This window comes from Massilia sp. Root133 (genome assembly GCF_001426525.1).
GTDB lineage: Bacteria > Pseudomonadota > Gammaproteobacteria > Burkholderiales > Burkholderiaceae_D > Telluria > Telluria orientalis.
On record NZ_LMEW01000035.1, the window covers coordinates 55,272 to 382,993 of the forward strand.

At 63.7% G+C, this 327,722-nt stretch carries 303 protein-coding genes and 5 pseudogenes (1 of these 308 only partly in view); 154 read left to right on the plus strand and 154 right to left on the minus strand.

The window, feature by feature from the left end; translation table 11 throughout:
* Positions 1-1,883, minus strand: partial view of a PrkA family serine protein kinase gene (locus ASD28_RS27055; RefSeq protein ID WP_056136158.1) — the 5' portion only. 40 nt of this gene lie to the left of the window's left edge; the window shows 1,883 of its 1,923 coding nt (coding positions 1-1,883); its start codon is at positions 1,881-1,883; its stop codon lies off the left edge, out of view.
* 742 nt (positions 1,884-2,625) lie between these two features.
* On the opposite strand from ASD28_RS27055, the gene ASD28_RS27060 reads away from it, so the two are divergent.
* The 7 genes from ASD28_RS27060 to ASD28_RS27090 all read left to right on the plus strand — a co-directional run bounded on the left by ASD28_RS27060 (position 2,626) and on the right by ASD28_RS27090 (position 11,452).
* Positions 2,626-3,642 (plus strand): adenosine deaminase, encoded by a 1,017-nt coding sequence (locus tag ASD28_RS27060; RefSeq protein ID WP_056136161.1) that lies wholly within the window; start codon positions 2,626-2,628, stop codon positions 3,640-3,642.
* 5 nt (positions 3,643-3,647) lie between these two features.
* Positions 3,648-6,179 carry an ABC transporter permease gene (locus tag ASD28_RS27065; RefSeq protein ID WP_056136163.1) on the plus strand — a complete coding sequence of 844 codons (2,532 nt, stop codon included), beginning with the start codon at positions 3,648-3,650 and terminating at the stop codon, positions 6,177-6,179.
* Positions 6,180-6,216: 37 nt separating this feature from the next.
* Positions 6,217-6,645, plus strand: a complete 429-nt coding sequence (locus ASD28_RS27070) for a group II truncated hemoglobin (protein ID WP_056136165.1) — start codon at positions 6,217-6,219, stop codon at positions 6,643-6,645.
* Position 6,646: 1 nt separating this feature from the next.
* Positions 6,647-7,972, plus strand: a complete 1,326-nt coding sequence (locus tag ASD28_RS27075) for a DNA recombination protein RmuC (protein ID WP_056136167.1) — start codon at positions 6,647-6,649, stop codon at positions 7,970-7,972.
* A gap of 217 nt (positions 7,973-8,189) precedes the next feature.
* Positions 8,190-9,353 (plus strand): cyclopropane fatty acyl phospholipid synthase, encoded by a 1,164-nt coding sequence (gene cfa, locus ASD28_RS27080; RefSeq protein ID WP_056136169.1) that lies wholly within the window; start codon positions 8,190-8,192, stop codon positions 9,351-9,353.
* A 39-nt stretch (positions 9,354-9,392) separates the two neighbouring features.
* Positions 9,393-10,550: an HPP family protein gene (locus tag ASD28_RS27085; RefSeq protein WP_056136171.1), complete on the plus strand. Its 1,158-nt coding sequence runs from the start codon at positions 9,393-9,395 to the stop codon at positions 10,548-10,550.
* An 8-nt stretch (positions 10,551-10,558) separates the two neighbouring features.
* Complete coding sequence (locus tag ASD28_RS27090; protein WP_056136173.1) at positions 10,559-11,452, plus strand: LysR family transcriptional regulator; 894 nt, start codon at positions 10,559-10,561, stop codon at positions 11,450-11,452.
* 3 nt (positions 11,453-11,455) lie between these two features.
* On the opposite strand, the gene glp is transcribed toward ASD28_RS27090, so the two are convergent.
* From glp to ASD28_RS27115, 5 genes are all read right to left on the minus strand, one after another.
* Positions 11,456-13,330, minus strand: coding sequence for a gephyrin-like molybdotransferase Glp (gene glp / locus ASD28_RS27095; protein WP_056136175.1), 1,875 nt, complete (start codon positions 13,328-13,330; stop codon positions 11,456-11,458).
* Positions 13,331-13,336: 6 nt separating this feature from the next.
* On the minus strand, positions 13,337-14,455 hold the full coding sequence (gene moaA, locus ASD28_RS27100) for a GTP 3',8-cyclase MoaA (RefSeq protein ID WP_056136177.1): 1,119 nt from the start codon (positions 14,453-14,455) through the stop codon (positions 13,337-13,339).
* On the minus strand, positions 14,448-15,776 hold the full coding sequence (gene chrA / locus ASD28_RS27105; protein WP_056136179.1) for a chromate efflux transporter: 1,329 nt from the start codon (positions 15,774-15,776) through the stop codon (positions 14,448-14,450). The genes moaA and chrA overlap by 8 nt, the downstream gene beginning before the upstream one ends.
* 42 nt (positions 15,777-15,818) lie before the next feature.
* A complete protein-coding gene (locus ASD28_RS27110) occupies positions 15,819-16,187 on the minus strand; it encodes a VOC family protein (protein ID WP_056136181.1) in 369 nt (122 codons plus the stop codon).
* Between the two features lie 254 nt (positions 16,188-16,441).
* Positions 16,442-19,639, minus strand: coding sequence for an Rne/Rng family ribonuclease (locus tag ASD28_RS27115; RefSeq protein ID WP_056136184.1), 3,198 nt, complete (start codon positions 19,637-19,639; stop codon positions 16,442-16,444).
* Positions 19,640-20,463: 824 nt separating this feature from the next.
* On the opposite strand from ASD28_RS27115, the gene ASD28_RS27120 reads away from it, so the two are divergent.
* Genes ASD28_RS27120 through ASD28_RS27135 form a run of 4 tightly spaced genes read left to right on the plus strand, consistent with a single transcriptional unit; the run spans position 20,464 to position 23,596 of the window.
* Positions 20,464-21,486, plus strand: coding sequence for an RluA family pseudouridine synthase (locus tag ASD28_RS27120; RefSeq protein WP_056136186.1), 1,023 nt, complete (start codon positions 20,464-20,466; stop codon positions 21,484-21,486).
* A 38-nt stretch (positions 21,487-21,524) separates the two neighbouring features.
* Positions 21,525-22,184: an HAD-IIIA family hydrolase gene (locus ASD28_RS27125; protein WP_056136188.1), complete on the plus strand. Its 660-nt coding sequence runs from the start codon at positions 21,525-21,527 to the stop codon at positions 22,182-22,184.
* Positions 22,181-22,579: a Rieske 2Fe-2S domain-containing protein gene (locus tag ASD28_RS27130; RefSeq protein ID WP_056136190.1), complete on the plus strand. Its 399-nt coding sequence runs from the start codon at positions 22,181-22,183 to the stop codon at positions 22,577-22,579. The genes ASD28_RS27125 and ASD28_RS27130 overlap by 4 nt, the downstream gene beginning before the upstream one ends.
* A 15-nt stretch (positions 22,580-22,594) precedes the next feature.
* Entirely contained in the window at positions 22,595-23,596 is a 1,002-nt protein-coding gene (locus ASD28_RS27135) for a S49 family peptidase (protein ID WP_056136192.1), read from the plus strand.
* A gap of 224 nt (positions 23,597-23,820) precedes the next feature.
* On the opposite strand, the gene ASD28_RS27140 is transcribed toward ASD28_RS27135, so the two are convergent.
* Complete coding sequence (locus ASD28_RS27140) at positions 23,821-24,300, minus strand: hypothetical protein (protein WP_056136194.1); 480 nt, start codon at positions 24,298-24,300, stop codon at positions 23,821-23,823.
* Between the two features lie 167 nt (positions 24,301-24,467).
* Here ASD28_RS27140 and ASD28_RS27145 point away from each other — a divergent pair, with 167 nt between their 5' ends.
* The 24 genes from ASD28_RS27145 to rfbC all read left to right on the plus strand — a co-directional run bounded on the left by ASD28_RS27145 (position 24,468) and on the right by rfbC (position 52,127).
* Positions 24,468-25,184 (plus strand): pseudouridine synthase, encoded by a 717-nt coding sequence (locus ASD28_RS27145; RefSeq protein ID WP_056136196.1) that lies wholly within the window; start codon positions 24,468-24,470, stop codon positions 25,182-25,184.
* A 169-nt stretch (positions 25,185-25,353) separates the two neighbouring features.
* A complete protein-coding gene (locus tag ASD28_RS27150) occupies positions 25,354-26,352 on the plus strand; it encodes a phospholipase A (RefSeq protein ID WP_082579208.1) in 999 nt (332 codons plus the stop codon).
* Positions 26,353-26,418: 66 nt separating this feature from the next.
* Entirely contained in the window at positions 26,419-26,577 is a 159-nt protein-coding gene (locus ASD28_RS32130; protein ID WP_156650946.1) for a hypothetical protein, read from the plus strand.
* A gap of 192 nt (positions 26,578-26,769) precedes the next feature.
* Positions 26,770-28,029 (plus strand): hypothetical protein, encoded by a 1,260-nt coding sequence (locus ASD28_RS32135; RefSeq protein ID WP_156650947.1) that lies wholly within the window; start codon positions 26,770-26,772, stop codon positions 28,027-28,029.
* Positions 28,030-28,459: 430 nt separating this feature from the next.
* Positions 28,460-30,916, plus strand: a complete 2,457-nt coding sequence (locus tag ASD28_RS27155; protein ID WP_229412427.1) for an SLBB domain-containing protein — start codon at positions 28,460-28,462, stop codon at positions 30,914-30,916.
* Positions 30,917-30,960: 44 nt separating this feature from the next.
* Positions 30,961-32,163 carry a GNVR domain-containing protein gene (locus tag ASD28_RS27160; protein WP_082579197.1) on the plus strand — a complete coding sequence of 401 codons (1,203 nt, stop codon included), beginning with the start codon at positions 30,961-30,963 and terminating at the stop codon, positions 32,161-32,163.
* A 41-nt stretch (positions 32,164-32,204) separates the two neighbouring features.
* Positions 32,205-33,455: an oligosaccharide flippase family protein gene (locus tag ASD28_RS27165; protein ID WP_200951836.1), complete on the plus strand. Its 1,251-nt coding sequence runs from the start codon at positions 32,205-32,207 to the stop codon at positions 33,453-33,455.
* Between the two features lie 57 nt (positions 33,456-33,512).
* Entirely contained in the window at positions 33,513-34,673 is a 1,161-nt protein-coding gene (pseC, locus tag ASD28_RS27170) for a UDP-4-amino-4,6-dideoxy-N-acetyl-beta-L-altrosamine transaminase (RefSeq protein WP_056136202.1), read from the plus strand.
* The gene (pseF, locus tag ASD28_RS27175) at positions 34,670-35,368 is read left to right on the plus strand and encodes a pseudaminic acid cytidylyltransferase (protein WP_056136204.1); all 699 of its coding nucleotides are present in this window, start codon (positions 34,670-34,672) and stop codon (positions 35,366-35,368) included. Before pseC ends, pseF begins: the two co-directional genes overlap by 4 nt.
* The gene (gene pseG, locus ASD28_RS27180) at positions 35,365-36,465 is read left to right on the plus strand and encodes a UDP-2,4-diacetamido-2,4,6-trideoxy-beta-L-altropyranose hydrolase (RefSeq protein WP_056136206.1); all 1,101 of its coding nucleotides are present in this window, start codon (positions 35,365-35,367) and stop codon (positions 36,463-36,465) included. Before pseF ends, pseG begins: the two co-directional genes overlap by 4 nt.
* 203 nt (positions 36,466-36,668) lie before the next feature.
* Positions 36,669-37,736, plus strand: coding sequence for a pseudaminic acid synthase (gene pseI, locus ASD28_RS27185; protein WP_056136871.1), 1,068 nt, complete (start codon positions 36,669-36,671; stop codon positions 37,734-37,736).
* Positions 37,723-38,877, plus strand: coding sequence for a hypothetical protein (locus tag ASD28_RS32140; RefSeq protein WP_156650948.1), 1,155 nt, complete (start codon positions 37,723-37,725; stop codon positions 38,875-38,877). Before pseI ends, ASD28_RS32140 begins: the two co-directional genes overlap by 14 nt.
* Positions 38,870-40,009 carry a hypothetical protein gene (locus ASD28_RS32145; RefSeq protein ID WP_156650949.1) on the plus strand — a complete coding sequence of 380 codons (1,140 nt, stop codon included), beginning with the start codon at positions 38,870-38,872 and terminating at the stop codon, positions 40,007-40,009. Before ASD28_RS32140 ends, ASD28_RS32145 begins: the two co-directional genes overlap by 8 nt.
* 8 nt (positions 40,010-40,017) lie before the next feature.
* Positions 40,018-41,061 (plus strand): polysaccharide biosynthesis protein, encoded by a 1,044-nt coding sequence (locus ASD28_RS27195; protein ID WP_056136873.1) that lies wholly within the window; start codon positions 40,018-40,020, stop codon positions 41,059-41,061.
* Positions 41,062-41,065: 4 nt separating this feature from the next.
* The gene (locus tag ASD28_RS27200; RefSeq protein ID WP_056136209.1) at positions 41,066-42,190 is read left to right on the plus strand and encodes an NAD-dependent epimerase/dehydratase family protein; all 1,125 of its coding nucleotides are present in this window, start codon (positions 41,066-41,068) and stop codon (positions 42,188-42,190) included.
* Positions 42,191-42,197: 7 nt separating this feature from the next.
* On the plus strand, positions 42,198-43,334 hold the full coding sequence (wecB, locus tag ASD28_RS27205; protein ID WP_056136874.1) for a non-hydrolyzing UDP-N-acetylglucosamine 2-epimerase: 1,137 nt from the start codon (positions 42,198-42,200) through the stop codon (positions 43,332-43,334).
* Between the two features lie 12 nt (positions 43,335-43,346).
* The gene (locus tag ASD28_RS27210) at positions 43,347-44,615 is read left to right on the plus strand and encodes a glycosyltransferase family 4 protein (protein ID WP_082579198.1); all 1,269 of its coding nucleotides are present in this window, start codon (positions 43,347-43,349) and stop codon (positions 44,613-44,615) included.
* Positions 44,616-44,627: 12 nt separating this feature from the next.
* Positions 44,628-45,077, plus strand: coding sequence for a GNAT family N-acetyltransferase (locus ASD28_RS31455; RefSeq protein WP_082579199.1), 450 nt, complete (start codon positions 44,628-44,630; stop codon positions 45,075-45,077).
* A 50-nt stretch (positions 45,078-45,127) separates the two neighbouring features.
* Positions 45,128-45,670, plus strand: a complete 543-nt coding sequence (locus ASD28_RS27215) for a WbuC family cupin fold metalloprotein (RefSeq protein ID WP_200951837.1) — start codon at positions 45,128-45,130, stop codon at positions 45,668-45,670.
* Between the two features lie 180 nt (positions 45,671-45,850).
* Positions 45,851-48,634 carry a YjbH domain-containing protein gene (locus tag ASD28_RS27220; protein ID WP_267873882.1) on the plus strand — a complete coding sequence of 928 codons (2,784 nt, stop codon included), beginning with the start codon at positions 45,851-45,853 and terminating at the stop codon, positions 48,632-48,634.
* A gap of 100 nt (positions 48,635-48,734) precedes the next feature.
* The gene (gene rfbB / locus ASD28_RS27225; RefSeq protein WP_056136213.1) at positions 48,735-49,796 is read left to right on the plus strand and encodes a dTDP-glucose 4,6-dehydratase; all 1,062 of its coding nucleotides are present in this window, start codon (positions 48,735-48,737) and stop codon (positions 49,794-49,796) included.
* On the plus strand, positions 49,793-50,680 hold the full coding sequence (gene rfbD, locus ASD28_RS27230; protein WP_056136216.1) for a dTDP-4-dehydrorhamnose reductase: 888 nt from the start codon (positions 49,793-49,795) through the stop codon (positions 50,678-50,680). Before rfbB ends, rfbD begins: the two co-directional genes overlap by 4 nt.
* Positions 50,681-50,698: 18 nt before the next feature.
* Positions 50,699-51,568 carry a glucose-1-phosphate thymidylyltransferase RfbA gene (rfbA, locus tag ASD28_RS27235; protein ID WP_056136878.1) on the plus strand — a complete coding sequence of 290 codons (870 nt, stop codon included), beginning with the start codon at positions 50,699-50,701 and terminating at the stop codon, positions 51,566-51,568.
* A gap of 7 nt (positions 51,569-51,575) precedes the next feature.
* Complete coding sequence (rfbC, locus tag ASD28_RS27240; RefSeq protein ID WP_056136218.1) at positions 51,576-52,127, plus strand: dTDP-4-dehydrorhamnose 3,5-epimerase; 552 nt, start codon at positions 51,576-51,578, stop codon at positions 52,125-52,127.
* 91 nt (positions 52,128-52,218) lie between these two features.
* On the opposite strand, the gene ASD28_RS27245 is transcribed toward rfbC, so the two are convergent.
* Entirely contained in the window at positions 52,219-52,557 is a 339-nt protein-coding gene (locus ASD28_RS27245; RefSeq protein WP_156650950.1) for a hypothetical protein, read from the minus strand.
* Between the two features lie 324 nt (positions 52,558-52,881).
* On the opposite strand from ASD28_RS27245, the gene flhB reads away from it, so the two are divergent.
* The 3 genes from flhB (at position 52,882) to ASD28_RS27260 (ending at position 57,668) form a co-directional block, all read left to right on the plus strand.
* Positions 52,882-54,051: a flagellar biosynthesis protein FlhB gene (gene flhB / locus ASD28_RS27250; RefSeq protein ID WP_056136220.1), complete on the plus strand. Its 1,170-nt coding sequence runs from the start codon at positions 52,882-52,884 to the stop codon at positions 54,049-54,051.
* An 86-nt stretch (positions 54,052-54,137) separates the two neighbouring features.
* On the plus strand, positions 54,138-56,270 hold the full coding sequence (gene flhA, locus ASD28_RS27255; RefSeq protein WP_056136222.1) for a flagellar biosynthesis protein FlhA: 2,133 nt from the start codon (positions 54,138-54,140) through the stop codon (positions 56,268-56,270).
* 243 nt (positions 56,271-56,513) lie between these two features.
* The gene (locus ASD28_RS27260) at positions 56,514-57,668 is read left to right on the plus strand and encodes a glycosyltransferase (protein WP_082579201.1); all 1,155 of its coding nucleotides are present in this window, start codon (positions 56,514-56,516) and stop codon (positions 57,666-57,668) included.
* Between the two features lie 74 nt (positions 57,669-57,742).
* Here ASD28_RS27260 and ASD28_RS27265 read toward each other — a convergent pair whose 3' ends face one another.
* On the minus strand, positions 57,743-57,982 hold the full coding sequence (locus ASD28_RS27265) for a hypothetical protein (protein WP_056136227.1): 240 nt from the start codon (positions 57,980-57,982) through the stop codon (positions 57,743-57,745).
* A 446-nt stretch (positions 57,983-58,428) separates the two neighbouring features.
* On the opposite strand from ASD28_RS27265, the gene flhF reads away from it, so the two are divergent.
* The 7 genes from flhF to ASD28_RS27300 all read left to right on the plus strand — a co-directional run bounded on the left by flhF (position 58,429) and on the right by ASD28_RS27300 (position 66,224).
* On the plus strand, positions 58,429-59,877 hold the full coding sequence (gene flhF / locus ASD28_RS27270; protein ID WP_056136229.1) for a flagellar biosynthesis protein FlhF: 1,449 nt from the start codon (positions 58,429-58,431) through the stop codon (positions 59,875-59,877).
* Entirely contained in the window at positions 59,870-60,754 is an 885-nt protein-coding gene (locus ASD28_RS27275) for a hypothetical protein (protein WP_056136231.1), read from the plus strand. Before flhF ends, ASD28_RS27275 begins: the two co-directional genes overlap by 8 nt.
* A 30-nt stretch (positions 60,755-60,784) precedes the next feature.
* Positions 60,785-61,504: an RNA polymerase sigma factor FliA gene (locus tag ASD28_RS27280; protein WP_056136233.1), complete on the plus strand. Its 720-nt coding sequence runs from the start codon at positions 60,785-60,787 to the stop codon at positions 61,502-61,504.
* Positions 61,495-62,238, plus strand: a complete 744-nt coding sequence (locus ASD28_RS27285) for a flagellar motor protein (RefSeq protein ID WP_056136235.1) — start codon at positions 61,495-61,497, stop codon at positions 62,236-62,238. The genes ASD28_RS27280 and ASD28_RS27285 overlap by 10 nt, the downstream gene beginning before the upstream one ends.
* Positions 62,239-62,247: 9 nt before the next feature.
* Complete coding sequence (motD, locus tag ASD28_RS27290; RefSeq protein WP_056136237.1) at positions 62,248-62,982, plus strand: flagellar motor protein MotD; 735 nt, start codon at positions 62,248-62,250, stop codon at positions 62,980-62,982.
* 59 nt (positions 62,983-63,041) lie between these two features.
* Complete coding sequence (locus ASD28_RS27295) at positions 63,042-63,443, plus strand: hypothetical protein (protein ID WP_056136239.1); 402 nt, start codon at positions 63,042-63,044, stop codon at positions 63,441-63,443.
* Positions 63,444-63,764: 321 nt separating this feature from the next.
* Complete coding sequence (locus ASD28_RS27300; protein WP_056136240.1) at positions 63,765-66,224, plus strand: bifunctional diguanylate cyclase/phosphodiesterase; 2,460 nt, start codon at positions 63,765-63,767, stop codon at positions 66,222-66,224.
* Here the strand turns inward: ASD28_RS27300 and ASD28_RS27305 are convergent.
* From ASD28_RS27305 to flgA, 3 genes are all read right to left on the minus strand, one after another.
* Positions 66,221-66,691 carry a flagella synthesis protein FlgN gene (locus tag ASD28_RS27305; RefSeq protein WP_056136242.1) on the minus strand — a complete coding sequence of 157 codons (471 nt, stop codon included), beginning with the start codon at positions 66,689-66,691 and terminating at the stop codon, positions 66,221-66,223. The genes ASD28_RS27300 and ASD28_RS27305 overlap by 4 nt on opposite strands.
* Before the next feature lie 7 nt (positions 66,692-66,698).
* On the minus strand, positions 66,699-67,004 hold the full coding sequence (flgM, locus tag ASD28_RS27310; protein ID WP_056136244.1) for a flagellar biosynthesis anti-sigma factor FlgM: 306 nt from the start codon (positions 67,002-67,004) through the stop codon (positions 66,699-66,701).
* A 138-nt stretch (positions 67,005-67,142) separates the two neighbouring features.
* The gene (flgA, locus tag ASD28_RS27315) at positions 67,143-67,844 is read right to left on the minus strand and encodes a flagellar basal body P-ring formation chaperone FlgA (protein WP_056136247.1); all 702 of its coding nucleotides are present in this window, start codon (positions 67,842-67,844) and stop codon (positions 67,143-67,145) included.
* Between the two features lie 164 nt (positions 67,845-68,008).
* On the opposite strand from flgA, the gene flgB reads away from it, so the two are divergent.
* From flgB to flgL, 11 genes are all read left to right on the plus strand, one after another.
* Complete coding sequence (gene flgB, locus ASD28_RS27320; RefSeq protein WP_056136249.1) at positions 68,009-68,437, plus strand: flagellar basal body rod protein FlgB; 429 nt, start codon at positions 68,009-68,011, stop codon at positions 68,435-68,437.
* Positions 68,438-68,439: 2 nt separating this feature from the next.
* Positions 68,440-68,838: a flagellar basal body rod protein FlgC gene (gene flgC, locus ASD28_RS27325; protein WP_056136250.1), complete on the plus strand. Its 399-nt coding sequence runs from the start codon at positions 68,440-68,442 to the stop codon at positions 68,836-68,838.
* 28 nt (positions 68,839-68,866) lie between these two features.
* A complete protein-coding gene (locus ASD28_RS27330; RefSeq protein WP_056136252.1) occupies positions 68,867-69,574 on the plus strand; it encodes a flagellar hook assembly protein FlgD in 708 nt (235 codons plus the stop codon).
* Positions 69,575-69,617: 43 nt separating this feature from the next.
* Positions 69,618-71,144 carry a flagellar hook protein FlgE gene (locus ASD28_RS27335; protein WP_056136253.1) on the plus strand — a complete coding sequence of 509 codons (1,527 nt, stop codon included), beginning with the start codon at positions 69,618-69,620 and terminating at the stop codon, positions 71,142-71,144.
* Between the two features lie 83 nt (positions 71,145-71,227).
* Positions 71,228-71,968 (plus strand): flagellar basal-body rod protein FlgF, encoded by a 741-nt coding sequence (flgF, locus tag ASD28_RS27340; protein ID WP_056136255.1) that lies wholly within the window; start codon positions 71,228-71,230, stop codon positions 71,966-71,968.
* Positions 71,969-72,151: 183 nt separating this feature from the next.
* Entirely contained in the window at positions 72,152-72,934 is a 783-nt protein-coding gene (gene flgG / locus ASD28_RS27345; RefSeq protein WP_056136257.1) for a flagellar basal-body rod protein FlgG, read from the plus strand.
* 128 nt (positions 72,935-73,062) lie between these two features.
* Positions 73,063-73,680 carry a flagellar basal body L-ring protein FlgH gene (locus ASD28_RS27350; RefSeq protein WP_056136882.1) on the plus strand — a complete coding sequence of 206 codons (618 nt, stop codon included), beginning with the start codon at positions 73,063-73,065 and terminating at the stop codon, positions 73,678-73,680.
* A 57-nt stretch (positions 73,681-73,737) separates the two neighbouring features.
* Positions 73,738-74,844 carry a flagellar basal body P-ring protein FlgI gene (locus ASD28_RS27355; RefSeq protein WP_056136260.1) on the plus strand — a complete coding sequence of 369 codons (1,107 nt, stop codon included), beginning with the start codon at positions 73,738-73,740 and terminating at the stop codon, positions 74,842-74,844.
* A gap of 14 nt (positions 74,845-74,858) precedes the next feature.
* Positions 74,859-75,818: a flagellar assembly peptidoglycan hydrolase FlgJ gene (gene flgJ / locus ASD28_RS27360; protein WP_056136262.1), complete on the plus strand. Its 960-nt coding sequence runs from the start codon at positions 74,859-74,861 to the stop codon at positions 75,816-75,818.
* Positions 75,819-75,894: 76 nt separating this feature from the next.
* The gene (flgK, locus tag ASD28_RS27365) at positions 75,895-77,844 is read left to right on the plus strand and encodes a flagellar hook-associated protein FlgK (RefSeq protein ID WP_056136264.1); all 1,950 of its coding nucleotides are present in this window, start codon (positions 75,895-75,897) and stop codon (positions 77,842-77,844) included.
* A 16-nt stretch (positions 77,845-77,860) separates the two neighbouring features.
* Positions 77,861-79,090, plus strand: coding sequence for a flagellar hook-associated protein FlgL (flgL, locus tag ASD28_RS27370; protein WP_056136266.1), 1,230 nt, complete (start codon positions 77,861-77,863; stop codon positions 79,088-79,090).
* A 38-nt stretch (positions 79,091-79,128) separates the two neighbouring features.
* Here the strand turns inward: flgL and fliR are convergent, their stop codons facing one another.
* From fliR to fliF, 13 genes are all read right to left on the minus strand, one after another.
* On the minus strand, positions 79,129-79,950 hold the full coding sequence (gene fliR / locus ASD28_RS27375) for a flagellar biosynthetic protein FliR (RefSeq protein ID WP_056136268.1): 822 nt from the start codon (positions 79,948-79,950) through the stop codon (positions 79,129-79,131).
* A 13-nt stretch (positions 79,951-79,963) separates the two neighbouring features.
* Entirely contained in the window at positions 79,964-80,233 is a 270-nt protein-coding gene (gene fliQ / locus ASD28_RS27380; protein ID WP_056136270.1) for a flagellar biosynthesis protein FliQ, read from the minus strand.
* A 10-nt stretch (positions 80,234-80,243) separates the two neighbouring features.
* Positions 80,244-80,987, minus strand: coding sequence for a flagellar type III secretion system pore protein FliP (fliP, locus tag ASD28_RS27385; protein ID WP_056136272.1), 744 nt, complete (start codon positions 80,985-80,987; stop codon positions 80,244-80,246).
* Positions 80,987-81,778 (minus strand): flagellar biosynthetic protein FliO, encoded by a 792-nt coding sequence (fliO, locus tag ASD28_RS31460; protein WP_082577162.1) that lies wholly within the window; start codon positions 81,776-81,778, stop codon positions 80,987-80,989. Before fliO ends, fliP begins: the two co-directional genes overlap by 1 nt.
* Positions 81,775-82,200: a flagellar motor switch protein FliN gene (gene fliN / locus ASD28_RS27395; RefSeq protein ID WP_056136274.1), complete on the minus strand. Its 426-nt coding sequence runs from the start codon at positions 82,198-82,200 to the stop codon at positions 81,775-81,777. The genes fliO and fliN overlap by 4 nt, the downstream gene beginning before the upstream one ends.
* A gap of 18 nt (positions 82,201-82,218) precedes the next feature.
* Positions 82,219-83,202: a flagellar motor switch protein FliM gene (gene fliM / locus ASD28_RS27400; RefSeq protein ID WP_056136276.1), complete on the minus strand. Its 984-nt coding sequence runs from the start codon at positions 83,200-83,202 to the stop codon at positions 82,219-82,221.
* 150 nt (positions 83,203-83,352) lie between these two features.
* Positions 83,353-83,892: a flagellar basal body-associated protein FliL gene (fliL, locus tag ASD28_RS27405; protein ID WP_229412047.1), complete on the minus strand. Its 540-nt coding sequence runs from the start codon at positions 83,890-83,892 to the stop codon at positions 83,353-83,355.
* A gap of 210 nt (positions 83,893-84,102) precedes the next feature.
* Complete coding sequence (locus ASD28_RS27410) at positions 84,103-85,395, minus strand: flagellar hook-length control protein FliK (RefSeq protein ID WP_056136279.1); 1,293 nt, start codon at positions 85,393-85,395, stop codon at positions 84,103-84,105.
* 30 nt (positions 85,396-85,425) lie between these two features.
* On the minus strand, positions 85,426-85,866 hold the full coding sequence (gene fliJ, locus ASD28_RS27415) for a flagellar export protein FliJ (RefSeq protein WP_056136282.1): 441 nt from the start codon (positions 85,864-85,866) through the stop codon (positions 85,426-85,428).
* Positions 85,867-85,902: 36 nt separating this feature from the next.
* Complete coding sequence (gene fliI / locus ASD28_RS27420) at positions 85,903-87,291, minus strand: flagellar protein export ATPase FliI (RefSeq protein ID WP_056136284.1); 1,389 nt, start codon at positions 87,289-87,291, stop codon at positions 85,903-85,905.
* The gene (locus tag ASD28_RS27425; RefSeq protein WP_229412428.1) at positions 87,288-87,968 is read right to left on the minus strand and encodes a flagellar assembly protein FliH; all 681 of its coding nucleotides are present in this window, start codon (positions 87,966-87,968) and stop codon (positions 87,288-87,290) included. Before ASD28_RS27425 ends, fliI begins: the two co-directional genes overlap by 4 nt.
* Before the next feature lie 44 nt (positions 87,969-88,012).
* Positions 88,013-89,023, minus strand: coding sequence for a flagellar motor switch protein FliG (gene fliG / locus ASD28_RS27430; RefSeq protein ID WP_056136288.1), 1,011 nt, complete (start codon positions 89,021-89,023; stop codon positions 88,013-88,015).
* Positions 89,023-90,708, minus strand: coding sequence for a flagellar basal-body MS-ring/collar protein FliF (gene fliF, locus ASD28_RS27435; RefSeq protein WP_056136290.1), 1,686 nt, complete (start codon positions 90,706-90,708; stop codon positions 89,023-89,025). Before fliF ends, fliG begins: the two co-directional genes overlap by 1 nt.
* 167 nt (positions 90,709-90,875) lie before the next feature.
* Between fliF and fliE the strand changes: the two genes are divergently transcribed.
* Entirely contained in the window at positions 90,876-91,262 is a 387-nt protein-coding gene (fliE, locus tag ASD28_RS27440) for a flagellar hook-basal body complex protein FliE (protein ID WP_056136292.1), read from the plus strand.
* Positions 91,263-91,265: 3 nt separating this feature from the next.
* On the opposite strand, the gene ASD28_RS27445 is transcribed toward fliE, so the two are convergent.
* The 15 genes from ASD28_RS27445 to ASD28_RS27515 all read right to left on the minus strand — a co-directional run bounded on the left by ASD28_RS27445 (position 91,266) and on the right by ASD28_RS27515 (position 105,389).
* Entirely contained in the window at positions 91,266-91,571 is a 306-nt protein-coding gene (locus ASD28_RS27445; RefSeq protein WP_056136294.1) for a plastocyanin/azurin family copper-binding protein, read from the minus strand.
* Positions 91,568-92,083: a DUF4142 domain-containing protein gene (locus tag ASD28_RS27450; protein ID WP_056136297.1), complete on the minus strand. Its 516-nt coding sequence runs from the start codon at positions 92,081-92,083 to the stop codon at positions 91,568-91,570. The genes ASD28_RS27445 and ASD28_RS27450 overlap by 4 nt, the downstream gene beginning before the upstream one ends.
* A gap of 78 nt (positions 92,084-92,161) precedes the next feature.
* Positions 92,162-92,854, minus strand: coding sequence for an RNA polymerase sigma factor (locus ASD28_RS27455; protein WP_056136298.1), 693 nt, complete (start codon positions 92,852-92,854; stop codon positions 92,162-92,164).
* A gap of 98 nt (positions 92,855-92,952) precedes the next feature.
* Entirely contained in the window at positions 92,953-93,711 is a 759-nt protein-coding gene (locus tag ASD28_RS27460) for a flagellar brake protein (protein WP_056136300.1), read from the minus strand.
* Positions 93,695-94,060: an EscU/YscU/HrcU family type III secretion system export apparatus switch protein gene (locus tag ASD28_RS27465; RefSeq protein ID WP_056136302.1), complete on the minus strand. Its 366-nt coding sequence runs from the start codon at positions 94,058-94,060 to the stop codon at positions 93,695-93,697. Before ASD28_RS27465 ends, ASD28_RS27460 begins: the two co-directional genes overlap by 17 nt.
* Positions 94,047-95,156, minus strand: a complete 1,110-nt coding sequence (locus tag ASD28_RS27470; protein ID WP_056136304.1) for a flagellar hook-length control protein FliK — start codon at positions 95,154-95,156, stop codon at positions 94,047-94,049. The genes ASD28_RS27465 and ASD28_RS27470 overlap by 14 nt, the downstream gene beginning before the upstream one ends.
* Positions 95,157-95,164: 8 nt before the next feature.
* A complete protein-coding gene (locus ASD28_RS27475) occupies positions 95,165-95,506 on the minus strand; it encodes a flagellar protein FliT (RefSeq protein WP_229412049.1) in 342 nt (113 codons plus the stop codon).
* Positions 95,503-95,961 (minus strand): flagellar export chaperone FliS, encoded by a 459-nt coding sequence (gene fliS / locus ASD28_RS27480; RefSeq protein WP_056136306.1) that lies wholly within the window; start codon positions 95,959-95,961, stop codon positions 95,503-95,505. Before fliS ends, ASD28_RS27475 begins: the two co-directional genes overlap by 4 nt.
* 21 nt (positions 95,962-95,982) lie before the next feature.
* Positions 95,983-98,625, minus strand: coding sequence for a flagellar filament capping protein FliD (fliD, locus tag ASD28_RS27485; RefSeq protein ID WP_056136308.1), 2,643 nt, complete (start codon positions 98,623-98,625; stop codon positions 95,983-95,985).
* Positions 98,626-98,811: 186 nt separating this feature from the next.
* On the minus strand, positions 98,812-99,165 hold the full coding sequence (locus tag ASD28_RS27490) for a flagellar protein FlaG (protein ID WP_056136310.1): 354 nt from the start codon (positions 99,163-99,165) through the stop codon (positions 98,812-98,814).
* Positions 99,166-99,252: 87 nt separating this feature from the next.
* Positions 99,253-100,698: a flagellin gene (locus ASD28_RS27495; RefSeq protein WP_056136312.1), complete on the minus strand. Its 1,446-nt coding sequence runs from the start codon at positions 100,696-100,698 to the stop codon at positions 99,253-99,255.
* 250 nt (positions 100,699-100,948) lie between these two features.
* Positions 100,949-102,526, minus strand: coding sequence for a GGDEF domain-containing protein (locus tag ASD28_RS27500; protein ID WP_056136314.1), 1,578 nt, complete (start codon positions 102,524-102,526; stop codon positions 100,949-100,951).
* A 121-nt stretch (positions 102,527-102,647) separates the two neighbouring features.
* Entirely contained in the window at positions 102,648-103,295 is a 648-nt protein-coding gene (locus ASD28_RS27505) for a response regulator transcription factor (protein ID WP_056136317.1), read from the minus strand.
* Entirely contained in the window at positions 103,292-104,770 is a 1,479-nt protein-coding gene (locus ASD28_RS27510) for a histidine kinase (protein ID WP_229412051.1), read from the minus strand. The genes ASD28_RS27505 and ASD28_RS27510 overlap by 4 nt, the downstream gene beginning before the upstream one ends.
* Positions 104,771-104,777: 7 nt before the next feature.
* Positions 104,778-105,389 carry a hypothetical protein gene (locus ASD28_RS27515; protein WP_056136319.1) on the minus strand — a complete coding sequence of 204 codons (612 nt, stop codon included), beginning with the start codon at positions 105,387-105,389 and terminating at the stop codon, positions 104,778-104,780.
* Between the two features lie 72 nt (positions 105,390-105,461).
* Between ASD28_RS27515 and greB the strand changes: the two genes are divergently transcribed.
* The gene (gene greB / locus ASD28_RS27520; RefSeq protein ID WP_056136321.1) at positions 105,462-106,028 is read left to right on the plus strand and encodes a transcription elongation factor GreB; all 567 of its coding nucleotides are present in this window, start codon (positions 105,462-105,464) and stop codon (positions 106,026-106,028) included.
* 76 nt (positions 106,029-106,104) lie between these two features.
* Positions 106,105-106,773, plus strand: coding sequence for a biliverdin-producing heme oxygenase (locus tag ASD28_RS27525; protein ID WP_229412429.1), 669 nt, complete (start codon positions 106,105-106,107; stop codon positions 106,771-106,773).
* A 13-nt stretch (positions 106,774-106,786) separates the two neighbouring features.
* Here the strand turns inward: ASD28_RS27525 and ASD28_RS27530 are convergent, their stop codons facing one another.
* Positions 106,787-107,656 carry a hypothetical protein gene (locus ASD28_RS27530; RefSeq protein WP_156403714.1) on the minus strand — a complete coding sequence of 290 codons (870 nt, stop codon included), beginning with the start codon at positions 107,654-107,656 and terminating at the stop codon, positions 106,787-106,789.
* 152 nt (positions 107,657-107,808) lie between these two features.
* Between ASD28_RS27530 and ASD28_RS27535 the strand changes: the two genes are divergently transcribed.
* Genes ASD28_RS27535 through ASD28_RS27550 form a run of 4 tightly spaced genes read left to right on the plus strand, consistent with a single transcriptional unit; the run spans position 107,809 to position 111,800 of the window.
* On the plus strand, positions 107,809-108,825 hold the full coding sequence (locus ASD28_RS27535) for a GDSL-type esterase/lipase family protein (RefSeq protein ID WP_056136325.1): 1,017 nt from the start codon (positions 107,809-107,811) through the stop codon (positions 108,823-108,825).
* 9 nt (positions 108,826-108,834) lie between these two features.
* On the plus strand, positions 108,835-110,697 hold the full coding sequence (locus ASD28_RS27540) for a carbamoyltransferase (RefSeq protein ID WP_056136326.1): 1,863 nt from the start codon (positions 108,835-108,837) through the stop codon (positions 110,695-110,697).
* Positions 110,684-111,052 (plus strand): hypothetical protein, encoded by a 369-nt coding sequence (locus ASD28_RS27545; protein ID WP_156650951.1) that lies wholly within the window; start codon positions 110,684-110,686, stop codon positions 111,050-111,052. Before ASD28_RS27540 ends, ASD28_RS27545 begins: the two co-directional genes overlap by 14 nt.
* Positions 111,053-111,062: 10 nt before the next feature.
* Positions 111,063-111,800: a hypothetical protein gene (locus ASD28_RS27550; RefSeq protein WP_056136330.1), complete on the plus strand. Its 738-nt coding sequence runs from the start codon at positions 111,063-111,065 to the stop codon at positions 111,798-111,800.
* Here ASD28_RS27550 and ASD28_RS27555 read toward each other — a convergent pair whose 3' ends face one another.
* The 4 genes from ASD28_RS27555 to ASD28_RS27570 all read right to left on the minus strand — a co-directional run bounded on the left by ASD28_RS27555 (position 111,801) and on the right by ASD28_RS27570 (position 116,163).
* Entirely contained in the window at positions 111,801-114,047 is a 2,247-nt protein-coding gene (locus ASD28_RS27555; protein WP_056136332.1) for a bifunctional (p)ppGpp synthetase/guanosine-3',5'-bis(diphosphate) 3'-pyrophosphohydrolase, read from the minus strand.
* Between the two features lie 88 nt (positions 114,048-114,135).
* Positions 114,136-114,339 carry a DNA-directed RNA polymerase subunit omega gene (gene rpoZ / locus ASD28_RS27560; protein ID WP_005665923.1) on the minus strand — a complete coding sequence of 68 codons (204 nt, stop codon included), beginning with the start codon at positions 114,337-114,339 and terminating at the stop codon, positions 114,136-114,138.
* A 164-nt stretch (positions 114,340-114,503) separates the two neighbouring features.
* On the minus strand, positions 114,504-115,139 hold the full coding sequence (gene gmk / locus ASD28_RS27565) for a guanylate kinase (protein WP_056136334.1): 636 nt from the start codon (positions 115,137-115,139) through the stop codon (positions 114,504-114,506).
* A gap of 136 nt (positions 115,140-115,275) precedes the next feature.
* Entirely contained in the window at positions 115,276-116,163 is an 888-nt protein-coding gene (locus ASD28_RS27570) for a YicC/YloC family endoribonuclease (RefSeq protein ID WP_056136335.1), read from the minus strand.
* Between the two features lie 164 nt (positions 116,164-116,327).
* Here ASD28_RS27570 and ASD28_RS27575 point away from each other — a divergent pair, with 164 nt between their 5' ends.
* From ASD28_RS27575 to rph, 3 genes are read left to right on the plus strand one after another with little or no spacing between them, the layout of a single operon-like run.
* The gene (locus ASD28_RS27575) at positions 116,328-117,314 is read left to right on the plus strand and encodes a serine/threonine-protein kinase (RefSeq protein WP_056136337.1); all 987 of its coding nucleotides are present in this window, start codon (positions 116,328-116,330) and stop codon (positions 117,312-117,314) included.
* A 9-nt stretch (positions 117,315-117,323) separates the two neighbouring features.
* Positions 117,324-118,253, plus strand: coding sequence for a PP2C family serine/threonine-protein phosphatase (locus ASD28_RS27580; protein ID WP_056136339.1), 930 nt, complete (start codon positions 117,324-117,326; stop codon positions 118,251-118,253).
* Positions 118,254-118,282: 29 nt separating this feature from the next.
* Entirely contained in the window at positions 118,283-119,017 is a 735-nt protein-coding gene (gene rph / locus ASD28_RS27585) for a ribonuclease PH (protein ID WP_056136341.1), read from the plus strand.
* 105 nt (positions 119,018-119,122) lie between these two features.
* On the opposite strand, the gene ASD28_RS27590 is transcribed toward rph, so the two are convergent.
* The 3 genes from ASD28_RS27590 to ASD28_RS27600 are packed head-to-tail and all read right to left on the minus strand — an operon-like array spanning position 119,123 to position 122,719.
* The gene (locus tag ASD28_RS27590) at positions 119,123-119,671 is read right to left on the minus strand and encodes a DUF4337 domain-containing protein (protein ID WP_056136343.1); all 549 of its coding nucleotides are present in this window, start codon (positions 119,669-119,671) and stop codon (positions 119,123-119,125) included.
* Between the two features lies 1 nt (position 119,672).
* Positions 119,673-120,971, minus strand: coding sequence for a nitrate/sulfonate/bicarbonate ABC transporter ATP-binding protein (locus ASD28_RS27595; protein ID WP_056136345.1), 1,299 nt, complete (start codon positions 120,969-120,971; stop codon positions 119,673-119,675).
* A gap of 14 nt (positions 120,972-120,985) precedes the next feature.
* Positions 120,986-122,719, minus strand: a complete 1,734-nt coding sequence (locus tag ASD28_RS27600; RefSeq protein WP_056136347.1) for an ABC transporter permease subunit — start codon at positions 122,717-122,719, stop codon at positions 120,986-120,988.
* A gap of 352 nt (positions 122,720-123,071) precedes the next feature.
* Between ASD28_RS27600 and ASD28_RS27605 the strand changes: the two genes are divergently transcribed.
* Together ASD28_RS27605 and ASD28_RS27610 are read left to right on the plus strand one after the other, a co-directional pair.
* A complete protein-coding gene (locus tag ASD28_RS27605; RefSeq protein WP_056136349.1) occupies positions 123,072-123,776 on the plus strand; it encodes a response regulator transcription factor in 705 nt (234 codons plus the stop codon).
* Complete coding sequence (locus ASD28_RS27610; protein WP_056136352.1) at positions 123,757-125,133, plus strand: HAMP domain-containing sensor histidine kinase; 1,377 nt, start codon at positions 123,757-123,759, stop codon at positions 125,131-125,133. Before ASD28_RS27605 ends, ASD28_RS27610 begins: the two co-directional genes overlap by 20 nt.
* Before the next feature lie 101 nt (positions 125,134-125,234).
* Here ASD28_RS27610 and ASD28_RS27615 read toward each other — a convergent pair whose 3' ends face one another.
* Positions 125,235-125,999, minus strand: a complete 765-nt coding sequence (locus tag ASD28_RS27615; protein ID WP_056136354.1) for a CPBP family intramembrane glutamic endopeptidase — start codon at positions 125,997-125,999, stop codon at positions 125,235-125,237.
* 134 nt (positions 126,000-126,133) lie between these two features.
* Here ASD28_RS27615 and rdgB point away from each other — a divergent pair, with 134 nt between their 5' ends.
* The 7 genes from rdgB to ASD28_RS27645 all read left to right on the plus strand — a co-directional run bounded on the left by rdgB (position 126,134) and on the right by ASD28_RS27645 (position 130,446).
* Complete coding sequence (gene rdgB / locus ASD28_RS27620; RefSeq protein WP_056136356.1) at positions 126,134-126,727, plus strand: RdgB/HAM1 family non-canonical purine NTP pyrophosphatase; 594 nt, start codon at positions 126,134-126,136, stop codon at positions 126,725-126,727.
* Entirely contained in the window at positions 126,724-127,956 is a 1,233-nt protein-coding gene (gene hemW / locus ASD28_RS27625) for a radical SAM family heme chaperone HemW (protein WP_056136358.1), read from the plus strand. Before rdgB ends, hemW begins: the two co-directional genes overlap by 4 nt.
* 65 nt (positions 127,957-128,021) lie before the next feature.
* Positions 128,022-128,168 (plus strand): hypothetical protein, encoded by a 147-nt coding sequence (locus ASD28_RS32150; RefSeq protein ID WP_156403716.1) that lies wholly within the window; start codon positions 128,022-128,024, stop codon positions 128,166-128,168.
* A 14-nt stretch (positions 128,169-128,182) separates the two neighbouring features.
* Entirely contained in the window at positions 128,183-128,758 is a 576-nt protein-coding gene (locus ASD28_RS27630; RefSeq protein WP_056136892.1) for a transglutaminase family protein, read from the plus strand.
* Between the two features lie 11 nt (positions 128,759-128,769).
* Complete coding sequence (locus tag ASD28_RS27635) at positions 128,770-129,162, plus strand: VOC family protein (RefSeq protein ID WP_056136360.1); 393 nt, start codon at positions 128,770-128,772, stop codon at positions 129,160-129,162.
* A gap of 93 nt (positions 129,163-129,255) precedes the next feature.
* A complete protein-coding gene (locus ASD28_RS27640) occupies positions 129,256-129,621 on the plus strand; it encodes a response regulator (protein WP_056136362.1) in 366 nt (121 codons plus the stop codon).
* An 81-nt stretch (positions 129,622-129,702) separates the two neighbouring features.
* Positions 129,703-130,446, plus strand: coding sequence for an MIP/aquaporin family protein (locus ASD28_RS27645; RefSeq protein WP_056136363.1), 744 nt, complete (start codon positions 129,703-129,705; stop codon positions 130,444-130,446).
* Here ASD28_RS27645 and ASD28_RS27650 read toward each other — a convergent pair.
* From ASD28_RS27650 to ASD28_RS27665, 4 genes are all read right to left on the minus strand, one after another.
* Positions 130,415-131,242 (minus strand): M28 family peptidase, encoded by an 828-nt coding sequence (locus tag ASD28_RS27650; RefSeq protein ID WP_056136365.1) that lies wholly within the window; start codon positions 131,240-131,242, stop codon positions 130,415-130,417. The two genes, ASD28_RS27645 and ASD28_RS27650, sit on opposite strands and share 32 nt — an antisense overlap.
* A gap of 317 nt (positions 131,243-131,559) precedes the next feature.
* Positions 131,560-132,975, minus strand: a complete 1,416-nt coding sequence (locus ASD28_RS27655) for an efflux transporter outer membrane subunit (protein WP_156403717.1) — start codon at positions 132,973-132,975, stop codon at positions 131,560-131,562.
* A gap of 8 nt (positions 132,976-132,983) precedes the next feature.
* Positions 132,984-136,139 (minus strand): efflux RND transporter permease subunit, encoded by a 3,156-nt coding sequence (locus tag ASD28_RS27660; RefSeq protein ID WP_056136369.1) that lies wholly within the window; start codon positions 136,137-136,139, stop codon positions 132,984-132,986.
* A gap of 30 nt (positions 136,140-136,169) precedes the next feature.
* Positions 136,170-137,405 carry an efflux RND transporter periplasmic adaptor subunit gene (locus ASD28_RS27665; protein ID WP_056136371.1) on the minus strand — a complete coding sequence of 412 codons (1,236 nt, stop codon included), beginning with the start codon at positions 137,403-137,405 and terminating at the stop codon, positions 136,170-136,172.
* A gap of 157 nt (positions 137,406-137,562) precedes the next feature.
* Here ASD28_RS27665 and ASD28_RS27670 point away from each other — a divergent pair, with 157 nt between their 5' ends.
* Entirely contained in the window at positions 137,563-138,186 is a 624-nt protein-coding gene (locus ASD28_RS27670) for a TetR family transcriptional regulator (RefSeq protein ID WP_056136373.1), read from the plus strand.
* Positions 138,187-138,342: 156 nt separating this feature from the next.
* Here the strand turns inward: ASD28_RS27670 and ASD28_RS31465 are convergent, their stop codons facing one another.
* The 7 genes from ASD28_RS31465 to tssE form a co-directional block, all read right to left on the minus strand.
* Complete coding sequence (locus tag ASD28_RS31465; protein ID WP_082577164.1) at positions 138,343-138,621, minus strand: PAAR domain-containing protein; 279 nt, start codon at positions 138,619-138,621, stop codon at positions 138,343-138,345.
* A gap of 763 nt (positions 138,622-139,384) precedes the next feature.
* Complete coding sequence (locus ASD28_RS32160; protein ID WP_156403718.1) at positions 139,385-139,900, minus strand: hypothetical protein; 516 nt, start codon at positions 139,898-139,900, stop codon at positions 139,385-139,387.
* Positions 139,901-139,989: 89 nt separating this feature from the next.
* Positions 139,990-140,604, minus strand: a complete 615-nt coding sequence (locus ASD28_RS31470) for a hypothetical protein (RefSeq protein WP_082577165.1) — start codon at positions 140,602-140,604, stop codon at positions 139,990-139,992.
* A gap of 84 nt (positions 140,605-140,688) precedes the next feature.
* Positions 140,689-143,361 carry a type VI secretion system Vgr family protein gene (locus tag ASD28_RS27675; RefSeq protein WP_229412054.1) on the minus strand — a complete coding sequence of 891 codons (2,673 nt, stop codon included), beginning with the start codon at positions 143,359-143,361 and terminating at the stop codon, positions 140,689-140,691.
* A 66-nt stretch (positions 143,362-143,427) separates the two neighbouring features.
* Positions 143,428-144,474, minus strand: a complete 1,047-nt coding sequence (tssG, locus tag ASD28_RS27680) for a type VI secretion system baseplate subunit TssG (RefSeq protein ID WP_056136375.1) — start codon at positions 144,472-144,474, stop codon at positions 143,428-143,430.
* Positions 144,438-146,255, minus strand: coding sequence for a type VI secretion system baseplate subunit TssF (gene tssF / locus ASD28_RS27685; protein WP_056136377.1), 1,818 nt, complete (start codon positions 146,253-146,255; stop codon positions 144,438-144,440). The genes tssG and tssF overlap by 37 nt, the downstream gene beginning before the upstream one ends.
* An 11-nt stretch (positions 146,256-146,266) precedes the next feature.
* The gene (gene tssE, locus ASD28_RS27690; RefSeq protein WP_056136379.1) at positions 146,267-146,713 is read right to left on the minus strand and encodes a type VI secretion system baseplate subunit TssE; all 447 of its coding nucleotides are present in this window, start codon (positions 146,711-146,713) and stop codon (positions 146,267-146,269) included.
* A gap of 123 nt (positions 146,714-146,836) precedes the next feature.
* Here tssE and tssK point away from each other — a divergent pair, with 123 nt between their 5' ends.
* Positions 146,837-148,171: a type VI secretion system baseplate subunit TssK gene (gene tssK, locus ASD28_RS27695; RefSeq protein ID WP_056136381.1), complete on the plus strand. Its 1,335-nt coding sequence runs from the start codon at positions 146,837-146,839 to the stop codon at positions 148,169-148,171.
* A 13-nt stretch (positions 148,172-148,184) separates the two neighbouring features.
* Here tssK and ASD28_RS27700 read toward each other — a convergent pair whose 3' ends face one another.
* Together ASD28_RS27700 and ASD28_RS27705 are read right to left on the minus strand one after the other, a co-directional pair.
* On the minus strand, positions 148,185-149,591 hold the full coding sequence (locus ASD28_RS27700; protein WP_056136382.1) for an MFS transporter: 1,407 nt from the start codon (positions 149,589-149,591) through the stop codon (positions 148,185-148,187).
* 1 nt (position 149,592) lies between these two features.
* Positions 149,593-150,381, minus strand: coding sequence for a TauD/TfdA family dioxygenase (locus ASD28_RS27705; RefSeq protein WP_056136383.1), 789 nt, complete (start codon positions 150,379-150,381; stop codon positions 149,593-149,595).
* A 480-nt stretch (positions 150,382-150,861) separates the two neighbouring features.
* Between ASD28_RS27705 and ASD28_RS33225 the strand changes: the two genes are divergently transcribed.
* Positions 150,862-152,451: a methyl-accepting chemotaxis protein gene (locus tag ASD28_RS33225; RefSeq protein ID WP_056136384.1), complete on the plus strand. Its 1,590-nt coding sequence runs from the start codon at positions 150,862-150,864 to the stop codon at positions 152,449-152,451.
* Positions 152,452-152,519: 68 nt separating this feature from the next.
* Here ASD28_RS33225 and tal read toward each other — a convergent pair whose 3' ends face one another.
* Together tal and ASD28_RS27720 are read right to left on the minus strand one after the other, a co-directional pair.
* Complete coding sequence (gene tal / locus ASD28_RS27715; RefSeq protein ID WP_056136385.1) at positions 152,520-153,449, minus strand: transaldolase; 930 nt, start codon at positions 153,447-153,449, stop codon at positions 152,520-152,522.
* 42 nt (positions 153,450-153,491) lie between these two features.
* Positions 153,492-153,989: a GAF domain-containing protein gene (locus ASD28_RS27720; protein ID WP_056136387.1), complete on the minus strand. Its 498-nt coding sequence runs from the start codon at positions 153,987-153,989 to the stop codon at positions 153,492-153,494.
* 113 nt (positions 153,990-154,102) lie between these two features.
* Here ASD28_RS27720 and ASD28_RS27725 point away from each other — a divergent pair, with 113 nt between their 5' ends.
* Together ASD28_RS27725 and ASD28_RS27730 are read left to right on the plus strand one after the other, a co-directional pair.
* Positions 154,103-154,669 carry a TetR/AcrR family transcriptional regulator gene (locus tag ASD28_RS27725; RefSeq protein ID WP_056136389.1) on the plus strand — a complete coding sequence of 189 codons (567 nt, stop codon included), beginning with the start codon at positions 154,103-154,105 and terminating at the stop codon, positions 154,667-154,669.
* An 8-nt stretch (positions 154,670-154,677) separates the two neighbouring features.
* Entirely contained in the window at positions 154,678-155,973 is a 1,296-nt protein-coding gene (locus ASD28_RS27730; protein ID WP_056136391.1) for an MFS transporter, read from the plus strand.
* On the opposite strand, the gene ASD28_RS33005 is transcribed toward ASD28_RS27730, so the two are convergent.
* Positions 155,970-158,450, minus strand: a complete 2,481-nt coding sequence (locus ASD28_RS33005; protein ID WP_056136393.1) for a glycoside hydrolase N-terminal domain-containing protein — start codon at positions 158,448-158,450, stop codon at positions 155,970-155,972. The two genes, ASD28_RS27730 and ASD28_RS33005, sit on opposite strands and share 4 nt — an antisense overlap.
* Positions 158,451-158,521: 71 nt before the next feature.
* Positions 158,522-158,902, minus strand: coding sequence for a helix-turn-helix domain-containing protein (locus ASD28_RS27740; RefSeq protein WP_056136396.1), 381 nt, complete (start codon positions 158,900-158,902; stop codon positions 158,522-158,524).
* Between the two features lie 142 nt (positions 158,903-159,044).
* Between ASD28_RS27740 and ASD28_RS27745 the strand changes: the two genes are divergently transcribed.
* Positions 159,045-159,656, plus strand: coding sequence for an NAD(P)-dependent oxidoreductase (locus ASD28_RS27745; RefSeq protein WP_056136397.1), 612 nt, complete (start codon positions 159,045-159,047; stop codon positions 159,654-159,656).
* On the opposite strand, the gene ASD28_RS27750 is transcribed toward ASD28_RS27745, so the two are convergent.
* The 5 genes from ASD28_RS27750 to pgi all read right to left on the minus strand — a co-directional run bounded on the left by ASD28_RS27750 (position 159,657) and on the right by pgi (position 165,283).
* A complete protein-coding gene (locus ASD28_RS27750; protein WP_056136399.1) occupies positions 159,657-160,241 on the minus strand; it encodes a YdeI family protein in 585 nt (194 codons plus the stop codon). It lies immediately after the preceding gene.
* Positions 160,238-161,092 carry an SIS domain-containing protein gene (locus ASD28_RS27755; RefSeq protein WP_056136401.1) on the minus strand — a complete coding sequence of 285 codons (855 nt, stop codon included), beginning with the start codon at positions 161,090-161,092 and terminating at the stop codon, positions 160,238-160,240. The genes ASD28_RS27750 and ASD28_RS27755 overlap by 4 nt, the downstream gene beginning before the upstream one ends.
* A 10-nt stretch (positions 161,093-161,102) precedes the next feature.
* Positions 161,103-162,572 (minus strand): glucose-6-phosphate dehydrogenase, encoded by a 1,470-nt coding sequence (gene zwf, locus ASD28_RS27760; RefSeq protein WP_056136403.1) that lies wholly within the window; start codon positions 162,570-162,572, stop codon positions 161,103-161,105.
* Positions 162,573-162,736: 164 nt separating this feature from the next.
* Positions 162,737-163,633 carry an SMP-30/gluconolactonase/LRE family protein gene (locus ASD28_RS27765; RefSeq protein ID WP_056136405.1) on the minus strand — a complete coding sequence of 299 codons (897 nt, stop codon included), beginning with the start codon at positions 163,631-163,633 and terminating at the stop codon, positions 162,737-162,739.
* Positions 163,634-163,642: 9 nt separating this feature from the next.
* Positions 163,643-165,283 (minus strand): glucose-6-phosphate isomerase, encoded by a 1,641-nt coding sequence (gene pgi / locus ASD28_RS27770; protein WP_056136408.1) that lies wholly within the window; start codon positions 165,281-165,283, stop codon positions 163,643-163,645.
* 210 nt (positions 165,284-165,493) lie between these two features.
* Here pgi and edd point away from each other — a divergent pair, with 210 nt between their 5' ends.
* From edd to ASD28_RS27790, 4 genes are all read left to right on the plus strand, one after another.
* Entirely contained in the window at positions 165,494-167,410 is a 1,917-nt protein-coding gene (gene edd, locus ASD28_RS27775; RefSeq protein WP_056136409.1) for a phosphogluconate dehydratase, read from the plus strand.
* A 29-nt stretch (positions 167,411-167,439) separates the two neighbouring features.
* Positions 167,440-168,063, plus strand: coding sequence for a bifunctional 4-hydroxy-2-oxoglutarate aldolase/2-dehydro-3-deoxy-phosphogluconate aldolase (gene eda / locus ASD28_RS27780; RefSeq protein ID WP_056136412.1), 624 nt, complete (start codon positions 167,440-167,442; stop codon positions 168,061-168,063).
* A gap of 64 nt (positions 168,064-168,127) precedes the next feature.
* Complete coding sequence (locus ASD28_RS27785; RefSeq protein ID WP_056136413.1) at positions 168,128-168,646, plus strand: hypothetical protein; 519 nt, start codon at positions 168,128-168,130, stop codon at positions 168,644-168,646.
* A 70-nt stretch (positions 168,647-168,716) separates the two neighbouring features.
* Entirely contained in the window at positions 168,717-169,202 is a 486-nt protein-coding gene (locus tag ASD28_RS27790) for a hypothetical protein (protein WP_056136415.1), read from the plus strand.
* Positions 169,203-169,229: 27 nt separating this feature from the next.
* On the opposite strand, the gene ASD28_RS27795 is transcribed toward ASD28_RS27790, so the two are convergent.
* The 5 genes from ASD28_RS27795 to ASD28_RS27810 form a co-directional block, all read right to left on the minus strand.
* Positions 169,230-170,255 carry a flagellin gene (locus tag ASD28_RS27795; protein WP_056136418.1) on the minus strand — a complete coding sequence of 342 codons (1,026 nt, stop codon included), beginning with the start codon at positions 170,253-170,255 and terminating at the stop codon, positions 169,230-169,232.
* A 146-nt stretch (positions 170,256-170,401) separates the two neighbouring features.
* Positions 170,402-170,941, minus strand: coding sequence for a gamma carbonic anhydrase family protein (locus ASD28_RS27800; RefSeq protein WP_056136419.1), 540 nt, complete (start codon positions 170,939-170,941; stop codon positions 170,402-170,404).
* A 26-nt stretch (positions 170,942-170,967) separates the two neighbouring features.
* Entirely contained in the window at positions 170,968-171,333 is a 366-nt protein-coding gene (locus ASD28_RS27805) for a VOC family protein (protein WP_056136422.1), read from the minus strand.
* A 20-nt stretch (positions 171,334-171,353) separates the two neighbouring features.
* Positions 171,354-171,494: a hypothetical protein gene (locus ASD28_RS32165; RefSeq protein WP_156403719.1), complete on the minus strand. Its 141-nt coding sequence runs from the start codon at positions 171,492-171,494 to the stop codon at positions 171,354-171,356.
* A complete protein-coding gene (locus ASD28_RS27810) occupies positions 171,491-173,014 on the minus strand; it encodes a dienelactone hydrolase family protein (RefSeq protein WP_056136424.1) in 1,524 nt (507 codons plus the stop codon). Before ASD28_RS27810 ends, ASD28_RS32165 begins: the two co-directional genes overlap by 4 nt.
* A 116-nt stretch (positions 173,015-173,130) precedes the next feature.
* On the opposite strand from ASD28_RS27810, the gene rpiA reads away from it, so the two are divergent.
* Together rpiA and ASD28_RS27820 are read left to right on the plus strand one after the other, a co-directional pair.
* A complete protein-coding gene (gene rpiA / locus ASD28_RS27815) occupies positions 173,131-173,808 on the plus strand; it encodes a ribose-5-phosphate isomerase RpiA (RefSeq protein ID WP_056136425.1) in 678 nt (225 codons plus the stop codon).
* A gap of 56 nt (positions 173,809-173,864) precedes the next feature.
* Positions 173,865-174,137 carry a hypothetical protein gene (locus ASD28_RS27820; RefSeq protein WP_229412430.1) on the plus strand — a complete coding sequence of 91 codons (273 nt, stop codon included), beginning with the start codon at positions 173,865-173,867 and terminating at the stop codon, positions 174,135-174,137.
* A gap of 45 nt (positions 174,138-174,182) precedes the next feature.
* On the opposite strand, the gene ASD28_RS27825 is transcribed toward ASD28_RS27820, so the two are convergent.
* Complete coding sequence (locus ASD28_RS27825) at positions 174,183-174,455, minus strand: oxidative damage protection protein (protein WP_056136429.1); 273 nt, start codon at positions 174,453-174,455, stop codon at positions 174,183-174,185.
* A 187-nt stretch (positions 174,456-174,642) separates the two neighbouring features.
* Positions 174,643-175,956 carry an amino-acid N-acetyltransferase gene (gene argA / locus ASD28_RS27830; protein WP_082577168.1) on the minus strand — a complete coding sequence of 438 codons (1,314 nt, stop codon included), beginning with the start codon at positions 175,954-175,956 and terminating at the stop codon, positions 174,643-174,645.
* A 54-nt stretch (positions 175,957-176,010) separates the two neighbouring features.
* On the opposite strand from argA, the gene hrpA reads away from it, so the two are divergent.
* Entirely contained in the window at positions 176,011-180,132 is a 4,122-nt protein-coding gene (gene hrpA, locus ASD28_RS27835) for an ATP-dependent RNA helicase HrpA (protein ID WP_056136433.1), read from the plus strand.
* 103 nt (positions 180,133-180,235) lie between these two features.
* The gene (locus ASD28_RS27840) at positions 180,236-180,688 is read left to right on the plus strand and encodes a DUF2214 family protein (RefSeq protein ID WP_056136434.1); all 453 of its coding nucleotides are present in this window, start codon (positions 180,236-180,238) and stop codon (positions 180,686-180,688) included.
* Positions 180,689-180,691: 3 nt separating this feature from the next.
* Here ASD28_RS27840 and ASD28_RS27845 read toward each other — a convergent pair whose 3' ends face one another.
* The gene (locus tag ASD28_RS27845) at positions 180,692-181,201 is read right to left on the minus strand and encodes a DUF6622 family protein (RefSeq protein ID WP_056136436.1); all 510 of its coding nucleotides are present in this window, start codon (positions 181,199-181,201) and stop codon (positions 180,692-180,694) included.
* A 217-nt stretch (positions 181,202-181,418) separates the two neighbouring features.
* Between ASD28_RS27845 and ASD28_RS27850 the strand changes: the two genes are divergently transcribed.
* From ASD28_RS27850 to ASD28_RS27865, 4 genes are all read left to right on the plus strand, one after another.
* Entirely contained in the window at positions 181,419-182,276 is an 858-nt protein-coding gene (locus ASD28_RS27850) for an intradiol ring-cleavage dioxygenase (RefSeq protein ID WP_056136437.1), read from the plus strand.
* 139 nt (positions 182,277-182,415) lie between these two features.
* On the plus strand, positions 182,416-182,607 hold the full coding sequence (locus tag ASD28_RS27855; RefSeq protein WP_156403720.1) for a hypothetical protein: 192 nt from the start codon (positions 182,416-182,418) through the stop codon (positions 182,605-182,607).
* A gap of 288 nt (positions 182,608-182,895) precedes the next feature.
* Complete coding sequence (locus tag ASD28_RS32170; protein WP_156403721.1) at positions 182,896-183,408, plus strand: hypothetical protein; 513 nt, start codon at positions 182,896-182,898, stop codon at positions 183,406-183,408.
* Positions 183,405-184,349: a tetratricopeptide repeat protein gene (locus ASD28_RS27865; protein ID WP_056136440.1), complete on the plus strand. Its 945-nt coding sequence runs from the start codon at positions 183,405-183,407 to the stop codon at positions 184,347-184,349. Before ASD28_RS32170 ends, ASD28_RS27865 begins: the two co-directional genes overlap by 4 nt.
* Before the next feature lie 12 nt (positions 184,350-184,361).
* Here the strand turns inward: ASD28_RS27865 and ASD28_RS27870 are convergent, their stop codons facing one another.
* Positions 184,362-185,261: an AraC family transcriptional regulator gene (locus tag ASD28_RS27870; protein WP_056136442.1), complete on the minus strand. Its 900-nt coding sequence runs from the start codon at positions 185,259-185,261 to the stop codon at positions 184,362-184,364.
* Between the two features lie 101 nt (positions 185,262-185,362).
* Here ASD28_RS27870 and ASD28_RS27875 point away from each other — a divergent pair, with 101 nt between their 5' ends.
* Positions 185,363-186,274 (plus strand): DMT family transporter, encoded by a 912-nt coding sequence (locus ASD28_RS27875; RefSeq protein ID WP_056136444.1) that lies wholly within the window; start codon positions 185,363-185,365, stop codon positions 186,272-186,274.
* Here ASD28_RS27875 and udk read toward each other — a convergent pair.
* Positions 186,249-186,890, minus strand: coding sequence for a uridine kinase (gene udk / locus ASD28_RS27880; protein ID WP_056136446.1), 642 nt, complete (start codon positions 186,888-186,890; stop codon positions 186,249-186,251). The genes ASD28_RS27875 and udk overlap by 26 nt on opposite strands.
* 279 nt (positions 186,891-187,169) lie before the next feature.
* Between udk and ASD28_RS32175 the strand changes: the two genes are divergently transcribed.
* Positions 187,170-187,712 carry a hypothetical protein gene (locus tag ASD28_RS32175; protein WP_156403722.1) on the plus strand — a complete coding sequence of 181 codons (543 nt, stop codon included), beginning with the start codon at positions 187,170-187,172 and terminating at the stop codon, positions 187,710-187,712.
* A 21-nt stretch (positions 187,713-187,733) separates the two neighbouring features.
* Here ASD28_RS32175 and ASD28_RS27890 read toward each other — a convergent pair whose 3' ends face one another.
* From ASD28_RS27890 to ASD28_RS27905, 4 genes are all read right to left on the minus strand, one after another.
* Complete coding sequence (locus ASD28_RS27890; protein WP_056136450.1) at positions 187,734-187,982, minus strand: hypothetical protein; 249 nt, start codon at positions 187,980-187,982, stop codon at positions 187,734-187,736.
* Between the two features lie 157 nt (positions 187,983-188,139).
* Positions 188,140-188,640, minus strand: a complete 501-nt coding sequence (locus ASD28_RS27895) for a hypothetical protein (RefSeq protein ID WP_056136452.1) — start codon at positions 188,638-188,640, stop codon at positions 188,140-188,142.
* Between the two features lie 86 nt (positions 188,641-188,726).
* Positions 188,727-189,143: a secondary thiamine-phosphate synthase enzyme YjbQ gene (locus tag ASD28_RS27900; RefSeq protein ID WP_056136454.1), complete on the minus strand. Its 417-nt coding sequence runs from the start codon at positions 189,141-189,143 to the stop codon at positions 188,727-188,729.
* Positions 189,144-189,182: 39 nt separating this feature from the next.
* Entirely contained in the window at positions 189,183-189,983 is an 801-nt protein-coding gene (locus ASD28_RS27905) for an HDOD domain-containing protein (RefSeq protein WP_056136893.1), read from the minus strand.
* Positions 189,984-190,208: 225 nt separating this feature from the next.
* On the opposite strand from ASD28_RS27905, the gene ASD28_RS27910 reads away from it, so the two are divergent.
* Positions 190,209-190,652, plus strand: coding sequence for an FKBP-type peptidyl-prolyl cis-trans isomerase (locus ASD28_RS27910; RefSeq protein ID WP_056136456.1), 444 nt, complete (start codon positions 190,209-190,211; stop codon positions 190,650-190,652).
* A 177-nt stretch (positions 190,653-190,829) separates the two neighbouring features.
* Here the strand turns inward: ASD28_RS27910 and ASD28_RS27915 are convergent, their stop codons facing one another.
* Together ASD28_RS27915 and ASD28_RS27920 are read right to left on the minus strand one after the other, a co-directional pair.
* Positions 190,830-191,750 carry an alpha/beta hydrolase gene (locus ASD28_RS27915; protein WP_056136458.1) on the minus strand — a complete coding sequence of 307 codons (921 nt, stop codon included), beginning with the start codon at positions 191,748-191,750 and terminating at the stop codon, positions 190,830-190,832.
* Positions 191,751-191,769: 19 nt separating this feature from the next.
* Entirely contained in the window at positions 191,770-194,349 is a 2,580-nt protein-coding gene (locus tag ASD28_RS27920; RefSeq protein WP_056136461.1) for a glycoside hydrolase family 3 C-terminal domain-containing protein, read from the minus strand.
* Between the two features lie 489 nt (positions 194,350-194,838).
* Here ASD28_RS27920 and ASD28_RS27925 point away from each other — a divergent pair, with 489 nt between their 5' ends.
* The gene (locus ASD28_RS27925; RefSeq protein ID WP_056136463.1) at positions 194,839-196,920 is read left to right on the plus strand and encodes a GGDEF domain-containing protein; all 2,082 of its coding nucleotides are present in this window, start codon (positions 194,839-194,841) and stop codon (positions 196,918-196,920) included.
* A 4-nt stretch (positions 196,921-196,924) separates the two neighbouring features.
* Here the strand turns inward: ASD28_RS27925 and ASD28_RS27930 are convergent, their stop codons facing one another.
* The 3 genes from ASD28_RS27930 to ASD28_RS27940 all read right to left on the minus strand — a co-directional run bounded on the left by ASD28_RS27930 (position 196,925) and on the right by ASD28_RS27940 (position 199,389).
* Entirely contained in the window at positions 196,925-197,404 is a 480-nt protein-coding gene (locus tag ASD28_RS27930) for a VOC family protein (protein ID WP_056136465.1), read from the minus strand.
* Between the two features lie 73 nt (positions 197,405-197,477).
* Positions 197,478-198,953, minus strand: a complete 1,476-nt coding sequence (locus ASD28_RS27935; RefSeq protein WP_229412431.1) for an MDR family MFS transporter — start codon at positions 198,951-198,953, stop codon at positions 197,478-197,480.
* Positions 198,943-199,389, minus strand: coding sequence for a MarR family winged helix-turn-helix transcriptional regulator (locus ASD28_RS27940; RefSeq protein ID WP_056136467.1), 447 nt, complete (start codon positions 199,387-199,389; stop codon positions 198,943-198,945). Before ASD28_RS27940 ends, ASD28_RS27935 begins: the two co-directional genes overlap by 11 nt.
* 116 nt (positions 199,390-199,505) lie before the next feature.
* Between ASD28_RS27940 and ASD28_RS32360 the strand changes: the two genes are divergently transcribed.
* Genes ASD28_RS32360 through ASD28_RS32180 form a run of 3 tightly spaced genes read left to right on the plus strand, consistent with a single transcriptional unit; the run spans position 199,506 to position 200,337 of the window.
* Positions 199,506-199,874 (plus strand): DUF6404 family protein, encoded by a 369-nt coding sequence (locus tag ASD28_RS32360; RefSeq protein ID WP_160410234.1) that lies wholly within the window; start codon positions 199,506-199,508, stop codon positions 199,872-199,874.
* An 11-nt stretch (positions 199,875-199,885) separates the two neighbouring features.
* Entirely contained in the window at positions 199,886-200,209 is a 324-nt protein-coding gene (locus ASD28_RS32365; protein ID WP_056136471.1) for a nuclear transport factor 2 family protein, read from the plus strand.
* Complete coding sequence (locus ASD28_RS32180) at positions 200,179-200,337, plus strand: hypothetical protein (RefSeq protein WP_156650953.1); 159 nt, start codon at positions 200,179-200,181, stop codon at positions 200,335-200,337. Before ASD28_RS32365 ends, ASD28_RS32180 begins: the two co-directional genes overlap by 31 nt.
* A 6-nt stretch (positions 200,338-200,343) precedes the next feature.
* Here the strand turns inward: ASD28_RS32180 and ASD28_RS27955 are convergent, their stop codons facing one another.
* On the minus strand, positions 200,344-201,564 hold the full coding sequence (locus ASD28_RS27955; protein ID WP_082577172.1) for a glycosyltransferase family 9 protein: 1,221 nt from the start codon (positions 201,562-201,564) through the stop codon (positions 200,344-200,346).
* 252 nt (positions 201,565-201,816) lie between these two features.
* Positions 201,817-202,470, minus strand: a complete 654-nt coding sequence (locus ASD28_RS27960; protein WP_056136472.1) for a PRC-barrel domain-containing protein — start codon at positions 202,468-202,470, stop codon at positions 201,817-201,819.
* Positions 202,471-202,771: 301 nt separating this feature from the next.
* Here ASD28_RS27960 and ASD28_RS27965 point away from each other — a divergent pair, with 301 nt between their 5' ends.
* Positions 202,772-203,143: a lysozyme inhibitor LprI family protein gene (locus tag ASD28_RS27965; protein WP_056136474.1), complete on the plus strand. Its 372-nt coding sequence runs from the start codon at positions 202,772-202,774 to the stop codon at positions 203,141-203,143.
* 12 nt (positions 203,144-203,155) lie between these two features.
* Here the strand turns inward: ASD28_RS27965 and yghU are convergent, their stop codons facing one another.
* From yghU to ASD28_RS28005, 8 genes are all read right to left on the minus strand, one after another.
* The gene (yghU, locus tag ASD28_RS27970) at positions 203,156-204,013 is read right to left on the minus strand and encodes a glutathione-dependent disulfide-bond oxidoreductase (RefSeq protein ID WP_056136476.1); all 858 of its coding nucleotides are present in this window, start codon (positions 204,011-204,013) and stop codon (positions 203,156-203,158) included.
* A gap of 204 nt (positions 204,014-204,217) precedes the next feature.
* On the minus strand, positions 204,218-206,998 hold the full coding sequence (locus ASD28_RS27975) for an Hsp70 family protein (protein WP_056136478.1): 2,781 nt from the start codon (positions 206,996-206,998) through the stop codon (positions 204,218-204,220).
* Entirely contained in the window at positions 206,995-208,854 is a 1,860-nt protein-coding gene (locus ASD28_RS27980) for an Hsp70 family protein (RefSeq protein ID WP_229412432.1), read from the minus strand. The genes ASD28_RS27975 and ASD28_RS27980 overlap by 4 nt, the downstream gene beginning before the upstream one ends.
* Entirely contained in the window at positions 208,851-209,447 is a 597-nt protein-coding gene (locus ASD28_RS27985; RefSeq protein WP_056136480.1) for a DUF2760 domain-containing protein, read from the minus strand. Before ASD28_RS27985 ends, ASD28_RS27980 begins: the two co-directional genes overlap by 4 nt.
* Before the next feature lie 48 nt (positions 209,448-209,495).
* Positions 209,496-209,933, minus strand: coding sequence for a DUF86 domain-containing protein (locus ASD28_RS27990; protein WP_056136482.1), 438 nt, complete (start codon positions 209,931-209,933; stop codon positions 209,496-209,498).
* Positions 209,934-209,981: 48 nt separating this feature from the next.
* Positions 209,982-211,235, minus strand: a complete 1,254-nt coding sequence (locus ASD28_RS27995; protein ID WP_056136484.1) for a putative Na+/H+ antiporter — start codon at positions 211,233-211,235, stop codon at positions 209,982-209,984.
* 124 nt (positions 211,236-211,359) lie between these two features.
* Positions 211,360-213,000, minus strand: coding sequence for a DUF5597 domain-containing protein (locus ASD28_RS28000; RefSeq protein ID WP_156403724.1), 1,641 nt, complete (start codon positions 212,998-213,000; stop codon positions 211,360-211,362).
* A gap of 51 nt (positions 213,001-213,051) precedes the next feature.
* Positions 213,052-213,819 carry an NAD(P)H-dependent oxidoreductase gene (locus ASD28_RS28005; RefSeq protein WP_056136488.1) on the minus strand — a complete coding sequence of 256 codons (768 nt, stop codon included), beginning with the start codon at positions 213,817-213,819 and terminating at the stop codon, positions 213,052-213,054.
* A gap of 90 nt (positions 213,820-213,909) precedes the next feature.
* Between ASD28_RS28005 and ASD28_RS28010 the strand changes: the two genes are divergently transcribed.
* On the plus strand, positions 213,910-214,833 hold the full coding sequence (locus ASD28_RS28010; RefSeq protein ID WP_056136489.1) for a LysR family transcriptional regulator: 924 nt from the start codon (positions 213,910-213,912) through the stop codon (positions 214,831-214,833).
* A gap of 383 nt (positions 214,834-215,216) precedes the next feature.
* Positions 215,217-216,071: an IS1595 family transposase gene (locus tag ASD28_RS28015; protein ID WP_373994870.1), complete on the plus strand. Its 855-nt coding sequence runs from the start codon at positions 215,217-215,219 to the stop codon at positions 216,069-216,071.
* A 133-nt stretch (positions 216,072-216,204) separates the two neighbouring features.
* Here ASD28_RS28015 and ASD28_RS28020 read toward each other — a convergent pair whose 3' ends face one another.
* A complete protein-coding gene (locus tag ASD28_RS28020; RefSeq protein ID WP_056136492.1) occupies positions 216,205-216,414 on the minus strand; it encodes a cold-shock protein in 210 nt (69 codons plus the stop codon).
* Between the two features lie 347 nt (positions 216,415-216,761).
* On the opposite strand from ASD28_RS28020, the gene ASD28_RS28025 reads away from it, so the two are divergent.
* Together ASD28_RS28025 and ASD28_RS28030 are read left to right on the plus strand one after the other, a co-directional pair.
* Positions 216,762-217,898: a HAMP domain-containing sensor histidine kinase gene (locus ASD28_RS28025; protein WP_229412059.1), complete on the plus strand. Its 1,137-nt coding sequence runs from the start codon at positions 216,762-216,764 to the stop codon at positions 217,896-217,898.
* Between the two features lie 196 nt (positions 217,899-218,094).
* Complete coding sequence (locus ASD28_RS28030; RefSeq protein ID WP_156403725.1) at positions 218,095-218,406, plus strand: hypothetical protein; 312 nt, start codon at positions 218,095-218,097, stop codon at positions 218,404-218,406.
* Positions 218,407-218,572: 166 nt separating this feature from the next.
* Here the strand turns inward: ASD28_RS28030 and ASD28_RS28035 are convergent.
* Positions 218,573-219,397, minus strand: a pseudogene (locus tag ASD28_RS28035) (LysR family transcriptional regulator); the annotation flags it as partial.
* Between the two features lie 78 nt (positions 219,398-219,475).
* Between ASD28_RS28035 and ASD28_RS28040 the strand changes: the two are divergent.
* A pseudogene (locus ASD28_RS28040) lies at positions 219,476-219,874 on the plus strand (cell division protein); the annotation flags it as partial.
* A gap of 218 nt (positions 219,875-220,092) precedes the next feature.
* Here the strand turns inward: ASD28_RS28040 and ASD28_RS31480 are convergent.
* A pseudogene (locus ASD28_RS31480) lies at positions 220,093-220,383 on the minus strand (transposase); the annotation flags it as partial.
* Between the two features lie 78 nt (positions 220,384-220,461).
* Positions 220,462-221,535, minus strand: a complete 1,074-nt coding sequence (locus ASD28_RS32185) for a hypothetical protein (RefSeq protein WP_156403726.1) — start codon at positions 221,533-221,535, stop codon at positions 220,462-220,464.
* A 239-nt stretch (positions 221,536-221,774) separates the two neighbouring features.
* Between ASD28_RS32185 and ASD28_RS32190 the strand changes: the two genes are divergently transcribed.
* Positions 221,775-222,533 carry a hypothetical protein gene (locus ASD28_RS32190; protein ID WP_156403727.1) on the plus strand — a complete coding sequence of 253 codons (759 nt, stop codon included), beginning with the start codon at positions 221,775-221,777 and terminating at the stop codon, positions 222,531-222,533.
* Positions 222,534-222,559: 26 nt separating this feature from the next.
* On the opposite strand, the gene ASD28_RS31485 is transcribed toward ASD28_RS32190, so the two are convergent.
* From ASD28_RS31485 to ASD28_RS31500, 4 genes are all read right to left on the minus strand, one after another.
* On the minus strand, positions 222,560-224,182 hold the full coding sequence (locus ASD28_RS31485; protein WP_156403728.1) for a TnsD family Tn7-like transposition protein: 1,623 nt from the start codon (positions 224,180-224,182) through the stop codon (positions 222,560-222,562).
* A 49-nt stretch (positions 224,183-224,231) separates the two neighbouring features.
* Positions 224,232-225,590: an ATP-binding protein gene (locus tag ASD28_RS31490; protein WP_082577177.1), complete on the minus strand. Its 1,359-nt coding sequence runs from the start codon at positions 225,588-225,590 to the stop codon at positions 224,232-224,234.
* 95 nt (positions 225,591-225,685) lie between these two features.
* Entirely contained in the window at positions 225,686-227,701 is a 2,016-nt protein-coding gene (locus ASD28_RS31495; RefSeq protein WP_229412086.1) for a transposase family protein, read from the minus strand.
* Between the two features lie 165 nt (positions 227,702-227,866).
* On the minus strand, positions 227,867-228,703 hold the full coding sequence (locus ASD28_RS31500) for a TnsA endonuclease N-terminal domain-containing protein (RefSeq protein ID WP_082577179.1): 837 nt from the start codon (positions 228,701-228,703) through the stop codon (positions 227,867-227,869).
* 497 nt (positions 228,704-229,200) lie between these two features.
* On the opposite strand from ASD28_RS31500, the gene imuA reads away from it, so the two are divergent.
* The 4 genes from imuA to ASD28_RS28060 all read left to right on the plus strand — a co-directional run bounded on the left by imuA (position 229,201) and on the right by ASD28_RS28060 (position 234,287).
* Positions 229,201-229,905 (plus strand): translesion DNA synthesis-associated protein ImuA, encoded by a 705-nt coding sequence (gene imuA, locus ASD28_RS28045; protein ID WP_056136901.1) that lies wholly within the window; start codon positions 229,201-229,203, stop codon positions 229,903-229,905.
* Positions 229,835-231,316, plus strand: coding sequence for a DNA polymerase Y family protein (locus ASD28_RS28050; RefSeq protein WP_056136499.1), 1,482 nt, complete (start codon positions 229,835-229,837; stop codon positions 231,314-231,316). Before imuA ends, ASD28_RS28050 begins: the two co-directional genes overlap by 71 nt.
* A 405-nt stretch (positions 231,317-231,721) precedes the next feature.
* Positions 231,722-233,449 (plus strand): tetratricopeptide repeat protein, encoded by a 1,728-nt coding sequence (locus ASD28_RS33230; RefSeq protein WP_056136500.1) that lies wholly within the window; start codon positions 231,722-231,724, stop codon positions 233,447-233,449.
* 181 nt (positions 233,450-233,630) lie between these two features.
* On the plus strand, positions 233,631-234,287 hold the full coding sequence (locus ASD28_RS28060; RefSeq protein WP_056136503.1) for a hypothetical protein: 657 nt from the start codon (positions 233,631-233,633) through the stop codon (positions 234,285-234,287).
* 57 nt (positions 234,288-234,344) lie between these two features.
* Here the strand turns inward: ASD28_RS28060 and ASD28_RS28065 are convergent, their stop codons facing one another.
* The 4 genes from ASD28_RS28065 to ASD28_RS28080 form a co-directional block, all read right to left on the minus strand.
* Positions 234,345-234,599: a PAAR domain-containing protein gene (locus ASD28_RS28065; RefSeq protein ID WP_056136504.1), complete on the minus strand. Its 255-nt coding sequence runs from the start codon at positions 234,597-234,599 to the stop codon at positions 234,345-234,347.
* A gap of 102 nt (positions 234,600-234,701) precedes the next feature.
* Positions 234,702-236,234: a tetratricopeptide repeat protein gene (locus ASD28_RS28070; protein ID WP_156403729.1), complete on the minus strand. Its 1,533-nt coding sequence runs from the start codon at positions 236,232-236,234 to the stop codon at positions 234,702-234,704.
* A 90-nt stretch (positions 236,235-236,324) separates the two neighbouring features.
* Positions 236,325-238,364: a phosphatidylserine/phosphatidylglycerophosphate/cardiolipin synthase family protein gene (locus ASD28_RS28075; RefSeq protein WP_056136508.1), complete on the minus strand. Its 2,040-nt coding sequence runs from the start codon at positions 238,362-238,364 to the stop codon at positions 236,325-236,327.
* A gap of 28 nt (positions 238,365-238,392) precedes the next feature.
* Positions 238,393-241,146, minus strand: a complete 2,754-nt coding sequence (locus ASD28_RS28080; RefSeq protein WP_082577180.1) for a type VI secretion system Vgr family protein — start codon at positions 241,144-241,146, stop codon at positions 238,393-238,395.
* Positions 241,147-241,301: 155 nt separating this feature from the next.
* On the opposite strand from ASD28_RS28080, the gene ASD28_RS28085 reads away from it, so the two are divergent.
* Positions 241,302-242,480 (plus strand): hypothetical protein, encoded by a 1,179-nt coding sequence (locus ASD28_RS28085; RefSeq protein ID WP_056136510.1) that lies wholly within the window; start codon positions 241,302-241,304, stop codon positions 242,478-242,480.
* A gap of 31 nt (positions 242,481-242,511) precedes the next feature.
* Here the strand turns inward: ASD28_RS28085 and ASD28_RS28090 are convergent, their stop codons facing one another.
* Positions 242,512-243,228 (minus strand): YkgJ family cysteine cluster protein, encoded by a 717-nt coding sequence (locus tag ASD28_RS28090; RefSeq protein WP_056136513.1) that lies wholly within the window; start codon positions 243,226-243,228, stop codon positions 242,512-242,514.
* Between the two features lie 111 nt (positions 243,229-243,339).
* On the opposite strand from ASD28_RS28090, the gene ASD28_RS31505 reads away from it, so the two are divergent.
* A complete protein-coding gene (locus ASD28_RS31505; RefSeq protein ID WP_156403730.1) occupies positions 243,340-243,678 on the plus strand; it encodes a helix-turn-helix transcriptional regulator in 339 nt (112 codons plus the stop codon).
* Positions 243,679-243,867: 189 nt separating this feature from the next.
* Positions 243,868-244,017, plus strand: a pseudogene (locus ASD28_RS33025) (IS5/IS1182 family transposase); the annotation flags it as partial.
* A 61-nt stretch (positions 244,018-244,078) separates the two neighbouring features.
* On the opposite strand, the gene ASD28_RS28095 reads toward ASD28_RS33025, so the two are convergent.
* Complete coding sequence (locus tag ASD28_RS28095; RefSeq protein WP_056136515.1) at positions 244,079-245,203, minus strand: hypothetical protein; 1,125 nt, start codon at positions 245,201-245,203, stop codon at positions 244,079-244,081.
* The gene (locus tag ASD28_RS28100) at positions 245,203-245,847 is read right to left on the minus strand and encodes a hypothetical protein (protein WP_056136517.1); all 645 of its coding nucleotides are present in this window, start codon (positions 245,845-245,847) and stop codon (positions 245,203-245,205) included. The genes ASD28_RS28095 and ASD28_RS28100 overlap by 1 nt, the downstream gene beginning before the upstream one ends.
* Positions 245,848-246,183: 336 nt before the next feature.
* On the opposite strand from ASD28_RS28100, the gene ASD28_RS32195 reads away from it, so the two are divergent.
* From ASD28_RS32195 to ASD28_RS32200, 4 genes are all read left to right on the plus strand, one after another.
* Complete coding sequence (locus ASD28_RS32195; protein ID WP_156403731.1) at positions 246,184-247,467, plus strand: hypothetical protein; 1,284 nt, start codon at positions 246,184-246,186, stop codon at positions 247,465-247,467.
* A gap of 184 nt (positions 247,468-247,651) precedes the next feature.
* Complete coding sequence (locus ASD28_RS28110; RefSeq protein ID WP_056136521.1) at positions 247,652-247,912, plus strand: MbcA/ParS/Xre antitoxin family protein; 261 nt, start codon at positions 247,652-247,654, stop codon at positions 247,910-247,912.
* A 735-nt stretch (positions 247,913-248,647) separates the two neighbouring features.
* Positions 248,648-249,733, plus strand: a complete 1,086-nt coding sequence (locus ASD28_RS28115) for a hypothetical protein (protein WP_156403732.1) — start codon at positions 248,648-248,650, stop codon at positions 249,731-249,733.
* Positions 249,734-249,912: 179 nt separating this feature from the next.
* On the plus strand, positions 249,913-251,103 hold the full coding sequence (locus ASD28_RS32200; RefSeq protein ID WP_156403733.1) for a hypothetical protein: 1,191 nt from the start codon (positions 249,913-249,915) through the stop codon (positions 251,101-251,103).
* A 194-nt stretch (positions 251,104-251,297) separates the two neighbouring features.
* On the opposite strand, the gene ASD28_RS32205 is transcribed toward ASD28_RS32200, so the two are convergent.
* The 4 genes from ASD28_RS32205 to ASD28_RS33235 form a co-directional block, all read right to left on the minus strand.
* Positions 251,298-252,170 (minus strand): hypothetical protein, encoded by an 873-nt coding sequence (locus ASD28_RS32205; protein ID WP_156403734.1) that lies wholly within the window; start codon positions 252,168-252,170, stop codon positions 251,298-251,300.
* Positions 252,171-252,192: 22 nt separating this feature from the next.
* Positions 252,193-253,608 (minus strand): cyclic GMP-AMP synthase DncV-like nucleotidyltransferase, encoded by a 1,416-nt coding sequence (locus ASD28_RS31510; RefSeq protein ID WP_082577183.1) that lies wholly within the window; start codon positions 253,606-253,608, stop codon positions 252,193-252,195.
* A gap of 3 nt (positions 253,609-253,611) precedes the next feature.
* Positions 253,612-254,625, minus strand: coding sequence for a CBASS cGAMP-activated phospholipase (locus ASD28_RS31515; RefSeq protein ID WP_082577184.1), 1,014 nt, complete (start codon positions 254,623-254,625; stop codon positions 253,612-253,614).
* Between the two features lie 162 nt (positions 254,626-254,787).
* A complete protein-coding gene (locus tag ASD28_RS33235) occupies positions 254,788-255,042 on the minus strand; it encodes a hypothetical protein (RefSeq protein ID WP_056136528.1) in 255 nt (84 codons plus the stop codon).
* Here ASD28_RS33235 and ASD28_RS28130 point away from each other — a divergent pair.
* From ASD28_RS28130 to ASD28_RS28150, 5 genes are all read left to right on the plus strand, one after another.
* Positions 255,041-256,528 carry a DNA polymerase Y family protein gene (locus ASD28_RS28130; RefSeq protein WP_056136530.1) on the plus strand — a complete coding sequence of 496 codons (1,488 nt, stop codon included), beginning with the start codon at positions 255,041-255,043 and terminating at the stop codon, positions 256,526-256,528. The two genes, ASD28_RS33235 and ASD28_RS28130, sit on opposite strands and share 2 nt — an antisense overlap.
* Before the next feature lie 101 nt (positions 256,529-256,629).
* Positions 256,630-257,184 (plus strand): peroxiredoxin, encoded by a 555-nt coding sequence (locus tag ASD28_RS28135; RefSeq protein ID WP_056136532.1) that lies wholly within the window; start codon positions 256,630-256,632, stop codon positions 257,182-257,184.
* Positions 257,185-257,198: 14 nt separating this feature from the next.
* Positions 257,199-258,425, plus strand: a complete 1,227-nt coding sequence (locus tag ASD28_RS28140) for a protein-disulfide reductase DsbD (protein WP_056136903.1) — start codon at positions 257,199-257,201, stop codon at positions 258,423-258,425.
* Positions 258,422-258,988, plus strand: a complete 567-nt coding sequence (locus tag ASD28_RS28145) for a sigma-70 family RNA polymerase sigma factor (protein WP_229412063.1) — start codon at positions 258,422-258,424, stop codon at positions 258,986-258,988. Before ASD28_RS28140 ends, ASD28_RS28145 begins: the two co-directional genes overlap by 4 nt.
* Positions 258,981-259,610, plus strand: a complete 630-nt coding sequence (locus ASD28_RS28150; RefSeq protein ID WP_056136536.1) for an NrsF family protein — start codon at positions 258,981-258,983, stop codon at positions 259,608-259,610. The genes ASD28_RS28145 and ASD28_RS28150 overlap by 8 nt, the downstream gene beginning before the upstream one ends.
* Positions 259,611-259,612: 2 nt before the next feature.
* Here ASD28_RS28150 and ASD28_RS28155 read toward each other — a convergent pair whose 3' ends face one another.
* On the minus strand, positions 259,613-260,599 hold the full coding sequence (locus tag ASD28_RS28155) for a hypothetical protein (RefSeq protein WP_056136538.1): 987 nt from the start codon (positions 260,597-260,599) through the stop codon (positions 259,613-259,615).
* 177 nt (positions 260,600-260,776) lie between these two features.
* On the opposite strand from ASD28_RS28155, the gene ASD28_RS32215 reads away from it, so the two are divergent.
* Positions 260,777-261,115: a hypothetical protein gene (locus tag ASD28_RS32215; protein ID WP_156403735.1), complete on the plus strand. Its 339-nt coding sequence runs from the start codon at positions 260,777-260,779 to the stop codon at positions 261,113-261,115.
* 248 nt (positions 261,116-261,363) lie between these two features.
* Positions 261,364-261,996 carry a phasin family protein gene (locus ASD28_RS28160; RefSeq protein WP_056136540.1) on the plus strand — a complete coding sequence of 211 codons (633 nt, stop codon included), beginning with the start codon at positions 261,364-261,366 and terminating at the stop codon, positions 261,994-261,996.
* Positions 261,997-262,103: 107 nt separating this feature from the next.
* On the opposite strand, the gene ASD28_RS28165 is transcribed toward ASD28_RS28160, so the two are convergent.
* Together ASD28_RS28165 and ASD28_RS28170 are read right to left on the minus strand one after the other, a co-directional pair.
* Complete coding sequence (locus ASD28_RS28165; protein ID WP_056136543.1) at positions 262,104-262,793, minus strand: YceI family protein; 690 nt, start codon at positions 262,791-262,793, stop codon at positions 262,104-262,106.
* Positions 262,790-262,984 carry a YqaE/Pmp3 family membrane protein gene (locus ASD28_RS28170; RefSeq protein ID WP_056136544.1) on the minus strand — a complete coding sequence of 65 codons (195 nt, stop codon included), beginning with the start codon at positions 262,982-262,984 and terminating at the stop codon, positions 262,790-262,792. The genes ASD28_RS28165 and ASD28_RS28170 overlap by 4 nt, the downstream gene beginning before the upstream one ends.
* A gap of 141 nt (positions 262,985-263,125) precedes the next feature.
* On the opposite strand from ASD28_RS28170, the gene ASD28_RS28175 reads away from it, so the two are divergent.
* Both ASD28_RS28175 and ASD28_RS28180 read left to right on the plus strand, forming a co-directional pair.
* Positions 263,126-263,896 carry a S9 family peptidase gene (locus ASD28_RS28175; RefSeq protein ID WP_056136546.1) on the plus strand — a complete coding sequence of 257 codons (771 nt, stop codon included), beginning with the start codon at positions 263,126-263,128 and terminating at the stop codon, positions 263,894-263,896.
* The gene (locus ASD28_RS28180; RefSeq protein WP_056136548.1) at positions 263,893-264,528 is read left to right on the plus strand and encodes a CatA-like O-acetyltransferase; all 636 of its coding nucleotides are present in this window, start codon (positions 263,893-263,895) and stop codon (positions 264,526-264,528) included. The genes ASD28_RS28175 and ASD28_RS28180 overlap by 4 nt, the downstream gene beginning before the upstream one ends.
* 145 nt (positions 264,529-264,673) lie before the next feature.
* Here the strand turns inward: ASD28_RS28180 and ASD28_RS28185 are convergent, their stop codons facing one another.
* Positions 264,674-265,444 carry a hypothetical protein gene (locus tag ASD28_RS28185; protein WP_056136549.1) on the minus strand — a complete coding sequence of 257 codons (771 nt, stop codon included), beginning with the start codon at positions 265,442-265,444 and terminating at the stop codon, positions 264,674-264,676.
* A gap of 65 nt (positions 265,445-265,509) precedes the next feature.
* Positions 265,510-267,408 carry a M61 family metallopeptidase gene (locus tag ASD28_RS28190; RefSeq protein WP_056136551.1) on the minus strand — a complete coding sequence of 633 codons (1,899 nt, stop codon included), beginning with the start codon at positions 267,406-267,408 and terminating at the stop codon, positions 265,510-265,512.
* 223 nt (positions 267,409-267,631) lie between these two features.
* On the opposite strand from ASD28_RS28190, the gene ASD28_RS28195 reads away from it, so the two are divergent.
* From ASD28_RS28195 to ASD28_RS28215, 5 genes are all read left to right on the plus strand, one after another.
* On the plus strand, positions 267,632-268,108 hold the full coding sequence (locus tag ASD28_RS28195) for an Hsp20 family protein (RefSeq protein WP_056136553.1): 477 nt from the start codon (positions 267,632-267,634) through the stop codon (positions 268,106-268,108).
* A 227-nt stretch (positions 268,109-268,335) separates the two neighbouring features.
* Positions 268,336-269,364 (plus strand): LacI family DNA-binding transcriptional regulator, encoded by a 1,029-nt coding sequence (locus ASD28_RS28200; RefSeq protein ID WP_056136555.1) that lies wholly within the window; start codon positions 268,336-268,338, stop codon positions 269,362-269,364.
* Positions 269,365-269,449: 85 nt separating this feature from the next.
* On the plus strand, positions 269,450-270,979 hold the full coding sequence (locus ASD28_RS28205; RefSeq protein ID WP_056136557.1) for a Do family serine endopeptidase: 1,530 nt from the start codon (positions 269,450-269,452) through the stop codon (positions 270,977-270,979).
* Between the two features lie 51 nt (positions 270,980-271,030).
* Positions 271,031-271,693 (plus strand): response regulator, encoded by a 663-nt coding sequence (locus tag ASD28_RS28210; RefSeq protein WP_056136559.1) that lies wholly within the window; start codon positions 271,031-271,033, stop codon positions 271,691-271,693.
* A gap of 10 nt (positions 271,694-271,703) precedes the next feature.
* Positions 271,704-273,032 carry an ATP-binding protein gene (locus tag ASD28_RS28215; protein WP_056136562.1) on the plus strand — a complete coding sequence of 443 codons (1,329 nt, stop codon included), beginning with the start codon at positions 271,704-271,706 and terminating at the stop codon, positions 273,030-273,032.
* On the opposite strand, the gene ASD28_RS28220 is transcribed toward ASD28_RS28215, so the two are convergent.
* From ASD28_RS28220 to ASD28_RS28235, 4 genes are all read right to left on the minus strand, one after another.
* Positions 273,016-274,584 carry a glycosyltransferase family 39 protein gene (locus tag ASD28_RS28220; protein WP_056136564.1) on the minus strand — a complete coding sequence of 523 codons (1,569 nt, stop codon included), beginning with the start codon at positions 274,582-274,584 and terminating at the stop codon, positions 273,016-273,018. The genes ASD28_RS28215 and ASD28_RS28220 overlap by 17 nt on opposite strands.
* The gene (locus ASD28_RS28225) at positions 274,554-274,961 is read right to left on the minus strand and encodes a GtrA family protein (RefSeq protein WP_056136566.1); all 408 of its coding nucleotides are present in this window, start codon (positions 274,959-274,961) and stop codon (positions 274,554-274,556) included. Before ASD28_RS28225 ends, ASD28_RS28220 begins: the two co-directional genes overlap by 31 nt.
* Positions 274,954-275,955, minus strand: coding sequence for a glycosyltransferase family 2 protein (locus tag ASD28_RS28230; RefSeq protein ID WP_056136569.1), 1,002 nt, complete (start codon positions 275,953-275,955; stop codon positions 274,954-274,956). Before ASD28_RS28230 ends, ASD28_RS28225 begins: the two co-directional genes overlap by 8 nt.
* 249 nt (positions 275,956-276,204) lie before the next feature.
* Positions 276,205-278,595, minus strand: coding sequence for a TonB-dependent siderophore receptor (locus ASD28_RS28235; RefSeq protein ID WP_229412065.1), 2,391 nt, complete (start codon positions 278,593-278,595; stop codon positions 276,205-276,207).
* Positions 278,596-278,723: 128 nt separating this feature from the next.
* On the opposite strand from ASD28_RS28235, the gene ASD28_RS28240 reads away from it, so the two are divergent.
* A complete protein-coding gene (locus ASD28_RS28240) occupies positions 278,724-279,692 on the plus strand; it encodes a threo-3-hydroxy-L-aspartate ammonia-lyase (RefSeq protein ID WP_056136573.1) in 969 nt (322 codons plus the stop codon).
* A gap of 140 nt (positions 279,693-279,832) precedes the next feature.
* Positions 279,833-280,231: a VOC family protein gene (locus tag ASD28_RS28245; protein WP_176936259.1), complete on the plus strand. Its 399-nt coding sequence runs from the start codon at positions 279,833-279,835 to the stop codon at positions 280,229-280,231.
* A gap of 15 nt (positions 280,232-280,246) precedes the next feature.
* On the opposite strand, the gene ASD28_RS28250 is transcribed toward ASD28_RS28245, so the two are convergent.
* Both ASD28_RS28250 and ASD28_RS28255 read right to left on the minus strand, forming a co-directional pair.
* Complete coding sequence (locus tag ASD28_RS28250) at positions 280,247-280,630, minus strand: VOC family protein (RefSeq protein WP_056136576.1); 384 nt, start codon at positions 280,628-280,630, stop codon at positions 280,247-280,249.
* Positions 280,631-280,675: 45 nt separating this feature from the next.
* Complete coding sequence (locus ASD28_RS28255) at positions 280,676-281,458, minus strand: PhzF family phenazine biosynthesis protein (protein ID WP_056136577.1); 783 nt, start codon at positions 281,456-281,458, stop codon at positions 280,676-280,678.
* Positions 281,459-281,536: 78 nt separating this feature from the next.
* Here ASD28_RS28255 and ASD28_RS28260 point away from each other — a divergent pair, with 78 nt between their 5' ends.
* From ASD28_RS28260 to ASD28_RS28275, 4 genes are all read left to right on the plus strand, one after another.
* A complete protein-coding gene (locus tag ASD28_RS28260) occupies positions 281,537-284,755 on the plus strand; it encodes an error-prone DNA polymerase (protein ID WP_082577186.1) in 3,219 nt (1,072 codons plus the stop codon).
* A 362-nt stretch (positions 284,756-285,117) separates the two neighbouring features.
* Positions 285,118-286,770: a 2-isopropylmalate synthase gene (gene leuA, locus ASD28_RS28265; RefSeq protein ID WP_056136579.1), complete on the plus strand. Its 1,653-nt coding sequence runs from the start codon at positions 285,118-285,120 to the stop codon at positions 286,768-286,770.
* Positions 286,771-286,849: 79 nt separating this feature from the next.
* Positions 286,850-287,578, plus strand: a complete 729-nt coding sequence (locus ASD28_RS28270; protein ID WP_056136580.1) for a 4Fe-4S dicluster domain-containing protein — start codon at positions 286,850-286,852, stop codon at positions 287,576-287,578.
* Positions 287,578-290,226, plus strand: coding sequence for a molybdopterin-dependent oxidoreductase (locus ASD28_RS28275; RefSeq protein WP_056136583.1), 2,649 nt, complete (start codon positions 287,578-287,580; stop codon positions 290,224-290,226). The genes ASD28_RS28270 and ASD28_RS28275 overlap by 1 nt, the downstream gene beginning before the upstream one ends.
* Before the next feature lie 3 nt (positions 290,227-290,229).
* Here the strand turns inward: ASD28_RS28275 and ASD28_RS28280 are convergent, their stop codons facing one another.
* Entirely contained in the window at positions 290,230-291,849 is a 1,620-nt protein-coding gene (locus ASD28_RS28280; protein WP_056136585.1) for a methyl-accepting chemotaxis protein, read from the minus strand.
* A gap of 221 nt (positions 291,850-292,070) precedes the next feature.
* On the opposite strand from ASD28_RS28280, the gene ASD28_RS28285 reads away from it, so the two are divergent.
* On the plus strand, positions 292,071-293,396 hold the full coding sequence (locus ASD28_RS28285) for an amidohydrolase (RefSeq protein ID WP_056136587.1): 1,326 nt from the start codon (positions 292,071-292,073) through the stop codon (positions 293,394-293,396).
* Here the strand turns inward: ASD28_RS28285 and ASD28_RS28290 are convergent, their stop codons facing one another.
* From ASD28_RS28290 to ASD28_RS28305, 4 genes are all read right to left on the minus strand, one after another.
* Positions 293,397-293,798: a PRC-barrel domain-containing protein gene (locus tag ASD28_RS28290; protein WP_056136589.1), complete on the minus strand. Its 402-nt coding sequence runs from the start codon at positions 293,796-293,798 to the stop codon at positions 293,397-293,399.
* 88 nt (positions 293,799-293,886) lie between these two features.
* Complete coding sequence (locus ASD28_RS28295; RefSeq protein WP_229412433.1) at positions 293,887-295,554, minus strand: methyl-accepting chemotaxis protein; 1,668 nt, start codon at positions 295,552-295,554, stop codon at positions 293,887-293,889.
* A gap of 223 nt (positions 295,555-295,777) precedes the next feature.
* Complete coding sequence (locus tag ASD28_RS32220) at positions 295,778-296,821, minus strand: M48 family metallopeptidase (RefSeq protein ID WP_056136593.1); 1,044 nt, start codon at positions 296,819-296,821, stop codon at positions 295,778-295,780.
* Between the two features lie 10 nt (positions 296,822-296,831).
* Positions 296,832-297,950, minus strand: a complete 1,119-nt coding sequence (locus ASD28_RS28305) for a YjgN family protein (protein ID WP_056136594.1) — start codon at positions 297,948-297,950, stop codon at positions 296,832-296,834.
* A gap of 156 nt (positions 297,951-298,106) precedes the next feature.
* Here ASD28_RS28305 and ASD28_RS28310 point away from each other — a divergent pair, with 156 nt between their 5' ends.
* From ASD28_RS28310 to ASD28_RS28330, 5 genes are all read left to right on the plus strand, one after another.
* Positions 298,107-299,786 carry a CTP synthase gene (locus ASD28_RS28310; RefSeq protein WP_056136597.1) on the plus strand — a complete coding sequence of 560 codons (1,680 nt, stop codon included), beginning with the start codon at positions 298,107-298,109 and terminating at the stop codon, positions 299,784-299,786.
* Positions 299,783-300,634 (plus strand): 3-deoxy-8-phosphooctulonate synthase, encoded by an 852-nt coding sequence (gene kdsA / locus ASD28_RS28315; RefSeq protein ID WP_056136599.1) that lies wholly within the window; start codon positions 299,783-299,785, stop codon positions 300,632-300,634. Before ASD28_RS28310 ends, kdsA begins: the two co-directional genes overlap by 4 nt.
* Positions 300,635-300,825: 191 nt before the next feature.
* Positions 300,826-302,112, plus strand: a complete 1,287-nt coding sequence (gene eno, locus ASD28_RS28320; RefSeq protein ID WP_056136601.1) for a phosphopyruvate hydratase — start codon at positions 300,826-300,828, stop codon at positions 302,110-302,112.
* Between the two features lie 66 nt (positions 302,113-302,178).
* Complete coding sequence (ftsB, locus tag ASD28_RS28325; RefSeq protein ID WP_056136910.1) at positions 302,179-302,523, plus strand: cell division protein FtsB; 345 nt, start codon at positions 302,179-302,181, stop codon at positions 302,521-302,523.
* Entirely contained in the window at positions 302,520-302,798 is a 279-nt protein-coding gene (locus ASD28_RS28330) for a DNA-binding protein (protein WP_056136603.1), read from the plus strand. The genes ftsB and ASD28_RS28330 overlap by 4 nt, the downstream gene beginning before the upstream one ends.
* Positions 302,799-302,872: 74 nt before the next feature.
* On the opposite strand, the gene ASD28_RS28335 is transcribed toward ASD28_RS28330, so the two are convergent.
* The 4 genes from ASD28_RS28335 to ASD28_RS28350 all read right to left on the minus strand — a co-directional run bounded on the left by ASD28_RS28335 (position 302,873) and on the right by ASD28_RS28350 (position 305,628).
* Complete coding sequence (locus ASD28_RS28335; protein WP_056136605.1) at positions 302,873-303,292, minus strand: PAAR domain-containing protein; 420 nt, start codon at positions 303,290-303,292, stop codon at positions 302,873-302,875.
* 253 nt (positions 303,293-303,545) lie between these two features.
* Positions 303,546-304,031, minus strand: a complete 486-nt coding sequence (locus ASD28_RS28340; protein WP_056136607.1) for a Dps family protein — start codon at positions 304,029-304,031, stop codon at positions 303,546-303,548.
* A 112-nt stretch (positions 304,032-304,143) separates the two neighbouring features.
* Positions 304,144-305,100: an Hsp33 family molecular chaperone HslO gene (gene hslO, locus ASD28_RS28345; RefSeq protein ID WP_056136609.1), complete on the minus strand. Its 957-nt coding sequence runs from the start codon at positions 305,098-305,100 to the stop codon at positions 304,144-304,146.
* Between the two features lie 3 nt (positions 305,101-305,103).
* Positions 305,104-305,628 carry a gamma carbonic anhydrase family protein gene (locus tag ASD28_RS28350; protein ID WP_056136612.1) on the minus strand — a complete coding sequence of 175 codons (525 nt, stop codon included), beginning with the start codon at positions 305,626-305,628 and terminating at the stop codon, positions 305,104-305,106.
* A gap of 144 nt (positions 305,629-305,772) precedes the next feature.
* Here ASD28_RS28350 and ASD28_RS28355 point away from each other — a divergent pair, with 144 nt between their 5' ends.
* From ASD28_RS28355 to bamC, 9 genes are all read left to right on the plus strand, one after another.
* Complete coding sequence (locus tag ASD28_RS28355; protein WP_056136613.1) at positions 305,773-306,651, plus strand: alpha/beta fold hydrolase; 879 nt, start codon at positions 305,773-305,775, stop codon at positions 306,649-306,651.
* Positions 306,652-306,691: 40 nt separating this feature from the next.
* Positions 306,692-307,531: a 3',5'-nucleoside bisphosphate phosphatase gene (locus ASD28_RS28360; RefSeq protein ID WP_056136615.1), complete on the plus strand. Its 840-nt coding sequence runs from the start codon at positions 306,692-306,694 to the stop codon at positions 307,529-307,531.
* A gap of 198 nt (positions 307,532-307,729) precedes the next feature.
* Positions 307,730-308,629 (plus strand): protease HtpX, encoded by a 900-nt coding sequence (gene htpX / locus ASD28_RS28365; RefSeq protein ID WP_056136618.1) that lies wholly within the window; start codon positions 307,730-307,732, stop codon positions 308,627-308,629.
* Complete coding sequence (locus ASD28_RS28370) at positions 308,626-309,249, plus strand: L-threonylcarbamoyladenylate synthase (protein WP_056136621.1); 624 nt, start codon at positions 308,626-308,628, stop codon at positions 309,247-309,249. Before htpX ends, ASD28_RS28370 begins: the two co-directional genes overlap by 4 nt.
* A gap of 69 nt (positions 309,250-309,318) precedes the next feature.
* Complete coding sequence (locus ASD28_RS28375; RefSeq protein WP_307169537.1) at positions 309,319-309,945, plus strand: site-2 protease family protein; 627 nt, start codon at positions 309,319-309,321, stop codon at positions 309,943-309,945.
* A 7-nt stretch (positions 309,946-309,952) separates the two neighbouring features.
* Complete coding sequence (locus ASD28_RS28380; protein ID WP_056136625.1) at positions 309,953-311,155, plus strand: tryptophan--tRNA ligase; 1,203 nt, start codon at positions 309,953-309,955, stop codon at positions 311,153-311,155.
* A complete protein-coding gene (locus ASD28_RS28385) occupies positions 311,152-311,697 on the plus strand; it encodes a bifunctional 2-polyprenyl-6-hydroxyphenol methylase/3-demethylubiquinol 3-O-methyltransferase UbiG (protein ID WP_056136627.1) in 546 nt (181 codons plus the stop codon). Before ASD28_RS28380 ends, ASD28_RS28385 begins: the two co-directional genes overlap by 4 nt.
* A 101-nt stretch (positions 311,698-311,798) precedes the next feature.
* Positions 311,799-312,695, plus strand: a complete 897-nt coding sequence (dapA, locus tag ASD28_RS28390) for a 4-hydroxy-tetrahydrodipicolinate synthase (RefSeq protein WP_056136629.1) — start codon at positions 311,799-311,801, stop codon at positions 312,693-312,695.
* A gap of 32 nt (positions 312,696-312,727) precedes the next feature.
* On the plus strand, positions 312,728-313,843 hold the full coding sequence (gene bamC / locus ASD28_RS28395) for an outer membrane protein assembly factor BamC (protein WP_200948782.1): 1,116 nt from the start codon (positions 312,728-312,730) through the stop codon (positions 313,841-313,843).
* Between the two features lie 123 nt (positions 313,844-313,966).
* On the opposite strand, the gene ASD28_RS31530 is transcribed toward bamC, so the two are convergent.
* The 3 genes from ASD28_RS31530 to ASD28_RS28405 all read right to left on the minus strand — a co-directional run bounded on the left by ASD28_RS31530 (position 313,967) and on the right by ASD28_RS28405 (position 316,106).
* Complete coding sequence (locus ASD28_RS31530) at positions 313,967-314,239, minus strand: hypothetical protein (protein ID WP_082439717.1); 273 nt, start codon at positions 314,237-314,239, stop codon at positions 313,967-313,969.
* Positions 314,240-314,515: 276 nt separating this feature from the next.
* Entirely contained in the window at positions 314,516-314,983 is a 468-nt protein-coding gene (locus ASD28_RS28400; RefSeq protein WP_056136633.1) for a hypothetical protein, read from the minus strand.
* 1 nt (position 314,984) lies between these two features.
* Complete coding sequence (locus ASD28_RS28405; RefSeq protein ID WP_056136634.1) at positions 314,985-316,106, minus strand: cupin domain-containing protein; 1,122 nt, start codon at positions 316,104-316,106, stop codon at positions 314,985-314,987.
* Positions 316,107-316,185: 79 nt separating this feature from the next.
* Here ASD28_RS28405 and ASD28_RS28410 point away from each other — a divergent pair, with 79 nt between their 5' ends.
* Positions 316,186-316,728, plus strand: a complete 543-nt coding sequence (locus tag ASD28_RS28410; protein WP_056136636.1) for a peptidylprolyl isomerase — start codon at positions 316,186-316,188, stop codon at positions 316,726-316,728.
* A 45-nt stretch (positions 316,729-316,773) separates the two neighbouring features.
* On the opposite strand, the gene ASD28_RS28415 is transcribed toward ASD28_RS28410, so the two are convergent.
* The 12 genes and pseudogenes from ASD28_RS28415 to ASD28_RS33035 form a co-directional block, all read right to left on the minus strand.
* A complete protein-coding gene (locus ASD28_RS28415; RefSeq protein WP_056136638.1) occupies positions 316,774-317,733 on the minus strand; it encodes a hypothetical protein in 960 nt (319 codons plus the stop codon).
* Positions 317,734-317,735: 2 nt separating this feature from the next.
* Positions 317,736-320,345 (minus strand): DNA mismatch repair protein MutS, encoded by a 2,610-nt coding sequence (mutS, locus tag ASD28_RS28420; RefSeq protein WP_156403736.1) that lies wholly within the window; start codon positions 320,343-320,345, stop codon positions 317,736-317,738.
* Between the two features lie 363 nt (positions 320,346-320,708).
* The gene (locus ASD28_RS28425) at positions 320,709-321,683 is read right to left on the minus strand and encodes an AraC family transcriptional regulator (RefSeq protein WP_229412067.1); all 975 of its coding nucleotides are present in this window, start codon (positions 321,681-321,683) and stop codon (positions 320,709-320,711) included.
* A 99-nt stretch (positions 321,684-321,782) separates the two neighbouring features.
* Positions 321,783-322,319, minus strand: coding sequence for a peroxiredoxin-like family protein (locus tag ASD28_RS28430; protein WP_056136642.1), 537 nt, complete (start codon positions 322,317-322,319; stop codon positions 321,783-321,785).
* Positions 322,320-322,410: 91 nt separating this feature from the next.
* On the minus strand, positions 322,411-322,956 hold the full coding sequence (locus tag ASD28_RS28435; RefSeq protein WP_056136644.1) for a carboxymuconolactone decarboxylase family protein: 546 nt from the start codon (positions 322,954-322,956) through the stop codon (positions 322,411-322,413).
* Positions 322,957-323,330: 374 nt separating this feature from the next.
* A complete protein-coding gene (locus ASD28_RS28440) occupies positions 323,331-323,807 on the minus strand; it encodes a pyridoxamine 5'-phosphate oxidase family protein (protein WP_056136646.1) in 477 nt (158 codons plus the stop codon).
* Positions 323,808-323,818: 11 nt separating this feature from the next.
* Positions 323,819-324,514: a glutathione S-transferase N-terminal domain-containing protein gene (locus tag ASD28_RS28445; RefSeq protein WP_056136914.1), complete on the minus strand. Its 696-nt coding sequence runs from the start codon at positions 324,512-324,514 to the stop codon at positions 323,819-323,821.
* Between the two features lie 88 nt (positions 324,515-324,602).
* Complete coding sequence (locus ASD28_RS28450; RefSeq protein ID WP_056136648.1) at positions 324,603-325,253, minus strand: FMN-dependent NADH-azoreductase; 651 nt, start codon at positions 325,251-325,253, stop codon at positions 324,603-324,605.
* 49 nt (positions 325,254-325,302) lie between these two features.
* On the minus strand, positions 325,303-325,704 hold a 402-nt coding region (locus ASD28_RS28455; protein ID WP_229412434.1), incomplete at its 5' end, for a nitroreductase family protein.
* A 1-nt stretch (position 325,705) separates the two neighbouring features.
* Positions 325,706-326,330 (minus strand): annotated as a pseudogene (locus tag ASD28_RS28460) (nitroreductase family protein); the annotation flags it as partial.
* 133 nt (positions 326,331-326,463) lie between these two features.
* On the minus strand, positions 326,464-327,420 hold the full coding sequence (locus tag ASD28_RS28465) for an AraC family transcriptional regulator (protein WP_056136649.1): 957 nt from the start codon (positions 327,418-327,420) through the stop codon (positions 326,464-326,466).
* An 82-nt stretch (positions 327,421-327,502) separates the two neighbouring features.
* Positions 327,503-327,722: nitroreductase family protein (locus tag ASD28_RS33035; protein WP_229412435.1), on the minus strand; the 220-nt coding region annotated here is incomplete at its 5' end.

Here is a 327,722-nt window from a genome sequence, read left to right on the forward strand (position 1 = left end):
AGGCGGACCTGCTTCGGCGTATAGCCTTTTTCGACCATACGGGCCACGAAGTCGGCATGCTTGGTGGCATCTTCCGCGCTGGCTTTCGCGTTGAACGAAATCACCGGGAGCAGTTCCTCGGTATTCGAGAACATTTTCTTCTCGATCACGGTGCGGAACTTCTCATAGCTGGTCCACGCAGGATTCTTGCCGCCGTTCGTCGCCCGCGCGCGCAGCGCGAAGTTGACGATCTCGTTGCGGAAATCCTTCGGGTTCGAAATGCCGGCCGGTTTCTCGATCTTCTCGAGCTCGGCGTTCAACGTTTCGCGGTCGAAGCTTTCGCCCGTGTCCGGATCGCGGAATTCCTGGTCCTGGATCCAGAAGTCCGCGAACGTGACGTAGCGGTCGAAGATGTTCTGGCCGTACTCGGAATAGCTTTCCAGGTAGGCCGTCTGGATCTCCTTGCCGATGAAGTCGACGTAGCGGTTCGCCAGGTGTTCCTTGATGTACGACATATAGCGCTGCTCGGTCTCGCCCGGGAACTGCTCGCGCTCGATCTGCTGTTCCAGCACGTACAGCAGGTGCACGGGATTCGCCGCCACTTCGGTGTTGTCGAAGTTGAAGACCTTGGACAGGATCTTGAACGCGAAGCGGGTCGACAGGCCGTTCATGCCTTCGTCCACGCCGGCATAGTCGACGTATTCGTGCAGCGACTTCGCCTTCGGATCGGTGTCCTTCAGGTTCTCGCCGTCGTACACCAGCATCTTCGAATAGACGCTCGAGTTTTCGGGATCCTTCAGGCGCGACAGGATCGCGAACTGGGCCATCATGCGCAAGGTGCCCGGGGCGCAGGGGGCCTTGTCGAGCGAGGAATTGCGCAGCAGCTTGTCGTAGATCTTGACCTCGTCCGACACGCGCAGGCAGTACGGCACCTTGACGATATAGATACGGTCGAGGAATGCCTCGTTGTTGCGGTTGTTGCGGAAGGTCTTCCACTCGGATTCGTTCGAGTGCGCCAGGATGATGCCTTCGAACGGGATCGCGCCGAAGCCCTCGGTGCCCTTGTAGTTGCCTTCCTGCGTGGCCGTCAGCAGCGGGTGCAGGACCTTGATGGGCGCCTTGAACATCTCGACGAATTCCATCAGGCCCTGGTTCGCCAGGCACAGGCCGCCGGAGTAGCTGTAGGCGTCCGGATCGTCCTGGGCATAGTCTTCCAGCTTGCGGATGTCGACCTTGCCGACCAGCGAGGAAATATCCTGGTTGTTTTCGTCGCCCGGTTCCGTCTTCGAGATCGCGATCTGCTTCAGGATGGACGGATAGCGTTTGACAACGCGGAACTTGCTGATGTCGCCGCCGTATTCATGCAGCCGCTTGACTGCCCACGGGCTCGGCACGGCACGCAGGAAGCGGCGCGGGATGCCGTAGTCTTCTTCGAGGATGGCGCCGTCCTCGTCCTCGTTGAACAGGCCGAGCGGCGATTCGTTCACCGGCGAGCCTTTCAGCGCGAAGAACGGCACCTGTTCCATCAGGTGCTTGAGTTTTTCCGCGATCGACGATTTACCGCCACCGACCGGTCCCAGCAGATAAAGAATCTGCTTGCGCTCTTCCAGGCCCTGGGCCGCATGGCGGAAATAGGAAACGACCTGTTCGATCACTTCCTCCATGCCGTAGAACTCGCGGAATGCGGGATATACCTTGATGACCTTGTTGGCGAAGATGCGCGACAGGCGCGGGTCGAGGCGGGTGTCGACCAGGGTGGGTTCGCCGATTGCGGCCAGCATGCGCTCGGGAGCGCTGGCGTAAGTCAGGGGATCTTTTTTGCAAAGCTGAAGGTACTCAGACAGGGAGTATTCCTCTTCCCGGGTACGCTCATAGCGGGCTGCGTAGTTATCAAAAATGGTCATGTGAATGTCCTCTAATGTGCTAACACTGATCACGTCTGGCGGCTGACTGAGACTGCCGCCCAAGCCCGGTCTTGGCAGGTGGGACGTCGAAAACCTGCTGCGCGTTGCATTTTTGTCCTGCGATGCTCGCTGTACCAGCGTACAGCTGCGCTTCTCGAACAAAACTGCTGCCGCTCGCGACGGTTTTCGAGATCCCCCAAAGCGTTCTTGTTGGGGTCGCCGTCTGGATTTGGAGGTCAGAAGATCTGACACAAAACGAAGGGCGATGTTCTTGTTCTCATCCGGTTTTAACCGGGGCCTCGTGGAACCCGCCTTTGTGGATCCAGGCGGGTGGCGAGGCCCCTCGCCGGTTTGTTAGCGCCCGCTGAGAGCGTCTTCTTACGCTTATGAAATTTATTATCTGCCTATTAGTTCTCGAAGTCAAAACAGTGTCGTGCACGTGTATCCGGCCTTTCCAAGTCCTTGTAACGAATAAGGAAATAACCTTTTTTAAGCTCATTGCGAACCACGCCTTTACCCCTTTTTTGGTATTTCGGACATGGTTTCCAACCAAGACTTTTGATCCCGTCAGCCACGATCATGTTTATTAATCGTTAAGTAAATAGTGCACCATCTTGCTAAGCAGTGGCGCACGCGTATCGTGTACGGACATATCAGGAATTCTTCAGTGAAATGAGAGGCTTGCATCGATGCGCTACACTGGCTGCCTGATTCCATTCCACCGATTCAACGCGGAGATCCCATGCTGAACGAACAGCTGCGCCATATGTTGCAGGCGATGCCGAAAGCAGAATTGCACATCCACATCGAAGGCTCGCTCGAGCCCGAGCTGATTTTTGAGCTCGCGCAAAGAAATGGTGTGTCTCTCCCGTATGCATCGGTTGAAGCGTTGCGTCAAGCGTACGCTTTCACCGATCTACAGTCGTTCCTGGATATATATTACGCAGGCGCAAGTGTTCTGCTGACTGAGCAGGACTTTTATGACATGACGATGGCGTACCTGCAGCGGGCTGCAGCGGACAACGTCCGCCATGCGGAGATCTTCTTCGACCCGCAGACCCACACGGCGCGCGGCGTGCCGTTCCGGACCGTGGTCGACGGCATCTGGCGCGCCTGCCAGGACGGGCCGATCAGCGCCACCCTGATCATGTGTTTCCTGCGCCACCTGTCCGAGGAAGAAGCCATTGCCACGCTGGAAGAAGCGCTGCCGTTCCGCGACAAGATCATCGGCGTGGGCCTCGACTCGTCCGAGGTCGGGCACCCGCCGGAAAAATTCGCGCGCGTGTTCGAGCGCGCCCGCAACCTCGGCCTGCACCTCGTCGCGCACGCGGGCGAGGAAGGGCCGCCGGCCTACATCGAGAGCGCGCTCGACGTGCTCAACGTGGAGCGCATCGACCACGGCGTGCGCTGCCTCGAAGATGCCGACCTGACGGCGCGCCTCGTGCGCGAACAGATGGCGCTGACCGTGTGTCCGCTGTCGAACATCAAGCTGCGCGTCTTTGACGTGATGGGCGACAGCAACCTGCGCCGCCTGCTCGACGAAGGCCTCGCCGCCACCGTGAATTCCGACGATCCGGCCTATTTCGGCGGCTACGTCAACGACAACTACCTGGCCGCGTTCGACGCGCTGCCGCTCGATGTGAATCACGCGCGCCAACTGGCGAAGAACAGCTTCGCCGCCGCCTTCCTCGAGCCCGAGCGCAAGCGCGCCTGGCTGGCCGAAGTCGACGCCTTCTTCGACGCCGCACGGGCCGCGTAACCGCCATGCTGATCCAATCCCTGCGCATGACCGCGCGCGACTGGCGTGCCGGCGAACTGCGGTTCCTGCTGGTGGCGCTGGTGGTCGCCGTGTCGGCGCTGGCGGCCGTCGGCTTCTTCGTCGACCGCATGCGCTCGGGCCTGAACCGCGACGCGCGCCAGCTGCTGGGCGCCGACCTGCTCGTCAACGCCGACCAGCCGCTGCGCCAGGACTGGCGCGACGAGGCGGCGCGGCGCGGCCTGCTGCTGGCCGACACGGTGACGTTCCCCAGCATGGCGCAGGCCGGGCAGGGCGACGCGTCGCAGGCGCTGCTGGCGTCCGTGAAGGCCGTGTCGACGACCTATCCGCTGCGCGGCGCCATGCGCGTGACGACGAGCACGCTCGATGCGAGCGAAGCCCTCGGCGACATCACGCACGACACGCCCGCGCCGGGCACGGTGTGGGTCGACGTCAACCTGCTGCCGCCGCTGCGGATCAAGGTCGGCTCGACGATCCAGCTCGGCGACAAGCCTTTCAAGGTCGCGCGCCTGATCGCGTCGGAGCCGGACCGCGGCGCCTCGTTCGCCAACTTCGCGCCGCGCGTGATGCTGGCGCTGTCCGACCTGAAAGCGACTGGCCTCGTCGACAACTATGCGCGCGTCACGTACCGCATGCAGGTGGCGGCGAAGTCGCCCAACGACCAGGCCGCGATCGCCGGTTACGAGCGCTGGCTGCGCGGCCGGATCGCGGCCGACAACGTGCGCGGCGTGCGCATCGAGACGCTGGAAAACGGCCGCCCCGAGATGCGCTCGACGATCGACCGCGCCGAGCGCTTCCTGTCGCTCGTCGGTTTGCTGTCCGCGATGCTGGCCGCGGTGGCCGTCGCCATGGCCGCGCGCCGCTTCATGCAGCGCCACCTCGACGCCTGCGCGATGCTGCGCTGCCTCGGCATGACGCAGAACGAGGTCGGCGCGCTGTTCCTCATCGAATTCGTCATCGTCGGCCTGGCGGGCAGCGTGCTCGGGGTGCTGGTCGGCTTCGGCGCCCACTTCGTGCTGCTCGAGATGGTGAAAGGGCTGATTTCCACCGAGCTGCCGCCCGTGTCGCTGCTGCCCGCGCTGCAGGGCATCGCCACCGGCATGCTGCTGCTCGTGGGCTTCGCGCTGCCGCCCGTGCTCCAGCTGCGCAACGTGCCGCACAACCGCGTGATCCGGCGCGAGCAGGCGGCACCGAAGCCGCTCGCGCTGGTCACGTACGGCTTCGGCGCGGCCGTCTTCGTCGGGCTGCTGCTGTGGCAGGCCGGCGACCTGCAGCTCGCGCTGCTCACGGCCGGCGGCTTCGTCGGCGCGTTCGCCCTGTTCGCACTCGTCGGCTGGCTCGCGCTGCTGTCCCTGCGCCGCCTGCGCGGCGCGTTCCGCCACCAGGCGTGGCGCTTCGCCATCACGTCGCTGCAGCGGCGGCCCGGCGCGACGGTCGTGCAGATCGTGTCGCTGTCGCTGGGCCTGATGGCGCTGCTCGTGCTGACCGTCGTGCGCGGCGACCTGATGGCCGCGTGGCGCACGGCGACGCCGCCCGATGCGCCGAACCGCTTCATCATCAACATCCAGCCCGACCAGCGCGACGGCGTCGCCCGCACGATCCGCGCGGCCGGCGTGCCCGAGCCGACCTTGTATCCGATGATCCGCGGCCGCCTCGTCGCGGTGAACGGCAACGCGGTGACCGCGACGACGTACACGGACGAGCGGGCGAAAGGCCTCGCGGAGCGCGAATTCAACCTGTCCTCGACGGCGGACCTGCCGGCCACGAACGAGATCGTGGCGGGCCGCTGGTACCGCGACGCGCCGGGCGTGGCGGAAGCGTCGGTCGAGCAGGGCCTGGCGAACACGCTGCGCCTGAAACTGGGCGACACGATGCGCTTCGACATGGGCGGCCAGATCGTCGACGCGCAGATCACGAGCCTGCGCAAGCTGGAATGGGGATCGATGCGGGCGAACTTCTTCGTCATCATCAACCCGGCCGCGATGAAGGACGCGCCGACGACGTACATGACCGCGTTCCACCTGGCCGCGCGCGGCATCGGCCTGGCCAACACGCTGACGCGCGCGTGGCCGAATCTCACCGTCATCGACGTCAGCGGCATCATCCGGCAGGTGCAGGAAGTGCTGGACCAGGTCGTCGTGGCGGTGGAATTCCTGTTCATGTTCACGCTCGCGTCGGGCGTGCTGGTGCTGTACGCGGCGCTGATGGGATCCCAGGCGGAGCGCACGCGCGAAGCGGGCCTGCTGCGCGCGCTGGGCGCCACGCGCGGCCAGCTGGCGCAGGCGCAGCGCATCGAGTTCATGCTGGTCGGCGGCCTGTCCGGGTTGCTGGCGGCATCGGGCGCGGCGGCGCTGGGCTGGGCGTTGGCCAGGTACCAGTTCAAGTTCCCGTGGACGTTCGATCCGACCGTGTGGGGCGCGGGACTGGTCGTGGGCGCGGTCTGTGCGCTCGTCGGCGGCTGGCTCGGCCTGCGCAATGTGTTGCGGCAGCCACCGTTGCAGACACTCAGGGAGGCTTGACGTTCCAGTGGTGCGTGCGTTGCGCTATCATGGACGGATGTCCGATACCAACGCACCCCAAGAGTCCCAGGACGCGCAGGAAGAGACGCGCAGCCTCTACGAAATCATCGGCGGCGAAAGCCGCCTGCGCGAACTGGTCGACCGTTTCTACGACCTGATGCAACTGGAGCCGGATTTCGCCGGCATCCACGCGATGCACCCCGTCCCCAACGACAGCTCGCGCGAGAAGCTGTTCATGTTCCTGTCCGGCTGGATGGGCGGGCCGAACCTCTTCATCGAACGCCACGGCCACCCGATGCTGCGCGCGCGCCACCTGCCGTTCGCCATCGGCACGTCCGAGCGCGACCAGTGGCTGCGCTGCATGGCGATGGCGCTGGAAGATCTCGGCTACGACTACGAGTTGCGCCTCGCGCTGATGCAATCGTTTTATCAGACGGCCGACTGGATGCGGAACCGTCCGCATTAATATGCCTACGCTTGAATTCATCGTGCTCGCACTGGCGCTGCTGGCCGTGCTCGGCCTGCAGCTCGTCCTGCTGACCCGGGCGCGCCGCGGCGGCGACGAGCGCCACGCCTTCGAACGCCTGGAGCGCGAGCTGCGCCAGGAATTGCAGACCAGCGCCCAGTCCACGCGCCAGGAACTGGCCGCGCATCTGGCGCAGAACCAGGCCGCCACCGTGCAGCAGCTGGACAGCATGCGCCAGCAGATCCAGTTGAATTCGCAGGGCGGCCGCGAGGAACAGGCGCGCGCGCTCAAGCGCTTTTCCGACACCATCAACGGCGCGCTCGCGAACCTGACCGAATCGAACGCGCAGCGCATGCTGGAGATCCGCGCGACGCTCGAGGCCAAGATCCGCGACCTGCAGGACGATAACGCCAAGCGCCTGGAGGAGATGCGCCAGACCGTCGACGAAAAGCTGCACGCGACGCTGGAGACGCGCCTGACGGAATCGTTCCGCCAGGTGTCCGACCGGCTGGAAAAAGTGCACCAGGGCCTGGGCGAGATGCAGCAGCTGGCCATCGGCGTGGGCGACCTGAAACGCGTGCTCGTCAACGTGAAGACGCGCGGCACGTGGGGCGAGGTGCAACTGGAGATGCTGCTCGAGCAGGTCCTCACCGTCGACCAGTACGCCAAGAACGTCGAGACCGTGCGCGGTTCGAACGCGCGCGTGGAGTTCGCGATCAAGCTGCCGGGCCCAATCGACGGCGGCCCCCCGCTGTGGCTGCCCATCGACGCCAAGTTCCCGAAAGAGCAGTACGAACGCCTGCTGGAAGCGGCCGAGCAGGGCGATGCCGACGGCGTCGCGCGCGCGGGCGCGGAACTGGAACGCGCCGTGCGCGGCGAAGCGAAGACCATCTGCGAAAAATACGTGGCCCCGCCTGCGACGACGGATTTCGCCATCCTGTTCCTGCCGACCGAGGGCCTGTACGCCGAAGTGATGCGCCGCCCGGGCCTGGCCGACGACCTGCAGCGCACCTTGCGCGTGACGATCGCGGGGCCGTCGACCTTGGCGGCGCTGCTCAACAGCCTCCAAATGGGCTTCCGCACGCTGGCGCTGGAAAAGCGCTCGTCGGAAGTGTGGCAGGTGCTGGGCGCCGTGAAGACGGAATTCGGCAAGTTCGGCGACGTGCTGGCGCAGACCAAGCTGACCCTGGAACGCGCCGCGAAGAACATCGAAAGCGCCGAGGTGCGCAGCCGCCAGATGGCGCGCAAGCTCAAGTCGGTGGAGGCGTTGCCGAGCGAGGCGGCGCAACTGATGTTGGGCGCGTCGAGCGTCGACGCCGACGATTGAACCGCGGGCATTGTTGCAACCCCGTGCCCACCCGTACCGGAAGTTTCCTGGTCGCCTGGTGGGGCCGGGACCTCATCGAGTCCACTGACAAAGCAACGTCGACAGCTTCTCAGTCAACCTGACTGCAAAATTTTTGCTGTTAATCAAATTATTATTCGTTATTCATATGCTCAATCGGGCGCCATACTGTTGGCTTCTTGACCTGGTTACTTGCACAATGAATAGAACTGCAGACGCCTATCTTTCTTCTTCCATCGCGGCAAACCGTCATTCCTTCTTTTACCCCCGTGCGAAGTCTCTTCTTGCGAAGGCCAATGTGCGCCTCGACGGCAGCGCGCCATGGGACATGCGGATTCATCGTTCCGACGTCTTCAAGCGCGCTTTTTTGCGCGGCAACCTGGGGTTGGGCGAAGCATACATGGACGGCGATTGGGATGCCGAACAGCTCGACGAATTTTTTTGCCGCCTGCTGGCGGCACGCGTGGAAGACGACGTTAATCCGGTCGGCCTGACGCTCAACCGTATTGTCGCCGGCCTGTTCAATCGGCAGACATTGCGCCGCGCCTGGCAGGTAGGCGAAGTTCATTATGATCTGGGCAACGACTTCTACGCTGCCATGCTGGACCCGCGCATGACGTACACCTGCGGCTACTGGAAGGACGCGCTCAGTCTGGCCGACGCCCAGGAAGCGAAACTGGAACTCGTCTGCAGGAAGCTGCAACTGGAACCGGGCATGCGGGTCCTCGATATTGGCTGCGGCTGGGGCAGCTTCATGCGCTACGCGACCGAACGTTACAAGGTGGAATGCGTCGGCGTGACGATTTCGGCGGAACAGGCGAACTATGCACGGGAGCGCTACCCCGACGCCAAACTCGACTTCAGACTGCAGGATTACCGCACGGTGAACGAGCGCTTCGACCGCATCGTCAGTATCGGGATGTTCGAGCACGTGGGACACAAGAACTACCGTACCTACATGGAGGTGGCACACCGGTGCCTGAACGACGGGGGCCTGTTCCTGCTTCACACGATAGGCCGCAACCACCGTCACGGCATCTCGGATCCGTGGGTCGACAAGTATATCTTCCCGAACGGTGAACTGCCGTCGATGGGACACATCAGCGATGCCATCGAAGGCCTTTTCATCGCCGAGGACGTGCATAACTTCGGCGCGGACTACGACAGGACGCTGATGGCCTGGCATGAGAACTTCGAAACGGCATGGCCGCGTTTCGCCGACCGGCTGGGCCAGCGGTTCTATCGGATGTGGCGTTATTACCTGCTATCGTGCGCTGGCGCATTCCGCGCGCGCGACCTGCAGCTCTGGCAATGGGTGTTGTCGAAGGAAGGCGTGCCCGGCGGCTATTCGCGTGTCAGCTGACGCCTCGCGCCGCACTTGCCAACCCGCCCGCGATAGATCATGATTTTGCCAAGACTGACTCATTTTTTTTACAACTTTCTGCCTTCCTCCAACCAGATCAGTGCGCGCGAACGCCTGCGCAGCTGTCTCGGCGCCCTGATCGGCATCCTGATCACCGGCGCCGTCACCAGCCTGGCGTTGGGGCATTCATCGTCCGATTTGCCACTGCTCGTGGCGCCCATGGGCGCCTCCGCGGTCCTGCTCTTCGGCATGCCTGCCAGTCCACTGGCCCAGCCCTGGTCGCTGGTCGGCGGGAACCTGATCGCGGCGCTGTTGGGCGTGACATGCGCGCGCTGGATCGACATGCCTCTGGCGGCGTCCGCGCTGGCCGTGGGACTCTCGATCGCCCTGATGTTTCCCCTGCGCTGCTTTCACCCGCCATCCGGCGCGGTCGCGCTGACGGCCGTGTTGGGCGGCCCGGCGATCCATGCCCTCGGCTACCGGTTCGCGGTGCTGCCGATCGGGCTGAACTCCCTGGTCCTGCTTGCAAGCGCGATCGTCTACCACCGCATGACGGGGCATCGTTATCCGCATCGGGCACGGGCCAGGCGCGCACCGACGAACGACGAGAAGGCGCCGTTTACACGCGCAGACCTCGAAGCGGTGCTCATGGCGCGCAACGAAATGCTGGACATCGATGTCGGCGACCTCGAGGCGGTCCTCGGCGACGTCGAAGTGCGGGCTTATCGCCGCCGGATGGACAAACTCGACTGCGCGCGTGTCATGACGACCGGCGTCCTGGCCGTGGCGCCGACCGTCAGCGTCTGCAGCGCATGGGCGATACTCGTGCACCACAAGATCAAGGCGCTGCCGGTGCTCGACGACGAGCGCTCGGTGGTGGGCATCGTCACGCAAATGGACTTCATACGCCACGGAGCGCTTCCGCCTTTCATGAACAACACCGACGCCCGGCAGGTCGGCGACATCATGAGCGCCCCCGTCAAGACGGTGCGCGCGTCCCAGCTGGTGGCCGACCTCGTTCCGATGTTCGCCAGTTTCGGGCACCATCACCTTCCCGTCATCGATGCCGCCGGCAAGTTCGCCGGCATGATCACGCAGGCCAACCTGGTCAGGGGCCTGCACAAGCAACCAATAAGCGATGTCGATCCGCCTCGCCCTGCCGCGCCGATTGCGACGCCGGTCGAACATCTAGCGTAGACGTCAACATGGACATCAATCTTGCCCGCACGTTTCTCGCAGCTGCGGAAAGTGGAAGTTTCATCGCTGCAGCCGAACGCATGCACGTGTCACAGACCGCGATCAGCGCGCGCATCCGTACGCTGGAGCAGCAACTGGGACGACGCCTGTTCGCACGCAGCAAGGCCGGTACCCGGCTGACGCTGGCCGGCGAGCATTTCATACGCCATGCCACGAACATGGTGCAGATCTGGGAGCGCGCCCGCCAACAGGCGGCCTTGCCACCAGGACGAGAAGACGGCATCAGCGTTGGCGGCGAACTGAGCCTGTGGAACCCGCTGCTTGCCGACTGGCTGATCTGGATGCGCCGGCACTGCCCGAAGATCGCGCTGCGCGCGGAAGTGGGCCAGCCCACGCATCTGCTCGACCAGGTGAAAGACGGCGCACTGGATATCGCCCTCCTTTACAATCCGCCGCAGCGTCCCGGATTGGTGACGGAATTGCTGGTTGAGGAAAAGCTGATCATGATTACCTCGGATCCCGGGCAGGGGATGTATCCCGACCAGTACATCTATGTCGATTGGGGACCCAACTTCGCGGCGAACCACCAGGCTGCCTTTCCCGAATTGAATAGCCCGCCCATCTACATGTCGCTGGGACCCCTGGCCCTGACTTACCTGTTGACGGTCGGAGGCGCCGGTTATTTCCGCATTGGCGCGGCAAAGCCCTTGCTGGACGCTGGACTGGTGCACCGCGTCAGCGATGCACCGGAATTCTCCCACTCTGCCTATGCCGTGTACGCTGCGCAGCGCGACAACAGGACGATGGAACGTGCCGTCGCCGGGCTGCGTATCGCTGCGGCGGTACCGGACCGCTCCGGCCAGGGGCATGCGATCGCGGCGCGCCCGCGCGTGGGCACGTGACAGTCAAATCAGGCCCTCGAACAACAACACGTCGACCATGTCGCCGGCCTGCACCGTGCCCTGCTCATCGTGCAGCACCACCATGCAATTCGCCTCCGACATCGACCGCAGGATGCCCGACCCCTGCGACCCCGTGATCGTGACGGTCGGCTGGCCATCCGCGCCGCGGGCCAGGATGCCGCGCTGGTATTCCGTGCGGCCCGGTTTCTTGCGGATCGTCGCGGCCGAGCGGGCGCGCACCAGGGCCAAAGGCGCTTCGGCGCCCATCATGCGCAGCAGCGCCTCGCGCGCGAAGAAGTAGAACGACACCATCACCGCCACCGGGTTGCCCGGCAGCCCGAACAGGAAGGCGCTGCGGCCGTTCGAGGCGATGCGGCCGAAGGCCAGCGGGCGGCCCGGGCGCATGCCGATCTTCCAGAACGTCACGTCGCCCAGGCGCGCCATGATCTGCTTCGTGTAGTCGGCCGCGCCGACGGAGACGCCGCCCGATGTGATGATGGCGTCCGCGTTCTCGCACGCGTCGCGCAACGCCTGTTCGAGCGCCTGCGGATCGTCGCGCACGACGCCCATGTCGATCAGGTCGCAGCCCAGGCGCTGCAGCATGCCGTAGATCGTGTAGCGGTTGCTGTCGTAGACGCAGCCTTCGTCCAGCGGCTGGCCGATCGAGCGCAGTTCGTCGCCGGTCGAGAAGAACGCCACGCGCAGGCGGCGCTGCACGGGGACTTCCGCCACGCCCAGCGACGCGAGCAGCCCGAGGTCGGCCGGACGCACGATCTTGCCGGCGCGCAGCGCGGCGCTGCCGGCCTTCAGGTCTTCGCCGGCCAGGCGGCGGTTGTCGCCGGTGCGGATGGTGCCGGGTGCGATGACCATCGTGTCGCCCTCGACGCTGACGAATTCCTGCGGCACGACGCTGTCGCAGCCGGCCGGCATGACGCCACCCGTCATGATGCGCACGCATTCGCCCGCTTGCGGACTTCCGTCGAACGCGCGGCCCGCGTACGCGGTGCCGATCACGCGCAGGCGCGCGGGCGCGTCGGCCGGGAGGTCCGATCCGCGCAGCGCGTAGCCGTCCATCGCCGAGTTGTCGTGGGCCGGCACGTTGATCGGCGAGACGATGTCGGCCGCGAGCACGCGGCCCAGCGCGGCCCGCAGCGCCACCATCTCCGTCGCGCGCACGGGCGTGACGAATTCGCGGATGATGCGCTGGGCGTCGCGCACGGGCAGGGCGTCCGGGTCGTACGCGGAGAGGCAGCTGACCACGTCCGCCAGGCGCGGCGGTGTGGAGGGCGTGGTATCGAGGTCGCGCAGCTCATCGAGCGTGTTGATGTTGCGGAAGGCGTCGGCGGCGTCGAACAGCACCTCGGTGACCTTGATCTGCGGGTACCAGCCGTCCATGCGCCGCCCGCCGCCATCGAGGTAGGCCGACAGCACGGGCTCCAGGCCGGCCTTCAGCAGGCAGAACACGGGATGCACCTGGCGCCGGCCGTTTTCTTCGGTGACGGCGACGGCGAGATCGGCGCCGGCCGCGCGCAGGCCCTCGTGCAGGCGCTCCGCGAGGTCGGCCGGCAGGAACGGCGAATCGCATGGCGCCGTGAGCAGGTACGTGGTCGCGCAGCGGCGCAGGCCCGCCTGCAGGCCGGCCAGCGGACCCGCGTAGTCGGGCGTGTCGTCCGGCCAGACGGGCACGCCGTACGCGGCATACGTGTCCAGGTTGCGGTTGGCGTTGATGGCGACCGTCGCGACCTGCGGTTCGAGGCGCGCCAGCACGTGCGCGGCCATGGTCGTGCCGCCGAAGGGCTGCAGGCCCTTGTCGACGTGGCCCATGCGCGTGCCGCGGCCGCCGGCCAGGATCAGGCCGCTGATGGATTCCTTGTTCATGTTTTTTTATCCGCCGATGTAGGACATTTCGATTTTCTGTGCGCTGGCCGCCCGCGGGGACAGGCCCGCCGTGTTGACGGTGCGCGTTTCCGAATAGCGGTCGGCGCGCGCGCGCCAGAGCCGGGCGATGGCCGTCTGCATCTCCTGGTCCGTGCGCCCGCCGCGCAGCAGCTCACGCAGGTCGTGGCCGCGGGTCGCGAACAAACACGTGTACAGCTTGCCCTCGGTCGACAGGCGGATGCGCGAACAGTCGTGACAGAACGCCTGCGTGACACTGGAGATCATGCCGACTTCACCGCCGCCGTCGACATAGCGCCAGCGCTGCGCCGTCTCGCCCGCGTAGTTGGCGACTATCGGTTCCAGCGGCATCTCGGCCGAGATGCGGCGCACGACTTCGCTCGACGGCACCACTTCCGTCATGTTCCAGCCGTTCGACGCGCCCACGTCCATGTATTCGATGAAGCGCAGGATCGCCGGCGTGCCCTTGAAGTGGCGCGCCATCGGCAGGATCTGGTCGTCGTTCATGCCGCCCTTGACGACCATGTTGACCTTGATGGGCCCCAGGCCGGCGGTGTGGGCGGCGTCGATGCCGGCCAGGACATCGGCCACGGCGAAGTCGACGTCGTTCATGCGCTTGAACACCGCGTCGTCGATGGCGTCGAGCGAGACCGTCACGCGGTCCAGGCCCGCGTCCTTCAAGGTCTGCGCCTTGCGCGCCAGTAGCGAGCCGTTGGTGGTGAGCGTGAGGTCGAGCGGACGGCCGGACGGCGTCTCGATGGCGCGCAGCTGTTCGACCAGGCGCTCCAGGTTCTTGCGCAGCAGCGGCTCGCCGCCCGTCAGGCGGATCTTTTCGACGCCGTGGGCCACGAACAGCCGCGCCACGCGCGCGATCTCTTCGAAATTGAGCAGCGCCGCGTGGGGCAGGTAGGCGTAATCCTTGTCGAAGACTTCCTTCGGCATGCAGTACACGCAGCGGAAGTTGCAACGGTCCGTGACGGAGATGCGCAGGTCGTGCAGGGGCCGCCCGAGGGCGTCGGCGAGCAGGCCGGTCGGTGTCTCCAGCGTGTCGGGGACGGCCAGCGCGGGCGCGCGCGCGTCGGCCACCATGATGATTTTTTCAGCCATGCCAATACGATAGCAGAAGGCCGGCCAGGGCGCAGGCAACGATGGTCTTGATCGTCCCGGTTCTGTAGCGCAATAACGCCACCGCGGCGGCCGTGCCGATGGCGATCGCGTCCCAGCGCGGCGCGCCGCGATCGAGGAACACGTGGGCGCCGAAGAACACGGCCAGGCTCGCGATGACGCCGACGACGGCCGCCGAGATCGCCGTCAGCGGCGCCGTCAGCCGCACGTCGCCGCGCGTGGACTCGACCAGCGGCCCGCCCGCGAGGATGAACACGAACGACGGTAAAAACGTGAAGAACGTCACCACACAAGCCGCGACGATGCCGGCCAGGAAGCGGGCGTCCGATCCGAACAGCGCATGGGTCCAGCCGCCGACGAAGCCGACGAACGCGACGATCATGATCAGGGGCCCGGGCGTCGTCTCGCCCAGCGCGAGGCCGTCGATCATCTGGCCGGCGTCGAGCCAGTGATACTGTTCGACGGCGTGCTGCACGACGTAGGGCAGCACGGCATACGCGCCGCCGAACGTCAGCAGCGCCATCTTGCCGAAGAACGCGCCCATGCGCGGCAGTTCGCCGTCCGGTCCGTACACGAGGGCCAGTCCCGCCCAGCCTGCCAGTCCGAGCGCGCAGCCGGCCACGGCGACCGTCATCAGGCGCCCCCAGCTGAAGCGGGCATGGGCCGGCGTCGGCGTCGTGTCGTCGATCAGTGCCGCCGGATGCGGGGCGCCGTCGGCTGCCGTGCCGTGGGCGCCGCCGGGTTCGAACAGCGCGGGCCGCAACCGGCCGCCGACGAACCCGGCCGCCGCCGCGCCCAGCACGATCAGGGGGAACGGCACGCCCAGCAGGTCGATGCCGATGAATGCGGCGAGCGCGACGCCGACCAGCAAGCCATTGCGGAGTGTCCGGCTGCCGATGCGCCACGCGGCCGCCAGCACGATCGCGACGACGGCCGGCTTGATGCCCGCCATGATCCCGGCGATGGCGGGCACCTGGCCCCACGTCATGTAGATCCACGACAGCGCGATCAGGACGACCAGCGACGGCAGCACGAACAGCACCCCGGCCGCGATCCCGCCCGGCACGCGGTGCAGCAGCCAGCCGATGTAGATCGCCAACTGCGTCGCTTCCGGTCCCGGAAGCAGCATGCAGTAATTCAGCGCGTGCAGGAACCGCCGCTCGGAAATCCAGCGGCGCCGTTCGACGAGCTCGGCGTGCATCATGGCGATCTGCCCGGCCGGGCCGCCGAAGCTGATGAAGCCCAGCTTGAGCCAGTAGCGCAGGGCGGTGCGGAAGGAAACGGGAGCGGGCGGGGCGGACAAGGCGGTGGGGCAACGGTTGATGAGTTGCCCATCTTACACGCATCATCCAGGTGAGCGGTGACTCACTTCCACCAGGATGCCGCCCGGCGCGTGAACGTAGAACAGCGTTGCCCCGCGCTGGAACGACACGGGTGGCAGGTCCGTCACGCCCGCCGCCTGCAGGCGCGCGTGGGCGGCGTGCACGGCTGCGTCGGAGTCGACGAGGAAGCCGATATGGAAGTTGTCCGGATAGTCCTGCGCGCCTGCCGTGCGGCGCCGCGTGAGGACGAGCGCGAATCCACCTTCGCCCAGCAGCAGGGCGAAGCCGTTATTGCCGCGCGTGTCGACCAGGCGGAAGCCGAAATGGGTGGTGAAGAAGGCGGCGGTGGCCGCGACGTCGGGGACGGGAAGATCCAGGTGATTCAGTTGCATGACGTGCTCCGATGATGGGCTCGCACGGAACGATCCGCCACTGAGGGCATGCGCGCACGAACCCGTTAAGCGCAATGGCGCCGGACGGTTCGTCGCGGGTACTCATGCGCGGACGCATGGAACAGAGCTTCTGCGCATGGCGCGCGAAGGGACCGGGCTTACCAAAAACGGTCCTGCCTTTTTCGACGCGGTCATCGTAGCACAGGTATAAAAAAAGGAAGCCCGCAGGCTTCCTTCTTGTCAGGGCAACGCGTTTATTGACGCGTATCCACCTGGATCAGCGGCTCGTTGACCGGCGGCGGCGCTGGCTTGCGCGTGCGGCGCGGACGTGCCGGCGCTTCCGCCTGCGCGGCTGCTTCCTGGGCGGCGCGCAGCTTTTCCGGATCCGTCGACGCCAGCGTCAGGCCGGCTTGTTCCAGCAGCTCGTTCAAGTCGGCCGGCGCGGCGACCACCGGGGCCGGTGCGACGGCCGGGGCAGCCGGTGCCGCTTGCGCGACGACAGGCTGTTCGACCTCGGCCGGTGCCAGTGCCGGAGTAGGAGCCGGAGTCGGAGCGGGAGCCGGAGCGGGCGCGGCGGCCAGAGCGGCCGGGGCTTCGACAGGCGTTTCGACCGGCTGGGCGGCAACATCGGCCTCGGCCTTGTCGGCCACGGCAGCGGCAACCGACTCGGTCGTCGGGAACGGCCACGGCGTCGGGGCGGCCGGCGCTGCCTCGACGACGGGCTCGGCCGGCACAGCAGCCTGAGCAGCCGCAGCCGCAGCCGCGGCGGCCTGCTCGGCCTGGACGCGGGCAGCTTCCGCCTGCTCGGCAGCAGCCTTCTCGGCCGCGGCTTTCACTGCTGCAGCCTTGACCGATTCCGAGGTCGGGAACGGCCACGGACCCAAGGCAACGGCCTTGCCGGGTTTTGCTTCAGGCTTGGCTTTCGCAGCCTTCGCCTCGGCCTGGACCTTGGCGGCTTCTTCGTCGGCGACCGGCGTGAAAGCCGGGGCTTCGCCTTCGACGACGTCCTGCTCGGCGCCCTCGACCTGGTCGCGGTCGCGACGGTTGCGGTTACGGCCGCCACGACGGCGGCGGCGGCGCGGCTCGTCGCCGTGCGCGTCGGTGTCCAGTTCCTCGCCATCCGGGCCGACGGTCGCTACGTCAATGTTCGCCGTCACCGGCTTCAGTGCTTCCGGGATCTCCGGCTCGCCGGCCAGCGTGATGGCCGCCTGGGCCGCCACGGCCTGGGCCGCGTTCAGCTCCTCGGTCTTGGCTTCCACGGGAGCGCGCTCGGCGCGTTCCGTACGCTCGGCACCTTCACGCGGCGGACGCGGCTGGCGCGGTGCGCGTTCCGGACGTTCGCCACGCTCCGGACGCTCGCTGCGTTCGGCACGTTCGCCACGCGGGGCCTGCGGTTGTGCATCCGCCGTGACGGCGGCCTGTTCGCGCGGCTCGCGGGCTTCGCGCGGTTGACGCGGCTGGCGCGGCGGACGCGCCGGCTTGCCTTCGGTCTCGACCGGCTTGGCGCCTTCCACGGCGGCGTTCACATCGCGTTCCTCGCGCTCGGCGCGGTTGCGGCCATTGCCGCCGGCGGTGCCGTTGCGGCCGCCGCGGGCATTGCGCTGGCCACGGTTGCCACGCTCGCCGCGTTCGCCGGCGGCCGGTGCGGCTTCAGCGGGCTTGGGCGGGGCGACCGGTGCGGGCGGCGGCGCGACCGGGACCGGACGGCCGAAGAAGAAGTTGCGCAGCTTGGTGAAGAAACCTTCCTGGGCCGGCGGCGTCCAGGCCGCAGCGGCGGGCGCGGCGGCCGGTGCCGGGGCGGGTGCCTCGACCGGCTTGGCCGGCTGGCGGTCGACCATCGGTGCCGGCTGGGCCGGGGTGATCGTCTTGACGACGGCTTCCTGGCGCGGCTTGGCTTCTTCCTTCTGGCGCTTGGCGAAGGCCATGTCGGTGTCGGCCGACTCGGCCATCGTGTAGCTGGCGGCGTCGTCGTCCAGGCGCGGATCGTCGTGCTTGATACGCTCGAGCTTGTAGTGCGGCGTTTCCAGGTGTTTGTTCGGGACCAGGATGACCGTGATACGGTGGCGCGTCTCGATCTTGAGGACTTCGCCGCGCTTTTCGTTCAGCAGGAAAGCGGCGACGTCGACCGGGACCTGGACGTGGATCGCGGCCGAGTTCTCCTTCATCGCCTCTTCCTGGATGATGCGCAGCACCTGCAGGGCGGACGATTCGGTATCGCGGATGTGGCCGGTGCCCGAGCAGCGCGGGCAGGTCACGTGCGAACCTTCCGACAGCGACGGACGCAGGCGCTGGCGCGACAGTTCCATCAGGCCGAAGCGGGAGATCTTGCCCATCTGGACGCGTGCACGGTCGTGGTGCAGGGCATCCTTCAGGCGCTGTTCCACTTCGCGCTGGTTCTTGGCGACTTCCATGTCGATGAAGTCGATGACGATCAGGCCGCCCAGGTCGCGCAGGCGCAGCTGGCGGGCCACTTCGTCGGCCGCTTCCAGGTTCGTGTTGAACGCGGTGGTCTCGATGTCCGAGCCGCGGGTGGCGCGGGCCGAGTTGACGTCGATGGAGACGAGGGCTTCGGTGTGGTCGATCACGATCGCGCCGCCCGACGGCAGCGGCACGGTGCGCGAATACGCAGTCTCGATCTGGTGCTCGATCTGGAAGCGGGAGAACAGCGGCACGTCGTCCGTGTAGCGCTTCACGCGGTGCGCCATGTCGGGCATCACGTGGCTCATGAACTGCTGGGCCTGGTCGAAGATCTCGTCGGTATCGATCAGGACTTCGCCGATGTCAGGCTGGAAGTAGTCGCGGATCGCGCGGATGACCAGCGACGATTCTTGATAGATCAGGAACGGACCCGGGGCCGACTTGCCGGCGCCTTCGATCGCGCGCCACAGCTGCATCAGGTAATTCAGGTCCCACTGGAGCTCTTCGACGTTGCGGCCGATGCCGGCGGTGCGGGCGATGACCGACATGCCCTGCGGCAGGTCCAGCTTGTCCATCGTCTCGCGCAGTTCCTGGCGCTCTTCGCCTTCGACGCGGCGCGATACGCCGCCGCCGCGCGGATTGTTCGGCATCAGGACCAGGTAGCGGCCGGCCAGCGAAATGAACGAGGTCAGGGCCGCGCCCTTGTTGCCGCGTTCTTCCTTTTCGACCTGCACCATGATTTCCTGGCCTTCGCGCAGGGCTTCCTTGATCGTGCAGTTGCGGACGTCGACGCCGTCGCGGAAATAGGAGCGGGCAACTTCTTTGAAGGGGAGGAAACCGTGGCGCTCTTCGCCGTAGCTGACGAAACAGGCTTCGAGAGAGGGTTCGATGCGGGTGATGACGCCTTTGTAGATGTTCGACTTTCGCTGTTCGCGACCGGCGGTCTCGATATCGATGTCGATCAGTTTCTGGCCATCGACGATCGCTACGCGCAGCTCCTCCTGCTGGGTAGCGTTAAACAACATACGTTTCATTTTTATAAACTCCGCGACCCGTGGGCCGTTTCATGCCGTCTTTATGCAAGAGCGGCGAAAGTACAGGGATGTACGCGGGGAAGGGAGTGTTGGCGGTGGTATGCCCGGGGTGTGGCACGGCATGGCCGGCCACAGGGCGCAGTGGCGTCGAACGACATTGCCCCGCGCACGAACGTCCTTGCCGGCCCGGGCGGCCCGATCGGGGCGGCACAGGGGCAGGCAAGCGGTGCGACACAGCCAGATCTTCAGTGGGCGCGCATGCCGGGGAGCGGAAGGGTGCTGCCGAAACGGGCGCTCCGGGGCGTGAAGACCGCGGCGCGTGCTGCGCACCTGCTTGATCTTCCCGGATGACTGTCTCCAACAACACTGCTACAGCTCACGACGGTCTAGCGGCTCCTTACTTCGGGTCGGGCGAAACGGCAAGCGTTATCGACGCCATCACCCGGCGAGCCGACCCTGCGGCCGGCTTGCCGGTACTTATCCTTATAATTCCAAACAATCCAATCCTGCATCCTGTGCGGCTACCCGATTGCAACTGCGGTGCAACCCAGGTTCGCACAGGAATGTGCGTACACGTCTAGAAATCCTTGAAATCCGCCGCTGCGCTTTCGCATTGTCGCTGCGATGCCGCGACACTACTGCCGCTTGCGACGGTTTGGGGATTCCGTTTTTTTCCATCGAATTTGCATTTTGGCGGGGCCGATGGAGACGCCCCTGTGTAAAATATCGTTTTAATTCTTACACCTGCAGAGGTTTGACCGCCGCCTGTCGATTATATATTCAAAATGAAGGACTTAGAGAGAATTTCTGGGAAGACAGAGCGAATGACCTTGCAAAACGATGGTGTTCCCCCTTCATCACGGACAGATAGCCGCCCTCCTGCCACTGCTCAGTTTGTCACAATCACCGAGGAAGAAGCAGGCCAGCGCATCGATAATTACCTGCTGCGCGTCTGCAAGGGTGTCCCAAAAAGCCATATTTACCGCATTCTCCGCTCCGGCGAAGTGCGCGTGAACAAAGGCCGCATCGATCAGTTGTACCGCCTGGCAACGGGCGACATCGTTCGCATCCCGCCTGTCCGCATCGCCGAAAAGGCCGCGGGCAGCGCCCCTGTACCGGGCGCGGAATTTGCCATCGTGCACGAAGACAGCCACCTGCTCGTGATCGACAAGCCGGCCGGCGTGGCCGTGCACGGCGGTTCGGGCGTGTCGTATGGCGTCATCGAGCAATTGCGCGCAGCCCGGCCGGACGCCAAATTCCTGGAGCTGGTGCACCGCCTGGACCGTGAAACGTCCGGCTTGCTGTTGCTTGCAAAGAAACGTTCCGCGTTGACTAGCCTGCACGAGCAAATGCGCGACGGTACGACCGACAAGCGCTACCTGACGATGGTGGCCGGCGACTGGCGCAATCCGCGCCAGCACGTGAAGCTGCCGCTGCACAAATACACGACGCCGGACGGCGAGCGCCGCGTCGTCGTGCAGGCGGGCGGCCAGGAAGCGCATACGGTATTCAACCTGCTGCGCAAGTGGCCGGAGTTCGCGCTGCTGGAAGCGGAACTCAAGACGGGGCGCACGCACCAGATCCGCGTGCACCTGGCCTCGAGCGGCTTCCCGATCCTCGGTGACGAGAAATACGGCGATTTTGCGCTCAACAAGCAGCTTCAGAAGGCAACCGATGCGCGCGGCGCCTTGCGCCGCATGTTCCTGCACGCGTACCAGATCACGTTCCAGCACCCCGACACGGGCAAGCCGCTTACTCTGAAGGCGCCGTTGCCGGCGGAATGCGAGCGTTTCTTGGTAAGCTTGGGGCCAGCGCAGGAACTCAAAACACGCAGCACCCATCGATAACGCGGAATGAGGAGCCGGCGCCACGAGCGCCGGGAGACATGGCAAGAAAGCAATTCGATCTGATTGTCTTCGATTGGGACGGCACGCTGATGGACAGCACCGCCACCATCGTCAAATGTATACAGTCTGCAGCCAAGGACCTGGGCCTGGCTGTTCCGAGCGACGCCGCGGCGTCGCACGTGATCGGCCTCGGCCTGGGCGAAGCCATGCAGGCCGCCATGCCGAACATCGACCCGGCCCTGTATCCGCGCATGGTCGAGCGCTATCGCTACCACTTCCTGACGAAAGACCACGAACTGGTCCTGTTCCAGGGCGTGCGGGCGATGCTGGACGAGCTTTCCCACGAGGGCTATTTCCTCGCGGTGGCGACCGGCAAGAGCCGGGTCGGCCTGAACCGCGCCCTGAACGCGGCGGGCCTGCTTTCCGTGTTCGATGCGACCCGTTGCGCCGACGAGACATTTTCCAAACCGCACCCGGCAATGTTGCAAGAATTGACAAGGGAACTCGGCCAGGACATGCGGCGTACCGTTATGATCGGCGACACGACGCATGACTTGCTTATGGCAAATAATGCCGGCGCCGCCGGCATCGCCGTCGAGTATGGCGCCCACCCAGTCCAGCAGTTGCAGGCATGCCATCCGGTTTTCACGGCAAAGAACGTGCCCGAATTGCATCAGTGGCTGGTCGAGAACGCATGAGCGATACCGAAGACGTCTACATCTGCGATTCCGCGGCCGTCGAAGACGGCGGCAAGGGCGTCCGTTTCCCCGTACTGGCGTTCGGCGACGATGCGACCGGTTTCGTCGTGCGTTTCGGCGGCAGGATCTACGCCTATCTGAACCGCTGCGCCCACGTGCCGGTCGAACTGGACTGGTTCAAGGGCGAATTCTTCGAATCGAGCAAGCTTTATCTCATGTGTTCGACGCATGGCGCCATCTACTTGCCCGAGAGCGGCGCCTGCGCAGGCGGTCCTTGCCGTGGCGGCAAACTGCGGCCGATTACCGTGCGGGAAGCCGATAACCGGATTTATTGGCAACCGGACCAGCATATCCGTCCGCCGACAGCAGGCCTGCGCGACAGCCAGATGAGGTAACCACACCAGGTATCTATGAGCGACAACACCAGGAACGACAATCCGAACGACAACCGAACGGCCGCACCGACGACCTTCAGCAACTGGGAACGCGAGACCCTGGAACGTCTCGTCTTTGCCACCGTGCGCGAGCAGCGGGCTGCGCGCCGCTGGGGCATCTTCTTCAAGATGTCCTTTCTTCTGGTGGCATTTTTCGCGATCTGGGCTTATTTCGACTTCAACTTCGGCAGTTCGGATATCGAGGCACTGGGCCGCCACACCGCGCTGATCGAGATCGACGGCGCCATCGAGGACGAAGGCAGCGGTGCCGCCGATACCGTCATCCCGTCGCTGAACAAAGCATTTTCCGATCCGGGCTCGGCAGCCATCGTCTTGCGCATCAACAGCCCGGGCGGCAGTCCCGTGCAAGCGGGCATCATCGTCGACGAAATCCAGCGTCTTAAGAAGGGGTATCCGAACAAGCCCCTGTATGTGGTCGTGGACGAGATCTGCGCATCGGGCGGCTATTACATCGCGGCGGCGGCCGACAAGATCTACGTCAACAAGGCCAGTATCGTCGGGTCGGTCGGCGTCCTGATGGACGGCTTCGGCTTCACCGGCCTGATGGACAAGCTCGGCATCGAGCGCCGCCTGCTGACGGCGGGCGAGAACAAGGGCTTCCTCGATCCGTTCAGCCCGCAGTCCGACAAACAGAAGCAGCATGCGCTCGAGATGCTCAACGAAATCCATGAGCAATTCATTGCCGTCGTGCGTGCGGGACGTGGCAAGCGCCTGAAGGAAAATCCGGAAATCTTTTCCGGCCTTTACTGGACGGGCGCCAAGGCGGTCGAGATGGGCCTCGCGGATGGCTTCGGCACCGTGGACACGGTCGCGCGCGATGTCGTGAAGGCGGAAGACATCATCGATTACACGGCGCACGAGGGCTTGCCTGAGCGTGTGCTGAAGAAATTTGGCGCGTCGGTCGGCGCCGGTGCGGTGCATTCGATGTACCGGGGTGCCGTACCCAGCTTGCGCTGAGCACGGGCATCGGACGACTGATATGTCTCAATATTGGGCTTGAAACTTACAAACGGTGGGCTATAGTTGGTGTGTAGCTGTTTCGGCGCAAGCGACAAGAAACCAGCCTGTTCTTGGCGTTGCTGGAACTGCTTCAGACCCGCATCCGTGCGGTTTCGAGAGAATTCAATTCCTCAAGCTGGAAGTCCCAATCGGGAAGGAAACGACGGCGTATGCCGTCGTTTTCATATTGGGCGTTCGTCGTCGAGAGCGCCTGGAATCGATTTCACATTTGCTAACGGTGTGCCTGACGACCGGGACGTCGAGCGAGGGCCGCCATGCACGACGACCTTCCGGCTCAGGCGTGCGCCCTCGTCCGCTTGCTGCGATGTCTCGGCGATAACGCTATCAAGACTGCCCGGCTCGGGCTGGTGAAAGCCGCCTGTCTCCAGCCAGGCCTGAAAACGGCGCTGAGCCTGCTCATACCATGCGGCGCGCATCGGCAGCTGGTGTTCAAAACAATGTACATGCGGGATGTCGCCACCGCGCGTCCAGCGCGCCAGCGCAAGCCGAGTCGGGAAAATCGCGGCGTATTCCTGGGCCACCTTCGTCCCGCTGCTTGTGGCCGCGGATGAAGACGGGGTGCTGTGGTTCTGCTTTTTTTCGATCTGCACGTTTGCCTCGTGGTCTGTGGTTAATCCGATGCGCCGGATGGTGCGGCCCACCTTTAGTCCTACACTCAGTAACTGTAGGCCGATTCCTAATCAGGTTTCAGTGTATCAACGGGACATAGTCAATTCTTGAGATGTGTCAAACGAGTTCTTGCTTCGAGTTGAAACCCCTGGATTGCTGAACTTTGACGCTTGCAATCCTTCTGCTACAGTCTCGCCCCATGAGTAAACTATCCCTCGACCGCGTGCTTCAGTCGCAAGGCTTTGGTACACGCAAATATTGCCGGGCCCTGATCGAAGATGGCGACGTGTCCATCAATGGCGAAGTCCACGACAAGTACAAGACCCTCGTGGAGACGGACGGCCTGGTGCTGACCGTGTTCGACGAAGAATGGGTCTATCGCGAACACGTCTACATCGCCTTGTATAAACCCTCCAACTTCGAGTGCTCCCGCAAGCCGAGCCACCATCCGGGCGTGCTGACCTTGTTGCCGGAACAATTTACCTGGCGCGACGTCCAGCCTGTCGGCCGACTCGATCATGACACGACAGGCCTGCTGCTGATGTCGGACGACGGGCCGTTCATCCACGCCCAGTCGTCGCCCAAGCGGCACATCCCGAAGGTGTACCAGGCGACCACCCAGGAGCCGGTCACCCAGGCGCTCGTCGACCAGCTCCTGTCGGGCGTGCAATTGCACGATGAGCCCGCGCCGCTGGCGGCCCAGTCCTGCGTACAGCGGGGCGATCATCAGCTGGAGATCGTGCTGGAGCAGGGTAAATACCATCAAGTCAAGCGCATGCTGGCCGCGGCGGGTAACCATTGCGCCGCGTTGCATCGCTCGCAGATCGGCGGGCTGACGCTCGAGTCGCTGGGTTTGCAGGAAGGGGAGTGGTGTTATCTGGAACAGGTGCAGCTGGATTTGCTGGTGCCGGGCTGATGCGGTAATGCGCGGTGGCGCGCATGATCGTGCTGCCGTGCGACATTCCATGCGGATTTCCGCGACACTCATCATCGACTCTTGTCGCTGTTTAACCCCGACGATGCCGATGCCCGCAAGAAATCACCGCCTCTTCCTCCTGCTTGCCTTCCTCGCAATACATCCGGCCATGGCTCAGCAGACCGATCCGGGTCTGGCCGATTGCGCGCGCGTGACCGATGCTGCCCATCGCCTGGCGTGCTATGACCGGCTGGCCGGCGTCACGCCCGCGTCGACGCCGACGCCACCGATCCAGAATGCGGACGCGGTCAATGCCCGGGTAGTTGACGCGCCGCCCGTTCCGGCGGCAGTCGACGCCTCGCCCGACATGGTGCGGCAATTCAGCCTGGCCGATCATTGGGAGCTGGACCAGGAACACAAGCGTGGGGTCTTCAATTTCCGTCCGCATCAGGTGAACTACCTGATGTTCACCCGCACCGCGCATCCCAACAACGAACCCTACCGGCCGTTCCGCCGCATCGCCGACCTGACGAGCGACCTCGCGCACTCGGAACTCGTGTTCCAGCTGGGATTCAAGATGAAGCTCGTCGAAAGCGCTTTCGCCAAGCCCGTCGATCTGTGGTTCGGCTATACCCAGAACAGCTTCTGGCAAGCCGGCAATCACGAGGCGTCCAGCCCCTTCCGCGAGACGAACTATCAACCCGAGCTGATGGCCGTCACTCCACTGCATTTCAGTGTATTCGGGATGAATGCACGGTTTCTTAATCTCGGTCTGGTGCACCAGTCGAACGGCCAGACCTCGACATTGTCGCGCAGCTGGAACCGGGTCTATGCGCAGGTTGGCCTGGAGAGGGCAGGGTGGACCGTGTTGGGGCGTGTCTGGAAACGCGTCAACGAGGCGGCGGCCGATGACGATAATCGCGATATCGTCGATTACATGGGGCGTGGGGATGTGGTCGTGACCTACCGCAGCAATGGCAACGATTACTCGGCCTTGTTGCGACGTAATTTCTCCACCGAGCGTGGTGCTGTCCAGCTCAGCTGGGCGTTTCCGCTGGCGGGGCATATCAAGGGGTATGCGCACCTGTTCTCGGGTTATGGGCAGAGCTTGATCGACTATAACTATTACCAGAACACGGTGGGGCTGGGGTTGCTGGGGACGTTCTGAGCGGGAACGGTACTCACTGAGGCGGCGCTGGACTACAATGGCGGCCCAATCCCGTTTGCGCCGACCATGACACTCGCCACCCTGAACCACGGTGCGCTCGACCGCCAGTTCGCCGTCGTCGCGCGCGAGCTGAAGATCGTTCACATCGCGGATGGTACCGTGCCGACCCTGCAAAGGGTTAAGGGTGAAGAAGTTCGACGCCCAGCGGATTTCGCAAATATATAAATATGGTAAGTGTGAAATGCTTGCTTATGTCGACTTCATTGCTCAAGCGGCTCTAAATCTGCCGGAGGGTCTTGACGGCTTCGTTAGCGCTTCCGAACTAATTCCATCATAAGCCTTTCCGTTGACTTGGTAATGATATGGGGCTCATCGTTTTTCTCATGCTCGGTATCATTTCGCTTTAAAGAGAAATAAATGGGAAAAATGAACAGAAATCGCCGTGTCATGCTTCTTGCAATCGGTGCGGTTGCAAGTGGTTTTTCCGGCGCGTCTACAGGAAATACGATATCGGGTTTCGCCCTGAGCGATCAGGATGCTGTAGATCGTACGGTCGGGGAGGACAGTCATCCGAAATTCTCCGATGGGGATGAAGTTTCGGCGAAACAATTCGGATTGTTGGCGAAAGGTGAAAAAGGAGCGAGTTCAGCGGTAAACGCGAAAGCATTAAAATCTTTACGCACCGCCGCAGAAACTTATCGATTGAGAGTGAATTTTCCTGCTGGCATCTATGAGCTGCCAGCAGGAACCAGACTGGACGCTAATAATAGCACTTGGGTATTCGCACCTGGGGCTGTGTTAAAACTGCACGACGAGCAAGCAGCGACCGATTTTATCGCATTTATTAAGCCAGTCAATCAAAAATTGATTGGATTGAAAGTTGATGCCAACCGTGCGCAGCAGAATAGCCGCGCTTTTGGCGCAGATAGGTGTGCAGTACTGGTTGTGAACGCGAAAGGTTGCACATTCCTGTCTTCCGAAATCATAAGTTCACCTGGAAAGGGCTTTGGCGTGCTGTCTACACCCGGTGGCACGACGAGTGATATGGAAATTCGTGGTTTTAAAGGTGGCAATTGTAGTAAGCAGGTGCTGATAGTTGACGGAAATAATATGGCAGGCTTCTTCAAGCGCGTGGTCATCAACGACGTCCGAATTGGCGCCACGTCTCACGCTGGAGTGGCACTTAACGATGGGGCAAGCGATGTCACACTCAGTGATGTTGTGGCAGACGTTCAGAGCGGTACTTGGGATGCAGTGTCAATTCGCGACAGTTGGGATATTAAACTGTCGAACGTACGCGGAAGTCGTGGGCGCAACGGGTTGTATTTGCAGCGGTTGAACGGGTTCTGCGGGCGGATCGAGATGGACAACGTAGTCGGTGAGGAAAACTTGCAGAATGGCATATTAATCGCTGGAGCCGAAGACGTTGTGGGCGGTGTCGTTGTGGGACGCAACAATGCGGCAGCGGGTATCAATATAACTGCAGGTGCGGGCGGGCACCGTTGCAAAAATATACGGATTGCAGCCCCATCTGCCTATGACAATAAAGAAAACCCAACGCAACAATATGGAATTTTGGTTCAAGGCGCTGACAATTGCCGGCTAGGTAAGTCTACGACCTATGGCAACACAAAACGCAATGTCAGTGTTATCCGTTCTGAAGTATTGGCAGAGTAAGTTATTCTGGCTGCAGGCGAATCCTCGTTGGATTGAAAAATAAAGTAAAGTACTTTTTGGTTCGAAATGCAACGCAACGGCGACGAATTCTTATGGCTTGCGAGGAGCGTCATGTTTCGAGGCTGACGCCAGGGACGGTGCAGTTCAATAATTAAATTCCGGCTTGCAAATATTTAATATTGAAAAATCACTAAAATCCACAGGGTTGTTACATGCATAAACGTTGGTGTGTGAGAAGGTAATTACGCTTTGCAAATTTGGAAGGGTTCTTTCTTGAGCGTAACGAGCAATGTGGTAAATATGTTGAATTAATCCCAACAAAGGACCAGGTCAAGAGGGGAGGAAGAACAAAGTCTTTCAAACACTCATTACCCTAAGGTAAAATGGCGGACTGTTTGTGATGCATCTAGTCCATCCCACCTGATAACCAATGTTCAACTTCACCAAGAGTTTTATGGCTGTGGCACTGGCCGCAGCTTCTGTTGGCGCAACCGCCCAAGATTACCTCAACAAGGCGGACCTCTTCGGCCAAGACCAATCCAGCCAGTCCGACGCAGATGACAACGCTCCGAATCCGGGTTCTAACGGCATGAACTCGATGACAAATGGGGTCAACCTGGGCGCAAACGGGTCTCGGAGGGTGATTATTGCCAATACGCCAACTGGTCAAGCGGCCGCCGCAGCAGCAGCGCGCGCGGCGTCGTCTGGAGGCAACGGTAACGGCTCCAACAATGGTGTTGGTTTCAATAATAACAACAATTTCAATAATGGTAACGGCACGGGACAGCAATCTGTGTTGGGGAACCGAATAGGCGAAAAAAGTCCTGAGCTCAGCGAGTTTCAGAAATTTATTGCTGACAATACCGGTCAGTACCTGCCGATTTTCGGGTCTGGTTTTTTTGCTAATGGGTCGTCTACGTTTGCTCCGATCGTAAATTCGCCGGTCCCCAGCGATTATCCGCTCGGTCCAGGCGACGAACTGATGATTCGCGGCTGGGGCACGATCGATATCGATTACCGGGCGACCGTCGATCGGAACGGAACGATCAATATCCCGACCATCGGCTCGGTGGTGTTGGCCGGCGTGAAGGCTGGTAACGCCGAAAATGTCATTCGAGCTGCTGTCGCCAAGCTATACAAGGGCGTGACTATCAGCGTCAATTTCGGCCAGTTGCGGGCCATCACCGTGTACGTGGTAGGTCAGGCGAGCCGCCCCGGAACTTATACGGTATCAAGTTTGTCGACGCTAGTTACGGCCCTGTTCGCCAGCGGCGGCCCAAACGCAAATGGCAGCATGCGCCGTGTGCAGGTCAAGCGTAACGGCAAGGTTGCCGCTGAGCTTGATCTCTACTCCTTCATCGCCAAAGGCGACAAGTCCGCTGATATTAAACTCTTGGATGGCGATACCATCTATATCCCGCCCGCTGGCGGGTTTGTGGCGCTGGTTGGGAAGGTCAATAGCCCTGCGATCTACGAGTTGAAGAGTGGTAAAGAGACCGTCGAATCCATGCTCGATTTTGCTGGAGGACTGCCTGTCGTGGCCGATCCACGTCGCGCCTTCCTGGAACGTATCGACCCGAACAAGAATCGTCCGCGCAGCGTGGAAGAGTTTGCGTTGAGTGGAGAAGGACTCAAGCGCTCGCTGAAGACTGGCGATGTGTTGAGCGTTACATCGATTACTCCGGATTTTTCGAATGCCGTCGTTTTGCGAGGCAATGTCGACCAGCCGGTGCGCGCGCCCTTCAAACAGGGCATGCGCATCAGCGACTTGATTCCGAGTCGGGAATATCTGATCACCCGTGATTCCATCAAGCGACAGAATAATACTGTCGCGCCCGGCAACGACGAGAAGGACACCACGGAAGATGCCAACAAGATTGCTGCGCGCATCGGCGGCCTTATCGATGCCATCAATTGGGACTACGCCGTCGTCGAGCGAGTGAATCGATCGGACCTGAGTGTTCAGTTAGTTCCGTTTAATCTCGGCAATGTTTTCGCGAATCCGAATGGACCTGACAACCTTTTGTTGCAGCCAGGCGATACTGTCACGATCTTCTCTCAGAGCGACGTGGCTGTGCCGATGAACAAGCGCCAGGTCTTCGTTCGCGTCGAGGGCGAGGTTAAAGTACCGGGCGTCTATCAAATGACGGCAAGTGACACGCTGCAGACGCTGATTGCAAAGGCCGGCGGTCCCACTTCGAATGCCTATATGTTCGGTACTGCCTTCTATCGCGAGGAAGTCCGGAAAGAGCAACAAGCTAACCTGAAGCGGGCCGCCGATCGCCTTGAAGCGCAGCTGCGCAGTGAAGAGTCTACGCAAGCGGCCAATTTGCGTGCGCTGAGTGGGACGGATGCTGCGGCGGCCGCTGCGCAACTCGAAACCGAGCGCAAGATTGCCCAGGAGCGGCTTGTTCGCTTCCGCAACCTCCAGCCGTCCGGCCGTATCGCGTTCGGGTTGGATCCGAACGATCGCTCCTTCGCGCATCTGCCGCAAGTCACACTGAAAAACGGCGATCGTCTTGTCGTGCCTTCGAAGCCGGCCTTCGTTCATGTGTTCGGAGCGGTCAATGTCGAGGCATCGCCGCTATGGAAACCGAATACACGAGTCAACGATTATTTGAAGGTGGCAGGCACCGCTGTCGACGCCGATATCGATAACGTTTTCGTGCTGCGCGTCGACGGTACCGTTGTATCGTCGGATTCGCAAGGTTGGTTCTTCGGCAAGATTGGCGGCGTCGAAATCATGCCGGGCGACACGATTGTCGTGCCAGAAAAATTCGATCGTCAGACAGCGTGGAGCAAATTTACTCAAGGCGCACGTGAGTGGACGCAGATTCTTGCGAACTTCGGCCTGGGGGCTGCGGCGGTCAAGACGTTGCGCGACTAATGGTGCGTAAGCGCTTTGTGCTCACCGTAAAAAGAGATTTGTGAATGAGTCAAGTTCAGGCTTCTGAAAAGCAGGAAAACATGCCAGTCGAGTCCGACGAGGTTAGTGTCGTTGATATGCTTATTGTGCTCGCGAAGCACAAGAAAACCATTATCACTACGGCATTTACCGCAGCAGTACTCTCGGTTGGTGTGAGTCTGGTAATGCCGAATATTTATCAGGCCACGGCCAAACTGTTGCCTCCGCAGCAGAATCAATCAAGCGCACTTGCCTTGCTGTCGCAGTTCGGCGGCATCGCTGGCGCGGCTGCGGGCGTTGCAGGATTGAAAAATCCAAATGATATGTATGTCGGAATGCTGAATAGCCGTACGATAGCGGATCGACTGATTGCCCAGTTCAATCTCAAAAAAGTGTATGACACTGATTTGCAGGAGGTGGCCCGCAAGAAGCTCGACGCTAATACGAATATCGCATCAGGCAAGGACGGCTTGATCACGATCGACGTTGAGGATGAGGATCCGAAGCGCGCAACACAGCTGGCAAATGCCTATGTGAGCGAGATCCTTCGATTAACGACCGTGCTTGCCGTGACGGAAGCGTCGCAACGAAGGATGTTTTATGAACGACAGCTTCAGGCCGCAAAAGACAAGCTGGCCAATGCCGAGGCGTCGCTGAAGAGCGGTCTCGATACCCGCGGTGTCATCAGCGTGGACGCCGAGAGCCGCGCTATTCTTGAAACTGTTGGCAAGCTCAAGGCCCAAGTGTCCGCAAAGGAAATTGAGCTGAGCGCAATGCGCGCCTTCGTGACGGGAGCCAATCCGGATTATCGTCGGGTAGAGGAAGAACTGAGCAGCCTGCGCGCCGAACTCGGGCGTCTGGAAAACGGCCGTGGCGGTGAAGCGTCTGGCACCGAAAAGCAGGGCGGGCTCGAGAACGTCAAGCTGCTGCGCGAAGTAAAGTATCAGCAAATGCTTTACGAACTGCTTGCAAAGCAGTATGAGGCCGCTCGCATTGATGAAGCCAAGGATCCTGGAGTGATTCAGGTACTTGACACTGCTGTGGAGCCAGAGCAGAAATCAAAACCCAAACGTGCGCTGATCGTGCTGTTGACCACTGTGATCGCGACACTCGGCGCCATCGTATGGGCCTTTTTCTCCGAAGCACGACGAAAAGCCCTGGCGTCGCCGCAAGGTGCCGCCCAATGGTCCGAGTTGCGCGCAAACCTGCGGTTCCGTAAGCGCAAATAAGTCAGATGGCGGATAGGTACACCGATCCGCCCATAGTTCGAATGATCCCAGCAAAGAATCTCGTCAATATCTCGTTACGCGGTCTTACGCTTGGAAGTCGTTTCCTGTTTGTTTTCTTTCTGGCACGGTTCATCAGTCCTGAAAATCTTGGCTTATATGGGCTCTTCAGCGCTACGGTCGGGTATGCCCTTTATTTCGTCGGGCTAGATTTTTATACTTACGCGACGAGGGCGGCAATTGGGAGCTCCAGGGATGAATGGGGGTGGATGCTAAAGAATCAAGGGGCACTCTCCATCGTCATGTATCTGGTGTTTTTTCCGTTGAGTGTCGCCCTTTTCAAGTTTGACCTGCTTCCGGCTGAGCTGTTTTTTTGGTTTTTCGTCATCCTGATCCTGGAGCACATTAATCAGGAATTTGGACGTTTTTTTATAGCTGTTTCCGAGCAGTTACTATCCAGCCTGGTATTGTTTTTTAGGCAGGGTAGTTGGGCAGTCCTGATAGTTGTGCTCATGCTCATGGAGCCTCGGACTCGCTCCTTGCATTTTGTACTCGGTGCATGGGCAGTCGGAGGAATCGCGGCTTTTGCTGTCGGTGTTTATCGGCTCCGGGGGATGAGAGTGGGCGGGTGGTCGCGGCCACTGGACTGGAGTTGGATCAAACGCGGCTTGATCGTTTGCATTCCGTTGCTTGGCGCAACTTTGGCGTTGCGCGGAATCCAGACACTCGATCGATACTGGCTGCAAGCCTTGGTGGATACCAGGACAGTTGGCTTATACGTGTTGTATATGAGTATCGCCAGTACTTTGCTGGCGTTCCTGGATGCCGGCGTCTTCGCTTATACGTATCCAGTACTCATCAGGTGTTTTCAAAACAAGCAGACGCAGGAATTCAAGAAACAATTAGGAAAGATGCTCATCCTGACGATTACGAGCTGCGTCATGTTTTCTCTGGTCAGTTTGATGTTGTTGCCATATCTGCTCAGATGGATCGGGAATGATTTCTACCTTGCCCATCAGAGCCTGTATGGCTGGTTGCTGCTGGCAATGGTTATCAATTCCATTGGCATGGTCTTCCATTATGCCTTGTACGCACAAGGGCAGGATCGACCAATTATTGCTAGCCATCTGGCAAGTATCGTGATGTTCATCGCGGTGACATGGGTGGCAAGCCAAGCGATGCCGCTTGCGGCCGTGCCATTGGGATTGGTCTCGGCATTTTCTGTAATTTTGTTGTGGAAGAGTATTTCCTACCTTAACAGAGCAAAATCACAGTTCGCTGCAGCAATTAACTAATGAGCACGCTGTGTGAGTGCCAATTAAAATTCTCAACAATCTACATATTTCGCAAGCATGATCAGATACGGCCAACAAGATATTACGCAGGCAGACATCGATGCAGTCGTTGACGTCCTGAAATCGGTCAACCTTACCCAAGGGCCAGCCATCGCCCGTTTCGAAGAGGCTGTGCGCGAGCACGTCGGTGCAGGACATGCAGTCGCTGTCAACAGCGCGACGTCGGCACTTCATATCGCATGCCTGGCGCTGGGCCTTGGTCCCGGAGACTGGCTGTGGACTACTCCGAATACCTTTGTCGCATCGGCGAACTGCGCGCTTTATTGCGGGGCGGAGGTTGATTTCGTCGATATCGACCCCAAAACATACAACTTGTGCCCGAATGCGCTCGAAGCCAAACTTATCAAGGCAGCGGAGCAGGGACGTCTGCCTAAGATCGTCGTACCGGTTCATTTGAGCGGCCAGCCCTGCAACATGCGGGCCATTCACGCGCTTGCCCAACGTTTCGGATTCAAGATCATCGAAGACGCATCGCACGCCATTGGAGGCCGGTATCTTGGCGAGCCCATCGGGAATTGTCGTTACAGCGACATCACTGTCTTTAGTTTCCATCCAGTAAAGATTATTACGACTGCCGAGGGTGGCATGGCCATTACCAACGACCCGGAAGTCGCGGTTCGTCTCGGATTGCTGCGCAGTCACGGCATTACCCGTGACCCGAATTTGATGACGAAGCCGATGGCCGGTCCCTGGGATTATCAACAGGTAGCGTTGGGATTTAACTATCGAATGACTGATATCCAGGCGGCGCTCGGCGTTAGCCAGATGACACGTCTGGACCATTATGTGGAGCGTCGCCATGAAATCGCGCGTCGCTATAACGAGATGCTCGACGGCTTGCCACTGACCCTGCCATGGCAGGATCCGGACGGTTATTCGGCATATCATCTTTACATTATTCGTCTTCAGTTGGACAAGACGAACCGGACGCATTTGCAGGTATTTGAATTCCTACGCGCCAGGGATATCATCGTCAATCTGCATTATATTCCTGTGCACACTCAACCTTATTACCAGGCGATGGGATTCAAACAAGGCGATTTCCCTGAAGCGGAGCGATACTATACTGAAGCGATCAGTATTCCGATGTATCCCACCCTGACCGATGCCGAACAGGCCGAGGTCGTTTCAGCGATTAAGGACGCTCTTGCGCAATGAGGCTTGCAGTCATCCCGGCGCGTGGCGGCAGTAAACGAATTCCGCGCAAGAATATCCGGACTTTCTGTGGCAAGCCGATGATCGCATGGTCTATCGAAGCTGCACTTGAGAGCAAGTGCTTCGACCGTGTCATTGTTTCCACGGACGACGAAGAAATTGCCGAAATATCAAGGCGTTATGGTGCGGAAGTGCCCTTCATGCGCCCGCGCGAGTTATCTGATGACCATGCGACGACGGTGCCGGTGATCGCCCATGCGGTCAATTGGCAGAGCCAGACTGGCAATATACCGGACATGGTTTGCTGTCTTTACGCGACAGCACCATTTGTACAGGCATCGGACTTGCTGCAAGGCTTGAATCTGCTGGAGACCACCGGTTGCGACTATGCATTCTCTGTGACAAGCTACGCCTTTCCAATTCAGCGGGCGCTTCGGATTGGCGATAACGGTATGACCCAGATGTATTACCCGGAACATGCAAACACCCGCTCGCAGGATCTGGAAGATGCATGGCATGACGCTGGTCAATTCTATTGGGGCCGGACTGACGCTTGGCTGGCAGGGACGGCAGTGCTGTCGGGTAACTCTGCACCAGTGATCCTGCCGCGTTATCGTGTCCAGGACATCGATACGCTTGAAGACTGGGTCCGTGCCGAATTGATGTTTTCCGCGCTAGGCAATAGCTCTGCCTTATGAAACAGCAGAACATCGCCTTTCGAGTGGATGCTTCGCTCGAAATCGGGACCGGACACCTCATGCGCTGCCTGACCTTGGCGGATGCGTTGCGTGAGCAGGGTGCGGTATGCCGTTTCATCAGCCGTGCACACGACGGAAATCTGATCGAGCTGATCCGCCAGCGCGGCTTTGAAACGTTCGCTCTGCCGGTTTGCGAAGGCTTTGGCGTACCAAAGGAAGCAGGACAGCCCGCACATGCGGCGTGGCTAGGCGCCACATGGTCGACCGACGCCCAACAAACGCGGACTTTGCTGGGTGACTTTGATATTGATTGGCTGATCGTCGATCACTACGCACTGGACGCCAGATGGGAGCGTGAAGTAGCGAATGCCTGTGCGCGAGTCATGGTAATTGACGATCTTGCCGACCGTGAGCATGATTGTGCGGTCTTACTCGACCAGAATCTTGGACGGGACCCATCTGACTATGCTGGCCTGGTGCCGTCGGAGTGCAAGGTCCTCGTCGGCGTGAAATATGCGTTGTTGCGGGGCGAATTCGCGTCGATGCGGGCCTATAGCCTGGCGCGCCGCCGGCACGCGAGGCTTGACACGATTCTTGTCACGATGGGCGGTGTGGATAAGGACAATGCGACTTCGGCGGTTCTCGACGCGTTGGCGGATTGCCCACTACCGTCGGGCTGCCGCGTCATCGTGTTGATGGGGCCGCGTGCGCCATGGCTTGATGCCGTGCGAGCAAAGGCGGTAATCATGCCACGCAAGACCGAAGTATTGGTGAATGCGACGAATGTCGCCGAACTCATGGCCGAGAGCGACTTGTCGATCGGTGCCGCGGGCAGCACGTCGTGGGAACGTTGCGCGGTTGGCCTGCCGACTTTTATGCTGACTCTCGCATTCAATCAACGGGAAGTGTCCGCAGCTTTGCGCGACACAGGAGCTGTCGAAGCGTTCGAGTTGGGGCGGCACTTCAAAGCCGACTTCATTGCCGCGATTTCGCGTTTGAATGGCGATCCACAACGTCTTCGTCATATGTCCGAATCGAGCGCGCGCGTATGTGATGGCGCGGGAACCAACCGCGTTCGCTCTGCGTTGCTCGATTAAAGGAGTACATCAGGATTCTGAATGAATGCAATCAACCAATTTTGTCCAATCGACGACAATAGGCACCAGCTGATGCGCGCAGGGCGCACAGCACAGGTAGTATAAAAGAATAATGTTGCGCGCCTCGGGACACTGGCCCAAGAAATGGCGGCAAAAGCTTGATGACTTGTTAATCAAAGTATTGAAAACAAATGGATTGTAATATGACGCCGACAATTACCATTGATGGTCGAAAAATCGGCCAGAACGAAGCCCCATACGTGATCGCGGAACTTTCCGCCAATCACAATGGTAAATTGGAGACTGCCCTCAAAATTGTGGAAGAGGCGAAGAAGGCCGGTGCCGATGCGGTAAAACTGCAAACGTACAAGCCGGACACGATTACGCTCGATTGCGATAATGAAGAGTTTCGTATCCACGGTGGCTTGTGGGGCGGGCGAACCCTTTACGACCTGTACGCCGAAGCGCATATGCCGTGGGAATGGCACAAGCCGCTGTTTGAGTATGCGCGAAAGCTCGGCATTACAATTTTCAGTTCGCCATTCGACAATACTGCAGTCGATCTGTTGGAAGAATTGAATGCCCCGGCTTATAAGATTGCATCGTTCGAAGCAGTTGATTTGCCCCTGATTAAATACGTCGCAAGCACGGGTAAGCCGATGATCATTTCCACCGGCATGGCTGACGCACAAGAAATTGAAGAGGCCATTCAGGCCGCACGCGACGGGGGAGCCAAGGAGATCGCGATTTTGCATTGCGTGAGCGGATATCCTGCCCTGCCTGAAGAATACAACTTGCGGACACTTGCAGACATGGTGCGCCGATTTGGGCTGGTAACGGGTTTGTCTGATCATACAATCGACAACACCACTGCCATCGCCAGTGTGGCGCTTGGTGCCTCGGTTATCGAAAAACATTTTACGCTCGATCGTAATGGTGGCGGACCAGATGATAGTTTTTCTCTCGAGCCAGGCGAATTGAAGATGTTGTGCCAAGGGGCGCGCACTGCCTGGGCAGCTCTCGGGCAGGTCGATTACGGCTTGAAGTCGAGTGAGAAAGGCAATGCCAAGTTCAGACGCTCACTGTATTTTGTGGCGGATATGCAGGCTGGCGACGTCGTGACTGCTGAAAGTATTCGCAGTGTCAGACCAGGTTACGGCCTGCCTCCGAAGTACTGGGACTCGGTCGTTGGCGCCAAGGTTGTGCAGCCAATAACGAAATTCAGTCCAGTCACATTCGAGGATATTGGAATGCCTGATGAGAAGAATTGATCCATCACTGGAGCGGTTGCGAACCGTTGCCGGTGAAGGGAATAGACACTCCTATAAGTTATTGGAGTCAGGGAAAAGATTCTTCTTGTTTGCGAAATATTTTTTCACGTCGTTTTCTTACTTTCGCGGACAATCAGGTGAATCTCCAGTTGGCGCTGTTGCTTTCATCAAGGGTTCAAATCAGTTAAGGCATCACAATAATCTTTCGAGCGCTCTTAAAACCGAATTCGGAGGCATCCAGTTGCTGTCGGCGGCAGCAGAAATTGTCGGGTGTCAAGCGATTGGGAGAATAACGGCAGGTGAGTTGATCCAGCAGTTGGGGTATCTCGTTATGCTGTTAATGACGGGACGAAAGAGGTATCTGAGCTTGTATTTTCTGGCCTTTTCCTGCGCCATGGAACGGCTTGTGCAGCGATATTTCGGTAATGTGACTTCTTTCGTTTGCTACAATGACCAACCTTACGATGTGGCGGCGATATTGTATGCATTGCACCGCAACGTTAATTGTCGCACCATTGTCGTACAGCACGGCTTGGTGCTGAGCGAAAAGTTCTACTTTCCGACAGTCGCTCGAGAGTTCTGGGCGTGGGGCGAACTTTCAAGAAAGCATTATTCGTCCAGAAATAAGATTGGAGAATTACTGGTAAAAGGCCGATTTCCGGCTGATCACATGCTGAAGTCGGAAGCACCGAGTTCGCAAGCGATCCACAGCATTCTTGTCGCGCCGTCGTTTTTTCACGGAGAGGTCAAGGAACTTGTGATGGCACTCGATTCGCAAATTCCAGACAAATCCGCATTGCGGGTGGCGGTAAAACTCCATCCCGCAACCAAGTTGCAGTGGCTCCTCAAGCTATGGTTCAGGCGACATGCGCCATGGCTTGGAAGCGAAACCGGAAATATGGAGAGTCTTGCTGAAAGCTACGATGCTCTGGTGACGAAAAACTCGACTTCTGCTGTAGATTTTTTACTCAGGAAAAAGGTCGTGTTCTTTGATCGTCCAGGTACCGGACTGGTATTTCCATCGCTTAAATATGGTTTTGAATTAACCCAAATTGGGTCGGTTCTGGAGGGCAGTGCAGACAAGCTCGCCGGGAAAGAAGTTGATCGTGAGATATTCATAAGAAATGCGCTAAATGTTTAGACGTGATAAGTACTGGATCGCTCCTTTCTTTCTTGTTTTTATTGCTCATGGTCTGCTTTATTATGCTTTCCCTGAGCAGCACTACACTTCGTCCGAAGGTGGGGGAGGATGGATTTCATACTTGAAATATGTTTGCCTCATCGTCACCTTGCCGGCATTGATACAAGCAAGAATCAGTTCGAGTACATTGAGTTGGATCAGTTTTATTGTCATCCCTATCGGTGTTTCGCTGTGTCTGCAATTGTATTGGGTAAATGAGAATAATCTCCTTTTATTTCAATACACTATTGCGATGTTTGGTTATTTCTTCGGGCCGTTCGCGCTCAGGTTTTTTGAATCCAGGGTATTTGTCGAGCGTTTTTGTCTGGTCGCAATTTTTGTGATTTTTGCTTCAACCACATCTGAATTGTTTTTTGGTGGAATTTCTCAGGATTTTTCGCGTTCTGGTTTGCGTGGTGCTGGGCCTTTTATTAATCCGAATAATACAGGGATCATTGTCGCCATACTCGCTGCTGTCTACCATTATTACTCGAGAACGAAGGTCATGAATGCGGCAATTGCCCTGCTGGCCGCACTGACGCTGGTCATAACGGGGTCGAAAACCGGTATGGCCATCTACGCGGCAATGGCCTTTGTTCTGCTCCCGTCGCGCTGGCGTTTCACTGTTCTCCTGGTGGTTCCCCTGCTGTTGTTGATGAGTATGGATGAGATCGCAGATCTCTGGAGTGTCTACGAACTGCGCGATTTTAGTCTTGAAAGTGGAGAAATTCGTTCGGTTAATATATTTGCTTTACTGGAAAAATTGACTGATTTGTCTCCCATGGAGACGCTTTTCGGTTTTTCGAATACATCGCTGATTGACAACGCTTACCTGGACATGATGTCGTACGGGGGAGTTTCGTTGGTGATGAGTTTTGTTGTGGTCCAGTTGATATCCATCTTCCATTGTATTCGGCTGAGGATGAAACTGGCGGGGCTGTTGCACGGTGCATTTTTTCTAGCCATGCTTACGACCGATCTGCCGCGCCTTTGGCCGACCGGTTATATGTACTGGTGTTTAATAAGCGTTACTATTTTTAAGGCGCGACTGCATGAGAAATCGTATGCTAGTGCGGCGCGAGATTTTAATTGAGGTATATGATGTTCAATGACAAGGTTCTTTTGATTACGGGTGGTACTGGCTCGTTTGGTAACGCTGTTTTGAAGCGCTTCTTGGACTCGGATATTCGTGAAATCCGGGTTTTTAGCCGCGACGAAAAGAAGCAGGACGACATGCGCAAGCGCTACAACAACCCGAAGCTGAAATTCTATATCGGGGACGTGCGCGATGAGCGCAGCGTGAACAGTGCAATGCGCGGTGTCGATTTCGTGTTCCACGCCGCCGCGTTGAAGCAGGTCCCGTCGTGCGAGTTTCACCCCATGCAGGCGGTACGCACCAACGTGCTGGGTACCGAAAATGTGCTGAACGCGGCCATTAATGCTGGTGTGAAACGCGTCGTGTGCCTGAGCACCGATAAGGCCGTTTATCCCATCAATGCGATGGGCATCAGCAAGGCCATGATGGAGAAAGTCATGGTTGCTGCGAGCCGAAATCTCGAGGGTACCGGGACCGTCATTTGCGGCACGCGCTATGGTAACGTGATGGCATCGCGCGGTTCGGTGATTCCGCTGTTCGTGCAACAAGTCCAGGAAGGGAAACAGATCACGGTCACCGACCCGATGATGACCCGCTTCATGATGACGCTTGCCGACGCAGTGGATCTGGTGTTGTACGCATTCGAGCATGGTAATAACGGCGATATCTTCGTGCAGAAAGCGCCGGCTGCGACAGTCGAGGTGCTCACGACCGCTATCCTGGAGTTGATGGATAAGCGTGACCACCCCGTTGCGGTGATCGGCTCGCGTCACGGCGAGAAACTGTACGAGTCCTTGCTGAGCCGCGAAGAGCGCGCATGCTCCGAAGACATGGGCGACTACTTCCGTGTCCCGCCCGATGGTCGCGACCTGAACTACGCTAAGTTTGTCGAGGAAGGCGAGCAGCGTATCACGCAAGCTTTGCATGGCGAGGAATATAACTCCCACAACACCACGCGACTCGACGTCGAAGGGATGAAACAGTTGCTGCTCAAGTTGGACTTTATGCAGCGCATCGTTCGCGGTGAGCCTGCGGAAGTCGGGGAATAAGCCAATGAAGGTGCTGATTACCGGGGCGAACGGATTCCTGGGGAAAAACCTGCGTCAACACCTTGCCGAGCGTACAGATGTTGAGGTCGTCTGTTTTACGCGCGATGACGATGTGTCGGCACTGCGTTCCAAACTGGAAGGCGTGGAATTCGTTTTTCACCTGGCTGGCGTGAATCGGCCGCAACATGCCGAAGAGTTCAAGACTGGCAACACGGACCTGACGGCCGAGCTTTCGGAAGCGGTATGTGATCTTGCAACGCGCACTGGTCGGAAGGTGCCGGTACTGTATGCATCTTCGATCCAGGCGGAACTCGACAATCCCTACGGTGTCAGCAAACGAATGGCGGAGGAGGCTGTTCATGCAGCGTCGAAGCATGACATTCCGGTATCCATTTTTCGGTTACCAAATGTCTTTGGTAAATGGTGCCGCCCGAATTATAATTCCGTAGTGGCGACGTATTGCCACAATATTGCTTCCGGGTTGCCGATTAAGATCAATGATCCTGCGGCAGTCCTTACTCTGGTGTACGTAGACGACGTTGTCGACGTTTTCGTACGAGCCATGGATGGCCAGTTCCCTGTCTTGGATGAGCAGGGATTTGCGCAAGTATCTCCCCGTTACACCATTACAGTTGGTGAGCTGGCAACTCAGCTGCAAGCCTTTCGTGACAGTCGCCACACCTTGATGACCGAACGGGTCGGCACGGGACTGGAGCGCGCCTTGTACTCGACCTATGTCAGCTACCTGCCTAAGGAATCGTTTTCCTATACCGTGCCGCAGCATGCCGACAAGCGCGGAGTCTTTGTGGAAATGCTGAAGACGCCGGACAGTGGGCAATTTTCCTACTTCACCGCGCACGCCGGCGTAACGCGGGGTGGTCATTATCACCACACGAAAACGGAAAAGTTCCTCGTCATTAAGGGACAAGCACGCTTCAGATTCCGGCACATGCAGACTGGCGAGACTTGGGAAATCCATACGAGTGGCGACAAACCTGAAATCGTCGAGACGGTTCCCGGCTGGACACATGACATTACGAATGTCGGAACCGACGAGCTGATCGCAATGTTATGGGCCAACGAAGTCTTCGACCGCTCCAAACCGGACACGTTCGCGTGCCCGCTGTGAAAAAATGATGAAAAAACTGAAAGTTGTAAGCGTGGTCGGTACCCGGCCGGAAATCATTCGCCTGTCACGTGTCCTGGCGGCACTGGATACGCATTGCGATCACGTGCTCGTCCACACGGGACAAAATTACGATTATGAGCTGAACCAGGTGTTCTTTGATGACCTGGGCGTGCGTAAGCCGGACTATTTCCTGAACAGTGCAGCAGGCAGTACCGGGGCCGCCCATACGATCGGTAATCTCATCATCGCTGTGGACCAGGTGCTTGGCGAGGTCAACCCCGAAGCAATGCTCGTCCTGGGCGATACCAACAGCTGTCTTTCCGTGATTCCGGCCAAGCGGCGCAAGATACCGATTTTTCATATGGAAGCAGGCAATCGCTGCTTCGACCAGCGCGTTCCTGAAGAGACGAATCGCCGGATCGTGGATCACACGGCGGACATCAATCTCACTTACAGCACGATCGCGCGTGATTATCTGATGCGTGAGGGGCTGCCGCCGGATCAGGTCATCAAGACGGGCAGCCCGATGTACGAGGTGCTGTCGTATTACCGTCCCCGGATCGAGGCGTCCAATGTTCTCGAACGCCTGGAGCTGCAACCCGGGCAGTATTTCGTCGTCAGCGCACACCGCGAGGAAAACATCGAGTCGGAACGCAGCTTCAGCAAGCTCGTTTCGGTTCTCAATGCGGTCGCGGAAGATCATGGCCTGCCCGTCATCGTATCCACGCATCCGCGCACCCAAAAGCGCGTCGACGCCACCGGTGCGGCATTCCATCCCCAGGTACGCCTGATGAAACCGTTGGGTTTTCATGACTATGTCAAGCTGCAGATGTCGGCAAGGGCCGTGCTCTCCGATAGCGGCACGATCAATGAAGAATCGTCGATTCTGAATTTCCCGGCGCTGAATCTGCGCGAAGCCCATGAGCGGCCAGAGGGCATGGAAGAAGCGGCGGTCATGCTGGTCGGGCTGGAAGTCGACCGGGTGCGCCAAGGACTCGAAATATTGGCCACGCAGCCACGCGGCGACGATCGGGGTTTACGCCTGGTCGGCGATTACAGCATGCCGAACGTTTCGGAAAAAGTGGTGCGCATCGTGCACAGCTATACCGATTACGTTAATCGTGTTGTCTGGAAAAAGTATTAAAGGAACAAGTAGATGCGCATTGCGTTAATCGCCGACACTTTTCCGCCGTTTCGCACTTCCGGTGCCGTGCAATTGCGCGACCTGTCGCGCGAGCTCGTGCGCCAGGGGCATGAGTTGACGGTGCTGTTGCCATCGGCCGAACTCAAGCAAGCATGGTCTCTTGAAACCATGGATGGTGTAGAAGTGCTTCGACTGGCGGCGCCCAAGATCAAGGACATCTCGTATCTGCGTCGTACGGTCGGCGAGTTCCTGATGCCGTTCGCGATGAAGCGAAATTTCCGGAAGAGCCCCTTGGCGAAGGTCAAATGGGACGGTGTCGTCTGGTATGCACCATCGATTTTTCACGGCCCGTTCGCGAAGGCCCTGAAGCGTGCCAGTGGGTGCAAGGGATATCTGATCATTCGCGATATCTTCCCGGAGTGGGCCGTCGACATGGGCCTGATGGGGCGCGGCCTGCCATATCGATTCTTCGACATGGTCGCCCGCTATCAGTATTCAGTGGCTGATACGATCGGCGTGCAGACTCCCGGCAACCTCACGTACTTCAAGGATTGGGCGACGCGTCCCGGCCGTTCACTGGAAGTCCTGCAGAACTGGCTCGGGCCGGCCGCAGGCATCGGATGTTCGATCAATGTATCGAAAACGTCCCTCCACGGGCGCAAAGTATTCGTTTATGCCGGCAATATGGGGATCGCCCAGGGCATGGATATTCTGCTCGACCTGGCTGAACGTCTGCGCAGCAGGGGCGACATCGGGTTTCTTTTCGTTGGACGCGGCAGTGACGCAAAAAGGCTCGCCGCCGAGTCGGCGGCCCGTGGCCTGGACAATGTGTTGTTTCGAGATGAGATTCATCCGGACGAGATACCGGATCTGTATGCGCAGTGCCACGTCGGGCTGGTGGCGCTCGATTGCCGGCATAAGTCGCACAACATCCCCGGCAAGTTCTTGACGTATATGCAGAGTGGGCTGCCGGTCTTGGCAAATATTAATCGCGGAAATGATCTGGCAGAGCTGATCCGCGGCGAAGGGGTGGGCGCGGTCAGTGAGGACAATTCTCTCGACACTCTCGCGGAGCTCGCCGAGGACCTGATTGCGCGACTGGATTCGGATGCGGCATTCAAGTCGCGTTGCAAAGCTCTGTTTTCCCACCAATTTTCGGCGGAGGCGGCTGCACAGCAGGTCGTGACTGCGCTTGGCGTTCACCAAAAGGAAACGCAGCGGCAATCTGCGTCGGCCGCGAAGTCGAACGAGGAATCGAAACTTTCGATACCACGTGTCTGAGTGGAATGTGAAATGGAATTGGTTCTACGTCGCGCGACCATTGAGGATGCGGAAGTTATTTTCAACTGGCGAAACGATCCAGTGACGAGACTGAGCAGTCACAATACGGAAGCGATTGATTTTTCCTCGCATGTTGCCTGGTTCCGCGCTACTCTCGAAAATCCCATGCGGCAGTTGTTGATTGCTGAAAAAGATGGCGTGCCGGTCGGAACTGTTCGAACGGACTACGATGCAAATGGTTCTGCCGAGTTATCCTGGACGATCGCGCCTGGAGCAAGAGGCAAAGGAATAGCAAAGCACATGGTCAAAGCCGTTGCAGATGAAGTCGCCAAAAAGTGCGTCGTCAAAGCTGAGGTAAAGGTCGGAAATACGGCATCCGTCAAGGTGGCGGAAGCAGCCGGAATGCAGATGGCCAGGCAGGATGGAGAAATCCTGCATTTTCGCAGGATGGCCTGCGTATAAGCGGCCGGCGTCGCGGACGCTTCTGGCGAGATTTTCATTTAAGGAATGCAATGGCAATTGGCGGCAACATGGAAGCTGGACACGGCATCGAAATTTTCTCTACGTCGTGCCTGAACGGGCTCGTAAACGAGGCAGAGGCATCGGCTCGTCTTCGCCAGCATCGGAATATCCACAAGGAGTACGCCGATCCGTGCCAGAGGTTGTTTAATGCCATCGGTATCGGCAGCTACATCCGCCCGCATCGTCATTTGCTGGATCCAAAAGTAGAAGACCTGTTTGCGGTAAAGGGGATGTTTGCCCTCGTGGTTTTCGACGATGCCGGGAACCCTTCGAATGTTGTCAAGTTCGGTACCGAGCGTTTTGGCGACGATATCGCGCCTGGGGTTGAACTGTCGCCCGGCACATGGCATACGGTCGTGGCGTTGACCGAGGCGGCCGTACTGCTGGAACTGAAGGGCGGCCCCTTCAACCCTAACGCGGCCAAGGAGCTGGCATCGTGGGCGCCGGAGGAGGGAACGCCACAGGCGCTTGATTACATGAAAGCGTTGCAAAAATTGATCGACGAATGGAATCCGCGACCGGTGACTGGTTGAGGAGCTGGTCGCGACCATCCATGAACGTGGAATCGGCATTCGTGATGAAATGCCGATTTCTGTTTCTAAGTCTGCATTTTCGATAAGCAGTCAGCCTTTTGGATAAAACTGTCACTCGTGTTGAAAAAGAATAGAAAAACGCTGAAGTATTCCTGGTGCGGTTATTTGATTTTTGGAGCGGTGAATGCGTTAGCGGCCACTCCAGGAACCCAGGGACAGTCGGGTTACATAAGTATGCCGAGCGCCTGGGTAGAGCGCGATGGTACGGTGTCCGTAGGCTACAGCTATGATCGGCCTTACGGCAGCTTTTGGACTTCCGCGACCATGCTGCCGTTCTTGCAGATGACTGGGCGCTATGTATCGATTAACGGTATCGCCGGTTTTACGGATGTCCCGGGCCAGTACGGCAGCAATTACGGCCGTTTCAAGGACAAGGTCATGGACGCCAAGCTGCGGTTGCTCAGCGAATCGGGCTGGTTGCCGGAGGTGGCCATTGGAAGAACGGATTTGTTCGGTACTGAACTGTTCACCGGCGAATACATCGTCGCGTCGAAGACGTTCGGTAAGGCCCGGAATGTCGAGGCAAGTATCGGCTACGGCCATCGCCGGCCCGACGGGATATTTGCCGGCGTGCGTTGGGCGCCCCTGGCTGCGCCCGGTTGGGCTGTCGTGGCCGAGTACGATGCCAACGACTACAAGAAGGACTTTCAGGCGTCCCGCACGGCGGCCGGCAAACGCGAAAAAGGCCCCGCCGTCGGCCTCGAATACCGCTGGGGCTGGCTCGGCGCCCAGGTCGCCCGGCATCGCGACCATTTCAGTGCCAACGCCTATCTCAGCATCCCGTTCGGCGAACGCGAATTCGTCCCCAAACTGTACGAACCTGCCCCGTTCGACCCGAAGCAGGCGCCGCCGCGCGTCACGGGCGAGGAATGGCAGCAGCAGCCCAGCCATGGCGCCGCGCTCGTGCAGGCGCTGATCAAGCAGGATTTCAAGAACGTCCGCGTTACGTTCGAAGACGGCACGCTGAAGCTGTCGTTGACGAACAGTCGCATCTCCAATCTCGGCCGCGCGGTCGGCCGTGCGGCGCGTACCGCGCTTGCCTTTGCGCCGCAGGGCACGCGCAGGATGCAAATCGCGTACACGAAACTGGAACAGCCCATCGCGACGTATGAATTTACCGATCTGCAGAGTCTGACGGACTATTTGACCGGGCTGTCGAATCGCGAGGCCTTCCTGCAGACTGTCATCGTGCGTTATGCCCAGCCGAGCGATCAGATCGGGGAGGACCAGCACGGCATGCTGGCTGCCGTCGCGAACGAGGGCGCCTTGCAGGTGCAGGTGGGCCAGGACGGTAATACGGTGCAATTGGCGTCGGAAGACCGCGAGGCGAACCGCTTCAAGGTGTATCCCAAGTTGTCGATGTTCTTCAACGACCCGAGCGGCGCCTTGCGCTACGAACTGTGGGCTGCAGGTACCTATGACCGCCGCCTGGCCCCGGGCCTGTTCCTGAACAGCGACTTCAAGCTCACCGTGTACGAGACCGTGTCGGGCGTTACGCAGGCGTCGAACAGCCTGTTGCCCCACGTGCGCTCGGACATCGCCGACTACAAGCGCGGCGGCCGTTTCAAGCTGAACCGCCTGATGCTCAACAAATACATGATGCCCACCGAGCGCGTGTATGCGCGCGTCTCCGGCGGTCTGTACGAAGAGATGTTCCGCGGCATCGGCGGCCAGGTGTTGTACCTGCCGAAGGACAGCCGCTGGGCCGCCGACGTGAACGTCGACGCCCTGCAGCAGCGCGGCGTGAAAGGGTGGTTCGACAAGCGCGACTACCAGACCGTCAGCGGCTTCGCGTCCCTGCATTACAAGCTGCCGTACGACGTCACCGCGACGGCCCGCGCCGGCCGCTTCCTCGCCAAGGACAACGGCGTGCGCATGGAGTTCAAGCGGCGCTTCCCGTCCGGTGTGGAAATCGGCGCCTGGTACACGAAGACGAGCGGCAAGGACATCACGAACCCGGGCTCGCCGTCGAACCCGTACAACGACAAGGGTATCTTCCTGTCGGTGCCGCTGAACATCATGCTGTTGTCCGACACGCAGACCACCGCAGGCGTGGCCCTGTCGCCATGGACCCGCGACGTCGGCCAGATGGTGGCGAGCCCGGGCGACCTGTACGATCTCGTCGAGCAGCCGCGCCGCGACTTGAACACGTTCGACGGCCTCGGCAACTTCGCCGAGCGGCGCGACGAGCAGAACCTGCCGGCCGTGAATCCGCCGGTCGACGCACTGCCGAATCCGTGGCCGCTGTTCCGCATGCGCGTGGAACAGTCCGTCAAGTCGACGCCGACCCTGCCGCAATGGGGCAACGGCGCCATCATCGGCGGCGGCGCGATCCTGGCCAGCGCACTGCTCGACAAGCCGGTCGATCGGTTCATGAAGAAGCACCAGGGCTCCAGCGTGGCGCGGGCCTGGAACAATATCGGCAAGGCGACGCCGGTCGTCCTGGCAGGCGCCGCGGCCGGGGCCGTCGCGTTTGGCGATGCGCGCATGCAGAACATTGGTATCATCTCGCTCGAATCGGTCGTCGGGGCCGCGGCCCTGTCGATCGGGGCGAAGCATATCGCCGGGCGTGCCCGGCCGATCGACGGGAAGGGACAGTGGGGCAAGGCCGCGGACCGGTCGAACGCATCGTTCCCGTCCAATCACGCCAGCGTGGCGTTCGCGGCAGTGACGCCGTTCGCCCAGGAATACGATGCCCCGTGGCTGTACGGCCTGGCCGCCGCCGGCTCGCTGGGCCGCACGGCCGGACGCCAGCACTGGGTATCCGACGTCGTGGCCGGCAGCGTGCTCGGCATGGCCGTGGGCGGCTGGCTGTGGCAGGCGCAGCGCGACAATGTGCGTTCGAGCTTCGCCGTGACGCCGGGCACGAACTCCGTTAGCGTGGCATGGTTCGGGACTTATTGATAAAATGTAATCTTTGATCGCGCGGTGGCACCGGATATCCGGGCCGGCCAACCTGGCGCTCGACCGGCCCGTGCGGATCTGTCAACCGGGGAGTGACTATATGATTTTGACGACAGGCGGCGCCGGCTTCATCGGCAGTAATTTCGTGCTGGACTGGTGCGGCTTGACCGACGAGCCGGTCATCAACCTCGACAAGCTGACGTATGCCGGCAACCTCGAGAACCTGGCCAGCCTGCGCGACAACCCTAGGCACATCTTCGTGCAGGGCGACATCGGCGACGTGGACCTCGTGCGGCGCCTGCTGCAAGAACACCAGCCGCGCGCCGTCGTGAACTTCGCGGCCGAGAGCCACGTGGACCGCAGCATCCACGGCCCGGGCGAATTCATCCAGACGAACATCGTCGGCACGTTTCACCTGCTCGAAGCCGTACGCGAATACTGGAGCGGGCTGCCGGACGACCGCAAGGCCGCCTTCCGCTTCCTGCACGTGTCGACCGACGAGGTCTACGGCTCGCTCGGCAAGGACGACCCCGCGTTCCGCGAGACGAACCGCTACGAACCGAACAGCCCGTATTCCGCCAGCAAGGCGGCCAGCGACCACCTCGTGCGCGCCTACCACCACACGTATGGTCTGCCGGTGCTGACCACCAATTGCTCTAACAACTATGGTCCTTACCACTTCCCGGAAAAGCTGATCCCGCTGTGCATCCACAATGCACTGGCCGGCAAGCCGCTGCCGATCTACGGCGACGGCCAGCAGATCCGCGACTGGCTATACGTGAAGGATCACTGCTCGGCCATCCGCCGCGTGCTCGAAAGGGGCCAGCTGGGCGAGGTCTACAACGTCGGCGGCTGGAACGAGAAGGCCAACCTCGACGTGGTGAAGACGCTGTGCGCGATCCTCGACGAACTGAGCCCGCGCGCGGACGGCCAGTCGTACGCGACCCAGATCACGTTCGTCACGGACCGCCCCGGCCATGACCGCCGCTACGCGATCGATGCCACCAGGCTCGAGCGCGAGCTGGGCTGGAAGCCGGCCGAGACGTTCGAGACGGGCATCCGCAAGACGGTGCAGTGGTACCTCGACAACCAGGAATGGGTGCAGCACGTGACGAGCGGCAGCTACCGTGCCTGGGTCGGCCAACAGTACGGTGCTGCATGAAGATTCTCCTGACCGGCAAGAACGGCCAGCTCGGCTTCGAACTGCAGCGCGCGCTGGCGCCGCTCGGCGAAGTCGTCGCCGTCGGCACGCAGGATTGCAACCTGGCCGACGCCGACGCGCTGCGCGCGCTCGTGCGCCGCGTCGCACCGGACGTGATCGTCAATCCGGCGGCGTACACGGCCGTCGACAAGGCCGAGTCCGACGAAGCGACGGCCCGTGCCGTCAACGCCGTCGCCCCGGCCATCCTGGGCGAGGAAGGCGCGAAGCTGGGCGCGCTCGTGCTGCATTATTCGACGGACTACGTGTTCGATGGCACGAAGCAGGGCGCCTACACGGAAAACGACGTGCCGGCGCCGCAGAGCGTCTACGGCCGCACGAAGCTGGAAGGCGAGCAGGGCCTGGCGGCCGCCAATCCGCGCCACCTGATCCTGCGCACGAGCTGGGTCGTGGGCGCGCACGGCGGCAATTTTGCCAAGACGATGCTGCGCCTGGCGGGCGAGCGCGAGACCCTCACCGTCGTCGCCGACCAGTTCGGCGCCCCGACGCCGGCCGCACTGCTGGCCGACCTCAGCGCCCACCTCGTGCGCGAGCATGCGCGCGCGCGCAGCACCGGCTTCCCCTACGGCACGTATCACGTCGCGGCGGGTGGCGAGACGAGCTGGCACGGCTATGCGCAATTCGTGATCGGCGAGGCGCTGGCGGCCGGTAAACATCTCAAGGCAAGTGTGGATGCCGTCGCGCCGCTGGCGACCGAGCAGTATCCGACGCCGGCCAGACGTCCCCTCAATTCGCGGCTCGATACGACCCGCTTCCGCACGACGTTCGACCTGCGCCTGCCGCCGTGGCAGGAAGGCGTGCGCCATGTGCTCCGGCAAATCCTGTGAGAGGCAGCCATGTCCCAAATCCAGCGTAAAGGCATCATCCTGGCCGGCGGTTCCGGCACGCGGCTGTATCCGGTGACCCAGGCCGTCAGCAAGCAGCTGATGCCCGTCTACGACAAGCCGATGATCTACTACCCGCTCAGCACGCTGATGCTGAGCGGCATCCGCGACGTGCTCGTCATCAGCACGCCGCAGGACACGCCCCGTTTTGCCGAACTGCTCGGCGACGGCAGCCGCTGGGGCATGAGCATCCAGTATGCCGTCCAGCCGTCGCCGGACGGCCTGGCCCAGGCCTTCATCATCGGCAAGGATTTCGTGGGTAACGATCCTAGCGCGCTCGTCCTTGGCGACAACATCTTTTACGGCCACGACCTTGTAAAACAACTGCACAGCGCCAACGAGCGCACCGACAGCGCCACCGTGTTCGCCTACCACGTGCAGGATCCCGAGCGCTATGGCGTCGTCGAGTTCGATGCGGACCAGCGTGCCCTGAGCATCGAGGAAAAGCCGAAGGCGCCGAAATCGTCGTATGCCGTGACCGGCCTGTACTTCTACGACAACGACGTGTGCAATGTGGCGGCCGACATCAAGCCATCGGCGCGCGGCGAACTGGAGATCACCGACGTCAACCGCTGCTACCTCGAGCGCGACAAGCTGAACGTCGAGATCATGGGCCGCGGCTTTGCCTGGCTCGACACCGGCACGCACGACAGTCTGCTGGAGGCGGCCAGCTTCATTGCGACCTTGCAGAAGCGGCAGGGCCTGCAGGTGTCATGCCCGGAAGAGATCGCCTACCGCCAGGGCTGGATCGACGCCGCCGCGCTGCAGAAGCTCGCCGCACCGCTGGCCAAGAACGGCTACGGCAATTATCTTTTGAACCTGTTGAAATAGTCCGCCCATGCCATATACCGTTACCCCGACCGCCATTCCAGACGTCCTGATGCTGGAGCCGAAAGTCTTCGGCGACGCGCGCGGCTTCTTTTACGAAAGCTTCAATGCGCGCGACTTCGCCCAGGCCACCGGCGTCGAGGCCCAGTTCGTGCAGGACAACCATAGCAAGTCGGCCAAGGGGGTATTACGCGGACTGCATTACCAGATCCAGCATGCCCAGGGCAAGCTGGTGCGGGTGGTGCAGGGCAGGGTGTTCGATGTCGCGGTCGATCTGCGCAAGTCGTCGCCGACTTTCGGCCGCTGGTTGGGTGTGGAGCTGAGCGCGGACAATCATCGCCAGCTGTGGGTGCCGCCGGGCTTCGCGCACGGCTTCGTCGTCCTGAGCGAATCCGCGGAATTCCTGTACAAGACGACGGATTACTGGTATCCGGAGCATGAGCGCAGCCTGTCGTGGAACGATCCGGCCATCGGCATCGACTGGCCCATCGATTTCGCGCCGCAGCTGGCGGCCAAGGACCAGGCCGGGAAACTGCTCGCGCAAGCCGAAGTGTTCGACTGAGCGCGGAAGGACCTGCCAGAGAAAACGGCCGCTGTTGCGGCCGTTTTCCTTGCAGTGCCCAAACCGGAACGCACACGCGTTCCGGTGAGGATCAGTGGTGCGTCGTGGTCGAGTGGTTCGTGGTCGAACCGTTGTCCGACGAAGCGACGGCCACGGCGGCGACAGCGGCGCCGATCGCGGCCACGGTGCCGACCGACAGACCAGCGATCGCGGTCGTGCCCATGAAGCCCGTACCCGTTGCGGCGGTGCCCGCGGTACCGGCAGCGGAGCCGGTGCCTGCGGCGGAGCCCGAAGCGGCGCCAGTCTGGCCGGTAGCGGCCGTGTTACCCGCGTTGGCGGTAGCGGCTTCTTGAGCCAGGACCTGGGCCGACAGCAGGCTCAGAATAGCGGTCGTGACGAGGAGTTTCTTCATTTCGTATCCTTTGTTCAATTAACGGGGCACCTGCGCGTGGCAATGTTGCTTGACTCATTATATAGCAAGCTAACATTGCTTTGATTCATCAAATGCCGGTTTTATGGCTAGCTCAGCCGAAAATGTCATCTTTTTTCGACATAAGCAATTTGCAATTTTGACAGATAGTGGAACACATTCCTATCACTTTTACCGAGTGTGTTGTGTGTTCACATTGGTATGCCCGTAGAAAAATGCACATCGTAAACACGATATGCAGGCTGTTTGCCGTCCTTCTTTTTCTCTAGGTCTGCGGCAACATCTGGAATAATGCCAGCCTGAACCAAGGTAACGGAGTGCAGGATGGCGGAAGACAGCGACGCGGAACGGACCGAACCAGCATCAGAGAAACGACTGAGGCAGGCGCGCGAAGACGGCGACATTCCCCGCTCGCGCGAAGTTGCCACTTTTACCGTTTTGATGACGGCCGGCGCCGGCATGTGGATGCTGGGCGGCGGGCTCGTCAACACGCTGTCGTCCGTGCTGGAGCGCGGGCTGTCGCTCGACCGCGAGCAGATCTACAACCCGAATGTGCTGGTCGAACGCGTTCTCGCCGACGTGGTCCGCGTGCTGCTGGCGTGCCTGCCGCTGGCGGGCGCCATCATGCTCATGATGCTGGCGGCGCCCCTGCTGATCGGCGGCTGGAATTTCAGCGCCAAGGCGTTCACGCCCAATTTCGGCAAGCTCAATCCGATGCGCGGCCTGGGCAACATGGTGTCGACGAATGCCCTCGTCGAGCTGCTGAAGGCCGTCGCCAAGACGCTGCTCGTCGGCGCGGTCGCGTGGTTCGTCGTGATGAGCCAGAAGGATGCCGTGATCGGCCTCGTCGTCGAACCGTTCGGTACGGCCGCGCCGCACCTGGGCAGCATCCTCGCCAAGGCATTCCTGACCATGGTCGGCGCGCTGGGCGCCATCGCCATCCTCGACGGTCCGTACCAGATGTGGCATTACGCCGACAAGCTCAAGATGACCCGCCAGGAAGTCATCCAGGAATCGAAGGAATCGGACGGCAACCCGCAGATCAAGGGCAAGATCCGCCAGATGCAGCGCGAGATGGCGCAGAAGCGCATGATGTCCAACGTCCCGACCGCCGACGTGGTCGTGACCAACCCGACCCACTTCGCCGTCGCGCTCAAGTACGCGGACGGGCAGCGGGGCGCGCCGCGCGTCGTCGCCAAGGGTACCGACGAGGTCGCGGCGAAGATCCGCGAGATCGCGAAGGAAAACAAGGTCGCGCTGCTGGAGGCGCCGGCCCTGGCGCGTGCGCTGTACAAGCACACGGAAATCGACGACGAGATCCCGGAAGCCCTGTACTCGGCCGTGGCCGAAGTGCTGGCCTATGTCTTCCAGCTGCGCGCCTACAGCAAGGGCACGCTCGACCAGTATCCGGACCGTCCGAAGAAACTGCCGGTTCCGCCGGAAATGGACCCGTTCAACCCCGCGTCGCAGAAGCCGGACGAGCCACGTCATTGAAATACGGCGGTTTTTCCCGTCTCCTTGCTGCATAGTTTCCGTGGGGCATCAGCAATAATGGCGTATCCCTGAATGATGGAGTACGCATGAACGGTTTCAGAGTGCCAGCCTGGCTGCAAAAGATCGGTGCCCGCGGCAACGCGCTGGCGGCGCCGATCCTGATCATCCTGCTGCTGGCAATGATGATCCTGCCGTTGCCGGCATTCGCGCTCGACCTGTTCTTCAGCTTCAACATCGCGATGTCCGTGATCGTGCTGCTGACCGCGTTGTACACGGTCAAGCCCCTCGATTTCATGGCGTTCCCGGCCGTGCTGCTCGTGACGACCATGCTGCGCCTGTCGCTGAACGTGGCGTCCACGCGCGTCGTGCTGACCGAGGGCCACACGGGCGGCGCCGCGGCCGGCAAGGTGATCGAGGCATTCGGCCACTTCCTGATCGGCGGCAACTACACGGTCGGTCTCGTCGTCTTCATCATTCTCACCATCATCAACTTCACGGTCGTGACCAAGGGTGCGGGCCGTATCGCCGAGGTGGGCGCACGCTTCGCCCTGGACGCGATGCCCGGCAAGCAGATGGCGATCGACGCCGACCTGAATGCCGGCCTGATCGGCGAAGAGGACGCCAAGCGCCGCCGCTCCGAAGTGTCGATGGAAGCCGAGTTCTACGGCGCCATGGACGGTGCGTCGAAATACGTGCGCGGCGACGCCGTGGCCGGCATCCTGGTCACCGTGATCAACGTCGTCGGCGGCCTGATCGTCGGCATGGTCCAGCACGACATGGCCTTTGGCGACGCCGTCAAGAACTACACGCTGCTGGCCATCGGTGACGGCCTCGTCGCGCAGATTCCGTCGCTGATCATCTCGATCGCGGCCGGTATGGTCGTTTCGCGCGTGGCCAGCGACAAGGACGTGGGTTCGCAAGTCGTCGGCCAGCTGTTCGCGAAACCGGAAGTGCTGTACATCACGGGCGGCATCATCGGCGGCATGGGCCTGATCCCGGGCATGCCGAACCTCGTGTTCCTGCTGCTGGGCAGCACGCTGTTCGGTGGCGCCTATCTGCTGGAAAAGCGCCGCAAGAACATGCCGCCGGAAGAATTGCAGCGCGCGGGCGGCGGTGCGGGCCCGGCAGGGTCGCCCGGCGGTGGCGCCGCGGCGGCGGCCACCACGCCCGCGGAGCAGGAGGAGGCGACCTGGCAGGACGTCATGCCGGTCGACACGCTCGGCCTGGAAGTGGGCTACCGCCTGATCCCGCTCGTCGACAAGACGCAGAACGGCGAACTGCTGAAGCGCATCAAGGGCATTCGCAAGAAGTTCGCGCAGGAAGTCGGCTTCCTGGCGCCGCCGGTGCACATCCGCGACAACCTGGAGCTGAAACCGTCGGCCTACCGCATCACGCTGAAGGGCGTCGAAGTGGGCAGCGGCGAGGCGATGAACGGCCAGTACCTGGCGATCAACCCGGGCATGGCGAGCGGTACCCTGCCGGGCCTCGTGACGACGGACCCCGCGTTCGGCCTGCCGGCCATCTGGATCGACGCCGCGCTGAAGGACGACGCGCAGAGCATGGGTTATACCGTCGTCGACGCCGGCACGGTCGTCGCGACGCACCTGAACCACCTGATCACGACGCACGCGTCGGAACTGCTGGGCCGCATGGAAGTGCAGGCGCTGCTCGACCACCTGGCCAAGGATGCGCCGAAACTGGTCGAAGACCTGGTGCCGAAGGTCGTGTCGCTGTCGACGTTGCAGAAAGTGCTGCAGAACCTGTTGCAGGAAGGCGTGCATATCCGCGACATGCGCACGATCATCGAGACGCTGTCCGAGCATGCGGGCAGCACGAACGATCCGAACGATTTGACCGCGCTGGTGCGTGTGTCGCTGGGCCGCGCCATCGTGCAGCAATTGTTCCCGGGCACGAACGAACTGTCCGTGATGACCCTGGACAACCGTCTCGAACGCCTGCTCGTGCAGGCCCTGAACGCCGGCGGCGACGGCACGGGCATTGAGCCTGGCCTGGCCGACACGATCGTCCAGCAGGCTACCAATGCTGCGCAGCAACAAGAGGCAATGGGACTGACCCCGGTTCTCCTCGTGCCGGGGCCGCTGCGGACGCTGTTGTCGCGGTTCCTGCGCCGGGCGTTGCCGCAGCTCAAGGTCTTGTCACACTCGGAAATTCCTGAATCCAAGACAATTCGTGTCACGAGCCTCGTTGGCGCCAATTGATTGGTATAAAGAAATTTGTTGGGAATCTTTCGAGGCCGCAGCGCAACAATCACATCTTCAATCGTGCCAAAAGTCGATTGGTAGAGTTGATTTATGCTAACATCCTTGCGCTCTAACGCTTAGCACGCTCAAGAAATCAGTCTGAGTAGACCGGTTCTCCCAGCCGAATCGGTCATGTACCCCTCAATCGTCATTTGCCCAACGCGCTGCAAAGACAGTCTGCGAATGTACAGGAAGTAAAAGATGCCGGAATACCAGTTTGTATTGCTTGGGTTGACCGCATGGATGGCGAGTTTCGTCATCAGCCAACTCATCGTCCGTTCTCAAAAGTGGCATGGACGCCTGACGCACGACCACGACCTGGGCGGCGTGCAAAAGGTCCATACCACTGCCGTGCCGCGTATCGGCGGCCTGGCCGTGATAGGCGGCATCCTGCTCGGCTTCGTGCTTTTCCAGCAGATCTTTCCAGGCCAGGTGAGCGCCAGCCGCGCATCGCGCATTTATCTGCTGCTCGGCGCCAGCCTGCCGGCCTTCCTGGCAGGCCTGATCGAGGACTTCACCAAGCGCGTGTCGGTCCGCGTGCGTCTTGTCGCCACCGCGCTGAGCGCATTGGTGGCCAGCCTCGCACTGGGGGCCACTGTCGGCGAACTGGACATCTGGGGCCTGGATGCGCTGCTGACGATCGCGCCGCTGGCGATCGTTGCCACCGCAGTGTTCGTGGCAGGCGGTTCCAACGCCATCAACATCATCGACGGCTTCAACGGCCTGTCGGGCAGTACGATCATCATCATGTCGATCGGCCTGGCCGCCGTCGGACTGCACGTCGGCGACAGCTTCGTCGCCGTACTCGGTGCGTTGTGCGCGGGCGCCACGCTGGGCTTCCTGATGCTGAACTATCCGTCCGGGAAAATGTTCCTCGGCGATGGCGGGGCGTATTTCCTCGGTTTCTGGGTGTCGGAAATGGCGGTCCTGCTGCTGGTGCGTCATCCGGAGCTGAGCGCCTGGCAAATTCTCGCAATCTGCGGTTATCCGATCATCGAAGTGCTGTTCAGCATCTATCGCCGCAAGTTCGTCCGCAAGGTCAGCCCGGGCGCGCCGGATGCATTGCACCTGCACGGGCTCGTGTTCCGCCGTCTCGTTTTCAAATATGTGCGCCGTGACGCCGCTCGTCCCTGGAAGCGCAACGCGATGGTGCCGTGCTTCATGGCGCCGGCGGTGGCGGCTTGTGTGGCAGTCAGCGTCTGGTTCGGCCAGTCGACCCCGGCGGCCGTGGCGATCGTGGTTGCCCAGGTCGTGTTGTATATCGCGGTATATGGCCGTCTCGTGCGTGGACGCTGGACGGTGCGGCGTGGTGACAGGGCGGAGCAGGCCCTCGACGTTGGCATTGAAGTGCGCTGAGAAATCGGTGCTGCCAAATTACAAGAACCGCGGTTTCACATCGAGACCGCGGTTTTTTTATATCCTGAACAGTGTCAGCGAGCCCGTGTCCTGATCCACCAGTCGTTGAACCACATCGCAAACTGGAAGAGCAGACCCGTGGCAAAGAGGAAGTCGGCGGTTCGCCCGACCTTCAGTGCTGCGGCGAGCACCCCTGCAATGAGAAATACGGTACGCAAGATGGGAATACAGCGGTCCAGCATCTCGCAGAAATGAACGAGGGCGGCTTCAGCACCGGGGGTACCGGGTTGGCGCTTCGGTATTCTCAGTTTCATCTGTTGGCCTTTCGATGTAAGCCAAGTACACGGTGTTTACGCAGTCTAGCACGACCATAAAATTCGTTGTTACATTTGAACACAATTTGCGATCAAGACACTGATTCGTTCTGTTCTATTACGCTTGTCATGCCAAAGTTGCCACAAATATTAAAAGTTGAACAATTGACTGTTTGAGAATTGTCTCATAGATGACAGATTGTGCCCGTACCGATGATCTTGTTGCTGTGTTCCAATTCTCTCACCATTGTATTTACGTGGCAATTAACTTTTCTGGCGATCGGTGCAGGTGTGTCCGCCGCGCCGCATGAATGAAATAAGCGCCTTTCCCCGTCCTTTTCCCGCGATGGTTTCCTACCGGCATCGTCAATAATCCTCACTGTGAATGGGCGATTGTGCCCGCATGACCGGATAGCGAACCAAGCCAGCAAGAGCGGAGAACAACGATGAACGTGAAGAAATTTACAGCGGCGACTTCCCGAGAAGCCCTGCGCAAAGTGCGCGAGGCCCTGGGACCGGACGCGGTCATCCTGTCGAACCGCCCGGTCGATGGCGTGGTCGAAATCCTGGCACTGGACAACGACGACGTCGCGTCGCTGGCTTCCCCGGCACCGGAATCGGAAATGGCCGCGCCGCGCCCGAACCTGCGCATCCAGGAACCGACGTTCGACGACTTCGAGCCGGCTCCCGCGCCGGCCCCGGCACCGCGTCCGGCAGCCCGCCCGGCACCGCGCGCTTTCCAGGAAGCCCCGGCCGCGCGCCAGCCGATGAATTCGCTGTACGACATGGACGAGCCCGCCGCACCGGCCGTCGCACCGACCTACGCCAACCGCCGCGCGCCGCAACCGGAGGCGCCGGCCTTCGACATGGCCGCGATGACCGCGATGATGTCGGCCGCGATTGCCCAGGCGAAAGAATCCGCCGCCGCCGAAATGCACGGCATGATGAACGAGATCCGCGCCATGCGCGGCATGATGGAATCGCAACTGGCCGAGCTGTCGTGGGGCACCACCCAGCAGCGCGAGCCGCAGAAGGCCGTCGTGCTGCGCGAGATGCTGGCCGCCGGCTTTTCGGCGAGCCTGTCGCGCTACCTGGTCGACAAGCTGCCGGCCGGCAAGGATGCCGCCGAGTCGCTGCGTTGGGTCAAGACGGTCCTGGCACGCAACATCACGACGATGGCCGACGAGGATGCGATCCTCGACCGCGGCGGCGTGTTCGCGCTGGTCGGCCCGACCGGTGTCGGCAAGACGACGACGACCGCCAAGCTGGCGGCCCGCTGCGTGATGCGCCACGGTCCGGAAAAGCTGGCGCTGATCACGACGGACGCCTACCGTATCGGCGGCCACGAGCAACTGCGCATCTACGGCAAGATCCTGGGCGTGATGGTGCACTCGGTGAAGGACGAGGCCGACCTGCGCATCGCCCTGAAGGAACTGCGCAACAAGCACACCGTGCTGATCGACACGATCGGCATGTCGCAGCGCGACCAGATGGTGACGGAGCAGGTCGCCATGCTGACGGAGTCGGGCGCCGACGTGAAGCGCCTGCTGTGCCTGAACGCGACGTCGACCAACGAGACGCTGAACGAAGTCGTGCGTGCCTACCAGGGCACGGGCCTCGCGGGCGCCATCATGACCAAGATGGACGAAGCCGCGTCGATCGGCAACGTGCTGGACGTGCTCGTGCGCCAGAAGCTGAACCTGCACTACATCTCCAACGGCCAGCGCGTGCCGGAAGACCTGCACCTGGCCGACCGCGCGATGCTGGTCGACCGCGCCTTCCGCACCAGGCGCGATGCCGCCGCCCAGATCGCCGACGCCGACCTGCCGCTGATGATGGCCGGCCTGGGCAACCTGAATAACGACCGTTCGCTGCGCGAGGTGTACGTTGGCTAGTTTCGACTTCGACCAGGCGGAGGGCCTGCGCCGGATGCTGGCCGGCCCCAAGCCGCGCATCGTGACCTTCCTCTCCGCGACGCCCCAGGACGACAAGGGCGCCATGCTCGTCAACCTGGGCGCCTCGCTGGCCCAGTCCGGCAATGACGTGATGATCGTCGACGCCTGCACGCGCGACTACGGCGTGGCCCAGCGTCTCGGCGTCGACCGCGGCCCGAGCCTGCTGCAGGTCGCGCGCCAGGAATGCGCGCTGAACCAGGTCATCCACCCGGTGCCGCAGGGCTTTTCCGTGGTGAAGATGGCACATGAACTCGTCGTCCCCGCTCAGGCGGGGACCCAAGTTTCTTCGAGCAGCCGGGTACGCCAGCAAAATTGGGCTCCCGCCTACGCGGGAGCGACGGATGAGATGCGGCGTCTGGCCAAAACCTTTGACGTTCTGGTCCAGCAATCGTCCGGCAGCATCATCATGGTCGACGGCGAATTTTCCGACGATGGCACGTTCCCCGTGCCGATCATGGCCTCGTCCGAGATCGTCGTGCAGGTGTCGACGAGCGCCGCGTCGATCACGAACGCCTATGCGCTGATCAAGCGTTTGTCGCAGCATCTCGGCCGCCGCCCGTTCGGTATCCTTGTCACGGGCGCTACCGAAGCCGAGGCGAAGGTGGTATACGATAATATGTCATCTGCGGCAACTCGTTACTTGGCGGTAACCCTGACCTCGATGGGCTCCGTACCGGCCGACGAGTACCTGCACCGCGCCGCGCGCCTCGGGCGCGCCGTGGTCGACGCATTCCCGCTGGCCGGCGCTTCGGTGGCGTTCCGCCGCCTGGCCGGGCGCTTTGCGCGCACCGGCATGCAGCAGGGACGGGCCGCCTGAAGCGGTGAAGAATAATTAATTACTGGAACCATGTACACGGTCAAAGGGAAAGCGGACAAAAACTCTCTGCTGACGGAGCACATGCCGTTGGTGAAGCGTCTCGCCCACCAGATGAAGGCCAAGCTCCCGCCGTCCGTCGAAGTCGATGACCTGGTACAGGCCGGCATGATGGGCCTGCTCGATGCGATCAACCGCTACGAGGAGAACCACGGCGCGCAGTTCGAGACCTATGCGGTGCTGCGCATCCGCGGCGCGATGCTGGACGAGCTGCGCAGCAGCGACTGGATGCCGCGCTCCACGCGCGCCAACATGCGCAAGGTCGAGTCGGCCATGGCCACGCTGCAACAGCAATTGGGCCGTCCGCCCAGCGAATCGGAGGTCGCGAAGTCGCTCAAGTTGTCGCTGCCCGATTACCAGGATCTGCTGGGCGATTCCGGCGGCCACCAGCTCGTGTACTACGAAGACTTCCATGACGAGGACGGCAGCGAAGGCTTCCTCGACCGCTATGCCGTGGACGACGACGATCCACTGAAGAGCCTGCTCGACACGGACTTCCGCCAGACCGTCATCGACGCCATCGACGCGTTGCCGCCGCGCGAGAAGATGCTGATGGGCCTGTACTACGAAGAAGAACTCAACCTCAAGGAAATCGGCGCCGTGATGGGCGTGTCGGAATCGCGCGTTTCGCAGCTGCACACCCAGGCCGTGGCGCGCCTGCGCACGTATCTGCGGGAGCGTTCGTGGACCTGACCAGCCTGCTCGGTCTCCTGCTGGCACTGGCCGGCATCTTCGTCGGGCACACGCTCGACGGCGGCAAGTTTTCCTCGCTGTTCCAGCCCGCCGCCTTCGCCATCGTCGTCGTCGGCACGTTCGGCGCCGTGCTGCTGCAGACGAAGTCGCAAGCCTTCGTGCGCGGCGTGCGCATGTTGCGCTGGGTGTTCGTCACCCCGCCGGACCGCCGCCATGCGCTGGCCCGCGAAATCCATTTGTGGAGCCTGTCCGCGCGGCGCGACGGCCTGCTGTCGCTCGAGCAGTACATGGCCAAGGCCGATCCGTTCATCCAGAAAGGCCTGCGCCTCGTCGTCGACGGCATCCAGCCCGACAAGCTGCGCAGCCTGATGCACACGGAAATCAACAACTACGAATTCCGCGAACGCCAGGCCGCGCGCATCTGGGAATCGGCGGCCGGCTATGCACCCACCGTCGGCATCCTCGGCGCCGTGCTGGGCTTGATCCACGTGATGGAAAACCTGTCCGACCCGTCCAGGCTGGGCGCCGGCATCGCCGTCGCGTTCGTGTCGACCGTGTACGGCGTGGGTCTCGCGAACCTGTTCTTTTACCCGGTCGGCAACAAGATCAAGGGCATCGTCAGCGAGCGCGTGGCCCAGTACGAAATCCTGGCCGACGTCTTCCACGATATCGCCACCGGCGACTACACGCGCGTGCTCGACGAGCGCGTGGCGTGCCTGCTGTCCGAACACTGATCCGGCACCATGGCGCGCCGCAAGAAGTACGAGCAGGACAACGAGAACCACGAACGCTGGCTGATTTCCTACGCCGACTTCATCACGTTGCTGTTCGCGTTCTTCGTCGTCATGTACGCGGTGTCCGTGGTCAATATCGGCAAGTACACGGTGTTGTCGGAAGCGCTGGGCGACGCGTTCGGCGGCCGCGGCGCGGCGAACAAGTCGAACACGATGGTCGAGGTCGAGGCACTGCCGCTGTCGGCGATCCTCGCCCACAAGCGCGCGGAAGCGGCCAAGCGCGACCGCGAGCGCCTCGAACTGCTGGCGCAAAAACTCGACAGCATCCTCAAACCCCTCGTCAACACCGGCAAGATGCGCGTCACGCAGACGGCGCGCGGCGTCACGCTCGAGATCAATGCGAGTGCCCTGTTCGACGAGGGCGATGCCACCCTGACGCCCACCGCGCAGGAGACGCTGCGCACCGTCGCCGACCTGCTGAAGGCCGATCCGCACGGCATCGAAGTTGAAGGTTTTACGGACAACACGCCGATCGGCAGCCCGGCGTTCGCGTCGAACTGGGAATTGTCGGCCGTGCGCGCCACGACCGTCGTGCGCCTGTTCGCGGCGAACGGCGTCGCCGAGGAGCGCCTGGCCGCCGTCGGACGCGGTGCGAACCGGCCGATCGCCTCGAACGACGACCCCGCCGGGCGCGCGCGCAACCGGCGGGTGGCCGTCACGATCCTGTCCGGCGCCAATTCCTGACGGGGGCGCGTTACAATCGTTCCAACGCGACAGCAATGTCGATCGAAGGAGGAGGGCGGATGAACCTGCACGCAAGCCTGAGCGTCGACGCGCGGCACGACAAGGTATGGATCACCTTCAAGGCGGAAAACCGCGGCGAGCGCCGGGTCTGGCTGCCGCGCGCGCTGACCGATGATCCCCGGCCCGGCGGGCGCGTGTTCGACGTGCGCGTGCATCCCGGCGGCGCGCCCATCGCCTACGTCGGCGCCAATGCCGCGCGCGGCGGCGCCGGCTGGTTCGAACTGCCGCCGCACTCCGCCCACACGCACACGGTCGACATCACGTCCGACTACGCGTTCCGGCCCGGCGATCACACCTATGAACTGCGCTACGCCGGCCTGGCGCTGGCCGACATCCACCATCCCGAAGCGACCACGCCGCTCGTCACCGAACCCGTGCTGTTTCGCCACATCGCGCCTTGACGTCCCTGTACGTTACGGCGCGGCCTGGCCGGCAACTCACCGTATTTATCGCCGCGAGATTGTCCCGTTAGCGTTCAATTTGGTACATTGATGCAACATATTGATCGTTGGCGTAAGTATTGCTCGATCTACATTTATTAAACTGTTATCATATATTGATTCCCTGGATATGAAAGTTTCATTGGGGAATCTTCCTTCCAAGCCGGCGCGGCCTTGCCCGCGGCGTCAAATGCTTCAGCACATGAATATCGAGCACGACAGCCAGGTATCCCGCATGAGCGGACTTCGCACGCACCGCCGGCCAACCGCGGGCAGGGCCGCATGAGGCGGCATGCGCGCAAGATTCCGTCCACGGTACGGCTGTCCATCCTCACCACCTTGCTGGCGCTGTTCATGGCCTGGCTCGCGCTCGGCAACGCAGCGCGGCTGCCGTGGGATCCGCGCTGGTACCTGACGGCGCACACGGCGATGGAAGTGTTTTCCGTCGTCGTGGCGATGCTCGTGTTTGCCACGGGCTGGCACGGCATCGGCCGCGACATGCCGATCCGCGTGGCACTGCTGTCGCCGAGTGCGCTGGCCGTCGGCCTGCTCGACATCGGCCACCTGATGTCGGTCGACGGCATGCCCGGCGTGGCGGGGCCGGGGTCGGTCGGACACGGCATCGAATTCTGGCTGCTCGCGCGCGTCGTCAGTGCCGCGGCGCTGCTCGTCGCCGCGTTCGCGCCGCGCGAGCGCACGGTCGGCCGGCGCGTGCGCGGCTGGGCGCTGCTGGCGGCGCTGGGCATCGTCGCGCTCGGCTTCTGGCTGGCCGTGGCCGATCCGCTGGGGTTGCCGGCTACATACGTGGCGGGGCAGGGGCTGACGTCGTTCAAGATCGGTTGCGAGCTGGTGCTGATCGTGCTGAATGCCGTCGCCGCGCTGTTCCTGCTGCGCCGCGCCCTCGTCACCCGCCTGCGCACCGACCGCTACCTGGCCGCCACGGCGGCCGTGATGGCCTTGGGCGGCGTCAGTTTCACGCTGTATGTCCGGCCGGACGACGTCGTGAACTTTGTCGGCCATGTGTACAAGGTGATCGCCTACCTGTGCCTGCATCGCGCGATCTGGGTGGCGGCCGTGCAGGCGCCGTACCTGCGGCTGCAGCGGTCGGAGCGGTCGCTGGCCGAGAGCGAGGCGAGCTTCCGCAGCCTGATGGAATGCGCGCCGGACGCGATCCTGCTCGTCGGGGCGGAAGAGCGCATCACGATGATGAATGCGCGCGCGGAAAGCCTGTTCGGCGTCGCGCGCGAGACGGCCGCCGGCCTGCCGCTGGACGTGCTGGTGCCCGCCGCCGCCGGCGACGCCGAGCTGGACTGCCGCCGCCTGTACGGCGCCGCCTTCCCGGCCGAGGTGCGCCGCGCCGGCATGCCGAGCGGCCAGCAGGTGGCGATCGTGCGCGATTTGTCGGAGCGGCGCCGGCTCGAGCGCGCGCTCGTCGAGCAGCTCACGCACGACGCGCTGACGGGCCTGCCGAACCGCAACCGCATCCTCGAGACGCTGGACGAGGCCATCGCGGCCGCGCGCCAGGACGGACGCACGCTCGCCGTGCTCGTGTTCGACCTGCACGAATTCCGCAAGATCAACAGCGGCTACGGCTATGGCGGCGGCGACGACGTGTTGCGCGAATGCGTCGTGCGCCTGTCGTGCCTGCTGGCCGGCGGCGACATGCTGGCGCGCCAGGGCGGCAACGAATTCATCGTCGTGCAAAAACAGTCGGGCGAGACCGCCGCCGCGGCGCTGGCCGCCCGGCTGCTGGCGTCGATGCGCGAGCCGTTCCTGCTCGACGGCCAGCGCGTGTTCCTGGCCGCCAGCGTCGGCATCGCACTGCCGCCCGCAAACGGCTGCGGCGCGCACGGATTGCTGCAGATGGCGCAGGTGGCGATGGCCGCCGCGCGCGCGGAAGGGCCCGCGCGCTACCGCTTCCACACGGACGCGATGGCGCAGGCGATCCGCGAGCGGGTCGACTTGGAAGCGCTGCTGCGCCATGGCATCGAACGGAACCAGTTCGCGCTGCAATACCAGCCGCGCGTCGACCTGGCCAGCGGCACCGTGATCGGCGTGGAAGCCCTCGTGCGCTGGCGCCATCCGGTGTTGGGCCTCGTGCCGCCGGCGCGCTTCATTCCGCTCGCCGAGGAGACGGGCCTGATCGACGATCTCGACATGTGGGTGCTGGACGAAGCCTGCGCGCGCGCGGCCACGTGGCGCGCGCAGGGATTGCCGCCGCTGCGCGTGTCCGTCAACCTGTCGGCACGTCAGTTCCAGCAGGCCGGCCTCGCCCAGCGCGTCCAGGCCGCGCTGGAGCGCAGCAGTTTGCCGCCGGCCTGCCTGGAAATCGAGATCACGGAATCGACGGTCATGCGCGACACGGGCGAGGCGACGAGCGTGCTCCGTTCGCTGAAGGCGCTCGGCGTCGCGTTGTCGATCGACGACTTCGGCACCGGCTATTCGTCGCTCAGCTACCTGAAGCGCTTCCCCATCGACGTGCTGAAGATCGACCGCTCGTTCGTCAGCGACGTGACGGCCGACCCGAACGACGCGGCCATCGCGTGCGCCATCATCGCGCTGGCGCATACGCTGAACCTGGAAGCGGTGGCGGAGGGTGTCGAGACGGCCGAGCAGGCGGCGTTCCTGCGCGAGAATGGCTGCGATGAAATCCAGGGCTATTACTTCAGCCCGCCGGTGTGGCCGGAGCAGATCGAGCGGATGTTCGCCGAGAAGACGGCGAACGGCGCGATGGTGAATTAACCGACGACGAACCGCCGCGACGGACCCGTCGACATCGTCTGGCCGGCCGGGCCGTAGACGCCGGCCGCGCCGCCGCCGGGACCGCGCAATTCGCTCAAGGCCGCCTGGGTCTGGCCCAGCTGGCGGTTGACGATCATGCCGTTGACGCGGTTGAGTTCTTTCGCTTCGCGGGTGAGTTCCAGCAGGCGGTTCCACGCGTCGCGATACTCGGCGTTGCCGCCCACGGCCAGCCAGGGTTCCATGCCGGATTCGTCCGCGGGAAAGCCGGCGGCGCCGAGGGCCTTGTGGCGCACGCGCGACAGTGTCGCGGCACGCTGCGCCAACTGCAGCTTGTTGGGGGTGATGGTCGAGAGGCCATCCGCATCCGCACTGATCAGGAACTGTTGCTCGGTTTTCATCAGCTCCACGATGGAACCGATCACTTGCTGTTCGTCGCGCAGGGTTGCGCCAGGGGATGCAATGGCCATTGATTATCTATTGTTTGCGGGAATGCAGCAGATCGCGCACCGTATCCAACAGGCCGTCCGCCACTTTCTCGGAATTCACATGAAACTGGCCATCCGCGATGGCCGCCTTGATGCGTTCGACCTTTTTGCTGTCGAACACTTGACTGGTGCTGCCGGCCGCGAGGGCCTGGCCTTGCGAGGACAGGCGCACGGTGTCGGTCGCTGCGGGCATGACCGATTTCGCGGCGGCCGCGTCGCTGCTCTTCGCAGTCGTGGCCGGCGTGTTGTTGGCCTGGACGCTCGCGTTGTTCTTGAGTGTATCGTTGATTTTCACAGCATCATCCTTCTCAGGTCGGAGCAGAAAGCCCGGGATCTGCCTTCAGTAACGGCGCCCTTGCCAAAAACTTTAGGGGACATCAAAGAAAGTGCGGACGCAAGCCGCACTTTCAACGATCCTGCTCCTTTGCTGCCATCAAAACGCCACTTCGACCATCCCGCCGCTCCGCGCCGTGCCGCTCACGACCGAGCCGGATGGCGTGCGCACCTGCACGATCTGGCCGTCGCTGGCGTTGCCGATGGCCTTGCCTTCGGCTGATACTGAAAATCCATTTCCACTAGTAACCAGGCGTACGGCCTGGCCTTGCTGCACGACGGGCCGGCTGCGCAGCGTGTCCAGGCGCAACGGCGTGCCGGCCACCAGCGACACGGTCGGGGTGCGGCCGATCGCCTGGGCCATGTCGGTGATGATGCCGTTCGGCATGGCGGCAATGTCGCCTTTCATCAACACGAGCTGGCTCTGCTCGATCGGCTGGCCCTGGGCCAGGGGCAGTGCGGCGGCCACGTAGTCGGCCTGCACGTTCACCTGCGCCTGCACGAAGAGCGTCCAGTTCGACGGCGCCGTGCAGCGCACGCCCACGGTCGTCTTGCCCCAGGCGCGCGCGCCCGGCTGCAGGAACGCTTCCGGCGCGGGGCAGGCGGCCAGCGCCGTGCGGGCGTCGATCGCGCCCACTTTCACCGTCACGGTGCCGGGCAGGCCGGCCGTCTGCGTCCGCAGGAATTGCTCGACGACGGTGCGCAGGGTGTTGACGTTCTGACGGCCGCCAGCGGGCGTCGTCTGCGCGTGCGCCAGCGCGGCGGCGCCGATGAGCAGGGCGGTAATGAGCGTGCGTTTCATGAATAAGTGAGCGATACGGTTTTTTGCGACGGTGCCATCTTAGGTCCGGCACGCCGCCATCGAATCGCCGAATAGCCGGGTTTTGGGTCGCTTTATTGCCCGATTGGAAGAGTTCGCCGGTCCGTATGATCCATCCTGTCCACCACCCCATGCCTGGAGTAATCATGATCGGCAAACTCGACGAGTACCTGCGTTTCAATGAAACCGCGCTGAGCCTGCGCTCGCAGCGCCAGGAATTGCTCGCCTCGAACATCGCCAACGCGGACACGCCGAACTTCAAGGCGCGCGACATCGATTTCTCCAGCGCGCTGCAGGGTGCGCTGGCCCGCGCGACGAACACGGGGCCGCTGAACACGACGGCCGCCGCCCATTATCCGAACGGCCAGGCGGCCGCCGACGGCAAGACGCTGGGCGACGGCGCCACGCCCGTGCTGTACCGCACGGTGACGCAGGGCGCGGTCGACGGCAACACGGTCGACATGGACACGGAACGCACCCAGTTCGCCGACAACGCGCTGCGCTACGAAGCCGGCATCACGATGATCAACCAGCAGATCCGCAATATGCTCGCGGCCATCCAGGGAGGCCAGTAATCATGTCCTTGTTTAATGTCTTCAACGTGGCCGGTTCGGCGATGAGCGCCCAGGCGCAGCGCCTGAACACGACGGCCAGCAATCTCGCCAACGCCGACAGCGCGACGAGCGCCACGGGCGAAGCCTACCGCGCCAAGCAGGTCGTGTTCGAGGCCGTCCCGATGGACAGCGGCACGGGCGTCAAGGTGCGCGAAGTGGTCGAGGATGCCTCGCCCCTGAAGCAGGTGTACGACCCCAAGAATCCCCTCGCCGACGACAAGGGCTATGTGGCCATGCCCAACGTGAACGTGGTCGACGAGATGGTCAACATGCTGTCGGCGTCGCGCTCGTACCAGACGAACGTCGAGACCATGAACGCGGCCAAGACCATGCTGCTCAAGACACTGACCCTCGGCCAGTAATCCGATCCACTCTTTCTGACACGCTCCCATGGCGACCGTAACCGATACCACCAGCACCCCCATCACCGACCTGATGTCGACGATGAACGCGAAGAAGCCGACCAGCACGGACAGCGTCTCCGCCGACACCGACAAGTTCATGACCCTGCTGGTGACCCAGCTGCAGAACCAGGATCCGCTGAACCCGATGGACAACGCCCAGATGACGAGCCAGCTCGCGCAGCTGCAGACCGTGACGGGCGTGAACAAGCTGAACACGACGCTGGAATCGCTGCAGTCCAGCTACAAGAGCTCGGAAGCGATGCAGGCGACGGGGCTGATCGGCCGCGGCGTGCTCGTCGAAGGCAGCGGTGTCACGCTGTCGAGCGGCAAGGCGATCCTGGGTGCCGAACTGGCCACCGATGCCGACAATGTCAAGATCGTCATCAGCGATGCCAAGGGCAACGAAGTGGACACGATCGACATGGGCGCGCAGAAGGCCGGCGTCATGCCGCTCGCGTGGGACGGCGTGCCCGATCCGAAAAAGCTGGACAGCAACGGCAAGCCGGTCACGCTGGCCGATGGCAATTACACGTTCAAGGTCGTGGCGACGCGCGGCGGCGCCGACCTGACCGACGCGAAAGGCCTGTCGTTCGACAGCGTCGCCAGCGTCACCACCAACAGCGCCGATGGCGTCAAGCTGAACCTGTCCGGCAAGGGCGCGCTCACGCTGGCCGACATCAAGCAAGTCCTCTAAGCGCGGTCGGTACCGCGAAACGAACGAATAACAGGAGCACAACATGTCCTTCCAACAAGGCCTGAGCGGCTTGAACGGCGCAGCGAAATCGCTGGACGTCATCGGCAACAACATCGCCAACTCGAGCACCGTCGGCTTCAAGGGCTCGAACACGCAATTCGCGGACGTCTACGCCCGCTCGCTGAACGGCGCGGGCGCGACCCAGGCCGGTATCGGCGTGAGCGTGGCGGCCATCGCCCAGCAGTTCACCCAGGGTAATATCGAGACGACGGCCAACCCGCTCGACATCGCGATCAACGGCGCCGGTTTCTTCCGCACCGAGATTTCGGGCACCGTCCAGTACACCCGCAACGGCCAGTTCTCGCTGGACAAGAACGGCTACATCGTCACGCCGCAGGGCGCCAACGTGACGGGCTACGGCGTCAGCCCGAACGGCCAGATCCTGGCCAGCACGCCGGCCCCGCTGAAGATCAGCACGGCCGACATGAAGCCGGTCGCGACCACCAAGGTCGATACGTCGATCAACCTGGACTCGCGCGAGACCGTCCCGACCAACTTCCCGTTCAACGCCAACGACGCGACCACGTACAACAAGCAGGTGCCGGTCAGCGTGTACGACACCCTGGGCAACGAGCACACGATGTCGATGTTCTACGTGAAGACGGGTTCCGGCACCTGGGACGTGTATGCCGGCGCCGACGGCACCGAGCTCACCAACGTCAACGTGGCCAAGGCCGCCACAGGCAACGCGGCGGCACAGACGGCGCGCGACGCGTGGACCGCGGCCACGAAGGCATCGCCGCAGGATCCGGCCGCCATCGCCGCCGCGCTGGCCGGCTATGCCGCCGCCGCGTCCGCGGCCGTCAGCGGTGCCGCGGGCACGGCCGGTGCCACCGCGGCCACCGTCACCGCCATCCAGACCGCCGCCACCGACGCGGGCAACACGGCCGGCTACACGCCTGACCAGGTCGACAAGGACATCGCCGCCGCCGTGTCCGTGCCGTCGGTCCCGATCGGCACGCTGAAGTTCGACTCGAACGGCGCGCTGTCGGCCGCCCTGATGTCGCCGCAGACGCTGCCGCTGGCCGTGACCTTCCCGGTCTATCCGGCGACGGGCGCCAAGGAAACCCTGTCGATCAAGCTCGGCTTCAACGGCAGCACCCAGTACGGCTCCGACACCAGCGAAAAACTGACCACGCAGGACGGCTACAAGCCGGGCCACCTGCAGCGCTTCTCGGCCGCCGCCGACGGCACCTTGCTGGGCCAGTACAGCAACGGCCAGACCAAGGCGCTGGGCCAGGTCGTCCTCGCGAATTTCACGAACTCGGGCGGCCTGGAGCCGATCGGCAACAATTCGTGGGCCGAAACGTCGGCTTCGGGGACGCCGCTGCTGGGCACCGCGGGCACGGGCGGCTTCGGCGTGCTGCAATCGTCGGCGACGGAAGCCTCGAACGTGGACCTGACGGCCGAACTGGTCAACATGATCACGGCCCAGCGCGTCTACCAGGCCAATGCCCAGACGATCAAGACGCAGGACTCGGTGCTGCAGACGCTTGTGAACCTGCGCTAAGGATAGAGCTCAAAACCGGGGTCAGAGCCCGGTTTTAGGAAATTGCCAAAAATCGGGGTCTGACCCCGGTAAGGATAGGTATCATGGACCGCCTGATCTACACTGCCGCCTCCGGCGCCAAGCACATCCTCGAGCAGCAGGCCACGACGTCGAACAACCTGGCCAACCTGTCCACGACGGGCTTCCGCGCCCAGCTCGATACGTTCCGCGCCGTGCCCGTCGTCAGCGAAGGCTTGCCCACGCGCGCATTCGTCGTCGACAACACGGTCGGCGCGGATTTCGCGGCGGGCCCGCTGCAGGTGACGGGGCGCGATCTCGACGTGGCCATCAAGGGCCAGGGCTGGATCGCCGTGCAGATGCAGGACGGCACCGAAGCCTATACGCGCAACGGCTCGCTGCAGGTCAGCCCCAACGGCATCCTGCAGACGGCGAACGGCCAGACGGTGATGGGCGAGGGCGGTCCGATCGCGATTCCGCCGAACACGACAGTCTCCATCGGCAAGGACGGCTCGATCGCGTCGCTGACGACGGACACCGTGCCGGCCACGTCCACCATCGTCGGCCGTCTGAAACTCGTCAATCCGGACCAGAAACAGCTCGTGCGCGGCGACGACGGCTTGTTCCGCCAGCAGGACGGCACCCCGGCCCAGGCCGACGCGGCCGTGACGGTGACGAGCGGCGCGCTGGAGGGCAGTAACGTCTCCGCCGTCGACTCGATGGTGAACATGATCTCTTTGGCACGTTCTCTCGAGACACAAATGAGCCTGTTGAAGAACGCGGAGAATAACGCGGCGAAAGCGACGCAGATCCTCGCTTTGACTTGATTTCTTCTGGGACATAATTTCATGGTGGGTGACGGGTTTGCCGTCGCCGTGTAGGGGCCCCTGAAAACCGTCGCGAGCGGCAGCAGCGTTGGTTGAGAAGCGCAGCTGTACGAAAGTACAGCGAGCATCGCAGACCGACGATGCAACGCGGAGCAGGTTTGCAGGCGCCCATAGGAGAACACCATGATCCGTTCGCTTTACATCGCGAAAACTGGCCTGGAAGCGCAGCAGACCAACCTCGACGTCGTCACCAACAACCTCGCCAACGTCAGCACGAACGGCTTCAAGAAGTCGCGTGCCGTGTTCGAAGATTTGTTGTATCAAAACGTGCGCCAGCCCGGCGCGCAATCCTCGCAGCAGACGCAGCTGCCGTCCGGCCTGCAGATCGGTACCGGTGTGCGCGCCGTCGCCACCGAGCGCATCCACACGCAGGGCAATCCCCAGCAGACCGGCAACTCGAAGGACGTGATGATCAACGGCTCGGGCTTCTTCCAGGTCCTGATGCCGGACGGTACCACGGCCTACACCCGCGACGGCTCGTTCCAGACCGATAACAACGGCCAGCTCGTCACCTCCAGCGGCTACGTGTTGCAGCCGCCCATCACCGTGCCCAGCAACGCGCTGACGATGACCGTCGGCCGCGACGGCACCGTGTCCGTCACGACGCCGGGCACCGTGGCGCCCACGCAGATCGGCTCGATCCAGGTGGCGAACTTCGTCAACCCGGCCGGCCTGGAATCGCTGGGCGAGAACCTGTATGCCGAGACCGGCTCGTCCGGCACCGCGCAGGCCGGCACCCCGGGCACGAACGGCGCCGGCGTGTTGATGCAGGGCTATGTCGAAACGTCCAACGTGAACGTCGTCGAAGAGATGGTCAACATGATCCAGACGCAGCGCGCGTACGAGATCAACAGCAAGGCCATCACCACGTCCGACCAGATGCTGGCAAAGATTTCCCAGTTATGAAAAAGGTTTATAAAACCTGGATCCCCGCCTTCGCGGGGAGCCATCGCCGCACACGAGCGGCGATGGCGACCACCGCCAAGGCGCTGTTCGTCAATTGGGCCCCCGCCTTCGCAGGGGCGACGATCGCCATGGCGCTCGTCGGTTGCGCAGCCACCCCGACGTCGATCGTCAAGGGCCCGACGTCGGTGCGCCCGATGCTGGCCGATGGCGGCACGCCGACGGAAGGCGCGATCTACAACGCCAATACCTTCCGTCCGATGTTCGAAGACCGCCGCGCGCGCCACATCGGCGACGTGCTCACGGTCGCTATCGTCGAGAAGACGGCCGCCAACAAGAGCGGCGCGAGCACCGGCAACAAGTCGGGCAGCGCCGAGCTCAACGTGCCGGGTCCGCTGCAGGGCCGCCTGGGCGGCAACCTCGCCACGAGCAGCGGCATCAAGTATGCCGACGGCGACACCCAGACCGCGTCGAACGCCTTCACGGGCACGATCGGCGTGACGGTGTCCGAAGTCCTGCCGAACGGTAACCTGATCGTGGTGGGCGAGAAGCAGATCGCCATGAACAAGGGCGTCGAATTCATCCGCTTCTCGGGCATGGTGAATCCGGATTCGATCCAGGCCGGCAATATCGTGCAGTCGACCCTGGTCGCCGACGCCCGCGTCGAATACCGCACCAACAGCCAGATCGACCGCGCCGAGATGACGTCGATGATGTCGCGCTTTTTCCAGTCGTTGCTGCCATTTTAACTATTCGGGGTCAGAGCCCGGTTTACACGGGTGGGCTCTGACCCCGACTGACTAAATATGAACTTCAAAATCATCGCCCTCTGCGCCGCACTGCTTGGTCCCCTGATGGCCACCACCGCCCACGCCGAGCGCCTCAAGGATCTCGCCAGCATCGGCGGCGTGCGTCAGAACCAGTTGTCCGGCTACGGCCTCGTCGTCGGTCTCGACGGCACCGGCGACCAGACGACGCAGACCCCGTTCACCGTGCAGTCGATCACGGCGATGCTGCAGCAGAAGGGCATCAGCCTGCCGCCCGGCACCCAGCTGCAGCTGAAGAACGTGGCGGCCGTGATGGTCACCGCCTCGCTGCCCGCGTTCGCGCAGCCGGGCCAGACGATCGACGTGACCGTCTCGTCGATGGGTAACGCGAAGAGCCTGCGCGGCGGCACGCTCCTCATGACCCCGCTGCAGGGCGCGGACGGCCAGGTGTACGGCATGGCCCAGGGCAACGTGCTCGTCGGCGGCGCGGGTGCGTCGGGCGGCGGTGCGCAGGTGCAGGTCAATCAACTGGCCGTCGGCCGTATCTCGGGCGGTGCCACGGTCGAGCGCGCCGTCGCGTCGAACCTCGGTGCCGACAACCAGGTCAAGCTGGAACTGAACACGACGGACTTCGCCACCGCCAGCCGCGTCGTGGAAGCGATCAACGACAAGTTCGGCCCGGGCATCGCCACGGCGCTGGACGGCCGCGTGATCCGCGTGCGCGTACCGTCGTCGAGCGACCAGCGCGTGACCTTCCTCGGCATACTGGAAGGCATGGACGTCAAGCCGGCCGAAGCGGCCGCCAAGATCATCGTCAACGCGCGCACGGGTTCCGTCGTCATGAACCGCTCCGTCACGCTGGACCCGTGCGCGATTTCGCACGGTAACCTGTCCGTCAGCATCGGCGCCGACACGCAGGTGAGCCAGCCGAATCCGGGTTCGCTGGGCCGCACCGTCGTCACGCAGACGCCGCAGGTGTCCGTCAAGAAGGACGCCGGCAAGGTCATCATGCTGAACGGCGGCGCGTCGCTGGCCGAAGTCGTCAAGGCGATGAACGCCATCGGCGCCACGCCGCAAGACCTGCTCGCGATCCTGCAGGCGCTCAAGGCGGCCGGTTCGCTGCGCGCCGAACTCGAAATCATCTGACCAGCGAGGCCATCATGCTCGGCTCCACTTCCGACCTGTCCAGTAAATTTGCGCTCGACGCCAACAGCCTCGGCGACCTCAAGCAGTCGGCGAAAGCCGGCTCGCCGGAAGCGCTGAAGGGGGCCGCCACGCAGTTCGAATCCATGTTCGTCAACATGATGATGAAGAGCATGCGCGACGCGACACCGCAGGACGGCATGACCGACAGCCAGGAAACGAAGACGTTCACCGGCATGCTGGACCAGCAGATGAGCCAGAAGATGGCCAAGCGCGGCATCGGCCTGGCCGACGTGCTCGTGCGCCAGCTGACCGTGCAGCAGAAGGGCCAGCAGCTGATGCAGGACATGAACAAGCAGGCGCTGGGCATCGGCGGCGGACAGCAGGCCGGTGCCGCCAATGGCGCCGCCGCCCTGCGCATGCAGGCCGATCCGGACACGATGCCGACCGACGGCGTGGCCAAGGCAGGCGCGGCCGGCGTGACGGGCGCCGCGCGGGGCACGGACAACGCCAACAAGCCGGCGCACGTGCGCGCGTTCCAAGAAAAACTGGCCGACGCCGCCGAGGAAGCGGAACAGGCGACGGGCGTGCCCGCGAAATTCATGATGGGCCAGGCCGCGCTCGAAACGGGCTGGGGCCGCCGCGTGATCCGCAATGCGGACGGCACCTCGAGCAACAACCTGTTCGGCATCAAGGCCGGCCCGGGCTGGAAGGGCAAGGTGGCGACGGCCGTCACGACCGAATACATCAACGGCAAGCCGCACACGCGCGTGGAAAAATTCCGCGCCTACGATTCGCATGCGGACGCGTTCAAGGATTACGCCCGCTTGCTGAGCAATAACCCGCGCTACGAAAAAGTGCTGGCGCACGGCGGCGACGCGGCCACGTTCGCGCACGGCCTGCAACGTGCCGGTTATGCGACCGATCCGCAATACGCGGCCAAGCTGTCGCGCATCATCAAGCACTCGCTGGCGTGATGGGGTGATGAGAAAAGAACAAGAATAAAGTTTTGGCGGAACTTGCCGTCAATGACATAGCAGAAAGAAAACCACCATGTCCCTCCTCAGCATCGGCAAAACCGGTTTGTACGCCGCCCAGGCAGGCCTGGCGACGACCGGCAACAACATCACCAACGCCAACGTGGCCGGCTACAGCCGCCAGGTGGTGGTGCAGGCGACCGCGATCTCGATGGGGGGCTCCAACGGTTACATCGGCACCGGCACGCAGGTCGCCCAGGTCAAGCGCTATTCGGACGATTTCCTCAACGCCCAGGTGCGCACGGCCCAGGCGGCGAGCAGCGGGCTGGACGCCTACCAGGCCCAGGTGCAGCAGATCGACAACCTGCTGGCCGACACGACGTCCGGCCTGTCGCCGGCGCTGCAGGACTTCTTTTCGGCCGTGCAGAACCTCACGGGCGACGGCGCGGGCGTGTCGTCGCGCGGCTCGTTCATGACGTCGGCCGACACGCTGGCCGCCCGCTTCCAGAGCATGACCGGCCGCCTCGACGAGATCCGCAAGGGCGTCAACACCCAGCTGACCGCGAGCGTCACGACGATCAACACGTACGCCAAGCAGATCGCCCAGCTGAACGACAAGATCGGCCAGCTGACGGAGGCCGGCGGCCTGAACCCGCCGAACGACCTGCTGGACAAGCGCGACCAGCTGATCATGGACCTGAACAAGCAGGTCAAGGCCACCGTCGTGCCGGGCGATAACTATAGCCTGACCGTGTCGATCGGCAACGGCCAGCCGCTCGTCGTCGGCGTGAACGCCTTCGAGCTGGCGGCCATGAACTCGCCGACCGACCAGACGCGCGTGACGATCGGTTACGTCACCCACGGCAAGACCATGCCGATGGCCGAGAGCGCGCTCACGGGTGGCGAACTGGGCTCCGTGCTGCAGTTCCGCAGCCAGTCGCTGGACCTGGCGCAGAACTCGCTGGGCCGCGTCGCGATCGCGGTGGCCACGACGATGAACGACCAGAACAAGCTGGGCCTGGACGGCAACGGCAAGCCGGGCGGCGACATCTTCACCATCGCGCCGGCCGATGTGACCAAGAACATCAACAACAACAATACAAGCACGACGGCCATCAAGGCGACGGTCGTCGACGCCACGCAACTCACGACGAGCAACTACAAGGTCGATTACGACGGCACGAACTACAACGTGTATCGCCTGTCGGACAACAAGAAGACGGTGATCTCGCCGTACCCGCAGACCCAGCCGCAGGTCATCGACGGCCTCGCGTTCGACATCCAGGGCGCTGCCGATTCGGGCGACAACTTCCTCGTGCGCCCGACGCAGAACGGCGCCGCCAACTTCAAGCTGGCGCTGACGGACGGCGCGCAGATCGCGGCCGCCGCGCCGATCGCCACGAGCGTCCCGCTGACCAACAGCGGCACGGGCAAGATCAGCGCGGGTTCGGTCGACAAGAACTACCTGGGCTCGCCGCTGACCAGCAGCGTCACGCTCGCCTTCGACAAGACGACGGGCACGCTGTCCGGCTTCCCGGCGGGGCAAGGCGTCAGCATGACGCTGAACGGCACCACGACGACCTATCCCGCCGGTACCAATCCGCCCTTCAAGGACGGCGCCAGCTACGCGGTGGCCGGCATGAGTTTCACCATGAACGGTGCGCCGGGCAATGGCGACACCTTCACCATCGCGCCGAACACGGGCCTGGGCGACACGCGCAATGCCGGCCTGATGGGCGACCTGCAAGGGAAGAACATCCTCGACGGCGGCAAGGCCACGTACCAGTCGGCCTATGCCACGCTGGTGTCCACGATCGGCAACAAGACGCGCGAAGTGCAGGCCAATGCGGAAGCCGCGGCGGCCCAGCTGACACAGGCGGAAGCTGCCGCCAACAACGTTTCCGGCGTCAATCTCGACGAAGAGGCCGCCAACCTGCTCAAGTACCAGCAGGCTTACCAGGCGTCGGGCAAGGTGATGCAGATCGCCGACACGATCTTCAACGCGCTGTTGCAGATCGGCCATTGATTAACGGAGCCACGCCATGACCTTACGCATCAGCACCAACGCGATCTACCAGGCCGGCACCACGCAGATCAACACGCTGCAGAGCCAGATGGCCAAGACGCAGATGCAGCTGTCGACCAACAAGCGCATGCTGACGGCCGCCGACGATCCGATCGGCTCGGCCAAGGCGCTCGAACTGACGCAGTCGCAATCGATGAACACGCAGTTCGGCACCAACCGCACGAACGCGAAGTCGTCGCTGTCGCTGGTCGACAAGACGCTCACCGACGTCTCGAACCAGATCCAGGACATCCAGACGCTGATCGTCACCGCCGGCAACGGGGGCTACACGCAGAGCGACCGCGAGGCGCTGGCCATCGAACTGGAAGGGCGCATGGCCGACCTGCTCGGCTCGGCCAACACGACGGACGGCACGGGCACCTATCTGTTCTCCGGCTACAAGACGACCACGCAACCGTTCACGCAGACCCCGGCCGGCGCGACTTACCAGGGCGACCAGGGCCAGCGCATGCTGCAGGTGGGGTCGGCGCGCAAGATGGCGATCAGCGAAAGCGGCAGCGCCATTTTCGAAGCGAACGTCACCGGCAACGGCACTTTCGTCACGCAGGCCGCCGGCACGAACACGGGCGCGGGCATCATCTCCCCGGGCGCCGTGACGGACGCGACCAAGCTGACGGGCCACGATTACGCGATCGCCTTCCAGGTCGCGGGCACGCCGGCCGTGACGACGTACACGGTGACGGACAACTCGACGTCGCCGGCGAGCGCCGTGCTGAGCAACCAGCCCTACACGGCGGGCGCGGCGATCGCCTTCGACGGCATGTCGTTCGACATCAAGGGCGCGCCGGCCAACGGCGACCAGTTCAGCGTGCAGCCGAGCCAGAAGCAGTCGGTGTTCACGTCGATCACGAATTTGATCCAGACGCTGCGCAGCCCGTCCGACGGCTCGGACGGCAAGGCCGCGCTGGCGAACAACCTGAACGCGGCCAGCCTGAACATGAAGAACGCACTGGACAACGTGCTGACCGTGCAAGCCTCGGTGGGCGCGCGCCTGAAGGAAGTCGACTCGCTGGACAGCACGGGTGACGACCTCAACATCCAGTACCAGACCACGCTGAGCGACCTGCAGGACCTGGACATGGTCAAGGCGGTGTCGCTGTACACTCAGCAGCAGCAGACGCTGCAGGCGGCCCAGGTGTCGTTCAAGACAATGTCGGGGCTCTCTCTTTTTAATTACATTTCCTAGAACCGGGGTCAGAGCCCGGTTTTTGGCAATTTCCCCAATTAACGCGGGGCAGCAGGTGGTGATGGCTGCCCCGGCCGTTGGCCGCCCACGCGCGGGATCTTGCGGCCCGCCTCGATCCCCTGGTTGAACAGGTTCTGCAGCGGCGTGCCGAGGTACGGCAGCGTGAGGCTGATGATGAGGAAACCGGCGCCTAGCGTGATCGGGAAGCCGATACCGAACAGGTTCAGCTGCGGCGCCGCGCGCGTCAGGATGGCTAGCGCGATGTTGGTGATGAGCATGGCGGCGACGATCGGCATCGCGATCTGCAGGCCGGCCGAGAACACGCGGCTGCCCCAGCGCACCATTTCCAGCGGCGCGGACAGCGACATCGGCGTGGCCGAGATCGGCAGCGTGAAAAAGCTCTCCGCCAGCGCCTCGATCAGGACCAGATGGGCATTCATGGCGAGGAACGCCATCGTCGCGACGAGGGCGAGGAACTGGCTGATGGCCGACGAGCGGCCGGCCGAGCTGGGATCGAAGAACGTGGCGAACGAAAAGCCCATCGTCGAGCTGGCGACCTCGCCCGCGAATTCGACGGCGGCGAACACGAGGCGCATCGCAAAACCCATCGCCACGCCGATGAGCAGTTCCTGCGCGACGATCAGGATGCCCGCCCACGACGTCGGATCGACGGCTGGAACGGGCGGGAGCGTGGGGCCGATGATCGCGGCCAGCAGCACGCCGAGCGTCGTCTTGATGAGGATGGGGACGGCCGTGTTGCCGAACACGGGCGCGACCGCGACGAGCCCGAGGATGCGGGTCAGCGGCCACAGGAGGCCGCCGATCCACGCATACAGCTCCGTCGTGGTGAACGAAATCATCGCGGGCGCAACGTCAGCCGATCATCTGCGGGATGCCGCTGAACAGGGTGCGCATGTAGTCGGTCATGACCGTGATCATCCACGGCCCCGCGAGCACGAGGGCGATGAAGACGCCGATCAGCTTGGGGATGAAGGACAGGGTCTGTTCGTTGATCTGCGTGGCGGCCTGGAAGATGCTGACGACGAGGCCGATGACGAGCGCGACGAGCAGCAGCGGCGCCGACACCATCAGCGTGACTTCCATGGCCGTGCGGCCCATCGCGATGACGCTTTCCGGAGTCATATCGTCCTCCCTAGTAAAAACTCTGGGACAACGAGCCCAGCAGTAACTGCCAGCCGTCGACGAGCACGAACAGCATCAGCTTGAACGGCAGCGAGATCACGGCCGGCGACATCATCATCATACCCATCGACATCAGCACGGACGCGACGACCATGTCGATGATGAGGAACGGGATGAAAATGGCGAAGCCGATCTGGAACGCGGTCTTCAGCTCGCTCGTGATGAAGGCGGGGATCAAGACGCGCAGCGGCACGTCTTCCGGGCCCTGCAGCGCGGGCGTGCGCGAGATCTTGACGAACAGGGCGAGGTCGGACTGGCGCGTCTGCTTCAGCATGAAGCCCTTCAGCGGGGCCGCGGCCTTGTCCATCGCCTCGCCCATCTGGATGCGGTTTTCCTGCAGCGGCACGTACGCTTCGGTGTAGACGCGGTCGAACGTGGGCCCCATCACGAACAGCGTGAGAAACAGGGCGAGGCCCACCATCACCTGGTTCGGCGGCGCCGTCTGCGTGCCGAGCGCCTGGCGCAGCAGGGAGAGCACGATGATGATGCGCGTAAAGCTCGTCATCATCAGCAGCGCCGCGGGGATGAAGGTCAGTGCCGTCATCAAAAGCAGCGTCTGCACCGGCAGGGAATAGGCAGTGCCGCCGCCCGGCGCCGGGCTCGTCGTGAAAGCGGGGATGGCGGGCGCCGCCACCGCCGCCGCCAGCGGCAGGGCCACGAGCCCCGTCGCCAGCAGAAGTCGTTTATTGAGCATCACTTGCGTTTGTCGATCGTTTGTTTGAGCCAGTCGGCGAAGCTGTGCGCGGCCGGCCCATGGGGAGCAAGCGCGGCGTTCGTACCGCCGTTGTCGCCATTCTGCCCGTCCTGGCGCGGCATTGTCGCCAGCGCGTTGATGCGGCCGGGTGATGCACCGACCACGATCCATTCATTGCCCACTTCGACGACCATGATGCGCTCGCGGCCGCCGAGGTTCAGCGAGCCGACGACGCGCAGGTTCGCGTTGCCGCCACCGACCTTCGGGCCGTAGCGCTTGAGGAACCAGGCGAGGGCGCCCAGCACGGCCAGCACGAGGATCAGTGCGAACAGCGTCTGCAGCAGGCTGTTCGTCGATGAACCGGCGGGCATCGTGACCGGCGGGACGGTGGCGCCGGGTGCGGCAGGGCGTGGCGCGACGACGTCGGGGGTGGCGGTCACTGCCGGGGCGGTGGTGTCGGGCTGGACGGCAGGCGTCTGCGGCTGGACGGCAGGCGTCTGTGCAGGAACGGAAGCGGGCGCCGCGGCGGAGGGCGCGCCGGTGCCGGCCATGGCCCGCGGTTGTGCCTGCGCGCGGGCCGTGGGCGCAGTCGTTGGCGGCGTTTGCTGGGTCGTCTGTTGTGCCGGTGCCGGCGCCGCCGCAGGTTCGGCCACGACGGGCGCAGGCGCCTGCGCAGCTGCCGCCGGCGCGGCATCGGTCGACCGTCCCGCTGCCTGCCCAGGTCCCGGCGGCGCCGCGCAGGCGGCCAGCGGCAGGGCGAGGGCGAGGGTGGTCAGCAGGCGTGCCGTCATTTGTTGAGTTTGCGGATGCGCTCCGACGGGGTGATGATGTCGGTGAGGCGGATACCGAACTTGTCGTTCACGACCACCACCTCGCCCTGGGCGATCAGGCAGCCGTTGACGAGCACGTCCATCGGCTCACCCGCCAGGCCATCCAGTTCGACCACGGAACCCTGCGCGAGTTGCAGCAGGTTCTTGATGGCGATCTTGGTGCGGCCCAGTTCCACCGTCAGCTGGACGGGGATGTCGAGGATGAAGTCGATGTCGTTGGGCGTCTCCGGACGAGGGCCCTTGTTCGAGAAATCCTTGAACACGGCGGCCGAGGCGGCCTGCTGCTGGCTGGCCAGCGCGGCAGCTTCCGCGGCGGCCTGTTCGGCGATCGCCGCGCCCCAATCGTCGTCGAGGCTGCTTTGGTCGTCTTGAGTGTCGGACATGTTTCTCTCCTGTGTTGCTTACTTGTTGAAGGTTTCGCTGTTTGCCAGCAATTTCTCGACCTTCAGCGCATATTGTCCGTTGAACACGCCGTAGCTGCAGTCCATGACGGGCACGCCGTCCACGGTGGCCTGGAGCGTTTCCGGAACGGAGATCGGGATCACGTCGCCGACCTTCATGTTCAGGATTTCGTCGAAATTGGCCTTGCCGTGGCCCAGCACGGCCACCAGTTCCACTTCCGCCACCTGGATCTGCTGCGTCAGCAGGCGGATCCAGCGCTTGTCGACTTCCAGCGCCTCGCCTTGGATGCTCGACGTCAGCGCGTCGCGGATCGGTTCGACCATCGAATAGGGCATGCAGAAGTGGATCTGGCCCGACACCGAACCGAGCTCGATGGTGAAAGTGCACGATACCACGACTTCATTCGGGGTGGCGATGTTCGCGAACTGCGTGTTCATCTCCGAGCGGATGTACTCGAATTCGATCGGGTACACCGGTTCCCACGACTTGGCATACGCCTCGAACACGATGTCGAGGATGCGCATGATGATGCGCTGCTCGGTCTGCGTGAAATCGCGGCCTTCCACGCGCGTGTGGAAGCGGCCGTCGCCGCCGAACAGGTTGTCCACGAGCAGGAACACGAGGCCCGGATCGAACACCATCAGCGCCGTGCCGCGCAGCGGCTTCATGTGGACGAGGTTCAGGTTGGTCGGCACGACGAGGTTACGGATGAACTCGCTGTACTTCGACACGCGCACGGACCCCACCGACACTTCGGCGGAGCGGCGCAAAAAGTTGAACAGGCCGACGCGCAGATACCTGGCGAAACGCTCGTTGATGATCTCGAGCGTCGGCATGCGGCCGCGGACGATCCGCTCCTGCGTTGCCAGGTTATAGGTGCGGACTCCCGAGGTGTCTTCAGGCGCCGCTACGTCGTCCTGATCGCCGTTGACCCCTTTGAGGAGGGCATCGACTTCTTCCTGTGAGAGAAAATTATCGGCCATGATGCTGCTTTACCGTAATGACTTCTTATGGGCTCCACCAAACCTGCTGCGCGTTGCACTTTTGGCCTGCGATGCTCGCTGTACCTTCGTACAGCTGCGCTTCTCTGCCAAAATTGCTGCCGCTCGCGACGGTTTTGCGGGGCCCATGGTTTATTGGATGATAAAGGAAGTGAAGAGAACGTCCGACACTTCCTGTTCGTCACCGTGCGGCACGAACGGTTCGTTGACCGCCGCGAGGATCTCGCCGGCCAGTTGCTGCTTGCCTTCCACCGTGCTGATCTCGGATGCCTTCTTGCCCGACAACAGCAGCAGCACGCGGCTGCGCACCTTGGCCATGTTGGCCTTGATGAGCTCGACCTGCTCCGGTCCCTCGACCTGCAGGGTGAACGCGACCTGCAGATACTGGTCGCCGTGTTCCGGCTGCAGGTTGACCGTGAACGAGTCGATGTTCACGTACTCGGGCGGCGCTTCTTCCCTTTTGTTTTTCTTGCTGCTCGAGTGTTCCTTCCTGGCCGGCCCGGCCGCCGCTTCCGCGCTGCTGCCGTGCATGAAGTACCAGCCGGCACCTCCGCCCAGGCCGAGCACGACCACGGCCGCGCCGATCATGATGAACAGCTTGCCTTTGCCGCCGCTGGCTGCCGGTGCCGCATCCGCTTTCGGATCGGCTTTGATTTTTGGATTCGCTTTCAAGAGTCTTCGGTCCCACTGTTGGATCGTCCCGCCATTATGTCATTATCGGGAAAAAGTGAGCAGCGGCAACGGTCGAAAAGAGGGAGGAACCTGGGGTATCTCGTTGTTTCTTGACGGATTTGTTGTCGAGGCTGTATCCAAATGCACCGTGGGGCGACCGATGCGCTCGCACCGCCCGCCCCACCGCGTTGTCAATGACGCCAGAACTATTTACGCAAAGGTATCGACCATCCCGCGATCGCCGATCCGTGCCGTGCGCGTGGCGGGCCGTACGGTCGCTTCGCCCGCCGTGCCGTTCTCGCCATTGCCGCCGTTGCCGCGGCCATTGTTGCCACGGCCGAAACCGCTCGATGCCATCGCCTGGTCCTGCTGCGCCTGGCCGCCGTTCGACATGCCGGCGTTGACGGTCGCATTGCCCAGCGCGATGCCGCTCTCGCTCATCATTTCCTGCAGGCGGGGCAGGGCATTTTCCAGTGCCTGGCGGACTTCCAGCTGGTTCGACGAGAACGTCACGTCGGCCTGGCCGTTGGAGACGGACAGCACCACCTGCAGCGGACCCAGGTCCGGCGGGTTCAGGGTCAGCGACGCGGTCTGGTCCTCGGCGCCGACCATGTAGATGACCTTCTGGCCGACCTGGTCGTTCCACGCATCCGTGCCGACGTGGGCCGACAGTTCTTCGCCGGCGGCCGCGGCGGCCTGGGCCGCTTCCAGCATGGCCGGCTGCAGCTGGGCGGCAGCGACGGTCGCCACCGGTGCCTGTTCCTTCTGGGCGAGCAGCGCGGCGTCGCGCGCCTGCTGCAGGCTGAATTCGGCGGCGTCCAGCTGCGGCTTGACCTCCGCCTTGACGTTGCCCAGCGTGGCGCGCAGGTCGGCCGAGGCCGCCGCCTTGTCCGCGCCGAGGTCGGCACCGGCGGCCGCGAGGGCCGGGTTCTTGATCGACGTGGCCGAGAAGATCTTCGCGCCGGCCGCATCGACGCCGGCTTCCTTGGCCACCGACTTCATCGCGGCCTGCAGTGCGGCCAGCTGGCCGGCGTCCGTGCGCTTGCCCTTGCCGGACAGTGCATCGAAGGCCTGGGCCGCGGTCGTCGTCTTGCCCGCGTCCGCGCCCGGCTTGTGCAGGCTGGCCATCAGCGCCAGCATGGCGCTGGCCGGGTCGCCCGCCTTGGCCGTGCTGTCGTCGTCGGCCTTGTCGTCATCGGCCTTGGCGGCGGCATCGTCCTTCGAATCGGCAGCGTCCGTCTTGCTGTCCGCCGGCTTGGCGGCCTGCTGCGGCGCGGCGTCGTCGGGTTGCTCGGGTTTCTCGGCTTCCGCCGGCTTGGCTGCGTCCTGCTTCGCGGCCGGCGCAGGTGCGGGTGCCGGAGCCGGAGCCGGCGTGGACGCGAATGCGAGCATGGCGCTGAACTGGCTGCCGTCGCTGCCGCCATTGCCATTGCCCGTGCTGTGCGGGCGCTGGTTGATGCCGCCGGCGGTGTTGAGCTGCGGGGTAAAGGAAGTCGTGGTCATGTCGCTAGTCGCTCAGGTTAAAGGCGCCGGTCAGCGCCTGGCGCGGACTGTCCGGGCCGCGTGGTCGTCCATCATTTTCTGGTCGCGCTTGTTGTCGATCGCAAGAGCCTCGGCGGCCGCGCGCTCGTTCAGGGTCCGGTACGACAGGCGCTTGCGCTCACTTTCCTGCCACCCCTTCTTTTCCATGTCGGCCTTGACATGCGCATGCTTCAGCACTTCACGCTGGCCGTCGATCGCCTGTTCCAGTTTGCCGAGGAAGGCGACGAAATTCTGGTACGCGAACGGCGTGATGCCTGCCATTTGCGCCGCGTCGAGCCGGTTCGCATAGTCGTCGCGGTAGCCGAGCAGCATCTGCAGCTTCTGTTCGCCCTCGTCGACGGCCTTCAGCGCCGCGCCCAGGCGCTTCGCGCAGGCGTCGGACTCGCGCTGGGCGAGGTCGATCAGGGTCTCGAGTGCGGATGCGTTGGCCATGGTAGATCAAGTATACCGATGAGCTTGACCGGCCAATCAGCCGAACAGCGAGGTCAATTCCCCCAAGCTCTGCAGCATGCCGACGTTGTCGTGGATTTCCTGGCACAGGAAGGCCTCGATGCGTTCGTGCAAGGCGATGGCCTTGTCCAGCACGGGGTCCGTGCCCGGCGCGTAGGCGCCCACGCTGATCAGGTCGCGCGAGCGTTCGTAACGCGAATACAGTTGCTTCAGCGTGCGCGCGGCCTGCTGGTGCTCGCGCGACGTGATGCCGTGCATCGCGCGCGAGATCGATTGTTCGATGTCGATGGCGGGGTAGTGGCCCGCCTCGGCCAGTTTGCGGTTCAGCACGATGTGGCCGTCGAGAATACCGCGCGCCGCGTCGGCGATCGGGTCCTGCTGGTCGTCGCCTTCCGACAGCACGGTATAGAACGCCGTGATCGAGCCGCCGCCCGCCTGGCCGTTGCCCGCGCGCTCCACCAGCACGGGCAGTTTCGCGAACACCGACGGCGGATAGCCTTTCGTCGCCGGCGGTTCGCCGATGGCGAGGGCGATCTCGCGCTGCGCCATCGCGTAGCGCGTAAGCGAATCCATGATCAGGAGAACGTTGCGGCCCTCGTCGCGGAAGTGCTCGGCGATGGCGGTCGCGTAGGCGGCGCCCTGCAGGCGCATCAGCGGCGGCGAGTCGGCCGGCGCGGCCACGACGGCCGAGCGGGCCAGGCCTTCCTCGCCCAGGATTTGCTCGATGAATTCCTTCACCTCGCGGCCCCGTTCGCCGATCAGGCCGACGACGATCACGTCCGCCGTCGTGTAGCGCGCGATCATGCCCAGCAGCACGGATTTACCGACGCCGGTACCGGCGAACAGGCCGAGACGCTGGCCCCGGCCCACCGTCAGCATCGAATTGATGGCGCGTACGCCCACGTCCAGCGTTTCCGAGATCGGTACGCGGTCGAGCGGGTTGATGGGGCGCGCATTGAGCGGGCCCATGTGTTCCGTGGAGACGGGCCCCTTGCCGTCCAGCGGACGGCCGGCGCCGTCGACGACGCGGCCCAGCAGGCCCCAGCCGACGGGCAGGTGGCGGGCGCGGTCCATCGGACGGCGGCGCGGATGCGTCACGGTGCCGGGCTTGGGCATGCTCGCTTCGATCGGGAATACGCGCGAGCCGGGCACGACGCCTTCGACGTCCGATTGCGGCATCAGGAACAGGCGTTCGCCTTCGAAGCCGACGACTTCCGCCTCGATGCGGGCACCGGACGCGACCGGGATCATGCAGGCCGCGCCGACCGCGAGCTTCAGGCCCACGCATTCCATCACGAGGCCGGCCACGCGCGTGACGCGGCCCGACACCTGCATCGGCTCGACGAGATCGACCACGTTGGCGCAGTCGTTCAGGTAAGCCTTCCAGCGGCCCGTGTGCGTATTCATTCCAGCCAGTCCAGGTCCTTGCCGAGCGCATGCGTCAGGCGCTGCCAGCGCGCGCCGATCTGGGCGTCGATCTGGTTGCTGGCCGTGTCCACGCGGCAACCGCCACGCGCGATGCTGTCGTCCTCGACGATGCGCCAGCCGTTCTTGTCCAGCTCGTGGCCGATGCCGCTGCGCACGATCAGCGCGTCTTCCGGATGCAGCATCAGCAGGGCCGGTTGCTGCAGGTTCGGCAGGTAGTCGATGGCTTCGCGCACGACGGGGATGATCAGGTCCGGCTTGACGTCGAACGCCATGCGCACCATGCCGCGCGCGAGGTGCAGCGCGAGTTCCAGCACGTCGTTGGCGATGGCCTCGTCGGCCTGCGTGACGGCATCGCCGAACGTCGTGGCGAGCTGGCGCAGGTGTTCCAGTTCCTCGGCCGCTTCGGCACGGCCCAGCGCAAGGCCTTCCTCGTAGCCGGCGGCGTGGCCTTCGGCCTCGCCCGCTTCGAGTCCTTCCGCATAGCCGTCGTCGCGCGCGGCGGCGCGGATCGCTTCGAGCTCTTGCGCGGTCGGCAGCTGGATCATGGGCTCCGACTGGGGCGGCGCCTCGTACGCGCGCGCGGCGGCCGCGGCAGCGGCGGCTTCCGCTTCGCGCTGGGCACGGACGCTGGGACGCTCGTCGCCGAACGACGTCATTTCCCAGCGTTGATATGCGGACTGAAACTCTTTTGAGATGGCCATCAGACGAACGAATCCTCACCTTTGCCGCCCAGCACGATCTGGCCTTCGTCGGCGAGGCGCCGGACGATTTGCAGGATCTGCTTCTGCTGGGTTTCCACTTCGGACAGGCGCACGGGACCTTTCGATTCCAGGTCTTCGCGCATCATTTCCGCCGCACGTTGCGACATGTTTTTGAAGATTTTATCGCGCAAGTCCTGCGACGCGCCTTTCAGCGCGATGATCAGCATTTCCGACTGCACTTCGCGCAACAGCAGCTGGATGCCGCGGTCGTCGATATCGATGATGTTGTCGAACACGAACATCTCGTCCATGATCTTCTGCGCCATGTCGTTGTCGTAGTTCTTGATGTTCTCCATGACCGAGCTTTCCTGCTCGCCGCTCATGAAGTTCAAGATCTCGGCCGCGGTACGCACGCCGCCCAGCGACGACTTCTTGATGTTTTCGTTACCCGACAGGAGCTTGGTCAGCACGTCGTTCAGCTCGCGCAGGGCGGCCGGCTGCACGCCGTCCAGCGTGGCGATGCGGAGCACGACGTCGTTGCGCAGGCGGTCCGTGAAGTGGGCCAGCACTTCGCAGGCCTGGTCGCGCTCGAGGTGCACGAGGATCGTCGCGATGATCTGCGGGTGCTCGTTGCGGATCAGTTCCGCGACGGACGGCGAGTCCATCCACTTCAGGCTCTCGATGCCGGAGGCGTCCTTGCCGCCCAGGATGCGGTTCAGCAGCACGGCGGCCTTGTCGTCGCCGAGGGCCTTGGTCAGCACCTGGCGGATGTATTCGTCGGAATCGAGGCCGACGGTCGACTGCAGGTCGACGCGCTCGCGGAATTCGCCCAGCACCGTCAGGACTTCCTCGTGCTGCACGGCCTTCATCTGCGCCATGGCGGCGCCCAGCTTGAGCACTTCGCGCGGGCCGAGGAATTTCATTACTTCGGCCGCTTCCGATTCGCCCAGGGCCAGCATCAGGATGGCTGCCTTGGTCGTGCTTTCCTTGTCCTTGTCCTTGTCGCTCATTACTCGGTCCCCAGCCATTCCTTGATCACGTTGGCCACGATGCGCGGATCGTTCTTGGCCATGTCTTTTGCCATTTCCAGGTTGCTCTTGTAGACCTGGACCTTCTGCTGTTCTTCCTCTTCACGCTGGATGCGGGCTTCTTCGTCCGGATCCGGCTCCGGTTCCGCTTCCGGCTCTTCCGGTTCCGGTTCGGGCGGGATCGCCACGGCTTCGTCGAACTTCTTGATCGCCGGCTTGAGCAGCGGCCGCACGAAGCGGAACCACAGGAAAGCCAGCACGAGGGCGATGAAGACGTAGCGTGCGATGTCCTTCGCCAGCGGCAGGTTGGCGGGATCCTTCCACCAGTCCGGCGCCTGCTCTTCCGGCTTGTCGACGCCGTCGAACGGGGCGTTCGTCACGTTCAGCGTGTCGCCGCGCGCCTGGCTGTAGCCCATCGCCTGCTTGACCAGTTCGTTGATCTGCGCGACTTCGGCGGCGCTGAGCGGCTTGACGACGACCTTGCCCGTCTTCGGATCGATGGTGCGGCGGTAGTTCACCACCACGCCGACCGTCAGGCGCTTGATGCCGCCCATCGGTTTCTGCTCGTAGCGGATGGTCTTGTCGACTTCGTAATTGGTCGTGGAATCCTTGCGGCTGGGGCCGGTGGACGCCTGGGCCTGGGCGGGCTGGGCGCCGCCTTCGAGCGGTGCGGTCGCCACGCCCGGCGGCTGGTTCGACAGCGCGCCCGGGATGCCGGACGGGTTCGTGCTGCCCGGACCGTTCTGCTCGGACGTCTGCTGGCTGCGGATCGCCTGCGGTTCCGGCGGCGAATTCGGCTTGTACATCTCGGCCGCGGTGTCGGTCTGGGCGAAGTCGACTTCGGCGGTCGCTTCGGCGCGCACGTTGTTCTGGCCGACGAGCGGGGCGATGATCGACTGGACCTGCTTGACGATGTTCTGCTGCAGCGCTTCGACGTATTTCAGCTGGTTCGGGTCGAGCTGCTTGCCGTTCTTGTTGGCGCTGTCCGACAGCAAGGTGCCGTTCTGGTCGACGACGGTCACGTTGGCCGGCGTCAGTTCCGGGATCGACGACGCCACCAGGTGCACGATCGCGCTGACTTGCGCCTGGTCGAGGGCGCGGCCCGGCTGCAGGTTCAGGAGGACCGATGCGGTCGGCTTCTGCTGGTCGCGCACGAACACGGACGGCTTCGGCAGCGCCAGGTGCACGCGGGCCGAGCTGACGGCGGACAGCGACTGGATCGAATTGGCCAGCTCACCCTCCAGCGAGCGCTGGTAGTTGACCTGCTCGACGAATTGCGACGTGCCCAGCTTCTGGTTCTCCAGCAGCTCGAAGCCGACGTTGCCGGCGCGCGGCAGGCCCTGCTGGGCCAGCTTCAGGCGCAGGTCGTGGATGCGGTCGGCCGGCACGAGGATCGCGCTGCCGCTGTCCGAGAATTTGTACTTGACCCCCATCTGGTCGAGCGAGGCGGTGATGGCGCCGCCGTCCTTGTCGGTGTAGTTGGAGAACAGCACCTTGTATTCCGGCGCCGACGTCCACAGCCACAATGCCGCGACGATGGCCACCACGCCGGCGATGGCGCCGCCGATGACGATGCGTTTACCGTTCGTCGTCTGCCAGAACTTCGGCTTCTCGTCGGCCGGGGTTGCGATGTCGCTGTCGAGGAGTTCTTCCGCTGTCGTTGCCATGTTGGGGGAGGGAATGGGTGTATGAACGCCATTATGGAGCCGTACGGCAACATTCAAACCCCGGAATAAGGCCCTGTTTACCGTGCTGCTCGAAGGCAATCGTTGCCCGGGCGCTGATATTCTGACAGCCTGAATCGATTTGTTTGACAGGCACTGGGAGAACGGACATGAACATCGGCGGCATCGACAGCAGCCGGATCGAAGCGATGATGGCGCAGCTGAAGTCGGCGGCACAAAAGCCGGCCGGCCCGGCGTCGCCGGCGGAGGCGCTGGGCGGGCTGGGCGGCATCGGCAAGCTGGGCGCTCCCGATGCGGCCGAATCATCGACCAAGGTCAGCTTCTCGGATGCGCTGAAGGCGTCGCTGCAGAACGTCAGCAATTCCCAGATACAAGCTGACGAGATGGGCAAGAAATTCGCGGCGGGTGACGATTCCGTCAGCCTGTCCGATACGATGATCGCGATGCAGAAAGCGAGCATCAACTTCCAGGCGACGGTGCAGGTGCGCAACAAGCTGGTGTCGGCTTATCACGACATCATGAACATGCAGGTGTGACGATCACTTGACCTCGACGCGTCCCTTCATCACCGGATGCAGCGTGCAGAGATAGTCGAACGACATCTTCGCCGGCACCGCCCAGCGCCAGGTCGTTCCGGGTTGAAGGTCACCCGACTTGACGCCGGCCGCCGTCACGTTGTGGACGAACATGTCGCGGTTCTCCCACACGATCGTATCTCCCTTCTTGACCTGCACGACCTGCGGCGTGAACTTCATGCCGTCGATGACGACGTGGTGTTCCGCCGCGCCGGCCATGAGGGGCAGCGTGCACAACGCGGCAAACAGCGTGGCAAATGCGGTCTTCACTTGAGTTCGGCCTGGATGTGCTTGGCATGCTCCAGGTGCGCCACGAACGCCGGGCGGACCTTGACGAGCAGGGCTTTCAGCTCGGCATTCGACGCGTTCGGGATCAGCGTCTTGTCGAGTGCGCCGAGCACGGTCTCGTGGTACGTCACTTCGTTGTCGACATAGGCCTTGTCGAACGCCTTGCCGGACAGGGCGGCCAGCCGGGTGCGCGTCGCCGCGCCGTCCTTCGTCAGGCTCTTGCTGGTGTCGTTGTCCTCGGGCGTCACGTGCAGTTTCTGCACCAGCGCGACGGCCTGCTGGTTGACGCCGGCGTGGTCGGCCACCATGCGCTGGGCGAAGGCGCGCACGTCCTTGTTCTGCGTTTTCGTCTCGGCCTGCTTGCCGGCGTCGATGTCGACCGCATTGGCGGCGACGACGATGGCGGCGATCTGCGCATCGTTCGGGCCGGCCGCGTGGGCGGTGGCGCTCAGGGCGAGCAGGGCGGACAGCAGCAGCGGGGCGGATTTGTTCATGGCGGACTCCTTGAATGGGTGGTTTAGGTGAAACAATCCATTCGATGCACGCTTTGGCGCGCGCGTTCCCGCTTCGTGTCAGGGGGACGGTTCCGCGTCCAGCCGGCGCCGGACCGCATCGACGATCCGGTCGCAGCGCGCGCCGTCGAACCCGAACGCATCCTCGATCGCGAAGTCGATCTCGCGCGCGAGCGCCTCGCGTAGCATGGCCCGCGCGCGGAAATAGCGGGTGCGCACGGTCGCCGCGGGGATGTCCAGCGTGGCCGCTGTCTCTTCCACGGTCAGCTCTTCCACCGCGCGCAGCACGAACACCGTGCGGAAGGCGGCCGGGAGCTTGTCGATGCCTGTCTCGATCAGGCGCCGCGTCTGGGCGCGCAGCGCGGCCAGTTCGGGCTGCGCCGGCTCGTCCAGCCGGTCGCGGGGCAGGATCGCATCGTCCGAACCGAAATCCGCGCCCAGTTCGATGACGTCGGCGAGCCGCCGGGTCTTGCGCTGGCGCATCAGCGCGGCATTGACGACGATGCGGGTGAGCCAGGTGCCGAGCGCCGAGTCGCCGCGGAACCCGGGCAGGGCGCGATAGGCCTGCAGATAGGCATCCTGGAGTGCATCTTCGGCTTCCGCATCGTCGCGCAGGACGCTGCGCGCGACGCGGTACAGGCGGCGGTTGTAGCGCCGCATCAGATCGGAGAACGCGTCGCGGTCGCCGGCGCGGATACGGCGTAGCAGCGCGTCGTCGTCGAGGGAAGAGGGGTTCGGTGCGGCGGCCTGCATGGGATCTCCTGGTCGTATGCCTGACGTTTGGATGCAGGCCGGCGGACCGGCGTTCCGAAGTTTTAATCAATTTCCCAAAACCGGGCTCTGACCCCGGTTCAGGCCAGGCCTGCAAGGCGGGCGTTGCGTTCGCGTTCCAGCTTGGTGATGTAGCGTTGCACGGCGGCCAGGTTGCCGCGCGAGATGTCGACGAACTGGCAGCCGAGGCGGCGGCTCGTCTTGTTGTTGAGTAGCGTCATGTCGATCGAGTTGCGGACTTGCAGCGAGCAGGTCACCGGGCCGATTTCCGGCAGGTCGATGCGGCAGTTCGGGAAGGTGTCGCCGATGGTCGTGCCGAGCTGCAGCTTGCTGTCGTGGATCGCGACCCCGCCGCAGCTGATGTCGGCCAGCGGGAACACGGCGGTGCCGCCGCCCAGCTCGGCCGGCAGGGGGATCGTCGCCCGCACGGGATTCGTCACCGGCGTCGGCATGCGGTAGAACTCGCGCCGCTGCAGGCGGATCAGGTTCGCGGGAATCGCGGCGGACAGCGCGGTCCCGCCTTCGAATTGCACTTCGCGCAGGTTGTCCAGGCCGAATACGATGCGGATCTTGTCCAGCGACGTGTCGCACCGGACCGTGCCGGCCGCCACGATGCGCGTGTTCTGCTCGGGGCTGACGGAGCAGTCGATGACGACGGTGCCCGCATCCGGATCGACGGCCAGCAGCGACGTGACGCAGACGTCCGCCTCGCCCTTGATCAGCATGCGGATCAGCTGGTTCTTTTCGGCGATCTGGCGCAGCAGGGCCACGATCTCCCTGGGCGACTCGACTTCGTAGTCGTGCCAGGCTTCTAATTCGGCGTCAGTGATTGCTTGCATCTGTGTCAACCGGAGTGCTTTCTTGGGGTGGGAGGAGGCGTGCCGTGTCCGGTGCGGGCGGTGGTGTCTGCCCGGAAACTTGCGCGGATTCAATATGATAGAGCCAGGCCAATAGTTCGGCAATGGCGCGGTAGAGGGCCGGCGGGATCTGGCGGTCGAGATCGACTTTCATCAGCAAGGCCACCAGTTCCTTCGATTCGTGCACGAACACGCCAGCCTCTTGCGCGCGGCCGATGATCTGTTCGGCGACGAGGCCCTTGCCCTTGGCGACGACCTTCGGCGCGGCATCGCCGGCACCGTAGGCCAGTGCCACGGCGCTCTGGCGGCGCGTCGGCTTATCGTTGTCCATCATCGTGGATGGTCAGCGTGGAGAGCGGCGTGCCGGCCGCGTCGAGCGCATCGGCCAGGCGCGCGCGCTGCGCATCCAGCAAGCCTTTGACCGATTCGTCCTCGGCATCGAGGCGGATGTGCAACTGGCCGCCGGACAGCACGACGCGCGCCGCCACCTCGCCCAATGCGCCGAAGCGCAGGCGCAGGCTGCTCTGCCACGTGCCGCCGTGTTCGTCATCGTCGCTGCCATCCTGGCCGCCGGAAGCGTCCCGTTCGACGTCCCACTGCATGTCGCGGCCCGGCCACAACTGGCCCTGCCAGGCGGCGCGGCCCTGTTCGTGTGCATTCAGCTGCAGGTTGATGAACTGGGCCGTGTTCGGATCGGTGGGCGGCGGCATGCCGCGCGCCTGCGGTTCGGCCGCGAGGTCGGCGCGGGGGCGGGCGCCTTCGGCCCATTCGGCCACGTGCGATTCGTAGAACAGGCCGCTCTTGCCGAGGCCGTCCTTCAGCGCCTGCGCGATGGCGCCGGCGTCCGTCGACGGCCCGCCCAGCAGCGGCGTGCGGCCGACCGCGGCGGTGGCTTGTGTGTCCGCTTTCTGCGCGGCCGCGATGACGTCGCCCAGCATCTTGCCGGCCGTGCTGAGCGACGTGTTGGCGCCGTCGGCCGCGCCGCCCGGCAGTTGCGCGAGACCGCGCGTGCCCGCGAGCAAGGCGGCCGTGCGCGTCAGCGCGGCGGCATCCTTGCCTTCGAGGTAAGCGAGCGTAAACGCCTGCGGGCTGGCGCCTTCCGGCAGCGGCGGGCCGGCTTCGGCGAAGGCGGGGGCCCCCTGGCCCGTCTGGACCTGGAACATGGGCCGCGGCGCGACCGTCACGAGGGTCAGCGGCACCTGCGTGCCGACCTGGGCGCCCTGGGGCAGCGGCATGCGCGCCGCCATGTCGTTGATGCGCACGACGAAGCTGCCGTCGGGCAGTTTCGCCAACACGTCGGCCGGCATAGCCTGGCCCACGAGGTTGGCGAGCGCGCGCGCAAAGGCTTGCTGGCGCGGGTCGCCGACGGGTAAGGCGGGACGGGCTGCCGCGACCGGAGTCAGCGAGACGCTATCGCGCGGCAGCATCGTTCAGGTCAGACGCCGTAGGCGCGCGCGACGCGGCGTTCGACGGTCTTGTTCGAGATCATGGCCTGCAGCTTCGCCATCCACGGCTGGGTCAGGTCGCGGATCTTGCGGTCGGAATCGAGCATCTTGCGGATGGCGTTGACCTTGCGCACGCGTTCCTGGCCGGCCAGCGGCGTGTCGCCATTGTCCTTCAGCTGGCGCACGCAGGCGGCGCACTGGTGTTCGAGCTGGAGCAGGCGGTCCCAGTCGGCCGCGGCGGCGGCGGCCAGCATCTGGTCGGTGATGCCGACCATGGCTTCGTACAGCGAGGCGATTTCGGTATTCGTCATCATCGTCGTGGCTCCCATCATGCGCTCGCCAGGGTCGGGGCTTTCGGCATGGCCGTGGGCGCGGCGACCTGCTGCGGCTGCTGGACCTTGTCGCCGATTTCCAACCACGCACCGCGCAGGTCGGCCAGCAGGCCGTGCACTTCGTCGATGATGGTCACGTCGTTCTTCAGGTTCGCGTGCAGGAGGCGGCGGCTCATGTAGTCGTACAGGGCGTCGAGGTTGGCCGCGATCTCGCCGCCGGCGTTCTTGTCGAGCGACGCGCGCAGGCCGTTGTCGATGATCGAGATGGCTTTCGAGATGGCCGAACCCTTGGCGGCGATGTTGCCGGCGGCGATGTTCGTCTTGGCGCCGAGCAGCGCGACGAGGGCGCCGTCGTACAGCATGACGATCAGCTTGTGGGGCGAGGCCGACGTGATGCCGGTCTCGAGGCTCACGTTGTGATAGGCGTTGACGCCGCGTTTCATGTTTCCAAACATGGTGGTTCTCCAAAAATCCAGTTATCGGTTGGCCGCGAGGGCTGCCAACTGCTGCGTCAGATAGCTTTGGGTGCTTTGCATCGACTGCAGCATGGTGTCGAGCGAGGTAAATTGTTTTCGATACATGGCTTCCAACTGGGTCAGGTGATCGCTGAAGGCGTCACGCTGTTTGGCCACTGCCTTGATGCTGGCGTTCAGGCCGTCGGTCTTGCTGTTGAGTACGCTGCCCGAGCCGGTGAAGCTCGCGGCGAGGTTCGTCAGCTGGTAGGCATAGCCTTGCGAAAAGGTCACCGTGCCGCGGTCGCCGGTGGTGCCGGTCTTGACCGTGATCTGGATGCCCGCCGCCGGCGAACCGTCGGCCGCCGTCAGCGACTGGCCGTTACCCGTCGCGGCGACGTTGCCGATGGTGCCTTCGATGTCGGTGCCGACGGCCGGCGTGGCGCTACCGAAGAGGTCGCTGACGGCCGTGCCCGTGACGCTGGAAATCGAGATGTTCGACGTCGAGCCGTATTTGCTGGACGAGATCGACAGGTGGCCGGTGCCGTCCACCGAGGTCTCGACCGCGTCGCCGGCGTTCGCGAACGTGGCGTTGCCGTTGATGGCGGCGCGCAGCATCGACGCGAGCTGATCGTTCGCATATGTGCCGGCCGGGATCGTGATGTTCTGGACTTTCGAATCCGTGGCCGGATCCGTCTGGTTCAGCGTGACGGTCCAGGTGGTGTTCGAGGCGATCGTCGTCGGGCCGGACAGGGGATTGGCACCGGTCAGCGTGCCCTGCGTGGCCATGTGCGTGACGTTCACGGCATACTCGCCCGGCTTGGTGGCCGCCGTCGATTTATCGAACGTGATGTTGCCGTCGCTGGCCGCGCCGACGGCCGCGAACAGGCCGCTGATGTCGCTGAAGTTGCTGGACATGGCCTTGTTCAGCTTGGTCGAGTCGAGCGCCAGGCTGCCGTCCTTCTGGAACGAGACGCCGATCTGGCTGAGGTTCGACAGGCTGCTGTCCAGGCCTTCGACCTTGGTGCCCAGCGCGCGCCGCAACTGGGTCTGGATCGAACGGACGGCCGAATCGCCCTGCAGCACGCCGCCCGTCTTGGTGTCGGCGTTGTAGCTCGAGAGACCGGAAATCGTCTTGTTCAGGTCGTTGTAGGCCTTGACGAAGCCGTTGATGGCATCCGTCACCGCGCTCTTGTTCTGCGACACGGTCAGCGTCGTGCTGCCGGTCGTGGACAGGTCCAGGCTTACGCCCTGGATGATGTCTTCCACCGTCGTGTCGGCACTGCTGACCGCGATGCCATTCATGGTCAGCTTGCTGTCCTGCGCGCCGCTCGTCTGCGTGAGGGCCTGCGTGCCGCTCGGATCATAGGCCAGCAGGCTGGCGAGGCCGGCGTTGACGGGGCCGCCGTCGGCGCCATCCACGGTGATCTTCATGGCCGACTTCTCGCCCGTCTTGTTCGACGTGATCACGAGGTGGTACGGGTTGTCGCTGCCGTCCGAGACGATGGTGGCGGTGACGCCCACGTTGGCCTTGTTGATGGCGTCGCGGATGCCCTGCAGGGTCTGGTCCTTCGTGTCCAGCGTCACGGTGCCGCTGGCCTGGCTGCCATCCTGGGTGAATCCGGCGCCGAGGTAGCTGCCGGCGCTGCCGGCCGTGAGGCCCGCCGCGGCCGGGTTGTTGCCGCCGACGAGGATCTGGCTGCCGTCTTTCGAACTCAGCGTGATGCCGGCCGTACTGGTGGCGTCCGAGCCCGTGTTGGCCGCGCCGGGAGCGAGGCCGATGCCGCCCGTGACGGTGCCGCTGACGGCTTCCGTGACGTTGATGTTGGAACCGTCGGCCGCGAAGAACTGCAGGTCGTGGGTGGCGGCCGAGCCGGTGAACGTGATGTTGGCGGCGGCCAACTGGTTCTTGACATTGTTCGTGCCGAGCGCGGTGTCGAGCGACGCGGCCGTGACGGTGGTACTGCCGTCCGAGCTGGCCAGCTGGACACCGCCCACGGTCAACGCATAGTTGCCGGAAGTGACCGCCACGTCGCCGAAGGTGCCGAACATCGTGGCCGAGGTGGACGTGATGCCGGCCTTGGCCGTGACGCCCGTCGTATCCGTTTCGTCGTTGATGGCCGAGGCGAGGTCGCGCGCGCTGCGCGTCGTGCCGTTCGTGCTGATCGCGGTGCCGTTGATGGTCAGCGAGCCGGTCGCGATGCCGGACGCTGCGCTGGCCAGGCTCAGTGCGGCGCCAGCCATGCCGAACGTGCCGCCACCGATGCTGCCGAACTGGAACGTGAGCGTCGTCTTGGCGCCGTCGCCGATCTGCGCCGTATTGCTGGCCTGGCCGCCCGTCATGAGGCTTTGCGCCTGCGCGAGCTGGCTGACGTTGATCTTGTACTTGCCGGGCACGGCGCCCGCGCCAGGGGTGGCCGTCAGGAGATCCTTGTTGCTGGACGAGCTGGTCAGCGCGCTGAAGGTATTGGCCGAGTTCAGCGTCGTCAGCGCGCCCTGGAAAACGCCGACCGCCGCACTGACCTTGCCGTACGCCTGCAGCTTGGTCTGGTAGTCAGTCGTTTTCTTGTCGTAATTGTCGAGCGGCGCCGATTCGGCCGACATCAGCTTGCTGACGAGACCGTTGACGTCGAGGCCGGAGCCGATACCAGGTGAGCTGATTCCCACTTGTTTCTCCTGTGAAAGCGATAATGTAAGTCATTATCGACAGAAGCAAACGGTACTTGAGAGTGGGAAATGTGCGTTATTTCCGTGCCAGAACAATTTGGTAGGAAAAATGCAATAGAAAAAGGGAATAGGGCAGGAAGCGCGGGCCGCGGGCCCACGCTTCACGGTGAAGCGGACATTGAGCGCTCAGGCCGTCTGGTTGATGAGGAGGCCCTGCTGCATCTTGTCGATCGACTTGGCGATCTGCAGCGCTTCCTTGGAAGGGATCTGACGGACGACCTCCTTCGTGCTCTGGTCGATAACCTTGACCACGATGTCCTTGCTGTCCTCGTCGATCGAGAATTGCAGGCTTTGCGACGAACCCAGCATGGCGTCGTTCATCTTCCTGACAGCGGCCGACACATCCTCGCGCGACGGCCTGGCGCCGTCGGCAAGCTTGCTCTTGCCGGCCGACTCCGTCTCACCCGTCGGCGTCGCCGGCTGGGCCGGGCGATCCTCCACTCGGGGAGAAACAGGTGAACCCACTGGTTGTATGTTCATGATGAATTCCCTAGCAAAAATTCCCCGGCTGAATTACTCCAGCCGAGGAATCACTTTACACCGCTATTGGTGGCTTATTGCGACTGATTAGCCACGCAGCAGCGACAGGACACCGTTCGGCAGCGAGTTTGCCTGGGCCAGCATCGAGGTGCCGGCCTGCTGCAGGATCTGGCCGCGGGTCATGTTCGCGGTTTCCGAAGCGAAGTCGGTGTCGACGATACGGCTGCGCGATGCCGACAGGTTCTCGGTCGACGACTGCAGGTTCGAAATCGCCGAGCTGAAGCGCGACTGCAGTGCGCCGAGCTGGGCGCGCTGGTCGTTGACCTTGGCCAGGGCTGCATCGGCGATCTTGATTGCCTGCTGGGCGTTGGCGAAGCTGCCGACGTCGATATCCGACACTTTTTTCAGAGTCGACGAGGTTGCCAGAGCAAAGCCGCTGGTGTCGGTGGCCGAGAAGCTTTCGCTCGAGTCAAGCGTGATCGTGCCCTTGGCGATGCTCGGCGTGCCGACGGTCGCCGACACCGCGGCGAACGTACCCGCGGCGCCCGCGCCGTCGTAGGCGGCGATCTTGCCGTCCGCAGCCGTGTCCAGTTCGGTCAGCTTGATATCGTTGCCGCTGGCGTTGGTCAGCTTCAGACCTTTGGCGTCCGCATCGTACGATGCCGTCACACCCGTCTTTGCACTCTGCGCGTTGAACGCGCTGATTGCCGCCGCGTAGTCGTCCGCCGTGCCGGTGCCGGAGCCGATCTTGAATGCCACGCTGATGTCGGTCGAATTGTCGGACCCCAGCGCCAGCGTGTAGGCGACGCCAGCCGTGCCCTGGAACCCCACGCTGGTGGTTGCAGTCGCGGTCACGCCGGAATCGGCGGACTTGTTGTTGATGGCGGCAGCCGCATCCTTGGCGGTGCTGTTCGCGGAGATGTCGACCTTTGCCGTGCCCTGGCTGCCGTTGATGACCATTGCGGCTGTACCGCCGACGATCGCGCCGGTATCGATCTGGCCGTCGGTGGTCGTCGTGTTATTGCCATAGACGGACGTGCTGAAATTCGAACCGGTCATCGAGATCAGCTGGTTGGCGTTGGCGCCGACCTGGAAGTTGGCGGTGCCCATCGAGCCGTCCAGCAGCTTGGTGCCGTTGAATTCGGTGGTGCTGGCGATGCGGTTCAGTTCCGAGGTGAGCTGCGACACTTCGGTCTGCAGGGCTTTACGGTCGCTGGCCGAGTTCGAGGAGTTCGAGGATTGCACGGCCAGTTCGCGGATACGCTGCAGCATGTCGCCCGAGCTCGACAGGGCGCCTTCGGCCGTCTGGGCCATCGACACGCCGTCGTTCGCGTTGCGGGTTGCCTGGTTCATGCCACGGATCTGCGAATTCATACGGTCCGAAATTGCCAGACCGGCGGCGTCGTCTTTTGCGCTGTTGATGCGCAGGCCCGACGACAGGCGCTGGATCGAGGTGTTGAGCGAAGATTGCGAGGTGGACAGGTTACGCTGAGCGTTCAGGGATGCAACGTTGGTATTGATAACGGACGACATGGTGTCTCTCCAGACTTGGTCTTGCAGGGCGTGGCGACGTGCCACTCAGAATCACTTTGGTCTGCCACGCTGTTCTGTGACATTCAAACCGCTGTTGATGCAGGTAACGGTGCTCTACGGAAAAAGTTTAGAGGGCGAGAGCGAAAAAAATCGAAATTTTTGTGTCGCCGCCGGGAGCGGGCCTGCCTTGGCGGCGACGAATTCGGGAACTTTAGGGCGAAAAAAATTTATTTTTCCGTGGCCGGGCTTGTCAGTCAGCCACCACCACGCGGTTCTTGCCGCTTTGCTTGGCTCGATACATCGCCTTGTCCGCCCGTGCCATCAGGCTGGCCTGCTCCTCGTTCGGATGGCGCAAGGCCACCCCGCACGAGAACGTGATCAGCATCTTCTCGTTTCCATGCAGGAAGAAATGCTTCGTCAGCTCGCGCTGCACGCGCACCATCGCTGCCGATGCCGCTTCGACATTCGTTTCTGGCAACAGGATGAGGAATTCCTCGCCGCCGAAGCGGGCGATCACGTCCATCGAGCGCAAGGTGTCCCGCACGACCTTCACGAGGTGGCGCAGGGCGTTGTCGCCCGCGAGGTGGCCGTAGGTGTCGTTGAGCTTCTTGAAATTGTCCAGGTCGAGCAGGGCCACGCACAGCGGTGTGCCGCGGCGGTCGGCGCGCGCGCTTTCGCGCTCGAACACGTCGTCCAGGCCGCGCCGGTTGAGGCTGCCCGTCAACTGGTCCTCGCGCACCAGTTCGCTCATGTGCTGCAGCTTCGCTTCCAGATCCTTGATGCGCGCCTCCGCTTCCTGCACCTCCTGGTGCGCGGCCAGCATGCGGTCGCGCGAGGCCATCGCCTCGGCCTGCACGATCTTCGTTTCGCGCAGCACTTCTTCCAGCACCACGTTGAGTTCCTCGATATTGCCGGCACCGCGGATGCGCTCGGAAAAGCCGCCGATCTTTTCGTGGAAATCGCCCGTCGACGCCGCCACGGAACCGAGGCGGTCGATGAACGTCATCATCATGTTCTTGACGGTCGCCTTGACGTCCGCGATGCCGTGTTTCAGCTGGCCCTGCTTGAAGATGACGTCCTTCAGGCTGCGCGTGGCGTCTTCCAGCGCGCGATGGTCGAGCGGACCGGCGATCAGGTCCTGCACGGCGGCGATCTGGCCGCGCATCCAGCTGTCGTCGTCCAGCAGTTCGGATACGTTTTCCAGCAGCAGTTTAAAGAGGCGCAGCAGCAGTTCCTGCTGTTCGGCCGTGTCGCCGCTCTTGAGTTCGATCTGGTAGCACAGGTCCTTCAGGCGCCCCGCGATTTCCTGCAGCGCTTCCTCGCTGTGCGCGACCTTGACGGCGGCGCCCAGCGATTCCGCTTCGCCCGACAGGTTCGGGGTGCCCGCCAGCAGCGACGCGACGGCGAACGTCAGCGTGCGGCTGAGCAGGTCGCGCAGCAGCTTCGCTTCGCCGTTCTCCACGCCCAGCGACATCGCGGGGTGCGTGTGGCGGCGCAGGTGTTTCTCGGCCAGCTGAGACAGCGTGCGTGCGTAGCCGTCCCAGTCGCGCTGCTTGACGGCGCGGTTGAAGCGGGCGCCGAACTCGGCCAGTTCGCCGGGCGTGTCGGCCAGCTTGTGCGCGAAGCCGGACAGCACGTTTTCCGCGCCCGGGTCTGCGGGAGGGGCTGGAGGCGGCAGGACGTCGACGCCGGCGATCTCGTTATAGATCTCGCGATAGGCGTCCGGCGTCGGCGCGATGCGCCGCGTGGCGAGCCGGCGGAACGCTTCGCGTGCGATTTCCGCAGGGTTCAGGCCGGGAACCCCCGGCGGGCGTGGTGGACTGGACATTTTGGACGTTGCAATATGGAATTCTTATTGTCGCCATGGTAAGCCGCTGCCAAAAAATCAAATCGCAGATCAGACGCGGAATTACCACTCTTTCTCACCGACTGTATTGACAAAGCACAATTCAGTCAATGAGCTGGTTGCGGATGGCGTAGTGGGTCAGTTCGGCACTGGTCTTGAGTTTCATCTTTGCCAGCAGGCGCGAGCGGTACTCGCTGACCGTCTTCACCGACAGCGAGAGTTCGCGCGCGATCTCGCTGACGGTCTTGCCGGAGGCGATCATGGTGAGGGTCTGGTATTCGCGGTCGGACAGCGCTTCGTGCACGGGCGCTTCGTGGTTCTCGCCCAGCTGGGCCGCCAGCACCTGGGCCAGCAGGGCGCTGACGTAGCGCTGGCCGCCCGCCACCTGGCGGATCGCGTTGACGAGTTCCTTCGGCGCGCTCTGCTTGGTCAGATACCCGGCCGCGCCCGCCTTCAGCGAGCGGATCGCGTACTGGTCTTCGCGGTGCATGGACAGCATCAGCACGGCCAGGTCCGGCTGTTCGCTCTTGATCTGCTTGAGCACTTCGATGCCGTTGCGGTCGGGCAGGGAGATGTCGAGCAGCACCACGTTGCAGCGCGATTTGCGGAACAGCTTGACGGCGTCGAGGCCGGTCTCGGCTTCGCCCGCGACAACGATGTCACGCTGTTCGGCGAGGATTTGTTTCAGGCCTTCGCGCACGATGGCGTGGTCGTCTGCAATAAAAACGCGGATGCTGGCTTTTTCTGTCATGCTCGGGTGGTTTCGCTGCGTCCGGCCGCGGGGGCGGCCAGCCTGATCTTGACGACGACCATCGTGCCGCCTCCAGGGGCCTGCGACAGGGTGAGCGTGCCGCCCAGCGCCCGGGCGCGCTCGCTCATGCCGCGCAGGCCGAACGACTGGGGCTTGAGACGGTCGGCAGGCGTGATGCCGCGGCCATTATCGCAGATGCCGAGCGTCAGGTGCTGGCGCTGGCGGCGCAGGCTGACCGTCACGCGCGTGGCGCCCGCGTGTTTCGCGATATTCGTCAGCGCTTCCTGGAAGATGCGGAACAGCGCGGCCGCCTGGTCTGGATCGAGGTCGATTTCCTTGTCGGCGCTGCGGAACACGCAGGCGATGCCCATCTGCTTTTCGAATTCGCGCGCCTGCCATTCGAGCGCGGCGACGAGGCCCAGGTCGAGCGTGCTGGGACGCAGGTCCAGCGAGATGCGGTGCACGGCCTCGATCGTGCGGTCGACGAGGTCGTCCAGGTAATCCGCCTTGTCGCGCAGGGCCGGATCGTCCGGCAGGCGCGCGGCGAGCATGGACAGCGCCATCTTGATCGCCGTGAGATTGCCGCCCAGGTCGTCGTGGATCTCACGCGCGATGCGGGCCCGTTCCTGTTCCTTGACCTGCTGGATGTGGTCCGTCAGCTCGGCCAGCCGCGCGCGCGACCGCCGGGTTTCTTCCTGCTCCAGCTTGCTCGCGGTGACGTTCGTCATGATGCCGTCCCACTGGACACCGCCTCCAATCAGCGGCAGCGGCGTCGCGCGCAGGCTGATCCATTTGACGTCGTTCCACGCCTCCACGCAGATGCGGCCTTCCCAGTTCCACGCGGCCAGCGCCGTCTTCGACGCCTCCATCGCGTCCTGGTAACCCTTGCGGTCCTCCGGCAGGATCAGGCGCAGGAAGCGCTCGGGATCCTGTTGCAGTTCCGACACCGACAGGCCCAGCAGCGCCGTGCACCCCTCGCTCAAATACGGGTAGGCCATCGTGCCGTCCGCATGCAGCACGAACTGGTAGACGAGCCCGGGCGTGTGGTTGACGACGGCATTGAAGCGCGCCTGGTATTGCTCGAGCACCATGCCGGCCGCCAGTTCCAGCGACAGGTCGTCGCCGATCGCGAGGATCAGCGACCGGCCGTCGCGCACGATGCGCAGGAAGCACAGCCTGATCGGATACGTGGTCCCGTCGGCGCGGCGATGGCGTGTGCGCAGGCTGACCTGGTCGCCGATCTCCTGGCCCAGCGAGCCGATGAGGGCAACGAGTTCGGCGCGGTCGAGCTGGGGCGCCAGGTCGAGCGGCGTCATGCCGCACAAGGCCTTGAGCTCATGGCCGAGGTTGCGGCGCGCGGCCTGGTTGACGTCGACGAGGCGCAGCGTGTCGGCGTCGAACAGATAGATTTCCGTGGTGGACGCCTGCATTGCGGGCGCGAGGATGGGGGCATGGGTCAAGGTATCCGGGCTCATGGTCATGTCATCGGTCTGTCGGTTGGCGCCGGCGCGCGCGCCATTGGACCACGAACCGGCGCAGCACCCGCACGAGGCGGCTGGCATGGCGGCCGCTCGCGTCGGCCGGCCTTGCGCGCAGCCGGCGCAGCAGGCGCCGGTAGCCGAGCCGCAGGCCGCGCGCCGCCCGGCTGGCCAGGTGGCAGGCGTGGCTCGTGCGCCAGTAGTCGAGGCAACGGGTCTTGGCGCCCATGAACCAGTCGTGGCAACGTGCGAACCAGCCGACCGCCAGCAAGGTCGGCAAGGTCAGCACATAGATCCGCGCCACGACGGCCGCGCCGCCCACCTTCGCCACCACGATGGTCGCGATGCCGGACAACGCGTGGCCATGGGCGATGGCGAGCAGGGCCAGCAGCTTGACCGGAAACAGCACCAGGCCGGGCAGCACGAAGGCGCATAGCGCGGCATACGGCGGCAGGGTGCGCACGCGGGCTTCCAGCGCCGCCAGCGCGGGCCAGCGCGCGAGCGCCCGCGCGAGGCGCATGCCGAGATCCCAGCACCATTCCTCGACGAGCAACACCACGGCCGCCAGGTACACCAGCGGCGCGAACATCCGGCTGCGTGGAAGGGCTCGTGTCATGGCCTCATGATACGGGAAAACGCGAACGGCACAGGGGCGCGCGCGTGTTGTCGAAGGCGCTACAATAGACGCATGAACAAGGCATTTGTAAAAGAGTCCGATAACGACGACGATGACGAAGCGCTGGCGCTCGCCCAGGCGATACCCGCCGGGTCCAAGAACTACATCACCCCGGCCGGCCACAAGGCCATCAAGGACGAGCTGCTGCAGCTGATCGACGTCGACCGTCCGGAAGTCGTGCGCGTCGTGCACTGGGCCGCGTCCAATGGCGACCGCTCGGAAAACGGCGACTACATCTACGGCAAGCGCCGCCTGCGCGAAATCGACCGGCGCATCCGCTTCCTCACCAAGCGCCTGGATTCCGCCTTCGTCGTGGATCCGTCCGTCCACTACGGCAACGACCAGGTGTTCTTCGGCGCCACCGTCACCTACGTCAACAAGGCGGGCGAGGAGCATGCGGTCACCATCGTCGGCATCGACGAACTGGACCCGCTGAAAGGCAAGATCAGCTGGGTCTCGCCAGTGGCGCGCGCGCTGACGAAGGCGCGCGAAGGCGACGTCGTCACATTGCATACGCCGCAAGGCAATGACGAACTGGAAATCCTGAGCGTCGAGTATCCGGAGCCCGTCGCGGACTGATCCGGCTGGTGGCGCGGGGCGCGCGGCGCGACGGTGCCGTGGCTGATAAGATGGCGGTTTCTGCTTCCCGCATCCCATGAACCGTTCCACCGACGTTGCGTCCGAAGCCGATCCGCTGAGCGCCCTGCGCGCGGCCACCGCCACCCGCCACGCGGCGCTCGACGCCGGCCTGCCGATTGGGGCGCCCGACGCCTCCCTGCACGACTACACCGCCCACCTGGCCCTGCTGCGGACCTGGCTCGCGCCCCTGCACGCCTGGCTGGCCGGATTCGCGGATGGCCCGCCATTCGAACACGCAACACGGCTGGCCCGGATCGACGCCGATCTCGCCGAGGCGGGGCATGCGTTGTCGACCACGCCCGCCGGCACCGGCACGGATGCCGCCGCCGCCTGGCCGGCAACGGCCAGCCTCGCCTACCGCTGGGGCGTGCACTACGTCATCGAAGGCTCGCAACTGGGCGGTGCCGTGTTGTACGAACGCCTGCGCGAACGCCTGGCGCCGCACGGGCTGCGCTACCTGAAGGGCGACGACGCCGGCCCCGGCCCCCGCTGGCGCGTCTTCATGCAGGCATTGCGTGCCAGCGTGCGCACGCCGGCCGAGATCGCGGACGCCTGCGCCGGCGCGTGCGCGGCCTTCGACCGGATACTCGGACTGCGCGGCGATCCGCGTACCGGTCTTGCGCATCCGGCATGGCCGCCTGCAACTCCGGCGGAACCGCCGCCGGCACGCGCCGGCACCGCCTGAGCGGACTGGACGCTCATTCGATGGCTTCGGCCAGCCGCAGCATCCACGCCTTGCCGTGATCCTTGCCGCCGTCGGCGAGCACGTCCTGTGCCACGCTCAGCGTGAAGACCTTGGCGTCCGTGAACCAGCGCAGCTCGGAAACGACCTGGCCCGTCGGCGCGCGCCGGATCGCGAACTGGGCCGGACAGCGGGTAGTGCCGTGCCGCACGGAGGCATTCATCAGCTCGCGCACGCCGAGGACGCCGCCGCCTTCGGCCACGTAGGCCCACTCGTGCAGCATGACGAGCACACCGTCGGGACGCCGGTACACGCGCTTCACGCTGCTCCACGGGCCGTCCTGGCCCGGTCCCTCGGGCACCACGCCCGCCAGCGTGTAGCCGGCGAGATCGCTGGCCGCGACATCCGCAGGCGGCACTGTCGCATGCGCAATGAAGCGATCCAGCGCGCCCTCCGGCGGCAACGCGCGCCCGTCGGCGCTTTCCAGGTCATGCGCTTCCTCGGACGTCATGTCGCCGTAAAGTACGCCGTCGCCCGCGCGCAGGCGCCTCATTTCGTCGTCGACCGCGCGCCGTAATGGCGGCGGCAGCGATGCCAGATCGACCAATTTGGCCTTTCCGGGTTCAATTTGCGGTACGGGATCGGCCGCGTCCACTTTTTTATGGATATCCGCGCCGGCGTGAACGGTCAATAAAAAATAGCCGATCAGAAAAACCACCAGGTATCGGATCAATAACGCACTGTGTTCAGCGATCGGTGGCCGTATGCTCATTTCCGTTTCCAATAATAATTTTTCAAATCGAAACGTCTTTTTTACGCCTTTGTACGATGGTTCGGTCGAGTGAATATGCGGGATCGCCTCCTGTTCCGGTTTGTGCCACGCCAATAGTGTGTATTTGGTTTCCGCGGTTAAACAATTCCCAGGAATTAATATGTCGATAGAAAATAAATGCATAGAATCCGGAAAGTTGAGGTTGCATAAAAATCCTCATATTTAAATAACGCATCATTATTTCGACCGGAAAAGAAAAAGAGGAAATGATGAGGCAACTTTACGAATATCACCCTGTCGTCGGCTATCGCTACATTCCCCGTCTGCGGGTGCGGATCCCGCATGAAGGCGGCGGATATCTCATCCAGGTCAACGAACAGGGATTCCGTGCCGACCGGCCGTTCGCGCGGGCACGTACGCCCGGGCACCGGCGGGTCCTCGTGTTCGGCGATTCGTTCACGGCGGGCGATGCCGTGCCCAACCGCCAGCGCTATACCGAGCTGCTGGAAGCGCGGCTGCCCGACGCCGGCACGCCGCCCGTCGAGGTCTACAACTTCGGCCTGTCGTCGACGGGGACCGACCAGCAATACCTCATCTGGCGCGAATTCGCCCGCGACATCGAGCACGACCTCGTCGTGATCGCCGTCTTCGTCGAAAACATCCGGCGCGTCGCCGCACAATTCCGCCCGCACCACGACGAGCACGGCGTCGAGCGCCTGTATGCCAAGCCGTATTTCCGGATCGAGAACGGCACGTTGCAGCTGTGCCAGGTGCCGCCGCGGCGCGAACCGTACGAGGAACACGAGCTGGACGCCGCGCAGGCCGCCGCCGTGGACCACGGAGGACGCTTCCTCGTGCTGCGCAAGATGGTCACGAAGCTGGGCATGCGCGACATGGTCCAGCACCTCACGCAATACCAGCCGCTGCCGCACTACGACTCGCCCGCCAGCCCGGCCTGGCGCCTGATGCGCGCGATCCTGACGCAGTGGATCCGGGCGCTCGACCGGCCCGTGCTCCTGATGCCGCTGCCGTTGCCGCAGCATCTCGACGAGACGTGCGATGCCGCGCCTTACCAGGCCCGCTTCGCGGAACTGGCCGCCGACCTCGGCTGCCGCCTGCACGACCCGCTGCCCGACCTGCTGCGCATCGCGCCCGCCACGCGGCGCCGGCTGCGCTGGGACAAGGACATCCATTTCACGCCGGCCGGCCACGACGCGCTCGCGCGTTCGCTCCAGCCCGTCATCGCGGACATGCTGGGCGCAGGCCTGGCCCGCGCCAGCTGAGGAGGCGACATGGGCAAGACCGTCCTGGGCATCGCCGGCTATTACCATGACGCGGCGGCGGCGCTGGTGCACGACGGCGAGATCGTCGCGGCCGCGCAGGAAGAGCGTTTCACGCGCCGCAAGCACGACCCGTCGTTTCCCGTCAACGCCATCAATTACTGTCTCGAAGAAGGCTTCGTCGATGCGGCCGACCTCGATGCGATCGTCTTCTACGACAATCCGCTGCTGACGTTCGACCGCGTCGTGCAGAACGCCTGCGCCGGCGCCCGGCACGGCGATGCCGCGGGCGCGCGCGACCTGTTCGTCCAGGCCGCGGGCGCGGTATTGGGCGACAAGATCTGGGTGAACGAGCACGTGCGCCAGACGCTCGGCACGCTCGGGCGCGCCGGCCGCGTGCTGTTCGCCGAGCACCACATGGCACACGCCGCCAGTGCCTTCTATCCGTCGCCGTTCGACAGCGCCGCCGTGCTCACGATCGACGGCGTCGGCGAATGGGCCACGACCACCCTCGGCATGGGCCACGGCCGCAAACTGGAACTGTTCGCCGAGATCGACTACCCGCATTCGCTGGGACTGCTGTACAGCGCGTTCACGAGCTTCTGCGGCTTCAAGGTCAATTCCGGCGAGTACAAGCTGATGGGGCTGGCACCTTACGGCCGGCCGCGCTACGCCGGCCGGATCCGCGAACACCTGATCGACGTCCGGACCGACGGCTCGTACCGGCTCGATATGGCTTGCTTCGGCTGGCTGGACGGCATGGCGATGCCCGGTCCTCGCTTCGCCGACCTGTTCGACGGCCCGGCGCGCCAGCCCGAGTCGCCGATCACGCGGCGCGAGATGGACCTCGCCGCCAGCATCCAGCAGGTGACCGAGGAGATCGTGCTCAGGACGGCGCGCCATCTGCGCCGCCTGGGCGGGGAGCGCAACCTCGTGCTGGCGGGCGGCGTCGCGCTGAACTGCGTCGCCAACGGCAAGCTGGCCGCGGCCGGCATCTTCGACGACATCTGGATCCAGCCGGCCGCGGGCGATGCGGGCGGCGCGCTCGGCGCGGCCCTGCTGGCGCACCACATGGCGTTCGAGGCCCCGCGCCGGCGCACGGACCGAGCGGGCGACGCCCAGCGCGGCAGCTACCTCGGGCCCCGCTATTCGAGCGAGGAAATCCTCGCCTTCCTCGACCGCAAGGGCTATCCGTACCGGCGCATCGAGAACCGTGCGGAGCGCCTGGCCCTCGTCGCGGAGGCGCTGGCGGCAGGCAGGATCGTCGGCTGGCTGTCGGGGCGGATGGAATTCGGGCCGCGCGCGCTGGGTGCCCGCTCGATCCTCGGCGACCCGCGCAACCCGCGCACGCAGGCGACGATGAACCTGAAAATCAAGTTCCGCGAATCGTTCCGCCCGTTCGCCCCGGCCGTGCTGCGCGAGCGCTGCGCCGAGTACTTCGACTTCGACGGCGACAGTCCGTACATGCTGATGGTGGCGCCGGTGAACGCGACGCGCCGCCGGCCGATGGAGATGCAGGCATTCGAGGCGGGCGACGACGACATGATGGCGGTCATCAACCAGCCGCGCAGCGACGTCCCGGCCGTCACGCACGTCGATTACTCGGCCCGCATCCAGACCGTCGACGAGGACAGTCATCCGGAATTCCGTGCGCTGATCGAAGCGTTCGAACGGCTGACGGGCTGTCCGCTGCTCGTGAACACGTCGTTCAACGTGCGCGGCGAGCCGATCGTCTGCAGTCCGCAGGATGCCTACCGCTGCTTCATGCGCACGGAGATGGACATGCTGGTGCTGGAAGACGTCGTGCTGTGGCGCCGCGAGCAGCCGCCGTTGCCGGACGACGAAGACTGGAGGAAGACCTATGAGCTCGATTGATGACAAAGCACTGCGAGCGGGGTTGCGTACCCTTGCGGCCCCGCTGTTCGATGCCTTGACCGCCCACTGCGCGCCCGGCCAGGCACCGTTCCCGCTGGGCCCGAATCCGCGCCTCGCCAGCTATTACACGCAGCGCACGCACACGACGATGGACCTCGACGATTTCCTCGCGCCGTCATGCCTGGACGCCGATGGATTCGGTGCGCGCCTCGCGGCGCACTGGCGCGCGCACGGGCACCCCGAGCTCGCCGCGCACGCGCCGCAGGTGGCCGAGGCCGCGCGGGCCCTGCACGCGCTGTACGTGGCGGCGCGGCCGCAGGCGGAGCTGTCGCCCTATGTCTACCAGATGTTCTGAGTAGCGGCGCATGGGCAACCTCGATGTGGATATGGCGGCCGTGGCGCTGGCACAAGCGCTGCCGCCAGGCTTTATCGCCGTGCCGGCCACCACGCTGCCCGGCGGCGTCGAGGTCCCGGCTTTCGCCGTGGCGCGCTGGCTGGCGGCGTGCGGACCGGATGGACAGGTGGTGCTGAGCGAGGCGCTGCCGCCTTGGGTGCGGATCGGCTACCACGCGGCGCGCCTGGCCTGTGCGCTCGCCGGCTTCGAATTGCTGACGGAACGGCAGGCGCTGGCCATCGCCCACGATATCGCCGGCCAGGCCGTCAACTGGACGGGCGGCGCCGTCGGCGACGGCCGGCTGTTCCAGGGATTGCACCTGGGCCGCCGCCACGGCCCCCAGGCGGCTTGCATGGCATCGCCCGATCCGCTCGAGCGGCGCTGGTTCGTGCTGTCGAACGGGGAGCGCATCATTGATGCGGCCGGCAACGCGTTCAGCTGGGTGTTCGACGACGTGCAGGGCAACGCGGAAGGCATCGTCGCGCGCACGTTCCTGGCAGGCTCGCCCACCCTGGCGACCGCGCCCGGCGCGCCGATGCAGCAGGGGATGGGCTGGTGGCCGCGGGCGGGCCGCAGCTGGTGGGGCAGGGCGCTGGCGCGCGGCGGCAGCTGGTCGTCGCAGGAAGGCGCGGGGATCTTTACCGTCGTCGACGAGCGGCCGCAGGCGGAGCGGGCGTACGTCGGGTTCCGGTGTACGCTGCCCCTGTAGTTACGCCCGCTCGCGCTCCACGCGGTTGACGCCGGCCACGCGGCGCAGGTTGCGGATCAGGTGCGCCAGGTGCACGCGATCCTTGACCTGGATCGTGAAGCGCAGCTGGGTCAGCATGTGTTCGTCGTCCTCGTCCATGCCGACATACGTGATGTTGGCGTCGGACTCGCCGATCTCGGCGGCGACGCGGGCCAGGATGCCCTTTTCGTTGTTGATCAGCAGGCGGATGCGGCAGTCGAAACGGCGGTTCAGTTCGCTGCCCCACTGGACCGGGATCCAGCGGTCCGGTTCCTTCAGGCGCAGGCGGTTCGCCTGCGAGCAGTCGGCCGTGTGCACGACGAGGCCCTGGTCGCGGCGCAGCTGGCCGATGATGTGGTCGCCCGGGATCGGCTGGCAGCACGGTGCCAGCTGCACGGCCACGCCTTCGCTGCCGTAGATCGTCACCGGATCCAGCTCGGCGCCATGGCTCGGTTGCGCGGGGACGGACGCGACGTCGCCGCCCAGCAGGCTCACGATGTGGCGCGCCACGAGTGCGGGCATGCGCTTGCCGATGCCGATGTCGGCGTAGACCTCGTCCATCGACTTGGCCGACGACTCCGCCAGCAGGCGTTCGATCATCGAAGGCAGAAGTTCGGTCTTGATGCCCAGCTGGCCCAGCGCCTGGCCCAGCAGTTCCTGGCCCAGTTCGACGGATTCGTTCAGGTTGATGGTGCGCAGGTGATGGCGGATCGCCGAACGCGCCTTGCCCGTGCGGACAAAGCTCAGCCACGTCGGGCTCGGGCGCGAGTCGGGATCGGTCTCGATCTCGACGATGTCGCCGTTGTGCAGTTCCGTGCGCAGCGATGCGGGTTCGTGGTTGATCTTCACGCCCACGGTGTGGTCGCCGATGCCGGTGTGGATGCTGTAGGCGAAGTCCAGCGGCGTCGCGCCGCGCGGCAAGGCGATAATCTTCGACTTCGGCGTGAACACGTAGACCGAGTCCGGGAACAGGTCGACCTTCACGTGCTCGAGGAATTCGGCGGAGTCGCCGGTCTGCTGCTGGATGTCGAGCAGCGACTGCAGCCACGCGTGCGTGCGCTGCTGCAGGTCCGTCATGTTCTGGTCGCCCGTCTTGTACAGCCAGTGCGCGGCCACGCCGGATTCCGCCGTGCGGTGCATTTCCTGGGTGCGGATCTGGAATTCGACCGGGGTGCCGTACGGGCCGATCAGGGTGGTGTGCAGCGACTGGTAGCCGTTGATCTTGCGGATCGCGATGTAGTCCTTGAACTTGCCGGGCATGGGCTTGTACAGCGCATGCAGGGAGCCGAGCGCCACGTAGCAGTTCGGGACCGTGTCGACGACGACGCGGAAGCCGTACACGTCCAGCACCTGCGAGAACGACAGGTGCTTGTTGCGCATCTTTTTATAGATGCCGAACAGGGTCTTTTCGCGGCCGTAGACTTCGGCCGGCAAGCCGGCGGCGGACAGCTGGTTCTTGACGGCGTCGAGGATCTTCTTGACCACTTCGCGGCGGTTGCCGCGCGCGGCCTTGATCGCCTTCGACAGCGTGCGGTAGCGCAGCGGGTACAGGTGCGAGAACGAAAGATCCTGCAGTTCGCGGTAGATGTCGTTCAGGCCGAGACGGTGCGCGATCGGGACGTAGACTTCCATCGTCTCGCCCGCGATGCGGCGTTTCTTGGCCGGCGCCATCACGCCCAGCGTCCGCATGTTGTGCAGGCGGTCGGCGAGCTTGATCAGGATGACGCGTACGTCCGACGCCATCGCCAGCAACATCTTGCGGAAGTTTTCGGCCTGCGCTTCGACGACGCTCTGGAACTCGATCTTTTCCAGCTTCGACAGGCCGTCGACGAGGTCGGCGACCTGCGGGCCGAAGCGCTCCAGCAGTTCCTCTTTCTTGACGTCCTGGTCCTCGATCACGTCGTGCAGCAGCGCGGCCATGATCGCCTGGGCGTCCAGCTTCCAGTCGGCGCAGATCTCGGCCACGGCGATCGGGTGCGAGATGTACGGCTCGCCCGACTTGCGGACCTGGCCGAGGTGCATCTCGTCCGAGAAGCGGTAGGCTTCCTTGACGCGCTTGAGTTCGACGGGGGTGAGGTATTCGGCGAGCTTGCCGGCGAGGTGCGTGATCGACGCGACGCCGGGAGCGGGCGCCGGTTCGGCTTCCTGCGGTTTGTTGGCGGGCCGGCCGGGCCGGCTCGCCTTGTTGTTGGTGCCCGAGTGGAGGGAGTCCGGTGACGATAAGCTCATACGTTATGACAATCAGCCGCAGTATGGAAACAGCATAACAGAATCACGGACTGACTCATGGACCACATAGGCTCAGGCACCGCCCGACTTACATCGGGACTTTTTTCAGCATTTCCAGACCAACCTTGCCGGCGGCGATTTCGCGCAGCGCGACGACGGTCGGCTTGTCCTTGGCTTCGACTTTCGGGGTGTGGCCTTGCAGCAGCTGGCGTGCGCGATAAGTCGCGGCCAGGGTCAGCTGGAAACGGTTCGGGACGTTTTTCAGGCAATCTTCAATGGTGATGCGGGCCATGTGGTGCTCCTAATGATCAGGTAACGATTCGGGCAGGTTCAAAGCGACTTCGATGCGGCAGGCAATATGCGAATGTTCTGTCTAGTCAGTCGGGGTCAGAGCCCAAGCGCGAAAACCGGGCTCTGACCCCGAAAATCACGAAAACCGGGCTCTGACCCCGAAAATCAAGAAGAATGGATTCCCAACTGGGCAAAGAGCGAGGCGTTGCGGGCTGCCTGTTGGGCGAAGCGCGAACGTGTCGCTTTGACAATCGCCTGCAGCTCGGACAGGGCGACGTTGAACTCTTCGTTGATGATAGCATACTCGAACTCGGGAGCGTGAGCGATCTCGCCCCCCGCAGCCAGCAGGCGGCGCGTGATGATGTGCGGCTCGTCCGTCCCGCGCTTGTGCAGGCGCTCTTCCAGCGCCGCGATCGACGGCGGCAGGATGAAGATGCCGGCCGCGTCCGGAAACTGCTTCTTCACCTGGCGCGCGCCCTGCCAGTCGATTTCCAGCAGGATGTCGATGCCCGTCTTCATTTCCTGTTCCACCGTCAGGCGGCTCGTGCCGTAGTAATTGCCATGCACCTCGGCCCATTCCAGGAATTCGCCGCGGTCGGCGCGGGCGACGAAATCCTCGGCGGTGGTGAAGTGGTATTCGCGGCCGTCCTCTTCCCCCGGACGCGGCGGGCGCGTCGTCGTCGAGATCGACAGCTTGATGCCCGGTTCCTGAGCCAGCAGCGCATTGACCAGGGTCGACTTGCCGGCGCCGGACGGGGCGGCGACGACGAACAGGCTGCCGGAGAAAGCGTTGGTGAGCATGGTGGGTTCCTTTGTTACGTGTTAATTCGATGGTAATGCATAGAACGCGTGGCCGGGTTCCCCCGGGCACGCGTTCGAAGACCTATAGTCAGTCGGGGTCAGAGCCCACCCGTGAAAACCGGGCTCTGACCCTCGATTATTCGAGATTCTGAACCTGTTCCCGCATCTGCTCAATGAGCAGCTTGAGCTCCATCGACGCATCGGCCAGCTCCTTGACGGAAGCCTTGGCGCCCAGCGTATTCGCTTCGCGGTTCAGTTCCTGCATCATGAAGTCGAGGCGCTTGCCGACCTGGCCGCCCTTCTTGAGGATGTGGCGGGTCTCGTTCAGGTGGGCCGTCAGGCGCGACAGTTCTTCCGAGACGTCGATGCGGATGCCGTACAACGTGACTTCCTGGCGAATCCGTTCGAAGACTTCCTGGCGCGTGAGCACTTGCGGGTTGCCGTGGCCGGCCAGGCCCAGCGCGTCCTGCATGCGCTCGATCGCTTTTTGCTGGAACTGGGCGATGACCTGCGGGATCAACGGGGTGATGCGTTTGACGATGGCTTCCATCGCCTCGATGCGCGCGACCAGCATCGCTTCCAGCGCCGCGCCTTCGCGCTTGCGGCTGTCGACGAAGGCGGCGATCGTCTTCGCGGCGAGGGCGGCGACGTCGGCCTGCAGCGATTCCTGGCCGATCTGCGCTTCCTCGATCACGCCCGGCCAGCGCAGCAGTTCCGCCACCGTCATCAGCGGGGCGGACACGAAGTGGCGCGTGACCTCGGTCTGCAGCCGCGCGAGGTCGGCCAGCAGCGTCTGGTTCAGGACCTGGGAGCCGGTCGTGGCCTTGCGGCCGAACGACAGCCGCACCTCGACCTTGCCGCGCGTGATGGCCGCCATGATGGCGGAGCGCAGGTCCGGCTCCAGCGCGCGCAGCTCGTCGTTGATGCGGAACTGGAGGTCGAGAAAGCGCGAGTTGACGCTCTTGATCTCGATCGTCAGGGTGCCGGCAGCGCCTTCGCTTGTGGCGACCGCATAACCTGTCATGCTAGAAATGCTCAATGGAGTCCCCGATTTCCGGAATCTGCTTCGCCGGCCGCAGCGCGGTGCGGGTGGCGCCGCGCGCTGTGGTTTTGCGAGATTCCCTTATTCTTTACAAAGCGGTGATTTATCCACACAATCGCCGTGTTTAGCAAGGAATACTTTCCCAAATGGCTGCCCAGAATAATGCTCCCCTGCCCGATGGGCTGGAAATTGGCGGATATCGCATTGTAAAGAAAATTGCGTCCGGCGGGTTCAGTATTGTTTATCTTGCATATGATGCCGACGGCAACGCCGTGGCGATCAAGGAATACCTGCCCAGCGCCCTGGCGCTGCGGGCCCCCGGTGAGCTGGCGCCCACGATCCCGAAGGCGAACCTGCCCGTTTTCCGCATCGGCCTGAAATGCTTTTTCGAAGAGGGAAGGGCATTGGCGCGCATCGTCCATCCGAACGTCGTGCGGGTGTTAAATTTTTTCCGCGCCAACGACACGGTCTATATGGTGATGGCCTACGAATCGGGCCACTCGCTGCAGGAAGTCGCCGCGCGCATCCATGCGAAAGGCAGCCGCGCCGGCGAACCGTTCATCCGCCAGGTGTTCAACGGCGTCTGCGCGGGCCTGCGCGACGTCCACGCGAACAAGCTGTTGCACCTGGACCTCAAGCCGGCCAACATCTACCTGCGCACGGACGGCTCGCCCATGCTGCTCGACTTCGGCGCCGCGCGCCAGACCATCCACACCGACGCGCCCACGCTGGCGCCCATGTACACGCCCGGCTTCGCGGCGCCCGAGCTGTACGCGAAAGGCAGCGCGCTGGGGCCGTGGACGGACATCTACAGCATCGGCGCCGCCATGTTCGCGTGCATGGCGGGCGCGCCGCCGCAGCCGGCCGACCAGCGCCGCGCGGCCGACACGATGGGCGGGCAGATCGCGATGCTGGATGGCGCGTACACGCCGGGCCTCGTGGCGATGGTGAAGGCGTGCCTCGCGCTCGATCCGCTGGCGCGGCCGCAGAGCGTGTTCGCCGTGCAGAAGGTGCTGCAGGCGGGCCTTCCTGCGACGCCGGCGGCGCTGCCGCCCGAGACCGACGATGCGGCGCCGGCCTCCGGCTGGCGCGGCCTCGTCGAACGCATCGGCTTCGGCCGCGGACGCGCCTGAGGATAAACCATGCAATTTTCCGTCTACCAGCAAAGCCACATCGGCGGCCGCAAACTCAACCAGGACCGCATGGGCTATCTGTACACGCGCGACGCGCTGCTGCTCGTGCTGGCGGACGGCATGGGCGGCCATTTGCGCGGCGAGGTCGCGGCCACGATCGCCCTGCAAAGCATCGCCACGCGCTTCAAGGCGCAGGCGACGCCGTACGTGCGCAAGCCCGAGCGCTTCCTGCAGGAGGCCTTGCAGCAGGCGCACGAGGACATCCTGCGCTACACGCGCGAGAAGGCGATGCCGGACAGCCCGCGCACGACGATCGTCGCCTGCCTCGTGCAGCACAACAGCGCCGTCTGGGCCCATTGCGGCGATTCGCGCCTGTACTGGCTGCGCCGTGGCCAGGTCCTCGGGCGCACGCTCGACCATTCGCACATCGAGTACCTGATCGCGAAAGGGCAGGCCGACGCGAGCGAGCGCACCACGCACCCGGACCGCAACAAACTGTACAACTGCCTGGGCGCGTCGACGCCGCCGAAGGTCGAGCTGTCGCGCGCGGCCAGCCTGGAGCCGGGCGACATCCTGCTGCTGTGCTCCGACGGCCTGTGGTCGATGCTGCCCGACACCGAGATCGCGCACCGCCTGTCCGCGCAGCCGATCACGCAGGCGGTGCCGGAGATGATCGCGATGGCCACCGCCATCGCCGGCAGCCGCGGCGACAACACGACGGCGCTCGCCATCCAGTGGCAGGGCGCAGGGACGCCGGCCGCCGCGGGCGACCCGAGCGTCGTCTCGACGCAGATGGTGCCCGACGGCGAAGTCACGAGCCGCATCGATGCGCCTGCCGCGGCGCCCGCACCGGACGACCCGTTCGACGAGGACGACATCGAGAAGGCCATCGCCGAGATCCGCGATGCCATCGAGAAGTCGTCGCAAATATTGAAGTAAATTGAAACAATCAACCACGAAGGACATCCATGACCCAAACCCTCCGCCCCAGCGGCCGTGCCGTCGACCAGCTGCGCGCCATCCGCATCACCCGCCAGTACACGAAGCACGCCGAAGGTTCCGTGCTGATCGAATGCGGCGACACGAAGGTGATCTGCACCGCCAGCATCGAGGAAAAAGTGCCGGGCTTCCTGAAGGGCAAAGGGCAGGGCTGGCTGACCGCGGAATACGGCATGCTGCCGCGCTCCACGCACACGCGCATGGACCGCGAGGCGGCGCGCGGCAAGCAGTCCGGCCGCACGCAGGAAATCCAGCGCCTGATCGGCCGCTCGCTGCGCGCCGCGTTCGACCTGGAAGCGTTCGGCGAACGCACGCTGCACCTGGATTGCGACGTGATCCAGGCCGACGGCGGCACGCGTACCGCGTCGATCACGGGCGCGATGGTGGCGGCCTATGACGCGTTCTCGAAGCTCGTGACGGCGGGCCTGGTGCCGGCCGTGCCGGTCAAGCATTTCGTCGCCGCGATCTCGGTGGGCGTCGTGGGCGGCGTGCCCGTGCTGGACTTGGACTACGTCGAGGATTCGGGCTGCGACACCGACATGAACGTCGTGATGACGGAGGCCGGGCACTTCGTCGAAGTGCAGGGCACGGCCGAGGGCGAGGCGTTCGACCGGGCGGGGATGAACCGTCTGCTCGACCTGGCAGAGCAGGGGATCCGCGAGCTGGTCACCCTGCAGAAGCGGGCGCTCGGACTGACTGCGTGAACCGTCGCCCCCGCGGAGGCGGAGGGCCAATTTTGCATGCGTTACCGCGACGCGGGCAAACTTGGATCCCCGCCTTCGCGGGGATGACGTATTACCGTACGAGGCTTACGACAGTAGCCCGGTCAGCCAGCTCGGGTGAAACGGCAACCCCGCCAGCCCGGCCACGCCATAGAACACGCCGATCGCCGTCGGCACCAGCGCCGCGAGATACAGCCAGCGCTGGCGCGTCAGCGTCGTCACGGCCAGCAGCGACAGGGCCAGCGCCAGCGCCGCGTCGGACAGGTCGAACTGGTCGTCGCGGTAGTTCAGCGCGTCGTACGTGTCCTGGTCTTGCTTCGCCTGCGCCAGCACGTCGTTCTTCTTCTGCGCCTGGTCGTGTTCCAGCTTTTCCAGATCCGCGATCGCGGCCGTGTAGCCAGCCTGCTCGCCGGCCGGGCGGCCGGCGGCGGCCAGGCGCACCTGGAGCAGGGTCGTATGCGCCTGTTCCTGGCGCAGGTTGCGGGCCTGGTAGAAGGCCCAATGATCGATCTTGTCGGCCTGCGCCTGCTGCATCGCCTGCACGATGTTGTCGTCCTTGACCTTGCAGACGCCCATGAAGGACGCCAGCAGCGCCACGGTCAGCGCGACCTTGCGGTCGAGGGTGTCGGTTTCCATGTCACTCCTTCGCGTTCCCGGTGCCCGGCAGCTTCAGCCGGCCTGTGTGATAGTCGTACTCATACAGCTCGCCGTAGCGGCCCCACTCGATCGCCACTTCCAGCATGCGCTTGGCCTGGTCCGCTTCGAGCGCGTCTTCCAGCAGGTCGATGAACGGATCTTCCGGCAGCGCGCCGCCTGTCTCGTCCTCCAGCTGGCGGCGGATGCGCGCGGCCAGCGGCACGTTTTTCAACAGCTGCTGGCCGAACAGCGTCTGGCGCAGCGCCTGGTCGGCCTGGGCATAGCGCAGGCCCAGACCGGTCAGCGCGATGTCGCCGCGCTCGACGTGCGCGAGGCCCAGCAGGTTCAATGCCTCGTAGGTCGGGAACAGTTCCTCGTCCGGCAGCTCGGTGTCTTCCGACAGCTGCGGCAGGTCGGCGCGGCCGTCGTACGGAGCGCCCGCGAGCAGGTCCAGCACGCTCTCCATGCGGCCCACGTCCGTGTCCGGCAGGCGGTAGTCGATGGTGGCCGGGCGCGCCGTCGCGGGCGCCGCGGCGGGACGCATCGTCATCAGGCCATAGACCTCGTCGACGAGGGCGCGCACTTCCGGCGCGTCGGCATTGCGCGGGCGCGGCAGGTCGATGCGGATCTCGTGGCGCACGCGGCCCGGATCGCTCGACAGGATGATGATGCGGTCCGCCATCATGACGGCTTCCTCGATGTTGTGCGACACGATCAGGATGCCGCGCGTGGGGATCCGTTTGCCGTCCCACAGGTCGAGGATGTCGCCCCGCAGCGTCTCCCCCGTCAGCACGTCGAGCGCGGAGAAGGCTTCGTCCATCAGCAGCACGTCCGGGTGCGTGACGAGCGCGCGCGCGATGCCCACGCGCTGGCGCATGCCGCCCGACAGCTCGCGCGGCAGCGCGCTGCCGAAGCCGGAGAGGCCGATCAGGTCGAGCATCGCGTCCGCCCGCTCGCGCCGCGCGGCGGGAGGGACGCCCTGCGCTTCGAGCCCGAGCTCCACGTTCTGCTGCACCGTCAGCCAGGGGAACAGCGCGAACGATTGAAAGACCATCGCGACGCCGGACAGCGGCCCGCGGATGGGACGTCCGCGGTATTCGACCTTGCCCGCGTCGGCCGGCACGAGGCCCGCCACGATGCGCAGCAGCGTGGATTTGCCGGAGCCGGATTTGCCCAGCAGCGCGACGATCTCGCCGTCCGCCAGCGTGAAGTCGACGCCTTCCAGCACGGTGCGCGGGGCGCCGTCGGCGCTGCGGAAGGCCTTTTTCACGGCCTGCAGTTCGATCAGTTTGTCGGTCATTTTCATACTCCCTATCAGCGGCTGCGGTCTTCGGCCAGCAGGTACAGCCGGCGCCAGAAGAAGCGGTTCAATACCATGACGAACACGCACATCACCCCGATGCCGAGGGCGATGCGGTGGAAGTCGCCGGCGTCCGTCATCTGCTTGATGTAGCTGCCCAGGCCATCGGCCACGAGCGACGTCTTGCCCCACGTGACGTATTCCGCCACGATGCTCGCGTTCCACGAGCCGCCGCTCGCGGTGATCGCGCCCGTCACGAAGCTCGGGAACACGGCCGGCAGGTACACGCGCTTCCATTTCAGCCAGCCCGTCAGGCCGAGATTGTCGGCCGCGAGCCGCAGCTCGTTCGGCAGCGTGGAGGCGCCCGCGACCACGTTGAACAGGATGTACCACTGGGTGCCGAACACCATCAATGGACTGAGCCAGATGTTCGGATTCAGGCGCAGGTGCACGAGCGCGTACACGACGAGCGGGAACATCAGGTTCACGGGGAACGCGGCGAGGAATTGCGCGAGCGCCTGCACGGCCTGCGCGTAGCGGGGCCGCAGGCCGATCCACACGGCGACCGGTACCCACACGAGCGACGCGAGGCCGATCAGCAGCATCACCCGCACGAGCGTGATGCAGCCGAGGCCCACGACGCGCAGCGCTTCGCCCCAGCCGACCTCCGCGTGGATGAACAGGATAAAGCGCCATGCGCCCAGCAGCGCGAGCGCGAGGACGATGCGGTCGATCGCGCGCGCGGACAGCGTGAAGCGGGAAACGCGCGGCGCCGCGTCGACGGGTTCGGGCGTGCCGAACCAGCCGAGCGTGCGCGCGAGCGCCGCCCACATGCGGTCGGTGAGGGCGCGGATCCACACGCTGCGGCGGCCCCAGTCCAGCACCCACGATTGCTGCGCATATTCTCCCTGCGATTCCTCGAAGCGGAATTTGTCCGCCCACGCGAGCAGGGGACGGAAGAACAGCTGGTCGTACAGCAGGATGCCGGCGAACATGGCGGCGATGGCCCACGCGATGGCGCCGCCGTTCTTCTGTTCGATGGCGACGGCGATGTAGGCGCCGATGCCCGGCAGCTTGATGTCCTGGCCCGCCACCGAGATCGCCTCGGCGGCGACGAGGAAGAACCAGCCGCCGGACATCGACATCATCATGTTCCACAGCAGCGCGGGCAGCGCGTACGGCAGTTCCAGGCGCCAGAAGCGCTGCCACGGCGACAGCCGGAACACGCGCGCCGCTTCCGCCAGTTCGGGCGGGATCGTCTTCATCGACTGGTACAGGCTGAACGCCATGTTCCACGCCTGCGACGTGAAGATCGCGAACACGGCGGCGCACTCGACGCCCAGCAGGTTGCCGGGGAAGAGGGCGATGAACGGCGCGATGGCGATGGCCTGGAAGCCCAGGATCGGCACCGACTGCAGCACGTCCAGCAGCGGCACCATGATCTTTTCCGCGCTCTTCCAGCGCGTGGCGACGACGGCGAACGCGAACGTGAACAGCAGCGCGGCACCCAACGCGCTGAACATGCGCAGGATCGTGCGCAGCAGGTAGTATGGGAGGACCGCCGGATCGAGCGAGATCGGCGTCGGTTGGCCCAGCACGAACGGGCGCGCCATCTGCATCGCGCCGTACGCGGCCAGTGCCAGCACGACGAGGACGAGCGGCAGCAGCGCCCAGTCCCAGCGGTTCGGGGTGGTCGCGAGAAACGGGCGGCCGTTTCGTCCAGGGTATAACAGGGAACTACGAAACATCGGTATCTCCGTCGGTGAACGGCATACCTTTCATTCGCGCTTGGTGATTCGTGTGTCGTGGATACCATCATCCGCCCTGGGGCGAGATGACGGCAGGAGGAAGGACCTGCGTTATCTTGCCGGGGCGAGACCGGCATTCAGCCGGCAACAACTGCCACTCGAACAAGTGCCCATGAAAGGGACTCCATGAAATGAAAACGGTCGGATTTTACGTTGCAGCGCATCAATACGGTATTACGATCTGGTAATGTGCCACGACATGTCGACATTACCTGATCGTAATTTTTAGGCCCCGTCACTCGCCTATACTGCACCGCAGCGCTATAGTCCACTTAACACCAAGAGCCGAATCATGCCGAACTGCCTCGTGATCGAAGACGATACCGAAACCCGCGACTACCTTTGTAGCGGATTGCGCGCGGCCGGCTATGCCGTGCAGGCGGAAACGAATGGCGAAGCGGGCAACCGCCGCCTGCAGGAGACGCGCTGGGACGTGGTCGTCCTCGACCGCATGCTGCCCGGCCAGGTCGACGGCCTGGGCATCCTCGAGCAGATGCGCGCGCGCGGCGACGGCACGCCGGTGCTGATCCTGTCCGCGCTGAACAGCGTCGACGAGCGCGTGCGCGGCCTGCGCGCGGGCAGCGACGATTATCTGACCAAGCCGTTCGTCATGTCGGAACTGCTGGCGCGCGTGGAAAACCTCAGCCGCCGCAACAGCTGGTCGCGCGAAGCCACCGTGCTGCAGGTGGCCGACCTGCAGCTCGACGTGCGTACGATGCGCGTCACGCGCCAGGGCACGACGATCACGCTGCAGCCGCGCGAATTCCGCCTGCTCGAATACCTCATGCGCCACGAAGGCCAGATCGTCACCCGCACGATGCTGCTGGAAGGCGTGTGGGAATATCATTTCGATCCGCAGACGAACGTCATCGACGTGCAGATCAGCCGCCTGCGCAGCAAGATCGACAAGGATTTCAACCCCGCCCTGATCCACACGGTGCGCGGTGCCGGCTACGTGCTGAGCGCCGCGCCGACCTATGGCCCGTCCGCCCGCTAGCAGCCGGTTCGGCCTGCGCGGCTCGATCGCGTTCCGGCTGGCGGTCGGCTACGGCCTGCTGCTGGCCGCATCGATGGCGACCCTGTCCGCCATCGTCTATTTCGGCACGGTGGGCGTGTTCGAGCACTCGATCGACAACAAGATCATGGCCGTGGAAACGCACCTGGCCGATGCGTGGGTCCGCGACGGCCGCGCCGGTCTCGTACGCGAAATCGACGCCCAGCTGCACGACCTGATCGACACCGACACCGAGGTGGTCGGCCTCGTCGATGTGAAGGGCCACCTCCTGGCCGGCAACCTGGGGCGCTGGTACGGCGAGCTGCCGGCTGCCGGCGATCTGGCGTTCGGGCAGATGGAACGGAGCGGCACGCCCGTCTCCGTGCGCCTGATCGCGACGCGGCTGGACGACGGCAGCCGGCTCGTCGTCGGCCGCGACCTGATCGAACTCGACGCCATCCGCAGCGTCGTCGAGCGCGCGCTGCTCGTCAGCGGCGCCGTGTCGATCCTGCTCGCGTTCTTCGGCGCCCAGATCTTCCGCTCGCGCCTGGAAGCGCGCATCGGCCGCATCCGCCGCACGACGGCGCGCATCGCGGCGGGCGAGCTGTCCAGCCGCATCGTCGTGATGGGCAACGACGAATTCGCGCGCCTGGCCGACGACATCAACCGCATGCTCGACCGCATCGAAGCGCTGATGGAAGGCGTGCGCCACGTATCGAATTCGATCGCGCACGACCTGCGCACGCCGCTGTCGCGCGTGCGCTCGCGCCTCGACCGCGCGCTGCAGGCCTCGGCCGATCCGCACGCGCTCGTCGCCGACGCACGCCTGGCCATCGAAGACATCGACAGCGTCATTTCGCTGTTCGACAAGCTGCTGCAGATCGCCGCGCTGGAATCCGGCGTGCGCGCGGGCACCTTCGAAAAACTCGACCTGGCCGCCATCGCGCACGACATGACGGAATTGTACGAGGCGGCCGCGGAAGAGCAGGGCGTCGCGCTGCGCTTCGCGGGCACGCCGACGACCATCCGCGGCGACCGCGACCTGCTGGCCAGCGCGCTGGCCAGCCTGATCGACAACGCCATCAAGTACGGCCGCACCGGCGGCCGGGTGGACGTCGAAGTGGCCACCGTCGACGGTGCGCCGGCATTGACCGTGCGCGATTATGGCCAGGGCGTGCCGCTCGAGGACATGGACAAGCTCACGCGCCGCTTCTACCGCGTGGACCAGAGCCGCCACCTGCCGGGCAACGGCCTGGGCCTGTCCATCGTCACCGCCATCACCCAGCTGCACGACGGTACGCTCGCGCTGCGCCGCCTCGAGCCGGGGTTCGAGGCGAGCATGGTGTTCCCGCGGGCTTGATTTCACGCCGTCGTCCCCGCGCAGGCGGGGACCCATGCTGAGCTACCGAAGCCCTTCCGCCATGCATGCTGTGGTACTTCCAAAATACCGAATTTTGTGACTCAGCATGGATTCCCGCTTGCGCGGGAATGACGGTCTGAAATCCGTGCGGCGCGCAGCATGACCCATGCGGCCAGCGCCAGTTCGACGACCTTGGTCGCGCGCTGCACGAGCAGGTTGACGTCCGGCCCCGCGATGAATTCTACGTTCGAAAAGATGCTGGCCAGGTTCAGCACCATGTGTAGCACCACCACCAGCCACAGGCTGCCCGTGCGGTAGCGCGCGGCCGTGAACATCATGCCGGCGCAGGCGCTCATCAGGGCCCATACGACGGCATGCGGCCAGTCGCCGTCCATCGTGCCGTGGATCAGGTGCATGGAGCCGAACAGCAGCCCGTTCGCGACGATCGCCTGCCACACGGGAAGGCGCAGCAGCAGCGCGAAGATCACGCCGCGGAACAGGAGCTCCTCGCCGAAGGCGTTCACGAGCTGCATCAGCACTTCGGCGCCCACGTCGGGCCGCGCATCCAGGCGCACGCCCATGGATGCGAACATCAGCACCGGCACGAAGCAGGCGAGGAAGAATGGCGACGGGCGCAGGCGGTCGAGGTCGAAGCCGACGGCGCGCCACAGGCCGAGCGCCTGCGTGAGCAGCAGCGGCAGCAGGACGGTCGACGCGAATGCGGCCAGCTTGATTTTGCCCCACGCGGCCGGCGGGGCGAATTCCTTGCCGGCCTTGAGGATCAGGATCGTGATTGCGAATTGCAGGCCGGCGCACAGGATGGCGGCGGCGAGAGGATGGCGGTCGGCCGCTTGGCGAAATGACATGGGAGTCTCCTTTATCGTTATCGTGGCGCGATGATAAGAAGCGGCCAGGCTTGGTGCCAGCGGCGCGCGACCGGCTGCGCGTATCGCGGGATGAGCGGTAAAATACGCAGTTCTTCGTCCAGACCGAGACAGCAATGACCCAACGCCTCATCCTTGCCTCCAACAATGCTGGAAAACTCAAGGAATTCGCCCAGCTGCTGGGCCCGATCGGCTTCGAACTGCATCCGCAGGGCGAGTTCGACGTCCCCGAAGCGGAAGAACCGTTCGGCACCTTCGTCGAGAACGCGCTGCAGAAGGCCCGCCACGCGGCGCGCCTCACCGGCCTGCCGGCCCTCGCCGACGATTCCGGCGTGTGCGTGAACGCCCTCGGCGGCGCGCCCGGCGTCTATTCCGCGCGCTTCGCGGGCGAGCCGAAGTCGGACGCGCGCAACAACGAGAAGCTGATCGCCGACCTGGCCGCGCACGCCGACAAATCGGCGTATTACTACTGCGTGCTCGTGTACGTGCGCCACCCCGACGATCCGCAACCGGTGATCGCGGACGGCGTATGGCGCGGCCAGATCGTCGACACGCCGCGCGGCGCGGGCGGCTTCGGCTACGATCCGCACTTCCTGCTGCCCGAATTCGGCCGCACGGCCGCCGAGCTGGCGCCGGAAGAAAAGAACGCCGTCTCGCACCGCGGCCAGGCGTTGCGCGCCCTCGTCGACAAGCTCGGGAAACTGAAATGATTCCGATCAAGCCCGTCGGCCCGGTCACCGAACCGCGCTCCCCGGCGACGGCAGCCTTGCAATACCTGCAACCGGGCGCGCTGAACCTGACGGCGCTGCCGCCGCTGGCGCTGTACATCCACTGGCCGTGGTGCGTGCGCAAATGCCCGTATTGCGACTTCAATTCGCACGAGTCGAAGGAACCGGTTCCCGAACAGGCTTACCTGGACGCGCTGCGCGCCGACCTGGAACAATCGCTGCCGCTGATCTGGGGCCGCAAGATCCACACAGTGTTCATCGGCGGCGGCACGCCGAGCCTGATCTCGGCGGCGGGGCTGGACCGGCTGATGTCGGACCTCCGCACCTTGCTGCCGCTCGATCTCGACGCCGAGATCACGATGGAAGCGAATCCCGGCACGTTCGAGGCGGAGAAATTCAAGGCCTTCCGCGCCAGCGGGATCAACCGCCTGTCGATCGGCATCCAGAGCTTCAACAGCCGGCATTTGCAGGCGCTGGGCCGCATCCACGACGCCGAGGAAGCCATCCGGGCCGTGGGGATCGCCCAGGCCGATTTCGACAATTTCAACCTCGACCTGATGTACGCGCTGCCGGGGCAGACGCTGGTGGAGGCGCAGGCCGACATCGACATGGCGCTGTCGTTTGCGCCGCCGCATTTGTCGCTGTACCACCTGACGATGGAACCGAACACGGTGTTCGCGAAGTATCCGCCGGAGCTGCCGGGCGACGACGAGAGCGCCGACATCCAGGACATGATCGCCGAGCGCACGGCCGCCGCGGGCTATGAGCACTACGAGGTCTCGGCGTATGCGAAGCCGGGCCACCGCGCGCGCCACAACCTGAACTACTGGAAGTTCGGCGATTATCTCGGCATCGGCGCGGGCGCGCATTCGAAGCTGTCGTTCCCGCACCGCGTGCTGCGCCAGGCGCGCTACAAGCAGCCGGCGTCGTTCATGGAGGCGGCAGGGAAGGGCAATGCGGTCGCCGAGGAACACGAGCTCGCGCGCGCCGACCTGGGCTTCGAGTTCATGCTCAACGCGCTGCGGCTGACGGAAGGGTTCGACCCGAACCTGTTCGGCGAACGCACGGGCATGCCGATCAACGCGATCGAGAAGGACCTGAACGCGGCCGAAGCGAAGGGCCTGATCTACCGCGATTTCCGCGTGATCCGGCCGACGGTACTGGGGCAGCGTTTCCTTAACGACCTGCAGGAGATGTTCCTGGCCGAGTGACAAAGAGCGCATTTTGGCGCGGGCCCGGTCTGCTAAGGTAGCGGCTTCGACAACCCGCTCACATCATGACGCATCCGACTCTGGCGTTCGTGCCCCTGATCGTGGGGCTGTGCGCCACCCTCGCCACCGCCACGAACAGGCGCCTGCAATTCGGCCTGTTCTGCACCATTGCCCTCGTGCTCGCCGCAGCGCTGGCGGGCGAGTTCGGATGACGTCCGGCCCGGCCATGCAACGCTATCTCACCGCCAGCACCTACATCGACTTCGACACACCGGACGTCCTCGCCACCGCCCGCCGGCTGGCCGAAGGCGCGACTTCCGAAGCGGACGTCGTGCGCGCCTGCTTCGAATTCGTGCGCGACGCCATCCGCCACAGCGTGGATTTCAAAGCGAACCCCGTGACGTGCAAGGCCTCCGACGTGCTGCGCCACGGGACGGGCTATTGCTACGCGAAGAGCCATCTGCTCGCCGCGCTGCTGCGCGCGAACGGCATCCCGGCGGGGCTGTGCTACCAGCGCCTGTCGGTCGGCGACAGCGGGGCGCCGTACTGCCTGCACGGCCTGAATGCCGTGTATCTGAAGGACGTCGGCTGGTACCGCATCGATGCGCGCGGCAACAAGCCCGGCGTCGATGCCCGCTTCGAACCGCCCGTGGAAAAGCTGGCGTTCGCGACGCGCACGCGCGAGGAACGGATGCTGCCGGAGATCTGGGCCGAGCCGCTGCCCGTCGTCGTCGAGACGCTGGAATGCTACGATACGTGGGACCAGGTGCTTGCCAACCTGCCGGACGTTGAACTTCTTTAGAAAGGGTACGTATGTTCAGTCACATCATGGTCGGTTCCAACGACCTCGATCGTTCCAAGCGTTTCTACGACGCCGTGCTGGGCGTCCTCGGCGTGGGCGAGCCGTTCCCCAACACGAACCTGACGGGCCAGCGCCGGCTGTTCTATCGCCACGACGGCGGCTCGTTCTGCATCACCGAACCGATCGACGGCGCCGATGCCACTTGCGCGAACGGGGCCACGATCGGCTTCAAATGCGCGTCGCCCGAACAGGTCCACGCGTTCCACGACACGGCGGTCGCCCAGGGCGGCACGTCGATCGAGGCGCCGCCGGGCCTGCGCGAGAGCAGCCTGGGACCGCTGTACCTCGCGTACGTGCGCGATCCGGATGGCCACAAGCTGTGCGCGCTGTTCCGTCCCAAATAGGCGTTGGATGACGAAGGGAAACGTGCCGGGTATCCCGGAGGCCGTGTGTTACAGTCTCGCTTGCATAAGTTTCAATGAAAGGCAAGCTGGCCGATGCCACCCGCACCACCGCGCATCCTGGTCGTGGATGACGAAGAAGCCATCCTGTACGTATTCGAGCGCTACCTGAGCATCGCCGGTTATCGCGTGTCCGTCGCCGGTAACGGGCGCGACGCCGTCCGCATCGGCGAGGCCGGCCCGATCGACCTGCTGATCACCGATTTCCGCATGCCGGGCATGAACGGCATCGAAGTGATCCACGCCCTGCGCGGCCTGCAGCCCGAACTGCCGGCCCTCGTCATCTCGGGCAATCCCATCGAGGCCGGCACGATGCCGCCGGGCGTACGCTTCCTGTCCAAGCCTGTGTCGATGTCGGACCTGCTCGACATCATTCCCTCCCTGATCCGACAGCCAGTCTAGCCCGGCCCTGCGTCTTCGTATCGGCTGAACAGACTGGAATGGCGGTACTCCAGGACAGGGCCGATCGCGGACAATGGTGCCATGAAGCACGTCGACCATCTTTTGCGCCGCCTCGTCGCCGAGGGGCTCGGCACCGCCCTGCTGCTGGCCATCGTCGTCGGCTCCGCCGTCATGGGCAACCGGCTGGCGGGCGGCAATGCGGCCATCGCGCTGCTCGTCAATTCGATCGCGTCCGGCTGCGGCCTCGTCGTGCTGATCCTCGCGTTCGGCGCCGTCTCGGGCGCGCACCTGAATCCCGTCGTCACCCTGTCCGAAGCATGGCAGCGCAACCTGCCGGGCGCGCTCGTGCTGCCGTACCTGGCCGCGCAGGTGGCCGGCGCGTTCGCCGGCGTGGCGCTCGCGCATGTGATGTTCGGCGAACCCGTGTTCGCGGCCGCGACGCAGGCGCGCACGGGGGCGGCGTTGTGGTGGAGCGAAGGCGTCGCCACGTTCGGCCTGCTGGCCACGATCATAGGCTGCGCGCGCACGCGGCCCAATGTCACGCCGTATGCGGCGGCCCTGTTCATCGTCGCCGGGTACTGGTTCACGGCGTCGTCGTCGTTCGCCAATCCCGCCCTCACGCTGGCGCGCTCGGCGACGGGCACGTGCGCCGGCATCCGGCTCGCGGACGTGCCGGGCTACGTGCTGGCCCAGCTGGCCGGCGCCGCGGCGGCGACCGTCGTCTTCGGGTGGCTGTATCCGCGCGCGCAGCAGGAGACCACAGCGGGCGCCACGGTGGCGGGCGGGCCGGGTCTTACCCGCGCTGTCCGGCAGCCAGCGCCGTGAGCGTGCGCGCGAGGCCGCTCACCACGCGCGCCATGCCGTCAAAGACGACCTGCTCGGGCGGCTCGTCCGTATCCGGCGCGGCATGTTCCGCCTGGCGGAACGGGAAGCGCGTGAACGACGTGTCGGTGAGGACGAGGGCGGGCAGGCCGGCGCCGGGATGGTGCCACCCGGCGCGGTCGGACAAGGTCACGCCCTGCATGTAGGCGGGCGTCGCCAGGCCGTGCGCCGGGCCGGCCGCGATGCTCTGGAATGCCGACAGCGCATCCTGCACCTCGCGCGACGAAGCAAGGCTGCCCACGTAGGCGATGAAGCTGCCCGGACGCTCGGCGGACGGAGCGTCGTCGAGGTTTGGCAGCGTGGCGGCTTTCGGCGCGAGGAAGAACACGAAGCGGATCTCGGTGCCGCTGCTGGGACGCACGCTCGCGAGCAGGCGCGCCAGTTCCAGCACGGCCGCCGTCCCGGGCGCACCGTCCTCGGCGCCGTCGTCGCGGGCGCCGACGATGAAGGTGCGTGCCGCTTGTTCACCCGGGGGCACGCTGGCCAGCACGGCTTCGATGCGGCGTGCGTGGCCGGTCCCGCCGCGGTCCTGCACGGCGTAGCCGGCCGCCTGCAGCACGTTGCCGATGTAGGTGGCGTCCCGCGGTCCGCCCGCGAGCGCCGTCACGTGCGCGCGCAGGCGCATGGCCAAAGGCGGTTCCGGCATGGCGGCGCCGGGGTTCACGGTCATCGTCGCCAGCAGCACGAGCAGGACGATGGCAACGATGGCTTTCCAGTGTGCACGAAAAAAATGTCGCATGGCGTGGGGCGCGGCGCAAGGGGCGACCGTGCCGGACAGGCCGGGCTCGGCGCGCGTTGCGGTCCTGGCGGACGCCGTCCGGCGACGGCTGCCGGGGCCGCCCGTGCATGCAATGGTAAACCGGGGCCGGCCTGCGATTTCATGATACCGAAATCGCGGCCGGCCCCGGTCGGGGTCGTGCCAATGGCGCGCGGAAACAAACCCGCACCCGTCGTTTTCGGCAGTGCCGGGAACGACTTCCCGCGCAGGCGGGAACCCATGCTGAGTATCTTGTTCAGCTCAGCATGGGTCCCCGCTTGCGCGAGGACGACGGTTGATTAGCGGGCTGCCGTCGCCGGCCCCGGCTCGCTCCAGCCGCCCCCCAGCACGCGGTACAGCGTGACCTGGTTCTGCAGGCGCAGCAGGTTGGCCTGGATGGCCTGCTGCTGCGCGGTGAACAGCGAGCGCTGGGCATCCAGCAGGTCCAGGTAGCTCGCGGTGCCGTTGCGGTAGCGCAGGTCGGACAGGTTGAAGCGGTCCGTCTCGGCGGCCGCCACGGCCTGCTGGGCGCGCAGTTGTTCGCTGTACGTGGCCTGGCCGGCCAGCGCGTCCGCCACTTCGCGGAACGCGGTCTGGATCGACTTCTCGTACTGCGCGACGGTGATGTCGCGCTGGGCACGGGCGCTCTCGACGCCGGCGCGGGTGCGGCCGAAGTCGAACAGCGGCAGGATCGCCTGCGGCGCGAAGGTCCAGCCGAACGTGCCGCTCTTGAACAGGCCTGAGAGCTCGGAGCTGGCCGTGCCCGCGCTGCCCGTCAGCGTGATGCGCGGGAAGTAGTTCGCGCGCGCCGCGCCGATGTTGGCGTTGGCCGCGATCAGCTGCTGCTCGGCCGAACGGATGTCCGGACGGGTCGTCAGCAGGTCGGACGGCATCCCGGCCGGCAGGTCCGGCAGGTTCGTCGTCGCGAGCGTGGCGCCGGCCGGCAGGTTGTCGGGGATAGTCTGGCCGATCAGCAGGGTGAGCAGGTTCAGGTCCTGCGCGCGCTGGCGCTGGGCCTGGGCCAGCGTGGTGCGCGCCTGTTCGACGAGCGACACGGCCTGCTGCAGGTCGAGCTTGGACGAGACGCCATTCTCGAAGCGCAGGTTCGTCAGGCGCAGCGATTCCTCGCGCGTCTTCAGCGTCTGCTGCGTCAGGGACAGCAATTCCTCGTCCGCGAGGAACGTCAGGTACGTGTTGGCGACCTGCGCGATCAGGCTGATCTGCGCCGTCTTGCGCGCTTCCTCGGTGGCGAGGAATTGCGCCAGCGCGGCGTCGGACAGGTTGCGCACGCGGCTGAAGAAGTCCAGCTCGAACGCCGACACCGAAAGGCCGGCCTGGTACAGGCTGCTGATCGGCTGGTCCTTGCCCGTCGTCTGGCGCTGGCCCGTGATGCCGGCGTTAATGGCCGGGAACTGGTTCGAGCGCTGGATCTGGTACTGCGCCCGTGCCGCCTCGATGTTGAGGATGGCAACGCGCAGGTCGCGGTTGTTTTCCAGGGCCAGCGTGATCAGCTGCTGCAGGCGCGGATCGGTGAAGAAGCGCTGCCACGCGATGGAGGCGGGCGCCTCGTTCGCGACGGCGTTGCCGCTGTTGACGGTGCCTTCCACGGTCGGGAAGGCAGCCGCCACCGGCGCTTGCGGCCGCTCGTACTTGGGCGCCAGGTTCACGCAGCCGGCCAGTACGAGGGCCAGGGCCAGGGGAGTGAGTCGTTTCATGTTGTTCATCAGATTTTCGAGTCGATGACAGTATTTTCTTCTTCGTGCGCGTACTTCTTGCGCTGGCGTTCGCTGCCCTTGAAGAATCCGCGGATGACGACGAAGAACACGGGCACGAAGAACACGCCCAGTGCCGTCGCGGTCAACATGCCGCCCATCACGCCCGTACCGATCGCGCGCTGCGACGCGGCGCCGGCACCGCTGGCGACCACCAGCGGCAGCACGCCGAGGATGAACGCGAGCGACGTCATGATGATCGGACGGAAGCGCAGGTGCGCCGCCTGCAGCGCCGCCTCGAACGGCGACTTGCCCTGCGCCTGCAGGTCCTTCGCGAATTCCACGATCAGGATCGCGTTCTTCGCGGCCAGGCCGATGATGGTGATCAGGCCCACCTTGAAGTACACGTCGTTGGACAGCCCGCGCATCGATGCCGCGAGCAGCGAACCGAGCACGCCCAGCGGCACGACGAGCAGCACGGCCACCGGGATCGACCAGCTCTCGTACAGCGCGGCCAGCGCCAGGAACACGGCCAGCAGCGCGAAGCCGATCAGCACGAACACGGTCGAACCGGCGAGGATTTCCTCGCGCGACTGGCCGGTCCATTCATACGCGAAGCCGGCCGGCAGCTTGGCGGCCAGCGCCTGCATCTCGTCGAGCGCCTGGCCGGTCGAATAGCCCTGGGCGGCGTCGCCCGTGATGCTCATCGACGAATAGCCGTTGTAGCGCGACGTCTGCATCGGACCCGTGATCCATTGGGTCGTCGCGAACGCGGACAGCGGCACCGGCTGGCCCTTCGTGTTCAGGGCGTTGATGCGCAGGAGGTCTTCCGGCTGCATGCGTTCCGGCGCGTCGGCCTGCACGATCACGCGCTGCAGGCGGCCGGCGTTCGGGAAGTCGTTCACGTACGCGGAACCGAGCGACGTCGACAGCGCCGTGTTGATGGCGCCGAACGTCACGCCCAGGGCCTGCGCCTTGTCGCGGTCGATGTTCAGCTTCAGCTGCGGCGCATCTTCGAGGCCTTCCGGACGGATGCCCGTCAGCACCTTGCTCTGCATCGCCATGCCGAGCAGCTGGTTACGCGCCTGGAGCAGGGCAGCGTGGCCGAGGCCGCCGCGGTCCTGCAGGCGGAACGAGAAGCCCGTGCCGCGGCCCAGTTCCGGAATCGGCGGCGGGCTCACGACGAAGATGAACGAGTCGCGCAGCCCCATCATGTGTCCCGTGATGCGGCCCGCGAGATCCTGCGCGCTCTGGCCCTTGCCCTTGCGCTCGTCCCATGATTTCAGCGGGATGAACGCGAGGCCCATGTTCTGGCCCTGGCCCGTGAACGAGAAGCCCGTCACGGCGACCATGTCGGCCACTTCCGGCTGCTTCAGCACATAGTCTTCCATCGCATGCAGGACGACGTTCGTGCGGTTGGCGGTGGCGCCCGGCGGCAGCTGGATGTTGGCGATGATGTAGCCCTGGTCTTCGTTCGGCAGGAACGAGTTCGGCAGGCGCGCGAACATCAGGCCGACGATGCCGACCAGCAGGACGAACACGACCAGCGCGCGGCCGGAACGCTTGAGGAGCTTGCCGACGATGCCTTCGTAGCGCTTGGCGCCCGTCGTGAACGTGCGGTTGAACCAGCCGAAGAAGCCTTTCTTCTCCATGTGGTGGCCCGCTTCCACGGGTTTCAACAGGTGCGCGCACAGCGCCGGCGTGAGGGACAGCGCCATGAACGCCGAGAAGCCGATCGACGACACCATCACGATCGAGAACTGGCGGTAGATGTTGCCGACCGCGCCCTGGAAGAACGCCAGCGGCACGAACACGGACATCAGCACGACGGTCACGCCGATGATGGCGCCGGAGATCTGGCCCATCGCCTTGCGCGTCGCCTGCAGCGGAGGCAGGCCTTCCTCGGACATGATGCGTTCGACGTTTTCCACCACCACGATCGCATCGTCGACGACGATACCGATCACAAGGACCATGCCGAACATCGTCAGCACGTTGATCGAGAAGCCCATCGCGAGCAGTGTCGCGAAGGAGCCCAGCAGGGCGACCGGGACGACGATGGTCGGGATGATCGTGTAGCGGAAGTTCTGCAGGAACACGTACATCACGATGAACACGAGGATCACCGCCTCGATCAGGGTTTCCACCACCTGGCTGATCGAGATCTGGATGAATTTCGTGCTGTCGTAGGGGATCGAGTACTTCATGCCTTTCGGGAAGTACTTCTGCAGCTGATTCATGCGTGCCTTGATCAGCTTCGCGGTTTCCAGCGCGTTACCGGTCGGCGACAGCTGCACGCCGATACCCGTCGACGGCTTGCCGTTCAGGCGGGTCGACGTGGCGTAGGCCTGGCCGCCGATCTCGATGCGGGCGACGTCCTTCAGGCGCACGGTGGAGCCGTCCGGATTCGCGCGCAGCACGATGTTGCCGAACTGCTCGACGGTGGCCAGCTGGCCCGTGACGACGACGGTCGCGGTGATCTGCTGGCCCTTGGCCACGGGCAGGTCGCCGATCGTGCCGGATGCCACCTGGGCATTCTGCTGGCGGATCGCGGTGTTGACGTCGTCCGGCGACAGGTTGAAGCCGACCAGCTTGGCCGGGTCGATCCAGATGCGCATCGCCTTCTCGGTACCGAACAGCTGCGCCTGGCCGACGCCCTTGATCCGCTGGATCTCCGGCAGCACGTTGCGCGACGCGTAGTCGCCCAGCGCGACGGTGTCCCAGGTCGGGTCGTCGGACGAGAGGATCGTGAACAGCAGGAAGTTGGAGCGGGCCTTGTCGACGCGCACACCCTGCTGGGTCACCGCGGCCGGCAGGCGCGGGGTCGCGCGCGCGAGGCGGTTCTGGACGTCGACCTGGGCCAGGTCGGGATTGGTGCCGGTCTCGAAGCTGATCGTGATGGAGCCGGTGCCGTTGGCCTGGCTGGTCGACTCCATGTAGATCATGCCTTCGGCACCGTTCATCTCGCGTTCGATGACGGAGATGACGGAATCTTCCAGCGTTTGCGCGGAAGCGCCCGGGTACGCGACGCTGACGACGATCGACGGCGGCGCCACGGTCGGATATTGCGCGATCGGCAGCTGCTTGATGGCGACGCCGCCAAGCACCATGATGAACAGCGCGATCACCCAGGCAAAAATGGGGCGGTCAATAAAAAAACGTGCCATTGTGGTTCCTGTTTATCTAGCCTTGCCTGCTTACTTGCCGGCGGGCGCGGCGGACGCCTGCGCATTGGCCGTGGCCGGGGCTGCCGGGGCGCCAATCGGCGTCCAGGGCACCGGTTGCACCGGCGTACCCGGAGGCAGCATCTGCAGCTTCTGGAAGCCGTCCACCATCACGCGTTCGCCTTCCTTCAGGCCATCCGTGACGACCCAGTTCTCGCCGTTCTGCGAACCGATTTTTACCGTGCGCGGGGTCGGCTTGTTGTCGGCGCCGATCACGGTGAGCGTATCGCCGTTCGGGCCGCCGCGGGTGACGGCCTGCTGCGGCACGAGGATGCCGTTCGGCAGCTCGGCCTGCGCCAGGCGCACGCGCACGTACTGGCCAGGCAGCAGGACGTTGTCCGGGTTCGCCGCCTGGGCGCGCAACGTGACCTGGCCGCTCGTCGGGTCGACGGTGATGTCCGAGAACAGCAGCTTGCCCTTCGTCGGCAGCACGGTGCCGTCGTCCGCGACGACGGTGACGGGTACGCTGCCGCCGAGGCCCTTGTCGCCGGCGTTCTTGCGCAGGCGCTGCAGTTCGGTGGCGGACTGGGTGATGTTCAGGTAGACGTTGTCGGTCTGCTGGATCAGCGCCATCTGCGTCGCTTCGGTGGCGGAGACGAGCGCGCCTTCCGTCACGAGCGCGCGGCCGATGCGGCCCGAGATCGGGGCGTACACGTTCGCGTAGTCGGCGTTGATCTTGGCGATGCGCACCTGGGCCCTGGCCGAATTGACGTCCGCCTCGGCCTGCTTCTGGGCGGCGACGGCGTTCGTGAATTCCTGCTTGCTGACGGCCTGCGCCTCGACGAGCGGCTTGTAGCGCTCGACCGTGGCGGAGGTCGACGTCAGGTTCGCCTGGGCACGGCCGAGCGCGGCCTGGGCGGCGTTCAACTGGGCCTGGTAGGGCTCCGGATCGATCTGGAACAGCGACTGGCCCTGCTTGACCAAGCTGCCCTCGGTGAACAGGCGCTTCAGCACGACGCCGTTGACGCGGGCGCGGACTTCGGCCGTGCGGATTGCCTCGACGCGGGCCGGCAGTTCGGTCTCGAGTGCGACCGGCTGGACCTTCGTGGTGATGACGCCGACCTGGGGAGGCGGCATCTTGGCGCCAGCGGCGCCGGGACCGGCCTGGGCGTTATCCTTGGAGCCGCAGGCCGACAGCATGGCCACGGCGACCAGGGTGCACGCGGCGATCCTGGACAGGGTGAGGGAGGAGGAGTTGGCAGAGCGCATTCAATGCTTCCTTCTTGTGGAAAAAAGAATAAAACCGTCCTGCGACACTTCTTCGGCACAACAGGCGGTTTTACTACTGACTTTTGGAAAAACCCCGATATACTATCACGAGTGTATGTTTAATGTTTCCTACCTATAAAAACGGAGAGTCAGGCGGATGGCCCGCAGAACCAAGGAAGAAGCGGCAGCGACCCGCGACAGCATTTTGGATGCTGCTGAAAAATTGTTCGTCGAACAGGGTGTTTCTCGTACAACGTTGCAGCATATCGCAACCGCGGCCGGTGTGACGCGCGGCGCCATTTATTGGCACTTTGACGACAAGGGTGCGTTGTTCAACGCGATGATGGAGCGGGCGATCCTGCCGCTGGAGGCGGAGATGCAGGTGCTGGACCAGGTGGAGTCGGACGACCCCCTCGTCGACCTGCGCAACCACATGCTGGCGGTGCTGGACCGGACGGTCAACGATCCGGGCGCGCGCCGCGTGTTCGAGATCGCCACGCTGAAGGTGGAATTCGTCGGGGAGATGGATGCGGTGCGACAGCGGCGCAAGGACAATATGGCGAACTGGATGGCGCGGGCCGAACGGCGGATCGGGCTGGCCATCGACAAGGGCCTGATCTCGCGCGACGTGAATCCGACTCAGGTCGCGCTGGGGTTGTGGACCATGATCGATGGGTTGATTCGCAACTGGATGTTCGATCCGCAGGATTTCGACTTGCTGGCGTTGGGGAAGTGTGTGATTGATCCGTATCTGGAGGGGTTGCGGAGCGGCGGCGAGTAAGAAAAGGAAGAATTGACTTGGAGTGGACTCGCTCGCGATAACCATCTGCATGGCGCAGATGCGGGGCAGGTTCTTAGCGGCTGGTAGCCGCATCTACTTCCGGCTGAAGTCGCGATAAGGCAACCGAATTCGGTCCATGAATATGCAATGGCTGACTTAGCCTGCGCTGGCGCGGTGCGTGCCGATCAATTTGCATCCACATTCAGTAACGCAGTCTTCCATCGCTACTGCAATGCCGCCCACGGAAATGGTGGGGTGGGCGGAGATAATCTTGTTCACGCCATGCGGTTTGCCTCCTGGGTAACACTGCGGACACTCTACCAGATCGCCCAGTCGGGCGATGGGTTTCCCGTCTACATCGTGCAATGATGAGCCGCTAATCACCTTTCCACCATGATCGGTCGAGTCTCCAACCACTATAATCTTAAGCGACATCGCACTTACTCCCGAAGTTGGATTAAATATTCTTTGGCAAATCGATTCTGGTTGTACGAACTCGGGGAACAAAATTGGATTTTTTCGTCCATCCAAATTCGATACGAGCTGTTTTTTAGGTAAAAATCACACCGCTTGTCATAGTTTTGAAAGCTCCTTGTTGTCGCTGATCATGGTTTCGGTCATTTCCTCGTCCAAATTAATTAATTCCTTGTTCGTTGAGGCGCTGGTGGCGGGTTTCGTTGTCGGAAAGATTTGCTTAAATAAGGTTTTGGCTGGGACGAGATTTTCAGTTTAGAGCAAGAATAAACGCGCTTCCTTTTTCGATATCTGGAGATCCGGCGCATACAGTCGATTTGGTAAAAACTATGCTTAAATATTTTTCAGAGAGGAGAGCTTTTTCGAAGGCGAATTTGTACTCATCAAGGATGGCCATGCGCAGTCGCGTTGCATTCTTTAACCTCTCTGTCGAACGAAAAAGATGCATCTATCAGAGTTGCATTTACTTTCCTGATTGCGTCTTGGTTCATTTCGCTGATTGCGTCGAATGAGACGGTTTGGATCAACGCTTTTTTGTCAGGTTTACTATCCCCGACCTTATAGCTGAACGGCACCCTCACTGCACTTTTAATATGGCGCATGCCACCACGAGGCATGTTATCGATATAAGTGCTCTCATTCCAAGACCTTCGATATCTGGTTCCTAAATATTGTGCGCATCCTTGCTATTTTCTACTATCTTTAGTCTTGCTAATTTACGTCTTTACTTCACACTCTCGACGCGGAATTTCCAGACATTCTCCGGCTCAATAAACTCAAGTCTCACTGAATGGCCAGTAGGAATGAATTTTTCTTTATCGATGACATATTCGTCGAGTGATACACCTGTTGGCAGATCTGAGTTCGGTGGATAGATGTAATCGGCGTTATCGAATAGCGGTCGCCTGAAGGCGTCTAGTCGTACTCCCATACAAGAGGCGAATAAACTCGGTAATTTATAAACGACAACTTGGCGATTCGGTCGCATTTCCATTAGATAAACAGACATGTGCCGAGCTGCAGTGCCACTTGCGCTGGAGGACTGCCCCTCGACGCAAGCGAATGGAAAGCGTTCGTACGCCTTAACGTCGGTCCCAAGGTCATCATTTACGGTGAACTCCCCGGGAAATGCTTTTGCGCGCGCCAGATCGACCTGCTTCCCTTGCCACGACACAACGGTATTTCGTGAGCCTGAAAAATGAAATGGAGTGGTTTTCGTAAATAGGCTGTTCTGTGCCATGTAATATGCTCTGTACCCATCGTACACCGCTTGGGGCCATGCAAGTAAAGGCCAGCAAGTTAAACTTGTAAATACCATAATTAGCTTTTTCATCGATAGGCCTTTCCGCCGGACGTGATCAAATAATCAGGATCATGGAGCCAGAATATCGTCTTTCCATGTGCCGCCGTGGATAGCCAGACCGCTTTGAAGCGTCCGCGCTCCTTGGAATTTACTTCTTGGCCAGTTTTACGGTTTCGGACTTTCCAGTACAATATTCTCTCAAAAGTATTTTCTTCGACCCCAAATATGTTGTGAGCGGGATCGCTGAATTTAAAACCATCCTTGACCTTTGGATGGTTTTTGTAGTTGGTCTTAAAGTCAACTCCATCCCACCAGTAAGCTCCATTCGAAGGATCGGAGCCGTCGTTTGCCCATGCTTTAGTGGCAGCGTTCAATGCTTGTTTCATTCCCAAATCTTGGTCGATTTCATCGGTGCTCCCGGCTTTCATGAATCGTTCATAGCGTCTGTTCTTGCCATTGATTGCATATGTATAGTTCGGGTCGGCTTGAATTAGATCGGCTACCGTCTTTTTGCCCCAGGCGCGCGCACGGTTTGCCACGGCAAACGCGATGCCAGAAATTTCGTCGGGATCGTTTAGGGTCGAGGCTTCGCCATACGCGATGGCAGCAAGTCTTTTGATATTGGGATCCAAACTCGTCATGTTTTTCTTTCAAAGTGCTTTCAAATGGCTGGCCTATGCGTACGAAATTGGCTAAGATTTATTTTCGCTGGAATATAATCCTGTTTATCGCTTTAAGTGCACTTGTCTTTGGCTAATCCAGGAGGTATGCTTAATATCCTGGTCAACTGGAAATCCTTGCGTTCGGCCGCTTTCGTCAATAACTCCTTCAACTAGCTTCTGTTCCATACTATCTATTCGATAGCTAATGCCAGATATAGGATTTCCGCTCTCGTCCTCAAACGCAAAATACTGTTCTAATTCATCGACGTCATGGTCGGCTACCCATAAAGGATTAATGCTTGGTGTAGGAACATTCATACTCTTGGGTGCTGCAAAACTGTGACTTGCAGCGTTTGCCACGAATGTTCCATTGGTCCCGTGCTCGATTCCGCAACTTGCAAACTTTGCATAGCTGCCACCGCCGTTAATGACAATTTCATCTTTGGCGCTGATAGTAATACGGTTGGCGGTGTGCGATATTTCTAATTTCGCCAGTAACTTAATGTTGTTCGACAAGGCTTGGACATCGATGTCACCAGCTGCGGCAACCAACTTCATCCCGGCTTTCTGTACGAACAAACGGAACGTTTCGCGAATGCTTGCGAAGATATTGGTGTTGGCGGCTAATGAAACGCTTTTTCCAGTTGTGATAGCCACGTGTCCATCGCTGGCGATATGGGTGTCTTCGGCCGTCGTCGTTACAATTCCAGCTGCGCTTGCGAGCACACAGTGCGGTTTGACCAGCTCCGGAAACTGTTTTCCTTTGGTAGCGGACCCCTCGATCGTTGTGTTTTGTGATTGCAGATTCGCTACGACGTCCCTCTGGTTGTTGTCGGTCTCTTGGGCGCCATTCTTCTGGGCAATTTCTCCCAATAATCGATGCTGTTCGTAGGCAAATGCAAGACGACGTGATGTTTCGTCCATATCCGTGATCGGCCCACGCGCCGTTTGTCTTGCTTCTGTCGTTATCATCAAACCTTTGGCAGCGCGAGCGACTCCATGGCCGTCAGTGCGTAGTTCCCAGCCTTCGCCGCGCAAATCCTTGCGTCCTTTTGTGTCTTCAACAAGGGTGATGTAGCCAAGCGAAAGCTGGCTACATTGATGATCGCTTTTCAGCTGCGCCTGGATCTTGCCGGCTGTGTCGTCGAGTATCAGGTGATTTCCGCGTCTGGCGCTATCGCCTGCTTGCAGTTCTCGGCTCCGCAACCCGCTCAAAGCCTGCTGCTCCGGCAACTGCCATGGCGGCATGTGCGTGAAGTTGTACAACGCCCCAAGAATCACCGGATGGTCGATATTCCCGTCGAGATAAACCACCGCTACTTCCTCACCAACCCGCGGCAAACGAATATTCCCGAACTCGCTGCCGGCCCCCGGCGACATGACTCGAAGCCAGGGCGAACTGTTCTCGTCATAGCTACCCAGCCTGTCCCAATGGAACTGGACCTTGACCCGCCCGTAGCCATCGGTGTGGATCTCCGAGCCATCAGGCCCGACGACGATGGCGGTCTGGACGCCGGGATAGGTGCAAGGCTTGCTGTTGTAGTACCGGCCCGGACGCCACTGGATATCCTTGCGCACGCACCGGAACATGTTCTCGTAATGCGATGGCGCGCCCGGCCCGGCCTGGTAGTTGTTGCTGGCGTCGTGGTCGACGCTCAGGATCAGGTAGTCGCGGTCGCGTATGCTGGGCTGGGCCGGCTCGCCGCGCTTGGGAACGCGCAGCTCGGCGCTGAAATGGCCGCCGAGCTTGAAGCACCGCCCCGGCTGGGCAGTACGGTCGTTGCCATGGGCTTCGAAATACTGGGTGTTCGCATCGCGCTCGCCCATGCGCTGCTGCGCGAGTTTCTCGCCGTCGTCGTGGGTGCGGAAACCGTAGGAACCCGTGTTTTCGTAGATCTCGTATGGAAAGACGGCGCCCTGGTCATTCAGTGATTCGGCGGTCGACCGCTGCGCCACAGGATTCTTGTAATCGAAGCTGGCCAGGGTCGTCTGGCCGGAACCGATCCGCCGCACTGGACTCCATTCCCGAATGCCGTCGTCTTCGAGCGAGCCGGCTTTGTCGCGGAACGGAATCTCTCCGGAATCGTCGATCCCGGACGGATCGATGGGCTGGGTGAGCGTGCTCTTGTCGCTGAGCCAGAGCGTGTGGCCATCTGCCCGATGCTCGTACCAGTAGTGCAGCCCGAGATCTTCCCAGCGGCGGTGCAGGTGGTTGTAGTCGGTCTCGTCGTACTGGTTGGCGCAGGTCATGCGCGGATAGTCGCCGACGATGGCCGCATGCCAGTCGGCCTGGCGGTAATGGGCAAAGGTGAGTTCCGTCAGTTCGATGACGCTCTTGCCGTGGAACGACACGTTGTCCTTGCGCAGCCTGGTAAACGCCAGCCAGGGCTCGAGCACCATGCGATAGAACGCGAAACCGCCGTCGGCGCGCAGGAAACGGAATTCCGTGACGTAGCCGTTGAAGTAGCGCAACGAGCCGTCTTCGCGCACGATGGAAATCGTCACCATCCTGGCCATCATCGCCTTCAGGGGAATCCGCGCGTCATCGGACAGGAGCTCGACCTCGACACGGAAGCAGCGGGAGACTTCTTCGCGCGCGGTCATCCGGTTCGGCAGGAGAATGGGATCGGGCCCGTCGCCCCGGGGAAATTCCAGGCGCATCAAACGGTCGTGCTGCGCATCGAGACTGAACACCGACAGCGCGGCGCCTGCCGCGATCGCTTGACTCCCATCCATGGAACGCCTCCAATGGTTTGTCAGGTTTTTGATTTCCGCCGGTTAAGGTACTCAACCGGATGGCGGCTAATTTTGATTGGCAGCAAGGACCGCTCGAATCTCCGGCCGGCTCGCCTTGCCTTCCGTACCGGTCAGGAATGAATTCCACCCAAGACGTCGCCGATCTTGCCCTTGGGTCCTCAAGGTCAGCGGCTTGAGACACGGCTTGCTCAGCAAAAGCCTGACTTCATATTGGACGACGGGCACCGCAAACAGGCTGACCATCTCTTTCAATGCCGCGTGAGCCCGCCCGTGCGGCAGGAACGCGTTCGCCTGTTCCTCATCCAGAGGGCCGATATGCAGGCGGACACGCAAGTCGTTCCGCCACGTGCGCCCACCCAGCGCGGCGCCATGGCCGAGGGTGGGATCGGTGACGCCAAGCGTGCTGCGGATCCGGGCCGGTATCGGATCCCAGGCGCCGACGAATTCTTCGATACGCACGGGAATGCCGAAGTACTCGCCGAGAACACGTTCCACGGTCGAAGCGGCAATCGGGCGTGTCCTGAGCAAGCCGGCGTAGAAGGCGGCGACTTCCGCCGGGATCGATTCGAAGGGGCGGGCCGGTCCGAAACTCGTGGGCCGAAGACCACCCAATGCGGCCAGGAGCGGAAGCAGATCGTCCCGGGCGCGCGTGTCCAGGCCGTGCTCGACGCGGTATTTTCCCCACGCCTCGTAGAACAGGCCGATGGCCCGGTTCGAAACCAGGTCGATGAACGGCTTCCAGCTTTCGTCGGCGGCCGCGCCCGTCCTGGCGGCTGCCCGTTCGGTGTCATGCAACGGCAACGTGCCGTTAGCGCCCAGCAATCCGATGAATGCGGGGGTGATGTGAATGCGGGGCGTGCCGGCAGCGCCGATTGATTCGACCTGCATGCTTTCGATCTCGCTTGCCGGAAAAGCCAGCGACACGCTGTTTTGAAAGCGCAGCACCTGGTTGAACGCCTGGGGATACGGAATACCCTGTCGGCGCAGCATGCGTACGAGGATGTTCAGCAGTTGTGCGAAGCTGTACCGGTACGGTGCCGCGAGCAGGCGCTCGATCATGACAGCGGCGTGCTCCCACTTCGTGGTTTGCATCGGAACAGCTCCTCTCCGGTTTGGTGTGACAGGATCACCAGCTCGATAAAACCGTTCATCTGGACGTACAGCGCGAAGAACTGGTCGATGACCTGCACGAACAGGTGCAGGCCGGCGCCGACGAAGGCCTCCTCGTCGATCGTCAGGCGCACTTCGGTCCCGTGTGCCAGTGAGGCTCCGCGCTTGTGCCTGAGCCACGCTGTCGTCTCGGCATGTTCCAGGGCGACGACGCCGGCGATCTGGCGCCGCGATACAGCAGATCCCGTGAAGTCGTACAGCGCGAGCATCTCGCGCAGGCCGTCGGCTCCTTCCAGCGCCAGGGCGCGGTGGTTCAGCGTCAGGTGCGAGATGAGGCGCCAATGTGCGCCCTGGCCGTTTGCCAGGCGATGGGGACGCGTGGGCCGGCGCAGGAAACGTATCCTCCCACCCTGCGCCGCGCCGGGTATCGTCAGGTCGCCGTCGGTCGACCCGCATTTCAACAGGCAGGGCAGGTCGCGGTTGGTGCAGGTGAGGTCGATCGACAGCGTCGTCTGCTCGACCTCGAGCGGCTCGCCGCGGGTATCGACGAGCGCGATGACTTTTTCATGGCCCGGACTGGTGACCGCCAGCGTATCGTCATGGCGCAGTATCCAGTAGCGGCCCTTGTGCGCATCGCTCTCGCCATGGCGCAGCGCATAGAAGGGGCGGAATTCGATGGGCGCGATGTCCTTGCCGCGCTGCCGCACCATGTGGACCCTGTCGACCGCATACACTTCGTACCCGGATGCATGCGCAGGATGGGCAAGGACCGAGTATTCCGCGGTGCGCTGCGTGTATCCGACCGGGACCCCCGGCTGCCTGAACAGATTGACGACCGGGGTGCAGCCGGTGAGCAGGCTTTGTGCCGACAGGCCCGCGAGCATCCTGGCCTGGTCCGATCCCGGCGCGATGCCTGCCAGCGCCAGGTGCAGCGTGAAGCCGGTGCAGTCCGATGGCAGCCGAGCACGGAGCGCGGCGAGGTCGATGTCGAAGAAGTTGAATTTTTCCGGGAAGGCGAAATACTCCGCGAGGAGCCGGTAGGCACGGTGCGAGCGCGCGTCGAATGGGATCAGGGCGTCGTCGTCGTCAAATCCGACCGCCGAAACCGGTATCGCGGCGAGCGGCATCCAGGCCGCGTCCGTGCCCGCCTGGACGTAAGCCGACGCCGTGCGCATGAACAGCGCATCGCGCAGCGCTGCGCAGAATGAAGCGTCACCGTCGAGATAAATCCGCATGGGCGCAGGCGCGCCGGCTGGAACCGGGGCCGCGAACTCGATGCCGATCGCCGCCGTCGCGCCCGGCGCGACCCGGGTCGACGACGGCGCGCGGATCACCGCATCGAAGCGGGCGGACGTGATGGCGACTGCGGATGGCGCGACATCGTATGCGGTCTGGAATTTGCAATGCACGCCGCGGACCGGTGCCGATTCGAGCAGTGTCCCGCGCGGCACTGTTCCGGTGCCGCCGCCGGAGGCCGGGAGGAAGCGCACGATCGCGCACGACGGAAACGGCCTCAGATAATGCGGAAACAGGAGATTGAGCAGCGCTTCCGTAAATTGTGGATAGGAGTCATCCAGACGTTTCGACACCCTGGCGCACAGCAGGGCGACGGACTGGATCAGGCGTTCGACATGCGGATCGTCGCACGCCTCGCCACCGAGTTGCAGCTTGGCCGCGACTTTCGGATAGCGCTCGGCGTATTCGCGGCACAGCTGCCGCATGGTGACGAGCTCGCGTTCGTATTGCGCAAACAGTTCGTCCATGATGTGTGTGCCTATGGAGCGTTACGCACGCTCTGGATCGAATAGCGTTGGAGCGATGGCTGGAACACGGCGTTGAAGTGCATCGGATCGGCCGCCGGCGCGTTTTTCAGTTGGGCGGTGATCACGAAGTCGACGCGGTTGATGGCGCCTTTCCTGGGCTGCAGCGTCGCCGTCACCTTGTGCAGCCTCGGTTCGTGCCGCTCGATCGCCAGCCGGACCGCGGTGCAGATGCGTTTCTGGTCCGTGTCGCTCGTCATGCACATGCCGGCGAAGTCGATCAGGCCGTAGTTCACGATGGATCCGCTGACTTCGGGATAGCCGGCCAGCATATCGGGCAGCAAGGCGGAACGGGTGTTGAGGAGCGCTTCCAGGTCGCGTGTAATACTCTCCTTCCACGCGTGCGAGGTGTCGTCATCGGCATCCAGACGGTCGAACAAACCTGGCGTGAAACTCTGCATGCTGGTTTCCTTTAAAGCCGCCATTATTCCCCTCTTGCTGAGAATAAAGTTGCGCCCTCTCAACGGACCGATGCGCAATGCCCGCCATGCTTTCCTGAGCGAATTTTGAACGAGGAGGCAACGATGAGCTTGGGCGCGAAGATCTTGTGGTCCGAGGGGTTGACGCTTGGACCCCAGCATTTCCAGCGGCAGGACCTGTACCACGAGACGCGGCTGCTCAGGATGGCGTCGGCGCTCAATCCGAATTTCTGGGGCGCACGTCTACTGGAGTGGAATATGGATGCGTTGGGCCATAATCTGCTCGAAGCGCAGGCCATGTCGCTGATCTTCCCGGACGGGGCGGTCTACGAGGCCCCCGCGACGGACTTGTTGCCGGTCCCGGTCGACCTGGCCCGACTGCCCCCGGAGATCAATACGTTCACGATGTATGCCGCGCTTCCGACCATTCGGCCGCATGGCGCGAATGCGGAGGAGGGCGGTCGTTACGCGTTGGTCGAGTCGGAAACATCCGACCTGTTCAGCGACGCAGTACCGATCGACGTGCCGTTCCTGAAGAAGCGGGCCCGGCTCGTTTCGCATGCCGAGCCGCGCGATGGCCACGTCAGTTTTCCCGTGTTGCGCATCCATCGTGATCCGCGTGGCGGTTTCGAGGTCGATCCGACGTTTGTCCCGCCGTGCGTGGCGATCAGTGCTGCCCGTCCGCTCCAGCAACTGCTCGACGGCCTGATGAGCGCATTGACCGCGAAGATCGTGTCCCTTCATGCCGCGCACCGGAAGACGAATGCGTCCACCTACGAGGTCCATGCCGGCGACATCACGTCCTGGTGGATGCTGAACGTCATCAGCACCGCGAACGCATCCCTGCAGCACTGCGCGCGTTCCCGCGTACAGCATCCGGAAGCGCTGTACGAGAAGCTGCTCGCGCTTGCGGGCGGCCTGATGACCTTTTCGGACAGGTACGCGACGCCGGACTTGCCGGCCTACGACCACGCGGATCCCGGCGTCACGTTCGCACAGCTCGATGCGTTGATCCGCGACCTCGTCGATACCGTCATCTCGGCCAGGTATTTCACGATTCCGCTCGTGGCCGAGGATAATCGTCGCACGCATTTCAGAGGCGCGCTCGATCCGGCGAAGCTGGCCCAGGACACGCAGCTTTGCCTGGCCGTGAGCGCGGACATGCCGGCGCTCGAACTGGTGTCCGCCGTGCCGATCCGGTTCAAGATCGGATCGCCCGACGACATCGAACGCATCGTGGCGTCGGCCCTTCCCGGCATCGCGTTGACCCACATGCCGCAGGTGCCGGCCGCGGTCCCGGTCCGGCCCGACACCTATTATTTCTCGGTGTCGACCAGGAACGGGCTCTACGAAAATGCGCTGAAAGCGGAGGCGATCGCGATCTATGCCCCAGCCGGGATGCGTGAACTGAACATCGAACTGATCGCGTTCACGCAGTGATCCCGGCTACTCTTCAGCCTTTCGTGCGCGGGTGCAGCCGCGCAAAGCTGATGCAAGCACCCAGCAGCGCGATGCCTGCCGCCGCGGCGAGGGCATACGTGGTGCCATGGCGCTCCGACAGCACGAGGCAGCCCGCCACCAGCGCGGCGCCGCAGGCCTGGCCCGTCAGGCGCGCCGTCGCGACGATGCCGCTCGCGCCGCCGGACCGTTCGCGCGGCGCGCTGCCCATGATCGCCTTCATGTTCGGCGCCTGGAACAGGCCGAAGCCGATGCCGCACACGGCCATGCGCCATGCGATGGCGAATGTGGACGGCGCCTCCGGCATCCACAGTAGCGCCGCCATGCCGGCGCACAGCACCAGCAGGCCGATCCCCGCCAGCAGCCCGGATTCATGGCGGTCGGATAAACGGCCGGAGATCGGGCCCATGATCCCGACCAGCACGGGCCAGGGCGTCAGCAGGAAGCCCGTCTCGACGGGCGAACGGCCGAGCACCTGCTCGAAGTGGAAAGGCAGGGCGACGAACGCGAGGCTCTGGACGGCGAACGTGCACACGGCCGTCAGCGCCGACAGCGCGAACAGCGGTCGCGCCAGCAGATCCGTCGGCAGGATCGGCGCCGCATGGCCGCGCTGGCGCCGCAGCAGCAGCGCGAAGCACGCGGCCGTCGCCACGGCCTCCAGACCCAGGCGCGCGGGCGGCACGCCATGCGCCGCATCGCCCAGCAACAGGATCAGGAAGCCGAACGCCCCCACGTTGCACAGCGCCGCGCCGGCATCGAAGCCGTGCTTGCCGCGCGCGTTGTCGGGCAGGACGCGGCGGGCGAGCACGAACGCCGCGGCGCCGATCGGCACGTTGATGGCGAACAGCCACGGCCACGAAGCCAGCGCCAGGATCAGCGATGCGAGCGTGGGACCGACGGCGAACGCCACCGCCACGACGAGGGCATTCAGGCCGAAGCCCTGGCCCTGCAGGTGCGCCGGATAGATGGCGCGCATCATCGCCGTCGTCACGCCCATCAGGGCGGCGGCGCCGAGGCCCTGCAGCAGGCGCGCGCCCACGAGCAGGGGCAGGTTCCACGCCAGCGCACATAATAAGGATGCCACCGTGAACAGCGCCAGGCCGGCCGTGGCGACTCTCCGGTAGCCGACGCGCTCGCCCAGCGCCGCGAATGGCAGCAGCGTGGCGACCATCGCCAACTGGTAGATGTTGACGATCCAGACGGAGGCTGCGGCGCCGGCGTGCAGTTGCCGGGCCAGCTCGGGCAGGGCCGTGTTGGCGATCGCCGTGTCGAGCGACGCCATCGAGACGCCCGTCATCAGGGCCAGCATCGCCCAGCGGCGGCGCGCCGCGGGCAGGCCGTCGGCGGGCGCCTGGGCCGCGGCATTGGCGATGCTGCCGCGGGTCAGAACGGTTTCTGTCATATCAGTCCCTTGCCACTCCCGATGGACCGATGCGTTCGGCGTTCGGCACATCCGAGATGCGGATGCGGATCAGGTGGCGGCGCTCGTCCGTGTAGGTCGTGCGGCCGTGCAGCATGTGGTGGTTATCGACCAGCATCAGCGTGTCGTCCGGCAGCTGTTCCTCGAAGCGAACGGCGCCTTTTTCGACCACCTCGTTCATCAGCGCCAGCGCGTCGCACAGCGCGGGCGTGGCCAGGTCGGGGCGGGCGTCGAGCCCCTTCAGGATCGAGTCGTAGCGCCAGCGCATCGCGAAGCGCGGCGCCGGCTTCACGCTGTAGCGGGACGCGGCACGCGTGACCGGTCCGAACACCGGGGCCACGTGGACTTCGACGGTTTCCTCGCCGGCCGCGTACACGGCCGGGACGCGGAACGGCACCGGCGTGGTGCACAGCAGGTCGAACGCGGCGCGGCGTTCGTCCGTGCGCTGCAGCGTGTCGTAAATGTCGTCGCCGTCGACCAGCAGCGACTTGCCGCCGTCGCAACGTGCGGCGTGCACCACGTACAGGACGAACTGCTCTTCGGGCATCGGATAGAACGACGAATCCGTGTGCATGTCGGCGTTGCCGACGCGCTCGGAGAAGGTCGTGAAGCGGCTACCGCCTTCCGTGGCGGGCCTGGCGCGGACATCCCACGCGACGCGGCCGGTGCGCTGGTCCGTCGAGGTGGGATAGCCGAGCATCAGGGTCAGCGCGTACAGGGCCGCGTTGCGGCGTTCTTCCGGCAGTCCGGCCAGGCCCAGGTTATGAATCACTGCACCATGCGTGCGCAGGCCGAGTAATCCTTCGGTGAAATGGGCCAATACCGGAACACGCCCCAATTCGGTGCGCAATTGCACCTCATTGGGATGCGCGTAAAAGCCATTCCCGTTAAAACTATCAAAATGTTTCAACAGGATTTCAAGAATGGAATCGAGGTCGGTATTCCAGTCGATGGCAGCGTTGGCGAATACGATTTTGCCAATGCGGGAAATGGAAGTGAGCATGTAAAGAACTCCAAAAGTTGCCGTTAGGTAAGTTTTTAAATTCTAAAATATGCCAATGTTTTTTCGCAATCTAATTCCTCTTATTTAAATATCGTTGTGCGAAAATGTTACGTTCTGAAATAAAGAACGAGGTGTCGCAAAAACTCGACAAGAGTGAAAAACAAGGATGTGTAGACAACTCATGTGCGTTATCATGGTTGACGTAGGGAAACATTGTAACATGCAGGTCAACATATTCAAACGGTCAACATGAGATATTTATCAAGCTTGCGCCTCGCTACTAAATTGGGAATTGCATTTGCCGCTGTCCTTGCGCTAACCGCGTTTGTTGGCGGTGTCGCAATATGGCAATTAGCACAAGTTAATGACACGTCGATGAAATTGTCATCGCACTGGATGCCCGGTATTCGCGTCATCGAAGACATCAAATCGCAGATTGCACGTATCCGCACGCGCGAATTGCAATACATTATTTCCAGCGAACAGGCGGAAATGGATAAATATGACAAGGTCATTGCAAAAGACCTGGATGACCTCCACAAAATGCAGGACGATTACGTGAAATTGCTCGAATCGCCCGAGGAAAAGCAGACGTATGCGGACCTGCTGGAGATGTGGGACCGCTATATGATGGAAGACGCCAAAATCCGGGCCGCGGCCCGCGCAGGCGACGCCGAGCTGGCCAAGAAGCTGATCCGCGGCGAGTCGAACAAGCTGGTCGTGGCGCTGCGGGGCCACGTCGACAAGATCGTCGACATGTACACGGAAGGCGGCCGCGCCGCGGCGGTCGAGGGCAATGCGCGCTACACGGCGTCGCGCATGTGGATCGTGTCGCTGGTGCTGGGCAGCGTCGTGCTGGGCGCCGCCGGCGCCATGCTGCTCACGCGCTGGCTGATGCGCCGCCTCGGCGGCGAGCCGGATTACGCCACCGAGATCGTCGCGCGCATCGCCGCCGGCGACCTGGCGGTGCGGGTCGACACGCGCGCAGGCGATGATTCGAGCCTGTTGTTCGCAATGAAATCCATGCGCGACAACCTGGCGAAGATCGTCGGCGACGTGCGCGGCGCGACGACGACGATCTCGCAGGCATCCGACGAAATCGCCGGCGGCAACCTCGACCTGTCGTCGCGCACGGAGCAGCAGGCCAGCTCGCTGGAGGAGACGGCCGCGTCGATGGAGGAGTTGACGTCGACCGTGAAGCAGAACGCCGACCACGCGGGCCAGGCGAACGCGCTGGCCGACACCGCGGCCGGCGTCGCCCAGAAGGGCAGCGCGGCCGTGGCGCGCGTCGTCGACACGATGGGTTCGATCCACGCATCGTCGCAGAAGATCGTCGACATCATCGCCGTCATCGACGGCATCGCGTTCCAGACGAATATCCTCGCGCTGAACGCCGCCGTCGAAGCGGCGCGTGCGGGTGAGCAGGGCCGCGGCTTCGCCGTCGTCGCGACGGAAGTGCGCAATCTCGCCCAGCGTTCGGCCGCCGCCGCGAAGGAAATCAAGGAACTCATCGGGAGTTCGGTGCAGCAGGTCGAGGCGGGCAATGTGCTCGTCGCGGAAGCGGGTGCGACGATGACCGAGGTGCTGGGCAGCGTGCAGCGCATGCATGCGATCATGGCCGAGATCAGCCACGCCAGCCGCGAACAGAGCGCCGGCATCGAGCAGGTGAACCAAGCCATCACGCAGATGGACACGGTGACCCAGCAGAACGCGGGGCTCGTGCAGCGGGCGGCCAGCACGGCGCAGAGCCTGCAGGAACAGGCGGCCGCGCTGGGGCAGCTGGTCAGCGTGTTCCGTCTCGACGCGTTCGAGGCGCCGCGCCTGATGCTCATGCGTTAAACAAAAACGGCAGCCCGCGGGTTCAGTTCACCCGCGGGCTGCCGTTTTACTTGCGCGGTCCGTGTGGATCAGCGCATCTCTTCGATCATCTTCTTCAGCTTGCCCGAGTCGGCGCAGAAGGCGCGAATGCCTTCGGCCAGCTTCTCGGTTGCCATCGCGTCTTCGTTCAGCATGAAGCGGAACGTCTTTTCGTCGAGTGCGATCTTCTCGATGTCCGCATTCGCGTCGGCCACCAGCTTGCGCTCGACGGCGCCTTCGGTGTCGGCCAGCTTCTGCAGCAGGTCCGGCGAGATGGTCAGCAGGTCGCAGCCGGCCAGTTCCAGGATCTGCGACGTGTTGCGGAAGCTCGCGCCCATCACCTCGGTCTTGTAGCCGAACTTGCGGTAGTACTGGTAGATGCGCTTGACCGACTGCACGCCCGGATCGTCCGCGCCCTGATAGTCGGTGCCCATGGATTTCTTGTACCAGTCGTAGATGCGGCCGACGAACGGCGAGATCAGTTGCACGCCCGCTTCGGCGCAGGCGACGGCCTGGCACAGCGAGAACAGCAGCGTGAGGTTGCAGCGGATGCCGTCCTTCTCGAGGATCTCGGCGGCGCGGATGCCTTCCCACGTCGACGCGATCTTGATCAGCACGCGCGAGCGTTCGATGCCGGCCGCTTCGTACAGGGCGATCAGTTCGCGGCCCTTGGCGACCGTCGCTTCCGTGTCGAACGACAGGGCGGCGTCGATTTCGGTCGAGACGCGGCCCGGCACGAACTTCAGGATCTCGGTGCCGAACGCGATCAGCAGGCGGTCGACGATTTCCTCGGTCGACGCGTTCGGGAAGTCGGCGATCGTCTTTTCCAGCAGCGGACGGTATTCCGGCTTCTGGACGGCCTTCAGGATCAGCGACGGATTCGTCGTCGCGTCCTGCGGTGCGTAGGCCTTGATCGATTGGAAGTCGCCGGTGTCGGCCACCACGGTGGTGTACTGCTTGAGCTGTTCGAGTTGGTTCATGATGCGGGGGAGAGAAAGGTCAGGCGGTTATTGTATCCGGAATCAGCAGTCGGTCGCCTCGAGAAACGCCGCCACCATGGCCTCCAGCCCGGCCTTGTCCTCGCCGGAAAAGCGGTCGAGCAGCGGGCTGTCGATATCGAACACGCCCACCAGCCTGCCGTTCTTGGCGAGCGGGATAACGATTTCCGAATTCGACGCCGAATCGCATGCGATGTGGCCCGGGAACGCGTGCACGTCCGGCACGACCATGGTTTCGCGCTTGACGGCCGTCGTGCCGCACACGCCGCGGCCGAACGGGATGCGGGCGCACGCGGGCTTGCCCTGGAACGGGCCGACGAGCAAATCTTCGCCATTGCCCGATTTCGCGGGCACGGTGAGGTAAAAGCCGGCCCAGTTCAGGTCGGCGAGGGTGTCGTAGACGAGCGCCGAGAATTGCGACGCGTTGGCGATGAGGTCGCGCTCGCCCTCGAGGACGCTGGCGACCTGGCGTACCAGCAGGTCGTAGTCGGGGCGGGTGCTGCGTTCGGGATTGATGTGCATGGCGGACGGTGCTGCGTTGTCGAAAGTACGTATTTTACGGCAGTAAAAATAGATTGTGCTTGACATCTATTTTGGAAAATGGATTATGATTGACATCCAATTTGGAGGAAACCATGCGAGTCAATCGAATCCAGGCGGAGGAAAACCGCCAGGCCGTCATCGACGCCGCCAGCCGCCTGTTCCGCGAACGGGGCTTCGACGGCGTCGGCCTCGCCGAGCTGATGGCCGCGGCCGGCCTCACGCACGGCGCGTTCTATAAACAGTTCAAGTCCAAGGACGACCTGATCGCCCAGGCCTGCGACCGCGCGCTGGAGACCGGCATCGACGGCTGGCGGCGCGCGGCGGCGGACGCGGGGGAGAGCGCCTACGCGGCCCTCGTGCGCCGCTACCTGACGCCGGGCCACCGCGGCCGCGTCGGTTCCGGCTGCGTCATCGCCTCGCTCGGCCCGGACGCGGCCCGCCACGGCCCGGAACTGCCGCGCCATTTCGAGGCGGGCGTCAAGACCTTCGTCGACATCCTCGGCGAGGCCATGCGCAGGAAAAAAACCGACGCGACGCCGGACGACGCACTCGCCGCATTCGCCACGATGGTCGGCGCGCTCGTGCTGGCGCGGTCTGTCGATGACGACGCGTATGCCCACCGTATCCTCGACGCGGCCACGGCCCGTCTTCTCGACTAAGGACGCCCATGCTTTCCACCTCTCTTGCCCAGTGGATGGGCCGCCGCGGCCTGCACTACGGCTGGCTCGTCGCCGCCATCACCTTCCTGACGGCGCTGTCGTCGTCCGCCGCCCTCGGCCTGCCGGGCGCGCTGCTGAAACCCCTGAGCCAGGAATTCGGCTGGACCGTCGACCAGATCTCGTCCGCGCTCGCCGTGCGTTTCGCCCTGTTCGGCCTGATGGGACCCTTTTCCGCGCTGCTGATGGAGCGCTTCGGCCTGCGCAACGTGATGGTGTCGGCGCTGATGGTCATCGCGGCCGGCCTCGGTCTCGTGCGCCAGATGACGGACTTCTGGCAGCTCGTGCTGCTGCTGGGCGTGATGCTGGGGCTCGGTTCCGGCATGACGGCGCTGGTGCTCAACGCCGTCGTCGCCAACCGATGGTTCGAACAGCGCCGCGGCCTCGTCATGGGGCTGCTCACCGCGAGTTCGGCGACGGGGCAGCTCGTGTTCCTCCCCGTCGGCACGTGGCTGATCGAGCATGGCGGCTGGCGCCTGGCGCTGCTGCCCGTGATGGCCAGCTGCGCCTTCGTGGCGATTCTCGCGCTGCTGTTCGTGCGCGACCATCCGCAGGAACTGGGGCTCGCACCCTATGGCGGCGACACGACCATCAAACCCGTCGTGCCGGCGCGCGCACCGGTCTCGATCCGCACGCCGTTCACCACGCTGGCCAGCGTGCGTGCCGACCGCGTGTTCTGGGTATTGTTCGGCAGTTTCTTCATCTGCGGCCTGTCGACGAATGGCCTGATCCAGACCCACTTCATTTCGCTGTGCGGCGACGCGGGCCTGGGCGCCGTCCCCGCCGCGTCGGTACTGGCGATGATGGGCACGTTCGATCTCGTGGGCACGATCCTGTCGGGCTGGCTGTCCGACCGTTACGACAGCCGCTACCTGCTGTGCTGGTACTACGGCATGCGCGGGCTGTCGCTGGCGTGGCTGCCGTCGGCCGACTTCACGCTCACGGGCCTGACGCTGTTCGCCATGTTCTATGGCCTCGACTGGATCGCGACCGTGCCGCCGACCGTGAAGCTGGCCGCGCAGGCGTGGGGCAAGCGCGCGCCGATGATCTTCGGCTGGGTTTTCGCCGGCCACCAGCTCGGGGCGGCCGTGGCGGCCTACGGCGCGGGCCGCATCCGCACGATCGCGTTCACTTATTCGCCGGCCGTGTACACGGCGGCCGCGGCGTGCGGCGTCGCCGCGCTGATCGTGCTGCTGGCGCGGCGCCGTGCCGCCGCGCCGGTACCCGTGCCGGAGGCGGTGAACTAAGTGAGCGCGACGCGCGCGCGGCCGGAAGCGTCGAGCTTGACGGTCACGAGGCGCTCGCCGATCCGCACCTTCGCCGCTTGCCCCGGCTTGCCGCGCAGCGCGACGCGCGTGGCGCGGCCGCCGACCCAGTCCAGGTCGACCTCGATGCCGCCGCGGGCGCGCACGCCGTGGACGCCACCTTCCGGCCACGCGCGCGGCAGTGCGGGCAGGATGCGGATCTCGCCGCCCCACGATTGCACGAGCATTTCCAGGATGCCGGCCGCGCCGCCGAAATTGCCGTCGATCTGGAACGGCGGGTGCGCATCGAACATGTTCGGATAGGTGCGCTCCGGCGCCAGCAGGCCGCGCAGGATGCTGTACGCGTGTTCGCCGTCGCCCATGCGCGCCCACAGCGCCAGGCGCCATGCCGTGGCCCAGCCTGTCGACATGTCGCCGCGCGTGTTGAGCGACACCTTGGCCGCCGCGATCAGGTCGGGCGTGTCGCGCACGTTGATTTGCTCGCTGGGATAGACGGCGTACAGGTGCGACACGTGGCGGTGATGCTGGTCCGGCGCCTGCGCATCCCAGTCGTCCAGCCATTCCTGCAACTGGCCCTGCGCGCCGATGCGGTCCGGCGCCAGGCGTGCGCGTTTCGCTTCCACCGCCTTGCGGAAGTCCGCGTCCGGATCGCGCAGCTTCTCGTGGGCGGCCAGGGTCCACGCGAACAGGTCCCGCACGATCTGGCGGTCCATCGCCGGCCCCGCGCACACGGCGACGTCCGGGTGGTGCGGGTTCTCGGGCGAGAGCGACGGCGACGTGACGAGGCCACGGCCCTTCGGATCCTCGACGAGAACGTCGACGAAGAACATCGCCGCGCCTTTCAACGCGGGGTAGATGCGGGCAAGGTAGGCGTCGTCGGGGTTGTATTCGTAGTGGTCCCACAGCGTCTTGCACAGCCACGCGCCGCCGCAGGGCCACATGCCCCAGTTCGGCCCGTCGATGGGCGCTGCCGCGCGCCACAGGTCCGTGTTGTGGTGCGCGACCCAGCCGCGCGCGCCCCAGGACTCGCGCGCGACGGCCGCGCCGGTGACGGCCAGTTCCTCGACCATCTTCACCAGCGGCTCCACGCACGGCGCCAGGTTGGCCGCTTCCGCCGGCCAGTAGTTCATCTCGGTGTTGATGTTGATGGTGTACTTGCTGCCCCACGGCGGATTGATCCCCTCGTTCCAGATGCCCTGCAGGTTCGCGGGCTGGCTGCCCGGGCGCGACGACGAGATCAGCAGGTAGCGGCCGTATTGCAGGTACAGCGCGGCCAGCGTCGCGAGGGACGCGTCGTCGGTCTGCGGGACGGCGGCGATGCGCGCATCGGTGGGGGCGGTGCCGGCGCCGGCGCGGCCGAGGCGCAGCGACAGCCTCCCGAACAGCGCGCGGTGTGCTTGCACGTTCTCCGCGCGCAGGCGCGCATACGGCTTGCGCGCGGCGGCGTCCACGCGCTCGCGCACGGCCTTGACCGGGTCGCCGTCGATGTCGCGGGGGCTGACGAAACTGGTCGCGGCGCCGATCAGCAGCGTGACCTCGCGCGCGCCGCGCACGCGCAGGCGGTCGCCGTCGACGTCCACCTTGCCATCCCCCAGGGCCATGACGCGCACGGCGTAGCGCAGGGCGCCCTTCACGCCGGCGTGGTCGGCGTTGCGGCCTTCGACGAGCAGGGCGCGCGGGCCGTCCGCGCGGATGGACAGGCTCGCGGGACGCTGGGCTTCCGCGAGGTCTTCGCTGACGTCCCACGGGGCGCCCGCAGGGACGTCATGTCTGACCTTCGTGACGTCGAACGTGCCGTCGCCGTACTTGACCTCGCGCGGGTGGCGGTAGCCGACGTCGAAGTCGAGCGTGCCGCCGGTGGCTTGCAGGTGCAGCACGATCACCTGGTCGGGCGCGCTGGAGAACACCTCGCGCACGTGGCGCACGGCGCCGCTGGTGAAGCGCGTGGTCGCGATCGCGCTGTCGAGGTCCAGCGTGCGCCGGAAGCCTTGCGCGCCATCGACGCCGTGGAAGTCGAACAGCAGGTCGCCGGCCGCGCCGTAGGGCATCTGCGTGGCCGGCTGCGCGATCATCTCTTTCGCGACGAGGTCGCGCGCTTCGATGAACTTGCCTTCGTCGATCAGCGCCCGCACGCGCGGCAGCGCGGCCTTGAAGCCGGGATTGTCGAAACGGTACGGGCCGCCGGCCCACAAGGTGTCTTCGTTCAGCTGCAGGCGCTCCTGCAGTGGGCGGCCGTACACCATCGCGCCCAGCCGGCCGTTGCCGACGGGGAGGGCCTCGACCCATTGGCGCGCCGGTTTGTCGTACCACAGCGCCAGCTTGTCCTTGTCGCCCTCAGTGCGTGTCACGACGGTTGCGCCGGCGAGGCCGGGCATGCCTGCGGCGGCGGCCGCGAGGCCCAGCGTGCCGAGCACGCGGCGCCGGGTAGGGTTGACCTGTTGGTGACCTGCTTTGCTCAAAATTGTCTCCTGGTTTTTGGGGAAGGTTATTGTTTATTATAAATAAAAACCAAGCCAGGAAACGGTTTTCGTTACGGCGCGCTGGTCCGATACAGTGCCCGCGCCTCGCACACATGCCGATGATGCTCGTCGGCCCACACGACGAGGCCCCGCATCGGCACGAGGAACGAGTGGCCCAGCGGCGTGAGGTCGTACTCGACCCGGGGCGGCACTTCCGGATACACGGTGCGGCGCACGAAACCGTCTTCCTCCAGGCGCTTCAGGGTCTGCGACAGCATCTGCTTGGAGATGTCGCCCAGTGCGCGCATCAATTCGTTGAAGCGTTTGGTGCCGCCTTCGAGTGCGTCGAGAACGAGGAGACTCCACTGGTCGCCGATGCGATCCAGCACGTCGCGGATGGGGCAGGGTTGGTCGAAGGGGCGGTCGGCGGCGAGCAGGGAGGTCTTGGACATGGTGTGTTCACGGGTTGCGGGTCAGTGTCGGCTGACCTGATCACGCCGCGCTGACTTCTTGTGCGGCCCATGCAGACTAGCATAAGATGATTCGACGGTCTCGTTTTCAGACCTATTCTTAACCACAGACCAAAGGAATTCCATGGCACGCATCGCACTCATCGGCGCATCCGGCAACGTCGGCACGCGCATCCTGAACGAACTCGTTTCGCGCAATCACCAGGTCACGGCCATCGTCCGCGATCCTGCGAAAGTCCCGGCACGTGCGGGCGTCACGGCGGCACGCGGCGACGTCGCCGATCCGGCTGGCCTGGCCGAGGTGCTGAAGGGCCACGACGCCGTGGTCAGTTCGGTGCGCTTCCTCGACACCGACCCGCAAGCACTGATCGACGCCGTGCGCGCGTCCGGCGTAAAACGTTATCTCGTCGTGGGCGGCGCCGGCAGCCTGTTCGTCGCACCGGGCAAGCGCCTCGTCGACCAGCCCGATTTCCCGGCCGCGTACAAGGACGAGGCGACGAAGGGCGCCGATTTCCTGGATGCGCTGCGCGGCGTGAGCGACCTCGATTGGACGTTCATCTCGCCGTCCGCGCTGTTCGTGCCGGGCGAGCGCACCGGCAAGTTCCGCCTCGCCAAGGACGAACTGCTGGTGAGCGAGAAGGGCAGCACGATCTCGTACGAGGATTACGCCATCGCGCTGGTCGACGAGATCGAAAAGCCGGCGCACGTGCGCGAGCGATTCACGGTCGGTTACTGATTATTTTTTTGCCGGCGTCCACTCGTCGAGCCGCCGGCCTTCCGCGCATGCCGCGATGAGCCGGTCGAGCCGCGCCGCCCGCGTCTCCGGCTTCTTGGCACTCGTCACGACGTGCAGCATGCGCTTGCGGTAGCCGGGTGGGCACGCTTCGAAATACGCCCACGCGGACTTGTGGCGCCGGAAGCGGGCCAGGTCCTCGGGCGCCAGTTCGGCGGGCGTCTCGCGCTCGTGCGAATACACGCGCGAGCGGTCTTCCGAGCGCCGCGCGAACGCCGCTTCGCCCGCCGGCGTCATGAGGCCTTGCTCGCGCAGCCTGGTCACCTTGTCGATGTTCACCGCGCTCCAGATCGAGCCGGCTTTGCGTGGCGTGAAGCGGATCGTGTAGGCGCCTTCGTCGACGCCCTTGCGCACGCCGTCGATCCAGCCGTAGCACAGCGCCTGGTCGACTGACTCGGACCAGGTCATGCACGGCTTGCCCGTGCCGACCTTGTGAAAGCCCACGAGCAGTTCCTTTGCCTCGTGTGCATGGGCCGCGAGCCAGGCGCGGAAGTCTTCTGCGGTTGCGAAGAAGACCGGGGCGGTCATCCGATGAACGAATCGAACTGCAGGTCGAATTCCTGCAGTGCCTTCTGCGCGTTCTGCATCTTCTTGCGGAACTCCGGACCGCGCTGCAGCGCGAGGCCGACCGCGAGCACGTCGATCACGACGAGGTAGGCGAGACGCGCCGAGATCGGCGTGTACGGATCGGTCGCGAACACGAGGTCGATTGGAATCAGGAGGCTCGCCATGTCCGCGAGCGGCGTGCCGGACGGCGCCAGCACGATCACTTCGGCACCGCCGCGGCGCGCGAGTTTCGCCGAGCGCGTGAGCGACGGGTTGTTGCCGCGTTGGGAGATCGCGACCAGCGCGTCGCCCTCGCGCAGCAGCGCGGCCGCGATGGCGTGGATCGCGGGGTCGGTGTACGCGACGGTCGGCACGCCCGAGCGGAAGAATTTGTGTTGCGCGTCGGCCGCGACGAAGCCCGACGTGCCCTGGCCGTAGAACTCGATCTTGTTGGCGCGCGACAGGATGTCGAGTGCCTTCTGGATCAGTTCCGGCTTCAGGTTGTTGCGCAGGTCGAGCAGCGTGTTGATCGAGCGGCTGCAGATCTTGTTGACGAGGTCCGCGGCCAGGTCGTCCTGCGCCGGCTGCTCGCTGGCACCGGGCAGCGCCAGCGCGAGGCCTTGCGCGAGCTTCAGCTTGAACTCGTGCCAGCCGTCGTAGCCGAGCGTGCGGCAAAAGCGCACGACGGTCGGCTCGGACACCTGCGCGCTGCGCGCCAGCGCCGTAATGTTCTGGCTCACGGTGGCGCTGGGCGCGGCCAGCACGGCGAGCGCCACCTTGCGCTCGGACTTGGACAGCGAGTCGAGCTGGGTACGGATCGAATCGAGCAGCACGTTAGTTCCTTCAGTCTTCCGGCAGCGCCTCTTCGCGCCACTGCAGGCCGTCGCGGCCGATCAGCGCGGACGACGAGGCAGGGCCCCACGTACCGGACGTGTACGGGACCGGCGTCGTGTCGTCCTGCTCCCAGTATTCGAGGATCGGCTCGACCCATTCCCACGCGGCTTCCAGCTCGTCGCCGCGCATGAACAGGGTCAGCTGGCCGCGCAGGACGTCCAGCAGCAGGCGCTCGTACGCTTCCATGCGCGGGGACTTGAACTGTTCGCGGAAATCGAGTTCGAGTTCGGCCTGCTTCAGGCGCATGGAATCGCCCGGCGTCTTGGCCATCAGGTTCATCGACAGGCCTTCGTCCGGCTGCAGGCGGATCACGAGGCTGTTCGGCTGGAAGCTCGACGTCGGCTGGTTGAAGATCGAATGGGGGATAGGCTTGAAGCGCACGACGATTTCCGCGAGGCGGTCGGCCATGCGCTTGCCGGTGCGCAGGTAGAACGGCACGCCGGCCCAGCGCCAAGTGTCGATCTCGGCCTTCATCGCGACGAAGGTTTCCGTCTTCGACTGCTTCGGTGCGCCCGGTTCGTCGCGGTAGCCCGGCACGGCCTGGCCGTCGACATAACCCGAGCGGTATTGGCCGCGCACGATGTTCTGCGACAGCGTCGTCGGCGTGAAGCGCTTCAGCGAGCGCAGGACCTGCAGCTTGGCGTCGCGCACGGCGTCCGGCGCGATCGACGTCGGCGGTTCCATCGCGACGATACACAGCAGTTGCAGCAGGTGGTTCTGCAGCATGTCGCGCAGCGCGCCCGAGTTGTCGTAATAGCCCAGGCGGTTGCCCACGCCGATCTTTTCCGCGATGGTGATCTGCACGTCCGAGATCCACTCGCGGCGCCACAGCGGCTCGAACAGGATGTTACCGAAGCGCAGGGCCAGCAGGTTCTGCACGGTTTCCTTGCCGAGGTAGTGGTCGATCCGGTAGATCTGCGATTCGGCGAAGACCTTGCCGACGTCGGCGTTGATCTGCTTGGCCGATGCGAGGTCGCGGCCCAGCGGCTTTTCCAGGACGACGCGCGAATTCGGCGTGGCGAGGCCCACGGCGGCCAGGTTCTCGCAGATCGTCGCGAACAGTTGCGGCGGCGTCGCGAGGTAGTAGACGCGCGTCAGCGAAGAATCCTTGCGCAGCGCTTCCGCCAGCGCCGCATAGGTCGCCACGTTGCCGGCGTCGACGGCGACGTAGGTGATGCGGTTCAGGAACGTCTGCCATGCGCCGGCGTCGACGTTTTCCTTCACGTGCGTTTTTGCATTGGTTTCCACCATCTCGATGAACGCTTCCTGCGACATCTCGTCACGGCCGACGCAGATGATGCGCGCCGTCGCGGGCAGGTCGTTGCACACGTCACGGGCATACATCGCCGGCAACAGCTTGCGCATCGCGAGGTCGCCGCTGCCGCCGAAGAAAACGAGATCGAAATCGGAAAGTGCCATGGTGTCTGTCGAGGAGTGAAATGCTGTAAATTTACTACACGATTATGGATAGCGCAAGAAATTTTACTACGCAGAAGGGTGTAGTCGAAGGTAATGGTGCCACATCCGTGGCGGCGTGGGCGCGAGAGAAAGGGGAGGGCGGGCACGGTGTGCCCACCCGGAAATCAACCGCGGTACTCGGCCTGCTCGATGCCGGGCACGTCGACGGTAAATGCCAGTACTTTGCCGCTGTGCGGATACTTCGCCAGCTCGTCGTTCGACCGGCCCTTGCTGGCGCTGGTGACGAACAGCGTGCGCAGATCGGGGCCGCCGAACGCGACGGACGTCGGGCAGCGCACGGGCAGCTCGATTTCCTGCAGCAGCTCGCCCGTCGGCGACAGCTTGACGATGCGGCCGCCTTCGAACATCGCGGACCAGTAATTGCCTTCGCTGTCCACCGCCGCGCCGTCCGGACGGCCGCCGTAGTCGGCCGCCTTCTTGTCGTCGGAGAAGGTGACGAGGTTGCGGCGGTTCGATGCCGTGCCCGTCTTGACGTCGTAGTCGTACGCGTCGACGCGGTGGCTCGTCGTGTCCGAGTGGTACATCGTCTTGCCGTCCGGGCTGAACGACAGCCCGTTCGAGTTCGTCATGCCGCCGGCCCAGGCCAGGCGCAGCCCGCCCTTGTCCAGCACGTACATCTCGGCCTTCTGCTGGTCGCGCGGCTCGTACATCGTGCCGACCCAGAAGCGCCCCGCCGGGTCCGTGCGGCCGTCGTTGAAGCGGACGATGGACGTGTCGTACGGTGCCGGCGCGATGTCGTCGATGTCGCCCGTCGTCGTGTTCAGGTAGACGAAGCCGGCGCGCGTGGCCAGCACGAGGTTGTTGTCCTGGTCGACGGCGATGGCGGACGGCTCGGTGTCCGTGTTCCAGCGCGAGTACTTGCCGCTCGACGGATGCAGGCGGTGCACCGACTTGCCGTCGATGTCGACCCAGTACAGCGCGGATTCGACCGCATGCCAGACGGCCGATTCGCCGACCAGCATCCGTTCGTCATGCACGATGTGGAATTTTTCGGTCTTCATGGCACCTCCTCAGACGGCGGCCCTGGCGCGGGCGATCAGGCCGTTGGTCGAACCATCGTGCTGCGCCGGTTGCGCCTCGCCGTTCAGCTCCGCCTCGATCTTCTTGGCCAGCACCTTGCCCAGTTCCACGCCCCACTGGTCGTAGCTGTTCACGTCCCAGATCGCGCCCTGCACGAACACCTTGTGCTCGTACAGCGCGATCAGCGCGCCCAGCGTGGCCGGGGTCAGGTACTCCATCAGGATCGTGTTGCTCGGACGGTTGCCCGGGAAGGTCTTGTGCGGCACGAGGCGCTCGATCTCGGCCGGGTCTTGCCCGGCCAGGTCCTGGCGCACCTCGTCGGCCGTCTTGCCCTTCATGAAGGCTTCCGACTGCGCGAAGCAGTTCGCGAGCAGCGCGGCGTGGTGGTTCTGGAATTCATGCGCGGGACGCAGCGCGGCGATGAAGTCCATCGGCGTGACGTCCGTGCCCTGGTGCAGCAGCTGGAAGTAGGCGTGCTGGCCGTTCGTGCCGACGTCGCCCCAGATCACCGGGCCGGTTGCGTAGTCGGTGATGGTGTCGCCGGCGCGCGTGACGCGCTTGCCGTTGCTTTCCATGTCGAGCTGCTGCAGGTACGCGGGGAAGCGGTTCAGGTCCTGGTGGTAAGGCGCGATCGACACCGACGGGCAGCCGAGGAATTCGCGGTTCCAGAAGCCGACCAGGGCCAGGATCATCGGCAGGTTCTGCTCGATCGGCGCGGTGCGGAAGTGCTCGTCCAGCGCGTGCGCGCCCGCGAGGAAGTCGGCGAAATAGCCGTAGCCGACGCACAGCGCGACCGGCAGGCCGATCGCGGACCAGACGGAATAGCGGCCGCCGACCCAGTCCCAGAACGGGAACATGTTGTCCGGGTCGATGCCGAATTTCTTGATCGCTTCCACGTTGGTCGACACCGCGACGAAGTGTTTTGCCAGCGCCTCTTCCGACGCATGCTTGAGGAACCAGCTGCGCGCCGTGTTCGCGTTCATCATGGTCTCGGCCGTCGTGAACGTCTTCGAGGCGATGATGAACAGCGTCGTTTCCGGATTCACGCGCGCCAGCGCGGCGTCCATGTCGTGGCCGTCGACGTTGGAGACGAAGTGCATCGTCAGGCGCGGATGGGCGAACTGGCGCAGCGCCAGGCAGACCATCTTCGGACCGAGGTCGGAGCCGCCGATGCCGATGTTGACGATGTCCGTGATTTCCTTGCCCGTGTGACCCAGCCACGCACCGTTACGCACGGCGTCGCTGAACGTCTTGACGCGGGCGAGGACGGCGTGCACGTCGGCCGTGATGTCCTGGCCGTCCACCGTGATCTGCTTGTCCTTCGGCGCGCGCAGGGCGGTGTGCAGCACGGCGCGTTGTTCCGTCAGGTTGATCTTGTCGCCGGCGAACATGGCATCGCGCAACTGCTCGACGCCGCGCTCGCGCGCCAGGTTTGCCAGCAGTGCAAGCGTGCGCCCGTCCAAACGGTTTTTTGAATAGTCTAGGAACAGCCCGGCCGCTTCCGCCGAGAGGCGCTCGAAGCGCTGCGGGTCTTGCGCGAACAGGTCGCGCATCTGCCATTGCTGGGCGTCCTGGGCGTGGGACTGGAGGGCCTGGTAACTGGTGGTGCTGGTCAGGGGTGGTTGGCGCATGGTGATGGACGGTATGATGTCATTTTGTGCAGGTTAGCGAATCATACAGGAAGCAGGCGTAAATTCACTACACAAAAAAGCGCCTTCGCGCGGCCGCGTATCACGCGCGCATCTCGACTACGTTCCCGGACCCCCTCAGTCAGTGATTAGTGAGCGGGAATCTCCATTTCGTAGTAAAATTTCAGAAATCTAATTCACAAGGAACAGATCATGGCGCTGCACCCCGTAGTAGAACAGGTCACCAACCGGATCATCAAGCGTAGCCGGGCTTCGCGCCAGGCGTATCTCGCGCATCTCGACGCCGCGCGCGTCAAGGGCGTGCAGCGCAGCGTGCTCGCGTGCACGAACCTGGCACACGGGTTTGCCGCCTTCCCGGCCAACGACAAGCTCAAGCTGCGCGAAGCCAAGCAGCCGTCGGTCGCGATCGTTTCTTCCTACAACGACATGCTGTCGGCGCACCAGCCGTTCGAAGCCTACCCCAAGGTCATCAAGGACGCCGTGCGTGAAGTCGGCGCCGTGGCGCAGTTCGCCGGCGGCGTGCCCGCCATGTGCGACGGCGTCACGCAGGGCCAGCCGGGCATGGAACTGTCGCTGTTCTCGCGCGACACCATCGCCATGTCGACCGCCATCGCGCTGTCGCACAATATGTTCGACGCCAGCCTGTACCTCGGCATCTGCGACAAGATCGTGCCGGGCCTGCTGATCGGCGCGCTGCACTTCGGCCACATCCCGGGCATCTTCGTGCCGGGCGGCCCGATGGCGACCGGTATCTCGAACAAGGAAAAGGCCGCCGTGCGCCAGCGCTACGCGAAGGGCGAGGCCACGCGCGAAGAACTGCTGGAAGGCGAGGCCAAGGCCTACCACAGCGCCGGTACGTGTACCTTCTACGGTACCGCTAACAGCAACCAGATGCTGATGGAGATGATGGGCCTGCACCTGCCGGGCGCCGCGTTCGTCCATCCGGACACCCCGCTGCGCGAGGCGCTGACCCGCGCCGCGGCCCAGCATGCGGTCAAGATCTCGCAGCAGGGCGGCGAGTACATGCCGATCGGCCACATCGTCGACGAAAAATGCATCGTCAACGCCATCGCCGCGCTGCACGCGACGGGCGGTTCCACGAACCACACGCTGCACCTCGTCGCGATCGCGCGCGCGGCCGGCATCATCATCGACTGGAACGACTTCGACGAGCTGTCGAAAGTGGTGCCGCTGCTGACGCGCGTGTACCCGAACGGCGACGCCGACGTGAACTACTTCCAGGCCGCCGGCGGCCCGACCTTCGTCATCCGCGAACTGCTGGACGCCGGCCTCGTGCACGACGACGTCAACACCATCCTGGGCCGCGGTCTGCGCAACCACTGCAAGGAACCGTTCCTGGACGGCGACAAGGTCGTCTGGCGCGACCTGCCGGAGCAGAGCGGCGACGAATCGGTGCTGCGCAAGCATACGAACCCGTTCAGCGACAACGGCGGCCTGATCCTCGTGCAGGGCAACCTGGGCCGCGCCGTGATGAAGATCTCGGCCGTCAAGAAGGAACACCACATCGTCGAAGCACCGGCGCTGACGTTCGATTCGCAGGAAGATTTCATGCACGCCTACAAGGCCGGCAAGCTGAACCGCGATTTCGTCGCCGTGATCCGCTTCCAGGGCCCGCGCGCCAACGGCATGCCGGAACTGCACGCGCTGACGCCGGCACTGGCCAACCTGCAGGATTCCGGCTACCACGTCGCGATGGTCACCGACGGCCGCATGTCGGGCGCATCGGGCAAGGTCCCGGCGGCGATCCACGTGTCGCCGGAAATCCTGGCCGGCGGTCCGCTGGGCCTCGTGCGCGACGGCGACATCATCCGCGTCGACGCCACCCAGGGCACGCTGGACGCGCTGGTGCCGGAAGACGTATGGGCCGCGCGCAAGATGGCAACCGCCGACCTGAGCTCCAGCCACATCGGCATGGGCCGCGAGCTGTTCGACGTGTTCCGCAAATCCGTCAGCGCGGCCGAGGAGGGCGCCGCCCACTTCCCGCTGCCGTCGCCGATCGACACGACCGTACCCCTGCACGAAGGTACCGACAGCGGCGAGATCATGCCGGGTTCCGATGAAGACTTCCTGTTCCGCAAATCGAAATAAGCAAAGTGAGCACAACGATGAGTAACGATATGACCCTGCTGGACATCATGAAATCCGCCGTCGTGATCCCCGTGATCGCGATCGACGACCCGGACCATGCCGTCCCCCTCGCCAAGGCGCTGGTCGCCGGCGGCATCCGCGTGCTCGAAGTCACGCTGCGCACCAAGCACGGCCTGGACGCGATCCGCGCGATGGCCCAGGTGGAAGGCGCGATCGTCGGCGTCGGCACGCTGACGCAGCCGGAAGAATTCGCCGCGTCGCGCGATGCGGGCGCCGTGTTCGGCGTGTCGCCGGGCCTGACGCCGTCGCTGATCGAGGCGGCGAAGAAAAGCGGCCTGCCGCTGCTGCCGGGCTGCATGACCCCGTCCGAAGTGATGGTGGCGCGCGAAGCCGGCTTCAAGCAGCTGAAACTGTTCCCGGCCGTGCCGGCGGGCGGCGTCGGCATGCTGAAGGGCATCGGCGGTCCGCTGCCGGACGTGACCTTCTGCCCGACGGGCGGCATCTCGATCGAGACGGCACCGCAATTCCTCGCGCTGAAGAACGTCGCGTGCGTGGGCGGTTCCTGGCTGACCCCGGCGGATGCGATGAAGGCCGGCGACTGGGGCCTGATCACCGAGCTGGCCAAGGCCGCGTCCGCGCTGAAGGCGGCCTGAGCCTAAGCATGCGGCGAAGGTGAGACAACTGCGGGTCCGGGGCCTGACCCCGGCCGAAATACGCATGGCGTCGCTGCTGTTCGGCGGCGCCATCGATGTGTCGCGCGTGCGCGTGCATGGGCGCCGCTACCTGCCGTTGGTGCAGCCGAAAAACTGCGCCATGACGCCCAACGGCAGCATTTATTTCCACCGCTCCTGTTTCCTGCCCGATTATGGCGCGGGCGATCCGCACACGATCCACTGGTTCATGCACGAGATGGTGCATGTGTGGCAGCACCAGCTGGGCTACCCGGTCCGGTTGCGCGGCGCCTTCCGCATCGGCCTGTCGTACCGCTACGAACTGCGCCCGGGCGCGCTTCTGTCCGACTACAACATGGAAGCCCAGGGCGACTTGCTCGCGGATTATTTTGCGCTGAAATACATGCGCAACCCGCGCATCATGCGCCAGCGCCAGTATGCGCACCAGATCGACTTGTACGAACAGGTGCTGGCCCGCTTCCTCGCCGACCCGCGCGACCCGGACAACCTGCCGCGCGGCAGCGCACGCCGCTTCGCGCGGATTGTAGCGTCTGTCTCCGCCTGAGCTTGCGTAGCCTCAAAATTTAACGGTGCTGCCGTCGTAGGCTTTCGCCTTGCGCTCCGTTGAGGTCATCATGTCCGTCCCCTATCGCATCCCCGTGCTGCTGTGTGCCTGGTGCCTGGCCGCGCCGGCGTGCGCCCGCGTCGGCGCGGCCGAGGTGCGCGAAGGCCCGCGTGGCGGCCCGTGCTTCACCATCACCCCGCGCGAGGAACGCCTGGGCACGCCGGAATTCCGGTCGATCGTCGTGTGGGAGGGCGCACGCCCGGTGTGGAAGATGACGATGCCGAAGGAGCGCACATTCCCCCTCACGTTCGGCATGTGCGTGCCGTACGGCGGCAAGGTGGCGTCGCTGCCGCGCACGACGCCCGCGCCGCTGGCGCCGGGGCGGATCTACAGCCTGCGCATCGAGGCGCGGCCGGGCAAGGGCAGCGCCGCGTCCAGCTACGAGGCCAGGTTCTGCCTTGCGCGTCAGCATGACGGCAGTGCGGTCGTGCACCAGATCTGGAATGGCGACAGGGAAGGGCCGCGCATGTACGGGTGTTTGCCGCCGGGCGATTGACGCCGTCGTCAGCTGGCAGGGGTGCCGTTACTGCAGCAGCGCCATCACCATCGAGGCCAGGCTGTTGGTCTGCTTCAGCATGGCCGTGCTGGACTGCATGAGCATCTGGTTCGCGGTCATGGCCGACGACTCCGTCGCGAAGTCGACGTCCATGATGCGGCCGGTGGCGGCCTGCGTATTGGTCGAGACGTTCGCCAGGTTGTTGTAGGCGTGGTCCAGGCGGTTCGCGGCCGCGCCCAGTCCGGACCGCAGCGCCGACACGGCGTCGAGGGCGTCGCCCAGCTTGCCGATCGTCGCCGCGGGATCGGCGACGAGCGTCATCGTGCCATGGACCGTGATCGTGCCGCCGAAACCGTCGGGGATATTCGTCGTCGTGGGGATCAGGATGTCGGCGAGGGTGTGGCCCGGCGTTGTGTTGGTGGTCGAGCTGTCGCCCGCGAAACGGGTGACGATGGTGACGACGGTATTCCCGCTGCCGTCGAGCGAGGTGATGTCGCTGGTCGTGGCGGCCTGCAGCAGGAGGTCGACGTCGTGCAGCTGCTGCGAGAAATCGGCATGCATCGTTTCCGCATTGTCGGCGCCGATCTGGAACGAGAGGCCCGCCGTATCCCCGAGTTTTCCGCCCGTCGTGGCGGAGGTGTTCAGCAGCGTGGTGCCGCCGAAGCCCGTGTTGCTGAAGATGTTCGACAGTTCGTCCGTCAGCGAATCGTATTCCGCCTGCAGGGTGTCCCGGTCGGCGCTCGACGACGAGGTATCGCCGGCCTGGGTCGCCAGGTCCTTCATGCGGATGAGGATGTCGCTGACTTCGTTCAGTGCCCCGTCGGCAGTTTGCAGCAGCGAGATGGAATTCTGCGTGTTGCGCATGGCCACGGTCATGCCGCTGCTTTGCGCCTTCAGGCGCGTGGCGATCTGCAGGCCGGCGGCGTCGTCCTGCGCCGAGTTGACGCGGTAGCCGGTCGACAGGCGCGTCATCGACGTCGACAGCCAGGTCTGGGTACGGCCCAGGACCTTCAGCGCCGACAGCGATACGAAATTGGTGTGAAGACTCAGCATTTATGAAACAGTCAATGATCTCCTGATAATAGGGCGACCGGATTCCACTTCGTATTAAATATTGAATCAATATTTTTTCGATTTTGCAGTTTTCGGCGCTTCTGCTGCAGAGGGCCGGCGTGCGCGCGGACGGTCGATTGTTGGAATTACCCGGTGTATCCGTTCAGATAATTGTCCTTGATGCGCACATAATGCTCGGCCGAATAGCGCAGGTACGCGATCTCGGCCTCGGTCAGCGCCCGCACCTTGACGACGGGCCGGCCCATGTACAGGAAGCCGCTTTCCAGCGTCCTGTTCGGTGGGACGAGGCTGCCGGCGCCGACCATGACGCGGTCCTCGACCACCACGTCGTCCATCACGATGGTGCCCATGCCGATGAGGCATTCGTTCCCGATGCGGCAGCCGTGCAGGATGACGGCGTGGCCGATGGTGACGTAGTCGCCGATGACGAGCGGCGAGCCGTCCGGCCTGGCGGGCGTCTTGTGGGACACGTGGCCCATCGTCAGGTCCTGGACGTTGGTGCAGCGGCCGACGACGATGTCGTTGACGTCGCCGCGCAGCACGGCGTTGCACCAGACCGAGCTGTCCGCGCCGAGGCGGACGCTGCCGATGACCTGGGCCGAGGCGTGCACGTAGACGCGCTCGGCAAGCTGCGGAGCGGTGTCGAGGTAGTTCGAGAGCGGCATGGTGAAGTTTTTTTAACGGTGGGTGATCAGGCCGGCGGTTCCCACAGCTCGACCTTGTTGCCTTCGGGATCGATGACCCAGCCGAACTTGCCGCATTCGCCGTCGTCCGTCCTGTCGAGCACATTGCAGCCTTCGTCGCGCAAGGCCTGTAGCAGGGCGGCGAGATTGTCGACGCGATAGTTGATCATGAACGGGGCCCGGCTCGGCGCGAACTGGTCGCTGTCCGCAGCGAACACGGACCAGGCGGTGGTGCCCTTGGGGTCCGTCCAATCGAACGCGGCGCCGCCCCATGGCTTTACGTCGATGCCCAGGTGGCGCGTGTACCAGGCGCTCAGCGCGGCCGGGTCGTTTGCCTGGAAGAAGACGCCGCCGATGCCAGTGACTCGCTTCATGTGACCTCCGGATTATTTGTTCAGGTTACGTCGACCCCGTCGTACGCATCGCTGGCCTGGACGGAGGCCGGATAGGCGGGCATCGGAAAGACGACGGTCTCCTCCACGTCGGCGCCTGCCGCCAGGGGAAGGGGCACGACGGCGCCGATGACGTATTTCATTGCGCCACCGCGACGCCCAGTGCCCCCAGCCGTTCGCGCGCATGCGCCTGCCCCGGCTCCAGCGCCAGCGCCTGCCGGTAATTCGCGATGGCCGCGTCGCGCTCGCCGGCCGCCTCGTACGCCTGGCCGAGGCCGTCGTAGAGGAAGTCGAAGCGTTCCGGATACAGTTTGACGCCCAGCCGGAACACCTGCATGGCATCGGCGGCGCGCCGTTCGCGCAACAGCTTCATGCCCCAGTCGTGGGCTTGCAGCGGGTCGAGGGCGAGGTCGGGATTCTGCGCGTGCAGGCGGTCGTAGATGGTGGCGATGTGCTCGAAGCCCTGCTGGCCCAGTTGTTCGAGGAACGTGTCCAGCGTCGGCGGCGCGCCCGTGGCGCGGCGTAGCGCGAACGAGACGAAGCCGGCCGGCGGACGGTTCGCGGCGACGGCGTCGTCCAGCTGGCGGCGTGCCGGGGCATCGTTGCGCAAGCGGGCGTCGAGGAAACGTTCGACCATGCGCGCCATCGCGCCGTAGGTCTGGGCCGATTGCGCGCGCGTGCGTGTGCCGAAGGCCGCGTCCGGCGCCATGCGCAGCGACCACGACGAGAAATCCATGTGGCTCGCGGCATCCAGCGTGGCGAGATACACGTCGGCATAACGCATGCGCCCCAGCAGTTCGGAGCCGATCGCGCCTTCGTCCTGCAGGCGCGTCATGTACAGCAGCGGGATGCCCAGGCGTTCCGGCGTGACGTAGCCCGCGGCGCGCGGGCCGCCGTTCACGTAGTCGTACGCGGCGCGCAGCGAGCCGTCCAGCGTGACGAGGGCGCGGATGCGGTCGTCGCGGGCCGCGGCCAGCACGCTTGCGAGGCTGCCCCAGCTGTGGCCGACGACGGCGATGCGGTTCGTGTCCGCCTGCGCCAGCGTGTGGGCGTAGCCAACCAGGAAGCCGATGTCGTCCGCCTGCGCTTCGGCGCCCTCCAGGCTCGCGGTCATCGTGTGCGAGCGCGGGCCCAGCGACGGCGTCGCGATCACGATGTAGCCGTGGCTCGCGAGGTATTCGCACAGGTCGGTGTTCTCGATGGCGTAGGCGCTGTGGCTCGGCGCGTAGATCACGACGGGGAATTTACCGGGGCGCTCGGGCGCGTCGCGCAGGGCGCGCACGGGGCTGGACAGGTCGCGCTGGACCTGCGGGGTGCGTGTCTCGACGAGCGCGTCGGTGGCGCGGCGCACCTGGTCCGGCATGCGGCTGAATTCCTCTTCCGTCGCCACCGTCGCCACGTAGTCGCGGTAGGTCAGCGCGCCGCCGGTGCCGATGGCCGGATACCAGATCAGCGTCTGCAGCGGCCGCGACCGGTCGCCGCTCGTTGCCTGCGCCGTGACGGGACTGCGCGGGTGCTGGTAGACGCGCGCCCGGTCGTACTGCTGGCGGACGTGGAAGCCGACGCGGTATGGGCCGGGCGGGGCGGACGGCGTGAAGTCGGCGGCCGTCGCGGTGTGCGCGAGGACGAAGGCGAGCAGCAGGGTGGTCAGGATCCGGAGCATGGGTCGTCGGCGGGTGTTTCTTTGGTTGCAAGATTATATGCTGAATTGGCATGATATTCGGCGCGACATGTGAATCCGTTAAAATGTCGGATTCTTCTTCACCTCCTTCCAACATCATGACTCAGGACGAACTCAAGCAAGCAGTGGCGCGCGCCGCCATCGAATACGTGGTCGACGGCGAAATCATCGGCGTCGGCACCGGTTCCACCGCCAACTTCTTCATCGACGAACTCGGCAAGATCAAGTCGCGCATCAAGGGCGCGGTCGCGTCGTCGGAAGCGACGGCGACGCGCCTGCGCGGCCACGGCATCGAGGTGTTCGACCTGAACGACGTCGAATCGATTTCCGTCTACGTCGACGGCGCCGACGAGATCAATGCCACCGGCGCCATGATCAAGGGCGGCGGCGCGGCATTGACGCGAGAAAAGATCGTCGCGTCCGTGTCGGGCAAGTTCGTGTGCATCGCCGACGGCTCCAAGCTGGTCGAGACGCTGGGACAATTCCCGCTGCCGGTCGAAGTGGTGCCGATGGCCGCGAACGCCGTCAGCCGCAAGCTGGTCGCGCTGGGTGGCCAGCCGCGCCTGCGTACCAAGCCGGGCAGCACGGACGCGTTCGTCACGGACAACGGCGGCTACATCCTGGACGTGGCCGGCCTGGCCATCACGGATGCGGTGGCGCTGGAATCGGAGATCAACCAGATCGTCGGCGTGATCGCCGTCGGCCTGTTCGCCCGCCGCGGCGCCGACGTCTGCCTGCTGGGCACGGGCGACGGCGTCAAGAAGCTGACGTTCTGAGCATGAGCCGCCTGGCGCTTATCTGCGCGGCCGTCGCGGTGCTGGGCGGCTGCTCCATGTTCCACAGGCAGATGCCGGCCGCGCCAGCCGCACCCGTGGCCGTGGCCGATCCCGCGCCGGCCGTCGAGACGATTCCGTTCCGCATGGGCGTGTCGTCGGCGACCGTCGAGAAGATGGCGAAGCAGCAAGGGTGTACGGGCGGACAGGGTGCCGGGCTCATTACGGAGCCGGGACCTGTCGAGGTCTATCGCATGCGCTGCGAGGACGGGCAAATGCGCGGGAAAGTGTTCATGGCGCGGTGCGAACTGCGCCAGTGCCGGCAGATGTAAGGCGTTTTCTGCAGCGGGGCGGCAAGGCTGCCCCGCTACAATAAATCAGGCGCTCGGCGGTACGTAGCCGGCAGCCTCGTCGGCGCCTTCGCCGAAGAAATGGCGTTCCATTTGCGTGGCCAGGTATTTGCGGGCGCGCGCGTCGGCCATGTTCAGGCGGTTTTCGTTGATCAGCATCGTCTGGTGCTTCAGCCAGCCATCCCAGGCTTCCTTCGACACGCTTTCATAGATGCGCTTGCCCAGTTCGCCCGGGTACGGTGGGAAAGCCAGGCCTTCGGCTTCTTTGTTCAGTTTGATGCAGTGGACGGTGCGGGCCATGTTCTTGCTCCTGGTTCGGTATCGGAAAACGTGATTATAAAGCGACGCGGCCGCTGCCGCGTCGTCCCCGCGAAAGCGGGGACCCATGCTGAGCAACAGAATTCAGTACTTTGGAAGCGGTGCGGCATGTTTGACGCTTGGCTTCGGAAAGTCTGCATGGGTTCCCGCCTGCGCGGGAACGACGGTTTTACAGCTGCTTGATCAGAATCTGCGACCTGCGTTGCCAGTTGTACATGTGCGCCCGGTCCTTGGGCAGGTCGTCGACGGTCGCCGGCACGAACCCGCGCTTCTTGAACCAGTGCGACGTGCGCGTGGTCAGCACGAACAGCTTGTTCATGCCGGCGGCGCGGGCGCGGTTTTCCATGTGCTTCAGGATGCGCTCGCCGTCGCCCTGCGTTTGCGCCTCCGGACTGATGGTCAGGCAGGCCATTTCCGCCATCTTCGATTCCGGGAACGGGTACAGCGCGGCGCAGCCGAAGATGACGCCGTCGTGCTCGATCACGGAGAACTGCTCGATTTCGCGTTCGATCAGCTCGCGCGGACGCTTGACCAGCGTGCCGTCCGCTTCGAGCGGTTCGATGAGCTTGATAATGCCGCCGACGTCCTCAATTGTGGCCTGGCGGAGGCTCTCCAGGTTGTCGTGCGTGATCATCGTGCCCACGCCGTCGTGGGTGAACAGTTCCAGCAGCGCGGAGCCGTCCGTCGAGAACGGGACGATGTGGGCGCGGTCGACGCCGCTGTTGCACGCCTTGATCGCGTGCTGCAGGTAGAACGACGCGTCGTTCGGCAGGAAGCCCGCCTGCAGCACGGCTTCGGCCTGGTGCGACGACAGTTCGCGGATGTCGCCGCCGCCGGCGTCCTTCATCAGCGGCGTTTCCGTGATGAAGATGAGCTTTTCGGCATGCAGGGCGATGGCGGCGGATACCGCCACGTCTTCCATCGTCAGGTTGAACACCTCGCCGGTCGGCGAGAAGCCCAGCGGCGACAGCAGGACGATGTTGTCCTCGGTCTCCAGGATGGGCTGGATCTTGGCGGCGGCGACCTTGCGCGTCACGCCCGTCAGCTCGTGGTCGACGCCATCGATCACGCCCAGCGGGCGCGCGGTGACGAAGTTGCCGGACACGATGCTGATGTGCGCATTCGACATCGGCGTGTTGGGCAAGCCCTGGCTGAACGCGCCCTCGATGTCCAGGCGCAGTTCGCCGGCGGCTTCCTTGGCGCATTCCATCGCCGCGCTGTCGGTGACGCGCACGCCGTTGTGGAAGCGGCCCGCGACGTTACGCAGCGCGAGCTGCTCGGCCACCTGCGGCCGCGACCCGTGCACCAGCACGACGCGGATGCCGAGTCCGACCAGCAGCGACAGGTCCTGCGCCAGCACGGGCAGGGCGCCGGCCGACACCAGTTCACCGGGGAAAGCGACGACGAAGGTCTTGCCGCCGAATGCGTGAATATACGGCGCGACGGAGCGCAGCCACTGGACGAATTGGGTAGGGTTTTCCATTTGCCGCATTATAATTCGCTGCGCGACTTGCGCACCAAATCCTCGTAAAAATCAATGTCTGAACAGAGTAACAAGCCTGCGCCCAAGCCGGCGCGCGCCGCATCCCCCGACCGCTCTTCGCAACCGTCGCGCGGCGACGCCCGTCGCGGCCCGCGCCCGCCTGCGCGCGAGGGCGCGCTCGCGAACGCGCTCGCGCAGGCGCAGGTGCGTCCGTCGTCAGGCTCCACCTTGCGTGCGGATGCACAGGCGCAGGAGCGCCCGGCCAAGCTGCGCGAAGGCGGCCAGCGTCCGCGCGAGGAGCGCCCCGCGCGCAAAGAGTCGGTGCGCAATCCGCTCCCCCCGATCACCTTCCCGGAAGACCTTCCTGTCTCTGGCCGCCGCGCCGAAATCGCGAAGGCGCTGATGGAAAACCAGGTCGTGATCGTGTCCGGCGAAACCGGCTCGGGCAAGACGACGCAGCTGCCGAAGATCTGCCTGGAGCTGGGCCGCGGCGAAAAGGGCATGATCGGCCACACGCAGCCGCGCCGCATCGCCGCGTCGTCGACCGCGAAGCGTATCGCGTTCGAACTGGGTTCGCCGCTGGGCGAGCACGTGGGCTACAAGGTCCGCTTCAACGACACGCTGTCGTCCGGCGCCTGGGTCAAGCTGATGACGGACGGTATCCTGCTGGCCGAAACCCAGACCGACCCGCTGCTCAAGGCCTACGACACGATCATCATCGACGAGGCGCACGAGCGCAGCCTGAACATCGACTTCCTGCTCGGCTACCTGAAGGAGATCCTGCCGCGCCGGCCGGACCTGAAGGTGATCATCACGTCCGCGACGATCGACGCCGACCGCTTCGCGCGCCATTTCGGCACGCCCGAGAAGCCGGCGCCCGTCATCGAAGTGTCGGGCCGCTTGTACAAGGTCGAGGTGCGCTACCGCCCCGTCGAACGTGACCAGGAATTCGCACCCGCGGCCGACGGCAAATCGGTCTCCAAGGCGCAGGCCGCGCGCGACAAGCGCGACCTGATGGATGCCGTCGTCGACGGCGTCGATGAACTCTGCCGCCTGGGATCCGGCGACGTGCTCGTGTTCCTGCCCGGCGAGCGCGAGATCCGCGACTGCGCCGAAGCGCTGCGCAAGCATCATCCGCCGCACGTGGAGATCCTGCCGCTGTTCGCGAGGCTCTCGGTCGAAGAACAGGACCGCGTGTTCCGCACGACGAATGCGCGCCGCATCGTCCTCGCGACGAACGTGGCCGAGACGTCGCTGACGGTGCCCGGCATCCGCTACGTCGTCGACGCCGGCCTGGCGCGCGTAAAACGCTACAGCTACCGCAACAAGGTCGAGCAACTGCAGATCGAGGCGATCTCGCAGGCCGCCGCCAACCAGCGCGCCGGCCGTTGCGGCCGCGTCGCGGACGGCGTCTGCATCCGCTTGTACGAGGAAGACGATTTCCTGCAGCGGCCGAAATTCACGGACCCGGAGATCCTGCGTTCGTCGCTGGCGGCCGTCATCCTGCGCATGAAGTCCCTGCACCTGACGGACGTGGAGACGTTCCCGTTCGTCGAGCCGCCGCAGGGCCGCGCCATCGCCGACGGTTACCAGCTGCTGCAGGAACTGGGCGCCGTCGACGACGCCAACGAACTCACGGCGATGGGCCGCAAGCTGGCCAAGCTGCCGCTCGACCCGCGCGTGGGCCGCATGATCCTGGCCGCCGTCGACAACGTGTGCCTGACCGAGATGCTGATCATCGCATCCGCGCTGTCCGTGCAGGACCCGCGCGACCGGCCGATGGAATACCAGCAGCAGGCCGACGAGAAGCACAAGAAGTTCGCCGACGAGAAGAGCGAATTTTTAAGCTTCCTGAAGATCTGGCGCTGGTTCGAGCAGGCGATCGAGCACAAGAAGACGAACCGCCAGCTGCAGGACAACTGCCGCGAGAACTTCCTGTCGCAGGTGCGCCTGCGCGAGTGGCGCGACGTCCATTCGCAACTGCTCACGATCGTCAAGGAGCAGGGCTGGCGCCTGAACGACGCGCCCGCGACGTACGAGCAGCTGCACATGGCGCTGCTGACTGGCTTGCTCGGCAATATCGGCTACAAGATGGAAGACGATTCCGGCGCCTACCTCGGCGCGCGCGGCATCAAGTTCCACATCTGGCCGGGGTCCACGCTCGGCAAGAAGGCCGGTAAATGGATCATGGCGGCGGAACTGGTCGAGACGACGCGCCTGTACGCGCGCTGCATCGCCCAGATCCAGCCGGAGTGGGTCGAGAAGATCGGCGGCCACCTGCTGAAAAAATCGTGGGGCGAGCCGCGCTGGGAAAAGCGCACGGCGCAGGTCACGGCGAGCGAGCGCGCGACCTTGTACGGCATCGTCGTCTACAGCCAGCGCCGCATCAACTATGCGCAGCACAATCCGGCGGAGGCGCGCGAGATCTTCATCCGCGATGCGCTGGTCGGCGGCGATTACGAGACGCGGTCGCAGTTCTTCGCGCACAACCACAAGCTGATCAAGGAAATCGAAAACCTCGAGCACAAGTCGCGCCGCCTCGACGTGCTCGTGGACGACCAGTTGATCCATGCGTTCTACGACAACGAGATCCCGTCGGACGTGGTGAACGGCGCGGGTTTCGAGAAGTGGTACAAGGACGCGTCGCGCGACAACCCCAAGCTCCTGTACCTGAACCGCGAAGAACTGATGCGCCACGAAGCGGCGGGCGTCACGACGGAGCTGTTCCCGAAGACGATGAACGTCACCGGCATCGAGATGGGCCTGTCGTACCACTTCGAACCGGGCAGCCCGCGCGACGGCGTGACCCTGACCGTGCCGCTGTTCGCGCTGAACCAGATCCCGCGCGAGCGCGCGGACTGGCTCGTGCCGGGCATGCTGAAGGAAAAAGTGCAGCTGCTGCTGAAGTCCCTGCCGCAGAAGCTGCGCCGTCACTGCGTGCCGCTGCCGGAATATGCCGCGCGCTTCTTCGAGCGTAACGAGGATCCCGTGCGCTTCGGCCGCGGGGACCTGATCGACGCGCTGATCGCGGACATCCACGCGCAGACGGGCGTGCGCGTGATGACGACCGACTTCAAGCTGGAGACCTTGCCGGCCCACCTCTTCATGAACTTCAAGGTGGTCGATGAACACGGCCGCCAGCTGGACATGGGCCGCAACCTGGCCACGTTGCAGGCCGAGTTGGGCGGCCAGGCGCGCCAGAGTTTCCAGCGCATGGCGGAGACGACACCGGCTGCCGGGCCGTCAAGCGCCAAACCGCTGGCTGCGCAGGCCGCGCCGGCACCGGCGAAAGGCAAGCCCGCACCGGCCGCACCCGCCGCGCCGACCGCCCACACGAGCATCACCGGCTGGACGTTCGGCGAACTGCCGGAGCTGTTGGAGATCACGCAGGGCAAGATCACGCTGATCGGCTTCCCCGCGCTCGTCGACAAGGGCACGCACTGCGACCTGGAAGTCTTCGACGATCCGAACGTGGCGGCGCGCACGCACCGCATCGGCCTGCGCCGCCTGTTCGCGCTGCAGTTCAAGGACCAGTTGAAATTCGCGGAAAAGAACGTGCCGGGCCTGCAGCAGATGGGCATGCAGTTCATGTCGGTGGGTACACCGGAAGAACTGCGCGAGCAGATCGTCAACAAGGCCATCGAGATCGCCTGCCTGCAGGATCCGCTGCCGCACGATGCCGCCTCGTTCAACAAGCGCAAGGACGAGGGCAAGGGCCGCATCGGCCTGCTGATCAACGAGACGGCGCGCCTGGCCGGCCAGACCCTCGCGGAGTTCCACGGCCTGCCGAAGCGCCTGCAAGGCCTGCCTCCCGCCGTCGCGGGCGACATGCAGGCGCAGTTGCAGGGGCTCGTGCACAAGCGCTTCATCGCGGAGACGGAGTACAGCCAGCTCGCGCACTTCCCGCGCTACCTGAAGGCGATGAACGTGCGCCTGGAAAAGCTGCGCGGCAATCCGGCGCGCGATGCGCAGCTGATGGCCGAGTGGCAGACGGCGGCGACGCAGTTCCAGCGCACGGTGAAGAACCAGCCGCTGAAGAACCTCGACCCGCGCATGATCGAGTTCCGCTGGATGCTGGAAGAACTGCGCGTGTCGCTGTTCGCGCAGGAGCTGCGTACGCCGATGCCGGTGTCCAGCAAGCGCCTGCAGAAAGTATGGGAGTCGATGCTGCGCTAGTCAACACCGGGGTCAGAGCCCGATTTTTGGAAATTGCCCAAAATCGGGCTCTGACCCCGAAGTTTGCTACAGTTGATATCTCATCACTGCCAACGATCTTGCCATGACCGACCTCGTACTCGCCATCGTCCACCACCTGATCGTATTCGGCATCGCGTCCGCCCTGGCCGCCGAACTGGCGCTGATGCGGCCCGCCGCGATGTCGCCGCAGACCGTGCGTCTGCTGGGGCGCTTCGACGCGGCGTACGGCATCATGGCGCTGGCTATCCTGATCGTCGGCTTCCTGCGCGTGGCGTATGGCGCGAAGGGCGCCAGTTTCTACATGCACAACCCGATGTTCTGGGCCAAGATCGCCGCCTTCGCCGCCGTGGGCCTCATTTCGATCAAGCCCACGTTGCGCATCCTCGCCTGGCAAAAACGGGCGAAGGCGGATGCGGCGTTCGTGCCGGCGATGGACGAAGTCAATGCGCTGCGCCGGACGATGCTGCTGGAGATCCACGTGTTCGCCTTGATTCCGATCTTCGCGGCCATGATGGCCCGCGGGGTCGGGTACTGATTCTCAGGCGGCTGCCGCGCTGGCCGGCAGCATGCGCACCGACGCCATGTCGCCCACCAGCCGGCCGATGAACCAGCCGTTGAAGACGCCGAACAGGCCGCACACGATGCAGGCGAACAGCGTGTCCTGACGCAGCTGCGGCGCGACCGACACGGCCACCGACGCCGCGTACTTCGTGAAGAACACGGCCATCATCATGACGAGCGGCAGGCGGCTGCCGCACACGCGCACGTGGCCCGGCACCGCGCTCGCCGCGATGCGTTCCGAACCGGCCAGCCCCGCAGCCAGCGCCACGCCGGCCGCCGCCACCGCCCACGCGGCCAGCGCCCAGCCGCCGAGGCCGAATTTCGCGCTGATGTCCTGCAGCGACAGCACCAGCATCACGGCCGGAATCATGACGAGCTTGCGGACTTCCATGTCGCGGTCGCGCATGGCGGCCATGCCGCGGTAGACGAGGAAGGCGAGGATCGCCCAGACGTACAGCGGGGTGTGGGTCAGGATCTGGATCAGCATGGTCGGCTCCGTAAAGTGCGCTCAGTGCGGGTTAAGTTGGTGCCACTGTGCCAGCGCCTCCGCGGACCCGTGCGCCCGTGCGACGACATGCCCCGATCGCGGCGCGAAATGCGGCAGGGCGGCGCGAAATGCGGCGTCTTTACACAGCTTTACGGTGGTTGACCGCGCTTAACGTTTCCCCATCCGACAATGCGCCTTCCGTAACCCAGGGGGACACATGGATCACTCACACCACAGCCTTGCCGAAGACCTCGAGCGCATGCTCGCCACCCAGGCCAGCCGGCGCCAGTCGCTGCGCTGGCTGTTCGCGTCCGCGGCTGCCGTGCCGCTCACGAGTTGCGGCGGGGGCGGCGGTGCGTCCGGCGATATCGTGGCGTCATCGACGACGTCCACGGGCAGCACCGGCACGACCACCACCACCACCGGCACCTGTTCCGTCATCCCGGAGGAGACGGGCGGCCCGTACCCGGGCGACGGCACCAACAGCAACGGCAACGGCATCGCGAACGCGCTGGCACTGTCCGGCATCGTGCGCAGCGACATCCGCACGAGCGTTTCTCCCGGCAGCAAGACGGCGGCGGGCATCCCGACGACCCTGAAACTGCAGATCGTGAACGCGGGCGCGAGCTGCGCCAGCGCGGCCGGCGCCGCGGTCTACCTGTGGCACTGCGACCGCGACGGCAATTACTCGATGTACGCGAGCGGCCTGACGAGCGAGAACTACCTGCGCGGCGTGCAGGAAGCGGACAGCACGGGCACTGTGACGTTCACGACGGTCTTCCCGGGCTGCTACTCGGGCCGCATGCCGCACATCCACTTCGAGATCTACGCCAGCCTCGCGAAGGCAACGAGCGCCGCCAACCGCGTCAAGACCTCGCAGTTCACGTTCCCGATGGCGACCCTGAACGAAGCCTATGCGACGACGGCCTACAGCACCAGCTCGCGCAACCTGGCCTCGATGAGCTATGCGACGGACAACGTGTTCAGTGACGGCACGTCGCTCCAGATGGCCTCCGTGAGCGGGGATCCGGTGAACGGATATGTAGTTACGCTGACGATAGGTGTGTCATTGTGAATGGTAAAACAAACATAAAAATGTCTTAGAAAATCCTTACGATGTGATATTCTCGCTCTTGTGATCCGCTTACAGCGTTTTGATAGAGGGTGAAATGGCATTATCGGTGAAGGTAATTTCTGACAAAATTTCGGACCACATGCGTCGCGAGGCGCTCGATGTCCTGACCATGCGCTGGCCCAGGTTCTACACGTTCTGCGAGCGCGACCGGATCAAGGAGAGTTTCATCGACGCGCTGGCGGCGCAACTGAAAACGGAGAGCATCCTGCTGGTGCAAGGGCACGCCGTCGTCGCCTTCGTGAAGGACTTCGACTTTTCTCCCATGCGCTGATCGGCATCGACGATGACGTTTTCGCACATCGAAACGAGGTCCTGTCCAGCCGTGGTGCGGTATGACCTCGCTACGGACGGCCGCCACGGCGGGCCGGCTGTCATCTTCGCGAGGAAGGCCGTCCCGGCGGGTGGGCGGGACGACGCGACGGACCTGGTGATCGTATCGGGGCCGCTGGGACAGCACGGCGCGCTGGCCACGGCTGTCCAGCTCTCCGAGCGTCATGCCGGACCGGCCCTGCGCATTGCCGTATGCGAGCCCGAGCGGGAGGATGACACCCGGTCGGGCATGGCCAGCCCCGTCCTGCTGGCAGCCTTCGACGCCGTGTTCGTGGTCCGTCGTTCCGCCAGCGTACAGTTCGTGCGCCGTCTGGTGCGTGCGCTGACGATCCCTGACGATACGCCCAACTGGATCGGCTGCGCGTGGGGCGACGTCCGCCACGCCGTCAAACCGGCGTGCGGTGCGCGCCTGGCGCGTCATGGCTACGGCACGGCTGGACGGGCGGAAGCCGCGTGCACCGCGGCGATGGCGCACATGGAACGGCAGGGCGCATGTCTGCGTGACGCAGGGAGCGTGTGCGTTTCCGTGACGACGGCCGGGCCGGCCTTGCCGGGCAAGGAAGCGCTGGACGTGGTCATCCTCCTGCGTGCCGCAATGCACCCTGCTGCCACGATCATCCAGAGCCTGGGATGCGACGCCACGCTGCCGCCCGGGACGCTCGACGTGAGCGTGTTCGCGTTCGGCGGCGACGTCACGGGTGTCCCGGTTTCAACCCATCATCAGGAGAACGCCCGACCATGAGCGCCGGCTATCGATTTGCACGATCCGCTTTTCACCGCTTCGTCGCCGACGACGAGAAGGTTTCCATCAAAATGCTGCGTGAGCTCGACGCTGCGGACCACGCCCATGCGTCGCTGGTCGAAGCCTTCATTCGGCTCAAGCATAGCCGCAGGTTCAAGGACCCGGACGCGATCCTGGCCGCGTTCAGGAAAGCCGGCGAACTGGGTGTCCCGTACGGGAACTTTTATGCCGGGTTGTGTTATGCGAACGGATACGGCACGCGCAAAAACCGCAGGACGGCCGAGCGGCGCTATCGCGACGGGGCCGACCATGGATGCATCAGCGCCCTGTTCGCGCTGGGGAAAATGTATCGCCGGGGAGAAGGCGTCGTGCCGCATATCCCGCTGGCGCTGCAATTCTTCGAACGCGCGGCCACGGCGCGGGTCCCTTATCCTGGCCCCGATGCCAGGGGGCAGTGCGACACGATCCTGGATCACGTGCATACCCACGAGAGGGACGTCAAGCTGCTCGCCATGGAGCAATTGGGCGAGTTGTATTGGGACGAATCGTTTGGCGTTCCGCAGGATATCGCGAAGGCGCGACACTGGTTTCGCCAGGCCGCGGACGCGGGGTCGGCGGATGCGAGACGTCATCTCAGGAAGCTGCCGCCTGCGCCGCCGCCGCGCAAGACGGTCGTCCCGGGTCCGCCGCCACCGCCGCCCCCGCCCCCGGGGCCCGAGATCAGGCTGCATGGTATCGACAAGGCCGAGGCCTACCTTCTGGGGCAGATGCATGCGGGCGCTCCGCATCCCGATTACAAGCTGGCGGCGCGCCATTTTTTCATTGCCGAGCAACTGGGGCACCGCGAAGCGAAGCGCGAGCTCGAGGCGATCGAGGCGGCCGTTGGCGGGCGGGCGTACGGCCTGTTTTTCGCCGGCTGGAATGCGACTTTCCGGCCTTGAGGAGGTGGCTTCTCAAGGTGCCACGACTTGCCGGAAGCGCCGCGGCGACGTGCCCGTCGCGGCCCGGAAGCGATGGCCGAAGTGCGACAGGTCCGCATAACCGCACAGGTCGGCGACCTGCTGCAAGGGCAGGGTGGTGGTCTTCAACAGCGTGCGGGCCTGCTCGAGGCGGCGCCCGGCGATCCAGGCCGACGGCGGCATGCCGAACGAGACGCGGAACATGCGCGCCAGGTGGAACTCCGACAGGCAGGCCACCTGCGCCAGCGTGCCGAGCGTGATGGGTTGTGCCAGGTTCGCGTCGATGTAGTCGGCGAGGCGGCGGCGCAGCAGCGGCGCGAGGCCGCCCTTGAGCCGCAGTTCGCGCCGCAGCACGCCTTGTGAGCGCAGCAGTTCGCTCAGCGCGTCGTGGGTGATCTCGTTGGCGCGCAGCAGATGGTCGGCGCCTTCCCACGGCGTCGCGATCAGCGACTGGCACAGGCGCAGCAGGGCGGGACTTTCGAAGTAGGTGCGGTCGGCGAGCGTGATCTCGCGCGGTTCGCGGTCCAGCTCCACCACGGCCCGGCGCGTGAAATGCTCCGGCATGAAGTACACGTGCAGCAGGCGCAGATGGTCGCGCACCACCCATTCCGATTCATGGTCGTCCGGCAGCGTGCACAGGCGCAGCGGCGCGCCGTACTGCCTGTGCATGCCGCTGCGTTCCGTGCGGTAGCCGCCGCCCAGGTAGCAGGAGAGGGTGTGGTGGCCGGGCCGGTCGTACACGGTCAGCGCTTCACGGGTGTCGCGCTGCCAGATCGCCGCGGCCATGCCGTCGCCCAGCCACACGAAGCGTTCGAGCGTGGCGTCGGTGCCGCACATGGTGTCGAAGACGGCGTGCGCGACGGAAGAGGGGCGGGGAGCGGGATGGGAGAGCATGCGAAAAAGTCTAGCATTCTTCCGCAGGCCGTACCGACAGGGCATCGGAAAAGCGCAAGACCAGACAAGTCCGCGCCGCCGGCCGCGCGCATCATGGCAGCATGAATATCTTCCTTTACCTGCTCACCGTCGTCATCTGGGGCACCACCTGGATCGCGATCAAGTTCCAGCTCGGCGTCGTCCCGGCCCCGGTGTCGATCGCCTACCGTTTCTGGATCGCCGCCGCCGTGCTGTTCCTGTTCCTGCTCGCCACGCGCCGGCAAGTGTGGCCGCCGCGCCAGGCATGGCGCTACCTGCTCGCGCAGGGCATCGCCCTGTTCTGCTGTAATTTCCTGTGCTTTTATTACGCCAGCCAGTGGGTGCCGAGCGGCCTGGTGGCCGTGGTCTTTTCGACCGCGCCGATCTGGAACGCGGTCAACCTGCGCCTTTTCATGGGGCGTCCGATCCGGCGCGAGGTGCTGGTCGGTTCCTTGCTCGGCCTGTCCGGGATCGCGCTGCTGTTCCTGCCGCAGATGCAGGGCCACTGGAACGACCACGGCATGCTGCTCGGCCTGGGCCTGTCACTGCTGGGCACCGTGTGCTTTTCGACGGGGAATCTGCTGTCGAGCCGCATGCAGGCGCTCGGCCTGACGCCGCTGCTGACCAATACCTGGGCCATGCTGATCGGCTCGACCATCGTCGGTGGCGGCGCATGGTTGCTGGGCATGCCGTTCACGCTGGATGCCAGCCCGCGCTACCTGGGCGCGCTGTTCTATCTCGCCGTCCCCGGTTCCGTCATCGCATTCACGGCGTACCTGGTGCTGGTCGGGCGCATCGGGCCGGACCGCGCGGCCTACTCGACGGTGCTGTTTCCCGTCGTCGCGTTGAGCGTATCGACCGTGCTCGAGGGGTATCACTGGACGTTGCCGGCCTTCGGCGGCGTCGCGCTGGTCCTCGGCGGCAACCTGCTGGCTTTCAGGAAGCCGGCTGCCGCCGCCGCGCCAGGGATCAGGACCGCTTCAAGTTGCCGATGACGCTCGCCACCTTGGTGGTGATGACGTCGACCGCGGGATCATTCGCGCCGTGGGGGAGGATGACGTCGGCGTAGCGCTTGGTCGGCTCGATGAACTGCTTGTGCATCGGGCGGACCGTTTCGAGGTACTGGTTGACGATGCTGTCCATCGTGCGGCCGCGTTCCGCGATATCGCGCTGCATGCGGCGGATGAAGCGGACGTCGGCCGCGGTGTCGACGAAGATCTTCAGCGACATCATGTCGCGCAGGTCCGCGTCGTACAGGGCAAACAGGCCTTCGATCACGATGACCGGGGCCGGTTTCACGGGGATCGTTTTCGTGGAGCGGTTGTCGATCGTGAAGTCGTACTCCGGCATCGCGATCGTTTCGCCGTTGCGCAGCGCCTGGACGTGCTGGACCAGCAACGGCCAGTCGAACGCTTGCGGGTGGTCGTAATTCTGCTTGCGGCGGACTTCCGGGGTGAGGTCGGACTGGTCGCGGTAGTAATCGTCCTGCATCACGACCGAGACCATCTCGGTGCCGAACGACGCCAGCACCTGCTGGGTCACCGTCGACTTGCCGCTGCCGCTGCCGCCGGCGACGCCAATGACGAACGGCTGGAAAGGAATCTGGTTCATCCCTGCATGATACCGGAGTGGTGCAGGGACTGACAGGGCCGGTACGGCCAGCTTCTCCCCATCACCTTCCGCATCAAGTCATCATTGTATTGACAATGACTCATTTCTGTTGCAACGTCGCAACCAGTACATAATGATCTGTCGGGAAATTGTACTCTTGGTCGAAATCGCTCGACCGTTAAACGAATCTCGTGGATGATTAACATTATGTAGGAGTGATCCTACGTTGAATAAATGTTAAGCATACGCAGTGAATCACGCACTGCAAGCGAGGTAAAGATGGCGAATTTCCAAAGTACGTCGACGGCCGGTTCCGACCTCGTCAGGCGGCCGAGCTGGGTCGTACCAGCCCGTGGAAGCTGGCAGGGCATTGCCGCTTGCGCGATCGTGCTTGCCGAGGACACGGGCCGCGTGCTCGTCAAGCAATGTATTCCTGCGGATGGCGCGGGCCCCGAGTGGGGGACATGGACGGCAGACGTCCTCGCCGGGCAGTCGCCGTTGCAGGTCGCGATCAACACGATCGCCGAGCGCTGCGCGTATGAAGGCGATCTCGCGTTGAGCCGCCTCACGCCGTTTTCCGATGCGCGCTTCTTCGTCCAGCACAACTACGTCGCCGTCGTACCGCAGGAGTTCGAACCGCGCCTGGGTGACGGATGCCTGGGGTATCAATGGTGCGAGCTGGACCGGCTGCCCCAGCCGTTGTCGCCGGCGCTGGCCCATCTGCTCGACAGGTCGGGCAGCGATGTCCGCGCCATGGCCGATCTGTACAAGGGCATCCACGGCCTGGCCGGCACGTTCGATCCTCTGCGGTTCGAGGACTGAGGAATTCGCTTTCCGGTGCAATCAGTACCTTGCGTCCTGGCTGTGCTTGTACCGACGGTACGTTCCAGCAACCTCGGAGGCGATCAGTAGCACGCCCGCCAGCAGGAACGCGTATTTCAGTTGCCACGGGACCGCGGTCGGCAAGACCTTGTCGAACAGCAGGAAGATGGCGAAACATGCGGACCAGGCGGCGTCCATCCAGCGTCGCGACAGAAGGGCAATAAGCGCCGACAGTGCCAGGCATACCATCGGCCAGTCGTTCCAGTGCATGTCGTCTCCATTCACCTCAAGGTGCGCCGGCCCGCGTCTCACGGCTGGCTTCGGCGCTTGTTGTTATGCGGCGGCACTTCCAAGGCGTCCACGGGTGGAATGATCTTGCCGAAGCGCCAGCATGGCTCATGCGGCGCCGCGAAGGATCGCGCGGGCATCAGCGGTCGATGGCAGCGGCAAGCCGGCTCGCGCGTTGCGCCGACTGCGCATCGGCCGCCGGGAATTGCAGCGCGAACGACAAGACCTGCGGCGGCTTGTCGTCCGGCGTGACGTGGACTTCGTAATAGACGGGCTTGCCGTCGCCGGCGGTGGAGGCGTAGCGGAACTGGACGGACTTCTGGACGCCGAACAGGACGTTTTTCCGCGGCGGCACCTGCAGGCGGATGGTTTTTCCTTCCAGCGGCCGGGTCACCGGCTGCATCGTCGAGAATCCGCCGACAGTGTCATCGATCCGCTTCAGCGTGTGCGCGGTCGCCGCGGTATCCTTCGTCACTTCCGGTGAGAACAGGGCGGCGGCCTCCTGGAAGCGCTGGTGCTGGAGTGCGGCGACGAACCTGGCGGCTGCCGCGGCGCGGCCCGCGTCGTCGTACGCGCTTGCGTGGGATACCAGGGACGTGCAGAGCGCGAGGGCGCCGAAGGCCGCTGAACGGAATCGCATGGTCGATGGGGGTGTCGTTGACGAGCTTGCAGGATACCCGTTTGCACTCGCAAGAATTCCTCGGAATCTCACCGGAATGCCGTGACTCAGTCCCCCAGCACCGTCACGACCACCTTGCGCCGATGCTCCGCCACCCGATGCTCCCACAAATACATCCCCTGCCACGTCCCGAGCATCAGCCGCCCGTCGCCGACGGGCACCGTCACGAACGTGGACGTCAGCATCGTGCGCGCATGCGCCGCCATGTCGTCCGGTCCTTCCGTATCGTGGTGGTACGCGGGATCACCGTCCGGCACCAGGCGCCGGATGATGGTTTCCAGGTCGTGGCGCACGTCCGGGTCGGCGTTTTCGGTGATCAGGAGTGAACAGCTCGTGTGCTGCACGAACACGTGCGCGAGGCCGCAGCGGATGCCCGAGCGGGTGACGACGTCGGCGACGGCCGCAGTGATGTCGCGGCTGCCGCGGCCGAACGTGTTGAATTCGAGGGTGGACTGATAGGACATGGTCGGCTCCTTGCAGATCCGACCATGCTACACGATCGTTCAGGGTTCGGCCGAGAACGACGCATGCGACGGAAAGCGCACCGACATCCATTCGCGCGACAGGCGCAGCGTGTCGACCACTTCGGCCGGCAGGGTGTCGAGGATCGCGGGGTCGTCGCTGGGCGTGTCGGCCAGCAGGCTGGCCAGGTGGATGATGCCGCCCAGCTGGCAGAACGGGTGCGCCGCCATCGGGTCGGACGAGTTCTCCAGCGCACGCACGATCTTGTCGGGGAAGTTCCAGCGCCGTCCCAGTTCCGCCGTGATCTCGCCTTCCGACAGGCCCAGCAGGCGCTGCTCGCGTTCCCAGCGGCCGCCCGGCAGGTGCGGCAGCTGCTCGATCGCGGCGAAGGTCGTCGGGTCCACCTGGTAGACCAGCAGTTCGCCCAGGCGCAGCATCATGCCGGCCAGCCAGGCTTCGCTGCCGTCCAGGCCGATGCCGCCCGCGAGCCATTTCGCGTAGCCGGCGCAGGCCATGCTGCTTTTCCAGAACTCGTCCGAATCCAGGCCGGGCAGGGCGGGAAAGGCGTCGGAGAAGCACGTGGCCAGCGCCAGCGTGCGGATGTGGGCCATGCCCGCGAGGGAGATCGCCTCGTCGAGCGAGCTGACGTTGCGGCGCGAACCGAAGCGGGCGCTGTTCGCCAGGCGCATCAGCTTGGCCGTCAGGGCAGGGTCGCGCGCGATGATCGCCGCCACGTTCCTGGCGGATGCGTCGTCGTCATCGAGGGTTTCGATCAGGGCATGGGCCACTGCGGAGATCGTGGGCAGTTTGACGTCGTCAAACAATGTCGTGAGGCTAATCATGGGCATCTTTCGTCATCCAGCGTCGTCGGTCCGACGCGACCGATTCAGTGTACGCCGCGCTGCTATTGCCCTATCGAATTTTTTTCGTCCTCACGGGCAATTTGTTGCTGATGCGCCTGCTCAGAACATCAAGCTTGAATTTGTAACAAAGAAAAACAAATGTAAAGGCAAGCCAGGCATGTACATGGGGTATGGTTGCAGGTTCTTCTAATAACGAGAGACACCATGAATCTGAAGCCTGCCTTTGCCTGCACCGCCATCCTTGTCGCCGTCCTGAGCCTTGCCGGTTGCGGCGGTGGTGGTGGTGGGTCGTCCTCCAGCACCGTCGTCGTGGCCAATCCGTCCCAGTTCAGCGCGACGGATGTCGTGCTGGGCACCGGTACCGAAGCGGCCACCGGCAAGACGGCCACCGTGACCTATACCGGCTGGCTGTACAGCGACACGGCGACGGACCACAAGGGCACGCAGTTCGACACCGGCACGTTCTCGTTCACGCTCGGGGCGAACCAGGCGATCGCCGGCTTCGACCAGGGCGTGACGGGCATGAAGGTGGGCGGCAAGCGCACCTTGCTGATTCCATCCAGCCTGGGCTACGGGGCGAGCGGGAACGGCGCGATTCCCGCGAATGCCGGGCTGGTGTTCGATGTGGCGCTGACGGCGGTGCAGTAAGCGGAGCCGCAGGAGTCACGGTAAGTCAGTGTTTATCACGTCGTCCCCGCGCAGGCGGGGACCCAGGTTTTCAGACGCGCCGCAGCGCTGGCAAAATTGGCCCCCCGCCTCCGCGGGGGCGACGTAGAATTGGCCCCCCGCCTGCGCGGGGGCGACGTAGTCAAGAGCGCGAGTCCGTCACGCCTTCGGCTTCAGGTAGCCGTGCATGCCGAGCCACCGCGCGAACGCATCGAACCACCCGGTGCTGGTGGTCGCCTTCTGGTACATGCCGAAGCCGTGTCCACCCTGTTCGAACAGGTGGAATTCGACGGGCCGCTTGGCCGCGCGCCAGCTGTCGACGAGGCCGAAGCCGCTGTTGCCGAACAGCGGATCGTCCGCCGCCAGCCCGACGAACAGCGGCGGCGCGTCGGCCGGCACCTTGACGGCGGCGAGCGGGCCGTAGATGTCGCCGATGAACGCGGGCTTCGCGTCCTGGCCGTACAGCGTCGTCGCCATCGTCAACATCGCGCCGGCGGAAAAGCCCAGCATGCCGATGCGGTCCGGGTCCACGTGCCACGCGCCCGCCCGCGCGCGCACGAGCGCGAACGCGGCGCGCGCGTCGGCGATCTGCGGCGCCAGCGTCACGGCCGGATTATCGGTCGGCGGACGGTTCGGACGAGACGCGCCCGAGAACATCTTCGCCATCTCGTCCGCGAACGCATCCATGTCCTGCGGGGTCTGGTTCAGCCGGTACTTCAGCACGAACGCGGCGACGCCCTTGTCGGCCAGCGCCTTCGCCACGTCCCAGCCCTCGTTGTTCATCGACAGCGTACGGAAGCCGCCGCCCGGCGCGACGATCACGGCGGCGCCGGTCGCCTTCGCGGGGTCGGGCAGGAACGGCGTCAGGGTCGCGACCGTGACGTTGCGCGCGAAGACGCTGCCGTACTGGCTGTGCCAGCTCTCCTGCGCTTTCGCACCCGGCAGCGGACCCGTGTTCAGCACGATGGCGTTCGGTTGCGCGGGCGCCGCGATGGGCGTCATCTTGTCGTTCTGCGCGTGGGCGGGTGCCGCGAGCGCATAGGCGATGACGGTGGCAATCAACAGTCTGGTCTTCATCATGTAGTCTCCTTTGTTATGGTTATTGCGCCAGCACGACGGTCTGTTTCAAGGTCAGCGTGCCGTCCTGCTGCGCCACGCCGGTGCCCGGCTGGCCGGAACCCACGCTCAGCTTGTACTGGCCGGGCGTGAGCTGGCGGACGCCGTCCCGCGTGACGAAACTGAGGTCGCGCGGCGACAGCGTGAAGCTGATCTTGCGCCGCTCGCCGGCCTTCAGCGGCACGCGCTGGAAGCCGCGCAGCGCGACACGCGGCGCGCCCTCGAACGCGGGCGGCGTCAGGTACAGCTGCGCCACTTCGTCACCGTCGCGCTTGCCCGTGTTGGCGACTTCCGTCGTGACGACGATGCCGTTCTCGGGCGCTCCAGCGACCGGTTCGATGCGCAGCGGCGCATAGTCGAACGTCGTGTACGAGAGACCCGCGCCGAACGGATACACGGGCGTGCCCGCGTAGTAGCGGTAGGTGCGGCCCTGCATCGAGTAATCGTCGAACGGCGGCAGGTCGGCGAGGCTGCGGTAGAAGGTGAGGGGCAGGCGGCCGCCCGGATCGGCGCGGCCCGTCAGCACGTCGGCGATGGCGGCGCCGCCGGACTGGCCCGGATACCACGCTTCCAGGATCGCGGCCGCATTGTCCTTCGCCCACGACAGGTCGATGGCGCTGCCGTTCATCACGACGACGACGAGCGGCTTGCCCAGCGCCTTGGCCCGGGCCAGCAGTTCGCGCTGCTCGGCCGGCAGGTCGAGCGACGTTTTATCGCCGCCGGCGAAGCCCTCGACCTTGATGGCCATCTCTTCGCCTTCCAGGTCCGACGTCAGGCCGACGACGGCGACGATCACGTCGGCATCCGCGGTGCCGGCCTTCAGGTCCTGCTCGGGCGCCGTCGAGACGCGTTTCCAGAACAGCCCGGGCACGCCCGTGGATCCCGTCTCGGCCTGGAAGCGCAGCGGATAGCGCTGGCCCTTCTCGAGGCGCACGTCGGTGAGCTTCAGCGGTTCGCCCCATTGCGAGTACGTGGTCGCCTGCACGGCGGGCTTGCCGCCGATCGTCAGTTCGCCCTTCACGCCCGTCACGCCGAGACGGTACGTGCCCGTCTCCGGCGCGACGAGGGCGCCGGTCCACACGACCTTGTGCTTGTCCGCGACGTCCTTGAACTGGAGCGCGTGCGATTCCAGGCGCGGTTCCGTGCGGACGAGGACCGGTTTGCTGTCGCTGCCATTGATGTACTCGGCGCGCAGGCCAGGCTTGCCGTCCGGCGTGCGCAGCGCGCTGGTCGGGACCGGATCGCCGTCCGTGATCGACGCGGCGGCCGGCACGAGCGTCACGCGCGCCTGCGGCAGCACGCGGCGCAGGCCGTCGACGACGGAGACCGGCGGCGCGGACTGCGTCGACGAATAATTCCCGCGCAGGACACGCGTGGCGTCGGCCAGCGGGCCGATCACGGCGACTTTGACGCCCGGCTTCAAAGGCAGGGTGCCGTCGTTCTTCAGCAGCACGAGGCTCTTGCTTGCGGCCTGCAGCGCGAGGTCGCGGTGGGCGGGCGTGTCGATCGCGTTCACCGGCGTCTGGTTCGGCTTGCGCTGCGCGAGGCCCGCGAGGTCGCCGTTGCGGTAGCGCGCGGAGAACAGGCGGACGAGGGCCGTGTCGATGTCGCCCATGGAGAGCAGGCCGCGCTTCCACGCTTCGCGGTAACGCTCGCCCAGGCCCTTCGTGTCGCCGAGGGTCTTCGTGTTGCACTCGTTGTCCGTGCCGGCCTTCAGCGCGACGGCGGCCGCCGCGGCGGGATCGGGCGCGTACTTGTGGTGCTCGTCGATGTCCGTGACGGCATCGCAGTCGGACACGACATAGCCCTTGAAGCCCCACGCGCCGCGCAGGTGATCCTTCAGCAGCAGGTCGCTGCCGCAGGCCGGCTGGCCGTTGATGCGGTTGTAGGCGCACATGATCGATCCGGCCTTCGCATCGACGATGGCGGCGCGGAAGGCGGGCAGGTACGTGTCCTCCAGGTCGTGGCGCGACACGAACACGTCGGCCACGTGGCGCGTCGACTCCGGGCCGCTGTGCACGGCGAAGTGCTTCGGCGTGGCGACGACGTCCGGCAGGTCCGGGTTCGGCCCCTGGATGCCCTGGATGAACGCGACGCCCAGCTGCGCCGTCAGGTACGGGTCTTCGCCATAGGTCTCCTGGCCGCGGCCCCAGCGCGGGTCGCGGAAGATGTTGATGTTCGGCGACCAGGTGTCGAGGCCCGTGCCGATCCGGCCCAGGTGGCCCGTCTGGCGGCCCAGCGTGTGCAGCGCGCGCACTTCCGTGCTGATCGCGGACGCGACCTTGTGCACGAGCGGCGCGTCGAACGTCGCGGCGAGGCCGATCGGTTCCGGGAAGTTCGTCGTGGGCAGCGGCCCCAGCGCGCCGTGCAGCGACTCGGTCCACCAGTTATAGGCGGGAATGCCGAGGCGGGGCAGGGCGGGTGCGACGTTGAGCAGCTGGTCGATCTTCTCGTCCAGCGTCATCTGCGCGACCAGGGCGCGGGCGCGGGCGTCCGCATCCGTGCGCGCTTCAGGGGATGTGGTGGTGGTCTGTGCCACGGCCGGCAGCGCCGCGGCGAGCATCAGGGCGCCGCACAGGGCGGTGCGCGTGATGCCTCTCGATAAGTCTCCTGCTTGACCAATTCGTTTGGTCTTATCTTTTTGCATAGGGGTACCTTAAAAGGTCATGCCATCGGATGGGCTCCGTACATGATAGATGAGTGAGAAATGATTGCGATAACAAGAGGTGCCCGGCTCATCGGCGGCGTTCGATCGCTGCCGCAACCGTGGGTCGATCACGGGTGCGGGAAGGAAGGAATGCGCACATTGAGCCGGACGAGGAACAATGTAGTGGAGGAATTGTTCGGAAGCCAATAACTTTTTGGTGAGAGCCGATATCGGAATGGGTATCGGTCGCGGCAGGCGCTCTACTGTTACTTAACATTAATGTTATACGCGAACATATTCACAATGTTGTGCTCGCACATCGCTCGTATTGTTTCGTTGAGGAAAGTCAAAGTTGAGTCCATAATGGCCTCAACAGAAGTATTGACTTCCAGCCGGCGCCTCGTCATGCCTTTTCCTCACCGCCTCGTCTCCATCCTGCTCGTGACCGCCACGGCGCTCGGGCCGGTTGCGCACGCCGGTACCCCGACCATCGATCCCCGGGCGGAAGTGGACGCGATCCGGGACCTCGCGCAGGACGCCCCGCGCGCGGCGCTCGACCGGGTACAGGCCGCGCGCCGCGACCTGGGGCCGAACGCGCCCTACGACGCCCGGCAGATGCTGTTGCGCACGGAAGTGGCGCTCAGGGAAGACCTGGGCCAGCAGGACTCGGCCTATACGCTCGAACGCGAATCGCTGCAACTGGCGCAGGCCAGGGGCGACACGGCGGGCGTGGCGCTGGCCATGCTGGGCCAGGTGCGCGAGCTGCTCGACGCCCATCGGCTGGACGATGCCCAGGCGCTGCTCGACAGGATCGTGGCCCAGGCGCCGAAAGACACGGCGCTGACGTTCAAGGTGTCGGTCGAGCGCACGCAGGGCGATATCCTGAACCTGCGCGCCCGGCTGGACGAGGCGCTGGCGGCCTACCTGCGCGGCCTGCGGCTGTTGCAGGGCCAGCCCGGCGAAAGCGGCAGGCGCGCCGTGCTGTACGCCCGGATCGCCCAGGTGTACGCGAATGCCGACAATCCCGCCAAGGCGATCGAGCATGCCGACCTGGGGCTGGCGGAAAAGAAGATGTCGCTGCGGTCGCTCGCGTCGCTGCAGTTCACCCGTGCCATCGCCCTGGTCAGGATCGGCCGCGACGGCGAAGGCATCGCCGCGTTCGAGAATGCGCTGGCGACGGCGGTGCGCGCGGGATTCCAGGGCATGGAAGCGGCGGCCCGCGGCAATATCGCGGACTATTATCTGCAGCACCACGACTACGTCCGCGCGGAAGCGGAGTCGCGCGAGGCGCTGGTCGTGTCGGAAAAAGGCAGCGACCAGAACGTCATCCAGATGGCGCGCGCCAATCTCGGCTTTTCGCTGATGGGGCAGGGGCGCATCGCCGAGGGCCTGCCCTGGGTCGACGGCGTCATCGCGCACCTGCGCAAGGACAAGCTCACCGGCGACCTCGAGGCGATGCTGGACGAGAAGGGCCGCATGCTGGAGCGCGCGGGCCAGTACCAGCAGGCGCTGGCGATCGTGCGCGAGCAGCAGTCGCTGCAACAGCAGAGCGCCCGGGTCGCGCGCGACCGCGCGATCGCGACGCTGCAGGAAGAATTCGACGCCCACCGCCGCAGCCAGCAGATCGTCCTGCTGCAGCGTGAAAACCGGCTGAAGGATGCCGAGCTGAACAACCGCCGCACGGTGCAGCTCGCGACGACGTTCGCCGCCGTGCTGACGGTGCTGGCGGGCGCCGTCGTGACGGTCCTGTACCGGCGCACGGCGCGCAGCAACGCGCAGCTAAAGGAATTGAACGTGCAGCTCGAATTCGGTTCGACCCACGACGCGCTGACGGGCCTGCATAACCGCCGCTCGCTGACGAACCGGATGAGCGTCCGCAAGGACGACCGCCGGCATCCGGTGCCCGACGCGGTCGACTGCTTCGTCCTGATGGACATCGACCATTTTAAAAGCATCAACGACCGCTGGGGCCATGGCGCGGGCGACGCGGTCCTCGTCGACGTCGCGCGCCGACTCGCCGCGGCCGTGCGCGACACCGACATGGTGGTGCGCTGGGGCGGCGAGGAATTCATGATCCACGCGCCGGCGATGGACCCGGCCAGCGTCGCCGGCATGGCGGAGCGGATCCTGGACGCGATCGGCGCCAGGCCCGTCGACGCGGGCACGTGCGCGATCCCGGTGACGCTCACCGCCGGCATCGTCGCGCTGCCGGGCGCCGGCACCGCGTTCGACTGGCAGTGCGCCGTGCGCCTGGCCGACTGGGCGCTGTATCAGGGCAAGGCGCAGGGCCGCAACCAGGCGCGCATCGTCACGCGCCTGTACGCGCCGGCGGACACCGTGATGGCGGCGCTCGACCGCGACGGCGAAGACGTCGCCGCGCTGCTGGCGCTGGAGGGCGTGCACGGCCCGCGCCAGGTGGTGGAACGGGCGGCGCCGCCCAGGCGCGACACGGGCGGCGGCACCCTGCACGCCATGGTGCGCGCGTGACCGATCAGCCGCGCCGCGCTGCCTCGATCGCGGCGACGTCGATCTTCTTCATCTCCATCATCGCGTTGAACGCGCGCTTGGCCGCGGCCCGGTCGGTGCCCGTAAACGCTTCCATCAGCACGCGCGGCGTGATCTGCCACGACACGCCCCACCGGTCGCGGCACCAGCCGCACGCGTTCTCCTCGCCGCCGTTGCCGACGATCGCATTCCACAGGCGGTCCGTCTCTTCCTGGTCCTCGGTCGAGACCTGGAACGAGAACGCGTCGGTGTGCTTGACGCCGGGACCGCCGTTCAGGCCGAGGCACGGGATGCCCATCACGGTGAACTCCACCGTCAGGACACTGCCTTCCTGGCCGGCCGGATAGTCGCCGGGCGCGCGGTGGACGGCGCCGACGGCACTGTCGGGGAATGTCTGCGCATAGAACGCCGCCGCATCCAGGGCGTCGTTGTCGTACCACAGGCAAATCGTGTTCTTGCTGATCATCTCGTCTCCCTTCGTGGTCTGGAAATGGAGCGGAAACGATAGCACGGCGCGCGGCTCGCCGGCGTGTGGCTGCTCATCGCTCGGCCTGCGCGGGATGCCCCGCCAGCGGCAGTTCAGGCAGGAACAGCAGCGCGACGAGCCCCGCCAGCACGATCAGCGCGCCGGCGCCGAAGATGTTGGCGATGGCGTGGCGGTACACGTCCACCGTCAGCGCCTGCGCGGCGGGCAGCGCACTCGCCGCGCGGGCGACGTCGGCGATGCCGTGCGCGTGCACCTGGTGTGCGAGGATGGCGCCGGAGCCCGTCACGCCGAGCAGCCCGCCGAGCGAGCGGAAGAACGTCAGCATCGCCGTGCCCACGCCGCGCCGCGGGACGGGCAGCGCGTTCTGCACGGCGATCGTCATGTTGGGCATTACGAGGCCCAGGCCCGCGCCCAGCATGAAGATCGCGGGCTCGATGATCCAGTAGCCGCGCGCCGTGTCCATGCCCCACGCGAGGACCGCGAACGCCAGCACCGCCGCCGACAGTCCCGCCACCTGCACGGCCTTGTACTTGCCCGAGCGCGACAGCACGCGGCCGTTCAGCGTGGACGACGCGATCATCCCGACCATCATCGCCACCGTCATCATGCCCGAATGCGCGGGGCTGCTGCCCATCACGAGCTGGAAGAACAGCGGGAAGAACACGCTCGCGCCCATCAGGCCCATGAACGTCAGCGCCATCACGATGCTGGCGATGTTGAAGACGCGGCTGTGGAACAGGTCCGGCGGCAGCACGGGTTCGGCCGCGCGGCGCAGGTGCACCATCAACCAGCCGCCGGGCACGACCGTCAGCGCGGCGCACACCTGCACCTGCACCGAATCCCACGCCCATTCCGTGCCGCCCAGCGCGAGGATCAGCAGCAGCGCCGTGATGGTCACGGTGAGCAGCACGGAGCCAAGATAGTCGATGCGGTGCGCGTGCGTCTGCACGGGCTTGCGCAGCGAGCGCGCGATGGCGTAGAAGGCGACGGCGCCGACGGGCAGGTTGATGAAGAAGATCCAGTGCCACGACAGCAGGTCCGTCATCATCCCGCCCAGCACGGGACCGAGCACGCTGGTGACCGCGAACACGATGGCGATCGAGCCCTGGCGCCGCGCCCGTTCCTTCGGCGGCACGAGGTCGCCGATGATGATCTGCGCCAGCGGCATGAAGCCGCCGGAACCCATGCCCTGGATGGCGCGGAACGCGATCAGCTGCGTCATGCTCTGCGCGAAGCCGCACAGCACGGAGCCCAGCAGGAAGGTCGCGAGCGCCGTGAAGATCATCGGACGCCGGCCGTACTGGTCGGCCAGCTTGCCGTACAGCGGCATCGTGGCGGTGGACGCGAGCACGTACGCCGTCACGACCCACGACAAGTGGTTCATGCCGCCCAGGTCGCCCACGATGCGGGGCAGGGCGGTGGCGACGATGCTCTGGTCGAGTGCCCCGAGGCCCAGCACGGCCATCAGGGCCAGGTAGACGGAACGGATTTCGTGGGCGTCGGCTTGCGTGGGGGATTCAATCTTCATGGTCGGCGAGGAAGTTGAGGGCGTCGATGGCGCCGGCGAGCGCGGCCATCTGGTCGGGCGGCAGGCGGGCGATGCGTTGCGACAGCCAGTCGTGGCGGCGGTCGCGCAACTGGCGCAGCGCTTTGTGGCCGGCCGGGCTGACGTGCAGGCCGCTCCTGCGCCGGTCGTGCTCCTGGGCGGCGCGCTCGACGAGGCCGGCCGCTTCCAGCGCCTTGACCTGGCCGCTCATCGTCGGGCTGCGCACCTGCTGCATGCGCGCGAGCTCGGCCACGCCGATGCCGGGGTGTTCATGGATCACGTGCAGGAGCATCGCCTGCATCAGCGACAGGCCTTGTTCCTGGCGCTCCGTGTCGCGCCGCATCTGGCGCACGAGGCCCTTGAGGGCCGTGCGCAGGTCTTCGGACAGGCGTTCGATGTGTTGGTCGTAGTTGGGCATGGGTAATATAGGTAGGCTACCTAACTATATTACGCGCATCGCGCCGCGCATGCAAATGGTGTCTTCGTGACAATGCACGCATTTTTTCCGCGACACATTTGATAAGGTGGCGCACTATGCATTTTCGAGCCCAACTGGACCGTTCCCTCGCCATGCTGTCCGCGCGCGGCCTGGCGCGCCGTCACGCCGCGCCGCCGTTGTTCCGGTTGCTGTGGAAGCTTGGCGTCCGCGTCCGCCCGCCGCACTTCCTCGGCTTCGCCCACGTCGCCCTCGTCTACGGGACGTGGTTCACGTGCGCATGGGGCCTGTTCATGTGGCTGCTCGTGTGGTCGCAGCAGGGACTGGACTTCCTGGGCGTGGCGCTCAGGTCCGGCGGCGCGGGTGCGGCGTTCGGCTTGATGATGGCGTGGTTTTATACGCGCGAACGCAGGGAATTCGGGCTCCCGGCCTGGGAATCGTTCGGCCGGGACGAACAGACAGGCTGAACGGGGGACGCATGTACCACGCCATCGTGCGGCGCAGGATCACCAACGCTTTTGCCGGCCTCAGCGCGGGAAGCATCGACGCCATCACGGACGAGCTCGCACCGGACGCCGTGCATTACTTCGTCGGTACGCATGCGCTGTCCGGGACGCGCCGCACGCCGGAAGCCATCCGCGCATGGTACGAGCGCCTGTTGCGCCTGCTGCAGGGCATCCGGTTCACGTTGCACGAGGTCCGCGTGTCGGGCTGGCCGTGGCGCACGCAGGTCGAGGCGATCTGGACCGAGACGACCACGGCACGGATGGCGTGCAGACGTCCGCCGAGGGCGTCAACCTGATCGAGGTCCGCTGGGGCAAGGTGACGAGCGTGCGCATTTATCCGGACACGGCCATGCTGGAGCGGACGCTGCAGCGCATCGCGGCCAAGGGCACGGCGGAAGCGCTGGCCGCGCCCATCACCTCCTGAAGCGGCTTACAGCGTCTGCCAGCCCAGTGCGGCCATCACTTCGTCCACGCCGATCCTGTCGACCCAGTCGTCACGCCGCGCGACCGTAATCACGGTGCTGTTGTGCTTGTCGATGGGTGCCCATTCCGGATTCTTTTGACGCATCAACGCGATCACGGGGACGTGCACCGCATTCGCCAAATGCATGACGGCCGTCTCGACGGAGACGATCAGCTTGCACAGGCTGAGGATGGCCGGCAGCTGGAAGAAATTGTCTTCGGCACTGAACAGATGGGTGCGCGCGAGGTCGTGGCGGGCGAACAGGGCACGGGCGCGCGCCAGGTCTTCCGGGACGACGTTGACGATGAAGCCGGCGTCGTGCCACGCGGCGTCCCGCTGCATCGTGCAGATCAGTTCGATCACCCGTTCAAGCGGCCACGAGCGCTCGACCGATTTCGAGTACGCATTCAGGAACACGACCTTGGGCGCCGTCACGCCGGTGGCGCCGAATTCCCAGGCGGCGAACTGGCCGTGCGCGTAGTCCAGCCAGCGGTCGGGGATGGACAGCACGGGATAGCGTGCGGCCGGCGGGATCGTGATGCCGAACAGCTGCGTGAACCAGTCGGCGTAGATGTCACTGATGTGCTGGTCCGGATGCGATGCCGTGTTGTACGCGGAAATGAAGGCGTCCAGCTTGCGGTAGGCGAGGTGCTTCGGGAGGTCATAGGAGCGCACGCGCTTCTTCTGGCCCACGACGAAGCCGTGCGGGCTGATCTTGCGGGCCAGGCCCGCGTACTTGTGCCGGTCCAGCACGGCGAGCGACACGACGATCGGGTAATCCTGCTGCCTTGCCTCCTGCAGCGAGGCCTTGTACAGCGCGGGGCTGTAGGTTTCGTCGTAAACCTTGTTGAAGCAGGGGCATTCGGCCAGCCAGTCGTACAGCGCGTATTTTTTCAGATGCGGCCAGTCCGCGGCCCGGCGCGTGCGGCGGCGCTCGTCGACCCACAGGTCGATCTTCAGGTGTGGGAAGGCGTGCGCGAAGGCGGCGAAGCAGCTTTGCAGGTAAGTGAAATCGCCCAGCGCCAGGTGGGCGATGAACAGGATCCTGTCGGCACGCGCGAGCAGCGCGCGGTCGACCAATGCCGTGCGGGCGGCCGTGTCGGCCAGCCAGTCCGTGTCGAATGCGCCCGGCTGTGCGTGGCCACCCCAGCTGTCCAGTTTCAGCGTCTGTTCACTCGAGATCTTCATAGCAAAATTGTAGAGGGCGAATGGCCGGGGTAAAACAGTCGGTGCTGTAAAGTTGGGTAAAGCTTTTGTTAAGAATTACCAGACCAGGATGACGTCCGTATTGCATGCCGGGGTAATGGGAAATGGCTGATTAGTAAATATTGCATCCCGTCAGTCTGCCAGATTGCATGGCAAAACGATGCACTGTTGAGGTTACAAGTTGTAACGACGTGCACCACCGGCCGTTGCGGGCCGATGGTGCGTGGTCCGGCGTCAGCCCAGGTTGCTGCCGCGGATCTTGCTCAGGTCGGTGTCGCTGCCGGCCGTACCGGGCCGTGGATCGAGGCTACCGCCGGCGCCGCCGCCGGGCATGGCACTGCCCGCGCCCGTGCCCATGTCGGATGAGCCGGCATGCCCCGCGCCCATCGAGCCCATGCCGGCACCCGCGCCCGTGCTGGCGCCAGCGCCGCCGCCGACCATGCCGCGCATCGCCACGTCCGGTCCCATGCTGGGCGCGCCGGAACGCATCGGGTCGGTGCCATAGAAGCTGTGGATGTGCTGGGCCCATTGCGCGTCGGCCATGTCGGGCCAGGCATCCTTGTCGAAGCCGGGGGCGTTCCGCAGGCGTTCCTTCTCGATGTCGAGCACGAAGCGCTTGTTGACGGTGTCCAGGTGCAGGGCTTGCCAGGGCACGGCGAACAGCTTGTCGCCCATGCCCAGGAAGCCGCCGAAGGACAGCACGGCGTAGGCGACCTGGCCGGTCTGCATGTCGAGCATGATTTCCTTGATGTCGCCCAGGTCGTCGTTGGCGGCGTTGACGACACTGTCGCCGATCAGGGTGTCGGCGCCCATCAGCGCCGGGCCGGGGCCGGCATGTCGCCCCGTGGCCTTGTACATGCCGTATTTGTCGCGATCTGCGTAGCTCATCTCTCGTCCTCCTGATGTCGATGATTGCAGGGCTGTCGGTGTGCGGTACCCATCAAGGGTAGATGGGCCTCCTCGTACGCGTTTGCGTCCACTCAATCGTGCGCCAATGCGGTACGCGCCGACGCTCCGATCCTAGTCCCAATCCGCATTGCCGTGCGCCCGCTAGATGCCAGGAAAAAGACGACGGGCACAGGTCGAAAAGTAGCGCCGCGTAATACTTGGTGAGAATCGGGTGCCGCCCGCTCGACTATCATGCTGGACTTGGTTCATGATCAATGCACCCAAACACGAAGGAGTGGCGATGAAACGTTGGATGTTGGCGGTATTGATGTGCGCGGCGGGCGCCGCGCAGGCGAATTCGGCATGCGACAAGCCGAAGAAGGATTTCGATGGCCTGTATTGCCTGAACAAGGTGTACCAGGAAGCGGACAATGAGCTCAACAGCACGTACGGCAAGCTGGCCGGCAAGCTCGATGCGGACGGCAGGAAGCGTCTCAAAACGGGCCAGCTGCAATGGATAGCCGAACGCAACGACAACTGCTCGCGCCACGAGGGCAGTGCGTTCTACGTCAACCTCGAGTGCGCGACCGACACGACCGTCCGCCGCGCCCAGTTCCTGCAGGACCGCCTGCGCGAGTGCGTGAGCGCGGGCTGCCAGAACAGCAAGCTGTAAGCGCGCCGGCTGTCAGTCCAGGTCGGAGGCGTCGTGGCGCTCCAGCACTTGTTCTTCCGGCTTGCCGCGCACGCGGTTGACCTTGCGCCCGCGGATCACGGCCGGCCGCGCGCCGACCTCGTCGGCCCAGCGGCGCACCTGCTGGTACTGGTGCACGGCGAGGAATTCGCCGGCATCGTACAGCTCGCCCAGCACGAGGCCGCCGTACCACGGCCAGATCGCCATGTCGGCGATCGTGTAGTCGTCGCCCGCGACGAAGCGGCGCCCGGCCAGCAGGCGGTCGAGCACGTCCAGCTGGCGCTTCGTTTCCATCGCATAGCGGTTGATCGGGTATTCCAGCTTTTCCGGCGCGTACGCATAGAAATGGCCGAAGCCGCCGCCGACGAAGGGTGCCGATCCCATCTGCCACATCAGCCAGTTGAAGGTCTCGGTGCGGGCCGGGATGTCCTGCGGCAGGAAGGCGCCGAATTTCTCCGCCAGGTAGACGAGGATAGCCCCGGACTCGAACACGCGCACGGGCTCTTGCCCGCTGCGGTCGACGAGGGCCGGGATCTTGGAATTCGGGTTGATGTCGACGAAGCCGCTGCCGAACTGGGCGCCTTCGTTGATGCGGATGAGCCAGGCGTCGTATTCCGCGCCCGCGTGGCCGGCGGCCAGCAGCTCCTCGAGCATGATCGTGACCTTTTGCCCGTTCGGCGTACCCAGCGAATACAGTTGCAGCGGATGCTCGCCCACCGGCAGTTCCAGCTCGTGGGTCTTGCCCGCGACGGGACGGTTGATGCTGGCGAAGGCGCCGCCGGAGGGCGTCGCCGGGGACCAGACCCGGGGCGGGACGTAGGGGGACGTGAACGGGTTCGTGGGGTCGGACATTGCACTTCTCCTTCTGGGACTCGGTAGGAGAGGCGATGATGCCCGAAAAGCGACGTTCGTGCTGGAAGCGAAGAACGTCGCCCCCGCGGAGGCGGGGGCCCATGCTGAAGTGCCGAATTCCGTGTTTTGGAAATGCCGTGGCGTTCTGGATGAACGACTTCAGAGGTTCAGTATGGATCCCCGCCTGCGCGGGGATGACGGGGTTTAACGCAGCAGCTTGAGCCCCGGCGGCAGCGCATCGCCGAACATGCGCGTGCTGCTTTCCTGGTCCAGTTCGACGACCTCGCGCACCTGCGCGGACCAGCTGGCCGGCGCGCCCGCGGACGCGAGCTTCTGCAGTACCTGGGCGCGCAAGTCCTCGCCGATGTCGCGCGTGCGGTCGCCCGTCTTGCGCGCGATGTGGGCGGCGGCGAAGCCGGCCGGTTCGATCCGCTTCCAGTCGAGCAGCATGAGTTCCGTCAGCCAGCGTCCGGCCGCATCCGGCGGCGCGACTTCGTGCGCGCTGCCGTGCAGCGGCGTGCGGGCGCCCACGCGCGCGAGCGCCCACAGATAGCGCGCATACGTGGCCGCGGCCTTCGCGTCGGGCTTGGGCGCCGCCGGAATGCCCATGATACGGCCGACCATCCAGTCCCCGATCTCGGCCTTGTACGCGGCCGGGATCCGCTCCAGCGACGCGCCCAGGCGCAGCATGTCGTCCTCGCTGCCGTCGACGAGCGTGGCGGGACGCCTGGCGCGGTCGTTCGGGTCGGCCTGCAGGTTGAACGCGAAGTCGTCGAGCAGGCGCAGCTGCGCTTCCGTGGAGAGTCCGCCGGCCACGCGCCGCCACAGGGTCCACCATTCGGCGCGCACCTGGCTGTCCTTGACGTATTGCGCGCCGGCCGGGAACAGGGCCCACAGCTGGCCGATGCGCCAATCGTCGAGCGGGTCGCCGAAGCCGGGCCGCAGGCACCAGCCGGCGAGGTTCAGCCACACGCGCTCGTGCTCGGCCGAGCGGCGCCGGCCTTTCGCACGTTCCATCAGTGCGTCGAACAGGCGGCGCAGCAGCGGCGTCTCCCACCGTTCGCGGCCGCCCAGCACATGTTCGAGCGCGCCGCGCAACTGGCGCACTTCGCGTGTGTCCACCTGCTGGTTGCGCGCGCCGAAGATGCGGTCGATGCGCCTGATGGCCTCGTCGAGTTGCGGATGCGCGGCCTCTGGCACTTCCTCTTCGCCGCGCAATTGAAATTCGAGACGCCAGCGCTGGCCGCTGCCATCCTCGGCCACGCAGAACATCTCCAGCGTGCCGAGCTCGGACAGCGCGGCCGCCAGCTGCACGGGGATGGATGCCGTCTTCGCATCCTGCGCGTGCAGCACGGTGGCGATCGCCGGCAGGCGCACGATGTCGGCGGGATCGAGGTCGACGAGATCGCCCGCCGCGGCCGTCCCGGCAACGCTGGAGACGAGGTGGAAGCGCACGGGCCGGCCCACGCGCAGCGCGAAGCTGCGTTCCGCCAGCGTGATCTCTGCGCCGGCGCGGGCGCCGCGCGGCAGCACGCACACGGCGCGCAGGCGTTCGCCTTCCTCGAGGATCAGGTAGTAGCTGCGCGCCGAGCCGCTTTCGATGGCGGGCGCGAGCCCGGCGCGCGCGAGCGAATAGGCGACGGCGCCGCGCGCGACGGCGACGTCCGGATCGGCATTGTGCAGCACACGGATGGCGTCGCCGCGCCACGCGGACAGCACGCCGGCCAGCCGCTGCGCCAGCGCTTCTCCGCGGAACACGCCGCCGTTCAGCAGCAGCGTATCCGGCACGGGCAGGCGATCGTCATCGGGGATGCCCAGCGCCTCGCGCGCCGCCTGCGCGTGCTGGCGCAGGAAGCCCGCCAGATGGCGCGTGATGGCCGGGTCGCTCGCATACGGCAGGCCGAATTCGACGATGCCGGCGCGGGCGCGCTGCGGACCTTCCTGCGTGTCGTTAAAAGGGAAAAAACCGTCCAGCACGATGCGGTTGACGTCGGCCTTCGCGATCGTCGCGGAGCGGCTGGCGCCGATGAGGCGCGAGCCGCTGCCGAGCAGGGTGACGGTCACTTCATCCGGCGCGTCCGGCGCCAGCAACTGTTCCTTCGCGGCGCGGCAGCGTTCCGTCAGTTGCGCGAGCCGGCCGGCCGACAGGCGCTGGCTCTCGCCCAGGCGCGATTCGGCCAGGTGGGCGAGGGCGAGGTCCATGTTGTCGCCGCCGAGGATCAGGTGGTTGCCCACGCCGATGCGCGCCAGCGCCGGTTCTCCGTCTTTCAGTTCGACTTTGACGAGCGTGAAGTCGGTGGTGCCGCCGCCCACGTCGGCTACGAGCACGAGCTTCGCGTCCGCGAGGTCGGTAGCCAGGGTCGTGCGGTGGCGTTGCAGCCAGTCGTACAGGGCCGCTTGCGGTTCTTCGAGCAGGCGCACGTCGGGCAGGCCGGCGAGACGCGCCGCTTCCAGCGTGAGGGCGCGCGCGCCTTCGTCGAACGAGGCGGGGATCGTGAGGACGATCTGCTGCCGTTCCAGCGGCTGCGTGGGGTGCCGCGTATTCCACGCCGCGCGCAGATGGGCGAGATAGCTGGCGCTCGCGGCCAGCGGCGAGACTTTCGGCACGTCGTCCGGCGCGCCCCACGGCAGGATGGGTGCCGTGCGGTCCACGCCCGGATGCGACAGCCAGCTTTTCGCGGAGGCGACGAGACGCCCCGGCGACGCGGCGCCGAGACTCCGCGCGAGGCGGCCGATGGCGACTCTTTCCACGCCGCCCACGTCCGGCTGTTGCCACGGCAGTTGCAGCGCATCCGCCGCGAGTTCGCCGTCGAGCGGGTGGTAGCGGCTCGACGGCAGCAGCGGCGCCGTGCCCACTTCGCCGGGCGCCACCAGCTGTGGAATATCGAGCGTGGCGACCTGGTCGGACCCCACGTCGGCATACGCCAGCACCGTGTTGGTGGTGCCGAGGTCGATGCCGACGAGGGCTGGTCTGGTGCGGGTCACTGCTCGGTGCTGCGGACGTCGAACTCGACCTTCCAGCGCTGGCCTTCACGGGCCACGGCCACCAGTTCCAGCGTGCCCGCTTCCGTCGCGACGGCATGCAGCTTCACCTGCACGACGTCGCCCGGCGTGCGGCCTTCCGCCGGCAGCGTCGCCTGGATCTCGTTCAATTCCTGCAGCTCGTCCGGGCTCCAGGACTCCAGCACGGTGCCGATATGGTCCTGGCGCCGCACGGTGGAGCCGAAGAAGCGGAAGTGCACGGGCTCGCCGACGACGAGGCCGACTTCCTGGCCCGGCAGTTCCAGCTCGGTGCCTTCTTCCATGCCGAACGGCGCCACGCACAGCGCTTCCAGCGGCGGTTCGAAGCCGGGGATCGCGGGCATCGAGGACTCGACGCCGACATAGTACGACCGGGCCGTGCCGCCGCGGATGCGCACGCCGCCGCCGCGGCGCGCATAGCCGTAGTAGGCGGCGCCGCGCGCGACGGCGAGATCCAGGTCCGCGCCTTCCAGCATGCGGGCCGGTTCGGCGCCTTCCATGTACAGCCAGTCGTTGATGGTGTCCATCACGCGCTTGGCCAGGATCTCCGACTTGAACACGCCGCCGTTGAACAGGACGGCGCTCGGGTGCAGGAAGGTGTGCTCGGCATTCACCTTGCCGTTGAAGCCTTCCAGCTCCGCCGTCGCGCCGGCCTGGCGGCCGAGGAAGGCGGCGAGGTGGCGCGTGATGGCGGCGTCCTGCGCATACGGCAGGCCCACTTGCGTGAGGCCGGCGCGCGTGCGCGTCGCGGGGCGTGCGGACGCTTCCACGCGCGGGAAGAAGCCGTCCGTGATGAACGTGGTGACTTCGTCGCGCGTGAGCTCCGTGCGGATCGAACCGCCGATCAGCTTCGAGCTGCGGCTCGGCACGACGATCGGCCACGTGGTCGCGTCGGCGTCCGCCAGCAGGTGTTCCTTGGCGCCGCGGCAGGCGTAGGTGAGGGCGCGCATCTGCCAGGCGTCCAGCTGCGTGCCGTTCGCCTGCAGCTTGCGTGCGACGAGGTGGGCCAGCGCGAGGTCCATGTTGTCGCCGCCCAGCAGGATATGGTCGCCGACGGCGACGCGGTGCGGTTCCAGGTTGCCGTCGCGTTCGAGGATGGCGATCAGCGAGAAGTCGCTCGTACCGCCGCCCACGTCGACGACCAGCACGATGTCGCCCGCTTTCACTTGCTTGCGCCAGCCGCCGCCGCTGCCTTCGATCCAGCTGTACAGCGCGGCCTGCGGTTCTTCCAGCAAGGTCGGGTTGCCGTAGCCGGCGCTCTTCGCGGCTTCCGCCGTCAGTTCGCGCGCGGCCGGGTCGAACGACGCCGGGATCGTCACGGTGACGGCCTGCCGTTCGAACGGCGCGTCCGGATGCGTCGCGTTCCACGCGGCTTTCAGGTGTTCGAGGTAGCGGGTCGATGCGGCCAGCGGCGACACGCGTTCGACTTCTTCCGGCGCGTCGGTCGGCAGGATGGCGGCGCGGCGATCGACGCTCGGGTGGCTCAGCCAGCTCTTCGCGGACGACACGAGGCGGATCGGCGTGCTTGCGCCGCGGCTGCGTGCCATTTCACCGACGACGGGCGCGGCCTGGCCGTTCGTCCACGGCAGCGCCAGTTCGCCCGGCGCCAGTTCGTCCGGGTGCGGCAGGTACAGGAACGACGGCAGCAGCGGCAGCGCCTCGACGGTGCCGGGCGCGCTCAGTTGCGGGATGCCCAGCACGCCCTGGTCGGCCTTCTCGCCGTCGCTGGCCTGCAGGTCCACGTACGACAGCGCGCTGTGCGTCGTGCCGAGGTCGATGCCGATGGCGTAGCGGGCGTCGTTGGTCTGGATGTCGCTCACAGTTCCACCTCCGCCGGGGCGATGACGCTGGCGTCGTGTTTATCCGCCAGCTGCGGCAGGCGCACGTCGCGGGCGCGCCAGCCGCGATGCGACAGGGTGCCGGTGAACGGGGCCTTGCCGACGACGTTGCCGGTCAGGCGCACGCTGGCGGCGTCGAAGCCTTCCGGCAGCGTGATGCGCGTGCCTTCCAGCTCGCCGCGCACGGGTTCGATGGTGAAGTGCTCGCGCAGCACGCGCGCGCAGCCTTCGTGCACGAGACGGGCGGCGGCGCCGATGTCGGCGTCCGCGTAGACCGTGATGTTTTCGTTGGCGAAGTCGATCAGGCGGGCTTCGCGCTGCAGGAGGCCCAGCAATTGCAGGGCGGCGTCCGGCGTGGCGATGCGTAATGGGGCCGATGCGGGGGCCGATGCGGGGGCAGGTGCAGGCGCGGGCTTCGGTGCTGGTGCCGGGGCGGGCGCAGGTGCGGCGATCGGGCCGACCTGGTCGTCGCGCACGCGCGCGGCGAACTCGGCGTCGCCCAGGGTCTTGAAGAAGGCGCCGAAGGCAAGGGACAGCCGGCTCCAGAAGGATGGCAGGTTGGTCGGTTGGCTCATGTTCTTGTGGTGTCTGGTGCGTGGTTCAGAAAGGGCGCATGATACCAGTTAGACAGCATCCGCCGCCGGATCATCTGTCGTGCTGCCCGCCAGCAGCGCACGTGCATACACGTCGAAATCGTCCAGTCCCCGCTTGATGATGGTCACCAGCGCGGGCAGCGGCGCGGCCTGGTGGTCCCATTCGGCGCGGCAGAATTCGCCCGTGCGCTTGAGGTCCTCGGCCAGTGCCGGCTCGATCCAGCCGTTGTCCGCCAGTAGCGTGATGACTTCACGCTCGTCGTGCGCCGGGCCCAGGCCGCGGTCGGCCAGCACGTAATCGCCCATCTCGACGGCCGCTTCCCAGGCGCGGATCACGTTCAGGGTCGCCGCGTCCTGGCGCGTGATGTCGCCGACGAAGGTCGTCGGGTCCTTCTCGTATTCGTCGCGGGCACGCTTGCAGCAGCGCTCGATGGTGCCCGTCTTGCTGACCAGCAGGTCGTGATCCATGTTGTTCCCTCGCTGCGGGACGTGGAGGGTCCCGTTCCAGTCAATACGTTACAACAAGAACAACACAGCCGCCGCACAAGTGGGCGCAAGGGCACCCAGCAGCAGGCCCACGGCCCCGATCGACTCGTCGTTGAAGCCGCGCCGCAGCAACGCCACGCCGGCCGGGTTCGGCGCATTGGCGATGACGGTCAGGCCGCCGCCCGCCACCGCGCCCGCCACCAGCATGTATTGCGCGCGTTCGGACAGGCCGGCGATCAGCGAACCGAGGTAGGTCAGCGCGGCGTTGTCCGTGATCGCGGTGAGGCCCAGCGCGCCGAAGAACAGGGCGGTGGGTTCCAGCTTCGCGACGATGGGCTGCAGCCACCATTGCTGCATCCCGCCCAGCACGACGAGGCCGGCGAGGAAGAAGCCGACCAGCAGGCCTTCCTTCAGGATCAGCGGGTCCTGGTAGCGCGGGTAGGCCTGGGTGATGCCGAGGAACAGCAGGAAAATGCCGGTGAATAGCACGGGATGGTGGGCCAGCAACACGATCGCCGTCAGCACGCCCAGGTGCGTGAGCGTGACGAGAACCGGCATGCGCACGGGCGCCTCGCCCTCGATCGAGATGTCGAACGGACGCAGGTGCGGGCGCAGCAGGTACGTCACGACGCTGGCGTTGGCCAGCACGGCGATGGCCGCGCGCCAGCCGAAGTGCGTCAGCATGTGGATGCTGTCCCAGCCCCACGCCCCGGCCACCATCAGCACGGGCGGCGCGGCATACGACGTCAGCGTGCCGCCGATCGACACGTTGACGAACAGGACGCCCAGCGCCCCGTACTTCAGCCATTCCGGCATGCCGGGACGGAACACGGACGGGGCCAGCATCAGCGCGGCGATCGTCATCGCGGCCGGTTCCGTGATCAGCGAGCCGACCAGCGGCACGAGCGCGAGGCCCAGCCATGTCTGCGCGACTTCCGTGCGCAGCGGCAGCAGCCGCGCGAGCAGGCGCACGAGCGCGCGCGCCGCCTCCAGCACGGGCCGCGACGCGGCCACCACCATCACGACGAACACGAACAGCGGCTCCGTGTAATGGCGCGATTCGGCGTAGTCGATGGCGGCGGCGCTGCCGTCGACGAAGGCCATCGCCAGCATCAGCACGAAGGCCCAGAAGCCGAAGACGACCTCCACCTCGCCCAGCAGGTGGAACAGGCCGGCGTGGCGCGGATGGCGGTGCGCCAGGCCTTCGAACAGGCGCGTCGCAAACGTGTGCAGCAGGGCGAGCACGAACAGGATCAGGGCGATCTTGTGCATGGTCGTGGTCATGACGAGTTCCTTTTCAATCACCCCGTCGTCCCCGGACTAGGCGTCCCCCTTGGCGGGGCCCCAATTTTGCATGCGCCATCGAAACGCTTGCAAATTGGGCCCTGCCTTCGCAGGGGCGACGGTCTTAGGGCTGGCGGGCCGGATAGCTTCCGAGTTTTACTTTAAGCACGCGCGGCACCGTGGTGAAATTTAACCCGTAATCGGTCTGGTCGCCGTTCCATACGTGATGCAGCACCCAGTTGCCCGCGTCGTCGTAGCGGCCTTCCTCCACGCGCGCGAGCATGGCGCGCTTGCCGCTGCCCTCGGGTGCGGTGAAATCGATGCGCGCCATGCGGCCCGTGACCAGGTATTCGTCCGGGCCCAGCGCCGCGACCAGCACGCCGCCTTCGGGCCCCTGCGGATTCGCGGGCCGCGGCTTCATCCACGTCCAGTCCGACGCGCCGAACGTGCCCTTGTCGTAGTGGACGCGCGCCTTCCAGTTGCCCAGATCCAGGTCGACGGGCTTGCGGTCGTCCGGTTCGCTCGCGCCCCAGACCTGGCCTTCGAACGCCTGCCGCGCCCAGATGCGCATGATCGGCGCGACGAGGCGGTAGTTGCTGGCGAACGGCTCCAGCATGTCCCACGCGCTTTTTGGAATCGCGGCCGGGTCGTTCGCCTCCTTCGTGAAATCGACGCCGAACGGCGAGAAGCCGATGCCGCGCCGGCCCATCACGTCGAACAGGTAGCGCGCGTAGGCGAAGGTGTGGCCCGTCTCGGGGACGAACAGCGGATTGTCCGGGCGGTCGTACAGTTTCAGCACGGCGTGGTATGTCGGCGTCTCGGGAAAATAGATGTCCGGGCCGATCACGTCGATGTGCGGCGCGCCGGCCTTCCACACGTCGATCACGTTGTCGGTGGGGCCGCCGGCCGAGTACGACGTCGGGTCCTGCGGCTTGAACGGATCGCGCAGCGCCACGTTGACGTACATCGGCAGGTCCAGTTCCGCCTTGCCGGCGGCGGCCACGGCGTCGGCGAAGCGCGCGATGTACCAGGCGTGGAACGCTTCGTCGGCTTCCTTGCCGAAGACCTCCGTCCACGTGCCGCCCGTGCGGCCGCGCGTCGTCAGGAGCGGCACGGGCACCGGGCCGGCAAACAGTCTGTTCGCTTCCGGCGAGTGGTCGCGCGCGCTGCCGTAGGTGCCCGTCTCGTTCTCGATCTGGACCATGATCACTGTGCGCTGTGGATCCTTCGCGCGGATATGGCGCATCAGCGCGACGAAGGCGTTGCGGTCGGCGTCCAGCGTGGCCGGGAAGACCGGCGACAGCGAATCGCGCAACTCGCCCTTCGCATCGACGACGCGCGGATAGCGGGCGTTGTCCAGCTTGACCCACGCCGGCGTATAGCTCGGTCCATTGTTCTTCCACGCGCCGAACCACAGCAGCACGAGGCGCACGTTGTGGGTGCGCGCCTGCGCGAGCAGCAGGTCGAGGTAGCCGAAGTCGAAGACGCCCGGCTTTGTTTCGATCTGTTCCCACGCGATGGGCACTTCCAAGGTATTGGCGCCCAGCTTGTCGATGGCCGGCCAGACGAGCGGCATCTGCGCGGGCCAGGCACTGGAATTGTTCACCTGCGCGCCCAGCATGAAGAACGGCTTGCCGTCCACCAGCAGCGCATGGCGCCCGTCCTTGTGCACGATCCGCGGCAGCGGCGCGTCGAGGACGATATCGGCGCCCTGGGCCGACCAGGCCAGGGCGGACAGCAGCAAGCCGGCCAGCGTCCTTTTCATTCGGTCTCCTGTCGTGGTGATTTTGAACATTGTCCCACGACCGGGACCGTCTCAGCGCAGATGCGCGCGCAATCCGGTGACGCCGGGCGCGACGTCGTCCGCCAGCACGTGCCGGTCCGGGAAGTCGCCCCCGTTCTGCGGGCGGTAGGGAATCGGCGCATCCGTGAACAGGGTGCGCATGCGCGCCGCCAGGCCGGCCTTCGCGCGTTCGACGCCCTCGGCATCGATGCGGCTCGTCCCATGCACGGCATACGTGGGCAGCACGTCCATGCCAGGGTAGAACAGTACGCCGTGCGTGATCGGGAACAGCAGTTCGTCGAGCTGGCCGTTGATGCCGCGCGGGCCGTAGTCGGCGGCCGGTCCGCCTGTCGTCACGGACAGCAGCGCGCGTTTTCCCGCGAGGCCGCCCTCGCCGTAGCGGTGGCGGTTGCCGGCGCCCTGGTAGCCGTAGGCGAGGCCGAAGGCGTACACGCGCTCGATCCAACCCTTCATGATGGCCGGCATGCCGAACCACCACAGCGGGAACTGGAAGACGACGGCATCCGCCGCCATCAGCTTGGCCTGCTCGGCGCGCACGTCGTCCGGCTGCGTGCCGGTGCTGAACGCGTGGCCGGATTCGTCCACGAACGACAGGCGCTCGCGATCCTGCCGGTCGGGGAAGTCGTGTTCGTCGTAGACGGCCTTCCAGCCCATTGCGTACAGGTCGGACTGGATCACTTCATGGCCCTGGGCGCGCAGTTCGGCGCGCGCGGCCCGGACCATCTGCGCGGTGAGGGAATGCGGGTCGGGGTGGGCGTGTACCAGTAAAACGGTCTTCATCTTTGTGCTCCTTGAATGTGATGAAGGCCATTCTGGGCATGCGAACCGCGCTTGGGAATGCCAGCCGGCTTTTGGGGTAGTATCCAAAAAATGGATATCAAGCGCATCGATTTCAACCTGCTCGTGACGCTGGACGCGCTGCTGGCCGAGCGCAGCGTGAGCCGCGCCGCGCAGCGCCTGAACCTGAGCCAGCCTGCGCTCAGCGCCCAGCTGGCGCGCCTGCGCGAGATGCTGGGCGACCCGTTGTTCGTGCCGAGCCACCGCGGCATGACGCCCACGCCGCTGGCCCTGGGCCTGCAGGCGCCGCTGGCGGCGGCCCTCGCGCAGCTGCGCGACGTGGTGACGTCGGCCCGCGCCTTCGACCCCGCGCGCGACGAGTTCACGCTCCACGTGGCGTGTTCGGACTACGTGCAAGCGGCGCTGCTGCTCGACTTCACGCTCGCGCTGCGCCGCGACGCGCCGGGCCTGCGCATCGCCCTGCGTCCGGCCGATTCCACGCGGCTGGAAGCGCAGATGGAAAAGGGAGACGTCGACCTCGCGGTGCTGACGCCGGAAGGCATCGCGGAGTCTCTCCGTTCGCGTCCGCTGTTCGAGGAGCGCTACGTCTTCATCGCGCGGCGCGGTCACCCGGCGCTGCGCCGGCCGCTGGATACGGCGCGGTTCTGCGAACTCGAACACGTGATGGTCTCGCCGCGCGGCGGCAGTTTCACGACGCCGGTCGACGAGGTGCTCGACGCGCAGGGCCTGCGGCGCCGCGTCGTCGTGTCGGCGTCGACGTTCCACTCGGTACTGGACCTGGTCGAACGCTCCGACCTCGTCGCCCTCGTGCCGGCCCGCCTGGTGGAAGGGCGCCCAAACCGCCTGCGCGTGCTGGCGCCGCCGCTGCCCGTACCCGGCTTCGCCATCCACATGGCCTGGCATAACCGCAACCATGGGGATGCGGCGCAGCGCTGGGTGCGCGAGCGGCTGGTGGCGTTTGCGCGCGCGGCGCCGCGTTTCGGACATCCAACATAAAGGGCTGTGTTCGCGCTATTTATGTGAACTGAAATTCGTTGCAGAGGTCATACGCATCGTCGAGTTAACTCATGAGGAGTGACGATGCGCGGCCTGACGTTCGACGAATTGTTCGCCATGNATGTGAACTGAAATTCGTTGCAGAGGTCATACGCATCGTCGAGTTAACTCATGAGGAGTGACGATGCGCGGCCTGACGTTCGACGAATTGTTCGCCATGTTGCTGGCGGTGCAGTTGTCGCCAGACGACCTGTCTCGGCTACGGGAATGGATCGCCGGCATCGTGGATCCGGCCGAGTGCATTGCCCTGATCGAGCAGGCGGNTGGCGGTGCAGTTGTCGCCAGACGACCTGTCTCGGCTACGGGAATGGATCGCCGGCATCGTGGATCCGGCCGAGTGCATTGCCCTGATCGAGCAGGCGGCGGCGGGCCGGCCGTGTCCGCACTGCCGCTGCGTCCGCAAGCACCGCTGCGGCCATGCGAGCGGATTGCAGCGCTTCCGCTGTCTCGGCTGCGGGCACAGCCACAACGCACTGACCGGTACGCCGCTGGCACGGCTGCGCAAGAAAGCGCTCTGGCTGCCTTACCTGCAATGCGTGCTCGAATCGCGCACCGTGCGCGATGCCGCGCGAGTCGTCGGCGTGCATCGCACGACCAGCTTCCGGTGGCGCCACCGGTTCGTGCCCGGCGCCATGCGCGACCGGCCGGCGACATTGTCGGCCATCGTCGAGGCCGACGAGACGTATCGGCTCGAATCGCAGAAGGGGGCGCGCAACCTGACGCGGCCACCCCGAAAACGGGGTGGCGTGGCCAAACGGCGCGGTATCAATCGGGAACACGATTGCCTGCTCGTCGCGCGCGACCGCAGCGGCCGGACACTCGATTTTCATACGGGGCGCGGCCAGGTGACGGTGGGGCAATTGCATGAGTGCCTCAAACCCGTGCTGCCGGACGACGCCCTGTTGATCACCGACGGCGCCATCGTCTATCAGCATTTCGCGGAGCAGGCCGGCATCACGCATGAAGCGGTGAACGTGGAAGCGGGCGTCCGGGCGCGCGGCGCGATTCACATTCAAAACGTGAACAGCTGGCACAGCCGGTTCAAAAGCTGGCTGGTGCGGTTTCGCGGCGTGGCGAGCCGCTACCTGATCCATTACTCGGGCTGGCAGCGCGTGCTGGACGATCGTCGGCTCACGAAGCCGGCTCATCTGCTGTGCGCTGCGGTCCAGCTCGGCTAGGCGAGCGGGTTACCGAACTACCGCGAACACAGCCATAAAAAAACGGATTCACATTACATGAATCCGTTTTCTTTATCGCTTTTGAAACGCCCACGCTATCTGCGTGGTGCATTTCGGCAATTAATCAGACCGATTAAATAGCGCGGATATTGCCGGCTTTTTCACCCTTGGGGCCGGTCGAGCGCACGAACGAAACGCGCTGGTTTTCGGCAAGGCTTTTGAAACCTTCCGATTGAATGTCCTGGAAATGGGCGAACAGGTCGCCACCGCCTGCGTCAGGCGTAATGAAGCCGAAGCCTTTGGAATCGTTGAACCATTTCACGGTGCCGGTTTGAGTAGTCATTTTGTTTCAGTCCTTATGGATGCTTTGGGCAAGACGCCCGGAATGCAATACGACCAAGAGAGTAAGGAGGAAATCAAACAGGACCGCCGGGAGGCGAACGGGAGAGAAAGACCAACAATAACAACGACTTGATGTAGTGCCAGAAGAAAGATACAGGACTTTCCCGAATTCACCTAATCATTTCGGATTTATTTTCGAAAGGCAGGTTTTGTCGAATTATCCATTGGGTGGGGAATAGCGCTGTTATTATCACTTACCCCTTCGAAGCGAATGTCGCGGAATCGGGTAATACAAGGTTCTTTATGACAATGCAGCAATCCCGGCTTGCCGATTTTATACGCGACAATATGGACGCGATCCTGCAGGAATGGGAAGATTTTGCGCGCACCATCGAACCGCCGGCCCTGACAATGGATGATGAAGCGCTGCGCGACCACGCGCGCCTGATGCTGCTCGCTTTCGCGGACGATCTCGGCTGCCGCCAGTCCGACCAGGAGCGCATGGCCAAATCCAGGGGACAGGACAGGCGCGACGGCCAGGAAACGGCCGCCGAAGCGCATGCCCAGGCCCGCCTGTTGTCCGGCTATACCGTCGTGCAACTGGTGTCCGAGTACCGCGCCCTGCGCTCGAGCGTGCTGGCGTTGTGGCGGGACGCGGCGCCCGGGAGCCTCGCCACGGACATGGGCGACATGGTGCGCTTCAACGAGGCGGTCGACCAGGCCCTGGCCGAGTCGGTGGCGCGGTATGAGCAACTGGTCAAGCGATCGCAGAACATGTTCCTGGCGATCCTCGGCCATGACCTGCGCAATCCGCTGGGCACGCTGGTCGGCGGGGCGAGTTTCGTCATGCAGGCAACCGATATCCCGCCGAAGTACATCCTCGTGGCGACACGGATGTTCAGCAGCGCCAAACGCATGAGCAAGCTGGTCAACGACCTGATCGACTTCACCCGTACCCACCTGGGGCCGGGCATGCCGATCCGCGTCCGGCAGGGCAGCATGGTGTTGGTGTGCCGACAGGTGGTCGATGAATCGCGCACCTTCCATCCGGAGCGGTGGATCGAACTGGACGTGCCGCCCCTGTTGGATGCCGTGTTCGACGACGGCCGCGTCGCGCAGATGCTGTCCAACCTCATCGGCAATGCCATCCAGTACGGCGACAAGAATGCCCCGATCCGGGTCAGCCTGGCCGCCACTGACGACGATATCATCCTTGCCATCAATAACCAGGGCCCGCCGATCCCGCCCGACAAGGTGTCGACCGTGTTCGATCCCCTCGTCCGCGTCGCGTCCCGCATCGGCAGCGACCAGGCCGAGCACACCAGCCTCGGTATCGGCCTGTTCATCGCGCGCGAAATCGTGCACGCCCATGGCGGGCAGATCCATGTCGCGTCGAACGTGCAGGACGGCACGACCTTCACGGTGACGCTGCCGCGACGCGGGCAGGATTGGCGGCGGACCGACGCCCTGTCCAGCAACGCCTGAGCGGCATTTGCATAATTGCTGTATCGTGTGTCCACGCGTCCGGATTGTTGTCCTCCTTGCCATGCCCTTCGGGGCGGTCCTGTCTAGCTCTTCCGTCATCAAGCTTTGCTGCCGTTGCACGACCCGGTCGATGGGACGGGCGACTTCTCCGTGCCGCGTATCACCAAGACAACCATAAGGCTGAAACAGAACTGCGATGAATGAAGAATCCTACGATATGGATGATGCAGTGGCGGCCATCGAAGCACTCCATGACGCGCTGGCGTCCGATCTGGAAGAGCTGGAAACGCGTATCCGTGCACTGGGGCATTCCGTTCTCCTCGTGCCGGAACCAGGCAACCCGGAAGTGTCCGAATTTTTCGAAGCGCGCGCATCCCTGCACAGCGGCCTGGCCAGTATTGCCGAGGTATTGGCATGGATCCAGTTGAAAACCGAGGAAGATCCCGAAGGTGAAGTCGCTACCGCCCTCCAGCCTCTGCCGAAGCTGCGCGGATCCGTGATCCATTAATTTGACTGGAGAAAACAATGAGTAAAAGCCAGGACGCGAAAAAGTCCACGAAGAAGGAACCGGCCAAGACCGCAAAGGAAAAGAAAGCGGACAAGAAAGTCAAGAAGGAAGAGAAAAAGCGCCAGCAATGACGCTGTCGCAGCGCCGTCCGGCCTGACGGACGCGCTCAGCCCAGGCTTTCGATATACCGCCAGTCCACCTGCGCGCAATACTCGGCGCAGGCCGCGCGCACGGCGGACGCCGCCGCATGCTCCGCCACCGGCGCGTTCGTGCGCCGGCTCATCGACACGATGATCGGCGGCGGCACGGGCTGCAGCGGCACCTCCACGAATTCGCCGTTCTCGAGATGGCTGCTGACGAACAGCCAGGGAATCGCGGCCACGCCGAAGCCGTTGCGGATCAGCTGGATGATGGCGGCCACGGACGGCGAGCAGGTGATGCGCGTCTGTTCCAGCGGCACCGCGCTCAGGTTGGCGAGCCGGGTGACGATGTCTTCCAGCATCCGGTGCGGCGCCGTGCCGCGGCCGAACGTCAGGATCGGGAACTGCAGCAGGCGCTGGGCCAGGCCCTCGCGCTGCGCCGACAGCAACCCGGCCCGCGCGATCCAGCGCACCGGGTACACGGCCAGCGGCTCGGACGTGATCTCGCTGCTGTTCACGCCCTCGATGCCGACCATGAGGTCGAGCTCTCCCGCCAGTAAACGTTTTTCCAACGTCGTGCTCATGTCCACGACGAGATCGATTTCCAGCTCCGGGAAACTGGCGTTCAGCTGGCGCACGGAATGCGCGAGCCAGCTGTGCACCACCGTCTCGATCACCCCCAGCCGCAGCCGGCCCCGCACCGCGCTTTCCGTGCGCGCCGCCTCGCGCAGGCGCCGGGTCGCGTCCACCACGGCCTTCGCATGGTTCAACAGGTAGTCCGCGTTCGGCGTCAGCCGGAATTCGCGCGTGCTGCGGTCGATGAGTTCCGTCTGCAGTTCTTCTTCCAGCGCCCATTCCAGAAGATTAACCTTGCCAAAACCTGATGAGAATAGTACTGTATGTTTATACAGTATTTCTTCGCATCATACATGAATTGCTCAGGTTCAATATCTGCGGCGCCGGAGGCCTTGCATCCGTCGCTCTGGCTTGCCTCGCAGCTGGCGCGTAGCGACACGCGCTGCATCGATACCGGCCATCCCACGCTGTCGGCCCAGTTGCCGGGCGGCGGCTGGCCGACCGGGACGCTCGTCGACCTGCTGCTGCAACAGCCCGGCATCGGCGAGATGCGCCTGCTGCGTCCCGCGCTGGCGGCCGTGGCGCAGCGGCGCATCGTGCTGCTGCAGCCGCCGCATCCGCCCCAGGCGCTGGCCATGGCGGCGCTCGGGGTGCCGCCCTCGCAACTGATCTGGCTGCGCGCGACCCGCACGGCGGACGCGTTGTGGGCCGCGGAACAAGTGCTGCGCAGCGGCAGTTGCGGCGCGCTGCTGTAGCGGATGAAAAAAAATGTCACTTTGCGACTTCGTAAGTCACTGATTTAACAAGTACCTACAAGCGACCGACTGCGGAAAACTCTCACTGAGGACGTAAAACTTTCATACCCTTGATCGGGAGACGGATGAATAAAACTGTCACAGCACGTGGTGTCGCGTTCGCTTGCGGTCCTTCGCCTGCCATGCCAGCGGACCTATTAGCTGAATAAGAGCGCCTAACAAAACCGCTCGACATATCGCCAACAGATGAGCGAGCAAGCGAGCGAAAGGAACGCCTGATGGATGTCGGCTCGTCGCTCATGCCGGATGCGCAATCTGCGAAAGCGGTGTAGCCATCCTAGGGTGCGCTCAACGACCCAACGCCATCGGCCGAGCCTTTCACGCGACTCCACGCCGCGTCGCGCGATACGTGCTGCGATGCCTCGGCGGCGCAGCCAAACGCGATGTGCTCGTGACGCATACGCTTGATCGGCGTGCAGCTTACCTGGACGTTTGCGCGCACGACCTATGACTGCTCCTGGCCGGTTTCGGCCGTTCAAGCCAGCACGTCATCTTGCCGAGCGGGAAATTTCGAGCGTGCTAAATCAACGATACCGTCTATGGCGCACATGGGCTAGATTTTTAATCGCAGTGTTGAAGATGCTGGCAAATCGTTGTGCCATCACATCGGTCACGAAGAACGGACCAAGCATATTATCTTGGTACTGTTCTGAAATCTTTACCGGTGAGCGCTGTTGTGCACACAGTTGACCGATACTCGGCTTCGCGGGAGTGACGTCATAAATTACGAGCCCAGATGTATTGATCGAGGCTATTTGACCGGATATAGAGGCAGGTTCAGCATATGAAAGAATGAACTTGTAGTTTTCTGCTATATCCGGACCTGTTGCACACAATGTCGCTTTCGAAATATCGAGAATATATTGGGTGGTCAACTCTTTGACTTGGAATTGTAGGCCGTTTAATGAGGAATTATATGTCGTACGGGTTATTGTTTCCGAGTTTGCACTTGATGAGCGAATAAATTTCCCACCGTACAAATTTATATAATCGACCACATCATTGGGGGTGTATAGGGTAACTTGTCCATTGTTGTTCTGTATGATCTGTCTTGCTACGGCAAGAGCCTTCAGTGCAGCAGCCGGGGTTAGAAAATCAATATAAGCTGTATCGCTACCTTCATAGTATTCGCGCTGTTGCGGTGGTACGGGAATCGCTCCGCCCGGGCATATCGCCTCCGTGAACGAGTACTCTATATTATGTGCCACTAGCTTTGCTTGATTCGCTGTCGTGAGTGCTAACGCATCACCTTGCCAGTTGTACCATACTTGTCGCTTTGTGTAGTTCGCGCTAGCTATAGCGGTAAATGGAATTGCCCATGTTTCAGTCCGACTCATTGTTGTCTGGCAGAGTGCACCCGCTGGGAGGGTTTCGCTTACTGGTGAAAGTCGGGTTTGAATCAACAAATTCTTCCCGACGATAGAAACTGTTACCGTTTCCTTAGCAAATGACTCAATAAGTCCCGGGCCGGGATTATCACTACCTATCGCAAAATATCCGCCGTATTGGTTCGCGATAGTGATCAAATCATCTTGTGGAGATGCCAACGCTCCTGCTGCCATCATTGCAGCCAGTGTTCCTACCGCTATTTGTTTCATTATGTTCCTTTTTTGGGTAGCAAATTATCGGCGGACCCTCAAGTTAGCCACGGCTAGTGATCCGTTTGAAGAGCATGTCAGGTGTCCGCTTCTGGCCGGTTGCGGACGTTCGGACCGGCTCAGTGTACGCCCTTGTTGCTCTGAGGACAAGAATAGGTTTTGTTAGGCGCTCTAAGCACTGCTTGCATTGGTTAGTAAGGCTCGCTACCATTTTTCATCTCTCGCCTTTAGGAACAACGATGACAGTGTGTTTTGTAGCCCAGTTCGGCCCAATATGCGTTGCTGCTGCTGACACCCGGATTTCAGGAGCTTTGGATGATTCCCTGCCAAGCTATATCTGGGACGCTGCCGATATGCCGATTACGACGCCGACAGGTGAGTACTGTCTTGTCCCAATTCGGTTTCGAAAAATCCGGCAGATAGGCCGTGGATGGGCTGTTTCGGCAGGTTCTCACACGAAAGGAAAGCGTGCGCTCGATATGCTTTGTAGCGAAGCAGCTTTCGGTGTAGATCAGGTGACAGACGTCCTCAATCACATGAGCGGCGATATCAAGACTGAGCCAGGCAGTCCACGCTCGGTTGAAGAGGACCTGTCCTTCATATTGGGTGTCTCCGTCGAAGCAAGCGGCAGAGGTGTTTGGTGCGCATCGAATAACGATCCCGCATCCTATGCCGTTTCCGATAGCATGCAATTTGCTATCAACTGGCCTACGTCAATTGCTCCTGAGCTTGGCGCTAATGCGACCGATGTGTTCAAAAAATCGTTGGACCCTTTCAGGGGTGTCGCATCTATCGTCCGGAGCGCAGCGAGACTGATTGGCGCGGCTCAATCAGCGCCCGATTGCAGCCCTGTTGCCCAAATTGGTGTTACTTGGATGGTCAGCGACGCCGAATACCAGACCCGGTATATCGCTGGCAATGTCGACGAGCTGTCCCACGCGACAAACGATCAAATTCAGGAGCTATGGGAAGTTCTGCCGACCCTGTTACCCTCCTGATATTGCGAGCTCGACAATGAGGAATCCTATTTATCCATAAGATGACAAGCTTCCCGTTGACGAAAGGAAGCTGCTGTCTCAGTATATTGTTGAATTGTGGAGATGGCTGCGGGACAGTAAGGCTTCTTAAAGAGACGTTCAACGCTGATCTCGGCGATCTCAAGAATACGATTTGCCGTTGCTCTTTTTGGAGGAGTCTGCATGAGTAGGAATTTTGCGGCTTCTTCTATTCTTTTTGCGAGATCTTCATCATACGATTTTTCGGCTAAGTTGCCTCTTTTCTTTGCAAGATTTTTCGCATTTTGCAAACGGCTAGCGAATCTTGCATCCTCTAGGCATCTCCGAGTTGGTCGCGAGTCATAGCTCGCTTTTAAAATTTTGCTTACGGTTCCTTCGTTTATCTGAAGACGTTTTGCAATTTCGACATTTTGCAATCCCTGAAGCTTTAACTCGCGCAAAGTTCTTATAAAAATGTCTCCAAATTCAAATACTTTTTTCGCTGTGGGCTCACTGCGAAAATTCCAATTTTCGGAGTTGATATAAAAGTGGTAGCCGCAATTGCATTTGAATACCACTCCTCTACTTTTTTCAAAATCTTTCGTTACGTGAACATCGGTTATGATCCGCTGTCCAAAATGAGGCGCCGCAGGGTTCTGGCACTTCCAAGCCCGCTTTTTGATTTCTTCTTGTACATATTTTTTGTTCCTAACGTGAGTGCAGCGGGGGATAACGAAATCTTGATAGAATAGTTGAGTCGCTACATGTTTTATCGGGATCCATCTTGCGCTGAAAATGTCTCTTATCCAGTCGATTCTGTTATCTTGACTAAGTGGAATGCCAAGTATTTCAAGGCACTGTTCTCCAAAATGCTGCATAAAATCTCTCCTAATGCTTATGATATTCAGGAAAGAGCCAAGTGCATATAAATCACGAAACGCTTTCGGAGGCGATTTTCTTGTGATCGCTCTGTCATGGATAATTGATCCATCTAAATATTGACGGGCCAGGCAAGCAATTTCAAATAGCCTTTGCCTCGACCTCTCGGAGAGGTAAGGCAGATAGGGGTGCGTAACGACCTGAGGCGTTAAAGCACAGATAGATTTTCTAATACCAGTAGATACTACTGCTTCTAGAAGTGGCGTTACGTGTTTTTCGCAGAAGTGAACACAGTCCAGTTGATGTGTCCGATGCCAGTAGCTTTCACCAAAGCGTGCAACGTCTTCGTTGATGCACCTTTGGCATACTTTCATTCTGATAACCGGCGGTTCCCGTCCTCCAATGCTGTGTCGACCTCGTAAACCTTGACGCTGTTGAAGCATCTTTCTTAAGATCCGAACTTTAGTATCTTTGTTGGCAAAAGCCGTGTGATAAGGATATAAAGTCGCTTGAAAAACCAGTTCTTCCAACGACAGTCCTATAAAAGGTTCAATAATGTTATGAAGATCTTGCAGCCCCCTTGGTAGCGTGATCGATGTATGGAATCGAGCTTTGCCGTAAAGCTCTTTATTAACATGTGCATCAAAACTTGCCATCGTGTGAACGCGATACCGAGCGACAGCGCTTCCCAAAAGCTCATCAGGGTATAGCTTGGGAAAGTATCCTATAGTCATAGCATATTTTGCGAGAAACAGGTCAAGCTGTTCGGTCAATCTCTTCTAACTGTGTAGAAAACCCGATCGGCTTTTGATTGCGGCCTGCCTATTTATTAATTTTGTTATCGTCCCTTTTTAAGGAGGAAAGCAGTTGCTGTAAATTTTCGCTACCGCTCCACTTTCTTGAACTGGAAAAACTAGCAGTGTCGACCTCAGGCATAGTAAGATCCCCATAGCGGGCAAGCTTCGAGTAGTTTCCTGAAGCTAGTGCCTCAACCATAGGGGCGACACGCGTTAGTTCTTCGTTGGCCACAACATGAATCATATCAACTGTAATCTCCTCAGCCTTGCAGTCGATCGCCCGTCGTTGCACATATTGATAAAGCTTTACTGCTAGGTCCAGAACACCTTGGGTACGTTCGTACATCGCTTCATTTAGCTTTTCTGTTAACGCTGTGGGAGTTCTCGTCCACTGATACTTCCACATGCATTTTAAGAAATGATCCCATTCCTCATCCTTCTGGTGGTTTCGTAACAGGGCTCCGATCGTGCGCCTAGCTTGCCGAAAGTCAGATTGAAGCATTTCAAGACTCGACATCGTTCCGATGAGTACAACTGGTGCGACAGAAGTATTAACAAAACGAACTAGGAAGTTCAAAAATCTCTGTTCGCCAGCCGTGCCAGAAGCTGCTTTGGCATGCTGTATCTCGTCAATCACAATGAGGCCGATTCCGAAAAGATGGGCAGCTGCATTGATCTCACGAATCAGGTCTTCAACCGTCATCTTGCGTTTTGTAAAACGTATTTCGTATGAGGTATTAGCTATCTTGTCGAGCTCGTTGAAAAAGTTCATCGCCAGTTGTCGAACAGTTCCGTTATAGGGACATTCGACTATGATGTAGGGAATTTGGTGCATTCGTAACTGAGGGTGCCAAATCAATGACGGGAATTGGGCTAGCCCGCGGCGTGTCAGTCGTGATTTCCCTACTCCAGATACGCCGATGATAGCGTAGGAATCGCACATTGGATCGGTGTCTGGAACCTGCTCGACTATATCGAGCTGCTGGCGTTTTAAATACGACTGCTGCAGGAATTGCTTGAACGCCGGAGAGGATGGGTTACGATTCACATAGCCGCTACGGACCATTTCACTAAGTGTTTGAGCAATTGAGTTTTGCTCTGTAAGCGGTTCATAGAAGCGCTTGAGTCGAAGCATAAGGTGCTTGCGTATATGATCAGGCTTTTCACGTTCGAGCGGATCGTACGCCGGACGATTAGTCATCAATGTTGCAAGCTGCTTGCTTGAAGGGATAGGGCCTAATGCTTCGATAAATTCATTTCCTACATATTCAGAGATTTCGCTTCGTGTATAGCGGGCGACGACATGTTTGAGCCCAGTCCTTTGCATGTCGTAGGCCTGTCGCGAATCGTTTAACTTCTTCTCAGTGTCAGAAGTGGAAGCCATTTTCTTGAGAAAAGGTGCGTAACCGTGTCCTGCAATTGAGCTATAAGAAATTAAGTAATGGCACTATTTTGATCAGGTTGGTGAGCTAGGTTCGCTTATGTTCCCGATTTGTCGTCATCGGTAAATATGGGAATCCGGGCGTAAAGCTTAACTGGCGGGGCCTTGGAAGAAGAACAGTCGTGTTCAGTAGATTGCTGGGGCGCTGTAGCAACATTTCTATCGGCATCTAAGAGCCTGTGTAGCGTCTTCTCGACTTGTCTATATGAGCGTATGTTCGAAATTCTTTCCTTTTTACTCCTTGTCGAGGGACCTAATTCCTTTTTCTCTGCCTCTGCAGACGCTGCGATATCTTCGATAGCCTTTTGATGCGTGATCTTCGTGGCTATTGTGTCGTAACATCTGCTTGCATTAATTCTGGCTGCCTTATCTGTCCTAGCGATTACCTCTTCGACATATAAATCGAGGTCTGAACTGTCATTGCTGATCAACGTGCAACAGGTGAATTGATCCCGATATACCGGATCGTGCAGTAATACGGTATTCAGGTTGTGCGGATGATATGAAATCACAACTTTAAAACGCCCTTTGCTCCGCGCTCTGCTAAACCAGGATCTTTTATCAAGTGCGGATGCATAATAATTTCGCCCTAGAAACGAGATCCCTTTTGCGGTTGCGCTGGCATTGGCCGTAGGTAAGAGGGCAAATAGAAGTTTGCTTTCCGAATGACGTACTAAACTTCCCATCCGGTTTTTTATTCCCCATGTCCATAATTCATTCGGGATCGCCGGAATCCGTTGTGCCACCATAGCATTTTCCAGCGGATATCCTCCGACTGGTGTGACGTTGTGTTCAAGTACACAATGAATCGCTATCTTAGTGAATTCATGTAAATTTAAGCAGGCATCCAGTCTATAGTCCGGCCCTGTTCTTTGTCCGAAATCCTTATTAACGTAACCTTTCACGTCAGCAGCAAATTTTGCGGGCAGGAGCCGAAATTGTCTTTCTACAATTCCTTTCCAGTCAGCCCTGTATGGAGGTGTGTTTTCGACTTCGATACCAAGGACTTCAGCCAGTCTATCTGCTTGTTTCGAAAGCAGTTCACCCCGATCCCCCAATAGAACGCTGGAAAGTGGCGTCTCTGGCCATTCTTGAGGTTGGATATCTATGCCGAATTGTTTGCAGTAGTTGACTTTGTTTAACGTTACGTTATGGACGGCCATCATTGCTGTTGCCCAAGACGCGTTTTCTAAGCCAATATATAAGCCAACGATCAGCCGCGACCAGACGTCGATAACAACGTACATTACAGGGCGGCCGACGATCGTGTCACGATCAATACGCGAAACCAGATAGACGTCGGCAATGGTCGCATCAATTTGATAGCGATAGCCTGGACCAATCGCTTCAAATGTACTATTTCCGAGTAGAGGTCGTAGTGTCTTCTCGAAATAAGTTTTGCCTTCCCTGGATTGAATTACGTCATATTCTGAGTTTTCTTTCTTGTGCCAATAAGTAAATTGCTGATAGGTCGGCACACCATCTGGATTTATTATCTCTATTTTTCCGTTTTCGTTCACTCGCGTGTTGCCGGAGTAGTACTGCCGAATCATTTTTAGATATGTGTACATCAGCGTTGCTTTCTTATTCTTTTTGTAAAATAGGTTTGTTGCTATCCGGATAATTCGTCGGTGCTCTTCTGATATATTTATTCCAGTTCCCGGGGTTTTAGATCGAGGTACACCTCGTTTGGCCTCTTCGATCTTTTCGCCTTCATCAGCCCTGATTAACTTCATCTTTGCTGGTTTTGGTTTGCCGGGGGCGCCGCAGTTCTTTCGTTTCCCGAAGAGAGCTGCGGAGGTGCAGCCCATTTGCCAATACTCGTTCAACCAGTCGCGAATGCTATCAATATGACACCCTACTTCTCTTGCGCGAGAGTTGATTTGCTGGTTTCGGTGGCTTGATTGAAAAATGGCGGGAATGTCTTTAGTCAGGGGTTCAATTGCGGCCCAAGCTTTAGCTTTGCGAGCCCTCATCGCATCGGTCAAGGCATGGTTGAATGGAAGGTCTAGATATGGATCCTCGATTATTTCGAGCGTCCCCTCGGCTAGCATATTCAACCAGTCGCTATGCTTGGATAGAATTGGAGCGCAGCGTCGACCCCGTAGAGTTACGGAAGCTAGGAGGTCTTTTTCAACGGATACATAGAGAATTCGCCGTCGTTCCTCGTCGGCAGACAGGCGTACTACGGTATTTTTTAGAAAAACGTCCATCATAGATCAGCAATTGGCATGCAGTTTCGGATGAATTTTGATGTCTGAAATCGGAGTATTCCATATTTGTTCACGGTTTAGATTAGTCAATAGCATGCGCGTGGAGAGCATGTGTCGAGCGATCATGAGGTGAGAGCCTGGCTCGTATGTAAGGTGTTTGTCGAGCAGCGTGCATATTTCGCAGAGCGTTATATCAAAGGCGTGAGAGGTGGCGACACAAATTAGTATGTGCTTGGCAAGAGCATCAAAGTGTCCCGGGTAAGGCTCTATAAATTTTGAGATATCGTGGTACTGCCTAAGCCATTGCAAACTGCGCTTTAGGTGAACTGGGATATCGTGCTCCGTTAGTACCTTAAAAGAAATGTTTTTCTCCGTCCAATACGCCTCCTCAATTTCTAGTTTTTCTCCCACACGTGTTTTTTGAAGCTGACTAGCCGGCTTAATTGAAAACGCTTTGTGGGTTGGGCTTGCTCTATTTCTGTAGGTAATTACAAGATCTGTAGTCATTACAGAATAGGTATTACTTTTTGGGTCTTTGGGATGCCGGTAGCCGAGGCGCGATGCAATGATCATCGTTTCGTCGCGATTTAAGGCGAACTGCTCTCTAATATCAATGACTGAGTCGTCCATGTCGAACGTCAGATAATGTGCGTATTCGATATCGGACAGCAGATGATGGACTCGACCACTTCGTTTTCCGTATACTCGATGCGATCGGCCAAGACTAGGTACATCGCGAACATAGAGATATGGAACGTAATTTTCCCCAATTCCTTTTCCGCGTCCTTTCCTCAGCAGCTCTTGAATGTCCGATTCGTTGCGTGTGTATTGTTTCTTTGCCATTTTTCTCGCTTCTTAACCAAGTCGCTGCGCTGAGCCGTTTTGGACGTTTGGAACCATGCGATTGCTGGCCAGCACATTCTAAGTGCCCCAAAAATAGTACTGACCGAAGATTTGGCCAAAAGTTTCTGGCATTTCTCATCTGGCAACGACGTGCTAGATTGAGGTGACATGTGTGACGCTTGAGTGCGAGGAACACCTGTACAAGGAAATATCTCTGCTGAACAAGACGTCCTTGCGGTGCAGGCGACGACTGCTGATGCGTAGCCCCTGCGCGTGCCGCAGCAGCGTCTGGCCGCAATCGTGCCGTCAGTTGAGATCCCCTGACCCGCCTGTAGTCTGCATGCGCTGTCCCCGATGAGCATCACGTTGCTAGATGCATACGTATTGAGATACCTGTTCGTGCCTGCTTTGCTCGCGACATCAGGTCTGCGCGTCCATGCCTTGCTAAAACCTCATCAATCATATACTGTATGGGCATACAGTATTGTGAGGCTGATATGCTACCTAAGATCCATTCGACGCCGGAGTCGATTCATCCGTCGCTATGGCGTGCCTCGCAGCTCGGTCGTTCGAGTACGCGTTGTGTTGACACTGGTTATCCTGTCTTGTCTGCACAGTTGCCGGGAGGAGGGTGGCCGACCAGCAGCATAGTTGAGTTGCATTTGCGGCAGCCAGGTACAGGCGAGCTGAGGCTTCTGCAGCCTGCTCTGGCAGCAGCTGGCAAGCGCCGGGTAATGATGATTCAGCCCCCACACGTGCCGAATTCGATTGCGCTTGCTGCTATGGGACTAAATCCATCACAAGTCACCTGGGTGCAACCTGACCGCACAACTGACGCGCTCTGGGCCGCAGAACAGGTCCTCCGAAGCGGTGGATGTCACGCTCTTTTGTTTTGGCCGGGTCATATTCGAAATGAGAGCCTGCGACGTTTGAGTTTGGCGGCTGCAGATGGAGAGAGTCTTTTCTTTTTGTTCCGTCCACTTGCCGCATCGCAGGATGCTTCGCCGGCGCCGCTTCGTCTTGGGGTGCGGCCAGCGCTCGGAGGCGTCGAGATCGACTTCCTGAAACGCCGCGGTCCACAGCGCGAAACGGCACTGTTCTTGCCATTATCTCCCTCTTTTGTTCATCGTCATGCGCTTGTGGATCGGACTGTATCTACCCCAGCTCCCGCTCGAAGTCTTCGAACCGAGCTGGTCGAATGACAGCGTGACGGTTGTCGTCGAACGCGAGACAGTTCTTACGATGTCGCGCGGGGCGCGCATCGCTGGCGTCAAATCAGCTATGCGCCGCGGCGGTGTGTTGATGCTGGCACCTAATGCCCGGATCCACGAACGCACTGCTGCGCGGGAAGAGGGGGCGTTGCAGGCCATCGCGATTTCAATGCTCCAATACACGCCGCAGGTAACGCTCGCGGAAGAGTCAACGCTGTTGCTGGACATCGGCGCGAGCTTGCGGTTGTTTGGTGGTATACGGTCGTTACGTAGGCGAGTTTGCGCCGATCTCCGTAATCTAGGATTCACCGGGAGGTTGAGCTGCGCTCCAACTGCCCGGGCGGCGTGGATGCTCGCGCGAGCTGGGGGCGGCTGGGCTTTAAAGCAAGAGTCATCAGCGCGTGCGCTGAGCCGTCTCCCTGTAGTGGTCCTGCCGGCGGCGAGGGTTTTTGCCAGCTGGTTCGAGGGGATCGGCTGCGAGACGATCGACGACTTGCGGCGGTTGCCGCGCCCAGGTCTTCAGCGCCGGTGTGGCCGTGCGCTGCTGGATACTCTTGATTGTGCGTTTGGCAGCGCTCCAGAGATGTTCGAATGGGTTGAAGCGCCTGCGACGTTCGAAGCGAAGATGGAGCTGTTCGACCGCGTTGAGAATGCAGACCTTCTGCTAGCCAGTGCACAGCGCCTGGTGCTACAGCTGGTCGGCTGGCTTTGTGGAATGCAACTTGCAGCGGAGGGCATCAAGCTCAAGCTGGAACACGAGCGCGGCCGGGTCGCACGCGCACCAACTGAAGTGGAAATACTTCTTGCTGAGCCAACCTGGCATAGCGATCACATCGTGCGGTTGCTGAAGGAGCGGCTCGGAAAGCTGGTGCTGGAGGCACCAGTGATCGGGCTAGTCCTCCATACGACCAAGCTACAACCGATGGCACCTCCCACCGAGTCACTTTTCCCTGAACCGGGCGGCACGGAGGAAGACCAGATACGCATGATCGAGCTGCTGGTTGCTCGCTTGGGTGAGGATAGAGTTCGCCAGGTGAAACCGGTGGCGGATTACCGGCCGGAGGTCGCCAACACGTGGGTTTCCATCCAGGAGAAGGTGCGGCAAACGACGGTCGCCGGCCAGCTGCCGCCGAACCTGAGCAGCATCCTCCGCCCAACTTGGCTGCTGGTGAAGCCGATTCCACTTCTCATGCGAAACCATAGGCCGTTCTATGGCTCGCCGCTGCGGATGGTGTCCGGGCCGGAGCGTGTCGAGGCGGGGTGGTGGGGAGGTACGGTTGCCAGGGACTATTGGGTTGCGGAAGGCGAAGAACATACCTTGTACTGGGTCTATCAGGAGCGAGGTCGCAGCACCAGTGAGGACCCAGAATCACGCTGGTTCCTCCATGGGTTGTTTGGGTAGCGAGTGCAGTCGACCGCTGCGGTGACAGTTGTGCAATGGTGATTTTGCTCTGCTTGTAATCCTATCGAAAGCGGAGCGATTCAGTGAATCTCGGCTAGCAGGCCGCCGCTGTTGATGAAGGCAAATCGACGCCAGGCAGCGTGACACGCTCCCTGGCTGGCAACGCCATTCCAGCCCAGCCGCAGGTTTGCACCACAACCATTCCTCTTAGGAAAACAAGTTTTATAGAGCAGTCAGAAGCCGGGGCGAGACCGCGTCGCACGCTTCGGTTCGATCAAAACAGTGTGGATGCCCTTGAGTACAGTGGCGAACGGGTCCGGCCGCGCTCATTTACCAGACGGTACCGAGGCCATCGCTGTCTAACTTCCATCGCTTCAATGAGCGGTGCTTTTGATTATGCCTCCCATGACTACACGCACCTTAATCGCTTATTTAATTGCAACCATTGTTGGTCTTGCCCCTCACGCTAACGCTAGTGTCAGCGAGGCAGATGCCGCGTACAGGCGCGGCGACTTTGTTACTGCGCTTAGAGAGCTTGAACCATTAGCCAAGCAGGGCGATTCAGCAGCACAGACTAAGCTCGGGCTTATGTACGCCGAAGGACAGGGCGTGCCGCAAGACTACAAAGAAGCGCTCAAGTGGTATCGACTGGCTGCCGACCAAGGGAACTCTTCGGCACAATACGATCTCGGGTTTATGTACGCCAACGGACAGGGTGTGCCGCAAGACTACAAAGAGGCGGTCAAGTGGTACCGACTGGCTGCCGACAACGGGGACACTGATGCTCAAAACAACTTGGGGATTATGTATGCCAAAGGACAGGGCGTGCCGCAAGACTACAAGCAGGCGGTCAAGTGGTACCGGCTAGCTGCCGACCACGGGAACTCTTCGGCACAGCTCAACCTCGGGTATATGCACGCCAAAGGACGGGGTGTCCCGCAAGACTACAAGGAGGCAGAAAAGTGGTTTCGACTAGCCGCCGATCAGGGGGACTCTTCGGCACAACATAACCTCGGGCTTATGTACGCTGAAGGACAGGGCGTGCCGCAAGACTACAAGGAAGCGGTCAAGTGGTTTCGGCTGGCTGCCGATCTGGGGGAATCTCATGCTCAAGGCAAACTCGGGTATATGTACGCCAAAGGACAGGGCGTTCAGGAAGACCACAAGGAAGCGGTCAAGTGGTTTCGGCTGGCTGCCGATCAAGGGGACGCTTATGCTCAAGACAGCCTCGGAGCTATGTACGCCACAGGACAGGGTGTGCCACAAGATCACAAAGAAGCGGTGAAGTGGTACCGGCTGGCTGCAGACCAGGGTAGGACTTTGGCACAACTCCACCTCGGATTTATGTACGACAAAGGACAGGGCGTGCCACAAGACGACAAGGAAGCGGTCAAGTGGTACCGACTGGCTGCCGACCAGGGGGATTCGGCGGCCCAATTTAACCTCGGGAACATGTATGCCAAAGGACGAGGCGTGCCGCAAGATTACAAGGAAGCGGCCAAGTGGTACCGACTGGCTGCCGACCAAGTCGACGCCGATGCTCAAAACAACCTCGGGGTTATGTACGAGCAGGGACAGGGCGTGCCACAAGACCACAGGGAAGCGGCCAAGTGGTATCGGCTGGCTGCTGACCAGGGGAACTTTGTGGCGCAAAAAAACCTCGGAGCTATGTATGATCGAGGGCTGGGCGTACCCCAGAGTCAGGTCATTGCATATGCTCTTTTGAATCTCGCTGCCGCGAACGATCCCTCGAACAAGACTGACTCTGCAAATATCCGAACCGATTTAGCAAACCAGTTGACGCACAGTGAGCTTGAGCGAGGCCAGGATTTGACCAGAAAAATGCGCTCATTAGCCAGTGTCTCGAAAGTCCTGATTTGGTACATGAGCCAACACGCAAGCAACGAATCAAAAAAGGTTCTGCGGAACACTAGCATGCCCAGCACTGGATTTCACGGCGATCCCTACCCTGCACGTCCAGACAAAGTTCCGGGAGTGACGAGCTGCCGCACCAATTGCACGAATGCCTCTTGCTATCGCACATACGACGACGGCCGGAAAGTGCACTTTTTCGCAAAGCAAAAATGGAACCCGTTTACTAACCAGTTTGAATTTGATTCTGGTACGTGCTGACTTCCAAAGGCTCGTAGCCCGCTCGAGGCTCGCTGATTTCGCTTGCCAACATCGATTTACTGAAGCTGTACCGGAACGATGTTAAGCGCACAACATACACGGCGAATACGCAGATCAAGGTGCATGGCTTTCAAGCAGACTAATCTTGCCGGGCCTTTTAACGGAACATTAAGGAGCAACCGTGCATCTCACCAGGATCATACTTGGCATCATCATTACTGCAAGCATCGGTAGCTGTGGCAAACGTGAAGCGTTCCCTCCCGCCGCAAGCAAACCCGCCGTGCCGGTACAGGCACAGGCAAGCGCAGCGCCGGCCGCGTTCGAGGCATCGACGCAATCTCCCGTTACGGCCAATGCGCAGCCTTACAACGCCTCGCCTTTGGGCCTGGAGATCGGCGTTGCCAACATAGCTGGCGTCAAGGCTGCGCTGGGCACGCAAACGCGACTCGAAGCACGTGGAGAGAGCAGGTACAGCGGCGGGCCGATGCTGTGGTCAAACGGCGATGGACTGGGCGTCGAGGGCTTGACAGACGCGCTGTTCCTCTTCGACAAAGATGGCGTGCTCGCCGGCGTAGTGATGACGGTACCGAAGAATCCGGTCGGCATGCTCAGCAAGCTATCAAGTAAGTACGTTACTGTTAGCAATAAGGTCGACAGCTTCATGGGCTACGGTTATGCGCGTCTGCAAAAAGGCGATTCGGTCGTGGAGATCGATTCCCCGCACTTGTCCTTCACGATGGAAGTCCGCTACCTGAGTAAAAAGCTGTTTGCAGACTTCGCCCGTATGATCGCCGAAGAGGAAGCCAAGAAGCAACAGGAACAAACCGACAAGCTCTGAGCCGCATCCGCCGCCCCAAGGTGCAATTAATTGCCACTGCGCGGTCGGTCGAGACCGTCATATCGAGGAAATCAACTTTGCACCGCAAGCCGTAAGGTCGTTGTCATACGCATACGGCCGGCCCATGTGTTTGGCGCCGGCACCGTCGGGCTTGATAGGAAACTTCCCTTTGCACTTGGGGCAGAAGGTGAGATCGTCGGCAAGCGCCGCTTCGGTACCCATTACGACAGTGCCGGATGAAACAGAAATAACTTGGCCACCGTGGTCCGTCTTGTCATTCAATCGAATTACGCCGCGCCCCTCATGCTTCATGTTCAATCACCTCCCGATGCTAATTGATGTCCGGCCCGTCACGTGCGCTGCCCAAGGCAACAGAGTGGCGCGAGCGCGGCCTTTCGACATGGCCAGCGTGTGTCATTTCTCAGTCGGCTTATTCGCCTCCAGCAGGTGCCATTTCAGCTCGACACTGTCCAGCGGTAGCATCCAGTCGCGCTTGGGGTCCGGGAAGGATTGTCCTGCGGTTAGCCAGCGCTGCCGCCACGCTTGATTGACTTCCTGTTCCAGCGGATGGCCTGGCGCAAGCCATGGCTGCCAAGTTCCCGTGATCGGACACACTTTGTTCCCGGTGCATTCCACGGGCGGAGCTAACCGCGGAACTTGCCGGGACAACCTCAGTGCCGTGCGCGGCGCGACCATGCCGCCATTGTTGTGGACGGTAAGCACGCGCTGCCAGACAATCCCGGCAATGGCCCCCTTTCCCGTGCGGCTCGGGTAGCGCGGCTGTTCGAATGCCTCGCCCCTGCTGTAGAGGCCAGGTGGAATTGTGGCCAGGAAGGCGCTTACCTCGGCGGATTCCTTTGGCGCTGTCGGTTGCCAGTAGCTGGCGAAAGGCGCCTGGAGCGCATCCGTCGTTTCCGCTACAGGCCGGAAGGCATAGGCGCTGTCGAGGAAGTAGCGTCCCTTCCTGAGCGAGGCTTCGGTCGGTGCCGGTGCCTCCGTCGCGGGCACGACGGCCATGGCTGCCGCGAGCAAGCTTTCCCGGGTGCCGTCCCAAGGCGGTAGTGGTGCCGGCGGCAGGGGCAGAATCTTGTCGAGGTTCGGGAAGCGACGGTCGGGGTTGAAGCCGAGTGCGTCACCAAGCATGTTGTAACGCTGGGCGCGTGCCTTGTCGATGAACGGCACGAACATGTCTTCTAGACTGCTCGGATCGCCGAACTCGATGGCCAATCTGTTTGCGCAGTACTCGCAGCCACCCCGCACGCCTTCGTGCAGGGCCCGCATTACGCGGTCGCGGGTTGCTCGGGTTTCCCTGCCGATTTCGGTTCCGTCGGGCGCCCTGGGTACTTCGTACATGGGCTTCATTTCGACGGCGGCCGGGCCGTAACCCTGGGCCAGCGCGCATTCAAGCATCTTGATCGCAATCGGGATATTGCCCCAGTAGCCCGGCTTTAGGTTGTCCGCACCCGCGTCCATCTTCTCGCCGAGGAAGGCCATCGCCTGCGGGTTGCCCATGGCGGCGGCCTTTTGGAAAAAGGCGTAGGCCCGGTCGGGATTGCCATTTACGCCCGTGGCGTTGAGGTAATAGGTGCCCATCCTGTCGTAGGCGGCCGGCACGCCCAGTTCCATGGCTTCGGACACCAAGGCCACCGCTTCGGTTTCGCCATGCGGCGGATCGTGCTTTTCCACGTACAGGCTGGCCAGGTTCAGCATTGCCTTCCAGTGATGCCGTTCGGCGGCCTGGCGGGTCAGCTGGACGACCTTCTTGTAATCCACATCGTCGACGTAGACAAAACCATCTTCCATCGCGCGCGCCTCGAGGAACCAGTCCTCGGCCTGGGCGTCGATCGGCGGTACCTTGCTCGCCTCCGTCTGGCATTCGAACGAGGCGATGTGCGGGTCGAACGGCGGCAGGGGTTGCATGTGGGGGGGAACCTTGGTCTTGTCCATGTTGCAGGCCACCAGGAAAGTGAGAGTCATCAGTAAGGTTGCCAAGTTGCGGCAACGCCGTGGAGGGAAATCGGCAAGGGTACGCATGGTTCAACCGTAGCGTGTGGTCGAGCTTCGGCCATCGTCCAGCGGAACGATGAAGCCATCCATCTGCTTCTTCTTCGGGTCGGTTGACCGCGCCTTTTGTTTATCCTTGTTTTCGTTCATCAGGGTTACCCAATGATTAAAGGTTTGTGCGATTTCCTGTGGCGTAGCATTTCCGCCGTCATATTTTGTGTACGGAGGCTGCTGTGACTGCGTGAGCTGCGACCAGATCCGTCTTCGCAGGGCAGTCGCATGACGCAGGTCGTTCGTGGCCAAGTTGATCTCGCTGTCCACAGCCATGCTGCGCTGATTCAGGTTCGCGCTGCCAAGCGTGAAAAAACCGTCGTCGACCAGCAGCAACTTGGAATGGATATAGATTTCGCGGTAGCGCCACTGGCGGCACGCCTGGTTGAATTCGCATGCGTTGAGCACGGCGACGCATACGCGTAAGCCAAATGTTTTTTCGAGGATTAGTTTGGAAGGCTTGTCGATCTTGTTTGCCGCCACAACGACATCGGAAAGCGCTTGCGTCGCGCTCGTACTTGCCCGCCTGTCTGCCGCATCCTCGAAAAGCGCCTGCTTTGGCTGCGCATTGGCCTGTTCGATCATCTTGACCTGGCCGGTCATACCGCCCTGCTGGCCCAGCGTCGCCAAGGTGTCGTAGGTGCGGGGTATCATCTCCGCCATTTCAGGTGCCGGAATAACGACAAAGACGTGCATGATCGGCAAGTCCTCGGTGCCCTTGCCGATCTTCGCGCAGCTGCGCTTCCACCCTGCGATCACGTTTTTTCGGATCGCCAGCAAGTGCTCGGCCCAGTCCTGGTATTGGAAATACTGGTTTTCCATGTACAGGTAGCCCGTGCCCCCGGCGGCCACGCGGGTCGCGTTGAAGTAGATGTCCTTGATCGTGAAGTCCTTTTCCTCGGGCTGGGTCCTGACGATCTGCACCGTCGAATCGCCGCTTGCGGCTTTGCGCAGCAGGGCGGACGGCGGCTTGTCGCACATATATTGGCTGGCCTTCATATCGCCACCCGCGCGCGCCCAGGCCCGCTCGAAATTCTCATGGATCGGTATCAGTGCCCGGCCGCCTTCGATGCGGCAAGCGTAGTCACGGTAGGGCTTCAAGGTCTCGAAGTCGAAATTGCCGTCGACGCCCTGCGCATGCTCCTTCTTCGTCTTGGCGGCGCCTTGTTCTCGCAACGGATTCTCGACGCCATGTTCGGGGGTGTCCCAGTAGTCGGTAAGGGAGTTCAGGCCCATGACGTAAGCGACCGCTTTCTTGCCGTCGTCATAGGCGAAGTCGATCAGAATCGGCTTTTGATGATGAGTCCCGGCACCTACCTCCAACCCGTACTCGGCGCCATCAGGCTTTCTCGTCTCTTGGCCAAGCGATTTTGCGATGCTGCCGACATCGCCGTCACGCGTGCGAATGGTGATGCCCTGCAGCCGGCCGGCAAATGCCGCTTTGTACCAGCTGCAGCAATACTCCTCCCTGGCCATGGCCGCGAGCTTGTCGCCTGAAAGGTTCCATTCCTTCTTGTGGCGGTTATTCCGCGCATGCTCTTGTATCTGTTGCAGGCTGCGCTTGGAATCGATTTGCTGGACTTCCACGTCGCTATCATGGATGCGCCAGGGACTCGTTCCATGCGTGTGCCCCGGCATATGCTTCTGTTTTTTGCCGCCGAGATAGCTGTACCAGACCAACAGCCGGACCTGCACGCCCCGCCTTCCAGCAGCAATCAGGAGGTCGCCATAAGTCTCGGCCCGCGGCCAGTTGTATCCATTGCGTACCAGTTCCATTCCGGGATCGAATCCCCAGCACACCAGGTCGATACTGCCTTTCGCTTCCTGGATGTCCTTGGCGATGGCGGCGAAGCCCTCCTTGCCACAGAAATGAAGGCTGAGCTTGTTATTGTGCGTAATGGGATGGGTGGCGTTCCCCTTCGTGTTCTTGTTCTCCGCAAACCACTGGACGGTGCTTGTCGCATTGCAACTGACTTCGTCGATGTGAACCGTTTCCGTTCGCAGATAGTTTTCAGAGCCCATGAGATCCCCTGTTCAGTTCGCTGCCAATTCAGGAATGTGTGCGTCCGTCTGTCGACCCATCGAGCGAACGCGCTCCCTGGTTCGACAGCATCTGCTCACTGTGCAAGGCTTTGTCTTTGGGATCGAACTTCTCCCAAGCTTTAAGATCGAATTTTTCGCCGTTCGCCAGCTCGACCGTGTAGCCCGGCGTCCCGCCCTTATGCTCGATGGCGATACGTCCCAGACCGTCGGTGATGCCTTCGTCGACCTGACTGCCGTTCTTGTAGAGGGTGTAAGGAACGTTCGCAAACGGGCGTCCGCTTTCGGGATGGGTCTGCAGCATGAAGAGTAGCTGCTTCGGATCTGCCGGCGTCTTCGGTTCCGCAATGGTGACCTTGTGCTCAGTCGACGGTTGCGGCCGATTCTGGGGCGCGAGGGTCTCGAGGTTGCCGTGGAATAGCGCCGGCTTGGGCGCGAAGACCTGCATGCGGTCGGTGATTTCGACCATACACTCGGGGCCATGCAGCCGCACCCCTTTTTTCCCTTTCAGGTCGATCCAATCTGTTTGGCTGATCAGGGACAGGACCTTGTTGGCAATGACCTGGATGTCGTCGTCATGCGCCTGCACGGTGATCTTGCCGGCCGCAGCAACCAGCTTCATGCCCGCCTTGTGGACGAACAGGCGGAACGTTTGCTTGATGCTTGCGAATAGGCTGTCGCCTGTTGCGATCGAGACGCTGCGTCCAGCCGTCAGCGCCGTGTGCTCGGCGCTGGCGATATGGGTCGATTGTGCCGAGGTCGTCTCGATTCCGGCCGGGCTGGCCAGGACGAGGTGGGGTTCGGAAAGCTCGGGGAATTTTCCACCGGTGCCGCGTACCGCGTCGTTTTGCGCCTTCAGTGCATCGGCGACATCGTGCTGCTGTCCGCTTTCCTGCGCCAAACCTTGCAGTGCGGCCGTCGCCTTGTCATCGTGCAGCTTGTGCGCCGCATCCAGCCGGCTTGCCGTTTCGCCCATGTCCTTGATCGGCCCGCGCCCGGCTTGCCGCGCTTCGGTCGTGATCAACAGTCCCTTGGCTGCGCGAGCCACGCCATGCCCGTCGGTGCGCAGTTCCCAACCTTCCCCGCGCGCGTCCTTGCGGCCCGCGTTGTCCTCGATGCGCGTGATGTGGCCGAGCGACAGTTGACTGCACTGATGATCGCTTTTCAGTTGTGCCTGGATTTTATCTTGCGTGTCGTCGAGCACGAGGTGATTGCCGCGCGCCCCGCCGCCCAGTTCCCGGCTGCGCAGGCCGGCGAGCGACTGCTGCTCCGGCAAGGACCACGGCGGCATATGGGTTTGGTTGTAGAGCGCGCCGAGTATGAGGGGATGGTCGATATTACCGTTGGCGTACACAACGGCCACTTCTTCGCCAACGCGGGGCAGCCGAATCTGTCCGAACTGGTTGCCGGCCGCCGGCGTCATCACCCGAATCCACGGCGAGCTGCGTTCGTTGTAATCGCCCAGCCGGTCCCAGTGAAACTGCAACTTGACGCGCCCGTAGCCGTCCGTGTGGATGTCGGCACCGTCCGGGCCGACGACGATGGCCGTGTGCAGTCCCGTGTAGGTAGACGGCTCGCTGTTGTAGTTGCGGCCGGGACGCCAGCGGATGTCCTGGCGGATGCACGTGAAGCGATTTGCGTAGCGCGAGGGTGCGCCCGCACCGGCCTGGTAATTATTCGATACCTCATGATCGGCAGACAGGATCAGGTAATAACGATCTCCAATGCCTCGGCGCGGCTCGGGGTCGTACTCGCGCAAGCGCGGCTCGGTGCTGAAGTGGCCGCCGAGCTTGAACCTGCGACCGGGCAGCACGAAGCGTTCGTTGCCCTTCGCTTCGAAATACTGTCTGTCCTTGTCCGCTTCCTCCATGCGCCGCGCCGCCAGCTGTTCGCCGTCGGTGTTCAAGCGAAAGCCATAGGAGCCAGTGTCCTCGTAGACCTCGTAAGAGAAAATGTCCCCTTGCTGGTTGAGGGAAGCGACTTCAGCGCGTTGCGCGCGAGGGTTTTTGTAGTCGAAAGTCGCCAGCGTGGTCTGTCCTGAGCCCAGGCGCCGGATTGCCGTCCACTCGTGAATGCCATCGTCTTCGCGCGAGCCGCTCTTGTCATGGAACGAGATCACGTACGCTTCCTCGTCGATGGGCGCGGCCAGGAAGCTGTTGTCCGAAATCATGAGCTGGTGGCCGTCGAACCTGTGCTCGTACCAGTAGTACAGGCCGAGCGCTTCCCAGCGCCGGTGCAGGTGGTTGTAGTCGGTCTCGTTGTACTGGTTGGCGACGGTCAGCTTCGACTCGTCGATCGGGTACAGTTGCCAGTCGGCCTGACGGTAGTGCCGCAGGGTTTCCTCGGTGATCTCCCGCACGTTTTTATTATGGAACGAAACGCAGTTCTTGCGCAGGCGTGTGAATGCGAGCCAGGGTTCGAGCACCATCCGGTAAAAGGCGAAGCCGCCATCGCTGCGCAGGAGGCGGAATTCGGTGATGTAGCCGTTGAAGTAGCGTAGTGACCCGTCTTCCCGGACCAGGGAGATCGTCACCATCCGGCCCATCAGCATTTTCAGCGGGATGCGCGCGTCATCCGACAGCACTTCGACATCGAAGCGGAAGCTTCGTGAAACTTCCTCGTGAGCGACGAACTTGTTCGGCAGCAGGATCGCGGGCGGCCCATCCTTCAATGGAAAATCGAGCCGCATGAGCCGGTTGTGCTGGGATACACCGCTGAACGCCGACCGCGCGGCACTCGCCGCGATTTCCTGGCTTTCGCCCATTGATTGCCTCCCGTTGCCCGTGGCCTTGATCGAAGTGAAAAATGTTCAACGAACACGTTACCCGGAGGCTGCCAGAAGTAACTTAATCGGTATCAACACGTTTCCCTGCGTCATATCTAAAGTCTTCCTGACAGTTTTCCTGGAGGAGACGGGCAATGCCGAAAAACCTGAAGCAATATGGACAGGCGCGTGCCACGAACATAATGGGTCAGCAACCCGCAGGGATGGACGGGTTCGTCAACATCGGACCGGCGCTGGTTCGCAGCCCTGTGACGCGGCTTTTTGGCCGGCCTTATCCCATACAGTTCCGGGCACAGGGGGCGCTGGACGCTTGGGCGCATGCGCTCGGGAACACTGGACTTTGGCCCCTTTGGCAGGCTCCTGGCACGCTGTGCTGGCAAATTAGACAGGAAATACTCCGGCAGCTGGAATGCACGCGCTCCTCATCTTCGCTAGTCGCGCGGATAAGCGACGAGGATTGCCTACGGCTCGCGTTCCAGGTCAGCACGAACCTCAAGTACCATTTGAGCGAGGGGACAGTGGTCGAGGCCACAGCGGCTCTGGAAACGCTGCTGGCGAATTCGGACGTGGATCTCAGTCTTCCGATGAGCATGGTTGCACCGCCCTACCGCGCTCAGTACTTGCGGTTCGGTGAAGTGGCCAAACGGTATTTGAAAGTGCCGGACCCGCAATCTCCCGATCACTGCTTCGACGGAGTTTTCTGTTTTCTGACGCAGCATCCCTCGTCAGGCGACCGAGAGGAGAAGTGCTGGACGCTGGAACTCGTCTTCATCAGCAAGCGGCAGGACAGCTATGGTGGACATGTCTCGCTGCTCGGCGAAACTGATCGCGGGGACCTCACGGTCGGCGAATGGCTGGCTGAGATCCTCGGCAACGTCAAGGCGGCGGACGAGAGTGAAATCCATCGGTCAATGCACGCCGCAGTCAGCTACGTGGTACGTGTGTTTCTCTACATGGCCTTGAAGCAGGCACGCGTGACGCCTCACTGCGAATACGACGAAGCGCTACGCCGCGCAGCCGGCCTGCGAGAGCGCAAGCGCGCCAAGCTGTTGCAAAGAGCGGCCTCACTCTACAATGGCATCCTCGTCGGCCCAGAGACATTGCCGCCGGGCGCTTCGGAAGGAGCGGCGGGAGGTGGTGTGGCGCCGCATTGGCGCCGTGGGCATTTTCGTATGCAGCCCTTTGGCATCGGCAATCAGCAGCGCAAACTCATCTTCGTCGCGCCGGTCCTGGTTCATGCGGAGCAGTTGCAGGGCGATGTGCCAGCACCGAAATCGTACCGGGCCGGCGCTGCTGTCGTTAGTACGGCTTGAAATACCTTCGACCCTGGAAAATGCACGTGCATCAGTCTGGAAAGAACTCAGCGATATTGCCATGGGGTTCCATCAAGTTGTGCATGACATTCAGTTCGCGGTATGGTAATTCCAAATTATCGGGATCATACATCGGTGGCCGGACTTGCAGGGATGTCGGAATCTCCATGCTGCACTGTGTCGCGTCCTCGCGCAGCGAATGGTGTGTCCGGCACACCAGCGGACGGTCTTCATAAACCGAGCACCGATTCTCGACCAGGAACGGACACGGCCTGCCGTTGAACTTGAGGCCTTCGGCGAACACGACATCGCTTGGCCGGAAAGGCAGGCGCGTCATTTTTCGCCCAGAGACTTCGGCCAACCGAATCGCCTCATGCTCGTAGATAATCGTGTTCATGTGGCAGCACGAGCTGCAGCCAGCCCTGCATGCGACATGGGGTGCCAATGCTTCAGTCATGCGGTTGGCGATGGCGATCACTTTGCTGCGTTTAGACCGGATGCTGGCATTCTCATTCGCGATAACACCAATCTCACGCTCGACCACATCAGAAGCCATCCACGGATGCTCCTCAAGCAAGGTGCGTAGCTTCTGCTGCACTGGCTCGGATTTCATCTGCTGGTTCGCCTCCACGGCCGCTTCCAGCGTTTCGACCAGTTCCTTGGCGCGCTGCGCGGACGGCTCGCTGCCGTCTTCCAGGAGCGCTGACAGCTCCTTCTCGATTGCATCCAACGTTACTGCATCCAACATGCAAAAGCCCCTTCCTACAAACATACGAACACAGCCCCGACGCCAAAGATGTCAAGTCGATTCTACGTTTTTCGTAGAGAAAGGTCCAGCGAAACCTACGATTATCGTAGGATGCCTCCACGCAATAAATCTTCGAACCTCATCTTCGGCCTGCGACTGCGTCAGGCCCGACAGCGTCGCAAGCTGGCCCAAGATGAGCTCGGCGTCATGGCCGGCCTGGAGGAATCGTCTAGCAGCGCACGGATCAGCCGATATGAGAGTGGCATCCATGAACCGCCGTTCCAATTTGTAGAGGCTCTTGCAAGAGTTTTAGATGTATCGCCAGCCTACTTTTACTGTCCAGATGACCGGTTGGCCGACATCATCCTTATTTACTCCGGAATGTCAGAACTGAAGCAGCAAGCCCTTCATGAGACGGCGAGAGGGGTGTCTAAAGAAAGCTCAGCCTGAGTCCGCTGCGATCGCGCTCGTCAGGATGGTGAAGGCACCATGGGCGGGCTGGGCTGGTCACCCAGTTTCGGAGAGCGGGGGAGGGCGGGTCTGTTGGAAGATGAGCTGCGACAAGGGGCCAGAGCTCGTCGGAAATGAGTGCTTCGGCCACGGCATCAGTCCGGCTAAGAACAGGCCGTTCATGTCAATGCCATGTTAGGGCACCTCCGGAAGCATGACCAGATCATGTCGGACCGAGCCAGTATCGACGCTGCTAGCGTGTCAGCACCGACTGGTGGCGAGCATACTGGCCGAAACCCAACTGATCGCGGCAAACTCGGCTGCAAACATCATCTACTATCACGTCTTGAACCCGAGTTTTACCTATGCGGAGCTATTATTTCCGGCAATCTAGCTCAACTTAGATTGACAGAGTGCCGACAACGGCACGCTTGTTGGCAAACGGTAGCGCGGCAGCATTCAAGCTTGGCACGTTTTCCTCGTAGACCTTGTTTAGCAGCTCGTCGAGCTCAATCGAAAGGCGCAGGAGTCCGCTCAACTTCTCAGCACTGTTAAAAATTTTACGACTACCGTCTGGTACCACAAGCGATTTCGCCAAGTCGTCATTTCTTGCAAGAAGATCTAGAAAGCGCTGTGTTTCCGCCAGCACTGCAAGGTCGTTATGTTGCCCCCACCATAGAGCTGCCATGTCAGAGTGGTACATGGTCGCAGCGATATCGTAGCTGGGAAGCGTGATGTCGCGATCGGAGTCCGCTTTGACGCTTTTGCATAGGCGGATCGCCTTACGAAGACCCCCGCGAATGGAGTCGCAGCGCGCCGCAACTCGGGCTATGTGCAAAAATGGCAGGTTGTCGATCGTCTCGCCTGTATTTTTGTTATAGATGTAGACACCGCGGTCGACCTCTTGCCCGGTAGCTTGGTAGTCGACGGTGTCGAACCAATGGGCTGGCACGACGTCAACCGAACGAGGAAGCGAACCACCTGAAATTTTAACGGCTTTCGCACCTTCGACATCGACCGTGGCGGCCGGAAATGCATCAGGAAGGTCAGCTTCGACCTGCTGGCGCAGCCGGCTCAAAACAAGCGCCGAAGTACTTGTGGCTGGTTTATATGTACCGTTGCGAGCCCTGACACCCGTCGTCTGGTAGACCAGATGGCTTAGATCGATCACAAGCAGGTCTACATCGCTAACCCGTCGGATGTGCACATCCAGCGGAACCGAACCCTGCAATCTAAATTCCGCGGTAATGCCTGCCTTAGCCAACCGGGAGCTCAGTTGGTTGGCGACACGGTCTGCAGTCTCGCGACTGATGCGCGTGTAAGTGCTGTTCACCGGCTGCATTGCACCGATGGCGTAACGAGTGTGGGGCTGGTCGTTCTTACCCCGTTTTTCCCATGGCTCTACCGACGGATAAAGACTCTTCGCAAGTACTTCATTACGGACTGACTCATCGATCGCCATTCGATCGGTGCCGTCGCGACGCGCCCGCAGTTGGCTCAGGCGCTTGTTAATATCAGTGGCCATCACGTCCTCTTTGTCCAGCTCATTTTGCCAAAAGTCAATCGGCTACCGCCGTTGAAGTACTCTGCGCTTGCCGACTTCAGATCCTTTGTGATCGTGACAACCGCGCACCCCATATGCGATGCCATGCCTGCCGCTGCCGCGACGATATTAGGATCATTGCGATATTGATACAGGAGCACGAAGCCATCGACACTATCGTAGCCAAGTGCCGCTGCCATGCTGCTGGAGCCAGAGTGAGCAGTCTTCAAGCGAATGCGCAGCTTGTCCCAAGTCTGAACAACGGTTACTTCACCGTTCCACTGGGGTGGCACTGGCGCGTTGGGTCCAAGAGATTCACCCACGCAGTCCCACGTGCCGGACAGATCCGGTACCTTCAGAATGTGGGTAACCCCTGGCCATCGCCACATATACGAATTCAACAGCCAATACAAGGCACCAAACACAGCTCCAGCGCCAACTAGCGATAGCACGGCAGGCGGCACGTTAACCGGAAGATGGAACTTCTTCGCTAGGTCAACAGCTGTCAACAGTAGGAACACAAGCCCGGCTGAGATCGTGCTTGAGGCTAAGCTCAGATAGCGGCCAATCTTTGCCCGGTTAACTCCGCCCATCATGGTGTACTCATGATCTTGCTGTGTTACCATTTTTTTTCCTCATTATTTCGCGGATGTAATATTGACGCTAGTCAAACTATATGAGGGCGATTGTAAAGGCTACAAGTGGTTAATAAAGCAAAAATTTAGCAACGCCTCTGGCTTCACTATTTTTGTCAGATTGCTATCAGAAAGCCTTCTCGGCACAAAGGTCCTGACGGAGATATCTAGATGAAGGCATTGGCGCCGGGGCTCGGCATGCTAGTTCCGCCACAGCACAATCCTTGGTGTGTTCATGTTTGGTCGCGGTGCAAAGTAACTTGGCTCAACGCAGAGCGACGCTTATCATCGACGGTGTTATGCCAAGTACCTCAGCAACTGGGCTAAATGCTGAGAATGGACCAACCAACTTTCTGCCATGCCGTCATGACCCCGGAAGATTTCAGCAAATACCGAGTTTTCGTTGAGTCTCTCTTCAGTTCAACCTGGCTCGCGCAATCTGCGCCACATCGGCTAAGGACTGTCTGGAGAAGAACCGACAAGCTCGCCAAGGTCGAGATTGCATCGCTCGGCTTCTTCATTAAACAGTTGGAACCGGAGCATAAGAGATGGCTGGCTGATACTGTCCAGGATGTCAAGGACCAAGATCAAAGCCCCCATGGCCCACTGTTCGAGATTGTTACTCTTGGGAGTCTAGCCGCTCGTGGCATGAACGTTCGACCCATGAAAAAACACTTTCCTGGCTACGACGCCGTGGTGTCGGATCGAGACGGCTACAACCTTAGGGTATCCATCAAAAACCATGATATTTCAACGCATGAGAAGCAATTTCGCTTTGAAAGTGCGAGATTAGCCAATATCGTTCGGCGGCGTGTTCTTGCTTCAGCCGCTGGCTGGCAAGCCGTCATCCGATCCCGCACGCATCTAGATACCTCTGCATTCGAGGAGATTGCCCGCGTGCTGCGGGCCACACCTATTCGATCTGGTGAACTCGCTCCAGGGTTGTTCCCAAAAAGGGGCGCCTCTATTCAGATGCGAAAGCTATCCGACTCAAAGTTTCTGCCAGGCTCCTACACGTGCAATGTAATGTGCCCTCAAACTGCCTACGAACAAGCTAGGTTCAGGAAGAATATCAATATCGCGATAAAGAAATTTGACGAGCACTCACCTCGAAGCCCGGAATATAGCAACGTAATCTTCATGCGGCTGCACGGCTCAGCAGACGTCGAAGAAGTACGTCGCTACGCGAACGAGGCGATCGCCAAGGAAGGTTGTTCGGTTGACGCAATTCTGTTGTATCAGGCTGTCGTTGGGTACGACAACATTACTCAGGGTATAACTTATTACGCAACACATGTGGTCTCAGCACGCTACAAAGGTCCAAGTCTTAAATTTCCACTCCAGTTTTTGTCTGGTGCCGTCGTCTCAAAACCACTTGGCAGGGAGCTTGTCATTGCGTCAAGTGAGGAGGTAACCCATGTGGACGATATCGCAAGTGAGTACAGCTACCAACGCGGCGAATTGCGCTATAGGGTGCAGGAAGGTAGAACAGCGTTTGAGTTCCCCGATCCAATCCCGGGCATAAAGCAGAAATTGTCCTTTAGGCATCACGATGGCATTGTCCAGTTCAGCCAACCGTGTATAGAAGACGAGGATCTCGTCCTTCTCTAGTGAGTGTCCGCTGAGCTCAGGCCATGTCTTACTCCGGGCAGGGGCTTGGCGCTTGAGGTTGGGCGCTTGGGCATCCCGATGTTGCGCTTCCATAAACAACGGTAGCTGGCGCCTTTGGATGCGGTTGCTATTGCGGGTTGGTCTTCCAGAAAAGTTCGCATATCGAGAGAAAGGAACGACGTACATGAATGAGTCGTCTGAGCGCATGGAAAACGACAGCGCCGGAATTTCCAAGCTGATCAATCAGGTCAAGGTTATGCTCGCCGAATCAGGCGACCCAGTTGCGGCTGCGGGCTTTGACGTCGACAAATGGTTGACCAACTGGTTGAATCAGCCCATGCCCTCGCTAGGTGGACGCCGCCCTATGGAGTACATGGATACGATCGAGGGACAGGGCCAGGTATCAAGGCTTCTCGCGAGGATGCAGAGTGGTGCGTTTACATGAGGGACCTCTAGTGGATCGCCATGGCTGCCGGCGCTGGACCACATCGCTGAGCGCACAAAACAAGCCCAGCGGCCCGGCCCTAGATTTCTGCCGAAAACAATTGACACCACGGCAGTGCTGACGACGCAACTGACGCCCGCAATTGCACATCGCCGGGCTGTGCTCCGGGCCAGATTGGCATGGAACGGTAGAGCTGCGAAGTCGCCTCAGGCTGGCGATCACTCAGCTGGCCATGCCTGGAGGATACAAGCACGTACGCGCCTCGGCCAGCTATACCCGGGCGGCCGAGATATCCAACTCGCGGTCGTGATGCATTACTGTACGGCGCCAGCGTTCGGTCCACGCGTATGTCGAGAGGTTTTGTTAGGTGCTCTTAGAGCACCTAACAAAACCGTTCGACATACCGCCAGCAGATGAGCGAGCAGGCAAGCGAAAGAAACGCCTGATGGATGTCTGCTCGTCGCTCTTCCAACAATTCCAGGTTGACAAGACGAGCCCGACCATACCTGACGATGTTTACGATGCTGCGTCAGCCAAGACACCCAATCCTGAATGAAACGTTCGTCCGAACGTCTACCTATCGAGACGCCTTAAGATGACCATCCGGTTCGGGTCGATAGCGGTCATAGGCGAGACTTGGACCTAACTGGAAGTTCACTTAATGTCCCGGGCAGGAACAGGGGCGCTGCGCGCTGCACATAAAATGACGTGCGGCGGACGAAATTATTGTAACCTGTGAAAACTCAGGTTTCATTTACTCAAGAACGAGATGAAAATATGACTTCAAGCGGAATAATTCCACGTCGACGCCGCCAATGGATTCCGTATGAACTGCATCTAGCGCACGAGTATTGCTACTTTCTTCATGACGAATGTGCCCGCCTGCTTGTCGAGTATGAAGAAGTCGAAGCTCATACGGTCAGCGTGACCTTTGCGGATAAGCATAAGGCAGAGAATTTCGAGAACTTGGCAAAAGAAGGGGCTATCGAGGCAATGCGGGCAACTGGGTATGCAGAAGAGGCTCGAAAGGTTATTCTCAATACGATTAAGATGGCAATGGTGTCCGATTCTTTGCACCATCTCTATGAAGCCCTTCAGTGCATGGAGAAGCGCAAATTTGTTGTCGCTTTCAACTTGTTGCGCAAACCATTGATGGATAGTTTGATTTATCTATCGTGGATGCTGGCAGATGAAAACGCATTTTACCAGGCGTTTTCATCTGGGGATCCGGATCTCTTAACGAACAAGAAAATCGGAAATATCCGCCGCGAGATTCTTGCTGACGCCTTAGCGCAAACGGCCGTGAAAGGAGTTTTAAGCTCGGAAACAATTTATAACCTCCTATTTACGTCAACAGAACCGGACGGGCTCTTTCAACTATTTCAGCACGCGGTGCACTTGATTACAGTAGGTCGGCCGGAGATACAAACCACTCCGGAAAATTTCAATTTCATTTTCAAAAGCCCTTTTGAGGACGATATTTACGATCATGCTTATGCGGCTTTACCAATAATCCTTCTATATCTTTCGCATGTGGTTCTTGAATTATTTGACAGAATGAAATCTATGGAAAAAGGTGCGAAGCAAGGCTTTGCGGTCCGAACCATACTAGGATTTCGCATGCTCGGCCCGGAGAAGGAGATCAAGGAAGTCCAGGGTGCGCTAACGGAAGCGCTGTCACCGAACATCCAGTGCGAGAGATGCTCACACCAATTCGTTGCAACTCGGTATAATGCGGTGCGTGCGCTACTGACGGAATCGTTCAGGTGCAGTAAGTGTAGATGCGTAAATCACTTGCCGCTTTCTTACCTATTCGGCTAAATTTTTCGGTCACGCAGTCCGGTGCTATGCTTGAAAGCCCAAGTCTCTGTTGGCAAAGAATTTCTTGAGTAAAAAACGGTGTTATATCGCAAACCTCCGAGTTATGTTATAGTTTTTCGATTTGTAATGCATTAGATGCATAGCGAAATCCAAAACGTCGTACTCTCGGAGGAAAATAATTGACCCTAGACGAACTTCGAGAAGCTTTGAGCGCGTATCTGGCGCCACTTCTGTCTGCCCGAGTTTTGCCAGGCACTGTAAATTGTCAGCCCTCCAGCCCACGAGTTGCTTCGCTCGAGCCCTCTAGGACAGCCATCAAGGCTGAGGATGAGGGTATAGATAGAATTGTTCTCTATCGCCAACCTGGATTTACGCCCGAAGAGTTGGCACTCACAAAGGATTTTGTTGAAGAGCTTGTCGCTATACACGGTGCCGCCGATGCGAATTACCGAGCCGAGCTATTCACTTTTCTACCTGCGCGAGCAATTTCGCGTCACTTAGGTGGTCTTGCCGCAGTAAGTTCGGTATTGCGTCAGTTTGAAACCTGGTCTGCTCGTACATATGAAGGTGGGGCGATTACGTCCTCCATAGGTATAGATCCGAACGCCAACGGACAAGGAAACAGTCTCGCTGAAATATTTAAGGAAGATTTCTCGGCAGTCATAAGCAATGGATTTGATACTCTCTTAGTTGTGACCCCGGATTGCGAAATATCCGGATCTGGGCAACTTACAGCAAACCAGCTCGGCCTTGATTATGTTCCGTATCGGTTGAACGCAATTGCAGACTGGGCCAATGGGGGCCGAATTGCGCTGGTTTTGAATCGCCTTGGGGAACAGTTGATTTTCAGAAACAAGAGGCTGATTTTTGCTAAGCGGCGTGGTGAATGGCAGTACTATGCTCATGAAATGTATCTGCGACAAATGCAGCCTCCTCAAAATAGATTATTTAGAGAGGCAATCTATCAAAGCTGTCTCGATATATCGTTTGCTCGGAGTGGTGGTTGCATCATTGTGATCCGGTCCGGATCGCTCGGCGATGTCGGGAGAATTGTTTCAGAGTCTGACTTGCTTTTCGGACCAAATCCGTCCATCAAATCAAAAACTATTCGCGCAATGGTGGGCGGAAGATTTCAGGATTTAGATCGGCGGTTGCGTCAGGAACTGTTGGCTCTAGATGGCGCAATGGTACTAGATCACCTCGGCAATATAGTTGCAGCTGGTGCAATCATAAGTGTATCGGCGGGTAGTGAAGGTGGAGGTCGGACCGCTGCCGCTAAAAGGGGCAGTGGCCTAGGGCTCGGCATAAAAATATCAGAGGACGGTGCGATTTCCGTCTACAAGGAAGAGCACAAAGTTTTCGTAGCATGACTGACGGTAACAACCACTCGCTACAGGGCGACGTCCCGGCGAGCCGCAACCTGAGCTCAACAGCTCATTTCGTTCGCGGGCAAACCTCCATCGTCCGCGATGGGTCGGCTGCTGTCGTACAATCAACGGCCGAGACTCAGGTGCAGCACTTGTCCAATCCGGCACGCTGACGGCTAACTACTGATCTTTGTAGCTCATGTCGCCGAGTCGGGCCATCCGTCCGGCCCTGGTATGCTTAATCCGAAGGCGTGCCCTGTCGTGAAGCCACCCACGTGACCTAGGTCTTCAAACAGACTTAGACCGACATGATGAGGCAAGATGTTATCCATGTGCGATATCGTCAGCAAATGGTTCTTGTACTCGAGTGCCGCCCATATCTGCATATGTCCACCAATTGTTGATACACCCTCGCTTCTCAAGATGTCAGCCATAACAAGAATAGGAGATCTTCCCCAATTGAGGCTGTCACGTGGAAATCGCGCACGCTTTTCGTTGATCCTGGCTTGCACCTCGTTTTTCCGGTCCCCAAGAATGACATAATCATCACCGCTCAAATTATGCTCTTCCATTGTGATAGAGGCGGGATGCTCCGGGGTGTTAAACAATTTAATAACCCTGAATTTTCCGCTCCTACGACAGAATCCAAAAAGCACGAATTCGCACTTCGCGGCTCCAGGTGAGAGTTGCCCAACACTGCGAAGATAAATTTCGCCGATACGTTTGGCAAGCTCTGCAATTTCAAAGAGCGTTGGCGTTCGCTCTTCAATCGTAGGTAAAGGCCCCCCATAATACGATATCGGGCTTAGATTCCCAAGGTAATTTGAAAGAATCTCCTTTACGTTCAGCCCGATGAGCGTGCTGCCAGAAAAGCCGAACATTGGCCATAGAATTTTTACTGGGCGCTCATGGAAGACGTCACCGTCCATGTAATACTGAAGCGGTATAGAAAAAAGTTTCGGGACATTGTCCGAAAGCACTCCGTAGGCATTAGTAACGCGGGAGTCGGCAACAGCCCACAACCCTTTAAGAAAGATGTCATCGTTTAACCAGCATACTATCGACGTCACGCAAGTCTTCCTTTCGAAGTCATTAGCGTCTTCTCCGCAAGCGGCTAACGATCTTTGTATAAGCGGGTTTTGGCGGATTGCGTTCGGCTCTTTGTATGTTCCGGATATGCACAGGAACGCGGCGGACTGCGTAAACCTGGCCATTCAGCCGAACAACGCAGTCCATATAATGTCGGCCCAAATATTGGGTGTGTTCTCGTACTGTTAGCAAGCGTACTCCCATTTGTCGATGCCCCAGGTCGCCAATAAAATCGGACTCTTCCCCTGCATTTCTTACCGTCCATTCAATGGTTGCGTATTCCGGAATTATGTGGGCGTTGACAATTCTGAAAACCAGCCAACAATCTCGCCCAACACTTGGAACTTCATTTCGATAAGAGGTATGCGGCTGTTTGCTGTTTCCAATGAAAACCGTTACCTCGATCTCTGGGACCTGCATTACCGCACGTCCGGACGTGTTCTCTTGGATCTCAACCTCATCGGCTTCCGGGAGCGGCATCAGAAAGGAGAATACTTCAGACCAGACAAGTGCAGCTCCAGCTTCATCTTCAGCGTCAAGCGCCCGCTCTGCCGCTTCCCTTAACGCTTGCAGACAAGTCAGAAAACCATCCCATGCATCAGCTGAAATCCGGTTCAGATCTTCATCTGCAGCCACCGGATTGCGTACTTCGCGGTGGGCGAAAAGTCTGTTATGGACCCGGACAATTATGTCGACCAGCGCATCCTCATCGTCTTTCAGTCCTAATAGGCGGTCAAGCCACCCTGCCTGGTAGGCTTCTGTTATAACTACCGTCAAAAATATGGACGATGGACGAGAGCCCGAGATGTCTATAAAGGCAACCGCAGCCCAACCCTTCAAGTACCGGATCAAGCGTCGGAGTTGATCACGCTCATCGCCCGATGCTGCTTCTTTGAACCACTTATAAATTGGCTTCGGGTCACTTTGCTCCCAACCGTTGTTTAGGCAAGCGAGCCGGCGAGTGTCTGTCGACCGCTCCAAGTGGTATACTGGAGTGTCAATATGAAACTGTTGCTTGAAAACCGCTCTGGAACAGCGCTCCTTTGCGGGGTCTTCGACGCGGTCGACCATCTCACACTCTTTGCCATATGCGAGTAATTCACGTTGGACCCAAGACCGCAATTGTTCGGGGGAAGGGTACGCGGCTCCTTTTTCCTTTTCCCATTCAAAATAGATGCCGACATCGACATCGTACTCTTCACCGAGGTGGACAGGGCGAATCAACGTGCCGTATTTATATGAGCCTTGAAGCCAAGTAGATATCGGATATCCCGATTCCTGTTGCAACTTCGGACATACGCTGTCGCGCATGTCGTTCCACTGTCGCTGAAGAAATTCACGCTGCTCTGTACTTGGGGTGACTCGATTGATGAGGGAGTCCGGCGCGGCACCACTAAATAGTCGAGCTGCTTTTCCCATTCATTAATCCCTTTTTATTTTGAGATGCGGTATGTGTTCCAAAAATGGCCGCAGTTTTGTATTGAGAATATCGGTAGTTGCTTTATCTGCCAGACTCGTTAACGTCACTCGGGCTCCCTCGGTCGCCACATCTAATCCGAGCTCTTCTGCTTGTTCGTGAGATGGTTCGCGATCCAGCCTGAGATAACGATCACTCAGCCGATGCTGCATGATTTGGCCGACAAATTGCTGTTGCGCAGAGATCATTACCGAGAAGAGCCGTGTCTCATCCATCCAATCGGCTATACCGAAGTCACGTCCAGCCGAATGTGCAACCGAGTATGATCTAGTTGTCGTACCAATGCTTAGAATGCGAACCATACCTGGATCAACGCCGAAGTAATGCTCGGCCTCATGGAGAACGATCTGGTCGGGAGCATTAGCGAAGAGACCGCCATCCGCGTAGCGATTGCCGTCGAGTTCGGCCAGTTCGAAAAACGTTGGCGCAGCTGCAGTAGCTAACGCCACGTCCGTTACACGAAACTTACTGTCTCGTTCCCACGCACGCTTGTGCCTTGTTTTGAAGACCTGGGGGCTTCCTTGCGTTAAATTTACCGCAGGTATAGCGACGGGATGCAAGGCGTCCCCGAGGAGGGTGTTCTTGGGTATTAGCTCTTCGATAGCATCACGGAGAGGTTGGGCTGAATATCGGGGTTTTCCCAAGTGACGTAACAAGTCCCACTTTCCAGCCCATCCGTCGCGAGGTGCGCGTGCGTGCTCTGGAAAAATACGCAGCCCATGGGCTCCGAAAACATCGACCACTTGTTTCATCGGTACCTCGAACGCAGCAGCCAAGGCGACAATGCCGCCGATGGAAGTACCGCAGAGCAAATCGAACTTACGTCCGGATGGCTGTCCAGTTTTTGCCTCAATTGCCGCAAGCGCTTGAGCAGCAAAGATGCCGCGAAATCCACCACCGGTTAACGCCAGCCCTTGGAAATACTGTTTGTCTGGCCACGCCTCTTCAAGTTCTTGCACGCATCACCTTCGCCCTATCAAGTAATCCGGTTGTTTGAACAAGGGAAGAACATAGTTCATCGTATTTCCAATGCTTATGCAGGAATGTTCAGTCCGGTGGGAGTGACAATTTTATTCCATTAGTGATGGTTTTATTCAGTTGGTGACTGTTTTTTTCATTATTCACAGCTGCTGTTCTGGCAGAACAATATCCGCGCCGACAACCTGCGCCGCCTGCACCTGGCCGCGCAGGCGGGGGAAACCCTGTTCTTCATGATGCGTCCGCTGGCGGCCGGGCAGGACGCCTCGCCGGCGCCGCTGCGCCTGTCCCTGCGGCCGCAGGCGGGCGGCATCGAGATCGGTTTCGTCAAACGCCGCGGGCCGCAGCGTGACGCGACGCTGTTCCTTCCCTTGAACTCTTACCTGCCCAATCGCCATGCGCCTGTGGATCGCACTGCACCTGCCCCGGTTGCCGCTGGAGGTGTTCACACCGAGCTGGTCCACTGACACGGGCACTGACGTTGGCACCGTGGTACTCGAGCAGGAGCGCGTACTGGTGGCCTCGCCATACGCGCAGGACGCCGGCGTGCGCACCGGCATGCGCCGCGGCGGCGTGCTGATGCTGCTGCCGGACGCGCGCATCCACGAGCGGGCGCCGGCGCTGGAGGCGGACGCGCGCCAGGCGGTGGCGCTGGCCCTGCTGCAATACACGCCGCAGGTCGCGGAAGGGGAGGAATCGACCTTGCTGATGGACGTGGGCGCGAGCCTGCGCCTGTTCGGCGGCATCCGCGCGCTGTGCCGGCGCGTGCGCGCCAACGTGCGCGCGCTGGGCTTCACGGCCTCGCTCGCGTGCGCGCCCACCGCGCGCGGCGCGTGGCTGCTGGCGCGCGCGAATGCAGGCCGCGCCGTGCGCATGGAAGCGCTGCTGCGCCGGCTCGACCGGCTGGCCGTCCTGCTGATGCCGCCGGCCCGGCCGTACGCCGCGTGGTTCGACGGCATCGGCTGCCACACGCTGGGCGACCTGCGCCGCCTGCCGCGCCCCGGCCTGCAGCGGCGCTGCGGCCGCGAACTGCTCGACCTGCTCGACGCCGCCTACGGTCTCGTGCCGGAACTGTACGAGTGGATCGCGCCGCCGGAAACTTTCCGCGCGCGCCTGGAACTGTACGACCGCATCGACGACGCCGACCTGCTGCTGGCGGGCGCGCAATGCCTGCTGCTGCAGCTGACGGGGTGGCTGTGTGCGCGCCAGCTGGCGGTGGAGCGCATTACCCTGCAGCTGGAGCATGAACGGGGCCGCGTCGCGCGCCCGCCGACCAGCGTCGAGGTCGTGCTGGCCGAGCCGACGTGGCGCGACGAGCACCTCGTGCGCCTGCTGAAGGAACGCCTGGGCCGGCTGACGCTGGAGGCGCCCGTGATCGGCCTTGCGCTGGAAGCGTTGCAGGTGCGGCCGATGGCGCCGCCGAACGCGTCGCTGTTCCCCGAGCCGGGCGGCAGCGAGGAAGACCGCATGCGCATGCTGGAATTGCTGGCCGCGCGCCTGGGCCCGGAAAACGTCCTGCAACCGCTGCCGCTGGCCGACTACCGCCCGGAACAGGCCAACGTCTGGGTGCCGGTGCAGCAGAAGGTCAGCGCCAGGGCCCGCAACGCGCAACTGCCGCCCGACGTCCTGAGCCTGCCGCGTCCCACGTGGCTGCTGGCGCGGCCGATCGCGCTGCTGATGCGCGATCACCGGCCGTTCTATGGCTCACCGCTGCGGATGGCGTCGAATCCGGAGCGTATCGAGGCCGGCTGGTGGGATGGACCGGAGACGCGCGACTATTTCATCGCCGAGGGACTCGATCACACGTTGTACTGGGTGTATCGGGAGCGGATCGGCATGGGCGAGGATGGGCCGAAGTGGTTCTTGCACGGGTTGTTCGGGTGAGAAAAATTTTTTATGGTGAACCGCAACTTTCAGGCTGCCGTCGGCGAACTGGGGGGTAGGGCGATCAGAGGATCGCCAACCAACTTTTCAAGGAGTTCACAATGGCACGATTCGGCACCTATCTGGCACAAGCGGCAACCATCCTGGCATTTTCGGCATCCCATGCGCTCGCCGCCTTGCCGGAAGGCGCGAAAGCCCCCGATTTCCGATTACAGGCCGCGCTTGCCGGCAAGCCGATGACGTTCTCGCTGGCGCAAGCATTGCGCCAGGGGCCTGTCGTGCTGTATTTCTTCCCCGCCGCATTCACGCAGGGCTGCACGCTGGAAGCGCATGCGTTCGCCGAAGCGACGGATGATTTCAGGAAGCTGAATGCGACGGTGATCGGCGTTACCGCGGGCAATGCCGACCGCGTCGCCGAGTTTTCGAAACTCGAATGCCGCGACAAGTTCGCGGTGGCGGCCGATCCCGGCGCCAAGGTGGCCGGGGAATACCAGACCCAGTTCAAGACCAAGGGCGGCACCCTGCTGTCCGAGCGCACCTCTTTCGTCATCGCACCCGACGGCAAGATCCTGCTCAGCTACACGGATGCCAACCCCGAACAGCACATCAGGAAAACCATGGATGCCGTCAAGGCCTGGCATGACGCGGCCAAATGAACATGAGCATGAGCATGCCCGCAACCCTGGCCGCCGCCTTCCTGGGCGGGCTGATTCTCAACCTCATGCCCTGCGTCTTTCCGGTCATCTCGCTGAAAGCGTTCGGCCTCGTCCGTCATGTCCACGACCGGCGCGCGGCGCGGGTGGAGGGACTCGCGTTCCTGGCCGGCGTCGTGGTCACCATGCTCCTGCTGTGCGCCACGCTGTTGGCGGCACGGGCCGGTGGCGCCGCCGTCGGGTGGGGCTTCCAGTTGCAGTCGCCGGTATTGATTGCCACGCTGGCGCTCGTCATGCTCGCCCTGGCGCTCAACATGATGGGCGTGTTCGAGATCGGACTGGCCGCGCAGCGTCTCGGTAACCTCTCCGGCTCCCGCCCGGGGCCGCTCGGGGCCGCGTTGACCGGTGCGCTGGCGATCGTCGTGGCGACGCCGTGCACCGCGCCGTTCATGGCGGGCGCCGTCGGCGCCGCGCTGCTGCGTCCGCCGGCCGAGGGCGTGGCGATTTTTCTTGCGCTGGCGCTGGGCTTTGCCGCGCCTTTCACCGTCGTGGCGCTCGTACCGGCCTGCGCGCGGCTCTTGCCGAAGCCCGGCGCGTGGATGGCGACGCTCAAGCACGTGCTGGCGTTCCCGATGCTGGGCGCGGCGGCATGGCTGGCGTGGGTCCTCGACCGGCAGGGAGGCTCCGCCGCACTGGGCGCGCTGCTCGCAGCGGCCGTGGTACTGGGATTGGCCGCCTGGGTGTACGGCCTGGCACAACGGCGCCAGATTGCCGGAGTGCGTTACCGGCCGCTGCTGGGCTTTGCCGTGCTTCTTGTCGCGGGCGTGGGCGTGTCCCTGGCCGGCCTGCCGGCGACGAGCGCTGGCGGCGGCACGCTGGCACGCGCGGAGACGCCGGTCGCGTGGACACCGCACGCCGTCGCCGCGCAGCGCGGACACGGCAAGCCGATCTTCGTCAATTTCACCGCTTCCTGGTGCATCACATGCCAGGTCAACGATCGCGCGGCGTTATCCACCACGGTCGTGCAAGAGGCATTGGCCCGGACGGATACGATCTACATGGTCGCCGACTCCACCACATATAATCCGGAGATCGACCAGGCCATCAACCAGTTCGGCCGGGGAGGACTGCCCGTGTACGTCGTGTATCCGGCCGATGGGGGCGCACCGGTGCTGCTGCCGCAACTGCTCAGTCCGGATATCGTGGTGTCCGCCTTGAAAAAGGCTTCGGCAAACAAGTCTTGAACAACGCAACCGAGAACGATGCTTCGAGGGCGGCATGGCCGCAGCTCATGCTCCGCGCCCAGGACGGCGACCAGGCGGCGTACTGTCGCCTGTTGAAGGCGATCGTACCCGCCATCCGCGCGCTCGTGCGACGAAAAATTTACCAGGACGATGCGTTGGTCGAAGACGTGGTGCAGGACGTCCTGCTGACCGTCCACCGGGTCCGGCACACCTATGATCCCGATCGGCCCTTCTTGCCGTGGCTGTCCGCCATCGTCGCCGCGCGCGCCATCGACGCGCTGCGTGCGCGCGGCCGCAGGGAACATTGGGAGGTGAGCGACGACGAGGCCGTGCTCGGGCATCCGGACGAATCCAGCCCGGATGGGCAGGCGCAGCGGCAAGTGGATCATTTGCTGAGCCGTCTCCCCGCGCGTCAACGGCGGGTGGTCGAACTCGTCCATTTATCCGACATGAGCCTCGCCGACGCCGCGGCGGCCAGCAGCACGACGCTGGCGGCAGTGAAGTCCCTGCTGCACCGCGCTTTCGCCACACTTCGCCGCAACAAGGAAACCGACCATGAATAATCACGATGCCCTGATCGAACGGCTGTGCCGCGACGCGCATCCCGTGAAGCGGACCGCACCGCCCTGGCGCCGGGCGGCAGGATGGATGCTCGTGGCGCTGCCCTGCGGCTTTCTCGCCTCCCGGATCCTGCCGCAGGCACGCCCGGACTGGTCCAGCCCGGGCGCGTTGTGGGCAGGGTTATGGGTCGTGGCGTCGTTCTGCCTCGGGATGCTTGCCATCGGAACAGCCTTTGCCCTCAGCATTGCCGGGCAACGCATCAGGCATTGGCGCGGCCTTGCCGCACTGACCGCTGCCTGGTTACTGATCGGCCTGACCGGTGTGACGAATTCGATGGACAAGATCGGACATGCGGGAGACGGGATCTATTGTTACGCCTTCCTCATGGTCGTCGGCCTGCCGATGGTCGCGATCATGGTTGCCGCGATCCGGCGCACCCGTTCGCTGCATCCGGCCCGTAGCCTGGCCGTTGCGGGCCTGGGCATCGCGGCGACGTCGCAAATGTTGCTGGGGCTGTGTCACCCGGTGGCAGGGCAATTGTTCGACCTGGCGATGCACCTGGCCGCCACCCTCACCCTCGTCGCGTTCACATCGCTCGCGGGGCGGCGCTGGGTCAGGATCTGATCTCATTTGCAGGGCCGCCTGCTCCCGTCCACGATGGCATCCATTTGCGCCTGCGTCAGTACCTGGGGCATCGGCTCGGCGACAGGATTGCCGTCCGCATCGAAGCGCAGCGGTGGGCGCGGCGGCTCGTTGGGGCAGGCCGGGATGGCGCGCGGCAGCGATGCGGCCAGCGCGAACAACCGGTCGCGCAAGGGAACGCGCACGACGTTGGCATCGACCCACAACTGGTATCCGCGCCGCCCTTCGAACCAGGACAGCACCGAGACCGCCTTGCCTGACGAGGTTTCCAGGATGACGAGCCTGGCCGGCAGGCCATTGATGCGTTCCGGCTCGTCTTTCGGATCGCGCCAGCTGCGGCTGCCGTCGGCGGACATGTCGTGTTCGAACAGGGTGACCTGGTGCCCGTCCGGCATGCGGAAGCCGCGGTACAGGCGCGAGGGGATGTCGTTGACAAATTCGGCCCGGCCGCCCAGGCTCTCGAACTGCGCGAACGGCGTGTGCGCCAGGTCGACCGGCGGGAACGCCAGCTTGCGGGTGGCCCTCGCGAGCGACTGGAACCCGATGTCGTAACGATCGAGATCGATCGCGCACACGTGCTCGACACCATCCTTCTGCGTGCCGGCCGCGTGCCGGGACCGGTCGACGCTGCACTGGTAGTCCCGTACGCCGGTGCGGACGACCGAGCCGCAGGCGATGACCACGGCGACGCCGGCCACGGCCACCAATCCGCGCCTGACGGGCGAGGGCGCGGGCGCGGGTTTCCACAACCGCCGCCCGCCCCAGCGGCACAGCCAGGCCAGCCCGAGGACCGGCAGCGCCATCGTGGCGGTCACGCGCAGGACGTCCAGCAGCGGCGCGTGCAGCCAGGCGACGCAGAACAGGACATATATGCCGCCCGCCAGCAGGACCAGGGCGTTGACGACGTGTCCGGCCGACCAGAACAGCAGACCGGCGACGCTTTTCGTACCCTCGACAATGGCGAACCTCACGGCAACCTCCCTCAATGGAACACGCAGCATAGCAACTCAACGCTCCCGAAAGCTCACGCATTCCCACCCGGACAGGGCAATGCGTAACGTGCCGGGTGAAGCGCCATCCTGGTGTATCTTCAGGGTGGCATCTTGCCGTCCCGGCCACCGGCGTCGCGCCTTTCCAGTGAGGACATCATGGACGCATCACCTGTTCTGCCACCCTCTGCAACCGCTTTAGGTATTTCGTTCGACGGCCGCGCCTATCACTATCGGGAATACAGCTACGAGCGCATCGCGGACGCGCTCGCGTATGCACGACAGGACCGGGACAGGCCCGGTTTTCGCGAAGACACGACGCCGCGCCAGTGGAAGCAATGGGCCGGTCCGACGCCGGAAGAACGGCTGCACATGGCGGCGCACGGCATCGTGTACGAACACGGACGCTATTGTTATGGCCCGTATCGCTACGACCTGTTGTCCGCCGCGCTCGCGTATGCGCAGCATGCGCCCGGGCTCGCCAGACCGGGCGGCTGACGCGTTTTGCGCGGCGCCTTGGCGATTTCAAACTTCTCTTTCCGGCGCCCATTACACGAAAATACATTTACGGATTTCCGGCGTGCGCGCCAAAAAGAGCGCATAGTAAGCCACTTGCACGCGATCTTCAGCGATCGTCATCCTTCGAGGCAGCCATGCTGCTCCGCCCGTCGAACGCCACGCGCCTCGCGCATCCCTCCGGCGTCCCATCGCATTCCCGTTACTTACTTTTTAAATAAAGGTACTCCATGTATCCATTCCCGCAATCCGTCAATCCCGCCCTCCGCTCGCACATCGACGCCCAAGTCGCTTTCTTCAACGAACTGTCCCAGGTCATGTCGCGTGCCTTCCAGCAGGCCGGCCAACTGAATATGCAGTTGAACCAGACACTGTTCGAGGAAGTCGCCAATGCCGGCCAGCGCCTGTTGACGATCGATCGCCCGGCCGACGCGATGTCGGTCGCGGCAGCGCATGCCCAGCCCGCTACCGACAAGCTGCGCGCTTACCACCACCACCTTTCGCAGCTGGCCGCGTCGACCCAGGTCGACCTGACGCGCGTCGCCGAGCAGCACGTGCAGGAAACGTCACGTACCGCCCGCGTGCTGGCCGACGACGTCACCCGCGCCGCTGCCGAAGAAACGGACAAGAGCCTGCGCCAGCAGGACGAAACCATCAAGAGCTTCCGCGATCCGTTCGAAGGCAACGGCACACGCGGCAACAAGGCCGGCGCACAATACCAGGGCAACCTGCAAAGCGGCGGTGACGAAGCCAGTGCCCGCGTCGAGGCCGAAGGTCCGGCCGGCAAAGTCAGCGCCCAGGGCAATTTGCAAGGCAACCAGGCCCGCCAACCCGTGAACAAGACCCCCGGCCAGACACGTTGATACGCTTCCCGGGCCTGTGCGGCGGCGACCATCGGTCCCGCCGCTGCGGTACCGGCATCGATGCATGGTTGTCCTTTTCGCCGTCTTCCCTTGGAACACGGCGTTTTTTATTTCACAGGCGGGGTCCAGCGCCGGGCGACGATGTTGAAGCTTACCGCGATCTCGTCCTGCACCGCCAGCAGCCCGGCGCCCACGGCGAATGGCGTGATGCCGAAATCGGTCTGCTTCAGGCGCGCCGCGCCGCTTGCGGTCACCTGGGCCGCGTCGACCTGCACCGCGGCCGGCAGTTCCAGCCGGCGCGTCGTGCCGTGCAGCGTGACGTCCACGCGCAGGCGGCCGTCCGCCGGCAGTTCGGCATGCAGCGTCACCACCGGATAGCGCTCGGCGTCGAGCACCGGACCGAGCATGTTCTTGCGCGTGCCTTCGACCGCTTCCGGCGACGGCGACATGCCGATGCCGGCGTCGCGCAGCAGTTGCGGTTCGTCGATCGTGAGCTGGTCGAGGCGGAACGAGACGTCGGCACGGCCCATGCCGGGCGCGGCATAGCCGGTCAAGGTGTGGCTGGCCACGACGTGGTCATGCCCGAGCCGCGCCATCAGGCCGCCGCGGCGTACCGTCACGGCCACCAGCGAAGCGCCCGGGTCGATTGCGTAGACGGCAGTGCCGGACGCCGCAGCCGTGCGGTACGCATCCAGGCCTGTTGCCAAGGCGGGCACCAACGGTGCCTGCGGCGCCAGGGGCTGCCCGCAGGCGGTCAGCAGCACCAGCAACGGCAGGAGGCGCCCCGGTACGTTCATGCCCGCTGTCGCAGCGCCCGCTCGATCTTCTGGTCGGTCTTGAACTGGCTGAGCGCATACACGGCCCAGATGGTGGCCGGCAGCCAGCCGATCAGCGTGATTTGCAGGATCAGGCAGATGATGCCGGCGATAGGGCGGCCGATGGTGAAAAAGGTCAGCCAGGGCAGGACCAGGGCGATGATGAGGCGCATGTGGGTTCTCCTTCAGGTAAGCCTCCAGCATAACGCCTTCGCGGACCCGAAAGCTCACGCATTTCCACCCGCGGAACGCGATTTCAAGCAAAGATTGCCGGCTTGTTCCACAATGCGCACTGCAACGAACACGGAACCATCATGCTCACCGAACGTATCGACTTTCCCGGCCCCCACGGCAAGCTCTCCGCCAAGCTGGACGCCCCCACCGGCACGCCGCGCGCCTACGGCATCTTTGCCCACTGCTTCACCTGCAGCAAGGACGTGCTGGCCGCCACCTTCATCTCGCGCGGCCTCGCGAGCCTGGGCGTGGCCGTGCTGCGCTTCGACTTCGCCGGCCTCGGGGCCAGCCACGGCGATTTTGCCGACACCAATTTTTCGTCCAACGTCGAAGACCTCGTCGCGGCCGCCGACACCATGCGCGCGAAATTCGCGGCGCCGCAGCTCCTGATCGGCCACAGCCTGGGCGGCGCGGCCGTGCTGGCGGCGGCCCAGCGCGTGCCGGAAGCGAAGGCCATCGTGACGATCGCGGCGCCCAGCGATCCGCATTACGTCGTGAACACGCTGCTGGGCGAGCACCTCGACACGATCGCGCAACTGGGCGAGGCACGGGTAAAACTGGCCGGGCGCGATTTCAACATCCGCCAGCACTTCGTCGAAGACGCCGGCCGACACCGGCTGCATGAGAAGATCGCGACCCTCGGCCGCGCGCTGCTCGTGATGCACGCGCCGCAGGACGACACCGTCAGCATGGACAACGCCACCCGCATCTTCGAGCTGGCGCAGCATCCGAAGAGTTTCATCTCGCTCGACGGCATGGACCACCTGATCACGCGGCGCGAGGATGCCGCGTACGTGGCCGGCGTCATCTCGGCGTGGAGCGCGCGCTATCTCGACGGGAGCGGCGCATGATCGGGTTCGAACGGCGGCGCGACCGCTTCGATTTTTTCGACCGCATGGAAAGCCCGGCGGTCAACCTGTGCTTCACGCTCGACGTGCCCGATTTCCGGCCGTGGTGCAAAGCGCAGGGCCTGGCGCCGTTCCACGTGATGCTGTGCGCCGTGCTGCGCGCGGTGCTGAAGGTGGAGAACTTCCGCTACCGCATCGTGGACGGTGAGGTCATCCGCATCGACCGCCTGGTGCCGTCGTTCACCGTGATGAACCAGCACGGCGACCTGAATTTCGCGCAGTTCGACTGGTCCGACGACGTGCGCGAATTCGTCGCGCGCGGCATGGCGGCGCGGGAAGAGGCGTCGACCATGACGGAGCTGAACGTCAAATACCGCACGATGTCGCCGCGCGACGCGAAGGACCAGGTGTTCGTCACCTGCATGCCGTGGCTCGATTTCACCTCGATCCAGCATCCGATGGCGTCCATCGCCGCGCCGGACATCCCGTCGTTCGCGTGGGGCCGTTTCCGCGACGGGCCGGACGGCCTGCAGCTGCCGTTTTCCGTGCAGGCGCATCACGGGTTCGTCGACGGCTGGCACATCCACCTGATCGGACGCCAGGTGGCGGCCGAGCTGGCGGAGATCATCCGCTGAACGCGATGCCGTCGTTCCCGCGCAGGCGGGAACCCATTCTGAGGCCTCAAAGTCGACCTATCAAGCACACCGGTATGTCGCCAAGATACCGAATTCGGTTGTTCAGCATGGATTCCCGCTTGCGCGGGAACGACGGTGTAACACCTCAGTCCCCGCCGCACCCGCCCCCGCAGCTGCTGCCGCAACCGCTGCCACCGTCGCCCCCGCCGTCGCCTCCGCCACCATCGGCGCAGGGGTCGCCACCGTCTGCGAAGGCCATGCCGCCGCAGGAACCCCCGTCGGCGGTGGCTTCACGCCCGCCCAGGTGGGCGGCCAGCAGGTGCCGGTCGACGACGCCCGCCGCAACCAGCACCGTCAGCGCCAGTTCCGGATGCGGCCGTGCGCGCCACATGCCGCGCCCACGTTCGTTCAGGCGCGCGTGGACGATCTCGCCGGCGCGGCTCCAGTAACCGTGCCCGCCCGGCATGCGGAGTTGCGCGTCCAGGCCGAACAGCGCGGGCAGGCGCATGCTGCGCGGTTGGATGCCGTCGCGTTCACGGCAGGCCGCGAACGTGTGCAGCAGGGCGTTCCCGGCGAGCGCCGCCCGTTCGACGTGCGGCACGACCACGCCGAAGTGACGCAGGCAGAAGCGTTCCAGCGAGGCGGGATTCCAGCGCAGCCACGCGTGCCACACGGAGTCCGCCGCCTCCGACGGTAGCGCGCAGGGCCGGCCGCTGTGCCGGACCGCGTCGAAGAAGCGCAGCAGGCCTTCCGCCGCGCGGGTATAAAAAAAGGCATCCGTCCGGATGCCTTCGTATTCGCGTGGGGCGCTCGCGCGCCATTGACTCTCCAGTCCCGCCGGCAGGTCCGCAAGTGCGGCCTGCCAGGGCGAGGTGCGCCGCAGCCGTGCGGCGCGCAGTTCTCGGATCCATTTCATGTTGCCCCCCTGTTTGTTGTTGTCGGCAGGTCCAGCTTACGGGGCAAATATGACAGTTTGATGACCTACTTCAGGGCCGAGAAGATCGTCGTCAAACGGTCCTTCGTGCCCTCGATACGTTCCAGGCGCGGATAGCGCAGGCCGCCGCGGTAGTCGAGCGAGATCGTGCGCAGCACGTTGCCCTTCCTGACGAGCAGACGAATGGGTTTGCCGTCCTTCGCATCCTTGACCGCGGCCTTCAACAGTTCCGGCTTGTAGACGCGGTCGCCCACGGCCATGACGGTCGTGTTGGCGGCCAGGCCCGCGCGGAAAGCCGGGCCGTCCCACACGACGTTGCGCACGGCGCCGTCCTGCGTGACCGTGAAGCCGAGCGAGTACGTCAGGTCCAGCACCTTGTTGCGGTCGTCCACACCCTTGAGGTAGTCCGTCGGCGTGTCCGTGTAGACCAGCTTCCAGCCGGCGCGGGCGAGGCCGTCCAGCGGGGCGCCCGGGCCGTGGCCGTCCAGCTTCGCGCGCAGGAAAGGCGCCCAGTCGTACGGCTGGACTTGATTGAGCGTCGCGACGACGTCGTCGAACGTGTAGAAAGCGGGCAGGTGGCTGCCGTTGTTCACGCTGTAGAAGGCGCGCGCGAAATCGTCCAGCGAGCGCTTGTCGCCCGACAGTTCGCGGATGCGCGTGTCGACGTCCAGCCAGATCAGCATGCCCTCGACGTAGTAATCCTCGCTGCGCTGCCAGTTCGGCCAGCCCAGGCCGCGGCGCGCGTTGAGGATCGGGTCGTAGACCGTGTCCTGCACGGCGCGCCACGCGCGGCCCGCGACGCTGTCGTAGCGCGCGGCGCTCGCGGCCAGCGCGTCGCGCGCGCCGGCGGCCGAGACGAGGCCGGAACGCGCGGCCAGCACATTGCCCCAGTACTGCGTCTGCCCCTCGTACACCCACAGCAGCTCGTTGTCCATCGGGGTGTTGAAGTTGGGGACGTTCTGGCCGGCCGGGCGGCGGAACTTGCCGTTCCACGAGTGCGTGAATTCATGCGGGAGCAGGTCTCGTCCGGTCTCGCTCTTGGCCCAGTCGGTGAAATAGCCCGGCTTGACGCCGTTCTCGCTGGACTGGTGGTGCTCGCGGCCGATGCCGCCGAATTCGTCGGACAGTGCGAACAGGAAATCGTAGTGGTCGTAGTGATACGAACCATACAGTTTATACGCTTGTTGCACGAGCGCGCGGTGCGCCGCGATCTGCTCGGGCTTCGCTTCCAGGCTTTCCGGGCTGTCGGCGAACACGTTCAGGCGGACGGGCACCTTGCCGCCCGGGTCGAGGTCGAAGCGCTTGCTGTAGCGGCCCGCGAACAGCGGCGAATCCATCAGCGTCTCCAGGTCGCTCGACTTGAAATGCACGTCGTCGCCGGCGCGGTTGTCCGTCTCCAGCGCGGTGGCGTACTGCCAGCCCGCGGGCAGCTTCAGGTTCGCCTGCACGTTGATGCCGCGCGCGACGTAGCCGGCCGGGTACAGGGTCGTCGAGATCCACTGCACGCCGAGGATATCGTCCGTCATCGTGATGCGGCCCTGGCCCGGCTCCAGCGGCGACAGGTACTGGTATTCGGCCTCCAGGCTCGTCGCGCCCTCGGGGACGGTCAGGTGGAACGCGTATACCTGCACCGGGTCGCGCTTCCATTCGACCGGCTTGCCGTTCGCCGTGAACTTCAGGCCCGCCAGCTGCGTGATCGGGCCGTTCGGGCCGTGGTTCGCGGGCAGCCATTGCGGATACAGCAGGGTGAGCGGGCCGGGCTTCACGGGAATCGTCATGTGCATGCGGAAGACCTGCTGCGACAGATCGGTCGCGTCGACGTTCAACACGATGGTGCCGGGGTAGGGCTGGTCGAGGGGGGCAGGCACGTCGGCATGTGCCGGGAAGGCCAGCGCCAGCGCGAGCGCGGCAGCTGAAACGGACGAAGCAAACTTGGAAGCGGTCATTGATTGAAACCCTGGCGGAGAGACATAAACGGCCGAGTGTAGCACTGCGCAATCGGCCGAGATTCCACCGGGCAGCGATCAAAACAAAATTTTAAAACAGGCCTTAAAAAATATATTTTGTACGCCTTGAAAAGGTGGAAGGTGGCCATTAGATTGGTTCCAACGGATGCTCACGATGAGGTCCGTCAACTTATCGCTTGTACTTTTTAGAGGATATCGAATCATGCGTACTTTTGACCTGTCCCCCCTGTATCGTTCCGCAATCGGCTTCGACCGCCTGGTGAATCTGCTCGAGCAACGCGCCGAAAGCGCGCCGAGCTACCCGCCGTACAACATCGAACTGGTGTCGGAAGACAAATACCGCATCGTGATGGCGCTCGCCGGTTTCACCCGCAGCGAAATCGAGATCACCTCCGAACGCGACACCCTGCTCGTGACCGGCCGCAAGCAGAAGGATGACGTGCAGCGCACCTTCCTGCACCGCGGTATCGCCCAGCGCGATTTCGAACAGCGCTTCCAGTTGGCCAACCACGTGAAGGTCGTCAGCGCCGGCTTCGACAACGGCATCCTGACCATCGAACTGGTGCGCGAAGTGCCCGAAGCATTCAAGCCGCGCAAGATCGCGATCGCCGATGCCAACGGCAACACCGACAACGTGCAAGTGCTGGAACAACCGGGCCAGCAACAGCACGCCGCGTAATCGCGTCGTCACCCTCGAATAAAAGGCGCTTCGGCGCCTTTTTTCTTGGCTGTGTTCGCGGCAATTCGGTAACCCGCTCGTCCAGCCGGGCTGGCCCACGCCGGCCGCTTCGTGCCGCCGGGCGCGCGCCGCATCGCGACGACCGGGGAGAGTAGACCGCAAACGTGGATAAATGCCCCGGCTTGCAGTATGCTTGGGCCCAAAAACCAGACCAACCGGGGAGACAAGTGTCAACCATCAAGGACGTGGCCCGCATGGCCGGAGTCGGCCTGGGCACCGCATCGCGCGTCGTGCGCGGCAAGGGATCGGTGTCGCAGGCCAAGATGGAACGCGTGCAGAAGGCCATCGCCGCACTCGGCTACCGGCCGTCGCACGCGGCGCGTTCACTCCTCTACGGCACGTCGCGCATGATCGGCGTGTACATCCCTTTGTTGTCCGGCACCTTCTACACGTCGATCCTGCAGATCATCGACACGGAACTGCGCGGCGCCGGCATGCACATGATGGTGGCGTTCGGCGTCAGCCGCGAGGACGAGCGGCGCCAGGCCATCGACGGCGTCAACTTCCTCATCGAGCGCGGGTGCGACGGCGTCGTCCTCTTCACGTCGCCGCTCACCGAGGAAGACCTCGCCGCGCTGGGGCCCAAGCGCACGCGCGTGGTGGCCCTGAACGACAGCTTCGACGGCATGCCCGGCCAGTGCTTCACGGTCGACCACAAGCTCGGCGGCCGGCTGGCGGCGCGGGCGCTGCTCGATCATGCGCACCGCGACATCGCCGTCATCGCCGGACCGGGCACCGCCGCCGACAACGTCGACCGCATCGCCGGCTTCATGGGCGAACTGGCCGGGGCGGGCATCGCCACGGACGACATCTGGATCTCGCAACGCGACTTTTCCTCGGCCGAGGGACGGGCCGCCGCGATGGAACTGGTGGCGTCCGGGCGGCCGTTCACCGCGCTGTTCTGCGCCAACGACGAGATGGCGCTCGGCGCGCTGTCGTACTTCCACGAAGCGGGCATCCGCGTGCCGCAGGACGTGTCCGTGATCGGCTACGACGACGCGCCCGCCGCCGCGTATTCGGCGCCGCGCCTGACGTCCGTGCACATCCCCTGGCGCGAGATGACCAGGAACGGCATCGCCGAGCTGCTCAACCTGTGCTACGGCTTCAACCGCCCCGTCACGCGCACCTTCCCCGTCAGCGTGAGCCTGCGCGCTTCGCTCGCGAAAACGGCGAAACGCAGGCGCTCTCCAGCTTAAGGGACGTCTAAGACTGCTGCGCCAATATACTCCCTACGAAAAGAGCAGTTTTCAGAACCACTTTTTCCAATCTGGGAGCACGTCGATGTCTAACCACGGTAACGTTACTGCCATCACCGCAAAACGTCTCACGCTGGCCCTGTGCGCGGCCGGTGTCATTGGCGGCGCGGTCGGCGCGATCGCAGTCGAACACAATAACGCCTTGGCGGCCGCCGCAGCGGCCGCCACTGGCACACCCAACCCCGCCGCCACCCCGGCTCCCGTGGCGGCCACGCCGGCACCCGTGGCCGGCAATCCTGCCAGCGTAGCCCTGCCGGACTTTACCAAGATCGTCTCGCACAACGGCCCGGCCGTCGTGAACATCCGCGTCGTCGGTACGACCAAGGTGTCGCAGCGCCAGATGCCGCAGTTCGACGAGGACGATCCGTTCTTCGAATTCTTCCGCCGCTTCCAGCCGCAGCAACCGCGCGGCGGCAACGGGCGCGGGGAACTCGTTTACGGCGCCGGATCGGGCTTCATCGTCAGCCCGGACGGCGTCATCCTGACGAATGCGCATGTGGTGCGCGATGCCGACGAAGTCACGGTCAAGATGCAGGACCGCCGCGAATACCGCGCGAAAGTCCTCGGCTCCGACCCGCGCACCGACGTCGCCGTGCTGAAGATCGATGCGAAAAACCTGCCCGTCGTCCCGCTCGGGAACACGCGCAATCTGCAGGTCGGCGAATGGGTGCTGGCGATCGGTTCGCCGTTCGGCCTGGAGTCGACCGTGACGGCCGGCGTCGTGAGCGCGAAAGGCCGCACCATCGACAACAACGGCGTGCAGTTCATCCAGACGGACGTTGCGGTCAACCCGGGCAACTCGGGCGGCCCGCTGTTCAACACGCGCGGCGAGGTCGTCGGCATCAACTCGCAGATCTTCAGCCAGACGGGCGGCTACCAGGGCCTGTCGTTCGCGATCCCGATCGACGTCGCCGTGCGCATCAAGGACCAGATCGTCGCGACCGGCAAGGTGCAGCACGCGAAGCTGGGCGTCAGCCTGCAGGACGTCGGCCAGAGCTTCGCCGATGCGTTCAAGCTGCAGTCGCCGGACGGCGCGCTCGTGGCGAACGTGGAGCGCGGCAGCGCGGCCGAGAAGGCCGGCCTCAAGGCGGGCGACGTGATCCGCAAGGTCAACGGCCAGGCCCTGATCTCGGGCGGCGACCTGTCGGCCATCGTGGCGATCGCCAAGCCGGGCGACAGGCTGGCGATGGACGTTTGGCGCGAAGGCAAGGAGATGCAGGTGACCGCGACGCTGGCCAGCGCCAAGGCGGATCCGGCCAGCCGCGACAACCTCGCCGGCATCGACGGCGGCGCCAAGCTGGGCCTGGCCCTGCGTCCGCTGGATCCCGCCGAGCGCAGCCAGGTCGGCGTCGCGGCGGGTCTCGTGGTCGAGGATGCGGGCGGCGCGGCAGCCGTGGCCGGCGTGCAGCCGGGTGACGTCGTGCTGGCCGTGAACGGCAAGCCGGTGGCGTCGGTGGCCCAGGTGCGCGACGTCGTCAAGAAGTCCGCCAAGTCGGTGGCCTTGCTGGTTCAGCGCGGGGATGAGAAGATCTTCATCCCGGTGCCGATCAGCTGATGGATCGTAACGTCTGATATCGGCACTGGTTTCAAAGAATCGGGGGATTGGATGCGGCTGCTGCTGGTGGAAGACGATACGATGATCGGCGAAGTAGTGCTCGACCTGCTGAGGGCCGAGCACTACGCCGTCGACTGGGTCAAGGATGGCGAGATGGCCGACACGGCCCTCATGCAGAACCAGAACTACGACCTCGTCGTGCTCGACCTGGGCCTGCCCCGCAAGGACGGGCTCGAGGTCTTGCGTGCGATGCGCGCCCGCAAGGACCGCACGCCGGTGCTGGTCGCCACGGCGCGCGACGCCGTCTCCCAGCGTATCGCCGGGCTCGATGCCGGCGCGGACGACTACGTCCTCAAACCCTACGATCTCGACGAACTGCTGGCGCGCATCCGCGCGCTGCTGCGGCGTGCCGCCGGGCGTGCCGAGCCCATTTTCGAGTACAAGAACATCGCCGTGAATCCCGCCACGCGCGAAGTGCTGGTCGACGGCCAGCCGGTCGTGCTGTCGGCGCGCGAATGGGCCGTGCTGGAAGCGCTCGTCGCGCGTCCCGGCGCCGTGCTGTCGCGCGCCCAGCTCGAGGAAAAGCTGTACAGCTGGCGCGACGAAGTGTCCAGCAATGCGGTCGAGGTCTATATCCACGGCCTGCGCAAGAAGCTGGGCAGCGACTTGATCCAGAACGTGCGCGGCGTGGGCTACATGGTCCCGAAGGTGTGAAGGCATCCTTATGAAAGTCCGGGTCACGCATTCCCTGCGCGGGCGATTGCTGTGGTTCCTGCTGGCGGCGATCACCATCGCGGCCGTCGCGCAGGCGTCCATCGCGTATCGCACGGCCCTCAACGACGCCGACCAGATCTTCGACTACCACATGCAGCAGATGGCGCTGTCGCTGCGTTCGCGCGTGCCGCTGACGAGCACCGAGACCGCCGACGCCGACACCCCGATCAGCGGCAACGACGACCTCGTCGTGCAGGTGTGGTCGCCGGACGGCGTGCGCGTGTTCCGCAGCGCGTCGCACGCGCACCTGCCGCAGCGCGCCGTGCTGGGCTTTTCCAACGTGCGCGCGAACGGCACCACGTACCGCATCTTCTCGATCCAGACCGATAACCAGACCGTGCAGGTCGCGCAGGATCTCGCCGTGCGGCGCAGCATGGCCAGCAATCTCGCGTTGCGCACGCTGGGCCCGATCGCCGTCATGATGCCGATCCTGATGCTGGTCGTGTGGTGGGTCGTGAGCGGCTCGCTGGAACCCGTCGCGCGCGTGCGCAAGCAGGTGGCGTCGCGCCAGGCGGACGATCTGTCGCCCGTGTCCGAGGCCGGCCTGCCGGACGAGGTGCGCCCGCTCGTGCAGGAATTGAATTTGCTGTTCGGCCGCGTGCGCACGGCGTTCGACGCCCAGCAGCATTTCGTCGCCGACGCCGCGCACGAGCTGCGTACGCCGCTCGCCGCCCTGAAGCTGCAGGTGCAGAGCCTGGAGCGCTCGGACAGCCCGGACGCGAAGCGCGTCGCCGTCTCTCGCCTGACGGCCGGCATCGAACGCGCGACGCGACTGGTCGAGCAGCTGCTCGTGCTGGCGCGCCAGGAAGCGAGCGTCGCGGGCGGCGCGCCGCGCCAGCCGGTCGACATCGCCGGCGCGGCCAGGCGGGCCGTCGCGGAACTGGCCGGCGTCGCGGCCGCGAAGCAGATCGACCTCGGCCTGCCGCGCGCGGACAGCGCCGCAGTGGAAGGGCAGCCGGACGCGTTGATGATCCTGCTGCGCAACCTCATCGACAATGCGATCAAGTACACGCCGGAGGGCGGCACGGTCGATGTGTCGGTGGTGGCGGAACACCGCGGCGTGACCGTGACCGTGGAAGACAGCGGTCCGGGCATCCCGCCGGCGGAGCGCGAGCGCGTGTTCGATCGCTTTTATCGCGTGCCGGGCAGCGACGCGAAGGGCAGCGGGCTCGGTCTCGCCATTATCAAGTCGATCGCGGAGCGGCATGGGGCGACGCTGGCGCTGGGCGAATCGAAGCGGCTGGGCGGACTCGAAGCGACCGTTACCTTCCCGGCCTAAGTGTTCCGTCAGCGGCTTCGTACAGCCGGATGTTCGCCCCGTTGCCTTCGATGGTCTGCACCAGCCGGTAGCGATTGGCGAGTTCCTTCATCACGATTCCGTCCGGATCGTACAGCTTCGCCAGCCGCTCGATCAGCCACACGCGCGGATGCCCGGCCGTCAGCGCCCGGATCCGCGCGACGTCCTCGGGCGCGATGTTCGGCGCGCCGGAGTTGCCCGTGTACGTGCGCGGCAGGTGCAGCGCTGGGAAGGGGCCCGGCAGATAGGCGACGGCCGGTCCCGACTTCATGTAGTAGGTGACGGGCATCTGCACTTCGTTCGGGAACGCGAGCACGACGTCGCCCGGCCGGCTGTCGCGCGCCACCTGCGCCAGCATCCCGCGCCAGTCTTCCGTGTGCGAGCGATAAAAGCCAAGCACCGCATGGGCCGACAGCGCCAGCACGACGGCGACGGCGGGCAGCCGCCAGCGCGACGGCAGCCGGACGACGCCCAGCGCCGTCAACGCCATCCCCAACGGCCCGAGCCACAGGAACAATCGCGACAGGAACACCGGCTTCACAACATAGCTGTAGCCGGCGAGCGCGAGGATCGGCAGCACGAGCACGCACGCGAGCAGCCAGAAATGGGCACGCGCCCGCTGCCACAACCACGCGAAGCCCAGCAGCACGAGCAGCGCGACGGGGTAGTGCAGCACCTGTCCGCCGCTGATGACGGTCCACGCCGCAGTGACGTTACGCGGCGTAAAACGGATCCAGTACGCCAGGTGCGCCATCGCCGCGTTCTGCTCGATCAGCATCGGCACGAACGGCGACCACACGAGCAGTGCGCCGATGCCGGCGGCAGCCACGGCCAGGATCTGCGGGCGGCGCGGGCCGGGCGTGCCTGCCAGCAGCGCGATCGTCATCCCCGTCCACATCCCCAGCGCGGCAAACACGCCCGTGTTGTGCAGCCACATCGTCAGGCCGGTGCTGACGGCAAGGCCGGTCATCCAGCACCACCGGCGGGGATCTGGTCGCACGAAGGACAGTACCAGCATGGCGGCAAAGAACACGGCCAGCGACCCGGCCAGCGCCTGGATGGCGTACGGCCTGGCCTGTTGCGCATACTGGATGCTGGCCGCGTTCACGGCAAGGAACAGGGCGGCGAGCAGCGCGACGCGTTCCGCCTTCGCGCCGAGCCGCGCCCAGCGCGCACCAGCGGGGAGCGCGAACACGGTCAGCACGCTGGCGAGGACGGACAGGCTGCGCAGCGCCGCCTCGTGCGTGCCGAACAGCGCGGTCCAGCCCTTGAGCAGGGTGTAGTAAAAGGGCGGATGCGTCTCGTACAGCGGCACGCTCGTCCACAGTTCGCGCAGCGGGACGGCGGCGAACCACGCGCTGTACGTCTCGTCCAGCCATAGCGAGCGGCCGGCCAGGGTCGGCAGGCGCAGCAGCAGGGCGAGGCCTGTCACGAGCAGCGCCAGCGTCCAGAAGCGGGCCTGCGGGATGTCGCGCCCGCGTGGTGCGGCGGTCGACAGGGGCGTCAGCGGGCCTTGCTGGCTTGAAATGTCCATAGCGAGTTCACGACATAGGTGGCGCACAGCAGCGTGCCCGTCACGAGGACCTGGGCCAGGCGATAGTCGAGGCGCGCGCCGTTCACGAGCACGGCCATCGCGGCGCCGTTGAGGGCGGCGGCGACGCCGGCCGTCGCGAAGAAGCGCGCGGCCGTGCGCCAGGCCAGGTGCGAGTGCGCGTGTCCGCGGAAGGTAACGACCGCATTCAGCACGAAATTGATGACGGCCCCGACCAGGGCGCCGATGACGGACGCCGGCACGGGCGCCAGCACGCCCAGCGACACGGCCGTGACCAGGAAGGCATAATGTCCGGCCGTCCCGGCGGCGCCGACTGCGGCGTACATCAGGAAGCGGGCCACGCCGCCGCGTTCAGGCATGGGCCATCGCCTTTTCGTAGCGCTTGCGCACGAGGTACACTGGGCGTCCTTTCGACTCCAGGTAGATGCGGCCCACGTACTCGCCGAGCACGCCGATGCCGATCAGCTGGATGCCGCCGAGCAGCAGGATGGCGGTCGCCAGTGACGCATAGCCGGGCACGTCGACGCCGTACAGCATCGTGCGGATGACGAGCCAGAATGCGCGCGTCAGCGCGAAGATTGCCACGGAGACGCCCAGGTAAGTCCAGATGCGCAGCGGCAAGGTCGAAAAGCTGGTGATGCCTTCCAGCGCAAAATTCCACAGCTTCCAGCCGGAAAACTTGGTCTTCCCCGCCGCGCGCGGCGCACGCTTGTATTCGACGACGGCCGTCTTGAAGCCGACCCACGCGAACAGGCCCTTCATGAAGCGGCACGATTCCGGCAGCGTCTTCAAGGCGTTGGCCACGTTACGGGTGAACAGGCGGAAGTCGCCGACGTTTTCGGGGATCGGCAGGTCGGCCATGTCGTTGTGGATGCGGTAGAAAAATTGCGCGGTCCATTTCTTCAGCGGCGAATCGGACTCGCGGTCGGCCCGCTTGGCCAGCACGACGTCATAGCCTTCACGCCATTTCTCGACCAGCTTGCCGATGACCTCGGGCGGGTCTTGCAAATCAGCATCGAACGGGACGATGAGGTCGCCGCGTGCTTCGAAGATGGCAGCCGTCAGCGCCGCCTCCTTGCCGAAATTGCGCGTGAGGTCGACGACGCGCACGCGCGCATCCGCGTGGGCGTAGGCGATGAGGGAGTCGAGCGTGCGGTCGCGGCTGCCGTCGTTCACGCACAGGATCTCGAAGCGGATGTTCGGAATGCGTTCGAGTTCCGGGATCACGCCGCTGAAGAAATGCGGGATCATCTCCTGCTCGTTGTAGAACGGCACGACGAGCGACAGCAGGGGCGGGCCTGGCGGGCCGACAGTCACCTTGTCGGGAACTATGGTTTCGTTGGGGAAGCTCATATCGATCCGTCGACAATCTGGTTATGCATCAGCGATGAAACATAACACAGGTTGGACGGACTCGATTTTTCGTTTCGTGTGCGTTACGCGACGATGCTTGGGAGATGCGTTCAGTTCGCTGTGGAATCGTCGTTGTAAACGTCGTCCCCGCGAAGGCGGGGACCCAAGTTCTGCATGCGTCACTACTGCTCACGCAAAATTGGATCCCCGCCTGCGCGGGGATGACGGTATTTCAGGTGCGCGTAAGTTTTAGAACTTGTGCGACAGACGCGCGAAGTAAGCCGCGCCGTTCAGGCCGAACTGCACGCTTTCGTACTTGAAGCCATTATCCGTCTCATCTGGATTCTGCTGGGTCGGATGCACGTTGAAGATATTGGTGCCGCCAACGGTCAGCTTGGTCTTCTCGGTGAACGACCAGGTGAACGCGAGGTCGGCCGACGTCTTGGCCTTGTAATACTGGTTCGGCACCGGCGGACCGGAGAACGTGCCCAGCGTCTGCGGACCGTAGTGGATGATGCGGAAGTCCGATTCCAGCTGGCCCAGCGTGTAGTCGAAGTCCAGCGTGGCCTTGCGGCGCGGGCCGCCCTGCTCGATGAACAGGCGCTCGCGTTCGGACAGCAGCACGTCCTCGTAGCCGGCCAGCGCGGCCGGGGCATGCACGCCCGTCACTTCGGTCTTGCTGAAGTTCATGGCGAGATACGTGGCCAGCTTGCCGGCGCCCAGGTTCGTGCGGTGCGACGCGGTCAGGTCCAGGCCGCGCGTGCGCGTGTCGACGGAATTCACGAAGAACTGCGCCTGGCCCACGCCCAGGTTCTGCAGGATGGCGCCCAGGGCCGGGTAGTTGTCGGCGTCGAAGCGGCCCGACAGCACGATGCGGTTGTCGATCTGGATGTGGTACAGGTCGGCCGTGACGGAGATGGCTTTCGTCGGCGTCCACGTCGCGCCCAGCGTGTAGCTCTTCGATTTTTCTTCATGCAGCTTCGGAATGCCGGCCGCGTTGGCGACCTTGCCGCCGTTCGGCGCGAGCACGACGTCCATCGGCACGCCGGCGACGAAGTCGGTGAAGGTCGACGAGAAATAGACCTGTTGCAGAGACGGTGCGCGGAAGCCCGTGCTGGCCGAGGCGCGCAGCAGCAGGTCGTCCGTGGCCTTGAAGGCGCCGGCGACCTTGCCGGTCGTCGTCGAACCGAAGTCGGAGTAGCGCTCGTGGCGCACGGCAGCCTGCAGCTTGGTGCGCGGGGCGATGTCGGCCTCGAAGTCGAGGTAGGCGGCGCTGCTGTGACGGTCGCGGTTGGCGGCGTCGCCCGGCTGGAAGCCCGGGAAGCCCTGGCTGCCGGCATTGCCGCCGAAGCCCAGGCCGTCGACGTCGTTGTACGAGCCCGGCTCGCCCGCGAAGATCTGGTAATTCTCCTTGCGGTACTCGAAGCCGAACGCGGCGTTCAGGCCGCCGAGGATGTCGTCGTAGAAGCGGCTGAAGTCGGCGTTGGTCGTCAGCTGGCGGAACGAGAAGCCGCCGGCGTCGAACTGCGTCGGGCTGATGCCCTTGCCGCCGTTGATCAGGTCCAGGTTCGCGATCGACGCGTTGAGCGTGTGCGCGATGTCGTAGCGCATGCGGTTGTAGCCATAGGTCTGCGAGAAATCGCTGGCCCAGTCGCCGATGCGGGTGCGGTAGCCGATGATGCCGTAGCGGTCGTCGATGTCGCCATTGATGAACGGGACGAAGCCGCCCGGGTACATGGCGGCCGAGTTGCGCGACGGGATGTCGTCCGAACCGATGCCGCCGCGTGCCCATGCCGCCGACGACGCGTCGCGCGTCTGCGCGCCGGCCGTCACGTACAGCTTGCCCGGACCGACCGGGAATTCGCCGTTCAGGTAGACGGTCTCGTTCTTCGACTTGGTGTCGCCGATGATGCGCAGGCTGCCCGGGTCGGAGCGGTTGGAGCGGCCGCGGTCGTAGTATTCGCCGGTGATGCCCAGCACGCCGTCCGCCACGGCCACGCCGCAGTAGGCCGACGCGAGCCAGTTCTTGCCGTCGTGCTTCGAATATTCGCCGAAACCGGCAACCGCTTCGCAGCCCAGGTCCTTGCGCAGTTCCACGTTGATGACGCCGGCGATGGCGTCCGAGCCGTATTGGGCGGCGGCGCCGTCGCGCAGCACCTGCACGTTCTTGATGGCGAGGACGGGGATCGCGTTCATGTCCGTGCCCGTGTTGCCGCGGTTGCGCGCGCCGAACAGGTTCACGAGGGCCGTCGTGTGGCGGCGCTTGCCGTTCACGAGCACGAGGGTCTGGTCGGAGCCGAGGCCGCGCAGCGCGGCGGAGTCGACCAGGTCGGCGCCGTCGGCACCGGTCTGGCGCGTCGAGTTGAACGACGGCGAGATGTTGGCCAGGGTCTGGGCCAGGTCGAACTGGCCGCTCTGCTCGGCGGCCTTCGTCAGCGGGATGTAGTCGACGGGCACCGGGGTATCGGTGGACGACGTGTTGCCGACGCGGCGCGAGCCGACGATGTTGACGCTCTGGATATTGGCGTCGGAAGCGGCGGGCGCGGTGGCATTTTGTGCCAAGGCGGCCGGCGCGAAAGCCAGTGCCGCGCTGCCGTACAGGCCCAGCAGGACGGACTGGCGGATCGTTGTAAGTTTCAAGGGGTGGGCTCCAGGGAAAAATTGCATATTAATGAATTTCCATGAAGGCAACCATTGGACGTCTCATAAGTACAACAAGGAAGGATTAGAATGCTGCCACCCATCGACCAACCCAAAAGGAAAACAGGATGAGCACACCTTCGCTCCCTACCTACGATGACGTCGTCCAGGCGGCCTCCCGCATCGCCGGCGCCGCCAACCGTACCCCGGTGCTGACGTCGCGTACCGTCGACGAGGCCTTCGGCGCCCAGGTCTTTTTCAAGTGCGAGAACATGCAGCGCATGGGCGCCTTCAAGTTCCGCGGCGCCTACAACGCGCTGATGAAGTTCTCGCCGGAGCAGCGCCGCGCCGGCGTCGTCGCGTTCTCGTCGGGGAACCATGCGCAGGCCATCGCGCTGTCCGCGAAGCTGCTCGGCATCCCCGCCACGATCGTGATGCCGCAGGACGCCCCCGCCGCCAAGGTCGCCGCCACGCGCGGCTACGGCGGCAACGTCGTGATGTACGACCGCTACACGGAAGACCGCGAACAGATCGGCCGCGACCTCGCGCAGAAGCACGGCCTCACCTTGATCCCGCCGTACGACCATCCGGACGTGATCGCGGGGCAGGGCACGGCCGCGAAGGAGCTGTTCGAGGAAGTCGGGCCGCTGGACGCGTTCTTCGTGTGCCTGGGCGGCGGCGGGCTGCTGTCCGGCTCCGCGCTGGCCACGCGCGCTTTGTCGCCGTCATGCCGCCTGTACGGCGTGGAGCCCGAAGCGGGCAACGACGGCCAGCAATCGTTCCGCAGCGGCGCGATCGTGCACATCGACACCCCGCAGACCATCGCCGACGGCGCCCAGACCCAGCACCTGGGCAATATCACGTTCCCGATCATCCGGCGCGACGTCGACGACATCCTGACGGCCACCGACGATGAACTGGTGCAATGCATGCGCTTCTTCGCCGAGCGCATGAAGATCGTCGTGGAGCCGACCGGCTGCCTCGGGTTCGCGGCGGCGCGGCGCATGCAGGATGAACTGCGCGGCAAGAAGGTCGGGATTCTCGTCAGCGGCGGCAATATCGACCTGGCGAAGCTGAGCGGTTTCCTCGCCGGCTGACAAACGTCAAACCGGGGTCAGAGCCCGATTTTTGGAAATTGCCCAAAATCGGGCTCTGACCCCGGTGTTCATGTCGATTTCGCGATGCCCCGATCGTCGTAGGCATGTGGCATCCATTTCACCCAACACTAGGAGGCATCATGAACAAGCAGATCTTCGTCAACCTGGCCGTCAAGGACCTGGACAAATCCAAGGCGTTCTTCGAGGCGCTGGGCTATACGTTCAATCCCCAGTTCACCAACGAGAGCGGCGCCTGCATGGTGATCGCGGACGGCAGCATCTACGCGATGCTGCTCACGGAACCGTTCTTCAAGACGTTCGTCGACAAGCCCCTCGTGCAGGCGAAGGAAGCGACGGAAGTCCTCGTCTGCCTGAGCTGCGAGAGCCGCGAGGAAGTGGATGCGCTGGTGGCGAAAGCCGTTGCTGCCGGCGGACGCGCGCCGCGCCCGCCGCAGGATCACGGCTTCATGTATGGCCACGGGTTCGAAGACCTCGATGGCCATATCTGGGAACTCGCCTGGATGGCGCCCCAGGCTTGAATTAATTTATTGACTTCAATTCATCGAGTGTAATCCGATGATGTTGCCCTCGGTATCTTCGACGAGGGCGATATGGCCGTACTGCCCGATCGAGAACTTGTCCTTGAAGATGCGCCCGCCGTTCGCGGCGGCGCGCGCCGCCTCGACGGCGCAGTCGGCGCAGCTGAAATAGACGATCGTGCTGTTGCCGCCGGCCTTGCAGCCTTCCATCTTGACGATAGATCCGGCCGCGCCGCCGGCGTTCGGGTCGCCCGTGAACGCCCACATCTCCAGGCCGGAGGCGTCGCCTTCCGGCGCGAGGTTATCCAGTTTTGCTTCGAACACGGCTTCATAGAAAGCGCGGGCGCGCTTCATGTCGTCCACATAGATTTCGAACCAGCCTACGACGTTCCGTTCCATTTCGGTCTCCTTGATGAGTGGGTTGGGGGGTACAACGCCTGCGAATCAAATGGTTTCGACCGCGCCGCCGACGAGGATGGCGGCACCTTCCTTGCGCGTGCGGATCAGGCAATCGCCGCCCGTCGCGCGGCCCTGGCGCAGCCGGATGCCGAGGCCGAGCAACGCCGTCAGCGCACCGGCCGCGACGCCCGTCGCGCTGTCTTCCAGCCGCGGGTCGAGGTGGTTGAAGTTGCGGCCCTCGAACGTGCCGTCGTCCCGGCGGCACCACGCGTAGATGCCGTTCACGCCCGCTTCCTTGCCCCACGCGGCGATGCGTGCGAGGTCGGGCGCGAGGCCATATAAAGCGTCCGTATCCGCCACCTTCACGAGCAGCTTGGGACTGCCGACCGACGCCACGCGCGGCGGCGTGGCCAGCGACGCCGCCGGTACGCCCAGCAGTTCGGCCGCCACGTCAGCGCCGACGTCCCGCGCCGCCACCGGCTGCGCGGACAATCGCACGAAATATTCCTCGCCGCCCCGCACCAGTTCCAGATGTTGTCCTTCGACCGCCGTGCGTACGGCGATGGCGCCCGCGTGCGGATCGCGCGCGAACAGCACGGCCGCCACGGCCAGCGTCGCGTGGAGACACAGCGGGCTGCGCTTGTGCGGATAGTAGTAATCGACGGACAGCGCACCGTCGCTCCCCACGTCGATAAAGACGCAGGTCGTGTCGCGCGCGCGGGCGAGGGCCTGGCGTGCATCCGGGTCTTGTTCTTTGTCCTCGATGACGAGGGCCGGGTTCCCGGTACCTGGACGGGAACTGAAGCAGCGCAAAGAATGGATGTGCATATTTGGCAAGGTCGGGTTCGTCGGATATACTGGGTTTATATACAGTATTTCATAATACACCATTTTGCCTGAAATGCCATGCCAAATCTTCCGCCGACCCGCCTGAGTCCACCCACGCACGATCCCCACCTCGGCGCGGCGGCAGGGCTACCGGCGTATGCGGAACTGTTTTGCCTGTCGAACTTTTCGTTCCTGCAGGGCGCATCGCATGCGGAAGAACTGGTGGACCGCGCCGTGCAGCTGGGCTACACGGCGCTGGCGCTGGCGGACGAGTGCTCGCTGGCCGGCGTCGTGCGCGCGCATGCGGAAGCGAAGCGGGCGAAGCTGCCGTTCATCGTCGGCGCGCATTTTCATCTGCAGCATCCGGAAGACGGCAGCCGCGCGCTCTCCCTCCTGCTGCTGGCGCAGAACCGCAACGGCTACGGCAACCTGTCGGAGATGATCACGCTGGGCCGCACGCGCAGCGAGAAGGGCACGTACCGGCTGCATCCGTCCGATTTCGACGCGCCGCCCGAAGGCCTCGAGCACCTGCGCGGCATGCCGGATTGCCTGGCGATCCTGCTGCCCGCCTACCCCGGCCATATGCCCGAAGACGTCGACCGCCTGCACCGGCAGGCCGCGTGGCTGGCGCAGACGTTCCCCGGCCGCGCGTGGCTCGGCCTCACGCTGCTGCACCGCGCGTTCGACGACGCGCACCGCGCCACCATCGAGGAAGTGGCGTGGCAGCACGGCATGCGCATCGTCGCGTGCGGCCACGTGACGATGCACGTCCGTTCGAGGAAGCCCCTGCAGGACACGATGACGGCCATCCGCGCCGGCAAGCCGGTGGCGCAGTGCGGCTACCAGCTGGCGCCGAACGCGGAGCAGCACCTGCGCTCGCGCGTGCGCCTCGCGAACATCTATCCGCGCGCGGCGCTGGACGAGACGGTCCGCATCGCGCGCCTGTGCACGTTCTCGCTGGAAGAGCTGCGCTACGAATATCCGGACGAAGTGGTCCCGGCCGGCCACACGGCCGCGAGCTACCTGCGCGAGCAGACGTGGATCGGCGCGCACCGGCGCTTCACCGAGGGCATCCCCGCGAAGGTCCAGGCGCAGATCGAATACGAGCTCGCGCTGATCGCCGAGATGCGCTACGAGCACTACTTCCTGACCGTGTACGACATCGTGCGCTACGCGCGCTCGCAACAGATCCTGTGCCAGGGCCGCGGCTCGGCGGCCAATTCCGCCGTGTGCTATTGCCTGGGCATCACGGAAGTCGACCCGGCGCGCGGCAACCTGCTGTTCGAGCGCTTCATCTCCAAGGAGCGGAACGAGCCGCCCGACATCGACGTCGACTTCGAGCACCAGCGCCGCGAGGAAGTCATCCAGTACATCTACCGGAAGTACGGACGCACGCGCGCGGCACTGGCGGCCGTCGTCATCAGCTACCGCCCGAAAAGCGCGCTGCGCGACAGCGGCCGCGCGCTCGGCGTGGACCTCGCCATCGTCGACAAGGTCTGCAAGCAGCACCACTGGTTCGACAGCAAGGCCGACCTGCTCAATCGCCTGGCCGAGAGCGGGCTCGATCCGGACGCGCCGCTGTCGCAGCAATGGGCGTCGCTGGCGCAGCGCCTGCTCGGTTTTCCGCGGCACCTGTCGCAGCATCCGGGCGGGTTCGTGATGGCGCGCGGGCAGTTGTCGCGCCTGGTCCCCATCGAGAACGCGACGATGGAAGACCGCAGCGTGATCCAGTGGGACAAGGACGACCTCGAGGAACTGGGCCTCATGAAGGTCGACGTGCTGGCGCTCGGCATGCTGTCGATGCTGCGCCGCGGGTTCGAACTGGTCGGCCTGCGCCATGGCACGACGTTCGAGATGCAGGACATCCCGCACGACGATCCGGCCACCTACGCGATGATCCGCCGTGCGGATACGGTCGGCGTCTTCCAGATCGAATCGCGCGCGCAAATGAGCATGCTGCCGCGGATGAAGCCGAAGACGTTCTACGACCTCGTGATCCAGGTCGCGATCGTGCGCCCCGGCCCGATCCAGGGCGGCATGGTGCATCCGTACCTGCAGCGGCGCGAGCAGAAGGAGCCGGTCAAGTATCCGAGCCCGGACATGAAGGTCGCGCTGGAACGCACGCTGGGCGTGCCGATCTTCCAGGAGCAGGTGATGCAGGTGGCGATCCTCGCGGCCGGTTTTACCCCGGGCGAAGCGGACCAGCTGCGCCGCGCGATGGCCGCGTGGAAGAGAAAGGGCGGGCTCGAAAAATACTACCAGCGCATCGTCGGCGGCATGCTGGCCAAAGGCTACGACCAGTCGTTCGCGGAGCAGATCTTCAGCCAGATCCAGGGCTTCGGCGAATACGGCTTTCCCGAATCGCACGCGGCCAGCTTCGCGCTGCTCGCGTATGCCAGTTCCTGGCTCAAGTGCCACGAGCCCGCCGCGTTCCTGTGCGCGCTGCTGAACAGCCAGCCGATGGGCTTCTACAGCCCGTCGCAGCTCGTGCAGGACGCGCGCCGGCACGGCATCGAGGTGCGTCCCGTCGACATCACGATCAGCGCCTGGGAATCCACGCTGGAAGACCTCGACGATCATGCACGCGGCCAGCCCGCCGTGCGCCTCGGCCTGCATATGCTGCGCGGGATGGCACAGGAAGCGGCGGAGCGCATCGAGCTCGCGCGCGCGCTCCGGCCGTTCACGAACGTCGCCGACCTCGCGCGCCGCGCGGGACTCGATCGCGGCGATTTGCAGGTGCTCGCGGCCGGCAATGCGCTCGGACCGCTGGCGGGCCACCGCCGCCAGGCCTTGTGGGAGGCGGCCGGCGCCGTGCCGGACAAGGATTTATTGAAGCCCACGGCGCCCGTCGAGGACGTGCCCGAGCTGCCGGCGCCGCAGGAGGGCGAGGAGATCGTCGGCGACTACCGCGCGCAGGGCCTCACGCTGGGCCGCCATCCGCTGGCGCTGCTGCGCGACCGGCTGCTGGCGCAGCGCTTCCTGCCGGCCGACGTGCTGCACGATTTCCAGAACGGCCAGTTGGCGCGCGCGTGCGGCATCGTCACCGTGCGCCAGCGCCCCGGCACGGCGAAGGGCGTGCTGTTCCTGACCATCGAGGACGAGACGGGCAACATCAACGTGATCGTCTGGCCGCAGCTCGTCGAACAGCAGCGGCGCGAAGTGCTGAACGCGTCGCTGCTGGGCGTGTACGGCGTGTGGCAGCGCGAAGGCGAAGTGCGTCACCTCGTCGCCAGGCGCCTCGTCGACATGTCGCACCTGCTCGGCAAGCTCGATGCGCGCAGTCGTGACTTTTGCTAGGTTTTGCTTGACACAATCGGCATAAACTTTTTATATTAAAAGAATGCTCACCGCGAACCTCACCTTCCTGACTTCCCTAGCGCTACCGCTAGTGCTACCGCACCTGGCCTGAATCGCCATTCCCGCAGATCGTCCTCAGTTCGTCTGCCGTGCCGTACCGCCGAAGTTTCAGAATAAGGTTCGCCATTCCATGTTCACTCCCGTCTTTCGACTAGCGTCCGGTTGCCTGGCCACGTGCCCCGTGGCAGCCGGGCAGCCTTTCCGCCACCTCTGATTTCGTTCGGGTTTTCGCACCGCATGCGCGCCATGCGGCGGGACCCGTCACGCCCGCGTTTTCCCACAGCCCTGACAAGGAGTCGTCCATGTTGTCGAACCCCGCAGCAAAGTACCGCCGTTTCCCGACCGTTTCCACCACGTCCCGTGCCTGGCCGGACCGCATCATCGAACGTCCGCCCATCTGGATGAGCACCGACCTGCGCGACGGGAACCAGGCCCTGATCGAGCCGATGAGCGTGGAGCGCAAGCTGCGCATGTTCGAGCAGCTCGTAAAAATCGGCTTCAAGGAAATCGAAGTCGCGTTCCCCTCCGCGTCGCAGACGGATTTCGATTTCGTGCGCAAGCTGATCGAGGAAGACCGCATTCCGGACGACGTGACGATCGAGGTACTGACCCAGTCGCGCGACGACCTGATCCGCCGTACCGTGGACTCGCTGCAGGGCGCGCGGCGCGCCATCGTCCACCTCTACAATCCGATCGCGCCGGCCTTCCGCCGCATCGTGTTCGGCGCGACCCCGGACGACGTCAAGCAGATCGCGCTGAACGGCACCCGCCTGATCAAGGAACTGACCGACGCGCGGCCCGGCACGGAATGGGTGTTCGAGTACTCGCCGGAGACGTTCAGCATGACGGAACTGGATTTTGCGAAGGAGGTGTGCGATGCCGTCTCCGCGATCTGGCAGCCGACGCCGGACCGCAGGATGATCGTCAACCTGCCGTCGACGGTCGAGTGCAGCACGCCGAACGTGTATGCCGACCAGATCGAATGGATGCACCGCCACCTGGAACGCCGCGACGCGATTGTCCTCTCGGTGCATCCGCACAACGACCGCGGCACGGCCGTCGCGTCGGCGGAACTGGCGGTGATGGCGGGCGCGGACCGCGTCGAAGGCTGTCTGTTCGGGAACGGCGAACGCACCGGCAACGTGGACATCGTCACCCTGGCGCTGAACCTGTACACGCAGGGCATCCACCCGGGGCTCGATTTTTCCGACATCGATGCGGTGCGCCAGTGCGTCGAGGACTGCAACCAGCTGCCTGTCCACCCGCGCCATCCGTATGCGGGCGACCTCGTGTTCACCGCATTCTCCGGCTCGCACCAGGACGCCATCAGGAAGGGCTTCGCGCAGCAGAAGTCCGACGCGATCTGGGAAGTACCATACCTGCCCATCGATCCGGCCGACCTGGGACGCAATTACGATGCCGTGATCCGCGTGAACAGCCAGTCGGGCAAGGGCGGCATCGCGTACCTGCTCGAGCAGGAATACGGCTTTGTCCTGCCGCGCCGGCTGCAGATCGAATTCAGCCGCGCCGTGCAGCACGCGACCGACAGCAGCGGACGCGAAGTGGCCGCCGCCGACATCCACGCGATCTTCCGCGGCGAGTACCTGGACCCGGGCCGTCATGTCTATCGCGGTCACGCCATGTCGAATGAAGGAGAAAACGGCACGCGGCTCGAGGTGGACATCGAGACCGACGGCGTGCGCACGACCCGCCACGGCATCGGCAACGGCCCGATCGACGCGTTCGTGAATGCGCTGGACCTCGACGTCAAGGTGATGGATTACCACGAGCACGCGCTGGGTCGCGGCGCCGATGCGCAGGCCGCGTGCTACGTCGAGCTGCGCGTCGGCAGCGGCGGCTCGCTGTTCGGCGTCGGTGTGGACGGCAGCATCATGACCGCGTCGTTCCGGGCGATCCTCAGTGGCGTGAACCGCCACTTCGCGGCCGCGCCGTAACGCGATGTGAAGGGGCCGCGCGGCGCGATCGTTTATCATCGCGGGTTTCGCGCCCGCGCGGCCCACCATTCTTCACGCCATGACACCTGAAAAAACTCCGCACTGGGGCCTGGCCATCGACACCGAGCGCTGCATCGGCTGCCATGCCTGCTCCGTCGCCTGCAAGGTCGAGAACTCGGTCTACCTCGGCATGTTCCGCACCAAGGTCTATTACCACGACTTCCACGGCAAGAACGCCGCCGGCAAGGTCACGCCGAAGCGCGCATTCCTGCCTGCCCTGTGCATGCAGTGCGAGGATGCGCCGTGCCTGAAGGCGTGTCCCACCGAATCGATCCGCCGCGACGCGGACGGCGTCGTGCGCATCGACGTGGACAGCTGCGACCGGTCGCGCGACTGCATCGCCGCGTGCCCGTACGGCGCCATCCACATCGATCCGGTCGCGCAGGTCGCGGACAAGTGCGACTTCTGCAGTCACCGGCTCGATGCCGGCATGCAGCCGGCCTGCGTGGAAGCCTGTCCCGCCGACGTGTTCGCGTTCGGCGACCTGAACGACCCGGGCAGCGCCGCGAGCCGCTTCAACGCGCGGCACGGGAAGGATCTGGCCGTGCTCAAGCCGCAGGAGGGCACGAGGCCGGCCGTGCATTACCGCGGCATCGGGACCGTCGTGCCGCGCGCCGTCGAGAACAAGCTGCCGAAGGGCCGCAACCACGATCCGTTCACGTACGAGATCGACACGTGGGCGGAGCTGCGCGCCGATTACGGCACCGTCGTCGGCAACGCGACGGCCAAACCGAAGGGAGGCAAGTGATGGAACGACGCGGTTTTCTCAAGTCCGGCCTGGGCGCGCTGGCCACGCTGGCGGTCGGCGAAACGATCCTCCTCGCTCCGGGCGATGCCGCGGCCGGTCTCGCCGAGCCGCTGAACTACGCGACCGACGCGGACGGCAAGGCGCGCAAGCGGCACGTCGACTACCGCACGGCCACGGCGGTGAAAAGCGTGTGCCTGAACTGCTCCACCGTGTGCGGCATCGAGGGGTTCGTCGAGGATGGCAAGGTCGTCAAGATCCGCGGCAATCCGCTCGATCCGAACCTCGGCAGCTTCATGACGTGCGCGAAGGGGCAGAGCGGTCCCACGATCAACACGTATCCCGAGCGCCTGCTGTACCCGCTCAAGCGGGTGGGTAAGCGGGGCGAGGGCCTGTGGAAGCGCATCACGTGGGATGAGGCGTACGACGAGATCGCGGCGCGCATCCGCAAGAGCATCGCCGCCGGCCACCCGGAGCGCGTGGCGATCCACCAGGGCCGCTCGCGCTACGAAGCCGAGTTCGCGCGCTTCCTGAACGCGGTCGGCTCGCCCGTCCTGCTGAACCACCGCGCGCTGTGCTCGTCGAACAAGCGCGCCGCCAACTACGTGAGCCTGGGCGAGACCGACTGGGAATCGATCGACGCCGAGCGCTGCCGCTACTTCCTGAACTTCGGCGCCAACTTCTACGAGGCGCACCAGGGCGGCCTGCATCTGGTGAAACGGGTCGTCAAGGCGCGCTTCGACCACGGCGCCAAGCTCGTGACGTTCGACGTGCGCATGTCGAATACCGCGGGGCGCAGCGACGAATGGTTCCAGCCGCATCCCGGCACCGAAGGCGCGATCGCGCTCGCGATGGCGCACGTGATCCTGCGCGAGAACCTGCACGACCGCGCCTTCATCGAGGACTTCGTGCAGCCCGGCGAGGCGCAACTGCGCACGTGGCTGAAGGATTGCACGCCGGCGTGGGCGCAGGCCCAGTCGGGCGTGCCGGCCGCCGACATCGAGCGGATCGCGATCGAGTTCGCACGCGCGCGTCCCGCCGTCGCCGCGTTCACCAACCGCGGCACGGGCGCGCACTACAACGGCTTCAACAACGAACGGGCCGTCGTGATGCTCAATGCGCTGGTCGGTTCCGTCGGGCGGCCGGGCGGTTATTGCTACGGGCTCGAGGAGAAGCTGGCGCCGGCGAAGTACCCGGCGCCGCAGCCCGAGCCGCCCAAAGCCAGGATCCGCACCGACCTGGAAGACCCGCCCGAATGGCCGCTGGCGAACCGGTGGCAGAAGATGAAGGTGGGCCAGGTCGTGTACGACTACCTGGAGCAGGGCCGCGCGCAGCTCGACGTCTACCTGAGCTACACGATCGTGTCCCCGATGACGTGGCCGGAGGGCCGCACGACGGCCGCCCGTGTGCTGGCCGACGAAAAGCTGATCCCGTTCCACGCCTGCTCGGACATCGTATATTCCGAGATGGCGCACTGGGCCGACCTGATCCTGCCCGATGCGACCTATCTCGAACGGTGGGGCATGGACATCCGCAACAACCTCGAGCTGCAGCACTACGTGATGCTGCGCCAGCCGATGACGGCGCCGCCGGGCGAGGCGCGGTCCTTCCCCGAGGTCCTGTTCGACGTGGGCCGGCGCCTGGCGCCGGAGCAGGCGAAGTATTTCGCGTTCGGTGCGCACGAGGACTTCGTGCGCGCGCAGTGTTCGAAGCTTCCGACGCAAGGTCCCGACGGCCGCACGTTCGCGTCGGGCTTCGACTATATGAAGCACTACGGCGTGCACGTGGACACGAGCCAGCCCAAGACTTACGAGGTGTACCGCCGCAGGCTCGGTGCCGCGCAACTGGACGGAACGCGCGTCGACGGCACGGGCCGCATTCTCAAGATGGACAAGACGGGCAAGGAGCGCGCCATCGGGATGATGGTGAAGGGCGAGCCGCTGCGCGGGTTCGCCACGCCGTCGCGCCGCTTCGAGATCCTCGCGCCGGAAGTGGCGGAGGTCGCGACGAAGGCGGGCATGACGGACGACGGCATGCCGGCATTCCATCCCGTGCCCGGCCTGGACCGGCTTGCCGACGACCGCTTCGTCCTGACGACGTTCAAGTGGAACGTGCACACGCAGGGCCGCACGGCGTCGCAGAAATACCTGTCCGAGATCGTGCACGACAACCCGATGTGGATGCATCCGAAGGTGGCGCGGCGCATCGGGGTGAAGTCCGGCGACATGGTCGAACTGACGACCTACCGCCCGCGCTCGGGCGCCCGGGGCGACGTCGCCTTCAAGGCCGCGCCCGCGGGACGCGAGGAGGTGGTGGGCCGCGCGCGCATCCGCGTGTTCGTCACCGACGCCATCCATCCGAAGGTGCTGGCCGTGTCGAACTCGCTGGGCTGGCAGGTGGGCGGGCGCGCCGCGCAGGGCCGCGCGGGCGCGCGCGACGCCGTGCTGGATGCCACCGGCCAGGCGTCGATGCGCAAGACCCTTGCCTCGGCGCCGCGCGTCGACGACCTCACGAACGGCGTGTGGTGGGACGCACACCGCGGCGGGCGCGGCAACGGCGTGAACATCAACGCCATCCTGCCCGTCAATCCGGCGCCGCTGGTGGGCATGCAGTCGTGGTTCGACACGGTCTGCAGCGTGCGCAAGGTGTAAGGATCAGAAGGTCGCCGGCAGGGCGGGGCGTGCGACGGGCCTTGCCGCCACCGGCGCCGCCAGGCTGAACCCGCGCTCGACCTTGAACACGCCGACCACCTCGGCCAGCGTCGCCGCCTGCTCCTGCATCGACGCCGCCGCTGCCGCCGCTTCCTCGACGAGCGCCGCGTTCTGCTGGGTCACCTGATCCATCTGGCCGATGGCCTGGTTGACCTGCTCGATGCCGCCCGTCTGCTCCTGCGTGGCGCTCGTGATCTCGGCCATGATGTCGGTCACGCGGCGGATGCTGCCGACCACCTGTTCCATCGTCGCGCCGGCCTGGTCGACGAGCTTCGTGCCCGCGTCCACGTTGGCCGTCGACGTGGCGATCAGGTCCTTGATCTCCTTCGCCGCGGCGGCCGAGCGCTGTGCGAGGTTGCGCACTTCCGACGCCACGACCGCGAAGCCGCGTCCCTGTTCGCCGGCGCGCGCCGCTTCCACGGCCGCGTTCAAGGCGAGGATGTTGGTCTGGAAGGCGATACCGTCGATGACGCCGATGATGTCGGCGATGCGGCTGGCCGACGCGTTGATGGCGCCCATCGTCGTGACGACTTCGCCGACCACGGCGCCGCCCTGCGTGGCGATGCTTGATGCCGCGATGGCGAGCTGGTTGGCCTGGCGCGCATTGTCCGCGTTCTGGCGCACGGTCGTCGTCAGTTCCTCCATCGACGCGGCCGTTTCTTCCAGCGCGCCGGCCTGCTGCTCGGTGCGGGCCGACAGGTCGAGGTTGCCGGCGCTGATCTCGCGCGAGGCCGTCGCGATGGTATCGGTGCCGCCGCGCACCCGGCTGACGATGCCCACCAGGCTGTCGTTCATGTGGCGCAGGGCGCGCAGCAGGGCGCCCGTCTCGTCCTGCGTATGCGCTTCGATCGCGTGCGTCAGGTCGCCGGCGGCCACCGTCTCGGCCACGGCCACGGCGGCGCGGATCGGCAGCACGATGCCGCGCGTGAGCAGCCACGACACGAGGGCGCCCAGCGCCAGCGCGCAGCTGCTGAAGATGACGATCAGGCGGGTGCTGAGCGTCGCGTCGGCATCGATCGCGGCGGCGGTGGCATCCATGCTGGTGCGCTGCATGGCGACGAGGTCTTGCAGCAGCGCCTGGTATTTCTGGGCGGCCGGCGTGAACGCCTGGTCGAGGATGCGCGCGGCTTCGTCCGCGTTGCCGTCGGCCTTGGCCTTGACGGCGCCGTCGCGCGACGCGCTGTACGTCTTGCGCTGTTCGAGGATCTGCGCGAACAGGTCATGTTCCCGACCGCTGGCCGCGATCAGCGGCTCGATCTGCTTGAGCAGTTCGGCGGCGCGCTTCACCGAGGCGGCCGCGTCGTCCTTGAAGTACGGGCCGAGCGACGGGTCGGTGCTCTTGACGATGGCGGCGGTGCGGCGGATCGAGGCGTAGTTCAGGCTGTACCAGTCCGTGATCAGGCGTTCCTTCGTGAGCGGCACGGCCATCATGGCCTTGGTCGCATTGGCGACTTCGGTGAGGCGCCACGCGCCGACCGCGGCGATCGCCACCGTCATCGCGAGAATGAGGGCGAAGCCCAGGCCGAGCCGTCGGCCGATCTTCATGTTTGCAATGAGTCCCATCGTGATTCCTTGTGAAACGAAGGGGCGTATTGTACGCATCATACTTTCCACTTGGAATAAATAAATACTGTAAAGAAACTTTTACGCAACACTCCACTACGTAGTTTCCACAAGCCTCCTCTGGGGATTGTTAAACGATCCATTGTCGCATTTGGACGCATCTGTTAGCGTAAAAAAGGGTGGCGGCATCGTCCACCCGTTTTTTTTGTTCACGGATACCCATGAAATCTTCCCGCATTCTCCGCACCACCCTGTTCCTGGCGGGCGTCATCGGCACCCAGGTCGCCGCCGCCGCCGCGCTGCCCGCGCCGTTCGCCGAACAGCTGAACGCCAGCTACCCGGCCATCGAGACGCTGTACCAGGACCTGCACCGCAACCCCGAGCTCGGGTTCAACGAACACCAGACCGCGGCCAAGCTGGCCGAGCGCGCCAAGGCGCTGGGCTTCGACGTCACGACCGGTGTCGGCGGCACCGGCGTCGTCGCCATCCTGCGCAACGGCCCCGGCCCGACCGTGATGCTGCGCACCGAGCTGGACGCACTGCCGGTCCAGGAAAAAACGAGCCTGCCGTTCGCCAGCAAGGTCACGACGAAGAACGCCGCCGGCGACACCGTCTCCGTGATGCACGCCTGCGGCCACGACCTGCACATGTCGGCGTGGTACGGCACCGCGAAGCTGATGGCCGGGAACCGCAAGGCCTGGAGCGGCACGCTGATGCTGGTCGGCCAGCCGTCCGAGGAGCCGGTGAACGGCGCGAGCGCGATGCTGAAGGATGGCCTGTTCACGCGCTTCCCGAAGCCGGATTACGCGCTGTCGTTCCATGACGACGCGTCCATGCCGTCCGGGACGATCATGTACCACGCGGGTCCGTTCCGCGCGTCGTCCGACGTCGTCAGCATCACCGTGTTCGGCCAGGGCGGCCACGGCGCCGTGCCGCACGAGGCGCGCGACCCGATCGTGATGGCGTCGCGCATCGTGCTGGCGCTGCAGACGCTCGTCTCGCGCGAGAACAATCCGATCGACCCGGTCGTGATCACCGTGGGCAGCATCCACGGCGGTACGCAGGCGAACATCATTCCCGACCAGGTGACCATGCAGCTGTCCGTGCGCACCTTCAAGCCGGAAGTGCGCAAGCGCGTGCTGGCCAGCATCGCGCGCGAAGCGAAGGGCGAAGCGATGGCCGCCGGCGCGCCGAAGGAGCCGCTGGTGGAAGTGAAGCCGGGTACGGATTCGGTCTACAACGATCCGGAGACGCTGGCCCGCATGGTGAAGGCCGTGCAGGGCGCGGTGGGCCCCGAGTTCGTGAAGGAGATGCCGCCGAAGATGACGTCGGAAGACTTTTCGCAGTATGGCCAGCAGCCGGGCGTGAAGGCGATCCTGCTGCACGTGGGCGCCGTCGACGCCGCCCGCCTGGACGCCGCGAAGAAGGCCGGCCAGCCGCTGCCGGGTACGCACTCGCCGCAGTGGGCGCCGGACTTCAAGCCGACCGTCGTCAATACCATCAAGGCCGAGACGGCGATCCTGCTCGACCTGATGCCGAAGAAGTAATCAGGCCGGCGAGGTGCCGAAGTACGCGTGCACCTCGCCCGTCCAGCGCGTATCGGCCATGTCCGGCCAGTGGTCGGTATCGAAGCCGGGCGCGCTGGCGATGCGCTCCTTGGGGAAGTCCATCGTGAAGCGCTTGTGCCGCGGGTCCAGGGTCAGCGCCTGCCAGGGCACGGCGAAGAGTCTTTCGCCCAGCCCGAGGAAGCGGCTGGACGACATCACGGCGTAGGCGATGGTACCCGTGCGCATGTCCACCATGAATTCCTTGATGACGCCCAGGTGCTCGTTCTGCAGGTTGTGGACGTGGTCGCCGATCAGGGTGTTCGCGCCCATCAGCTCCGGGCCCGGGCCCTTGCCGTGCTTGTTCTTGTACATGCCGTAGTCGTCGCGTTCCTCGTAGGACATATCCCTTCTCCTCGCCTCGTTCTTGTCCGGAAGCAGAAGCATAACCCGAGTCCGGCGCGCCGGTTCGGGCGGGAGCGCACGGACGGCTTCAGAACGTCTCCCACTCCTCGGTAGCGGCCGCCTTTGGCGCCGCCTTCGGTGCCGGCTTGCGGACGCTCGTCTTCACGGGCACGACGGCGCGCGAGGGAGCGGGTGCGGGCGCGGCCTTCGGTGCCGTCATGGCTTTCGAGTCGATATGGAACAGGGCGACCACTTCGGCCAGCTTGTCGGCCTGGTCGCGCAGCGCGGTGGCGGCCGCCGCCGATTCCTCGACGAGGGCGGCATTGTGCTGCGTGGACGAATCCATGTCGGCGATCGCGTTGTTGACCTGTTCGATGCCGGTGCTCTGCTCGCCGCTGGCGCTGGCGATCTCGGCGACGATGTCGCTGACCTTGCGGATGCTGTCGACCACTTCGCTCATCGTCATGCCGGCCTGGTCGACCAGCTTCGTGCCGTCCTCGACCTTGCTGACCGAGTCCACGATCAGTGCCTTGATCTCTTTCGCCGCGGCGGCCGAGCGCTGGGCCAGCGTGCGCACCTCGCCCGCCACGACGGCGAAGCCGCGGCCCTGTTCGCCGGCGCGCGCCGCTTCGACGGCGGCGTTCAGCGCGAGGATGTTGGTCTGGAAGGCGATGCCGTCGATGACCGAAATGATGTCGACGATCTTCTTGGACGAATCGTTGATCGCGCCCATCGTCTGCACGACCTGGTCGACGACGGCGCCGCCCTGCGTGGCGATTTCCGACGCGGCGATCGACAGCTGGCTCGCCTGGCGCGCGTTGTCCGCGTTCTGGCGCACGGTGCCCGTCAGTTCCTCGACCGTGCTGGCCGTCGTGCCGAGCGAGCCGGCCTGCTGTTCGGTGCGCGAGGACAGGTCCATGTTGCCGGCCGAGATTTCGGCCGACGCGGTGGCGATGGTATCGGTGCCGCTGCGCACCTGGGCGACAATCGCGACGAGGCTGTCGTTCATGTTGCGCAGCGCGCGCAGCAGGGCCCCGGTTTCGCACGTGCCGCTCGCGTCGATGTGCTGGGTGAGGTCGCCGCCGGCCACCTTCTCGGCCACCTCGACGGCCTGGCGGATCGGACGGACGATCGCATTCGCGAGCACCCACGCGCAGGCGGCGCCGAACAGCACGGCGACGCCGGCCACGATCATGATCATGCGCGCGCTGTGGCGGCTGGCGTTGTCGATCTCCTTGGCGACGGTGTCGATGCGGTCCTGCTGCATCTTGACCAGTTCGGCCTGCTTGCCTTCGTAGGCTTCCGACGTCGGCACGTATTCCTGGTTCAGGATGCGCTCGGCTTCCGCGGTGTCGCCGGCGGCCTTGGCCTTGATGGCGCGTTCCTTGGACGACGTGTAGGCCTTGCGCAGTTCGGTGATGCGGCCGAACAGCGCGCGTTCCTCGTCGCTGTCGAGCAACGCTTCGATCTGCTTCAGCAGTTCGGTCGAGCGGCTGGCGGTCTTGACGCCGTCGGCCTTGAAGAATTCGACGAGGCTGGGGTCCGAGCTCTTGACGATGGCGGCGGTACGGCGCACGGCGGCGAACGTCTGCATATGCCATTCTTCCATCATGCGCTCCTTGGCCAGCGGGACGGCCATCATCGCGCGCGTCGCATCCGCGATCGTGTTCAGGCGCCAGACGGCGGCGGCCGCGATGACGAGGGTCAGGCCCAGCACGAGGGCGAAGCCCACGCCGAGACGTTTCGCAATATTCATATTGGCGAGAAAGCCCATCTTGGTTCTTCCTTGATTCAAGCGTGATTGTTATGGGGAAGAGGTAACAAACTGTTCCCGGCTTGATTCTACGTACAGGAAGAAAATTTATGTTGCTTTGTGGAACTCAGTGCACGAAATGTGTGCATATAAGCACCATAATGTTGCCGGCATGTGACAGCTTCATGCATGCCGGCTAACAGCAATGATGAGGTTGACAACTGCTTCAGCGGGCGGTCCTGCGCAGGCGCGCGATGCGTTCGGCGGTGTCGGGGTGCGTGGACAGATACGACATCGATTTCTTCAGCCAGCGGGGGAGCTTGTCCTCGCCCGGACGCGCGCGTTCCAGCGCCTCCAGGGCATCGGCGAGCACGTCCGGTTCGAGCCCGTTGCGGCGCAGGACCGCGATCGCGTCGTCGTCCGCTTCCAGCTCCATCGCCCGCGAATACCGCATCTGCGTCAGCACGGCCGGCAGGCCGGCGGCGACGGCGCTGAAGTCGCCGAACAGCGTGGCCGACATCGCGGCCGTCAGCGACGACCCCGTCATCGCGCGCGTGGCGTGGCGCCGTTCGATGTGGCCGACCTCGTGGCCGATCACGCCCAGCAGGGCGGCTTTGCCGTTGTCGTCCAGTTCGTTGTCGTCGTCGAGCGCGAGGCGGACCATCGCGTCCGTCACGATGATCGTGCCGTCCGGCAGCGCCAGCGCATTGGCGCCCAACGTGTCGGACGAGCGCACGAGCAGGCGCACGGGCACGCGCGCGTGCGCGGGCAGCGCACGGGGCAGCAGGGCTTCGACGTCGGCGATGCGGTCGTCCGAGAGGCGCGACGGCGCCAGCATGCCCTGCGCTTCCAGGCCGGCCAGCGCAGCCTGGCCGAGCTTCGTGTCGACCGAGGCCGGCAGGCGCGCGGCGACGAATTCGGCGGCGGCCGGCACGCCCCACACGAAACCGGCGCCGAGCAGCGCCAGCAGCAGGACGAGGGCGGCGAGGGCGGCGGGCCAGCGTGCCTGCCAGCGCTCGACGGCGCTCTTGCGGTAGCCGAGCGCGGCCAGCAGCGCCTGCCGTCCCGGGCCGTATGGCACCTCGCAGGTGGCGTCGCCGAGGCGCAGCACGAGTGGCGCCTGGTCGAACGGTTCGGCCAGCGCGACGTCCGCCAGGGGAAAGCTGCGTTCGAACCCGGACGCATCGACGTGCAGGTGGCCATCGCGTACGTCCAGGCCGACCGGTTGCAGGCGGGCGTCGTGGCCATCGAAGAAATGGGCTGCGATCATCTTGCGCTCCTTACCACGACAGGTCGACGCCGAGGAAGTCGGCGATGCCGTCGCCGGCCGCCGCCGCGGGTGGACGCCGGGCCGCCAGCACGGCCTGCTCGAACCCGTCCGGCGCGTCGACGCTGAGGTGGGCCACGCGATATTTCCACGTGCGCACGACGGCGAACGGGCGGAACAGGCCGAACGTCAGCAGGGTCAGCAGCACGTTGACCGTCTGCAGGCGCAGATAGGGCCAGGTCCGCATCGCGCACGTGATGCGGATGCCGGGGAAGGATGTGGCCGACCAGGCCAGGTTGTTCATGCGCACGAGGATGTACGGCCCCATCAGCAGCATGTAGAGATACGCGAGCACGATGGCGAGGACGGCCGGGAGGAACGCCGCGAACGCCGCCGCCGACTTTTGCCCGCGCGCCAGATACACCGAGAGGCCGATCGACAGGCCGATGACCACCATCACGCCGAGGCCGATCAGGAATGCGCGCACGTAGGGCTTGGCCAGGTCAGCCGTGTCGAGCCCGAACGCGGCATGCTGGTCGCCCGCCATCAGGTGCTTGTGCTGGTAGGCCTTCATCGCGCCATGCATCAGCGGCCAGCACAGGTACAGCAGGAAGATGGCGCCGACGCCGGGATTCCCCGGCATCAGGGCGACGAGCGCGCCGGGCAGCACGAAGATCGCCACCGGCACGAAGTACACGATGTAGGCCTCCTTGATGCCGCCCGCGAAGCCGAACGGCAGGCCGCGGTAGACCGTGTTCGACAGGCGGAAACGCAGCGCGGACCGCATCATGAAGGGCAGGCCGGCCAGCAGCAGTGCGACGGTGACGACGCCCACCTTGAGCGAGAAGCCGAACGCGTAGTGATACGCCGCCAGCAGCGCCACCGCGAGGATGCGTCCGCGCAGGATCGCTTTCGGGTCGCCGCGGAAGTCGAAGCCGGCGCCGGCGAGCTGGGTGTTCCGGTAAAAATACTGCAGCCGGCGGGTCTTGGCCCAAGCCGAGTAGATGCCCAGCGTGGCCACCGTCAGCATCAGGTTGACGATCCAGATGCGGAAGTATTCGGCGCCGCTGCCGGAGAACGACAGGCCATGCGAAGTCGGCGCATCGAAAGGACGGTCGTCAGGTGCGTGCATGGCCGATTTTCTTGACATGGAAGAAAGATCACCAGTGTAGCCATAGTTCCCCATTGTTGGCAATGGGATATGTTGCCAAGATGGAATGAGGAAGTATTTGCAGGTTTAAGGTATAATTTCTATTTCCCGCGCGTGCCGTTCGGCACCTTCTGCACAATGACCAAATTCGTATTCGTCACTGGCGGCGTCGTGTCTTCCCTGGGTAAAGGGATCGCGGCCGCCTCCCTCGCCGCGATCCTCGAATCGCGCGGTCTCAAAGTCACCATGCTCAAGCTCGACCCGTACATCAACGTGGACCCGGGCACGATGAGCCCCACCCAGCACGGCGAAGTGTTCGTCACCGACGACGGCGCCGAGACCGACCTGGACCTGGGCCACTACGAGCGCTTCATCAGCACGCGGATGAAGAAGGTGAACAACTTCACGACCGGCCAGATCTATGAATCGGTGATCCGCAAGGAACGCCGTGGCGAGTACCTCGGCAAGACCGTGCAGGTGATCCCGCACATTACCAACGAGATCCAGGACTACATCCGCCGCGGCGCCGAAGGCGTCGACGTCGCGCTCGTCGAGATCGGCGGCACCGTCGGCGACATCGAGTCGCTGCCGTTCCTCGAAGCCGCGCGCCAGCTGTCGCTGCGCCAGGGCCGCAAGGGCGCCGCGTTCGTGCACCTGACCCTCGTGCCGTACATCTCGTCCGCCGGCGAACTGAAGACCAAGCCCACCCAGCACTCGGTGCAGAAACTGCGCGAGATCGGTATTTCGCCGAACGCGCTGCTGTGCCGCGCCGACCGCCGCATCCCGGACGACGAGCGCGCCAAGATCTCGCTGTTCGCCAACGTCGAAGAGCAGGCCGTCATCTCCGTATGGGACGTCGACACGATCTATAAAGTGCCGCAGGTGCTGCACGACCAGGGCCTGGACGACATCATCCTCGACGCCCTCGGCCTCGAGGCGCCCAAGGCCGACCTGTCGATGTGGACGAAGCTGATCCACACGCTGGAGAATCCGAAGCACGAAGTCACGATCGGCATGGTCGGCAAGTACGTCGACCTGATCGAGTCGTACAAGTCCCTGACGGAAGCGCTGCGCCACGCCGGCATCCACACGGAAAGCCGCGTCAACATCGAATACATCGACTCGGAAGAGATCGAGTCGACGGGCTGCGCCAACCTGGCCAAGTACGACGCCATCCTCGTGCCGGGCGGCTTCGGCAAGCGCGGCGTGGAAGGCAAGATCATGGCCGCCCGCTATGCCCGCGAAAACCGGATCCCGTACCTGGGCATCTGCCTGGGCATGCAGGTCGCGCTGATCGAATACGCGCGCCACATGGCCGGCCTGCCGAACGCCAACTCGACGGAATTCGATCCGGAGACCGACCAGCCGGTCGTCGCCCTGATCAACGAGTGGCAGAACCACGACGGCAAGGTCGAGAAGCGCGACGTCAATTCCGACCTGGGCGGCACCATGCGCCTGGGCGCGCAGACCTGCGCCGTGAACCCGGGCACGCTGGCCGCCGAGATCTACGGCAACGTCGTGACGGAGCGCCACCGCCACCGCTACGAAGCGAACAATTACTACCTGCCGAAGGTCGAAGCTGCAGGCCTCGTCGTCGCGGCGCGTACGCCGAACGAAGACCTGTGCGAGATCATGGAACTGCCGCGCAATGTCCACCCGTGGTACATGGGCGTGCAATTCCACCCCGAGTTCAAGTCGACGCCGCGTAACGGCCACCCGCTGTTCTCGTCGTTCATCCAGGCCGCGCTGGCCCACCAGGCAGCGAGCGGCAACAAGCAGGCCGCAAACACGCCTGCACTGCAAGGAGATGCAGCATGAAACTGTGCGGATTCGACGTCGGCCTCGACCAGCCGATCTTCCTGATCGCCGGCACCTGCGTGATCGAGTCGCGCCAGATGGCCATGGACGTGGCCGGCCAGCTGAAGGAAATCACCTCGGCGCTGGGCATCCCGTTCATCTATAAATCGTCGTTCGACAAGGCGAACCGTTCGTCCGGCAAGTCGTTCCGCGGCCCCGGCATGGAAAAAGGCCTGGAGATCCTGGCCGACGTGCGCAAGGAAATCGGCGTGCCCGTCCTGACCGACGTGCACACCGAGGAAGAGATCCCGGTCGTCGCGAGCGTCGTGGACGTGCTGCAGACGCCGGCCTTCCTGTGCCGCCAGACCGACTTCATCAACGCCTGCGCCCGTTCCGGCAAGCCCGTGAACATCAAGAAGGGCCAGTTCCTGGCACCGGGCGACATGAAGAACGTGATCGACAAGGCGCGCGCCGCAGCTGCGGAAGCCGGCCTGTCCGACCAGTTCATGGCGTGCGAGCGCGGCGTCTCGTTCGGCTACAACAACCTGGTTTCCGACATGCGTTCGCTCGCCATCATGCGCGAGTCGAACTGCCCGATCGTGTTCGACGCCACCCACTCGGTGCAGCTGCCGGGCGGGCAGGGGACGTCGTCCGGCGGCCAGCGCGAGCACGTGCCCGTGCTGGCGCGCGCAGCGGTCGCGGCGGGCGTGTCGGGCCTGTTCATGGAAACCCACCCGAATCCCGCGTGCGCGCTGTCGGACGGCCCGAATGCCGTGCCGCTCGCCCGCATGAAGGATTTGCTGACCACACTGGTCGATATCGACCGTATCGTCAAGAAGGCCGGCTTTATCGAATCGGACTTTCAATAGCAGGAACGTGGCGTACCACGTCGTTCCGTAAGCGTAACGACGTCGTCCCCGCGAACGCGGGGACCCATGCCGAGCGTATCGAAGTGGCTCGGCATGGATTCCCGCCCAGGCGGGAATGACGGGCTCAATAAAGCGCGCCGTGCGGCTTGGCGCGACTGTATCGATTCTTACTTTCTGGAGATTAAAGAACCATGAGTGCTATCGTTGATATCATCGGCCGCGAAATCATCGACTCGCGCGGCAATCCGACCGTCGAGTGCGATGTGCTGCTGGAATCCGGCGTGATGGGTCGCGCCGCCGTCCCGTCGGGCGCCTCGACCGGTTCGCGCGAAGCCATCGAGCTGCGCGACGGCGATCCGAAGCGTTACTTCGGCAAGGGCGTGCTGCAGGCCTGCGAGAACATCAACACCGAGATCAGCGAAGCCATCATGGGCCTGGACGCCAACGAACAGGCATTCCTGGACCGCACCCTGATCGACCTGGACGGCACCGAGAACAAGAGCCGCCTGGGCGCGAACGCGATGCTGGCCGTCTCCATGGCCGTCGCCAAGGCCGCCGCCGAAGAATCCGGCCTGCCGCTGTACCGCTACTTCGGCGGTTCGGGCGCGATGCAGATGCCGGTGCCGATGATGAACGTCATCAACGGCGGCGCGCACGCCGACAACAACCTGGACATCCAGGAATTCATGATCATCCCGGTCGGCGCCCCGTCGTTCAAGGAAGCCGTGCGCTACGGCGCCGAGGTGTTCCACACCCTGAAGAAAATCCTGCACAGCAAGGGCCTGAACACGGCCGTCGGCGACGAAGGCGGTTTCGCCCCGTCCGTCGCGAACCATGAAGAAGCCATCAAGCTGATCATGCAAGCGATCGAGCAGGCAGGCTACGTGGCCGGCCAGGACATCGCCATCGGCCTGGACTGCGCCGCCAGCGAGTTCTACAAGGACGGCAAGTACGTGCTGGAAGGCGAAGGCGGCCTGCAGCTGACGGCCCAGGACTTCACCAACATGCTGGCCACCTGGTGCGACAAGTACCCGATCGTCTCGATCGAGGACGCGATGGCCGAAGGCGACTGGGAAGGCTGGGCAACGCTGACCGCCGCCCTGGGCAAGAAGGTGCAACTGGTGGGCGACGACCTGTTCGTCACCAACACCAAGATCCTGAAAGAAGGCATCCAGAAGGGCATCGCCAACTCGATCCTGATCAAGATCAACCAGATCGGCACCCTGACCGAAACCTTCGCCGCCATCGAGATGGCCAAGCGCGCCGGCTACACGGCCGTGATCTCGCACCGTTCGGGCGAGACCGAGGACTCGACCATCGCCGACATCGCCGTCGGCATGAACGCCCTGCAGATCAAGACGGGCTCGCTGTCGCGTTCGGACCGCATGGCGAAGTACAACCAGCTGCTGCGCATCGAGGAAGACCTGGGCGACATCGCCAGCTACCCGGGCCGCGACGCTTTCTACAACCTGAAGTAATCGAGTAGTATGGACACGGGTTCGTTCGCCGGGCTCGTGTCGACACCCCGCCAGCCGTATTCATCCATGCGCCTCATCACCCTTGCCCTGGCAGCCCTGCTGCTGCTGATCCAGTATCCCCTGTGGCTGGGGAAGGGCGGCTGGCTTACCGTGGCCGACCTGGAATCCCAGGTGGCCGCGAGCCGCGCCAAGACCGAGCAGCTGAAAGCCCGCAACGCCAAGCTGGAATCGGAAGTGCGCGACCTGAAGGACGGCCTCGGCGCCGTCGAGGAACGCGCGCGCTACGACCTGGGCATGATCAAGTCGAACGAGATCTTCGTGCAGGTATTGCGCAAGGACGAGAAGCCGGCCGTCATGATGACGGAACCGCCGCCGCCACCGCCGCCGAAGGTCAAGAAGGGCGCGCCATGACCCCCACGGAATCGTCCCCGCCGGCGCTCGACACGCTCGAGGCCGTCGCGGGCTACCTCGCCGCCGCGTTCGATGCCGGCGATCCCGACACCATGACGGAGGCGCTGAAGTTGGTCGCGCGCTCCGCGGGCCTCACGCACCTGGCCGCCGCGGCCGGCCTGCCGCGCGACCTGCTCGCCGCGGCGATGAACCGCGGCGAGATGGGCCTCGATAGCCTGCTGGCCATCATGAAGGTCATCGATTTGCACCGTCCGGCCGACGGCGCACCCAATTGATCAAGCTTCTCGCGCCCGCCGGCGTTCGCTGCCGCCACTGATTGCAGCCGCGCACGCCGGCGGCCGCGCCCCTGTCAGGCGCCGGCCCCGACGGCGCCCGGCGGCGCATAACCCGGCTCCAGCAGGCCGGGAATCGGTTCTCCTTCCACGACGACGATCTCGCCGAGGCTCTGCGCACGCGCGACGATGCGGTCGCCGTTCGCGATATGGCTGCCCACGAGGGCGATCGGCCGGTTCGCATACGTCGACGCATGTCCGGCGCCGGACACGATCACGCTCTCGCTGCCGTCCGGGTAGCGAACCCGGTCGCCGACGCAGGCGATGCGGAAATCGTCCGCGGGCTCGCCCTGCGATGCGAGCACGACTTCGCCACCGCGGCGGGTGCGCGAACCGATCGTGGCGATGGGGTAGCGGGCGACCACTTTACGGGGTGCGCCCTGGGCTGTGGCTGTGTTGGCGTTGGTGGCTGCATCATTGCTACGTACTGATTTCATCCGGTTCTCCAAAAGTTTGCAAAACGGGACGCGAAAAAGCGACACATTCCCGGTCTCAAGTGCACGAGTTCGTACACTGGAGGCCATTGAAACGCGTCGTTGATTTAAACCAATTGATGCAGCGCAATTTGAACCGGCCGGTCATCCGGAATCAGGGAATTCCGACAGGGTTGCCGGTTAACTTCCGACCGGCAATAAAGAGGATGCCGCATCGGCCCCTGATCAGGGGCCGTCTGCGGCAGAAAAGGCGGGATCAGGCCGACTGGCCGTTCTCGAGGAAGGAACGCAGCATCCACGCATTCTTTTCGTGGATCTCCATGCGGTCACTCAGCATGCCGGCGCTCGGCTGGTCATTGGCCTCGTCGGCGATCTTGAACGCCTCGCGCACGGTGCGGATCAGCGCTTCCTGGCCGTCGACCAGCTGGCGGATCATTTCCTGCGCGTTCGGCACGCCGGCTTCTTCCTTGATCGACGACAGTTCCACGAAGCGGGCATAGGTGCCCGGCGCGAAATGACCGAGGGCGCGGATGCGTTCGGCGATGTTGTCCAGCGCGTTCCACAGTTCCGTGTATTGTTCCATGAACATGATGTGCAGCGTCTGGAACATCGGACCCGTCACGTTCCAGTGGAAGTTGTGGGTCTTCAGGTACAGCATATAGCTGTCCGCCAGCACGCGCGACAGGGCGTTGGCGATGTTGGCGCGGTCTTCGGTGCTGATGCCGATATTGATGTTGCTCATGGTGTTCTCCTGTCGTTTGTCATTGATGACAGCTTAGCAGGAACCACCAATAGCCGCAGTTTATATTACCAATCAAAATGATAGGGGACGTCAATGACGCCCCCTTGTTCGATCAGTGCTTGATGCTGGAAGCAGGTGCCACGGCGTCGGCCGTCGTGTCACTGGCGAACAATTGCGCGCAGTCGACGGCATCGAAGCCGTAGTGCTTGCCGCAGAAGTCGCAGTTGATGCCCAGTTCGCCCAGGTCGTGCAGGGCGGACTCGACTTCTTCCTTGCCCAGCATCCTGAGCATGTTGCCCACTTTTTCGCGCGAGCAGGTGCAGTGGAAGACCGGATGCAGCGGGTCGAACACGCGGATCGTCTCTTCCCAGAACAGGCGCCGGAGCAGCGTTTCCACGTCGGTCGTGAGCAGCTCTTCCTGCTTCAAGGTCTGGCCCAGCATGACGGCGCGGGTCCACGTCTCGAGGTCTTCTTCCTCGCTGGCCTGCTTGACCTGGCCTTCGACGTTGGAATTGCGCGGCAGCTTTTGCAGCAGCAGGCCGCGCGCGACGTTCTCGTCGGCCGCCAGCCACAGCTTGGTGTCCATCTGTTCCGAGCGCAGCATGTAGTTCTCGATGACGGTCGCGATGTCCTCGCCGACGAGCGGCACGACGCCCTGGTACGGCTGCTGGCCCGGGACCTTGTCCTGCGGGTCGAGCGTGATCACGAAGCGGCCATGGCCATGCTGGTTCAGCAATTGCGCGACGGACGCGTCGTCCGGCACGTCCGCGCCTTCGCGCAGCTTGGCGGTGGCGCGCATGCGCAGGTTCGCGTCGCACTCGACGACGAGCAGTTTCACCAGGCCGTCGCCATGGATCTGCATGACGATCGAGCCGTTGAACTTGAGGTTGGCGGACAGCAGCGCCGCCGCGGCGACCATTTCGCCCAGCAAGGCGCGCACCGCCTTCGGGTAGACGTGGCGCGACTGGATCTCGCGCCACGCGTTGGAGATCTCGACGAGCTCGCCGCGGACGGCTGCGTTGTCGAAGATGAATTTCTGGAGGGTGTCCTTGCTGGTATCAGTCGTCATTCTTTATCCGATTTTCTTGAGCTCCGCCTTGAAGCGTTTGCCGCGCTCGACATAGCTGGCGGCATTGCCCTGCAGGCGGAGCAGGTCGTCTTCCGTGAGCGTGCGCACCACCTTGGCCGGGGCGCCCAGGATCAGCGAACCGTCCGGGAACTCCTTGCCTTCGGTGACCACGGCGCCGGCTCCCACGAGGCAGCCCTTGCCGATCTTCGCGCCGTTCAGCACCACGGCCTGGATGCCGATCAGCGCGCCGTCGCCGACGGTGCAGCCATGCAGCATCGCCTGGTGGCCGACGGTGACGTTCTTGCCGAGCACGAGCGGAAAGCCCATGTCCGTGTGCATCACCGTGCCTTCCTGGACATTGCTGCCGGTGCCGATCGTGATGCGCTCGTTGTCGCCGCGGATCGTCACGCCGGACCACACCGAGGCATCCGCCGCGACCGTCACTTTGCCGATCAAGGTGGCCGAATCGGCGATATAGGCCGACGGATCGATCTCGGGCGCATCTTCGCCCAGCTGGTAAATCGCCATGGAGTGCTCGCGGAAGGTTGAGATGCCCGTATTTTACGCCTTCACGCTCGTAAGGGGCCCAGATGGGGCTGGCCTGCAGGATTACAAGCTTCGTGCTTATAATGCGAACGGTCGTACTAATTTAACTCGCAAACAGGAACCGCCATGACACCGTCCCGCTCCGAATTCCTCACTATCCGCGGCCTGCGCACCCACGTCCGTCACTGGGGCCGCGAGGGCGCGCCCAAGCTGTTCATGGCGCATGGCTGGATGGACATGTCGGCCTCGTTCCAGTTCGTCGTCGACGCGTTGCAGGGCGACTGGCACGTGATCGCCCACGACTGGCGCGGCTTCGGCCTGACCGGGCGCTCCGGCAACGACACGTACTGGTTCCCCGACTACTTCGCCGACCTGGAAGCGATCCTCGACCATTATTCGCCCGGCGAACCCGTGAACCTGCTGGGCCACAGCATGGGCGGCAACATCGTGAGCGTGTATGCGGGCGTGCGGCCGGAACGCATCGCGAAGCTGATCAACCTGGAAGGCTTCGGGCTGCCCGCCACGCGCCCCGACCAGGCGCCGGGCCGCTACGCCAAGTGGCTCGACGAAGTGAAGGTCCCGCCCGCCATGCGCGGCTACGCCAGCCTGGATGAGGTCGCGACGCGCCTGCGCAAGACGAACCCGCGCCTGCCGGCCGACCGCGCCGCCTTCCTCGCCCGGCACTGGGCCGCGCAGAATGCGCAGGGCGAGTGGGAAATCCTGGGCGACCCGGCGCACAAGATGCCGGGGCCGCTGCTGTACCAGGTGGAAGAGGTGCTCGCGTGCTGGCGCCGCATCACGGCGCCCGTGCTGTGGGTCGAGGCCGAGCACACGGACATGTGGCGCTGGATGGGCCCGAAGGAAGAGGCGCGCCACGAAGTCGACCGCCGGCTCGCGCAGCTGGCCAAGGTCACGCCGCGCATGATGCCGGATGCGGGGCACATGCTGCACCACGATCAACCCGAAGTGCTGGCGCGCATGATCGAGGCGTTCCTCGCGGGCTGACATTGCGTACAATGGTATTTCGAAACGATACCCTGTCCGGATGCTGCCCATGAAAGTCGATCTCCACTGCCACTCCAACGTCTCCGACGGCGTGCTCGCACCCGCCGCCGTGGCCGCGTATGCCCGCAAGGGTGGTGTCGATGCATGGGCGCTGACGGACCATGACGAAATCGGGGGTATCAAGGTCGCACGCGCGAAGGCCGAGGAACTGGGCATGCGCTTCGTGCCGGGCGTGGAGATTTCCGTGACGTGGGCCGGCGAGACCGTCCACCTCGTCGGCCTGCAGGTCGACGAAGACAATGCGACCCTCGTGCAGGGCCTGGCCGCCACGCGCAACGGGCGCGACGCGCGCGGGCGCGAGATCGCCGCGCAGCTCGACCAGGCTGGCATCCCGAACGCCTACGAAGGCGCGCTGAAATACGTCGGCAATCCGGATCTGCTGTCGCGCACGCACTTCGCGCGCTACCTGTGCGAGCTCGGCAAGTGTTCCAACACGTCGGAGGTGTTCCGCCGCTATCTCACGGAAGGCAAGCCGGGCTACGTGCCGCACCGCTGGGCGACGCTGGCCGATGCGATGGGCTGGATCCGCGCGGCGGGCGGCGTCCCCGTGATCGCGCATCCGGGCCGCTACCGCTTCGACGCGACGGCCGAGGGCGCGCTGTTCGACGAATTCAAGCAGCTGGGCGGCAATGCCATCGAGGTCGTCACGGGCAGCCATACGCCGGACCAGTACGCGACGTATGCCGAGGTGGCGCGCCGCTACGGTTTCCTCGCATCGCGCGGGACGGATTTCCACGCGCCGGGGGAGTCGCGCGTCGAGTTCGACCAGTTGCCGCCGCTGCCGAGTGGGGTGACGCCGGTTTGGCATGACTGGTTCTAAGCACACCGTCGTCCCCGCGAAGGCGGGGATCCATGCTGAACGTCCGACGTCGCGATCGCTAGTGGTCCGCAAATTGATCGATTTCGGTAACTCAGTATGGGTTCCCGCTTCCGCGGGAACGACGTGCCGGGCTTGAAATTTCAACATCCAGCCCTTATCTTGTCGGACTGATATTGAACCCATCCTGAGGCTCCCCAGATGAAGCGCATACTGCTGTTCCTCGCCACCAACCTCGCCGTCGTGCTCGTGCTGTCGATCGTGCTGAACGTCCTCGGCGTCGGGCGTCCGGTCGGCGGGCAGGGCATCAACGTCGGGGCGCTGCTCGTGTTTTCGCTCGTCGTGGGCTTCACGGGTTCCATCATTTCCCTGTTGATGAGCAAGCCGATGGCGAAGATGTCCACCGGCGCGCGCGTCATCGAACAGCCGGGCAACGCCACCGAAGCATGGCTGCTCGGCACCGTGGGCAACCTCGCGCAGCGCGCGGGCATCGCGATGCCGGAAGTGGCCGTGTACGAGGGCGAGCCGAATGCGTTCGCGACGGGCGCTTTCAAAAATTCCGCGCTGGTGGCCGTGTCGACGGGCCTGCTCGCCAACATGAACCGCGAGGAAGTCGAGGCCGTGCTGGGCCACGAGATCGCGCACGTGGCCAACGGCGACATGGTCACGCTCACCCTGATCCAGGGCGTGGTGAACACGTTCGTCGTGTTCCTCGCGCGCGTCGTCGGCTTCTTCGTCGACAACGTCGTGTTCCGCCGCGGGAACGACGCGCGCGGGCCGGGCTTCGGCTATGCGATCACCGTGTTCGTGTGCGAGATCCTGTTCGGCATCGTCGCGTCGATCATCGTCGCGTGGTTCTCGCGCCAGCGCGAATTCCGCGCGGACGCCGGTTCGGCCCAGCTGCTGGGCAGCCCGCTGCCGATGCAGCATGCGCTCGCGCGCCTGTCCGGCATGCACCCGGGCGCGCTGCCGCAATCGATGGCGGCGTCGGGCATTTCCGGCCACGGCAGCGGCTGGGGCGCGTTGTTCGCGTCGCACCCGCCGATGGAAGAACGCATCGCGGCCCTCCAGGCGCTGCGCCAGTCGGGGTTCGCGCGATGACCCAATATTTCGAAGTCCATCCCCAGAATCCGCAGGCGCGCCTGATCCGCCAGGCCGCGCAGATCATCCAGGGCGGCGGCATCGTCGCCGCGCCGACCGATTCCGCGTACGCCCTCGTATGCCGCCTCGACGACAAGGCGGCCGTGGAAAAGCTGCGGCGCATCCGCGGCGTCGACGAGAAGCACCACCTGACGCTGCTCGTGCGCGACCTGTCCGAGATCGCCACGTATGCGCGCGTCGACAACCGCCAGTACCGGCAACTGAAAGCCGTCACGCCGGGGCCGTACACGGTGATCCTGGAAGCGACGAAGGAAGTGCCGCGCAGGCTGTCGCACCCGTCGCGCAAGACGATCGGCATCCGCGTGCCGGAAAACGCGATCCTGCTGGCGCTGTTGGCAGAACTGGGCGAACCCTTGATCGGCACGACCTTGCAACTGCCGGGCGACGACAACATGCTGTCCGATCCGGACGAGGTGCGCGAGCGTCTCGACAGGCAGATCGAGCTCGTGATCGACGGCGGCGCCGGCACGCTCGAACCCACCACGATCATCGACCTCACGGGGCCCGACGCCGAACTCGTACGCGAAGGCCGGGGCGATCCGGCCGCGTTCGGCCTGTAGGCCGGGGCCGCCGCGCCGCGCGCTCTGATAGAATCGCAGGTTATGGATGAACTCATACGCAATCTGGCAGTGTATGCACTGCCTGTCCTCTTTGCGCTGACGATGCACGACGCCGCCCAGGCGTTCGTCGCGAAACGCTTCGGAGACAACACCGCACACGCCGCCGGGCGTACCACTTTCAATCCGCTTGCCCACATCGATCCGATCGGCACCATCGTCATTCCGGTGGTGATGTACCTGACGGTGCACTTCGTGTTCGGCTACGCGAAACCGCTGCCGATCAACTACGGCCAGATGCGCAACCCGAAGCGCGACATGGCGTGGGTCGCGCTGTCCGGTCCGGGCGCAAACTTCCTGATGGCGCTGATCTGGCTCCTGCTGAGCATCTTCCTCGACTACTTCGGGGTGCAGGAGTCGTTCCCGCACCTCGTGGCCGAGGCGGGTGTGCAGACGAATCTGTGGCTGATGGCGTTCAACCTGCTGCCGATCCCGTCGATGGATGGCGGCCGCGTGCTGTTTTCCATCCTGCCGCACAAGGCCGCATTCCAGTTCGCGCGCCTGGAGCCGTACGGCTTCATCATCCTGCTCGCGCTGATCTTCCTGAAGGTGATCGGCTACTGGCTGTTCTGGGTCGGCGTGATCGCGAACCTGCTGCTGCACCTGATCGTCTATCCCCTGAATTTTCTCCTGACCTGATACCGCTATGTTTCCCGACCGTGTCGTTTCCGGCATGCGCCCGACCGGGCTGATGCACCTTGGCCACTACCATGGGGCCCTGAAGAACTGGATCCGCATGCAGTCCGAACTGCCTTGCCTGTTCTTCGTCGCCGACTGGCACGCGCTGACCACGCATTACGACGACCCGGCGATCATCGAGAAAAGCACGTGGGACATGGTCATCGACTGGCTGGCGGCCGGCATCGACCCGGCCCAGGCCACGATCTTCATCCAGTCGAGGGTGCCGGAGCACGCGGAACTGCATCTGCTGCTGTCGATGGCCACGCCGCTCGGCTGGCTCGAGCGCGTGCCGACGTACAAGGACCAGATCGAGAACCTGGCCAACCGCGACCTCGCGACGTACGGCTTCCTCGGCTACCCGCTGCTGCAGGCGGCCGACGTGCTGATCTACCGCGCCACGCAGGTGCCCGTGGGCGAGGACCAGGTGCCGCACATCGAGATGATGCGAGAGATCGCGCGGCGCTTCAATCACCTGTACGGCAAGGAACCGGGCTTCGAACAGAAAGCGCTGGACGCCGTGAAAAAGCTGGGCAGCAAGCGCGCCAAGCTGTATGCGGAACTGCGCACCGCGTACCAGCAGGACGGCATTGCTGCCGCGCTGGAACAGGCGCAGGCCATGCTGGACGAGGCGGGCAGCCTGTCGAACATCGACCGCGAGCGCCTGTTCGGCTACCTGGAAGGCAGCCGCAAGATCATCCTCGTCGAGCCGCAAGTGAAGCTGACGGCAGCATCGCGCCTGCCGGGCCTCGATGGCCGCAAGATGTCCAAGAGCTACGGCAATTCGATCTCGCTGCGCGAAGATCCCGAATCCGTCACGAAGAAAATCCGCACGATGCCGACCGATCCCGCGCGCGTGCGCCGCAGCGACGCGGGCGATCCGCTCAAATGCCCGGTGTGGCAGCTGCACGAAGTCTATTCCGACGCGAACACGAAGGATTGGGTGATGAAGGGCTGCACGAGCGCCGGCATCGGCTGCCTCGAGTGCAAGCAGCCCGTCGTGGAAGCCGTGCTGGCCGAGCAGGAGCCGATGCACGAGCGCGCGCAGCAGTACGTCGACGACCCGTCGCTCGTGCGCGCCATCGTCGCCGACGGTTGCGAGAAGGCGCGCAAGCTGGCGCAGGAAACGATGCGCGACGTGCGCGAAGTCATGGGACTGTCCTACTCGTGACGGACCGTCCATCCGCCTGGGTCGCGCGCTTTGCGCCGGCGATCCCGCCGGGCGAGACGCTCGATCTCGCGTGCGGCGGCGGCCGTCATGCGCGCCTGCTGGCGGCGCTCGGCCATCCCGTGCTCGCGGTCGACCGCGACGCCGCATCGCTCGCGCAGGCGGCCGGTCCCGGCATCACGACCCTGCAGCACGACCTCGAAGCGGAGGGCGGCGCATGGCCGTTCGCGCCGGGACGTTTTGCCGGCATCGTCGTCACGAACTACCTGCACCGGCCGCTGTTCGCGCATCTCGCGGGCGCGCTGGCGCCGAACGGGATCCTCGTCTACGAAACCTTCGCGCTCGGGAACGAACGCTTCGGCAAACCATCCAACCCGGCGTTCCTGCTGGCGCCCGGCGAACTGCTGGACGTCGCCGCACGCCATGGTTTGAAGGTCCTCGCCTACGAGGACGGGATCATCGAGACGCCCCGTCCGGCGCGCGTGCAAAGGCTGTGCGCGGCGGGGCGGGAGGTCGATCCGGGAGCAGTCAGGCTCGATATGTAACCAACCTGTAACCATGCCATTTATATGGTGTGGAATGAACCATAACGCCAGGCTATCCGCTACAATCGACATTTATTTATTAACGGCACGGTCCACTGATTATGATTAAGGGCAGCATAGTAGCAATCGTCACACCGATGTTCGAGGATGGAAGCCTGGACAGGGACAGCCTGCGCCGACTCCTCGACTGGCATGTGGCGGAAGGTACGGACGCAATCTGCATCGTCGGCACGACCGGCGAGTCGGCCACCGTGAGCCCGGACGAACACTGCGAACTGATCAAGCTGACCGTCGACCACATCGCCGGCCGCATTCCGGTCATCGCCGGCACGGGCGGCAATTCGACGGTCGAAGCGATCGCGCTGACCCGTCACGCCAAGGAAGTCGGCGCGGACGCGTCGCTGCAAGTCGTCCCGTACTACAACCGTCCGTCGCAGGAAGGCATGTATCGCCACTTCAAGGCGATCGCCGAATCGACCGACCTGCCGGTGATCCTGTACAACGTGCCGGGCCGGACCGTGGCCGACATGAGCAACGAGACCGTGCTGCGCCTGGCCGCCATCGACAACATCATCGGCATCAAGGACGCGACCGGCAACCTGGCCCGCGGCATCGAGCTGCTGCGCGACATCGACCGTTCGTTTGCCGGCAAGGGCAAGTCGTTCGGCGTGTTCTCGGGCGACGACGCGAGCGCACTGGCGCTGATGCTGTGCGGCGGCGCCGGCAACATCTCCGTGACCGCGAACGTGGCGCCGCGCGCGATGGCCGAGATGTGCAAGGCCGCGCTGAACGGCGAGGCCGCCCGCGCCATCGAAATCAACAACAGCGTCCTCGAACTGCACAGCAAGCTGTTCGTCGAGCCGAACCCGGTGCCGGTGAAATGGGCGCTGGCCGAGATGGGCAAGATGCCGGCCGGCCTGCGCCTGCCGCTGGCCCCGCTGTCCGCGCAATACCACGACACCGTCCGCACCGCGCTGCGCGCTTCCGGCGTCCTTTGATTACCAGCTTTAACGATATGACGAATCGCAAGATGATGACTTCCACCGCAGCCCGCACCGTGGCCCTGACCGCCATCGCGTTGAGCCTGGCCGCGTGCACGACCGTGTTCGAATCGGACAAGGTGGACTACAAGGCTTCCAAGAAAGCGGCACCGCTGGACATTCCGCCCGACCTGACCCAGCTGCAGAAGGACAACCGCTACGCCGTGCCGGATGGCAAAGGCATCGCCACCGCGTCCGGCTTCCAGCAGCAGCGCGGCGCCGCACCGGCCATCGCGGCCGCGTCCGGCGAACAGATCGGCCAGGTGCCCACCGACACCATCCGCATCGAGCGCAACGGCAACCAGCGCTGGCTCGTGATCAAGGAGACGCCGGAACAACTGTGGCCGCAACTGCTGGAGTTCTGGCATAACTCGGGCTTCACCGTCGAGACCGAGTCGCCGCAGACCGGCATCATGGAAACGAACTGGGCCGAGAACCGCGCCAAGATCCCGCAGGACTTCATCCGCCGCACCATCGGCAAGGTCTTCGATTCTGCGTATTCGACCGGCGAGCGCGACAAGTTCCGCACCCGCCTGGAGCGCCGTCCGGACGGTTCGACCGAGATCTACATCAGCCACCGCGGCGCGGAAGAAGTGCTGACCGGTCCGCAGAAGGAGCAGGCCACCTGGACCGCGCGTCCGAACGATCCGGAACTGGAAGCGGAATTCCTGGGCCGCCTGATGGCCCAGCTGACCGGCACCAAGGTCAAGGAAGCGACCGCGTTCGTGACGAACGCGCCGCTGGAACCGCAGCACGCCAAGCTGGAAGGCAGCAAGGTCGTCGTCGACGAAGGCTTCGACCGCGCATGGCGCCGCGTGGGCCTGGCGCTGGACCGCGTCGGCTTCACGGTGGAAGACCGCGACCGTGTGCAGGGCATTTATTTCGTGCGCTACGTCGATCCGGACGCGGTCAAGAAGGAAGGTTTCTTCAGCAAGCTGTTCGGTAGCGAAGACAAGAACAAGGAAGCGCAGAAATACCGCGTGATCGTGTCGACGGCACAGGGCGCGACCTCGACCGACGTGACCGTGCAGACGAACGACGGCAAGCCGGAAACGTCGCCGACCGGCGCCAAGATCCTCAAGCTGCTGGCGGACGAGCTGAAATAATCTGGGTTTGCCTGCATGAAAAACCGGCCCGCGTGGCCGGTTTTTTTATCGGTCCAATTCTATGTAAAAGCAATGGACGTAAAAAAACCGGCCCGCAGGCCGGTTTCTTTAGCGCGATTCGAATTACTTCGAAGCAGCCGGAGCAGCAGCAGCCGAAGCGGCGTCAGCAGCAGCCGAAGCAGCCGAAGCAGCAGCCGAAGCGGCCGAAGCAGCAGCGTCAGCAGCGGCCGGAGCAGCCGGGGTAGCGGCAGCGTCAGCAGCCGGAGCGGCCGGAGCAGCAGCCGGAGCGGTGGTCTCAGCAGCCGGAGCCGCCGGGGTCACGGTGGTTTCTTCTTTCTTCGAGCAAGCAGCCAGAGCAACAGCCAGCAGGGAAACGATCAGCAGAGATTTTTTCATGGTTTTTCCTTAATTAATTCAAAAGGGTGGTGCGATGAATAATTACCGGTAATTATCGCTCGTCAGGAATTCTCTTGTTTGTATACTTTGGAAAAAGTGCCTACAGACAACGGAACCTTCCTAACCCGATATTATAGCCAAATTTACTGAATCGCAATAGAAAAGTCGTGTCAAGACGTAACAGTTGCCAGATCGGGCAAGGTTCATCTTCAGGCAACAGGATACATCCTGTCCGTGCGCTAGTTCTCATAGAGAAAACCAAGCCAAAACAAGTATTTACAGACCGGAAACACTGGCCTGCATACCAGCTTGTGATTCTGCCCAAATGGCGTCAAAACGCAGGCGCGACAGCTCGGTTTGTTGCGGTGCGTCAAAGACCGCCTCACCGCGCAGGTGATCGCTGTGAAAGCGCCGCACGATGTGCAGGTCGTCCGCGATGCAGAACGAATCCGTGAGCGCGCGCAGCGCCCGCGGCGTGCGCCGGCACTCGATGCCGTGCGCATGATCGCGCAGCAGGCGCAGGAACCTGGGCGCCTCCCGCTCCAGGTGCGCGGGATCGTGCAGCGCCAGGCGCAGCCGGCCGCCGCCGTGCAGGAAGCGGCGCAGGACCGCGTCCACGTCCGGCGCGGCCAGCCGGAACAACGTAAAGTCCGGATCGAACATGACGAGCGTCACCCGTGCCCGTGCCCATACCTCGTCCAGCTGCTGCTGGAACGCGGCGCGGGTGTCGAAGGGCGCGTTCATGTCAGCCGAGCTCGATCCAGCCGTCCTGGTACCAGGTGTACAGCGCTTCCAGCACGTCGTCCGACGCCTGGTCGAGCAGACTGCCCGCCAGGGCCCGCTCGTTGGCGAGCACGTCCAGCACGACCTTGTCCGCGCGCCCGACGGCGAACGATTCGCCGTTGATGAACACGTGCTTGCCGCGGTAGAGCATCAACGTCTTGGGCGACAGTTTCAGGCCCTTTTTCGCCGCCTGTTCCATGAAGCGGCCCACCGTCAGCGGCTTCGCGACCGGGGTGAAGAACACGTTGTGCTTCGGCTCGGACAGGTATTCGCCCATGAAGATCGTGACGTCTTCCTCGTCCCAGCGCACCTTGTTCAGTTCTTCGGTGACGGTGGCCAGCATGTCGCGCGGGATCTCGGCCGGGTTCTTCGCGGGCTGCAGGCCCGGGTCGGCATAGCGGCCCGGCAGGTCGATGGAGTCGGCCATGAACTGCAGGAAGGCTTCGCCCAGTTCCTGGAACGACGGCGAGCGGAAGCCGATCGAATACGTCATGCATTCGCCCTCGGCGACGCCGTCGTGCGCGTAGTGCGGAGGCAGGTACAGCATGTCGCCCGGCTCCAGCACGAATTCTTCTTCCGGCTCGAAGTTGGCGAGGATCTTCAGCGGCAGGCCCTCGACCAGCGTCAGGTCCTGCTGCGCGCCGATGCGCCAGCGGCGCTTGCCCTGCGCCTGCAGCAGGAATACGTCATAGGAATCGAAATGCGGACCGACGCCGCCGCCGTCCGTCGCATAGCTGACCATCAGGTCGTCCAGGCGTGCGTCCGGCACGAAACGGAACTGGCGCAGCAGGGCATCGGCCTTCGGCTCGTGCAGGTTGACGCCCTGCACGAGCATGGTCCATTCGCGCTGAGCCTTGGACGGCAGTTCGGCCAGCGGGCCGTGCTGCATGTCCCACTTGCCGTCGGTGAGCGTCACGAGGCGCGATTCGACGTGGTTCAGTTTGGCCAGCTCGGCCAGCTTGTCGATCTTGAGCAGCGGTTTGAAATCGGGGATGGCCTGACGGATGAGCAGGGGTTTCTTGTGCCAGTAATCGCGGAGGAACTGGGCGGGCGTGATATTGCCGAGGAGCTGTAATTTTTGCATATCCCATTATAACCAGCGCCGGCCGGGGCAAAGCGGTGGTAGGGTTATAATCGCAACCTTACCCACGAAAGGAAGTGCAATGAAGATTGCCCAGAACACGGTTGTGTCGGTCAACTATAAACTGTCCGACGCTCAGAACAACCTGATCGAAGACGGCGCCCAGCCGATGGTCTACCTGCACGGTGGCTACGAGAACACGCTGCCGAAGATCGAGGAAGAGCTGGACGGCAAGGACGTGGGTTACACGTCGACCATCCAGATCGAGCCGGAAGACGCGTTCGGCGACTACGATCCGAACCTGGTGAAGGTCGAGGACCGCAACCGCCTGCCGGAACCGATCGAAGTCGGCATGCAGTTCGAAGGCATGGCCGAGGGCAGCGACGAAGAGCCGGTCATCTTCACCGTCACCGAAGTCGCCGACGACAAAGTCGTGCTGGACGGCAATCACCCGCTGGCCGGCATGGCCCTGCGCTTCGACCTGTCCGTGATCGACGTGCGTGCCGCCACGCCGGAAGAGATCGCGCACGGCCACGTGCACGGCGCCCACGGCCATGACCACGGTCACGGCGAGATCGACGACAGCGAAGAAGGCGACCACTTCCGTAGCCAGCCGCTGCAATAATTACCCACGCACGCGGTGCGCGTCGACCCGGCTGCGGCCGGGTCGTCAGTCCTTCCTTGCGCCGTTCGCCGTCTCGACCTTGCGGGGATCGACCCTGAACAGGGTCTTCGTCTCCGGATTCACCACCACCTCCAATGCATCCGCGCCGGCCGCCAGATGGCCGACATTGCCGCGCCATTCGATGACGGGTCTTGCACGCATGCGCGTACCGTCGACGAGCAGCACCTTGCCCCGGAATTTTTGCGCCAGCGACAGGATCAGCCGGCGCGGCTCCGCGAAGCCGTCGTTGTCCGGCACGGCGCCGCGCAGCAGGGCGCGCAGGCCCGTCGGCTGCGACAACGCCTTCACGTCGCCTTCGGAAAACAGCACGATCGCTTCCAGCTTGTCGCGCCTGGCGATGGCGAACAGCCGGTGCAGCCAGAAGCGGTTCGCGACGAGCCGGTCCTCGTACTCGCTGTTGCGGCCCGCTTCGTTCAGGTAGTGGTTGTTATTGGCCGGCATGTTGACGGTCGCATACAGCACCTTGCCGACCGACCAGTGCGCATTTTCCGCATAGCTGCGAAAGCGCGGGCTCATCGACAGGCGCGTCAGCGGCAGCTTGCGCGCGCCCAGCGTGGACGGCTCGCCGTAGAACAGTTCGCGGATGCGGTTCATGCGCTCAATCGCATTCGTCCGGCCGGCACTGTTGCGGCATTCCGTCCAGTCGCTGCCGGCCGGCAGCACGATGACGGGCCGGCGCGCATCGTCGATCAGCTCGCGCCGCTTCTGGTACAGCTTGTCCGTGCACGGCTCGTTCGCACCCTTGATGCCGGTGACGACCAGGAAGGCGACGTCCTTGTCGTCGTTGTCGGCGAGCGCCTGCTTGAGGCGTTTTTCGCCGCCATCGGTAAAACCGTGGCCGATGATGGCGAAACGGTGCGCGTCATCGTCGCGGGCGTCCGCGCGCGCGCCGCCCGCCAGCGCGCAGGCGAGGACGAACAGGAGAAGCGAGCGGCGTCGCGGCATCGTCAGGCCGAGGCCAGCCGCTTGAGCTCGTACAAGCGTTCGAGCGCTTCGCGCGGGGTCAGGGCATCGGGATCGATGGCGTCCAGCAGCGTCAGCGCGGGCGACTCGGCCGCCACGTGCGCCGGTGCCGGTGCGGGCGCGGCTTCGGCGTCGCCTTCGTCGCACGGCGCCGGCGCGAACAGGTCGAGCTGCGGCGTCGCATCGAGCGCCTGCGCTTCCAGCCGCGCCAGGTGCTTGCGCGCGGCGCGGATCACGCCGGGCGGCACGCCCGCCAGCTGTGCGACCTGCAGCCCGTAGCTCTGCGACGCCGGGCCGTCCTGCACGGCATGCAGGAACACGATGCTGTCCTTGTGCTCGACGGCCGACAGGTGCACGTTGACCGCGCTCGGATGCTGTTCCGGCAGCTGCGTCAATTCGAAGTAGTGCGTGGCGAACAGGGTAAAGCTGCGGCTCGTCTCGATCAGGTGGCGCGCGATCGCCCACGCGAGCGCGAGACCGTCGAACGTCGACGTGCCGCGGCCCACTTCGTCCATCAGCACGAGCGAGTGCTCGGTCGCGCCGTTCAGGATCGTGGCCGATTCCGTCATCTCCACCATGAACGTCGAGCGGCCGTTGGCCAGGTCGTCCGACGCGCCGATGCGCGTGAAGATGCGGTCGATGGGACCGATCGTCGCGCTCGTCGCCGGCACGTAGCTGCCGACATAGGCCAGCAGCGTGATCAGCGCGACCTGGCGCATGAACGTCGATTTACCGCCCATGTTCGGGCCCGTGATCAGGAGCAGGCGGCGGTCGTTGGACAGCCTGCAGTCGTTGGCGATGAAGCGCTCGATCTGGTTCTCGACGACCGGGTGGCGGCCCTCGACGATGGTGAGGCAGGGCTCCTCGACCAGCTGCGGCATGCACCAGTTGTTGCGCACGGCGTGGGCGGCGAGGGCGGTGATCGTATCGAGCTGCGCGATGCCGGACGCGATGCGCTGCAGGCACACGATGTGCGGCGCGAGGTCGGCCAGCAGCAGCTCGTACAGCAGTTTTTCGCGCGCCAGCGCGCGGTCCTGCGCGGACAAGGCTTTATCTTCGAACGCCTTCAGTTCGGGCGTGATGTAGCGTTCGCAGTTCTTCAGGGTCTGGCGGCGGCGGTAATCATCCGGCACTTTGTCGGCCTGGCCGTTCGTGACTTCGATGTAGAAGCCGTGCACGCGGTTGTACTCGACCCGCAGGTTGGCGATGCCGGTGCGCGCACGCTCGCGCGCTTCCAGATCGACGAGGAACTGGCCCGCGTTTTCCGACAGCGCGCGCAGCTCGTCCAGCTCGGCGTCGAAGCCGCGCGCGAACACGCCGCCGTCGCGCACCATCGCGGCCGGCTCCGTCGCGATGGCGCGTTGCAATAGGTCCGCGCACGCCTCGGGCACGGCGATGGCGTCGTGGATGTCGCGCAGCAGGCACGAGTCGCCGGGGATGAAGCAGCGCGCCACCTGCTCGCGCAGCGCGGGCAGTTGGGTCAAGCCGTCGCGCAGGCTCGCGAGATCGCGCGGACGCGCCGTCAAGAGCGCGATGCGGGTCGTGATGCGCTCGATGTCGGGCACGTGTGCCAGAGTCGCCGACAGGTCGTGCATGGCCTCGCGCTGGGCCAGCGCCTCGATCGCCTCGTGGCGCGCGCGGGCCACGCGCTGGTCGCGCTTCGCGTGGTGCAGCCAGTGGCGCAACAGGCGCGAACCCATCGCCGTGCGGCAGCCGTCCAGCAGAGAAAACAGCGTGGGCGACTCGTGGCCGCGGATCGTCTCCGTCAGCTCGAGGTTGCGGCGCGTGGACGCATCGAGGCCGATGAATTCGCTCTCCGATTCGACCGCGAGACTCTTCACGTGCTGCAGGCCGCGGCCCTGCGTAGCCTGGGCATAGCGCAGCAGCGCGCCGGCCGCGCCGAACGCGGCGCCGAGACCGTCCGCGCCGAAGCCGGACAAGGTGGCGACACCCAATTGGTCGAGCAGCGCCTTGTGGCCGTGCACGACGTCGAAATGCCAATCCGGCACGCGCGCGGTGTGGCCGACCGGCGATTCTTCGAACAGGTCGGCGCCGCCGTCGGCGCGCAGTACCTCGGCCGGCGCGATGCGTTCCAGTTCCTGTACGAGGCGTACGGCGGCCGCCCGGGCGTCGCCCGCGAATTCCATCAGCCGGAGTCCCCCGCTGGCGAGCGACATCCACGCGAGACCCGTCGTGACCACCTTGCGGTTCGCGACCGTGCACACGGCGAGCAGCGGGCGCTCGGCCTTTTCGGGCAGCAGGTCGGCATCCGTCAGCGTACCCGGCGTGACGACGCGTACGACCTTGCGCTCGACCGGGCCTTTGCTCAGCGCCGGGTCGCCGATCTGTTCGCAGATCGCGCACGACTCGCCCAGCTTGACGAGCTTGGCGAGGTACGGGTCGAGCGAGTGGAAGGGCACGCCCGCCATCTTGATCGGATTCCCGCCCGAGCTGCCGCGCGCCGTCAGGGTGATGCCCAGGATGCGCGCGGCCTTCTCGGCGTCCTCGAAGAACAGCTCGTAGAAGTCGCCCATCCGGTAGAAGACGAGCATCGTGGGGTAGTCGGCCTTGATGCTCAGGTACTGCTGCATCATCGGAGTGTGCTGGCTTTTTCCGGACTTGGTAACTTGTTGATCTAACGGCATGTCGTCGTCTAACTTCATGATTTTGTTGCGGATTCCTTGGGCTCGTGCGGCTCTCGATCGCATGGCGATTACGGATCGGCGTAGGGAGAGTGATGCACTCGATACCAGGGCGGCCGAGCAGCTGTCGGCAGACGTGCACTTTACCATGCCCCACCGGTCGACCTGCGGTGCGAGATGCAGGGTCGGCAAGTATACGTGAAAAGCCACGCCGAGCCTACGCCTGGACGCGTGGAACCGACAATCCGGGCGTGCTCAGGGGTGTACTGCAGAGCGGTCCCCGCACGTGGTTGCGCGGTTTGAAGAATTGATGGATCAACGACCGGATGTCGACACGTTCTTGTTCCGCAGAATGGATTCGCGGTAACCCGATGGGTCCATGCCGTAAGCCTGCCGGAACGCCCTGGCAAAGCTGCTGCGGCTGGCATATCCCGTGTTGCGTATGACCTGATCGATCGACATATTGCCCGCCGCCAGATCGGCCGCGGCCTGGCGCATGCGCATCTCCCGGAGGACAGCCATCGGCGAACGTCCGATGGCGTTGGTAAACCGGGCCACGAACGCCGACCTGCTCAAGCACGCGGTCTCCGCCAATGTATGGACGGTATGCCCCTTGCCCGGCTGGGCCACCATGTCCGCGAACACACGTGCGACTTGCGGGTCGCTCAGCATGGCAAAGCGTTCGATCCAGACATTCATCGAACTCAGCGACTTGCGCACCAGGGCGATGATGACCTGTTTCAGCAACGCGCCGGTCATCGCCCCGTAGCCGATTTCTTGCGCTACCAATTCGTCCATCGCGCATTTGAGCGTGACGTCCAGCCGATCGTCAGCACGGAATTTTTCCACGATCGGTGCCGCCAGGGTTTCGAACAAATCCATCGACGCGCCGTACAGGGTTCTGAAATAGCCGCATATCAGGACGGTTCGCGGCCCTTCATTCCCCGCCGTGAAGCGATACACCGAATCGACGATGTTCATGTGATCGGCTCCGGTGACCGGTTCGGTTGCGCCAGGCGACTCGTCACCTTTGAAGACTTCCAGCCGGAACGGACAATCGGGAGGCACGATGACGAGTGTATGGGGCTCGACTTTTACTGGCGCCGCGTTTCTCAGGTACATGAGCCCTGTGCCCTCGAGCACGTAATGAATGCCCGGACACGGGTGGCCGCCCATGACGAGGTTGTATCCCGGACTGACCAGACATTCCGCGAGTGTGACGATCTGGACGTCCAGCGCCGCGATCAACCGGCTCAAATCCGCTGTCGAGATAGTGGGGACGGACTTCATTGACACCTTCCTTGTCGCACTGCCTGTTCCGTTCAAAAGGCCGACATCATGCCAGAATCCGGCCGGACTTGAGCCTTGCGGGGATTGTAGCGTCACCTTTCATAGCGGGCCGTCGAATTCGCCGCGTGCCGGGTAATCCTTTGTGATCGCGAAGTCGATCGCCTGAAGCAGTTCCGAGAACAGCGGACGGGCAAACGGCATCGTCTGGACCGAGCCGTAATACAGGGTGCCATCGGGCCGTACGAGAAACACGCCCGGTTCCGAGAAGAGGGGCGGCTCTTCGATGCCGATCGACGATGTGCCGCGCGACGAGGAAATGTAGAGGCCCCATTGGCGCGCGACGGCAAGCGGCAGCGAATGTCCGACCCGGAGATGGCTCGCACCGACCTTGCGTGCCATGTCTCGGGCTCGCTCCGGCGTGTCGGAACTGATCGCGATCACGCTGGTGCCGCGACGCTCGTACTCGGATAGCAGCGACCCGAGTTCGCGCAGGTACTTGAGGCAAACCGGACAATGAAGGCCGCGGTAAAAGACGAGTAACGTGAACCGGTCGTGTACGTTGTCTGCGAGATCGAACTCGCCATGATCGAGCGTCGGAACGCGAAGTTCAGGCACCAGTTGCCGAGGTAGCAGCATTGCTTTTCCTTTTAGGTTTCATTCCGGGTGAATCGTTCCATCGCGCCGCCTTCTGCGTGTCGGCGCAGACGGCGGCGCGAACTCGCGGCGATCAGATCGAACCGGCCGGCACGACGGCGGGGAAATCCTTCTCGGGATCGAACACGTTGTTGAAGAAGTTCGTCAGCGAGTACATGGCCACCAGCGCGACGATTTCCATGGCGTTCGCATCCGTGTAGCCGGCAGCGCGCACGGCGTCCAGGTCGGTGTCGGCGACGTGGCCGCGCGTCTCGATGACCTTGCGCGCGAACTGGACGGCGGCGTCGCGCTTCGGATCGTTCGCGTGGCCCTTGCGGGCGAGCAGGATGTCGGCGGCCGGAAGCCTGGCCATGTGTTCGGCCGTGAAGCTGTGCACCGTCAGGCAGTAGTTGCAGCCGTTGACTTCCGAGACCGCGAGGCCGATGCTGTCGCGCGTCTTCACGTCGAGCGCCTTGCTCAAGGAGCCGAGCAGCGTCGCCCAGGCGTTGAACGCGATCGGGCTCTGCGCGAACGCGGCCATCATGTTCGGCGTGAAGCCGATGTTCTTCGTGAAGGCGTCGAGGGTCGGTTTCGATTCGGCCGGCACGTGTTCCGGCGTGAGCGCTGCAGTTCTTGTCATCATATTCTCCATCAAGTGAGTCGCTGGTTTCATGGAATCGGGGAGCGCCGTTGGGCGCTGTCCGCGTGTCTTTTGAGCCTCTACTGTAGGCGAGTCTGCTTCCTGCATCGAGACTGCACCTGCTCAATAGACTGCCCAAAAAGATCAATCAGGCAGGCCGGGCGCTTCAGTGGCGCGCCCGCACGTTTACGTCGGCGGCCGGCTCATCCCAGCCACCACCGAGGGCGTGGATCAGGGCGACCGTCGTGATCGCACGGTCGCCGCGCAGTTGCACGGCGCTGCGTTCGACCGTGATGTCAGCACGGAGGCCGGATCGACCAAGGGGATACGGAGTTTGAGTGTGGGCGGTGGTGCGCGCGGTACCGGGCGGGTGGTCAGGCGCCACCGCTTTCGGGCTTCACGCCGTACTTCCGATAATAGGTGCGCCTGATCTCGTCCTGGCTGCGGGGCGGGTCGGCGAAAACGTGCGCCGGCGACAGCAGCGGCGTGATCGACGTGGTCTCGATCCTGACCACGTGGTCGACCGGGTATTCCGGGCCGTTCATCGTCCGGACCCGGTCCGCGATCATCGAATACGCGGCGTCGCCCGGCGCCAGTACCTGCGCACGGCCCTTGAAGCGGTAACCGCGCCGCTCGAAGATGTCGACGACGTTGATGTCGACGGCGGGATTGCGCTTCAGGTTCGTGACTGTCGCGGGCGATGCGATATCGGCGAAATAGAGCACGCCCTGCACGACGGTGAGCGACGCCTTGGGCGAGAGGTTGGGCGTGCCGTCCGCGTTGACGGTCGCGACGAACGACAGTATCGCCCGTTCGACGATCGCCTCCATGTCGGCGGTAATATCGCGCATGGCCGTCCCCGCTAAGCCGCCGTGACCTGCAGCCCGCGCTGTACCGCGGGACGGGCGAGGCCGCGGTCGAGCCACGCCCGCACGTGAAGGAAGCGGTCGAAACCGACGAGCTCGCGTGCTTCGTAGAAGGTGATCAGGTTGCGCACCCAGCCGAGCAGAGACATGTCGGCGATGGTGTAGTCCGCCCCCATCACCCAGTCGCGGCCCGCGAGCCGTTGGTCGAGCACGCCAAGCAACCGCGCGGACTCGTTCGCGTAACGCTGAAGCGGGCGCTTGTCTTCGTAGGCCTTGCCGGCGAATTTGTTGAAGAAGCCGACCTGGCCGAACATGGGCCCGACACCGCCCATTTGCCACATCAGCCACTGGATCGTTTCGTAGCGCGCGCCGGGGTCGGCCGGCAGGAACTTTCCCGTCTTGTCGGCGAGGTAGATCAGGATGGCGCCCGATTCGAACAACGCCAGCGGCCGGCCGCCCGGACCGTCGGGATCGTAGATCGCGGGGATCTTGCCGTTCGGGTTCAGCGAGAGGAACGCCGGGTCGTGGCTCTCGTTCGCGGTGATGTCGATGCGGTGCGGCTCATAGGCGAGGCCCGTCTCCTCCAGCATGATGCCGACCTTCACGCCGTTGGGCGTTGGCAGGGAAAAGAGCTGGAGCCGGTCGGGGTGCCGGGCTGGCCAACGCGAGAAAATCGGATGATCGGGTGTCACTTTCATTCTCCTGGACTTGGGATTGATGCTGAGTCTCATGCGCCCCGACGGGCGCTTCCTGGACGGCGCAGCCACCACAGGGCGACGGTCATGACGCGTGCCTCCGGTCCCATGCGATCGGACGTGGCAAGCGTCGGACCGGCGTCACGTCCATGGTCGCTACCGCGGCCGCGGTCGCCGACGCGGCCTGGTCGCGGTCGAGGAATGCGGTGGCTTGCACAGGGATGAATTGCACGGTCTTCAGGCCGATATTTCCCAACACGACCGCGAGATACGGCGTGAGAAAGTCCGGCTGGTTGGCCCGCTCGCCGCTGAAGACGCCGCCGGAAGCAATGCCGACGAAGACCGGACGATCCCGCAGCATGCCGACTTTCCCCGCGGGCGTCGACGCGAACGTGCGGCCGGCGCGCAGGATGCGGTCGATCCACGCCTTCAGGACCGAGGGCACCGTGAGGTTGTACATGGGCGTTCCGATGACGATCGCATCGGCCGCTTCGACTTCCCGGATGAGCATTTCGGAAAATTCAAGAGATCCGTTCGGCGGCGCCGCCAGCGTGGCCGGCGACGACAGTGCCGTCGCGTAGTCCGATGCGACGTGCGGCATTGGGACGCAGGCAAGATCGCGCCGGCTGACGCTCGCATTCGGCGTGCCGTCGAGCAGCTTGCCGACCAACGCGGCGGACAGCCGCCGGCTGTGCGATTCGGTACGCGGGCTGCAATCAATATGGAGGATGTTCATGCGAATGCTCCTTCTGGTTGTCGGGGTCGGAGGACCGTCCTTCTTGCGGCTAGACCAGATCCAGCACGTCGGTCACGGGACGACGCGGCTTCTGCGCCCAGTTACCCTGGCGCTCCACCCCGACGGACAACAGCATGACGGGCACTTCCTCCTCGCCCAGGCCGAATTCRYGGTGCACCGCGTCGGCATCGAAGCCGATCATCGGCGTCGAACCCAGGCCCAGCGAGCGGGCCGCGTACATGATCGCGGCCGCGCCGAAGGTGGCGGTGCGTACCGCCTCGTCGCGCCGGCGCTGCGGGTAKGCCATGTACAGGTCGCGGGCCGGGATTTCCCAGTCCCGCACCATGGCCGCCGGCATGACGCCCGCTTCCACCAGCGGCGCCAGGCGATCAGGGATCACGGCGGAGTCGGCCAGCTGGCCACAGACGATGAAGGTGACGGCCGCGTCGGTNGGTGCACCGCGTCGGCATCGAAGCCGATCATCGGCGTCGAACCCAGGCCCAGCGAGCGGGCCGCGTACATGATCGCGGCCGCGCCGAAGGTGGCGGTGCGTACCGCCTCGTCGCGCCGGCGCTGCGGGTATGCCATGTACAGGTCGCGGGCCGGGATTTCCCAGTCCCGCACCATGGCCGCTGGCATGACGCCCGCTTCCACCAGCGGCGCCAGGCGATCAGGGATCACGGCGGAGTCGGCCAGCTGGCCACAGACGATGAAGGTGACGGCCGCGTCGGTGATCGCGGGCTGGTTCCACGCGATCGGACTCAGTCGGGCCTTCGCTGCGCGGGTGCGCACGGCGATGAAGCGCCAGTTCTGCATGTGGAAGGACGTGGGCGCGGCGGTGCCGACCTGCACGAGCGCGCGGATCTCGTCGTCGCTCAGGGTGGCGGACGGGTCGTAGTACTTGGTTGCGCTGCGGCGGAAGGACGTGGGCGCGGCGGTGCCGACCTGCACGAGCGCGCGGATCTCGTCGTCGCTCAGGGTGGCGGACGGGTCGTAGTACTTGGTTGCGCTGCGGTTCAGGATGCAGTCGATGACGGCATTGGTCTGAGTGATTCCAGTGGTTGCAATACGGCTCATGGCGGGTGCTTTCGTCAGGTGGTCAGGAGCCTCCACTTTAGGCGGGCCGGTCGCCGTTTTCGAGACTGGATCTTCTCAACAAGCTGCTCGAAAGGATCAAGCAGACAGAGAGTCGCCCGGAGGCGTACGCGCATCAGGCGCCCTCGCGCGCCAGGCGCCGCCATTGTCCCGGCGTCATCTCCATCTTGTCCGTGAACAGGCGCCTGAACGCCGCCACGGATCGATATCCCACCGAGTCGGCCACCGCCTCGGTGGTCATTCCGGGTTTCTTCAACTCGTTGGCCGCCAGACTCATCCGGATATCGGTCAGGAATTCGCTGGCTGAACTCCCGACCTTGTCCTGGAAATGCCGCACGAAGGTGGCGCGCGACATGCTGCACAAGTTGGCCAGGTCGGGCAGGTTCCAGGCGCGCGCCGGCTCCGCGAACATCGCCGAAATGGCCGGGGCCAGACGCGGATAGCCGGCGAGTGCCAGCAGGCCTGGCGGGGCCGACGCGGACTCGCTTGCCGCGCGCAGCACGAGGGTGAACAGCGCCGAGGTCAGCGCATTCAGGATCGCGTATCCGCCCGGCCTGCCGTCGGCGGACTCCATGCGCATCAGTCCGACGAGGTTCGCCAGGTGGTCCGGCGCGGACTCGCCGCCGTCTTCGCGACGACCGGCGCCGGTCCGTACCACGACGTTCGTGGGCAGGTAATTGCGAATCAGCCTGTCGTGGGGCGGCCGGATGAAAAATCGCCCGCACAACATGTCCAGATGCTCGCCCCGGCCATTGTTTTCGCGGAGCGTCAGTCCGGCGGTACTCTGGCGAGTGTGGGTCCGCGCGGGGGCACGTCCGCTGCCGTCGTGCAGCACGTGCGCCGATCCGTGGGGCAGCAGCACGATATCGCCGCCGCCCAGTTCCATCGTCGTGTGCGTGTCCGGGTCCTCGATGATCGCGCGGCCATTGAGTACGACGTGGTAAGGAATCTCGTGCGCGGCGGCCTGCGGCCAGGCGACGCGCCACGGCGCACCGTATGCGCAGCGAACCTCCAGCTGGCCGGTGACGGTGATCATTTGCAGAAGCTGGCTCAGCCAGTCGACGTGTGACATGGAATCTCGGGAACCTGAACGTTGGTGCGATCGAATGCGGGGCGCGCCGGCAGGCCGATGCGACCGCCGGCATGGCGGAGGGTCAGACCAGATCCAGCACGTCGGCGACGGGGCGGCGCGGCTTCTGCGCCCAGTTACCCTGGCGCTCCACCCCGACGGACAACAGCATGACGGGCACTTCCTCCTCGCCCAGGCCGAATTCATGGTGCACCGCGTCGGCATCGAAGCCGATCATCGGCGTCGAACCCAGGCCCAGCGAGCGGGCCGCGTACATGATCGCGGCCGCGCCGAAGGTGGCGGTG

Coding starts and splice junctions, on each gene's coding strand:
- ASD28_RS27060 (WP_056136161.1), top strand. CDS start 2,626: ATGCTGAACGAACAGCTGCGCCATATGTTGCAGGCGATGCCGAAAGCA.
- ASD28_RS27065 (WP_056136163.1), top strand. CDS start 3,648: ATGCTGATCCAATCCCTGCGCATGACCGCGCGCGACTGGCGTGCCGGC.
- ASD28_RS27070 (WP_056136165.1), top strand. CDS start 6,217: ATGTCCGATACCAACGCACCCCAAGAGTCCCAGGACGCGCAGGAAGAG.
- ASD28_RS27075 (WP_056136167.1), top strand. CDS start 6,647: ATGCCTACGCTTGAATTCATCGTGCTCGCACTGGCGCTGCTGGCCGTG.
- cfa (WP_056136169.1), top strand. CDS start 8,190: ATGAATAGAACTGCAGACGCCTATCTTTCTTCTTCCATCGCGGCAAAC.
- ASD28_RS27085 (WP_056136171.1), top strand. CDS start 9,393: ATGATTTTGCCAAGACTGACTCATTTTTTTTACAACTTTCTGCCTTCC.
- ASD28_RS27090 (WP_056136173.1), top strand. CDS start 10,559: ATGGACATCAATCTTGCCCGCACGTTTCTCGCAGCTGCGGAAAGTGGA.
- glp (WP_056136175.1), bottom strand. CDS start 13,330: ATGAACAAGGAATCCATCAGCGGCCTGATCCTGGCCGGCGGCCGCGGC.
- moaA (WP_056136177.1), bottom strand. CDS start 14,455: ATGGCTGAAAAAATCATCATGGTGGCCGACGCGCGCGCGCCCGCGCTG.
- ASD28_RS27110 (WP_056136181.1), bottom strand. CDS start 16,187: ATGCAACTGAATCACCTGGATCTTCCCGTCCCCGACGTCGCGGCCACC.
- ASD28_RS27115 (WP_056136184.1), bottom strand. CDS start 19,639: ATGAAACGTATGTTGTTTAACGCTACCCAGCAGGAGGAGCTGCGCGTA.
- ASD28_RS27120 (WP_056136186.1), top strand. CDS start 20,464: ATGACCTTGCAAAACGATGGTGTTCCCCCTTCATCACGGACAGATAGC.
- ASD28_RS27125 (WP_056136188.1), top strand. CDS start 21,525: ATGGCAAGAAAGCAATTCGATCTGATTGTCTTCGATTGGGACGGCACG.
- ASD28_RS27130 (WP_056136190.1), top strand. CDS start 22,181: ATGAGCGATACCGAAGACGTCTACATCTGCGATTCCGCGGCCGTCGAA.
- ASD28_RS27135 (WP_056136192.1), top strand. CDS start 22,595: ATGAGCGACAACACCAGGAACGACAATCCGAACGACAACCGAACGGCC.
- ASD28_RS27145 (WP_056136196.1), top strand. CDS start 24,468: ATGAGTAAACTATCCCTCGACCGCGTGCTTCAGTCGCAAGGCTTTGGT.
- ASD28_RS27150 (WP_082579208.1), top strand. CDS start 25,354: ATGGCTCAGCAGACCGATCCGGGTCTGGCCGATTGCGCGCGCGTGACC.
- ASD28_RS32130 (WP_156650946.1), top strand. CDS start 26,419: ATGACACTCGCCACCCTGAACCACGGTGCGCTCGACCGCCAGTTCGCC.
- ASD28_RS32135 (WP_156650947.1), top strand. CDS start 26,770: ATGGGAAAAATGAACAGAAATCGCCGTGTCATGCTTCTTGCAATCGGT.
- ASD28_RS27155 (WP_229412427.1), top strand. CDS start 28,460: ATGTTCAACTTCACCAAGAGTTTTATGGCTGTGGCACTGGCCGCAGCT.
- ASD28_RS27160 (WP_082579197.1), top strand. CDS start 30,961: ATGAGTCAAGTTCAGGCTTCTGAAAAGCAGGAAAACATGCCAGTCGAG.
- ASD28_RS27165 (WP_200951836.1), top strand. CDS start 32,205: ATGATCCCAGCAAAGAATCTCGTCAATATCTCGTTACGCGGTCTTACG.
- pseC (WP_056136202.1), top strand. CDS start 33,513: ATGATCAGATACGGCCAACAAGATATTACGCAGGCAGACATCGATGCA.
- pseF (WP_056136204.1), top strand. CDS start 34,670: ATGAGGCTTGCAGTCATCCCGGCGCGTGGCGGCAGTAAACGAATTCCG.
- pseG (WP_056136206.1), top strand. CDS start 35,365: ATGAAACAGCAGAACATCGCCTTTCGAGTGGATGCTTCGCTCGAAATC.
- pseI (WP_056136871.1), top strand. CDS start 36,669: ATGACGCCGACAATTACCATTGATGGTCGAAAAATCGGCCAGAACGAA.
- ASD28_RS32140 (WP_156650948.1), top strand. CDS start 37,723: ATGAGAAGAATTGATCCATCACTGGAGCGGTTGCGAACCGTTGCCGGT.
- ASD28_RS32145 (WP_156650949.1), top strand. CDS start 38,870: ATGTTTAGACGTGATAAGTACTGGATCGCTCCTTTCTTTCTTGTTTTT.
- ASD28_RS27195 (WP_056136873.1), top strand. CDS start 40,018: ATGTTCAATGACAAGGTTCTTTTGATTACGGGTGGTACTGGCTCGTTT.
- ASD28_RS27200 (WP_056136209.1), top strand. CDS start 41,066: ATGAAGGTGCTGATTACCGGGGCGAACGGATTCCTGGGGAAAAACCTG.
- wecB (WP_056136874.1), top strand. CDS start 42,198: ATGAAAAAACTGAAAGTTGTAAGCGTGGTCGGTACCCGGCCGGAAATC.
- ASD28_RS27210 (WP_082579198.1), top strand. CDS start 43,347: ATGCGCATTGCGTTAATCGCCGACACTTTTCCGCCGTTTCGCACTTCC.
- ASD28_RS31455 (WP_082579199.1), top strand. CDS start 44,628: ATGGAATTGGTTCTACGTCGCGCGACCATTGAGGATGCGGAAGTTATT.
- ASD28_RS27215 (WP_200951837.1), top strand. CDS start 45,128: ATGGCAATTGGCGGCAACATGGAAGCTGGACACGGCATCGAAATTTTC.
- rfbB (WP_056136213.1), top strand. CDS start 48,735: ATGATTTTGACGACAGGCGGCGCCGGCTTCATCGGCAGTAATTTCGTG.
- rfbD (WP_056136216.1), top strand. CDS start 49,793: ATGAAGATTCTCCTGACCGGCAAGAACGGCCAGCTCGGCTTCGAACTG.
- rfbC (WP_056136218.1), top strand. CDS start 51,576: ATGCCATATACCGTTACCCCGACCGCCATTCCAGACGTCCTGATGCTG.
- flhB (WP_056136220.1), top strand. CDS start 52,882: ATGGCGGAAGACAGCGACGCGGAACGGACCGAACCAGCATCAGAGAAA.
- flhA (WP_056136222.1), top strand. CDS start 54,138: ATGAACGGTTTCAGAGTGCCAGCCTGGCTGCAAAAGATCGGTGCCCGC.
- ASD28_RS27260 (WP_082579201.1), top strand. CDS start 56,514: ATGCCGGAATACCAGTTTGTATTGCTTGGGTTGACCGCATGGATGGCG.
- ASD28_RS27265 (WP_056136227.1), bottom strand. CDS start 57,982: ATGAAACTGAGAATACCGAAGCGCCAACCCGGTACCCCCGGTGCTGAA.
- flhF (WP_056136229.1), top strand. CDS start 58,429: ATGAACGTGAAGAAATTTACAGCGGCGACTTCCCGAGAAGCCCTGCGC.
- ASD28_RS27280 (WP_056136233.1), top strand. CDS start 60,785: ATGTACACGGTCAAAGGGAAAGCGGACAAAAACTCTCTGCTGACGGAG.
- motD (WP_056136237.1), top strand. CDS start 62,248: ATGGCGCGCCGCAAGAAGTACGAGCAGGACAACGAGAACCACGAACGC.
- ASD28_RS27295 (WP_056136239.1), top strand. CDS start 63,042: ATGAACCTGCACGCAAGCCTGAGCGTCGACGCGCGGCACGACAAGGTA.
- ASD28_RS27300 (WP_056136240.1), top strand. CDS start 63,765: ATGAGGCGGCATGCGCGCAAGATTCCGTCCACGGTACGGCTGTCCATC.
- ASD28_RS27305 (WP_056136242.1), bottom strand. CDS start 66,691: ATGGCCATTGCATCCCCTGGCGCAACCCTGCGCGACGAACAGCAAGTG.
- flgA (WP_056136247.1), bottom strand. CDS start 67,844: ATGAAACGCACGCTCATTACCGCCCTGCTCATCGGCGCCGCCGCGCTG.
- flgB (WP_056136249.1), top strand. CDS start 68,009: ATGATCGGCAAACTCGACGAGTACCTGCGTTTCAATGAAACCGCGCTG.
- flgC (WP_056136250.1), top strand. CDS start 68,440: ATGTCCTTGTTTAATGTCTTCAACGTGGCCGGTTCGGCGATGAGCGCC.
- ASD28_RS27330 (WP_056136252.1), top strand. CDS start 68,867: ATGGCGACCGTAACCGATACCACCAGCACCCCCATCACCGACCTGATG.
- ASD28_RS27335 (WP_056136253.1), top strand. CDS start 69,618: ATGTCCTTCCAACAAGGCCTGAGCGGCTTGAACGGCGCAGCGAAATCG.
- flgF (WP_056136255.1), top strand. CDS start 71,228: ATGGACCGCCTGATCTACACTGCCGCCTCCGGCGCCAAGCACATCCTC.
- flgG (WP_056136257.1), top strand. CDS start 72,152: ATGATCCGTTCGCTTTACATCGCGAAAACTGGCCTGGAAGCGCAGCAG.
- ASD28_RS27350 (WP_056136882.1), top strand. CDS start 73,063: ATGGCGCTCGTCGGTTGCGCAGCCACCCCGACGTCGATCGTCAAGGGC.
- ASD28_RS27355 (WP_056136260.1), top strand. CDS start 73,738: ATGAACTTCAAAATCATCGCCCTCTGCGCCGCACTGCTTGGTCCCCTG.
- flgJ (WP_056136262.1), top strand. CDS start 74,859: ATGCTCGGCTCCACTTCCGACCTGTCCAGTAAATTTGCGCTCGACGCC.
- flgK (WP_056136264.1), top strand. CDS start 75,895: ATGTCCCTCCTCAGCATCGGCAAAACCGGTTTGTACGCCGCCCAGGCA.
- flgL (WP_056136266.1), top strand. CDS start 77,861: ATGACCTTACGCATCAGCACCAACGCGATCTACCAGGCCGGCACCACG.
- fliR (WP_056136268.1), bottom strand. CDS start 79,950: ATGATTTCGTTCACCACGACGGAGCTGTATGCGTGGATCGGCGGCCTC.
- fliQ (WP_056136270.1), bottom strand. CDS start 80,233: ATGACTCCGGAAAGCGTCATCGCGATGGGCCGCACGGCCATGGAAGTC.
- fliP (WP_056136272.1), bottom strand. CDS start 80,987: ATGCTCAATAAACGACTTCTGCTGGCGACGGGGCTCGTGGCCCTGCCG.
- fliO (WP_082577162.1), bottom strand. CDS start 81,778: ATGACGGCACGCCTGCTGACCACCCTCGCCCTCGCCCTGCCGCTGGCC.
- fliN (WP_056136274.1), bottom strand. CDS start 82,200: ATGTCCGACACTCAAGACGACCAAAGCAGCCTCGACGACGATTGGGGC.
- fliM (WP_056136276.1), bottom strand. CDS start 83,202: ATGGCCGATAATTTTCTCTCACAGGAAGAAGTCGATGCCCTCCTCAAA.
- ASD28_RS27410 (WP_056136279.1), bottom strand. CDS start 85,395: ATGACCACGACTTCCTTTACCCCGCAGCTCAACACCGCCGGCGGCATC.
- fliJ (WP_056136282.1), bottom strand. CDS start 85,866: ATGGCCAACGCATCCGCACTCGAGACCCTGATCGACCTCGCCCAGCGC.
- fliI (WP_056136284.1), bottom strand. CDS start 87,291: ATGAATACGCACACGGGCCGCTGGAAGGCTTACCTGAACGACTGCGCC.
- ASD28_RS27425 (WP_229412428.1), bottom strand. CDS start 87,968: ATGACGTCGTTCGGCGACGAGCGTCCCAGCGTCCGTGCCCAGCGCGAA.
- fliG (WP_056136288.1), bottom strand. CDS start 89,023: ATGAGCGACAAGGACAAGGACAAGGAAAGCACGACCAAGGCAGCCATC.
- fliF (WP_056136290.1), bottom strand. CDS start 90,708: ATGGCAACGACAGCGGAAGAACTCCTCGACAGCGACATCGCAACCCCG.
- fliE (WP_056136292.1), top strand. CDS start 90,876: ATGAACATCGGCGGCATCGACAGCAGCCGGATCGAAGCGATGATGGCG.
- ASD28_RS27450 (WP_056136297.1), bottom strand. CDS start 92,083: ATGAACAAATCCGCCCCGCTGCTGCTGTCCGCCCTGCTCGCCCTGAGC.
- ASD28_RS27455 (WP_056136298.1), bottom strand. CDS start 92,854: ATGCAGGCCGCCGCACCGAACCCCTCTTCCCTCGACGACGACGCGCTG.
- ASD28_RS27460 (WP_056136300.1), bottom strand. CDS start 93,711: ATGCAAGCAATCACTGACGCCGAATTAGAAGCCTGGCACGACTACGAA.
- ASD28_RS27465 (WP_056136302.1), bottom strand. CDS start 94,060: ATGGACAACGATAAGCCGACGCGCCGCCAGAGCGCCGTGGCACTGGCC.
- ASD28_RS27470 (WP_056136304.1), bottom strand. CDS start 95,156: ATGCTGCCGCGCGATAGCGTCTCGCTGACTCCGGTCGCGGCAGCCCGT.
- ASD28_RS27475 (WP_229412049.1), bottom strand. CDS start 95,506: ATGATGGGAGCCACGACGATGATGACGAATACCGAAATCGCCTCGCTG.
- fliS (WP_056136306.1), bottom strand. CDS start 95,961: ATGTTTGGAAACATGAAACGCGGCGTCAACGCCTATCACAACGTGAGC.
- ASD28_RS27490 (WP_056136310.1), bottom strand. CDS start 99,165: ATGAACATACAACCAGTGGGTTCACCTGTTTCTCCCCGAGTGGAGGAT.
- ASD28_RS27495 (WP_056136312.1), bottom strand. CDS start 100,698: ATGTCGTCCGTTATCAATACCAACGTTGCATCCCTGAACGCTCAGCGT.
- ASD28_RS27500 (WP_056136314.1), bottom strand. CDS start 102,526: ATGTCCAGTCCACCACGCCCGCCGGGGGTTCCCGGCCTGAACCCTGCG.
- ASD28_RS27505 (WP_056136317.1), bottom strand. CDS start 103,295: ATGACAGAAAAAGCCAGCATCCGCGTTTTTATTGCAGACGACCACGCC.
- ASD28_RS27510 (WP_229412051.1), bottom strand. CDS start 104,770: ATGAGCCCGGATACCTTGACCCATGCCCCCATCCTCGCGCCCGCAATG.
- ASD28_RS27515 (WP_056136319.1), bottom strand. CDS start 105,389: ATGACACGAGCCCTTCCACGCAGCCGGATGTTCGCGCCGCTGGTGTAC.
- greB (WP_056136321.1), top strand. CDS start 105,462: ATGAACAAGGCATTTGTAAAAGAGTCCGATAACGACGACGATGACGAA.
- ASD28_RS27525 (WP_229412429.1), top strand. CDS start 106,105: ATGAACCGTTCCACCGACGTTGCGTCCGAAGCCGATCCGCTGAGCGCC.
- ASD28_RS27535 (WP_056136325.1), top strand. CDS start 107,809: ATGATGAGGCAACTTTACGAATATCACCCTGTCGTCGGCTATCGCTAC.
- ASD28_RS27540 (WP_056136326.1), top strand. CDS start 108,835: ATGGGCAAGACCGTCCTGGGCATCGCCGGCTATTACCATGACGCGGCG.
- ASD28_RS27545 (WP_156650951.1), top strand. CDS start 110,684: ATGAGCTCGATTGATGACAAAGCACTGCGAGCGGGGTTGCGTACCCTT.
- ASD28_RS27550 (WP_056136330.1), top strand. CDS start 111,063: ATGGGCAACCTCGATGTGGATATGGCGGCCGTGGCGCTGGCACAAGCG.
- ASD28_RS27555 (WP_056136332.1), bottom strand. CDS start 114,047: ATGAGCTTATCGTCACCGGACTCCCTCCACTCGGGCACCAACAACAAG.
- rpoZ (WP_005665923.1), bottom strand. CDS start 114,339: ATGGCCCGCATCACCATTGAAGATTGCCTGAAAAACGTCCCGAACCGT.
- gmk (WP_056136334.1), bottom strand. CDS start 115,139: ATGCTCACCAACGCTTTCTCCGGCAGCCTGTTCGTCGTCGCCGCCCCG.
- ASD28_RS27570 (WP_056136335.1), bottom strand. CDS start 116,163: ATGACAGGTTATGCGGTCGCCACAAGCGAAGGCGCTGCCGGCACCCTG.
- ASD28_RS27575 (WP_056136337.1), top strand. CDS start 116,328: ATGGCTGCCCAGAATAATGCTCCCCTGCCCGATGGGCTGGAAATTGGC.
- ASD28_RS27580 (WP_056136339.1), top strand. CDS start 117,324: ATGCAATTTTCCGTCTACCAGCAAAGCCACATCGGCGGCCGCAAACTC.
- rph (WP_056136341.1), top strand. CDS start 118,283: ATGACCCAAACCCTCCGCCCCAGCGGCCGTGCCGTCGACCAGCTGCGC.
- ASD28_RS27590 (WP_056136343.1), bottom strand. CDS start 119,671: ATGGAAACCGACACCCTCGACCGCAAGGTCGCGCTGACCGTGGCGCTG.
- ASD28_RS27595 (WP_056136345.1), bottom strand. CDS start 120,971: ATGACCGACAAACTGATCGAACTGCAGGCCGTGAAAAAGGCCTTCCGC.
- ASD28_RS27600 (WP_056136347.1), bottom strand. CDS start 122,719: ATGTTTCGTAGTTCCCTGTTATACCCTGGACGAAACGGCCGCCCGTTT.
- ASD28_RS27605 (WP_056136349.1), top strand. CDS start 123,072: ATGCCGAACTGCCTCGTGATCGAAGACGATACCGAAACCCGCGACTAC.
- ASD28_RS27610 (WP_056136352.1), top strand. CDS start 123,757: ATGGCCCGTCCGCCCGCTAGCAGCCGGTTCGGCCTGCGCGGCTCGATC.
- ASD28_RS27615 (WP_056136354.1), bottom strand. CDS start 125,999: ATGTCATTTCGCCAAGCGGCCGACCGCCATCCTCTCGCCGCCGCCATC.
- rdgB (WP_056136356.1), top strand. CDS start 126,134: ATGACCCAACGCCTCATCCTTGCCTCCAACAATGCTGGAAAACTCAAG.
- hemW (WP_056136358.1), top strand. CDS start 126,724: ATGATTCCGATCAAGCCCGTCGGCCCGGTCACCGAACCGCGCTCCCCG.
- ASD28_RS32150 (WP_156403716.1), top strand. CDS start 128,022: ATGACGCATCCGACTCTGGCGTTCGTGCCCCTGATCGTGGGGCTGTGC.
- ASD28_RS27630 (WP_056136892.1), top strand. CDS start 128,183: ATGCAACGCTATCTCACCGCCAGCACCTACATCGACTTCGACACACCG.
- ASD28_RS27635 (WP_056136360.1), top strand. CDS start 128,770: ATGTTCAGTCACATCATGGTCGGTTCCAACGACCTCGATCGTTCCAAG.
- ASD28_RS27640 (WP_056136362.1), top strand. CDS start 129,256: ATGCCACCCGCACCACCGCGCATCCTGGTCGTGGATGACGAAGAAGCC.
- ASD28_RS27645 (WP_056136363.1), top strand. CDS start 129,703: ATGAAGCACGTCGACCATCTTTTGCGCCGCCTCGTCGCCGAGGGGCTC.
- ASD28_RS27650 (WP_056136365.1), bottom strand. CDS start 131,242: ATGCGACATTTTTTTCGTGCACACTGGAAAGCCATCGTTGCCATCGTC.
- ASD28_RS27655 (WP_156403717.1), bottom strand. CDS start 132,975: ATGAAACGACTCACTCCCCTGGCCCTGGCCCTCGTACTGGCCGGCTGC.
- ASD28_RS27660 (WP_056136369.1), bottom strand. CDS start 136,139: ATGGCACGTTTTTTTATTGACCGCCCCATTTTTGCCTGGGTGATCGCG.
- ASD28_RS27665 (WP_056136371.1), bottom strand. CDS start 137,405: ATGCGCTCTGCCAACTCCTCCTCCCTCACCCTGTCCAGGATCGCCGCG.
- ASD28_RS27670 (WP_056136373.1), top strand. CDS start 137,563: ATGGCCCGCAGAACCAAGGAAGAAGCGGCAGCGACCCGCGACAGCATT.
- ASD28_RS31465 (WP_082577164.1), bottom strand. CDS start 138,621: ATGTCGCTTAAGATTATAGTGGTTGGAGACTCGACCGATCATGGTGGA.
- ASD28_RS32160 (WP_156403718.1), bottom strand. CDS start 139,900: ATGGCACAGAACAGCCTATTTACGAAAACCACTCCATTTCATTTTTCA.
- ASD28_RS31470 (WP_082577165.1), bottom strand. CDS start 140,604: ATGACGAGTTTGGATCCCAATATCAAAAGACTTGCTGCCATCGCGTAT.
- ASD28_RS27675 (WP_229412054.1), bottom strand. CDS start 143,361: ATGGATGGGAGTCAAGCGATCGCGGCAGGCGCCGCGCTGTCGGTGTTC.
- tssG (WP_056136375.1), bottom strand. CDS start 144,474: ATGCAAACCACGAAGTGGGAGCACGCCGCTGTCATGATCGAGCGCCTG.
- tssF (WP_056136377.1), bottom strand. CDS start 146,255: ATGGACGAACTGTTTGCGCAATACGAACGCGAGCTCGTCACCATGCGG.
- tssE (WP_056136379.1), bottom strand. CDS start 146,713: ATGCAGAGTTTCACGCCAGGTTTGTTCGACCGTCTGGATGCCGATGAC.
- tssK (WP_056136381.1), top strand. CDS start 146,837: ATGAGCTTGGGCGCGAAGATCTTGTGGTCCGAGGGGTTGACGCTTGGA.
- ASD28_RS27700 (WP_056136382.1), bottom strand. CDS start 149,591: ATGACAGAAACCGTTCTGACCCGCGGCAGCATCGCCAATGCCGCGGCC.
- ASD28_RS33225 (WP_056136384.1), top strand. CDS start 150,862: ATGAGATATTTATCAAGCTTGCGCCTCGCTACTAAATTGGGAATTGCA.
- tal (WP_056136385.1), bottom strand. CDS start 153,449: ATGAACCAACTCGAACAGCTCAAGCAGTACACCACCGTGGTGGCCGAC.
- ASD28_RS27720 (WP_056136387.1), bottom strand. CDS start 153,989: ATGCACATCAATCCCGAACGCAGCACCCGCCCCGACTACGACCTGCTG.
- ASD28_RS27725 (WP_056136389.1), top strand. CDS start 154,103: ATGCGAGTCAATCGAATCCAGGCGGAGGAAAACCGCCAGGCCGTCATC.
- ASD28_RS27730 (WP_056136391.1), top strand. CDS start 154,678: ATGCTTTCCACCTCTCTTGCCCAGTGGATGGGCCGCCGCGGCCTGCAC.
- ASD28_RS27740 (WP_056136396.1), bottom strand. CDS start 158,902: ATGTCCAAGACCTCCCTGCTCGCCGCCGACCGCCCCTTCGACCAACCC.
- ASD28_RS27745 (WP_056136397.1), top strand. CDS start 159,045: ATGGCACGCATCGCACTCATCGGCGCATCCGGCAACGTCGGCACGCGC.
- ASD28_RS27750 (WP_056136399.1), bottom strand. CDS start 160,241: ATGACCGCCCCGGTCTTCTTCGCAACCGCAGAAGACTTCCGCGCCTGG.
- zwf (WP_056136403.1), bottom strand. CDS start 162,572: ATGGCACTTTCCGATTTCGATCTCGTTTTCTTCGGCGGCAGCGGCGAC.
- ASD28_RS27765 (WP_056136405.1), bottom strand. CDS start 163,633: ATGAAGACCGAAAAATTCCACATCGTGCATGACGAACGGATGCTGGTC.
- pgi (WP_056136408.1), bottom strand. CDS start 165,283: ATGCGCCAACCACCCCTGACCAGCACCACCAGTTACCAGGCCCTCCAG.
- edd (WP_056136409.1), top strand. CDS start 165,494: ATGGCGCTGCACCCCGTAGTAGAACAGGTCACCAACCGGATCATCAAG.
- eda (WP_056136412.1), top strand. CDS start 167,440: ATGACCCTGCTGGACATCATGAAATCCGCCGTCGTGATCCCCGTGATC.
- ASD28_RS27785 (WP_056136413.1), top strand. CDS start 168,128: ATGGCGTCGCTGCTGTTCGGCGGCGCCATCGATGTGTCGCGCGTGCGC.
- ASD28_RS27790 (WP_056136415.1), top strand. CDS start 168,717: ATGTCCGTCCCCTATCGCATCCCCGTGCTGCTGTGTGCCTGGTGCCTG.
- ASD28_RS27795 (WP_056136418.1), bottom strand. CDS start 170,255: ATGCTGAGTCTTCACACCAATTTCGTATCGCTGTCGGCGCTGAAGGTC.
- ASD28_RS27800 (WP_056136419.1), bottom strand. CDS start 170,941: ATGCCGCTCTCGAACTACCTCGACACCGCTCCGCAGCTTGCCGAGCGC.
- ASD28_RS27805 (WP_056136422.1), bottom strand. CDS start 171,333: ATGAAGCGAGTCACTGGCATCGGCGGCGTCTTCTTCCAGGCAAACGAC.
- ASD28_RS32165 (WP_156403719.1), bottom strand. CDS start 171,494: ATGAAATACGTCATCGGCGCCGTCGTGCCCCTTCCCCTGGCGGCAGGC.
- ASD28_RS27810 (WP_056136424.1), bottom strand. CDS start 173,014: ATGCTCCGGATCCTGACCACCCTGCTGCTCGCCTTCGTCCTCGCGCAC.
- rpiA (WP_056136425.1), top strand. CDS start 173,131: ATGACTCAGGACGAACTCAAGCAAGCAGTGGCGCGCGCCGCCATCGAA.
- ASD28_RS27820 (WP_229412430.1), top strand. CDS start 173,865: ATGTTCCACAGGCAGATGCCGGCCGCGCCAGCCGCACCCGTGGCCGTG.
- ASD28_RS27825 (WP_056136429.1), bottom strand. CDS start 174,455: ATGGCCCGCACCGTCCACTGCATCAAACTGAACAAAGAAGCCGAAGGC.
- argA (WP_082577168.1), bottom strand. CDS start 175,956: ATGGAAAACCCTACCCAATTCGTCCAGTGGCTGCGCTCCGTCGCGCCG.
- hrpA (WP_056136433.1), top strand. CDS start 176,011: ATGTCTGAACAGAGTAACAAGCCTGCGCCCAAGCCGGCGCGCGCCGCA.
- ASD28_RS27840 (WP_056136434.1), top strand. CDS start 180,236: ATGACCGACCTCGTACTCGCCATCGTCCACCACCTGATCGTATTCGGC.
- ASD28_RS27845 (WP_056136436.1), bottom strand. CDS start 181,201: ATGCTGATCCAGATCCTGACCCACACCCCGCTGTACGTCTGGGCGATC.
- ASD28_RS27850 (WP_056136437.1), top strand. CDS start 181,419: ATGGATCACTCACACCACAGCCTTGCCGAAGACCTCGAGCGCATGCTC.
- ASD28_RS27855 (WP_156403720.1), top strand. CDS start 182,416: ATGCGTCGCGAGGCGCTCGATGTCCTGACCATGCGCTGGCCCAGGTTC.
- ASD28_RS32170 (WP_156403721.1), top strand. CDS start 182,896: ATGGCCAGCCCCGTCCTGCTGGCAGCCTTCGACGCCGTGTTCGTGGTC.
- ASD28_RS27865 (WP_056136440.1), top strand. CDS start 183,405: ATGAGCGCCGGCTATCGATTTGCACGATCCGCTTTTCACCGCTTCGTC.
- ASD28_RS27870 (WP_056136442.1), bottom strand. CDS start 185,261: ATGCTCTCCCATCCCGCTCCCCGCCCCTCTTCCGTCGCGCACGCCGTC.
- ASD28_RS27875 (WP_056136444.1), top strand. CDS start 185,363: ATGAATATCTTCCTTTACCTGCTCACCGTCGTCATCTGGGGCACCACC.
- udk (WP_056136446.1), bottom strand. CDS start 186,890: ATGAACCAGATTCCTTTCCAGCCGTTCGTCATTGGCGTCGCCGGCGGC.
- ASD28_RS32175 (WP_156403722.1), top strand. CDS start 187,170: ATGGCGAATTTCCAAAGTACGTCGACGGCCGGTTCCGACCTCGTCAGG.
- ASD28_RS27890 (WP_056136450.1), bottom strand. CDS start 187,982: ATGCACTGGAACGACTGGCCGATGGTATGCCTGGCACTGTCGGCGCTT.
- ASD28_RS27895 (WP_056136452.1), bottom strand. CDS start 188,640: ATGCGATTCCGTTCAGCGGCCTTCGGCGCCCTCGCGCTCTGCACGTCC.
- ASD28_RS27900 (WP_056136454.1), bottom strand. CDS start 189,143: ATGTCCTATCAGTCCACCCTCGAATTCAACACGTTCGGCCGCGGCAGC.
- ASD28_RS27905 (WP_056136893.1), bottom strand. CDS start 189,983: ATGATTAGCCTCACGACATTGTTTGACGACGTCAAACTGCCCACGATC.
- ASD28_RS27910 (WP_056136456.1), top strand. CDS start 190,209: ATGAATCTGAAGCCTGCCTTTGCCTGCACCGCCATCCTTGTCGCCGTC.
- ASD28_RS27915 (WP_056136458.1), bottom strand. CDS start 191,750: ATGATGAAGACCAGACTGTTGATTGCCACCGTCATCGCCTATGCGCTC.
- ASD28_RS27920 (WP_056136461.1), bottom strand. CDS start 194,349: ATGCTCGCCGCGGCGCTGCCGGCCGTGGCACAGACCACCACCACATCC.
- ASD28_RS27925 (WP_056136463.1), top strand. CDS start 194,839: ATGCCTTTTCCTCACCGCCTCGTCTCCATCCTGCTCGTGACCGCCACG.
- ASD28_RS27930 (WP_056136465.1), bottom strand. CDS start 197,404: ATGATCAGCAAGAACACGATTTGCCTGTGGTACGACAACGACGCCCTG.
- ASD28_RS27935 (WP_229412431.1), bottom strand. CDS start 198,953: ATGAAGATTGAATCCCCCACGCAAGCCGACGCCCACGAAATCCGTTCC.
- ASD28_RS27940 (WP_056136467.1), bottom strand. CDS start 199,389: ATGCCCAACTACGACCAACACATCGAACGCCTGTCCGAAGACCTGCGC.
- ASD28_RS32360 (WP_160410234.1), top strand. CDS start 199,506: ATGCATTTTCGAGCCCAACTGGACCGTTCCCTCGCCATGCTGTCCGCG.
- ASD28_RS32365 (WP_056136471.1), top strand. CDS start 199,886: ATGTACCACGCCATCGTGCGGCGCAGGATCACCAACGCTTTTGCCGGC.
- ASD28_RS27955 (WP_082577172.1), bottom strand. CDS start 201,564: ATGAAGATCTCGAGTGAACAGACGCTGAAACTGGACAGCTGGGGTGGC.
- ASD28_RS27960 (WP_056136472.1), bottom strand. CDS start 202,470: ATGAGCTACGCAGATCGCGACAAATACGGCATGTACAAGGCCACGGGG.
- ASD28_RS27965 (WP_056136474.1), top strand. CDS start 202,772: ATGAAACGTTGGATGTTGGCGGTATTGATGTGCGCGGCGGGCGCCGCG.
- yghU (WP_056136476.1), bottom strand. CDS start 204,013: ATGTCCGACCCCACGAACCCGTTCACGTCCCCCTACGTCCCGCCCCGG.
- ASD28_RS27985 (WP_056136480.1), bottom strand. CDS start 209,447: ATGAGCCAACCGACCAACCTGCCATCCTTCTGGAGCCGGCTGTCCCTT.
- ASD28_RS27990 (WP_056136482.1), bottom strand. CDS start 209,933: ATGGATCACGACCTGCTGGTCAGCAAGACGGGCACCATCGAGCGCTGC.
- ASD28_RS27995 (WP_056136484.1), bottom strand. CDS start 211,235: ATGACCACGACCATGCACAAGATCGCCCTGATCCTGTTCGTGCTCGCC.
- ASD28_RS28000 (WP_156403724.1), bottom strand. CDS start 213,000: ATGAAAAGGACGCTGGCCGGCTTGCTGCTGTCCGCCCTGGCCTGGTCG.
- ASD28_RS28005 (WP_056136488.1), bottom strand. CDS start 213,819: ATGAAGACCGTTTTACTGGTACACGCCCACCCCGACCCGCATTCCCTC.
- ASD28_RS28010 (WP_056136489.1), top strand. CDS start 213,910: ATGGATATCAAGCGCATCGATTTCAACCTGCTCGTGACGCTGGACGCG.
- ASD28_RS28020 (WP_056136492.1), bottom strand. CDS start 216,414: ATGACTACTCAAACCGGCACCGTGAAATGGTTCAACGATTCCAAAGGC.
- ASD28_RS28025 (WP_229412059.1), top strand. CDS start 216,762: ATGGACGCGATCCTGCAGGAATGGGAAGATTTTGCGCGCACCATCGAA.
- ASD28_RS28030 (WP_156403725.1), top strand. CDS start 218,095: ATGAATGAAGAATCCTACGATATGGATGATGCAGTGGCGGCCATCGAA.
- ASD28_RS32185 (WP_156403726.1), bottom strand. CDS start 221,535: ATGAAACAAATAGCGGTAGGAACACTGGCTGCAATGATGGCAGCAGGA.
- ASD28_RS32190 (WP_156403727.1), top strand. CDS start 221,775: ATGACAGTGTGTTTTGTAGCCCAGTTCGGCCCAATATGCGTTGCTGCT.
- ASD28_RS31490 (WP_082577177.1), bottom strand. CDS start 225,590: ATGGCTTCCACTTCTGACACTGAGAAGAAGTTAAACGATTCGCGACAG.
- ASD28_RS31495 (WP_229412086.1), bottom strand. CDS start 227,701: ATGCTAGCCGAGGGGACGCTCGAAATAATCGAGGATCCATATCTAGAC.
- ASD28_RS31500 (WP_082577179.1), bottom strand. CDS start 228,703: ATGGCAAAGAAACAATACACACGCAACGAATCGGACATTCAAGAGCTG.
- imuA (WP_056136901.1), top strand. CDS start 229,201: ATGCTACCTAAGATCCATTCGACGCCGGAGTCGATTCATCCGTCGCTA.
- ASD28_RS28050 (WP_056136499.1), top strand. CDS start 229,835: ATGCGCTTGTGGATCGGACTGTATCTACCCCAGCTCCCGCTCGAAGTC.
- ASD28_RS33230 (WP_056136500.1), top strand. CDS start 231,722: ATGACTACACGCACCTTAATCGCTTATTTAATTGCAACCATTGTTGGT.
- ASD28_RS28065 (WP_056136504.1), bottom strand. CDS start 234,599: ATGAAGCATGAGGGGCGCGGCGTAATTCGATTGAATGACAAGACGGAC.
- ASD28_RS28070 (WP_156403729.1), bottom strand. CDS start 236,234: ATGGACAAGACCAAGGTTCCCCCCCACATGCAACCCCTGCCGCCGTTC.
- ASD28_RS28075 (WP_056136508.1), bottom strand. CDS start 238,364: ATGGGCTCTGAAAACTATCTGCGAACGGAAACGGTTCACATCGACGAA.
- ASD28_RS28080 (WP_082577180.1), bottom strand. CDS start 241,146: ATGGGCGAAAGCCAGGAAATCGCGGCGAGTGCCGCGCGGTCGGCGTTC.
- ASD28_RS28085 (WP_056136510.1), top strand. CDS start 241,302: ATGCCGAAAAACCTGAAGCAATATGGACAGGCGCGTGCCACGAACATA.
- ASD28_RS28090 (WP_056136513.1), bottom strand. CDS start 243,228: ATGTTGGATGCAGTAACGTTGGATGCAATCGAGAAGGAGCTGTCAGCG.
- ASD28_RS31505 (WP_156403730.1), top strand. CDS start 243,340: ATGCCTCCACGCAATAAATCTTCGAACCTCATCTTCGGCCTGCGACTG.
- ASD28_RS28095 (WP_056136515.1), bottom strand. CDS start 245,203: ATGGCCACTGATATTAACAAGCGCCTGAGCCAACTGCGGGCGCGTCGC.
- ASD28_RS28100 (WP_056136517.1), bottom strand. CDS start 245,847: ATGGTAACACAGCAAGATCATGAGTACACCATGATGGGCGGAGTTAAC.
- ASD28_RS32195 (WP_156403731.1), top strand. CDS start 246,184: ATGCTGAGAATGGACCAACCAACTTTCTGCCATGCCGTCATGACCCCG.
- ASD28_RS28110 (WP_056136521.1), top strand. CDS start 247,652: ATGAATGAGTCGTCTGAGCGCATGGAAAACGACAGCGCCGGAATTTCC.
- ASD28_RS31510 (WP_082577183.1), bottom strand. CDS start 253,608: ATGGGAAAAGCAGCTCGACTATTTAGTGGTGCCGCGCCGGACTCCCTC.
- ASD28_RS28130 (WP_056136530.1), top strand. CDS start 255,041: ATGCGCCTGTGGATCGCACTGCACCTGCCCCGGTTGCCGCTGGAGGTG.
- ASD28_RS33235 (WP_056136528.1), bottom strand. CDS start 255,042: ATGGCGATTGGGCAGGTAAGAGTTCAAGGGAAGGAACAGCGTCGCGTC.
- ASD28_RS28135 (WP_056136532.1), top strand. CDS start 256,630: ATGGCACGATTCGGCACCTATCTGGCACAAGCGGCAACCATCCTGGCA.
- ASD28_RS28140 (WP_056136903.1), top strand. CDS start 257,199: ATGCCCGCAACCCTGGCCGCCGCCTTCCTGGGCGGGCTGATTCTCAAC.
- ASD28_RS28150 (WP_056136536.1), top strand. CDS start 258,981: ATGAATAATCACGATGCCCTGATCGAACGGCTGTGCCGCGACGCGCAT.
- ASD28_RS32215 (WP_156403735.1), top strand. CDS start 260,777: ATGGACGCATCACCTGTTCTGCCACCCTCTGCAACCGCTTTAGGTATT.
- ASD28_RS28160 (WP_056136540.1), top strand. CDS start 261,364: ATGTATCCATTCCCGCAATCCGTCAATCCCGCCCTCCGCTCGCACATC.
- ASD28_RS28165 (WP_056136543.1), bottom strand. CDS start 262,793: ATGAACGTACCGGGGCGCCTCCTGCCGTTGCTGGTGCTGCTGACCGCC.
- ASD28_RS28170 (WP_056136544.1), bottom strand. CDS start 262,984: ATGCGCCTCATCATCGCCCTGGTCCTGCCCTGGCTGACCTTTTTCACC.
- ASD28_RS28175 (WP_056136546.1), top strand. CDS start 263,126: ATGCTCACCGAACGTATCGACTTTCCCGGCCCCCACGGCAAGCTCTCC.
- ASD28_RS28180 (WP_056136548.1), top strand. CDS start 263,893: ATGATCGGGTTCGAACGGCGGCGCGACCGCTTCGATTTTTTCGACCGC.
- ASD28_RS28185 (WP_056136549.1), bottom strand. CDS start 265,444: ATGAAATGGATCCGAGAACTGCGCGCCGCACGGCTGCGGCGCACCTCG.
- ASD28_RS28190 (WP_056136551.1), bottom strand. CDS start 267,408: ATGACCGCTTCCAAGTTTGCTTCGTCCGTTTCAGCTGCCGCGCTCGCG.
- ASD28_RS28195 (WP_056136553.1), top strand. CDS start 267,632: ATGCGTACTTTTGACCTGTCCCCCCTGTATCGTTCCGCAATCGGCTTC.
- ASD28_RS28205 (WP_056136557.1), top strand. CDS start 269,450: ATGTCTAACCACGGTAACGTTACTGCCATCACCGCAAAACGTCTCACG.
- ASD28_RS28210 (WP_056136559.1), top strand. CDS start 271,031: ATGCGGCTGCTGCTGGTGGAAGACGATACGATGATCGGCGAAGTAGTG.
- ASD28_RS28215 (WP_056136562.1), top strand. CDS start 271,704: ATGAAAGTCCGGGTCACGCATTCCCTGCGCGGGCGATTGCTGTGGTTC.
- ASD28_RS28220 (WP_056136564.1), bottom strand. CDS start 274,584: ATGGACATTTCAAGCCAGCAAGGCCCGCTGACGCCCCTGTCGACCGCC.
- ASD28_RS28225 (WP_056136566.1), bottom strand. CDS start 274,961: ATGCCTGAACGCGGCGGCGTGGCCCGCTTCCTGATGTACGCCGCAGTC.
- ASD28_RS28230 (WP_056136569.1), bottom strand. CDS start 275,955: ATGAGCTTCCCCAACGAAACCATAGTTCCCGACAAGGTGACTGTCGGC.
- ASD28_RS28240 (WP_056136573.1), top strand. CDS start 278,724: ATGAGCACACCTTCGCTCCCTACCTACGATGACGTCGTCCAGGCGGCC.
- ASD28_RS28245 (WP_176936259.1), top strand. CDS start 279,833: ATGAACAAGCAGATCTTCGTCAACCTGGCCGTCAAGGACCTGGACAAA.
- ASD28_RS28250 (WP_056136576.1), bottom strand. CDS start 280,630: ATGGAACGGAACGTCGTAGGCTGGTTCGAAATCTATGTGGACGACATG.
- ASD28_RS28255 (WP_056136577.1), bottom strand. CDS start 281,458: ATGCACATCCATTCTTTGCGCTGCTTCAGTTCCCGTCCAGGTACCGGG.
- ASD28_RS28260 (WP_082577186.1), top strand. CDS start 281,537: ATGCCAAATCTTCCGCCGACCCGCCTGAGTCCACCCACGCACGATCCC.
- leuA (WP_056136579.1), top strand. CDS start 285,118: ATGTTGTCGAACCCCGCAGCAAAGTACCGCCGTTTCCCGACCGTTTCC.
- ASD28_RS28270 (WP_056136580.1), top strand. CDS start 286,850: ATGACACCTGAAAAAACTCCGCACTGGGGCCTGGCCATCGACACCGAG.
- ASD28_RS28275 (WP_056136583.1), top strand. CDS start 287,578: ATGGAACGACGCGGTTTTCTCAAGTCCGGCCTGGGCGCGCTGGCCACG.
- ASD28_RS28280 (WP_056136585.1), bottom strand. CDS start 291,849: ATGGGACTCATTGCAAACATGAAGATCGGCCGACGGCTCGGCCTGGGC.
- ASD28_RS28285 (WP_056136587.1), top strand. CDS start 292,071: ATGAAATCTTCCCGCATTCTCCGCACCACCCTGTTCCTGGCGGGCGTC.
- ASD28_RS28290 (WP_056136589.1), bottom strand. CDS start 293,798: ATGTCCTACGAGGAACGCGACGACTACGGCATGTACAAGAACAAGCAC.
- ASD28_RS28295 (WP_229412433.1), bottom strand. CDS start 295,554: ATGAATATTGCGAAACGTCTCGGCGTGGGCTTCGCCCTCGTGCTGGGC.
- ASD28_RS32220 (WP_056136593.1), bottom strand. CDS start 296,821: ATGATCGCAGCCCATTTCTTCGATGGCCACGACGCCCGCCTGCAACCG.
- ASD28_RS28305 (WP_056136594.1), bottom strand. CDS start 297,950: ATGCACGCACCTGACGACCGTCCTTTCGATGCGCCGACTTCGCATGGC.
- ASD28_RS28310 (WP_056136597.1), top strand. CDS start 298,107: ATGACCAAATTCGTATTCGTCACTGGCGGCGTCGTGTCTTCCCTGGGT.
- kdsA (WP_056136599.1), top strand. CDS start 299,783: ATGAAACTGTGCGGATTCGACGTCGGCCTCGACCAGCCGATCTTCCTG.
- eno (WP_056136601.1), top strand. CDS start 300,826: ATGAGTGCTATCGTTGATATCATCGGCCGCGAAATCATCGACTCGCGC.
- ftsB (WP_056136910.1), top strand. CDS start 302,179: ATGCGCCTCATCACCCTTGCCCTGGCAGCCCTGCTGCTGCTGATCCAG.
- ASD28_RS28330 (WP_056136603.1), top strand. CDS start 302,520: ATGACCCCCACGGAATCGTCCCCGCCGGCGCTCGACACGCTCGAGGCC.
- ASD28_RS28335 (WP_056136605.1), bottom strand. CDS start 303,292: ATGAAATCAGTACGTAGCAATGATGCAGCCACCAACGCCAACACAGCC.
- ASD28_RS28340 (WP_056136607.1), bottom strand. CDS start 304,031: ATGAGCAACATCAATATCGGCATCAGCACCGAAGACCGCGCCAACATC.
- hslO (WP_056136609.1), bottom strand. CDS start 305,100: ATGACGACTGATACCAGCAAGGACACCCTCCAGAAATTCATCTTCGAC.
- ASD28_RS28350 (WP_056136612.1), bottom strand. CDS start 305,628: ATGGCGATTTACCAGCTGGGCGAAGATGCGCCCGAGATCGATCCGTCG.
- ASD28_RS28355 (WP_056136613.1), top strand. CDS start 305,773: ATGACACCGTCCCGCTCCGAATTCCTCACTATCCGCGGCCTGCGCACC.
- ASD28_RS28360 (WP_056136615.1), top strand. CDS start 306,692: ATGCTGCCCATGAAAGTCGATCTCCACTGCCACTCCAACGTCTCCGAC.
- htpX (WP_056136618.1), top strand. CDS start 307,730: ATGAAGCGCATACTGCTGTTCCTCGCCACCAACCTCGCCGTCGTGCTC.
- ASD28_RS28370 (WP_056136621.1), top strand. CDS start 308,626: ATGACCCAATATTTCGAAGTCCATCCCCAGAATCCGCAGGCGCGCCTG.
- ASD28_RS28380 (WP_056136625.1), top strand. CDS start 309,953: ATGTTTCCCGACCGTGTCGTTTCCGGCATGCGCCCGACCGGGCTGATG.
- dapA (WP_056136629.1), top strand. CDS start 311,799: ATGATTAAGGGCAGCATAGTAGCAATCGTCACACCGATGTTCGAGGAT.
- bamC (WP_200948782.1), top strand. CDS start 312,728: ATGATGACTTCCACCGCAGCCCGCACCGTGGCCCTGACCGCCATCGCG.
- ASD28_RS31530 (WP_082439717.1), bottom strand. CDS start 314,239: ATGAAAAAATCTCTGCTGATCGTTTCCCTGCTGGCTGTTGCTCTGGCT.
- ASD28_RS28400 (WP_056136633.1), bottom strand. CDS start 314,983: ATGAACGCGCCCTTCGACACCCGCGCCGCGTTCCAGCAGCAGCTGGAC.
- ASD28_RS28405 (WP_056136634.1), bottom strand. CDS start 316,106: ATGCAAAAATTACAGCTCCTCGGCAATATCACGCCCGCCCAGTTCCTC.
- ASD28_RS28410 (WP_056136636.1), top strand. CDS start 316,186: ATGAAGATTGCCCAGAACACGGTTGTGTCGGTCAACTATAAACTGTCC.
- ASD28_RS28415 (WP_056136638.1), bottom strand. CDS start 317,733: ATGCCGCGACGCCGCTCGCTTCTCCTGTTCGTCCTCGCCTGCGCGCTG.
- mutS (WP_156403736.1), bottom strand. CDS start 320,345: ATGATGCAGCAGTACCTGAGCATCAAGGCCGACTACCCCACGATGCTC.
- ASD28_RS28425 (WP_229412067.1), bottom strand. CDS start 321,683: ATGAAGTCCGTCCCCACTATCTCGACAGCGGATTTGAGCCGGTTGATC.
- ASD28_RS28430 (WP_056136642.1), bottom strand. CDS start 322,319: ATGCTGCTACCTCGGCAACTGGTGCCTGAACTTCGCGTTCCGACGCTC.
- ASD28_RS28435 (WP_056136644.1), bottom strand. CDS start 322,956: ATGACAAGAACTGCAGCGCTCACGCCGGAACACGTGCCGGCCGAATCG.
- ASD28_RS28440 (WP_056136646.1), bottom strand. CDS start 323,807: ATGCGCGATATTACCGCCGACATGGAGGCGATCGTCGAACGGGCGATA.
- ASD28_RS28450 (WP_056136648.1), bottom strand. CDS start 325,253: ATGAACATCCTCCATATTGATTGCAGCCCGCGTACCGAATCGCACAGC.
- ASD28_RS28465 (WP_056136649.1), bottom strand. CDS start 327,420: ATGTCACACGTCGACTGGCTGAGCCAGCTTCTGCAAATGATCACCGTC.